Raw genomic sequence first — 365,095 nt, forward strand, 5'->3', positions numbered from 1 at the left:
CTCGCGCCGCGCCTCGGCGAACCGCTCGGAGTCCCGCTGCGCATCGCGTCCTACCTGGTCGCGGGCGGGACGGCGCTCGCGGCGTGCTTCATCTCGCTCGGCGCCCTCGCGACCCTGTGGTGGGGCGCCGACCTCGCCGGGGTGTTCACGTGGGAGATCCCGATCGTCCTGGTGGGCTTGGGGATCGCGGCCGTGCTGCTGCCGGTGCGGTTCCGCGTCCAGGGCGCGGCGCTCGCCGCGACCTTCGCGATCGTCTCGGCCTCGATCCTGCTGTGGACCGACGACCCCATGCGCTGGGACGCCGTGCCGTTCGCCGGATTCGTGCTGTGCGCCGTCATCGGCCTGGTCACGGCCCTGGCCTCGCGCACGCTCGCGGGCCGGTGCAGCGGCTGGGTCGCCCTCGCCGTGTGGGCGCCGGTCGCGGCGCTCTCGGCATCGCGCGCCGAGACCGTCGACCCCGGCCCCGGCTGGATCCCGTTCTGGCTCAACGCCACCGCCGCCGCGATGCTCCTCGTCGCCGCGGGCGCGCCGCGCCGCAGCCGCCCCGACCGGGTCCTCGCCTCGGTCCTCGCCCACGTCGTGGCCGGGCTCGCCGCCGCCGGCGCCGTGTTCACCTTCGTCGAGGGGATCTGGGAGGGCACCGGCGAGCGGCTGCTCCTGCCCGCGCAGTTCGGCGTGTACACCCTGGCGCTCGCCGGGACCGCGATGATGGTCCCGGTCCGCAAGTGGGGCTACATCATCGCGGCCCTGTGCACCGGCACGGCCGGCTGGTGGCTGCTGCTCGCGGCGCAGGAGGTGGGGACGATCGAGTTCTTCACCGCGCCGCCCGCCGCCGTCCTGTTCGCCATCGGACTGTGGCGCTTGGAGAAGCGGCCGAACGCCGGGTCCTGGACGACCCTGGGGATACCGATCCTCATCGGGATCGGCCCGAGCCTGGTCCTGGCGCTCGGCGACGGCGAACCCGCACGGCGCGTGGGCGTCGGCGCGGCCGCGATCGTCGTCATCATCGCGGGCCTGGGCCGCCGCTGGCAGGCGCCGCTGGTCCTCGGATCGATCGCGCTCGCGGTCCTCACGGTCAACGAGCTGACGCTGGTGTGGGACCACATCCCGGTGTGGATCCCGCCGGCCATCGGCGGCATCGTCCTCATCGGCGCGGGCGCCACCTTCGAGAAGCGCCGCCGCGACCTGGCCCGGATCAGGGACGGCCTGAAAGCGATGCGGTGACGGTGCAACCTATCCGAGCCGAACGGCGTCTTAACGGGTAGCACCAGGCGCGGCGGACCCACCAGGTCCGCCGCGCCGCTTCGCGCCCGCATCCGGGCACAGTGATACATCACATGTCACACGTGACACGGTACTGAACTGCACCGCGCTGCGCTGGCCGAGTCGGCAGCGCCGCGAGGCGGATGCCGCCGAGCCGGTGGGCTCCGCGGGCCGCTCGATTCGGGGCCGACCATTGCAGGCCGACCACCGCAGGCCGTCCGATTCGAGCCGCACCGCAACGGAGACCGCCGCCCCGCGCGGCACGGCGAAGCCGTCGCGCTCCGAGCCGACGCGCCCGATGAACGGTGAACGGCCCGATGAACGCCCGGACCGCGCCCCGCAGCTCGCTAGTGGTGGTGGTGCCCGTCGTCCTCGCCGCGGCGGTGGACCTCGGCGGTCAGGCGCTCGGCGATGGCCTGCGGGGTGAGCCCGAGGTCGGCGAGCAGCTGGTCGCGGGTGCCGTGGCGGTGCCAGCCGCGCTCGACGGCGAAGTCCACCAAGGGGATCTCGACGCCGGTGTCAGAGGCGGCGTCGCGCAGGGCCTGGGCCAGCGCGTCGCCGAAGCCGCCGGTGCGGATGCCGTCCTCGATCGTCGCCACGAGCGGGTACTGGCCCGCGAGCTTCACGAGCGCGCCCGGCACCGGGGAGATCCAGCGCGGGTCGACCACGGTGGCCCGGATGCCCTGCTCCGCAAGAAGTGCGGCGGCCTCGACCGCGATCCCCGCGAAGGCGCCGCAGGAGACGAGCAGCAGCTCGTCGTCCTCGTGCTTGACGAGCACGTCGAGTCCTTCGTGGACGTCGACGGCCGGGATGTCGGCCTCGGGGACGGCGCCGGTCGGGAAGCGGACCATCGTGGGCCCGTCGTCGACCGACAGGGCCTCGGCGAACTCCTCGCGCAGGCTCGCGGCGTCGCGCGGCGCGGCGATCCGCAGCCCCGGCACGACCCGGAAGATCGAGGTGTCCCAGATGCCGTAGTGGCTCGGCCCGTCGGGGCCGGTGATCCCGGCCCGGTCGAGGACGAAGGTCACGGGCAGCCGGTGCATGGCGACGTCGAGCACGGTCTGGTCGAACGCGCGGTTCATGAACGTGGAGTACACGGCCACGACCGGGTGCATGCCGTTCATCGCGAGCCCGGCCGCGGAGGTGACCGCGTGCTGCTCGGCGATGCCGACGTCGAAGACCCGTTCGGGGTGGCGCTTCATGAGCTTGTCGACGCCGGTGGGGCCGGGCATGGCGGCGGTGATCGCGACGACCTCGGGCCGCAGGTTGGCCTGCGCCACCAGCTCGTCGGCGAACACGCCGGTCCAGCGGCGCTTGGAGGAGCCGGTGGGCTCGCCGGTGATCGGGTCGAACGCGGGCGGGGAGTGCATCTGCTCGGCCTCGTCGGCGCGGGCGGGCGCCCAGCCGCGGCCCTTCTCGGTGAGCGCGTGGACGATCACGGGTCCGCCGAAGCCCTTGGCGCGTTCGAGCGCGACGGTGAGTTCGGTGAGGTTGTGGCCGTCGACGGGGCCGAGGTACTTGATGCCGAGGTCGGAGAACATGCCCTGCGGGGCGAGGGCGTCCTTGATGCCGGTCTTGGCGGCGTGGAGGCCGGCGTAGGCGGCGCGCCCGAAGACGGGGATGCGCTCGACGACCTCCTGGATGCGGCGCAGCGCGGGCTCGTAGCCGGGGTTGAGGCGCAGGGCGGAGAGGCGCTTGGCGAAGCCGCCGACGGTGGGCGCGTAGGAGCGGCCGTTGTCGTTGACGACGATGACGAGTTTGAGGTCCTCGCGGGCGGCGATGTTGTTCAGCGCCTCCCAGCACATGCCGCCGGTGAGGGCGCCGTCGCCGACGAGGGCCACCACATGGCGGTCGGAGCCGGAGAGCGCGTGGGCCTTGGCGAGGCCGTCGGCGTAGGAGAGCGCGGTCGAGGCGTGCGAGTTCTCCACCAGGTCGTGGGGGGACTCGGCCTGGCTCGGGTAGCCGGTGAGGCCGCCGCGGCTGCGCAGCCCGGTGAACTGGCCGGCGCGGCCGGTCAGTGCCTTGTGGACGTACGACTGGTGTCCGGTGTCGAAGACGACCTGGTCGTGCGGGGAGTCGAAGACCCGGTGGATCGCCATGGTCAGCTCGACGACCCCGAGGTTGGGACCGATGTGGCCGCCGGTGCGGGCGACGGCGTCGACGAGGAATCCGCGGATCTCCTCGGCGAGCGCGGGCAGTTCGGCCTCGTCCAGCGACTTGAAATCGGCCAGCCTGCCGATGCTCGACAGCAGCGGGCCTATCTCGGTTTCGTCGTGCGGGTTCATAAGGCGGAAGTGTATCCGCGACCCCGGGGGGACGAAACCTCCACGAGTGCGCCTGGGACGTGTCTCATGGGCGGCCGGTGCCCGTGATCAGGGAGTCGGCTGGAATTTCATCCGATGGGGGGACGGCAGGCGTGAGTGTCGGAAAGCAGTCAGTCCCCGAAAGGGACACGCCGTCGGAAAGCCCGGCTCCTTCGTGATCGAAATGTGATCATGCCGACATGGACCTCATCGACCTGCACCAGAACACGGAATGGCCGGCGCGCCTCGATCAGGTGTTGAGCTCCTCGCCGGTGGACTGGGGCGACCGGCGCGACGCCGTCAAGGGGGTGTCGCCGGGGCTGGCGCGGCTCCAGCGGATGTCCGCGGTGCCGCGGTTCGACCTCGACGTGGTCGATCCGGAGGTCTACGAGGGCATCCTGGCGGACGCGCTGGCGGCGGCGGCGCGCGGCGGGGCGGTCTACACCGAGCTGCGGCTGCCGCAGGAGTCGGTGGTGTACCCGCAGTTCATGGAGCGCTTCGAGGCGGCGCGGGCGCGGGTGGCCGAGGACTACCCGGAGTTCGACGCGGGCGCGGTGCTGAGCATGAACCTGTGGGACCCGATGCTGCGGGAGCTGTGCGACGCGTTCGCTGACGCGGCGGCGGCGGGGCTGGCGGGGGTCGAGATCATCTACGTCCCGTACGCGGCAGAGGCGGACTGGTCGCGGGGGCGCGTGGTGGCCGAGGCGGCCGGTGCGGCGGGCCTGGGCGTGACGGTGCCGGCGGGGGCGTTCAACGCCTCGAACCTGGCGTCGCTGGCGGAGATCGAGCAGATCGGGCGGATCGGCCACGCGGTGGGCGCGGCGACGGACCCGGGGATCATGCGGCTGCTGGCGGAGCGGGGCGTGACGGTGGAGGTGTGCCTGACGTCGTCGGTGGTGCTGGGCATGGTGCCGAGCCTGGAGGAGCACCCGCTGCCGCGCTTCCTGGAGGCGGGGATCGCGGTGGTGCTGGGCACGGACTCGCCGATGCGGATGGGCACCAACATCGCCGGGGAGTACGAGAAGGCGCGGGCGCTGGGGCTGAGCGACGCGGACCTGGCGGGGATGACCGCGCGGGCGATGGCCTCGCGGTTGTAGGGGCCCGGCCCGGGCCCGCGGTCACGGATCGGCCTCGATCCGGTCTCCACACGATCTCAATTCTGTCGAATGTCTGTTTGTAGACAATACAACGGACAACAATCCCCACTCGCATTTCTCGCCTTCCACCTGCGGAAACATTGCGCGACAACGGCTCGTGTCGACCTTCTCACGCGCCGTTCGGGTTGAAAAACCACTCCTGTTGACTAGTGTTCCCAGGGTTGCCGCCCCCCACAGACGCCCGTGCCCCGGCGGCTCCGCGCCCTCCCCCGCCGCGCGCACCCGGGGCCGGGCATTGAAAGGAAGCAATGCCAGCGATCGAAGTGGAGTCCCTGTACAAGGTCTTCGGCAAAGGCGCCAGAGGCGCCGTCGCCCAGCTCAAGGCCGGAGTCCCCCGCGAGGAGGTCAACGCCCGGAACGTGACCGCCGCCGTCATCGACCACACCTGGGCCATCGAACCCGGCGAGATCTTCGTGGTCATGGGCCTGTCGGGGTCGGGCAAGTCGACCCTGATCCGGATGCTCAACGGCCTCATCAGGCCCACCACCGGGACGATCCGGATCGGCGGCGTCGAGCTCGGCGCCCTCTCCCACCGCGAGATCCGCCGCCTGCGCCGCGAGAAGATCAGCATGGTCTTCCAGCACTTCGCGCTCCTCCCCCACCGCACCGTCGTCGAGAACGTCGCGTTCGGCCTGGAGATCAAGGGCCTCAAGAAGACCGAGCGCCTGGAGCGCGCGAGGGAGGCGGTCGAGCTCGTCGGCCTCGGCGGCCACGAGGACAAGCTGCCCGCGCAGCTCTCCGGCGGCATGAAGCAGCGTGTGGGCCTGGCCCGGGCGCTCGCCGCCGACACCGAGATCCTGCTCATGGACGAGGCGTTCAGCGCCCTCGACCCGCTCATCCGCCAGGAGATGCAGGACCAGCTCCTCGACCTCCAGGGGAAGCTCGGCAAGACGATCGTGTTCATCACCCACGACCTCAACGAGGCCATGCGGATCGGCGACCGGATCGCCATCTGCGACGGCCAGGTCAAGCAGCTCGGCACCGCCGAGGAGATCCTCATGCACCCGGCCGACGACTACGTCGCCGAGTTCACCGCCGACGTCGACCGCACCCGGGTCCTCACCGCCGAGGCCGTCATGGAGCCCTTCGGGTCCATGGACACCGGCGAACTGACCACAGTGGAGTCCGATGTGCCGGTGAACGAGCTGTACGAGCCTGTCCTCAACTCCGATGCGCCCCTCCTGGTGGTCGACGACAACGCCGACCCCCTCGGCGTGGTCACCACCCGGTCCATCATCAAGTCGCTCTCGCCCGAGACCGCGCCGGAGCCCGGAAGCGTCACGGACGGGGCCGCGCGCGGTCCCGAGCAGGAGGCCCAGCCCGCATGATCGAGTACCTCCGCAACTGGCTCTGGACCTACGTCTGGAAGCCCCTGCCCGACATGCCGTTCGGCGAATGGATGGAGACGTTCATCCGCTGGGCCCGGGACGCGTGGGCCGCCGGGTTCGACGCCGTCGACGCCGGGCTGGAGTTCCTGTACCTGCACCTCGCCGACGGACTGCTGTGGCTCCCTTCGGGAGTCATGGTGATCCTGTTCGCCGCCGCCGCGTGGGCCGCGAAGGGATGGAAGCTCGGCGTCGGCATCGGCCTGGGCATGTTCGTCGTCGCGTGGACCCCGTACTGGGAGGAGACGATGCAGACGCTCGCGATGGTCCTGGTCGCCGCCGCGATCGCGATCGTCCTGGCGATCCCGCTGGGGATCGCCGCCGCCGAGAGCCGGGCGTTCTCGGCCGTCGCGCGGCCGGTCCTCGACTTCATGCAGACGCTGCCGGCCTTCGTGTACCTGATCCCGGTCGTGATGCTCTTCAGCGTCGGCGTGGTGCCCGGCATCATCGCCACCATCATCTTCGCGATGCCCCCGGGCGTGCGCCTCACCGAACTCGGCCTGCGCCAGGTGGACCGCGAGGTCGTCGAGGCCGGGCAGGCGTTCGGCGCCTCCCCCGCGCGCATCCTCGTGCGGATCAAGATGCCGCTCGCGCTGCCCACGATCATGGCCGGGCTCAACCAGGTCATCATGCTGGCGCTGTCCATGGTGGTCATCGCCGGCCTCGTCGGCGGCGGCGGCCTCGGCGCCGTCATCTCCGGATCGCTCGGCCGCCTCGACATCGCCGCCGGGTTCAACGCCGGCCTCGCCGTGGTCCTGCTCGCGATCCTCCTGGACCGCGTCACGCAGGGCCTATCCGACCGCACCCCGGTCGCCCGGGCCGCGAGACTCGCCCGCTAGACCCGAACGCCCCCGAACATGGCGCGTGCTCGCGCGCCGGAAAGCAGGAGACATGGAACGACGTTCGATCATGAAGGGCGCCTTCGCCACCGGAGCGACCGCCTCACTGGCCCTGGCCGGGTGCTCGGTCGAGGAGGAGCCCGGCGACGCCGCCGCCGAAGGGGTCGACTTCGGCCTGCCCGAAGGCGAGGGCGAGATCGTCATCGCCTACATCAACTGGGACGAGGCCGTCGTCGCCACCGAGCTGTGGCGCCAGGCCCTCGAAGCCTCGGGGTACACCGTGACCACGCAGGAGTTCACCGAGGTCGGGCCGCTGTTCGAGGGCCTGTCCTCGGGCGACCTCGACGTGTTCCTCGACGGCTGGCTGCCGATCACGCACCAGACGTACATGGAGACCTACGGCGACCAGCTGGAGCAGCTCGGCACCTGGAACGAGAACGCCGCGCTCACCGTCGCAGTTCCGACCTATGTGGACGTGAACTCGCTGACCGAGCTGAACGCGAACGCGGACCTGTTCGGCGGCAGGATCGTCGGCATCGAGGCCAGCGCGGGGCTCACCGAGGCCGTGCAGGAGGGCGCGATCCCGACGTACGGCATCACCGACCTGACGCTGGAGACCTCCTCGACCACCGCGATGCTCACCGAACTCGACTCAGCGATCGCCGCGGAGGAGCCGATCGTGGTGACGCTGTGGCAGCCGCACTGGGCGTACGCGAAGTACGACCTGAAGAACCTCGAGGACCCCGAGACCACGCTGGGCGAGGCCGAGACGATCAACGTGCTGGCGCGCACCGGGTTCACCGAGGAGTTCGGCGACGTGGCCGACGCCCTGGGGACCTTCGCGATGAGCGACGACCAGCTCGCGAGCCTGGAGAACGCGGTGTTCTCCGAGCACGAGGGCGACGTCCAGGCCGGCGTCACGGCCTGGCTCAAGGACAACCCGTTCTCTGACCTGGTGGCCTAGCGCCTGTTCCGTGGATCGGGCCGGTCGTCCGGCCCCGATCCGCAGGACGGGCCCCAGGCCGCACCGGACCGGGCACCGCCCGGTCCGGTGCGATGAGGCGGGCGAGAGCCCGCGCGCGGTGCTGTGGCGCTCGGGGCATTGGGGGCCCCGCGGCAGGAACGAGGACTGAGCCGACCTCCATCGCCACGGCGCACGCGCGCGTCGGGCTCGGCCCGCGGTGCATCCGCGGGCTTGGCCTCGGGCCGTTCGCGGCCCGGCCGCCTCCCCCCACAGGGAGGCGGCCCCGGTGCGGGACCGGCCGATCCCCGGCCCCGCACCGGACCCGTGTTCGGGTGCGGCGTCAGGAGCAGCTTCGGAAACGTCGTCGGGAACGTCGTCGGGTACGTCGTCAGGAACGGCGCCGAGGACGTTCACCGATCGCACGGATCCGCATCGGAAACGGCGCCAGGAGGCGTTCGCCGGCCTGCAAGAACCCGCGTCGGGAACGCCATCGGTAGCGGCACCGGAATCGGCGTCGAAATCGGCGTCGGGATGCGTTCATTTGCATTGAAATATGTTGATGGTTCGGTTAATATGTGACATGGCGCTCGGTCTGCGGACCGGTCGCCGCAGGTTGGCGGTGGCATTCCCCGGCATCGCGCACCGCATGGCGCATAGGAGCACCATGTCGTTCGACGACCTCGACACCTTCACAGACGACCCGGCCGCCTCTGGCCCAGCCGCATCGGGCCAGGCCACCTCCGGCCCGACCGCATCGGGCCCGGCCGCCACATCCCCTATGGCCCCCACCGGACCGAACCTCAAGCGGCGGCGCCTGCTCCAGGGCGCATTCGCGGCAGGTGGCCTCGCGGCCGCCGGAACGGGCGGCCTCGGCCTGGCCGCCGCGCAGGAGCACTCCTCCGAGGAGGCCGGCGCCCTCGCCGTCCATCCCGGGTTGCTCCACACCCAGGCCGACTTCGACCGCATGCGCGCCAAGGTCAATGCCGGGCTGAATCCCTGGCTCGCGGGCTGGAACAAGCTCATCGCCAACGGCCGCGCGCAGTCCACGTGGACGGCCCGGCCCACCGCGGTCGTCATCCGCGGCGGCGACGGCCAGAACTACCCGCAGCTCTACAACGACATCCACGCGGCGTACCAGAACGCGCTGCGCTGGAAGGTCGCCGGCACGACCGCGCACCGCGACAAGGCGATCCAGATCCTCAACGCGTGGTCGCACACGCTGACGACGGTGGGCGGCAACGCCGACCGGTTCCTCGCCGCGGGGATCTACGGCTACCAGTTCTGCGCGGCGGCCGACATCGTGCGCGAACAGAGCGGGTTCGACCTGGGGGCGTTCCAGGACATGATGACGGGCGTGTTCCTGCCGATGAACGAGGCGTTCCTGGCGAACCACAACGACGCGTGCATCACGAACTACTGGGCGAACTGGGACCTGTGCAACATGGCGAGCAAGCTCGCCATCGGCATCGTCTGCGACGACGACGGGATCCGGGACGAGGCGATCGACTACTTCTGGAACGGCGAGGGGAACGGCTCGATCGGGAACGCGATCCCGTTCGTCCACTCCGGCGGGCTCGCGCAGTGGCAGGAGTCCGGGCGGGACCAGGGGCACTCGATCATGGGGATCGGGCTCATGGCGACGTTCATGGAGATGGCCTGGAACCAGGGGATCGACCTGTACGGGGCCGACGGGAACGCGTTCGCGAAGGCCGCGGAGTACGTGGCGCGGTACAACCTCGGGAACACGGTGCCGTACACGACGTACAGCTGGGGCACCGGCCAGGACTGCGCCTACCGGGAGCAGACGGTGATCGGCTCGGGCGGGCGCGGGCAGGTGCGGCCGGTGTGGGAGATGGTCTTCCACCACTACACCGCGCGCAGGGGCTTCGCGATGCCGAACGTGGGGAGCATGTGCGGCGCCAACAGCCCCGAAGGAGGCGGCGGCGACTACGGCACCACCTCGGGCGGCTTCGACACCCTCGGCTTCGGCACCCTCGCCCACGTGCGCCTCACCTGGGACGAGATCCCGGACGATCTCAAGCCGCTCTAGCCGACGCGAGCGGGGTGGGCGGGTGGGGACGTCCATCCCTAGCCCCCACCCGCCCGGGGAAGAGGATAGGCGTCGATCCTCCCCCTCGGGTCCGACAAGAATCGACCCCCGCACCGCCGAAGTCGCCCGATCGAGCGAAGCAACGTGAGCGACCAACGGTGTGAGCGACCAACGGTGTGAGCGACCAACGGTGTGAGCGACCAACGGTGTGAGCGACCAACGGTGTGAGCGACCAACGGTGTGAGCGACCCGGCGCTTTGCGCCGGGTCGCTCACACCCGGTCGCCTCTGCGGCACCGCAGAGCGGTGCCGCGGAACCGACCGGCGGAGCGTTCCCATAGCGGCGCAACGAGTTCGGCACCCGACCAGGGGACGCGTGTACCCCTCGCCGCAGCGGCTACCGGTAGCATCCCCGGGCAGGACCCGCCTTCAGCCGCCGACTCGTCGGTGCGCTGCCGACGAGCTAGGAGACCCGTTGTTCGGCATGCTCGCCCCCTGCCCGTCCCGCACCCCCGACGACCTCAAGCCCCGCTGGATGGGGCACTTCTGCGGCCTGTGCCTCGAACTGCGCGACGACGCCGGGCAGCTCGCCCGGCTCACCACCAACTACGACGCGCTCGCCCTCTCGGTCCTCGTGGAGGCCCAGATCGGCGACGAGGCGGACTCGCGCCACGCCGGCCCCTGCGCGCTTCGCGGGATGCGCCGCCAGACCGTCGCCACCGGCGCCGGGCCGAAGCTCGCCGCGACCGCGTCGCTCCTCCTCGCCTCGGCGAAGATCCGCGACCACGTGGACGACGGCGACGGGTTCGCCGCCCGCCGCGGCGCCCGCGGGCTCGCCGGTATGACCTCGAACCGTCTGCGCACCAAGGCGATCGGGCTCGGTGAGTCGATCGGACTCGACGTCGAACCGCTCGTCGCCGCCATCGCGGGCCAGCGCGCGGTCGAAGCGGACTTCGGGCCGGACACCGCGCTCACCGAGGTCACCGCGCCGACCGAGGCGGCCACCGCCGAGCTGTTCGCGCACGCCGCGGTCCTCGGCGGCCGGCCCGAGAACGCGGAGGCGTTCCGGACCGCCGGGGCGGCCTTCGGGCGCCTGGCGCACCTGCTGGACGCGGCCGAGGACTTCGACGAGGACGCCGCGCGCGGCGCCTGGAACCCGCTGGCCGCCACCGGGACCGGTGTCGAGGGTGCGATGCCGCTGGTGCGCGGGGCGCTCGACGGCCTGCGGACCGCGCTGGAGTCCGCGGCGCTGCTCGACCGGACCATGACGGCCCTGCTGCTCGACCGCTACGCGCACCACGCGGTCGCCAAGACCTTCGGCTCGACCTGCGCCACCTGGCCGCGCGCCGACCGGCGCGAGTACCGCGAGTACCGGGAGCGCCGCCGCTCGCGCGACCACTACGACCACGACCGCTACCGGCCGGAGCCGCGCGGGTTCTTCTCGGGGCTGTGCGCGTTCACGGTCCTGTGCTGCACCTGCCAGATGTGCTGCCGCGACCACTACGAGGGCCCGTGGTCGCGCCGCCGCCGCTCGGGCTGCTGCCGGGACGGCTGCGACTGCTGCGAGTGCGACTGCTGCCCCTGCGGCTGCGACTGACCGCTCCCCCGTTATCCGGACACCGGACACCGGAGTCACGACAACGGAGTCTCGACACCGCAGTCCGGACTCCGGACTCCGCAAGGGCGCTATCGCGACACCCTCCGAAACAGCACCGGGACCGGACCGCTCCCGCGGCCGGTCCCGTTCGCATGTCCTCGACTGCCTCGCGCTAGCTGGGCGGCTGCGGCCAGCCGTTCGAGGCCGCCGGGCCGTTCGCGGGCGGGCCGGGCGGCGCGGGCGGCTGGTAGCCGTACGGGTTCTGGGCGCCCGGTCCGGCGGGGCCGCGCCACTGGGGCGGGGGCGCCTGCGGGTCGAGCGGCGTGCCGGCGGCCTGCTCCTGCTGCTCGCGGCGCGGCCGGTTCCCGGGGCGGTCCTGGAGCCAGGCGCGCACGGGACGGGTGAAGGCGAGCACGAGGACGAGGAGCACCGCGGCGGCCAGGACCAGCGCGGGGACCACGGTGAACGGGTTGAAGACCCGGTACAGCGCGGCCACGGCCAGTACCCCGAGTCCGATGTAGATCGGCAGTCGCGGGTTATCGGATCCGAACCGGCCCAGCTGCTCCCGGGCCACGGCCCAGATGAGCACCAGGTTCACGGCCGCGGCGAGGACGCCGAAGACGACGCTGAGCGCGGCCACGCCGGTGAGCCCCAGCAGGGTGGCGATCACGGTGGCGGCCAGGTGGATCCAGAGGCTCTGGAGGATCACCGTGACCTGCTTCGGGCGGTCGTCCTTGGGCAGGAGGCCCCACCGCTGCCCCCAGGTGGGGGGCGGCGGCAGCACCGGGCCGGTCGGCTGCCCGTACTGGACGGCGCCGGGGTCCTGCGGCCGGTACTGGAACGAGGGCGCGCCGGGCCCCGGCGTCGCGTTCGGGTCGGGCGCGGGCCCGGAAGTGTAGGGAGAGTTGGTCATCGATCGGCTCCGAGGAGTGCGGTCTGTAGAGGCGACAGGCTACCCCACGGGTCCGACCGCGGCGTCAGTCGACCGGTTCGAACAGGGCGACGGTCTCGAAGTGCTGGGTCATCGGGAACGCGTCGAACGCGCGGATCCGGGTGAGCGCGTAGCCCTCCACGGCGAGGTCGCTCGCGTCGCGGGCCAGCGCGCCGGCGTCGCAGGCGACGTAGCAGATCGCGCGGGGCCGGGCCTCGCCGAGCGCGACGACGACCTCGGGGCCGGCGCCGCTGCGGGGCGGGTCGAGGACGACGAGGTCGACCGAGCCGAGGTCGGGGGCGACGTCGGCGACGTCGCCTTCGATGGCGCCGGCGTTCTTGTACGCGGCGAGGTTCGCGGCGGTGCGGGAGGCGCGGGCGTTCTCGACGGCGATGACGCGGCCGGTGTCGCCGACGGCGTCGGCGAGGCCGGTGGCGAAGAGGCCGGCGCCGGCGTAGAGGTCCCACGCGGACTCGCCTTCGCGCGGGGCGAGGAACTCGATCGCGGTCGCGAGGAACGTGGGGGCGGCGGCGGGGTGGACCTGCCAGAAGGCGTCGAAGCCGATCTCGAACCCGGCGTCGCCGACGGTCTGGTGGACGGTCTTGGGGCCGCTCTTGTGGTGGGGGCGGGCGGTGCGGCGCAGCTGGGTGTAGACGGCGAGCTGGTCGTCGTCGGCGTCGACGACCCCGACGGCGCCCATGCCGTCCCAGTTCGCGGTGAGGACGTCGGCCTCGCGGATGCGCTCGGTGGCGATGCGGCAGTAGTCGATGTGCACGAGCTCGTGCGACTTGTGCCGGCGCAGGCCGGGCCGGCCGTCCTCGTCGACGGCGTACTGCATGCGGGTGCGCCAGCCGAGGGCGTCCTCGTCCCACGGGAGGGCCTCGACCTCGACGCCGTCGAGGAGGGCGGGGTCGATGCCGCCGATGCGGGTGAGCTGGTCGAACAGGACCTTGGCCTTGAGGCGTCGCTGGGCGTCGGGGGCGGCGTGCTGGAAGTCGCAGCCGCCGCACTTCCCGGGCCCGGCCCAGGGGCAGGGGGGTTCGACGCGGTCGGGCGAGGCTTCGATGACCTCGACGGCGTCGGCGAACGCGAAGCGCTTCTTGCGGTCGGTGATCTCGATGCGCACCTGCTCCCCGGGCAGGGCGTGGCGCACGAAGTACACCTCGCCGTCGACTCGGGCCACGCAGTGGCCTCCGGCCGCGACGTCTCCGACGGTGACGATCATCGATTCCCTCTCCCCGAGCTGCGGCGCGCTGGGCGCAGCGGGCCGCACGCCAGGATACGGGACCGGGCCGCCGGGGGGTGCGGCGCTATTTGGGGATGCGGCGCAGCGGCGGGGGCTCGGTGCTCTCGCCGAGGATCCACGGGACGGTGCAGACCATGACGCCGGGCTCGTACTTGAGCTGGCGGCGCAGGGCCTTGGTGGTCTGGTTGTGCAGCAGGCTGGCCGACCAGTTGTAGTAGCCGCGGGAGAGGCGCCCCCGCTGGGGGCCGAGGCCGACGACGTACTCGGGGAGGTAGACGGTGACGACGTCGCGGGGGGCGTCGCGGCGGCGGGCCTTGACGTACTCGGCGATCGGGCCGGTGATCTCGCGGTACGGGGAGTCGAGGACGGTGAGGGGCACGCCGATGCGGCGCCGGTCCCATTCGGCGACGAGGCGGCGGGAGGCGGCGGCGTCGACGTTGACGGTGAGGGCGGTGATGGTGTCGGGCCGGGTGCCCTTCGCGTAGGAGAGCATCCGCATGAGCGGGAGGTTGACGCTGGAGACGAGGACGATCGCGTGGCTGCGCGAGGGCAGCTTGGGTTTGCCGGGCGGGAGTTCGATCTCGTCGCGCACGGCCGCGTAGTGCTTGGCGATGGCGCGCATGAGCAGGTAGCAGCCGCCGATGATGAGGACGGCGATCCAGCCGCCGCGCCGGAAGAGCGTGAACGCGACGATGACGAGGACGGCGGTGCAGGCGAGGACGGCGGCGATCGCGGTGGCGCGGGCCCGGCGGGCGCGGGAGCGGCGGCCGGGGTCGCGTTCGACGTCGAGGACGCGGCGCCAGTGGCGGGACATGGCGGCGTGCGACAGGACCATGGAGAGGAACACGCCGACGACGTACAGGCCGATGAGCTCGTACGCGCCGCCGCCGAAGAGGACGACGAGGAGCGCGGCGGCGACGGCGAGGATGAGGATGCCGTTGGAGTACACGAGCCGGTCGCCGCGCTTGTGGAGCTGGCGCGGCAGCAGGGAGTCCTCGGCGAACACGGACGCGAGCTGCGGGAAACCGACGAACGCGGTGTTGGCGGCCAGGAGCAGGACCCCGGCGGTGGCGAGCATGACGGGCCAGCGCGCGGCGGGCGAGCCGCCGAAGACGGTGTCGGCGAGCTGCGCGATGAGCGGGTACTGGAGGAGGCCGTCGACGGGGGTGGCGTGGGCGCCGACGAGGAACGCGAGGACCACGGTGCCGGTGAAGAGGGCGACGGTGGCGGCGCCGACGGTGGTGATCGCGGCGGCGGCGTTGCGGCCGCGCGGGGGCCGGAAGAACCGGACGCGGGTGGTGAACGTCTCGACGCCGGTGACGGCGACCGATCCGGCGGCGAAGGCCCTGGCGCACAGCAGGAACAGTGCCGCGGACGTCCATTCGCGCTGGTCTTCGGGGCGTTCGGCGGCGGGGGCCGCGAGGTCGTCGCCGGCGGCGAGGCGCACGAGGCCGGTGAGGACGATCGCGGCGATCCCGGCGACGAACGCGATGGTGACCCCGGCGGCGAAGCGGCCGGAGACGCGCAGGCCGCGCAGGTTGAAGGCGGCGAGGACGGCGATGGCGGCGGCCGCGGCCCATTCGCGCCACGGCTGGAGGCCGGGCATGAGCGCGACCAGGGCCGCGACGGCCGCGGCGGTGGAGACGGCGACGGTGAGGATGTAGTCGAGGACGAGCGCGGCGGCGGCGAGGCGGCCCGCGCCGGGCCCGAAGTTCGCGGTGACGACCCGGTAGTCCCCGCCGCCGCCCGGGTACGCCTGCACCGTGTACCGGTAGGAGGCGATGACGGCGCACATGACGGCGGCGACGGCGAGGCCGGTCCACGGGGAGAGGGCGTACGCGGCGGTCCCGGCGAGGCCGAGCACGAGGAAGACCTGCTCGGGGGCATAGGCGATCGAGGAGATGGGGTTGACGGCGAGGAGCGGGATCGCGTACCGCTTCGAGAGCACCAGGGAGGACCCGCGCCCGGAGGCGAACGGCTCGCCCACCAGCAGCCGCTTGAGGACCGCCCACGACCTTGTCACGGCCGTAGCGTAGCGTCCCGCGGCGCGCCCCGGGGCCGCGAGTTTCCCCGCGGCCCCTTCGGAGGCGCCCTGTGGAGGCGCCCGGCGGGGCGTCCGCGGTCCCGGGCGGCGCTCAGTCCTTGACGGCGGCCTCGACGGTGAGCGTCCCGGCGGCGGTGTCGAGGACCGCCTCGGTGCCGAGGGGGACCACGCGCGGGTCGGGGCCGTGGCCGATCTTGAGGCCGCCGAGGACGGGCACGCCGAGCGTCCCGAGCCGGTCCGTGATGACCTCGTTCATCGTCCACTCGCCGGGCTTGTGCTGGTCGAGGGGGTGCGGCACGAACTGGCCGACGGCGATCCCGGCGAGCCCGTCGAAGTGCCCGGCGCGGATGACGCGGGTGAGCATGTTGTCGACCCGGTAGCGGGCCTCCTCGACCTCCTCGATGAGGAGGATCGCGCCGTCCATGTCGGGCCAGTTGGACCGGTCGGGTTCGGCGGCGAGCAGCGAGAGGTTCCCGCCGAGGAGCTTCCCGGTGGCGGTGCCGGGGACCTCGACGGGGGCGGTCGGCTCGGCGGGGTCGCGTTCGAGGACCACGGGGTCGGCGGTCATGACCGCCCGCCGCAGGGACTCGGCGGTCGCGGGGGTGTTGTTCGAGGACCAGGCCATCATGGGCGAGTGCAGGGTCGGGACGCGGGTCTGCTCGGCGACCGCCAGGTGCAGGGCCGTGATGTCGGAGTAGCCGATGACGAGCTTCGGGTGGTCCTCCAGGGCCTCGACGTCCGCGTCGTCGATGATCCGGGTGGTCCCGTAGCCGCCGCGGACGGTCATGAGCGCCTTGGCCTCCGGGTGCGCCAGCGCGTAGTTCAGGTCCGCGAGGCGGTCGGCGTCGGGCGCGGAGAGGTACCCGAACGTGTCGAGGGCGTGCTCGGTGAGCTCGACGCGCAGGCCCCAGCCCTCCAGGACCGCGACGCCGCGGGCGACCGCGGCCGCGGTGGAGGGCCCGCCGGGGGCGGGGACGACGACGAGGTCGCCGGGGACGAGCTTCTTCGGGCGGCGCGGGCCCTTCGCGGCGGCGGGCGAGGCGGTCGCCGCGGCGGCGACGGCGCCGGCGGCGAGGCCGCCGATGAGGGCGCGGCGGGAGAGGGACGGGTGTCGCTGCATCGGATGCTCCTTCGTGCTGGGTGGTCCAATGTCTAGACGCGCGAGGGCGCCGGATTCGGCACGTCTGCGGCGGGTTTTTCCCGTGTTCACCGGAGTCGCCGCGTCCCGGGCGGCGGGGCGCGGCCTCGCGGTAAGGTCACAGCACGTCCGATCGAGGAGTGGTGCCGGTGCACGTGGTGATCATGGGGTGCGGGCGCGTCGGCTCGTCGCTGGCGCGGAGCCTCGTGGAGCGCGGGCACACGGTCGGGATCATCGACCAGAATCCGAAGGCGTTCCGCCGCTTGGGACCGGACTTCGACGAGACGACGGTGCGCGGGGTCGGGTTCGACCGGGAGGTCCTGGCGAAGGCCGGGATCGGGCGCGCCGACGCGTTCGTGTCGGTGTCCTCGGGCGACAACTCGAACATCATCGCCGCGCGGGTCGCGCGCGAGAACTACGGCGTCCCGAAGGTGATCGCGCGGATCTACGACCCGCAGCGGGCCACGGTGTACGAGCGCCTCGGCATCCCCACGGTGGCGACGGTGCGGTGGACGGCCGACCGGCTGCTGCGACACCTCGTCCCCGAGGGCCAGGAGGCCCTGTGGCGCGACCCGACCGCGACCCTGTCGATGGTCGAGGTCCTGTGCGACGAGGGCTGGTACGGGACGGCGCTGGCGGTGCTGGAGCACGCCACGGGCCACAGGGTCGCGTACCTCAACCGGTTCGGGCGGGCGACCCTGCCGACCGCGTCGACGGTCCTCCAGGACGGGGACCAGGTGTTCATGCTCGTCGGCGACGGCGACGAGGCGGGGATCCAGCGGATCGCGGGCGCGGCCCCGCAGGGGGGTGCCTGATGCGGGTGGCCATCGCCGGGGCTGGGAACGTGGGCCGGTCGATCGCGTCGGAGCTGGTCGGCAACGGCCACCAGGTGCTGCTCATCGAGCGCGACCCCGACTCGATGCGGCCCGAGCGGGTGCCGGAGGCCGAGTGGCTGCTGGCCGACGCGTGCGAGCTGGAGAACCTGCGGCAGGCGCACCTGGAGACGTGCGATGTGGCGGTGGCCGCGACCGGCGACGACAAGGTGAACCTGGTGGTGAGCCTGCTGTCGAAGACGGAGTTCGCGGTGCCGCGCGTGGTGGCGCGGGTGAACCGGGCCGAGAACGAGTGGCTGTTCAACGAGGAGTGGGGCGTCGACGTCTCGGTGTCGAAGCCGCGGCTGCTGGCCGCGCTCGTCGAGGAGGCCGTCAGCGTCGGCGACCTGGTGCGGCTCTTGACGTTCCGGCAGTCGCAGGCGAACCTCGTGGAGATCACGCTGCCGGTGGACGCCCCGCACGTGGGCAGCCGGGTCGCGGAGGTGCCGCTGCCGCACGACGTGGCGCTGGTGGCGATCATCCGGGGCCGGCGGGTCATCGCGCCGACTCCCGACGACACCGTCGAGGCCGGCGACGAGCTGGTGTTCGTGTGCCACGAGGACGCCGAGGACGCGACGCGCTCGGTGATGCTCGGCAAGACCCGCTGAGCCGGGCCGCGCGCCTCGCCGCACCCGCGGCCTCACAAAAGGTCGCTTTCGGACTTTACAGGCGGCCCCTCGGGAAGTTACATTGATATACATCGATTTCCCTTCCATCTTGGGAGCGCTACCATGCTCAAGACGACCCGTCATCGGGCCAGACAGCTGATCGTCGTCATCGCCGCCCTCGCCGCCGCGGGGGCCACGGCGTTCTTCTTCGTCCAGCCCGCGGCCGGCCACGGCACGGCCACCAGTCCCCCGTCCCGGCAGTACAGCTGCTGGGAGCGCTGGGGCGACGACCACCTCAACCCCGACATGGCCGACACCGACCCCATGTGCGCGCAGGCGTGGCAGGCCAACCCCAACACCATGTGGAACTGGAACGGCCTGCTGCGCGAGGGCATGGCCGGCCAGCACGAGTCGCGCATCCCCGACAACCAGCTCTGCTCCGGCGGCCGGGCCGAGGGCGGCCGGTACAACTCGCTCGACGCGGCGGGCGCCTGGCACACCACGCCGCTGAACAACAACTTCACGCTGCACTACGAGGACACCGCCGTCCACGGCGGGGACTACTACTGGGTCTACGTCTCCAAGCAGGGCTACGACGCCACGACCGACGCCCTCGACTGGGCCGACCTCGAGCGCGTCGTCAGCACCGGGGTCTACGAGCCCGGCGAGGCCGTCGACATCCCCGTCAGCGCGCCCGGGCGCACCGGCCGCCACGTGGTCTACGTCGTGTGGCAGGCCAGCCACATCGACCAGGCGTTCTACTCCTGCTCCGACGTGTGGTTCGGCGGCGGCGGCCCGACCGACCCGCCGACCGACCCCACCGAGGAGCCCACCGACCCGACCGACCCCCCGACGGACCCGACCGACCCGCCCGCGGACCTGAGCTGCGCGGCGACCACCTCGGTCAACAGCTGGGGCTCGGGCGCCACGGTCACCGTGACCGTGCGCAACACCGGCACCCGCACCGTCAACTCGTGGATGCTCCACTGGGCCTGGGCGTCCGGCTCGACCGCGGCGGTGAGCAGCATCTGGAACGCCTCGCACTCCACGATGGGCGGCATGCAGATGGCCGCGCCCGTGGGGTGGAACCAGACCATAGCGGCCGGCGGCTCGGTCTCCTTCGGGTTCAACGTGAACGGCGCGTTGAGCACGATGCCCGAGATCGACTGCCTGCCTTCATAACCGGCGCGACCCCGACGGCGGCGGTCCCGGTCCTCGCGACCGGGACCGCCGTCGCGTCCACCCGCCCGACGCCCGCGCATCGACGGAGTTCGATTGGACGGACGACAGAAATATCCGCCCCGGGGTTTACATGCGCAGCTCAAGCCAGTTACATTGAAAGTTCTCAATGTTCCTATATTTTGGGAGCGCTTACATGCTCAGACTCCGCAACCGCCTCGCGCACCGCACCGACCCGCCCGGACCGGGCCGGCGGCGCCTGCGCACCCTCCTGTTCACCATCGCCGCGGTCGTCGCGGCCGGCACCGCCGCGATCCTGTTCGTGCAGCCGGCCTCCAGCCACGGCACCTCCATCGCCCAGCCCTCCCGCCACTACAGCTGCTGGGAGCGGTGGGGCTCGGACTTCCAGAACCCGGCCATGGAGACCCAGGACCCGATGTGCTGGGCCGCATGGCAGAACGACACCAACGCCATGTGGAACTGGAACGGCCTCTACCGGGAGCAGGTCGCCGGCAACCACCAGGCCGCCGTCCCCGACAACCAGCTCTGCTCCGGCGGCAGGACGGGCGGCACCCGGTACGCCGCGCTCGACACGCCCGGCCCCTGGAAGACCACCCAGGTGGGCAGCAGCTTCACGTTCACCAACTGGGACCAGGCGAACCACGGCGCCGACTACTACCGCGTCTACGTCACCAAGCAGGGCTACAACGCCCAGACGGACGCACTCGACTGGGCCGACCTGGAACTGCTGAAGGACACCGGGGACATCGACCCCGGCGTCGGCCGGACCCCGCCCTCGGGCGGCGGCACCCTCGTCGACATCCCGATCACCGCGCCGAACCGGACCGGGCACCATGTGGTGTACATGATCTGGCAGGCCAGCCACCAGGACCAGACGTTCTACTCCTGCTCCGACGTGTGGTTCGGCTCCGGCCAGCCGCAGGAGCCCACCGGCGGGCCCACCGAGGAGCCCACGGACGACCCGACCAGCGGCGAGCCGACCGAGGAGCCCACCACGGGCGCCCCCGCCGGCTACAGCTGCTCGGCGACGGCCACGGTCAACTCGTGGGGCTCGGGCGCCTCGGTCAGCGTGAAGGTGAAGAACACCGGCTCGCAGGCCATCCACACCTGGATGCTCCACTGGACGTGGCCCGCTTCGGGCGTGGCGATCAGCCAGATATGGAACGCCTCGCACTCCACGATGGGCGGCATGCAGATGGCCGCACCCGTCTCCTGGAACGCGGCGGTCGCGCTGAACGGCACGGTCGAATTCGGGTTCAACGTCAACGGACCGCTCACCACCGCACCGACGTTCGACTGCTTCCCGACCTAGGGGCGCAGAGAGCAGCGGCCCGGGGCTCGCGCCCCGGGCCATTCCGTCATTCGCCTTTGAGCACGTCCGGCGGCTCCTGGCCCACCGCGCGCATGTGGCGGCGCACCGCCCAGATCGTGAAGGCCGTCAGCGCGATCGTGACCGGCCAGCCGCCGAAGAGGGTCATCATCCCCAGCGCGTTGTCCGCGTCGATCCAGTACAGCCAGATGCGGACCGCGTTCTTGGCGAGGAACACCACGCCCCACAGGATCGTGATTCTGGAGAGGATGTCGACCAGCGGCTTGTTCTGCCGCCACTCCTTCTTGCCGCCCTGCGCCACGACGGCGTAGATCCACCCGATCACCGGGTGGCGCACCAGCGCCGAGACGATGAGCAGGACCCCGTAGATCGAACCCTGGATGATCCCCGGCAGGTAGAAGTCGCGCGCGTCGGTGGACCGCCACGCCAGGAACGCGCCGAGCGCGATCCCGAAGAGCCCGTTGAGGGCGTGCCGGATCGACTCCTTGCGCGCCGCGCGCCACGCCGCGATCCCCAGCGCGCTCGCCGCGGAGATCACGATCGCCCACTGGAGGCCGCTGAGCGGCCCCATCCGGTCGGGAAGGAGCGGGTTGAGGATGACGAACAGGGTGATCGGGACGGCCGCCTCGACGACGCCCTTGACGCCGCCGAGCTGCTGGGAGAGCTGCTCGGTGAACGGCGGGAGCTCGTCCGGGTCGGCGCCGTCGCGGGTCTCGGCGCCCGGCTTGCGGCTCGGCGTCTCGGTGCTCAATGCGGGCCTTCCAGTTCGATGTGGCCGGTCCGCGCTCAGGGGCGCAGCTCGTAGGTCGGGTTGTAGATCGCGAGGCGTCCGTCGCTGGTCTGGGCGACGCGCCCGCGTGCGACGAGCCTGGTCCCGGCCTCCAAGCCCACGATACGCCGTCGGCCCATCCAGACCAATGCGACCTGACCGGTGCCGTCGTAGAGTTCGGCCTCCACCGAAGGGGACCGGCCGTCGGTGCGGTGCACGACGGCGCGGAGCCTCCCGGCGACGACCGCGAGCTGCCGGGCCTCGAGGTCGGCGAGGGGCACCGCGTCGGCGTCGCTCTCGCGGCGCACCTCGGCGGCGAACAGCTCCTGCTGGGGGACGGCCAGGCGCCGGAGCCACTCGCGGAGCCCGGCGCGCCCCTCGGCGGGGGCCACTACCGCTTCGGGCGCGGTGAGGGCTTGCGGCGCACCTGGGGCCGCGGGGTGTCCCCGGCGGCGATGATGGCGCGGCTGCCGTCGCCGCCCTCGGCCTTGCGCTGCGCGATGCGGGCGGCGGCCTCCTCGGCCATCTTCGGCGGGAGCTTCAGCGGCAGCGGCTCGCGCACCGGCATGGCGATGGAGCCGCGGTCGATGACGAGGTCGCGCAGGGCCTCGTCGAGTTCGGGGGCGGCGTCCTCGTCGAGGGCCCGCTGGCCCTGGAAGGTCGCCTGCACGAACCAGCGGGGGCCGTCGACGCCGCAGAAGCGCACCGTGTTGGCGCCCTTCTTGGTGGCGACCTTGGCGATGAGCTCGGTGCCCCAGCGGCCCTCGACCTCCTCGACCTGGCCGCCCTGCCCGGCGACCGTGGTCGTCAGCTCCTCGCGGATCTCGGGCCAGATGCCCTCCGAGCGCGGCGCGGCGCGCACCAGCAGCTGGAGCGCGGAGGACCCGGTGGTGAGCAGGACCTGGCTGATGTTGCCCTTGGCGTCGGTCTGGGCCTGAAAGCCCACGCCCTTGGGGACGGGGAGTCGGATCGCTCCCAGGTCGATGCGCCGGATGCCGTCCTCGGGGGCGTCGGCGGCGTCGTAGGGGCCCTCGGTGGCCTCGCGCTCGTACGTCTCGCCGCTCTCGGCCAGCGAGTCGAGGACCGCGCCCTCGGCGGGACGCTGCTTCTTGGACCCCCGTCGCCGTTTAAACACGTTCGCTCTTCTCCTCTGCAAGTCGGCGGTGCCCGCCGGTGGAACCGTGGCCGTCCGCGCCGCGCTGCGTCGGCGCGAAGTCGTCGACCTCGGTGAAACGGGCTCGCACAACCGGTTGGACTACCAATTGTGCGACACGGTCGCCGCGTTCGATGACGGCGGTCCGCTCGGGGTCGAGGTTGACGAGGTTGATCTTGATCTCACCGCGGTAGCCGGAGTCGATGGTGCCGGGCGCGTTCACGATGGTCACGCCGAGGCGGTGGGCGAGCCCCGAGCGCGGGTTCGTGTAGCCCACGTGCCCGTCGGGGATCGCCACGGCGACGCCGGTGCCGACGAGGGCCCGCTGGCCGGGGGCCAGCTCGACGCCTTCGGCCGCGTACAGGTCGGCGCCCGCGTCGCCCTCGTGGGCGTAGGCGGGGACCGGCAGGTCGGGGTCGAGCCGCCGCAGGGCGACCGGGACTTCCGCGCTCATCGGGTTCCTCTCACTCGCGGACGCACGCCGCGCTCACTGGTCTGGGTGCGGGGATATGGTCTCAGATATGAGGAGTGGGGAACGGTACGCCGAGCGCATGAGGCTCCCGCTGGCGGGCTGGCTCGCCGTGGCCGCGCTGGCGGTCGTCGCCGCGGCCCTGTCGAACATGGGCGACATGCGCTGGTGGCGCGTCGCCGCGAGCCTGGTGGTGCTGGTGGTGCCGCTGGTCGGGGCCTGGTGGCTGGGCCGGCTGCCGGTCCGGGTGGTCGAGGAGGCCGACGGCGGGAGGTGGCTCCACGTCGACGACGCGCGGCTGCCGATGTCGGCGGTCGCCGCGGTGGAGGTCCTGGACCCGGTTGCGTACTCCGACGCGCTCGGGGTCGCGCAGCACCCGCTGGCGTTCGTGGTCCAGCGGCCGTGGCTCGGCCGGGGCGTGCGGATCGTGCTCGACGACCCCGAGGACCCGACCCCGTACTGGATCGTGTCCTCGCGGGCGCCTGAGCGCCTCCGTGACGCGCTCCTGGCGTCCACTCCCACCCGCGCCTAGGGTTCGGCCCCGGGCAAGCGAGACGGCCCGCGAGAGCGGTACTCCCACGAGCCGTGCGCTTTCCGAGGGGTCGGTGCCGCGCCTACGCGCAGTCCTTGCAGATCGGCTGCCCGTTCTTCTCCTTGGCGTACTGGCTCCGGTGGTGGACCAGGAAGCAGGAGGAGCATCGGAACTCGTCGGCCTGCATCGGCAGGACCTTGACGGAGAGCTCCTCGTCGCCGAGGTCGGCGCCGGGCAGCTCGAAGTTCTCGGCGACCTCGGCCTCGTCCACGTCCACCGACCCCGATTGGTCGGTACGACCCTTGGCCAGCGCCTCGATGCCGTCGGGGCCAGGGGTCTCTTCCTTGTCCCGGCGGGGGGCGTCGTAGTCGGTTGCCATTGTTTTCCACTCCCATTGGTTCGCATCTGTGGCACCGGAAACCGAGCTCGGGGTGCCGTCGGCGTGCTCGGGTGACACGGCGGCTCGGCTCGGGCCCGGCGGGTTCGGTTCCTCCGTGCAGGCGGCGTACCTTACCGCGTGCAGTCCATTCCTATACACGATGCCCCTCGCTTTTTCATCCCCATTGTGGCGAGAAACACTTTCGTGGCGAGGGCTGCGAGTGTACCGCCTCTCGCCCACGGAGACGACCCGCGCACGATAGCCTTCCCATGGCAACGTTTGCGGGACGTCGGATCGTCTTAGGGCCGGAAGATGAACTGCTGGGGATGAACACTCGGGGAGGCAAGCCGTGCGTATCGCTCGTATCCGCGCTTTGGTAGTGCTGTGCGCATTGGCGCTGGTCGCCGGTCTGGTGACGCTGTGGGCGATCAGGAACGACTCGCAGCTGTCGGCGAGCAGCGACTGCGAGCCGGGCGCCGTGGAGATCAAGACCGCGCCCATCCCCGACCCCTCCGAGATCGAGGTGATCGTCCTCAACGGGACCGACCAGTCCGGTCTCGCCGACCAGGCGGCCGCGCAGCTGGCCGACCGCGGGTTCGTGGTCGTGTCGACCGGCGACGCCCCCGAGACCTACGACGGGACCGCGCTCGTGCAGTACGGGCCGGAGCAGTACGCCGCGGGCCTGCACACGTACGCGTACTTCTACCAGGGCCGCGACGGGTTCGCCCTCGACTGGGACCAGCCGATCACGATCACCCTGGGGAGCGACTTCCGCGAGGTCAGGTCCGCGTCGGACGCGCGGCAGTCGTTCGCGCAGAGCGGCGGCATCGAGGCGCCCGAGGGCACCTGCACGGTAGAATAGGCCGCCGTCACCCCCGACGCCTCACTGAAAATGCGGAAACACAGCTCGAAACGGCATCACGGACGGGCCGCAGGCGATTTTCGGCGCTACAATTCACGCCTGCCCGGTCGTTGTGCCGACCTGGGCTGCCGACCCAATATCCAATGCTCACCCGCTATGGAGCCCGGCTGCGCCGTGCCCGCCATTGCCTCGGAAGGTTGCTCGTGACTGACGCACGTCCCACCGGCACAGACGTCAATACCCTGACCGACTCGCTGCTCGCTCTGGCCCGAGAGAGCAACGGGCAGCTGACGTCCGCGACGGTCGCCCAGGTTCTGGAGTCGGCGTCGGCCTCCCCCGCCGAAGGCAAGAAGGTCCTCCGCGCGCTCGCCGAGGCCGATGTGACCGTGGTCGTGGACGGCTCCTCCTCCACGCGCAAGCGAGTACCGGCCGCCCGCACCGCCACCTCCTCCCGGACCACCACCGCCAAGGCCGCCAAGAAGGCCGCGGTGAAGAAGACCGCCGTCAAGAAGGCCGTCCCCGCCGGCGACGAGGACGAGGGCGACGGCGCGGTCGCAGACGGCGCGGTCAAGAAGGCCGCCAAGAAGACCGCGGTGAAGAAGGCCGCCGTCAAGAAGACGGCGAAGAAGGCCGTCGCGAAGAAGGCCGCCCCCTCCGGCGAGGAGGAGCCCGACGAGGCCGACCTCGCCGCGGCCGCCGTCGAGGACGAGGACGCGCTGGCCGAGGCCGCCGCCGTCGCCCCGGCGAAGAAGGCGTCGCGCAAGAAGGCCGCCAAGAAGACCACCGCCCGCGGGAAGTCCAAGAAGGACGACGAGGACGACGACGAGGAGTCCGGCTTCGAGTGGGACGAGGAGGACTCCGAAGCCCTGAAGCAGGCCCGCAAGGACGCCGAGATGACGGCCTCGGCCGACTCGGTGCGCGCGTACCTCAAGCAGATCGGCAAGGTCCCGCTCCTCAACGCGGCCCAGGAGGTCGAGCTCGCCAAGCGCATCGAGGCCGGCCTGTACGCCGTCGAGCGCGTCAAGCTCCTCAAGGAGGGCGGCGAGGAGATCCCGACGCAGATGCGCCGCGACCTCGAGTGGATCGTCCGCGACGGCGACCGCGCCAAGGACCACCTCCTGGAGGCGAACCTCCGCCTCGTCGTCTCGCTCGCCAAGCGCTACACCGGCCGCGGCATGGCGTTCCTGGACCTGATCCAGGAGGGCAACCTCGGCCTCATCCGCGCCGTCGAGAAGTTCGACTACACCAAGGGCTACAAGTTCTCCACGTACGCCACGTGGTGGATCCGCCAGGCGATCACCCGCGCCATGGCCGACCAGGCGCGGACCATCCGCATACCGGTCCACATGGTCGAGGTCATCAACAAGCTCGGCCGCATCCAGCGCGAACTGCTCCAGGACCTGGGCCGCGAGCCCAGCCCAGACGAGCTCGCCAAGGAGATGGACATCTCGCCGGAGAAGGTCCTGGAGATCCAGCAGTACGCGCGCGAGCCGATCAGCCTGGACCAGACCATCGGCGACGAGGGCGACAGCCAGCTCGGCGACTTCATCGAGGACTCCGAGGCCATCGTGGCCGTCGACGCGGTCTCCTTCTCGCTCCTCCAGGGCCAGCTCCAGCAGGTGCTCCAGACCCTCTCGGAGCGCGAGGCCGGCGTCGTGCGCCTGCGCTTCGGCCTCACCGACGGCCAGCCGCGGACCCTGGACGAGATCGGTCAGGTCTACGGGGTCACCCGCGAGCGGATCCGCCAGATCGAGTCCAAGACGATGTCCAAATTGCGACACCCGTCCCGCTCGCAGGTGCTGCGCGACTACCTCGATTAGGGCCCGGACTGTTCGCTGTCGGCTTACACGGCACCCGGACTCGCCGTCGCCCCGCAGCTGGGACCTGGTGTGTATCACCCGAACGGGTGGGTACCTGAAAGACGCGCCGGGTTGTCGATCGCCGTTCCGTGGGCTACGGTGTGGAACAACTATCCCGACCGTCAAGGGCGAGTGAGCCGAGTCTCAGTCGGTCGATGTCGGGAAGGGGTAGTACAGTGCAGGCGTTGAACGGAACGAGCCGGTCAACAGGCCGACAGAACACCTACGTTGTGTTGAAAGCACAGCGACCGAACGCAGCGGAGGACCTGGTATGACATCCACCCTGACGCCCCCGCCCCAGACGGAGGAACGTCCGATCGCGGGCGAGCGCTGCGATCGGTGTAGCGCCGCGGCAAAGCTTCGCGTGACCCTGGCCGAAGGCGGCGACCTCGTCTTCTGCGGCCACCACGCGAACCAGTTCGCCGAGAAGCTCGTGCCGATCGCCATCGACTTCACCGCCGACCCCGAATTCGAGTGGCGCGGCACCGACCTCATGGCCTCGGAGAACTAAGCCCGGATACGTCACAGACTTCAAGGGCCCGAACGGATATCCGTTCGGGCCCTGTGTCGTTGTCCGGGCCCTGTGGTTGCAAGGCGCTGTGTCGTTGCCAGGCCCTGTGTAGTTGCAAGGCCCTGTGTAGTTGCAGGGCGCTGTGTCGTTGCACGGGCCCATGCCGCTGCAAGGACCCGTGCCGCTACCAGGAGCGGATCGCGGCGATCCGCTCCTCCAGCTGCTCGATGGTCGCCTGCGCGCTCGGGGGGCCGCCGCACTTGGAGCGGAGCATCGCGTGGATCTTCCCGTGCGGCTCGTTCGTGGAGAACGAGCGGGCGCCCACGAGCGCGTTCAACTGCTTGCGGAGCTTCAGGCGCCGTTGCGCGTTCGTCATCGGCGGCTCGGCCGCCTGGCGCTCGGCGACCTCGGTGCGGGCGCCGCCCTGCTTCGACATCTGCTCGCGCTGCCGCTTCTGGAGCAGCAGGTGGATCTGCTCGGGCGTCAGGAGCCCCGGCAGGCCCAGGTACTCCTGCTCCTCGTGGCTCCCCGCCTGCACCGGCAGGCCGAACGAACCGCCGTCGAAGATCACCTGGTCGAGCTCGGCGCTCGACTCCAGGGTCTCGCGCTGCCCGCCGAGCTCGGTGCCCTCGTTCAGGACCCGCTGCGCCTGCTCCAGCAGCAGCTCCGGGTCCTGGTCCTCGGCGGACTTGGGCTTGATGACGTGGTCGCGGTCCTGCTCCAGGTTCTCGGCCAGGCTCAGCAGCGGGATCACGCTCGGCAGGAACACCGAGGCGGTCTCGCCGGTGCGCCGCGACCGCACGAAGCGGCCGATGGCCTGCGCGAAGTACAGCGGGGTGTGCGCGTTCGTGGCGTACACGCCGACCGCGAGGCGCGGGATGTCGACGCCCTCGGAGACCATCCGGACCGCCACCAGCCACTCCTCATCGGACACCGCGAACTTCGCGATCTTCTCCGAGGAGCCCGCGTCGTCGGAGAGCACGATCGTGGCGCTCTTGCCGGTGACCCGCTTGAGGATGCCCGCGTACGCGCGGGCCGAGTTCTGGTCCGAGGCGATGATGAGCCCGCCCGCGTCCGGGATGCCCGCCGCGCGCAGCGACACCAGGCGCCGGTCGGCGGCGCGGATGACCTGGCTGATCCACTCCCCCGCGGGGTCGAGGGCCGTGCGCCACGCCTGGCTCGTGAGGTCCTTCGTCAGCGGCTCGCCCAGGCGCACCGCGAGCTCGTCGCCGGCGCTGGAGCGCCACTTGGCCTGGCCCGAGTACGCCATGAACATGACCGGCCGCACGACGCCGTCCGCCAGCGCGTCCCGGTAGCCGTAGATCGCGTCGGCCTTCGAGCGCTTCGCGCCGTCGTCGTACACCTCGTACTCCACGAACGGGATCGGGTTGTCGTCGCTGCGGAACGGGGTGCCGGTGAGCGCCAGGCGCCGCTCGGCCTCCTCGAAGGCGGTCTTGACGCCGTCGCCCCAGGAGCGGGCGTCGCCGGCGTGGTGGATCTCGTCGAGGATCACGAGGGTCCGGCGGGCGAGCGTGCGGCGCTTGTGCACCGCGGGGTCGGCGCCGATCTGCGCATAGGTGAGGACCACGCCGTGGTAGTCGGCGGCACTGTGGACGTCGGAGTTGCGGAACGCCGGGTCGAGCTGGATGCCGAAGCGGGCGGCGGCGCCGGACCACTGGACCTTCAGGTGCTCGGTCGGGCACACGACGGTGACGGTGTCGACGGTGCCGTCGGCGAGCAGGTCGTAGGCGATGCGCAGGGCGAACGTGGTCTTTCCCGCGCCCGGGGTGGCGACGGCCATGAAGTCGCGCTGCTGACCCCGGTGGTACGCGACCATGGCCTTGCGCTGCCATACCCGAAGGGACGGAAGCGATTCGGGCGGGGCGGCCGGGATCATGCGGGCTCCTTCCGGTGGACGACGGACCCGGATGATTCTAGGCCGCGAGACAGGTCACGTTCAGCGCTCCAGGAGGATGGTGTTGGGGCCGACGTTGACACTGCGGACGCGCATCATGGCGCCGAACCGCCCGGTCTCCACGTGCGCCCCCAGGTCGCGCAGGTGGCCCGCGACGGCCTCGACCAGTGGTTCGGCCACCGGACCGGGCGCCGCGCCGTTCCAGGAGGGCCTGCGGCCCTTGCGCGTGTCGGCGTAGAGCGTGAACTGGCTGACCAGCAGGACCGGGGAGCCGTCGTCGGCGGCGGAGCGCTCGCCTGCGCGGATGCGGAGGGTCCAGATCTTCTCGGCGATCCAGCGCGCCTCCGCGTCTCCATCCGTGTGGGTGACGCCGACGAGGACGAGGAGCCCGTCGCCGATCGCGCCGACGCTTTCATCATCGACCGCGCCTTCTTTGACGACGGTGACTTCGGCCTCGCTGACGGTCTGGACGACTGCTCTCATGCCCCCGATCCTGCCCCACCGCGCAGGCGTACGCTCGAAGGGTGGGTCGGCGTGAGAAGACAGCGGTCATCACGGATGCGGCGATGTCCTTGGAGGAGGAGCGCCGGTACCGGACCGTTCGCTACGTCCTGATGATGTCCGTGCGCGGGTTCCTGGTGATCCTGCTCGGGATCCTCGTCATGGCCGACGTCCCGTACCTGTGGCTGTGGCTTCTGTTCGGCGTCGCGGGCATGGCGGTCCTGCCGTGGCTGGCCGTGCTCCTGGCGAACGACCGGGTCGTCAAGCGCCCGGGGTCGTTCTTCCGCCGCGAGCGCCGGGCCGAGACGCTGCCCGCGCCCGACCGGCCGATGATCGATTCGGAGTTAGCGCCGCCTGCGTGGCAAGATTGACGGATCTTGCTTGCCCGCGCGACGAGGAGTGGATCAACGTGAGCGGACTTCCCGAGACCGGGACCGGCGGTCTGGACGGCGGCGGCTCCACCCTGCTCGAAGAGCAGACCGAGACCCAGCCGAACTACACCTACGAGGACGGCGACGAGGAGCGCTTCTCGCACTACGTGCCGAAGGACAAGCTCATGGCCGCCATGGTCGACGGCATCCCGGTGAAGGCCCTGTGCGGGAAGATGTGGGTCCCCACGCGCGACCCCGACCGCTTCCCGATCTGCCCGCAGTGCAAGGACATCTACGAGAAGATGCGCAAGTAGCGCGCCGCGCCGCTCTCACCTTCTCCCGGAGCTCCGGTGTGACCTGGATCTGCCTGCTATAACGCACAGGTGGAGACTGACATCGACGGCGGCGCGGTGACCCTGGTCGCCGAGCTGGCCGGGATCGCCGTGTTCGCCGCCTCCGGCGCGAGCGCCGCGGTCGGCAAGCGACTGGACCTGTTCGGCGTCGTCGTCATCGGCGCCCTGTGCGCCCTCGGCGGCGGCGCCCTGCGCGACGTCCTCATCGACGCCAAGCCCCTGGCGCTCACCGACTGGCGGTACCCGCTGGTGGCCGTGGTCGCCTCGCTGGTGGTGTTCCGGTTCCACCCGGCGCTGTCGCGGATCCGCCCGACGATGCTCGTGCTCGACGCGGCCGGGCTGGCGCTGTTCACCGTGATCGGGACGCTGAAGGGCCTGGACTACGGCTTCGCGGTCTACGCGGCTTGCATCGTCGGTGTACTCTCCGGAATCGGCGGGGGCATCCTGCGCGACATGCTCGTCCAGGAGATCCCGGCGGTCCTGAAGGAGGACTTCTACGCGATGGCGGCCGTGGTCGGGTCGATCATCGTCGCGGTGGGCGCGCGGTGGGAGTCCCAGATCGGGCACTGGACCCTCATGCTGACCGCCATCGCGACGATCTTCGTTGTACGGCTGGTGGCGATCAGGTATCGCTGGGAGGCCCCGAAGCCGAATTTCTGATCGTGTCTCCCGGGTTCGTGCCACCCTTCGCGCCGGGGGATCTGAAAACGTGAAAACCGCTGCAAGCTGGTAAACCCAAGCCCGGTGCCCGCCGGGCCTGGTGCGGGTTCCCTACCCGCACGGGAAGGGAATGCAGCGAAAGGCGAATCCGATGGCACCTGTCGACAGCATCCGTCAGCGTCCGGCTCAGCGACCGGCGCAGCGCGCGACCGAGTACTCCGGCGACCCCGTGCGCGCCTATCTCAACGGCATCGGCAAGCACCGGCTGCTCACCGCCTGCGAAGAGGTCGAGTGCGCCAAGGCCATCGAGGCCGGCCTCATGGCCGAGTGCCGGATCTCCGAGACCACCGACCCCGACCGCCGCTCCGACCTGGCCCGCGTCGCCGCCGACGGCCGCGCCGCCAAGCAGCGGATGCTGGAGTCGAACCTGCGCCTGGTCGTGTCCGTCGCGAAGCGCTACTCCGGCGCCGGGATGAGCCTGCTCGACCTGATCCAGGAGGGCAACCTGGGCCTGATCCGCGCGGTCGAGAAGTTCGACTACCAGAAGGGCTACAAGTTCTCCACGTACGCCACCTGGTGGATCCGCCAGGCCATCAACCGGGCCGTCACCGACCAGTCCCGCACGATCCGCGTCCCCGCCCACACGGTGGACCAGATCAAGCGGATGAACCGGGTGCGCCAGGACCTCATGGCCGAGCTGGGCCGCGAGCCCCGCTACGAGGAGATCGCCCGCGAGCTCGACACGACGCCGGGCAAGGTCCTGGAGCTCATGTCCTACGACCGCGAGCCGGTGAGCCTGGACCAGACCGTCGGCGAGGACGACTCGACGGCCCTGGGCGACCTGGTCGCGCACCTGCCGCGCGAGCGGGCGAACGACGACGCGGTCTCGTACGCGCTGCTGCGCCGCCACATCGCGAACGTGCTCGCCTCCCTCCCCGAGCGGGAACAAACGGTCCTGCGCCTGCGTTTCGGTATCGATGACGGGCGCCAGCGCACGCTCGAGGAGGTCTCGGCCGATTTCGGGCTCTCGCGCGAGCGGGTCCGCCAGATCGAGAAGAACGCGCTGCACCGCCTCCGCCAGCCCGACTACGCGGGACGGCTCGCCGATTATGTGGCCTGATCGCCGTATACCATTGGAGCGGACAGGGGGTCTGGCGGCTACTTGACCCACCCCGCCCGGTGCCCTGCGGGCGGACAGAGTGAAGGAACAGAGCTGTGACCACGGACCTCGTCGACACCACCGAGATGTACCTGCGCACGATCCTCGAACTCGAGGAGGAGGGCGTCCCGGCGCTGCGCGCCCGGATCGCCGAGCGGCTCGAGCAGAGCGGTCCGACGGTCTCGCAGACCGTGGGCCGGATGCAGCGCCACGGCCTGCTGAACGTCAAGAGCGACCGCCACCTCGAACTCACCGAGGAGGGCCGCCGCCAGGCGGTGGCCGTGATGCGCAAGCACCGGCTCGCCGAGCGCCTGCTGGTCGACGTCATCGGGATGTCCTACACCGAGGCGCACGACGAGGCGTGCAAGTGGGAGCACGTCATGAGCGACACCGTCGAGAAGCGCGTGTACGAGCTGCTCAAGCACCCCACCCGGTCGCCGTACGGCAACACCATCCCCGGCCTGTCGGAGCTCGACGCGAACGCGGCCCCCGCGTCGCGCGAGGCCGACGAGCGCCCCATGAGCGTGGTCTCCCCCGGCGCGAAGGTGCGCGTGACGCGCCTGTGCGAGTCGGCCCAGACCCACCCGGACCTGCTGGCCTCGCTGCACGAGGCGGGCGTGGACCCGGGCGCCGAGGTGGTCATCGACCGCCAGGAGGGCGAGGTCGCGGTGACCTCGGGCGGGCGGTCGCTGCGGCTGTCGGTCGACGACGCCGCGAAGATCTTCGCCGTTCCTGTCGTTTAGTCCGAATCACTTGCACTGCAAGCCTTTTCAACAGGACCATTGTGCTTTCAAGGCAGGCGCCTGACTCTTGACCACCGGACTACCGGGGAGTAGGCTGGCCAAAGCGTTGGAAACGGTTTCAATCGCGCGGCAGGTCGACTCTCGGAGCCGACCGGGCCGAAACGCCGCGAACCGCACCGCGCAGCGAACTGCACTCCGCACCTGAGCACCCTCCCCGCACCCCCGGCGGGGAGGGTGCTCGCGTGCGGGCGCGAACGGCCGCCGGAACTGGTCCGGCGGCCGTTCGCATTCGTCGTCCGGTGCCGCGGCTACCCGGCCGCTTCGGCGTGGGCCGCCGCGATGCCGGCGGCGATCTCGGTGAAGCCCGCGACCAGGGCCTCGACGGCGGCAGGGTCGGAGTCCACGGGCGTGGTGTAGCGCATCTCGAAGATGGTGCCGCCGTCGTACCAGCCCATCTCCAGGGCCGGGCCGGCGCCGGTGTCCTCGGTGTGGACGATCCAGTACGCGGCCTCGCCGAGGCCGTCGACGGCCTCGGTGTCGTCGGACAGCTCCTCCTCGTACACCTCGACCGTGGCGTCGGTGCCGATGATGAAGACCGTCAGGTCCGGGTAGGCGGCCTCGCCGGTCTGCACGGCGCAGGTGAGCTGCGCGGGGGCCTCCTCGCCCTCCTCGGCGCCGGGACCGCCCGAGGCGAAGCGGAAGTCCTCGCCGGTGGTCGAGTTCAGCAGCGCGGAGTCGATGAACGGGCACGCGCCCGCGGCGTCGGCGAGGTCGAGCTCCACCGGCGCGGAGTCCTGCTCGGAGGCGGACCCCTCGTTGGCGGCCGTGTCGATCGGTTCACCCCCGGCCGGGTCGGCGTCGTCACCGCACGCGCCGAGCAGGAGCAGGAGCGCCGCCGGGGCGGCGATCAGGAGTCGCTTCACGATGCCTCCCCGTGGGCGACATCGCGGCCGCGCGAGCCCCAGTCGCTCCAGGATCCGATGTACACCGGCGGCGTGGGCCGTCCAGCGGCGGTCAGTGCGAGCGCGCTGCGGGCCGCGCCGACGCCGGAGCCGCAGTAGAACGCGGGCTCGGCGAGGGACGCGTAGCGCTCGCGCACGCGGTCGAGGTCGCCCAGGTCGTCCTCAGCGAGGAACCGGTTGACGGCGCCGGGGATGTGCCCGGCGACCGGGTCGACCGGCTCGAACTCGCCCCGGTAGCGCTCGGGGCTGCGGACGTCGACCAGGTCGTGCTCGGCGGCCCAGGCGGCGGCGCCGTCGGCGTCGAGGACCGGCAGGCCCCCGGGCCGGACGGTGACGTTCCCCTCGGGGCGCTGTGCAAATTTACGGCTCGCAGGCGTCGCCGAGGCTGGGACCTGGGCCTCGACGGGCAGGCCCGCCTCGGTCCACGCCCGCAGACCGCCGGTGAGGACGCGGACGTCCTCCAGGCCGGCCCAGCGCAGGGTCCACCAGGTGCGGGCGGCGGACATGCCGTCGCCGTCGTCGTAGACGAGCACCGGGGAGTCGTCGTCGATCCCGGCGGCGCGCAGGACCGCTTGGAGCGCTTCGGGATCGGGCAGCGGATGGCGGCCGCCCACGGGGCCGGCGGGCCCGCAGACGTCGCGGTCGAAGTCGAGCCAGACCGCCCCGGGCAGGTGCCCCGCGGCGTACTCGGCTTCCTTGGAGTCGCCGCCGAGCGTCCAGCGGACGTCGATTCGGACCGCGTCGGTCCAGGCGGCGGCCGCTTCAGCGTCGATGAGTGGCCTCATGGGTCCCAGGTTATAGGAGGTGCGCGTTCGGGGCTTCGGCCGCCGCCGCGAATTCGGGCATCACGGTCACTAGGATGCCTTTCCGTCGCAGATACGCGTCGCCGCCGGGGGCCGCGACGAAGTTCCCGGGCTCGGGCAGGGCGTACGCGACGCGGGCGACGCCGGCCGCGGCGAGCAGGTGCGCGCAGGGCTCGGGCCGCGAGGCGCGGCGCGCGCACGGCTCCATCGACGAGTAGGCGACCGCGCCGCGCGCGGCCGGTCCGGCCTGTCGCAGGGCGACCTCCTCGGCGTGGTCGCTCGGGTCCTCGGCGCGCGACCACCCCTCGCCGACGACCTCGCCGCCGGCGGCGATCACGGCGCCGACACTGAACGCGGTCGCGGAGGGCGGGCAGCGGCGGGCCAGCTCGCAGGCGCGCGCCATCCACCTCGCATCGTCCTCTTCGGAGGGTCCGCGGGCACCGGGGGGCGTGGTCTCGGCAGGCTGCACGGTGCCCACCGTACCGGCACCGGCTAGGGCAGGGCGGCAGCCCGCGTCCGTTGCCGCGGGCCGATACCATGTGGGAGTCCCCCGACACTCCAGCCACGGTGACGTGCGCGCGGCGGAGACCGCACAGTCGAATTCGAGTTGAGGTGCAGCAGTTTTGGCCGTCCAGTCCCCTCCAGCCCCGACCCAGGCCCCGCCTGCGGGCGGCCGCACCGCGCAGCCGGCCCCGGGCGCGCCTCCCGGGCGGCGGCTCGACCGGGTCGCGGCCGCGCTGCGGCAGACGCCCGGCCAGCTGCGGGGCGTCCTCGCGGTCCTGGCCGCGCTCATCCTCGGCGCCGGGATCACCGGCATGACCTCGATCCTCGCGAAGTCCGCGGTCATCGAGGAGACCACCAGCCAGTCCGGTCGCCTCTCGGTCGCCGCGCTCCAGCTGTACCAGGCGCTGTCGCAGGCCGACGCGACCGCGGCCTCCTCGTACCTGACGGCCGGCACGCCGTCCGAGGACATGAACGAGCAGTACCGGACCGCGCTGCGCGACGCCACCGTGGCGCTCGCGACCGCCGCGGGCGAGGTCAAGACCGCCGCCGACATCGAGCTCGTCGCCGAGCTGAACGCGCGCCTGCCGGTGTACACCGGCCTGGTCGAGTCCGCCCGCACGTTCAACCGGCTCGGCGAGCCGGTCGGCGCGACCTACCAGGAGCAGGCGTCCACGCTCATGCGCGAGCAGATGCTCCCTTCGGCGCATACGCTCCAGGAGAACGCGCTCGCGCAGCTCACCGAGTCCCGCGACGATGCCGGGGCGTTCCCGTACGCCGCCGCCGTGCTCGTCCTGGCCGCGCTCGGCACGCTCCTGTGGGCCCAGATGTGGCTCTCGCGCAAGACGAAGCGCACCTTCAACCTCGGGCTCGTCGGCGCCACCGCGCTCCTCGTGGTCTTCGCCGGCTGGCTCGCGATGGCCTCGGTCGTCTCCGCGAGCCACACCGGCCGCTCCCACGAGGACGGCTCGCGCCCGCTCGAACTGCTCGCGCAGGCCGAGATCGCCGCCCAGCAGGCCCGCGCCGAGGAGTCGCTGCTGCTCATCGCCCGCGGCGAGGACCAGGACGCGGCCGACCGGTACACCGAGCACATGAACGAGCTCGCCTCCGACGGCGGCCTGCTCGACCAGCTCGACGAGGCGTTCAGCGGCGACGCCGCGCTCTCGGACCAGATCGACGCGGCCCGCGACGCGGCCACCGCGTGGAGCAACGGGCACGGCGAGGTCGTCAAGCTCGCCCAGGAGGGCAACTACACCGGTGCCGTGGCGCTCGCCGTGGGCGAGGACGAGGCGAGCCTCCAGACCTCGTTCAACGCCCTCAACGAGGCCCTGACGTCCGCGACCCAGACGAGCGCCGACCGGTTCGCCGAGGCCACCGCCGACGCCCAGCGGGCGCTCTCGGGCGCCGCGGCCGGCCTCGCGGCCCTGTCCCTGGCGGCGCTCATCAGCGCCGCCGTCGGCATCCAGATGCGAGTGGCGGAGTACTACGCATGATTCGATACGCGAAGAGCGCGCTCGCCGCGGCGGCCGCGTGCCTGGTCCTGGCCGCGTGCACGAGCCCGGCCGACATGGAGCCGCCGGAGGTCGACGTCCCGACCCCGCTCCCCGAGGGCGTCGACTTCGACCCCGAGGCCAGCCCCGCCGCCCCCGACACCTCGTGCGACCCGCTCGCGTCCTACTCCCCCGGGTCGGTCACCGCCGAGCAGGCGCGCGCCACGCTCGACGACCCGGACCAGATCAGCATCGGGATCAGCCAGTCCACGAACCTCATGGGCTACCGCGACCCCGAGACGAACGAGCTCGCCGGGTTCGACATCGACATCGCCACCGCGATGGTCCAGGCCGTCATGGGCGACGCGACGAAGGTCCGCTGGGTGCCCATGACCTCCGCCGAGCGCGAGCAGGCCCTGGCCGACGACCGCGTCGACATGGTCGTGCGCACCATGTCCATCACCTGCGAGCGCTGGGAGAACGTCGAGTTCTCCACCGAGTACTACCACGCGGGCCAGCGCCTGCTGGTGACGAAGGACTCCGGGATCGCCGACCTGGCCGAGATGACCGCCGACCAGCAGGTGTGCACGGGCGCGAGCTCGACCTCGGTGGGCAACATCGCGGCGGTCAACGCCGAGGTGCAGCCGGTGACCGTCCCCGACTTCAACGACTGCCTCGTGCTCCTCCAGCAGGGGACCGTGGACGCGGTCGCCATCGACGACACGATCCTCGCCGGCATGGCCGTGCAGGACCCCACGCTCCAGGTCGTGGGCGAGACGTTCTCGGTGGAGTCGTACGGGATCGCGTTCGAGAAGGACAACACCGACCTCGCGCGGTTCGTCAACGGCGCCCTGGCGGCGATGATCGCCGACGGCCGCTGGCAGTCCTCCTACGACAAGTGGCTGGCCGGCCCGCTCGCCTCGGACGCCGCCGCCCTGACCACGAAGTACCGGGATTGAGGGAAGCCGCATGAGCGACCAGCAGCCGCCGCCCGAGCACACCCAGCGGTACCAGCCCGGCCAGTACCAGCAGCCGCAGATCGAGGAGAGCGACACGCTCGCGGTCCGCAGGCGCATGTCGACGCCCCCGGCCGTGCCGCCGCAGCCGGGCTTCGCCCCCGCGCCGCCGGCTCCGGCCGCGGGGCAGCCGGTGGCGGCGCTCCCGCCGGGGACGGCGGCACTGTCCCCGCCGAGCATGACCACGCCGGTCGGTCCGCCGCAGGCGTACGCGGGGTCGCCGGCCCCGATCGTGCCCCCGAACGGGCAGTCGCAGCAGGTCCTGCCCGCGAACGCGGTCGTGTCGGCGCCGCCCGCGCCCTACCGGGCCCCGGCTGCGCCGATGCCGCAGCCGATCACCGGCCCGGTGACCCGCTCGACCACGTCGAGCACCCGCCAGCGCGGGGGCCTGTCGGACATGCCGCCGGTGCCGCCGCGCGACCCCGCCGAGGCGGTCATGGCGGACCCGAAGGTGCCCGAGCACAAGCGGTTCTGCTCCTCGTGCGGCAAGCCCGTGGGGCGGCCCCAGGCGGGCCGCGGCGGGCGCGTGGAGGGCTTCTGCCCGCACTGCCGCGCGCGGTACTGGTTCACGCCCTCGCTGAGCCCCGGGGACCTCCTGTCGGACCGGTACGAGGTGCTGGGCGCGATCGCGCACGGCGGGCTCGGCTGGATCTACCTCGCGAACGACCGGAACTTCGCCGACGACCTGACGCAGCGCTGGGTGGTCATCAAGGGCCTCATCAACACCTCCGACGAGGACGCGATCGAGGCCGCGATCAACGAGCGGCGGTTCCTGGTCGGGGTCGACCACCCGAACGTGGTCGACATCCACGACTTCGTGACCTCGGTGGACCCGCGCTCGGGCCAGCTCCAGTCGTTCATCGTCATGGAGTACATCGCCGGGAAGTCCCTGCGCGACATCCGCGACGCGGTCGACGAGGACGGCGAGCGCCGGCCGCTGCCGCTGGAGCAGGTGCTCACCTACACCGCCGAGCTGCTGCCCGCGTTCAGCTACCTGCACGACCGCAACCTGCTGTTCTGCGACTTCAAGCCGGACAACATCATCCACGTCGAGACCTGGCTCAAGCTCATCGACCTCGGGGCCGTGCGCCACGCCGAGGACATGGAGTCGGCGATCTACGGGACGCCCGGGTACTCGGTGCCGAACGACGAGATCCTCTCCGTGGGGCCCTCGGTGACCTCGGACCTGTACACGATCGGCCGGTCGATGGCCGTGCTGGCGCTGGACTTCAAGGGCTTCACGAGCACGTACCGCGACCGGCTGCCGCCGGCGTCGGAGGCGCCGCAGTTCGCCGAGTACGGGTCGTTCCACCGGCTCCTGCTGCGCGCGTGCCACATCGAGCCGCGCTCGCGGTTCCAGGACGCCGACGACATGCGCACCCAGGTGCGCGGGGTCCTCCACGAGGTCCAGTCGGTGCAGCGCGGCGAGCCGCGGTTCGAGCCGTCGACGCTGTTCTCCGGCGAGCAGTCGGTGTTCGGCGAACCGGACGTGGAGTACGACCTCCACGCGGTCGGGGACCCGTTCGACGTGGCGCACGCGCTGCCGTCGCCGATGGTGGACCTGGCCGACCCGATGGCGGCGTTCCTGGCGACCCAGCAGGCCACCGACGTGAACGGGATCCTCGCGGAGCTGAACTCGGCGCCGCAGCAGAGCCCGGAGGTGCAGCTGCGGCGGGTGCGGACCCTCGTGAACGCGGGCGAGCTGCACCAGGCCGCGGCGGTGCTCGACCAGTTCGCGCAGCGCGAGGGCAACACGTGGCAGGTGACGTGGCTGCGCGGGATCATCTCGCTGCTGGCCGCCGACTTCGCCACGGCCGCGGCGCACTTCGACGCGGTCTACTCGCACCTGCCCGGAGAATTGTCGCCGCGCCTGGCCCTGGCCGCGTGCGCGGAGCTGGCCGGGCGCCCGGACCTGGCCCTGCCGCACTACACGCGGATCTGGGCCTGCGACCACCGGTTCGTGTCGGCCGCGTACGGGCGGGCGCGCCTGCTCGACCTCGAGGGCAACTCGACCGACGCGATCACGACGCTGCACCAGGTCCCGAAGACCTCGGCGCAGTACGGGATCGCGCAGACCGCGGCGATCCAGACGGCGCTGCACTCGCGCACCGCGCCGCCGTCGCTGCTGGACCTGCATCACATGGCGGGGCGCCTGGACGAGCTCAAGCTCGAACCGCGCCGCCGCCACCTCGTCTCCACCCGCATCCTGCACCTGGCGCTGGAGACGGTGGAGCGCACGGGTCCGGCCGGCGAGCCGCCGGTCTTCGGGGCCCGCCCCGAGGAGCGGGAGCTGCGCCTGGCGCTGGAGCGGGCCTACCGGGACCTCGCCCACGCCTGCACCCGCAGGGAGGACCAGGTGTACTACTTCGACCTGGCCAACCGCCACCGCCCCCGCACCATGCTGTAGCGAAGGAGCCCTATGCAGCCCTCACCGACCATGGGCGCCGCGAAGCGTTGCACCGCTTGCGGACTGCCCGCCGACCTCGGCCGATTCTGCGAGGACTGCGGCGGGGAGTTGGAGGAGTTCGAGGTCCCCGCCGAAGCCGTCCCGTGGCGGTCCTCGGCGGCGGTCGAGGAGAACCCCGAGCACCCGGGCGGCTCCGACGACCACCTGTCGTTCGCGATGCCCGGCATCGGCGCGGCGACGGACGTCGGGAAGCGCCACCACTACAACCAGGACTCGATCGCGATCGCCCTCGCCGAGGACGGGCGCAAGATCACCGTCGTGTGCGACGGGGTCTCGGGCGCCTCGGACTCCGAGCGCGCGTCACTCGCAGGAGTGGAAGCGGCCGTGACGGAGATCCGCTCGGCGCTGGCCGAGGGCCTGTCGGCGGAGGACGCGTCGCGGCGCGGGGTGGGCGCGGCCCACTCGGCGGTGGCGGCGGTCGGCAAGCAGTACCCGAACTCGCCGCCGTCCTCGACGTACGTCTCGGCGGTCGTGGAGGGGAACCAGGCCGTGCTGTGCTGGGTGGGTGACTCGCGGGCGTACTGGGCCGGCGAGAAGGAGGCCCGGTGCCTGACGGTGGACGACACGATCCAGGCCCGCCTGGAGTACCAGGGGGTCGACCCCTCGGACGAGCGGTACAAGAACCCGTACGCGAAAGCCCTGCTCGCGTGGCTCGGGGCGGACGCCCCGACGCTGAACCCGAACCTCCTCCGCGTGGATCTGGGGGGCGGGCATGTCGTAGTGTGCAGCGATGGTCTGTCGCGTTATTTCAATGACGATCACGACCTTCTGCCACTGCCGGACGGCAGTGTTGGCGAGAAGGCGGTAGCGTTGACACGACAAGCGCTCGCCAACGGCGGGCATGACAACATCAGTGTCGCGGTGGTGGAACTCGAATCCCCCGGTTCGGTCCAGGTCGACGAACGTGCGCGCGAGCGCGCGGACCAGGAGTCCCCGAACGGGCAGAACGGGCCCGCCCCGCTGCTTGATGTCGTCAGCGAGGCCGAGTACACCCAAATGCTTGGAGGGGGACGACCTTGACCTACCAGCCGACCTACGGCGGTGCCCCACAGCCGGGCGGGTACCAGTGCGCGTGCGGGGCGTTCCCGCAGGCGCAGTTCTGCGAGCAGTGCGGGACCCCCAACCCGGCGTGGCAGCAAGGCCAGCCTCCGCAGTCCCCTGCCGCCTTCGGGCAGGGCTACGCGTCGAACGACCCGTACGGGCAGCCCGACCCCTACGGCCAGCAGCAGCCGCCGCAGGGCTACGGGCAGGACCCGTACGGCCAGCCGCAGCAGCAGGACCCCTACGGCCAGCAGCAGCAGGGGTACGGCCAGGACCCGTACGGGCAGTCGCAGCCCCAGGGCGGCGGCTACGGCCAGGACCCTTACGGCCAGCAGCCGCAGCAGGGGTACGGGCAGGACCCGTACGGGCAGTCGCAGCCCCAGCAGGGCTACGGCCAGGACCCCTACGGGCAGCCGCAGCAGCAGGACCCGTACGGCCAGCAGCCGGGCGGGTACGGGCAGGACCCCTACGGGCAGCCCTCGCAGCCGCAGGACCCGTACGGCCAGCCGCAGCAGGACCCCTACGGGCAGCAGCCCGGCGGGTACGGGCAGGACCCGTACGCGCAGCAGTCGTACGCGCCGACCTCGGCGCCCCCCGGGCCGCCCCCGGGCGTGCCGGCCGCGCCGTTCGGCGCCCCGACCTCCGCCCCGCCCTCGACGGGCACCGGCGGGTTCTCGATGCCGGACGCGCAGCCCGCGGACCTCGCGTCGAACTACGCGCCCTCGCAGGCGGCCACCCGCTGGGGCGTCGCCGTCACCGCGGACCAGGGCTACTTCAACAAGGTCGCGGCCTCGGACGGGGCCTCGCAGCTCCAGTACCCGTCGTTCGCGAAGCCGCGCCGGTTCCCGCTCGACAAGGGCGACCTGACGATCGGCCGCTACTCGGCGAAGCGGGGCATCACCCCGGACATCGACCTCTCGGGCGACGTCGCGGACCCGGGCGTGAGCGCGCAGCACGCGCGGCTGTTCGCCAAGCCGGACGGCTCCTGGACGATCATGGACGTCGGCTCCTCGAACGGCACGTTCCTCAACGGCTCCGACGAGCCGCTGTCGCCGAACGTGGAGTTCCCGGTCGGGGACGGCACCTACATCAACATCGGTGCGTGGACGCGCCTGACGATCCACTACGAGGGTTAAGACGAGCGGAAGGGCCGGGTCTGGGACCCGGCCCTTTCGCGTTGCCGTCGTAGGTGCTCAGCCCCTCAAGCCGCGCCTCTGACGAACTGCGCCACGGCGCTGCCCACGGCCGGGCTCACCAGGATCTTGCGGTGGCCCAGGCCCTCGGTCGCCAGGAGCTCGGCGTTCGGCCAGGCGGCGGCGACGGCCTCGCCGTGGCGGAACGGGTTGGGCCGGTCGCGGCGGTCGTGGACGATGAGCGCCGGGGACTGCACGTCGAGTCCGCGCAGGGAGAAGTCGTCGAGCTTGACGCCGGCCTTGGCCTCCCCGAGGGGCGCGAGGCGGTCCATGATGCGCGGGCCCACGGGCACGATCGCGCCGATGGTGTCGCGGAAGCCCTCCTTGCCGCCGATGAACGGGGCGAGCATCGCCAGGCGCACCCGCGCGAGGTCGACGCCGTTCATGAGCAGGCCGTGGACGGCGCTCAGGCAGCCCATGGAGTGGCCGACGACCGCGTACGGGTCGCCGAACTTGCTGTGGACGGCGCTCATGGTCTCCACGAGGTGGAGGCCGTTGGCGTGCCGGTCGCCCCAGGGGCCGGGGCCGGAGTTGCCGTGGCTCGGGGCGTCGAAGGCGACCACGCGGTAGCCGGAGGCGACGAGGGTCGCGGCGATGAACTTGAAGTCGCCGGTCGAACCGCCCCAGCCGTGCACGAGGTAGACGAGGGGGCCCTCGCCCCAGTCGTAGCCCCACACGGTCGCGCCGAGGGAGTCGAGCTCGAACACGTTCGCGCCGGCCGGGGCCTCGCCGCGGAGGCGCTTGTCGGGGCCGGCGGGGAGCCGGAACCACATCTCGCACAGGAACTTCGCGGCCGGTCCGGGCGCGATGCGCTCGGCGGCGGTGAAGGCGGATCGGAGGTACCAAGGAGCACGAACGGTCGTGCTTTTCTTTGCCGAGGCGGTGCTCGGTGCGGTGGACGCCATGGGTGCGTGGCCTTCCTGGTCGGACTAGGAGTGAAAGCTGTCGGTCAGCCGGTTGAACGCCGCCCAAGCGCGGTCGGCGGCGTCCGGATAGGACAGGATGCGGCTCATCCAGTTGTAGGACACCAGGATGCCGAAGACCTCCTGGGCGACCTGGAAGACGTCGGTGTCTTCGGTGAACTCGCCCTCGGCGACCGCCGTGGCGGCGACCCGGGCGAGGGATTCGATGAGGAGGCGCTGGCTGCCGACCATGTGGTCGTGCAGCGGGCCCGTCATGTCGTCGAACTCGGCGCTGGCGGCCAGGAACAGGCAGCCGCCGGGGTGGGAGTACCACTCCATCCAGTTCTCGACGATCGCCTGGAGCCGCGCGATGCCGCGGGGCTTGGCCAGCGCGGGCCGGAAGACCTCCTCGGCGAACTGCTCGGCGTTGCGCTCCATGCACGCGAGCTGGAGCGCCTCCTTGGACTTGAAGTGGGCGTACAGGCCCGACTTCGACATGTTCGCGGCGGTGGCGAGGGAGCCGATCGTCAGGCCCGAGAGCCCGCTGAAGCGCGCCATTCTGACGGCCTCGTCGAGGATGGCCTGCCTGGTGAGTTCGCCCTTGCGCACCCCGTAAAAATAGCACGACCGTGCTTGAAAAATCCAGACCCGTCACGCGGCCGCGTACAGCGCGGTCGTGAACTCCACGGTCATCCAGTTCGAGGAGGTCTCGGCGGTGACGGTGGTGACCTCCGCGAGCACCAGCTGCGCGCTCTCGGTGTACAGGCACAGCATCATGCCCGTGGTCAGCGGCGCCGCGCCCGGGTCCCACGGGTCCACGGTCCAGTTCAGCGCCGGATACGAGCCCTCCAGCTCCGCCCAGCACTCGTCCGGCGTCACCGCCGCGTCGAAGAACGTGCCCGAGGACGAGGACGGCGTGTACAGGACGTTCGTCAGTCCCGTGTTGGTCGAGTAGTCGATGTCGCACGGGTTCAGCACGAGGTCGGTGTACGAGTACGGCTCGTCGGTCGTGTTGTAGCCGTAGTAGATCGACCCCGTCGTGGTGATGTCGTCGAAGTCCACCTCCTGGTACTGGCAGGTGCTCGCCGAGTCGAACGTGGTCGTGAGGCTGACCGTGTGGTCGGCGTAGACCTCGCTCCAGGAGCCCTCGGCCGCGGCCGTGGTCTCCTCCTCCGCCCCGGTGGTCTCGGGCTCCTGGTCGGGCGTGGTCGCGTCCTCGCTCGGGTCGTTCGAGGAGACCGCGCGGGTCGGGTCGTCGTCCGGGTCGTCGCCGTCTTTGTTGAGGAACCACACCAGGCCGCCTACGAGCGCGATGACGAGGACCGCGGCGATCACGGTGATGCCGACGGCCGCCGCGTTCGAGGAGGGCTGCCGGGGCCCGTACGGCGGCGGGGCGGCGTAGACGGGCTGGCCCGGGTACTGCGGCGGCGCGGGCGGGGCCGTGTACTGCATGCCCGGCTGGGCCGGGAACTGCGCGGTCGGCGGCAGTGCGGCCGGCGAGGGCGCGGCCGGGTACTGGCCCGGGGAGACCTGGCCGGGCGCGAAGCCCGGGGCCGGGGACAGCGGCGGGGCCGCCGGCGGCTGGTACGGCGCCTGCTGGGTGTACAAAGGCGGCGAGGTCACCGGGCTCGTCGGCGGAGCCGATGCGGGCACGGCCGACATCGGGTACGCCGAGGCCGGTGCCGCGGGCTCGGCGCTGGGCACCGAGTACTGGTCGAAGGCCGACGCCGGGGCGCTCGGGGGCACCGGAGGCGCCGCGGCGGCCGCCTCGTCCACCAGGGTGGTGGAGACGCCGGCGTCGCCCAGGAGGCTCGAGAGCTGCCGGCGCTGGCGCTCGGCCAGGGCGTTGACCGAGTCCGGCCAGGGGCGCGTGGAGGGCGCGACGGGGCCGATGAGGGACGTCAGTTCGGCCGGGGTGGGCCGGGCGCCCGGGAGGCGCACCAGGCAGCGCTCGACGATGGCGCGCAGGCGCGGCGAGAGCGCCCCGAGGTCGGGCTGGGACCGGACGACGTTGTTCAGCGTCTCCAGGGTGGAGGCGCCCGCGAAGGGGCTGTGGCCGGTCGCGGCGAGCACGAGGACCGAGCCGAGCGAGAACACGTCGCTGGCGGCCGACACGGTGCCCGACTCGGCCTGCTCGGGCGACATGAAGCCGGGGGTGCCGATGACGCCGCCGGTCTTGGTGAGGTTCGTGTCGGTGATGCCGTCGGCGGCGCGGGCGATGCCGAAGTCGATCACGCGCGGGCCGTCGGCGGCGAGGATCACATTGGCGGGCTTGAGGTCGCGGTGGACCATCCCGGCGGAGTGGATCGCGGCGAGCGCGGAGGCGAGCCCGGCCGCGAGGCGCAGGACCGTGGCCTCGGGCAGCGGCCCGGCGGACTCCACGACGTCCTTGAGGTTGGGGCCGACCAGGAACTCCGAGGCGAGCCACGGGACCTGGTCGTCGGGGCCCGCGTCGATGACGGCCGCCGTGTACGCGCCCGCGACCTGCTTGGAGGCGGCGACCTCGCGGCGGAACCGCGCCCGGAACTCCTCGTCCTCGATGAGGGCGGCCGCGATGAGCTTGACGGCCACGGGACGGCCGTCCGGGGCGCTGGCGAGGAAGACTCGGCCCATGGCGCCGCGGCCGAGTTCGGCGATGGTCCGGTAGGGACCGATCCGTTCGGGATCGCCGGGAGCCAGGGACTGCATTGGTGCCTCCGTGAAGCGAGGGGCGGGCGGTGACCCCATTCTATTGCCGTTCTGCCAGCGTGCGGTGCCCGCGAACGCGGGCCCCGATGGGACACAAGCGGATCAGCTCACGCGAAAGGGGCCGTTCCGCCGGTGCGGAACGGCCCCTCGAACGGGTGACGGGACCTAGCTGCAGCCGCTGGTGGCGCCGCAGCCCTCGCAGGCGTAGCAGGAGCCGGCCGGGCGCATCTTGGTGCCGCAGTTCATGCACAGCGGCGCGTCGGCGCTGCGGGCCTGGGCCGAGGTGAGGATGTCCAGACGGGACTTCTTCGACTCGACCTGGACCCGCTCGGCCACGGCCTCCACGACACCGGCCTCCTCGGCGGCCTCGATCGGCGCGGAGGCGCGGAGCGCGTCCAGGTCGACCTCGGGCTGCCCGACCTTGGCGGGGTCCTCGCCGTTGAGCTCGGCGGTGCGCTCGGCGGTGGTGAGGATGCCGATCGCGGCCCGCTCCTCGTACGGCAGGTAGTCCAGGGCCAGGCGGCGGAAGATGTAGTCGACCACCGAGGAGGCCATGCGGATGTCCGGGTCGTCGGTCATGCCGGCGGGCTCGAAGCGCATGTTCGTGAACTTCTCGACGTACTTCTCCAGCGGCACCCCGTACTGGAGCGCGATGGAGATGGAGACCGACAGCGCGTCCATGACGCCCGCGAGGGTCGAGCCCTGCTTGGACATCTTGAGGAAGACCTCGCCGAGCCCGTCGTCGGGGTAGGACGAGGAGGTCATGTAGCCCTCCGCGCCGCCGACCGAGAACGAGATGGTCTGGCTCGGGCGCTTCTTGGGGAGCTTGCGGCGGACCGGGCCGTGCGCGGCGACGGTGGCGACCGCCTGCTCGACGGCCTCCTCGACCGCCTGGGCCACTTCCTTCTTCTTCGCGGAGAGCGGCTGGCCGACCTTGCAGTTGTCGCGGTAGATCGCCAGGGCCTTGAGGCCGAGCTTCCAGCCCTGGAAGTAGACCTCCTCGATGTCCTCGACGGTGGCCGACTCCGGCAGGTTCACGGTCTTGGAGATCGCGCCGGACAGGAACGGCTGCACCGCGGCCATCATGAGCACGTGGCCCATGGGCGCGATCGCCCGCTCGCCCATGGCGCAGTCGAACACCGTGTAGTGCTCCTCGCGCAGGGCGGGGGCGCCGACGACGTGGCCGTTGTCGGCGATGTAGTCGACGATGGCCTCACGGTCGGCGTCGTCGTAGCCGAGGCGGACGAGGGCCTGCGGCACCGACTGGTTGACGATCTCCATGGAGCCGCCGCCGACGAGCTTCTTGTGCTTGACGAGCGCCAGGTCGGGCTCGATGCCGGTGGTGTCGGCGTCCATCATGAAGGAGATGGTGCCGGTCGGCGCGAGGACGCTGGCCTGGGCGTTGCGCCAGCCGTTGGCGGCGCCGATCTCGTTGCCCTTGGCCCACTCGGACTTCGCGGCCTCCAGGACGGTGGCGTCGACGTCGCCGAAGGTGGTGACGGCGTCGGCGGCCGCGGCGTGCTTGGCCATGACGCGCTGGTGCGGCTCGGCGTTGCGCTCGTAGCCGGCGTAGGGCCCGACGGCCCCGGCGATCTCGGCGGAGCGGCGGTAGGAGACGCCGGTCATGAGCGCGGTGATCGCGGCGGCGAGCGCCCGGCCCTCCTCGGAGTCGTAGGCGTAGCCCGAGGTCATGAGCAGCGCGCCCAGGTTCGAGTACCCGATGCCGAGCTGGCGGTAGTCGCGGGTGGTCTCCCCGATCTTCTCGGTCGGGAAGTCCGCGAAGGAGATCGAGATCTCCATAGCGGTGATGACGAACTCCACGGTCTTCGTGAACCGGTCGACGTCGAAGGAGCCGTCCTCGCCGAGGAACTTCATGAGGTTGAGGCTGGCGAGGTTGCACGAGGAGTCGTCGAGGCTCATGTACTCCGAGCACGGGTTCGACGCGTAGATGCGGTCGGTGTTCGGGTTGGTGTGCCAGTCGTTGATGACGTCGTCGTACTGGATGCCGGGGTCGGCGCACTCCCACGCGGCCTGGGCCATGCGGCGGAAGACGTCGCGGGCGTCGCGGCGCTCGATCTCAGCGCCGGTCTGGCGCGCGGTGAGGGCGTAGTCGGTGCCCTCCTCGACGGCCTTCATGAACACGTCGGAGACGCGCACGGAGTTGTTGGCGTTCTGGTACTGGACCGAGAACATGTCCTCGCCGCCGAGGTCGACGTCGAAGCCGGCGTCGCGCAGGGCCCGGATCTTGTCCTCCTCGCGGGCCTTGGTGTCGATGAACGCCTCGATGTCGGGGTGGTCGACGTCGAGGACGACCATCTTCGCGGCCCGGCGGGTGGCACCGCCGGACTTGATGGTGCCGGCGGAGGCGTCGGCGCCGCGCATGAAGCTGATCGGGCCGGAGGCGTTGCCGCCGGAGGAGAGCAGTTCGGCGGAGGCGCGGATCTTGGAGAGGTTGACCCCGGCGCCGGAGCCGCCCTTGAAGATCATGCCCTCTTCCTTGTACCAGTCGAGGATCGACTCCATGGTGTCGTCCACGCTGAGGATGAAGCACGCCGAGACCTGCTGGGGCGCGGCGGTGCCGACGTTGAACCAGACCGGGGAGTTGAAGCTGAAGTACTGGTGCAGGAGCAGCCAGGTGAGCTCGTCGGCGAAGACCTGCGCGTCCTCGGCGGTGGCGAAGTAGCCGTACTTCTCGCCGGCGTTGTGGTAGGCGTGCACGACGCGGTCGATGACCTGCTTGAGGCCGGTCTCGCGCTGCGGGGTGCCGAGGGCGCCGCGGAAGTACTTCGAGGTGACGATCTGGGTCGCGTTCTGGCTCCAGAAGGCCGGGAACTCGACGCCGCGCTGCTCGAAGTTGATCGAGCCGTCGCGCCAGTTCGTCATGACGACGTCGCGCGACTCCCACTCGACCTCGTCGTACGGGTGGACGCCGGGGGTCGTGAAGACCCGCTCGACCGTGAGGCCCTTGTCCTGGAAGGTGGTCCCGGTCTTCCCGGCGGTCCTGGCGGCCGTTGCGGCCTTGGTGGTCTTCGGCATGTTCCTCGCCCCTGTCTGCTCATGCCTGGTTGTGTGGGAATCGGTTGTTGCGGGGGTGGTGCGCTAGCCGCCGCTGCGGGCGGCGTGCTCCTTCCGGAGCTGCGCGATCGCGGTCTCGAAGTCCTCGAGGGATTCGAAGTCCTGGTAGACGCTGGCGAAGCGCAGGTAGGCGACCTCGTCGAGCTGCCGGAGCGGCGTGAGGATCGCCAGGCCGACCTCGTGGGCGGGCACCTCGGCGGCGCCGGTCGAGCGGATCTCGTCCTCGACGGCCTGGGCCAGCTTGGCGACGTCGTCGGCGTCGACCGGGCGGCCCTGGCAGGCCTTGAGGACGCCGCTGGCGACCTTGCCGCGGCTGAACGGCTCGGTGGCGCCCGAGCGCTTCACGACGGCGAGGATGGACTCCTCGACGGTGGTGAACCGCTTCTCGCACTCCTGGCAGACCCGGCGGCGGCGGATGATCTTGCCGTCCTCGGCCTCCCGGGAGTCCACGACCCGGCTGTCGGGATGGCGACAGTAAGGGCATCGCATTTCGCTAGTCTCCTTCTACGACCATCGTCTCGCGGACCACCGACACTCGGATCGCCGCCCGGTTCACGCGCCGGGGTGCCAGTCTGCCTCGTGCCGATCGGGCATTCGCAGGGAACCCCAACACCTAGTGAGAGACGATACATCAAACCACAAGATCTAGTGCCAAGAATACCGCAGAACGCGGATGAACGGCCGCGGGCGGGCGCGGGGGCGGGACGCCAGTCAATCAGACCGCCGCGTATTATCGTTCACCCGTTCGGGTGAATACACCTCGAAACACATTCCTACCAGCGCGGCGACACGCCGACGTCGCACGAATGTTTGACTAGAACCCGCACGTGAGTTACATTGTCGGAATCAGACATACCGTCCCATTTGTCTTACAGGAGCCTCCTGTGGCTAGCGAGACCACGACATCCCGGCCGAAAACGCGCAAACTGACGCGTCGGCAACAGCAAGTCCTCGAGTACATCGAAGAGTTCATCAACAACAAGGGCTACCCCCCGAGCGTCCGCGAGATCGGCGCCGAGGTCGGGCTGGCCTCCGCCTCCTCCGTCGCCTACCAGATGAAGCAGCTCGAACGGAAGGGCTACCTCAACCGCCTGGCCGGCCGGCCGCGCGCGGTCGGGGTGCGCCAGTCCACGCCGGGCGGCGTCCAGACCTGCTCCCAGCACCCCCGGCCGCGGTACGTGCCGATGGTCGGCGAGATCGCCGCGGGGCAGCCGATCCTGGCCGAGGAGCGCGACTACGACGTCATGCCCCTGCCGGCCGAGTTCGTGGGCGAGGGCGTCCACTTCCTGCTGCGCGTCAAGGGCGACTCGATGACCGAGGCCGCCATCACCGACGGCGACTGGGTCGTGGTGCGCCAGCAGCCCGACGCGCTCAACGGCGAGATCGTGGCCGCCATGATCGACGGCGAGGCCACGGTGAAGACCTGGAAGCGCAAGAACGGCAAGCCGTGGCTGCTCCCGGCGAACGCCCTGTACGACCCGATCGACGCGAGCGAGGCCGAGATCCTCGGCCGCGTGGTCGCGGTGCTCCGGAAGATCTAAGCGGGGCACGACCTGCCCGCAAGGAGCAGTCGAACGCCAATTACATTGCGCGCCTAGCGGTTCCGACCGTAAGTCGTGCCGCTGTCAGGCGGGCCCCAGTAGCCTTCGTCGGCCTCCGGGGTCCGTTCGGCGTTCCCGCCCCCGTAGACACCGCCCTGCTGGTGCTGCGGACGGGGCGCCCCGCCTCCGGCGCCGTAGACGCTCCCCCCGGCGGGAGCCGGGCGGGCCTGGCCGCCGTAGACGTTGCCCGAGGGCTCCTGGCGGGACGCGAAGGACTGGCCGGGGCCGGGGCCCGCGTTGTCGTAGACGCTGCCGTGGCCGCCGCCCTCGAACGCCCCGTACTGGGGCTCCTCGCGGCCGCCGTGACCGCCCCGGCCCGCGGGGGGCTGCTCGCGGCGAGGACCGCCCCCGTAGACGTTCCCAGAGGGCTCCTGGCGGGCGGGACCGCCGCCGTACACGTTCCCCGAAGGCTCCTGGCGCGCCGGGGCGCCGCCGTACACGTTCCCGGAGGGCTCCTGGCGCGCCGGGGCGCCGCCGTACACGTTGCCGCGCGCCACCTGGCCCAGGTCGGGGTCGGGCTGGCCGGACTCGATGCCGAGGTCGACCGGGTCGTCGTCGCCCAGGAAGTCCTTGCGGCCGTAGTCGGAGTCGTCGCGCGGACCGGGGTCGCGGTCGTCATCGCCGTCCTCGTCGGCGCCGCCCTTGCGGTGCTTGCGGATGACCACGATGCCCAGGACCATGACCAGCATGCCGAGGATCGCGATGGCCGCGAGGATCTTCACGATCGTGCCGAAGCCCAGGCCCAGCACCCAGTCGACGAACGAGCCGCCCTCGTCCTCGGCCGCCGCGTCGTCCCCGCCGCCCTCGTCGGCGGGCTCCTCCTCGGCCACCGGAGCGGCCGGGGTGTAGCCCATGATGACGGCGGGAGCCGCGTCGTCGCCGGTCTGGGCGACGGTGATGAAGTTGCCCTCGGCGTCGTAGGCGATGTCGCCGCCGCCGTCGTCGAGCGGCGTCACGCGGGGATCGGCGCCGGTCATCGACGCGACGGCGTCGCCGTCGGCGACGTCCCACTCGAACGCGGAGTCGCTGGTGCGCAAGGCGACCTTGGCGCCGTCGGCGCTGATCGCGGCGCCCGTGACCGAGCCGGCGCCGTCGGGCAGCGCCACGGTCCCGGCCAGTTCGAGCGGGGTGCCCTCTTCTTGCCCGAGTCCGTCGGACTTGTAGAGCGGGGCCTCGCCCTCCTTGGAGGCGATGAAGAGCGGGCTCCGGTCGGGGAGCAGGAGGAACGCCTCGGCGTCCTGCGGACCGTCGGGGTAGATGTAGCGGGTCATCACGAAGTCGGCGGCGTTCGAGGTCGAGACCTGCGTCATCGAGACCTGCTCGCGGTCGCCGTTCGGGTCGCCGATGTCGGCGATCCACAGGAAGTCCTCGCTGAGCGTCATGTCCTCGGGGTCGATCGGGAGCCAGTTGATCGCGAGGCTCCCGGCCTCGGTGTCGCGCACGTTGCAGTCGCCGCCGACCTGGCGGATCGTCATCATGCCGTCGGTCTGCCCGTTCCCGTCCGGCAGGACCCACCAGCCGTCGCCGTCGGCGGCCGCCACGACCGAGGTCGCGTCGGCGACCCGCGAATCGTGAATCTGGCACAGCTCCGTCCCGCTACCGGACTCCTCGTCCTGGGCGTACACGGGGGACGCGGCCGTTGCCAGGACGAGCACTCCGGCCGTCCCGGCGACGAGCCGCGCAGGCAGGGGCCGACGGCCCACACGGCGCTCTCGCATCACGCAAGTGTTCCAGAACACGCCATGTCAGCGGAGGGACCCCCATGAGACATGTTCAGGACCACTGCGATTCAGTCCGTTTCCAGGACGAACGCTCGCAATTCTCCGGCCAGCGCATCGTCCACACGGGCCGTGATGACCGTGCCGTCACCTCGGTGTTCGGTCGTCAGCACCTCACCGCGCGAACGCAGGCGCGAAACCAGGTCGCCGCGCACGTACGGGATGCACACCGTCAGCGTCGTGTTCGGCTGCGGCAGCGCGTCCTCGATCGCGTCGCGGAGCTTGTCGATCCCCTCGCCCGAATGCGCCGAGACGAACACGGCGTCGGGCCAGTCGGAGCGCAGCTGGAGCATCGTGTCCGGGTCGACCAGGTCGAGCTTGTTCACCACGACCAGCTCGGGGATCTCGTCGGCCCCGACCTCGGCGAGCACGGTGCGGACCGCCTCGGCCTGGCCGAGCGGGTCTGGGTGCGAGCCGTCGATGACGTGGACGACCAGGTCCGACTCGGCGACCTCCTCGAGCGTCGACCGGAACGCCTCGACCAGCTGGTGGGGCAGGTGCCGCACGAAACCGACCGTGTCGGTCACGGTGTACTCGCGCCCCTCGGAGGTGCGCGAGCGGCGCGTCGAGGTGTCGAGGGTCGCGAACAGGGCGTCCTGGACCAGGATGCCCGCGCCGGTGAGGGCGTTGAGCAGGCTCGACTTGCCGGCGTTCGTGTACCCGGCGATGGCCACGCCAGGGACCCGGTTGCGGGTGCGCGAGTCGCGCTTGGTCTCGCGGGTGACCGTGAGCTTCGCCAGCTCGCGGCGGAGCTTCGCGACCTTCGCCCGGATGCGGCGCCGGTCGGTCTCCAGTTTCGTCTCACCGGGGCCGCGCAGGCCCACGCCGCCGTTCGAGCCGCCCTGGCGGCTCATGGCGTCGCCCCAGCCGCGCAGGCGCGGCAGCAGGTACTGGAGCTGCGCGAGCTCTACCTGCGCCTTGCCCTCGGCGCTCTTCGCGTGCTGCGCGAAGATGTCGAGGATCAGGGCCGTGCGGTCGATGACCTTGACGTTGACGGCCTTCTCCAGGGCGATGAGCTGGCCCGGGGAGAGCTCGCCGTCGGCGATCACGGTGTCGGCGCCCAGCGCCTCCACGGTGTCCTTGAGCTCCTTGACCTTGCCGGAGCCGATGAAGGTGCCGGCGTCGGGCTTGGAGCGGCGCTGGATGAGGCCGTCGACGACCTCGGAGCCGGCCGTCTCGGCCAGCTGGGCCAGCTCGTCGAGGGAGTTCTCGGCCTCCTCGATGCTGCCTTCGGTCCAGACGCCGACCAGCACGACGCGCTCCAGGCGGAGGCGCCGGTACTCGGCGTCGGTGACGTCTTCGAGTTCGGTGGAGGCGATGCCGGAGACCCGGCGCAGCGCCTGGCGCGCCTCCAGGTCCAGCTCGCCCGTCGAGGGGGCGTCGGAGGAGAGGTCTTCGCGGGTGTTCTCGTACTGTTCTCGCATCACCACAAGCTTGACACGCACGGGCCCCGGCGGCGAGCCGATATCGCGCACAGCGAACCGCGTCGATCCCTCCCGCACCGCGGCGCAGTGGCGGACCCCCTGGCCAGCGCGGGTCAGGGGCGGGCGCGTCCCACACGGTGGCATCATTCAAGGCATCCGTCGGCGCACGCACACGACGTGCCGAGCCGGGCGTCCACAACGAAGTGCACATCAAAGGAGCGGCATGAGCACTGCCCGCCTTCCCAGCGCAGGGTTCTCCATCACCGTCCGTCTGGCCCTCTCGGCCGACCCGGGCGCGGCCGGGCGCCTCGCCACGGTCGTCGGGCAGGCCGGGGCCATCGTCACCGCCCTCGACGTCGTCGGCTCCGACAACAAGCGCATGACCGTCGACCTCACGTGCGACACCTCCGACGCGGCGCACGCCGAGCAGGTCACCCACATCCTCGAGGCCATGCCGGACTTCGATGTGAAGAAGGTCTCCGACCGGACCTTCCTCATGCACCTCGGCGGCAAGATCGAGGTCGCCCCCAAGGTGCCGCTGCGCAACCGCGACGACCTCTCCATGGCGTACACGCCCGGCGTGGCCCGCGTGTGCATGGCGATCGCCGAGAACCCCGACGACGCGCGCCGCCTCACCATCAAGCGCAACACCGTCGCCGTCGTCACCGACGGCTCGGCCGTCCTCGGCCTGGGCAACATCGGGCCCGCGGCCGCGATGCCGGTGATGGAGGGCAAGGCGGCCCTGTTCAAGAAGTTCGGCGACGTCGACGCCTGGCCGGTGTGCCTCGACACCCAGGACACCGACGAGATCGTCAACATCGTCGCGGCCCTGGCGCCGACGTACGGCGGCATCAACCTGGAGGACATCGCGGCGCCGCGCTGCTTCGAGATCGAGGCGCGGCTGCGCGAGCGGCTCGACATCCCCGTCTTCCACGACGACCAGCACGGCACGGCGATCGTGGTGCTCGCGGCGCTCACCAACGCGCTGCGCGTGGTGGGCAAGGACTTCAAGGACGTGCGCGCCACGGTGGTCGGCTGCGGCGCGGCCGGGACCGCGATCATGCGGCTGCTGGAGAAGGCCGGGATCGGCGACATCATCCCCGTCGACCGCGACGGCGCCCTGCACGCCGGGTTCGAGACCGGGAACGAGACGTGGAAGTGGCTCGGCGAGCACTTCAACAAGACCGACTACTCCGGTGACCTCTCCGGCGCGGTCGAAGGCTCGGACGTGTTCATCGGCGTGAGCGCGCCGAACATCCTCAAGGGCTCCGACGTGGCGAAGATGGCGAAGGACCCGATCGTGTTCGCGCTGGCGAACCCGGACCCGGAGATCTCCCCCACCGAGGCGGCGCGGTACGCGGCGATCGTGGCGACCGGGCGCTCGGACCAGCCGAACCAGATCAACAACGTGCTCGCGTTCCCGGGCGTGTTCCGGGGGCTCCTCGACGCGCAGGCGCGCGACTGGAACGACGACGCGGCCCTCGCGGCGGCGACCGCGATCGCCGACTGCGTCGGCGAGGACAAGGTCAACGCGACCTACATCGTCCCGAGCGTCTTCGACCCCAACGTGGCCCCGGCGGTCGCGGCGGCGGTCAAGCGCGTGATGCGCTAGCGAGGCGAGGAGCGCCCCCGGAAACCTGCGGCTTCCGGGGGCGCTCGCGTTGTCTCACACTTTCGGGCGACAAGACCGCTGGCCACGGCGATTCCTGTCGGACCCCCGGGAGAGGATCGCACCTATATTTCCCCTGGGAGGGTGGGGGTTTGGGATGGTAATACTCCTAGCCCACCCACCCACGCCCTTCGGGCGGAGCGCGTCATGCGCCTCAGGCGCGGAAGACGCCCTCGGCCACGATCACGGCCGGGCCGGTCATGTACAGGGTCTCGTCGGTGACGGTGATGGTGAGGGTCCCGCCGGGGACGTCCACTCTGCACGTCCCGGTGTCGAGCCCGGCGTGGCTCAGCGCCACCGCGCCGACCGCGCACGCGCCGGTGCCGCACGAGGCGGTCTCGCCGACGCCGCGCTCGTGGACGCGCATGCGCACGTGCGGCGCGGTGCCGGTCACGAACTCGACGTTGACGCCCTCGGGGAACAGCGCGGCGTCGTAGCGCGGCTGGTGGAACAGCTCCAGCGCCTCCAGCTCGGCCTCGTCCCCCAGGTGGCACACCAGGTGCGGGTTGCCCATCGAGACGACCTGCCCGGGCCACGTGAAGCCCTCCACGGACGCCTCGGAGGTCGCCCCGAAGACCGCCGAGCCCATGTCGACGCGCAGCTCGTCGCCCTCCACCGTCACGGTCTTGATCCCGGCGCGGGTCGACACGGCGACCTCCGGGCCCTGCGCGAGGCCCTTGTCCAGCAGGTAGCGGACGAAGACGCGCACGCCGTTGCCGCACATCTCGGCGATCGAGCCGTCGGCGTTCCGGTAGTCCATGAACCACTCGGCGCCCGGGTCCTCGGAGGGGACCACGCGCAGCAGGCCGTCGCCGCCGATGCCGAAGCGCCGGTCGCACATGGCCGCGACCTGGGCGTCCTTCAGCGGGAGGGCGTCTTCCAGGTCGGGGACGATGACGAAGTCGTTCCCGGTGCCGTGGCCTTTGGCGAACTCGATGGTGGTCACTTGGCAATTGTGCCCCACGGCCCCCGCGCTAGCCTTGTGCCGTGACACAGACGACCGACGCCGGGCCCCTCGCCGAACTGAAAGCGAAGTTCCCCAACGGAGTGTGGACGACCCGCGCGAACGCGCGACTCCAGGACGCCCTCATCGAGGGCGCGGGTCTCGGCCGCCTCCAGGCGGCGGTCGGGTGGGCCGCCCGCATGCAGGCCACCGACGCGCCCGAGCCGTTCACGACGCCGCGGATGCTCCTGTTCGCCGGGGAGTACCCCGAGGGCTGGGACTCCGGCGACTACGCGCCCGTCGCCGAGCAGGCCGCGGCCCTGGAACGCGGCGAGGGCCCCCTCGCCGAGCAGGCCGCCCGCTCGGGCCTGCCGGTCGGCGTGGTCCGCACCGGCGCCAGCGAGGGCGCCGAGGGCCCGCTCCTCGACGAGACCGAGCTCGACGAGGCGCTGCGCCTCGGCCGCGACACCGCGAACCGGGCGATCGACGAGGGCGCCGACCTGCTCCTCATCTCGGGCCTCGGCGCCGGCGCGGTGACCGCCGCGGTCGCGGTCTGCTCGTTCATCGCCAAGGACGAGATCACGACCTTCCAGCCGCAGCTCCACGCCCCCGGCGGGTCGGTCTTCGACGCCGCGTGGATGGGCCGCGTCTCGGCGCTGCGCGACCACCTCGCGTTCAACCGCGGTTTCAAGCGCAGCCCCCAGGAGCTCATCTCGCGCCTCGGCGGCGCCGGACTCGGCGCCATGGCCGCCGCGATCTTCACCGCCGCCACGCGCTCGACGGCCGTCCTCGTGGACGGCCCGGCCGCCGTCGCCGCGGTCATGCTCGCCCGCGACTTCGGCCTCGCCGCCCCCAAGTGGTGCTACGCGCCGAACCGCTCGACCCACCCGGTCGTCGTCAAGCTCGCCAAGCAGGCCGGCCTCGCCGACGACCTCGCCCTCGAACTCGACCTCCCCGACGGCGCCGCCCTCCCCCTCGGCTGGGACCTCATCCAGGCGGGCCTGCGCTTCTCGCAGTCCCTCCCGATGCCCGCCAAGCAGGAGCCCGAACCCGAGCCGAACGAACCCGTCGTGGGCGGCATCGGCCCGGTCCCCACCCCCGAGGCCAGCGAGGACTCCCTCGCCGAAACCGAACCGGTAGCGGCCGAAACCGAAGCGCCCGAGACGGAAACGGCCCCGACCGAGACCGTCGAACCGGAAGCCACCGGCGAGAAGGCTTAAGCAGAAACGAGATCCGGCCCGGCATTCGCCGGGCCGGAGTCGTGTCCACAGGTCACAGCACCGGGATCGCCGACCAGAACAGGAAGACCAGGGTCAGCGCGGCGATGCCCGCCAGGCCCAGCGCGAAGCCCCGCTCCCCGCGCCGCCAGACGAGGAACGCCAGCGCGGCCGGAGGCGCGGTCGCGGTGACGGCGAAGACCGCGAACTTCCAGTCCGACGCGCGCGATGCCTCCTCGGCGTACCGCTCCGGGCCGTCGAAAGCGCCGAAGCCGGTCACCGCGGCGTCGATCATGAACGCGGGGGCGACGCAGAACCAGACCACGCAGCAGAGGACCCAGACCGCCCGGTACCGCTTGCCCTCGGGCGACAATGCGGCCCGCACCGCGAGCAACACCACCGGCCCGGCCGCCAGTACCGGCAGGATCCACAGGTCGAACCTCGCCCCCGCCTCGACCTCGTCCGCAGGGCAGCCGCCGGGCGGTGGATCCGGGTACGCACAGGCCATCATGGCGTCGCTGAACAGCAGGTAGAGCGCGACCAGCCACGCGACGAAGAGCAGCGGTATCGCGAGCTTCCGCGCGGCGGGCAGCGCCGCGGAACGAGGGGAGTCCGGCACCCCGGGACCATATCGGACCGGTGCCCGCCTGCCGCCGGACCCGTGCCGGGAGCACGAGTCGGCTGTGGCGCCTCCCGATGGGCGGCGCCACAGTCGCACGCGGTTCGATCCCTGTGTCAGTCGTTGATCGCGCGCAGGACCGGTTTCGTGGTCAAAGCCGCCGTCAGTTCGGGGGAGGCAGCGATGGCCTCGCTCGTCACCGTGAACACGGCCTGCTCGCCGGGGATGAGCGTGACCAGGGCCTTGTCGACCGTGGCGTCGGGGTCGAGGCGGTCGGGGAAGAGGCACAGGTCGCGCAGGACCGTGTCGGCCGTGACCGTGACGGCCACCCCGCCGTCGACGGCGGCGGTCTCCGCGGTGAAGCGGGCCGTGGCCCAGTCCATGTCCTTGTCCTCCTTGGTGAACCAGGTCGCGCGCGGGAAGTCCTCGCGGCCGGTCACCAGGAACTCGCCGGGAGCGGGGGCGACCTGGCCTTCGAGGACGACCTCCGCGGTGTCGCGCGGGTCGATCCGGATCTCCAGGAGCGCGCGGCCGGTGATGCGGCCCTCGGAGGTGCACTTCCAGAAGCCGATCACGCCGTTCCAGACCTCGGCGGAGTCGTTGACCACCACCAGCTTTACGCCGTCCTCGCCGTGCGGTTGGAAGGTCGCGATCCGGTCCGCGTACACGTCCCGCAAGGCGTACCAGAGCGGCTTCAGGCGCTCCTCGCCGTCGATCGCGGCCCACGAGGTCACCGGCCAGCAGTCGTTGAGCTGCCACACGACCGCGCCCGAGCAGTACGGCTGGAGCGAGCGGAAGTGCTCGATGCCGAGGCGGATCGCGCGGGCCTGGTTCACCTGCGTGAAGTACAGCCAGTCGTCGAAGTCGCGCACCGGCGGCAGGTGCGCGTCGAGGCCGCGCTGGAGCTTCGCCTGGCCGTCGGCGGCCTTCTGGTGCCACAGCATGCTCGGCGACTCGGCCTGGAGCGGCTCGTCGGTCGTCATGCGCCGCACCGTGGCCCACGTCGGCGGCGCCTGGTAGCCGAACTCGGCGACGAAGCGCGGCCGCCAGTCGCGGTAGTGCGCGTAGTCCTCCTGGTTCCACACGTCCCAGATGTGGACGGACGCGTGCGTCGGCTCGTTCGGGTGCAGCTCGCGCACCCCCGAGTACGGGCTGCCGGGCCAGTACGGGCGGGTGCCGTCGACCTCGGCCACGAGCTTCGGCAGCAGGTCGTGGTAGTACCCCGCGCCCCAGCTCAGCTCGCCCAGCGGCTCCTGCCAGTCCCAGTCGTGCCAGCCCCAGATGTTCTCGTTGTTGCCCGTCCAGGTCACCAGGCTCGGGTGCGGCGCGAGCCGCGCGAGGTTGTCGCGGGCCTCGGCCTCCACCTCCGACCAGAACGGCTCCTCCTCCGGGTATGCGGCGCAGGCGAACAGGAAGTCCTGGCCGACCATGAGGCCGAGCTCGTCACAGAGCCGGTAGAAGTCCTCGGACTCGTAGACCCCGCCGCCCCAGATCCGGACGTAGTCGATCCCGGCCGCGACGGCCTGGCGCAGCCGCCGCTCCAGGCGGGCCGCGTCGACCCGGCTGAACAGGGCCTCGTCGGGGATCCAGTTGACGCCCTTGACCCACACGGCCTCGCCGTTGATCTTCAGGACGTACGGGCGCCCGTCCGCGTCGGGCTCGGTGTCGAGTTCCACGGTGCGGAAGCCGACCCGGTGCGTCCACGAGTCGAGCTCCTCGTCGCCTGAGCGGAGGGTCACCGACACGTCGTACAGCGGCTGGCCGCCGCGGTTGTGCGGCCACCACAGCTGGGGGTCGTCGACGGCGACGCGCACCTGCGCGGTGCCCGCGCCGGCCGGGACCGGCAGGACCGCGGTGTGCCCGCCCGCGGTGCAGACGAGGACCAGGTCGGCCTCGCCGGCGCGCTGGAGGTCGATCGCGAAGTCCACGATCCCTTGGCCGCCTTCGAGGGACGTGCGCGGGACGACCTCGGCGATCCGGGCGGTCCGCCACGTCTCCAGGCGCACGTCGCGCCAGATCCCCGCGCTCGCGAGGTTCGGCCCCCAGTCCCAGCCGAAGTTGCAGGCGGCCTTGCGGATGAAGTTCCCGGGCTCGTCGTAGGCGTTGGGCCGGTCGCCGAGCCGGTCGCGCTGGGCCTCGGCGTACGTGTACGGCGAGGTGAACGCGACTTCGAGGTCGTTGGCGCCCTGGCGGATCGCCGATCGCGCGTCGAAGCGGTAGCGGCGGTGCATGTTCGCGGACTCGCCGACGACCTCGCCGTTGAGCGAGACGCGGGCGACGGTGTCGAGGCCGTCGAAGACGAGGTCGACGCCGTCGTGGTCGCCGCCCTCGTAGGTGAACGTCGTCCGGTAGGTCCAGTCGCGGCGGCCGACCCAGGCGACGCCGCGCTCGCCCTCGTCGGTGTACGGGTCCGCGACGAGCCCGGCCGCCAGCAGGGCGGACACGACCTCGCCGGGCACGGTCGCGGGGATGGGTTCGGCGGCGGCCGGCGTCCCGGGGTCACCGGTGACGGTCCAGCCCTCGTGAAGGGTGCTCTTGGCGCTCAAAAAGACTCCTATGCCTTGATACCGGAGAGGGCTATGCCTTTGATGCTGTGCCTTCTGTTCATCACGGCACCGCTCCTATGCCTTGATACCTGAAAGAGCGATACCTTTGATGAAGTGCTTCTGGAAGAGGAAGAAGAACACGACCGTGGGCAGCGTAGCCATCATCGAAGCGGCCATCGCGACCCCCATCGAACCGGGGCTCGACACGATCGCGTTGCTCAGGTTCGACAGCGCGATCGGCAGGTTGAACAACTCCTCGGTGCGGATGATGATGAGCGGCTCGTAGAGCTCGTCGGGGATGGCGTTGATGCCGGCGACGAAGAGGACCATGGTGTATCCGGCGCCGCCCCAGACGGCCATGGTCACGAGGATCGGGATGCTCACGGCGGAGTCGGCGAGCCACGCCCGGTTCTCGCCGCCGAAGCGGCGGACGACGGTGTTGGCGAGGCCCCAGGAGTCGACCACGGTGACGTTCACTCCGTTCGCGTGAGGGGTGGTCCGGGCGCGCGGCGCCGCCCCCACTGGCTCGCGAGGGAGGTCACGCTTAACCGGGTAAGTGACCCGAACCTATCGAGAGGATCACGGTCAGTCAATGTGTTGACGGCACCGTGATCGAATTGAAATGATGCATTTCGATATGTAGATGAAATCGACTGAACCGGTTCGCGGTGCGCGTGGGATACAGTTCGGAAGCCGGTGCCGGACCCCAGGCCCCCCCGGCGCGCGCCCTCGCCCCGGGCGCCGCACGACTGCGCTGAGAGGACCACCGATGACCAGGCGCGTGACCATCGCCGACATCGCCGCGGCGGCGGGCGTGTCGAAGGGCGCGGTCTCCTACGCGCTCAACGGCCGCCCCGGCGTCTCCGAGACCACCCGCACCAAGATCCTCGCCATCGCCGCCGAGATGGGCTTCGTGCCCAACCGCGCGGCCCGGTCGCTGTCGGTGTCCTCGGCCCAGGCGGTGGGCATCGCGCTGCGGCGGTCGGCCCGCACCCTCGGCATCGAGCCGTACTTCATGGAGCTCATCTCCGGGATCGAGGCCACCCTCTCGGCCGGGTCCTTCGGCCTCACCCTCCAGATCGTCGACACCGTCGAGGCCGAGCTGGAGGTGTACCGGCGCTGGTGGGCCGAGCGCCGCGTCGACGGCGTCCTCATGTGCGACGTCGGCTCCGACGACCGGCGCCTCGACTTCGTGGCCGACCTGGGCCTGCCCGCGGTCGCCGTCGGCGGTCCCGTCGAAGGCGCCCGGCTGCCCGCGGTCTGGCACGACGACGCCGCGCCCTGCCGCGAGATCCTGGAGTACCTGCACGCCCTGGGCCACCGCCGCATCGCGCGGGTCGCCGGCTTCGACCACCTGCTGCACACTGCGATCCGCGACTCGGCCTACGCCGACACCGCCGCGGCGCTCGACCTCGAGGCCATGGAGACGTTCCACTCCGACTACACCGGCGAGCAGGGCGCGCGCATCACGCGGCGGCTCCTGTCCTCGGCCAAGCGGCCCACCGCGATCATCTTCGACAACGACGTCATGGCCGTCGCCGGCCTCGGCGTCGCCCACGAGCTGGGCATCCACGTGCCGCACGAACTGTCCATCGTGGCCTGGGACGACTCGCCGCTGTGCCGGCTCACCCACCCGGCGCTGACCTCGCTGACGCGCGACATCTCCGCGTACGGCGCCCAGTGCGCCCAGGCGCTCCTGTCGATCATCGGCGCCGAACCGCACGAGGACCGGGCTTTCTCGGTTCAGTGCCGCCCCGCGCAGCTCTCCCCCCGCGGCTCCACCGCTCCCGCGAGGGCCTGAGCCGCGCCGGGGCATCGGTGCTGGAAGGACAAATCCAGGGCACGTCTTGAACCCCATCGATATTTATGGTTCTCTATGTTGAGGTCGGGATTAACCGATTCACCTCAGACCTGGACCTACAGATGGGATCACCATGGAACACGGCACCACCGACGCCGCCCCGGCACGGCGTCGAAGGATGCGAACCTGGCTGATGGCGGCCGCAACGGCCCTGGCCATCGCCCTCACCGGCATGTGGCAGCTGGTACCGGCCAGCGCCCAGCAGGGCGGCTTCACGATCGACGGCACCGAGCTGATCGACGCCAACGGCAACCCGTTCATCATGCGCGGCACCTCCCACCCCGACGTCTGGTACGAGGGCGAGTTCGCCAGCTACGGCGAGATCTCGGACCTCGGCGCCAACACCGTCCGCGTCGTCCTCGGCTCGGGCCAGCGCAACTGGGGCGTCTCGTCCGCCGCGCGCGTCCAGCAGATCGTCGACGAGTGCAAGGCCCAGCGCCTCATCTGCATGCTCGAAGTCCACGACACCACCGGGTACGGCGAAGAGGGAGGTGCGGCCACCCTGGATCAGGCCGTGACCTTCTGGCAGGGCCTGTACAGCGTGCTCGACGGCGAGGAGGCGTACGTCCTCATCAACATCGGCAACGAGCCGGTCGGCAACACCAACCCGCAGCAGTGGACCCAGCAGACCGTGGACGCGATCGAGCGGATGCGGTCGATCGGCTTCGAGCACACGCTCGTGGTCGACGCCCCGAACTGGGGCCAGGACTGGCAGAACGTCATGCGCGACAACGCGGAGACCGTGGCGGCGGCGGACGAGGACGGCAACACGCTGTTCTCGATCCACATGTACGCCGTGTACTCGAACCCGCAGACCGTCATCGACTACTTCGACGCGTTCGAGGAGATGAACCTGCCGCTCATCGTGGGCGAGTACGGCGACACGTTCCAGGGCCAGACGGTCGCGTGGGCGACCATCCAGTCCGAGGCCGAGGCGCGGGGCATCGGCTGGCTGGCGTGGTCCTACTCCGGGAACACCGGCGGCGACCTCGACCAGGTGACGAGTTTCAACCCGTCGCAGCTCACCACCTGGGGCCAGCGGGTCTTCACCTCCGCCAACGGCATCCAGGCCACCGCCGAGCGCGCGACGGTCTTCGGCGACGACCCGGACCCGACCGACCCGACCACCACCCCCACCGACGACCCGACCACGGGCGGCCCCGGCGGGGGCGACTGCACGGCGGTCATCGGAGTCGTCAACGACTGGGGCTCGGGCTGGCAGGGCAAGGTGACGGTGACCGCCACCGGCGGCGCCCTCGACGGCTGGCGGCTCACCTGGACGTGGGCGGGGAGCACCCGGATCACGTCCTCGTGGAACGCCACGATCACCTCGTCGGGGGCGGGGGTGACCGCGAGCGACGTGGGCTGGAACGGCACCGTCGCCTCGGGCCAGGCCCGCGAGGTCTTCGGCTTCATCGGGTCCAGCCCGGCGGCGACGCCGACGGTGACCTGCGAGGCGATCTAACGGGAGGAGACGGCGGAGGCCGCCGGACCGATCGGTCCGGCGGCCTCCTGTCCGCTGCGGGTCGACCGGGCCGCGGCCGGCCGTCTCCGGCTGCCGCGTCCCGGTCGGACGTGCTTGGCGACCCGCTTCGGGTCAGCCGTTCTTGGTGGGGAGCTGGAACTTGCCGACCCCGCCCTTCGGCATCTGCGAGCGGACCTTCGACTTCTTGTCGCCGATCGACTGGTGGCCGGCCTTGCCGGTCTTCTTGCCGCGGGCGAGCGCGCGGCGCTCCTCGCGGTTGAGCGGCGCGTCGTCGGCGGCGTCCTGCTGCGGTTCCGGAGTCTCGGCGGTCATGCGGATCCCCTATCTCGGGTCGAGGTTGAAGAGACGTTGAGCGCGAAACGGAGCGTTGCTCTACGTCTCAATGACGGCACTCATCGTGTCGGCCGGTCGGCGCTCGCGCCCACAGCGGCCGTATCTCTTCTAAAGGATCATGCCGCCCACTCTAGCGTCATCGAATCGTCAGCACAACGGTGTTTGCGAGCGCGCCCCCGGTGACTACCCTCATACGCATGACACAGGCCCCTTCCGGTGTGAGACTCGCGCGCGTGCGGACCGTCGCCCAGGACGCGATGCGCGGCGCGCGGTGGTGGACGCTGCTGGACCTGGAGCGGACCCTGCGCACTGACACGGAGTTCTGGCGCGACCTGTGGGCGCCTTCGCTGGCGATCGCGGGACACAAGGTGGGGCTCAAGAACGCGCGGGCGAAGCTCGACGAGGCGATCGACGCGGGCTTCCACCAGACCGACCTGTTCGAGCCCGAGCTCTCGGCCGCGTTCGGCGCGGACCCGGACTGGGCCGCGGTCCTAGAGCGGGCGAAGGCGAACGTCCCGGCCCCGCCCCTGCGGATCACCTCCTGGCCGCAGCCCGGTGCGGCGGCGCCGCTGCGGCTGGACCGGATCGAGGCGCACCGCGAACTCCAGCTGCTGACGCGGCTCCCCCGGCCCGGCAAGGGGGCGTGGCGGACCGCGCGGGACCTGCTGGCGTGGACCTCGGGGCTGTGGCGGCACGCGAACGCGCGCATCAACGTGGGCGACGCGGTCGACGTCCTGGAGCAGGTCGCCAACGGGGCGCGGTACTCGTGCGTCGAGTACTCGATCGTGCTGGCGCAGGGCCTGAACGCGCTGAAGATCCCCGCGCGGCGGGTGTGGCTGCGGCGCGGCGACTACCACGACGGGGTCGGGCAGGGCCACGCCGTGGCGGAGGCGTGGATCGACGACCTCGACCGGTGGGTGCTCCTCGACGGGCAGCACGGCGCGTACTGGGCCGACGAGGACGGACGGCCCCTGTGCCTGCCCGAACTCCAGGCGCGGGAGCGTCCGGCGAAGCCGGTGCACGTGGGTGCGCGGCAGGCGATCCAGGACCCGGGGCTGTGGTCGGCGTACTTCGCGCACGCGTCGGTGACGGGCGCGGCGTGGGCGCCCGAGGGGTTCGTGCCGCTGTTCCAGGACGGTCAGGTGCTCCCCACCGAGCGGCTGCTGCGGGATCCGGCCGATGCGTACCCGCGCCTGTCGGACCTCGCCATAGGTGTGACCGCCCAGGACGGCGAGCCGGCGGTGAGGATCCGGCCCGAGCACCCGTACGCCGTCGGCGGCGTGTGGAACGGCGACCCGATCACGGCACCGGTGAAGGCCCCGGTCGAGCGCCGCTTCACCAGACTGCTCGACCGCACCCCCGGCGACCACAAGGCGGACTTGGCGGCCCTGACCCCCTACGGCCCCTTGGCGACCAGAGAACTCCGCTGGACCGCGGCCTAGCGCCGCGATGTGACTCACAGCCTGGTCGGGTGCGGCCGCGATGCGGCTCACGCCTCGATCGGGTGACGCCGGGGCTCTGGATTGTCGGTCGGGGCCGGGAGGGTGGTGGGGTTGACTTGACTCACCCACCCAGATCGGGTGGGTAGGACCCTCCCCGCCTCGACTCGCGGTGCGACCGCGCCGGTCGCGTCGCCGCTCCGCGGCCGCGATGCGGCTCACGCCTCGATCGGGTGACGCCCGAGCCCCGGAATGTCGGTCGGAGCCGGGAGGGTGGTGGGGTTGACTTACCCACCCAGATCGGGTGGGTAGAGCAACTCGTCCGCGCTGCTTCCGTCGCGCCCCAGCTCAGCACCCGCACCATTGCCTCCGCGTTTCGCAAGTGGAACGATCCGAAGTATTCTCTAGTATTCCCATAGGATTACTGATATCTTCGGTTCATGAAGCCCGCCAACGCACTCGCACAGCGGCGCGAAGTCGACCAGATGCGCGTCGCGAGCGCCCTCTGTCGCTGACCCTCCTCCCGCCGGTCCGCGCAGACCGTTCCTCCCCTGCGACGTCGCCCGGACCGGCGGGGCCCACCACTCCCTCACGGCCGCACCGGTTCGCGCCGCGGCGCATGCCGCCCCGCGCAGAGCGACCAGGGCCGCACCGGCCCCGCCGCCAGAGCGCGGCCCCCGATACCTCCGTTCCCCGCCACCTGCATTCCACCAGCGCAAGGAGCACCATGACCGCCACCGACCGCACCCGCACCTCGATATCCCGCCGCGCCGTCCTCGCCGCCGCGCCAGTGGCCGCCGCCGCCGGAGCCGTCGGCGTCAGTTCGCCGGCCGCCGCCTCCGGCGGCGGTGGCGGCGCCCGCGCCGCCGTTCTGGGCTGGTTCGACGCCACCGATGCGGCCGTCACCGCGGCGCCCGCCTCCGTGCAGGTCGCCAACAGCCGCACCTGGGCGATCGCCTGGCTCGCCGCCGCCCGCGCCGTGCGCCGGGTCCCCCACGGCCTCAACGCGAAGCACTACCGCGAAGCCGCGCTCGCCGCCGCCGTCCACCGCGCCCTGTACGCCCTCGCGCCGACCCAGCAGGCCGCACTCGACGCGGCCCTCGAAGCGGCGCTCGACGAGGTCCCGGACGGCCGCGCCAAGCGCAAGGGCGTCGCCGCCGGCGTCGACCGCGCCGACGACCTGCTCGCCGACCGCACCGGCGACGGCCTCGACCCCGCCTCGGTGAGCCCGCCCTGGACGCCCCCGGCCGCCGCGCCCGGCGTGTGGCAGCCGACCCCGCCCGCGTTCGCCGCCGCCGCGCAGGCCGGGACCCGGTTCGCCGTCCCGTTCGCGCTCGACAGCGGCGACCAGTTCCGCCTCGATCCGCCCCCGGCCATCGGCACCCCGCAGTACCGCGCCGACCTCGACGAGGTCCACGCCTACGGGGGCGTCGGCAGCACCGCCCGCACCCAGGCGCAGACCGACGTCGCGCAGTTCTGGTACGGCAGCTCGTTCGTCCTCTACAACCCCGTGCTCCGCGCCGCGCTGGAGCACCACACCGGGTCCCTGCGCGACCTCGTCGAGCTGGTCGCGCTGTTCCACGTCGCCTCGGTCGACACCCAGATCGCCACGTCGGACTCGAAGTACGCATACCTGTGGTGGCGCCCGGTGACCGCCATCGCCGGGGCCGTCGAGGACGGGGACCCCGCCACCGTGCGGGACCCGTCCTGGACGCCCTTCCACACGACGCCCGCGCACCCGGACTACCCGAGCGGCCACAACACCTACTCCGGCGCGGCCGAGGAGGTCCTGACCCAGCTCGTCGGCGACGGGCCCGGCGCGGCCTTCACGATCCCGAGCCCGAGCGCGCCCGGCGTCACCCGCACCTACACGACCTGGCACCCGCTCACCACCGAGAACATCGACGCCCGCGTCTGGTCCGGCATCCACTCCCGGTCGGCGGACCTCGCCGGGGTGGAGCTGAGCCGGAACGTGGCGGCGTACGTGCTCTCCCGCGCGGACGAGCTCCTGGCCTGAGAACTTCGCTCCTGAGGAGTCGGGCGCCCCGGTCGCAGTGCAGGCGGTCGGGGCGCCCGTCTTGCTGCGCCGCAAGGGAGGTCGGGATCCACTGGAGTGCCGCGGATACCCTCCCGGGGCACTTAATATTGACAGTTGCCGATGTATTGACAGGCAAACGCTAGCACGGTAGGTTCGTTCCAATTCCCTCAAATCCATCGCGCGCCACATCACGACCCCTCCCGGCAGCGCGGCCCGCCTGAAAGCTCGGAACGGGTCCGCGAGTCGTGATTGGGAGCGCTCCACTGGGCGAAGACCCCCGGCTCCCGGCTCGTCGGAGGGTCTTCGCCCGCCGCCCCGGGACGGGGTCTAGCGCAGGGCCTCGTCGAGGATGTACCGCTCGGCGTCCAGCAGCCGCAGGTCCCGCGCCGGGCGGCGCAGGTGCCCCTTCTGCACGATCCGCTCGAACGCGGGGTCGCCCGCCTGGGCCATGCGGCGGATGCCCTCGATGTGGTCCACGATCCGCTTGCGGATCACCTTGATGAAGCGCTGCCGGTCGCGGTCGGAGAGCCCGTACGCGTCGGCGAACATCCGCAGCCGCCGCGCCCGGTCGGGCTTCTTCCAGCCCAGCGTGATCGAGTCGCGGTCGGTGAAGATCGGCACCCACGTCCACGCCGCGTACGCCACGTCGTAGATCCGCGCGCCCGGGCTCGCCAGGTCGAAGTCGATGAGCGACAGCGTCCCGTCCGGGCGCCAGACCACGTTGTGCGGCGCGGCGTCGTGGTGGCAGATGACCTCGGTGTCCGGCGGCGGCGGCCCGAAGGACCGCCAGGTCGCGCCCGGCGGCGGACGGAAGCCGTACTGCGCGTCGTGGTACATGCGCAGCATCTTCGCGACCGCGCTCATCGTCTCGTCGGTGGTCCAGTGCGGGGCCAGCGGGTACTTGCCCGGCTCGCCCTCCACGAAGGACAGCACCTCGCGCGCGTGCTCGTCGACGCCCAGCACGCGCGGCGCGCCGGTGAACCCGGCGCCGTCGAGGTGCCTGAGCAGTGCGTGGACCGCGGGGGTCCAGGGTCCCGTGTTCCGGCGGACCGTGTCCCCCAGCCGGATGACCGTGCTCGTGTTGCCGCCAATAAGCGGAATCTCGTCTTGGCTCACCGGTCCCCGCCGTGCCTTGCGCCTAGGTGCTGTGTCAGCTCTCGGCGCCGTCGACCAGTGCGTCGACGAACGCTCCGACCTCGAACGGGGCCAGGTCGTCCGGGCCTTCTCCGAGTCCGACCAGCTTAACCGGTACCCCCAACTGCCGCTGAACCGCGATCACGATCCCGCCCTTCGCGGAGCCGTCGAGCTTGGTGAGCACGATGCCCGTCACCTGGACGACCTCGCCGAAGACCTTCGCCTGCTGGAGCCCGTTCTGGCCGGTGGTCGCGTCGAGCACCAGCAGCGTCTCGGCCACCGGGCCCTGCTTCTCGATGACCCGCTTGACCTTCCCCAGCTCGTCCATGAGCCCGGACTTGTTCTGGAGGCGGCCCGCGGTGTCGACCAGGACCACGTCGGCGCCCTCGTCAGCACCGGCCTTGACCGCGTCGAACGCGACCGAGGCGGGGTCGGCGCCCTCGCCGCGGCGCACGACCTTCGCGCCCACGCGGGCGCCCCAGGTCTCCAGCTGCTCGGCCGCGGCGGCCCGGAACGTGTCGGCCGCGCCCATCACCACGGTCTTGCCCTCGGCGACGAGCACCCGGGCCACGCGGCCGCAGGTGGTGGTCTTGCCCGAGCCGTTGACGCCGACCATGAGGATCACGGCCGGGCCCGAACCGGACGGCGAGGCGGTCGCGATCGAGCGGTCGAGATCCGGTTCGAGGACCGCGGTCAGCTCGGACTTGAGCAGGCGGCGCAGCTCCTCGGGGTCGCGGGTGCCGAGGACCTTGACCTGCTCGCGCAGGCGCTCGACCACCGCGGTCGTGTCGGCCATGCCGACGTCGGCGGTCAGCAGGGTCTCCTCGACCTCGTCCCACACGTCGTCGTCGAGCCTGTCGCTCGCCAGCAGGGCCAGGAGGCCCTTGCCGAGCGCGTTGTTCGAGCGGGCCAGGCGCGAGCGCAGCCGCACCAGCCGGCCCGCGACGGGCTCGGGCGCCTCGATCACGGGAGCCGCGGGGGCGGCCTTCGGCGCTGCGGCCTCGACCGCCTCAGGAGTCTCGACCTGCGGCTCCGGCTCGGCCGTCTCGACCGGGGCCGGTTTCGAGCGGCCGCGCACGGCGAGGACGACGCCGATCACGACGGCGATCGCGACCACGGCCGCGACCAGCCAGATCCACAGGTTGTCCACAGGTAAGCCCTCCACGAGTTGACGATCGTCAACCACTGTACTGGGCTGCCCTTACTCCTCTTCGCGGGAGAACTTCTGGCTGATGACCTGCGTGACACCGGCGCGCATGGTGACGCCGTACAGGGCGTCGCCGATCTCCATCGTGCGCTTCTGGTGCGTGATGATGAGCAGCTGCGAGTTCTCCTGGAGCTGGCGCAGCAGGTCGAGCAGGCGCCCCAGGTTCACGTCGTCGAGCGCCGCCTCGACCTCGTCCATCAGGTAGAACGGGCTGGGGCGGGCGCGGAAGATCGCGACCAGCAGCGCCAGCGCGGTCAGCGACCGCTCGCCGCCCGACAGCAGCGAGAGCCGCTTGACCTTCTTCCCGGGCGGGCGGGCCTCGACCTCCACACCGGTCTTGAGCAGGTCCTCGGGGTCGGTGAGGAGGATGCGGCCCTCGCCGCCGGGGAAGACGGTCTGGAAGACGTGCTCGAACTCGCGGGCGGTGTCGGCGAACGCCTCGGCGAAGACCTGCTGGATGCGGTCGTCGACCTCCTTGACGACGGTGGTGAGGTCGGCGCGGGTCTTCTTGACGTCTTCGAGCTGCTCGCTGAGGAACTTGTAGCGCTCTTCGAGGGCGGCGAACTCCTCCAGCGCGAGCGGGTTGACCTTGCCGAGGAGCTTGAGTTCGCGCTCGCCGCGGGCGGCGCGCTTCTCCATGAGGGGCCGGTCGAAGTCGTACGGCTCCGGCTCCGGCTTTCCCTTCTCCGCGGCGGCGGCGACCTCGTCGGCGCTGGGCGGGACGGGCTGGTCGGGGCCGTACTCGGCGAGCAGGGTCTCGATGTCGACGCCGAACTCGGCGCCGGCCTTCTCTTCGAGCGCTTCGATGCGCAGGCGCTGCTCGGCGCGGGCGACCTCGTCGCGGTGGGCGGCGGAGGTGATGCGCTCGAGCTCGGCGGCGGTGGCGCCGGCGCGCGTGCGGAGTTCGGCGAGGGCGGCTTCGCGGCGGGTCTGCTCGGCGGCGACGGCGTCGCGTTCGATGGCCGCGGTCTCCAGGGAGTCGGTGAGCTGGACGCCGGCCTCCTCGGCGGCTTCGGCGACGAGGGCGGCGACGGCGGCGCCGCGGGCGCGGGCGGCGCGGCGGGCCTCGGCGCGGGCGCGGGAGGCGCGCTCGGACAGGGCCTGGCGGGCGAGGGCGTCGGCGCGGCCGGCGAGCGCTGAGGCGCGCTCCTCGGCGGTGCGCACAGAGAGGCGGGTCTCCATCTCGTTCTGGCGGGCGGCGTCGAGTTCCCGGGAGAGGACGTCGCGCTCGTCGGTGGAGGGCTCCTCGATCTCGGGGAGGGATTCGAGCTCGTCGAGCTGCTCCTCCAGGCCGGAGAGGCCGGCGGTGTCGGTCTCGCGGGCGGTCTGGGCGCGGTCCCGGGCCTGGGCGAGGCGGGCCACTTCGGCTTCGGCGCTGCGGGCGGCGGCGCCGAGTTCGGCGAGGCGGCGGGCGACGACGCCGTGCGCGGCGGCGGCCTGGCGCTGGGCGGTGCGCACCTGCTCGGCGGCGGCCTCGGCGTCGGCGTGGGCGTCGCGGGCGGTCTCGAACTGCTCGCGCAGCTGCGCGGCGAGGGATTCGGCGGCGATCTTCTTGTCGCGGGCCTCGTCGACGGCGGCCTGGATCTCGATGTAGGACTGGGCCTTCGCGGAGCCGCCGTGGGCGGTCGCGGCGCCGAGGACGTCACCGGCGCGGGTGACGGCGGTGAGTCCGGGGTGGGCGTCCACGATGGCGCGGGCGGCGGGGAGGTCGTCGGCGACGACCATCCCGGCGAGGACGGCGCGGACGGTGGTGGCGAGTTCGGCGGGGGCGGAGACGGTGTCGGCGACGGAGGTGAGTCCGGCCGGGACGTCCACCTGGGACCGTCCCCCAGCGATCAGACTGTGCTTGATCAGAAACCCTGCTTGGCCGCCGTCCTCGTCACGGAGGAGCTGGATGGCCTGGGCGGCGGTGGCGGGGCTGGTGACGGCGATGGCGTCGGCGAGGCGGCCGAGCGCGGCGGCGAGGACCGGTTCGTAGCCGGGCCGCACGGTGAGGAGCGCGGCGACGGAGCCGAGGACGCCGGGGACGGCGTCGGACCGGGCGAGGAGGGCGGCGGCGCCGTCCTTGCGGCGCAGGCCGACGGCGAGGGCCTCTTCGCGGGCGGCCCACTGTGAGGCTTCGCGGTCGGCGTCGCGCTCGGCGTCGCGGAGGCGGTCGAGTTCGGCCTTGGCGGCGGCGGTGCGGGCCTTGGCCTGGGCGAGTTCGTCGTCGAACTCGGCGTCGGCCTCGACGGCCTCGTTCTCGGCCTCGGCTTCGGCGTGGGCCTCGGCGGCGGCCTCGGCGCGGTCCTTGGCCTCGGCGAGGGCGATGGAGGCGCGTTCGAGTTCTTCGGCCGCGGCGGCGGTGCGGGACTTGAGGGAGTCGACGCGCCCGCGGAGGGTGGCGAGGGCTTCGCGGCGCTCGGCGGCGGCCTTGACGGCGCCGACGATGCGCTGCTCGGCCTCGCCGAGCGCGGCCTCGGTCTCCTCGCGGGCCTCGACGGCGGAGGCGAGCCGCTCGGAGTCCTCGGCGATGCCTTCGCGGAGTTCGATCTCCTGCTCGCGGATGCGCTGGGCCTCGGTCTCCAGGACCTCGGGGTCGCGGCCGGCGCGGTCGTCCTGCTCCTCGGAGAGGTAGCGGCGGCGCTCGGCGGCGAGCTGCGCGGTGGAGCGCAGGCGCTCGGCGACGGCCTGGAGCCGGTACCAGGTCTCCTGGAGGCGCGCGAGGCGCGGCTTGTCGGCGGTGTGCGCGGCCTCGACCTCGGCGACCTGGGCGGCGAGGCGCTCGTGCTCGTCGGCGAGGACTTTGCGGCGCTCGTTCAGGGCCTCTTCGTCGGCGAGGTCCTTGGCGATGTTGGTGCGCAGGCCGGTGAGGTCGTCGGCGAGGAGGCGCAGGCGGGCCTCGCGCAGGTCCATCTGGATGGTCTGGGCGCGGCGGGCGAGCTCGGCCTGGCGGCCGAGGGGCTTGAGCTGGCGGCGCAGCTCGGCGGTGAGGTCGGAGAGCCGGTCGAGGTTGCCCTGCATGCCTTCGAGTTTGCGGAGGGCCTTCTCCTTGCGCTTGCGGTGCTTGAGGACGCCGGCGGCCTCCTCGATGAACGCGCGGCGGTCCTCGGGGCGGGCGTGGAGGTAGGAGTCGAGCTTGCCTTGGCCGACGAGGACGTGCATCTCGCGGCCGATGCCGGCGTCGGAGAGGAGGTCCTGGACGTCGAGGAGGCGGCAGCGGTCCCCGTTGATCTCGTACTCGCCCTCGCCGGAACGGAACATGCGGCGGGTGATCGACACTTCGGAGTAGTCGATGGGGATGGCGCCGTCGGAGTTGTCGATCGTGAGGGTGACCTCGGCGCGGCCGAGCGCGGGGCGGCCGGTGGTGCCCGCGAAGATGACGTCCTCCATCTTGCCGCCGCGCAGGGACTTCGCGCCCTGCTCGCCGAGGACCCAGGCGATGGCGTCGACGACATTGGACTTGCCGGAGCCGTTCGGACCGACCACGCAGGTGATCCCCGGTTCGAAGCGCAGGGTCGTGGCCGAGGCGAAGGACTTGAATCCCTTCAGCGTGAGGCTCTTCAGGTGCAACGGTCGCTCCGGCTGTCGGCGTCGGCGGGGTACGGGACCGTCCCAGCGTACAAGGCGGGTGTGACCGGATCGGGGAGATCGGCGGCGGTGGAGGGGACGAAGCGGCACCGGGCGTGCGGGGCGCCGGCTGCGGTTCCGCCCCCGGACATGACAATGCGCGCCCGCTGCTGGCAGCTGGCGCGCCTATCTTCTCTTGTGCGAGTGACGGTCTAGGTCAACGCGGGCTCGTGCAGCCGCATCAGCTCCTCGACATGATCGTGTTCGATCTCGTCTTCACGGGACCGGAGCTCGGCAAGCTCGGTCTCGAGGTTGCGTACTCGCGCGCGTAGCTGGACCACTTCTTCGAGCAGGCGCTTGTTGGGAGCCTGGCCGATGTGGCCGTAGAGGGCTTTCGCCATAGTTTCTCCTTGCGATCACGTCGTCTGGTGGCGTTGGCGTACGCACCATGAAAAACGTCGCATTTGCTGAGTGAATTTTTTTAGCCGCCGGGGCCGATTGCCCCTTGCCGGACCAGTGGAGCACGGCTCGTGAACACTGGCCGTCACCCACCATCTTCCGCCTTTCCGGCGGTCTTCGTCAAGCTTTGCACATGCTTTGCCCTCGGGATTCGACGGGGGTCACACCCTTGGGGGGCGCTTCGTAGGGGCTCGCTCACAGTGTGCTCAGTGCGCGGGGCGCGGGAACCTGATAGTGTCCCCGGAAACGCGAACTACCCCCGTGTATTTCACCCCCGCGACGGAGCCGTAACCCCATGCGAAGACTCCAGGGCGGGCGCCACCGCGACCCCGCCGAGAGCACGCGCCGGATGTTCATCGCCATCCTGGCCTCGTTCGGCCTGGCGGCGGGAGCCACCTCACTGTGGGCGGTCGGATCGCCACTGGACGGCACCGGCGTCGCCGCCGACGGGCCGACGAACGGCACCGCCTCCTCCCAGGTGGCCGAGGAGAGCCCCACCGTGTCGCCGCAGGCGGACCTCCAGGAGGCCGAGATCCTCCCGCAGGACGCCGAGGAGGAGCCCACCACCGAGGCGGCCGAGGAGACCACGACCGCCGCGGAGGACGAGGACGAGGGCGACTCCGGGGGCGGCGGCGGTGACGACGGCGGTGACGACGCCCCGTACGCGGACGCCGAGTCCGAGATCCTGGGGATCGTCAACGACCGGCGCGCCGAGAACGGCTGCGGCGGCCTCGACCGCGACTCGCGGCTCGACACCGCCGCGCGCCTGCACGCCGAGGACATGGCCGTCAACGACTACTTCGACCACACCTCGCAGGACGGACGCAGCCCGACCGACCGCGCGAACGCCCAGGGCTACGAGGGCGGCGTCGGCGAGAACATCGCCTACGGCTACCCGGACGCCGAGGCGGTCATGGAGGGCTGGATGAACTCCGAGGGCCACCGCGCGAACATCCTCAACTGCGACTACGACGTCATCGGCATCGGGGCCTACGACCGCGACGGCACGATCTACTGGGTGCAGATGTTCGGATAGCCCTCTCGGGGCAGCATTATCACAGGTGAACGGCGCTTTCACCCCGTACTGTCGTCCATCCGACTCAACGCTGGACTGGACGATTACCAACAGTCATGCTGGGGTGGCCGCCTGCGGGCGCGCATCTGGGGAGGCGACCGAAGAACACCCGAAGGATGAGGTGCCAACCGTGCGTGTCATGCTGTACGACCCGAATCAGGTCTTCTCCGCCAGCATCCGACCCCTGCTCCGCCGCCGGGGAGACCTCCCGGTGGAGGCCCGCAGCGCGAAGGCGCTCGCCGCCGCGGACGCGCAGGTCGACTGCTGCCTCGTCGCTCTCGAAGCGGTCTCCCGGAACCGGGTCCTGACCGACTGCAAGCGCCCGGTCTTCCTCATCACCGACCGCGAGGACGGGTCGGTGCTCCGCAAGGCCGTCTCGGTCTCGGCGGCCGGCATCGCGAACACGCACATCCTGCCGAGCGACCTGCTCGACGCCATCGACGCCGGGCTCGCGAGCCCGCCGTACTACGATCCCCAGCTCCTGCGCGCCGCGCTCCAGCCGGCGCCGCTGCTCGGCGACCAGGACGCGCTCGAACTCGCGCACCACCTGACGCCGCGGGAGGACGACGTGCTGCGCCGCATCGTCCGCGGCGAGCCGACCAGCCACATGGCCGACCAGATGGGGGTCTCGGTCTCCACCGTCCGCTCGCACGTGCAGAACGTGCTCGGCAAGCTCGGCGTGAACTCGCGGCTCGCCGCGATCGCGTTCGCCATCAACTACGGCATCGACACGGTCAGGGAGAAGCACCCGCAACTGAGCTAGCCGGACCCGCTGGGCATACTTGGAGCGTGCCAGAACTCCCCGAAGTCGAGACGGTCCGCCGCGGGGTCGACGCGGCCTTCCGCGGCGGACGCATCAGCGCCGTCGAGGTCTACAACCCGCGGACGGTGCGCCGCCACGCGCCCGGGATCGCGGACTTCCAGTCGAGCCTGAAGGGCCTGGAGATCACCGGGACCGGGCGGCGCGGCAAGTTCATGTGGCTCGCGCTCGACGACGGCCGCGCGCTCATCTGCCACCTCGGCATGAGCGGCCAGCTCCACGTCGTCACCGACGGCCGCGAGGCCCACAAGCACCTGCGCGGGCGCATGACGTTCATCGACGCGCGCGAGCTGTGGTTCATCGACCAGCGGACCTTCGGGTACTGGCAGCTCTCCGAGATGGAGGAGGCGGTGCCGACCGCGGTCGGCCACATCGCCCCCGACGTCTTCGAGGCCGCGTTCGACGCCTCGCTGAGCGCCGACCGGCTGCTCAAGCGCCGCATCGAGGTGAAGAAGGCCCTGCTCGACCAGGGCTGGATCAGCGGGGTCGGGAACATCTACGCCGACGAGGCCCTGTGGCGCGCGCGGCTGCGCGGGCGCCGCACCGGCGACTCGCTCACCCGCCGCAAGGCCCTCGAACTGCTCGGGCACGTCGAGGACGTCCTCACCGAGTCCCTCGCGGTCGGCGGGACCTCCTTCGACGAGCTGTACGTCGACGCCCGCGGCGAGGCCGGCTACTTCGCCCGCGAACTCGCCGTCTACGGCCGCGCGGGCCAGCCGTGCCGCCGCTGCGGCACCCCGATCGTCCGCGAGGTCATCGGCGACCGCTCGGCCCACTACTGCCCGAAGTGTCAGCGGTAGCGCGTACGCTTCGCCGCTCGGCCCCGGCTCGGGATCGGCGGTCCGCGAGACACCTTCCGAGTCACCCGTCAGGGTGACATCGGCGACGCGGGGCCGCGTTTCTGTCGGACCCCGGCGGAAGGATGGCAGCCATGCTTCCCCGGGTGGGTGGGGGTTAGGGACGGTAACTACCCACCCGCCCGCCCATACGTTCACGTGCATACGCGAAGGGGCGGGAACCGGATCTCCGGTTCCCGCCCCTTCGCCGCAGTCGTGCTTCCTACCGCTGCTTGACGCCCAGGCGGTCCGAGAGGACCTGCCAGGCGAGCTTCGCGGCGATCTGCTCGGCGTCCTTCTTGGAACCGCCGGTGCCCTCGCCGAACTCCTCCCCCGCGACCACGGCCCAGGCCGTGAACTCCTTCGCGTGGTCGGGCCCCGACTCGGTGATCCGGTACTCGGGCACGCCGAGTCCGGAGTCCGCGGTGAGCTCCTGGAGGCTGGTCTTCCAGTCCAGGGCCGCGCCCTGCCCGGCCGCGGCCTCCATCAGCGGGTCGAAGAAGTGGTGCACCACGCGCTTGGCGGTCTCCACTCCGTACTGGAGGTAGACCGCACCGAGCAGCGCCTCCACCGCGTCGGCCAGGATCGAGTTCTTGCCGCGACCGCCCGAGGTCTCCTCGCCCTTGCCGAGCAGGAGGTGCGGACCGATGCCGCCCGCGCCCATGCGGCGGGCCACGCCGGCCAGCGCCTTCATGTTGACCACCGACGCGCGCAGGCGCGCGAGCTGCCCTTCGGGCAGGTCGGGGTGGTTGCGGTAGAGCGCGGTGGTCACCACGAGGCTGAGCACGGAGTCCCCGAGGAACTCCAGCCGCTCGTTCGTGGGCAGCCCGCCGTGCTCGTACGCGTACGAGCGGTGGGTCAGGGCGAGACGCAGCAGTTCGGGGTCCACGTCTCTGACCCCGAACACCGCTTCGAAATGTTGTACTGCCTTGTCGCCCATAAGCGGGAGGACTTAGGCTTCGAGGACCTGGCGGCCCTTGTACGTGCCGCAGACCTCACAGACCTGGTGGCCGCGCTTCTTGGCGTGGCACTGCGGGCACTCGACCAGCTGGATCGGCGTCGCCTTCCACTGCGACCGACGGTGCCGGGTGTTGCTGCGCGACATACGACGCTTCGGAACAGCCACTTCAGAACTCCATACTTATTCGCTGTGCTATTTCGATTCGCCGTCGGTGTCGGCGAGCCGAAGCTTGTCCAAGCCCGCCCAACGGGGGTCCACGGTCTCGTGAACGTGGTCGTCGGGCAGTTCGTCCCAGGGGACGCCGCAATCGGCGCACAGTCCCGGGCAGTCGGGTCGGCACAGCGGGGTGACCGGCATCGCCAGCACCAGCGCGTCCCGAACCGCGGGCTCCAGATCGAGCAGATCCCCACTGAGCCGCAGAATCTCATCGGCCTCGGTGGTCGCGTCGGTGACGGAGCCTTCATAAGCGTACAGCTCCTGCACCTGGACCCTGAGCGCGTCCTGCACGGGTGCGAGGCACCTCGCACACTCGCCCTCGGCGACCGCGCCGACCTCGCCGTCGGCGAGGACGCCCTCGCTGACCGCGGTCAGGTGGACGTCGACGTCGAGCGGGGACGACTCGGGGACGGCGTACCCGGCGAGACCGAGCCCGGCGGGTGCCGGGACCTCGAGCGCGACGTGCATCGTCGTGCCCGAGCTGCGCCCGAGCTCCGCGGTGTCGAACACCAGCGGCGCGGCGGGATCAGGAGCGGTCGTCGTCATGGGTGTGCTGCGGTCCTTCGGTCAGGGAGATGCGCCTCGATCGAGGCCGACCGGTAATGCTACCTGAGCCCCGGCACGCGTCCCAACCCAGGCCGGAGCCGAGTGAGGACGTGATTTCGGCGATACCCGGCGCGCGAAGGCGCCGGTCTTGTCGGACCCGCGCGGGAGGCTGGCGGGGGAAGATGCCCCTCCCACCCCGGGTAGGAGGACCGCCCCTCGCGCCGGGCGCTTCCGCGGCGCCGGCGGGCCCGGCCCGCCCGCCGCGGACGGCGCCCGAAGGACACCGCCGCGAGTCCGGCGCCGCCGGGCAAGGCGGGAACCGCGCCCGCCGCGCGGCTGCGCTAGAGCTGCGGCAGGGGCTTCTCTTCCTCGAACTGCTCCTGCTGCGCGGGCGCGAAGCTGCCGATCTCCCGGAGGGTGTGCATCTTGTCGCGGCCGCGCTCGACGCCCGAGAGGGCGCGGTGCAGGAACTGCTCGAAGTTGGCGAGGGTCGTGTCGACGTACTCGTCCACCTCGTCGCGCAGGCGCTGGGCCTCGCCGCGGGCCTCCGCGATGATGCGGTTGCCCTCGTGCTCGGCCGAGACCGTGATCTCGTGCCGGGAGACCAGGCGCGCGTGCTCGGACTCCCCCTCGGCGATGATCCGCTCGGCCTCGCGCTCGCCGGCGTTGATGATGCTGTCGCGCTCCTGGAGCATGGCCTCGGCGCGCCGCAGGTCGCCGGGGAGTTCGTTCTGGAGTTCTTCGAGCATGGCGATCATCTCGGCCCGGTCGACTTTGCAGGCGCGGGACATGGGCACGGCTTTCGCCTGCTCCACGTAAGCGATGATCTCTTCGATCCGGTCGAGCGCACCCACCGATTTGCTCCCGTCGATGTCTGTCATGGGGACATTGTCCCGTATGAGGGTGGAAAGTGCTGCTATTCCTGCCGCAAGCGCTCGATCAGTCGCGATTGGACGATCTCGGGCACGTGCGACGAGACGTCGCCGCCCCATTTCGTGACGTCCTTGACCATCGAGGACGACAGAAACGAGTAGAGGGGGTTGGTGGGGATGAACACCGTCTCCACGCCCGCCAACCCGTAGTTCATCTGGGCCATCTGTAGTTCGTAGTCGAAGTCGGAGGCCGCGCGGACGCCGCGGACGAGGACTCCGGCGCCGTGCTTCTGGCAGAAGTCGACCACCAGTCCTTGGAAGGACGCCACTCGCACGTTGGGCATGTCCGCGGTGGTCTCCTTGAGGAGCTCCACCCGTTCCTCGACGCTGAACAGCGCGTTCTTGGAGGCGTTGTGGAAGACCGCGACCCAGAGTTCATCGTACAGCTGGGCGGCGCGTCCGAAGATGTCGAGATGACCGTACGTCACCGGATCGAATGACCCGGAGCAGGCGGCGATTCGGGCTTCAGGTTTCACAGGGCGTGACCGTAGCAAAGTGCCGTGGTGCCGTAACGGCGGACGCGGTCTTCTGCGATCTTCGGCGGCCACGGGACGGTGGCGTCCTTGCCGCCGCGCTCCACGACCACGTCGGCGTCCGGGGCGAGCCAACCCTGCTCGACCAGGGCTTCGAGCACGCCCGCGACCGCGGCGTCGGCGACCGCGTAGGGCGGATCGGCGAAGACGATGTCGTACGGCTCGGCCGGGGCGCTCTGGAGCGCCTTCTCGACGGGGGCGCAGATCACTTCCGCGCCGGTGACGCCGAGGTCGGCGAGGTTGCGGCGCAGGAGCTTCGCGGTGAGGGCGTGCGACTCCACGAACAGGGCCGCGGAAGCGCCCCGCGAGAGCGCCTCGATGCCGACCGCGCCGGAGCCGGCGTAGAGGTCGGCGAACCGAAGTCCGTCGAGGTCGCCGCCGGGCGCGAGCGAGTTGAACAGCGCTTCGCGGACCCGGTCCGAGGTCGGCCGGGTGCGGTCCCCGGGGGGCGTGGCGAGGCGGCGGCCCTTGAGGCTGCCGGCGATGATCCTAGTCATGTGGGCCCAATCATTTGGGCCCAAGTCTAGACCGCTCCGCGCGCCTCAGCCCTTCTCCAGGAACTCGCCCCGGTCGGCCGCGAGATCGTCGACGAGCGCGGCGAACCCGGGGAACCGTTCGAGCTGCGGATCGGCCTCGACGAGCGCGGTGGCCTCGGCCCGCGAGGCCGCGATGATGTCGGCGTCCTTCAGCAGCGACAGGAGCTTGACGTGGGACTTCATGCCGGACTGGGCCGCGCCGAGGACGTCGCCCTCGCGGCGCTGCTCCAGGTCGAGTTCCGCCAGCGCGAAGCCGTCGGTGGTGGAGGCGACCGCGTCCAGGCGCTCCCGTGCGGGCGTCCCCTCGAACGCCTCGGAGACGAGCAGGCACAGGCCCGCGTGGCTGCCGCGGCCGACGCGGCCGCGGAGCTGGTGGAGCTGGGAGATGCCGAAGCGCTCGGCGTCGAGGACGACCATCGCGGTGGCGTTGGGGACGTTGACGCCGACCTCGATGACGGTGGTCGCGACGAGCACGTCGATGTCGCCGGCCGCGTAGGCGCGCATGACGCGGTCCTTCTCCTCGGGGTCGAGGCGGCCGTGGAGCAGGCCCAGGCGCAGGCCGCTGAGCTGGTTGGCACGCAGTTCTTCGACGATGTCGGTGACGGCGAGCGGCGGGCGCTTCTCGTTGGTGCCGGGGTCCTCGGTGTCGTCGCCGCCGACGCGCGGGCAGACGACGTACGCCTGGCGCCCGGCCGCGGCCTCCTCGCGGATGCGGGACCAGGTGCGGTGCATCCAGCGCTGGTCGGTGTAGGGCACGACGTGCGTGGCGATGGGGCTGCGCCCGGCCGGGAGCTCGGTGAGGCGGCTGGTCTCCAGATCGCCGTAGACGGTCATCGCGACGGTGCGCGGGATCGGGGTGGCGGTCATGACGAGCGTGTGCGGGGGCTTCTTGGCCTTGGCGCGCAAGGCGTCCCGCTGCTCGACGCCGAAGCGGTGCTGCTCGTCGACGACGACGAGGCCGAGGTTGGCGAAGTCGACGCCGTCGTAGAGGAGCGCGTGGGTGCCGATGACGATCCCGGCGGTGCCGGTCCTGACGGCGTCGAGGACGGGGCGGCGCTGGGCGGCGGTGGCCGAGCCGGTGAGGAGCACGACCTGGGTGGCCTCGGTGGGGGCGCCGAGCTGGCCGCCGTCGGCGAGGTCGCCGAGCATCTCGGCGATGGACCGGTGGTGCTGGGCGGCGAGGACCTCGGTGGGGGCCAGGAGCGCGGCCTGGCCGCCGTGGGCGACGACCTGGAGCATGGCGCGCAGGGCCACGAGGGTCTTGCCGGAGCCGACGTCGCCTTGGAGGAGGCGGTGCATCGGGTGCTCGCGGGCGAGTTCGGCGGCGATCTCGGCGCCGACCTGCTCCTGGCCCGCGGTGAGCGCGAAGGGCAGGCGCGCGTCGAAGGCGTCGAGGATCGCGCCGCCCTCGGGGTACGGGTCGGCGGCCTCGCCCGCGGAGGCGGCCTTGCGGCGCACGAGGACGGTCTGCATGACCAGCGCCTCCTGCCATTTGAGGCGCTTCTTGGCCGCGCCGAGGTACTCGTGGGAGTCGGGGCGGTGGATCTGGTGGAGCGCGGTCCCGTAGTCGAGGAGGCCCAGGCGCTCGCGCAGGGGCGCGGGCAGCGGGTCGGGCGGACTGGGGACGAGGCCGAGGACGGTGTGGACGGCCTTGGCGACGTTCCAGGTCGGCATCTCGGCGGTGGCGGGGTAGACCGGGATGAGCGTCCCGGCGAACTCCTCGATGGCGCTGCCGGGGTCCTCGGCGTCCTCGGCGAGGAGCTGGTACTGCGGCGAGTTGAGCTGGAGGCGGCCGCGGAACTGCGCGACCTTGCCGGCGAACAGGCCCCAGCGGCCGGCGACGAGCTCCTTCGACCGCCAGCCCTGGTTGAAGAACGTGAGGGTGAGCGAGCGCCCGGCCTCGTCGGCGACGATCACCTCCAGCAGCTCGCCGCGCCCGCGCCCGCGGCTCTTGCCGGAGCGGGGCGTGAACGTCTTCTTCACGGCGGCGCGCACCTGGGCGGCCACGGTGACGTCGTCGCCGATGCCGAGCGAGGCGAGGTCGGTGCGCTCGCCGCGCTGGGCGTAGCGGAACGGGTAGTGCCCGAGGAGGTCCCCGGCGGTCTCGAGGCCCAGTCCTTCGGCGAGGGTGTCGGCGGTCTTCTTGCCAAGGACCTCGCGCAGCCGGGTGTCCAGCCCAACGGTCATTCGGCTCCGATCAGCAGCAGCGGCTCGATGTCTCCGGCGGGCAGCCCCTGGGTCTCCACGGTCGGCCACGCCTCGCGCACATGATGACTCAAGGCTGTGACAATCCCGTCGTCCGACCCGGCGCCGGGCAGGAACGTGAGCAGTTCCGCCCCAGCGGAACACAGGCGGTCGGCGAGGTCGCGGGCCGCTGCGGCCCCGTCCGCCGCGGTGGCGGCGGCCTCGCCGCCGACGACCACGGTGAAGGCCCCGTCGTCCGCTCGGACCTCGCCGACGCGGCACGCGGCGGCGGCCTCGGCCATCGCGATGACGTCGTCGTCGAAGTGCCGGTCGGGGTCGTGGACGGCGACCGCGGCGAGACTCTGCACGACCGCGCCCGTGGGGACCACGGTGGTGCGGAAGCCCTCGCGGCGGACCTGCTGGGCGGCCCTGCGGGCCGTGCGGGCGGCGTCGGGGGTGTCGACGAGGACGACGGCGCTGCGGGCCCCGCCGTCGCGCACGGCGGCGAGCTCGTCGGCGGCCGTGTCGGCGGTCGCGGTGCGGCAGCCCTCGCCCGCGAGGAGCCCGCGGATCCCGGCGCTCTCGGTGACCACGAGGACGACGCGCTCACGGGTCTCGGCGGGCTCCTGCGGGGCGGTCGCGGGCTCCTGGTGGGCGTGGACGGCGCCGTCGGCGAAGCGGGTCACGGAGATCCGGTGGACCCGGCCGCGCTCGATCCCGGCCTCGATGGCCGCGCCGATGTCGTTGACGTGCACGTGGACGTTGAACGTCGTGACGTCCCGGGCGGCCCGGGAGCCGATGATGACGACCGAGTCGCCGAGGTCGGTGAGCTGGTGGCGCAGGTCCGAGGCGGCGGCGGCGTTCGCCTCGAGCAGGTACTGGACCTCGTAGCCGTACGTCTCCGAACCGGTCTCGCGCGGGACCTGCTCGGCCTCCTCGACCGCGCGCACGCGGTGGCGTTCGAGGAGGTCGAGGGCACCGGTGGGGACCGAGCCGGTGAGGGTCTCCACGAGCGCTTCGAGGAGCAGCGCGAGCGCGAGTCCCCCGGCGTCGACAACCCCGGCGCGGGCGAGCGCGGGGAGCTGCCCGGGGGTCGCGGCGACGGCCTCGGCGGCGCCTTCGGCGGCGGCGCGGGCCGCGGACACCAGCCCGAACGGGGCGGCCTTGCGGGCCGCGGTCGCGGCGGCCTCGGCGACGGTGAGGATCGTCCCGGCCATGGGGACGGCGACCGCGCCGGTGGCGGCGTCGGTGGCCGAGCGCAGGCCGGCGGCGAAGCCCTTGGCGTCGACGGCGTCGGCGTTCCAGACGTCGGCGAGGCCGCGGAGCATCTGCGCGAGGATCACCCCGGAGTTGCCGCGGGCCGAGAGCAGGGCCCGCCCGGCGGCCTCGTCGAGAAGCGCTTCGAGGCCGAGGCCGGGGGTGCCGCCCTGGAAGGCGGCCTGGAGGGTCGCGACCATGTTCGTCGCGGTGTCGGAGTCGGCCACGGGGAACACGTTCAGTTCGTCGACGCCGCGCCGGTGGCGGGTCAACGTGTCGATGCCGCGCGCGGCCCACTCGCGCATGATGTCCGCGTCGAGGGCCTGGCGTCCGGTCTCAGGGATTTCCACCACGGGCCATGAGGATACGCCTCCGGGGGAGGACGCGGTACCCGTCGGTGCCGCCTCCTCCCCCGGAGACCGTCTGATCAGGCGCCGAAGCTGACGCTGTCGCGGGCCGCCTGCAGGGCCTGGACCTGCTCGGCCGTGGCCGTGCCGACGAAGCCGACGTAGGTGTCGCCGTTCTGGACGACCCCGGTCATGACCGTGTTCCCGGCGACGGTGAAGGTGCTGAAGTACGCCTCACGGGCGTCGACGCGGTACAGGCTGCCGACGGGCGCCTCGGCGGCGCCGCCGGCCCAGGTGGCGGCGAGGGCTTCGAGGTTCGCTCCGAGCGTTTCGATGCCGACCTCCTCGGCGACCCCGATCGCCGCGTTGTCGAGCGTGCCGATGTACATGGTGGGGCCGTCGGCGCCGAGCACGCTGCCGGTGGCGTCGGTGAACACCGGGGGCGGGCTCGTGGCCTCGGTGGAGCCCTCGGGGACGACGATGTTCAGGCCCGACGCCTCGTTGACGAGGGTCGGGGGGCCACTGGGAGCTTCTGCGGACGCGTCACCAGTGGGGTCCTGCGAGATCGTGCCGGTCTCGTCGCCACCGGGCTCGCCGCCCGGGTTGAACAGGATGAAGCCGCCGACGCCGAGCGCGGCGGCGATCACGACCACGCCGACGAGCAGGAGCCACATCGGGCCCTTGCCCTTCTTCTTGCGCTTGATGGTGTCCGGGGCGCCCCACGGCTGCGCGCCGCCGCCGGAGACCGGGACGAGCTGGCCGCCCTGGGGGCTGAACTGGCCCCCGCCGAACGGCGGCTGGCCGTAAGGGGGCTGCTGGCCGTACCCCGCCGGGCTCGACACCGGCATCCCCGAGGCCGGGATCGACGACACCGGGGGCATTCCCGAGACCGGCATGCCGGAGACCGGCATCCCGCCGCCGCCTCCGAACGGGTCGGCCGCGGGCATCTGGTGCGGCATGGGGGGAGGCGTGTGCTGAGGGGAGTGCATCGGCTGCGCGGGCTGGTCGAACGGGGAGATCGGGACGCCCGGGGGCGGGCCGTACGGCGGCGGCGACTGCTGGCCGGGCCCGCCGACGTACTTCACGGTCCCGTCGGCCTCGACAGGACCCGGCTGCTGCTGGCTCATCCCCGACATCCGCTGGCTCTCCGGCGACCACGGCGGCGGTTCCTCCGGAGGCTGCTCGTTGGGGCGGTACACCGGGGGCTGTTGCGGGGACTGCCATCCGTCGGCAGGCTGCTGCGGGGTGTTGCTCATGTTCGACTCACCAAAGAAGCTATGGGCATCGGCACATCATCTGTATGCGGCCAGCCTACGGGATTACCGCCCATCCTAGAGTCACCGACGGTAGCGGACCGCGGCAGCCGCCACAGTACAGAGCAGTGGAGGGACGTCCTGGAAGGACGCGCCGAGACGGCTGTGGCGTAGGTCCCCTGACCTGGATGGGCGGGGGTTCTCCGGGTCCGTTAGAATTGCCGGGTTGCCCGCCGTCAGGCGGGTCGAATGAACGTCAAGCAGGAGTTTTGGATTATGTCGAGCGTGTGTGAAGTCTGTGCCAAGCGCCCCGGCTTCGGCAACAACGTCCCGTGGTCCCACAAGAAGACCCGTCGTCGTTGGAACCCGAACCTGCAGACCATCCGCATCGCGACTGGCTCCGGCGACAACAAGCGCCGCGCCAAGGTCTGCACCTCGTGCATCAAGGCCGGCAAGGTCACCCGCTAAGGGCTGACGCCGAGAAGACTTTCGCCGCCGGGGCCCGTCCTCGGCGGCGCTTCTTCGTGCGTTGATCACGTGATCTCGCTAACGCCCGGGCCCGCGCCCGGGCGTTTTCGTCGTACCCGGAGCGCAGTTTTGGCGGCGGGGCTCGGGGGCTCTACCCACCCTGGGTGGGTAGTGCGCCCGCCCGCGCGAGCTGGGGGACGGCCGCAGGCGAACCGACAGGTCGGCCCGATGCGCGGTCGGCTGCGGCTGCGGCTGCGGAGCGAAACGCTCCCGAAGCGGCGCCGAGCAGCGATCGGCCGGCGCGAAGGGGCGCCCCGCGGGTCACGTCACGTGGTCGCGAAGTGGTCCCAGCCGGTCGGGCCGGTCCAGCGGCGGCCGTCGACGGTGACGCCCGTGCCGTCGGCGACGGTGCCGATGCGGCGCCAGCCTTCGGGGAGCAGCACGTCGGCGGGGAACGCGGCGGCCAGCGCGTGGTCTTCGCCACCGGTGAGGAGCCAGCGGCGGGCGTCCGAGCCCAGAGCCTCGGCGGCGTTGCGCATGGCTTCGGGGACCGGGAGCGCGGTGGTGTCGACGTCGATCGCCACGCCCGAGGCGGACGCGATGTGGCCGAGGTCGGCGAGGAGCCCGTCGGAGACGTCGATCATGGCGTTGACGCCCATGAGCGCGGCGTCGCGCGCGGCCGCGTACGGCGGCTGCGGCCTGCGGTAGGCGCCGACGAGGGCGCCCGGGGAGCGGAAGCCGCGCGAGAGGACGTTCAGGCCGCCCGCGGCCCAGCCGATCCGGCCGGCCAGCGCGATGACGTCGCCGGGGCGGGCGCCGCCGCGGGTGACCGGGGCGCGGCCTTCGAGGTCGCCGAGGGCGGTGACGGTGATGGTGAGCTGGTCGCCGCGGGTGGTGTCGCCGCCGACGACCGCGGCGCCGACCGCGGACGCCTCGTCGGCGAGGCCGATCGCGAGCCCTTCGAGCCATTCGGCGGGCGTGTCCTGGGGGGCGCAGACGGCGGCGAGGAGCGCGGTGGGGCGGGCGCCCATGGCGGCGACGTCGGCGAGGTTCACGGCCGCGGCCTTGTGCCCCACGTCGGCCGCGGAGCACCAGTCGCGCCGGAAGTGGTTGCCTTCGACGAGCGTGTCGGTGCAGGCGACGACCCGGCCGTCCGGGGCGGCCACGACGGCGGCGTCGTCGCCGGGGCCGAGGAGCACCGCGTCGGTCGTGCCGAAGTGGCGGGTGAAGCGCTCGATGAGGCGGAACTCGCCGACCTCTGCGACGGTCTCGCTCACTGTCGGATCATTCCTCGGTCGCTTGAAGGTCGGTGGATCACTCGGTAATCTTCGCTCAACGGCGAACAGGATGCGGTCAGGCCCGCCCGTGTCGGGTCGGGGCCCACGTCCGCTCGTCGCCGCACGGGGAGGTGGCCTGCGGTCATGGTCCAGGCGTACATGCTCATCCAGACCGAGGTCGGCATGGCCGACTCGGTCACCGCGGCCGTGTCCGCGATCGAGGGCGTGGTCCGGGTCGACGCCGTGACCGGCGCATACGACGTGGTCGTGCTCACCGAGGCCGCCACCGCAGACCACCTGGGGGACGCGGTGGTGAGTAGAGTCCAGCGGGTGGCGGGCATTACCCGCACGCTGACCTGTTCGATCCTCAAGATCTGAGGGGGCGCCCGGTGGGCGAGTCGAGGCTTCCGGCGGTCATCGCGACCGTCGTGGCGGTGCCGGTCGCGGTCGTCGCGGGCTTCATGATCTTCAACGCGATGGTCCCGGCGGCCGAGGAGCACTCGGACCTGGTCCAGGCGGACCTGTCGCCGGTGTCGGTCACGGTTCCGGAGCTGAGCGCGGAGGACGCGGTGTTCTGCCTCGCGCTCACGGCGACCGCACCGGACACGGCCGGCGGTCTGGAGGCGCGCCCGGTCGAGGGCGGCGAGGGCGCGGCCGAGGCGGTGCTCGCGTACGGCGACCCGGCGGCGGTGGCGACCTGCGGCGCCGAGGCGGTCGCGGTCGAGGACACCGCCGCGGTGTACAAGCTCAACGGCGTCTGCTGGTACTCCGACGACGCGGGCCTGGAGTGGACGACCCTCGACCGGCAGGTGCCGGTGGGAGTGATCGTCCCTGAGGAGGTCGAGCAGCCGGTGGACATCCTCAACGACCTGTCGAAGGTCGTCGAGGACAAGATCCCGGCCGCTGAAGACGCCCCGACCGGATGCGCGTGAGTCGGACCAGGTGAAGCGGCGCCCGGAGAACGAAGGCCGAGCCGAGCACGGCTCGGTGGAGCGGGTTCCGGCTGAACTCGACACAGTGAAGCCGGGGCGCCTGCTCGACCGGTCGTTCTTCGCGCGGGACTCGGTCGTGGTGGCTCCGGAGTTGTTGGGCTGCATCGTGACCGCGAACGGCGTGTCGGTGCGGCTGACGGAGGTCGAGGCGTACCGCGAGGACGACCCGGCCTCGCATTCCTTCCGTGGGCGCACGCCGCGCACGGCGGTGATGTTCGGGCCCGCCGGGTTCCTCTACGTGTACTTCACCTACGGAATGCACTACTGCGCGAACCTGGTCTGCGGCGAGGACGGCGCCGGTGCGGCGGTGCTGCTGCGGGCCGGGGAGGTCATTGACGGCGAACCGATCGCGCGCGGACGCCGCGGCGAGACGGTGAAGGACCGCGACCTCGCACGAGGCCCGGCGAGACTCGCGCAGGCGCTGGGCTGGGGCCGCGAGGACAACGGCCGAGACATGGTCGGCGCGGTCCGCGCAGGCGAGCCGACACTGTGGGCTGCAGGCCCGCGCACCGGCATCACGAAGGCGGCGGACACCCCCTGGCGATTCGCGATCCCGGGCGACCGCTTCGTGTCCCCCTACAAGCGCCACCCCAAAGCCCCTGCCGCAGAGCAGGACCAAGCGCCTCCGGCGAAGTAGGCGCACTCGGCGCCGGACTGCGGGCGGCGGGCTCCGAGCTGCGGGCGGCGGCCCTCCCCCACCCACTGGGTGGGTATGTCTAGCACCCACCGTCCCGCCGGGGTCCGACAGAACAGCCGGTGTCGCCGCTTCAATGCGGTGAGGATCACTCGCCGCCATCGCCGCAAACGTCTGTGGCCGGGCCCGCCTTTCGGCGGGCCCGGCCACAATCGCGGTACTCGACTGGGCGCCCGGTTGGCGGTTCGCGGTCCGGGGCTCGCTTCCGTCCCTACTCGAGCCTGACGTCGAAGAACGGGGAGCGCATCAGGTCTCTGAACGCCTCCAGGGCGCCGTCGTCCAAGTGGATCTCGGAGTTCCTGCCGCCGTTGGAATCCGAGGGCGTCTCGAAGTAGACGATGGCCTTCAGGCGCGGGTAGTGCGCCATCTGGTACCGCGCCGCCTCGAAGACCGCGGTCTGGTGGTCGGGGTACTCCTCTTCGTGGAAGACGCCCCACTCGGCGAGCATCATCGGCTTGCCGGGGTGCTCCTTGGCGATCCAGTGGTAGAACCCGGGCCAGGCCGTATCGCCCTTGGTCTGGTCGACGATCTCGCCGAAGTCCGAGCGGCCGTCGTCGTGGAGGGACTGGCCGTAGCCCGAGAGCCCGATCCAGTCGACCACGTCGTCGCCCGGGTAGAGCTGGTCGTGCCAGGGCTTCTCGACCCACTTGAGGTAGCCCATGTAGTTCATGACCGACACCAGGTTGTCGGCCCCGTGCGAGCGCAGCCGCTCCACGACGTACCGGAACATGGCCGCGTAGTCGGCGGCCTCCATGCCGGACCCGTCGCGCTGGATCACGTCGTTCTCGGGCTCGTGGTGGACGGTGAAGAAGAACGGCTTGTCGAAGTTCGCGGAGATGTGGGCCGCGAGGCGGTCGAGGTAGTCGTCCACTTCGGGGTCCCCGGCCGCGATCTCGGCCCAGGAGGCCATGCGCGGCTTCCAGTTGATGAACAGCGTGCGCGGGCGCTCGGGGTCCTCGGTGAGCGCGATCTGCGCGTCGGTCGGGAACAGGCGGGCGTCGCCGCGCTCGTAGGCGTGGTAGATCTGCTGCGTGTGCTGGACGCGCTCCTCGAACGCGAGGAGTTCGTCCTCTTTGACGCGGCTGGTGTGCGCGGCCGGCGCGACGCCGACGAGGGCGCCGCAGGTCGGGATCAGCTTGTCGCCGGTGGAGCAGACGCTCAACTGGTCCTCGGACTGGCCGGACTCGGGCTGCGGTTCGGTCGGCTCCGCGGCCGGGAGGCCCGGGATCGCGGACGGGACCGGTGATCCGGCCGGGTCGACCGGGAGCACCGGCGGACCCGAAGGCGGGCCGGTCGGCGACGGTGACGCGGACGGTGAGGCCGAAGGTGACGGCAGCGCCGTGGACGGCGCCGGCGTGTCGGTCGGTGCCGGCAGGTCCGAGGGCGGGTCCGTCGGTGCGCCCGTGGGCGGTTCAGTCGGTGTGCCCGAAGGAGGCTCGGTGGGCGTGTCCGTCGATGCCGGCGGCAGGGTCGGCGGGAGCCACGGGTCGGTGGGCGGCGCGGTGGGCGGGGGCGGACCGGTCGGGGCGTCCGGTTCGGAGACCGTGCGCAGGGCCGGGCCCGTGTTGTACTCGGCGCCTTCGAGTTCGAGGTACGCCTTGCGGTCGGGGCTGGTGACGGCGAAGCCGTACCGGCCGGGTGCGTTGATGGCGCCGGTGACGTCGAAGACGATCTCGGTGGTCGCGGCGTTCACCTCGACCGCGTCCCAGACCCTGCCGTAGGGCGGCGCGGTGGCGGCGGTGAGCGAGCACAGGCAGCTCACCGGGTGGACCGAGGCGACCTCGACGGTCATGCCCTCGGAGTCGGGCGGGACGGCCACCGGCAGCCGGAGCTCCGCGGTGTGCGCGGGCCGGACCGTGGTCTCGTCGACCGCGAACTGGAGGTGCGCGACCGCGATGCCGAGGTCGTCGGAGTAGCCGACGGGCAGCACCGTCGGCGCGTCGGGGGCCCGCCCCTCGACCCCGGTCGCGGTGAAGGAGGCCGCGAGCGGCCGGTGGTCCACCGTGCCCTCGCCGCCCTCCCACGCCTCGCGGACGGCGTCGCCGAAGCGGCCGCCCTCCGTGCCGACCCCGTACCCGACCACGAAGCCCGCCAGGACCAGCGGGAGGACCGCGAGGACGGTCACGATCCCGCGGCCGGTCGCGAGCGGAAGCCGCTGTCGCCCGTCTGCGCCGCCCATCGTCCACCTTCTTCCGTCCAATGTGATCCGGACTCGGTATTGCGAATCACCATATTAGCGAACAAATTGGCTTCTACTCGTCTCCTCTCCCGATTACAACCCTTGTCGCGCGTGGCGCGGCGCGGCCGTCACCTTTCGGACACATCACTCGTTACTCATTCGAGATCCCTAGAACGAGAGAGGGCTTCGTGTTGAGGACCCCTGCCGCCCGCACGCTCGCCGATTACGGCGTCATCGTCCGCCGCTCCTGGTGGCTCGTCGCGGGCACCGTCGCCGCGGCGCTCGCCGCAGGCGTGGCCTACACCGAGCTGAGCCAGGAGGTCTACGAGTCGACCGCGTCGGTCCTGGTGCTGCCGACCGCGGGCGACACCGAGGTCCAGGGTGCCCGCACCGCCGGGCAGGTCAACCTGGACACCGAGGCGCAGCTCGTCAAGTCGACCGAGGTCGCCGAGGCCGCCGCCGCGGCGCTCGGGGCCGACCCGGCCGCCGACCTCGTGTCGCAGGTGTCGGTCACCGTGCCGCCCAACACCGCGGTGCTGGAGATCAGCTTCCAGGCCGGCACGCCGCAGGCCGCGCGGGAGGGCACCGTCGCGTTCAGCGAGGCGTACCTCGCGCACCGGCTCTCCGGCGCCACCGCGTCGATCGAGCGCGAGATCGGCGCCGCGAACGTGGAGCTGGAGACCGTCCGGGCCGAGATCGACGCCGCCGAGGAGCGGCTCGACGGGATGGGCGACGGGGACGGCGGCCGCGCCGGACTCGAGTCCGATCTGGACGACCTGGAGCGCCAGGCCGGGGAGATCGAGGCCGCCGTCGCGGGCCTGCGGGCCCAGACCGACGCGGTCTCGCCGGGCCGGATCATCAACCAGGCGTCGCTGCCGCAGGCCCCGATCAGCCCGAACGCGATGTTCAACCTCGCCGCGGCCCTCGGCGCCGGGCTCCCGCTGGGCCTCATGCTCGCGTGGGCGCGCCACCGCCTGGCCCGCCGCGTCTCCTACCCGGCCGACCTGGTCGAGCGCTGCGAACTCGACGTGCTCGCCTCCGTGCCGCCGGCCGTGAAGTTCCAGCGGCGCGAGGTGTTCGGGGCCTACAGCCCCGGCGGGCGGGTGTTCTCGCAGCTGCGGAACATCGTCGCCTCGCAGCTCACCCGCGACCAGCGCGTCATCGTCGTCGCCGGGGTCGCGCCCGGGCCGGCCGCGAGCGTCGTCGCCGCGAACCTCGCCACCGCGATGGCCCGCGCGGGCGACCGCGTCACGGCCGTCGCCGCGAACCCGAGCACCACCGTGGGCCTGCCGGAGCTGTTCGGCACCGACCCGGTCCCGGGCCTCGCCGACGCGTGGTCGGGCCGGATCGACCTCGCCACCGCGGTCCAGGCCGCGCCGCGGCAGCCGAGCCTGTCGGTGATCGGCCCCGGCGCCGCCGCGCGCGCCGCCGGGCCCACCAGCGAGGCCGCCGCCGAGACCTTCGCGAAGCTCGCCGAGGCGGGCCGGTTCGTGGTCGTCGACGCGCCGCCGCTGTCGTGCTCGGCCGACGCCCAGCTCCTCGCCGGGCACGCCGACGCCGTGATCCTCGCCGTCCAGTCGCAGCGCGACGCGATCGCCGAGACCGCGGCCGCCGCGGTCGCCATGCGGCAGATCGACACGCCGCTGCTCGGCGCGGTCCTGCTCCCGGGCGTGCTCGGGCCGATGAACACCGTGCCGCTGCCGACCGCGCGCCGCGAACTCATGTCGCGCCGCGTCCCCACCGCCGACGAGACGCCGACCGACTCGCTCGAACCGGTCGACGACGCCGCGGCCACCGAGGTGATCCCCGCGGTGGGCACCGCGTCGGCGGCGCCCGCCGCCGAGCCGCGATGACCCTGCTCGCGGCCGCCCGCTCGGCCGGCAGGGAGCGCGCGACCGCCGAGCGGTCCGAGGGCGCCTCGCTCACGTGGCTGCTCGCGGCCTACCCGCTGTGGTGGGCGCTCGGGCTGGGCGTGCTCGCGATCCCGTTCGTCGCCGCCGTCGCCGCCGTGAAGCTGGTGCGGCGCCGCTCGATCGCGGTCCCGCCCGCGTTCGGGTGGTGGCTGCTGTTCCTGCTCGCGGTGGTGCTCAGCCTCGCGAACCTCGGCGTCGACCCGCCCGGGGTGGTGCCCGAGACGTTCCTGTCGAGCCTCCCGGGGGCGACCTACCGGTTCGGGTTCTACTGCTGCGTCACGCTCGTCGCCCTGTGGGCGTACAACCTCGTCCTCGAAGGGAAGCTCCGGCGCGAGCGGTTGATCCGGCTGCTCGCGTGGCTGTTCGCCGTCACCGTCGCGGGCGGGCTCCTCGGCACGTTCTTCGGAGGCTTCGAGTACACGTCCCCGGTGGAGGCGATGCTGCCGAACGCCGTGGCGAAGGACGGGTTCGTGCAGTCGCTGGTGCACCCGCAGGCGGCCCAGACCATGGACTTCCTCGGCTACGAGACGCCGCGCCCGGCCGCCCCGTGGGGCTACACGAACACGTGGGGCAACAACTACGCGATCACCGCCGTCTGGTTCACCGTGGCCGCGTTCTGCCTGCCGCTCAAGACGAAGTGGCGCGTCGCCGCGGTCGCGCTCCTGGCGGTCTCGCTGGTCCCGGCGGTCTACTCGATGAACCGCGGCCTGTGGCTCGGCCTCGCCGCCATCGCCGTGTTCACCGCGCTGCGGCTGCTGGTCTCCGGCCGGCCCGGCGGGATGCTCGCCCTCGGCGGCGCCGGATGCGCCGCGGTGCTCCTCGTGGTCCTGACGCCGCTGGGGACCGTGGTGCAGGCCCGCATGGACAACGGCCACTCCGACGAGGGCCGGGCGTTCTCCTCCGAGCGCGCCACCGAACTGGTCGTGGAGCACTCGCCGGTCCTCGGCTTCGGGTCCACCAGGAAGACCCTCGGGTCCGGCGAGTCGATCGCCGTCGGCCCGACCCCCGAGTGCCCCCGCTGCGGCGGGCGCACCCTCGGCGGGAACGGGCAGCTGTGGCAGGTCATGTTCGCGCACGGGATCGCCGGGACCGCCGCGTACCTCGGGTTCGCGCTCGCGGTCCTGTGGCGCTTCAGGTCCGACCACTCAGCGGTCGGCATCGCCGGGAGCGCCGTGGTCGGGTTCTCGCTGCTCACGATGTTCTACTACAACTCGCTGGTGACGCCCCTCCTGCTCACGCTGCTCAGCTACGTCCTCCTCGCCGCCAACAGAACCACCGCGCCCGGTGCCCAGGGCCCAGAGACGGAGAACCGATGAGTCGAGCACTGAAGACCGCCGACGACCTGCGCAGGCGGGCGACCTACCTCGCGGAGGTGGTCGACCAGCTCTACCCCGGCGGCAGCGCCGGGGACGCGCCCGCCAGGCCCTACATCGTCGTGCCCGGGCGCCGCAAGCCGCGCGTCCTCATCCCGGCCGCCGACCGGAAGGTCGCCGCCGCGGCGCTGTCGCGGTACGCGCGCCCGGCCGCGCGCGGCGCCCGCCTCAAGCGCGACGCCGCGGTCCTGGCGCTGCGCCTGGGCCTGGACCGGCTGCTGCTGCCGCACCGCGTCAAGGTCGGCGGCGCCGAGGGCATCGACGACCACCTCGCGGCGGTCCTCGGCCACGAGGTCCACCTGAGCGTCCACATCGGCCCCGCGCGAGCGAACCGCAAACCGGTGCTCCAGATCCTCGACGGGGACGCGAACACCGTCGCGTTCGCGAAGCTCGGCGTCAACGCGCTCACCCGCGAACTCGTCGACGCCGAGACCGCCGCCACCAAGCGCCTGAGCGAGTTCTGCGACCTCCGGCTGCTGCGCGTGCCGCGGCTCCTGCACTCCGGGAACTGGAACGGCCACAACCTGATGGTGACCTCGGCGCTCCCGGCCTGGGAAGCGCCCGCCGATCTCGGGACGGCCCGCCGCACCGCCGCCATGCGCGAACTCGCCGACGCCTGCGGCACCTCGCGGTTCCCGCTCGGGGAGTCCGACTACGCCGCGCGGCTGCGCACCAGGCTCAAGGCGCTCACCGAGCGCGGCGAACCCGACGCCGACACGCTCCAGACCGCCGGGGAGACCCTCCTCGACCGGTACGGGTCCTCGTCGATGACCTTCGGCGCGTGGCACGGCGACTGGTCGCCGTGGAACACCCGCGAGACCGAGGAGCGCATCTACCTGTGGGACCTGGAGCGCTTCGAGACCGGCGTCCCCTACGGGTTCGACGCCGTCCACTTCCGGCTCCAGGACGACATCGTCACCAAGGCGACCGACCCGACGACGGCCGTGCTCGGCCTCGTCGCCGACGCGCCCGCGATCCTCGCGCCGATGGGGGTCGCCCCCGCGGAGGCCGAGCCGACCGCGCTGCTGTACCTCGTGGACCTCGCCGCCCGCTACATGGGCGACCAGGCCGAGCGCGCCGGGGCGGCGCTGGGGGCCCTCGGCCGCTGGCTCCTGCCGACCCTGCTGCGCCACATCGCCCGCCAGCGGACCGCGCAGGCCGGCTCCACCGACGGCACCTGTTGAGCGGCAAGGAACATCGAATGACCCAGCGGACTCTGCGCGAGCGCATCCCGACCCAGCTCAAGGCCGTCGTCGGCCACTCCTCGCGCACCTTCGGGCGCCTGACGGCCTCCTCGCGGATGCTGCCGGGCCTGCTGGTGTGCGGCGGCCAGCGCTGCGGCACCACCTCCCTGTACCGGGCCCTGGCCCAGCACCCGGCGATCCTGAAGCCGGTGTTCCACAAGGGCGTGCACTACTTCGACACGAACTACCAGCGCGGCCCGGCCTGGTACCGCGGGCACTTCCCCACGCAGGGGGCGGGCGCGCGCGTCGCCGACCGGACCGGCCTGGTGCCGATCGCGTTCGAGTCGAGCCCGTACTACCTGTACCACCCGCTCGCGGCGGCGCGCTTCGCGCGGGACCTGCCGGACGTCAAGGTGATCGTGCTGGTCCGCGACCCGGTCGAGCGGGCGTGGTCGCACCACGCGCACGAGGTGGCGCGCGGGTTCGAGCCGATCGCGGACTTCGCCGAGGCCGTGGAGGCCGAGCCGTCGCGGCTCGACGGCGTCGAGGCGCGGCTGCGGGCCGACCCGGCGCTGTACAGCTTCGCGCACCAGCACCACGCGTACACCGCGCGCGGGCAGTACACGGACTTCCTGGAGCCGCTGGCGGCGCAGGTGGGCCGCGACCGGGTGCTGGTGCTGGACTCGGGCGAGTTCTTCACCCGGCCCGAGGACGCGTTCGAGCGGGTCCTGCGGTTCCTGGGCCTGCCGTGGATCGGCGAGTTCGCGTTCGCGCGCCACAACGCGCGCGGGCGCCCCTCCCCCATGTCCGCGGAGCTGCGGGAGCTGCTGACCGAGCACTACGGGCCCTACGACGAGCGGCTCGCGGACTGGCTCGGAGGGGTGCCGAGTTGGCGGCGCTGACCGCGCAGGACGCGGAGGCGGGGACCCGGGAGGAGCTGCGCGGCACCGCCCGCGGGGGCCTGGCGAACCTGGTCGGGGCCGCGGTCTCGGGGCTCGGGGGCCTGGCGGTCACGTGGCTGGCGGCCGTCGCGCTGAGCCCCGCCGAGGCGGGCGCGTTCTTCGCGGCGACCTCGGTGTTCATGCTCGCGGGCGCGCTCGCGCGCCTGGGGACCCCGACGGGGCTCGTGTACTGGGTCGCCCGGCTGCACCGGAACGGGCGGGACGGGGCGATCGGGTCGGTGCTGCGGCTGGGCCTGTGGCCGGCCGCGATCGCGTCGTTCGCGGCGGCGTTCGCGCTGCTGCTGACGGCGCCGCTGTTCGCGAGCCCGGACCTGGTGCGGCTGCTCGCGGTGTTCATCCCCGCGTCGGTGGCGATGGAGTCGCTGCTGGCGGCCACGCGCGGGTACCGTCTCATGGGCCCGTCGGTGGTCATCGACAAGCTCGGGCGCACGGTCGCCCAGCTCCTCGGCCTCGGGGCGATCGCCCTGGCGGGGACGGCGACGGCGCAGTGGATCACGTTCGCGTGGGTGCTGCCGTACTTCCCCGCGGCGCTCGCCGCGGGCTGGTACCTGCTGCGGCGCCACCGGGCCTCGGGCGCGGACCGGGAGTTCCCCGACCGGGTCTCAGCGCGGGCGTTCTGGGGGTTCACCGCGCCGCGGGCGGCGGCGAGCGTGGCGCAGCTGGGGCTCCAGCGGCTCGACATCATCATGGTGGCGGCGCTCGCGGGCCTGGGCGCGGCGGCGGTCTACACGGTGGCGACCCGGTTCGTGATCGTCGGCCAGATGGCCTCGGGCGCGGTGGGCCAGTCGGTGCAGCCGCGAGCGGCGGCGGCGATGGCCGCGGGCGCGCCCGCGTCGGCGCGGGCGCTGTACCAGGAGTCGACGGCGTGGATCGTGTCGCTGACCTGGCCGGTGTACCTGGCGGTGGGCCTCCTCGCCGACTGGTACCTGCGGGTGTTCGGCGGCGAGTACGCCACGGACGAGGCGCGCACGGTGGTGTGGGTGCTGGTCCCGGCGATGATGTGCGCCTCGGCGTGCGGGGTGGTGGACTCGATGCTGTCGATGGCGGGGAAGACCTCCTGGCAGCTGATCGACGTCTCCGTCTCACTCGTCGTCAACGTCGGGTTGAACCTGGCGCTGATCCCCACGATGGGCGTCGTCGGCGCGGCGATCGCGTGGTCGGCGGCGGTCCTGGTCAATAATTTGGTTCCACTCGCGCAGCTCTGGCGCGCCTTCGGGCTGCATCCGTTCGGGGCGCTGACGCGGCGTGCGCTGCTCGCGGCGGGCCTCGGGTTCGGGGTCCTGCCGCTGGCGGTCTCGCCGTTCGGTCCGGTGTGGACGCTCGCCGCGCTGGCGGCGGCCGGTGCCGCGTGGGCGGTGGCGCTGCTGCGCTACCGGACCAGGATCTGAGGGGGAGCACCGTGGCAGCCAACTACACCGAGGTCTTCCGGGACCCGACGGCGGTCGAGAAGTACGCCGAGCGCACCTACGCGCCCGGGACGTTCTCGTCGATCGTGTCGAGCCGGCAGACGGGCTGGCTGCGCGGTTTCGTGCCGCACGCGTTCGGGATGCCGCCGGTGCACCACGACTTCGCGTCGGGGACGGGCCGGGTCGCGCGGATGCTCGCGGGCCTGGTGTCGGTGTCGCACGGGTACGACACGTCGGAGGCGATGCTCCAGAAGGGCCGGGAGCTGGGCACGCCGGGGCACGCGCACCTGGTGGCGCCGGGCCTGGCGGTGCCGGAGCCGGACGAGACGCGGCCGCGCCTGGTGACGGCGTTCCGGTTCGTGCTCAACGTGGACCTGCACCTGCGGGACCAGTTGATGGACTTCGCGTCGATGGCGCTGCCGGACCCGGACTCGGGGCTGCTGCTGGTGGAGAACCACGGGAACGCGTCGTCGCTGCGGCACCTGCGCAAGACCTTCGGGCGCCTGGACGCGCACACGTGGTTCCAGGAGCTGTCGCACGAGGAGATGGCGGAGCTGTTCGACCGGCACGGGTTCGAGCTGGTCGGCATGCAGGGCTTCACGATGTTCACGCAGGGGTGCTACCGGCGGCCGTGGATCTGGGCGTCGAAGGCCGCCGACACGATGCTGTGCTCGCCGATGTCGAAGTGGGCCACGGACGTCGTCTACATCGCCCGCAGGCGGTAGACGCACTGCCCGGCGACCGGGCGGTGCCGTCCGGTCCGCAGGGGCGCGCTCAGGGCCGGTTCCGGCGTGCTCCCGCGGCCTCGGCGAGGAGCCGCAGCGCCTCGGGGAGGTCGTCGCGGAGGTAGCGGCGCACGAGGCGGCGGGGCTCCGAGCACATCCGGAACAGCCATTCGGTGCCGGTGCGCCGCATCCACTTCGGGGCGCGGCGGCGGTATCCGGCGATGAAGTCGATGCTCGCGCCGCAGCCGAGGAGCCACGCCCTGGGGGCCGCGGTGCGCAGGCGCACGCACACGTGCTCCTGCTTCGGGAACCCCAGGCCGACGTAGACCAGGTCGGGGGCGGCGGCCTGGACGCGCTCGACCAGCGCGCGCCACTGCGACTCGTCCGTGTCGAAGCCCATCGGGGGGCACCAGGCGCCGACCACCTTCAGGCCCGGGTAGCGGGCTTCGAGGATCTCGGCGGCGCGCTCGGTGGGGCGCGCGGCGCCATCGGGCGTGCCGCCCAGGAGCGCGATGCGCAGGCCCCGTTCGGAGGCCGCGGCCGACAGGCTCCACACCAGGTCGGAGCCGGCGACCCGGGCGGGCAGCGGCGTGCCCGCGAGCCGGGCCGCCCACACCAGCGGCGCCCCGTCGGCGGTGACGAGGTCGGCGGCGTCGACGACCGCGCGCAGTTCGGGGCGGCGGCGCGCGGCGGCGACGATGTCCACGTTCGGGGTGACGATCCGCCCCCCGCGGCCGGCCTCGATCGACGCGAGCACGCGCGCAACCGCCTCGGCCTCCGTGACGGGGTCGATGCCGATGCCGCCCAAGCGGACTCGTGGGGAAGGTCTGCCGCTCGCGCCTCCGGCGCGCGCAGGGCCCAAGCGCTCCATGACATCAGACGCTAGAGCCCGGCGGGCGGTTTTCCGGGTTTTTTCGGTCCAGGGCGTGTCCCCGACCCCACCCCGGCTCGTTATAGGAGTCGATACAGGGGGAGCACGAGGGTGAGCGAGGGTTCAGTGAGCTGGAGAACGGCCGAGCAGTCCGAGCAGTCCGAGAACCGCGTCAAGGTGGTCTTCATCGGGGGCCTGGGCCGCTCCGGCACCACGCTCCTGGAGCGCCTGCTGGGGCAGCTGCCCGGGGTCGTCCCGCTCGGGGAGATCACCCACCTGTGGGAGCGGGACCTGGTCGGCAACGAGATGTGCGCGTGCGGCGCGACCTTCTCGCACTGCGAGTTCTGGCAGCGCATCGGCTCGCGCGCGTTCGGGTCCTGGGAGGACGTGGACGTCGAGCGGCTGAACGCCCTGAAGCACACCGTCGACCGCACCCGGCACATCCCGGCGCTCGCCGCGAAGAAGCTCGCGCCCGCGCAGCACCAGCTCGTCACCGAGTACGCCGAGTACTTCGAGAAGATCTACGCCGCCGCCGCGAAGGACACGCGGGCGCAGGTCGTGGTCGACTCCTCGAAGCACGCGTCACTCGCGTACTGCCTGCGCTGGTCCCCGAAGATCGATCTGCGGGTCATGCACGTCGTGCGCGACTCGCGCGGCGTCGCCTACTCGTGGACGAAGCAGGTGCGCCGTCCCGAGTCGCCCACCGGCGACCAGATGACCCGCTACTCCCCCGCGAAGGCCGCGATGCTGTGGAACGCGCAGAACGCCGCGTTCAGCCTCCTGGCCCGCCGCGGGGTCCCGGTGCGGCGGGTCCGGTACGAGCGGATCATCCAGCGCCCCAGGCGGGTCATCGCCTCGCTCGCGCGGTTCTGCGGGCTCGACCTGGTCGAGTCGGACCTGAACTACATCGGCGACGGCTGGGCCGACCTGGGCCCGAGCCACTCGGCGGCGGGCAACCCGATGCGGTTCACCGTCGGGCGCATCCCGATCTTCCCCGACGAGGCGTGGACCGAGGACCTCTCGGACGGCACCCGCAGGATGGTCTCGACCTTGACGCGGCCCCTCCTGGGGAGGTATGGGTACCTGAGCGAGGACGATGCGCCGCTGGAGGATCCCGCACGCGAAGAGGTGAGCGCACGTGACTGACTGGCCTTCCGTCGGGGTCGTGATCCCGACGCACGACCGCCCGCAGCAGATGCGGGCCGCCCTGCGGTCGGTGCTGACCCAGTTCTACCCCGGCGCGATCGAGGTCGTCGTGGTCTTCGACCGGGCCAAGCCCGACCCGGGCCTGGAGGCGGAGCTCAACGGCGGGCCCGCCGCGACCGAGGGGCGCCCGGTGCGGGTGGTCCGCAACGAGCGCACCCCGGGCCTGGCGGGGGCCCGCAACACCGGGATCGCCGCGGTCGAGACCGACCTGGTCGCGTTCCTCGACGACGACGACGAATGGCTGCCCGGGAAGCTCGCCGCGCAGGTCGCGGCCCTCGGCACCGAGGCCGAGCTGTGCACCACCGCGATCGAGGTCGACTACCGCGGCAAGCGGAACGCGCGGCTCGCGCTCAAGTCGACCGTGCGCCACGTGGACCTGCTGCGGTCGCGGATGATGATGCTCCACTCCTCGACGTTCCTGTTCCGCCGCTCGGCGCTCCTGGGCGGGCTCGGGCTCGTCGCGGAGGACGCCCCGGGCTCGCAGAACGAGGACTGGGACATGCTCCTGCGGGCGTCCCGGCGCCGGCCGATCGCGCACGTGGACACGCCGTACGCGCTCGTGAACTGGGCCGGGTCGCACTTCGAGACCCGCTGGGACACCAAGATCTCCTCGTTGCGGTGGATCCTCGACCGCCACCCCGAGATCCACGGCAGCCCCGAGGGCGCCGCGCGGGTCTACGGGCAGATCGCGTGCTGGCACGCGGCGATCGGCGACCGCAAGGAGGCCCTGCGGTGGGCCCTGCGCGCCACGAAGGCGAACCCGGGCGAGCCCCGCGCGGCCGTCGCCGCCGCCGCGGCGGCCGGCATCGTGGGCGTCCCCGCGGTGATGGCGGCCCTGCACCGCCGCGGCCGCGGCATCTGAACCGGCACGGCGTCTGCACCTTCGCTGTATCCGAACGGCCGCGGCCCTTCCCGTTCACCGCTTGTCCGCTCGTTATTCACTGCTTAGCGGCCGCTTAACCTCCGGCCCAATACGGTTCCTCCCATGCCGCCCGACCGGGCGGCGCCCCGGCCCCCGAGGAGGAACCGTGAGTCTCGCGCTCGCACTCGCCCTGCCCGTCGACCTGTTCGCGATCACCGTGCTCGCGTGCGCGATCTACTACCGGCGGCACCACCGCACCGACCTCGCGCTCGCGTACGTCGCCCTGAACGTCGGGGTCTTCGCGGTCTCGGCGCTCATGCTCTCGCAGCAGGTGAGCCTCGGACTCGCGTTCGGGCTCTTCGGGGTCCTGTCGATCCTGCGGCTGCGCTCGGACCAGATCTCCCAGCGCGACGTCGGCTACTACTTCACGGCCCTGGCGCTCGGCCTCATCAACGGCATCGGGTCCTCGCGGCCGCTGGTGATGATCGGGCTGTCGGTCCTGCTGGTGGTCACCATGTTCGTGGCCGACCACCCGCGCCTGGCGTACCGGTCACGCCACCGCATGGTCGTGCTCGACACGGTCCACCGCGACGAGGCGCGCCTGCGGGAGGACCTGGAGCGGCGCCTGGACGCCTCGGTGCGCAAGTTCGAGGTGGTCGACACCGACTACGTGCGCGAGACGATGACCGTCGACGTGCGCTTCGTGCCGCACGGGTCGCCGTCGCGGCGGGTCCCGGCCGAGCGCACCGTGCCGCTGGCGAGGACCCGGTGAGCGGCCTCGGCGCGTTCGGCGCCATGGGGCTCGACGAGGTGGTCGCCGCCGCGGACCTCCAGACGCGCGTCGACACGAAGTACCTGCTGACGCCCGAGCGGTACCGGTGGTTCCAGGACCGCCTGGCGGACACCGGCGAGTGGTCGTGCCTCGACATCGGCGGGCGGCGCCGGTTCGCGTACGAGTCGGTGTACTTCGACACCCCGGACCTCTTGACGTACCGGCAGCACCGGCAGGGCCGGCGGCGGCGCTTCAAGGTCCGCACCCGGCTCTACGCGGACTCGGGCGACTGCGCGTTCGAGGTGAAGGTGAAGGGCGCCAGGCAGGACACGGTCAAGGAGCGCCTGCCGTACGCCGCGGCCGACGCCGCCCGGATCACCCCCGAGGCCGCCGCACACCTGGCGCGGGCGCTGCGGGAGGCGTACGGGATGGGCGTCCCGCCGGGCCTGGAGCCGCGGCTGCGCACCGACTACCGACGGCATACGCTCGTGAACCCGGCTGCGGGCGTGCGCATCACGTGCGACGAGGACCTGCGGTGCGTCACCGCCTCCGGCACGGTGGCCGCGCGGCCGCGGTGCCTCGTGGAGGTCAAGGCGGCCCGGCCGGGCGGCTCGGCAGACCGTCTCCTGTGGTCGATGGGGGCGCGGCCGGTGGCGGTCTCGAAGTACTGCCTCGCGGTGGCGGTGCTCGCGCCCGGGATGCACGGGAACCCGTGGGCGCGGGCGCTCAACGAGTGCTTCCCGGGACGGTGAGCGGTGCGGTTTCGGTTGCGGCTCAGCCGAGTTCGAGCCTGATGAGCGCGCCCCTGCCGCCCGGGCCCTGGCCGAACACGAGCTGGCCGCCCGAGGCGGCGGCGGCGCGCCCGGCGATGTCGAGGCCCAGGCCCGTGGAGCCGCCTTCGGAGCGGCCGCGCTGGAACACCCCGAGGTTGGGGAGCCCCGGCCCTTCGTCCGCGACGTCCACTGTGGCACCCGACTCGTAGCGGGGCACGAGGCGGACCTCGAACGCGGTCCCGTCCGGGGTGTGCGCGAAGACGTTGGCGAGCAGCGAGTCCATGGCGGCGGCGAGGTCGGCGGCCGACAGCGACACCGGCAGCGGCCCCGGCGCGAGCCGGACCCGGCACTCGCGGGCGGTGTCCTCCGCCAGCGCCGACCAGAACTCGACCCGCTCGGCCACGACGGCGGCGGCGTCGCAGGTCCCGGCCTGGGCCGGGTTGCGGGCGTCGCGGATCGCCTCGTTCACAGCCCGCTCCACATCGGCCACGGCCCGCTCCACGGGTTCGCGCTGCGCGTGGTCCCCCAGGGCCTCGGTCTCGAGTCTGAGGACGGTGAGCGGGGTCCGGAGCCGGTGCGAGAGGTCGGCGACCCGCTCGCGCTCGGCCTCCAGGAGCTCCCGGATGCGGTCGGCGAGGGTGTTCAGCGCGGTGCCGACGTTCCGCAGCTCCGCCGGGCCCGCGGCGTCGGCGCGGGCGTCGAGGTCGCCTCTGGCGAGGCGGTGGGACACGGCCGCGAGGTCGTGCAGCGGCACCAGGATCACCTGCGCGAGCCGCCACGCCAGCAGCAGCCCGAACCCCAAGAGCAGCAGGGCGATCGCGCCGAGGAGCAGCCACGAGCGGGCGACGCCGGCGGTGAGCTGGTCGTCGGAGACGTAGACGCGGATGACCGCGGCCCGCCCGTCGACGTTCACGTTAAACAGGACCTCGCGGCCCCCGTCGGCCTCGGCGGTGATCGAGGACCCGGCCGCGGCGAGTTCGACCGCGTTCGAGCGCGGCGCGTCGACGCCGATGACCGACCCGTCGGGCCAGAACACCGTGACCGGGTACAGCCCGGCGACGTTGTAGCTCTCCACGGCCGCCTGCGTCGCGGCCCGGTCGCCGGAGCTGACCGTGCTCACGAGGGTCTGGCCCTCCTGCTGCGCGCTGTCGACCGCGTGCTGGGCCGCGCTGTTGCGCAGCAGGATCGCCATGGGGATCGAGAACGCCAGGAGGATGAGGCTCGCGGTGGCGGCCACGAGCAGCGTCAGCCGGGCCCTCATGCCGCGCCGCCCGCGGGGTCGACGAGCTTGACGCCCACGCCGCGCACGGTGTGCAGGAACCGCGGCGCCTGCGCGGTCTCGCCGAGCTTGCGCCGCAGCCACGCCAGGTGCACGTCGACGGTCTTGTCCGCGCCGCCGAACGGCAGGTCCCACACGTCGGTGAGGAGCTGGCGCTTGGCGACCACCTCGCCGGCGCGGGCCGCGAGGTAGTGCAGCAGGTCGAACTCCTTGGGGCTCAGTTCCAGCGGCTTCCCGTCGAGGTGCGCGGCGCGTCCGCGCGGGTCGATGCGCAAGGGCCCCACGGTGACCGTGGGGTCGGCTGCTGGGCCGCCGACGCGGCGCAGCACGGCCTGGATGCGCGCGTCGAGCTGCTTGGCGGTGAAGGGCTTGACCACGTAGTCGTCGGCGCCCGAGCCGAGGACGCGCACGATCTCGTCCTCGTCGTCGCGGGCGGTCGCCACGATCACCGGCACGTCGGAGACGCCGCGGAGCATCCGCAGCATCTGCGCGCCGTCGAGGTCGGGCAGCCCGAGGTCAAGCACGACCAGGTCGGGGCGGTGGTCGATCGCGGCGCGCAGGCCCGTCATCGCGTCGGGCGCGGAGGCGACCTGGTGGCGCAGGTCCCGCAGCGAGCGCATGAGCGTCGTGCGGACCCGCTCGTCGTCCTCGATCAGGAGCAGTTGGGCCATGGCCGGAAGCCTATGCGGAAGAACGCGAACCGGCCACACCCTGACCAGGGCTTAGACCCGTCTTATCGCGGCCTTAACCATCGGGGCCGCATCCTGGGGCCATGCAGAGGAAATGGGCGGTGGCCGGGTGGGTGACGTTCGCGGCGGTCGCCGTGGCGGCGGGGATCGGCGCGGTGGCGCTGGCGCAGGGCGGGAGCCTCGCCGGGCCCGAGCAGCCGATGTCCGAGGACGACGTGCTGGAGCAGCTCGCGGACGCGGACCACGCGGGGACCACCGACGAGCCGTCCGCGAGCGGGACGCCGACGGGCGCTGAGACCACGGCGGCCTCCGAGGCGCCGCCGACCGAAGCCGGGGGCCATGTGCTCGGCGGCGACGGCGGCACGTTCATGGCGGTGTGCGAGGGCGACGAGGTCCGCATCTCGTGGTGGACGCCAGCGCAGGGCTGGAACGCCGCCGCCGTCGACCAGGGGCCCGGCCCGCAGGCGTCGGTCACGTTCACCGCCGCGGGCGATGACGACGACGATGACGACGGCTTCCACTACATCGCCACCTGCACGGCCGGCGTGCCCGCCGCCGCGCTCCAGTCCGGCGACGACGACAACGACGACTGACCAGCGTTCCACCAAGGGGGAAAGGCGAACGGCCCCGGAACCAGTCGGTTCCGGGGCCGTTCGTCGAGTACTGCGAAGAAGGGCTAGCCCTTCTTGCGGAGCTCCTCTTCGTTCCGGTGCAGGTCGTCGAGACCGCCGCACATGAAGAACGCCTGCTCGGGGAAGTGGTCGTACTCCCCCTCGGCGATCTTCTTGAACGCCTCGACGGTCTCCTTGACGGGGACGAACGAGCCCTCGACGCCGGTGAACTGCTTCGCCGCGAAGGTGTTCTGCGACAGGAAGCGCTCGATGCGGCGCGCCCGGCCCACGACGAGCCGGTCCTCTTCGGACAGCTCGTCCATGCCGAGGATCGCGATGATGTCCTGCAGCTCGTTGTACTTCTGCAGGATCTGCTTCACCGTCGACGCCACCGCGTAGTGCTCGGCACCGACGACCTCGGGCTCCAGGATGCGGGAGTTCGAGGCCAGCGGGTCGATCGCGGGGTAGATGCCCTTGTCGGAGATCTTCCGCTCGAGGTTCGTCGTCGCGTCCAGGTGCGTGAACGCGGTGAACGGCGCCGGGTCGGTGTAGTCGTCCGCGGGGACGTACACGGCCTGCATCGAGGTGATGGCCTTGCCGCGCAGCGAGGTGATGCGCTCCTGGAGCTCACCCATCTCGTCGGCGAGGGTCGGCTGGTAGCCCACGGCCGAGGGCATGCGGCCCAGCAGCGCGGAGGTCTCCGAACCGGCCTGCGTGAACCGGAAGATGTTGTCGATGAAGAGCAGCACCTCCTGGTTCTTGACGTCGCGGAAGTACTCGGCCATCGTCAGGGCCGACAGGGCGACGCGCAGACGCACGCCCGGCGGCTCGTCCATCTGGCCGTAGACGAGCGAGGTCTTCGGGAGCACGCCCGCCTCGTCCATCTCCGCGATGAGGTCGTTGCCCTCACGGGTGCGCTCGCCGACGCCCGCGAACACCGACGAACCGCCGAAGTTCTGGGCGACGCGGATGATCATCTCCTGGATGAGCACCGTCTTGCCCACGCCGGCGCCGCCGAACAGGCCGATCTTGCCGCCCTTGACGTACGGGGCGAGGAGGTCGATCGCCTTGATGCCGGTCTCCAGCATCTCGGTCTTCGGCTCCAGCTGCGCGAACGCCGGGGCGTGGCGGTGGATCTCCCAGTGGTCGTCGGCTTCGAGCGTCTCCCCCTCGGGGAGGTTGAGGCACTCGCCGAGGACATTGAAGACCTTGCCCTTGATGCCGTCGCCGACCGGGACCTTGATCTGCGCGCCGGTGTCGCGCACCTCGGCGCCGCGGACGAGGCCGTCGGTCGGCGCCATGCAGATGCCGCGGATCTGGCTGTCGCCCAGGTGCTGGGCCACTTCCAGGGTCAGCGTCTTCGGGCTGTCGCCGTAGGTCACGTCAACGTGGAGTGCGTTGAAGATCGCCGGGATGGCGTTTCGCGGGAACTCGACGTCGACGACGGGCCCGATGACCCGTACGACGCGCCCCACTCCTTGGGTGTCAGTCATCGTTACTCTCTTCCTGCGGCGGAAAGGGCACTGGCCCCGCCCACGATTTCGCTGATCTCCTGCGTGATCGCCGCCTGCCGCGCCGCGTTCGCGCTCCGCCGCAGGGTCTTGATCAATTCATCGGCATTGTCCGAGGCCGCCTTCATCGCCCGACGCTTCGACGCCAGCTCGCTGGCCGCGGCGTCGATCAGCGACGCGTAGATGCGGGTCGTCAGGTACTTCGGCAGCAGCGCGTCGAGCAGCGCCTCCGGGTTCGGCTCGAACTCGTAGTCCGGGAGGAGCACGTGCTCTTCGAGCTCGGACTCCTCCACCTCCTCGACCTCGAGGGGCGCCAGCTGCCGCGGCTCGGGAGTCTGCGTCAGCAGCGAGACGAACCTGGTGTGCACGATGTGCAGCTCGTCCACTCCGAGGATACCGTCGGCACCCGCGTCGTCACCATCGTCGTCGGCGCCGGACATGAACGCCGCGAGCAGCGTCCGCGTGATCTCCTGCGCGTCCGAGACCTTCGGGGTCTGCGAGAACCCGGTCCACGACTGCTCGATCTTCCGGGAGCGGAACCGGTAGTAGTCGACGCCCTTGCGGCCGGCGACGTACAGGACCGGGACCTTGCCCTCCTCGGACAGGCGCGAGACCAGCTGCTCGGCCGTGCGGATGGCGTTCGCGTTGTACGCGCCGCACATCCCCTTGTCGGCCGTGATCACCAGGACGCCCGCCCGGCGCACCGCCGCACGCGGCTGGAGCAGCGGGTGGTTGATCGACGCGTTCGACGCCAGGGACGTCATCACGCTCGTCATGGCCCGGGAGTACGGCAGCGACGCCGCGACCCGGTCCTGCGCCTTGGAGATCCGGCTGGTCGCGACCAGCTCCTGCGCCTTGGTGATCTTCTTGATGGACTGGGTCGACTTCAGCCGCTTGCGCAAAGTACGAAGCTGCGCTGACATGGCTAACCCTTCTTGACGCGCTTGACGGTCTCGACGTCGACGTCGCCCTCAAGGGCGTCCTCGGCGACGTCGGTCACGTGCAGGTCGTCGGCGTTGGCCTTGAACATCTGCTTGAACTTGGCGACGGCGCGCTTGAGGGTGTCCTCGATGTCGCCCGACACCTTGTCCTTGCCCGCGTTGAGCTGGGCGACGACGTCCTTGTGGTTGGAGCGCATGTACGAGAGGAACTCGCTCTCGAAGCGGCGCACCTCGCCCACCGGGATGTCGTCGAGCTCGCCCGCGGTGCCGGCCCAGATCGAGATGGTCTCCTCGCCCATCGGGAGCGGCGCGGCCACACCCTGCTTGAGAAGCTCGACCATGCGCAGACCGCGGTCCAGCTGCGCGCGGGACGCGGCGTCCAGGTCCGACGCGAAGGCGGCGAACGCCTCCAGGTCGCGGTACTGGGCCAGGTCCAGACGCAGCGAGCCGGCCACCGAGCGCATGCCCTTGGTCTGGGCGGCGCCGCCGACTCGGGAGACGGAGGTGCCGACGTTGATCGCCGGCCGCACGCCCGAGTTGAACAGGCCCTCTTCGAGGAAGACCTGGCCGTCGGTGATCGAGATGACGTTGGTCGGGATGAACTGCGAGATGTCGCCGGCCTTGGTCTCGATGATCGGCAGACCGGTCAGCGAGCCCGCGCCCAGCTCGTCGGACAGCTTCGCGCAGCGCTCCAGCAGACGGGAGTGCAGGTAGAAGACGTCGCCGGGGAACGCCTCGCGGCCCGGGGGACGGCGCAGCAGCAGCGACACGGTGCGGTACGCCTCGGCCTGCTTCGACAGGTCGTCGAAGACGATGAGGACGTGCTTGCCGCCGTACATCCAGTGCTGGCCGATGGCCGAACCGGTGTAGGGGGCGAGGTACTTCAGACCCGCGGGCTCGTCGGCGTTGGCCGCCACGATGGTGGTGTACTCCATCGCGCCGTGCTCTTCGAGCATGCCCTTGATGCCGGCGACCGTGGAGCCCTTCTGGCCGATCGCGACGTAGATGCAGCGCAGCTGCTTCGTCGGGTCGCCGGACTCCCAGTTCGCGCGCTGGTTGATGATCGTGTCGATCGCGACCTGCGTCTTGCCGGTCTTGCGGTCGCCGATGATGAGCTGGCGCTGGCCGCGGCCGATGGGGGTCATCGAGTCGATGGCCTTGATGCCGGTCTCGACCGGCTCGCCCACCGACTGGCGGTTGATGACGTTCGGGGCCTGGGCCTCGAGCTCGCGCTCGCCCTCGGCCTCGATCTCGCCGAGGTCGTCGATGGGGTTGCCCAGGGCGTCGACGACGCGGCCCAGGAACTTGTCGCCGACCGGCACCGAGAGGACCTTGCCGGTCCGCTTGACGGGCTGGCCCTCGCCGACCTTGGTCGGGTCGCCGAGGAGCACGGCGCCGATCTCGCGCACGTCGAGGTTCAGGGCGAGGCCCATGACGCCGCCCTCGAACTCCAGGAGCTCGTTGGCCATGACGGAGGGCAGGCCCTCCACGACGGCGATGCCGTCGCCGGCGGAGGTGACGGTACCGACCTCTTCGCGGGTGATCTCCGGCCGGTACGACGAGACGTACGCGTCGAGCGCGTTGCGGATCTCGTCAGAGGAGATGGTCAATTCAGCCATCTGAACGTTTCCCTTTCTGTTGCTACCGGCTGGATCAGCGTCCGGCCAAGGCTTGGCGGGCTTCGTCGAGGCGGCGCGAGACGGAGCCGTCCCACAGGTCCGAGCCGACTTGCACCCGGATGCCCCCGACGATCGCGGGGTCGACGGTGACCTTGAGCGCCACCGGGCGGCCGTAGACGAGCGACAGCTTGGCGCCGAGCTGGCGCTCGCCGTTCTCGTCGAGCGGCTTGGCCACGGTCACGTAGGCCACGGACTCGTCGCGGGCCGCCGCGGCGGTCTCGACCAGGTGGGCCAGTGAGGCGTGGAAGCTGCGCCCGCCGATGCCGTGGCATGCGGCGGCCGCGAGCTTCACGGTCACGGGTTCGGCCTTGCCGTCGAGCAGGCGCTCGGTCAGCGAGGCCCGGCCCTTGGGGTCGGTGCCGGAGGCGCCGAGGACCGAGGCGAGCTCGGCGTCGCCGTCGACGAGCCGTCCGAAGCGGAACAGCTGGTCTTCGACGTTCGCCAGGCTGCCGTCCTTGGCGGCGGCGAGCAGCAGCGCCTCGAGGGCGAGGTGCTCGGTGCCGTCCACCAGTTCGGACGGGGTGCCCCAGCGGCCGCGCACGAGCGCGGCCACCACGTCAGCGGCGGTGTCGCCGACTTGACCGGTGAGGAGCCGGCGGAGCAGCCCCTCGCGGTCGTCCGCCGCGCGGGCGGGGTCGGACAGGGCGCGACGCAGCCGAGGCTGGTCGACGAGGAACCGCGTCACTTCCAGCAGCTGATCGCCGCACTCGGTGAGCTGCTCGGCCGAGGCGCCGGAGGCGGCGGCCTCCAGCACGGCCCGGCCGGCCTCGATGCTCTCGCGTCCAGTCGTCGACATCAGCGCGCTCCGCTCGTCTCGGCCGTCTCGTCCGCGATCTCGGCGAGGAACCGGTCGACCGTGGCGGTCGTGTCGGCGTCGCCGGCGAGCCGCTGGCCGATGATCTTCCCGGCCAGGTCGACCGCCAGGTTGCCGACCTCGCTGCGCAGCTCGCGGATGAGCTGCTGGCGCGACGCCTCGGCCTGGGCGTGGCCGGCCGCGATGATGCGGGTGGCCTCTTCGCGGGCGGAGACCAGGATCTCCTCCTTGCCGGCCTCGGCCGTCGCACGGGCCTCGTCGCGGATCGCCGCGGCCTCCTCCTGTGCGGTGGCGAGCTTGCGGCGGTACTCCTCGAGCGTCTGGTTGGCCTCTTCCTGAGCACGCTCGGCGCGCTCGATGCCGCCTTCGATCGCGTCCACTCGTGCTTCGAACGTCTTCTCCATGCGGGGGAAGACGAACTTCATGAGCACGAAGCACAGCAGACCGAAGGCGATGGCTCCGACGAGCATCTCTTGCCAGATCGGGAAGAGGATGCCCGCTCCACTTTCTTCGGCGGCGTGAATCATCATCGCTCCGGTTGTCTGCTAGGAAAGGGCGAAGGCGAGGACCAGGCCGAAGAGGGCCAGAACCTCGACGAGGGCGAAGCCCATGAACAGCATCGGGCGGGTGATGCCGGCCGACTCGGGCTGACGCGCGGTGGCGGTGATCCACGCGGCGAAGATCAGGGCAACACCGATACCGGGGCCGATCGCAGCGAGGCCGTAACCGACGACGTTGAGAGTGCCTTCCATGGCGTTTTTCTCCTAGGTGTCAGCGTGGCGTGTCCGTCACGCGCACGATGTTGTTCAATTGCGAAAACTGATTGAGGGGCGGAAGTTCGTGGGAGCTAGTGCTCCTCCGCGAGGGACCCCTGGATGTACATGCCCGTCAGCAGCGTGAACACGTACGCCTGGAGCAGGATGACGATGAGCTCGAAGAGCGTCATGCCGATGCCCATGGCGAACGAGAAGACCGACAGGCCCTGGATGAAGAAGTTGCTGGAGTTGAGCATCTCGAACCCGCCGAGGATGAACACCAGCAGGATGAGGTGGCCGGCGAACATGTTCGCGAAGAGCCGCAGGGCCAGCGTGATCGGCCGCAGGAAGATGTTCTGCAGGATCTCGATCGGGACCAGGAGCGGGTAGATGAACCCGGGGGCGCCCGGGGGCACCACGGTCATCTTGAACCACTTGGCGAAGCCGTGGGTCTTGATGCCGACCCAGACGTAGATGATCCACGACAGGACCGCCAGCATCGCCGGGAACGCGATGTGCGACATCGGCGAGATCTGGATGCCGGGCACGATGGCCCAGAAGTTCATGAGGACGATGAACAGGAACAGCGTCGCGAGGTACGGGGCGAACCTGACGCCGTCCTTCTTGCCCATCAGGTCGATGGCGACGGTGTTCCGGATGAAGCCGTAGGCGGACTCCGCCATCCACTGCTTCTTGGTGGGGACGATCTGGGGCTTGCGGTTGGCCCACAGGAAGAAGATGATCAGGATCGCGACGGTCGCCCAGACCACCATCGTGATGGTGGTGAACATGTGGGCGAGCGCGGTCCCGGTGAGCCCGGAGAACCAGTCGGCAAAGTCAAAGCTGTGGATACCGGGCGGGAAGTGGGACTCCCCTTCGGCCAGCACGATGGCTGAGTCGGTCACGCGAGCCACGCCTCTCAGTCAGTGTCGGTCAAAACTACGGCGACATCTGCTTGATGAGCAGGTACATCCCCGCTCCAGCACCGACCAGCATCCCTACCAGGAGCCCGACTTTGGGCAGTCCGAGCCACAGGTCGACGAGATATCCGAGACCACCCCAGACGATGATCCCGGACAGCAGATATCCCAGAGCGCGCCAGCCCATGTCAGAACCGTCAGGCTGGGGCTTGCGTTCGGGGGGTTCCATGTCGGCCATGTCGGATTGAACTCTAACAGCTACTACGCAGGAACTGCCCAGCGGGTTCGCTGAGATGAGCGCCATCGGTGCGCAATTGTCAACCTCCACGAAACACCGCGTGTCGCGGTGCCGGGGGCGTCAAGGAAGCGTCAAGATCCCTGGTTCAGCTCGATGTAGGGGATCTTCGCCTTATAAGCCCAGACAGCCTGGGTCGCGAGCCACACCACGGCGCCGCCGACGATCCCCCAGGCGAACGGGAGGAGGGCATCGGGGACCGTCGATTTCACTGTCCACAGTGCAAAGAACGCGATCATCAGCTTGACCGCGTATGTGATCAAAGCCATAGGGAGAGTGAGACGCAGGTCAATTCGCTCCACGGCGGCCACCGCCTGCACCGAACCGGCGAACCCCAAGGCCGCCAATGCGACGCCCGCGGGGGCCGCCCAGGCGCCGACGGCGCCCGCGAAGACCCAGCCGAGGACGGCCGCGAGCACCGCCGCGGCGCCCGCGACGGCGAAGCACGGCTTGAGGAACCCCCGCGCGGACTTCACGCGTCCCCTTCCAGGGCCGCCGCGACGGGCTTGAGCGCGGTCTCCAGCTGGTCGGCGATCCGGGCGTAGTCGGCGCGGCTCAGGCCCCAGGGGTCGGCCAGGTCGACCGCCTCGTACCTGTCCCGGCGCAGCTCGGCGAGGGCCACGAGCGCCTTGCCGCGGGTGTGCACGTCGCCCTCGGGAAGCTCCGCGGCGACGTCGGCCGCGAGGCTGCCGAAGGTCCGCACGAGGAAGGTCTTCCCGGCGGCCTCGGGGTAGTGCTCGGTGACGAAGTCGAGGTGGCCGCCGGTGGCGACCAGGACGAGGTCCGAGGCTTCGACGTGGGCGCGGGTGAGGTGGCGCGCGCCGTGCCCGGCGCTCTCGTAGCCGCGGTCCTCCAGCTCGCGCGCGGAGAACGGCTGCATGTCGTCCCCTTCGTGCCACGAAGAGGTGCCGGCGCCGTGGTTGTACACCCCGTCGCCGGTGAGCCCGTCGAGGATGCGCTCGGACATGGGCGACCGGCAGATGTTGCCGGTGCACACGTGGAGCACGGAGAACGGGCCGCTCACGCGGAGGTCTCCTCGCTCGGGGCGTCCGCGGGTTCGTCGGCGGTCTCGCCGGGCTCGTCGGCCTCCTGGTCCTCGGGGCGCTGGCCGGGGCCGTAGCCGTCGCGGTCGAGCGTGTCGGGGACGATCTTGCGGATCTGCTCCAGCGTCAGGGCGCCCTCGCGCAGCACCTGCGGGGGGTGCGCGACGCAGTCGACGATGGTCGAGGGCAGGTTGTCCTCGCTGGGGCCGGCCTCCAGGTACACCGAGACGTCGGAGCCGAGCTGGGCCTTGGCGTCGGTGGCGGTCTCGGCCGGGGGCTGGCCGTGCTTGTTCGCGGAGGACACGGCCATGGGGCCGGTCTCCTTGAGCAGTTCGAGCGCGAGCGGGTGCAGCGGCATGCGCACCGCGACGGTGCCGTCGGTGTCGCCGAGGTCCCAGGTCAGGGTCGGGGTGTAGGGCACGACCACGGTGAGCGGGCCGGGCCAGAACGCCTCGATGAGGTCCTTGGCGGAGTCGGGGACGTCGGAGGCGATGCCGTCGAGGGCGCGCTTGGAGCCGATGAGGACCGGCGGGGCCATGTCGCGCCCGCGGCCCTTGGCGGCGAGCAGCGCCTTCACGGCGGCGTGGTTGAACGCGTCACAGCCGATCCCGTACACGGTGTCGGTCGGGATGACGACCAGGCGGCCGCCGGTGACGGCGCGCGCGGCGGACTTGACGCCCGTGGCGCGGTCCTTGATCTTCCTGCAATTGAACAGCCTCACGGCAGCAAGCCTAGCCTTCCGGTCGCGAACCTCGGCCGGCCGGCGAGGTCGTCGTGGTCCTCGGCATCGGTGAACCCGCTGACGCGGAGGATCTCCGGTGCGACGGTCCCGTGCGTGTCGTCGTGTTCGAAGCCGAACCAGCCGCCGGGCCGGAGCCAGTTCGCCGCGCGCACGGCCAGCGGCTGGATGACGGCGAGCCCGGCCTCGGCGGCGTAGACGGCACCGCTCGGGTCGAAGTCGACCTCGGGGGCGACCTCGATCTCGAAGGGCACGTACGGCGGGTTCGCGGTGACGAGGTCGACCTGGCCGTCGAGTTCGGCGAGCGTGCCGGAGGCCACGGCGTCGGCGAGCACGGGGACGGCCCCGGTGCCCTCCAGGTTCGATTCGAGCCATTCGAACGCGTCGGGGTCGACCTCGACGGCCCACACGCGGGCGTCCGGGCGCTCGGTGGCGATCGAGTACGCGACCGCGCCCGAGCCCGAGCACGCGTCGATGACGGTGCCGCCTTCGGGGAGGTGCGCGAGGGCCCAGTCGACCAGCAGCTCAGTCTCGGGCCGGGGCACGAACACGCCGGGTCCGACCGCGAGTTCGCCGTAGCGGAACGCGGCCGAGCCGGTGAGGTGCTGGAGCGGTTCGCGGGTGGCGCGGCGTGCGACGAGGGCGTCGAACTCGGCGCGGCGGGCCGCGTCGGGCCCGTCGGCGACGAGCAGTCGCGCGCGCCGCAGCCCGGAGACGTGGGCGGCCAGCAGCTCGGCGTCGACCCGCGGGGAGGCGACGCCGGCCGCCGCGAGTCGCTTCGCGGCGGCGGCGACCGCTTCGGCCCAGGTCACCGCGCCGTCCGGGTCATTCGGCACCGCGCGCCATGCGGTCGGCGCGGTCGGCGGCGGCGAGGGCGTCGAGGACCTCGTCGAGGGCGCCGTCCATGACCTGGTCGAGGTTGTACGCGGTGAACCCGATGCGGTGGTCGGTGAGCCGGTTCTGCGGGAAGTTGTAGGTGCGGATGCGCTCGGAGCGGTCGGCGGTGCGCACCTGGAGGAGCCGGGCGGCGCCGGCCGCGGCGGCGGCCTCCTCCTGCTGCTTGGCGAGGAGGCGGGCGCGCAGGACCTTGATCGCGGCCTCCTTGTTCTGGAGCTGGCTCTTCTCGTTCTGCGAGGTGACGACCACGCCGGTGGGCACGTGGGTGAGGCGCACGGCCGAGTCGGTGGTGTTGACGGACTGGCCGCCGGGGCCCGAGGACCGGTACACGTCGACCCGGACGTCGTTCATGTTCAGCTCGAAGTCGACCTCCTCGGCCTCGGGCATGACCACGACCGCGGCCGCGGACGTGTGCACCCGGCCCTGGGACTCGGTGACGGGCACGCGCTGGACGCGGTGGACCCCGCCCTCGAACTTCATGCGCGACCACACGCCGTTGCCGCCCTCGGGGTTGCCCTTGGTGCGCACGGCGATCGAGGAGTCCTTGACGCCGCCGAGGTCGGTGGGCACCATCTCCAGGGTCTCCACGGCCCAGCCCTGGCGCTCGAAGTAGCGCAGGTACATGCGCATGAGGTCGCCCGCGAACAGGCCGGACTCCTCGCCGCCCGCGCCGGCCTTGATCTCGATGATGACGTCCTTGGAGTCGTCGGGGTCGCGCGGGACCAGCAGCTCGGCGAGCTTCTCCTCCAGCACGGGGATGCGCTGGCGCAGGCCCTCGGCCTCGGCGGCGAAGTCGGCGTCCTCCTTGGCGAGCTCCTCGGCGGTCTCCAGGTCGTCCTTGGCCGCGGCGATGTCCTCGGCGGTCTTGGCGATCGGGGACAGCTCGGCGTAGCGGCGGCCGACCCGCCGGGCCTGGGCCGGGTCGGCGTGCAGGGCGGGGTCGCCCATCTGGACCTCGAGGTCGCGGTACTCGGCGAGCAGCGACGCCAGGCGGTTGTCGGCAGCGGTCGTCATGTCAGGTTCCTTACGGAGAGAGCCTTGCGAACGGTCATCGGAGACGAAAAACGCGGCGCCCGCGTCAACAGACACGAGCGCCGCGAGGCAAAGCTACTTGCCGGCCTGGGCCTTCTCGGCAGCCTTGGCGTAGCGGGCCTTGAACTTGGCCACGCGACCGCCGGTGTCGAGGATGCGCTGCTTGCCGGTGTAGAACGGGTGGCACTTGTTGCAGGTCGCCGCCTGGATCTTGCCGCTGGCCACCGTCGACCGGGTGGTGAACGCGTTCCCGCAGGAGCAGGTCACCTCGGTGACGACGTACTCAGGGTGGATGCCCTCTTTCATGACTTCCCTTTCATATCGGTCGCCGGGTCGGCTTCGCCGTGAACCGGTACCGCGTTTCGCCCCGGAGGGCGCTTAGTCAAAGTGCGCGACCTGCGCACCAGCGTTCAATGGTAAGGCGTGAGGCCGCTCTCAACCAGGGCGGCCTCACACTTCGCGGTCAGTCGCCCGGCGTGCTCTTGACGATGGACATCAGGAACTCGGCGTTCGTCTGGGTCTTCTTCAGCCGGTCGATGAGCAGCTCGATCGCCTGCTGCGGCTCCAGCGAGGACAGGACCCGGCGGAGCTTGAGCATGACCGCCTGCTCCTCGGGGCTCATCATGAGCTCGTCCTTGCGGGTGCTCGACTGGTGCACGTCGATCGCGGGCCAGGTGCGCTTCTCGGCGATCTTCCGGTCCAGCTTGAGCTCGGCGTTGCCGGTGCCCTTGAACTCCTCGAAGATGACCGTGTCGCCCATGGAGCCGGTCTCGACCAGCGCCGTGCCGATGATCGTCAGCGAACCGCCGTGCTCGATGTTCCGCGCGGCGCCCAGGAAGCGCTTCGGCGGGTAGAGCGCGGTCGAGTCGATGCCGCCGGACAGGATGCGTCCGGACGCGGGCGACGAGTTGTTGTACGCGCGGCCCAGGCGGGTGATCGAGTCGAGCAGCACGACCACGTCGTGGCCGAGCTCCACGAGGCGCTTGGCGCGCTCGATGGCCAGCTCGGCGACCGTGGTGTGGTCCGACGGCGGGCGGTCGAAGGTCGAGGCGATGACCTCGCCCTTCACCGAGCGCTGCATGTCGGTGACCTCTTCGGGCCGCTCGTCCGCGAGGACCACCATGAGGTGGCACTCGGGGTTGTTCGTGGTGATCGCGTTCGCGATCGCCTGGAGCACCATCGTCTTGCCGGCCTTGGGCGGGGAGACGATGAGGGCGCGCTGGCCCTTGCCGATCGGGGCCACGAGGTCTATCACCCGCGTGGTCAGCGCGTTCGGCTCGGTCTCCAGGCGCAGGCGCTCCTGCGGGTACAACGGCGTGAGCTTGTAGAACTCGTCGCGCTTCTTCGCGTCCTCGGGGTTCATGCCGTTGACGGTGTCGAGGCGCACGAGCGGGTTGTACTTCTCGCGGCGCTGCTTGGCCTGCTGGCTGTTGCCGTTCCCGGGCTCCTCGCCGCGGGTGGGCTTGACCGCGCCGGTGATGGCGTCGCCGCGGCGCAGCCGGTACTTGCGGACCTGCGACATCGAGACGTACACGTCGTCCGGTCCGGCCAGGTAGCCGGTGGTGCGGATGAACGCGTAGTTGTCGAGGATGTCGAGGATGCCGGCGACCGGGACGAGGAGCTCGTCGTTCTGCTGCGGCTGGCCGCCGCGCTGCTCGGCCTCGTCGCGCCCGCCGCGCTGGCGGCGGTCGGAGCGGTCGCGGCGCTTGCGGCGGCGGCCTTCGCCGTCCCCGTCGCGGGGACCGCGGTCGTCGTCGTAGTCGTCCCGCTCATTGCGCTCGTTGCGGCGCTCGCGCGACTCGCTCCGGGCCTCGGGCTGCTCGTCGCGGCGGCCGTTCTCGCGACCCTCCGGGCGCCCGTTCTCACGGGTGCGGCGGCGGCGCTGCGGCCGGTCCTCATCGGACTCGATCACGGCGACGGACGCGGGGGCCTCGGCGGCCCCGGTCTCGGCGACGTCCTGCGAGCTCGACTGGGACTCCTGGCGGCGACGCGGCTGAGGCGGGCCGGCCGGGCGGGTGGCCCGGCGGACGGCGGTGCCGCCCTTGGCATCGGCGCTCTCGGAGCCGTTGTCGCTCGGCGCGGAGTCGACAGTGGTCTGCGGACCCTCGGCGGTCGGTGTGTGTTCGGAGTCAGGCACTGGCGGGGCCTCCTGTTCTGCGCGGGCACCGCCGGGCTGCGAGCCCGCATCCTGCCGTTCCTGGATGGCGGCGATCAGCTCGCTCTTGCGCATCCGGCCAACGCCGGTGATGCCGAGCGATTGGGCCATCTGCTGGAGCTCGGGCATCAGCAGAGATGCCAGACCGGTTCCTGCCCGACGGCGCTTCTTGGCCTCCGGAGTTTCTTCCGAAGCAGACGCCGCATCGCTCATCCGGTCCGACGTCGTGCCGGTGGTGTCGCTCAATGGATTCCTTCCCTGGCGGAACTTCGAATGGGATTCGAGGAGTTTCCGCGTCTTTCAAATAGCCGCAATGCCGATGTTCTGGTCTGCGTCCCGCCATCGCTTCGACCGCCTCGGCCCTGCCGGGCGCGGCGGATGGAAGACGACGGTTGACACCGGGTGCAACACCCCTGGGCTGTCCGCTGAGCGGACGGTCCTGATCGAGGCTCTGTGACCGGCGGGCTGGCGCTGAATGATCGTGCACGGTGAGACACGTGCCGCCGATCCCCGCTGATTGCGATCCATGCGGACAGCGGCTGTTCCTTCGTCGAAACCGTGCCATGCCACGCTGGAGCTATGCAAAGTCACAAATCCATGGTTGAGGGTGATGACCCAAACAAGAGATCAGGCGTGCGCTGGATGCGCCGCAGCTGTTGTGACCACAAGCATAAGCAAGGCTTCGAGCAGTCACGACACCGGGTGGTCGTCTAACTGGAATAGTAGCGCACTCCCGCCATTCCCAACAACGGACCCGAGGATCACTCGTTCACAACGGCGGGGACCTGCACGGCGCCGTCGGCGACTCGCAGGCGCCGCAGCTCGAAGCCCGGTGGGGCTTCGGGGACCTCGGCGCCGTCGACCGTCAGCGCGAGCACAGTGGGCCCCGCGCCCGAGACCGCGGCGGCGATCCCGGCGGTGCGCAGCTCTTTCAACAAGCGCGCGCTCTCGGGCATTCCCGAGGCGCGGAACCGCTGGTGGAGGCGGTCGTCGGTGGCCTCGAACAGCCGCGAGGGCTGGCGCGAGACGGCCGCGACGAGCAGCGCGGCGCGGGAGAGGTTGAACACCGCGTCGGCGTGCGCGACCTTCTCCGGGAGCGCGGCGCGGGCGACCGAGGTCAGGCCCTTCGACCGCGGGATGTAGACCCACGGGTGGATGCGCGGCGACGGGTCGAGCGCGACCGCCTTCGCGCCGTCCTCAGTGGAGTACGCGATGGCGAAGCCGCCGAGCAGGCACGGGGCCACGTTGTCCGGATGGCCCTCGATCTCGCTGGCGAGGACCAGCTTCTGGCCGCGCGTCATGCCGGCGCCCGCGAGCGCGTCGGCGAGCATGATGCCCGCGACGATCGCCGCCGACGAGGAGCCGAGGCCGCGCGCGTGCGGAATCCTGTTGCGGCACTTGATCTTCAGGCCCGGGGCCGCGAGGTCGAGTGTCGTGAAGGTACGGAGCATGGCGGCGGCGACGAGGTGGCGCTCGTCGCCGGGGACGGTGCCGACCCCCTCGCCCTCGACCTCGACGGTGATCGCGGTGCCGCTCGTGGCCTCGGCCGAGACCTCGTCGCAGAGGTCGAGCGCGAGGCCGAGCGAGTCGAAGCCCGGTCCGAGGTTCGCTGACGTGGCCGGGACGCGGACCGTCGCGCGCGGCCCGGTGCTGAAGGACTCCAAGCTAGAGCCCCAGCGCGGTCGCGGTCTTGAGCACGTCGACCGGGACGGTCTGCGGCTGCGGCGCGGTGGAGACGGCCCAGTCGGGGTCCTTGAGGCCGTTCCCGGTGACGGTGCAGACGATGGTCTGCCCCGGCTCGATCCACCCGGCCTCGGCCTGCTTGAGCAGGCCCGCCACCGAGGCGGCGGAGGCGAGCTCGACGAAGACGCCCTCGGAGCGGGCGAGGAGCATGTACGCGGCGTGGATCTCGCGGTCGGTGGCGGCGATGATGTCGCCGTTGGACTCCCGCTTCGCGTCGAGGGCCTTGGTCCAGGACGCGGGGTTGCCGATGCGGATCGCGGTGGCGATGGTCTGCGGGTGCTCCACGACGCGGCCGTCGACGATCGGGGCCGAGCCGGCGGCCTGGACGCCGAGCATCCGCGGCAGCTTCGTCGCGGCGCCGGCGGCGTGGTCCTCGTTGTAGCCCAGCCAGTACGCGGTGATGTTCCCGGCGTTGCCGACCGGGAGGCAGTGGAGGTCGGGGGCGTCGCCGAGGACCTGCACGACCTCGTACGCGGCGGTCTTCTGCCCGAGGATGCGGTTGTAGTTCAAGTGGTTGACGAGGGTCACCGGGTACTCGATCGCGAGCTTGTCGGCGATGGTGAGGCAGTCGTCGAAGTTGCCGTCGACCTGGAGGACCTTCGCGCCGTGGACGAGCGCCTGGGCGAGCTTGCCGAGGGCGATCTTCCCGGCCGGGATGAGCACCGCGCAGGTGATCCCGGCGCGCGCGGCGTAGGCCGCGGCCGACGCCGACGTGTTGCCGGTGGAGGCGCAGATGACGGCCTTCGAGCCGTCCTCGACGGCCTTGGACACCGCGAGCGTCATCCCGCGGTCCTTGAAGGACCCGGTCGGGTTGAGGCCCTCGATCTTGAGGTACACGTCGCAGCCGGTGCGGGCCGACAGCGACGGGACGGGCAGGAGCGGCGTGCCGCCCTCCTGGAGCGTGACGACGGGGGTGGCGTCCGAGACCGGGAGCCGGTCGCGGAACTCCTCGATCAGGCCGCGCCACCCCGGGCGCATGGCGGCGTTGTGCACGGAAGCGGACATCTCGTCCTATTCTCCTTCGACGCGCATGACGCTGGTGACCTGGTGCACCGACGTCAGCTGCGACAGTTCGTCCACGGTGTCCGACAACTGCTTGTCGGCGGCCGTGTGGGTGACCACCACCAGCTGGGCGTCGTCGCCGCGGCCGGACTGGTGGACGGTGGCGAGGCTGACGCCGTGGTGGGCGAAGGTGGCCGCCACGCGGGCGAGCACGCCGGGCTCGTCCACTACGTCGAGGCTGACGTGGTAGCGGGTGCGGGCCTCGCCGATGGGTTTCACCGGCAGGTCCTGGTAGGCGGCCTCGGGCGGGAACGCGGTGATCCCGCCGCGCTTGTTGCGCGCCACGGCCACGATATCGCCGAGCACGGCCGACGCGGTCTCGGTGCCGCCCGCTCCCGCTCCGTAGAACATGAGGCGGCCGGCGGACTCCGCCTCGACGAACACGGCGTTGTAGGCGCCGTTGACGTTCGCGAGCGGGTGGTTGCGCGGGATCATCGCCGGGTGGACGCGCACGGACACGCCGTCGGCCTCCCGGGTGGCGATGCACAGCGGCTTGACGACGCGGCCCTCGGCCGCGGCCGAGGCGATGTCGGCGGCGGAGACGCCGCGGATGCCCTCGCGGTAGACCTCGCCGAGGTCGATGTGGGTGTGGAACGCGAGCGAGGCGATGAGCGCGGCCTTCGCGGCGGCGTCGTAGTTGTCGACGTCGGCGGTCGGGTCGGCCTCGGCGTACCCCAGTTCGGTGGCCTCGCCCAGGGCCTCCTCGAAGGAGGCGCCGGACTGCGACATCTTGCTGAGGATGTAGTTGGTGGTGCCGTTGACGATCCCCAGGACCCGGTTGATCGTGTCGCCGTGCAGCGACTCGCGCAGCGGGCGCATGAGCGGGATCGCGGCCGCGGCGGCGGCCTCGTAGTAGAGGTCGGCGCCGCCGGCCTTCGCGGCGGCCGACAGGGCCGGGCCGTCCTCGGCGAGCAGGGCCTTGTTCGCCGTCACCACGGACTTGCCCTCGCCGAGGGCGGTGGTGATCCAGGTGCGGGCGGGCTCGATGCCGCCGGCGACCTCCACGACGATGTCGACGTCCTCGCGCTTGACCAGGCCCAGCGCGTCGTTGGTGAACATCTCCGGCCCGACCGGCAGGTGCGAGCGGTCCCGGTCGAGGCGGCGCACGGCGATGCCGGCGATCTCGACCGGCTCGCCCACGCGCGCGGCCAGCTCCTCCCCGCGCGTTCGCATGAGGCGTACGACTTCACTGCCGACGTTGCCGCATCCGAGTAGCGCGAGTCTCATCGCTGGTGTCCTCTTTCCGTGGTGTGGCGCGGAGCGCCCGGGCTAGCCGACGTCGAGTCGAAGGAGATCGTCGACCGTTTCACGTGCCAGGATCACCCGGGCCTGGCCGTCGCGGACTGCGACGACCGGCGGGCGCGGCACGTGGTTGTAGTTCGAGCCCATGGAGCGGCAGTAGGCGCCGGTCCCCGGGACCGCGAGCAGGTCCCCCGGCCGCACGTCCGCCGGGAGGAATTCATCTTTAACAACAATGTCGCCGGATTCGCAATGCTTTCCCACTACGCGGGCGAGCGCGGGCGTCGCGGCCGACGCCCGCGAGGCGAGCGTCGCCGAATAGGTGGCGTCGTAGAGCGCGGTCCGGATGTTGTCGCTGATGCCGCCGTCGACCGAGACGTACAGGCGCGACGCCCCGCCCGAGAGCGTCACGGGCTTGACCGTGCCGACCTCGTACAGCGTGAACATCGTCGGACCGATCAGGGTCCGGCCGGGCTCGATCGACAGGCGCGGGACGTCGATCCCGGCGGCCGCGCACTCGTCGGCGACGATCTTCCGCAGGCTCGCGGCGATCTCGGCGGGCGGCTGCGGGTCGTCCTGGGTCGTGTAGGCCATGCCGAAGCCGCCGCCGAGGTCGAGCTCGGCGAGGACCACGCCGAAGTCGGCCTGGAGCTTGGCCTGGAGGCGGGCCACGCGCGCGGCCGAGACCTCGAACGCGGCGGTGTCGAAGATCTGCGAGCCGATGTGCGAGTGCAGGCCCAGCAGGTGCAGGTGCTCGGCGGCGATGACGCGGCGCGCGGCGTCGTAGGCGACCCCGTCGGCCAGCGCGAACCCGAACTTCTGGTCCTCGTGGGCGGTGGCGATGAACTCGTGCGTGTGCGCCTCGACGCCCACGTTGACGCGGACCATCACGTTCGGGCGCTTCCCGAGCTCCTTCGCGATGGCCTCGAGCCGCTCGATCTCCTGGAACGAGTCGGCGACGATGCGGCCCACGCCGATCGCGACGGCCTGGTGCAGCTCCGCGGGGGACTTGTTGTTGCCGTGCAGGCCCAGGCGGGCGGGCTCGATCCCGGCCGCGAGGGCGACGGCGAGCTCGCCCGCGGTGCACACGTCGACGGACAGGCCCTCCTCCGCGGCGGCGCGGAGCACGGCCTTGGAGCAGAACGCCTTGGAGGCGTAGAAGACGTCGGCGTCGGCGAACGCCTCGGTCCAGGCGCGGCAGCGGGCGCGGAAGTCGTCCTCGTCGAAGACGTACGCGGGCGTGGCGAACTCGGCGGCGAGCTTCTCGACCGAGAGGCCGCCGATGTGCAGGACGCCGTCCTCGGCGCGTTCGACACCGCCCGACCACAGCTGCGGGAGGATCGCGTTGACGTCCTCGGGCACGCTGAGCCAGGACGGGCGCAGCGAGGCGAAGTCGCCGTGCAGTGCACCGGCTTCGTGGGTCCGCATTACATCCGCTCCGGGGCCGAGACGCCGAGCATGCCGAGCGCGTTGGCGAGGACGGTGCGGGTGGCGTTCGCCAGCCAGAGGCGGGCGACGTTGACCGGTCCGGCCTGCTCGCCGACCTTGGGCACGACGAGGCTGTCGCTGTTCTGGAACCGGTGCCAGGCGCCGGCGAGCTCCTCGGCGTAGCGGGCGATCCGGTGCGGCTCCCGCAGCTCCGCGGCGGTCGCCACGACCGACGGGAACTCCGCGAGGGCCTTGAGCAGGTCGTTCTCCTGCGGCTTGTGCAGCAGCGAGGCGTCGTAGCCGTCGCCGAGCACCAGGCCGCGGTCGCGCGCGGTCCGCAGGACCCCGTTGGTCCGGGAGTGCGCGTACTGCACGTAGTAGACCGGGTTGTCGTTGCCGTGCTTGGTCCACAGCTCGATGTCGAGGTCGATCATCGAGTCGGCGGAGTAGCGGGTGAGCGCGTAGCGGGCGGCGTCGACGCCGACGGCCTCGACGACGTCGTTGAGCGTGATGATGTTCCCGGCCCGCTTCGACAGCCGGATCGGCTCGCCGTTGTCGAGCAGGTTCACGAACTGGCCGATGAGGATCTCCATCGTGCCCGGCTCGTCGCCGAAGGCCCGGCTGATCGCCTGCATGCGGCCGACGTAGCCGTGGTGGTCGGCGCCGAGCATGAAGATGAGCTTCTCGAAGCCGCGCTCGCGCTTGTCGAGGTAGTAGGCGCAGTCGGAGGCGAAGTAGGTCCAGGCGCCCTTCGAGTTCTTGAGGACCCGGTCCTTGTCGTCGCCGAACTCGGTGGTGCGCAGCCAGGTCGCCCCGTCGGCCTCGAAGACGTGGCCGAGGTCGGCGAGCCGCTGGACGGCCGTGTCGATCTCGCCCCGGTCGTGCAGGCCCTTCTCGCTGAAGAACACGTCGAAGTGGGTGCCGAAGTCGGCGAGCGTGCTCTTGATGTCGGCGAGCATCAGCTCGAGCCCGACGGTCTTGAAGACCTCGTAGGGGTCGTCGGCGCTGAGCGCGTCGGGGCGCGTCCTGAGGACGTCGGCGGCGATCTCGTCGATGTAGGCGCCGACGTAGCCGTTCTCGGGGGTCGGCTCGCCCTTGGCGCGGGCCAGCAGCGAACCGGCGAAGTGGTCGATCTGGGCGCCCGCGTCGTTGACGTAGTACTCGGCGGTGAGCTTGGCGCCGGAGGCGCGCATGACCCGGGCGAGCGCGTCGCCCATGGCGGCCCAGCGGGTGCCGCCCGCGTGGATCGGGCCGGTCGGGTTGGCGGAGACGAACTCGAGGTTGGCGTAGACGCCTTCCATGGAGTTGTTGGTGCCGTAGGCGTCGCCGGCGGCGACGATCTTCCCGGCGATCTCGCCCGCGGCGGCCGCGTCGAGGGTGATGTTCAGGAAGCCGGGTCCGGCGATGTCGACCTTGGCGATGCCGTCGGCCGCGGCGAGCAGTTCGCTGATCTTCTCGGCGAGCGCGCGCGGATTGGTGCCGGCCTTCTTCGCGGTCTGGAGCGCGATGTTGGAGGCGTAGTCGCCGTGCTTGGAGTCCCTGGGTCGCTCCACCGCCGTGCGGGTGGGGAGTACGGCGGCGTCGAGGCCGAGGGCCTCGAAGGCTTCGCGCGTAGCGGACAGCACTTTCTCTGCGAGCGTCTCAGGAGTCACCCGGTAATCGTAGACTCCCGGCTTGCGCACCCGCGAGTGAGAAAGGCCGGTGTGGCCAGCACCGGTAGGTTGAAGTCGGCAACTCCGACGGAAGGCTTCCGAACATGCGCCCGCTTCGCACCTGGACCGCGGTCACCCCCCTCCTCGCCCTGGTCGCGCTCGCGGCCTGCACCCCGTCCTCGGACCCGTCGGCGGACGGTGGCGCCGCCGCCGACCCGGGTGCGATGCCGGGCGGCGGCAGCGCGCCCGACATCAGCGGTGTGACCAGCTTCTACGGCGAGTACGGCGACTACGCGACGGTGATGGCCGCGATCCAGACCGGGGACGTCACGGCGGAGGAGCTGGACTACCCGTTCGTGGCGCAGCAGGACCACGTGGACGCCCAGAACGGCTGGGACGGGCAGCCGCCGGTGTACGAGATGCAGCCGCCGGTCGGCGGGAACCACCTCGGGCAGTGGCAGACGTGCACCGGCTCGGTGTACGACGCGCCGCTGGTCGACGGGCACGCCGTCCACTCCATGGAGCACGGCGCGGTGTGGCTGACGTACGACCCCGAGCTGCTCGACCAGGCGTCGGTCGACGCGCTGGCGCTGCTGATCCAGAACCGGGACTACTCGCTGATGAGCCCGTACCCGGGGCAGGGCGTGCCCGTGTCGCTCCAGTCGTGGGGGAACCAGTACCAGACCGACGACCCCGCCGACCAGGTGATCGAGGACTACCTGGACGCGTTCGTCCTCAACGACCGGTTCAACCCCGAGCCGATGGCGACGTGCGCGGGGGGCGTGAACACGACGATCGGGGGGTAGAGGAGGGCGAACGGGGCGCGCTCTGAAGAAGCGGCCGGGTCCGACCGGGTAAGGTGGCCTACGCGAGTGGTGTTCATGCCGGGCCCTCCCCCGGTGCCGCTCCGGCTCCACCCGTCGTCGACGAAGAGGCACGCCCCGCGATATGGCTACGAAGAAGCAATCCGCCACCAAGAGCGCCGGCAAGGGCAGCACTGGCAAAGGCACCGACAAGGGCTCGACCGCGGAGTCCGCCGAGGAATCGGCGAAGGCTCCGTCGAAGGACGCCGCGAAAAGCACCGCAGAGAAGGGCACGGCTCAGAAGAGCACGCCTGAGAAGAGCACGGCCAAGAAGGCCGCCGCGAAGAAGGCGGCCGCGAAGAAGGCGGCCGCGGGCAAGAGCCCCGCCAAGGGCGCGGGCAAGGGCCCGGCCAAGGGCGGCTCCAAGAGCGCCTTCGACAAGGACGCCGTCAAGGCGGTGCCCTCCCGCAAGGGCCGCGCCGTCCAGGTGAAGCAGCCGAAGCCGTGGGGCATGATCCTCACCTTCGCGGGCGTCGGCGTCGTCGCGCTCGGCCTCATCGGCGCCGCCGTGTTCGTCGTGTGGGACCGGAGCCAGCCGCCCGCGGGCGTCACCGACTACTACGGCCAGTACGCGAACTACTCGGAGGTCTCCGCGGCGCTGTCCGACGGCGACATCACCGAGGACGACCTGGAGCACCCGTGGGTGGTCCAGCAGACGCACGTCGACGGCGACGAGGACACCGCGAACGACACCCCCGTCTACGAGACCGTCCCGCCGACCGGCGGCAACCACCTCGGCCAGTGGCAGACCTGCACCGGCTCGGTGTACGCCGCCGCGATCGTCGACGGCAACGCCGTCCACTCCCTGGAGCACGGCGCCGTGTGGCTCACCTACGACCCGGCGCTGGTCGACGGCGACGGCATCGCGAAGCTCTCCGAGAAGATCAACGGCCGCGACTACTCCCTCATGAGCCCCTACCCCGAGCTCGGCACGCCCGTCTCGATCCAGGCGTGGGGCGTGCAGTACCAGACCGAGGACCTCGACGACCCGAAGCTCGACGAGTTCCTGGACTTCTACATCCAGAACGCCGACAACACGGCCGAGGCCAACGCGGTCTGCTCCGGCGGCGTCTCGACCACGGTCGAGGACGCCGGGATGCCCACGGGCTGACGGGGGCGAACCTTTCGGGCCGACACTCGTTAGGCATCACGGAGGCGCGGGCGCTCCCCAGGGGCGCCCGCCGGAGGAGGACGAATGACCGGCTTGTGGCGCAGGCCCGCGGTGCTCATCGCGATCACCGCCGTGCTCATGCTCGCCGCGGGCGGTGCGGTCGGCTGGGTGGCCGGCACGTCGAGCCCGGGCAACGACTCGGTCGAGGCGGGCTTCGCCCGCGACATGATCACGCACCACCAGCAGGCCGTCGACATGGCCATGCACGAGTGGCAGCACGGGTCCGACGAGACCATGAAGGCCGTCGCGTACGACATCGCCACCGCGCAGAGCGCCGAGATGGGCATGTACCGGACCTGGCTGCGCCAGTGGGGCGTGCAGCTCTCCAGCGGCGAGCCGATGGCCTGGGCGGGCGAGGAGCACGCCCACGACACCGAGTCGAACGGCGGCCTCATGCCGGGCATGGCCACCGACGAGGAGATGACGGCGTTCAAGGCCGCCTCCGGCACCGACGCGGACGTCATGTTCGCGAACCTCATGATCGACCACCACATCGGCGGGGTCGACATGGCGAAGGCCGCGCTGGACCTGAGCGACAACGCACTGGTCGCGGACGCGGCGCAGCGCACGATCACGGTGCAGCAGGCCGAGATCGAGAACCTCGAAGGCCACCGCGACCGGATCCTCTCGACCGTCGAGAACTAAGGAGTCCGCCGTGAGCGACAACTGGGGCCCGCGCTACGGGGACCCGACGCACCCGACCACGGGCGAGCTGCCCCGGGTCGGCGACGGGCGCGGGACCGACGAGCTCAAGACCGTCCAGGTCGACACCGTCGACGGATCGGTCCCCCCGATGCGCGAGCCCTCCCGCCCGCGCTACTCGTGGGAGAACCCCGACCACGGCCGCACCGAGCCCTCCGCGCCCCGCGAGGAGTCCGGCTGGTCCGTGCCCCGCGCGGGCCGGGACGGTTCACCGTCGTCGGATACGCAGGCGAACCGGTTCCGGTACTCGTGGGAGACCTCGCAGCCGCGCATGGAGCCCTCGCGGCCGCGCGCCGACGACACGACGCAGTTCGCGCGGGTCGGCGACGGCATGCGCGGCGCGGTCGGGCCCGTCACCGTCCAGGTCGACCACGTCCGCATCGACGGCGGGGTCCGCTCCGACGACACGCAGCTCCTCCCCACCTCCGCGTTCATGCGGCCCAAGCCCGAGGAGATCCCCGAGGCGGTCGAGTCGCCCCGGCCCGAGCCCGGGACCGGGTCGATGCCGGCGATGCGCCACCAGATCGGGCCCGACTGGACCCAGACCCCGCTGCGGCTCCTCGCCGCGGCCGTCGTCGCCACCGCGGTCCTCGGCGCCTCCGCTGCGAGCCTCATCACGATCGGCAACTGGATCAACCCCTGAGGGCCTGAATATGTCGCACCCATGCGGGAACATGGACATATGGCTACCTGGGACGACGTGGTCGAGATCGCGATGCGCTACCCCGAGGTCGAGGAGACCACCAGCTGGCAGACGCCCTCGCTCAAAGTGAAGGGCCGCTTCTTCGCACGCCTCCGCACCGAGGCCGAGGGCGGCCTCGCCATCGTCTGCGACCCGAGCGAGAAGGCCGCCCTCCTCGCCTCCGCGGACCCCGCCTTCTACACCACCAAGCACTACGACGGCTACGCCATGATCCTCGTCGACCTCGAACGCGTCGACGACACCCGCCTCGCCGACCTCATAGAAGATGCCTGGCTCCTCAAAGCCCCCGTCAGAGTCCGCAAGGCGTACGAGGCGTCGAAGACCGCGACCGACGAGTGAACCAACGGCACGCGAAAGGGCCCGGCCGCATTGCGGCCGGGCCCGATCTCGTTGTGCCGCTTAGACGATGATCCCCGCGCCGACGGTGCGGTTGTCGGATTCGTCGATGATGATGAAGCCTCCGGTGGCGCGGTTGCGGCGGTAGTCGTCGCAGAGGAGGGGCTTGGTGGTGCGGAGGGTGACGCGGCCGATCTCGTTGAGCTTCAGCTCGTTCGCGGACTCGTCGCGGTGGAGGGTGTTGACGTCGAGCTGGTACTGGACGTCCTTCACCACGGCGCGCGCGTCGGAGGTCGTGTGCTTGATCGCGTACTTGCCGCGCAGGCGCAAAGGCCGCGCCTCGTCCATCCAGCAGACCATCGCCTCGATGTCCTGCGAGACGCGCGGCTGGTTCCCGGGGCGGCACAGCATGTCGCCGCGGGAGACGTCGAGTTCGTCCTCCAGGCGCACCGTGACCGACAGGGGCGGGAACGCCTCGTCCAGGGGCCCGTCGGCGGTCTCGATCGAGGCGATGCGGGAGGTGAAGCCGCTGGGCAGCACCATGACCTCGTCGCCGGGCTTCATGACGCCGGAGGCGATCTGCCCCGCGTAGCCGCGGTAGTCGTGGTTGTCGCTGGAGTGCGGCCGGATCACGTGCTGGACGGGGAACCGCACGTCCACGAGGTTGCGGTCGGAGGCGATGTGGACCTTCTCCAGGTGGTGGAGCAGGCTCGGCCCCTGGAACCACGGCATGTGCTCGGAGCGGTGGACCACGTTGTCGCCCTTGAGCGCCGAGATCGGGACGACGGTGAGGTCGGGGACCTCCAGCTTGGTCGCGAACGCCTTGAACTCGTTCTCGATCCGCTTGAACACGGCCTCGTCGTAGTCGACCAGGTCCATCTTGTTCACGCACAGGACCATGTGCGGCACCCGCAGGAGCGAGCACAGGAACGCGTGCCGCCGCGACTGCTCGACCAGGCCCTTGCGGGCGTCCACGAGGATGAGCGCCAGGTCGGCGGTCGAGGCGCCGGTGACCATGTTCCGCGTGTACTGGATGTGCCCGGGCGTGTCCGCGATGATGAACTTCCGCTCGGGCGTGGCGAAGTAGCGGTAGGCGACGTCGATCGTGATGCCCTGCTCGCGCTCGGAGCGCAGCCCGTCGGTGAGCAGGGCGAGGTCGGTGTACTCGTCGCCGCGGCCGGCGGAGACGGCCTCGACGGCGTCCCACTGGTCGTCGAAGAGGGACTTCGAGTCGAACAGGAGGCGCCCGATGAGCGTGGACTTGCCGTCGTCGACCGAACCGGCCGTGGCGAAGCGCAGCAGCTCGTGCGTGTCCTCGCGCGAGGTCAGCGTGTCGGTCATCTAGAAGTACCCTTCCCGCTTGCGGTCTTCCATGGCCGCTTCAGAGGTCTTGTCGTCGCCGCGGGTCGCGCCGCGCTCGGTGATGCGCGAGGACTCGACCTCGGCGATGATCTCCTCGATCGTCGTCGCGCCGGAGCGGACCCCGGCGGTGAGGTTCGCGTCGCCGACGGTGCGGTACCGGACGGTCTCCTTGAAGACCTCCTCGCCGTCGCGGACCTGGACGAACTCGTTGACGGCGTACAGCATCCCGCCCCGGTCGACCACTTCGCGCTCGGAGGCGAAGTACACCTCGGGCAGCGGGATCGCCTCGGTGCCGATGTACCGCCACACGTCGAGCTCGGTCCAGTTCGACAGCGGGAACACGCGGATCTGCTCGCCCGGGTGCACGCGCCCGTTGTACAGGTTCCACAGCTCGGGCCGCTGGTTCTTGGGGTCCCACTGGCCGAAGTCGTCGCGGAAGGAGAACACGCGCTCCTTGGCGCGGGCCTTCTCCTCGTCGCGGCGGGCCCCGCCGAACAGCGCGTCGAACTGGTACTTCTCGGCGGCCTCCAGGAGCACGGGCGTCTGGATGCGGTTGCGGGTGCCGTCCGGCGGCTCGGTGACCATGCCGCGGTCGATCGCGTCCTGGACGGAGGCGACGATGAGCTGCACGCCGGTCTCGGCGACCCGGCGGTCGCGGTAGTCGATGACCTCCGCGAAGTTCTGCCCGGTGTCGACGTGCATCACCGGGAACGGGACGGGCGCGGGCGCGAACGCCTTCTGGGCCAGGTGCAGCATGACGATCGAGTCCTTGCCGCCCGAGAAGAGCAGCACGGGGCGCTGACAGGTGGCCGCGACCTCACGGAAGATGAAGATCGCTTCGGCCTCCAGCGCGGCGGTATGGCTGATTCGATAGTCGCTCACCGGCGCAGTGCTCCTCTCGGCTCGACCCCGGACGGGGTGTCGGTCATTCTTGCGGCCCTGTCGGACCGGGTGCGGTCAGTGTCCCTTGACGGCGGCGAGCAGCGGCTCGGCCAGGTCGGGGCGACAGACCAGCAGGTCGGGAAGGTAGGGGTCGGCCTCGTTGTACCGCAGCGCAGCGCCGTCGATCCGCGTGGCGTGCCAGCCTGAGGCGAGGGCCACCGCGACGGGCGCGGCCGAGTCCCACTCGAACTGGCCCCCGGCGTGGACGTAGGCGTCGACGGTGCCGCCGACCACGGCCATGACCTTGGCCCCCGCGGAGCCCATCGGGACGAGTTCGGCCCCGAGCGCGGCCTCGGCGGCGAGCGCCTGGGCCGGCGGGCGGGTGCGCGAGACGGCGATCCGCGGCTTCGCGGGCGTCGCGGCGGGCACCGGGTACGCCCGGTCGGTGCGCAAGGTCACGCCCTGCGCGGGGAGGGCGACGGCGGCGGCGGTGAGGCCGAGGCCGCGCTGCCAGAGCGCGACGTGGACGGCCCAGTCGTCGCGGCCCTCCTCGGCGTACTCGCGGGTGCCGTCGAGCGGGTCGATGATCCAGACCCGGTCGGCGCCGAGGCGCTCGGTGCCGACGCGGCCGGACTCGCCCTTGCCCTCCTCGGAGAGCACGGCGTCGCCGGGGCGCTCGGCGCTGACGCGCCCGAGCAGGAAGTCGTTGGCGCGCAGGTCGCCCGCGGTCTTGAGCGCGCGGGAGTCGGCGAAGCCGAGTTCGGCCCTGATCCGCAGCAGGAGTTCGCCCGCCTCGGTCGCCAGCGCGGCGGCGAGGTCGGCGTCGGCGGGCGCCGCGGCCTCGGGCGTGGCGGTGGGGGCTCCGGTCGGGGACGCGGGGCCTGGGGCGTCGTGCATGCCGCTCAGTCTACGCTGCGGCCCTTCCCCGTCCAAATGCTGAGCGATCGTGTCCCGGGATTCGGGAGTCATGGGCGGCCTTCCGGAGCGGGCGGGCAGGAGGTCAGTACGCGCCCTGCGGGCGCAGGATCGCGGTGACGGTGCGCAGCAGGATCACGAAGTCGAGCGAGAGCGTCCAGTGCTCGACGTAGCGCAGGTCGAGGCGCACGGCCTCCTCCCACGGCAGGTCCGAGCGGCCGGAGACCTGCCACAGGCCGGTCATGCCGGGCTTGACGGCGAGGCGGCGGCGCATGTCGGACTCGTAGGCGGCGACCTCGACGGCGAGCGGCGGGCGCGGCCCGACCAGGCTCATGTCGCCGCGCAGGACGTTGACGAGCTGCGGGAACTCGTCGATGGAGAAGCGGCGCAGGTACTTCCCGACGGGGGTGATGCGCGGGTCGTCCTTCATCTTGAACAGGACGCCGTCGCTCTCGTTGAGGTGCGCGATCTCGGCGAGGCGCCGCTCCGCGTCGGTGTACATGGTGCGGAACTTCCAGATGGTGAACGGCTGGCCGTCCTTGCCGATGCGCTCCTGCTTGAACAGGGCCGGGCCGGGCGAGCCGCACCGGATGAGGAACGCGGCGCCTAGCAGCAGCGGGGAGAGCAGGAGCAGCATGAGGGCGGCGCCGAGGCGGTCGACGGCGTCCTTGGCGACGCGGCGCACCCCGGTGAGGCGGGCGTGGTCGAGGTGGAGCATGGGGAGGCCGTCGACGGGGCGCACGGTGGTGCGGTCGCCGGCGACGTCGACGAGGGCGGAGGCGACGATGAGGTCGACCTCGCTGCGTTCGAGCTTCCAGGCGAGGCGGCGCAGGGCCTGGCCGTCGATCTCGGGGCAGGACAGGACGATCACGGTGTCGGCGCGCTCGGCGGCGACGGCCTCGGCGATGCGGTCGAAGCTGCCGCGGACGCGGGTGTTGAACTCCAGCAGGGCGCCCCGCGGGCGCTCGGTCGGCAGACAGGCGGCGACGACGTTGAGGCCGTGGTAGTGCTCGCGGCGCAGCTGCACGATGAGGGCGGCGACGGAGGACTCGTGTCCGACCAGGACGACCCGCTTCATGCACCTGCCCGAGCGGCGCAGCCGGTGGAGCCACTTGCGCCACGCGAAGCGGGCGGTGATGGAGAAGGCCGCGGCCGTGGGGATCGCGATGAGGACGAACACGCGCGAGGTCGGCACTTCGAGTCCATAGGAGACGATGGCGACGACGGCGGTGAGGCCGACGGCGGCGTGCACGACCCGCTGGTACTCCTCGGTCCCCACGAACAGGTACCGCTTCTCGAAGGCGCGCGAGAGCCCGAGCGCGAAGAGCCACACGGCGGGCAGGGCGACGAGCGAGAGCGCGTAGACGCGGGTGTGCCCGTCGAGGTGGCCGAAGCGGGCCGCGAACGCCAGGGCCGCACCGAGGACGCCGGCGGCGACGTCCGAGCCGATGATCCCGGCGAAGTACTTCCGCTGCCACGCCGGCTGCCCGCCGTACGGGCGGCTCGCCTGCGGGCCGATGGAGTAGACGCGCCCGCGCGTCTCGATGCCCTGGATGCTCTCGCGTGCCTCGGTAACCGTCACAAGGGAACTAACGAGCGAGTGGACGAAGAGTGACGGAGAAGTCACGCTCAGGAGTACATGAGGGGAGTCCGCACTGGAGGATTCACTCGAAGGTGTTGCGGTGCAGGGCGAAGGAGACGCGGGCTACCGGACTTCCGGTTCGCTCCGCTTCACTGCGTTGACCGCGTTCTGCGCCATGACGAAGCCCTTCTCGATGATCGCCTCGACCGCGTCGGCGGCGAGCTCGATCCCGAGGTCCACTTCGGGCCGTTCGGCCTTGGCGAAGTCCTTGAGGACGAAGTCGGCGGCGTCCTGGCGGCCGGGCGGGCGGCCGACGCCGAAGCGGACCCGGGCGTAGTCCTTGGTGCCGAGGGACTTCGAGAGCGAGCGGAGGCCGTTGTGGCCGCCCTCGCCGCCGCCGCGCTTGATGCGGATCTCGCCGAAGGGGATGTCGAGCTCGTCGTGGACGGCGATCACCGATTCGGAGGCGATCCCGTAGTACTGCGCGAGCGGTGCGACCGAGTCGCCCGAGAGGTTCATGAACGTCATCGGCTTGACGAGGATGACGCGAGGCCCGCCTACCCCCAGGCGGGCCTCGCAGACTTCGGCGCGGGCCTTGCGGACCACGGCGAACTTGCCGCCGACGCGTCGGGCGAGCGCGTCGGCGACCATGAAACCGACGTTGTGACGGTTCGCGGCGTACTTCGGTCCGGGGTTGCCCAGGCCGGCCACGAGCGTCGGAGTGTCGGTCATGAGTCGAATCTACTCCGCGGCGGACTCGGCCTCGGCGGGCGCTTCGGCGGCCTCGGACTCGGTGTCGTCGTCGGCGGCAGCCTCGGCGCGCGGCTCGGCGACGGTGGCCACGGTCTGCTCGCCGTCGTTGAGGATCACGACGCCCTTGGGCGCGGTGATCTCGGCGACGGTGCGCTGGGAGCCGATGGTCAGGCCCTCGAGGTCGACCTCGATGGACTCGGGGATGCTGGTGGCCTCGGCCTCGACGGACAGGCTGGTGAGCTCGTGCACGACCAGGCCGCCCTTCTCCACCTCGCCGGAGAAGGAGATCGGGACGTCGGTGGTGATGGTCTCGCCGCGGCGGACGATGAGCAGGTCGGCGTGGACGACCTCGTCGCGCAGCGGGTCGCGCTGGATGTCCTTGGGGATCACCAGCTCGCGGGTGCCGTCGGTGACTTCGACCTGGATGAGCTGGTTGAGGCCGCCCTTGCGGAGGACGGCGGCGAACTCGAGACCGGGAAGGGAAATGTGGCGCGGCTTCTCGCCGTGGCCGTAGACCACCGCGGGAACCTTTCCAGCCCTGCGCGTACGGCGGGCACCGCCCTTCCCGAAGTCAGTGCGAGGCTCTGCGCTGATACGAACTTCGGACACGGAAATACTCCCCTGTTTTTCAAGTGACATTTCATGCGGCGCTCGACGCTCACGTCGGCATTCAGAAGGGCACAGCAGCCCTGAAAAGACCTAACGCCATCTGCGTCGATTACGGCGCCCTCTGGAGGACACCCTCGCCGTCGGCAACCCCACCAGAGTACTACGCGCATCCGGTGGGGCTTGAAACGGGCATCGATGTGTGACTTAGGAGAGGCCGCCGAACAGGGTGGTGACCGAGCCGTCGTTGAAGACCTCCCAGATGGCCTTGGCGACGAGCGGCGCGATGGAGAGGGTGGTGATCTTGGCGAGGTCCTGCGCCTCCTTGGGGAGCGGCAGGGTGTTGGTGACGATGACCTCGGAGACGGGGGCGGCGGCGAGGCGCTCGACGGCGGGGCCGGACATGATCGCGTGGGTGGAGGCGATGACGATGTCCTCGACGCCGGACTTGGCGAGCATCTCGGCGGCGGAGCAGATGGTGCCGGCGGTGTCGATCATGTCGTCGATGAGCAGGCAGGTGCGGCCCTCGACGTCGCCGACGACCTTGTGCGCGACGACCTGGTTGGGCTTGAGCGGGTCGCGGGTCTTGTGCACGAACGCGATCGGGCAGCCGCCGAGGCGGTCGGACCAGCGCTCAGCAAGGCGCACGCGGCCGGTGTCGGGCGAGACGATCGCCATCGGGCGGTCGCCGTACTTCTCCTCGACGTACCGGGCGAGCGTGCCCATGGCGAAGAGGTGGTCGACGGGGCCGTCGAAGAAGCCCTGGATCTGCGCGGTGTGCAGGTCGACGGTGAGGATGCGGTCGGCGCCGGCGGTCTTGAACAGGTCGGCGACGAGGCGGGCCGAGATGGGCTCGCGGCCGCGGTGCTTCTTGTCTTGGCGCGCGTAGGGGTAGAACGGGAGGACGATCGTGATCCGCTTGGCCGAGCCGCGCTTGAGCGCGTCGATCATGATGAGGGTCTCCATGACCCACTCGTTGATCGGGGCGGGCATGGACTGCACGACGAAGGCGTCGCAGCCGCGGACTGACTCCTGGTACCGCACGAACAGCTCGCCGTTGGCGAACGAGTAGGCGCTCATCGGGGTCGGCGCGACCCCGAGGTGCTTGCCGATCTCCTCGGCCAGCTCCGGGTACGCGCGCCCGGAGAACAGCATGAGCATCTTGGAGTTGACAGCGGACATGCTCGCCATTGGGCTCCCCCATAGGTCGTCTCACCTGAACCTGTGACGGCTCCAGTGTCCCCGACCGGCCCGGTCGGCGGAAGCCGACCGGGGCGTTTAGTGTCGCGTCACGCTTCGGACACTCCCGCCTCACCTTTCGCTCGCCTTGCTGCTTGGTCGGAGACGGTGCCGGGGCGCTTCTTGGCGACCCAGTCGGTGAGCGCGGCCTGGCGGGCGCGGGCGACGGCGAGGTCGCCGGGCTCGACGTCCTTGACGATGGTGGAGCCGGCGCCGATGTAGGCGCCGTCGCCGACCGAGACGGGCGCCACGAGCACGCTGTCGCAGCCGACGAACGCGCCCTCGCCGATCTCGGTGCGGTGCTTCTTGACGCCGTCGTAGTTGGCGACGATGACGCCGCAGCCGATGTTGGCGTCGGCGCCCACGGTGACGTCGCCGAGGTAGGCGAGGTGCGCGGCCTTGGCGCCGGCGCCCATCTCGAGGTTCTTGGTCTCCACGAACGCGCCGATCTTGGACCGCTCGGCGAGCTTGGAGGCCGGGCGCAGGTGCGCGAACGGGCCGACGTGGGCGCCGGGGCCGATGTGCGCCTGCGTGGCGTGGGACCGGACGACCTCGGCGCCGGCGCCGACGATGGTGTCGGTGAGGGTCGTGTCGGGCCCGATCTCGGCGCCGGAGTCGACGGCGGTGGCGCCCTGGAGCTGCACGCCCGGGTGCAGGTGCACGTCGGGGGCGACCTTGACGGTGGCGTCGATCCAGGTGGTGGCCGGGTCGTCCATGGTGACGCCGGACTTCATGAGGTCGGTGTTGATGCGGCCCTGGAGGATGCGGCGCAGCTCGGCGAGCTGGGCGCGGTCGTTGCAGCCCAGGGTCTCGGTGGGGTCGTCGACGACGACGGCGCCGACGGTGTGCCCGGCCTCGCGGGCGAGCTCGATGATGTCGGTGAGGTAGTACTCGCCCTGGTCATTGGCGGTGCTGAGCCGGTCGAGCTGCTCGCGCAGGACGTCGGCGTCGCACGCGAACGTGCCGGAGTTGATCTCGCGGATAGCAAGCTCGGTGAGGTCGGCGTCGCGGTGCTCGACGTTGCGGAGCACGTTGCCCTCGTTGTCGCGCACGATGCGGCCGAGGCCGGTGGGGTCGTCGACGACGGCGGTGAGGACCGTGACGGCGTTGCCCTTCTTCTCGTGCACCTCGACCAGCTCGGCGATGGAGCTGGAGCGCAGGAGGGGGGCGTCGCCGAACGCGACGACGACGGTGCCCTGGAGGTCGGGGTTGGCGTCCATGGCGATGCGCACGGCGTGGCCGGTCCCGAGCTGCTTGTCCTGGAAGACCGTGTCGGCCTCGGGGGCGACCTCGGCGAGGTGGGCGCGGACCTGGTCGGCGGCGGCGCCGACGACCACGATCTGGCGCGCGGGCCGGATCGCCCGGACGCTGCGGAGGACGTGGCCCACGAGGGTGCGGCCGAGCACCTCGTGCAGGACCTTCGGTTTGGCGGACTTCATGCGGGTGCCCAGGCCGGCGGCCAGGATGATCGCAGAACGCTCACTGCTCATGATGGGCCATGGTAGTCGGTGGCGCCGACGTGAACGGCCCGGGCCGCCGGACCGGCGAGTACTCGTCCCATTACCGAATCGTTACGAATGGAACACGTTCTCCATCCCCCCGGATCTTGTGCGGACTGTGTCGGCCATCATATGTTGCAGTCAACAACAAATCTCGGAGGTACCTCTCATGCACTCCACCCACAGCCCGCTCCGACTCGTCGCCGCGCTGGGCGCGGCGGCGGCGCTCGTCTTCACCATGACCGCCTGCGGCGACGACGAGTCCGGCGGCGGCGGGGACACCCCGCTCATCGGCGTCATCCTCCCCGACTCCGCCTCGTCCGACCGGTGGGAGACCGCCGACCGCAAGTACCTCGAAGAGGCGTTCGAGGCCGCCGGCGTCGACTACGACATCCAGAACGCCCAGGGCAGCCGCGAGGACTTCCAGACCATCGCCGACCAGATGCTCACCAACGGCGTCGACGTCCTCGTCACCGTGAACCTCGACTCCGGCACCGGCAAGACCGTCATCGAGAAGGCCAAGTCCCAGGGCGTGGCCACCATCGACTACGACCGCCTCACCGAGGACGGCGGCGCCGACTACTACGTCAGCTTCGACAACGAGCAGGTCGGCGTCTTCCAGGGCGAGGGCCTCGCCGCGTGCCTCGAAGGCGTCGACACGCCGCTCGTGGCCGAGCTCAACGGCTCGCCCACCGACAACAACGCCACCCTGTTCAAGAACGGCTACGACTCCGTCCTCGACCCGCTGTACGCCGACGGCACCTTCGAGAAGGGCCCCGACGAGTGGGTCCCGGACTGGGACAACGCCCAGGGCGGCACGCTCTTCGAGCAGATGCTCACCGACACCGGCGCCGAGATCGACGGCGTGCTCGCCGCCAACGACGACCTCGCCCACGCGGTGATCACCGTGCTCCAGCGCAACAACCTCAACGGCACCGTCCCGGTCACCGGCCAGGACGCGACCATCCAGGGCCTCCAGAACATCCTCACCGGCGACCAGTGCATGACCGTCTACAAGCCGGTCAAGCAGGAGGCCGACGCCGCCGCCGAGCTGGCCATCGCCCTCGCGAACGGCGAGACCCCCGAGACCGGCGGCAGCGTCATCGACCCGATCAGCTCCGAGGAGGTCCCGGCGGTGCTCCTGGAGTCCATCTCCGTCACCGTCGAGAACATCCAGGCGGTCGTCGACGACGGCTACGCCGACCCGGCCGAACTGTGCGCCGGCGACTACGCGGCCCTGTGCGAACAGCACGGGATCGGTTAAAGGAGAACGATAAGTGCTGCTCGAACTCACCGGCATCTCGAAGCGCTTCGGACCGGTGGAGGTCCTCTCCGACGTCGATCTCGCGATCGACGCCGGAGAGGTCTGCGCCCTGGTCGGCGACAACGGCGCAGGGAAGTCCACCCTGGTCAAGTGCGTGGCCGGCATCCACGGCGTCGACGGCGGCGAGGTCCTCGTCGACGGGGAGCCCCGCCACATCGCCAGCCCCCGCGACGCCGCCAACCTCGGGATCGAGGTCGTCTACCAGGACCTCGCCCTGTGCGACAACCTCGACGTCGTGGAGAACCTGTTCCTGGGGCGCGAGAAGCGCCGCGGGATCTTCCTGGACGACGACGCCATGGAGCAGCTCGCCGCCGAGACCCTCCAGTCCCTCGCCGTGCGCACCATCCGCAACCTCCGCCAGCCCGTCGCGAGCCTCTCGGGCGGGCAGCGCCAGACCGTCGCCATCGCCAAGGCGGTCCTGTGGAACTCCCGGCTCGTCATCCTCGACGAGCCGACCGCCGCCCTCGGCGTGGCCCAGACCCGCCAGGTCCTCGAACTCATCCGGCGCCTCGCCGACCAGGGCCTGGCCGTCCTCTACATCTCCCACAACCTCAACGACGTCTTCGCCGTCGCCGACCGGATCGCCGCGCTCTACCTGGGCCGCATGGCCGCCGTGCTCGACGCGGCCGACACCACCCAGTCGCAGGTCGTCGAGCTCATCACCAGCGGCCGCTCGGGCCAGCTCGGCCTCACCGACCAGAACGGAGTCCGGCCGTGACCACCGACGTCGAGACACCTCCCGCGGCCCCGCCCGGGCCCGGCGCCGCCCGCGCCGTCGCCGACCACGCCCGCAACTACTGGGCGAACGTCCGCTCCGGCGAGGTCGGGGCCCTCCCGGCCGTCGCCGGGATCATCGCCCTGTGCGTGTTCTTCGGCCTGAGCAAGCCCGTGTTCCTGTCCGTGGGGAACCTCGCGAACCTGTTCGGGCAGGGCGCCGCCGTCGCGTGCATCGCGATGGGCCTGGTGTTCGTGCTCATCCTCGGCGAGATCGACCTGTCGGCCGGGTTCGCGTCCGGCGTGTGCGCGTCGATCATGGCCGTGATCCTCACCGACTGGGGCCTGCACTGGTCGCTCGCGATCGGGGCGGCCCTGGCCACCGGCGTCGTCATCGGGCTCGTGCTCGGGACGCTCGTCGTCAAGCTCGGCATCCCGTCGTTCGTGGTCACCCTCGCGGCGTTCCTGGCCTTCCAGGGGATCGTGCTCATGATCCTCGACGAGGGCAGCAACATCTCCATCAACGACGAGACGGTCAAGACCATCGCCGGGGGGAACCTGGAGCGCTGGCAGGGCTGGGCGCTGCTCGCGGTCACCGTCGCGGCGTACGCCGCGATCCAGGTGCAGCGCTGGCGGCGCCGCGTCGCGCGGTCGCTCGTCCACGAACCGCTCGCGGTCGTCCTCGCCCGCATCGGCGCCCTCGCGGCGCTGCTGGCCGCGGGCGTGTTCCTGCTCAACCTGGAGCGCTCGGCGAACCCGCAGATCATCTCGCTCACCGGCGTGCCGGTGGTGGTGGCGGTCATCGGGTTCCTGTTCGCGGTGTGGACGTTCGTCCTGCACCGCACCAGGTTCGGGCGCCACCTGTACGCGGTCGGCGGGAACCCCGAGGCCGCGGTGCGCGCGGGCGTGAACGTCGACCGGGTCCGCATCGCCGCGTTCGTCATCTGCTCGGGCATGGCCGCGGTCGGCGGCGTGGTCGCCGCCTCCCGCGCGGCCTCGGTGGACCCCAACACCGGAGGGTCCAATGTGCTGCTGCTTTCCGTGGGGGCCGCGGTCATCGGCGGTGCTAGCCTCTTCGGAGGCAAGGGCACGGTGCGGGCTGCCCTCCTGGGAGGAGCGGTGGTGGCGATCATCAACAACGGCATGGGGCTCATGGGCCTCAGCGCCGGGGTGCGGTTCGGCGTCACCGGTGCGGTCCTGCTCCTCGCGGCGGGCGTCGACGCCATGTCGCGGGGCCGGGGCAAGCTCTTCGGCAGGCACTGACCGGTGGCCCGGACCGGGACCGAGGAGCTGCGGCGACGCAACCGCGCGGCGCTCGTCGAGCAGCTCCACCGGCACGGTCCCCAGACCCGCGCCGAACTCACCGAGGCCCTGGGGCTCAACAGGTCCACGATCGGCGCGCTCGCCGCGGACCTCGCCGAGGCGGGGTACGTCCAGGAGACGACGGGACGGTCGACCGGTTCCGCCGGCCGGCCCTCCACACTCGCCGAGTGCGTCCCCAAGGCCGCCACCGTGACCGCGGTCGAGATCCGCGTCGACCGGGTACGGTTCGCGCTCGTGGGCCTGGGCGGCGAGGTCCTGGAGCGCGCCGAGACCGCGCTCGACGGCGCCGATCCCGTGGACGCCATCGAGGTGGTGACCGGCGGGACGGCCCGCGACGCCCTGGAGGCGGTCGCGGCCGTGCCCGGCCTGGTCGACGCCGGCGAGGTCGCGCACTCCACCGAACTGGGCTGGGCCGGCCGCGACCTGGCCGGCGACCTCGCCTCGGCCACGGGCCGCGAGTGGCAGGTCGTGGACACCGCGACGGCCGCCGCCGTCGGCGAGTGGTCCCGCGGCGACGCCCACGAGGCGACGAAGCTGCTGTACCTGCACGGCGGGCGCGGGCTCACCGCCGGGCTCGTCGTCGACGGGCTCGCGCCGCGCGGCGGCTCGATCCAGTTGGGGCACATCGTGGTCCAGCCGGGCGGGCGCGAATGCGCGTGCGGGCTGCGCGGGTGCCTGGAGGCGGAGATGGAGGTCTTCGGCTACGCCGAGGACATCGAGTACGCGACCCTCGCGGCGGGCATGGGCGACGCCGCCGCGCGCGACGGACTGCGCCGCTCCGGCGAGGACCTCGGCCGCGCCCTCGGCGCGGTCGTCACCGCGACCGGCCCCGACGAGATCCTGTTCGGCGGCTGGCTCCGCGAGCTGTACCTCTCGGCGGCGGCCCCGGTCCGCTCGGCCCTGGCCGAGACGACCCTCCCCCACCTGCGCTCGCGTCTGCGCCTGCGCACCCCGGTCCTCGGCGACGAGGGCGCCCTCATCGGGGCGGCGGAGACGGGGTTCGCGACGGTCGTCGACCGCATGCGGTAGGCGATGGCTGGCCCGCCAGGACTCGAACCTGAAACGACTGAACCAAAATCAGTAGTGTTGCCGATTACACCACGGGCCAACGGCCGCGCAGAGCGGCCGGAGACAAGGATATCGCTATCGGTCGGGCCACAGGTGCCCGGGCATGTACGCGATGAGGTCGTGCAGGAAGTCGGCCCGCACGAACAGCTCGCTCACCCGCAGCGGCCCCTCGCCGGACGCCATCAGCCACGGCCCCTCCAGGCGCCAGCCCGTCGACAGCGCCCGCGCGTCGGCCATCAGCCACTCCATCAGGCGCGGGTGGATCACGTCGTACGCGAACCGCGGATTCGGCGAGCCGACCGCGAACCGGTCGTTGAACGCGTTGGACTCGAACTCGACCCGCTCGCCCGGGAGCCACGACCGGACGCCCGACGGCGCGACGTCGAGGACCGGGAACGAGCCGGGCACCGCGACCGCCACGAACGACACCTCCTCCTCCGAGTCGCCCTCGCCGATCAGCGTGCGCAGGACCGGCCGGTACCGGTACGTGTACGCCAGCAGCGGCGCGCCCCGGTACTGCCCGCGCACCACGTGCGCGAACTGCTCGGTGAAGTGGCCGCCGAACGGCCCCCGCTGCGACAGGTGCAGCGGGGCGTGATCCACCCGCAGGTAGTGCAGCCCGTATATCGCGGCCCACTGCGCGTTCGGATCGCCCAGGGCCCGGCGCCGCGCGTCCGCGCGCAGGGCGAGCACCGCGCCGACGACCGCCGCGGCGGCGATGAGCGCGAACACCCCGTAGACGGCTACCTGGACCCCCACGCCGCCCCTCCTCCCGGATGCGCGCGGGGGCCGCGCCCCGCGGCGCGGCCCCCGGCTGCTCTGCTAGCTGTTCGACCAGACGTGCTTGGGCACCTGGCCGTAGATGTCGACGAGGAAGTCCGCGTAGAAGAAGACCTCCTCCAGCTTCAGCGCCCCGGAGCGGAACGTCATGAGCCACGGGCCCTCGAACCGCCACTGGTAGGAGCGGGCGCGCTGGTCGGCGAGCATCCACTCCATCGTGCGGGCGTGGATCACGTCGTACGCGAAGCGCCGGTTCGGCGACTTGATCCGGAAGATGTCGTTGAACTGCTGGTTCTCGAAGTCGATGTCCTTCGCGAACCGCTTGGTCAGGAAGTTCTCCTGGCTGATGTCGAGCAGCGGGCGGGCCTGGGGCAGGCCGATCGCGACCACCTGGTTGGTGTGCGTCTGCGACTCCTTGCCCGAGCCGGTCGTGTACTGGTACTGGAAGAACACGATGTGCGAGCCCTTGTACATGCCGCGGAACACGTCGATGCCCTTGCGGGAGTGCCCGTTGTTGAACGGCTCCTCGCTGGAGAGGCCGACCACCGAGTTGTCCGACGGCTCGTAGTGGAACCCGTACTGGGCCGCCCAGGCCCGGTACATCGCGATCTTCTTCTGGCGGGCACGCCAGCCGAAGTAGGCGATGACCAGGACGACCGCGCCGCAGCCGACGTAAAACAGCCAGTTGTTGCTCTCCACGGGGTGCATTCCTTCTTACATGTGGCGGACCCGCTCGACTCGCGAGCGCCGCCGGGGCAGGGGGGATCGGGGGGCGCGGGCTACCGGCCGTAGGGCTGCTGGCCGTACCCGGGCTGCTGCGGCTGCTGGGGCTGCTGCGGGTAACCGGGCTGCTGGCCGTAGCCCGGCTGCTGCGGGGCGCCGTACCCGGGCTGGGGCTGGCCGTAACCCGGCTGCTGCCCGTACCCGGGCTGCTGCTGCGGCTGCTGGTACCCGGGCTGCTGGCCGTAGCCGGGCTGCTGGGGCTGGCCGTAGCCGGGGAGCTGGCCGGGCGGGGACGCCTGCGGCATCTGCTGCTGCGGGGGCTGCTGCATGTAGCCGGGCTGCTGCATGTCGCGCAGCTTCGGCGCGGTGCGGGCCTCGGGGGTGTCGAGCTCGAAGTACTCCTCGGGCGTGAAGCCGCCCATCTTCGCCGAGATCGAACCGGGGAAGACCTGGAGCGCGGTGTTGTACTCGCGCACGTTCGCGTTGTAGAACCGGCGCGGGGCGGCGATCCGGTTCTCGGTCTCGGCGATCTCCGTCTGGAGCTGGAGGAAGTTCTGGTTGCTCTGGAGCGCGGGGTACGCCTCCTGCATGTGGATGACGCCGCGGATGGCGTTCCCGAGCTGGCCCTCGACCTGGCCCTGCGCGGCGTGGCCGGCGTTCGGGTCCTGACGGGCCTGCATCGCGAGCGCGCGGGCCTCGGCCACCTGCCGGAGGGTCGCGTTCTCGGACCCGGCCGCCTGCTGCACGACGTACATCAGGTTGTCGAGCAGGTCGTAGCGGCGCTGGAGCTCGACGTCGATCTGCGCCCACGACTCCTGGGCGATGTTCCGCAGCCGCACGAGCTTGTTGCGCCCGCCGATCACGGCGAAGAGCACGATGAGGCCGATGAGCAGAACGAGGATCAGGATCCAGACGATTGGGTTGTCCATAATCCGTGAGCCTAGCCCATCTCCGCCAGCGGGAGGGCACCCCCGCAGCGGCCTGGAGCGCAGCTCGCAGCCGCCGCGGGCATGCCCTCCCGCCTGCTGAGACGGTGGTCAGCCGCTACGAATGCGCGTGCTCCACGACCGCGGCGAGCTCGGCCGCGACCGACTGCGCGACGGGCTCCTCGGACGCCTCGACCATGACCCGCACGAGCGGCTCGGTCCCGGAGGGGCGCAGCAGGACCCGGCCGTCGGCGCCGAGCTTCGCCTGCCACAGGGCCACGGCGTTCCTGACGTCCTCGTGGTCGATCACCGACTTGTCGGCGACCCGCACGTTCAGCAGCACCTGCGGCGCGGGCGTGAACACCGACGCGAGGTCCTTCAAGGTCCGGCCGGTGGCGGCCATGCGCGCGAGCAGCATGATCGCGGTCAGGGAGCCGTCGCCGGTGGTGGCGTGCTCGGACAGGATGATGTGCCCGGACTGCTCGCCGCCGAGGGAGTAGCCGCCCTCGGAGAGGCGCTCCAGGACGTACCGGTCGCCGACCTTCGTCGTCTCCAGTTCGATCCCGGCCGCGCCCATGGCCTGGTGCAGGCCGAGGTTGCTCATGACGGTGGTCACGAGGACCCCGCCGCTGAGGGTGCCGGCGTCGCGCATGGCGAGCGCGAGGATCGCCATGATCGCGTCGCCGTCGACGGTGTTGCCTTCGGCGTCGACGGCGAGGCAGCGGTCGGCGTCGCCGTCGAGCGCGATGCCGGCGCCGGCACCGTGCGCGATGACGGCGGCGCGCAGGCCGTCCATGTGGGTGGAGCCGCAGTCCTCGTTGATGTTGAGGCCGTCGGGCTGGTCGTTGATGGTGACGACCTCGGCGCCGGCGCGGCGCAGGGCCTCGGGGGCCGCGCCGGTGGCGGCGCCGTTGGCGGGGTCGACGACGACCTTGATCCCGGTGAGCGGGTTCGGGCAGACGGCGACGAGGTGGTCGATGTAGGAGTCGACGGGGTCGACGGAGCGGACGATGCGGCCGACGCCCTCGCCCTGCGGGAGGGGCGCGGGGTCGTCGAGGGCCGCTTCGATGGCGTCCTCGACGTCGTCGGGGAGCTTGCGCCCGCCCGCGGCGAAGAACTTGATGCCGTTGTCGGGCATGGGGTTGTGCGAGGCGGAGACCATGACGCCGAAGTCGGCGCCGGTGAGGGCCGTCAGGTGCGCGACCGCGGGCGTGGGAAGGATGCCGAGGTCGATGACCTTCGCGCCGGCGGCGGCGAGGCCGGCGGCGCTGGCGGCGGCGAGCATCTCGCCGGAGGCGCGCGGGTCGCGGCCGATGACGGCGACGGTGCGCCTGCCGGTGGCGCCGAGGACGCGGGCGGCGGCGATGTTGAGGCGGAGTGCCAGGTCGGGCGTGAGGTCGGCGTTCGCCCGCCCCCGTACGCCGTCGGTGCCGAACAGTCGTGACACGGTGTGGCTTCCCATCTTGGCGGTGCGGTGCGGCGCTCGCGCCCCTCTCGGGCGGGCGGCGGGCCCGGACCGGACCGGTTCGGTCGGCGGCAGTGCCGGTCGGCCTGCCGGGTGGCATGGAAAAAGGGGCCGCCGAGGATGTCCTCCTCGGCAGCCCCGTCGCTTGTGCAGACTAGCGCGTCCCCCGCCTCGACGGCGCTCGCGCGTCGCGGTTTTGTGAGGCGGGGGGAAGGCGTGCTAGCGCTTCGAGTACTGCGGTGCCTTGCGGGCCTTCTTGAGGCCGTACTTCTTCGATTCCTTCTCGCGGGCGTCGCGGGTCAGGAAGCCGGCGGCCTTGAGGGCCGGGCGGGTGTTCGGGTCGATCTCCACGAGGGCGCGGGCGATGCCGAGGCGGAGCGCGCCGGCCTGGCCGGTGGCGCCGCCGCCGTGGATGTTGACCAGGACGTCGAAGTTGTCGCCGGCCTCGACGGTCACGAAGGGCTCGGCCACGGTCTGCTGGTGGACCTTGGAGGGGAAGTAGTCCTCGAGGGTCTTGCCGTTGACGACGTACTTGCCGGTGCCGGCGACCAGGCGGACGCGGGCGATGGCGCGCTTGCGGCGGCCCACGGTCTGGATCGGGCGGTCGGCGGGGATCGCGGGGATGCTGGGCACGGACGGCGCGGCGGCGACGTCGGCGGGCACCTCGACGGGGGCCTCGGCGACCTCGACCGGGGTCGGGATCTCCTCGGCCTCGGGGGTCACGGGAGCCTCGGGGGCTTCGGTCTCGACGGCCTCGTTGGCCTGGATCTCGTCACTCATGTGTCTGCTCCTGCCCGCGCCTACTGCGCGACCTTCGTGATCTCGTACGGCTTCGGCTGCTGGGCGGCGTGCGGGTGGCCGGGGCCTGCGTACACCTTCAGCTTCTTGAACACGCTGCGACCGAGCTTGGTCTTCGGCAGCATGCCGATGACGGCCTTCTCGACCACCTTCGTCGGGGCCTTCTCCATCAGCTCGGCGTAGGACTTCTCCTTGAGACCGCCCGGGTAGCCGGAGTGGCGGATCGCCTTCTTGGTCTGGAGCTTGTTGCGGGTCAGCACGACCTTCTCGGCGTTGACCACGATGACGTAGTCGCCGGTGTCGGCGTTCGGAGTGAACGTGGGCTTGTGCTTGCCGCGGAGCAGTTCGGCCGTGTGCGTCGCGAGACGACCCAACACCACGTCGGTCGCGTCGATCACGAGCCACTGCGGGTCGAGGTCACCCGCTTTGGGAGTGTACGTCGGCACAGTGTTACCTAGCTTTCGTTGTCGGTGTGGAACGAATCCCGCAGATGAGGGCGGGACCGCCTGAATCCCCGCGGCCGCGTGCGGCGCGCGCCGACCGCTGCGCGGCCGTCCGGGATTCGTTGGACAGCGCCTCCGCGGGGGCCGGATTCCGGCCGGGTGCGGTGGCACTCGAACAACAGCTGCCTAGTCTACGCGGTGGTGGCGGCCGCCCTGAAGGCGGCCGCCGTGACCTCGGATACAGCCCGCTCGGGCTACCGCGCGGGCGTCAGTCGACCGTCACTCGTCGGCCGTCACTCATCGACCACGGGGAGGTACACCCGGCCGCCGGAGGCGGCGAACTCCTCGCTCTTGCCGGCCATGCCGCGGGCGGCGTACTCCTTCAGCTCCTGGCTGATCTTCATGGAGCAGAACTTGGGGCCGCACATGGAGCAGAAGTGGGCGGTCTTGGCGGGTTCGGCGGGGAGGGTCTCGTCGTGGAACGAGCGGGCCCGGTCGGGGTCGATGGCGAGGTTGAACTGGTCCTGCCAGCGGAACTCGAAGCGGGCCTTGGAGAGGGCGTCGTCCCATGCCTGGGCGCCGGGGTGGCCTTTGGCGAGGTCGGCGGCGTGGGCGGCGATCTTGTAGGCGATGACGCCCTCCTTGACGTCGTCGCGGTCGGGGAGGCCGAGATGCTCCTTGGGGGTGACGTAGCAGAGCATCGCGGTGCCGAACCAGCCGATCATGGCGGCGCCGATCGCGGAGGTGAGGTGGTCGTAGGCGGGCGCGACGTCGGTGGTGAGCGGGCCGAGCGTGTAGAAGGGGGCCTCGCCGCAGATCTCCTGCTGGAGGTCGACGTTCTCCTTGATCTTGTGCATGGGGACGTGGCCGGGGCCCTCGACCATGACCTGGACGTCGTACTCCCACGCGATGTGCGTGAGCTCGCCGAGGGTGCGGAGCTCGGCGAACTGGGCCTCGTCGTTGGCGTCGGCGATGGAGCCGGGGCGCAGGCCGTCGCCGAGGGAGAAGGCGATGTCGTAGGCGGCGAAGATCTCGCAGAGTTCGCGGAAGTGCGTGTAGAGGAAGTTCTCCTCGTGGCGGGCGAGGCACCAGGCGGCCATGATCGAGCCGCCGCGGGAGACGATCCCGGTGACGCGGTCGGCGGCGAGGGGCACGTACCGCAGGAGGACCCCGGCGTGGACGGTCATGTAGTCGACGCCCTGCTCGGCCTGCTCGATGACGGTGTCGCGGTAGACCTCCCAGGTGAGCTCGACCGGGTCGCCGTTCACTTTCTCGAGGGCCTGGTAGAGCGGGACGGTGCCGATGGGGACCGGGGAGTTCCGCATGATGTGCTCGCGGGTCTCGTGGATGTGCTTGCCGGTGGAGAGGTCCATGACGGTGTCGGCGCCCCACTTGACGGCCCAGGTGAGCTTCTCGACCTCGGCGGCGATGGAGTCGGAGACGGCGGAGGTGCCGATGTTCGCGTTGATCTTGGTGAGGAAGTGCTTGCCGATGACCATCGGCTCGGTCTCGGGGTGGTTGACGTTCGCGGGCAGGATCGCGCGCCCGGCGGCGATCTCGGAGCGGACGAACTCGGCTTCGAGCCCTTCGCGGATGGCGACGAACTCCATCTCGGGCGTGACGACGCCGCGCTTGGCGTAGTGGAGCTGCGTACGGCAGGGCAGTTGGACGCCCTGGTGCTCGATGGTGCCGATCGGGGTGCCGGGATCGGTCCCAGCGGCGCGCTCGACGTCGGTATCGGTGCCAGCACCCTCTTCGGCCCCGGCCCGGGCCTCAGTTCCGGTCCGGGTCCCGGCTTCGGCCTCAGCTCCCGCCCCGTGTACAGCCCCGGCTCCGAGCACAACTCCGGCCCCGGCTTCAGCCCCGGCTTCAGCTCCGACTTCGGCTTCGGCTCCGAGTACAGCCCCGGCTTCGATGTCGCGCTCGGCGATCCAGTGCGCCCGAAGCTGCGGCAACCCCACCTCGGGCTCCGATCCGGGCCCCGAGGTGTCGTACAACCGAACGGCAGGCTCCCCACCGCTCAGCACCACCTCAGTGAACGGAACCCGGACATCCGCCCGAGACCCCTCGACATAAACCTTGCTTCTGCCGTTCATGCACTCTCCTCCGTGATCTTCATCAATCCCCCACGCCCACCAGGCACGAACTGTCGTACCTGCAGCGCAGGGTTGTTGCCGGGGGCCCGAAATCCCCGAATCGGGCGATGCTTGTGCTGCCCTCTTTCCGCGCGCCGCCGCTTCACCACAGCCGCCAGCCACGCCGCAACATCGACCGGCCACGCCGCCCCCGAGCCCAATCCACCCGAGACCCTCGAAGCACCTGAGCCGTTTTCACCCACCGCGCGCTGTCGTACCCCCGTGTCAGGGTTTGTGCCGGGGGCCCGCGATTCCCGATCCGGGCGATGCCTGGCATGCCCTCGATTCCTAGGACCGCTTGTCGAACCGCGCGCCATGCCACTTCCCAAGCCGCCACTCACAGTCCCGCTATCGGAGCCGTTCACAGCGCCGCGCTCTTGCGGCCGTGATGGTGGTGGAGCGGGCCGCGGCCGGTGCCGAGGCGCCAGTCGGCGGCCGCCTTCAGCGCCTCGGTGACATAGACCTTCGCCCCGGCGACCGCCTGCGGCAGCGGGTGTCCCAGCGCGAGCCGGGCCGCGATGGCCGAGGCGAGGGTGCAGCCGGTGCCGTGGTCGTTGCGGGTGTCGATCCGCGGCGCGGCGAGGTCGAGCATCTGGCCGTCGCACCACAGCACGTCGGTCGCCGCGTCACCGTCCCGGTCGAGGTGTCCGCCTTTGACCAGGACCGCGCGCGGCCCGTAGGTCGCCAGCGCGCGGGCGGCCTCCCGCATCTCCCCCAGTGAGCCGATCTCGCGACCCAGCAGCTGCCGGGCCTCGATCAGGTTGGGCGTCAGCACGGTCGCGAGCGGGCCGAGCCCGCTCAGGTACGCGGCCGGGTCGCCGGCCCACAGCGAGTCGCCGGTCGTGGTGACCATGACCGGGTCGACCACGAGGTTCGGCAGCCGGTCGGCCTGACCGTATTCGGCCACGAGCGCCAGCAGCTCGGGCCCGCCGAGCATCCCGGACTTCACCGCCGCGACGGGGAAGTCGCCGAGCACCGCCTCGAGTTGCGCCCGCACCAGCTCGACCGAGACCGGCTCGGCGGCGGTCACGCCACGCGTGTTCTGGGCGGTGATCCCGGTGAGGACGCTCGTGCCGTGGACGCCGTGCGCGGCAAAGGTGTGCAGGTCGGCCTGGATACCGGCGCCGCCGCCGGAGTCGGACCCGGCGATGGTGAGCGCGATCGGCGGCTGGGGGTGGGTGCGGTTCACAGGTCGGCCATCCCCTCGAACGCGGACGATGCTTTCGCCAAGTGCCGCTTCGGGATCCGCCCGGCCAGCCGCGCGGCCCGACCCGCCGTGACGGCGTCGCGCATCGCCGCGGCCATGAGCACCGGGTCGGCGGCGCGGGTGACGGCGGTGGCGAGGAGGACCGCGGAGCAGCCGAGTTCCATGGCCAGCGCGGCGTCGGAGGCGGTGCCGATCCCGGCGTCGCAGATGACGGGCACCCCCGCCTGCTCGCAGATGAGCGCGAGATTGTGCGGGTTGCGCACGCCGAGCCCGGTGCCGATGGGCGCGGCGAGCGGCATGACCGCGGCGCACCCGGCGGTTTCGAGGTGGCGGGCGAGGATCGGGTCGTCGTTCGTGTAGGGCAGGACGGTGAAGCCCTCGCCGACCAGGGTCTCGGCGGCGTCGAGGAGTTCGACGGGGTCGGGCAGCAGCGTGTCCTCGTCGCCGATGACCTCGAGCTTGATCCAGTCGGTGCCGAACGCCTCGCGGGCGAGCCGGGCAGTGCGCACGGCCTGCTCGGCGGTGAAGCACCCGGCGGTGTTGGGGAGGATGCCGACGCCGCACTGCTCGATGACGTCCAGGATGGATCCGGTGGGGTACTTCCGCTGGCCGCCTTCGGATGCGGGGCCTTGCTGGGCGTCGACGCGGCGGAGGGCGACGGTGACGAGCTCGGTGCCCGACGCGGTGATGGCCTCGGCGAGCTGCGCGTGGTTGGCGGCGCCGCCGGTGCCGAGGATGAGGCGGGACCCGAAGGTCCGTCCGGCGATGGTGAGCGCGTCGGTGCGGCCAGGCGCGTGCGACTCCGGCGCGGTGCCAGCGCGGCTGGACCCTGTCGCGGAGTCGGTGCGGCCGAGAGAGCCGGTCCCCGGCGCGGTGCCGGCGCGGCTGGACCCTGTCGCGGGGTCGGTGCGGCTGAGAGGACCGGTCCCTGTCGCGGCGTCGGCGCGGTCGAGCGTCCCGGTTCTCGGCGCGATGCCATCACCGTGGGGCCCGGGTCCCGGTTCGGTTCCGATTCGGCCGAGTGTCTGCGGTTCCATGGTCAGCCTCCTTGGGTGGCGGTGAGGATCTCGACGGCGTCGCCGTCGGCGAGCGGCCGGTCCCATTCGGACTTCGGCACGACTTCCCCGTTGACGGCGGCGGCGATCCCGCGGCGTGCCTCGGTGACGGCCGCGACGGCGTCGGCGACGGTCGTGGCGCCGTCGTGCGCTCGGCCGTTGAGCTGGATTTTCACGATTCCTCCTCATGCGCATCGGCACGCGAACTGTCGGACCCTCCGGGCACCCTTGTGTCCGGGGGCCCGGAGAACGGCGTCTCACGGGGCTCGACCCTGCCTTCGAATCCAGGTGCGGCGAAGCGGGCCGGGTCGAAGGCGGTGGTCCCTGGCGCGTCCTCGCCTCGCAGCAGGGCGGTGACCGCGCTGGCGGTGGCGGGGATGAGGGCGATGCCGTTGCGGTAGTGGCCGGTCGCGGCGATGGTGCGGGGGTCGAGGCGGCCGATGAGCGGGAGGTTGTCCGGGGTGCCGGGCCGGAAGCCGACGCTCACTTCGTCGAGGTGGTACTCGGCGATCTCGGGGACGAGTTCGATCGACCACCGCAGCAGGTCGTGCGCGGCTCCGGCGGTGCCGGTCGTGCGGTCGAAGCCGCGTTCGTCGCTGGTGGCGCCGATGACGACTTCGCCGTTCTCGCGCGTGACGATGTAGACCGAGTGCCCTTTCACGTATCCGCGCACGGTGGTCCGCGGGACCGCCTGTTCCGTTGCGGCCCTGAGCCGCAGCACGACCCCGCGGACGGGCCGCACCGGGAGTCCGAAGCGGGCGGAGCCGCAGCCGGCGGCGATGACGACCTGGTCGGCGTCGAGCGCATCGACCGCATCGCGGTCGTCGACCGCTTCAGGAGCGAATCGCACTCCGGCGCGTTCGGCGGCGATGAGGAGCGCGGCGTGGACGGCGCGCGGGTCGACCGCGCGGTCTTCGAGCGCGACCACGCCGGAGCGGACCCGATGGGACAGCAGCGGTTCGGCTCGGCGCACGGCGCGGCCGTGCAGGGTCTCGACGCCGCGTGCGGTCCGGCGGTACAGCTCGGTCTGGCGCTCGACCTCGGCGCGGTCGCCGTCCTCGATGCCGACGACCACTGTGGGCACGTCGCGGAGGCCGACCGGGAGGCCGGAGGCGGTCTCGAGTTCGCGGGCGAACCCGGGCCAGGCGTCGGCGGAGGCGGCCATGAAGGGGGTCAGGGCCGCTTCGCCGTAGTGGGATTCGGTGACGGGCGCGATCATGCCGGCGGCCACGCGGGACGCGCCGGAGCCGGGTTCGGGGTCGTGCACGACGACCTCGGCACCGCCTTGCGCGGCCCGCCACGCGATGGCGAGTCCGATCGAGCCGCCGCCGACGACGGCGACGCGCATCAGCCTGCGCCCGTCCCTCGCAGGAGGCCGGTTGGTCGATGCGGCGCTGCGGCAGGTCGGGCCGGGCCGGTTTCGCGCAGGTGGGTCAGGCCCGTTGCAGGCACACCGTTCGGAGCGGGGTGGTCGAAGTGGGACGCGTTCGGTGCGCCGCCGGCTCCCGCACGCTCGTCCTCTCGCGAGCGCGGCGTGTTGCCGGCGCCTGTAAGGCGCGTCGCGGTGCCGAGGCGAGTCGGTTCTTCGCCAACGGCCGCAAGGAGTTCCGCTGTCGCGGCAGCGGGATCGTCCGCACCGGCGACGGCCCCGACGACCGCTACACCGTAAGCACCAGCCTCGCGGCACAGCGCCGCGCGTTCGGCGGTGATGCCGCCGATGGCGATCACGGGGAGGTCGACGGCGGCGCACACGGCGGCGAGTCCGTCGAGGCCGATCGGCTGCGGCAGACCGGTCTTCGTCGTGGTGCTCCAGACCGGTCCGACGCCGAGATACGTGGCCCCGGCGCGGCGCGCGGCGCGCGCCGATTCGGAGTCGCGGCAGGTGCCGCCGATGACCGCACCGTCGGGCAGGAGGCGCCGTGCGGCGTCGATCGGGAGGTCGTCGGCGCCGAGGTGCACGCCGTCGGCGCCGATCGACTGGGCGATGTGAACGCGGTCGTTGACCAGGCACACCGCCCCGTACGCGTCGCACAGTTCGGCGACCGCGACGGCGAGGTCGAAGGCGGCCCGATCGGTGTAGTGGTCCTCGGGCCGGATCTGGATCAGCCCGGCTCCGGCCGCGAGCGCGGCCTCCAAGGTCAGCAGCAGCTCGTGTTGCGGCGCAACCGCTCTGGAGGCGACCGGCGCTGAGGAGGTTCGCGCCGCAGCGGGGGCGAGCCCGCGGTCGTCGGCGGCGGGGTTCGGCTCGGCCGCGCGGGCGCGGACACCGCCGTCAGACCCCGGACTCGGCATGGCCGGGAGGGCGTCGGCCGCGGGATTCTGCTCCGACCGCGATGCACCAGCGGCGCGCGTATCAGTGATGACGTGCAGACGAGGTAGGCGAACAGGTCGCATAAGGCTCCTTCTCCCTGCGCCAGCATGACCTGGATCAGGTTCGACGGTCGGGACTACCAAGTCCCCTCTCAGCCCGATGCATCGGACTCCCGCGGGTTTGTCGTTCGGCCGTCACGCTACGCCATCGCGAGGGGTTCTCGCAAGCGGTGTGTCGCCAAGCGGACACCGCACCGCCGCCGCGAACCCGCCACCGACGCCGCCCGCGAGCCGGTCCCGCACGCGCCCCGACCCGACTGTCGCCATTGCCCCGCGGCGGCCCGTTTCGGTCCCGTTCCGCCCTGTGACCTGGGTCTTGACCACCGCGCTCACCAAGGCTTACGATTGCCAGCACGGGAATTACAACGTTGTAAAGAATGGGAGTTCCCATGCCACACGCGATACCCCTCGACCTCCGCAGAACCGGCGCACTCCTCCTCGCGGCCGTCCTCGCCCTCACCGCCGCCATGGCCGCGTCGCTCGGCTGGGCCCCCGCCCCCGCGGCCGCGGTCACCACCGGGAACGGCGCGCTCGTGTACGCGCCGGCCGCCGGCAGCTCCTTCAACCCCGAAGGCGGCACCCCCGCCGGGACCACCTACGCCAAGATCATCGTGCTCAAGCACAGCGGCGCCTCCAACGGCACCCAGATCGTCACCTACGACCAGCTCGTCCTCCAGAACGGCGACCAGGTCTACCCGATCTACCGCAGCACGAACAACGGCACGAGCTGGACCCACGTCGCCGACGTCAACCCCAGCGACCAGTTCCCCGCGCTCACCCGCACCGCCCAGCCGTTCCTGTTCGAGGTCACCGAGACCACCGGGAACCTGACGGCGGGCACGATCCTCCTGGCGGGCATGGTCATGCCGGAGAACCGCTCCTCCAGCCGCCTGGTCGTCTACAAGAGCACGAATCAGGGCACGAGCTGGAGCTACCTGAGCACCATCGACACCGGCGGCCCGGCCGTCTACGACCCGAGCCCCACCTCCACCACCACGACCGTCTGGGAGCCCTCGCTCGCGATCGACGCGAACGGCGGCCTGGTCGCGTACTTCTCCGACGAGCGCCAGAAGGCCAACGGCGTCCTCCAGGCCGTCTCGTACCGCCGCTCCACCGACGGCGGCCAGACCTGGGGCTCCCTGGTCAACGTCTCGGCGCCCACCAACCAGAGCGACCGCCCCGGCATGATCACCGTGACCACCCTGCCGAACGGCCGCTACCTCGCGACCTTCGAGGTCGTCAACCGCCCCAGCCAGTCCCAGAACACCGCGCCGGTCTACTACAAGACCTCCGACGACGGCCTGAACTGGGGCTCCACCAACAGCATCGGCACCGCCGTCAAGCTCGGGAACGGGCGCGGGATCGGCTCCTCCCCGTACGTCACGTGGGTGCCGTCGGGCGGTCCGCAGGGCATGGTCGTGGTCGCCTCGAAATGGTCGCTCGACGCGAGCGGCAACATCGACGGCGGCCAGAACTTCTACGTCAACTACCATCTCGGCGAGGGCCCGTGGGAGCGACTGCCGATGGCGGTCACCTACGACGCCACCGACACCCAGGGCGGCAACTTCAGCGGATTCGCGCAGGGCATCGACGTCGGCGCCGACGGGCGGACGCTCTACCAGGCCGTGAACGTCGAGAACACCGCCACCGACCTGAACGACATCCGCGTCGGCTCGATCCCGCTCGACGCCCAGCAGTACGAGGCCGAGAACGCCGCCCTGAACAGCGTCTCCACGGTCACCCACGTGCAGGCGTCGAACGGCTCGAAGATCGGCAACATCAACGACACCGGCGACTACGTCCAGTTCACCGTCGACGTCCCGGCGGCCGGGACCTACACGATGAACGTTCGCTACGACAACGGGTTCGGGTCCGCCGCGACCCACTCGGTGAGCGTCAACGGCGGAGCGGGTTCCTCGATCAGTTATCCGGCCACTGTGGACTGGAGCCGGTTCGGGTGGGCCCAGAAGTCGGTGACGCTCAACGCCGGCAGCAACACGATCAGGTTCACCAAGGGCACCGACTTCGCCGAACTCGACGTGATCCACCTGTACCGCAGCGCCGCGCTCGACCCGGTCTTCCAGGTGCAGAACCGCAACAGCGGCAAGTACCTGGAGGTGGTGAGCGCCCTGACCACCGACGGCGCGGCGATCGGCCAGTGGGGCGACACGAATCACGCGACCCAGCGGTGGACCGTGACCGGCGGCCCGACCGTGCAGTTCGTCAACCGCAACAGCGGGAAGCTCCTGGAGATCCCCTCGGCGCAGACCGCCGACGGGGTCGACGCGGTCCAGTGGGGCTCGACCGGCCATGCGACCCAGTCGTGGAACGCCTCGGTCAGCGGCGGCTACTGGACCTTCGCCAACGCCAACAGCGGCAAGCTCCTCGAGATCACCGGTGCCTCCACAGCAGACGGTGCCATCGCGCAGCAGTACACGTCCAACGGCGCGACCTGCCAGCAGTGGCGGCTCGTGAAGGAGGGCATCCAGTAACGCGAGCGGGGCGCCGGGTCTCCCGGCGCTCCGTACCTGCGCAACGTACGGACTTGCAGCGCAGCCGATCGTCCTAGGACTCCGCGGATTCGGCGCGGTCGACCCGGAGCACCCGGTAACCGCGGGCGCTGGCGTGCTTGTCGACGGTCCAGCCGCGTTCGGTGAGCCAGCGCGCGAGGGAGTCGGCGCCGAGGTGCTTGGAGACGACGAGCCAGGCGACGCCGCCGTCCTTGAGTCGCGGGAGCCAGGTGTCGAGGAGTTCGTGGAGGGCGTCCTTGCCGACCTTGATCGGCGGGTTCGACCAGATCTCGTCGAACCGCAGGTCCTCGGGGACCTCCTCCGGGACGGCCGTGCGGACCGTGCCGGGGACGCCCGCGGTGTTGCGGCGGGTCAGGTCGAGGGCGCGGCGGTTGACGTCGACGGCCCACACCTCGGCGTCGTCGCGCTGGGCGAGGACCTTGGTGATCGGGCCGTAGCCGCAGCCGAGGTCGAGGAAGACGCCGGGGGCGTCGGGCAGGACCACTTTGTGCAGGAGTACGCCGGTGCCGGGGTCGAGGCGGCTACCGGAGAAGACGCCGGTCGAGGTGGTCAGCTCGTACTCGACGCCGTCGAGTTCGAACCCGATGGTGCGCTCGCGGTCGTCGACCGCGGGCTGCTCGCTGAAGTAGTGCTCAGGCTGCTCGGACACATCGACCATTGTCGCCTGCCGCACCGGGCCGGGGCGGCGGGACCGGGCGGGAGAGACCTGTGCGTCCCGCACCGGCCCGGGGCCGGTGGCATATCACATGTCACACAGCGCCGAGCCGGGGAAACCGGTGCGTCACGCACCCGGATCGGGCCGTTCCACCCCGCCGTTCACCCTCGGTGGAACATCACATGTCACACATCGCCCACTGCACACGACACGCGTGTCACCCGGGGAGATGAACGGCGCTCATCCCGTCCATCTCCAGGGGGAACGATTCACCGTTTCGCCCTCTTCCGGGGCTAAGCTGCCACCATGGCACATGGCCCGTCCCCCTTCGGGGTCCCGCAGCAGACGGGGCACCGGAACCAGAACGAACCGGGATTCGACTGGGCTGAGTACGACGAGCGCGCGCAGATGAGCGCGCCGACCGTCCGACTCAGCCCGGAGGAGCAGGTGCGCCTCGCGCAGCAGCGCTCTCCCGAGGAGGAGATGGAGGCGCACCTGGATCACATCCACGCGTCCCGTCCCCTGCGCCGCGCCGCCCAGCGCGCCCGGCGCCGCACCAAGTGGTGGCTCGTCGCGCTCGCGATCGTCAGCGGTCTCGCGGTGGCGGCCGCGTGCGCGGCGGGCGCGTTCATCGTCCTGCGCGAGGGCGAACCGGACCCGGCCGCGCCGAGCGCCGATGCCGGAGACGAGCAGCAGTCCGCAGAGGACGACGCCTCGGGCGCTCCCGAGGTCGTGGACCCGATCGCGAGCCGCACCACGGACACCGCGCCGCTGACGGTCGAGGAGCTGTTCACGGGCGAGTCGATCACGCCCGCAGGGGCCGCCGGGGCGTACACGGTCCTGGAGGCCGAGGAGCTGTCCGACTGCGCGGAGGCCGGGCTCGACGAGCTCGCCGACCTGCTCGCGGACACCGACTGCACGCAGACGGTGCGCGCGACGATCCTCAACCCCGACGGCGAGTACGCGGCGACGGCCGGGGTGCTCAACCTGTCGACGGCCGCCGAGGCCGAGGAGCTGCGCACGGCCATCGCGGCGGGCCTGGAGGGCGGGTTCGCGGTGCTGCGCACCGACGGCGGCGCCGAGGAGCTCGGCCGCGCCGACACGCAGCTCGGGTACAACACCTACGGGCACTACCTGATGTACGTGGTCATCGGCCGCGCCGACGGCGAGCCGCTGCTCGAGGCCGACGACGCGGTCCGCACCATCGTCGGCGACACCCTCGACATCTGGTTCGTGGACCAGCTCAACCCCCGCCGCGAGGTGCAATGACCGAGCGCAATGACCGAGCGCAGTGACCGAGTCCGGTGACCGAGTCTCGCCGCGGTCGCCTTACGCGCGTTAAGGGCTTAAGGCCGTAGACCATCCCTAGCCCCCACCCACCCTGAGGGGACCGTAGCGGCCAGCATTGCCGACGGGTACGACAGAAACCGGGCCACCGCACTCCGGTGTCACCCGAAAGTTGACACGGAAGCGAGGCTCGACACCGAAGCGCGCCGCCACGACCAGGACGTGCTGCTCATGACCGCCGACGAGGGACCCGCGGGATTCGCCCGCGTCGCCGCCTGTGCGCCGGATGGCGGTGTCGCGCGTGTCGGCGGCACAGTCGTGCATCACCGCCGGTGCCCTTAGCGTCCACCCACACGTCGGGCGGCGCGGCCGCGTCTTTCGGTCGGTGTTGCCGTCCACGCCGGGCGGTACCGCCCCGAGCTTTACCGCCGGTGCTGCTGCGTCCGTCCACGCCGCTGAGTGGCGCAGTCGTGTCTATCAGTCGGTGTTGCTGTGTCCGTCCGTGTCTGGCGGCGCGGCCGTGCCTTTCGGCCGGCGCAGTCGTATCCGTCCCCACCGGCGGCGCTGCCGTGCCTACCAAACGGTGTTGCTGTGTCCGGCTCGTGAACATTCGTCCGGAAGGCTTGCCTGAACCGATGATCCTATGTTTACATCGAACAAGGCCGATGCCTCATCCCCCGTCAGCCGCTCCCCCGCAACCGGATCCGCCGGTTCCCCATCACCCTGCTCAGGAGCTGCACATGCCTTCCTGGTCCGTCCTCCCCCGCCGCGCCCTCGCCGCGTTCGCCGCCGCCGCGCTCGCGCTGCTCGCCCTCCTCGCAGTCGACGCCGCACCCGCCGAGGCGGTCCGCCCGCCCGGGATCCCCTCGACCGCGACCGCCCAGTCCGAGCTCAACCAGCTCACCGTCGCCGCCGAGTCCCACGGCTCGACCTACGACCGCGACCTCTTCCCCCACTGGAAGTCCGTGTCCGGCACCGGAAGCTGCACCGCCCGCCAGTACATCCTCAAGCGGGACGGCCAGAACGTCGTCACCAGCGACGGCTGCCAGCCCACCTCCGGCAACTGGCAGTCGGACTTCGACAACACCTGGACCACCACGGTCTCCAACGCCACCATCGACCACGTCGTGGCCCTCTCCGAAGCCTGGGCCTCCGGCGCCTGGGCCTGGACCACCGCCGAGCGCCAAGCCTTCGCCAACGACATCAACTCCCCGCAGCTGTGGATCGCCACCACCTCCGCGAACTCCTCCAAGAGCGACTACGACCCCGCAGAGTGGATGCCCACGAACTCCTCGGTCCGCTGCGACTACGTCAAAGCCTGGACCCACGTCAAATACCTCTACGACCTCACCGTCGACTCGGCCGAGAAGTCCGCCATCCAGTCGCACCTGACGGCCTACTGCGGCTCCGGCGGCGGCACCCCGACCAACTGCAACGGGTCCAACACCACCGCCGGCACCATCACCGAGGGCGGCACGATCTCCCGCGCGATCGCGTTGAGCTGCACCGGCTCGGCCTCCTCGACCAGCTCCGTCACGGTGAGCATCACGCACCCGTACTACGGCGACATCCAGGTCCAGCTCCGCGCCCCCGACGGCACGGTCCGCACGATCCAGGCGTCGAGTTCGAGCACCGGCAACTTCGGCAGCCGCACCTACAGCGTCAACCTGTCGAGCGAGGCCAGGTCCGGCACCTGGACGCTGCTGGTCACCGACACCTACAGCGGCGGCTCGACCGGAACGTTCAACAACTGGTCCCTGAGCATCTAGCACTCCAGGCCGCCGCCCCGACTCGCCAAGGCCGACAACAGACCACATCCCCGCCGGTCCCCCAGGACTCGCGCAGAGGGCCGGGCGCACACGCGCCCGGCCCTCCACTGTATCCACCGCGGATGCAAGTATGTCCTATGTGGTCAAGCGTCGAGCCTCGCGCTCCAGTGGACGCGCTTGGGCTCCTCCTCGCTCTGGCCGTTCCACTGCGGGGTCTGCGTGAGGTAGAACAGGTACCCGAGCGCCGGCCCCACCACGACCGCCGCGATCCCCACCGCGACGAGCAGGCCCTGCATGGTCGCCGGGGCACCGGCCGCCTCGGCGATCGTCACCTGGTCGACCAGGACCCACGGGTACTGCCCGATCCCCCACCCGGCCATCACGGCCGCCACCGCGACCACGGCGGTCCCGCGCGCCGGGCCGAAGCGCCTGCGCCACAGGAGGACCAGCGTCGCGATCCCGCCGAGCCCCGACAGCGCCACGACCGGCGCCGCGCGGCCCATCAGGCCCTCCCACAGGGTAGGGGCGTCGTGCTCGATCGGGATGAGCCCGGCGAAGACGACCGCACCAGTGACCGCGCCGACCGCGAGCGACCGGCGCCGCATCCGCTCGGCGAGCGCCCGCTGACCGCGCCGGGCGGCGTCGGCGGTCAGGAACGTCCCGGCCAGGAACGCGCAGGTGCCCACCGAGATCGCCCCGGTGAACAGCGGCGTCGGCGCGATCCACGACGCCCACGCGTCGCCGTTCCCGCCCTCGGGGACGCGCCCCGAGGCCAGCGCCCCGGCGATCGTGCCGAGGAAGAACGGGGCGAGCACCGAGGAGGTCGCGAACACGACGCCGAACAGCCGTGCCTGCCACAGGGTCTCGCTGTACTTGCGGAAAGCGAAGCTCGCGCCGCGCAGCACGATCCCGACGAGCGCGAACACGAGCGGCACGTAGAGGGTGGTCATCGCGGCGGCGAACGACTCCGGGAACCCGGTCCACCACATGACGAGCACGTAGATGAGCCACACGTGGTTGGCTTCCCACACCGGCCCGATGCTCTGGTCGATGAGCGTGCGCACCTCGGCCCCACGGTGGCTGCCGCCCGCGGTGAGGTCGTGGAAGCCGGAGCCGAAGTCGGCCCCGCCGAGCACGGCGTAGCACAGGACGCCGGCGAAGAGCGCTGCGGCGACCGCGAACTCGACGGTCATCATCGTCCCGCCTCCTTGTCGCCGAAGACCGAATCACGGGTCTCGGTCTCAAGGCGCCCGGCATCGCCCGCCGGTACCGCCGACGCGTCGCGCTCGTCCGCGCAGTCCCGCAGCTCGCCGGGCCCCTCGGCCGCGAGGACCTGCGGCCCGTAGGGGCTGGGCAGGTCGGCCGCGCCCTTGCGCCAGCGCCGGGCCATCGACCGCAGCACCACGATCGCGCCGATCGTCATGCCGCCGTACAGGATCACCGATCCGCCGTAGACGAGCCACAGCACGCCCGTGTGGTCGGCCGCGGCCTCGTTGGTCCGCATGACGCCGTAGACGATCCAGGGCTGGCGCCCCACCTCGGTCGCGATCCATCCAGCCTCCATCGCGAGCACGGCGAGCGCGCCGGTCGCGGCCATGAACCGCAGGAACCACTTGTTGTCGAGCAGGTCGACCTTGCGCCGCCATCGCAGGTACCAGTACAGGAGCACGGTCCCCAGCAGCAGGAACCCGATCGCGATCATGGTCTGGAACGAGTAGTGCGTGAAGTTGACCGGGGGCCGGTCCTCCTCGGCGATCTGGTCGAGGCCGGGGACTGGTTCGGTGAAGGAGTTGAGCGACGCGACCGAGCTGAGGTACGGGATCTCGATGGCCCACTTGACCTCCCCGTCGATGTAGATCCCGCCGATGGTGAGCGGTGTGGCGCCGTCGGCGGTCTCGTCGGCGAACTCGAACGCGGCGAGCTTCGCGGGCTGCCGTTCGGCCAGGTCGTGGCCGAGGAAGTGCCCGGCGAGGGGCTGCGCCATCGCGGCGATCGTGGCGAACGCGAACGGGACGAGGAAGCCGAGCCGGTGGTGGCGGTCGCGCCGGCCCTTGAGCATCCCGACCGCGTAGACGGCGGCGATGGAGAACCCGGCGACCATGTACGCGGCGAGCCACATGTGCGCGAACGCGAGGAGCACGTGCTGGTTGAACAGGACCGCCCACGGTTCGATGTTCACGACTTCGCCGCCGACGATGTCGAACCCGGTGGGGGCGTTCATCCAGGCGTTGACGGCCAGGACGCAGTAGGTGCCGACGATGCCGGTGATCGCCATGGGCACCACCATGAGCAGGTGGAGCTTCTGCGGCATGCGCCCCCACCCGTACAGGTAGATGCCGAGGAAGATCGCTTCGAGGAAGAACGCGAGGCCCTCGAAGGCGAACGGGAGGCCGAGGACGTCGCCGAAGGTGCCCATGAGGCCGGGCCAGAGCATGCCCATCTCGAAGCTGAGGACGGTGCCGGAGACGGCGCCGATGGCGAAGAGCACGGCGGAGACCTTGCCCCACCGCTTGGCGAGGCCGAGCGCGACGGGGTCCTTCTTGCGGATGCCGCGCAGGTGCATGACGAAGATGATCGCGGGGAAGGCGACGCCGAAGCACGCGAGGATGATGTGCCATCCGAGCGACAGCGCCATCTGCTGCCGGGCGGGCATGAGGCCCGCCGGGTCGGCCGCCGCTTCGGCGGCCTGGGCGAGGAGCTGGGTTGCGTCCATGCCTTGAACATAGGGTCTCGAACGTCCGGATCCATGCTCTTGTGAATGCTTTCACAAGGGCCGGTCGACCCGTTCCGAACGTGTTCAAAAACGCCGGGGCCAGGTATTACACCCTCCGGGCTGCGGTTCCTGCCGCGCGGCTAGCGGGCGATCTCGCCAGCGCTCAAAACCGAAATAGGCACGGTCCGGGCCAGGTGAGGACCGGGCCGAGAGCGGGCCGGCGCGGGGCCGACCGCCGGGCCGGACCGTGAACTGTAGCCGATCCCGGGACCTCAGCCACCGGATCGCGGCCCGGGGGCCGGGCCTACCGCCGAGCGCGGCCCGAGGTCCCGGGCCGACCGCCGACCCCGGCCCGAAGTCCCGGTTCGGAGGGTTCACCCGGCCCGAAGCCCCGGGCCGGGCGAACGCCCGGCCCGGGAACCGTCGGGTTTCGGACCGCGTCGAGCTCTGGACGCCGACGCACTCCGGGAATCCTTCAGGCGTCGAGCCCGCCGGACTCCGGCATCCCCCGAGAACCGGACTCGATCAAGCCCCGAGATCGGCCGCGATCGCGATGAGTTCGACGAGCTCGTCGACCTCCGGGTACTCGGACTGCGCCGCGAGCTCTTCCGCGTCGGCGAGGAGGTCGGCGCAGGTGAACTCGGCGCTCCCCCGCAGGACCTCGGCGAAGGCCGCCGCGACGAGCGCGACGTTCGCGGTATGGCTCGGGAGAAGCGTGACGATGCTCCCGGCCGTCGCTTCCGCGGTCCCGGTCTCGCCCGTCTCCGGGTCGGTCCAGCGCACCGCGACCGAAGCGTACTCGCCCGATTCGCCGGTCGTGCTGATCGCGTACAGCGCGGTCACGCTGTGCCCCGGCCCGACCTCGCCCGCGTCGACCGAGTCGTCCTCGAACTCGTCGTCCTCCAGCGCCCGGTTCTCGAACCCGATGAGCCGGTAGTCCGCCACGGTCTCCGGATCGAACGTCACCTGGATCTTCGCGTCTTCGGCCGTCACCCCGAGCGTCGAGGTCAGCCGCTCGGAGAACACCTCCTCGGCCTCACCCGCCGACGCGAAGTACACGGCCCAGCCGTCGCCGTTGTCGGCCAGCTGCTCAAGCAGCTCCTGGTTGTACGAGTCGCCGACTCCCACGGTGAGGAGCGTGATCCCGTCGGCGATCTCGCCGCCGATCTCCTCCAGCATCGCGTCGTGCTCGGTGAGGCCCACGTTCGCCTCCCCGTCCGACAGCAGGATCACCCGGTTGTCCCGCTCGCTGTCGAAGGACTCGGCCGCGATCTCGTACCCGTCCTCAAGGCCCGCCTGCATGTTGGTGGAGCCGCGCGCCTCCAGGTCGTCGATCGCGCCGCCGATCTCCTCGCCGTCGCCGACCTCGGTCATCTCCAGCAGCACCTCGGAGTCGGTCTCGTACGTGACGATCGCGACCGCGTCGCTCGGCCGCAGTTCCCCGACCAGCATCTGGAGCGAGTCGCGGACGATGCCGATCCGGTCGTCGGCCTCCATCGAGCCGGACACGTCGATCACGAAGGTGAGGTTGACGTCGGCGCGCTCGCTGTCGGGCACCGTCCGCGTCTGGAGCCCCACGCGCAGCGCCAGCGAAGCGTCGCCCGAGCGGTACCACTCGGGCAGTTCGACCGTCTCGAGGTGGACGCCGAACCCGTTCCCCTCGGGCTCCGGATAGTCGTAGTCGAAGGAGTTCACGAACTCCTCGGGCCGCACCTGGTCCTGCGGCGGCAGCTCACCGTCCAGGAGGGACCGGCGCGCGAAGTCGTAGGAGGCCGTGTCGACGTCAACCGCGAACGTCGACTCCGGGTCCACGGCCGGGTCCACGGCTTCGTTGGGGGCGAACGTCTCGCCGCTCTCGGTGTCGGTGTAGCCGGGGTCCACCGAGCCCGGGGCGGACTCGGCCATGTCGCTGGCACCGGAGTCCCCTATGGGCCCGGAGCATGCGGTGAGCGCGGTCAGGGCGGTCATGGCGGCGGCGAGCGCCGCCGCGGGTATCGTGGCCTTCAACGGGCGTCTCATGGAGGGGTCCCTTCTTACTTGGCGGTAGCGGGGATTACCTCCATGAGACCGCCTGTCGCGCTCAGCGGTTCCCGATGTGCCCGAACTGTAATGGTTCGGTGAGCAATCAGGACCCGCGCGTGTCCGACCCGAGACCGGGGTGACGGAGCGGTCACGTGCAGGAGCGGTGCTTCCTCGGGGCGAATCGATCGCGGCGTCGGGCCCGCCGCTACGGTCCCCTTCTGGGCGGGGCGGGGGCTGGGGATGGCTCTCAGCTCTATCACCGGCGAGGGGGCGAGCGGACCTACAAGGTGCGCACCCGGCGCGTGAGGTCGATGCGGTCGCGCCAGTCCCCCGGGTCCTGCGAGTAGGAGACCTCGACCAGCGTCAGGCCGTGCGGCCCCACGACGTGCACATCGTTGGCCCGCTCACCGATCTGGAGGATCGCGGCGAGCCACGCCTCGTCCCTGCGGCCGTCGCCGACCGCCAGCGCGGCACCGACCAGGCTCCGGACCATCGAGTGGCAGAACGCGTCCGCGCGCACCGTGGCGACCGCCGTCCCGTCCTCGTCGCGGGCCCAGTCGTATTGCAGGAGTTCGCGAATGGTCGTCGCCCCCTCGCGCTGCTTACAGAAGCCCACGAAGTCGTGCTCGCCGAGCAGGCGCTGGCTCGCCGCGTGCATGCGCTCGACGTCGAGGGGCCGCGGCCACGCCAAGGTGTCCAGGCGCCGCAGCGGCGTCACCCCGTACACCGCGTCGGCGACCCGGTACCGGTACCGCCGCCACTGGGCCGCGAAGCGCGCGTTGAAGGACCGGTCCACCGCCTCGGCCGACACCACCCGCACATCGGGGGGCAGGATGCCGCGGAGGCGCCACAGCAGCTTCTCGCGCAGGTCCTCCCACTTCGCCGTCGGCACATCGACATGCGCGATCTGCCCGGTCGCGTGCACGCCCGCGTCGGTCCGGCCCGCGACCGTGAAGTCCGCGATGTCGCGGAACAGGAGCTCCAGCGCCCGGATCACCTCCGAGGCCACGGTCCGCAGCCCCGGTTGCAGGGCCCAGCCCGAGAACTCGGCGCCGTCGTAGGCGATGCCCAGGCGCAGGCGAGTCGTGTCCTCCACGCGAAGATCCTCCCAGGGAAACGAAACCGCGCGCAGAGCGAGTGCCCTGCGCGCGGTCTGCCTACCGTCCTAGTCGACGAGCTCGATGATCGCCATCGGCGCGTTGTCGCCCTTGCGGTACCCGGCCTTGATGATCCGGGTGTAGCCGCCCTCGCGGGTCGCGAAGCGGGGGGCGACCTGCTCGAACAGGTCGTGGGTGGCGTCCTTGTTGCGGAGCTTCGCCAGCGCCAGGCGGCGGTGGTGCAGCGTGCCCTTCTTGCCGTACGTGATGAGACGCTCGGCGTAGGGGCGCAGGCGGCGGGCCTTGGTCACCGTGGTGGTGATGCTGCCGTGCTCGAACAGGGAGGCCGCGAGGCCCGAGAGCATGAGCTTCTCGTGCGCCGGCGAACCGCCCAGACGCGGGCCCTTGGTGGGCTTGGGCATTTCTAACTCCTCTTGGATTGACGCGGCCGGCCGTCTTACGGAACCGACCGCCGTATTCACGCAGCTTCTAGAGCTGCTCGGTCTCGCGGAGGTCTTCGCCGTCGTCCTCGTACTCGTCGGACTCGGCGACCGGCGACCCGCCGTAGGCCACGGCGGCCTCGCTCGGGTCGAAGGTCCCGGGAGAGTCCTTCAGGCTCAGGCCCATGCCGGCGAGCTTCATCTTGACCTCGTCGATCGACTTCTGCCCGAAGTTGCGGATGTCGAGCAGGTCGGCCTCGGTGCGGTTGATGAGTTCGCCGACGGTGTTGACGCCCTCGCGCTTGAGGCAGTTGTAGGACCGGACGGTCATGTCCAGGTCCTCGATCGGCAGGGCCAGGTCCGCGGCGAGCTGCTGGTCGGCCGGGCTGGGCCCGACGTCGATGCCCTCGGCCTCGGTGTCGAGCTCGCGGTACAGGCCGAACAGTTCCACCAGCGTGGAGCCCGCCGACGCCAGCGCGGTGCGCGGCGTGGTGGACGGCTTGGACTCGACGTCGACGGTGAGCTTGTCGAAGTCGGTGCGCTGCTCGACACGCGTCGCGTCGACCGAGTAGGCGACCTTCAGCACGGGCGAGTAGATCGAGTCGACCGGGATGCGGCCGATCTCGTTCGTGTCGGCCTTGTTCTGCGGGGACGAGACGTAGCCTCGCCCGCGCTCCACCACGAACTCCATGTCGAGGCGGCCCTTCGAGTTCAGGGTCGCCAGCTTGAGCTCGGGGTTGTGGACCTGCACGCCCGCGGGGGGCTGGATGTCGCCGGCGAGGACGTCGCCGGGGCCTTCCTTGCGCAGGTACATGGTGGCCGGCTCGTCGTTCTCCGAGGAGACGCAGATCTGCTTGACGTTCAGCACCAGCTCCACGACGTCTTCCTTGACGCCGGGAATGGTGGAGAACTCGTGCAGGACGCCGTCGATCTTGATCGACGTGACCGCCGCGCCCGGGATGGACGACAGCAGGGTGCGCCGCAGCGAGTTGCCGAGCGTGTAGCCGAAACCGGGCTCCAGGGGTTCGATGGTGAACTTGGAGCGGGTCGGGCTGATCTGCTGCTCGGTGAGCGTGGGCCGCTGAGTGATAAGCACTGTGCGATGTTTCCTTTGTTCGGGGCGCCCGCTATTTGACGCCTAGACACTTGGATTCGGTGACGATCTCCGGTGAAGCGGTCGCGTGCTAGACGCGGCGGCGCTTCGGCGGGCGGCAGCCGTTGTGCGGCTGGGGCGTGACGTCGTTGATCGAGCCGACCTCGAGGCCGACGGCCTGGAGGGAGCGGATCGCGGTCTCGCGGCCCGAGCCCGGGCCCTTGACGTAGACGTCGACCTTGCGCATGCCGTTGTCCATCGCACGGCGGGCGGCGGCCTCGGCGGCCATCTGCGCGGCGTACGGGGTCGACTTGCGCGAGCCCTTGAAGCCCACCTGGCCCGAGGAGGCCCAGGAGATCACGGCACCGGTCGGGTCGGTGATCGACACGATGGTGTTGTTGAAGGTGCTCTTGATGTGGGCGTGCCCGTGGGGCACGTTCTTCTTCTTGGCGCGCGGGTTCTTGGAACCGCCGCGAGTCTTCGGTGGCATCAGATGGTCTCCTAACGTGCCTTCTTCTTGCCCGCGACGGTCTTCTTCGGACCCTTGCGAGTACGGGCGTTGGTCTTGGTCCGCTGACCGTGGACCGGAAGGCCGTAGCGGTGACGGAGACCCTGGTAGCAGTTGATCTCGATCTTGCGGCGGATGTCGGCCTGCACCTCGCGGCGCAGGTCGCCCTCGACCTGGAAGTGCTCTTCGATGTAGTTGCGGAGCAACACGAGCTCTTCGTCGGAGAGGTCCTTGACGCGCTTGTCGCGGTCGAGTTCGGTCGCGGCGATCGTCTCGAGCGAGCGCGTGCGGCCGATGCCGTAAATGTAGGTGAGTGCGATCTCCAGGCGCTTGTCGCGCGGGAGGTCCACTCCAACCAGGCGTGCCACTGAGGCGTACTCCTAGTGTTGTCGGAGGTCTGACCACTGCCTTCCCGCTGGGCTTGTACCCCTGCCCTGACGAGCGATGCGAGCCCCGGCCTCCGAGCCGGGGGTTGTGCTTGCGCACTGGCGGTGGTTTCCCCTGTTGGGGCCTTTCCTGCTGGCGTGTGTGCTGCTTAGCCCTGACGCTGCTTGTGACGCGGGTCGGAAGAGCAGATAATCATCACTCGTCCGTGCCTGCGGATCACGCGGCAGTTCTTGCAGATCACTTTGACGCTCGGCTTGACTTTCACGAGTCCTACTTCATGTAGTCGTCAGGTCAGCGGTAACGGTAGACAATCCGCCCGCGCGACAGGTCGTACGGCGAGAGCTCCACCACGACCCGGTCCTCAGGGAGGATTCGGATGTAGTTCTGTCGCATCTTGCCGCTGATGTGAGCGAGTACTTTGTGGCCGTTGGTGAGTTCCACCCGGAACATGGCGTTCGGGAGGGACTCGACAACTTTGCCTTCAATCTCGATGGCACCGTCTTTTTTCGGCATGTCCTCCGCTACCGTGACAACTCGGTCTGAAAACCCCGCACGTGTTCTGGTGCACGGGGCTACTGGCACGCCAGTCCGACGCAGATGCTTCGGGCGGGCGAAAGAACGGTACTGCGCTTCGCCAGGTGCGCCTGGGTGATAATTCACCACAAACGCGGGGCGACCCGACAAGGGACGCACTGCACCACTGAGCGAGTCTACTCGCGTCCCGAGACCGCCTACCAGGGGGTTGACCGTGACGGAGGGCACTCGGGCGGCGTCCGAGTGCCGTCGAGCGAGGCTCGACGGCACTCGGTGCACGCTCAGGCTTACTTGAGCAGCGCTCGCGGGTGCTGCCACTTCGAGCAGCACTCGCCTGTGCTGTTACTTCGAGTAGTACTCGACGACGAGCTGCTCGTCGCAGATCACGGGGATCTGCTTGCGCTCGGGCACCGACAGGAAGCGGGCGATCAGGCCCTCGAGGTGGGACTCGATGTAGGCCGGAGTCGTCTCGCCCGCCCACGCGCCGGCCGCGGCCAGCTGGAACGGGGTGGTCTCGCGGGACTTCTTGCGGACCTGGACGAAGTCGCCGGACTTCAGGCGGTAGGAGGCGATGTCGACCTTGCGGCCGTTCACCGTGAAGTGGCCGTGGTTGACGAACTGCCGGGCCTGGTAGATGGTCCGGGCGAAGCCGGCGCGGAGCACGAAGGCGTCCAGGCGGGATTCGAGCAGGCCGACCAGGACCTCGCCGGTCTTGCCGGGCTTGCGCACGGCCTCGGCGTAGGCGTTCCGCAGCTGGCGCTCAGAGATGTTGTACTGAGCGCGGAGACGCTGCTTCTCCACGAGCTGGTTCTTGTAGTCCGATTCCTTCTTGCGGCCGCGGCCGTGCTGCCCCGGAGGGTACGGACGGCGCTCCATGTACTTGGCGGCCTTCGGCGTCAGAGCGATGCCGAGGGATCGGGAAAGCTTGACTTTCGCCTTAGCTTGCAATGATCTCTCCAGTAATTCATGCGTAGCCTCGAACGACATACGAGGCAGATTGCGTCCCTGACCGGCAGAAACGCGTGAGTGTAGCGCGCTCAGGAATGCACCTAGGTGTTGCTAGGGCCTGGCGCGCACACGGTGATGCGGTCGCTCCGCGCCGCCGAGGCGGTACAGAGCTCGGGTCCAGGTTACGCGGCGTCCTTCCGGTCGCCCACCCGGGAGGCGGCGAGAGTGACCAGGCGCTCCACCAGGTCGCCGTAGGAGACCCCGGCGGCGGCGAACGCCTGCGGGACGCCGCTCATGGGCGTGAGGCCGGGCATGGTGTTGACCTCGTTGAGGTACACCGTGCCGTCGGGCGCGAGGAAGCAGTCGACGCGGGCGAGGTCGCGGCAGTCCAGGAGCCGGAAGACCTTCCGGGCCAGCGCCTGCGCGCGCTCGGCGACGCCCTCGGGGTAGTCCGGGTGCAGGTTGAACGGCTCGGGGTTGTCGAGGTACTTGGCGTCGAAGTCGAACCAGCCCTCCTCGCCCATGGCGAGGACTTCGAGCGGGAAGGTGATCTCCAGGTCGCCGTCGAGGGTCTCCAGGACCCCCATCTCGATCTCGCGGACGTCCTCGAACGAGGCTTCGAAGACGACCTTGTCGTCGACCTCGCGGGCCTTCTCGACCGCTTCGGCGAGTTCGGCGGCGGACTTGACCTTGCTGATGCCCAGGCTCGATCCGGCGCGGGCGGGCTTGACGAAGATCGGCAGGCCGAGCCGGTCGATGACCGCGTGGGCGTCCAACCGCTCGCCGGGCTTGAGGACGGCGAAGGCGCCCTGCGGGACGTTCTCGGCGGCGAGGAGGCGCTTGGAGAACTCCTTGTCCATCGACAGGGAGCTGGAGAGGACGCCCGAGCCGACGTACGGCAGGTCGGCCATCTCGAACAGGCCCTGGATGGTGCCGTCCTCGCCGTAGGGCCCGTGGAGGACCGGGAAGGCGATGTCGGCGATGGGCTGCGAGCCGGGGCCGAGGTCGACGGCGACCGCCTTGCCGGCCTCGGCGGTGACCTCGGGCAGCTTGTCGGCGGCTTCGATCGCGAAGTCGGCGTCCGAGGGCAGTTCGACCCATTCGCCGGTGCGCGTGATGCCGATGGCGGTCACGTCGAAGCCGCGCTCGCGCAGCGCCTTGGCGACGCCGGAGCCGGAGGCGCAGGACACGGGTTGCTCCACGCTGCGCCCGCCGAAGAAGACGGCGACGGTCGGTTTAGTCATTGTCAGACCTCAAACTGTCGATTTCCGGTTTGGTCTCGCGCCCCATGAGTTCGGCGACCGCGGCCCTGGGGTCGAGTCCCTCGTGGCAGACGCGCTCGACGGCGTCGCAGATCGGCATCTCGACGCCGACCTTGCGGGCGAGGTCGGTGATCGAGCGGCAGCTCTTGACGCCCTCGGCCGTCTGCTTGGTGACGCGGGCGGCCTCCTCCAGGGTTGCCCCGAGGCCGAGCTGCTCGCCGAAGGTGTGGTTGCGCGACAGCGGTGAGGAGCAGGTGGCGACGAGGTCGCCGAGGCCGGCGAGGCCGGCGAACGTGGCCGGGTCGGCGCCGAGGCGCACGCCGAGGCGGGTGGTCTCGGTGAGGCCGCGGGTGATGATCGTGGCCTTGGTGTTGTCGCCCATGCCCATGCCGGCGGCCATGCCGTAGGCGAGGGCGATGACGTTCTTGACGGCGCCGCCGAGTTCGCAGCCGACGACGTCGGTGTTCGTGTACGGGCGGAAGTAGCCGGTGGTGACGGCCTTCTGGATGTCGACGGCGCGGCCGTGGTCGATGCAGGCGACGACCGAGGCCGTGGGCTGCTGCTCGGCGATCTCGCGCGCGAGGTTCGGGCCCGACAGGACCGCGATGCGCGACTCGGCGGCGCCGGTGACCTCGGCGATGACCTCGGTCATGCGCTCGGTGGTGCCGAGTTCGATGCCCTTCATGAGGCTCAGGAGGGTCGAGTGCGGCTCCAGGTGCGGCGACCACGCGGCGAGGTTGCCGCGGAGGGTCTGGCTGGGGACGGAGAGCACGACGAGGTCGGCGCCCGCGAGGGCCTCGGCCGGGTCGGCGGTCGCCGAGACCAGGTGCGGCAGCTCGATGTCGGGGAAGTAGTCCGGGTTGCGGTGCTCGGCGTTGACGGCCGCGGCGACGGACTCGCGGCGGGCCCAGACGGTGACCGGGGTGCCGGCGTCGGCGAGGATCTTGGCGAAGACGGTCCCCCACGAACCGGCTCCCATGACGGCTGCTTTCACTCAGAAGACTCGCTTTCCTCGGGTCGCTGCTGCCGGGGGTCGAACAAGGGGGGCGCCTCCTGGCCGCGGACCTCGGCGAGGCCGGCGCGGAGGGCTTCCATGATGGCGTCGGAGACCTGCACGAGGTCGTCGCGGGTCGGTTCCTTTCCGAGCCACCGGGAGAGGTCGACGGGCGGGAAGGCCCGGACGGTGACCGGCTTGCGGCCGAGCTTGAACTTCGGGTCGCGCTTGCGGTCGTGGATGCCGAGGGCGCCCCACTGGACGATCGGGATTACGGGCGCACCGGATTCGAGGGCGAGGCGGGCGACGCCGGTCTTGCCGCGCATGGGCCAGCGGTCGGGCTCCTTGGTGACCGTGCCCTCGGGGGCCATGATGACGACGTGGCCCTCGGCGAGCTGCTGCTGGAGCACCCGGAGGGAGTCGGCGGCCTCGGCGCTGCCGCGCTTGACCGGGATCTGCCCGGAGCGCTTGAGGATCGCGCCGACCACGGGGACCTTGACGATCGACTCCTTGAGGAGGAACCGGGGGTGGCGGCCGGCGTTGTACACGTAGTGGACGACCATGAGCGGATCGATGTCGGAGTAGTGGTTCCAGACGAGGATCGCCGGGCCCTGGAGCGGGACGTGCTCCATGCCGGACCAGTCGCGGCGGCTGAGCCCGAGGGTCGCGCCCTTGACGATGTTGGCGTAGACCTGGACGTCGGCGGGGATTCGGTCGCCGCCGCGGCGGCGGAAGGTGTACTGCGCCTCAGACCTCGGCTCGGTCACCTGCTGGCTCGCTTTCTCGGGGGGCGCGGGCCGCATGGGCTCGGCCGGTGCCGTTGTGTACGGATCGTCAGTGCACTGCACTCTAACGCCCGCACCGGTGCGCTCGGGCGACGGGAAGCGCGGGGTGGGCTTTGACTCGTTGCGCGAGGGGTCCGGCTCACGCGGCGTGAACCCGCAGGTACGCGGCGCGGTGGGCGCGCCTGCTGCGGGAACGGCGGGGTTGCGCCGGATCGGTTATGATGTCATCATAGAGTCAAAGTGACATCTAGCTTGCCGACCGAACCCAGTCGGCTCGAACACGACTCGACTCGGAGTGAGTGACATGAACTGGCGTCTCTTCGGCTGGCTCGCGGCCCTGTTCGGCGGTGCCATCATCGCGATCTGGCTCGTGGCGTCCCTGATCGGCTTCATCTTCGGCGCCCTCGGGTTCCTCATCAAGGCCGCGATCGTCGTCGGCATCATCGGCGTCATCGGCTGGTTCGGCTACAAGGGCTACAAGGCCATCGGCGGCTCGGAGCGGCGCCAGATCCGGAAGTAGTTCCGGTCCAGAGGTACAGCCGGAAGTAGTTCCGGTCTAGAAACACAGCCGGAAGTAGTTCCGGTCGAGAAACACAGCCGAAAGCAGCGGTCCCGCCCCTGGCCTTCAGTCGCCCGAGTAGTCCATGCTGAAGCCATGCAGGGCACCGTTTCGCACTTCAACGAGGACGCCTCCGGCGAGGCCGTCCTCGACAGCGGCCGCCGCGTCGGTTTCGACGCGGCGGCCTTCGCCGTCTCCGGGCTGCGGTTCCTGCGCCCGGGGCAGCGCGTTTCGCTCGAAACCGACCAGGACGGGACAGTTGTCGCCGTTCGCATCCCGACCATGCCGCCGGGACCGGCGTAGCCCGCCGGTCCTTCGCGGGCGCCGGGTCCTCCGCTCGTGTGGCGAGCTTCCCGCGTGTGGGTGAGTCCCAGTACCGTAAGAGGCGTGAGCGGTACGCAGAGGCGGGTGGCCGCCGCCGGCGGCCTGTTGTGGCGCAACGGCGAGCGCGGTCTGGTCGAGGTGGTCGCGGTGTGGCGGCCGAGGGTGGGGAACTGGTCGCTGCCGAAAGGCAAGCTGGACCCGGGCGAGCACCCGCTCGCGGCGGCGTGCCGCGAGGTGGAGGAGGAGACCGGGATCCCGGTCATCCCGCAGCTGTGGCTGTGCCGCGCCTCGTACGTGCTCCCCAATCCCGAAGGCGACGTGCTCAAGTGGGTCGACTACTGGTCGATGCGCACCGAGAAGCCCGACGCCGTGTTCACCGCCGACGACGAGATCGGCGAGCGCCGCTGGCTGACCCTCGCCGAGGCCCGCGACGCGCTCACGCGTCCGCGGGACCAGGAGGTGCTCAAGGCGTTCGCGGCGCTGCCCGCGGTGACCTCCACGGTGCTCCTGGTGGCCCCGGCCGAGGTCGAGCAGGACTGGGACGGGCCCATGGTGGCGCGGCCGCTGAGCCTGCGCGGGCAGGACCAGGCGGTGCGCCTGGCGGCGCTGGCGTCGCTGTACCAGCCGGACCGGGCGTTCACGGCCACCGGGCGCGCGAGCGTGCAGACCGTGGAGCCGATCGCGCAGGCGGTGCGCTGCACGCTCTCCGGGGACTCGGTCTTCGACACCGAAGCGCACGAACGCAATCCCGAGCGCTCCAGCGCGCGCGTACGCGAGCTCGCGGGCGGCGGGGGTGCCGCGATCGTCTGCGCCGAGCCGGAGGTCGTGTGCGACACCGTGGCGATCCTCGCCGACGAGGACGGCGTCGAGGCCCCGGACGTGTCGACGCGCCCGGGCGAGGCGTGGGTGCTGTCGATGTCGGGCCAGAAGCTCGTGGGGATCGAGCGGCTCTAGGGCCTCTCCGGGGCCGCCGCAGGCGGCATGGCGCGGTGGCGACTCGTTTCCGTTCGGCCTCATCCGACGCGAACACCGCCTCGGGCCGGTGCGGCCCGGGCGGGGGTCGGTCCTTAGCCGTCGGTGGAGCCGGGCGGCTCGGCGAGCGCGCTGAGGCCGCCGCGATCTGTCGCGTCCCGTCCCGCCGTTCGGACCGGTCCGGGCCCTTCCACGTGCGGCGCGCGGTACCGTTGCCCGCGCAACCGCACCGTGCGCCCCTGGGCGCTGTCGAAAAGGATCGTGCCGTGCCTGAGAGCGCCCCACTGCACAACTGGGCCGGGAACATCGGCTTCTCCCCCGCGCGCTTCGAGGCGCCCGCGACGCTCGACGAGGCCCGCGCGGTCGTCGCCGGCGCCGGGCGGCTCCGCGTCCTCGGCTCGGGCCACTCGTTCAACACGATCGCCGCCTCCGACGACGTGATGCTGTCCCTCGCGGGCATGGAGCCGTTCGCGGAACTGGACATCCTTAAGGGCACCGTCCGCGCCGCCGGCTGGCTCACCTACGCCGCGTTGAGCGCCGCGGTGCACCGGGCCGGGTTCGCCCTGCACAACATGGCGTCCCTGCCGCACATCTCCGTGGCCGGCTCGATCGCCACCGGCACGCACGGCTCGGGCGACCGCAACGGGAACCTGGGCTCGGCCGTGGCCGCGGTCGAGTTCATCGGCCCCGACGGGGAGCTGCGCACCGTCAGGCGCGGCGAGGAGGACTTCGCGGGCTCGGTGGTCCACCTGGGGGCCTTGGGGGTCGTCCACTCGGTCACGCTGGACCTGCTGTCGGCGTTCGAGATGCGCCAGTACGTCTACGACGGGCTGGGCCTGGACGCGGTGCTCGCGCACTTCGACGAGCTCACCGGCGCCGCGTACTCCACGAGCCTGTTCACGCCCTGGGGCGCGGATCCCGAGTTCCAGTTCTGGGTCAAGCAGCGCACAGCGGACCAGACGCACCCGTTCCCGCCCTCGAACCGGTACGGCGCCCCGCTCGCCGACGGCCCGCGGCACCCCGTCCCGGGCGTCGACCCGCAGGCGTGCACGGTGCAGCAGGGCCAGACGGGCCCGTGGCACGAGCGCCTGCCGCACTTCAAGCCCGAGTTCACGCCCAGCTCGGGCGACGAGCTCCAGTCGGAGTACCTGATCGACCGCGCCGACGCGACGGCGGCGCTGGAGGCCCTGGCGGGCATCGGGGAGCGGATCGCGCCCGTCCTGCGGATCTGCGAGGTCCGGACCATGGCCGCCGACGGGCTGTGGCTGTCGCCCGCGTACGGGCGCGACACCGTGGGGCTGCACTTCACGTGGATCGGCGACCACGGGGCGGTGGCGCCGGTGACGGCGGTGCTCGAAGCGGCATTGGAGCCGTTCGCTCCGCGGCCGCATTGGGGAAAACTGTTTTCGATACCAATGAATGAGGTCCGTTCGCGTTATCCGCGAATGGACGACTTCGTACAACTGCGCGCGCGCGTCGATCCAGAGGAGAAGTTCGTAAACGCCTTCTCCGCGCCGATCTTCGCCGCGCCCGAGTCGTAGTCCCGCCCGGCCCCGGAGGGCCCTGATCCGGGAAAGCAGCGAGGGCATTCAGGCGGCTCCTGAATGCCCTCTTCCCCGTGCGAGTCGGACGGGTGCCCCACCGTGCCCCGAACCGCTTCGGGGCACGGCATAAGCTGCGCCCGCGCTTCGTGGTCTTCTTCGCCGCGGTCTTCTTCGCGGGCGTGGCCTTCTTGGCCGCGGTCTTGCGCACGGCCTTCTTCGCGGTGCTGGCCTTCTTCGCCGGCGCCGCCTTCTTCGCGGTGGTGGTCTTCTTGGCGGCCACGCGGCTCGTGGCCGTGGAGCGCGCCGCCGTGGAGGCCGCGCGCGTGGTCTTCTTGGCGGCCTTCTTGGCCGTCGTCTTCTTGGCGGTCGCGGCCTTCTTCGCCGGCGCGGCCTTCTTGGCCGCAGGAGCGGACTTGACCGCCTTGCGCTTGCCGGTCACGAGTTCCTTGAACCCGGTACCGGGCCGGAAGGCCGGGACGACGGTCTTCTTGACCTTGACCGCTTCACCCGTGCGCGGGTTGCGGGCCATGCGAGCGGCGCGTTGGCGCTTCTCGAAGACGCCGAAACCGGCGAAGGAGACTTTCTCCCCTTTCACCACCGCGCGCTGTATCTCGTCGATCGCCACATCCACGACTTCTTTCGCAGCGGCCCGGTCGCCAGTGCGAGCGGCGATCCGATCGACGAACTCTGCCTTGTTCACGAGTCCTACCCTCCCGATAAGGTTCTGGAGCCATACCAGCTTGTTAAGCGCACGTTATGACGTTTCGAAAGCGAACGCAACTGTTTCCGCGAAAATCGACCCGTTGTGTCGCAAGGAATTTTTATTCGGGTGCCCGAAATCGACGCTCGCAACCCCGTTGGGAGGGCCCGGAACACGCCTGGAGCCGGTGGCAGCGCCACCGGCTCCGTACGTGAAGGCTAAGAAGATCGAGTTGTGCGGTCTAGACGGCCGCAGGGAGAGTCCTAGGCCGCCAAGCATCCCGGTTCGATTCGAAGGCGGCGATCTTGTCCTCGTCGCGGAGCGTCAGCGCCACGTCGTCGAGGCCCTCCATCATCCGCCAGCGCAGGAACTCGTCGAACTCGAACGTCCAGGTGCGGTCCCCCGCACGGACTTCGCGTTCGGCCAGGTCCACGGTGACCTCCGCGTCCGGGTGGAGCTCGGCGCGCAGCCACAGCTCCTCCACGGCCGCCTCGGGCAGCTCCACAGTCAACAGACCGTTCTTGAGCGAGTTGCCGCGGAAGATGTCGCCGAAGCGGGGCGCGATGACGGCCTTGAACCCGTAGTCCTTCAGGGCCCAGACGGCGTGCTCGCGGGAGGAGCCGGTGCCGAACTCGGTGCCGGTGACCAGGACCGTGGCGTCCTTGTACTCCGCCTGGTTCAGCAGGAACTTCTCGTCCTCGCGCCACTCGGCGAACAGGCCGTCCTCGAAGCCGGTCTTGGTGACCCGCTTGAGGTAGACGGCCGGGATGATCTGGTCGGTGTCGACGTTCGAGCGGCGCAGCGGGGCCACGCGCCCGGTGTGGGTCGTGAACTTGTCCATGTCCCTTGCCCTTCCTTACAGGTCCGCCGGGCTGGCGAGGTGCCCGGAGACGGCGGTGGCGGCGGCGACGGCCGGGGACACCAGGTGGGTGCGCCCGCCCTTGCCCTGGCGGCCCTCGAAGTTGCGGTTCGAGGTGGAGGCGGCCCGCTGGCCGGGCGTGAGCTGGTCCGGGTTCATGCCCAGGCACATCGAGCAGCCCGCGAAGCGCCAGTCGGCGCCGGCCTCGATGAAGACCCGGTCCAGGCCCTCCTCGATCGCCTGCTCGCGGACCTTCGCGGAGCCGGGGACGACCATCATGTTGACGGTGCCGGCGACCTTGCGGCCCTTGATGACCTCGGCGGCCGTGCGCAGGTCCTCGATGCGGCCGTTCGTGCAGGAGCCGAGGAAGACCACGTCGACGCCGATCTCGCGCATCGGGGTGCCGGCCTCCAGGCCCATGTACTCCAGGGCGTTCGCGGCGGTGGTGCGCTCGATCGCGTCCTCGAACGCGGCCGGGTCGGGGACGTTCCCGGAGAGCTCGACGCCCTGGCCGGGGTTGGTGCCCCAGGTGACGAACGGGCTCAGGGAGGCCGCGTCGATGACGATCTCCTTGTCGAAGACGGCGCCCTCGTCGGTCTTGAGGGTCCGCCAGTACTCGACGGCCGCGTCCCAGTCCTCGCCCTGCGGGGCGTGGGGGCGGCCCTGGACGTAGGCGAAGGTCTTCTCGTCGGCGGCGATCATGCCGGCCTTGGCGCCCCACTCGATCGACATGTTGCAGACCGTCATGCGGCCCTCCATCGAGAGCTCCTCGATGGCCTGCCCGCGGTACTCGACGATATGGCCCTTGCCGCCGCCGGTGCCGGTGATCGAGATGATCTTGAGGATGAGGTCCTTGGCGGAGACGCCCTCGGGCAGGGAGCCGTTCACGGTGACGGCCATGTACTTCGGCTTCGCCTGCGGCAGGGTCTGGGTGGCGAGGACGTGCTCGACCTCGCTGGTGCCGATGCCGAACGCGATCGAGCCGAACGCGCCGTGCGTGGAAGTGTGGGAGTCGCCGCAGACCACGGTCATGCCCGGCTGGGTCAGTCCCAGCTGCGGTCCCACGACGTGGACGACGCCCTGGTTCTCGTCCCCCAGGGAGTGGATGCGGACGCCGAACTCCTCGCAGTTGGTGCGCAGCGTCTCGATCTGCTTGCGGCTGGTGGGGTCCGCGATGGTGAAGAGGTTGTCGGTGGGCGTGTTGTGGTCCTCGGTCGCGATCGTCAGATCGGTCCGGCGGACCTTCCGCCCGGCCTGCCGCAGGCCGTCGAAGGCCTGGGGGCTGGTCACCTCGTGGAGGAGGTGCAGGTCGATGTAGAGCAGGTCCGGCTGCTGGCCGCCGGTGCGGACCACGTGGGCGTTCCAGACCTTCTCGGCGAGGGTCTGCGGTCGGGCGCCCTCAGCTTCGTGTGGTGTACGTGACATCTCTGTTCCCAGTCGTTGGACTTCTCGAAATATGGGAGGTAATGTTCAGCTCGTGAGAACGAATACTATCAGCGGAGTGGGCGTCCTCGACAAGGCGGTGCTCATCCTCACTGCTTGCACCAACGGCGCCAGCCTGGCTGAGCTCGTGCACGAGACGGGGTTGCCCAGGGCCACGGCCCACCGGCTCGCGCAGGCCCTGGAGGCCCACGAGATGCTGCAGCGCGACCACGAGGGGCGCTGGCGTCCCGGCCCGAAGCTCGGCGAGCTCGCCGGGTCCACGGCCGACGTCCTGCTCAGCGCGGCTGAACCGGTCCTCAACCTGCTGCGGGACCAGACCGGCGAATCGACGCAGCTCTACCGCAGGAGGGCCGACGAGCGCGTGTGCGTCGCGGCGGCCGAGCGCGCCTCCGGGCTGCGCGACACCGTCCCGGTCGGCGCGGCGCTGCCGATGACCGCCGGTTCCGGCGCCCAGGTGCTCCTCGCCTGGGAGCCGCCGGAGGGCATCCTGCCCCTGCTGCCGAAGTGCCGCTTCTCCTCGAAGACCCTCGCCGAGGTCCGCCGCCGCGGCTTCGCGCAGTCGGTCGCCGAGCGCGAACCGGGCGTCGTCAGCGTCTCCGCTCCTGTGCGCGACAAGACCGGACGGGTCGTCGCCGCCATCTCGGTGTCCGGTCCCATAGAGCGTCTGGGACGCCGCCCCGGGGACCGGCTCGGCATGGCCGTCATCCGCGCGGGGCAGAAGCTCTCGGGGCTGTAGCCGCCGCTGTTCCTGCCTTGCCCCTGCGACGCCGAAGCGGCCCGACGGATCTCCGCCGGGCCGCTTCCCTATGCGCGTCAGGCGGGGCTGAGCGCCGCTTCGGCGCGCGCGACGTGCTTGGCGTAGCGGCGGCGCTCGTCCTCCAAGAGCGGCGAGTCCGGCGCGTGGGCCTCCAGGTACGCGATCGCGACCGCGTCGTCCTGGCAGCGCCCGAACCGGTTCTGGAGCTTCTTGGCCTCCGCCGCGACCGCCGCGGCCTCCTCGCCGAGGAACGCCGCGGCCTCGGCCGTGTAGCGGGTCCGCTTGGCCGCGTTGCGGGCCCGGTGCCGGGCCTCGTCGGCGTCGGCCGCGCCCGCGATCGCCGCGACCGCCTGCGTCATCTCCAGGCGCGCGCGTGCCACGACCGGCCCCAGCACCTCGTCGGCGGGCAGCGCCGCCGCGGGGGCGAAGTCCGGGTACGCGGCCAGCGTCTCGACCGCGGCGAGGAGCCTGCGGGTCCGCTCCCGTTCGCACGCCTCCGCGAGCGGGCCGTACGCGTCCCGCTCCTTCGCTTCCAACTCGGTGAACCACTCCGGCCGCTCGTCCCCCAGGCGCTTGGCGAACCGCATCCGCAGCACTTCAAGGTCGCGGACCCGCCCGAGCTCGTCGGCGAGCCAGCGCAGGCGCCGCCGCTTGAACGGCACCTCCGCGTAGAGCGCCCCGTACGTCGACAGCACCGACCGCAGCCGCCGCGTCGCGACCCGCATCCGGTGCACCGCGTCCGCTTCGCGCGCGATCACCGGTTCCCGCATGGCGATCAGCGTCGCCGCCTGCGCGGCCAGGTACTCGTGCACGCCTGCGCCGGCGATGGGGGTCTCGGTCATGTGGCAACTCCGATCTCGTTCGGCCCCATTACATCACGCGCATTCACGCGAGCGGGCCCACCGCCGCTTCGATCTCGGCGCGGAGGGCGGGGCCCTGGAGCTGGTGCTTGACCTGTTCGATGACGGGGGCGAGGAACTGGTCGGGGCCGGGCTTGCCGGCGATGGGGCCGACCGCGGCGATGGCGGCGCGCGCGGCCGGGCTCGGGATGAGGGGCTGGCGCAGTTGCAGCCCTTGGACGCCCGCGAGGAGTTCGACCGCCAGGAGCGTGCCGAGGTTGTCGATGATCGTGCGCAGCTTCGCGCCCGCGGCCCAGCCCATCGACACGTGGTCCTCCTGCATCCCCGAGGTGGGCACGGAGTCGACGGAGGCGGGCGAGGCGAGGCGGCGGTTCTCGGCCACGATCCCCGCGGCCGTGTACTGCGCGATCATGAGGCCGGAGTTGACGCCGGGGTCGGGGCTGAGGAACGCCGGGAGGCCGCGCGAGCGGGTCACGTCCAGGAGCCGGTCGACGCGGCGCTCGGAGATCGAGCCGACGTCGGCCGCGGCGATCCCGAGGAAGTCCGCGGCGTACCCGAGCGGGGCGCCGTGGAAGTTCCCCGTGGACTCGACCCGGCCGTCCGGCAGGACCACCGGGTTGTCGACCACCGAGAGCAGTTCCCTGGAAGCGACCGTGGCGGCGTAGTCGAGGACGTCGCGAGCCGCGCCCGCGACCTGCGGGGCGCAGCGCATCGAGTACGCGTCCTGGACGGCGTGCGCGAGGTCGTTGCGGTGGGAGTCCATGACCTCGGAGTCCTGGAGCAGCAGGTGGATGTTCGCGGCGCTCAGCGCCTGGCCCGGCTGCGGGCGGATCTCGTGGAGCTCGGGCTGGAACGGGCGGTCGGAGCCGAGCATCGCCTCGTTCGACAGGGCCGCCGTCACGTCGGCCATCGTCAGCAGGTGCCGCAGGTCGGCGACGGCGAGCAGCAGCATGCCGAGCATCCCGTCGGTGCCGTTGATGAGCGCCAGGCCCTCCTTGGAGGAGAGCGTGATCGGGGCCAGCCCCGCGGCTTCGAGGACCGGGCCCGCCTCCGCACGGGTCCCGTCCTCGGCCCGGACCCAGCCCTCGCCGAGGAGGACCATCGCGCAGTGCGCCAAGGGGGCGAGGTCCCCGGAGGCGCCGAGGGAGCCGTGCCGCGGGACCCACGGCGTGATGTCGGCGTTGAGGAGCGCGGCGAGCGCGTCGGCGACCTCGGGGCGGACCCCGGAGCGGCCCATGGCGAGCGAGCGCAGGCGCAGCAGCATCATCGCGCGCACCACCTCGACCGGCATCGGGTCGCCCACGCCCGCGGCGTGCGAGCGGATGAGCGCGTGCTGGAGCTCGGCGCGGCGCTCAGGGGCGACGAACGTGTTGGCGAGCGCGCCGAACCCGGTCGAGACGCCGTACACGGGTCGGCCCTCGCGCTCGATCGCGTCGACGATCGCGCGGCTGGCGGCCATGGCCTCGCAGGCCTCGGCGTCGACCACGACGCGGGTGCGGTCGCGCGCGACGGCGACGACCTCCTCGGGCGACACGGGGACCGGCTTGATGCGGACGGTGGACATCGCTGCTCCTCTATTCGACGCTGCTTGCGGCAGTGCCGCTGTCGGCGGCGCTGCCGACGACGCTGCCGCCGTGGACGACGGCGTGGGTCAGGGGCGTCCCGGGCCGGTAGGCCAGGTGGACGAACGAGGGGGCGTCGAGGACGACCAGGTCGGCGCGGGCGCCGACGGCGACGCGCCCGACGTCGGTGCGCCGCAGCGCGTCGGCGCCGCCCGCGGTGGCGGCTTCGAGCGCTTCGGCCGGGGTCATGCCCATCTCCCGGACGGCGAGCGCGATGCAGAACGCCATGCTGCTGGTGTACGAGGACCCGGGGTTGCAGTCGGTCGCGAGCGCGACGCGGGCGCCGGCGTCGAGGAGGCGGCGCGCGTCCGGGTAGGGCGAGCGCGTGGAGAACTCCGCGCCCGGCAGCAGGGTCGCGACGGTGGCGGAGTTCGCGAGGGCGTCCACGTCGGCGTCGGTGAGGTGCGTGCAGTGGTCGGCGGAGGCCGCGCCGAGTTCCACAGCGAGGCGCACGCCGGGGCCCGCGGTGAGCTGGTTGGCGTGGACGCGCAGGCCCAGGCCCGCCTTCGCGCTCGCGGTGAGCACGGCGCGGGCCTGGTCGCCGTCGAAGGCGCCGCGCTCGCAGAACACGTCGGCCCACTTCGCGTGGGGCGCGCAGGCGTCGAGCATGGGCCCGGCGGCGAGCGCGGTGTACTCGTCGGCGTCAACGCCCGCGGGGACGGTGTGCGCGCCGAGGTACGTGGTCTCGGGGGTGAACTCGCGGGCGATGCGCAGGGACCGGGCCTCGTCTTCGACGGTGAGGCCGTACCCGGACTTGACCTCCACTGTGGTGGTGCCCTGGCGGAGCATCTCGGCGGTGAGGCGGGCGCAGTTCGCGCGCAGCCGCTCGTCGCTGGCCTTCCGGGTGGCGCCCACGGTGGTGCGGATGCCGCCGCCGTCGTAGGGCTCGCCGCGCATGCGGGCGTCGAACTCGCCGGAGCGGTCGCCCGCGAAGACGAGGTGGGCGTGGGAGTCAACGAAACCGGGGACCACGGCCCGGTCGCCGAGGTCGAGGTATTCGTCGGCGGCGGGCCGGTTGAGGCGGTGGCCGACCCAGGCGATCCTCCCTGCCTCGACCACGATCGCGGCGTCGTAGTGGACGGTGCCGTCGTCGTCGGCGGTGAAGAGTTCGCCGATGCCGTCGATGAGCAGGCTCATTGCCAGAGTTCCCCGATCGCTTCGCGCAGTTCGGCACCGGCGTCGATGTACCGGTGTCGTCCCTCGTGGACGATGTGGCGGCCGTCGGCGACGACGTCGGTGACGTCGGCCGCGGTGGCGGCGTAGAGGACGCCGTCGGGGCGGGCCCCGGCGGTGCGCGGGGTGTCGAGCGCGACGGCGACGAGGTCGGCGCGGGCGCCCGGCTCGATGCGGCCGGCGTCGGTGAAGCCGAGGGCGGCGTGGCCGGTGGCGGCGTCGTGGAGGGCGTCGGCGGTGAACCGGCCGCGCTCCTCGCTGACCAGGCGCTCGTGCATCTCCAGGGCGCGGGCCTCCTCGAACATGTCGATGACGGCGTTCGAGTCGGTGCCGAGCGAGAGGGGGACCCCGGCGTCGGCGAGCGCGCGGGCCGGGCCGATGCCGTCGGCGAGGTCGCGTTCGGTGGTGGGGCAGAAGGACACGCCGGTGCCGGAGCGGGCGAGGAGGTCGACGTCGCGCTCGGCGAGGTGGGTGGCGTGGACGGCGGTGAGGTCGGGGCCGAGGAGCCCGCAGCGTTCGAGGAGTTCAGCGGGGGTGCAGCCGTGCTCGGCACGGCAGGCGTCGTTCTCGGCGCGCTGCTCGGAGAGGTGCACGTGGACGGGGCGGCCCTCGGTGGAGCACGCGAACGCGGCGATGGCCTCTTCGGGGACGGCGCGCACGGAGTGGATCGCGCCGCCGATGCGGGCGTGGGCGCCGGGTTTGAGGCGTTCGACGCGGTCGAGCCAGCCTTCGAGGCCGGTGTCGCCGAAGCGCTGCTGCGCGGGTTCGAGAGGCCGCCCGAACCCCCCGGAGAGGTACAGGGTGTCGAGGAGGGTGATGCGGACGCCCGCGTCGGCGGCGGCCTGGATCAGCGCCTCCCCCATGGCGTTCGGGTCCGCGTAGGGGCGCCCGCCGGCCTGGTGGTGGAGGTAGTGGAACTCGCCGACGCACGTGATCCCGGCCAGGGCCATCTCGGCGTAGACGGCGCGGGCGAGCCGGTGGTAGGCGTCGGGGTCGAGGCGGTCCGCGAGGGCGTACATGCCCGATCGCCACGTCCAGAACGTGCCCTTGTCGCCGTGGGTGCGCCCGCGCAGGGCGCGGTGGAACGCGTGGGAGTGCGTGTTGGCGAAGCCGGGGAGGACGAGGCCGCCCAGGATCTCGCCGCGCGGGGCGGCGCCGGGCGTCACGGCGGCGATGCGGCCGTCGGCGACGTCGATCGCGACGGCGTCGGCGATCCCGCCGGGCAGCCGGGCGTGCCGGGCCCAGTAGGTCAGCACGCGAGGTCCCGCAGCACCGCCGCGAGGGCGTCGACGCCGGCGGCGCAGTCCTCGTCGCTCGCGCCCTCGCCGGGCGCGTGGGAGACGCCGGTGGGGTTGCGGACGAACAGCATCGCGGTCGGCACGTGCGCGGCGAGGACCCCGGCGTCGTGGCCCGCGCCCGTGGGCAGGACCGGGGCGCCGCCCAGGAGCGCCGCGATCCGGTCGCGCAGGCCGGGGTCGAACTCGACGATCGGGGTCTCGGACTCCGGGGCGATCGTGAAGCCGGTGCCGTCGCGCCCGGCCCGGTCCTTCACCTTGGCGGTGAAGCCGGACAGGATCTCGGCGAGCACCGCCTCGTCGGGGGCGCGCGAGTCCAGCCAGGCGGTGACCTGGGAGGCGATCGCGTTGGTGGCGTTCGGGACGGCCTCCACGCGGCCGACCGTGGCGAGGCCCCCGGCGAGGCGGGCCTCCTTGCGGGCGGCGAGGACGGCGAACGCGAAGGTGAGCATCGGGTCGCGCCGGTCGGGGATGCGGGTGGTCCCGGCGTGGTCGCCCGCGCCGGTGAACGTCATGCGCCAGCGCCCGTGCGGCCAGATCGCGCTCGCGACGCCCACGGGCGCTTCGAGGGCGCGGCCCTGCTCGACGTGGAGTTCCACGAACGCGGCGAAGGAGGCGAGGCGTTCGGGGTCGGGCCCGAGCGCGTCCGGGTCGGCGCCGGCCGCGCGCATGGCCTCGGCGAGCGTGGTCCCGTCGGGGTCGGTGAGGGCCCGGGCCCGGTCGGGGTCGACCACGCCGGCCATGAGGCGCGAGCCGAGGCAGGGCACGCCGAACCGGCCGCCCTCCTCCTCGGTGAACGCGCCGATGACGATGGGCCGCTGCGGCGCGAAGCCGGAGGCGCGGAGTTCGTCGACGGCGAGGAACGCCGAGACGATCCCGAGCGGGCCGTCGTAGGCGCCGCCGTGCGGCACGGAGTCGAAGTGGCTGCCGGTGAGGACGCCCGGTCCGGTCCCGGCGTCCCAGTGGGCGTAGCGGTTCCCGTTGCGGTCGGACTCGACGCGCAGGCCGCGCTCGGCGGCCTGCGCGTCGAACCACTCACGGAGCGCGAGATCGGCCGCGCTCCACGAGAAGCGCAGGTAGCCGCCGGAGTCCGCGCGACCGGTCGCGGCGATCTGGTCCCAGAGCCGCCGGAACCCCGTGGCGTCCACTCAGGACTCCCGGACGGGAATGCGGACACCGTTGGCCGCGGCGACCCGGTCGGCCTCCTCGTATCCGGCGTCCACGTGGCGGATGACGCCCATCGCGGGGTCGTTCGAGAGGACCCGTTCGAGCTTCTGGGCGGCCATCGCGGTGCCGTCGGCGACGGTGACCTGCCCGGCGTGGATCGAGCGGCCGATGCCGACGCCCCCGCCGTGGTGGATCGACACCCAGCTCGCGCCCGACGCGGTGTTGACGAGGGCGTTGAGCAGGGGCCAGTCCGCGATCGCGTCCGAACCGTCCTTCATGGACTCGGTCTCGCGGTACGGGCTCGCGACCGAGCCGCAGTCGAGGTGGTCGCGGCCGATGACGATCGGGGCTTTGAGGGTCCCGTCGGCGACCATCTCGTTGAAGCGCACCCCCGCGACGTCCCTCTCGCCGTGGCCGAGCCAGCAGATCCGGGCCGGGAGGCCCTGGAACGCGACGCGCTCGCGGGCGAGCGAGATCCAGCGGTGCAGGGTCCGGTTCTCGGGGAACAGGTCGAGCACCGCCTGGTCGGTGGCGGCGATGTCGGCCGGGTCCCCTGAGAGCGCGGCCCATCTGAAGGGGCCCTTGCCCTCGCAGAACAGGGGCCGGATGTAGGCGGGCACGAACCCGGGGAAGTCGAAGGCGCGCGCGAAGCCCCCGGCGAGGGCCTCGCCGCGGATCGAGTTGCCGTAGTCGAAGACCTCGGCGCCCGCGTCGAGGAAGCCGACCATGGCCTCCACGTGGCGGGCCATGGACTCGCGGGCGCGGTCGGTGAACGCGTCCGGGTCGCCCTTGGCGAGGTCGGCGGCGTCCTCGACGGGAACACCTGCGGGCACATAGGACAGCGGGTCGTGCGCGGAGGTCTGGTCGGTGACGATGTCGACCTCCACGCCGCGGGCGAGGAGTTCGGGCAGCACCTCGGCGGCGTTGCCGACCAGGCCGATCGACTTCGCTTCACCGGCCCGCTTGGCGGCGAGCGCCTGGGCGACGGCGTCGTCCAGGTCGGCCGCGACCGTGTCGAGGTAGCGGGTCTCGACGCGCCGCCGGAGGCGGTGCGGGTCGACCTCGACGATGAGGCACACGCCGTCGTTCATGGTGACGGCGAGCGGCTGCGCGCCGCCCATGCCGCCGCACCCGGCCGTCAGCGTGAGCGTGCCCTTCAGCGTCCCTCCGAAGCGCTTCTCGGCGACGGCCGCGAACGTCTCGTAGGTGCCCTGCAGGATGCCCTGGGTGCCGATGTAGATCCACGAGCCGGCGGTCATCTGCCCGTACATGGTGAGCCCGAGCGATTCGAGCCGCCGGAACTCGGGCCAGGTCGCCCAGTCGGGCACCAGGTTCGAGTTGGCGATGAGCACGCGCGGGGCCCACTCGTGGGTGCGCATGACCCCGACCGCCCGGCCCGACTGGACGAGCAGCGTCTCGTCGGGCGCGAGCGTGAGCAGGGTCCGCAGGATCGCGGCGAGGTCGTCGCGGCTGCGCGCGGCCTTCCCCGTGCCGCCGTAGACGACCAGGTCCTCGGGGCGCTCGGCGACCGCCGGGTCGAGGTTGTTCTGGAGCATCCGGTAGGCCGCCTCCGCCTGCCAGGTGCGGCAGTGGAGGCCGGCGCCGTGTGGTGCGTGCATGTCGCTCCCCGCTAGAGGTTGCCGCGCTTGGCCTGCTCCTTCTCCAGGGCCTCGAAGAGGGCCTTGAAGTTGCCCTTGCCGAAGCTGAGCGAGCCGTGCCGCTCGATGATCTCGTAGAACATCGTGGGCCGGTCCTGCTGCGGCTTGGTGAAGATCTGGAGCATATAGCCGTCCTCGTCGCGGTCGACCAGCACTCGCCGCTTCTGGAGCTCCTCGATCGGGACGCGCACGGTGCCGATGCGCTCGCGCATCTCGGGGTCCTCGTAGTAGGCGTCCGGGGCCTCCAGGAACTCGACGCCGCGCTCGCGCATGGCGTCGACAGCGGCGAGGATGTCGCTGGTGGCGAGCGCGATGTGCTGTACGCCGGGGCCGCCGTAGAACTCCAGGTACTCGTCGATCTGGGACTTCTTCTTGCCCTCGGCGGGCTCGTTGATCGGGAACTTGATCTTGCGGTTGCCGTTGGCGACGACCTTGCTCATGAGCGCGGAGTACTCGGTGGCGATGGCGTCCTCGACGAACTCGACGATGTTCGTGAAGCCCATGACCCGCTCGTAGTAGCCGACCCACTCGCGCATCTTGCCGAGCTCGACGTTGCCGACGATGTGGTCGATGGCCTGGAAGAAGCGCTTCTCGGGCGGGGTCACCATGGGCTCGGCGGCGATGAAGCCGGGCAGGAACGGGCCGGTGTAGTTCGAGCGGTCGACCAGGACGTTCCGGGTCTCGCCGTAGGTGCCGATGACGGCGCGGCGGACGGTGCCGTGCTCGTCGGTGAGGTCGTGGGGCTCCTCGATCGCGATGGCGCCCTGCTTGATCGCGTGCGCGTAGTTCTTGTCCACGTCGGGCACTTCGAGGGCCACTTCGATGACGCCGTCGCCGTGGCGGGCGTAGTGCTCGGAGGCCGCGGAGTCGGCGGTGGTGCCGCCGGCGAGAACGAAGGTGACGCCGCCGGACTTGAGCGCGTACTCGGCGTGCTCGCGGAAGCCCTGCTCGGGGCCGCGGTACGCGAAGAGCTGCATGCCGAACGCGGTCGAGTAGTAGTGGGCGGCCTGGCGGGCGTTGCCGACGTAGTACCGCACGTGGTCCCAGCCCTTGATGGGGAAGGCGTCCTCGCGGATGTCGTGCTCGACCGCGCCGACCAGGGCGGCGTCTGCGGAGCGGCTGGCAGTGTCGACCATGGCGGCCTCCTGTAGTCCTCGTGGGGCTGTTCCCGGAGGGGCGGTGACCCCTTGTGGCCTTGATCATTGTTCACATCGCGGGAGTGGGCAAGCAGTTCCGTGAAAGCTGGTCAACTTGTGCAGATGTGCTAGCCGGAGGGGGCATACACTGGGCGATATGACCAGTGGAACGGGGATCGACGCCCTGGACGCCAAGCTCATCGGGCTCCTGGAGGCCGAACCGCGCATCGGGGTCCTCGAATGCGCGCGGCGCCTGGGGGTCGCGCGCGGGACGGTCCAGGCGCGGCTCGACAAGCTCATGGCCCGGGGGGTCGTGCGCGGGTTCGGGCCCCGGGTCGATCCGGCGGCCCTCGGCTACCCGGTGACGGCGTTCGTGACCCTCGAACTGCGCCAGGCGGTCGGGCACGGGCCGATGGCGCAGCGCCTCGCGCGCATCCCGGAGGTCCTGGAGGCGCACACGGTCACCGGCGCCGGGGACATGCTGTGCCGGATCGTCGCGCGCACCAACGCCGAACTCCAGGGGGTCATCGACCGGGTCCTCGCGAGCGAGGGGGTCCTGCGGGCGACGACGGTGATCGCCCTGGCCGAGCAGATCCCCCACCGCACGCTGCCGCTGGTCGACGAGGCCGCGGGGCTCTCGGGCGGGTCCTAGGGCCCGCCCGGATTCAGACCCGCTCGGCGAGCCAGAGCCGCGCGGCGACCACCAGCGCCTCGACGCCCGTGGAGAGCGTCGGCTCGATCTCGGGCGCGAAGTGCGGCGAGTGGTTGCCCGGCAGCGCGTCCACGTCCCCCGACTGGAACGCCGCGATCGCGGTCGCCTGGTCGAGGCCGCCCCAGAACCAGAAGACCGTGGGCGCGCCCGCCGCCTCGCCGAAGGCGCCGACGTCCTCGCTCGCGGCCACGAGCGGCATCGGCAGCAGCCGCTGCTCCCCGAAGTGCTCCTTGAAGGCCGCCACGGTCACCGCCGTCGCGTCAGGGTCGCTCACCAGGAGCGGGGCGCTGTGGGTCCAGGTGGTCTCGGGCGGGCGCGGGGCCGCGCCGGCCTCGGACTCGGCGTTCACGATCCGCTCGATCGCGGCCCGCACCCGGTCGCGGACCCGCGCGTCGTAGCTGCGCACGTTGATGCCGAGTTCGGCGGTGTCGGGGATGATGTTGTCCTTGGTGCCGGCCTGGAGGCGGCCGACGGTGACCACCGCGGCCTCGGCCGGGGGCACCTCGCGGGCGACGATCCCCTGGAGGCGCACCACGGTGCTCGCGGCGATGAGGACCGGGTCGATCGCGGCCTCGGGCCGGGAGCCGTGCCCGCCCTGGCCGTGGATGACGACGGCGGCGGTGTCGGAGGCGGCCATGACCGGGCCGCTCGCGTGGCCCACGAACCCGGCCGGGAGCGGGGCCACGTGCTGGCCGAGCACGATGTCCGGCTTGGGGAAGCGCGTGAACAGGCCGTCCGCGACCATGTCCGCCGCGCCGCGCGCCAGCTCCTCGGCGGGCTGGAAGACGACCAGGAGCGTGCCCGACCAGCGGTCGGCGGTGCGGGCGAGGTACGCGGCGGCCCCGGCGAGGCAGGTGGCGTGCATGTCGTGCCCGCACGCGTGCATCACCGGCACGTCCCGCCCGTCCGCGTCGGTGGCGCGCACGGTGCTCGCGTACGGCAGGCCGGTCTTCTCCTCGACCGGGAGCGCGTCGAAGTCGGCGCGGAGCATGACCACCGGGCCCTCGCCGTTCGCGAGGACGCCGACGACACCGGTGCCGCCGACGCCCTCGGTCGTCGCGAAGCCCGCCGCGGTCAGGGCCTCGGCGGCCTTCGCGGCCGTCCGGTGCTCCTGGAGCGACAGCTCGGGATGCTCGTGCAGGTCGCGGTAGAAGTCCGCGAGCGCCGCGCGCGTGTCCTCGTCGAGTACGTCCCCGGCCATGGCGCCCCCTTCGTCCCGTTGCGCCGGAATATACCCGGATCGGCGGCGGGAGCGGCTGGAACGGCGTCAGTCGAATGCGTCATGCAACCGTGTCATGCAACCGTGTCACTCGACCACGCCATTCAACCGCGTCACTCAGCCGCATCATTCAACCGCGGGCAGGATCGTCCCGGTGACCTCGCCGAGGCCGATGACCGCGCCGTCCGGGCCGGGCGCGGTGGCCCCGATCGTGACCGTGTCGCCGTCCTCCAGGAACGTGCGGGACTCCCCGTCCCCCACCCGGACCGGCTCCCGGCCGCCCCACGTGAGCTCGATGAACGACCCGCGCTCGTCGGCGCCCCCGCCCGAGACGGTGCCGGAGGCGAACAGGTCGCCGGTGCGCAGCGACGCGCCGTTGACGGTCATGTGCGCGAGCATCTGCGCGGGGGTCCAGTACATGCCCGCGAACGGCGGGCGGGCGACCTCGGTGCCGTTCCAGCGCACCGACATCGACAGGTCGTATCCGAACCGCTCGGTCTCCTGGAGGTAGCCGAGCGGGGCCGGGTCCTGCACGGGGGCGGCGGCCTTCGCGGCCGCCAGCGCGTCGAGCGGGGTCACCCAGTGGCCGATCGAGGTCGCGAAGGACTTGCCGAGGAACGGGCCGAGCGGCACGTACTCCCACGCCTGGATGTCGCGCGCGGACCAGTCGTTGACCAGGACCGCGCCGAAGACGTGCTCGGCGAAGTCGTCCGGGTTCACCGGGGTGCCGAGGTCGGTGCCGACGCCGACGACGAAGCCCACTTCGGCCTCGATGTCGAGGCGGGCGCTGGGGCCGAACTCGATCGGACCGTCGGGGGTCTTGCGCTGGCCCCTCGGGCGGACGACGGGCGTCCCGGAGGGGACGACGGTGCCGGCGCGGCCGTGGTAGCCGACCGGGAGGTGCTTCCAGTTGGGCAGCAGGGGCTCCGAGTCGGGCCGGAAGAGGCGGCCGAGGTTCGTGGCGTGGTGCTCGGAGGCGTAGAAGTCCACGTAGTCGGCGACGTGGAACGGCAGGTGCATGCGGGCCTTGGCGACCGGGGTGAGCAGCGTCGCGGACTGGTCCTGGTGGCGGCGGTCGGCCAGGAGCTCGGTGAGCTGGTGGCGGACGAGGCGCCACGCGGGCGGGCCCATCGCGAGGAACGCGTTCAGGGCGCCGTCGTGGAACGCGGGCCGGATCCACGGCAAAAAGAACGTGCCGGTGGCGAGCGCGCGCAGGTCGAGGACCTGGTCGCCGATGCGGACCCCGATGCGCGGGGCCGGGTCCTTGCGGGTCGAGAAGACGCCGTAGGGCAGGTGGGCGAGGCCGTACGGGCCGGCGTCGGCGCCTTCGACCCAGGTGGTGGCGGTCATGCGCGGTCTCCTCGTGTCAGCAGTCCCAGGTCGGTGAGGTCGGTGAGCGGTTCGTCGATGCTGCACGAGCCGAAGCCGGTCCACAGGGCGCGCGGGCGGCCCAGGAGCTTCGCGGTGCGCGCGGCCAGGCCCTCGGTGTCGGTGGACGCGAGGGTCGCCGCGATCTCGTCGACGCCGGCACCGTTCTGGGCCTCGTCGGCGGCGAGGAGCACGTTGAGGAAGCCGTGGTGCGTGAAACCGGTGGCGGGGTCGGTGCGGCGGACCGCGCGGTGCAGGCCCGCGGTGAGCTTGAACCGCATGCCGCGGCGGCGGCACCCGTGGATCGCGGCGGCCAGGGTCTCGGGCGCGGGGAAGAACTCCGCGGCGAGGCCGCCGGTGCGGAACTTCGGGGTGAACCCGGTGGGGCGGACGGCGTCGAGCGCGGCGTCGCCGAAGGGGATCTCCGCGAACACGGCCTTCCCCGCCAGGTGCTCGGTGAGGCGGTCGAGGGCGTGGCGCGACTCGTAGTGGGTCACGGTGACCTGCGGCCCGAGGGCGGCGACCGCGGCCGGGAGCGCGTCGAGGTCGCCGTCGACGACCACGCCGATCCGCAGCTCGCCGCGTCCGGGCTCGAGGTCGCCGAGGCGGCTCTGCGGGACGAGGAGCGGGCCCACCAGGGGCTCGTACCAGGACTGCCGGTACCCGCGGTGGGCGGGGACGGCGGCTTCGAGGGGCGCGTTTCCTGGTGGGAAGAGCGCCGCGTCGTCGATCAGGCCCCGCAGCATCGCGGGGATCGCTCCATTCATGCCCGAAGCCTAGAGTGCGGCGCGCTCGCGGGTCCAGTGGTCCGCGCACGCCGTGCGCGGTCGGTGCCCGCCGGTGCGCGGACCGCTCGAATCCGGGACCCGGGAGGGCTATCCTCGGGGCATATCCGCGACGGCGGCGACACCCACTGCCGACGTCCGATCCGACAAAGGAGTCGTCGTGCCGTTCTACCGTTCGGTCGGGCAGATCCCCGACAAGCGACACACGCAGTTCCGACAGGCCGACGGGAGCCTGTACTCCGAGGAGCTGATGGGCCAGGAGGGCTTCTCCTCGGACTCCTCGCTCCTGTACCACCGCTTCCGTCCCACCGCGATCAGCGCCAGCACCGAGCACCGCCCCGAGCGCGTCGAGCCGGCCCCCAACCACCCGCTCAAGCCCCGCCACTTCCGCACCCACAAGCTCGACGCCGCCGGGGACGCGGTCTTCGGGCGGAACCACCTGCTGTCCAATGCGGACGTGCGGATCTCGTACGCGGTCGCCGACAGGCCCTCGCCCCTGTACCGCAACGCCATCGGCGACGAGTGCATCTACGTCGAGTCCGGCGCGGCCCGCGTGGAGACCTCGTTCGGGGCGCTCGACGTCGGGCAGGGCGACTACCTCATCATGCCGATGTCCACGATCTACCGCGTGCTCCCGCAAGGGGACGAGCCGCTGCGGACCCTCGTGGTCGAGTCCACCGGGCACATCACCCCGCCCAAGCGGTACCTGTCGGTGCGCGGGCAGTTCCTGGAGCACTCGCCGTACTGCGAGCGCGACATCCGCGGGCCCGAGGAGCCGCTGCTGGTCGAGGACGAGGACGTCGACGTGTACGTGCAGCACCGCGGCCGCGGGTCGGCCACGCTGTGGACGAAGTTCACGTACGCGCACCACCCGTTCGACGTGGCCGGCTGGGACGGCTGCCTGTACCCGTGGGTGTTCTCGATCCACGACTACGAGCCGATCACCGGGCGCATCCACCAGCCGCCGCCCGCGCACCAGGTGTTCCAGGGCCCGAACTTCGTGGTCTGCAACTTCGTGCCGCGCAAGGTGGACTACCACCCGGACGCGATCCCGGTGCCGTACAACCACCACAACGTCGACTCCGACGAGGTGATGTTCTACTGCGGCGGGAACTACGAGGCGCGGCGCGGATCGGGGATCGAGCAGGGCTCGATCTCGCTGCACCCGTCCGGGTTCACGCACGGGCCGCAGCCCGGTGCCGCCGAGCGCTCGATCGGGGCGGAGTCCTTCGACGAGCTGGCGGTCATGGTCGACACGTTCCGGCCCTTGGAGCTGTGCGAGCCGGCCTTGGACGTGGAGGACACGAACTACGCCTGGACGTGGAACCGCGATCCGGCATAGGCACTCCCGGTGACGGGGCCGCCTGAGAGGGCGGCCCCGTTTTCCGTGCGTTGATCGAATTCCCCTCGCGCTCTGGGGCGGCGGGCCGCTACATTGGACGGGCCGACCGCGGGACTCAGGTGCGATTACCGGATTCGTTTTGTGAGCGTTCTTTCGCCATCGCGCCGCCCGCTCCCCGGTCGGCACCCCGCTTCCCCTCCACTTGTGAAGGCCCCCATGGAGTCCGTCGCCGATCTCGTCGCCGCCGAGGACGTGCTGCTGTTCGTCAACGCCGCCGTCGCCGCCACCGGGCAGGACGAGTTCCACACCGGGAGGGCGCGGCAGGAGTGGTCGGTGGACTTCCTCCACGAGTACATGCTGGTGAACTACCGCGACCTGTACGCGGCGGCGCTCGCGCTCGGGATCAACGACCGCAACAAGGCGCGGATCGTGCTGCGGCTGCTCCAGTCCGGGGCCGACGCGACCCCTGAGCAGCGACGGACCGAGGGGCGGCTGATCCGCCGCGTCCTGCGGGAGCTGCCGGTGAACCGCGTGTACCGGCTGTTCACGGCCCTGGCGAAGGCGAAGGTCAACAACCGGCGCACCCGCGCGGTCATGCGCGAATGGCTCACGGCCCGGCCCGATCTCGGCTTCGAGGCGGTGAAGTACCGCGGCGCGTTCAAGCGGGCGGCCCTCCACGCGCACCTCGACCTCGACGGGCTCCCCGGCGACGCGGGCGCCGAGCTCGCCTCGTTCCTGTTCGCGCCCATGGCGACCGGGCGGTACCGGGTGCCGCTGTTCGAGACCTGGCGGCGGGCCCACTTCGACCGGTCCGCGGTGTTCGAGCTGCCGTACACCGTGGCCGAGGGATTCTCCGCGGAGCGCGGCATCCCGCGGCAGGTGTTCCTGGAGCAGATCGCGCCGAACCTGACCCGGAACGAACGCCTGCGGCTCCAGCGCAGCGGCGGCACCGCGGTCGCACTGGACGCGGCCGCGCTCGGGCGGATGCCGCTGACCCGCCTCGCCGCGTACGTCCTCGCGATCCCCACTGAGGAACGCGAGGAGCGCCGCGAGGAGCTGACCGGCGCTTTGCGCGCCGCGGCGCTGCGTGCCGCCGGGGACCGGGCCCGGACCTGGGGGAAGGTCGCGGCGGTCCTCGACGACTCGTACTCCTCAAGCGGCTCGAACGAGAAGCGCCGCCGCCCGCTCGTCGTCGCCCTCGGAGCGCATTTCCTGCTCGACGCGCTCGCGGGCGAGTACCGGCCGCTGTGGCTGTCCGGTAACGAGGACGCGCTGCTCGCAGAGCCGCGCGGCGTCACGGCGCTCGGCGACCGGATCCTGGACGCCCTGGAGACCCGGCCCGACACGCTCGTGGTCGTCTCCGACGGCTGGGACAACGCGCCCACCGGCCTCGCCGCCGAGGTACTGCGCGTGTGGGCGACGCGGCTCGACCCCGAGCGGCGCACCGCGATCGTGCACCTGAACCCCGTGTTCGACGCCGACGGCATCGGCGTGCGCCGCCTCGCCCCGAGCGTCCCGACCGCTGGCGTCCGCGACGCCGAGGACCTGCCCGAACTCATGGCCTTCGCACGCTTCGACGACGGCCGCGCCGGCATCGAGGAACTGCGGGCGGCCGTCGACGCCCGCGTTGAGCGCTGGCTGGAGGAGGAACCATGGGCCGCTTGACGTTCGCGGGCCTGGAGACCCGCCCCGGACAGGTCTGGGGCGCGATCCGCCTCGTCCCGCTCGTGCGCGACGAGCCCATCGAAGGACTCCGCATGCACCCCGGCGCGCTCGACGAGCCGCGATACCCCGCCGACGACTGCTGGTACGTCCCGCACGGCCTCACCGCCGAGTGGACCGGTGACGGCGCGGGCGTGCCCGAGCTCGGGACCGCCCTGCGCATGCCCGCGTCCACAGTGCGCGGTTCCCGCCGCCCGAAGTCCAAGACCGGCCACCGCACCCGCGTGCGCTTCCTCCCCCGCCGCGGGGCACTGGAGACCTACCTCCCGCTCGCCTTCAAGGCCCCCGTCATCGCCTGGCCCGACTGGTCCCGCCGCGCGTTCACCCGCGGCCTGCTCCCCCAGCCCGACCGCACCTACTACGGGACCCTCCTCGACGGCCTCGCCGACGCGCTGCGCGTCTTCGAGATCCACCCCCGCCAGTGCGGCGTCCTCATCTACGTCGCCGACGCCCTCTCGGGCGCCCTGATCACCCCGCACCCCGACGACTACCGGGCGCTCCACCCGACCCTCATCGAGGACTCCTACAGCGAACTCATCTGGCGCTATGCGGTCCTCTACGACACGGCACCCGACTACGCGGTGAAGCTCGACACCAGCACCATCAGTTCCCTGTCGGACCTCCGCATCGAAGCCGCAGCCGCCCAGCGCACCTGGTCGACGTTCCACGACGACACCCTCGCGGGCGGCCTCCTCGATCCCGACTACGACTTCACCGACGTCTACAAGATGGCCGACTTCCGCCTCGTCCGATACCGCCCCGCCTTCAAGACCGGCACCGAGACCCACGTGGGCGAGGCGATCCTCGACCCGCAGGGCCGCCCGGCGTTCCTCCAGTCCTTCCGCCTCTCCGAGACCCAGGTCCGAAGAGGCCGCCTCCTCGAAGCCCTCGGCACCCACGACTGGCACCTCGCCGACACCGCCGAAGCCCTCCACCTCACCAAGCCGTCCCTGGTCGCCCTCCTCCACAACTCCGACCTCGACTGGATGCTCCGCCAAGACGTGGCCGACCACAATTTTCCACGATGACTAGAATTGCGCTCACAGCCGATAACTGAGCGGGATACTGATCGTAAAGCACTTCGAAAGCGCCTCCTCCGAGGAGATTGTCCAGACCCTCTTTTCCCGCACCGAATCGCGCTAGCCAATCCACCACCAAATAGAACGAGAAATCTTCATCAAGGCCCAAAAAATAGCGACCTTGGTCGAGTTCCCCGATCGGGATAATCTGCTTGTGGACTTGCATGCTCCACTCAAGAAAGCGCTCTTCTTCTCCGCGCGCCAAGCTCGGATCGAATTCGACTGTCGAGCGCCTGAACGCAATCCCCGGACCGCTCTGTTCAATCTCGATTTCCCCGAACTCGGCAATAAAACTTCGGAATGGATCATGAATCACAAACCCCGAATCTTCAAGCCAGTCAGTCCAGCATGTTATATCGATACTTCTTCCAGGAAACCATCCTCCCAAGCTGAGAATTTCTGAAGACTCATCACTCCATTTCGTCATTTTTTCCCCGTCAAGAAGCTTAGATCGAAGTGCTCTACCAACGCTTCGCAACTACCACAAGGCCCGATTCCGTGCCCATGTTTCGGATTGTCCGTGCTGCTACGAATCAGCACTGCTGCGGCACTGCCACCCACTGGACTTTCTCCATTGAACAATGCCTGCGAAAGACAGACTACAAGACCGCACTGGCCATGCCCGGCTCCGCGAGAACCAGGCGGGACCGTGTTAAGGACCGCCTGTACTGCGGGGTGCACTCGGACGAGCGATCCGCGGATGCTGGTGCTTGAATACACAGAGCCCCCCGGGACTTGAAGCCCTTCTGCAACTGCCGGTCGAGCACCCGAGGGCCTGATCGACGACGCCTCATTTGCTGCCTGCTGGGCTGCATCGAGTGCATCATCCCCGCAGTTGTGGGTGAGAAAGTCCGTGTCGGCGGCGGTGACCGAGAAGGTGTGGAGGTCGGCGACCGTGAGGTTGTAGACCGTGGTGAATTCGGTGCGGGTCTCAAGCGCCGTGACCTGGATCCAGGTTCCGGTGCTGGTTCGGAGGAGCTGGCCGATCTTGAGGTCGATGGCGTCGACCCATTGACCCGGAAGGGTGTCGGTGATGGCCGGCGGGCCTCCAGCTCCGGCGCCGGTCAGGCCGTCGGACTCGCTGGGATCGGTCGGCGTCGAGGCAGTGTCGTCGCCGTTGGAGTGCGCGAGGATCGCCTGCGTCGTCGTGGCCGGGTCTGCGACCCAGATCGGGTGGCCGTCGGTGGCCGTGATCGTGTCGTCGGTGACGGTGTCGCCATCGGTGTCGACGCTGATCGCGACCAGGTCGCGCTCGCCAGTGCCTTCGATGGTGGCGGCGACCTCGCGAGCCGAGGTCTCGCCGGTGATCTCATCGGTCGCGAGGACCTCGTCGCCGGCTTCGACGTCCGCGATGGCCTTGGCGGAGCCGTCCGCCATCACGACTTCTGTGTCGTCAGTGAAGGAGTTGCCGATCGGGCAGCTCGGTGCGTCGCTGCTGGTGAAGCCGAACTTCTTCTTGGCTCTGTCGATCGCCGCCTGCATCGCGTCGTCGTATCGCCGCAGCGTCGACATCGCGGCGTCCAGCTTTTCTTGGAAACTCGTCACCGCGTTGTAGATCTTCTTCGCGGCCTTGAAGAGCTTCCCGGCCATCTTGGCGGCCTTCGCCCACGGGATGAGGTCCATGAGCAGCGAAGCGCAGGCCCACATGTCCCCCGCTCCAACGCAGGACATGATGTCGTTGACGCCGATCAGATCGAGGAGGATCTCCGCGCCGACGTCGATGACGACGTCGACGATGGACGTGTTCATCACGTCTTGGGCGTCGTTGACCTCGTCCTCACTCGGGGCGTCGTCGCCGACCTCCGCGTCGCACTGACCGGCATAGCAGCCGCCGGTCGCCTGCCCGGGAGTCCCACCGTAGCCCTTGCCGTAACCGGGCGAACCGTAATGCTCGCCGGCGCACGGGTCGTAGTTGTAGTTCCAGCCCTCGTAGCAGGCGCCCGTCGGATCGGAGAACGTGACCGGCGAATGGTTCGCGTACGCGTAGCCCCCCATCTGCTGGGAATCGCTGGCCACCAGTACGGGGTCCGCGGATATGAACCGCCCCAGATGCGAGTCGTACGATCTGGCTCCCAGCTGCACCAGGCCGGACGGGTCCTCTGTGGCCCCGAGGAATGTGTGCTCGTCGACCCAGGTCGCCACCGGGCTGCCGCGCTCGTTGCCGTACGGGTCGAAGTACCGGACCTGTACCGCGTGAGTGTCGGCGTCGACCATGGCGGTCGAGGTCCCCTGGTGGTCCGCGCCCACCCAGGTGAGGTTGTCGTCGTTGGTGCGGACGGCCACCTGCTGGGCGCCGTGCGCGTAGTAGCGCGAGGCGCTGAGCGAGCCGTCCGGGGCCTTGACCACTTCCATGCCCGGCAGGAAGACAGTCATGGTCCCGTCCGGATCGGTCCGGGAAATGCGTGAGCCATCCGCGGTGTAGTCGTAGTCAGTGACGTCACCGGTGGTCTCAGTGGACTCCAGTTTCCCGTCGACCGACCAGGTCAGCGACTGGAGGGTGCCGTTCGCATCGGGGCGCGAAACGGTGTTCCCGGTCCCGTCGTAGGCGTACGACAGGGTTTTGACCCCGGTGTCGTCGGTGATGGTCGACGAGGTGAGCGTGTGCGGCTGCGCAAGATCGTAGGTGTAGTCGATCGTCTCACCGGCGAGGTGGTCGACCTGGGTGTCGCGGTTGCCGTCCTCGTCGAACGTCCACGACTGCCAGTACGGGGCGGCGCCGCCCACGGCGTCGGTGTCGGTCGGTTCGGATTCGCATGCTGCGGGCGCCGACCCGGTCCAAGCGTCGGTGATCCGCTTCAGGTAGTCGTAGGCGAAGCACTGGGTGTCGGCACCGAGATCGGACTGGTTGTCGACCGAGGTGACCATGCCGCCGTCGGTGTAGCCGTACGACAGGTCGCTGATCAGGTGGTCAGGTCCGGTCGAGATCTCGAAGGACGAGCCGGAGACCCGGCGGGTGCCGTCCTCATACGTGTAAGCCTGCCAGGCGACCGGAGCGTCGGCCACGTTCGGGCCGTCGGGGTCCATGGTCAGCTGGGCGATCTCGGCGAACTTGGTGTACGTCGAGTCGGAGACGTACCACTGCCGCGGCGAGTAGGTCGTCTGAGGCAGGCCGAGGTCGGAGTAGGTGGTGACGACCTCTTCGGCGGCGAGCCCGCCGGCCGACGGGTAGGTCACCTGGGCTACAGAGCCGTCCCGGTTGTAGGTGTACCGGAAGTCGAAGGAGCGGTCGAGGCCGCCGAAGTCGCCGTCGAGCGTGTAGCGGATGCCGACCGGCCGGCTCGCGTCGTCGTAACCGAGCACGCGGGTCTTGTAGAGATTGCCGTCCTCGTCCCAGGACGAGGTCGTGGCGGGGAGCCCGTCTCCGAAGAGGTCGTATTCGTACGCCTCGAGGAGATCGCCGTAGAAGTCGTCCCGCATGACGTATATGACACGGCCGAGTTCGTCGTACTCGTACCAGATGCTCTCGTCGCGCTCGTCGGTCGTGGACTCGACCAGGCCGTTGTCGAAGTACGTGGTCTCGGTACGGCCGGTGTCGGGGTCGTTCATCGCGGTCTGGCGGCCGAGGAGGTCGTACTCGTACGTCCACTCGCTGCCGCCGGGGTCGGTCATCGACACAAGGCGGTCGGCGTGGTCGTACTCGTAGAAGATCGAGTCGTGAGCGCCCGCAGGGTCCGTGGTATCGAGGTTGCGGACTTCGACGATGTTGCCCGCAGCGTCGGTGATCGAAGTCGCCGCTCGACCGTCGGCGTCGATCGCAGTGACCGCTTCGCCGTCGTAGACCTTGGTCGTGCGGTACTGCTCGATGCCGTGCGAGGAGAAGACCTCCGCAGTCACGCGTCCGGCCGAGTCGTACTCGTAGACGGTCATTCCGGGAATGTCGTTGTCCGACGCCTCGAACTGGTCGGTCGAGGGCGGGTCCTCGTTGTAGTAGGCGCTGTACTGCTTGTGGACGAGACCGCGCGTGTCGTAGACGGTGTCGGACAGGATGCGCCCGCCGTCAGGGGCCGGGATCTGTGTCTGCCGCGAGCGCATCAGCCCGTCGAACAGCTCGATCGTGGTGGTGTAGGTGTTGTTGGCGTTGATACCGCGCGTGATCGTGGCACTGGCCTCGTCATCGGAGATGAGGTACTCGAACTCCGCGGCCGGATCGTAGTCGTCGGCCCGGGTTCGATCGGGAGTCCAGCCGGCGACGATGCGACCGAGGGCGTCGTACTCCATCTCGGTCATGTTGTCGTTCGCGTCGAACGACTGGAGGACGTCGCCGCGCAGCGGGTCGAGGATCTGCCTGCTGGTGTGGTCCAGCGCGTTGGTGGTCAGGATCTCGGTGACCGGCCCGCCGGTGGCCGGGGTGTAGGCGGTGGTGGTGACGTTGCCGTCGACGTCGGTCGAGGTCACGCCCCGGCCGTAGCCGTCGACGGTGATCGATCCGGTGGTCAGGTACTGCGGCGCGCCGCCGACGTACGAATCGGCGGTCTCGGTCTTCGTGATGTCGCCCTTGGTGGGGGCGGTCGTGTGAGCCGTGGCGTAGTCGTAGTAGACACGCTCGTCAGAGATGAGGTCATCGGGGTACGACGGGTCGGTGTCGCAGTCGACCGACACCGTCTCGGTGCGCACCGGGAACCTGACGAGCCAGGCTGTCTGGTTGCGCGCGTACGTCACCGTGGTGCACTTCTCGTCCCCTTCGACCGCCACATCGCCGAGTGAGTCAGTGGACTTCACCATGCCCCAGGCGTCGTAGTGGGTCTCCGTGGCCACAGTTCGCGACGAGCCGTCGGAGAGCAGTGCCGTCTCCTCCACGCGGCTGGTGCCGGTGTGCCGCGCGTACACGGTCCCCCAGTCCCGGACTCGTGTCGCGGTCGGCGAGGACCGCCAAGGCGTATGGGTCCGCTCCGACAGGACTTCGCCGTCGAGCAGCGTGGTCTCGGTACGAGGACGCCCTGCGAACTCGTCGTGGTCGGTAACGCCGTCGACCGTCACAGAGGTCGTGGTGCCGTCGGGGAGTTTCTGCCCGTCCAGGCCGCGGAAGTAGCTGGTCTCGGTGACGAGCTTCTCGTCCGAGCCGTCGCCGGTGATCGTCCGGACCTTCGAATAACCCCGGTACATCGACCAGGTCTTGTAATCGGGGTCGGTCAAGCCGTCGTCGTCGGTGAAGCGCCAAGCGGGTGTGCCCACGTACTCGTAGGCGGTAGTGACCGGCGGGGATCCGCCGGTGGTGTCGATCTCGGCCACTTCAGTGACCAGGTACTTGTGGTACCAGTCGTACTCGGTGACACCGTCGTTGTCCTCGGCGAGGGTGGTGACGACCGGCATGCACAGCCGGTCGTTGTCCTCCGGGCTGGAGGGCATGTCGCCGGTCTTGGCGTCGCAGTCGGTGTCGGTGTAGTTGACCGTGGTGACGCCGCCGGTGCCGTTGCGGATCGCGGAGATCCGGAACCAGTTCATGGGCGCCTTGGTGTCCAGAGTCTTCTGGACGCGGTTGTAGAGCTGGACGCCGTCGAACGTGATCTCCGGCAGCGCGATCGGCTCGGCGCCGGCGAGGCCGGTGCGGGTGATGCCGTCGAGCCACAGGCCGGCGCGGGTCGAGTCGCCCGGGTCGGGCCAGGACTGGGCCAGCGACCACTGGTCGACGCCCTTCCAGGTCCCTCCGGTGTAGACCTGCGTGGTCACCGAGGACAGGCGCTGGTCGGTGAAGAACGTCGGCGAGTAGATGCCCTCGCAGTCGCCGGCGGTGCCGTCGCAGTACTGGTCGAGGGGGACGTCGGGCCAGTTCTCGGGGTGGTCGTAGTCGCAGGCCGCATCCGCGAGGCAGCGGTCGGCGAAGTCGAAGACGACGCGGTTGGTCGCCTGGGCGTAGGCGTCGGCGCTGCGCAGGCCGTAGTGGACGCGGCTCAGGTTGGCGCCGCGGTCGTACTCGACCGGGTCGTCCTCGTCGAGGTTGCGCAGGTAGTGGTTGGTCTCGCCGTCGTAGAAGTACGCCATGGCGTTGCCGTGGGTGTCCACGACCCAGTCGAGGCGCCAGCGCCACGCCTGCTGGCACGAGGAGTCCTCGAAGGCGGTGGCGTTGCAGGGCTCGTCGTCGTGGTTGCCGAAGACGGGGACGGTGGAGGTCGACTCGGTCTCGGCGTCGCCGGTCCCGAAGCCGGGCAGGCGGTTGAGGCCGAAGAAGTACTGGATGCCCGCGCCGGTGGTGACCTTCCAGTACTCACCGTTGTCGTCGCCGTTGTTCGCGCCGGAGAGCTTCTCGACCTTCGAGGCGTCGTCGTTCTTGATCTTCCAGGTGCCGGTGTCGTCGTCGCGGACGAGTTCGCCGCCGGAGCCGTTGAGGGAGAGCACGGCGTTGTCGGTGCGCCAGCACTGGTCGCCGCCGGTCTCGGCTTCGGGCGGGTTGTTGGCGCCGTCCTCGTCGTCCATCTGGCAGGCGGTGTAGTTCCGCTCGATGTAGCCGGGGTCGAAGGAGAACCCTTCACCGATGGTGGACGGCTGGTTGTTGGTGGACTCGTTGCGGCCGTCGACGGCGGAGGACGAGTACGCGAAGGCGATCGAGGGGTCGAGTCCGCCTGCGGACGAGGGGGTGTCGATCGGGTAGGACCAAGCGAAGTCGCCGGTCGGGTTGCCTGCCGACCAGGTCGAGGACGGGGCGAGGCTGGTGGCGGCGAACGTGCCGTTGTCGCCTGAGGCGGAGGCGGCCATGGTGACCGAGGCCGACGCGGTGCCGGTCTGGGCGTGGCCGGCGTCGTCCGCGGTCGTGGCGAGGGGGGCGTAGCCGCCGCCGGAGCGGCCAGGGGCCAGGGGGATCTGGGCGGTGAGGGTGCCGTCGACCGCGTTGTGGGTCGCGGGGATCTCGGTGCCGTCGGCGCCGTAGAGCTTGAGGCGGTCGTCCCAGTCGGCGCCGCCGGCGTTGCGGTAGCCGGAGTAGTCGAAGGTGACGGCGACGGCCCCGGCTTCGCCGGAACCGTCGGTCCGCTCGATGTCCCAATGGAGGCCGTCGGTCGCCGACGCGTCGCGGAGTGCGATCGCAACGCTGGCGGGCGGGTGCTCGCCGGCGGGAGCGAGGGCGACGCCCAATGACTCGATTTCAACCGTTTCGCCGGATTGAAGCTCTACTTCGGCCGATGAGAGATCGGGGAACGCGACGCTTTGATCGCCTTCGAGTGCGAGGCCCTGAGTGTCGTCTTCGGGCAGTTCGACATCGTCGGGCTCGAAGTCGGAACCGGGGACCGACGACTCCTGGTCGATCGCCTCTGGACGGTAGTCCGGTTCCCAGATGCCCACCCACATGAGGAACCCGGTGACGAGCGCCGCGATCGCACCGAAGACGATACCGCGTTTGACCAGCGTCTTCGTGGAAGGCCGCCACGGCATCTCCAGCGCAGGCGCTGCCGTGGACCGCGGTCGGACGTGCCTGTCGAGGGGCTTCGAGGGGGAGGGCGTGCGCGGGGCGTCGTCCACAGGGGGTCTCCAAGGGGGTACATGAAGTTGTTTCGGGCGAGACTGTATCAGAACGACTACAGAACATCAACGACTCTTCGGGCGCATCCCCGGATCTACCCATATGCCGGGACATCGTCTGTCCTTCGGCAACAGTCCTCTGGCATACTCTCGGCTGTCGCGTAGTGATCACCTCGCTGCGCGCGACCCCGCATCAATCGAATAGGGAGCACCCTTGGGACCCAAACCCCCCAGGCCGAGGGCGATACGCATGACGGCGCTGGCCGTCGGCGCCGTCGCACTCTCCGCCTTCCTCACCCCGCCCCCCGTGTTCGCGCAGGAGACCGACCCTTCGGGCGAGGGCGTTCCCGCCGGCGAGGACTCCTCCCCCACCGAGGTCGACACCGAGATCGAAGAGGCCGTCGAAGAGGCCGCGGAGACCGGTGAGAACGTCGAGATCCAATCGCTTGCCACGGCCGAGTCCGAGGTCTTCGCGGCTCCCGACGGCACTTTCGTCGAGGAGATCGCCCTCGAGTCGTACCAGGCGCAGACCGACGACGGCCTCTGGGCGCCGATCGACAACACCCTGGTCGCCGGGGACGGCGGCCGTCTCGAACCGCTCAACTCCGACCTCGGCCTGGACCTGTCGGGCGGCGGCGACACCGAGCTGATCACCATCACGGACGTCCACGGCCGCACCGTGTCCTACACGTGGGGTTCCGATCTGCCCACCCCGTCGGTGGACGGCGACACCGCCACGTACGCCGAGATCCTCCCCGGCGTCGACCTGCGGATCCGGGCGACCAACACGGGCTTCGCGAAGGTCTTCGAGGTGAAGACCGCGACCGCCGCGGCCTCCGCGGAGGTGGCGAGCATCGAGCTGGGCCTGGCCCTCGACGGCTTCACCGCCGCGATCGGCACAACTGGAGCGCTCGAGGTCAGCGACTACGAGGGGAACGTGATCTACGGCGGCCCCACGCCGACCATGTGGGACTCGGCCGCTCCCGACGAGGAGGCGGGCGACGCGCCCTCGACCGACTGGTCGCCGTCGACGTACTCGATGTCGGCCGCGGTCGGCGCCGCGTACAGCGGCGGTGAGCTCACGCTGACGCCGGACGCCGCGATGCTGGCGGACCCGAACGCGGTCTATCCGATCAGGATCGACCCCGAGGTCGTCAAGATCGACTCCAGCGCATGGGCGATGGTCTCGAACTACTCGAGCTACCGGGACCGCAGCTACTACAACGGCGGCTCGTTCGAGAAGGACCCGAACGGCACCGCGCGGCTCGGCCGCGCCCACCGCGCCGACGGCTCCATGGAGCAGACCTGGCGCCTGGCCTTCGAGTTCAGCACCGCGAAGTTCCGCGGCAAGGACATCATCGACGCGAACCTGCGCATGACGATGACGTACTCGTGGGTGCGCTCCTGCGACGACCTCGGCGTCACCGCCGACCTGCACGAGCTGGACGCGGGGAACCTGAAGAACTGGACCTGGAACGACCAGGGCGACTGGGGCGCGAAGATCGCCTCCCGCGACGAAGGAGTCGCGTCCGGCTGCGGCGCACCGCGGCAGCTGTGGACCGACGTCACCGACTACGTCCAGGACGTCGCCGACACGAGCGACCGGAAGATCCAGTTCGGACTCCAGGCGTCGTCCGAGTCCTGCCCCGCGTTCAACAACTGCCCCGGCTTCCGGCGCTTCGGACCGGAGAAGGTCGGGGACGGCAACACCGGGTTCTATCTGAGTGTGAAATACAACACGCCTCCGAACAAGCCGGGCTCGTTCACGATCGACGGGCAGTCCTGCACCTCCGGCAAGACCGTGAAGCTCGGCGCGGGCACCTCGTGGACCGTGACCGCCAAGCTCACGGACGACGACGGCGACAACATGGACGGCGTCCTGAGCTGGAAGAACCTGGACACCAACGCGGTGAAGACGCAGGAGTCCTCCGGCGCCGACAACGCGCGTGCGACCTGGACGCTGAAGGCGGCGGACGTACCCGGCCAGCGGTACTCGTTCTCCGTGGCCGCCGCGGACAGCCGCGCCACCGGCGCCAGTGCCGGGGGCTGCACGGTCCTCATCGACACGATCCCGCCCGCGGCCCCATCGGTGGTCTCGACCGACTACCCGTCGGACGGGAACATACACGGCGCCGTGGGCATGACGGGCCGGTTCACCATCGACTCCACCTCGACCGACACCGCCGGGTACTCGTGGAGCCTCCAGGACGCGTACGGCGACAACACGGCACCGGTCTCGACTCCGGGGGCGGCGGCGACCGTCGCACTGGACCCGACGTCGAGCGGCCCGCAGACCCTGAGCGTGTGGGCCTATGACGGGCACGGCAACGTCTCGTCCAAGACCACGTACGCCTTCAGCGTCAACCCGAACGGCTCGCCCGTCGGACACTGGAAGCTCGACGAGACCAGCGGCACCACGGCGGCGGACACGAACTACCCCACGTTCCCGTCGGACGTGTCCCGCCCGCTCACCGTCACCGGCGGCGAGTGGACCGGCGGAACGGCGGCCGACGCCGCCGACGACCACCTGCGGTACCTGACGTTCGACGGCGACGACCAGGCGGTCAGCTCCGCCCCGGTGGTCGCGACGAACTCCTCGTACACGGTCTCGGCGTGGGTCCGGATCCACCAGACCGACGTCGACTACACGATCGCGTCCCAGGACGGGCTCGTGAACTCCGCGTTCATGCTCAAATACGACGGCGAGAGCCACACGTTCCTCATCGTGGCGTCCAACCAGGACTCGAACTCCAGCGGTCTGCTCGCCGTCTCGGCGGGCTCGAACATCACCGCCGAGGCCGGCGTCTGGTACCACGTCACGGGCGTGTTCTCCTACGGCAGCCAGCAGCTCCAGCTCTACGTGGACGGGCAGCTCCAGAACACCGCGCCGTTCTCGGACGAGTGGAACGCGACCGGGGCGTTCGCCGTCGGCCGCGACCTGTGGCAGGGCAGGCGGGCGACGTACTACGCGGGCGACGTCGACGACGTGAAGGTCTGGAACCGCGCCGTGCCGGCCGGTGAGATCCAGCGCCTCGGCCAGCACGCCGAGGGCATCTGGGACTTCGAGACCGTCGACACCGCCATCATCCCCGACCTCTCGGGCGCGAGCAATGACCTCGCGGCGCAGGGTGCGGTCGAGCTGGTGGAGGGCTTCGAGGGCATGGGCCTGGGGCTCAACGGCGTCGACGCCACCGCGGTCACGAACTCGGCCGTCCTCGACACCTCGCAGGACTTCACCATCGGAGCCTGGGTCCGCCTCGACCGAGACGGCGGCACCGTCAACTTGATCAGCCAGGACGGCGTGAACACGGGCGCGTTCTACCTCGGCCATGTGAGCACCGGCAAGTGGGCGTTCCGCGCCCTCAGCGCCGATGCGCTGACCGGGGGCGTCTGGAAGGAGCTCTACGCCGACACACCAGTCCAGATCGGACAGTGGACCCACCTCGCGGTCACGTACGAGGCGTCCACCGGCACCGCCAGCCTCTACGTGAACGGCGAACCCGATTCCAGCGCCACGGGCTTCGCGCTGTGGGACTCCGAGGGTCCGCTCCGGGTCGGCTCGGTCCTGCACCGCGGCAACGTCGCCGACCGCTGGCCCGGGGCGATCGACAACGTCAACGTCAACTCCGGCGTGTTCGACGACCAGCAGATCAAGGCCCTCGCCGACGGCACCGTCCGCGAGGTCCACAGCCAACTGGTGACCGGCGACTTCAACGGCGACACGTTCGACGACGCGCTCGTCGTGGTCGAGGCGCCGGACGACGAGGGAGGCGTGTACTCGCAGATCTACCTGATGCGCAATGACGGCACCGGGGACCTCATCCGGTCCGAGGAGCCGGTGTTCGAGTCCGACTCGCTCAACCTGGACGAGGAGCTGCCGTGGCGGGCGAGCGACGCCGTCTGGCGCGCCGGCGACGTCACGGGCGACGGCCGCGACGACCTCGTGGTCGCCGTCCCCAGCGACGACCACTTCGAGGTCTGGGCCATGCCCGCGTGCGGCAAACGCGACCGCACGTGCATCAAGAGCGGCGCACCGTTCGTGTACGACGTCGAGAAGCTCGAACTGCCGGCGGCGGACTGGAGGCTCGCGGACACGCAGATCCAACTCGAGGACCTGTCGGGCGACCAGGCCGACGACCTCGTGCTCCTGCGCGGTGACGGCAACTTCGCCTACTCGATCTGGCAGGCGAAGTTCGACCTCGGCGAGCAGGCGTTCGACACGCCGACCCTGGAGGGCTCGGGCACGAGCAACTCCCGTCTGGTCGAACTCGCCGTCGGCGACTTCGACAACGACTGGTGGGGCGACGTGGCGGAGATCCGCACCGGCGCCGACGGCAGCGCCGACGTGTACGTCAGGTACGGCTCGGCGACAGGGCTCGGCACCGCCGAGTACAAGCTGGACACGCCGAACAACTGGGACACCGAGCGCGACCGCCTGACCGTCGCGGACGTCAACGGCGACGGCCGCGAGGACCTGCTGGCGACCTACCGGTTCAACAACCGCGTCCGCGTCAACGTGTCCCTGTCCCTCGGGACGCAACGGGGCTTCGGCGCCGTCGCGGCATGGGAGTACTCCGACCGCTGCACCGGCTGCGCCACCGACCTGACCCCGTGGGCGCTCACGGACGTCGCCGGCGGCGACCTCGACGGCGACGGCAGGGAGGACCTGATGACGCTCCGCGGCGGCACCGACGGCGACCTCGGTGCACTGTGGACGCGATACTCGTCGGGCACCGGGCTCTATGCGGCCGAACCCACCTGGGCCGACGCGGACACCTGCTTCGGTGTCAAGGACGACGTCAACGGCGACGGGTACGCCGACGGGGTCATGCCCTACTCGTCGTACGACGCCGAGGGCCTGACCGACTCCGGCGGGTTCTGGTTCTTCGACGGCGCCACCGGCGCGGCGAGCATCGTCACCGAGGAGTCGCACGGCGACGTTGGCGACTCGGAGGCGGGCGACCAGTTCGGCCGCTCGGTGTCGATGTACGACGCCGACGGCGACGGGTGCTCGGAGATCGTGGCCGGCGTGCCCGGTGAGAACAGTTCGACCGGCTCGGTGATCGTGCTGCCCGGCAGTCCGGGCGGCATCGACGACGAGGCCGCGCACTGGTTCAGCCAGGCGTCGCCCGGCGTCCCGGGCGCGCCCGAGGCGGGCGACCGCTTCGGGTTCTCGGTGTCGGCCGACAACCGCCACGACGGCACACCCGTCCTGGTGGTGAGCATGCCCGGGGAGGACGTGCAGACCGACAGCACCGGCGCGTTCCGCGACGGCGACACGGAGATCCCCGAAGTGGTCGACGCCGGAGCCCTGGTCTACTTCCAGGGCGACTCGAACGCCTGGGTCGACGGGAACACCTACGGGAGCACCACCGCGGTCGAGGCCGGGGACAACTTCGGGTACGCGGTCTCCACGACTTCGTCGAGGTTCGTGGTGGGCTCGCCCTTCGAGGACGGATCCGGAACGCTCACCGACGCCGGGGGCATCTCGGTGTTCACCCACGAGCGGTCGCCGGAGGGCTGGCCGAGACTGATCGGCTGGTTCGACCAGTCGAACCCGGCGTTCGGCGCCAACGCCGCGGAGGCCGGCGACAGGACGGGCTTCTCCGTCTCCGCCGTCGACTACTGGCCGGCCACGCTCGGCGTCGAGGCCGTCAGGACCGCGATCGCGGTCAGCAGCCCGGGTGAGGACGTCACCGGCGGCGCCGCCGACGCGGGGATCGTCAACCTGATGTACTTCGGCACGGAGAACACGGGCACCTACATGCTCGCGTACCTCCAGGGCGGCGCCCTCGGCGATGCCGCCGAGACGAGCGACCTCCTCGGCAACTCGGTCAGGCTGTACAACCTCGACCAGTCCGCGGAGGCGACGAACTCGACGCTGAAGCTGGCGATCACCTCGATCAACGAGGACCGCTCCTCGCAAGGGGACCAGGGGATCGTCCACGTCACCGGTGCGGCGTTCCCCGCCGCCGACATCGACACGATGATCACCGACCCGACGCCCTCGGTCAGCGGGATGTTCGGCGCGGCCCTGGGCGGCAGTACGAGCGCGATCTACATCTCGTCGGCCGGTGCGACACCGCTGAGCTGCCTGGCGTGGACCGCCATTCCGAGCGGTACGCAGCAGACCGTCGTGGCGACGGCCGTGTAACCGATCAGAGAGGACGGCGGGGCCGCCGGACGCATTGCGTCCGGCGGCCCCGCCGTCTCCATCGCCCTGCCGGTCAGCGGGTGACGTAGTCCTGGAGGCGCTCGATGAGGTCGTCGTTGTCGAGGTCGGCGGCGGGGCGCCATTCGGCGGCGTGGACTTCTTCGGCGCGGGGGCGGAGGTCGCCGCGGACGCAGCGGAAGAGGTAGCGGACATCGTAGTGGTCGTGCGCCGCTTCGCCTTTACGAGGGTTGGCGGGGATCGGGTGGACGTCAATGTGGATCGGGGCGCGGTCGAGGAGTTCGAGGCCGATCGGGTCGAGGCCGGCCTCCTCGACGGCCTCGCGGAGGGCGGCGGCCGGGAGGGAGTCGTCGCCGGGTTCGAGGTGGCCGCCGGGCTGGAACCAGCGGTCGAGGGCCCGGTGGTGGACGAGGAGGACCGCGCCGGACTCGTCGAGGACGATCGCCGAGGCCGTCACGTGGCCGGGCAGGGTCGCGCGGTCGAAGCCGGCCGCGGAGTCGAGGTCGAGGAGCGGCTGGATCTCGGCGGCGGACGCGGGCCAGCGGTCGAGATAGGCGGTGAGCTGATCGCGCAGGTGGGCGATGGTGATGGGCACCAGCACATTCTGCCAGCGCGTGCCAAGGGTGGGGCGTACCCCCGGTCCAGGAGGGAACTCAGCATGATTCCGCGCGAGGGGTCGCGCTGCCTACGTTGAGGGGACTGGAAATCCCCCACGAAAGGCAAGTGAGATGGCATCCCTCAAGACCGTCCTCAGTACGGCGGCGGCCGGGCTCCTGACCGTCGCCGCGCTCGCACTGGCGCCGCCCGCGCCGGCCGCGGCGCAGGAGACCGGGCTCGTCGAGACGGAGGTGACGTTCAGCAACGGCGACCGCGAGATCGGTGCGACGGTGATCGCTCCCGAAGGCGCCCAGGGGCTTCCGGGCGTCGTCCTCGTCCACGGCGCAGGTCCGGGCCCCGACCGGGACCGGTACCGCGCGAACGCGGAGGCGTTCGCCGAGGCCGGCATGGTCGCGATGATCTACGACAAGCGCGGCGGCGCCGAGGGCTACTCGCAGTTCGCGGCGTCGATCGAGGACCTGGCCGACGACGCGAACGCGGCCGTCGAGGCCCTGCGCGCCATGCCCGAGGCGGACCCGGGCCTGGTGGGCCTGCACGGCCACAGCGAGGGCGCGTGGACGGTGATCGAGGCGGCGGCGCGCTCCGATGCGGCGGCGTTCGTCATCACCTCCGGCGGCAGCGCCATCACCCCCGAGGACACGCAGTCGTGGATGAACCGCAGCGAACTCATCCGCCAAGGGGTGAGCGAGCACCTGGCGGAGCCCTTGGGCGAGCGCTTGATCGCGGCGGTCGTGGACGGCGGCATGTACCGGCTCGCCGGGTACGACCCGCTCCCGGCACTGACCGGGCTCGACCGGCCGTTCCTCGGGGTCTTCGCCGAGTTCGACCTGAACACGCCCCCGGGCCGCACGATGACCCTGTACCGGGACGCGCTCGAAGCGGGCGGCAACACGAACTACGCGCTGCGGCTGATCCCGGGTGTGGACCACCGGATGGTGCCCACGGTCGACGGCACGAAGGGCGAGGACTACGACCGCGACGAGATCGACCAGGCGTACGTCGACACGGTCGCCGCGTGGGTCGGCGGCCTGGCTGCGGGCGAGTCCGCGGTCGTGGTCGATGCGATCCCGGAGGAGTCGGTCGCGTCGGACCCGGTGGCGTCGCCGCCGTGGTTCGGCACGGGCGCGGCGATGTTCGGCGCGCTGGCCCTGTTCGCGGTGCTGTTCCTCGCGTACCCGGTGTCGGCCTCGGTCGCGCGGCTGGCGAAGCGCGGCCCGCTGGCGGCGACGTGGGCCTCGCGGACGGTTGCGGTGATCGGGCTGCTGCTGCCGGTCCTGGCCTCGGGGTACGCGGGCTGGATTCTCATGTCGGGCGGGCAGATGCTCCTCGGCCCGGTGGTGCTGGGCCGGCCGCTGGTGTGGCTGGTGCTCCAGGCCGCGGCGGCGGTGCTGGTCCTCGCGGCCCTCGCGCTCGCGTTCCAGTTGCGGCGGCCGATGGGCGGCGGCTCGCGGCTGCGGTTCGCGGCGCTGCTCACCGGGGTCGCGGTCATGATCCCGTGGGGTCTGTACTGGGGTCTCGCGGCGTAGAGGCGGGAGGGAGCGCCCGGCGGCCGTGCCGCCGGGCGCTCCCCTTCGCCATTTTATATAAGGCATGTATATAGTTGTTCTATGGTTTCACGGAGCCCCGAAGGCATCGACCAGTTGGCCGCGCGCCTCATCTCCCAGGGGAGCCGCTTCGCGCGCACCGCCTCGCGCCGGGCCGGGACGCAGCGGTCCCTCATCGCCCTCCGCGCGCTCGCCAACCTCCAGCAGGAAGGCGACCTGCGCGTGGGCGAACTCGCCCTGCGCGAGGCCATCACCCAGCCCGCGATGACCGCCGCCGTGAACCGCCTCGAAGCGGACGGCCTCGTCGCGCGCGGCACCGACCCGGCCGACGCCCGCGCCGCCGTCGTCAGCCTCACCGAGGCCGGCGCCGAAGAGCTCCACCGGTTCCGCATGCGCGCCGCCGCGAAGGTGCGGCCCGCGCTCGAAGGGCTCGGCAAGGACGACCTGGCCGTGCTCACCAGGGCCGCCGACCTGCTCCAGGAGCTGGCCGACCGCCTCAACCAGGAATGATCCCGGGGCCCGGACCCCGTGCAAGGAAAGAAGTGCCCGAATGCCTGACACGAAGCAGCCGTCGATCCTGCGCCAGCCGACGGCGGTGTGGGCGATCGCGTTCGCCTGCGCGGTGTCGTTCATGGGGATCGGCCTCGTCGACCCGATCCTGCCCGCCATCAGCGAAGGGCTGCGCGCCACGCCCTCGCAGACGATGCTGCTGTTCACCAGCTACCTGCTCATCACCGCGGTCGCGATGTTCTTCAGCGGCTTCATCTCCAGCCGCGTCGGCGTCAAGCGGACGCTGATCGGGGGCCTCGCCCTCATCGTCGTGTTCGCGGGCCTCGCGGGCGCCTCGGACACCGTCGGCCAGATCATCGGCTTCCGCGCCGGATGGGGCCTGGGGAACGCCCTGTTCATCTCGACCGCGCTCGCCGCGATCGTCGGCGCCGCCAGCGGCGGCAGCCGCCAGGCCGTGATCCTCTACGAGGCCGCGCTCGGCATCGGCATGGCCGTGGGCCCGCTCCTGGGCGGCGCGCTCGGCGAGGCATCCTGGCGCGGGCCGTTCTTCGGGACGGCCGCGCTCATGGCGATCGCCCTGGCCGCGATCGTCGTGCTCCTGCGCGGCCCGGCCGCGAAGCCCGAGCCCGTGCCGTTCACCGCGGGCCTGTCGGCGCTGCGCGACCGGGCGCTGCGCACCCTCGCGGTCACCGCCCTGTTCTACAACTACGCGTTCTTCACGCTGCTCGCGTACACCCCGTACCCGCTCGAGGCCGCGGCCGCCAAGGCGGGCATGGACTTCGGCGCGCACGAGCTGGGCCTGGTCTTCTTCGGCTGGGGCGCGGCGCTCGCCGTCACCTCGGTGTTCGCGGCCCCGGTCCTGACGCGGCGGTTCGGGCTGCTCCCGGTCCTGTACTCGATGTTCGGCCTGCTCGCGGTCGGCTTGGCGGTCATGGGGATCGGGGTGGACTCGGTGTCGGTGCTCGTCGTGGTGGTGATCGCCGCGGGCCTGTTCCTCGGCGTGCCCAACACGGCCCTGACCGAGACGGTGATGGAGGCGACCGACCTGCCCCGCGGCGTCGCGTCCTCCACGTACTCGGGCGTGCGGTTCCTCGGCGGCGCCATCGCGCCGGCGGTCTCCGGCTCGATCGCCGGGGCGTGGGGCGACGGCGCGCCGTACTGGTTCGGGGTCGCGGCCCTCGCGGTGTCGATCGCGGTGCTGGCCTTCGGGAAGCGCACGCTCGCGCACCTGACGCGGCCGGAGAACACCCCGGTGGCCGAGGCGCAGCTCATCACCGTGGGCGACGAGGTCTAGCGGCTCAGGCGGACTCGCGCAGGACCAGGACCGGGTCGAAGATGACCGAGGTCGGCTCCGGCGACGGGTCGTCGAGCCGGTCGAGCAGCAGCCGCACCATCTCGGCGGCCATCTCTTCCAGTGGCTGGCGGATCGTGGTGATCCCGGGGCGGCTCAGGCGGGCCGGGGCGCTGTCGTCGAAGCCGACGACCGCCACGTCCTCGGGCACGCGCCGCCCGTGGTCCCCCAGCGCGTGGATCGCGCCCTGCGCCATGAGGTCGCTCGCGGCGAAGACCGCGTCGAGGTCGGGGACCCGGTCGAGCAGCTCCTTCATCGCGCGTTCGCCGCTGTCGTAGGTGAACCCGCCTTCGCAGACGGGCACGAACGGGCAGCCGTGGCGGGCCCAGCCCTCCTCGTACCCGGCCTGGCGCTCCTGGGCGGCGGGGATCTCCAGCGGTCCGGTGATCGCCACGGGCCGGCGGCGGCCGATCGAGGCGAGGTGGGCGGCGGCCATCCGGCCGCCCTCGCGGTGCGCGAGGTCCACATAGCTCACCGGGCCGGGGCTGGCCGGGCGCGCGAACCGCACCGACGGCCGGCCCACGTCGGCGAGCATGGCGGGCAGCCGCTCGTCGGGGTACGTGGAGATGAGCAGGGCCCCGTCCGCGTTGCCCTGCTTGAAGTACGCGGTGATCGCGAGGTCGTCGGCGGCGTTCTCGGCGAGCATGAGCGCGGGGAAGATCCCGCGCGGTTTCAGGGCGCCGATGATCCCGGTGAGGAGGCGCCCGAAGAACGGGTCGGTGAGGAACTGGCCGGCGTTGAGGCTGTCGCTCAGGTCGGTCCCGGCGACGACCACGCCGACCGCCTCGCTGCGGCGGGTCACCAAGGAGCGCGCGGCCCGGTTCGGGACGTACCCGGTGGCCTCGACCGCGCGGCGCACGACCTCCTGGATCTCGGGGGCGACGTTCCGGGTCCGGTTGATGACCCGCGAGACCGTCGCGCGCGAGACGCCGGCGACGCGCGCGACGTCCTCAAGCGTCGGGGAGGGATCAGCGCTCATCGACCAGTTATAGCACGTTCTCGGAAATCGCTCTCCCACAGGAAAAGCCGCACCGGCGTGCATACCGCTCGAACGGGTCGCCGATTCGGCCGGATTATCTATATATCGAAGAACTTGACAATCTCGAAATCCGCGTTTTAGCATGAGTTCGTGGGAGAGCGCTCTCCCATACCGATCCCGACACAGCCCGGCAATGATCCATCCGTTCCTTCCCTTCCGCACCTCCCAGGAGGCCCATATGCAGGAACAATCCCCACCGGACCACCGCGGCTTCAAGCGCCGGGCGGCACTCGGCGGCGCCGCCGCCGCAGCGGTCGCCGCGGGCATCGGCGTCGGCGGCGTCGTCGCCCGGGCCCAGGCCCAGCCGGCGAACGCCTGCGGCGAGGACCCCGACGTCCTCCCGCCGACCGACGCCTACGACCCCGACCTCGGCCCCAACACCCACCTCTTCGGCCCGTCCACCCCGGCCGCCGAGATCCAGAGCGCGGTCGACGCCATCACCGCTTCGATGCGCACCAACCAGTTCGGGCGCGAGCGCCACGCCGTGCTCTTCCGCCCCGGCACCTACGCCGCCGACATCGACCTGCGGTTCTACACGCAGGTCGCCGGGCTCGGGCTCCTGCCCGGCGACACCGTCATCGACGGCCACGTCCGGGTCGAGGCCGACTGGCTCCCCCAGGGCGACGACCGCCCCGACTACCTCGGGAACGCGACCCAGAACTTCTGGCGCTCGGTCGAGAACCTCGCCATCCGCAACCCGAGCGGGCAGATCGCCCGCTGGGCGGTCTCCCAGGCGGCCCCGTTCCGCCGCATCGACCTGCGCACCACCGAGATGCAGCTGTGGGACGGCTACGAGGGCTGGGCCTCCGGCGGGTTCTTCGCCGACTCCCGGATCTCGGGCCGCGTGGTCTCCGGATCGCAGCAGCAGTTCTTCACCCGCAACTCCAACCTCCAAGGGGGATGGGCGGGCTCGGTGTGGAACATGGTGTTCGTCGGCACCGCCGGCGCCCCCGCGAACCACTTCCCCGACCCCTCGCACACCGTCGTCGACCGGGCGCCGGTGATCCGCGAGAAGCCGTTCCTCTACACCGCCGCCGACGGCGAGTTCCGGGTCTTCAAGCCTGCGATCAGGCGCGACGCCACCGGCACCAGCTGGGAGTCCGGCGCCCCCGCGGGCACGTCGATCTCGCTCGCCGAGTTCTTCGTGGTCAACCCGGGCGAGGACGTCGCCACCGTCGAGCGGGCCCTCGCCGAGGGCCGCCACCTGCTCTTCACGCCCGGCGTCCACGAGTTCGACCGGACCCTGAACGTCACCGCGCCCGGGACCGTGGTCCTCGGACTCGGCCTGGCGACGATCATCCCCACCGGCGGCCAGACCGCCATCGCCGTCGCCGACGTGGACGGGGTGGTCCTCGCCGGGCTCCTCATCGACGCCGGGGAGGCCGAGTCCGACGTGCTGGTGCAGATCGGCCCGCCCGGCTCGGCCGCCGACCACGGCGCCGACCCGGTCTCGCTCCACGACCTGTTCGCGCGCATCGGCGGCGCGCATCCGGGCTCGGCCCGCGTCAGCCTGGAGGTGAACTCCCGGCACGTGATCGCCGACCACCTGTGGCTGTGGCGCGGCGACCACGGCGAGGGCATCGGCTGGGACGTCAACCCGGCCGCCAACGGCATGGTCGTCCACGGCGACGACGTGACCGCCTACGGCCTCTTCGCCGAGCACTACCAGGAGTACCAGGTCATCTGGGCCGGCGAGCGCGGCCGGACCTACTTCTTCCAGAACGAGATGCCCTACGACCCGCCGGACCAGGCGACCTGGCGCACCGGCGCCAACGGCTGGGCATCGTACAAAGTGGACGACGCGGTGGCCGAGCACGCCCTGTGGGGCGGCGGGGGCTACTGCTTCTTCAACACCAACCCGAACGTCGTGTGCGACCGGGTCTTCGAGACCCCCGGCCACGGCGGCATCCGGCTCACGTCCCTGGTCAGCGTCTCGCTCGGCGGGGTCGGCACGATCCGCCGGGTCGTCAACGAGACCGGCGGCCAAGTGGACTCCGGCACCTTCACCAGCTACGTGGTGGCGTACCCGTGACCCCCCGAACCCGAACAGGAGCTTCGATGCGAACCCCCTTGTCCAGCAGAGCACTGACTCGCAGAGCGTTGCCCCGCAGAGCGATCGCAATGCTCACGGCGCTCTTCTGCGCCGCGGGCGCGTGGGCGGTGGCCCTCGCGCCCGCCCAGGCCCAGGAAGCGGAGGCCCTGCTCTCCCACCAGCGGCCGGCCTCGGCCTCGTCGGTGGAGAGCGCCGACTACACCCCGGCGTCGGCGGCCTTCGACGGCGACCCTGGCACCCGCTGGTCCTCGCAGTTCAGCGACGACCAGTGGATCCAGGTCGACCTCGGCGGGCAGTTCGACCTGACGCGGGTCGAACTCGTCTGGGAGGCCGCGTACGCGACCGCCTACGAGATCCAGGTGTCGGCGGACGGCACGAGCTGGACCACCGCGTACGCCGAGTCCTCGGGCGGCGGCGGATCGGAGTCGATCACCCTCGACGCGACCGGCCGCTACGTCCGGATGCAGGGCCTCGACCGGGTCGGCGGCTACGGGTACTCGCTGTGGAGCTTCGACGTCTACGGCTGCGCCGCGGGCGGCGGCAGCGAGGTCCCCGACGGCCCCGCCGAGGTCGAGGTCATCGGCTCCCAGGGGAACTGGCAGCTCACCGTCGACGACGAGCCGTTCACCATCAAGGGCCTGACGTGGGGGCCCTCCCCCGCCGAGGCCGCCGCGCTCATGCCCGAGGTCGCCGCGATGGGCGTGAACACGTTGCGCACGTGGGGCACCGACGCCTCCTCGCTGCCGCTGCTCGACGCGGCCGCCGCGCACGACGTGCGGGTCATGCTCGGCTTCTGGCTCCTGCCCGGCGGCGGGCCCGGCTCGGGCGGGTGCATCGACTACACGACCGACACCACCTACAAGAACCAGGCGCTCAGCGACATCACCGGCTGGGTCGAGGTGTACCGGGACCACCCGGCGGTCCTGATGTGGAACGTCGGCAACGAGTCGGTGCTCGGGCTCCAGAACTGCTACAGCGGCGCGGTGCTCGAAGCGCAGCGCAACGCGTACACGGCGTTCGTCAACGACGTGGCGGTGGCGATCCACGCGATCGACGCCGACCACCCGGTGACCTCCACCGACGCGTGGACCGGCGCCTGGCCGTACTACGAGGCGAACTCCCCCGACCTCGACCTGCTCGCCGTGAACTCCTACGGCGACATCTGCGGGGTCGAGGAGGCGTGGGAGGCCGGCGGCTACGACCGGCCGTACGTCGTCACCGAGACCGGCCCGGCCGGCGAGTGGGAGGTCCCCGACGACGCCAACGGGGTCCCCGACGAACCGTCCGACGTGGACAAGGCCGCGGCGTACACCGAGGCGTGGGACTGCATCACCGGCCACGAGGGGGTCGCGCTCGGCGCGACGATGTTCCACTTCGGCACCGAGGGCGACTTCGGCGGCGTGTGGTTCAACCTCTACCCCGGCGGCAACCGGCGCCTGTCGTTCTACGCGGTCGCCGAGGCGTACGGCGGGACGGCGCAGGCGAACACGCCTCCCGTCATCTCCGGCATGGACCTGGGCCTGGACGGTCCCGTGGTCGGCGGCGAGGAGTTCACCGTCGACCTCGACGTGGCCGACCCCGACGGCGACACCCTCGAGTACATCCCGATGGTCAACAGCGCCTATGTGAACGGCTCATGGGACATGCTGCTGGCGGACTACACCGTCAACGCCGACGGCACGATCGACATCCGCGCGCCCGAGATCCTCGGGGTGTGGAAGCTGTACGTCTGGGTCGAGGACGGCCACGGCAACGTCGGCGTCGAGAGCCGGTCCTTCGAGGTGACGCTCCCCGATGTGGAGGGCGAGAACATCGCGCAGGGGCGCCCGGCCGAGGCGTCCACCTTCCAGGAGTGGGGCGGCCACACGCCGGCCGCGGCCTTCGACGGGGACCTCGCGACCCGCTGGGCCAGCGAGTGGGCCGACGACCAGTGGCTGCGCGTCGACCTGGGCTCGAGGCGCGACTTCGACGCCGTCCAGCTCGTGTGGGAGACCGCGTACGCCACCGGCTATCAGATCCAGGTGTCGGACAACGGCGCCGACTGGACCACGATCCACACCGCGACCGGCGGCAACGGCGGCGCGGACACCCTCCAGGTCTCCGGCGCGGGCCGCTACGTGCGCGTCCTGTGCACCGACCGCGCCACCGAGTGGGGCTTCTCGCTCTACGAGTTCGGCGTCTACACCTGATGATCCGCGGGCGGGCCGCGGCGCGGCCCGCCCCTTCCCGAAAGGACACCGAGATGCGACTGCGTCACGCCGCGATCGCCCTGGCGGGCCTCGCGGCGGCCCTCACCACCCTGGTCGCGATCCCCACCGCGACCGCCGACGACCTGGTGACCCACCATGAGTTCCAGGCCAACTGCACCGTCGACCACACGGCGAACGACGACCCGATCGTCTACCCCGGCGTCCCCGGCGCCTCCCACAACCACACGTTCATCGGCAACACGAACGTCGACGCGTACACCGACCTCGACGACCTCAAGCAGGGCACCACGACCTGCCTGGTGCCCGACGACCAGTCGGCGTACTGGTTCCCGACCCTCTTCCGCGGCACGGAGCCGATCCTCACGGACTGGCACCTGGTCGTCTACTACAAGTCCGGGGTCGAGGACTACACCACTGTGGAGCCGTTCCCGGAGGGCCTGCGCTTCGTGGCCGGCGACATGATGGCGACCGCGCAGGAGTTCCAGAACGCGCCCGGGCAGGTCGAGGGCTACGAGTGCGGGGAGTCGTTCCACAACTGGGACATCCCCTCGTACTGCTCCTCGTGGCTGAACATCCGCTACCAGTCGCCGAGCTGCTGGGACGGGGTCAACCTCGACTCGCCGAACCACAAGAGCCACATGGCGTACCCCGTCGACGGCTCCTGCCCGGCGTCGCATCCCGTCCCGGTCCCGATGATCGAGTTCAAGATCCACTGGCCGGTGCAGGGCGACATGACCGGCGTCCACCTCGCCAGCGGGCCCGGCTCCTCCTGGCACTACGACTTCTTCAACGCCTGGGAGCCCGACACGCTCGCCGCCATGGTCGAGCACTGCATCAACGGCGGCCTCCAATGCGACTCGCGGGGTTACGACCTCTACAAGCCGCACCGGGGCCAGGTCCTCGACGAGGACTACGAACTCATCCGCTGAACCGCAGGGCCCCGGGCGCAAGCCCGGGGCCCTGCGCGCTAGAGCTCGGTCATGTCGATGTGGTCCATGTTCCCCTTGCGGGTGACGCTGTCGACCCGGAAGCTCGTGCCCTTGTCGAAGAGGATCTCCTCCTCGTCGTGCGGGGAGTACTTCGTGACGTTCTTGCCGTTCTTCCCGTTGATGTTGAACAGGGTGTCGCCCTTGAAGTCCCCGCTCAGGGCCGTGTCCTGGTTCTTGGACGTGCTCGTGAACGCGTTCTCCTTCACGACGTTCCCCGGCTGGTACTGGTTGCGCACGTCCGGGAGGTTGCGCAGGTCGGCCCCGCGGTAGGTCTTCCCGGGCTCGTTCGGCAGCTTCCCGAGCGCCTCGGAGACCCGGTCGGCCTTCTCGTCGAACTTCTTGCGCATGGGGCCCAGCGTCTGCGAGGGGTCGCGCAGGTGCGGGTTCATCTGCCGGAAGCCGCCCTGGGTGTACGAGCTGAGCGCGGCCTCGTCCTCGGGGGTGAGGTCCTGCTTCGGCTTCGGCTTGGGCGGCACCGGCGGCGGCTTCTTCTTCAGGTCCTCCGGCTTGGGCTTCGGGGGGACCGGCGGCGGGGTCTTCTTCTTCTTGAGCAGGTCCTCGGGCTTCGGCTTGGGCGGCACCGGCGGGGGCACCTTCGAACGCTCCGACCCCTTCGCGAGGCGGAACACCTTCGCGTCCTCGAGGGGCTTGGACAGGAGCTTCGCGCCCACGGGCGACGAGCTGCGCTTGGGGGGCATGGGGCTCCTCAGCCGTTCAGGATCTTGGTGGTGGCCATGCCGATGAGCTGGTCGATGATGAGCCCGGCGATCTTCTTGAACACCGGGATCTGCGCCAGCGACGCCCCGAACGTGACCGCCGCGGTGGCGATCGCCCACGCGATCTGCACCGTCAGGACCACGAGCTGGACGATCACCTGGATCTTCAACGCCAGCACCAGGGCCGCGGCGATCGTCAGTCCGATGTTGATGACCAGCGCCGGCTCGGCGGCGTCGCGGAGGTTCGCCGGCGGGGACTCCTCGTGCTCCCACTCGGTCTGGAACGCGTCGATCTCGGCGCCCCGGTTCCCCTCCACGAGGAGGCGGGCCGCTTCCTGGAGTTCTTCGACGCGCGGCCCGATCTTGTCGGCCATCCCGGTCCACTCGCCCGCGAGCGCGAACAGCGACTCCTCGTCGGACTCGGGCCAGGTGAAGCCGAGCACGCCGAGCAGGCCGATCAGCTCGGAAGGCAGGTCCATGCCCATGGGGCTCCTCTACTCGGTGGCGGCCGGGGCCGGCCCGGCCTTGTCGTCGATCTCGCCCGACAGGCCGGCGAACAGCGCGGCGATCACGTCGTCGTTGGCCTGGTGGGATTCGGCCATCTCCCGCAGCGAGGCGCTGTAGTAGGCCAGCTCCTCGATGTTGCTGGTGAAGCACTCGGTGACGGCGCCGCTGAGCGCCCCGTGGGCCGTGCCCAGGAGGGTGCCGATGTCGTCGCCGCCGAACGCGTCGGCGTACTTCTCGATCGCGGCGGTGAACTCGTCGTGCAGTTCCTGGACCCCGGTGCCGGCCGTCTCCAGCGCCTCGGCGGCCCTGCGCATCGTCTCGGGGCTGATCTCGAACCCGGACACGGTCACCTGCTCCCGTGGAGGCGGGTCATGACCTGGTCGATCGAGTCGGTCATCGCGTGGAACTGGCGCAGCGAGCGGTCTTGGAGGTCGGCGAGCCGCTGGTTGACCGCGTCGAGGTCGGGGACCTCGTCGCCGGTGTCGAACTCGCGGGCGCGCTGGTCCAGGCCCTGGTTGACGAGCTCCATGATGCGCGGGCCGAGGTCCTCCGAGCCGTCCCGGATCGCCCGCGCGTTCAGGTACAGCTCCGACAGCCGCCCGTCCGCGCCGATGGTGATCCTGATGCGACCCTTGTCGTCCTGCACGGTCACCGCCTCGACCGGCTTCACGGCCGCCGCCGCACTCCCGAGCTCCGCCCGGGCGTCCGCGAGCTGCTGGGCGATCTGTTCCTGACTGAACATCCGGTCTCCGGCCTTCCCGTTCGAGGAATCATCAGAATACCGACATCCCCACCCCCAACGGGCCCGCCCCACTCACTCCCGCCACCACACCACTACCCTTGCGCCCCTGCCGAAATGCCATCGCCCATCGACGGCACAGGCCCGCGGCCAGAGCCACAACCGGTGACAAGTCCCGGAGTCGCAAGAGCCACTTACATCCGCAATACGAGGACAAAACAAAAGGCCCGCGAAGCGGGCCCGTGTGTTCGTATTCGATTTGATTGGCTGGCCTATTGGAGACGTACGGGCACGCCCTGCCTCAAGTACAGGCCCTGTACCAGCGCCTCACAGCACCCTACACCGCCCAAACCGCCCACGACACAACGGAAAGGCGGTGAGCGAGCAGATGTGCGCGAAGCGAATCCCAGGCACGAACACAGGCGACTTCAACGAGATAACCAACCGCCTGACCAGCCGAGACTTCGACATCCTCGAAGCCCTGGAGAAGTACAAGATCATGACCGCCGGCATGCTCGAAGCCCAGTTCTTCCCCTCCCGCCACCAGGCCGGAGCCCGCCTGCTGACGCTCTTCGAGCTGGGACTTCTCGACCGCTGGCGAAGCCCTGAGAGCAAGGCGTACCGCTATGTCCTCGGCTGGAGAGGGCAACACATCCGGGCAGCGATCAAGGGAGAGAAGCCGCCGCGGAAGCAGGATGCGATCTTCCAGGCGCAACACCGGTTTCTGTCCCAGCACCGCGCCCATACTGAAGGCGTGAACGCCTTCTTCTGCCGCCTCTACTACTCGGCACGGAACCGATCCGACGTGAAGGTCAAGGAGTGGTCAGATCTCGACCTAGGCGTGCTCTCGATCAAGCCAGACGGAACCGGGGAAGTCTCCTGGCAAGACGGCCAAACCCTCCGGTTCTGGCTAGAACACGACCGCGGCACCGAGACCCTGAAGTACCTCGCCAGGAAGATCACGTCGTACAACGACAAGGTCCGCCGCTACGTGGACCGACGGGACACGGTCCTCCTCTTCGAGCTCTCAAGCCAGCGCCGCCTGCGCAACTTCCTTCCAGTCGCAACCGACACCTGGAAGTCATGCATGGCCGAATGGGAGAACCCCAGCCTGATCGTGGGCATCAGCATCGCGACTCAGAACGAGCGGACCTTCACCCGCCCCGAGGAGTTCCCAGACGCCTTCAACGACCGCCGCTGGCAAATCCTCGGCTGGTCCGGCACCTACAACCTGACTGAACTTCCCACTCTCGCCGCCGAGATGCGAAACCCAAACCGGCCCGCCTGACCCCCAGGGGGTCGACCCCACAAGGTCGGCCCCCACCCAACCCCTCGCACGAACCCCACCTTTGACTTGTACAGCCAAAACCCACGTTCACGCAGCTCAGACGCAGTAACCAACTACACCCCAGAACCCCTAATACATAGTCCCAGGGCGAGGTTTTTCAAAGGTCCCGTCATCGCCGGTGCCCGGCTCACCCACCCGGACCAGGACATCGGCTGCCGAAGCAACCACATCAGCTCCTTCAACACACCTCACGTACTAGACACCTGGTAGTCCGGTTAGCGACAGCTCCGCACTACAACCGTCCAAGTCATGGGAAATTAGATTCCATGTCTGCACCAGAATGCGGAGCCCCCACGAAGAAGAACGGACAACCCTGCCGTCGGCCTCGTTACCATCAGTGCAACGACCACAACAACGGTCAGCACTTGACTACAAGACCGCCATCCGAAGCCGCCCCGACCAAGCAACCCGGCGGAGACGAGCTACGCCGATACCGAGATCAAAGCTGGCAACGCCAAGAGGGACGGGTACTTCTCAAACTGCTCGGACCATCCAGAGCCCGTCAGCTACGCGGGCTGAAAGACTGTGAAGACCTCGCCAAGGTCGCCCACTACCTAGACCAAGCCGCTCGTCTCGAACCAGGCCCACTGCTCGACCAAGTCGAAGCGCTCTGCGGCCCAGCCACATCAGACCTGATCCGAACCCTCACGGAGAAGCTCGTACAACGCCTGACCGGCATCAACTCCCTCAAGGACGTCGCAAAAGCCCTCAGATTCGCAGGCATCTGGCACTGCGCCGTAGCCGGAATGCTCGAGACCTGCCCCTGTCTTACCCACGTGCGCCAGCAGGCAACAAAATCGCTCCGAGACGACGGCTTCGGCAATCTAGATCAGCTGTGAATCACACCGGAGCTCGATTTCGTTTAGTTAGCAATGACCAGAGCTAAACCTTCCGCCGGGCAGCCCTCTGCCCTCGCAGCGGGAGCTAGCCGTCAAGTACGGCGTGGCCCGCAACACCGCCGCGGAGGCGGTCAAGATCCTGGAGTCTGAAGGACTCATCGAGAGCCGCAACCGCGCACGCCCGACTGTCCGCGAGAAGCAGCGGCTCTTGCGGCTCGGTGCCGAGCGGTACTCCAACCGCCTGCGGAACGAGACCGGACTCTCGCCGTTCCGCGCCGAAGTCGAGAAGCAGGGCAAGACCGCCCGCGTCAACTGCACCTCGATCGAGCGCGTGCCCGCACCCGAGGAGATCGCCGAGCGCCTGAATCTCCCCGCGGACAACAATCGCCGAAGGCACCGTCCTCGCCACCTCCGCGAACATGGGCAAAGGCAGCCTCTACGGCCGCTTCGAAGACCGCGGCCACCGCATCACCTGGATCCGCGAAGAGAGCACCTCACACATGCCCATACCCACCGAGACCGAACGCCTCGCGATCCCGGCCGGCGTCCCCGTCATCAACGTCATCCACACCGGCATCAACCAGGACCAGCAGCCGTTCGAGGTCACCACGTTCACCATGCGCGTCGACCTCAACGGCCTCGACTACCGCATCCACATCGAGGACTGAATGAACCCCCGCCTCGCCGGAAGCCTCAGAGTCGCCGCCCTCGCCCTCCTCTGGGGCTCCGGCTTCCTCTGGATCAAGATCGCCCTCACCAGCTCCACCCCCATCCAGATCACCGTCATAGTTTTCGAGGTTCGATACGACCAATGAGAAACATACTATCGTCAAGCGCGCTACAAAGGGAATCTAATCCTCACGCCCCAGACATACTCTGTCACCGACTTTCGCTCCTCTCTGCATCCAACTAATCACATCTTTCGCGTCCACGCCTGATCGACAATCAGGGTCGGGATCAATCCAAACCAATGAATGAACCTCTGGCGATCGGTGGGCTATGAGCTTGAGCAGGCTTTTCAGAGTTCTATCCAGTGATGCAAGAATCCGATCTGAATTCTGAGCTGCGATGATCAGAAGGATGTCTTTCTCGATCGCATCTCGTCCCCTTGCAGACAACACTTCTTCATCCACAAGATCTTCGATCAGCTCGAATATCGCGTCGCGAAGAGATGCATTATCCTCAACCCAGACAACCCTCCCTTTCTGCTGCATGGAGCTTAGCCATGTAAGACCGAATCGATTACGATGATTTCTCCATTCCGCAGCAAGCTCAACACTCATTACCACTCTATGCTTAAGTTCGCGCAGAGAATACAGGAATTCGCGACAGTTGCGGGAACGAGGATGCTCTTGCTCCTTCTCAAAGCCCGCCGACGTGACAACACAAGTGTCGACGACAATTCGCCTAGACATATTACTCATGCCGGCGTCCGAACTTCGCAGCCACAGCGTCAAGATAGTTCGATTCTGCTTGCAAATATACTTGGTCAAAGTCCTCAGGCCAATCCCCAAAGGACCCATCAGGTTCAAGCATTGCAGTATCTACCTTAGTGAATCCAGTTATCGGATCTCGACCGAACCAGTTGAGACAAACATCTGCAGGAGCCAATACTCCTTGAGCAATTTTAGTTTGAATTGCCCTAATCAGAAGATCACTATGAGTCTCGACTATTACCCTTACGCCTCGGAGAACAGACTCAACAATTAGATCGCCAAACTCGTACTGAGCCCTCGGATGAAGATGAATTTCGGGTTGCTCAAGATAGACCATTTGACCAGGACTTGCCGCGATCAGTGCAACAATGACTGGCAACGTTTGTGAGACACCAAAACCCACGTCTGCAATACTGACAAGGTCGTGTGCCCCTCCTTGCCGTGCCCGAGGCAGACGGCCTACAACAAGTTCGACCCGCGTATCATCGATTCGTCTCGCTTCGACCTTCCAACTAAGGCCAAGTTTCTCCAAGCCCTTCCTGAGCCGGTCAAGTTTCTCTGTTACTTCACGGTTCTTCCATGCGGAAATAATCCCTGCCGCGTAGTCATGAAACTGCCCAGGGTAAGTCCCTTCCACTGCCGCCGTGCGGTAGGTTCGTTCCGGGTTTCCCCTGAGCGCGGGAAGATGAATAATTCGAGACAAATCTTGTTCAATCTTTTGAGTACTAAAGTCTTCATACATAAAATCAGCAATATTCCCCATTTTGAAACGCCGATTACCGGTGCCAATTTGCGCGGTGATTGCCAAAGCCCATCGCTCTCGAGAAACTTCAAGTCGAAGGCTTGAGTTCTTTTCGTCAATTTCTCTGAAATGCTTCAGAACATTTTCTATGCGCTTGATTCTTTTCCCAGACAACAGCGCCTCAATCTGCTTGTGCGTTAGACTCTCGCGCAAAGTATATGACGGTTCAGAGTCTGAATCCGAGCGAAGCTCGAATTCCTGCACCTTTAGATCATTCTTTGAGCTCTTTCCAAATTTAACCCGAACAGAGTTCGGGCCGGAAGCAATTCCGATGCTGAAACTGGAGACTCTCGAGCTTTCCGATTGACCCTTGGAAAGAATTTGAGGGATTTCCGTGACACTAACATTTGGGCCATCTAGCAGTAGCGGACCTGGATCATACGGCGCTTCAATTGTCTGTTTCAAAAGCAAAAGAGGTTGCATCATACTGGATTTCCCAGAACTGTTTACACCAGCATTAATGGTCAATTTACGTATTTCAATTGACTGGGGATCCTTGAGGGCTTTATAACCTTGGACCGTGATTCGATCGATTGCCATTTTGAAACCATCCGATATGCCTAATTGCTCAAACTTAGCGCGCGGGAACGCTTTACTTGCCCAGTATCCTATAAGCCCCGAGAACAATCTGTCCAGACACGCTTGGAAATTATTTCGAGTTGAGTCCTGGCAGATCCGATGAACGGGACTGAATTCGCATATTTGTACGGATGCGTCGTAAATTTGCGTAGTGTGCCCTGTGGTGAATCAGTAAAATCTCCAGAACCACAACACTCGAATTGTTTTCGTGCTCACTTCCATCTAACTCTCCAACTGGTTCCTTCCCGCCCCAGCTACCACTCGAGGCAAATTTTGGCTTGCATCTTCGAACGTTCTGCACATCATCAATTCCGCAGGCAGCCGCGCCAGCGAGGCGGACCGGAAGCAACACGGCCAGCAGCAGCACCTACAACGCGCGGTCGAAGCCTTCCCGGCGCATCATGCGATTAGCGACCTGTGCACACGGGCTGCCGCGTCCACCTTGCCGCTCCTAAGATGGATCGACGCGTATAACGACACCATCTTCAACCGGGCGCAGCTCCGAGCGCTGATTCCCGAGCTGCGAACCCTGGCAGAGGACTGCCTAACCGAGGAACGCGAAGCCATTGAAGAAAACCTTGCCCTCGCCGCCTTCGTCGATCGCGGCCCCACCGGTACCTCGACTTCAACGGCGATTGAGCCGCATCCTGGACTGCGGGAGCACTAGGGCGCGTCGAGGACCAGCAGTGCGTTGCCTGCCGCTGCACAGACACCAGCTGTCTGATTCAGACTCTTGAACGTGCTTTACACAAGGCGTCTGGCGCTTGTGAGATTTTACCTGTTCCCTCTCATAAGCACCAGACCACTGTATTCCCCATCAATCTAATTCTGATTGGGCGCGAAATAGTCGGTAAGCATTTCTCCCACCCAGGGCGGTTGGTGAGGGTTACCCCGGGGGCCCATCTCCTTGAACCAGGGTTTGATGTCGAGGACTGGGGTGCCGTCGATGGCGTCGAGGTCTTCGACATGTAGGTCGAGGCCGTCGACTTTGAGGAGCTTGCAGCGGCTTACGCCGAGCCAATTGGTCCGCCTCATGTTGCGGTGGCCGAAGACGCCGACTTTGGGCCACTCGGGGTTGTCGCGGGCGGCTCGGGCACCGAAGTGCAGGTCGGTCTTGTCGGTGAGGTGGAAGTGGAAGACGACCTCGAGGTGGGAGAACTCGTCGAGGCCTTGCACCGATTCTGCGGTGAAGTTGGGGTCGTCGATCCGGATTATCGCCTGGGTGCCGCCCCAGTAGTCGTCTGTGGGTTCCTTCCGCCCTCCGATGACGTGGGCGATCGGACGAACGCTGATGTCCTCTGACATGGCTCTCCCTGGATTTCTTATCTGGAGGCGAGGAGGAGGTCCTCGGCCCTGGCCCGTAGCTCTACTGCGGCTTCGACGTCGGTGCCTTGATGGGAGTCGAGTGTCGTGATCAGCGTCTTGACGACGCTTCGGGCACGGCCAGATCTGATTCCGTTCATGGCGTCCAGTGCTCGCGACCATGCATCGCAGGCTGATTCGAGTTCACCTTGCTGAGCAAAGACCTCGGCGAGATATCCGAGTGTGACGGCGTGCGTCCTGGCGAAGGTCTCGGCCCTGCGGGCTTCCACGCTTCGCTCGAACTCTCGAGCGGCGCCGTCGAGGTCGCCCATGTCGCGCAATGCGCAGGCGGTTTCGTGAGCAAGGGACGCTTCGCCGAAGAAAAAGACGCGGTCTGGTTCTTCGATTCCCGGATCGGCCGAAGCGAGATCGTCCTCAGCTTGGAGGAGCACTTGAGCAGCGGTACGGTGCTCGCCGGCCGAAACCAAGGTTCTTGCTCTCACGACTCTGAGGAGCGCTCGCTCTCGCGGTGTGGCTAGGTCAATGGATGGGCCAGTGATGGAGGCTGCGGAGAAGTTGACGGCGTTGGAGGTCTGTCCGAGGTCGTTCGCCTGGTGCGCCATCGCACGCAGGACGTGTCCACTGAGCGGTGCGTCTCCGGCTTCTGAAGCGAGTTCGACCGCCAGCGCGAAGGCTTGCTGCGCCTCGTGATGGCGACCGTCGTCGAATGCCATCCAGCCGACGAGATACGAAGCCTCGCCTGCCGCAGAGAAGAGCTCCCTACGGACGGCTTCGCTGCGGAAGCTTCCAGCGAGAGCTTCCGACACGTCGGTCTTGAGGTATTCGGCCAGTGCGTTCCGTGCGTGGCCGCCGCCTCGACGTTGATCGGCGCGGGAGAAGAGCGCGATCATGTCCTTGACTGCCGAGACATCGCCTGCGCCTATTCGCTGCGGCGCCGCGGTAGGCCCGCCGTCGACCCCGAGCAGGCCGGGAATCGAGCTGACACCGAGGGAAAGCAGTGCTCTGCGGCGAATGACATCCTCCTCTGCGAGCCGATGCCGCTCTTGGGCGACCACTTCACGGTAGGCCGTGATCACCTCGTTCGGTACCGGGCGTTGGTCGGTCTCGTAAAAGCCTAGGGCCGCTTTGCTCCAGGGCAGGCGGCGGGCCATGTCGCCAAGGCTGAGGTCGACGGCGGTTCGTGCCGCTCTGAGTTGCTGGCCTGGGGTCATCTGTAGACACCTTGTAGACGGTTTGAGTCTTCCTGTCGGCTTCGCTGTAGACGATGCTACAAGCATGGCTCCCGAGAGTCATCCACCGCTTACACATGGGCCCTGGCTGCTCAGGCGGTGCGCAAGCCAGTGTTGAGCGGCCCGCCTTCGGCTTCCACACTTCAGGCGGGCCGCCTCACCAGATCCACCAAAGGGAGAAATGGTGACGGCTCAGAGACTACGAGTCAACGACGAGAAGGGCAACCGGTCGGCCTCCGAAATCCTCGGATCGTGGATGACCGGCCGGGGCAACAAGCTGACGGTCATGGCGCGGAGGGGTACGGGATACGCGTCCGTGTGGCTCGACTACCAGGGGACACCCGTGAAGATCGGGTACGCGGTTCACGCGGGCGGTGTCGTTCGCGAGGTGCGGTGGGAGGAGCCGTGGCGGGAGCAGACCGATGCATGGAAGTCGCAGCAGCGGAGCCAGATCGCGGCACTGGTTGCGGCCTGGCACGCCGAGCGTCCAGAACCTCGGGAGCCTGAGCCGCTTCCCGCAAGCGTGGTCGGGACGTTCGAGGTTGATGGGTTCCGGTTCGCCGTCGAGCCCGTCACGGCCGCCGAGCACGTGGTGCTCTGCCTCGTCAGCGCAATGAACGAGCTGACCCCCATCGCCGACCTCCTCCATGAGGGCGGCCGGATCTGCGGAATGGTCACCCGCCCCGGTTGGAAGGCCGCTCCTGAAGCTCGGCGGCGCCGCTGGCGGGCCGAGGTCGAATCCATCCTTCTTCGTGCCGTCGAACGCGGCGCGCTCTGACCTTTCTCCACCGCGGAGCCACCGGGTGGGCGGTGGCTCCGCACCCCCATTTCTCTTCGTGAACTTGGAGCCTGTTGTGCTGCCTGCTGCAATCGATCTCGACGAACTGCTCATGGACCTGGACGTTCGCGGGTATGGCCTCATCCGCGCCGAGCCCGACCAGGAAGCGATGACCATGGCCGCCGCTCGTTTCGGAGCGCATGTGGGCGCCGGCTGGATGGGAGTCCGGCTGTTGGAATCCTCCGGCTCGGTTGATTGGCTGCCTCGCCATACGGAGCAGTTGGACGATCCTGAGCCGCTGCGCTACTTCGCGGTCGGGTGTTTGGAGGCGGCGAACAGCGGTGGAGCAACCTGCCTCTTCGACGGTCGTATCGCTGCCCGTGCGTTGTTGGAGTCTCGGCCCGAGCTGGCGCAGGTTCACATCACCTACAGGACCGAATGGCGGCCGACGGCTGCCACGCATCCTCTGGTCGTCCACGATCCGCGACACGGGGCTGTCTTGCGATTCCGGTCTGCGCTGGAGACCAACGCAGTTCAGGGGCCGTTGCCTCCCTCGGTCTCGGAGGCGGGCCTCTATGCCGAGGTCGAGGCGGCGCTCTCGGAAGCGGTCGCCGTGGTACATCGCTGGCGGCCTGGTGATCTGCTCATCGTCGACAACCGGGCAATGATCCACTCGCGTGAGCCGTTCACCGGCACGCGCCGGATGGCTCGCTACCGATACGACGACCCGCATTTCAAGACCGTCATAATCGCCCGATGAGACACATCCGCCTGCCCGCGCCAGTCCTCCGAGTGATCGCGCCAGGCATGCGGCTGTGGTGGCGGGTCCGCAAACCAGAGACGTTCGGGGTGAAGGCACTGCTGTTTCATCCCGATGGATCGGGGCGGTTTCTAGTCGTCCGTCATTCCTACAGCGATCCGCGCCGCTGGGGTCTGCCCGGCGGCGGTTACAAGCCGACCACGGAGAAACCAGCGCAGGCCATCGCGCGGGAAGTTGGCGAGGAGCTTGCCTTGACAGTCTCTACCGAGGCGTTCACCGTCCTGGACACCCTCGTGACGACGTTGGAAGGAAAGCGGGACACCTTGACGATCCTGCGGGCGGTCGCGCCGAGTGCGGAAGTGTCGCTTTCCCCGGAACTGACCGAATTCCGATGGATCGGAGATGTTCGGCAACTGGAACCGGCTCCGGTTTCCCGCTGGCTCGTTGCCGCGGTCTCACACGTAGATTGACGATGCCTCTAACCTGAGCGGAGGGAAGACCGCTGACAACGGGAGGATCAAGAGCGGTGGGCGAGGAACAAGACGACGATCTACTGACTCGACTCGTTGGAGCCGAGCTGTACTCGGTACAATTCGTTCGCGACTACGTGCAACTGCACTTTGAGAGCCTGGGAGAAGCGCCCTACCTCAGCTGCTTTGTCATGCCGGAGATCCGAAGTTTGCAGGGCGTGCATACACAGGAGATCTCGGAACATTCCCCGAGATACGCCGACGCTCTCAGGGCCTTGATCGGTGAGGAAGTGCGAGCAGTCTCGGCAGCGGCAGGCACTGGCCTGACTCTTGAGCTGCGGACCAGCGCGATTATCGTGAATCCGACTTCGACACAGCTCATCGGCCCCGAAATCGCCATGCTTTCAGGATTCAGTGACCGTGCTTGGGAGTTGTGGCAACCAGGCGAGGGCGAATTCGCCCATCTCGCATAGCTCAAGAGCTGTGGCAATAGCCGCCTTCGATAACGACGTCCCGCCTACTGCTTGATCCGACGGCCTGAGCGTATCTGTAGTCGCTGTCGTGTGTCTACCATGTTTTGGCTGGTAGTCCCGTATATGGATCTAGTTCCAGGGCTTGGAGAATGGTAGAATCGATGGGTCCAGGCCGTTCGATCGCGGCGAGACATCGCCATTGGTCGTTTTCTTTGTGCGTGTAGCCAGCGCGCGTTCTTGTGGTGTTCCCGAAGGTCTTCCCGTAAACGGGGCGGTTCGGGGTGCTCCGGAGTCAGATTATTCGCGTCGCTCGACGTTGCAGCGGAGTGGGTCTACCTTGGCGTTGACCTGCTGTTTTGCTGCGGTGGGGCGGTGAGCCCCGTGGGTGGTAGAGCGGTGCGTGTGCGGGTGACCGGGGCGCTTCGGGATGACGTTGATGTGCGGTTGATCGTGGAGAGTCTGATCGATGCCGTGCTGGAGTCGGAGCGGAGCGCCGAGGGGGAGCCCGGGGGCGCGGATGCAGGTCGGACCGAGTCATCAAGTCGGAAGGCCGATCGATCATGAGTCAGGACGTCAGGGCGAAGCGTGCCGTGCTCTATCTGCGGGTGTCCTCGCGGGGGCAGGTGGAGACAGATTACGACCCGGAGGGGAACTCGATTCCAGCGCAGCGGAAGGCGTGCCAGCTCCGGGCCGAAGAGCTGGGGATGGGGGTCGTGAGCGAGTACGTCGAGCCGGGGAAGTCGGGCATGACCGTGGATGGGCGGCCGAAGTTCCTGGAGATGATGGCGCGCATCCGGAACGAGAAGGATGTCGGGGCGATCATCGTGTACGCGCGGTCGCGGATGCACCGGGACTCGGCGGATGCGGCGCTCACGCGGCGGGAGTTGAAGAAGCTCGGGGTGCAGCTCATCTCGATCATGGACTACACCGAGGACAGTTACGTCGGTGATCTGGTGGCCGCGATCCTGGACGGAGTCAACGAGTACCAGTCGCGGGCGTCGGGCGCGGACGTTGCCTACAAGATGGGCGCGAAAGCTGCAAATGGAGGCACGCCGTTCCAAGCGCCGATTGGGTACCGGAACGCCGGAGCGACCGTCGAGGGGCGGCAGGTTCGGACCGTGGTCGTGGACGAGGAGCGGGCTCCTTTCATTCGGATGATGTTCGAGCTTTACGCGAGTGGGACTTATTCGCTCAAGGAGTTGCAGCGGACGGTGACCGATGCCGGGCTCAGGACGAGGCCGAGTAAGCGGTGCCCTGCCGGGCGGGAGATACCGATGTACACCGTCGGGACGATCCTTCAGAACCGCTACTACCTCGGGCGGGTCGCCTACAAGGGTGCGGAGCACCAGGGGCGGCATCAGCCGTTGGTGAGTCAGGAGCTGTTCGACCGCGTCCAAGAGGTGCTGCGGCACAAGAACGGCGGTATCCGGAAGCGGGTGTACGACCACCCGTTGAAGGGGGTGCTGTGGTGCGGGCGCTGCCAGACGAGGTTCTACCTGGACATGGTCACGAATGGAAGCGGGAACAAGTACGCCTACTTCGTTTGCAGCGGGCGGGCGAGCAAGACGTGCGGGAGCGAGCGGGTGCCCGTCGCCGTCATGGAGGCGGAGGTTCGGGAGCACTACAGCAGGCTTCGGATTCCAGCAGGTGTTGCGAGCGAGCTTCGATCGCAACTTGAACTGGCGTTTCGGGAGCGCCAGCGCCTTGATGTGGAGGTTCGGGAGCAGCTTTCCGCTGAGCGGGTCCGCCTGGAGCGGCAGCAGGATCAGCTTCTCGACCTCGTCGGCGGAGCAGATTGGCCGCAGGCGCGGTTGAACGAGAAGGTTCGGGAGCTTCGGGACCAGGTCGCGCGAGTAGCCGAGCGCCTTGAGCGGGTCGGGCACACCGGGATGGAAGCGGCCGGACGCGCAGTCGCGATGCTGCTTGAGCTACTCGAAGATCCACGGCGTTTCTTGGAGGTGCTGCCTGAAGCCCAGCACCGGGCCGTTCATCTCGGGTTCTTCGGGCGGCTTTACGTCACCGTCGAGGACGGGGAACGCGAGCCGAAGGTGGTCGGTAACCAGGTCGCGGAGCTGCTCGAACCGCTGATATCCGCTGCGCGGGGAACGGGTGCGGGCAAAACAAAAGGCCCGCATGGCGGGCCTGGTTGTTTTGATAGTGCAAATGTGGCTGGGGTACCTGGACTCGAACCAAGAACAACTGAACCAGAATCAGCCGTGTTGCCAATTACACCATACCCCAATGGTGTCGCCGCGCCTCGAAGCTGCAGGCGCCGACGGGATGTAACTGTACCGGACGCGTTCGCGCCCCTCCAAACGGGTTCCTGTGACGGGGACGACTCGGTTGAAAGGGCGCGGGAGGCGCGGCGGGTCAGGGGGTCGTGGCGGGGGCCGGGTCGAGGCGGCCGCGGAGGACGAGGAGGGCCAGGGCGGCGAAGACCGCGAGGATGAGCAGGTCGGCGACGTGGGCGATCCATTCGGTGCGGGTGATGCGCGAGAGCGGGAAGCACACGGCGGAGCAGAGGAGCCCGGTCCAGACCGGCCAGGGCGCGAGGCGGGACCAGGCGAGGGCGATGGCGAGGGCCGCGAGGCTGAGCGGGTAGGCCGGGCCGGGGAGCCAGAGGACGAGGTTGGCGGCGGCGGGGTGGGCGGCCGCGGCGTCGAGGGAGGCGGTCTTGGAGACGTCGAAGAGTCCTTCGAAGACGCCCTGGAGGCTGAAGGCGACGCCGCCGAGGAAGCCGAGGAGGGCGATGACCAGGCCGGTCGCGCCGACCCAGGGCTTCCAGGCGGTGAGGCGGTCCCAGAGATAAAGGGTGCCGTAGACGCCGGCGACGGTGGCGTAGAGGCCGATGACGCTGGCGGTGAGGCCGTGGCGGGTGTCCTCCCAGAAGAAGGTGGCGACGGCGGTGAGGAGCGGCCCGAGCAGGAGCGAGGCGGCGCGGAGGGTGTTATTCATGTAGAGAGACTACATGTAGTTCATCTACATATCAAGACCGTCTACCTATGGCGGCGTACGCTGGACCCATGGACGCGGACGGCATTCACGGGCAGCTCGACACGTTGATCCTCGCTACCCTCAAACGCGGTGAGGCGCATGGATACGCGATCATCACGGCCCTCAAGGAGCTCAGCGGCGACCGGCTCGACCTGCCCAGCGGCACGGTCTACCCCGCGCTGCGGCGGTTGGAGCGGGCCGGGAGCATCAGCGGGACCTGGACCGTGGGCGAAGGCCGGCGCCGCCGGGTCTACGCCCTCACCGAGGACGGCCTCAAGGCGCTGGAGAAGGGCCTCGGCGACTGGCGGTCGCTGCGCGAGGTGATGGGCGCGGTCCTGGGGACGTGAGCGACTACCTCGACGCGGTGGCCGCCCCGCTCAAGGGCCCGCGGCGGCTCCGCGAGGACATGCTCGCCGAGATCGGCGACGGCTTCGAGGACGCCGTGGCCGAGCGGATCGGCGCGGGCCAGAGCCCCCGCGAGGCGGCCCGGGACGCCGCGGCCGAGTTCGGCGAGCCGCGCCTCGTCGCCGCCGAGGTCCAGCGCGAGCTCGTCGCGGCGCAGGCGAAGCGCACCGCGTGGACTCTCGTGACCGCACTGCCGGCCATGACGATCATGTGGGACCTCTTCAGCGGCGACGGCGAGGTGAGCCTCGCGATCACCCTGCTCGCCAGGCTCACCGACACCGCGACGGCCGCCGCCTTCGTCACCGGTGCACTGGTCCTCACCGGGCACCTGCACCGCCGCGCCGCGGGCCTGTGCGGCGTCCTCGGCATCACGCAGGTGACGGTGGCCCTCGCGTGCTCCGCGGTCATCAGCGCCATCGGCGAGGGCGGCGGCCCGGTCGCCCCCTGGGCGGCGCTGCTGGGCGCCTCGGCCGTCGGGTCGGTCGTCGTCGTGGCGTCCTCGGCGCGCGCACTCGCGGTCGCCCGCACCCGGATCGCGTAGAAACCCGCCTCATCGGGACAACCGCGCGGGACCCGGCCGCGTATTGAGCGTGCCGGGCCGAGCCTGCATCCACCCGTGAAGGCGAGGCCGGGCCCCTACCCGTCATCTGAAAGAGGCCCAGTGAAGACCGAGGAGCAGCAGCAAGAGGCCGAGTTCCGTTCCTTCGCGACCGCCCAGCGCGACAGCCTGCGGCGGTACGCCTACCTGCTGTGCGGGGACTGGTACGAGGCCGACGACATCGTGCAGAAGGCGTTGACGAAGATGTTCGCCGCGTGGAAGCGCGTCGAACCGGGGGGCGCGCCCGCGTACGTGCGGCGCATCGTCACCAACGTGTACTTCTCGCACCGCCGCCTGTCGTGGGTGCGCCGCGAGCGCGCCAGCGACGAGCTGCCGGTGCGCCGCCTCGACCGCCCGCAGGAGGCGGTCGACCAGCGGCTCGAACTCATCGCCGCGCTGGACCGGCTGCCGCCGAGACAGCGGGCCACGCTCGTTCTGCGGTTCTGGGAGCAACTGTCCGTTGACGAGACCGCCGCCGCCATGGGGTGCTCGACGGGGACCGTGAAGAGCCAGTGCGCCAAGGGCATCGCCAAGATGCGCGACCTCCTCACCGACACCGTCGTCCCGGCCCGGGCGTAGCGGAAGAAAGCGAAACGACCATGAGACTGCAAGACGACGACCCCGGAGCGGCGTTCCGGGCCCTGCCCGACCTGACGCCCCCGCCCGCGGCGTTCGACCTCGACGCGATCGTGCGCGACGGCTACAAGGCCCGCCGCCGCCACCGCGCGGTCCTCACCGGCGCCTCCGCGACCAGCGTGGCGGCCATCGCCGCCGTGCTCGCCTTCTCCGCGGGGCTCCTCCCCGTCGGCCCGGACGGCGACGACGTGTCGGGCCCGCCGGCCGGCGAGAGCGGCGAGCACGAAGGCGGCCCCGATCCGGCGCTGTCGGGCTACCCCTGGCCCGGGTACGACGGCTTCGGCGACGAGGCGGTGGCCGAGCAGCTCACCGAGGCGGGACGGGAGGCGTTCGGCAACCTGCTCATCGCGACCGGCCTGGTCGCGGCGGACGACTTCCGCTCGACCACGAACGAGCCGACCGAGGAGGAGATCCAGCTCTACGCCGACGAACTGGGGCTCACCTTCGAGGAGGCCGAGGCCGAGCTGACCTATGAGGAGGGCGACGGCCTGTTCGTCTTCTCCGGCAACACCACTCCCGGGAACTACGGCCAGGTCCAGCTCTACGGCTACCGCGCCTGGGTGCTCGGGTCGGAGGACCCCGAGTCCGGGTCCTGGACCCAGCACCTGCTCACCGTCGAGACCCTGCTGCCGGGCGGCTGGACCGCCGAGCCGGGTCCGACCTCCGAGCAGTTCTTCCCGCAGCACCTGATCGACGACGACGTGGCGGACTTCGCGACGACCGACCTCGACGACGGCCGGGTCCTGTACACGGCCGACGACCAGTGCGAGCTCGCGGTCGCCGTGGTCTACCCGAACGGCTCGGCGCTGCGCGCGACCTGGGACAAGGGCTGCGCCGAGGGCGGGGTGACGACGGAGGTCGACCCGGCGGTGCTGGAGGCCGCGGCACTGGCGATGCCCGAGATCGACTACTCGACCGAAGGTCTGAGCGAGATCGACGAGGTCCTGGAGGTGCCGACCGGCTGGCTCGAGTCGGACCGCTCCTGGGAGGAGTGGGCCGATGACGGCGCGCAGGCCACCGGTGAGGCGGTCGAGGCGAGGCTCGCCGAGCTGCTGCCGGGGTCGACGCTCGGGGAGCCCTCGGCGAGCCTCGCCGATCCCTGGGCGTTCGCCGACCCGGACACGGTGCGGAAGCACCAGTACTCGATGCACGCGTCGGTGCCGTTCACGACGACGATCGACACGACCGTCGACGACGCGTCGGCCGACCTGGTGTACACCCTGCCCGGCGGCTGGCTGCCGGGCTTCAACGAGCCCGGTCAGGAAGGTCCGTTCCTCGCGGACTGCAGAGCGGACTTCACGTGCACCGAGCGCGAGATCGACGGCCGCACGGCGTACATCGCGGAGCGGCGCGAGACGATCTCGGCGGACGGGGACTCCGGCGACGGGCCCTGGTTCGAGGGCGAGTACGAGGTCACGGTGGTCGACCCCGACGGCTGGGCCGTGTCGGCCTGGGTGCAGTTCGGGAACGAGGACTTCGAGCTGTCCTCGGACGAGCTGGCCGAGGTCCTGGCGCAGCTCCCGGCCCCGGTGTACGACGAGGACCTGGAGCCGGTCCTCGGGGACTGACGACCGGATTCCCCTGGGCGGCAGGCGGGCCCGGCTCGAACGAGCCGGGCCCTCATCGCGTCCCGCCCCCGGGACGGTGGTCCGTTTCGGTCAGGTGGCCGGGAGGCCGGTGGTCAGTTCAGGACCTGCCAGTCCCGGGACCCCAGGTACTCCGGGCGCGGCTTCTCGGCCGCGAACGGCTCGACCAGGGAGTTCTCGATCGAGTTGAACACGATGAACAGGTTCGAGCGCGGGAACGGCGTGATGTTCCCGTTCGAGCCGTGCATGCAGTTCGAGTCGAACCACACCGCCGACCCCGCGGGGCCGGTGAACTGGTGGATGCCGTGCTTGTCGGCGAGGAGCCGCAGCGACGCGTGGTCGGGCGTGCCGGCCTCCTGCCGCACCAGCGACGACTTGTGGTTGTCCGCGGGGGTCTCCCCCAGGCACGACACGAACGTCTGGTGCGAGCCCGGCATGATCATCAGCGAGCCGTTGAAGTGGTAGTTCTCGGTCATCGCGAGCGACAGGCTGACCGCCCGCATCCGCGGCATGCCGTCCTCGGCGTGCCACGTCTCGAAGTCCGAGTGCCACTCGAAGGGCGCGCCGCCGAAGCCGGGCTTGTAGTTGATCCGGCTCTGGTGGACGTACACCTCCGAGCCGAGGATCTGGCGGGCGACCCCGGCGATGCGGTCGTCGCGGAGCATGGCCGCGAAGAACGGCGAGATCTTGTGGACGTCGAAGACCGAGCGGACCTCGTCGGTGGTCCGCTCGCGCACGACCCGCTCGTCCCCGATGAGGGCCGGGTCGTGCAGGAGCTGCTCGATCTCGCTCTGGGCGGCGGCCAGCTCGGCCGGGGTGAGCAGCTGCTCCACGGGGGTGAAGCCGTTCGCCTGGTGGGCGTCGAGGTGCGGCTGGGCGAGCGGCCCGTCGGCGGGCCGGCCCCAGACGGCGGGGTCCTCGGTGCGGTAGATGAGCCGCGGTTCGTCGAACCTGCGGGTCGGGTAGAGGTCGGTGGGCGACATGGTCGTTCGTTCCTCTCTGCGCCGTGCGGCGCGGTCCGCTATTCGGTGATGAGGGGGTAGACGCCGTCGGCGTCGTGGACCTCCCGGCCGGTGACGGGCGGGTTGAACACGCAGATCACGCGCAGGTCCTCCTCGACGTCGAGGACGTGCCGCTCGTGGCCGTTGAGGACGTACATGGTCCCGGGGGCGAGCGCGTGGACCTCGCCTCTCTCGAGGTCGCGGAGCTTGCCGGACCCCTCGATGACGTAGACGGCCTCGACGTGGTTGGCGTAGTGCATGGTCGTGGAGGTCCCGGCGAACAGGACGGTGTCGTGGAGCGAGAACCCGGTGCCGTCCTTCGCGAGCAGGAGCCGGCGCGAGCGCCAGGTCCCGGCGGCCCGGTCCCGGTCGCCGCCTTCGACGTCGGCGTCGGTGCCGAGGAGGTCTTCGAGTCGTCTGACGATCATGCGGACTCCTTCGCTTCGGCTTCCTTGGCGACCTGGGCTTCCCTTGAGACCCGTGCATCCTTGGCGGCCTGGGCTTCCTTAGCGGCCTCGGCTTCCTTGGCCACCACGGCGACCGCCTCGCGGGCGATGCCGATGCCCTCTTCGAAGTCGTCCCTGGTGGTGGTCAGGGGCGGCAGCAGCTTGACGACCTCGTCCTCGGCGCCGGAGGTCTCCATGAGCAGGCCGTTCGCGAACGCCTCGGCGCACACCTGGCCGGCGTGCTCGGGGTCGGCGAAGACGAGGCCACGGGCGAGTCCCCTGCCGCGCGTGGAGATCCCGAGCTCGGGATGGGACTCGGCGATGCCCTTGAGCTCGCCGTCGAGCCAGTCGGCGCGGTCATCGACGGCGGCGGTGAGGTCGTCGTCGCGCCAGAACGTCTCCAGGGCCGCCTGCGCGGTCACGAACGCGGGGGCGAACCCGCGGAACGTGCCGTTGTGCTCGCCGGGCTCCCACACGTCCAGGTGCGGTCTCATGAGGGTCAGGGCGAACGGGAGTCCCATGCCCGACAGGGACTTCGAGAGCGTGACGATGTCCGGGGTGATCCCGGCGCGCTCGAAGGAGAAGAACGGTCCGGTGCGCCCGCAGCCCATCTGGATGTCGTCGACGATGAACAGCAGCTCGTGCTCGCGGCAGACCTGCTCCAGGCCGCGCAGCCACGCCTCGGAGGCGACGTTGACGCCGCCTTCGCCCTGCACGGTCTCCACGATCACCGCGGCGGGCCGGTCGAGCCCGGAGCCGGGGTCTTCGAGGAGGCTGCGCAGCCACAGGAAGTCGGGCGTGCGGCCGTCCATGTAGTTGTCGTAGGGCATGGTCGCGGCGTTGTTGAGCGGGACGCCGGCGCCGCCGCGCTTCATGGAGTTCCCGGTGACCGCGAGGGCCCCGAGGGTCATGCCGTGGAACCCGTTCGTGAAGGACACGACGGTCTCGCGGCCGGTGTACTTGCGCGCCAGCTTGAGCGCGGCCTCAACGGCGTTGTTCCCGGCGGGGCCGGGGAACTGGACCTTGTAGTCGAGGTTCCGGGGCGCGAGCACGAGGTCGCGGAAGGACTCCAGGAAGGACCGCTTCGCTGCGGAGTAGGTGTCGAGGGTGTGGACGACGTTGTCCTCGGCGAGGTAGGCCAGCAGGGCCTCTTTCATCGCGGGGTGGTTGTGCCCGTAGTTGAGCGACCCCGCGCCGGCGAAGAAGTCGATGTAGGACCTTCCCCGCTCGTCGGTGATGCGGCTGCCCTTGGCGGTGGTGAACACCGCGGGCCAGTTGCGGCAGTAGGAGCGGACTTCTGATTCGACCTGTTCGAAAACCTGCATGAGTCTCTCTGGGTCGGCCTGATCGGCTGCACCCCGCTTCCCGTCCGGTCTCGGACGGGCGCGTACCCGGGTCGGCGCTTCGTGAGTGGGCCCGGGTAGGGCGGGCTCAGCTCCGGACGCGGCCCTCGGCGCCGCGGGGGTCCGACGGGCGAGCAAGCGGCCCGCCGGCCTCCCCGACCGGCCGCGTGAGCGGGCCGATGCGCTGCAGCACTTCGGGTTCGTGTCCGGAGCCGAGCTCGTGCTCGGAGAACAGCACGTCGCGCGTCAGGTCCGAGCCGCTTCGCTTGGCGAAGGACTCGAACAGGTGCATCGACGCTTTGTTGCCGGGGGTCACGGTCGCTTCGACGAAGCGGACCCCTTCGGCGCGCACGGTCTCGGCCAGGTGGCCGAGCATGCGCGATGCCAGTCCGCGGCGGCGGTGGTCCGGGCCCACGGCCACCTGCCACACGAAGAGCGTGTCGGGTGCGGCCGGGCGCCGGTAACCGGTGATGAAGCCCGCCAGGCGGCCGCCCGCGCGAGCGACGACGCTGGTGTCCGCGAAGTCGCGGCACCACAGCAGGTACGCGTACCCGCTGTTGACGTCGAGGCCCCCCGATTCGCGGGCGAGCCGTTCCATGGGGGCGCCGTCCCCGGGGCCGGGCGGACCCAGCTCCAGGGGCGGCATGCCCGGATCGAGCGGCTCCTGGGCGGAGCCGCTCGATCCTCTGACCTGGGTGCCGGCCCCTGCCGGGCCGTGGGCACCTGTGTCACCGGTTGGCATGGGGACGACCGTAACAAAGTTCGCCCCGATTGTTAAGGCAAACCGAACGATATTGTGAAGTTTTCCGCAAAGGTCAGTAGTCGACGGGCTCCTCGCCGTCGTGTCCTTGCGCGTCAAGGCGTTCCAGGCCCGCGCGTTCGCCGATCGCCTTGCGCAGCGCCAGTTCGGGGTCGACTCCCGCGGCCCGCGCGGCGCCGACCGCCGCGAGCAGGAAGTCGCCGACCCGGTCGGGCTCCAGCTTCATCCCGTCGGGGAGCTCGGGCAGGTCCAGGGGCTCGCCCTGGTCGCTGAACCGCTCGATGACCTTGGCGGCCAGCGCGAGCGAGGGGAGCCGCCGGGAGACGCCGTCGGCCGGGTGGTCGCGGTGCGGCTTCTCGGCGGCCTTCGCCTCGTTCCAGTTCTCGTACAGGTCCTCGGGGTCGGCGTCGCCCCACACGTGCGGGTGGCGGCGGACGATCTTCTCCACGAGGTCGCCGGCGACGTCGTCGATGTCGAAGTCCTCGGCGAGCGAGGCGTGCAGGAGCGGCTGGAACAGCAGGTCGCCGAGCTCTTCGCGCAGCTCGTCGGGGTCGCCCCCGGCGATGGCGTCGAGGACCTCGTAGGACTCCTCCAGCAGGTACGGGGCCAGGGTCCCGTGGGTCTGCCCGCGGTGCCACGGGCAGCCGTCCTCGGCGTGGAGGCGGGCGACGGCCTCGACGAGGTCGAGGAGGCGCGCACCGGGCGGGTCCCAGGAGCCGTAGACGACCTCCAGCTCGATCTCGCCGCCGGCGACGTACTCGGCGAGGGCTTCGCGCAGCTCCTCGTCGCCTGCTTCGCCGACGACCCACACACCGCCCTCCTCCAGGAACTGGGCGGCGTCCTCGACGATGTCGACGTCGATGCCGGCGTCGCGGATCGCCTCGACGGCGGGGGTCTCGTCGAACGCGGCCACCGCCTCGGCCTCGTGCAGGGCGTCCCACGCCTCGACCGAGAGGAGGCCGGCGGGGATGCGAGGGGAGGTCAGGAGCCAGGTGACGGTGCTCAACGCTGCGGGACCTCGACGGGGAAGACCGAGGGGAGCGGGCTGAGGTCGAAGTCGCCGTAGCGGGGGTTCACGGAGATGTCGTACTCCTCGATGTACCCGGCGAGGTCGTCGGTGAAGCCGGCGAGGAGCTCGAAGTCGGCCTGGGTGTAGGCGGCGACGTTCGCGTCGGTGGCGGCGGCCTCGGCGGCGGCGGCCGTCTCGGACTCGGTGAGCGGGCGGGGCTCGGACCGCTCGACGAGCTGCTGGAAGTAGTCCTCGGCCTGGACCGCGATGGCCTCGAGCCCGTCGGCGCCGGCGCTGGAGACCGGGGTGAGGTCGAGGGCCTCGCCGAGCTCGGAGTAGAGCACGTAGACGACGACCTGCTCGCGGTCGCCGGAGTAGTCGTGGATGCCCAGGTCCTCGCCCTGGTCGGCGCGGAAGTCGGCGATCGTGGCGACGTACCCGTCGATCGTGGTCTCGGGCACCCGCTCGTCGCCGACGAACAGGGCCGCGCCCTGCTGACTCCCGCAGGCCCCCAGCGCGAGGAGCGCGACCGAGGCCGCACCCGCCAGTCTCAGTGTGCGCACAGCACTTCCCTTCACAGCGGGGCTCTGCTTCGCACAGCCCTTCGAGGTGGAGCCGTCCCGATCGACAGCCCCTGTGACCTTAGCCTCACGCCAGAAGCCCCGACAATCCGACCGCCTTGGAACGGAACGCCCTTCGAGTCCGGTCACCAGCGCTCCACGAGGGGCGGGTCGTGGGGGGTGGTCTGCCATTGGGCGGTGAGGCGGTGGAGGCGGGCGGGGGCGGCGGTGGCGATGGCCTTGGCGATCTTGTCGCCGCGGAGGTCGAGGACGATGGTGCCGACGACGTGGTCGTCGACGGTGGCGACGAGGGCCGGGGCGTCGTTGACGACCGCGGCGTGGAGGGCGGGGGCGCCGCCGGCGAGGCGGCGCTTGGCGTCGGTGGGCTTGAAGCCGGCGCGCAGGACGCGGGCCATCTGCTCGGGTCCGGTGTAGCGCATCAGGGTCGCCATGAGGCCGGCCCCGTCGGAGAGGCCGGTGGCGTCGTCGGTGAGGAGGGCGACGAGGGCTTCGGTGCGGCCGGAGGAGGCGGCGGCGACGAACGCCTCGACGATCTTGAGCGCGGCGGCGCGGTCGACCTCGGTGCGGCTCTCGGCGCGCACGTGGCGCCGGGCCCGGAGGGCGTGCTGCTGCGAGGCGGACTCGGTGATGTCGAGGATCTGCGCGATCTCCTTGTGGGAGTGGGAGAACGCTTCGCGCAGGACGTACACGGCGCGCTCGGTGGGCGTGAGGCGTTCGAGCAGGAGGAGCACCGCCACGGTGACGGACTCGCGCTGCTCGACCGTGTCGAGCGGGCCGAGCATCGGGTCGCCTTCGAGGAGCGGTTCGGGGAGCCAGTCGCCGACGGTGCGCTCGCGGCGGGCCGTCGCGGAGCGGAGCCGGTCGAGCGCGAGGTTGGTCGCGACCTTGGTGAGCCACGCCTCGGGGACCTCGATGCGGTCGGTGTCGGCCGCCTGCCAGCGCAGGAACGCGTCCTGGACGACGTCCTCGGCGTCGGCGGCGGAACCGAGCAGGCGGTACGCCAAGGAGGCCAGCCGGTCGCGGCTGGCCTCGAAGCGCTCCAGTGTGGCGGCGTCCATGCGGCCAGTGTAGGAGGACGTGCGCTAGTAGGCGGCGTTCGCGGCGGCGACCGCCTCGCGGCGTTCCCGTGCGATGCGGCGCTTGCGGACGGGGAGTCCGTAGGTCGGGTGGACGACCCCGTGCACGGCGGTCTTGAGGATGAGGTCCTTGAGACCGGCGGCGACGCGGCCGCGGACCGACCAGGACGTGGTGCGGGACCCCAGGTGGAGCGCCTGGAACACCGCGTCCTTGCGGCCGAGGCTGATGTGGTTGCCGTAGTAGGCGAGCGAGGTCCGGCCGATGCCGGCGCCGGTGAGGTCGCCCATGATCGCGCTGGTCGCCTGCATCGCCGTGAACCCGGCGGAGGCGCACGACATCGGCAGCGGCTCGCCGTCTTCGGCGAGGGTGAACGCGGCGTCGCCCGCGGCGTAGACGCCGGGGTGGGAGACCGAGCGCATCTGGCGGTCGACGAGGATCTGCCCGGCCCCGTTGACGTCGAGTCCGCTGGCGGCGGCGATGGGGTGGGCCGCGAAGCCGGCGGCCCACACGACGGTGGCGGCGTCGAAGGCGCGGCCGTCGGCGGCGAGCGCGCCCGCGGCGGTGACCTCGGTGATCTCGGTGTCCTCGTGGACGGCGATGCCAAGCCGGTCGAACGCGCGCAGGAGGTGGCCGCGGGCCTTGGGTCCGAGCCAGCCGCCGAGTTCCCCGGTGGTCGCGAGCGCGACGCGCAGGCCGGGGTGGGATTCGGCGATCTCGGTCACGGCCTCGATGCCGGTGAGGTTGCCGCCGACGACGAGGACGGCGCCGTGCGCGCGGTCGAGGCGTTCGCGGAGGCGCAGGGCCGCGGGGCGTCCGGCGACGTGGAAGGCGTGCTCGCGGACGCCGGGGATGCCGTGGTCGGCGACGGTGCTGCCGAGGGCGTACAGGAGCGTGTCGTGCTCCAGGACGGCCCCGTCGTCGAGGGTCGCAGTGCGCGCGGCGGCGTCGACCGCGGTGACGGCGGCGTGCCGGAATCGGACGCCGGTGCGCGTGAAGACGGCCGCGAGGTCGCGGCGGCGCAGGTCCGTTCCGGCGGCGACCTGGTGGAGGCGGAACCGTTCGACGAAGTCGGCCTCGGCGTTGACGACGGTGATCGCGACGTCGTCGCGGTGGAGGCGGCGGGCGAGCGTTCCGGCGGCCCAGGTCCCGGCGAACCCGGCGCCGAGGACGGTGATGCGGTGCTGCATGGTCTCACTCCTGTCTGGCTTGCTGGACTCTGAACGGGGCAGGGTCCGGATCCATGACAGGGCGCGCGTGTGCGGTCGGTCTCAGTCGGCGGTGACAGTGGGCGGCGCCGGCGGGCGGCGCTTCGGGAGGTGCTCCGGCCGAACGGTCGGCGGCACGGCACCGAGGTCGGCGGTGCAGGGGGCCGCTCAGTCGGCGCTGTCCTCGTCGCCGGCGGGGACCCGGCGGCGGCCGCCGCGGCTGACGTAGCGGCGCCGGTCCTCCTGGTCCATCTCGTACCGGGCGTACCAGGGGGCCCAGCCGCCCTGCGCGAACCACTGGCGGCCGCTGCGGGAGGCGAGCCCGCCGACGACGCACAGGCCCATGACGATCCAGATCGGCGCGATGACCAGGGCCGTGACGTCGCCGTAGGTCCGCGAGACGCCGATGATGCCGATGAGGGTGTTCCCGACCGCGAAGAGGATCGCGAACGCGCGCGTGCCGCGGCGCCCGCGGCCGAGCTGGAACACGATGATCGCGTACGGCACCGTCAGGACCGCGATGAGCGGCAGCACGATCGCGATCGGGAAGGTGGTGCCGACCGGCAGGGCCGCTTCGAGTTCGGCGACGCCGGGCACGTCGTGGGACTGGTCCTCGACCCACCCGAGGAGGCGCGGGCCGAGCCCGAGACTGACGCTGACCAGCATGAAGTACTGGAACACCATCATCACCTGGGCGAGGTCGACGGAGTGCGGCTTGTCGTAGAGGGGTGCGGGACCGGGAGAGTCGAAGCTGTTCACGGGCGCTCCAAACACTGGGTACTTCCAGGGTACGTCCGCAAAGCCCCTGGTGGGTCCCCTTATTCGCCCTCTTTGGGCGGCCGCACCCGGGCCCAGCGCCACACCGGTGGCGAGACGAGCAAGCCGAGGCAGGTGAGGTCCAGGACGCCCGCGAGCTTCTCCAGCGGCGGGGCCGCGAGCCACGAGTCGAACTCGGCGAGGAGGACCATCGCGGGGACCCCGGTGGTCACCACCGCGAGGAACCACGCCCATGCGCGCCGGTGCCAGATCGCGAAGGCGTACAGCAGGAGCAGCGAGGCGCCGACGGCGAGCACGGTGAGGAACGCGGGGCTGGTGTAGCCCATCCGCTCGCACGCGGTGTCGTGCGGCCCGCACGCGAAGTACTCCGGGATCAGCACCGCCATGAAGTCGATCCAGCTGAGCACCAGCAGGACCATGAGCAGTCTGACCGTGAACGGCCGCTTGTCGTTCGCTGTGCCCATGCGGTCATTCTCCGCCACCGGCGGCGGCGCCGCGCAAGGGGCGGAAGAACTCCCGCAGGTCCTGCACGAGGAGGTCCGGGGCTTCCATGGCCGCGAAGTGGCCGCCGCGGTCGAACTCGGACCAGTGGACGATGCGGTGCCGGCGTTCCATGAGCGACCGGATCGCGGGGTCGGTCGGGAACACCGCCACGCCGGTCGGCACGTCCGAGTACGGGGCCGCGGGCTCGTCGCGCACGGCCCGGTACTGGTGCGCCGAGGTCGCGCCGGTCCCGGTGAGCCAGTAGAGGGTCACGTTGGTGAGGAGCTGGTCGACGTCCACGGCGTGCTCGGGGAGGCGCGCGGCCGGGTCGGTCCAGTCGTGGAACTTGTCGGCGATCCATGCGAGCTGGCCGACGGGTGAGTCGTTGAGCGCGTAGGCGATCGTCTGGGGCTTCGTGGACTGGAGGTCGGCGTAGCCGGTGCCGTGGCGGACCAGGTCACGGACGGATTCGAGCCGGTCGCGATCCTCGGGGGTGAGGTCCGCGAGGCCGGGGTCGCCGGGCGGCGGGAGTTCGAGGCCGCCGTTGACGTGGACGCCGACGACCCGGTCCGGGGCGAGGCGCCCCAGCGCCGGGGAGACCTTCGAGCCGGTGTCGCCGCCGTGCGCGCCGAACCGGTCGTACCCGAGGCGGTCCATGAGCGCGAGCCAGGCGGCGGCGATCTTGGCGTGGTCCCAGTCGGGCGCCGACAGCGGCGTGGAGAACGCGAACCCCGGCAGGGACGGGGCGACGACGTGGAACGCGTCGGCGGGGTCCCCGCCGTGGGCGCGCGGGTCGGCGAGCGGGCCGAGGACCTTCATGAACTCGACCACGGAACCGGGCCAGCCGTGCGTGACGACGAGCGGCAGCGCGTCCGGTTCGGGCGAGCGCACGTGCAGGAAGTGGACCCGTTGGCCCTCGATCTCGGTGAGCCCCTGCGGGAACGCGTTCAGCGCCGCCTCGTGGACGCGCCAGTCGTAGTCGTGGAGCCAGTGGTCGGCGAGGCGGCGCAGGTACAGGACCGGGACGCCGCTCGCCCAGCCCGGCTCGGGGCTGGCGGCGGGCCAGCGCGCGAGGCGCAGCCGGTCGTGCAGGTCGTCGACGGCGCCCTGCGGGACGTCGATGCGGAATTCGGCGATCGGTGCTCCCATCCGCCCCATGCAATCAGACCGGGCGGGGATCGTCCACTCGATCGGGGAACGGGATCGGGGCGGATCGAGGGGGCGGGATCGGAGCAGGCGAAGGAGGCGGGGCCGGGGCGTGATGACGGGCGGATCAGAGCGGCGCGGTGGGAATGGATCGGCGGGCGGATCGGCACGCGGATCGGAGCGGCGCGGCCGGGGCCGGGGCGGCGGGCGGATCGGAGAAGCGTGCGCGTGAAGGCTTAGGACCGGGTCCGAGGACTTGACGCGTCTGCGGACGCGAGGACACTGAAGGTGACGGAACGGGAGGTCGCGATGGGGTTCACGGGATACCGGGTGGTCGTCACCGGCGCCGGGCGCGGGTTCGGGCGGGCGCTGGCGATCGCGCTGGGGCGCGAGGGCGCCGAGGTCTTCGTGTCGGCGCGGAGCTTCGCGGCGGCTGAGGGCACGGCCCAGGAGGTCCGGCACGTCGGCGGGCGGGCGCACGCGTTCGAGTGCGACCTCGCCGATCCGGAGTCGGTGCGCGGGTTCGCCGACGCGCTGGCCGAGACGACGCGGGCGGTGGACGTCCTGGTGAACAACGGCGCCCCGTACCTCGACGGCGGCTTCACCGAACCCGACGACGACCGGATCGCCGAGACGATCGCGGCGGGCGCCGCGGGCACGGTGCTCGTGACGAAGGCGGTGCTGCCGCTGCTGCTGCGCAGTCCCCGGCCTGACATCGTGACGATGGTGTCCGGCTGCGGCGAGTACGGGAACCACCGCTCGGAGGCGCACGAGGCGTTCTACGCGGCGAAGGCCGCCCAGGCCGGGTTTACCGAGGTGCTGTCGAAGCGGCTGCGGCCGCAAGGGGTCCGCGTGATCTCCCTCTACCCGCCCGACTTCGACAACCCCGACCCCCTCGGCCCCGACTGGAACGCGCCCACCCGCGGCGGCGACGCGCTCAACGCCCGGTCCCTGGTCGACTGCGTCCGCTTCGCGATCAGCCAGCCCCGCGACTGCTTCATCAAGTCCTTCTACTTCGAACAGGCTTGAGCGGCAAGGGGGCCAAACGCTTCGAAGGCGCGGCGCGGACACGCTGCCGCGCGACCCGGCCGCCGAGCCGATTGACGAGCCTGCGGAGCAGGCGAGGCGGCCGGCAGCGCGGCCAGGCGAGCGGGTCGCCCTACCCACCCTCTTGGGTGGGTATGTATACCGACCACCCTCTCCGCCGGGTCCGACAATCCAGCCGCTCGCCCGACACGATCGGGTGAGTGAGCTGCGCCGCACCGACGGGCGACTTCCTGGAGGTCCCTGCAGCTGTCGCTGCCGGGCCTCCGGGAAGCCGCTCAATCCTCGTCAGGCGCGGCGGGCGACCCAGCCGCAGCGGGTGCCGCCTTCGGGACGATGTCGGCGATGAGGTCGGCGCACCACTGGAGCAGCGCCAGGCCCTCGACGGGCTTGCCGCCGACCCGCGAGGTCGTCGGCCGCGGGACGCTGATCAAACCGGCCGGGGCCTTGTAGTGCGCGTCGGGGTAGTGCCGGCCGAGCCGGAGCTGCTTGGAGTCGGGGAGGTCCACTGTGGAGAACCGGAGGTTCTTGCCCTGCAGGGCGATGTCCGTCAACCCGTGCGCCCGCGCCAGGAGCCGGAACCGCGCCAGGTGGAACAGGGTGAGCACCTGCTCGGGCGAGGGCCCGTACCGGTCCTCCATCTCTTCGCGCACCTCGTCGAGTTCGGCCTCGTCGTGGACCTCGGAGATCTTGCGGTACATCTCCAGGCGCAGCCGCTCGACCTCGATGTAGTCGAACGGGATGTTCGCGTCCAGGGGCAGCTCGACCTTGACCGGGGGCGGGGGCTCGTCGCCGCCGCCCTTGAACGACGTCACGGCCTCGCCGACCATCCGCAGGTACAGGTCGAACCCGACGTCGGCGATGTGCCCGGACTGCTCCGCCCCGAGCAGGTTGCCGGCGCCGCGGATCTCCAGGTCCTTCATCGCCACGTACATGCCCGCGCCGAGCTCGGAGTGCTGCGCGATCGTCGCGAGCCGCTCGTGCGCGGTCTCCGAGAGCGGCTGCTCCGGCGGGTACAGGAAGTACGCGTACGCGCGCTCGCGCGAGCGCCCGACCCGGCCGCGGATCTGGTGGAGCTGCGAGAGGCCGAGCAGGTCGGCGCGCTCGACGATGAGGGTGTTCGCGTTGGGGATGTCGATGCCGGACTCGATGATCGTGGTCGAGACGAGCACGTCGTACTCGCCCTCCCAGAAGCCCTGCATGATCTGCTCGAGCTGCGTCTCGCTCATCTTCCCGTGGGCGACCGCGACGCGGGCCTCGGGGATGAGCTCGCGCAGGCGCGTCGCGGCCCGGTCGATCGACTCGACCCGGTTGTGGAGGTAGAACGCCTGCCCGTCGCGCAGCAGCTCCCGCCGGATCGCCGCGGCGACCTGCTTGGCCTCCCACGCGCCCACGTACGTGAGCACCGGGTGCCGCTCCTCGGGCGGCGTGGAGATCTGCGACATCTCGCGGATGCCGGTCACGGCCATCTCCAGGGTGCGCGGGATCGGCGTGGCGGACATGGTGAGGACGTCGACGGCGGTGCGGAGCGCCTTCAGCTTCTCCTTGTGCTCCACGCCGAACCGCTGCTCCTCGTCGACGATGATGAGCCCGAGGTCCTTGAACCGCGTCTCGGCCTGGAGGAGCCGGTGTGTGCCGACGAGGATGTCGACCTCGCCCGCGGCGATGCCGCGCTGGATCTCGGCGGCCTCGCGCGCGGACTGGAACCGCGAGAGCTGCTTGATCTTCACCGGGAACTGGCCCATGCGCTCGACGAACGTCCCGTAGTGCTGGCTCGCGAGGAGCGTGGTCGGCACGAGCACCGCGACCTGCTTGCCGTCCTGGACGGCCTTGAACGCGGCCCGGACGGCGACCTCGGTCTTGCCGTAGCCGACGTCGCCCATGACGAGGCGGTCCATGGGGACCCGCGCCTCCATGTCGGCCTTCGTGTCGATGATCGCCGACATCTGGTCGGGGGTCTCGATGTACGGGAACGCGTCCTCCAGCTCGCGCTGCCACGGCGTGTCGGGGCTGAACGCGTGCCCGGCGGCGGCCTGGCGGGCCGCGTACAGCTGGATCAGCTCGGCCGCGATCTCGCGGACGGCCTTGCGCGCGCGCCGCTTCGTCTTCTGCCAGTCGGTGCCGCCGAGCTTGTGGACGGTGGGCTGCTCGCCGCCGACGTACCTGGTGAGCTGGTCGAGCGCGTCGGTCGGCATGAACAGGACGTCGGCGCCCTGGCCGCGCTTGGACGGCGCGTACTCGATGACGAGGTACTCGCGGTCGGCCCCGGCGATGGTGCGGCGCACCATCTCCACGTACTTCCCGACGCCGTGCGCGTCGTGGACGACGTAGTCGCCGGGCGAGAGTTCGAGCGGGTTGACGACGCCGCGGCGCTTGGTGGCCTTGCCCTTGCGGGGCCGCTGGCTCGCGAGGGCCTTGCCGCCGGCGATGTCGGCGGCGGTGACCGCGACGACCTTCTCGTCGGCGAAGCCGAGCGCGAGCGTGCCGACGCACGCGACGACCTCGCCGCCGCGGAACGCCGCGGGCGCGGGCTCCAGGTGCGCGCCGATCCCCTCGGACCGCAGCTGCTCGGCGGCGCGCTCGGCGCCGCCGAGGGCCGGGTAGACGACCGCGACCGCGCGGCCCTCGCGCGTCCAGCGCGTCAGGTCCTCCACGAGCTGGGCCGTGTTCCCGTGGTACCGCGGGGTCTCGGTGACGCCGAGGTCGACGGTGAGCGCGTCGTCGTGCACCGGGCCGGAGCTCAGCGGCTCGCCGGTGATCGCGGCGAGCTCGGCGGCCAGCGCGTCCTCTTCGGGGGCGGCGGCGAACGGCGAGATCGTCCACCAGCGCTGGCCCGCCGCGAGCGCGGTGGTGCGGGCTTCGGCGAGGTCGTGGAACGTGCCGGCGCCGAGGTCGACGGGGGCCTGCGCGCCGGCCGCGGCGGCGGCCCAGGACGCTTCGAGGAACTCGTTCGAGGTGGCGACGAGGTCGAGCGCGCGGGTGCGGATGCGCTCGGGCTCGATGGCGACGACGAGGGCGCTGCGGGGCAGGACCTCCTGGAAGAGCTGGAGGCTGCCGGGGCCGGCGAGCGCGGGCAGGAGCGACTCCATGCCCTCGACGGGGATGCCCTGGGCGAGTTTGGCGCACATCTCGGCCAGGCCGGGGAAGTCGTCGCCGAGGGCGGCGGCGCGTTCGCGGACCTCGTCGGTGAGCAGCAGCTCCCGGCAGGCGACGGCGCGCAACTCGGCGGGCTCGTCGCCGGCGGCGGCGTCGAGGGACCGCTGGTCGGCGACGGAGAACTCGCGGATGGTGTCGACCTCGTCCCCGAAGAACTCCAGACGCAGCGGGTGCTGCGCGGTGGGCGGGAACACGTCGAGGATGCCGCCGCGGACGGCGAACTCGCCGCGCTTCTCGACGAGGTCGACGCGCTCGTACGCGAGGTCGACGAGGTGCGCGGCGAGGTCGGTCAGGTCGGTCTCGTCGCCGCGGCGCAGGTGCACGGGTTCGCGTTCGCCGAGGCCCTTGAGCTGGGGCTGGAGGGCGCCGCGGACGGGTGTGACGATGACGCGCGGCACGTCGCCGGCGTGGATGCGGTGCAGGAGGTCCAGGCGCGCGCCGACGGTGTCGGAGCGCGGCGAGAGCCGCTCGTGCGGCAGGGTCTCCCACGCGGGGTAGTAGGCGATCTCGTCCTCGGCGATGAACGACGCGAGTGATTCGGCGAGCTCTTCGGCTTCGCGCGAGGTCGCGGTGATCGCGAGGACGGGCCCGGCGGCGTGCCGGGCGGCCTGGGCGAGGGCGAGCGGCCGGGCGCCGGGGACGGCGACGACGTCGACCGGGCGGTCGGACCCGGCCGCGAGCTCGGCCAGGCGGGCGAGCCTGGGCGCGCTCGCGGCGGCGTCGAGCAGGCTTTCGAGCTTCGGCTGCGGCTTGCCTTCGGACATTCGCGGGCTCCCTGAGCGGCTTCTGGAGACTGCCCTGGAGGGCACGACTGATGGCCGGAGACAGCCCTGACGGGGGGCTGTTCCGGCGACCGGTCGAGTCTACCTCGCCGCGGCCCGGGGGCCGCCCGCGAATGTTCGCCCGGGGCGGCGCTAGTTCGAGGCGCCCTGTCCGCCCTGGTCGAACAGCAGGGCCTGGATCTCCGGCACGTTGTAGAACATGCCGATGACGACGAGGACGGTGAGGATCGGCAGGAGGATGCGGTTCTCCTCCTTGCCGCCCGCGCGCAGGGCGATCTTGTTCGGGAGGCCGATGTCCCGCCAGCGGCGGCCCTGGATCGGGATCGGGAAGAACAGCGGCGAGCCCATCTTCGTGATCATGTCGCCGAGGATGTGGATGAAGCAGCCGATCCCCATGGCGAGGCCGAGGATCCAGTAGTCGCGGCCCTCCGGGAGCAGCCGGTACATGCCGTACGCGGCGGCGAGGGAGACGCCGGTGACGACGATCCAGCCCTTCTTCTCGACGGTCTCCGCGAGGAGGCCGCGGACCGCGAGCCCGGTGAGCACGAACAGGATCGCGATGACCGCGGGCTTCCCGAACTGGGCGGCGAGGAAGCCGGTGCCGGTGCCGATGAGCGCGGCGTGGACCGCGGTGTGCGTGAACAGGCGGTGCCCGTTGTTGCGCTTCTTGTCCTTCTTGGACTTGGTGAGCAGGTAGAACCAGTAGCAGAGGCGTTCGACGACCTCGGCCACCATGAGGGACGCGACGCCGAACGAGCGGGCCACAGTGGACCCGCCCTTGTTCTCGGTCACGCGTCCGGCGCAGTCGATGTCGGGGTACAGGGCGGCGCCGGAGCAGACGATCGTGCCGACGACGAGTTCGGCGGACGTCTGGTCGATGCCGAATGCGAGGTCGGCGACGGCCGAGCCCGCCAACCACAGCGCGGCACCGGACATGGCGTGGGTCGGACCCATGACCATAGCGGGGACTCCTTCAGGGCAATGTCAGAGCAGTCGGGAGGATGAGGATGGCGCCACTATCCCACACCCGCACCACCTCCGCGGTCCCAGGAGCGACAAAGGTGCAGCCCCGCAACATCTTTCGCGTATCGGTCTCATCACGACCGGAGACCTGCGCTTTCACTCGCGCTATGGTCGAGGGGTGTTCGACTCAGCGATGCTGGCCGCGTACCTCGGCCGCGTGGGGATCACCGCCCCGCGCCGCCCGACGCTGCACGCGCTCAGGCGGGTCCACCGCGCCCACGTCGCCGCGATGCCCTACGAGAACCTCGACATCCAGCTGGGCCGACCGATCCGCCTCGACGCGGACGCGCTGTTCGCCAAGTTCGTCGAGGGCGGGCGCGGCGGCTACTGCTACGAGCACAACGGTGTCATGGCGTTCGCCCTGGAGGCCATGGGCTTCGACGTCCGCCGCGTCCTCGGCGGGGTCGCCCGCGAGACCGAGGGCGACAAGAACTGGTGGAACCACATGCCGCTGGTGGTGCGCTTCGAGGGCGGGCGCGGCGACGCCGCCGAGTACCTGGCCGACGCCGGCATCGGCACCGGCTTCCGCGACCCGCTGCCGGTCCGCGACGGCAGCTACCGGGTCGGCGCGTTCAACTTCGGGGTGTGGAGCCTCGGGGGCGAGGAGTGGCGCTGCTCGATCGACCCGCGCGTGTCGAACCTGACGTTCGACTTCCGGCTCCCGGCCCGGCGGCCAGAGGATTTCGCCGACCGCTGCCGCGAGCTGTCGACCTCGCCGGAGTCGCCGTTCGTCAAGACCCTCACGGTGCAGAACCCGCGCGAGGACGACATGTGGGTCCTGCGCGCCCGCACCCTCACCGTCTACGACCCGAAGCTCCCCGACTTCAAGTCGGTCCGGGTGGTCGAGGACGAGGCCGCGTTCGCGTCCCTCCTGCGGGGACGGTTCAACCTGACGCTCGCCGACGACGACGTCGCGGCGCTGTGGGCCAAGGCCGTCGCCCAGCACGAACTCAAGCTCGCGGAGGAGCGTTCGGAGGAGCGCAAGGCCGGGGCGGTCTAACGCGGCGGGAGACGCGGTTCTTAGGGCGCGGTTCGGAAGGCACGGTTCGGAAAGCACGGTCGGGAAGGCACGGTTCGGAAAGCACGGTTCGGAGGTGCCGTGGTGGCACCGGCTCCGTGCCGGCCGGACGGATCGGCTCGCCGAGTCGACAGTTCCGATCGCGTCCGCCGGAGGTGCCGCCGGGCGTCCCGGGTCAGCCTTCGGCGCGCTGCCTGGCGGCCTCGTAGAGGGCCACCGAGCCCGCGTTCGCGGCGTTCAGCGACGACGCGGCCTTGGGCGACATGGGGATGCGGGCCACGGCGTCGGCGAGGTCCGTCCACGCCTTCGACATGCCCTCGGTCTCGTTGCCGATCACCAGGAGCACCGCGCCGCGCAGGTCCTGCCCGGACAGCGGCGCCTCGCCGCGCTCGTCGGTGCCCACGATGGACGGCCGGTGGCCCTGGCGCCCGGCCCACTCCGCGACCTCGTGCGCCGAGGCCGCGTTGATGACCGGCAGCGCGAACAGGCTCCCGGTGGAGGCCCGCACCGCCTTCGGGTCGAACGGGTCGGCCGCATTGCGGCCGGTCACCACCACCGCGTCGGCGCCGAACGCGTCGGCCGAGCGGATGAGCGAGCCTAGATTCCCCGGGCTCGTCGGCCGGTCCACGACCAGCCCGAGCCAGCCCGGCCGCGACTCCAACTGCGACAGCCGCCGCGTCGGGATCGCCACCTGCGCCAGGAGTTCGGGCGCCTCGCCGTCCTTGTCCCCCAGCTCCGCCATGAGCTCCGAGGCGACGGCGGCCCGCTCGGTGTGCGGGGCGTCGAGGAGCCCGCGGGCCCAGTCGGACAGGCGCGGGCGGTCGGCGTCGTACAGCAGCTCCTGCACGGTCCAGCCGTGCTCGACGGCCATCGTGATCGGCCGGACCCCCTGGACCAGGAACGACCCCAGCCGGTGTCGCTTGGTCCGGTTGCGCAGCATGGTCTCCCACTGCTGGAACTTCGCGTTCCGGACGCTGACTCGCAAGCTTCTCGCCATGTTCTCCGCGCTTCGATCGGGTGGAAGCGCGAACCTAGCACGGGACCGGGGCGCCGCCCCGGTCCCGCGGTCGCTTTGGGAGGTGATTCCCAGTGCGCGGCCTCCCGGTCCGGCACGCGGGCCGGCGGCCGGGAGGCGGCGCGGGTCAGCCGGTGTTGCGCAGGCCCGCCGCGATGCCGTTGACGGTGATGAGCAGCGCCCGCTTGAGCTGCGGGTCCACGTCGCCGTCGGCCCCGCCCTCGGAGCGGTACCGCTTGAGCAGCGACACCTGGAGGTGGTGCAGCGGCGCGAGGTACCGGTCGCGGACCTCCAGGGTCCGCGACAGCTGCGGGTTCGCGGCCAGCAGCTCCTCGCCGCCGGTGAGCGCCAGGACCTCGGCCACGGTCTTGGCGTGCTCGACCTTGATCGTGTCGAAGATCGACTGGAGGTGCGAGGGCACCAGCGTCGAGACGTACTGGGCCGCGATCGACAGGTCGGTCTTCGCGAGCGTCATCTCCACGTTCGAGACGAAGTTGCGGAAGAAGTGCCACTTCTCGTACATCTCGGCGATGTCCCCGCCCAGGCCCGCCTCACGCGCGGCGGCCAGGCCCGAGCCCACGCCGTACCAGCCCGGGACGATCTGGCGCGACTGCGTCCACCCGAACACCCACGGGATCGCGCGCAGGCCCGACAGACCCGCGTCCGTGTTCGGCCGCTTCGACGGCCGCGAGCCGATGTTCAACGCGCCCAGCAGCTCCGTGGGGCTCACGGCCCAGAAGTACTCGGCGAGCCCGGCCTGGCCCGTCAGCGCCCGGTAGGCGTCCTTCGCGGCCTCGGACGTCTGGTCCATGACGTCGAACCAGCGCGCCAGCACCTCGGGCTGGTGCCGCGGCTCGGTGTGCAGCAGCGTCGCCTTGAGCGACGCGGCCACCGTCAGCTCCAGGTTCTCGCGGGCGAGCGCCGGCAGCGTGTACTTGTCGGACAGGACCTCGCCCTGCTCGGTGATCTTGATGGCCCCGTCGAGGGTCCCCGACGGCTGCGCCAGGATCGCCTCGTGGGTGGGGCCGCCGCCGCGGCCGATGGTGCCGCCGCGGCCGTGGAACAGCCGCAGGCGCACGCCGTGCTTGTGCGCGGTGTCGCGGAGCTGGCGCTGCGCGGCCTGGATGTTCCACTGACTGGCGGTGATCCCTGCGTCCTTGTTGGAGTCGGAGTAGCCGAGCATCACTTCCTGGACGTTCCCGCGCGCGGCCACGATCGCCCGGTACGCGGGCAGGCGCAGCAGCTCGTCGAGGAGCGCGTCGGCGTTCGCCAGCTCCTCGACCTCTTCGAGGAGCGGCACGAATCCGATGTCGGCCCGCCCGCGCGCGACGTCGATGAGCCCGGCGTCGCGGGCGAGGACCACGGGGGCGAGGACGTCGCCGGCGTCGTGGGTCATCGAGATGATGTACGACTCGACGATCGCCTTCCCGAACTGCTCCTGGGCGTCGCGGATGGCGTGGAAGACGTCGAAGGTCTTGCGGTTGGCCTCGGTCAGCTCGACGTTCGCGGGCGCGAGCGGGCGCTGCCCGGAGAGCTCGCTCGCGAGGATCTCGCCGCGCTCGACGGGCGTGAGGTCGCCGTACGCCTTGTCGAGTTCGCCGGTGGCGTCGTACAGCTCGGCGAGGACGGCGTGGTGCGCCTCGGAGTGCTCGCGCACGTCCATGGTCGCGAGCTGGAGCCCGAACGCGGCGACGGTGCGCAGCACGCGGTCGAGCACGCCCTTGGCGGGGAGCTGGCCGCGCTGGCGGGCGAGGGAGTCGCGCATGACCTGGAGGTCGGCGATGAGCTCGCGGCCGTCGGCGTAGTCGAGGCCGGCCCGGTGGGGCAGGCCCTCGGCGTGGCGGGTGCGGGTGTTCGCGAGCTTCGCCTCGATCGCGCGGGCCTTGAGCCGGTACGGCTCCTCGGCGTGGATGCGCTTGTAGCGGGCGGGGATCGCGGTGCCGAGTCGGTCGAGGTCGGCGTTCACCGAGTCGAGGAGCTCCTGCGAGGCGGGCCGGACCGCCTGCGACACGGACAGCTCGTTGATGAGCCCGGCGACGGCGCCCTCGGCGGCCGCGATGCCGTGCTCGTGCTGCATGAGCAGGACCTGCTTGGTGACCTCGGGGGTGACGAACGGGTTGCCGTCGCGGTCGCCGCCGATCCAGGTGCCGAAGCGCAGCGGCGCGTGGCCGGGCCGGGGCGAGCCGCCGAGGTCGGTGAGGGTCGCGTTGAGGTCGGTGAGGACGCGCGCGGCGGCGTCGCGGTAGAGGTCGGTGAGGTAGTAGATCGCGTTCCGGGCCTCGTCGGTGGGCTCGGGCTTCTCGACGCGCAGCTCGTCGGTCTGCCACAGCAGGTCGATGATCTCGGCGAGGCGCGAGTTGACGGCGTCGACGTCGGCGGAGCCGAGGACGGCCCGCTCGGCGGCCTCGGCGTCGAGGAGGTCGGCGATGTTCCGCAGCTTGATGAGGATGGACCGGCGCGCGGCCTCGGTGGGGTGCGCGGTGAACACGGGCCGCACCTCCAGGCGCTCGGCGGCGGCCGCGATCTGGTCGGCGGGGACGTCCTCCAGGGTGATCTCGGCGCGGGCCTGGGAGAGCCAGCCGCCGTTCTCGGCGCGGGAGCGGCGCATGTCGCGGGCGCGGTGGACCTGCTCGGTGATGTTCGCGAGGTGGAAGTAGGTGGCGAACGCGCGGGCGAGGTCGACCTCCTCGGTGACGTCGAGCTTCGCGAGCCGCGAGGCGACGGCCTCCGGCTGGTGGCGGACCAGGCCGCGCACCTCCTCGACGAGCTCGAGCAGCTGCGGGCCCTCCTGGCGCACGAGCGCCTGGCCGAGCAGGTTGCCCAGGCGCCTGATGTCGCGCCGGAGCTGCTTGTCGTCGGTGCCGCCGGAGGAGTCGTAGTAGTCCATGGAGGTCTCCACTGCTGGTCTGGGCAAACCCGTGAGGGGCCGCTCGCGCCGACGTCCTTGTCCGCGGTGAACTGCTGTGCACTGTCGAAGTCGAACCGGCTCGGCGCGCGCTCGCGGAGCCGGTGGAAATGCTAGGTCAGCGTAACTTACCGGTAATGGGCGCGCCACTTTCTCAGTCCGCCATGCGGGACGATGCGGTGCGTTCTCCGCCGCAGGCGGCGGGCGGGCCGCGTCCCCCGGTCGCGTAGCCGAACGTGTGCAGCGTCGGCCCCGTGGCATACCCTGGTTCGACCGAGACCGATGACGCCCCGACCGAGCCGCTGCGAAGGGACCCCGACCGCCGATGTCTGACTGGGTACTGCCCGATGAGATCCTCGCCGAGGCGCCGAGCCACACCCCGCTCCCGCACGAACTCGCCGACCTGGAACTGCTGCTGTACGGCGCCTACGCGCCGCTGCGCGGGTTCATGGGCGAGGTCGAGGCGAGGGCGGTGACCACGACCGGGATGCTGCCGGACGGGACGGCCTGGCCGGTGCCGGTGACCCTGGACGTCCCGATCGCGATCGCGCGGCTGCTGGACAACCCCGACCCGAAGCGCCGTGTGCTTCGCATCACCGACCCCGAGGGGGCGCCGGTCGCGGCCGTGGAGTGCCACAGCCTCGACGCGCTCGGCCCGGACATGGTCCGCGTCGGCGGACCGGTGCGGCGGATAGCGGACGCCGCGCACGGGGTCTTCACGGGCCTGCGGGCCACGCCCGAGCAGGCGCGCACCACGTACACGAAGCCGCGCGTGCTCGCGCTCGTCGCCGACCGGCCGCTGCACCGGCCCCAGCTCGCGCAGCTCGCGCGCGCCGCCCACAACCTCGCCGCGCACGTCCTCGTCATGATCCCCACCGGGGACGAGACGAACGGCGGCCGCGAGCTGCGGCTGCCCACCGCGGCCCTGGTCCGGTCGGTGCTCGCGGCGAAGGACCGCCTGCCGACCGCCACGGTCCTCACCGTCCCGCTGTCCAAGCGCGGCGACCGCCTCCGCGACGGCCTGCTCATCGCGAAGGTCGCGGCCGCGTACGGCGCGACCCACCTCATGACCGGCCCGGACGGGCTCGGCGGCGGCGACGGCATCCGGTCGATGGTCCCGCGCGAGCTGGCCTACGACACCCGCGACGGCCAGTGGCGCGCGATCGAGGACATCGAGCCGCCGTTCCGGCGCACCGCGCTCAGCGAGGCCGAGATCGCCGACATGCTCGACCGCGGCTTCGGGCTGCCCGAGTGGCACACCCCGCCGAGCGTCGCCGCGGAGCTGCGCAAGGCCCGCCCGCCGCGGCGCCAGCGCGGCCTGGTGCTGTTCTTCACGGGGCTGTCGGGCTCGGGCAAGTCCACGATCTCGCGCGGCGTCCACGAGGCGCTGCTGGAGGACGGGACCCGGACGGTGTCGCTGTTCGACGGCGACGTGGTCCGCCGGCTCCTGTCGAGCGGGCTCGGGTTCACGCGCGCCGACCGGTCGGTGAACATCCGCCGCATCGGTTTCGTCGCGGCCGAGGTCGCGCGGCACGGCGGCATCGGCATGGCCGCCCCGATCGCGCCCTACGAGGTGGACCGGGCCGAGGCGAGGCGCATGGCCGAGGCCGCGGGCGCCGACTTCGTGCTCGTGCACGTCTCCACGCCGCTGGAGGTCTGCGAGGCGCGGGACCGCAAGGGCCTGTACGCGAAGGCGCGCTCGGGCCAGATCCCGGAGTTCACGGGGATCTCGGACCCGTACGAGACGCCGCCGAACGCGGAGCTGGAGATCGACACGAGCGAGATCACCGTGGGCGAGGGCGTCGAGCAGGTGCTCGAATACCTCTCCGAGGGCGGCTGGCTGGAACCGATCGGGCTGCGGATCGCGTAGGGCGGGAAGCGGACCGATCGGGTTGGGTCCGCGGGGCCCGGATGCGGCAGCAGATACGGCAGTGAACGGCGAACGGGCCCGGGCGGATCGCCCGGGCCCCGTTCCGTTCACGGCGCGGTGGTCTTGGCGGTCTACAGCAGGGTGGACCAGTAGTCCCAGAAGCCGGTGCCGACGATGCCGATGACGGCGACGTACAACAGGCTCAGGCCGATCCAGTGGAAGCGGAGCACGTCGTCGACGGCGTCGCGCCAGTCCTCGCCGACGGGGAGCGCGCCGGTGCGGAGGTTGCGGATCGTGGTGAACCAGAAGATCGGCAGGACCACGGTCCACACGGCCATGCACCACGGGCACAGCACGCCGATCTTGTAGACCGACTGGAAGATCAGCCACGACACGAACGCGAGCCCGCCGAGCGTCCCGAGGTTGAACACGAGCGCGATCCAGCGCGGCAGCTCGGTCTTCGCGAGCCACAGCACGCCCATGAAGATCACCAGCGGGAACGCCGCGAGCCCGATCATCGGGTTCGGGAACCCGAACACCGACGCCTGCCAGGTGCTCATGACGGTGCCGCACGAGAGCACCGGGTTGAAGTCGCAGGAGATGACGTGGTCGGGGTCCATGAGCGAGGCGATCCGCTCGTAGGTGAGGTCGAACGCGGCCGCGAGGCCGACGAGCCCCCCGACGAGCAGGACCAGCCCGGTGACGGTGCGCCCCCGGGCCTCTCTTCCCGTCTCGCCGAACGCCTCGTCCATGTGCGCCCCCTGGGTCTGGTTCACGGTTGCCGTCGATGTGATCACCAAAGGGTAACGAGCGCGCCGTGACCGGAGTTGCGCCGGAGACGGGCGAATGTGGCGATCAGGACGTTCGGGAACCGGGCCGGGCGCGCGGGCGTCGAAGCGATCGGCACCTCGCGGCGTCCGAAGGCGGCAACAGCGGCAGGCGGCAGTAGCGTCTGACGGCATGGTCTTCTGAGGCGCGGCCTGGAGGCACGGTCTGAAGGCACGGTCTGGCGGCGCCGCCCGACGGCGGCTTCTGCCGGCGCTGTCGGAAGGCGGCTACCGAGGCGTCTCCCGCTCGCGGCGACGCCCCGAGCATCGGCACGGCACTGCGAGCGGCGCAGCGCAGCGCACGGGGCAGTGTCCGGCACTAAGCGGTGGTCCGCCGGTCCCCGCACGAGGCTGTGCCCCGCATGAGCCGGGTCAGTCGGTAGAAGGTCGGCCGGTCAGACGCGCAGCGAGCGGCCTCCGTCGACCACGAGGGTCTGGCCGGTCACGTAGGAGGCCGAAGGGGCGCAGAAGAACACGGCGGCGGCGGCGACCTCCTCGGGGGTGCCCGGGCGGCCCATCGGTCCGTCGAGGCCCTGCTGGAGTTCGGGGACTGTGGAGGACCCGGTCCGGACCAGGCCGGGGGCGATCGCGTTGACGGTGACGCCGTCGGCGACGACCTCGGTCGCCAGCGCCTTCGTCAACCCGGTCACGCCGGCCTTCGCGGCGGCGTAGGCGGCTTCGGCGGGGACGGCGTTGACCACGCCCGCGGTGGCGGCGACGTTCACGATGCGGCCCCAGCCGCGCTCGGCCATCGGCTGCACGAACGCGCGCGAGACCAGGAACGCGGTGTCGAGGTTCCGCGACAGCTCCGACCGCCAGTCCTCGTAGGAGAGCTGCGCGACTGGCTTGACCACGGCCGGATCGGTCTTCGAGGTCAGGCCCGCGTTGTTCACCAGGATGTCGACCTCGCCGACCGCGTCGACCACGGCGTCGGCCAGGCCGCCCACCTCGGCCTCGTCGGTCAGGTCCGCCACGAAGCCGACCGCGTCGATCTCCCCGGCCCGCTCGTGGATGCGCTTGGTCGTCGACACGATCGCCACGGTCGCGCCCGCCAGCCGCAGCCGCGTCGCGATCGCCATCCCGATCCCGTCGGGCGCGCCCGCACCGGTCACCAGCGCGATCTTCCCGGCGAGCGAGTCGAGCTGCTGGAGCCTCCCGAGCTCGGTCAAGGGGCCCTGACCGGCGGAGGGAAGGTCGATCACCTCGGCGAGGCCGTCTTCGAACGCTTCGAGGCTCGGACGCGGTTCATTCATGCGGGCAGTCTCTCACGGTGCCCCGACCAAACGCACCACCGCCGGGCCGAACGGCGCGAAACCGCACCATCAGGGCGATCAACCGCCCCGGACGGCTTCTCCCGCAACGAACCACAGGGCGGGGGCCGACGTCGGCAGGCGTGCGCGGTGGGGCTCGCAAGGCGTGGGCGGGGTCAGGTGCAGAAGTCGCGTTCTCGATCGCCAGCGGAACCGGTGGGCATGGGTCGGCATCGGAAGGAGTATGCGGGCGCGACCCGAGTTCGGAAGTCGCGCTCGGATGCCGATTGGGTCGACGCGGAGGGCGCCCGACATCCGTGCGAGCGCGGGGCTGGGGTCCTCGCGGTCTCGGGCCCGGCCGGGCCGCGGAGATCCGTGCGAGCGCGGGGGCTGGGGTCCTCGCGGTCTCGGGCCCGGCCGGGCCACGGAAATCCGTGCGAGCGCGCGGGCTGGATCGTGAGAGGTCGGTGCGCGGCTCTGAACGATGAGATCCGTGCGGGCGCGCGGGGGCTGCCCGCGGTTGTTCCGGTCGTGGGACCATCGGGGGATGGACCCGACATCCGGCCCTGACCTCGGGCCGGTCCTGACGGCGCTGGCCCGCACTGCGGTCGCGAGCTCGTTCGGCCCGCGGCCGCCCCGGGCCCGCGAACTCCTCGCCGACGCGCCGCCCGCACTCGGCGAGCGCGCCGCGACCTTCGTGACTTTGGAGCGCGACGGGACCCTCCGCGGCTGCATTGGCACCCTCACGGCCCTGCGGCCCTTGGGCTTCGACGTGGTCCGCAACGCCCGTCTGGCCGCCCGCGACCCGCGCCTGCCGCCCGTCGCCGCCGACGAGGTCCCCGGCCTCACCGTCAAGGTCGCCGTGCTCACCCCGTCCGAGCCGGTCCCGGTCCGCGACTTCGCGGCGCTCATCGACGGCCTGCGGCCCGGCGAGGACGGGCTCACGCTCAAGGACGCCGACCACCGCGCCACGTTCCTGCCCTCGGTCTGGGCGACCGCGCCCGACCCGCAGCGGTTCGTCGCCGCCCTGCTCCGCAAGGGCGGCTGGCCCCGCCGCTACTGGACGAGCGGCGACCCCCGCTCGGCCCCCTGGCCCGAGGGCCTGGAGGCCGAGCGGTACGGCACGGTCGACTACGTCGGGATGCCCTGATCGGAAGACCTGGCGGCCCCTTTCCGCAACGGCGCCGCCGCGCTGGTGCCGTTCGGCGAGTCGGGGCCGCCAGAGCGATTCGGCGGACCGGCTCGGCATTCGGCAGGTCAACGCCACCCGGGCATTCAACAGTTCAGCCCGCCGGGCAATCGGCAGTAGGGCTCCGCAAAGGCACGTCGCTGACCCGTGTCGCAGGTCCGCCGGATCACCGTTGCTCCGAACCTTGCGGCCTCGGCGGGCGCTTGCGAAACCGTCCTACGGCAGCGCGACCAGCGTCCCCTCTGCGGTCTTGACCGCCGAGCCGGACACCGAGACCGAGACCGGAACACCCGCCTCGACCACGACCTCGCTGTACAGCGAGGACGGGCGGCCGATCTCGGCGCCCTGCGCGATCTCGTAGGCGTGCACGCCGTCGCCGGAGATGAGGCCCGCGTCGACCAGGTGCACGCCGAGCGCCACGGCGGCCGAGCCGGTCGCCGGGTCCTCCCCCACACCCAGGTGGAACAGGCGCGCGTGCACCGCGGAGGTCTCGGGGTCGAAGCTGAAGACGTACACCTTCTCCAGGTGGCCGGGCACGTCGACCGCGGCGGCCACGTCGGCGTCGGCGACCCGCACGAAGTTGTGGTCGAGCCCGGCGCTCGCGTTCTTGGGGGTGCCGAGGATCTTCCCGGCGTCGAGGCCGACCGCGGCCGCGGCGGTCGCCCGGTCGAGTTCGGGGCCGACCGCGATGGCGGTGGACGTGAGCTTCGCCGCGTTCCCGTCGACGGCGACGGTCATGAGGCCCGCGCCGCATTCCTGGACCACCCGCCCCTCGGTGGCGGTGACACGGCCGGAGGCGACTGCGGCGACCGCGGCGCCGATCGTGGGATGGCCCGCGAACGGCAGTTCCTCCGCAGGGGTGAAGATGCGTGCGAGGTAATCGGCCCCCGATTCGCTTGCGGGGAGCACGAACACGGTCTCGGAGAAGCCGAACTCCTTGGCGATCGCCTGCATCTGGTCGGTGGCGAGGTCGGCGCCGTCGTAGACGACGGCGAGCTGGTTGCCCGCGTAGGGGCGGTCGGAGAAGACGTCGTAGATCTCGAACGGAAGCGTCATGCCGCACTTATAGCTCGCCTGGCTGAGCGAGCGGTGGGTAAGGCGACGCTCACATTGGCGTCTGCGGGCGTCTGGCTACGATTGGGGCATGTCTGACAACGCCGCCGTCGTCGAGGCCGTACACGAAGCGCTCTCGCACGTCAACGACCCCGAGATCCGCCGTCCGATCACCGAGCTGGGGATGGTCGACACCGTCGCGGTCGAGGGCGGGCGCCTGTCCCTGACGATCCTGCTCACCGTCGCGGGCTGCCCGATGCGCGACACCCTCCAGCGGGACGTCGCCGCCGCCGTCGACGGGGTCGAGGGCGTCGACGAGCTCGAACTCGAGTTCGGCGTCATGAGCGAGCAGCAGCGCGCCGACCTCCAGGTGAAGCTGCGCGGCCCCAACGCCGGCGCCGAGCCCGTGATCCCGTTCAACCTCCCCGAGTCCCGCACCCGCGTGTTCGCCATCGCCTCCGGCAAGGGCGGCGTCGGCAAGTCGTCGATGACGGTGAACCTCGCGGCCGCGCTCGCGCAGAAGGGCCTGTCGGTGGGCATCGCCGACGCGGACATCTACGGGCACTCGATCCCGCGGATGCTCGGCGTCGAGGGCGCGCCCACGCAGGTCGAGGACATGATCATGCCTCCGCAGGCGCACGGCATGAAGGTCATCTCGATCGGCATGTTCACGCCCGGGAACACCGCCGTGGTGTGGCGCGGGCCGATGCTGCACCGCGCGCTCCAGCAGTTCCTCGCCGACGTGTACTGGGGCGACCTGGACGTGCTCCTGCTCGACCTGCCGCCCGGGACCGGCGACATCGCGATCTCGGTGGCGCAGCTCCTGCCGACCGCCGAGCTGGTCGTGGTGACCACCCCGCAGCAGGCGGCGGCCGAGGTCGCCGAGCGCGCCGGGGCGATCGTGACCCAGACCCACCAGAAGCTCGCGGGCGTGGTCGAGAACATGTCGTGGATGGAGCTGCCCGACGGCTCCCACATCGAGCCGTTCGGCTCCGGCGGCGGCAAGACCGTCGCCGAGGCGCTGACGCGCGACGTCGGCGCCGACGTGCCGCTGCTCGGCCAGATCCCGCTCGACCCGAAGCTCCGCGAGGGCGGCGACTCGGGCGTGCCGCTGGTGATCTCCGACCCCGACTGCGAGGCGTCGCGGGCGATCCGCTCGATCGCCGACCAGCTCGCGGTGCGCAAGGTCTCGCTGGCGGGCAAGCGCCTGGGCCTGAGCCCGGTCTAGGCGCCTGCTGGAAGGCGTCCGCAGGACGCGGGCCCGGCGCTGGTGCGGCCGGGCAGGTCCTCGGCGCCGCGCGGTCGCGGGGTTCGCGGGCGCCTGAGCGCCGACGGTGTCGGCCAGGGGCGTTCCATGCGGTCGCGCCTTCGGACCTCGACGGCGCCCGCATTCGCCCGCGCGCCGACGGCGTCGGACGGGCTCTAGCACGAACGGAACGGCGGCACCGGTCCTCGCGGATCGGTGCCGCCGTCTTTTATCTCCCGGTTTCCTCGAAAGGAATCTGCCCTGAGACGGCCCGGTCTCAGGAGACTCTGCGGACGGTCACGGCCGTCCCGTACGCGCACACCTCGGTGCCCATGTCGCGGGCGTCCGACACGTCGAAGCGCATCATGACGACCCCGTTGGCGCCCAACGACTTCGCCTGGTCGACCATGCGGGTCAGGGCCTCCTCGCGGGAGGCCGCGAGGGCCTTGGTGAGGCCCTTGAGCTCGCCGCCGAGGATCGACTTGAAGCCCGACCCGATGTCGGAGAACATGTTCCGCGAACGCACCGTGAGCCCGAAGACCTCGCCGTGGGTGTCCACGACCTCGTACCCGGCCACGCGCTCGGTGGTGGTGACGACGAAACCCGAGGCGGTGGGATTCGCACCGCCGAACTCTCCGACATAGTGCATGCGTTCACGGTATGCGGATCCGGGCCGCCGCGCGTCGGTCCGGAGAACGAAAACGCCCCTCATGCTCTGGCATGAGGGGCGGTACTCAGGTACTACACGGCCGGTCGGCGGCCGGTCGGGCGCTTGGGCGCCCGCTGGCACCCGCTACCGGGCACCCGTTACTGGGCACTGTGGAGGACGGCGTTGAGCGAGCCCCACGCGCCCGAGCGCGGGCGGACTTCGAGGACGCCGGTCTGGGTGTTCGTCCAGAACTGGAGGTCGTCGCGGCCCGAGAGGGTCGCGGCCTTGACCACGGTCCCGTCGGGGAGGGTCACCTTCGAGCCGGCGGTGACGTAGCAGCCCGCGGCCACGACGCAGTTGTCGCCCAAGGAGATCCCGATGCCCGCGTTGGCGCCGAGGAGGCAGTGCTTCCCAATGGAGATGACCTCCTTGCCGCCGCCCGAGAGCGTCCCCATGATCGAGGAGCCGCCGCCGATGTCGGAGCCGTCGCCCACGACGACCCCGGCGGAGATGCGGCCCTCGACCATCGAGTTGCCGAGCGTCCCGGCGTTGAAGTTCACGAAGCCCTCGTGCATGACGGTGGTGCCCTCGGCGAGGTGCGCGCCCAGGCGCACGCGCGAGGCGTCGGCGATGCGCACGCCCGGCGGGGTCACGTAGTCGGCCATCGGCGGGAACTTGTCGAGGGACTTGACCTCCAGGGTCTCCCCCGCGGCGCGCAGCTTCAGGCGCGCGGCGTTCACGTCGTCGGCCGGGACCGGGCCGTGGTTGGTCCAGGCGTTGTTCGGGAGCAGCCCGAAGATGCCTTCGAGGCTGATGGTGTGCGGGGTGACGAAGCGGTGCGAGAGGAGGTGCAGGCGCAGGTAGACGTCGGCGGTGTCGACCGGTTCGTCCGCGAGGGACTTCACCTGGACCGACACGCCCTCGGAGCGGGTGCCGGTCGGGTTCTCCCGGTCGAGCTCCGGGGCGGCCACGCCGGTGGGGGCCTCGCCGAGGCCGAGGCGGGTGAACCACACGTCGAGGACCGTGCCGTCGGGCGCGACCGTGGCCACGCCGACTCCCCAGGCTGCGTCAGTCAGGAATTCACTCATCCTCAGAGCCTATCCACGCGGCGGGTATCGTCTGCGGATGTGACAGTTTTGAGTGAGGCAGTCCTCGCCGACCCGGTCGCGCTGACCAGGGCCCTGTGCGACATCCCGTCCGTCTCCCGCGACGAGGCCGCGATCTGCGACGCGGTCGAGGAAGCCCTCAAGCGCCTGGGGCACTTGACGGTCGAGCGGGTCGGGAACACGCTCGTGGCCCGCACCGACCTGGGCCTGGGCCGCCGGGTCATGCTCGCCGGGCACCTGGACACCGTCCCGGTGAACGACAACTTCCCCACGCGCACCGAGGGGGACGTGATGTGGGGGCTCGGTACCTCGGACATGAAGTCGGGCACCGCGCTCGCCCTGTGGATCGCCGCGACCGTGGAGCGCCCGAAGTTCGACCTGAGCTTCGCGTTCTACGACTGCGAGGAGATCGAGGCCGACGCTAACGGGCTGAACCGGCTCTCGAAGTCGCGGCCCGAACTGCTCGCCGCCGACTTCGCGATCCTCCTGGAGCCGACGTACGGCCTGGTCGAGGCCGGGTGCCAGGGCACCATGCGGGTGCGCGTGACGACCCGTGGGAAGCGGGCCCACTCGGCGCGGTCCTGGAAGGGCGAGAACGCGATCCACCGGCTCGCGCCGGTCCTGGAGCGGCTGAACGCCTACGAGGCCCGCGAGGTCGAGGTCGACGGCTGCACCTACCGCGAGGGCCTGAACGCGGTGTACATCGGCGGCGGCGTCGCCGGGAACGTCATCCCCGACGAGGGCTGGGTCGACGTGAACTTCCGCTTCGCGCCCGACCGCGACGAGGCCGCGGCCGAAGCCCATGTGCGCGAGGTGTTCTCGGGCTTCGACGTCGAGGTCTCGGACACGGCGCCGTCGTGCCGTCCGGGCCTGGACAGGCCCGAGGCCGCGGAGTTCGTGGCCGCCGCGGGCGGGGAGTTCCGCGCGAAGCTGGGCTGGACCGATGTGGCGCGGTTCGCGACACTGGGTATCCCCGCGGTGAACTTCGGGCCGGGCGACCCCAACCTCGCCCACAAGCAGGACGAACGCGTCGAGATCCCGCGCATCCGCGAATGCGCGGCGGCGCTGCGAGCCTATGTGGAGGCAACATGACCGAGCGCCGGATCATCGGCGGCGACCACCGCATCACCGCGGACCAGCACCTGCTGGACGTCGCCCACGAGGAGGAGTGGAAGCAGCGCGCGGCCTGGCGCGTGATGAAGTTCCAGGCCGAGTTCGTCGAGGGCTTCGACGCGATGGAGGAGGCCGACCTGGGCGACGCCATCGGCGTCTACGGCTCGGCGCGCACCCCCGTCGACTCCGAGGAGTACAAGCGCGGCGTCGAGCTGGGCCGCAAGCTCGGCGAGGCCGGGTTCTCGGTCATCACCGGCGGCGGGCCCGGCGCGATGGAGGCCGCGAACCGCGGCGCCGCCGAGGCCGGCGTCAAGTCGGTCGGCCTGGGCATCGAACTGCCGTTCGAGCAGGGCATCAACGAGTTCGTGCACATCGAACTCGACTTCAAGTACTTCTTCGTCCGCAAGGTCATGTTCCTGAAGTACTCGTGCGGGTTCTGCGCGCTGCCGGGCGGGTTCGGGACCATGGACGAGCTGTTCGAGGCGCTGACCCTGGAGCAGACGGGCAAGGTCGGCAAGTTCCCGATCGCGCTCATCGGCACCGACTACTGGGGCGGCCTGGTCGACTGGCTGCGCGACTCGATGCTGGCCCAGGGCAAGATCAACGCCAAGGACGTGGACCTGCTCATGGTCACCGACGACCTCGACGAGGCCGTCGAGCACATGAAGAAGGCCGAGCGCCACCACCAGTAGGCGGGCCTCCGGACCTCCTGGGCCTCCGCAGCGGCTCGGGCTCGGTGGTGTCGACTCAATGGCGCCGGCGCAGCGGCGCCGCCTTCAGAGGCTCCGGTGCGGGGCCTTCGGGGGCTTGTCGCCCTTGATGGCCGCGACCATGTCGAGGACTTCGCGGGTGGCGGCGACGTCGTGGGCGCGGAACACCCGCGCGCCGTTCCAGGCCGAGACCGCGGTGGCCGCCAGCGTCCCGTTCAGGCGCCGGTCCACCGGCAGGTCCAGGGTCTCGCCCACGAAGTCCTTGCGGGACAGGGCGACCAGCACGGGCCAGCCGGTGTCGGCGAGTTCGCCGAGGCGCCGGGTCAGGTCGAGCGAGTGGTACGTGGTCTTGCCGAAGTCGTGGGTCGGGTCGATGAGGATCCCGTCGGCCCGCACGCCCGCCGCGACGGCGGCCTCGGCGCGGTCGACCAGCTCGGACCGGACCTCCTTGACCACGTCGGCGTAGACCGCCTTGGTCGCGATGGTGCGCGGCGCGAGTCCGCCGGTGTGGGAGACGACGAACCCGGCGCCGGTGTCGGCGGCGACCTCGATCACCGTCGGGTCCCAGCCGGCCCACGTGTCGTTGATGAGCTCCGCCCCGGCCGCGACCGCCTCGCGGGCGACCTCGCCGCGCCACGTGTCGACGGAGATCACGAGCTCGGGATGGCGGTCGTGGACGGCGGCGATCAAGGGCACGACCCGCTCGATCTCCTCGGCGGGCGTCACCTCGGCGCCGATGTCGCCGGCCTTGACGCCGCCGATGTCGACGATGTCGGCGCCGTTCGCGACCGCGCTGTCCACCGCGGCGACGGCCGCTTCGAACGCGAAGGTCCGCCCCGCGTCGTAGAACGAGTCGGGCGTGCGGTTGACGATCGCCATCACCGCGTAGTCGCCGTCGTCGAACACCCGTCGGCCAAGTCTCAGAGCACGCATGGCTCTATGCTGACAGCCGCACCAGCCACCCGCCAGTGAACATCGACGCCGGCGGACACGTGAATGAGCCCAGGAGGAGCATCATGGCCCGCTTCGACAGGTCGCACACCGACGACCTCGCCGCGTTCATCAAGGCCGCTCCCACGCCTTACCACGCGTGCGCGGAGGCGGGGAAGCGCCTGGAAGCGGCCGGGTTCACGCGCCTCGACGAGACGAAGGAGTGGCCCGCCGCCGACGGCGGGTACTACGTCGTGCGCGACGGGTCGATCATCGCGTGGCGCCAGCGCGGCGAGTTCGAGGCGTTCCGCATCTTCGGCGCCCACACCGACACCCCCACGTTCAAGGTCAAGCCGAAGCCGGACACGGGCAGCGCGGGCTGGAAGCAGATCGCCGTCGAGGTCTACGGCGGCGTGCCGCACCAGACCTGGCTCGACCGGGACCTGAGCGTCGCGGGCCGCCTGGTCCTGCGCGACGGCACCGAGGTGCTCGTCCACGTCGACCGGCCGCTGCTGCGCATCCCGCGCCTGGCGATCCACCTCGACCGCGCCGCGAACGAGGGCCGCGCGCTCGACGCGCAGGGCCACCTGACGCCGGTCTGGGGCCTGGGCCGCCCGCGCGAGGGCGAGTTCCTGGAGTTCATCGCGGGAGAGGCGGGCGTGGACCCCGACGACGTGCTCGGCCACGACCTGTTCGCCGCGGCGCTCGACGCGCCCGCGTACCTGGGCAAGGACGAGGAGCTGTTCGCGGCCTGGCGCCTGGACAACCTGACCAGCACCCACGCGGGCGTCGCGGCGCTCATCGCCGCCGAAGACACCGGCGCGAACCTCCCGGTGCTCGCCTCGTTCAACTACGAGGAGACGGGGTCGATGACCCACTCCGGCGCGCAGAGCCCGTTCCTGGAGACCGTGCTGCGGCGCCTCTCCGGCGACGACTTCGGGCGGTACGCGGCGACCATCGCGCGCTCGGCGATGATGTCCTCCGACACCGGGAACTCGATCCACCCGAACTACCCCGAGAAGCACGACCCGACCCACCGGCCGATCGCCGGGGGCGGCCCGATGATCAAGGTCAGCGCGAACCAGCGGTACGCGAGCGGCGCCGAGGAGGAGGCGCTGTTCCGCCGCTCGGCCGAACACGCGGGCATCCCGTGGCAGTACTACGTCAACCGCAACTCGATCCCCGGCGGCACCACGATCGGCCCGATCTCGGGGACGCAGCTCGGCATCCTGACGGTGGACGTCGGCCTGCCGATCCTCTCGATGCACTCCGCGCGCGAGCTGTGCGGCGCCGACGACCCCGGGCACCTCGCGGATCTGGCCCTCGGGCTCTTCGCGCACTAGAACCCCAGCTCAGGACAGCCAAAAGTAGTGTGCGGTCAGTGAAACAGTGTTTCACTGACCGCACACTACTTTTGGCACCTCTGACCAGGCACGGAACCGCGGCGGGCGGAGCCGTTGGGGCGGTTGGTAAGTGAGACCTCCTCGCGGATCTCGCTCCGAAGTGGATCGGATGCGAAGGATCGCCGCGATCGCGGCCCGGCCCGGGCGTGAACCGGGTTGCGGCCTTTGCCGTGGAATGGGCCTCCCACCTGGTCACTCGTTCGAGTGGGAGTGGGAGGACGGCGCAACCGGGCTCGTCGGGGGCGGCGTGTTGGGCCTGTCCGTCAGACCCCCTGACCGAAAGGCCCGAACATGAACACCCGCATCCGTCCTGCCGCCTGGTGGGCGCTCGGCGCCGCCGCGACCGCGATCGTCCTCGCCTGCTCCGCGCCGAGCGCCGAGACCGGCTCCGAAGGAGGCGGCGACGGCGAGTTCTTCAACGAGGCGTTCGACTCGTTCGCTCCCGCCGAGTTCTCCGGCGAGGGCGACGGCGTGGTCGAGCTCCCCGAGGGGGCTTCGCAGGCGATGGTCACCGCTTCGCACGACGGCGACGCGAACTTCGCGGTCTCCGCGCTCGACGAGGGGAACCAGGCCACCGGCGACCTGCTGGTCAACACGATCGGCGGCTACGAGGGCGTCACCGCCCTGGGGATGTACGACCTCGGCAACGAGCCGGTGCGGCTCCAGGTGACCGCCGACGGGGCCTGGACCGTGCGCCTCGCGCCGCTCGCCGACGCGCCGGCCCTGCCCGGGTCCGGCACCGGGGACGCCGTCTTCCGGTACGAGGGCGAGGCCGTGACCTGGAACGTGACCCACGACGGCGACTCGAACTTCACGCTCTCGTACCACACCGATGAGGGCTTCGAAATGCCCTTGCTGGTCAACGAGATCGGGGCCTACGACGGCGAGGTGCCCGCCGGTGCCGGCCCGGGCCTGGTCGTGGTCACCGCGGACGGCGACTGGACCATCGGCAACGCGTGAGCGAGCCGCCGGGCGCCCGCACTCAGCGGGCGCCCGGCCGGGGTCGCTCGGCACTCCAGCCCGTATCGGGTGGCGCTCCAGATCGCATGGGGACGGCCGATCACGCCGTAGCAGCCGACCCGGCCGCGCAAAGGCGGACTCGTGCCGTCGTGTCGGCTCATGGCGTCGTATTGGTTCATGTCGCGCATGAGAAGGCACGGGCCGCCCGCGATGAGCGGGCGCTCCCGGTCGCATCGGTCGAGCGCGGCCCGCGACAGGCGGCGCCGTGGCACGCATCGGACCGGCCTTCTCGGACCGAGCAGCTGCGGGCGGGCCGACCGCACCGCCGCTGGAAAGCCGACCGCACGGTCGCGGGCGCCCCCGCCGAACCGACGCAGGCGCCTTCGACCGCACGGCGACCGTCGGCCCCGGCTGCATCGCATGTACCGCCCGCACCTCGCTCGCTCCGAATGGGAGGCGGTCCGGAGTCGCCATGCGGGGCTTTCGCATTCGCGCTCCGCTCCGGTCTCCTCACGCGGCGCGGTCCCCCGGTAAGGTGGTGTCGTCCACGGCACTCCTGGGGAGGCGGCATTGACTTGGCGGACCGAACTCGAGCGGGCCGCGGCGCGGCTGCGCGAAGCCGCCGGGGCCGCTGACCGGGCCGAGCGCCTGCTGGTCGACGCGGCCTCGCGACTCGCCGCCGACGACACCGAGCGGCGCAGGAGCGAACTGGCCGAACGGCTCTCGGCCGCGGCGGCCGGGGCCGCGAGCGGCTGGCTCGGCGACGACCTCGCCCGGACCGACCCGAACACGCCGCCGCGGACCGAGGCGCCCGACGCGGAGGCCGTGCGGATCGGCACGGCGCTGCTCGACGACGCGCCCGCGTTCCCCGCGCTCGCGGGCCTCCTCGGCAAGGGCCACCTGGTGTGCGGCGGCGACGCGGCCGACCCGCGGGTGGCCGGGATGCTCCAGTCGCTGCTGGTGCGGGTCACCGCGGCCCACCCGAACCTCGAACTGTCCCTGGTCGACGGCGTCACGCTCGGGCAGGTGTTCGCGCCCGCGACCGCGCTGGTCGACGCCGGGATCGCGGCCCCCGTCGCCACCGACCACCTCGCGCTCGGCCGGGTCCTCACCGCCGCCGAGAAGCGGCTCACCGAACTGCGCGACATCGCCGCGCGCGGCCAGTCGATCGCCGACCGGCCCTACCACCTCATCGTCATCGCCGGACTCCCGCCGGAGGTCGGCAAGTCCACGCGCGAGCGCCTCGCGGCCCTCGCCCACGCCGGGCCCTCCGCCCGCTGCCACCTCGTGCTGTGCGGCTGGCGCCACCTCCCCCACCGCGAGCCGCTGCCCGCGATCGAGCACGCCACCTACCTCGACGTCGGCGACGAGGTGCGCCTCGGCAGCCTCCCGCTGCCGGTGGTCCTCGACGCCCCGCCGCCGCCCGCTCTGGCGCGCAACGTGTTCGGGTCCCGCGCCCGGCAGCGCCGCGAGGCCGGGGAGCTGTCGGTGGCCGACCTCGTGCCCGAGGAGCTGTGGACCGAGTCGAGCCGCAACGGCCTGACCACCGTCATCGGCCGCGACCAGGCCGGGCACACCGCGGGCGGCGACGTCGAGGTCTCCTTCGACGACGCGACCCCGCACTGGCTCATCGGCGGGCGCACCGGCGGCGGCAAGACCGTGTTCCTCCTCGACGTCCTCTACGGACTCGCCACCCGCTACTCCCCCGACGAGCTGGAGCTGTACCTCCTCGACTTCAAGGAGGGCGTCTCGTTCACCGAGTTCACGCCCTCGCCGCTCGACCCGTCGTGGATCCCGCACGTGCGCGCCGTCGGCGTCGAGTCCGACCGCGAGTACGGGGTGGCGGTCCTCAGCGCGCTCCGCGCCGAGCTCACGCGCCGCGCCGGACTCATGAAGCGGGCCGGGGCGACCCGCCTGGCGCGGCTGCGGGAGCTGCGGCCGGACGTGCGGCTGCCGCGGATCGTGGCCGTCGTCGACGAGTTCCACGTGCTGTTCGCCGGGAACGACCGGCTCGCGGGCGAAGCCGTCGCGCACCTGGAGGAGCTGGCGCGCAAGGGCCGCTCGTACGGGGTGCACCTCGTGCTCGCGTCGCAGACGATCTCCGGCATCGAGGCCCTGTACTCCAAGAAGGACTCGATCTTCGGCCAGTTCCCGCTGCGCGTGGCCCTGCCGGGCGCGAAGCACCTCCTCGACGAGGGCAACGACGCCGCGGTCGAATCGGTCGGGCAGGCCGTCATCAACGACGCCGGAGGGCTCAAGGGCCGCAACCGGACCTGCCGGTTCCCGGACGCCTCCAGCGCCGACGACCTCCTCGCGCAGCTCCGTCGCGACCTGTGGGAGCGGCGCGACTCCGACGAGGAGCCGGTCGTCTTCCGCGGCTTCGACGAGCAGCACCTGGGCTCGGACCCGCGGTTCGCGGCGCTGGCGCCGACGCACGCGCCGCGGGCCCTGGTCGGGCGCGCCGTTGACGTGCACATGTCGACCGTGGGATACCAGTTCGACCGCAGCCCCGGCCGCCACCTCGCCGTCGTCGGGACCTCCGTGGTCGCCGCCGACGTGCTCACCTCCGCCGCGGTGTCGCTCGCGCACCAGCACGAGCCGGGCGCGGTCGAGTTCCAGGTCGCGGCCACCGCGGCCGGTGCGGAGGAGATCGCGCGGGACCTCGTGGAGGAGCTGAAGGCGCTCGGCCACGAATGCCGCGAACTCGAACCCGGCACGATCCTGACCGCGCCGCGCGGCAGGCCCGTGTACCTCGTGTGGTTCGGCGCCGACGGCGCCGACGGGCAGCCCGGGACCCTGCGCGACCTCCTGCTCCACGGCCCGGCCACCGGCGCGCACGTCATCGGCTGGTGGCGCGGCGCGCGGCGGTTCCTCGACGACATCGGCGGCTCCGCCGGACGCGAGCACGTCGCCGGCGTCGTCGCCCTCAACATCGCCGCCAACGACCTCGCGGCGATCACCGGCGGCTACGAGCGGTCCTGGGACGCCCGCGCCAACCGCTGCCTGGTCATCGACCGGCACGCCGGCACCGAGACCCTCGCCGTCCCCTACGTGCGGCCCGGCCGCCTCGACGAGGTCGTGGAGACCCGATGAGCCTGAGCGCCTACGAAGACCTCGTCCACGAGCTCGCGCGCCTCGACGCCGACTCCGCGGCCAGCACCGCGCAGGCCCAGCGAAAGCTGGAGCGGCGCAAGGCGGCCCTGAAGGAGGTCCGGACCGCGCTCGACGCGCAGACCGCCCGGGTCGCCGAGCTGTGCTCGACCCTGCGGCAGTCCACCCCCGACCTCATGCCGACCTCGGCGATCGAGGAGGCCGAAGCGGCCGTAGACGAACCGGAGACCGCCCTCGCGCACGCGAACACCGCACTGCGCGAGGCCGAGCTGTCGCTGCGGGCGACCGTGCGGGCGGCCCAGCGGCCCACGCTGCTGCCGGACGTGCACCACGTGGTCCGCGAACTCCTCGTCTACGGCTCCTGCATGATCGCCTGCCTCATCGGGCAGCTGATCTACCTGGCGGCCACCGGCGGAGGCGGCGAGGCGAGCTGGTGGGTCATGTTCCTGCCGCCCGTCATGGCCGCGCTCGTCGGATATCTGCTGGTCGGGGCCGCCAACCGGCCCCGGCTGCCCCTCACCGACCGCAGCGGCAAACCTGTGAAGGCGGTCGTCCCCCACAACCCGCGTCTGGGAGTGACCCTCGCGGTCTGCACAATGGCGCTGTTCGCCTATTTCGCGTTCTTCGCTTAGAGCTGCTTGGAGGAACCCGTGGGTTTCGTGCTCCCGGTCATCGTCGCCGTCATCGGCGTGTGGATCGCGTTCTCGATCGTCGTGTGGGCCACCGGCCGCGACACGCTGCTGGACCTCGCCCCCGCCGGCGCCCCGGCCGGACTCGGCGAGGAGGAGCCCGTCAGCGAGGGCTCCATCGGCGCCCTCAAGTTCGACACCGGCGCGCGCGGCTACCGCACCGACCAGGTCGACGCCGCCCTGAACCGCCTCGCCTGGGAGATCGGCCGCCGCGACGAGCAGCTCGCGGCCCTGCGCGCCGAACTGGAGCCCGGTGCGGAGGCGGAGGACAAGGGCGAAGCTGAGGACAGGGCCGAAGCGGAGGCCGAAGTCCTCGCCGCGGCCGACGAGGGCGTGGCACCCGCCGGAGGGCCCGTCGCGGACGCGGTCGAGGCCGACGCCGCCGAGGCCGAGGAGTCCGCCGCGGGAAGCTCCGATGCCGGGAGGTCCGAAGCGGACGAGCCGTTCGAGAAGCCCTTGGACGAGGGCGCGTTCCGGTCCGCGGAGGAGTCCGGCACGGACGGCGACGGCGCCGGACGTGAGGCAGGGCGCGAGGATCAAGGGGAGCAGACGCCGCGCGACCGGTCGTGATGGGATAAGCCCATGCGTTATTGGCTGCTGGTGTTGAACGAGGACGAGTACGCGGAGCAACAGGCGTACGAGGTCGAGGCAGTGGAGCCGGGCGCGGCCCTCCCCGACGGCGCCGCGGACGGCGACGAGGTCGCGCTGGCCGGCCCCGAGGGCGTCTTCGCGCTCGGCGAGCTCGACGGCCCCGCGATCGCGTACCGGCGGCGCCTCGAAGAGCCCGAGAAGACCGACGAGAGCGCCGCGGCGGCCGAGCGCACGCGCGACGCCGCGGGCGTCGTGGCCGGCGGCTGGACGGCCCTCACGCCGGACGCGTGGGAGGACCTGGTCCGGTCGCTGCCGGTCCCCGAGCGGCGCCGCGACTGGCTCGTGACGCTGTCGATGCCGATCGAGGCGGTCGACAAGGCCGAGGCCGTGCGCCAGTTCTGGTCGTACATCCGCTCGCTGGGACCCAAGGAGCTGCCCACGTTCGTGTCGCCGTACGGGCGCGAGATCGAGGGCACGGCGTTCCTGCTGGGGGCCGAACACGAGCAGGATCCGGAAGAGTAGTCGGTCCGCGGGACGGACCGTCACGATCCGGCAGTATTCCAGGGCTCTGCGCATGGAAAACGAAAAACGGCAAATCGGGTGTCCGATTTAAACGGTTTTAAGCACTTTCTCCGCAACTTTGTCACATACTCGGAGGGGCGAGTTGGCTCTCGGCCTGCGGATCGGGGAAACTTGATCTAGCAACGTCGAGTCGCAACCTGCGGCCTTGGATCGAGGGGAGACGAATATGGCGGCCATGAAGCCGCGGACCGGCGATGGTCCGTTGGAGGTTACCCAGGAGGGCCGCGGCATCATCATGCGGGTGCCGCTGGAAGGCGGCGGCCGACTTGTGGTCGAGATGTCGCCGGAAGAGGCCGAGACCTTGAACAAGGAACTCCAGGGCGCCCTCGAGTAACGGCACCAAGCACCCCACTCGGCGGTCGCCCCACCGCCGGTCCGGACCGAGGACCCGCTTCACGGACCCGTGCAGCGGGTCCTTTCTCCATGCCCTCCGACCGGCCGGTGTGGACGTACCGGCACGAGGCGAGCGGGAATCGCAGCGCGGGTGAAGGGGCGGCAAATGCGGCATAGACTCTTCACATGACATCCGGCACCCAGCCGCCCCAGGCAGAACCGGGCGACCAGTGGCGACCCCAGCGGCCATGGCAGCAGTCCGAGGCGGAGCCGCGCTCGGCCCCGCCCGCGCACGGCGAAGCCCCTGCCGAACCGCAGGCGGCACCGCAACCGGCCGCGGGCCAGGAGTCCGCGTACGGGGACCAGAGCGGGTTCGCGGGCCCGGGTACGGGCGGCGCAGGGGCGACGCTCGACTCGCAGGCGCCTCCGCAGTCGGCATCCGCGGCGGCCTTCCAGGACTCGGGCGGCTTCACGCATTCCGCTTCGAACCCGGACGTGAACGGCCCGCGGGCGCCGCAGTCCGCGGCGTACCAGGGCCCGAGCGGTGCGCAGGCCCCGCAATCCGCGGCGTACCAGGGCCCGAGCGGGTTCGTGCCTTCCGGATCGCGCCCGGGCGTGAGCGGTCCTCAGACCGCGCCCTCCGCGGCTTACCAGGACCAGAGCGGGTTCATGCCGCCCGCGACGCACTCCGGCTCGGGCGGCACCGCACCGGCCGGTCCGCGGGCGCCCTCAGCCTCGCAGCAGGCCGTTCAGCCCGCCGTCCAGCCCTCCATGCAGTCCGCCGCGCAGTCCGCGGCCTGGTGGAACCCCGCCGCGCCGAGCGACCCGTGGCGCGACCCGGGGAGCCGGGCCGTGATCGAGACGCACCCGGCTCCCGCCGGGACGCCGGTCGAGCCGCTTCAGGAGCGGCCCAAGGGGACCGCGCGCGCCGGGCTCGGGCTCGTCGTCGCGGTCAGCGCCGTCACCGCGCTCATCGCCGGGACGCTCGGGGCCGCCATCGGCATCTGGGCCACACGGGGCGACGGCGGCGGCGGGATCACCGGGGCCGACCCCGAGACGCAGCGCGACATCACGTCGGTCGCGGGCGTGGTCGAGCAGATCATGCCCTCGGTCGTCACGGTCCTCACCGCGGACGGCGGCAACGGCTCGGGCTTCATCGTCTCCGACGACGGCTACCTGCTCACCAACCACCATGTGGTCGTCGGCGGCGGCACCGAGCCCGCCGAGAACCTCCAGGTCCTCTTCAGCGACGGCTCGGTGACCACCGCAGCCGTCATCGGCTCCGACGCCGACTCCGACGTCGCCGTCCTCCAGATCGAGGGCGGCGACCACCCGGCCATGGTCCTGGCCGACTCCGACAAGGTCGCCGTGGGCGACCCGGTGCTCGCGGTCGGGGCGCCGCTCGGGCTGTCGTCCACGGTCACCGAGGGCATCGTCTCGGCGATCGACCGGCCGGTGCTCACCGAGAACAACAACGGCGAGGTCGAGTCGGTGATGGCCGCGATCCAGACCGACGCGGCGATCAACCCCGGCAACTCCGGCGGGCCGCTGACCGACATCGCCGGGCAGGTCATCGGCATCAACACCGCGATCGCCTCCACGGCCGCCGAGGGCGAGGCCGGGAACATCGGCATCGGCTTCGCGATCCCGATCAACCAGGCGAAACGCATCGCCGACGAGATCGTCGCGACCGGCAGCGCCACCCACACCGTCCTGGGCGCCGAGCTCGGGGAGTCCGAGCTGGGGGTCGGGGTCACGCTGAGCAAGATCGTGGCCGGCTCCCCCGCCGACGACGCGGGCATGGAGGACGGCGACGTCGTGACCAGCTTCGACGGCGCCACGGTCACCGAGAACACCCAGTTGATCGCGCTCATCCGCAAACTCGCGCCGGGGACGACCGTGACCGTGGTGTTCGAACGCGGAGGTGAGGAGCACAGTGCGCAGGTCACTCTAGAAGCGGCCGGGGACTGACGTGGGGGTACGCTAGGCGGAGGTTTTTCAGGTACCAGCAGTCACAGTCGGTCATCGGAGGGTCAGCGTGTTCGGAGGCTTGGGCGGAACCGAGTTCCTCGTGATCATCCTCATCGCGATCTTCCTTTGGGGCCCCGACAAGCTGCCGAAGGCCCTCGCGAACCTCCGCCGGTTCATCTCCAAGGCCCGCACGATGGCGTCGAACGCCGCGGCCGATCTGAGCCGGGAGATCGGCACCGACATCAAGCCCGAGGACCTGAACCCGAAGACGTTCGTCCGCAAGCACATTCTGACCGAAGAGGACCAGGAGATGCTGACGAACCCCCTCAAGTCCACGATGCGCGACCTCCAGGACGGCACCAAGCCCCTCAAGGACGGCCTGACCGACGCGACCCGCGACGTCGAGACGACCCGCCGCAGTGTCAACCGCGGCGCGATCACGCGCGGGACCAACGGAAGCACCAACGGCTCCGCGAACGGTGCCGACAGCGGGAGCGCGAACGGGTCCTCGGACGCCGGGGAGTCCCCCACGGAGCGCACGCGCGGCCGCGCGGCCAGCTTCGACGACGTCACCTGATCCGCATCTCGGAGTCGTACCCGGCGGGGACACTGGCCGGATGATCGGTAAATGGCACGGCCTCATCATCGACTGCCCCGACCCGTCCTCGCTCGCGGCGTTCTACGCGGAGCTGCTGGGCATGGTGAAGGTCCAGGACGACGGCGACTGGGTCGTCATCGGCGACGCACCGGACCGGCCCGGCGTGGCCTTCCAGCAGGTCGAGGGCTTCCGGGCGCCGAGCTGGCCCACCCAGGAGGCGCCGCAGCAGATGCACTTCGACGTGCGGGTCGACGACCTCGACGCGGGCGAGCGGGCGGTCCTCGAACTCGGCGCGCGGCGCCTCGACGGCGGCGGGGAGACCTACCGGGTCTTCGCCGACCCGATCGGGCATCCGTTCTGCCTGGTCACCATGTAGCGGATCGGCGGGCGGGAACGGCGAGGGCGCGCTTCGGTGCGGAGGGCGACCGGCCGCGATGGCGCCCAGGTGCGGACGGCGCTCGGGTGCAAGACGGCGCTCGGGAGACGGAAGCGTGCCGACACGAACGGCGAATGAGCACGAGCAAGCGGCCCGGGCGATGCCCGGGCCGCTTCGTCGTTACTGGCTCCGATTAGAAGGTCGAGGCGGTGCCCATGCTGAAGATCGAGCCCCAGACCGCGAGCGTGATGATGATGCCGAGCGCGAACGCCGCGATGCCCAGGACGAGGCCGGTGACGGCCACGTTCTTGTTCGTGGCGAGGCCCTTGTTGGCGTTCGAGATGCCGATGCCGCCGAAGATGACCGCGAGGATGCACATGATCCAGCCAAAGCAGGCGACGCCGGGGATCCAGGCGGTGACCAGGCCGATGATGCCGAGTACCAGCGAGGTGGTGCCCATGCCGTTCTTGGGCTGCGGCGGGCCGTAGCCGGGCGCGCCGTAGGCCGGCGGGTAGCCGGGGGCCGCGGGCGGGAGCTGCGGTGCGGCCCCGTAGCCGGGCTGCTGGGGCTGCGAGTAACCGGGCTGCTGCGGCTGCGGGCTGTAGCCGGGCTGCTGGGGCTGGGAACCGGGCTGGCTGCCGTACGGGTCGTACTGGAAGCCGCCCTGGCCGGACTGGTCCGGAGTCGGAGGATAGGTCATCGCTGCACTCTCTGCTCGGGCGGAAACGGCGCGGGGAGGTTCACGATAACCGATCCACGCCACGACACTGTGACGAGGCCGCTTCGCGAAACGGGCGTATCGGCGAGGTCAGGGGCGCAGGAGGCGCCCGCGGAGGACGATCAGCGCAGGTTCGCGGGCCGCGGACAGGTCCTCGCGGGGATCGCGGTCGTAGACGACGACGTCACCCAGATCGGGGGCGATGCCGAGCCATTCGCGGGCCTCCCAGGAGGCGGCGGCGACCACCTCGGGAGCGGGGATGCCCGCGCTCTCGTGGAGCAGGCGCATCTCCTCGGCCGCGAGGCCGTGGTCGATCCCGCCGCCCGCGTCGGTGCCGAGCCGGACCTTGACACCGGCCTCCCAGGCGGCGCGCACGACCTCGGGGAAGCCGCGCTTGAGGCGGCGCATGTGGTCGGCGTAGCGGGGGAACTTGGCGTCGGCCCCGGCGGCGATGTCGTCGAAGGTCTCGATGTTGATCATGGTGGGCACCAGAGAGATCCCCTTGGCGGCCATGGTGTCGAGGAGGTCGGTCGACAGGCCCGTGCCGTGCTCGACCGAGTCGGCGCCGGCCGCGACGACGCAGGCGGCGGCCTCCTCGGAGAAGGTGTGGACGGCGACGCGGGCGCCCTCGGCCTGGGCGGCGTGGATCGCGGCCGTGAGGACTTCCGGCTCGAACGAGGGGGCGAGGTCGCCCCGGTCGCGGTCGATCCAGTCCCCCACGAGCTTCACCCAGCCGTCGCCGAGCTTCGCCTGGCGGGCGAGGGCGGCGACGGCCTCGTGGGGCTCGCATTCGAGGCCGATGCCGCGCAGGTAGCGCTTGGAGGCGGCGATGTGGTGGCCGGCGCGGATGAGGCGCGGGAGGCCGTCCTCGCCGACGAGCTCGGGGTACGGGTAGGGCGATCCGGCGTCGCGGATGGCGAGGACGCCGGCGTCGCGGTCGGTGCGGGCGAGGGCGCGGGCCTCGTCGAGGCTCTCGATCGGCGCGGCTCCACGGCGGATGCCGATGTGGCAGTGGGCGTCCACGAGGCCGGGGAGCGCGAAGCCGGAGGTCGCGACCGTCCGGGCGCCCGGAACGGGGTCGAACGTGAGGCGGTCGCCGTCCACGTAGACGTCGCAGACGGTGTCGTACGGGAGCCAGACGACGCGGAGATGGAGCGGCGGGTGCGGTTCGAGTGCAGTCATCGCCCCGAAGTATCACCCGGACGGGTCACGATGTCCAGCAACGCGCCCGCGCGCCGGGCCGTGGACGGCAGAGGGCGGCGAGCGCCGGGCAGCCGAGCGCAGGCGGTCCGGCGCACGAAGTGGCGCGGCACCGCCGCCCTGGGCGGCGGGTCATACCCACCCTGGACGGTGCCCACGTGCGGGCTGCGGGCTGCGGGCTGCGGGCGGAGTTTACCCACCCTTGGGTGGGTAATGCTCCCGGCCAGATTCGCCCCGGGGTCCGACATGACCGCGCTTGCACGGTCTCGCCGGTGACTGAGAACACCGGCGGGACCGAAGACAGATCGGAGCGCAGCAGGGGCGCGCAGCCGGGTTCGGCGGTCGGCGGTCGGCGGTCGGCGGTCGGCGGTCGGCGGTCGGCGGTCGGCGGTCGGCGGTCGTATCGTGCGCGAGGGTGCGCGCCGGCCGGAATTCGGATCGCCTCTCGGCGATCCGGCCCGAGACGCCTCAGCTCCGGACGGCTCCGGGCATACGAACGGGCCCCTCAGTCCCGGGCGTCCAGGCACGCGAACGGGCCCCGGCCGAGACGGCCGGGGCCCGCGCTTTCGTCGTCGGGGCTACTTGTCCTTGCCCTGGTCCTTGAAACCCTGCTCTTTAAAGAACTGCTCGAGGTCGATGTCGGGCAGGTCGGCCGGGTTGAAGCCGGAGAGGTCGGGCATCTGGCCGGGGCCGCCCTGCGGGAGCTGGGGGGTGCGCTGCTGGGAGGCGGGGCCGCCGCGGCGGACCGTCTTCTTCTTGGCGCCCTTCTTGCCCTTGCGCTTGGTGTACGGCGACTTGGTGGCCTTGCCGCTGGGGATGCCCATGGCGCCGCTCATCTGGCGCATCATCTTCTGCGCCTCCTTGAACCGCGCGAGGAGCTGGTTCACCTCGGAGACGGTCACGCCGGAGCCGTTGGCGATGCGCAGGCGCCGGGAGCCGTTGATGAGCGCGGAGTCGCGGCGCTCGGCCGGGGTCATGGAGCGGATGATCGCGGTGGTCCGGTCGATCTGCTTGTCGTCGATCGAGTCGATCTGCTGCTTCATCTGGCCCATGCCGGGCATCATCTTGAGCAGGTTGCCGATGGGGCCCATCTTGCGGATGGCCTGCATCTGGTCGAGGAAGTCCTCCAGGGTGAAGTCCTCGCCCTTGAGGAGCTTGTCGGTGTACTCCTCCTTCTGCTTGTCCTCGAAGACGGCCTCGGCCTGCTCGATGAGGGTGAGCATGTCGCCCATGCCGAGGATGCGCGAGGACATCCGGTCGGGGTGGAAGACGTCGAAGTCCTCCAGCTTCTCCCCGGTGGACGCGAAGAGGATGGGGCGCCCGGTGACGTGGCGGACCGACAGGGCCGCGCCGCCGCGGGCGTCGCCGTCGAGCTTGGAGAGGACGACGCCGGTGATGCCGACGCCGTCGCGGAACGCCTCGGCGGTGTTGACGGCGTCCTGGCCGATCATGGCGTCGATGACGAAGAGGACCTCGTCGGGGTTGACGGCGGCCCGGATGTCGCGGGCCTGCTGCATCATCTCCTCGTCGACGCCGAGGCGGCCGGCGGTGTCGACGATGACGACGTCGTGGCCGCGCTGCTTGGCCTCGGCGATGGAGTCCGTGGCGACCTTGACGGGGTCGCCGACGCCCGAGCCGGGCTCGGGGGCGTACGCGGCGACGCCGGCGCGCTCGGCGAGGACCTGGAGCTGGCCGACGGCGTTGGGCCGCTGGAGGTCGGCGGCGACCAGGAGCGGGGAGTGCCCGTCGCCCTTGAGCCACTTGGCGAGCTTCCCGGCAAGGGTGGTCTTGCCCGCGCCCTGGAGGCCCGCGAGCATGATGACCGTCGGGGGCTGCTTGGCGTAGTTGATCCGCCGGGTCTCGCCGCCGAGGATCGCGATGAGCTCCTCGTTGACGACCTTGATGATCTGCTGCGCGGGGTTGAGGGCCTTGGAGACCTCCGCGCCCTTGCAGCGCTCCTTGATCTGGGCGATGAAGGTCTTGACCACCGGGAGGGCCACGTCGGCCTCGAGGAGGGCGAGGCGGATCTCGCGGGCGGTGGCGTCGATGTCGGCATCGGTCAGGCGGCCCTTGCCGCGGATCGACTCGAAGATTCCCGACAGTCGATCTGACAATGCGTCGAACACGGGTGGACCTCTCGGTGGATTGGCTGGACTACCTACGAGCTTAACGGGGTGTGCACCGGGGCGCGAAAACAGGACGGCCGCCCCGTGGCGGGGCGGCCGTCTCCAGCGGTGGGATGAAGTCCTAGGCGCTGACCTTCTCGGCCGCGGCGGCGTTCGTCTCGGGGACGCCGGTGCCGGTGTTGCCGTTGACGGGGAGGTCGTAGCCGGCCTCGCCGTGCTGGGCGGAGTCGATGCCGGCGAGCTCCTCCTCCTCGCTGATGCGGACCCCGATCGTGAACTTGAGGATCAGGCCGATGATGAGCGAGGCGATGAAGGAGTAGGCGACCACGGCCAGGACCGCGGCGACCTGCTTGCCGAGGAAGGCGGCCTCGCCGCCGTAGAAGACGCCGTTGGTCCCGGCGACCTCGGCGACCGCGAACAGGCCGACGGAGATGGAGCCCCAGATGCCGGCGACCATGTGCAGGCCGACCACGTCGAGGGCGTCGTCGTAGCCGAGCTTGTGCTTGAGGCCGATGGCGAGCGGGCAGATGACGCCGGCGACGGCGCCGAGGGCGATGGCGCCGATCGGGCTGACGTACCCGGCGGCCGGGGTGATGGCGACCAGGCCCGCGATGACGCCGGAGCAGGCGCCGAGGACCGAGGGCTTGACGCCGCGGATGCGGTCGACCAGGAGCCAGGCGAGGATCGCGGCGGCGGTGGCGACCTGGGTGTTGAGCAGGGCCAGGCCGGCGGTGCCGTTCGAGGCGAAGGCGGAGCCGGCGTTGAAGCCGAACCAGCCGAACCACAGCAGCCCGGTGCCGATCACGACGAGGGGCAGGTTGTGGGGGGCGAAGTTGCCGTCCTTCCACCCGATGCGGCGGCCGACGACCAGGGCCAGCGCGAGGCCGGCGGCACCGGCGTTGGCGTGGACCGCGGTCCCGCCGGCGAAGTCGAGCACGCCCCAGTCCTCGATCCAGCCCGAGCCCCAGACCCAGTAGGCGACGGGGGCGTAGACGACGATGACCCAGACGGTCGCGAAGATGACCCAGGCGGAGAACTTCATGCGGTCGGCGACGGCGCCGGCGATGAGGGCGACGGTGATGATCGCGAACATCATGCCGAAGGCGGCGACCGCGGCGTTCGAGACGCCGCCGGTGTAGCCCTCCAGGTCGGTGGTGTAGCCGAGGAGGAACGAGCTGGAGACGTCGCCCCACAGCGGGTGCTCGCCGGTGAGGTCGCCGACGGCGATCGACTCGCCGACGACGGTCCAGGCGATGGAGACGACGCCGATCGCGACCAGGCACTTCATCATCATGTTGATGACGGACTTGGCGCGGGTGAGACCGCCGTAGAACAGGGCCAGGCCGGGGGTCATGAGCAGAACAAGGGCGGCTGAGGTAAGAATCCAGGCGTTGGAGCCGCTGTCGAACTCGGGCATGGCCGCCTCCTCTCTCCAGAGATAGGTAGAACTGCGGGCGTGAGTAGGTGGTCCGGCGTCGAGGGGAGCGACGGTGCTCAGGAGTTGGTCACGCGCCGGCCTTGCGACCGGCGCGTGAATCTCCTACCTACCGGAGTGAAGCCAGCTTCACCGCGACGTGTTACGCGGCCCGGGCCTGCGTGTTAAGAAGCTGTCGCCAAAGATTTCGAGTGTGTGAACTCACCCTCACAAGGGTGGATTTCGGCGTGGTCGGAGGCGCGGGTGGGGTTGATGCGGCTTTTGATGGCATTGATGGGCTCGAATGAACCGTGACTTCGGCATGACCGGTCCGTTACGGAACTGTGCTCTAATGTCTGTGGACCATCAGATAGGTGAACGTTCACACCGGGCGGCGTATCGTCGTATTGAACCGGGGCGCCCCGCGCGCCCCGGAATGGCGTGCGTGCGAACGAACATGGAAAGCGACGGCAGCGATGGCGCAACCGAAGAAGGCAGCCAGTATCTGGGACGTGGCGCGGCTGGCCGGCGTCTCGCACCAGACGGTCTCCCGGGTCGTCAACGGCTCCCCCCGCGTGGCCGCGGCCACCCGCGACAAGGTCCTGGAGGCCATCGCGGAGCTGGGCTACCGGCCGAACCGGCTCGCGCGCAGCCTCGCCGGGGGCGCGGCCGAGTCCGTCACCGTCCTCACCGCCGACACCTCCCTCTACGGGCCCGAGGCCGCGCTGCGCGGGATCGAGAAGGCGGCGCGAGCGCTCGACTGGAGCGTCCAGATCTCCGTCCTCGACCCGGCCGACACGCACTCGGACGCCGACATCATCGCGCGGCTGCCGCGCGCGGGCGAGCCGACGATCATCATGGCGCACGACGAACCCGGCATGCGCGCCAAGCAGGTCCTGCTCGACCAGCAGCCGCACGCGATGGTCGCGATCGGCCCGTACACGGCCGAGGAGCTGGCGGCCTCGCCGTGGCTGGTGGGCATGGACGACGGCAAGGCCGCCGCCGAGGCCACCCGGTACCTCCTCGACCTGGGCCACACCACCGTGCACCACCTGGCGATCCCCACCTCCACCGGCACGTTCGGCGGCGGCAAGGCGCACCGCGCCGAGGGCTGGGCGCGGGTGCTGCGCGAGGCCGGCCGGCCCGTGCCGGAGCCGGTCCCGTCCGGGTGGACCATCGCCGAGGCGTTCAAGGCGGTGCAGCCGCTGGTGGCCGACCCGGAGGTGACCGCGATCCTGTGCGGCAACGACCACCTCGCGCTCGCCACGCTGCGCGCCGCGCACCTGGCGGGCCGCTCGGTGCCGGGCGACCTGTCGATCGTCGGCTTCGACAACACCCCGTTCTCGGCGTACACGACCCCCGCGCTGACGACGGTGAACCAGGACTTCGAGAGCGTCGGGCGCGGCGCGTTCGAGCTGCTGCGCCACCGCGTGGACGGCTCGATCCCGCGCCCGGTCCCGGGCTGGCCCGAGCCCGAGCTCATCGTCCGCGAGACCTCGGGGCCGCCTTCTTCCTCGTGACCTGGGAGGCGACCCTTGCAGCACCCCGAAAGGCCCGAAGCCATGAACCCCGACCCCTCCGATCCCCCGGCGGGGCCCTCCGGCCCTGTACCCCGCACCCGCCTCGTCGCGGACTTCGCGACCCCCACCGGCCCGGTCCTGCACGGCGCGACCGGGTCGCTGTACGGCGTCGCCGAGGACGGCGTGCCCGGCGACGAGCTGCTCGACGCGCTCGACCTGACCACGCTCGCGGTCAAGCCCGACGGCGGCGCCCAGCACCCGGGTGGCGACGCCTCCAGCGCGGTCGCGGTCCTGCGGCGCAACGGGCGCCCGCGCGGGACGGCGGGCGTGGCGTTCGTGTACCTCCAGGACCTGTTCGCCTCCTGGCCCTACGAGGACGTGGGGATCGACGTCTACCATGAGCGGCTGTGCGAGATCGTCCCGCCGATGCTCACGGAGGCGAACGAGGGCCGCCTGGTGTTCGTGCCGTTCAACGAGCCGGACTGGATCTGGTACGCGCTCAAGGAGGACACCCCGGCGCGGTTCGACCGGTTCATGGCCGACTGGACCACGACGGTGCGGCTGCTGCGGCGCCTCGCCCCGGGGGTGCCGGTCGCGGGGCCGAACGAGGCGTACTTCCACGGCCGGTTCCTGCGGCACTTCCTGCGCCGCGCCCGCGACACCGGGACGCTCCCGGAGTGGACGGCCTGGCACGAGCTGTCGCCCAAGTCGCTCGCGGAGTTCCGGGGGCACCACGCCGAGTACCGGGCGCTGGAGCGCGACCTGGGGATCGCGCCGCGGCCGGTGAACATCGACGAGTACGCGAACAACCGGGACCTGTCGGTGCCGGGGCAGCTGGTGCAGTGGGCGGCGCTGTTCGAGGACGCGAAGGTCCACGCGGACATGGCGTTCTGGACCGCGGCCGGGGGCTACTCGGGCGCGGCGCCGCAGACGAACGTGCCGAGCGGGGCGTGGTGGCTGCTCAAGACCTACTCGGGGATGACCGGGACGACCGTGGCGGTGGCGCCGCCGCATCCGGACACCCCGGACACCCTGCAGGGCATCGCGAGCCTGGACGCCGGGCGGCGGACCGCGCAGGTGCTCGCGGGCGGGTGCGACGGGGACTTCACGATCGGCCTGGAGGGCCTGGACCCCGAGCTGTGGGGCGCGGCGGTCACCGCGACGGTGCACCGGATCGACTGGACAGGCTATGAGGGCGCCGCGGGGCCGCCGGTGGTGCTGAGCCGGGTGACCGGACCGCCGGGCGGCCTCGAAGTGCATGTGCCGCAGGCGGACCGGATGGCCGCGTACTGGGTGGCCGTGGCCCCCGGGGAGGCCCCGGCGCTGGAGCCGCCGCCGTGGTGCGGCTCGTGGGAGGCCGAGCACGCGCGGATCACCTCCGGCGAGGTGGCGCGGCAGGGGCATCCGGGCGAGGGCAACGGGTTCGCCGCGTCCGGCGAGCACGACGTCAGCGGCCTGAACATGAACGACTCGGCCGTGACCTTCACGGTCGAGGTGCCCGCGGAGGGCGGGTACGACCTCGCGGTCTTCTACTCCCACATGTACGGCCGCGGCGCCGAGGCCACCGAGCCGCAGCCCGCGCAGCAGGTCCTGGCCGTCAACGGCGCCGAGCGCTTCCTCGACTACCCCTCGACGATGAACTGGCAGCACCGCTCGGTGGTCCACGTGCCGGTGCGCCTGCGCGCGGGCGAGAACACCGTGGAGCTCTCGAAGTCCGGCGCGATCGGCACCGCCCGCGGCGAGGTCGCGCTCGACAAGATCGTGCTCACCGAGGAGCGGCCGGTGCGCGGCTCCTACGACGGCGCGTTCGCGCGCCGCGACCGGGCCGCCGACGGGACCGCCTGCGAGGACCCGGTGTTCGACGTGTACGCCGCCGAGGACCGGTACCACCGGTTCACCGGCGCCGAGCGCGGCGTGCTGCTGGGGCCGCAGAACCAGTGCGTCCCCGTGGACCTGACGCGGCCGGTGTTCCTGCACGCGGGGATCAACCGGCTCCGGGCGGGCGCGGCGCGGCTCGACGTGGCGCCGGCGGAGGGCCCGGGGTTCATCGAGGTCGACGCGGCCGAGGCGGTGCGCTCGGGCGGGTCGTGCCTCATCGTGAACGACTTCGCGCACCGCGGGCACGTGATCGGCTGGAACGGGCGCGGTGCGGGCGCGGCCATCGCGTTCGAGGCCGGCGGGGGGCCGCACGCGCTGCTCGTCAGCTACGCCAACGGGGAGCGCGCGGAGGGCCACGAGTACAACGTGGACATCGTCACGCGCCACTGCGACCTGGTGGTGAACGGCAAGCCCGCCGGGCGGTACCCGATGCGCGGCACCTGGACCTGGAACGACTTCTGGACCTACCCGCTGATCGTGGACCTCGTGGCGGGGCGCAACACGATCGCGTTCGGGAACGAGGACGGCCCGACCGCGGAGTTCGAGCGGTTCCGGATCGCCCCGCTCAACCCGTGAACAGGGCCCGCGCCGTGCGGCGCGGGCCCGGTTCCCTTGGGTGGCTTCGGGAGCGGACCTCGGGAGGCCGCCGGTCCGGCGCCTACGCCGAGGCGAGGCCGTCGAGGGTCGCGTACTGGGCGTCGCTGAGGACCACGCCGCGCGCGGCGACGTTCTCCTCCAGGTGCGCGATGGAGCTGGTGCCCGGGATCGGCACGATGTTGCTGGAGCGGCGCAGGAGCCACGCCAGCGCGGTCTGCGCGGGGGTGGCGCCGACCTCGGCGGCGATCTTGCCGACCGGCCCGTCCGGGCCGGCGTGCTCGCCAGCGGCGATCGGGAACCACGGGATGAACGCGATGCCGTGCGCGGCGGTGTACTCCAGGACGGCCTCGCTCTGGCGGTTGATCAGGTTGTAGAGGTTCTGGACGCTGGCGATGGGGGCGACCGCGCGGGCCTGCTCGATCTGCTCGACGGTGACCTCGGAGAGGCCGATGTGGCGGATCTTGCCCTGGCGCTGGAGGTCGGCGAGGGTGCCGATCTGGTCGGCGACCGGGAGGGCCGGGTCGAGGCGGTGGATCTGGTAGAGGTCGATGGCCTCGGTGCGCAGGCGGCGCAGGCTGAGTTCGACCTGCTGGCGGATGTAGGCGGGCTGTCCGAGGGGGACCCACTCCTCGGCGGAGGGGCGGGTGTTGCCGCCCTTGGTGGCGATGACGACGCCGTCCGCGTAGGGGTGGAGGGCTTCGGCGATCAGGCGTTCGTTGTCGCCGAGGGCGTATGCGTCGGCGGTGTCGATGAAGTTCACGCCGAGTTCGACGGCGCGGCGCAGGACCGCGACGGCCGCGGCGCGGTCCCTGGGGGGCGTGAAGATGCCGGGGTCGCCGGAGAGGCGCATCGCGCCGTAGCCGAGGCGGTCGACGGTCAGGTCGCCGCCGATGACGAAGTCGCTCATGGTCGTGCCTTCTTCTCTCGCTGCTGCTCCGGTGCGGGCGCGGGTGCCGCGGCCGGTGCCTGGTGCAACCGCGGCGGCGGCCGGGCTTGTTCCCGAAAGGGTGGTATCTCCTCGGTCACAGCGACACCGCCGACCACGGCGGGGAATGCGGCGGAATCGGATGCGAGACTCTTGGGCATGATCAAAGGCTTCAAAGACTTCCTGATGCGCGGCAACGTGGTCGAACTGGCCGTGGCCGTGGTCATGGGCGCGGCGATGACGGCGCTCGTGGCCTCCTTCGGCGACGCGTTCCTCAACCCGCTCATCACGCTGGTGACGGGCGGCGCCGAGGTGGGCGGCAGCTTCACCGTGAACGGCGTCGCGTTCCCGTACGGCGTGTTCATCAACGGGCTGCTGGTGTTCTTCCTGACGGCGCTGGCGGTGTACTTCGTGATCGTGCTGCCGATGAACAAGCTCCGCGAGCGGTTCATGGCGCACGAGGACGTGGCCGAGGAGCTCCAGGCGAGCGAAGTGGTGCTGCTCCAGGAGATCCGGGACCTGCTGCGGGAGCAGCGCCGCGAGTAGCGGCGGCAGTAGCGGCGGTTTCGGGGGCGGTGGCGCCGGGCATTCCGGGGCCGCCGCCCCTTGCCAGTGCCCGCACCGGTTTGGGAGGCTGGACGCCACCGAACCGACGGGAGGACCGCAGCCATGCCGACCTCGATTCCCCTGGGCGGCCCGATCTGGGCCGACGCCGTGACCCCGGACCTGTCCGGGGACCTGGACTTCTACATGCGCCTGTTCAACTGGGCCGCGTTCGACTCGGGCGAGCAGTTCGGGCACTACACCGAGCTGTGCCTGGGCGCGACGGTCTCGGAGGCGCGGGCGGTGGCGGGGATCGCCGAGCGCGCGTCGGGCGAGCCGGGCTCGTCGTGGGGCGTGGCGTTCCACGCGGGCGACTGCGTGGCGGCGGTGGCGCAGGCGGAGAAGCTGGGGGCGTCGATCACGAGCCACCCGATCCGGGTCGGGGACGACCTGGTGTACGCGGCGCTGAAGGATCCGGACGGCGGGGCGTTCGGCCTGTTCGAGCCGTTGAGCGACAAGGTCGGATTCACGGCGCGGGACGAGCCGGGCGCGATCGTGTGGTTCGAGTACGTGTACGACGGGGCGCCGGTGGAGGCGATGCAGTTCTACTCGGAGCTGCTGAACTGGTCGCTCAAGGCCCCCGAGGGCGGGGAGCCGGACCGGGACGCGCCGTACGTGGGCCTGTGGACCCATGAGGGGCATGCGATCACGGGCGGCCACGTGGAGTTCGGGGGCGCGCGGATGGCGCTGGGGCCGGAGCTGAAGATGCAGCCGCACTGGACGGTGTGCTTCGGGACGGACTCGGTGGACCTGACGGCCGCGAAGGCCGTGGACCTGGGCGGATCGGTGGCGGTGGCGCCGGTGGACGACCCGGGCGGGCGGATGGCGGTGCTGGCGTCGCCGACGGGGGCGTTCTTCACGGTCATGTCGTCGCGGGAGCTGTAGGGCCGGTTCAGGCGGGCGCGCCGTGGACGGGTCAGGCTCGGGCGTGTCCCGCTTCGGGCGGGACTCGCGGTTTCGCGCTCGCGTGTCGCACCCTCGTGCGACGGTGGCGGGGTCACGACCGACCCTGCGAAGGAGCAGTGAGCCATGGCATCGATTCCACTGGGAGCACCGATCTGGTCGGACTCCCTGACCACCGAACTCGCGGCCGACACCGCGTTCTACGAGGGCCTGTTCGGCTGGGACTCGGAGAACGCCGGGGAGGAGTACGGCGGGTTCACGACGTTCTCGCGGGGCGGGCGGCCGGTCATGGGCATCTCGCCGTGCCCGCCGGGCGAGGCGCCGTCGCGGAGCTGGAACCTGTACTTCAACGTCGCCGACGTGGCCGCGTCCGCCGAGCTGGCGACTCGTCTGGGCGGGACCGTGGTCCACGGCCCCGAGGAGGTGCCCGGGATGCTGCGCTTCGCGATGTTCACGGACCCGCAGGGGGCGCCGTTCGGGCTGATGGAGGCGATCGACCCGGCGAACGGGTTCGGGGTGTGGGGCGAGCCGGGCTCGGTCTCGTGGGCCGAGTACCACTTCGACGGCGCCCCGGCCGATGCGATGCGGTTCTACGCGGACCTGCTGGGCTGGAACGCGGTCACGCCGCCGTGGGAGGACCCGGCGAACCCGCGGCCGTACGCGGCGCTGAGCCCGGGCGGGGGCGGCGCGGAGTTCGGCGGCTGCCATGCGGCCGAGGGCTTCGAGCAGGGCCTGCCGCCGCAGTGGAGCGTCATGGTCGCGGTGGACGACGCGGACGCGGTGTGCGCGCGGGCGAAGGAGCTGGGCGGGTCGGTGGCGGCGGAGCCGATGGACGTGCCGGGCCTGCGGGTCGCGGGCGTCGCGGCCCCGGGCGGCACCGTGGTGGCGATCCACTCCCCGCGCCCCTGGGAGTAGTCCCGGTACGGACCGCCCTTAGGGTGGTCAGGGAATGACAGGGCCCCGCCGCGGCGGGGCCTTCGCTCAATTCGCCGGGAAGACGCGGAAGACGCACTCCGTGCCGGGAGCTTCCGCGAGCTTGCGGTCTCGGGTCCAGAGTTCGGCCCCCGTACGCTCTGCCAGGGCGACATAGGCCGCGTCGTACGAGGTGACGTTGTGGCGCAATTCCCAGACGCGCATTTCGAGCGCATCGGTCGGCACCCGCTCGACGGGCAGTTGCCCCAGGTCGAAGAGCGCCAGCGCCGCTCGCTCCTCGGTCAGCAGGCTCCGCCTGCACAGTTTGCGAAGCACGGACATCACCTCGAGATTGAGGTGTGCAGGTGCGGCGATCTCCTGCTGGTCGAGTTCCGCTCGAAGCTGGAGGTCCACCACGGTGAAGGACATCAGTGCCGGGACGACCACTGAAGCGTCGGCGATGATCACCGGGAGTCTCGGTCCTCTCGGATCATCTCGACGATGAGTTCACCGTCGATCTTCGGTCCACCGCGGTGCTCCACCCTGGCCAGGACTTCAGCAACGGTCGGCTGCTGCGCTTCCTTGATCAGCTTCCGGTGCAGGTACTCCTGCAATGACATGCCGGCGGCGGCGGCGCGGGTCTTCCACACCCGGTGGACCTCGTCCGGCACGTTCTTCACCTGGATGTTCTTCATGGCTCCAGAATAGCTCTCTATCATGCGCTGAGCATACGATCAGGTGCGGCGGGATCGTCGCATTCCAGACCCGACGGGGTGTCATGTTCGGCGTGCGGCGCGGGGCAGGGAGACGGCGGCCATGACGGCGAGGGTCATGGCGATCATGGCGGCGGCCGGGGCGAGGGCGGCGAGCGGGGCGCGTTCGAGGTAGGGCAGGGAGCGGGCGAGGCTGGCGCCCCATTCGGGCGAGTCGGGGCCGGCACCGAGGCCGAGGAAGCCGAGCGAGGCGACGCCGAGCGCCATGCCGGGGAGGCGGAGTCCCGCGTGGGAGGCGAGCGGGCCGGCGACGAGCGGGAGCGTGTGGCGGCGCAGGACCCACCAGCGGCCGGCGCCGAGGGCGAGGCGCGCTTCGAGGTGCCCGGCGGTGCGGGCGCGGGCCGCGAGCGCGGCGGCGTGGGCGGCGAGCGGGGGCCAGGAGACGGCGGCGACCGCGACGACCGCGCCGCTCTGGCCGCGGCCGAGGAGGACCACGACGAGCATCCCGGCGATGGCGACGGGGAACGAGTTGCACGCCTCGGCGAGCGGGTGCGCCAGGCGCGGGGCGAAGCCGAGGGCCAGCGCGAGCAGGTAGGAGAGGACGCACGCGGCGACCGCCGCACCGACCGTCCACAGTGCTCCTTGGCCGAGGCGGGCGAGGACGTCGCGGCCGAGTTCGTCGGTGCCGAGCCAGTGCGCGGCGGTGGGCGCTTCGAGGCGGGAGCCGGTGGCGACGGCGCCGGAGCGCACCAGCCCGTAGGCGACGGCGATGAGCAGGGGCGTTGCGGTGCAGGCGATCCAGAGGACGGCGCCGCGGCGGGACCCGGTGGCGGGCGGGACGGCGGGTGCGGCGGCCTCGGCGGGTCCGGCGAGGCGGTGGGCGGCGGCGCGGGCGAGGAGTCCGGCGGTGAAGCCGAGGCCGACGAGGAGGGCGATGCAGGCTTGGAGGACGGGGAGGTCCTGGGCGTCGGCGGCGGCGAGGGCGGCGCGGCCGAGGCCGGGGACGGCGAAGACGGTCTCGACGGCGACGGCGGCGCCGGTGATGGAAACGGCGATGATCGCGGTCTGCGGGAGCAGGGGCGGGAGGGCGCGGCGCAGGAGGCCGCGCATGATGCGCGTGCGCGTGTATCCGGCGGTGCGCCACTGGCGGACCCAGTCCTCGGCGGCGACCTGGCCGAGGGCGTCGCGGGTGAGGCGGGCGAGGACGCCGCCGCCGGAGAGGCCCATGGCGAGGGCGGGGAGGACGAGGTGGCGGGGGCCGGTGAAGCCGTAGGCGGGGAGGAGGCCGAGCCAGGCGGCGAGGACGGCGACGCCGAGGGCGGCGACGAGGAACTCGGGGAGGGCGGCGAGGCCGGTGACGGCGATGCCGCCGGTGCCGGCGGGGCGTCCGGCGGCGGCCCGGCGGAGCGCGGGAAGGGTTGCGGCGCAGGTGACGGCGAGGACGACGGCGAGGGCGGCGCCCATGACGGTGAGGGAGGTCGCGAGGGCGGGGAGGACGGTGTCGGCGACGGGTGTCCCGCTGACCCAGGAGGTGCCGAGGTCGCCGCGGGCGAGCCCGGCGGCCCGGTCCTGGAGGAGGCGGAGGGGTCCGGCGTCGAGGCCGAGGTCGGCGCGGACGGCGGCGAGGGCGGTGTCGGTGGCCTCGCGTCCGGGGTAGCGGGCGCGCAGGACGGTGAGGGCGGGGTCGCGGCGGGCGAGCCAAGGCAGGAGGCCGATCGCGGCGAGGACGGCGGCGAGGACGGCGAGCCGTGCGAGGAGGCCCCGGAGGAGGGCCACGGTCAGCCGATCGCGGTGGCGGCGGTGATGATGCGCCGTTCGCGGGGGTCGCTGGCGACGTCGGTGACGCCTGGGGCGACACCGGTGACGAGGCGTTCGTGGGCGATGGGGACGACGGCGACGGTGGCGAGGACGAGGGCTTCGGCGTCGAGGACGGCGGCCTGGCGGTCGGGGGCGGTGGCGACGGCGGCGACGGCCGCGTCGACGGCGGGGTCGGCGAGGCGGGCGACGTTGAAGCCGCCGTCGCCGGTGAAGTCGGAGTCGAGGTAGGTGTAGGCGTCGCCGGAGTCCTGGACGACGGAGCGGGACATGAGGACGAGGTCGAAGGCGCCGGCGAGCATGTCGGGCTCGATGTCGTTGTACTCGCGGACCTCGGTGGCGACGGTGAACCCGGCGGCCTCGAGCTGGGCGGCGATGACGGTGAGGGCTTCGGGGAGTTCGGCGCGGTTGGTGTAGGTGGCGAGGGTGACGGCGGTGCCGCCGGGGTCGGCGGGTGCGGGGAGGTCGTAGGGGCGGTGGTCGGCGGCCCAGGCGAGGGCGGGGCCGAAGAGCCCTTCGGGGGCGTCGGCGCGGCCTTCGTAGATGTCGTCCACGATCGGGGCGGGGTCGACGGCGGCGGCGACGGCGGCGCGGAGTGCCGGGTCGGCAAGGGGCCCTTCGGTGTTGAGGTAGAGGCTGACGGTGCGGCCGGTGGGGGCGTCCTGGAGCCGGGCGTCGTCGAGGTTCGCGATCTGGGCGTAGGGGACGGCCTCGATGACGTGGGCCTCGCCGGAGCGGAGGGCGGCGACGCGGGTGGCGGCGTCGGGGACGTAGTCGGCGCGGTAGGAGGCCATGGCGGCCCGCTCGCCCCAGTAGTCGTCGTGGCGTTCGAGTTCGACGCCGGTGGTGGTGGACGCGGCGATGGCGTAGGGCCCGGTGGCGTGCCCGACCGGGTCGACGGCGTCCCCGGTGTAGGCGGCGGGGGCGAGGATCGCGAGCTGGGGGCTGGAGAGGCGCTGCGGGAGCACGGGGTCGGGAGCGGCGGTGGCGACCCGGAGGGTGAGAGCGCCGGTGGGCTCGGCGGTGAGGCCGAGGCCGTCGACGACGCGGGGGACGGCGGCGGCGTTCGCGGCGGCGGTGAGGGCGGCGGCCGCGGCCGCGGCGTCCAGGAGCGTGCCGTCGTGGAAGCGGACGCCTTCGCGGAGGGTGAGGTCCCAGGAGCCGTCCTCGGCCTGGGCCCAGTCGGTGGCGAGGAGGGCGCTCGGCAGGCCGTCGTCGTCGAGGGCCAGGAGGGTCTCGGCGACGGACCAGCGGGCGAGGAGGAACGCGTCCTCGGAGTGCGGGGAGAGGCCCGCGGCGGGGGTGAGGGCGTTGGCGAGGACGAGCGTGCCCGTGCCGCTCTCGCCGGGGGCGAAGCAGCCGGCGACCGCGGCGGCGGTGAGGCCGAGGGGCGCGGCGGTGAGCAGGGTGCGCCGGGTCAGGGGCGTCCGTCGCTGGGGCATGGAGTGGGCCTCGTCTCTTGTCGCGAACCGCTACTTGTTGCAAAACGCCTGCAATAATGGCACACATGTCGAGCACCGCCACCGCAGACGAGATCAGGGGACTATCGGGTTACGTAGTGCGCCAAGCGGAACCGGGCGACATCGCCGACGCCCGCTCGGTGATGCTCGACACCGTCTACCGGGACTTCGGGCACGGCTACCTGCCGCAGTGGCACGCCGACATCATCGACGTCGAGTCGTTCTACCTGGCGCCCGAGGACAACGCGCTCTTCGTGGCCGAGCGCGGGGGCCGGGTCGTGGCGACCGCGGGCGTGCGCGGGCAGACGCCGACCTCGCCGCCGCACCCGCCGGAGGTCGCCGACCGGTTCGAGGAGGGCCGCACCGCGAGCCTGTACCGCGTGTACGTGCGGCCCGAGCACCGCCGCCGCGGCCTCGCGGGCGCGCTCGTGGACGCGTGCCTCGACTTCGCGGCCTCCCGCGAGCGCTACACCGGCGTCTACCTGCACACCGACGCGCGCACGCCCGGCGCGGTGGAGTTCTGGTCGCGGCGCGGCGCGGTGCTGTTCGACGAGCGGGTGGCCGTCAACGAGCACCGCGGCGACGCCGGCGAGCCGTTCGAGACGGTCCACTTCCGGCTGCGCCTGCCCCGCTGAGGGCCCGGTCGGTCCTGGCATGGCCCGAGCATAACGGGAACGATTTTCATTAATGATGAGGGGTCGCCTCGGCCGGGGGCTCGTCAGCCCTCGTACGGCGGCCCCACGTAGTTCTCCGCCAGCGCGGTCGCCTGCGCCCGCGAACGGGCCACGTAGTCGAGGTGCGCGCGCTGGAGCCGCCGGTCGTAGGCGTCGGCGTCCGCGAAGCGGTGCAGCAGGGTCGTCATCCACCACGAGAAGTGCTGGGCGCGCCAGACCCGCTCCAGGCAGGTCGCCGAGTACGCGTCGAGCAGGTCCTCGCGGCCGGAGCGGTAGTACTCCCCCAGGGCGCGGGCGAGCACCCGGACGTCGGCGACGGCGAGGTTGAGGCCCTTCGCGCCGGTGGGCGGGACGATGTGCGCGGCGTCCCCGGCGAGGAGGAGGCGCCCGAACCGCATGGGCTCGGCCACGAACGAGCGCATGGCGGCGACGTCGACGGACATGACCGGGCCGGTCGCGAGCGTGAAGCCGGGGACGGTCTCGTGGCGGGCCTTGAGCTCGTCCCAGATCGCGGCGGCGCTCCAGTCCTCGGGGCGGGTCTCGGGCGGCACCTGGAGGTAGAAGCGGCTGACGGTGTCGCTGCGCATGGAGTGCAGGGAGAACCCGCGGTCGGAGGCGGAGTAGACGAGCTCGGGGGCGGAGGGGGCGACGGCGGCGAGGACGCCGAGCCACGCGAAGGGGTAGGTCTTCTCGTAGGCGGTGAGGCGCCCGGCGGGGACGGAGGCGCGGGAGACGCCGTGGAAGCCGTCGCATCCGGCGATGAAGTCGCAGTCGAGGCGCCCGCCGGCCCACTGGAGGTGCGGTTCGCCGTCGATGCCGCCGAGGGTGATGCCCTCGACCTCGAAGCGGAGGTCGACCCCGTTGGCGAGGTTCGCGGCGATGAGGTCCTTGACGACCTCCTGCTGGCCGTAGACGGTGATGGCGCGGCCGGGCACGAGTTCGTCGAAGGCGATCCGGTGGCCTTCGCCGCCGAAGCGCAGTTCGATGCCGTGGTGGACGTGGCCTTCGGCGCGCATGCGGTCGCCGACGCCGGCGGCGGTGAGGGTGTCGGCGGTGGCCTGTTCGAGGACGCCGGCGCGGATGCGGGACTCGCAGTGGGCGCGGCTGCGGCGCTCCAGCACGACGACGTCGATCCCCTCGGCGGCGAGGAGGTGCGCGAGGAGGAGCCCGGCGGGTCCGGCGCCGACGATCCCGACGCGGGTCCTCATGCGGCACCTCGCTTGGCGGCCTGGATCTCGCGCCAGACGGCGGCGCGGAGCTTCGCGAACGCGGGGGCGGAGCGGGTGTCGAGCTGGTCGCGGTCGGGGCCGAGGTCGATGTGGATCTCGGCGCGGAGCGTGGTCGGCGGGGAGGAGAGGACGAGGACGCGCTGGCCGAGGTAGACCGACTCGTCGATGTCGTGGGTGATGAAGACGACCGTGATCCCGAGGCGGGACCACAGGTCGCGGATGAGGTCTTCGAGGTCGGCGCGGGTCTGGGCGTCGACGGCGGCGAAGGGCTCGTCCATGAGCAGCAGGCGGGGCCGGAACGCGACGGCGCGGGCGATGGCGACGCGCTGCTGCATGCCGCCGGAGAGCTGCCAGGGCCAGACCTGTTCCTTCCCTTCGAGGTCGACCAGGCGCAGGGCCTCGGCGACGCGGTCGCGGCGTTCGGCGCGGGTGAGGCCGAGGCGCTTGAGCGGGAGTTCGACGTTGGCGCCCACGCGCATCCACGGGAAGAGGCTGCGGCCGTACTCCTGGAAGACGACGGCGGTCCCCTCGGGCGGGCCGTCGACGTCGCGGCCGTCGACGCGGGCGGTGCCGCGGGTGGGCGCGAGGAGCCCGGCGCACATCCGCAGGAGCGTGGTCTTGCCGCAGCCGGAGGGGCCGACGACGCACACGAGTTCGCCCTCGGCCACATGGAAGCTGAGGGAGTCGACGGCGGTGAACACTCCCCCGTCGACGCGGTAGTCCTTGCCGATCCCGGCGACTTCGAGCACTCAGACCTCCTCGGCCCGTTGGCGGTGGTGCCAGTGCAGGACCGCGCGGTCGAACACCGTGAACAGGGCGGCGAGGGCCGCGCCGAGGCAGCCGAGGAGCAGGATGCCGCTCCACATCGCGGGGATCGCGTAGCTGCGCTGGAACTGGACGATCGCGAAGCCGAGCCCGGACTGGGCGGCGAACATCTCGCTGACGACCATGAGGATGACGCCGATCGCGAGGGCCTGGCGCATGCCGGTGACGATGCGCGGACTCGCGCCGGGCAGGACCACGGCGAGGAGGGTCCTGTTGCGGCCCAGGCGGAACGCGGCGGCGGTGTCGAGCTGGACCGGTTCGACCGAGCGGACCCCGGCGACGGTGTTGAGCAGGATCGGCCAGACGCAGCCGGAGACGATGACGGCGGTCTTCATGCCGTCGCCGATGCCGGCGAACAGCATGATGACCGGGACGAGGACCGGCGGCGGGACGGCGCGGGCGAACTCCAGGACGGGCTCGGTGAGGTGGAAGAGCCAGCGCGTCCGTCCGATGAGGACGCCGAGGGCGATCCCGGCGGCGGCGGAGGCGGTGTAGCCGGCGGCGAGGCGGGCGACGCTGGGGAGGACGTCGTCGCGCCAGCGCTCGGGCGTCCAGGTCTCGGCGAACTCGGCGGTGATCGCGGACAGGGGCGGGAAGTAGAAGCTGGTGGAGCCCGCGGAGGCGAACCACCACAGGGCGAACAGGGCCGCGGGGAGGCCGAGGGCGAGGAGGGTCTTGCGGGCGAGGGTCACCACCGCGCGTCACCTCGCACGGCCGGGTGCCAGGAGAGCGCTTCGCGTTCGAGGAGGCGCACGCCGAGGTTGACGAGGACGCCGAGGGCGCCCGCGACGAGGATGAGCGCGTACATGCGGTCGGCGGCGCCGGAGGTCTGGGCGACGGCGATCTCGTTGCCGAGGCCGGGCGAGCCGATGACGAGTTCGGCGGTGACGGCGAGGACGAGCGCGACGGTGGCGGCGAGCCGCACCCCGGTCATGAGGTAGGGCAGGGCGGTGGGCCAGGCGAGGCGGGTCAGGCGCTGCCATGCGGTGAGCCGCAGGCTCTTCGCGGTGTCGGCGGCGACGGGGTCGATGTCGCGCACGCCCGCGAGGACCTGGACGAGGACCTGCCAGAACGCGGCGTAGACGACGAGGAGGAGCGTCGAGGGCAGGCGGGTGCCGAACAGCAGGACCGCCAAGGGCACCAGGGCGACCGAGGGGATCGGGCGCAGGAACTCGATGGTGGAGGCGGTGGCGGCGCGCACGGGCGGGAGGGACCCGATGAGGATGCCGAGGGCGGCGCCCGCGGCGACGGCGATGGCGAGCCCGAGCGCCCAGGCGGTGAGCGTGTCGGCAAGGGCCCGCCAGAACTCGGCGCGCGCGAGGTCGTCGGCGAGGGCGCCGAGAACGGCGCCGGTGGTCGGAAAGTACCTGGGGTCCACCAGGGGCGTGAGCGGGAGGAGCTGGCCGGCGAGCAGGGCCGCGGCGACCCCGGCCGCGCCGAGGAGCAGCGGTGGGACTGGACGCGGCCGGGGTCTTGAGGAGTGGAGCCGCTGGTCGCTCATGGTGCTCGCGTCGTTCGAACGCTGCGGACTCATGGCAGGAGCGCGTCCACGTCTGGGGGGTTCTCGAAGATGCCGTCGGCTTCGCCGAGTTCGGCGAGGCGCTCCACGGAGTCCTTGTTGACCGCTGCGGGGAAGGCCGGCAGGGTCAGGGCGGCGCGGATCTCGGGACTGATGTCGGTGTAGGTGCCCAGGATATCGCGGACGGCCTCGGGGTTGTCGGTCGCGTACTGGAGCGATTCGGCGATGGCGTCGGCGAAGCGCTGGACGAGGTCGGGGTCCTCTTGCACGAGTTGAGAGGTGGCGAAGTAGGCGGCGACGGTGAGGTCGGGGGCGGCGTCGACGTAGTTCCAGGCGACGGGCCGGCCGCCCTCGGCCTCGATGAGGGACTTGAAGGGCTCCACGACCCAGGCGGCGTCGACGTTCCCGGCGCTGAGCTGCGCGGGCATGTCGGGGAAGGCGATCTCGGTGAAGCCGATGCCGGTGGGGTCGCCGCCGTCGATGCGGACGGACTCGCGGACGGTCGTGTCGCCGATGTTGTTCAGGGTGTTGACCGCGACGGTGGCGTCGGCGAGGTCGGCGGCGGTCTGGATCGGACTGTCGGCGGGGACCATGACGGCGCCGAAGTCCTCGCCCGCGACGCCGGTGGAGGCGACCCCGTTCGCGACGATCTCGATCGGCAGGCCCGAGGACTGGGCGAGGAGGAGCGAGGTGATGTTGGAGAACCCGAAGTCGAACTCGCCGGCCGCGACCCCGGGGACGATGGCCGCGCCCCCTTGGGCGGCGGTGAGTTCGAGCTCGATGTCGCGCGCTGCGAAGAAGCCCTGCTCGATGCCGAGGTAGATGGGGGCGACGTCGACGATCGGGATGACGCCGACCGAGACGGCGTCCGCTCCCCCGGCGCCGTCCTCCTCGCCGCCGCAGGCGGCGGTGGTCGCGGCGAGCGCGAGGGCCAGGGCTGACATGGAGGCGAGGGCGAGCGTGCGTCTCATGCGGGTGCCTTCCGGGAGGAGCGAGGCGACGGCACCGAGTGTTCGCAATGCGAATACTCGTTCATATATCGAAACTAGTAGATAGCCCCGGCCCGGTCAAGACCCCGCCCGGGCCGCGCCCGCACCGAACCGCCGCAGCCCGCGGGCACCGTTGCCGCCGGGGCGCTCCACTCCGGACACACCCGGCCGCGGGGGCCGCAGCCGCCCCCGGACACGGGGAAGGGCCGCCCCGGCGGCAGGGCGGCCCTTCTTTCTCGGTTGCGAATCCTGGGTTCGCGACCCGGTCGTCAGCAGTCGCGGGCTGCGATCGCCTTGTCCGGGTAGTCACTGAAGACGGCGTCGACGTCGAGCGAGTAGAACAGGTCGTACTCGGACTCGAAGTCGCCCCATGCGGCACCGCCGCTCCCCTCGCGGAAGTCGGCGGGGAGGAACTGGTTCTCGTTGCGGAACGTCCACACGTGCACGTCGAGGCCGCGGTCGTGCGCGCGCTCGACCACGTCGGTCGGCTCCATCAGGTAGCCGTTCGCGTCGCGCGGGACGATGCGGTTCTTGTTCAGGCTCACCGTGTCGAGGGTGTCGGCGTACTCGTCGAGCTCGGCGTCGGAGATCTCGCCCTGCCCGTCGATGTTCAGCCCGATCCGGTTGTCCACGAGTTCGGCGATGTTGAGCAGGCTCTGGTACTCGAACGACTGGATCCACACCGGGGAGCGCTTCCGGTCGAGGCGGCGCTCGTCGAGCAGGTCGGCCAGCTCCTCCTCGATGCTCATCCCCTTGTCCTCGTAGTAGGACGGGTGCTTCATCTCGGGGTAGGTGACGACCTTGCGGTCGAGGTCGTCCACGAAGTCGAGGACCTCGTCGTAGGTGACCAGCTCGAACTCGCCGTCGTGCGCGGCGCTCTGCGGGCGCACCGAGGGCAGGCGCTCCTCGGCGCGGAGGGTCTTGAGCTCGGCGAGGGTGAAGTCGTCGGCGAAGAAGCCGGTGACGGGCGCGCCGTCGATCAGCTTGGTGGTCTTGCGGTCCGCGAACTCGGGATGCTGGGCGATGTCGGTGGTCTCGTCCAGGACCGGCTCGTGGCGGGCCAGGAGCTCCCCGTCCTTGGTGAGCACCAGGTCCGGCTCGATGACGTCGGCGCCGAGCTCGACCGCGAGGGCGTACGCCTCCAGCGTGTGCTCGGGCAGGTAGCCGCTGGCGCCGCGGTGGGCGATGACGATCGGGTCCGAGTCGTGGTGGTGCGGCTTGTGCGGCTTGGCGGCGGCCGGGGAGGCCATAAGGCCGATCAGCGCGCCGGCGGCGGCGAGAGCCGCCGCGCCGCGAAGGAGGGCGCCCTTGCGGGACATGTGCGTCCACCTTTCTGGGGGGAGGGCCCGGAGGGCCTGGGTGACTTCAGCCAACCGCGCGCGCCCGTATTCGCGCGGGACCAGGGTTGAAGCTCTGCTGAACGGCATCTGAAGCCTGGTTGAAATCGGGCGATTCACCCTACGACGGACCACCGGCCACGGTCGGGACGCCGAAGGACACCGCGCGGCGGGTGCAGTCGGCGGCGGCGCGGCCGATCGCGGCGCGGCCGAGTGCCGCGATCGCGAGCGCTCGGCCCACTCCGCCTGTGCTCACGCTCGGGCGCGGCCCACTCCGCCCGTTCTCACGCTCGGGCGCGGTCCCCCCTGCCCGGTTTTAAGCTCAGGCGCGGCCCGCCGCTCCGGCGGTGGCGGCCACCCCGGCATGCGCCACCGCGACCATCGGTCCGGTCACCGCAGCGGCGGGCCCAGGCAGAGCAGAGCGGCCTGCCAGCATCGCTTCGATACGGCTCCGAATCTGCATCGTCGAACCGGGAACCGGTTTCTGATTTCAGCGCCTTATCCGGAGCATGCACAGCGAGAACCGCTCTGCACCGCCCTGGAAAGCGATAGGAACCGCTTTCTATAACATCCTCATACACCCGCAGCCGAACGTCAAGCATCGACGCCCGCAAATATGAATCCACCGCGCATTGCCGCACTGTCGGACCCGCCGGGCATCATCGAATCGGGGGCGCCTGCCCACGCCCGATTTGCGCAGAACCGCCGCAACACTCCCGAACCGCAGGCCGCCCAAGCACAGGAACCGGCATCGGCACGGGCACCCACTCCGCATAGGGCCGACACGATGCCGGGCCGATCCTCGAACACGACCGGACCCGGCTCAGTGAACCCCACGCGTTGGAGGGGGCCGGACCGCTGCGCGGTCCGGCCCCCTCCAACGCGTTTCCTTAAGCGGCCGTGAGGAGCTGCGAGGCCGCCAGGTCGCGGTAGAGGTCGTCCTTCTCCACCAGTTCGGCGTGGGTGCCGACCGCGCGGACGATGCCGGCGTCGAAGACCACGATCTGGTCGGCGCTGGTCACCGTCGACAGCCGGTGGGCCACCACCAGGACGTTGGTGCGCTCGGCCGCGTCGAGCATGACCTGCTTCAGCGACGCCTCGTTCGCGGCGTCGAGCTGCGAGGTCGCCTCGTCGAGGAGCAGCAGCCGCGGCTTGCGCAGCAGCGCCCGCGCGATCGCGACGCGCTGTCGCTCGCCGCCCGAGAGCGTCGTGCCGCGGTAGCCGATCCGCGATTCGAGGCCGTCGGGCAGCTTCTCCACGAGTTCGGTGAGCCGCGCCGTCTTCACGACGTCCGCGATCTCCGACTCGGTCGCGTCCTGCGCGGCCATCACCAGGTTCTCCCGGAGCGTGCCGTCGAGGACCGGGGCGTCCTGCTCGACGTACCCGATGACGCCGCGCAGGTCCTCCAGCGGCCAGTCGCGCACGTCGACCCCGTCGACCGAGACGGTCCCCGTGGTCACCGGGTAGAACCGCTCGATCAGCGAGAACACCGTGGTCTTGCCCGCGCCCGACGGCCCGACGAGCGCGGTCAGCCCGCGCCCGCTCGAAGCGAACGTGACGCCGTGGTGCACGTACGGCAGGTCCTCGGCGTACCGGAACGTGACGTCCTCGAATGTCACCCCCGCCGGCCCCTCCGAGGCCGCGGCCCGCGGTTCGCCTTGGGCCGCTTCGGAGTCGAGGTTCGCGACCTCCTCGACCCGGTGGATCGCGGCGAGCCCGGTCTGGAGCTGCGAGAGCGAGGCGACCAGGCCGCTGATCGGCCCCATCAGGTAGAACAGGAGCAGCAGGAACCCGATGAGGGTCCCCACCTCCATCGCCCCGGAGGCCACGCGCGCGCCACCCACGCCGAGGACCAGCAGGAACGCGATGTTCACCGGCATGAACGCGGCGACCCCGGCCAGCGCCTCCCACAGCGACGCCTTGACGCCCTTGTCGCGGGCGGTGGTGGCGGCGCCTTCGAGGCGGGCGATCTCGTGGTCCTCGGCGCCGGACGCCTTGACGGTGCGGAACGCGCTGAAGATCCGCTCCAGGAGCGAGCCCATGTCGCCCAGGGCCTTCTGCGAGTCGACCGTGGCGTTCTGGATGCGCGGCATGATGAACAGCATCATGACCGTGACCATGGCGACCATGGCCATGGTGGTGCCGAACAGGACCGGGTCGAGCCAGGCCATGAGGCCGATGCCGCCGAGGATCATGAACACGTCGGTGACGCCGCCGATGACGGTGGTGCTGGCGACGGTGCGCAGGAGGTTCGTGTCGGAGGTGAGGCGGGAGACGAGGTCGCCGGGCTTGAGCCGGTCGACCTCGGCCACCTGGAGGCGCACGAGGCGCCCGATGAGGTCCTTGCGGACGGTGAGCACGACGTCCTGGCCGGCGATCTGCATGAGGTACGGGCCGAGGGCGGTCAGCGCGCCGCCGACCACGACCACGGCCGTGAGGTAGAGCAGCGGCCGGGTGAGGGACTCGTTCGCGGAGAGGGTGTCGATCACGTCCATCGCGATGAGCGGCTGGACGAGGCCGACGATCCCGCCGGCGAAGGAGAGGGCGCCGCCGATGAGGAGGAGGCGCAGGTGCTGCCTGGCGTAGACCCACAATCGGGTGATCGGGGCCCGCGCCGGGGCCTCGGGTGCGGCGGCCGGGGCCGCCGTGGTGGTGTCGGTCATCCTGGTGTCCTTCATTAGGTGCAGCGTCGTCGGTGCTGCGTCCGCCGGGTGTCGCGGACCCTGTCGAAGCTACCTGGAACGACCGACACCGCCCTCCGCTCTGCGGTGTAAATCCGGTTCATCCGAAGGTCGTAAGACCCCTCAGTCCTCGGCGAGGACCACGATCTTGTCGCTGGCCTGAAGCATCATCTGGACGGATTTGTCCGGGTTGAGGTGGACGCCGTAGCTCGGCGCCTGCTGGGCCTCGGCGACGACGCGGTAGCCGATCGCGGTCTCGCCGCGGCGCCGGGCCGACTCGGCGACGGTGTAGAAGTTGACCGGCACGCCGGGGCGCACGTAGTGGTCGGCGGGCTTGAGGTAGATCTCGGAGCCCTCGGGGCTGAAGAGGTTCCCGAACACGTGCGAGAGGTGCGGGTTCTCGGCGGTCTGGGTCAGCAGCAGGCTGATGAGCTTGTCGCTGACGATGAAGTCGTCGGCCTGCGTGACCTGCGCGAGGGTGCGGTTGCGGTCGTCGGCCATCTCGGAGACGACCTTGAAGCGGGTGTTGGCGCGCTGGGACATGTCGCGCAGGTGGAGCAGGGTGACGAGGGTCTTGGAGTCCGCGAGCTGGGGCGGGACGTCGTCGGAGCACAGCGCGATGATGTGGTCGTAGGTCCCGGGCTTGAGCGATTCGAGCAGGAGGCGGTCGGTGGTGTCGTCCTGCTTGAAGTTGAGGCCCTGGACGCGCATGGTGGGGCCGATCTTGCGGATGGCCTCGGCGGCGTCGGGGTGGTCGGTGACGACGTCGGTGACCGAGCCGGGGGCCACGTACTGGTCGAGCTGCTCTAGGACCATGCGGGTCTTGGCGTTCCAGCCGAGGATGAGGGTGCGCTCGGGCCGGTGCTTGGGCTCGGCGCGGGCGATGATCGCGGACTCGTCGATGACGGGGCGGGAGCCGTCGAGCCGGATCGCGGAGTCGTCGGAGGCGATGAGGATGAGCTTGTCGCCGGGCTGGAGCGAGGCGTTGGAGGGCGGGTTGACGATGCAGCGGCCCTCCTTGGTGAGGACGCCGAGGAACGAGGAGGTCCGGTACGAGTGGAGGGCCTGGCTGAGGGGGCGGCCGAACAGGTTCGGCTCCTCGACCATGTAGATCTCGTCGCCGCCGAAGTCGAGCAGGTCGGTGTAGACGACCGAGAGGCCGGACTGGCGGCAGGTCTGGACCATGAGGCGGGCCATGAGGTCGTTGGCGTCGACGACGTGCGCGCCGCGGCCGCCGGCGAGGCGGGCGGCGGGGAGGTTGCGGCTCTCGGCGACGGCGCCGACGACGTGGCACTTCAGGTTCCCTTGGCCGCCTTGGGTGACGGCGAGGAGGCTGCGGACGAGCTGCGCGTCGGGGTCGTCCTCGGCGGAGGTGAGGAGGATGACGCTCTTGGCCTGGCCGGGGTTGACGATCGCGATGTCGTCGGGGTCGGCGGGGTCGCCGGTGCGGCAGACGACGTGGGTGGTCTTGAGGTCGGGGAGCTTGGAGCGGATCTCGTCCTCCATCTCGACCTTGTCGCGGTCGGCGAGGATCGCGATGACGGCGCGCTTCTCGCTCTCGTTGGCCTCCACGAGTTCGGAGATGACGATGAAGACCTGATCGGACCATCCGAGGACGACGGTGTGGTCCTTCTCGACGACGAGCGAGCGGCCTTTGCGGAGGTCTTCGAGTTTCGCGTCGAGTCCGGTGGTGAGGACACCGACGAGTGACGAGAGGATGACCAGTCCGCCGATCGTGGTGATGAACATGATCACCATGTACGGGGCGCCTTCGCCGTCTCCGGTGATCGTTCCGGCGTCGAGAATGTGGATGAACGAGGTCCACAGTGAACCGCCGACGCCGGAGCCCTGGCCTGCGACCAGCAGGAACAGCGCGCCGATGGCGGTGAGTGCGAAGGTGATGACAGTGAGCCATCCGATGAGCGCTTTCGTGCCCTTCGACATGGTGTTGTCGAACCAGTAGCGTGCCCGCTGCTTGAATGTCGGATCGGACATCGGGGGCGTCCTTTCTGGGAATGCGTGTCGTCCGACCGACTCGGGGCGGAGGCGAGTGGGGTCGGGAGGGTTCTCGGGGCGCCGACCATTAAAGCGCATTGCGTCCACTGCGACCGGTCGGCGCGGATTCACTACTCGGGGTCACCCGGGGGCCGGGAGGGTCGCGGGGGGACGTCGCGGGGCCGGCGGGGACTGACTGACCCCACCATAGAACGGGGGCTGAAAGCGGTTCGGGCAGGCCGCTATCGGAGGGCGCCGGCCACGGGCGCGACGCGGATCGCCAGGCGGGTGTGGCGTTTGGGGACGGTGAACCGCGGCTCGGCGCCGTCCTCGGGGGACTCGGCGCGCCCGCCGGTGCGGTAGGCGGTGATCTGGAGGCTGACGCCGTCGCGGCACTCGCGGTCCCACAGGTTCGCCTCGGCGGCGACCCGCGCGGCGAGCGCGGCGCCGTCGGGGCCGTGGCCGCGCACGCCGATCTCGTTGCCGCCCGGGACCTTCCGGCACACCACGTAGGCGAAGTCGGCGCCTTCGACCACCGCCGGATTGGCCCAGCGCATGAGGAGCCGCTGGAGGCCGTGGTCGCCGAAGGGCGCGCTCATGCGGCCGTAGCCGGGGAAGGCGCAGGCGAGCCACAGGGAGAGCTGGGTGGCGTCCTCGTTCACCTTGAGGCGCACGGAGGTCCAGACGGTGGTGCCGCGGCCGTCGAGGGCGCCTTCGGCGCCGGCGGCCTCGACCTCGCTGTCGACGTGGAAGGTGAGGATGCGTCCGGAGGAGAGTTCGACGGTGGTGCCCTCGTGGCTGCCGAGGCCGCGCATGGGCATGAAGCCGCAGCTGACGATGGAGCGGCTGCGCATCACGCCGCCGGCGTGGTCGAAGGCGACGGAGTGCTCGCAGCCGCGGATGCTCAGGGGCGCGACGAGGCGCCCGCCCTCGGCGAGCTGGTCCCACCAGGCCGGCGGGAGGTCCCAGGTGCCGACCGTGGCGATGACCCGGTCGTAGGGCGCGCCGTCGGGCCAGCCGTGCTCGCCGTCCGCCCGGACGGTGCGCACGCGTTCGCAACCGGTCGCGTCGAGGGCGCGGCGGGCGCGGGAGACGGTGTCGGCGTCGATGTCGACGGTGGTGACGGACCCGGTCGGGCCGGTGAGGGCGTCGAGGAGCGCGGCGTTGTAGCCGGTGCCGGCGCCGATCTCCAGCACCCGGTGGCCGGGTCGGACGTCGAGCTGTTCGAGCATCTCGGCGACGATGGACGGCTGGGAGGCGGAGGAGACGGGCTCGCCGTCGCTGTCGCGCTTGGTGACGTACACGTCGTCGGCGTAGGCGGCGCGCAGCGGCGCTTCGGGGAGGAAGCGGTGGCGGGGGACGGCGAGCATGGCGGTCGCGACCGGTTCGCTCCGGAGCGCACCGCCGGTGCGCAGGCCGCCGACGAGGCGGGTTCGCAGCATATGCGCTTCGTTACCGGAGGTATCGGTATGATCACCCACCGGTCAAGCGTACGTCCGATGTGCCCCGACCGCCTCCTCCAGTTCCGCCGTCGAGATCCCGGACACGCAGGGGCAGCAGGCGCGGTTGTGGGGCGCGCCCCGGCGGGCCGGTCAGCCGTCGTGGTCGCAGCGGGCGTCGAGCATGGCCCACAGGTCCTCGCGCTGGGGGTCGGGGACGGGGAGCGGCGTGGCGATGGGGTCGGCGCCGTCGATGGTGATCCAGACGGTGAACCCGAAGGGCTGCTTGGCGTCGCCGACGGCGTGGCCTTCGCACCGGAACGCGTCGAAGACGAGCGGGACGGCGATCTCCTCCCCCGCGGCGCCCGCGACCGGCCCGGCCGCGAGGGGCGGGAAGGCGACGGTGAACAGGACGCTGCCGCGGACCTCGGTGGCGCCGATCGCGGCGCCGTCGAGGGGCCGCAGGACCAGGTCGCCTTCCAGGGTGCCGTCGGCGGCGGTCGAGAGGTCGCCGAGTTCGATCGCGGTGGCGGCGGCGACGGCCTGGGCCGCGCAGGCTTCGTGGAGGAGCCGGTCGAGGGTGCCGTTGGGGAACGGCAGGTCGAGGGTGATCTGGTGGGCCTCGCCGTCCTCGGTCGTCACGTCGAGGACGACGGCGGCGGGCGCGGCGGTCGAGTCGACCCCGTCGGGGCAGCGGGCCTCGCCGTAGGAGGTGAGCAGGTCGCGGGGGTTCGTGCTCGGGGGCACGTGCGCGTCGAACTCCTGGACGCCCAAGGGCGCGAAGGACTCCGAGCGGAGTTCGACGCCGCCGATCTGGACGGGGGCTTCGCCGTGGTTGGTCACGGCGATCGCGACGATGCCGGGGGCCATGAAGGAGCGGCGGATCTCGGCGGTCGCGGTGAGGTCGGGCGGCGCGGAAGGGGTGGTAACGGTCGGTTCGGAGGCGGTGGGCTCGGAACCGCCGCGGTCGCCGCCGGCGAGGGAGCCGCCGACCGCGGCGGTGGCGGCGGCCAGCAGGAAGGCGCCGATGACGGCGATCCGGATCCAACGCATGGGGCCTCCTCGCGCACGTCCCGTACGCGGCGCCTCCGTGGCCCCGCGGGCCCGTCCAGTGTGGCACCGCCGCAGCGGGTTGGGAAGCCCGCGTCAGCGGTTGGGCGCCAACCGCTCCGCGGGGTCGCGGCACCAGGCGTGGACGGCGGGCCGGTTCCCGTACCCGTCGACGCAGGTGATGTGGCCGGCGCCGGGGAGGAGGTCGGTGTCCCGGCCGAGTGGGTCGCCGCAGACCTCCCGGGCCCCTTCGGCGCAGGACGGGTTGTGCGCCTTCCCGTGCCGCGCGGGGCACCGTCCTGCGGGGCGCCCGGAGGCGCCCCGCGCCGGGTCATTCGGGGACGGTGGCGGCCGTCAGGAGGTGGTTGCTCGCGCCGAGGAGCGACGGCTCGCGCTCGATGAGCCGCAGGCCCTCCATGAGGTGGGCGCGGGCGTCCTCGTCGTCGATGAGCGCTTCGAGTTCGGGGATGTAGCCGGGGAAGCCCTGCACCGCGTACTGCACCGGTTCGAGGCCCGCGTCGGCGAACTCCGACGCGACCTCGCCGGGGTGGGCGAGATACGCGGTCGTGAAGATCTCCTGGTCGAAGTAGCGCAGGACGCCTTCGCGCACCACCCGCAGGCTCGCCTCAGGGCCGATGCCCTTGTCCCGGCCGCCGGCCCGGTACAGCAGGTGGTCGCACCAGCCTGCGGTGCGGTTGATCGTCGCCGCCGCGACGACCCCGCCGGGGCGGGCGCACCGGCGGGCCTCCCTGATCGCCTGGACCCGGTGCTCGCGCGCGGTCAGGTGGTACAGCGGGCCCATGAGCAGCACCGCGTCGAAACCGGCGTCCGCGCACGGCAGTTCGCGCGCGTCGCCGACGACGGCCGTGACGCCGGGCAGCGCCGCCGCGACCGCCACCTGGTCCGCGACCGGGTCGACCAGGATGACGCGGTGGCCGTCCTCGGCCAGCCACTTCGCGTGGACCCCGGTCGCGCCGCCGACGTCGAGGACGTCCAGTCCCTCGCCGGGCAGGAGACGGCGCAGCAGGTCCTGCATGCGCGCGAACTCCAGTCGGCCGCGGGCGTTGCGGGTCAGGCGTTCGCGTTCCTCGCCGCGCCTGTAGTACGACTCGATCTCGGTCTCAAGTTCCCAAGTGCTCATGGCGCCATCCTGCCGAGGCGGGCGCACGCGCGCCACCGGATATCGCCGCGGCGGGCGCACGAACGGCGGCCGGTCTGCCGGTTCAGCGCACTCCCGCAAGTGCGCGGGTCCGGTCGGCTGGCCGCCGCTGTGCTATCTCACCTCATCGGTCCGGCGCGCCCGCGCGCGGCTCCCCCGGGAGTCGGTCCCGCCATGGCCTGCAACGTAACGGAGTCAGTTCGCGGCGACGCGGACGCCGAGCGCGACCATGACGGCGCCGGTGACCCCGTTGAGCCAGGCGCGCACCCGGGGCCGCTCCAGGACGCGGCGCAGCAGGCCGATCAGGTTGGCGAGCAGCAGGTAGAACCCGGCGCACACGGCCATGCCGACGGCGGCCAGCTCGGCGATGCGCAGCGGGTCCCCGGTGTCGAGGAACTGCGGCATGAGCGCGGTGAACAGCACGACCGCCTTGGGGTTGAGGAGGTTGCACAGCAGGCCCGAGCGGAACGCGGCCCAGCGGCTCATCTCGCGGCCCAGTTCGATCTCGGCCGCGGGCCGGCGGCGCTCCCTGAGCGCGGTGACGATCGAGCGCGCGCCGAGGTACACGAGGTAGACCGCGCCCGCGAGCTTAACGGCGGTGAACGCCAGCGCGGAGGCCGCGAGCAGGGCGGCGAGCCCGATCGAGGTGGCGACGACCCACACGGCGATGCCGAGGCCGATGCCGACCGCGGTCCACATGCCGCTGCCGCGGCCGGACATGACGGTGTTGCGCACGACCATCGCGAAGTCGGGTCCGGGGACGACGGCGGCGAGGAGGATCGCCAGGCCGAAGACGAGCAGCATGGTCATGCGGGGGCACCCCTTCCGGTGGACTCCGATGGTGCCACCGCCGGGACCGGGCCGCATCGGGCGATCGACCGGGTCGGGCTACCGGGATCGCGGGAGTCCCGGGCACGGGATCAAGACGCTAGGTGTCGCGACCCCGCAACTCAGCGGCCCAAGGGCCTCGCGCCTCGCGCCTCGCGCCTCGCGCCTCGCGCCTCGCGCCTCGCGCCTCGCGCCTCGCGCCTCGCGCCTCGCGCCTCCGCGAGATCGTATGCCGCCGTTCCCTTCTCAAGCCGGGTCGGCGAGGCGCCAGTACTGCTTCTTGTCGCGGTCGCGCACGACCACGTCGAGTCCGGCGAGCTCGTCGCGCAGTTCGGCGAGGTCGCCCTCGTTCGACTTCTCCAGGGCCCGGTCGCGGGCCTTGAGCAGGGCGTCGGCGCCGCGCGGGAGGCCGTCGGCGCCGGGGACCCAGCGCTTGAGCTCGGCGCCGTACGGGTCGCCGTCGGGGAGCCAGCCGTAGCCGTGGCGGCGCAGGGCCGCGGCGAGCTTGTCGCGGTCGAGGTCGAACGGGACCTGCGCGAGCTCCTGGCGGCGGTGGCCGAGGACGACGAGCCGCTTGTCCTCCACGAAGACCGAGGCGATGTCGGCGCGGTCCAGCGAGCGGTCGAGGTCGCCGCGCTTGAGGCGGATCGAGTCGCGCCCGACGGTGACCGCGAGCATCTCCGAGACCACCCACAGGGCGAGCACGAATCCGGCGACCGCGCCGAGCGCGATCCCGCCGGTGAGCTGCGCGGCGCGCGGCAGGTCCGTGACGAGTTCGAACAGGCCCTGGAACGGGAACCAGGAGAGCCCGGTGATCCACTCGGCGATGAGGATCAGGCCCCAGCCGAGGCCGGCGCCGACGATCGGGAGGACCGCGAGGAACGCCGGGCCGACCCAGGCGGGGTCGGCGACGACGGTGCGGTCGCCGGAGGTGTGCTCGGTGGGCATCGGTCCGCCGCCTTTCCGTTGATTGCGAACGCGCTCACCCTACAATACCCGCCTCTACCTGCGGAAATGCAATCCTGAAGGACTAGTCCGGAAGGAGGGGAAGCGGACCGGTCGGCAATACCAAAGTCAGGGCGGGTCCTACCCCGGTACCACCGGGCGACGCCGGGATTCCCTTGAAACTAGGAGAAACCGGACAGCCGGGAGCTACGATCCGTTCGGTTCTGCGGCCGCGCCGCGCACGAGAGAGGTCCGATGCCATATGCGACAGGGTTTCCCGACACACTGCTTCCGGATTCGACGCAGCTTTCCGGCGCGACACCGCCTCCCACTCAACCACGTCCCGCTCATCGCTGCCGCCGTCGCCGCGCTCCTGGTCTCCGCCGCGGGCCCGGCGGGCGCCGCCGAGACCGGGCACGCCGCCGACATCACGCTGTCCGAGAAGGGCGGCAGCTGCGAGGTCCGGGACGTCCCGGTCGCGGCGGCCCCGCCCGCGGAGGTCCGCATCGACGCCGACGACGTGGCCTTCGACTGCTCCGGGAGCACCGCGTTCCGCCTCGGCCGCGACGCCGCGTTCGCCTTCGACGACGCCGCGGGGACCGCGACCGCTGACGTGCTGCGGATCGTCGGCACCAAACTGGGCTTCACGTGCGGATACGAGGCGTCGGACGTGGTCTTCCACCGCGAGGGGCCGTCCCGCGAGTACACGGGCGGGCCGTACACCGGGAGGAAGGTCCAGGGCTCGTTCCTGTGCCCGCGGTCGGTGCAGCTCGACAGGGCGGCGTTCGCGTTCCGCTGACGCGGTCAGCGCGCCGCGCGGGCCTCGGCGACCGCGTCCCGCCACGGCTGCACCGCTTCGGCGGGCGCGAGGGCCGGGACGCGTTCCTCCACGAGGGCCAGTTGCAGGCGCTGCACGCGGGCCTGCGCCTCGCGCTCGGGCCCGGCCGGGAAGGCGCGCAGGTGCAGGCGGCGCGAGCGGCGCCGCGACAGGCTCCGCTCCTCGTCCTCCGTCAGCGTTCCTGCCGCGGCCTCTTCGGCCGACACCGCGGTCCACCGGGCGCGGAACGCGCGCCGGACCACGAAGTAGACGGCCATCACCACGACGAAGTTGATGAGCGGCTTCGCGAGCGTCCCGGCGAGGCCGCCGAGGAACGGGCTGTCGAACAGGAAGTGCATGCCCATCGCCAGGAGCAGGCAGCCGATCGCGACCCACACGCGCCGCGCCGCCGACCGGCCCGACGCGCTCACCAGGTATCCGATGCCCGCGCCCGCGACGGCGCTCATCGCCCAGTGCGAGCCGATGCCGGTGAGGACGATCCGGATCCACAGGGTCTGGAACGTCGCCGTGAACGGCTCCACGCCGCCGGCCATGACGATCCCGTTGAGCCCGTAGGTGAAGTTCTCGGTGATCTGGAAGCCGAAGCCGACCAGGGCGCCGTAGGCGAGGCCGTCGGCGGCGCTGCGCACGAGGCGGGTCGACACGGCCGCGAGCAGGACGACGCCGGCGAGCTTCGCGACCTCCTCGTTCAGGGGCGCGGTGAGCGCGGCCGACCAGTCCGAGGCGGCCTCCAGGCCGAGGGACTGCGACCACACCGACAGGAGGCGGGTGTTCATGAGGATCGCGATGCCGCACGCGGCCAGGCCGCCCCACATGAGCGCGAGCCACGTCCCGTTCCACGGCGGCGCCTGCACGGGCCGCATGACCCGCCGCGCCAGCCACACCCCGACCGCGAGGCACGAGAGCAGGACCGCGACGTTGAGGGCGGCGCTGGGCGGGAACGCCAGCATCGTCGGCACCGAGTTCTGCTTGAGCGTCCACAGCCCGTAGGCGGAGGCGGCGATCATCACCCAGAACGCGACCGAGCGGACGTCGACGCGGGGGGCGCGCGGGAGCGCGAGGGCCTGGGCGGTCATGCGGTCTCCCCGGTGTCGTCGTCCTCGTCGAAGGCCACGGAGTCGATGATCTCAGTGGCCGCGGTCCAGTCGGCCTGGTCGGCGTCGAAGGGCCCCAGGACCTGCGCCTCGACGGCCTCGGCGTCGTCGTCTGCGGGGAGGACGAACGCGGTCCCGATGGCGGTGTCGACCTGGAGGCTCCCGTAGAGGCCGCCGGTGATCCACTTGGTGTCGAACTCGGTGGGCTCACCGAGCCACACCTCGGTGCCGGAGTGGCGCGCGACGCCGAGCAGCCGCTCCATGCCGTCCCACATCTCCTGGGCGTTGTCGGGCTTCCCGGCGCTGAACTCGACGCTCGTGAGGCGCACGGAGACGTCGCCGCGGGTGAGCAGGAGCCCGGAGTGCAGGTCGCTGGCGGTCCGGTCGAGGGTCCAGCCCTCGCCGACCTGGGCCGAGACCTGCCCGGTGGAGCCGAACTCGATCACGGTCCCGGCGGGGACCGGCTCGCTTGCGGGGAGGGCCTTGGCGAGCAGGCCCTCCACCGCGGTCAGTGCGAGCAGCACCCCGGCCACGACCAGCGGCACCCATACGCGCCGCGCGCCGTGGACGGCGTTGCCCTTGAAATCATCCACTCGCCCAACCTAATCGCCGGACGGGGCCGGGACCGGGGAAACGACGGGTCCGGGGCGCGTTCATACCACCTTCACGTGCCCGAAGACCCGAGAACGCGAAACCGTGTCGCGATCCGTACTAGTCTCTGGGGATGGCGATTCTGTGGACGACCGCGTTCTGGGACTTCCCCGCCGAGGGCTTCGAGGACGGCATCGCCTTCTGGCTCAAGGCGACCGGTTCGAACCTGTCACCGCGCCGCGGGCCGGAGGGCGCCTTCGCGACCCTGGTGCCCCCGGGAGGGGACCCGTGCCTGCGGGTGCAGCGGGTACGGGACGGCAAGGGCGGCAACCACCTCGACCTGCACGTGGACGATGTGGAGGCCGAGGCCGAGCGCGCCCAGGTGCTCGGGGCGGCCCCGGTGTTCGCCGAGCCGGGCCTGTCCGTCCTCCGCTCCCCCGGCGGGTTCGCGTTCTGCCTGGTCGACCACAACGGCGAGGCGAAGGTGCCGGCCCCCGAGTCGTGGCCCGGCGGCCAGCGCAGCCGTGTCGACCAGGTGTGCCTGGACGTGCCGCCGCAGGCGTTCGACCACGAGCTGGTGTTCTGGCAGAGCCTGACGGGCTGGCCGCAGGCGGCCACGCGGTCGGCGGAGTTCCGCCGGCTCATCTCGCCGCCGGACATGCCGCTGCGGTTCCTCCTGCAGCGCTTGGACGTGGCAGAGAAGGGCCAGTCGAGCGCGGCGCACGTGGACCTCGCGTGCAGCGATGTGGACGCCGAGACCGAGCGCCATGTGGCGCTCGGTGCGGAGGCGGTCCGGCGCCACCACTGGTGGCAGGTGATGCGCGACCCGGCGGGCCTGGAGTACTGCATCACGAGCCGGGACCCGGACACGGGCGCCGTCCCGGTCTAGGCGGCCGCGGTGACCCCCGAGTCGGTACCTCCTGAGCCCATGCCTCTTGAACCCGTGTCTCCCGAACCCGTGACGCCCGATCCGCCCCGCGGGATCGGCCGGACGCTCATGACCCAGTCGTGGCTGGAGCTGTCGTTCCTGCACTGGGAGGTGTCGCCGGAGGCGGTGGCGCGGCTGCTGCCGCGCGGGACGGTCCCCGACCTGTTCGAGGGCCGCGCGTACGTGGGGCTGGTGCCGTTCCGGATGCACGCGGTGGGCTGGTTCGGGCTGCCGGGCGTGCCGTACCTCGGGTCGTTCCCGGAGACGAACGTGCGGCTCTACTCGGTCGACCGCGACGGCAGGCGCGGGGTGGTGTTCCGGTCGCTCGACGCGTCGCGGCTGGTGCCGGTGCTGGCGGCGCGGACGGGGTTCCGGCTGCCCTACGTGTGGTCGCGGATGCGGATCGCGGCGGCGGGCGGCCTGGTGTCGTACACGAGCCGGCGCCGCTGGCCGGGGCCGCGGGGCGCAGGCGGCCGCATCGTGGTCCGGCCGGGCGCGCGGCTGGAGGAGCCGAGCCCGCTGGAGCACTTCCTCACGGCCCGCTGGGGACTGCACACCATGATCGCGGGACGCCTGAGGTTCGTCCCGAACCGCCACCCGCGGTGGCCGCTGCACCGCGCGGAACTGGTGGAGTGCGACGAGGACCTGGTGGCCGCGGCCGGGCTCGACACATCGGGGGGCGGTTCGGTGAGCGTCCTGTACTCGCCGGGCGTGCCGGTCCGGTTCGGCCGCCCGGTGCCCGCTTAGGCGCCTCCTGAGGCGCGCGGACCGCGACTTCTGCAAGACATCGTTTTCAGGCTCTTGTGCCGTTCCGATGAAAAAGTTACATTTATCTATAAGGAAGGCTTCTTAATGATATGAGGTGATCCAATGCTCCGTCGACCCCGCCGGAAGCTGCTCGCACTGCTCGGCTCGTTCGTCTTCGCACTGGCCCTGGCCACCGGGATCTCGGCGTCCGCCGCCAATGCGCAGACCGCGTGCGCCGCGGCCTGGAACTCGGGATCCGTCTACACCCAGGGCAACGTCGTCTCCCACGGCGGCCAGAACTGGACCGCCCAGTGGTGGACGCAGGGCGAGACGCCCGGCACCACCGGCCAGTGGGGCGTCTGGCGCAACCCCGTCGCCTGCGGCGGCGGCACCGACCCCGGCGGCCCCGGGACCCCCAACGGCCTCGACGTGACCGAGGCCCAGTTCAACCAGATGTTCCCGGGCCGGAACTCCTTCTACACCTACCAGGGCTTCGTCAACGCCACCGCGTCCTACCCCGGCTTCAGCAACACCGGGAACGCCACCGTCCAGAAGCAGGAGGTCGCGGCGTTCCTCGCGAACGTCTCCCACGAGACCGGCGGCCTCGTCCACATCGTCGAGCAGAACTCCGCGAACTACCCGCACTACTGCGACTGGAGCCAGTCCTACGGCTGCCCGGCCGGGCAGGCCGCCTACTACGGCCGCGGCCCCATCCAGTTGAGCTGGAACTTCAACTACAACGCCGCGGGCGCCGCCCTCGGCCTGCCGCTGCTGACCAACCCCTGGCTGGTCGAGCAGAACGCCACGGTCGCATGGCAGACCGCCCTCTGGTACTGGAACACCCAGTCCGGCCCGGGCTCCATGACCGGCCACACCGCGATGACCTCCGGGGCGGGCTTCGGCGAGTCCATCCGGTCCATCAACGGCTCGATCGAGTGCAACGGCGGCAACCCCGCCCAGGTCCAGAGCCGCGTCACCAAGTACCAGTCCTTCACGTCGATCCTGGGCGTGGCCCCGGGCGCCAATCTCTACTGCTGAGGATGAGAACGCGGGCCGGCCGGGGATCCCCGGCCGGCCCGCACCCGTTGCGGGGGTCAGGCGGCCCGGGCCTCGAGGTCGGGGCGGCGCCGGCCGAAGACCGGCACCAGGACCGCCGCGACGACCACGTGCATGAGGATCAGGACGATCCGCGTGCCGGTGGTGGCCTCGGTGTAGAACGGCGGCACCATCTCGACCGCGAACACGGCCGCGGCGCCGATGAGCCAGACCAGGCGGGCCTTGCGGGGAGCGAAGCGGTCGAGGACGGCGCGGGCGATCCAGCCGAGGCCGCCCGCGAGCAGGGTCATGAAGGCACCGGCGATGAACCCCACCTCGATGGGGTCCTGGCCGGGGTTGGCGGCCTTCATCTCGACGCCGACCGCCGCGGCGATCACGGCGGTGAGGCCGGCCGCGACGGCGGCGGCGACGAGGGCGATGAGGCGGGCGCGCCAGACGGGGGCGGTCTTCGCGGGCGCGGCGGTCTCGGTGTCGGACATGGGGGTCTCCGTTGCATTGGTGTGGATTCCGGTGGACACCGTCGACGGTAGAGGGACGGGCCGACATCGCCAATCCGCGAGCGTCCTCGCTTCATGTCCGATCGTCCCGCCCCGGTTAGGCTTCGGAGATGGACGTGCTCAGCGATGTGATGACGGTGCTGCGGACCGGCCGGCCCTTCGCGGCCCGCTTCGCGCGGGCGGCCCCCTGGTCGGTGCGGCACGGCGGCCGGTCGAACGGCTGCGGCCTCCAGATCATGGTGCGCGGCACCGCGGTCGCGGTCGCCGAGGACGGCCGGACGTTCACGCTCGGACCCGGCGACATGCTCGTGGTCCCCCACGGCGCCCCGCACCTGGTCGCCGACTCGGCGGCGACCCCGCCGGGGCCGGCGTGCGAGCCGGGCCGGCAGCCGTCGGGGGCCGTGATCCGCGCCGACGACCCTGACGCCACGCACGTCATGCTCTGCATGGCGTACGAGATGGCGCCGAACCGCACCCACCCGCTCATCGCCACGCTCCCGGACTTCGTCCACGTGCCGGCCGACCCGGCCGCGCGCCCCGAGCTCGCCAACGCGATCGCCATGCTGGACAACGAGCTCGCCTCGGAGCTGCGCGGCGGCGACGTCCTCGTCCCGGCCCTGGTGGACGCGGTCCTCATGTACCTGCTGCGGGCGCTCCTGGGCCCGCACACCGGCGACTGCCGCTCCGGCGGCTGGGCCGTGGCGCTCGGCGACGACGCGGTCGCGGCCGCGCTGGAGGCGATCCACGCCGACCCCGCGCGGCAGTGGACGGTGGCGTCGCTGGGCGAGCGGGCGGGCCTGTCGCGCTCGGCGTTCTCGCGGCGGTTCACCGAACTGGTCGGCCAGCCGCCGCTCGCGTACCTGACGTCGTGGCGCTTGACCCTCGCCGCGCGGCTCCTCGCCGACACCGACGCGCCGCTGTCGGCGGTCGCGCGCCGGGTCGGGTACGCCTCGGAGTTCGCGTTCGCGGCCGCGTTCAAGCGCGACTTCGGGACCCCGCCGGGCCAGTTCCGCAAGCAGACCCCCGCGTGCGAGCCGGCCGACGAGCCGTTCCGGCGCGAACCGGTCCTCCTCTGACGAATCCCGGCCGCAGGGCCTACGCTCCGATACGCTCCCGCTGACGGGGAGGCGCGATGCGGGCGAAGCGGAGGCGGGCGAGCCGGGTCTGGCACGGGACGCTGTTCGCGATCGTGCTGGCGGCCTTGGTGACGCAGACGGTCCTGGTGGTGCAGGGCGGTACCGACGTCAACGCCGCCGCGGGCGGCGGGGACGAGTCCACGCGGGTGCGGCTGGTGCACCTGTTCAGCTACTTCACGATCCAGAGCAACCTCCTGGTGCTGTGGGCCTCGGGCCTCCTGGCGCTGCGGCCCGACCGGGACGGGCGCGCGTGGCGGGTGCTGCGCCTGGACGCGCTGCTCGGCATCGTCATCACCGGGATCGTGTTCGCGCTGGTCCTCGCGCCGCTGGTGCATCCGGTCGGGGTCGCGTGGGCGGTGAACGCGGCGTTCCACTACCTCAGCCCGGCGGCGTTCCTGGTCGGCTGGCTCGTGTTCGGGCCGCGCGGGCAGGTCGACGGGGGCACCGCGTGGCTGGCGTTCCTGTGGCCGGTCGCGTGGATCGCCTACACGTTCGCGCAGGGCGCGCGGACCGGCTGGTACCCGTACCCGTTCCTCGACGCCGCGGCCCTGGGCCACCCGCGGGCCGCGCTCAACACGGCCCTGGTGCTCCTCGCCGCGTTCTGCCTTGCGGCCCTGGCGCAGTGGGTCGACCGGCGGCTCAGGCGCGGGCGGGCCGGCGCGCGGCCCTGAGGGCGATCACGACGACCGGCACGAGGAGGGCGGCGCCGATCCACAGCACCGTGTCCGGACCCGACCGGTCGACGGCGAAGCCGCCCGCGAAGGAGCCGGCCGCGATCGACAGGTTGAACATGACGGTGTTCAGGGAGGTCGCGATCTCGACCTCGCCGGGCTCGACCGCGTTCATGTACCAGGTCTGGACGGCCGGGGAGACCAGGCCGTAGCCCGCGCCCCACAGCAGCAGGACCGCGGTGGCCGAGAACAGGTCGCCCACGGCGAAGGCCATGAGCGCCATGCCGAGCGCCATCGCGACGCCGAGGACGGCGAGTGTGGCGCGCAGGTGCCGCCCGATGAGCGAGCCGGAGGCGACCGTGGCGACGAGCGCGGCGGCGCCGAACGCCAGGAGCAGGCCGCTCACCTGGGAGGCGGCGAGACCGTTGGCCTGGAGGATCGGGCTGATGAACGTGTACGCGATGAAGTGGCCGGTGACGATGAAGAACGTCAGGGCCAGGCCGGTGCGCACGGCCTTGCTGCCGCGCACCACCTTCGGGAGCGACGCGAACGAGACCTGCGAGTTCGACGGGAGCTTGGGGACGAGGACCGCGATGGCGGCCATGGCGACCAGCGCGAGGCCGGTGAGCGCGACGAGGGCCGCGCGCCAGCCGAAGTGGTCGCCGATGAGCGTCCCGAGCGGGACGCCGAGGACGGTGGCGGCGCCGATCCCGCCGTAGACCGCGGCGGTCGCGCGCGGCACGTCCCGGGCGGGGACCAGGCGCAGCGCGATGCCCCCGGCGACGGCCCAGAACGCGCCGATCGAGACGCCCACGAGCACGCGGGCGGCCAGGAGCGGGCCGAAGCCGGTCGCGGTGGCGGCGCCGATGTTCGCGCCCGCGACGAGCACGGCGAGGGCGATGAGCACCAGGCGGCGGTCGAGGCGCCGCGAGAGCACGACGCTCAGGGGCGCGGCGATCGCGGCGACCAGGCCGGGGACGGTGACCATGAGGCCGGCGGTGCCCTCGCTGACGCCCAGCTCGCCGCTGATCGGCGTGAGCAGGCCCACAGGGAGGACTTCGGAGGTCATGACGACGAAGACGCCGAGGGAGACGGCGGCCACGGCGAGCCACTGCCTGGGGGTCGCGCGCTCGGGCGCGGCGGGCCCGCGGGTGTCGGTGGGAGAGAGGGTGCGGTCGAGCGTGGTCACGGCGGCGCTCCAGGTCAGAGTCGGTTCTCGGCAGGGACCCTCGCGGGTCGTATTGCCGGAACCGGTCCACCACTCGGTCCGCGCGCGGGCGACACGGGATCGGCCCGTACAGGGGCTGCCCGCCTCGGAGGGCGGGCGGCCGGGGAGCTGAGGTCCCCTTGGCGGTGTACGGGCGTCGGCCCTGACCGGGATCGCTCCCGGGGCGTCGCCTGCACCAAGGGTAGAGCCCGCGGGGCCACACCGTCCACCCGTACGCCTGTAGCGTTCACGACTGCATGGGACGCGAACCCGGCGCCCGCCGCGGGGTTGCGAAGCCATGACAGACTCGTGTCTGCGCCGCACGCTGCGCGCGCAGGCTTCACCGGAAGGAACGACGGGCGCATGTCAGCAGAAGGCGGCACCAAGGCGATCGTGGCGGCCCTCTTGGCCAACACCGGCATCGCGATCTCCAAGTTCGTGGCGGCCGGGATCACCGGGTCGGCGTCGATGCTGGCCGAGGGCGTGCACTCGGTCGCCGACGCCTCGAACCAGGTCCTGCTCCTCATCGGCGGCAAGGCGTCCCGCAAGGCCGCCAGCCCCGCCCACCCGTTCGGGTACGGGCGCGAGCGCTACATCTACGCGTTCATCGTCTCGATCGTCCTGTTCTCCATCGGCGGCGTGTACGCCCTCTACGAGGGCTACCACAAGCTGTCCCACCACGAGGACCTGAAGACGCCGCTGGTCGCCGTCATCGTCCTGGTCATCGCGATCGTCCTGGAGTCGTTCTCGCTGCGCACGGCCGTCAAGGAGTCGAACGCGGTGCGCGGCAAGCAGACCTGGGTGCAGTTCATCAAGGGCTCCCGCTCCCCCGAGCTGCCGGTGATCCTCCTGGAGGACATCGGCGCGCTCGTCGGCCTCATCCTCGCCCTCTTCGGCGTGGGCCTGTCCTGGATCACCGGGAACGTCGTCTTCGACGCTCTGGGCACCATGGCGATCGGCGTGCTCCTCGTCTGCATCGCGGTGGTCCTGGCGATCGAGATCCGCTCCATGCTCATCGGCGAGTCGGCCACCCACGAGGACATCGCGGCCATCGAGGGCGCCATCAAGCAGGACGGCACGAGCGTCCTCATCCACCTCAAGACCCTCCACGTCGGCCCCGACGAGCTGCTGGTCGCCGCCAAGGTCGGCATCGACCGGTCCGAGACCGGCGCGCAGGTCGCCGCCGAGATCGACGCCGCCGAGGCGCGCATCCGCGCCGCCGTCCCCAAGGCGAAGCTCATCTACATCGAGCCCGACATCCAGCGCACGGACGCCCCCGCGGCCGAGGGCGCATAGGCTCGGGCCATGGCGAAACTGGTGCTGGACCTCCACGACATCTTCAACAAGGGCGACCAGATCGAGAAGGCGCTGCGGGACGTGATCCAGGAGGCGGTCGACAAGCGGATCGACCTCGTGGAGATCATCCCCGGCAAGGGATCCGGCCAGCTCAAGAAGAAGGTGCTGCGGTTCCTGGACCAGAAGGAGGTCAAGGCCCTGTACCACCGGGTCGACAAGGACTCCAAGAACTTCGGCAGACTTTTCGTGCACTTCCGTTTTGAGCAAAGCCAGCACAAGGACAAGCGCCGCAAGCGATGATGGTACGCAGACGGCGGCGCAACCTTCCTCCCCGTGGGTTGCGCCGCCGCGCCGCGTGCTCAGGTATGCGGTTGTGACCGCCGAGCGTCCTGCCGCTCAGTCGATCCGGTCGCCGTCGGCGCCGAGCACCTCCAGCAGTCGCAGCACCGGTACCCGGTAGCTGTGGCCGATCCGAAGGACCTGGACGGGGAAGTCGCCGTCCTTCGCCAGCCGGTACGCGACCGTCCGCCCGATCCCGAGGATCTGGGCCGCGGTCTCCACGTTCGTCATCACGCCGAGCGACTTGACGCGTTCGACCGTCCAGATGTCGTCGATGGTGGCGACACTCGAAGGCCCCACCTTCGCATTCGGTGTCATGTTCGTCCTTTCCTGCGGACCGCGCCGACACGGGGTGCATCGGTGCGGGGCCGCCAAGGACCAGTCGACCCCACGCGGCACGTCCGAGTCCAGAGCGACCCGCCGGTATTCACTCTTACGCGTGGTGTGCGCGTCCTCACCGGAGGAGGGAGGATTTGGGCGCGAACGGGATTCATTGCCAGAATTGCGCGCGCCAGTACCGCCGCCGAGTGTTCCCACTCTGTGACCCGGCGAGATGCAAACGAGATCAGCGTAGGTTAGCCTTACCTACATGCCAGATGACGCAGGCTTGAGCGGCCGCGCCCTCCGACTCGCCTACTTCGGCGACACCGTCGTCCACGACGCCGACATCGACCTGCGCGGCGGCGAGGTGACGGCCCTCCTGGGACCCAACGGGTCCGGGAAGTCCACCCTCCTGCGCTCCCTCGCGCGCCTGCACCGGCCCGAGGCCGGCACAGTTGGCTTCCCCGACGGCACCGAATCGGCCGCCCTGAGCCCCAAGGACTTCGCGCGCCGCGTCGCGCTGCTCTCCCAGTCCCGCCCCGTCCCCGGCGGCATCCGCGTCACCGACGTCGTCGGCTACGGCCGCCACCCCCACCGCGGCCGCTGGCGCCACGGCGACCCCGACGGGCCCGTGAAGGTCCAGCGCGCCATGGAGATCTGCGGCGTCGAGCACATGGCCGAACGCGGCATGGAGGCCCTCTCCGGCGGCGAGCGCCAGCGCGTCTGGCTCGCCTCCTGCCTCGCCCAGGACACCGCCGTGCTCCTCCTCGACGAGCCCACCAACCACCTCGACCTGCGCTACCAGGTCGAGATCCTCGACCTGGTCCGCGACCTCGCCGACGAGCACGGCACCGCCGTCGGCGTCGTCCTCCACGACCTCGACCAGGCCGCCGCGGTCGCCGACCGCGCCGTGCTCCTCCACGACGGCCGCGTCAAGGCCGCCGGGACCCCGGCCGAGGTGCTCACCGCCGAGAACCTCACCGCCGCATACGGCATCGACATCCGCGTCGACGCCGACCCCGTCACCGGCCTGCTCACGGCCCGGCCCATCGGCCGCCACCACTCCCGCAGACTCGCGGGCACCACCACCGAATAGAAGGAACCCGATGCGAATTCCCGACCTCAAGACGTTCGCCGTGCCCGCAGCACTGGCCGCCGTCCTCGCCGCCGCCGCGTGCGGCACCACCGAACAGGGCGAGGCGTCCGGCGGCTCCGAGAGCGACGCCGGGCCGGTCTCGGTCACCGACTTCCTCGGCCGCACCGTGGAACTCGACGCCCCCGCCGAGAAGGTCGTGGCGCTCGAATGGGCCGAGGTCGAGATCGTCGCGAGCCTCGGCGTCATGCCCGTCGGCGTCGCCGACATCGAGGGCTACGACATGTGGGCCGGCGCCGCCGTACCGCTCGACGACACCGTCACCGACGTCGGCACCCGCCAGGAGCCGTCCATCGACGCCATCGCCGGACTCGACGCCGACCTGGTCGTCATGGAGACCGACGACGAGGCCCTCATCGCCTCGATCGAGGAGTTCGTGCCGGTCCTGGTCACCGAGGGCTCCAACGAGACCGACAACCTCGCCCGCATGAAGAGCGACGTCGACCTCATCGCGACCCTCACCGGCAAGACCGACGAGGCCGCGGCCCTGTGGTCGGACTTCGAGGCCAAGATCGCCGACACCAAGGCCGCCATCGAGGCCGCCGGCACCGGCGCCGTCCCGTACCTCTACGCCGACGGCTGGATCGAAGGCGACGCCGTCTCCATCCGCCCCTTCGCCGCGAGCTCCCTCGTCGGCTCCATCGGCACCGCCGTGGGCCTCACGAACGCCTGGACCGGCGAGACCGACGGGATGTGGGGCCTGGGCGCCACCGACGTCGAGGGCATGGCCCAGTTCACCGACACCGAGCTCAAGTTCATCTGGAACAACGCCGACGGCACGAACATCTTCAGCGACGGCGTCGCGGGCAACGCGATCTGGGAGAACCTGGCGTTCGTGAAGAACGGCACCACGTACGAGCTGCCCGCCGGCACCTGGACCTTCGGCGGCCCCAAGTCCTCCGAGGCGCTCCTCGACTACTTCGCCGAGGTCTACGCCAGTTGAGCACCCTGAGCTCGCCGGCGCGACCGGAGGCCCCGGCCCGGAAGGCGCCGCGCCTCGTCCCGACCGCGGCGGCCTTCCTCGTCACGGCCGGAGCCCTGGTCGCGCTGGCGGTGCTCCACCTCACCCAAGGCACGTCCGAAGTGGACGCCGGTGACCTGCTCGCACTGGTCACCGGCGGCGCCGACGCGGGCGTGTGGCACGTCCTCGAAGGCGCCCGACTCCCCCGGCTCACCGGGGCGGTGCTCGTCGGAGTCGCGCTCGGCGCGTCCGGCGTGCTGCTCCAGTCGGTGGCGCGCAACGCGCTCGCCAGCCCCGACACGCTCGCGGTGAACGCGGGCGCGTACCTGGCGGTGACCGCGGTGGCGGCCTTCGGGATCACGCTGCCGTTCCTGTCCGGGATCGGCGTCGCGTTCGCGGGCGCGCTCGCGACCGCGGGCCTGGTGCTCGCGCTGTCGGCGGGCGGGGGCGAGTCCGCCACGACCCGGCTGATCCTCGCCGGCTCGGCGACGGCGATGGCCGCGAACTCCCTGGTGTCCCTGCTGATCCTGCTGTTCCAGGAGGAGACGACCGGGCTGTTCGCCTGGGGCTCTGGCAGTCTCAACCTGGCCGGGTTCGAGTCGATGGCGCAGGCGGCGCCGCTGGTGCTCCTCGCGATCGTCGCCGCGATGCTCGTGGCCCCGCGCCTGGACCTGCTGCGCCTGGGCGACGACACGGCCGCGAGCCTGGGCGTCCACGTGCGGCGCACCAGGACCCTGGCGGTCCTGTGCTCGCTCCTGCTGGCCGCGTGCGCGGTCGCCGTGGCGGGCCCGATCGGCTTCGTGGGCCTCGCGGCCCCGGTCATCGCGCGCCAGATCGCCCGGCGCGTGCCGGTGCTGCTGGCGCACCGCGTGCTCATTCCCTTCGCGGCCCTGTGCGGCGCGCTGGTGGTCGTCGGCGCGGACCTCGCGGTGCGCGCGGTCCTGGGCGCCGAGAAGAGCATCGAGATCCCGGTGGGCGTCACGACGACGCTCCTGGGCGCGGCGGTCATGGTGTGGCTGGCGCGCTCGGTCACCAGCGCGGGCTCGGAGGACCGGCCGGCGATCCTGCATGGCGCGGCGAACCGCGGGCGCCTGGCGTTCCTGCTCATCCTGGGCGGCCTCGCGGCCGCGTCCCTCGGGGCGCTGTTCGCGGGGATGCTCTCGGGCGACACGATGCTCCTGGGCGGCGACCTGGTCAACTGGGTCGCGGGCAGGACGGGCGCGAGCTACACGTGGATCATCGAGCAGCGCTTCCCGCGCGTCCTCGCCGCGATCCTCGCCGGCGCGGCGCTCGCGTGCGCGGGCGCGGTGACGCAGGGGATCCTGCGCAACCCGCTCGCCGAACCGGGCCTCCTCGGCGTCACGGCCGGCGCGGGGATCGGCGCGGTCGCGCTCATCACCTGGATTCCCTCGTCGGGGGCGTGGGCGGTCACGGGCATGTCGGCCGTCGGCGGCCTGGGGGCGTTCGCGCTCGTGTACGCGCTCGCGTGGCGCGGCGGGCTCGACACGTCCCGGCTGGTGCTCATCGGCATCGCCGTGTGGTCGATCGGCATGGCCGCGATCACCCTCATCATCCTGGCCTCGGACCCGTGGAACACGCCGAAGGCCATGACGTGGCTGTCGGGGACCACGTACGGCCGCACCGCGGACCGCCTGATCCCCCTCGCGGCCGCGCTCGTGGTGGTGCTGCCGCTGATCCTGGCGCACCGCAAGGAGATCGACCTCCTCGCCCTCGACGACGACACTCCTCGGACGCTCGGCGTCCGGCTCGAACGCACCCGGCTGCTCCTCCTGGGCGCCGCCGCGGTGCTGACGGCCGCCGCCGTGGCCGTCGTGGGCGTGATCGGCTTCGTGGGCCTGGTGGCCCCGCACCTGGCGCGCGGCCTCGTCGGCAGCCGCCACACGCGCGTCCTCCCGGTGTCGATCCTCCTCGGCGTGCTCCTCGTCAGCCTCGCTGACACGTTGGGCCGCACGGTGATCGCCCCGGCCCAGATCCCGGCGGGCCTGGTCTGCTCGCTGATCGGCACGCCGTACTTCGTGTGGCTGCTGTGGAGGACCCGCACCAGGACCGGCTGAGGTTGGGGCGGGATTCACCAGGGGTTCATCGGCGGGGTCGAGGATCGATCTGACCGCTGAACCCCTGCCTTTTTGGAGGCCCCGTGCCGTCCCGCCTGCTCACCCTCACCGCCCTCGCCGCGGCGACGGCCCTGCTCGCCGCCCCCGCGGCCCAGGCCGCGCACGACGAACCGGTGACCGCGATCCTCGAGACCCCCGCCCTCTACGACGAGGACGGCGCCGACGCCGACGACCCCGCGATCTGGATCGACCCGGACGAGCCCGCGGACAGCCTGGTCATCACCACCGCCAAGGAGGCCGGCCTCTACGTCTACGACCTCCAGGGCAACGAGCTCCAGCACGTCGACCCCCGCCCGGCCCCCGGCGAGGACGACGCCCCGGGCCGCTACAACAACGTCGACCTCATCACCGACTTCAAGCTCGACGGCGAGAAGGTCGACCTCGCGGTGGCCTCCGACCGAGGCATGGACAACCTGGGCGTCTTCAAGATCGAGAACGGCGAACTGGTGGACGTCACGGCACCCGACGCCGGCTGGATCTTCAGCAGGAGTCAAGACGATGTGAACGGCGAGCACACCGCCTACGGCCTGGCGACCTTCCAGAACCGCTCAGGCGCATACGCCCTCGTCAGCCGCAACGCCGAATCCGAAGTGGCCCTGCTGAAACTGAAGGCCGACGGCGACCGCGTCACCTGGCAGAAGGTCCGCACGCTCCACCTCCCCGCCGACTTCGACCTCCCCAGCGGCGACTCGTGGAAGCCCTGCGACGACACCGGCCAGGACCCCCAGGTCGAGGGCATGGTGGTTGACGAGGCGACCGGCACCGCCTACCTCGGCCAAGAACTCGTCGGCATCTGGAAGATCAACGCGGACCTCAAGGGCGAACCCGAACTCGTCGACACCGCCATCGAATTCGGCCTCCCGGGCGTGTACGACCCCGATACCGACGAGTGCACCTACGACCCCGACCCCGGCTACGGCGGCGACGTCCTCCACACCGACATCGAGGGCCTCACGATCTACTCCACAGGCCGCGGCACCGGCTACCTCCTCGCCTCCAGCCAGGGAGACGACACGTTCGCGGTCTACAACTTGAAGCACGGCAACGCGTACCTGGGCAGCTTCACGATCGACTCCGGCGACGTCGACTCCACCCAGCACAGCGACGGCGCCGACGTCGTCAACACGTCCCTCCCCGGCTACCGAGGCGGCCTCCTCGTGGTCCAGGACGGCGACAACACCCCCGAAGGCACCGAAGAATCCAGCACCAACTTCAAATTCCTCTCGTGGCAAGACGTAGCAGAGAACAGCGGCCTCGATCTCCGCACCAACTGCACCCGCCGCTAGACCCCGCAAAAGAGGCCGCCGAGCAGATGCTCGGCGGCCTCGGTCTTGTCACGGCTACAGCCGATGACGGGACTGACTCTGATCCAACAGCTCGCAGTGGGAAAGCCGCCAGCCGTGCTGCGTAGCGGCGAAGGTGAACGTCATCGCATGATGTGCAGCGCCGTTCTCGACCATGGCGACGACCTCGGCGGTAACGGCATTCGGAAAACTCGCCCGGCGAACCCGAACCTGCCGAAAGTGGCTCGGCACCCGCCTGCGGACCCGCACGAACGCGGCCCACCCCTCCGGCGTCGCCAACAACCGTGCCTCGGCGGCGGCCTTGCGGCCGGTGAGCACGTTCAGAAAATAAGCGGAGTAGCTGACGGCTTGACGCGGGTTCGGGGCGGTCACAATGTCGTTGCGGCAGTTCATGATTGTCCCAATCGTTCGGTGGGGAACGGCTGAAAGGAAATCTAGAGGTCACCTTGAGTGAAGTCAACAACACCCAAGGTGAATCCGCCTCCCCGCCAACGCAGAATTTGTCGACCTCGAACGAGTGAGCTCCCTTGTAGATCCCCACGTAAACGACAAGCGCCCGGCAGTAACCAACCCCGCCTGCCGAACCCTACAAAAATCGACAATCTCGCTTCAGCGTGTCGCGCAGAATGGTCCTGAGCAAAGATCAGGTCCTGGAAGATCGCACGGGAACGACGGACAGGGCACTACCCGAGCACGCTCAGCACCCCCGGAAGCGCTCAAATCGGCATCACGATTCTCGATATCCAGGCAGGCCCTGGCGCATTTGCAGCGCTCATTGCACACAGGCTCAGGACAAGAAAAAACCCTGGTCAACATTTCGTTGACCAGGGTTTTCTACTGGTAGCGGGAGGCGGATTTGAACCACCGACCTCCAGGTTATGAGCCTGGCGAGCTACCGAGCTGCTCTATCCCGCGTCGGTATGTAAAGAGTACATCATCCCGGAAACCACCTGCCACAGCGGGTTCAGTGAGGGGGGTCACGCCTTGTTCACCTGGGGTTTCAGTGGATTTGCGGGGTGAATGTGAAAAGGCCCGGCCGTTTCGGGCCGGGCCTTCGCTCAGAAGCCGAGGCGTTCGAGCATCTTCGGGTCCTTCTGCCAGTCCTTGGCGACGCGGACGTGGAGGTCGAGGTAGACGCGGCCGCCGATGAGCTGGGCGATGCCCTTGCGGGCCTTGGTGCCGACCCGCTTGAGGCGGTCGCCGCCCTTGCCGATGACGATGCCCTTCTGGGAGTCGCGCTCGACGTAGATCTCGGCCCAGATCTTCTTGCGCGGGCCGCCGTCGGAGTCCTCGTCCTCGACGTCCTCGATGACGACGGCGAGGGAGTGCGGCAGCTCGTCGCGGACGCCCTCCAGGGCGGCCTCGCGGATGAGCTCGGCCATCATGACCCGCTCGGGCTCCTCGGAGATCATGCCGTCCGGGTAGAGCTGCGGCGACTCGGGCAGGTGGCCCGAGAGCACGCCGACGAGCTCGTCGAGGTTGTCCCCGGTCTTCGCGGAGACGGGCACGATGTCGGCGAACTCGCCGAGGGCCGCGACGTTGGTGAGGTGGCGGACCAGGGCGTCCTTGGAGACGAGGTCGATCTTGGTGACGACCGCGACGACCTTGGCGCCGAGCTTGGCGATCTCGCCGGTGATGAACTTGTCGCCGGGCCCGGGCTTCTCGTTGGCCGGCAGGCACAGGCCGATGACGTCGACCTCGGACCAGGTCTGGCGCACCAGGTCGTTCAGGCGCTCCCCCAGGAGCGTGCGCGGCCGGTGGAGGCCGGGCGTGTCCACCAGGATGAGCTGGGAGTCCGGGCGGTGCAGGATCGCGCGGACCACGTGGCGCGTGGTCTGGGGCCGGTTCGACGTGATCGCGATCTTCTGGCCCATGATCGCGTTCGTGAGCGTGGACTTCCCCGCGTTCGGGCGGCCCACGAAGCAGGCGAAGCCTGCGCGGAACTCGTTGCTAGGCAAGACGGTTGACCTCTTTCCGGATGACCGAGTAAGCGGTCACGTCGCTGCTGATCTCCTTGGCGGCCTTGAGGCCGTCCTCGTCCGACTCGGCGCCGAAGACCACGGCGGCCTCCAGCGCCTCGGCCCCCGCCGCGAACGCCTGCGCGACCGCCGCCTGGAGCGCGGTCAGCCGGAGGGACGGCAGGTCGACCGCCGCCGAGGCGTAGGTGCGGCCGATGGCGTCGCGGACGGCCGCGCCGGTGGTCTGCGAGACGCGCCCCGCGGCCCCGCGGGCCAGCGTGACGAGTTTCGCGTCCTCGGCGTCGAGGTCGTCCACGTGCAGGTCAGACATTGATTTCGTGCCTTTCGTCGGTTGCGGTCGCGGCTTCCGGAGTCTCGTCGTCGGCCTCGGGAAGGCGCGCGACGCGGACCGTCTCGATGCGGTTGCGCCGGCCGACGGTGCCTTCGGCGGTGAGTTCGAGCCCGGCGAGCCGGGCCCGGTCGCCGGCGAGCGGGACCTTGCCGAGCTCGGCGGCGAGCAGGCCGGCGACGGTGTCGACGTCGACCTCGGGCAGGTCCACGTCGAAGAGCTCGGCGAGGTCCTCGACGGAGAGCCGGGCGGTGACGCGCGCGGTGCGGTCGTCGAGCCAGGCCACGGGCGGGAGCTCCTGGTCGTACTCGTCGGTGATCTCGCCGACGATCTCCTCCAGGATGTCCTCGATGGTGACGAGCCCGGCGGTGCCGCCGTACTCGTCGACGACGCCCGCGATGTGGATCCTGCCGGTCTGCATCTCGCGCAGCAGGTCGTCCACGGGCTTGGAGTCCGGGACGATCGAGACCGCGCGCATGACCTCGGCCACGGCCGGGTTCGCGCCGTCGTCGAGGCGCACCAGGTCCTTGAGGTAGACGACGCCGCGCAGGTCGTCCAGGTCCTCGCCGACCACCGGGATGCGCGAGAAGCCGGAGCGGAGCGCGACCTGCTTGGCCTCGTCCGCGGTCGTCTCGGCGCTCACCCACACCATCGCGGTGCGCGGCACCATGACCTCGCGGACCACGGTGTCGCCCAAGGCGAACACGGAGGCGATCATGTCGCGCTCGTCGTGGTCGACGGTGCCCTGGGCCTCGGCGGCGTCGACCATCTCGCGGATCTCGATCTCCGAGGTCGCGAACGGGCCCTCGCGGAAGCCCTTGCCGGGCGTCAGCGCGTTGCCGAGGAGGATGAGGAGCTTCGCCAGCGGCCCCAGCGCCGTCCCGAGCATGGAGACGGGCCCGGCGACGGCCAGCGCGACCGGGTAGGCGTGCTGGCGGCCGAGCGTGCGCGGGTTGACGCCGATGACGACGAAGGACACGACGGTCATGACGGCGGCGGAGAGGACCACCGCGGTCCACGAGTCGTCCCAGTTGTGGAACGCCAGGACCGCGACGATCGAGATCGCGGCGGCCTCGCACGCGAGGCGCAGCAGGATGAGCAGGTTGAGGTGCCCCGGGAGGTCCTCGGTGATCTTGACGAGCGATTCGGCCCCGCGGCGGCGCTCGCCGGCGAGTTCGGCGGCGCGGGCCGGGGAGACCGCGGTGAGGGCAGAGTCGACCATGGCGGCGGCCCCGGCGACGACGATGAGCGCGACGGCGGCTGCCAGCAGGGTGTACGGCATTGCGGCCTAACTCTCCGCCGCGGCGGCGCGTTTGGCGCGCCAGGAGTCGAGCAGCCGGTTCTGGAGGCCGAACATCTCCTTGGCCTGCTCCGGCTCGGCGTGGTCGTAGCCGAGGATGTGGAGCACGCCGTGGACGGAGAGCATGTGCAGCTCGTCGGCGGTGGAGTGCCCGGCGTCCTTGGCCTGGGCCTCGGCCACCTCCGGGGAGAGGACGAGGTCGCCGAGGATCGGCGTGCCGGGCTCGGAGGAGTCCGGGCGGCCGGGCATCGCGTCGTCCATCGGGAACGAGAGGACGTCGGTGGGCCCGGTGCCGCCCATCCAGCGCTTGTTGAGCTCGGTCATGTGCTCGATGTCGACGATGAGGACCGAGAGCTCGGCGAGCGGGTTGACGCCCATCTCGAGCAGTGCGAACTCGGAGACGGCGCGGATGCCCGACTCGTCGACCTCGCGGCCGGACTCATTGATGATCTCGATGCCCACGGTTCCCTCGATGCCCTTTCCCGGCGGGTCCGCGATGGCTCTCCGTCGCGGCGTCCCACTTCTCGTAGGCGTTCACGATATCGCTGACCAGCTGGTGACGGACGACGTCTTCCGCCCGGAGCGTGGCGAAGTGCACGTCCTCGACGCCTTCGAGGATGTCGCGGACCACGCGCAGGCCGGAGGTGGTGTTGTTCGGCAGGTCGACCTGGGTGATGTCGCCGGTGACGACGATCTTGGAGCCGAAGCCGAGGCGGGTGAGGAACATCTTCATCTGCTCGGGCGTGGTGTTCTGCGCCTCGTCGAGGATGATGAACGCGTCGTTCAAGGTCCTGCCGCGCATGAAAGCGAGCGGCGCGACCTCGATCGTCCCGGACTCCATGAGCTTGGGGATCGAGCCGGGGTCGATCATGTCGTGGAGCGCGTCGTAGAGCGGGCGCAGGTACGGGTCGATCTTCTCGAACAGCGTGCCGGGCAGGAACCCGAGCCGTTCGCCGGCCTCAACCGCGGGGCGGGTGAGGATGATCCGGTTGATCTCCTTGGACTGGAGCGCCTGCACGGCCTTGGCCATGGCGAGGTAGGTCTTGCCGGTGCCGGCGGGGCCGATGCCGAAGACGATGGTGTTGTTGTCGATCGCCTCGACGTAGTGCTTCTGCCCGATGGTCTTGGGGCGGATGGCCTTGCCGCGCTTGGAGACGATGTTCTGCGAGAGCACGTCGACGGGGCGCTCGCCGGGAGCGGACTTGAGCATGTTCTCGGTGCGCCGGATGACGTCGGCGTCGATGTCCTCGCCGTTCTCGATCAAGGCGAGCAGCTCCTTCACGAGCCGTTCGGCGGCGCGGGGGGCGCCGTTGATGCCGGTGAGGGTGATCGTGTCCCCGCGGACGTGCAGGTCGACGCCGGGGAAGCGGCGCTCGATGAAGCGGAGGTTCTCGTCGGCGCGGCCCAGCAACGCCATGAGCGAGCTCTGGTCGCCGACGGTGATCGTGGACGTGATCGTCGAGGTGTTCTGGCTGTTGTCAGAGCTGTCGGTCATAGGCTTCGCCGCGAGGGCTGTTCGCCACCTGCTTCCTGAAAGAGAGTTCGAGCGGCCGCTCAGGCCGCTGGTTCCATGCCCCAATGGTAGTTCCTGCCTGCGACAAGGGACAGCGAGTAATGCATGCCGCGGTGTGATTTCATCCCGCCAGCAGCGGTTCGAACGATTTGCCGCCGAGCACGTGGAAGTGCACGTGGAAGATGGTCTGCCCGGCCTCGGCCCCCGTGTTCGCGAGGAGGTTCCAGCCGGTCTCGGCGACGCCCTCCGAAGCGGCGACCTCGGCCGCCGCGGCCAGGACCTCCGCGGCCAGCGCGGGGTCGGCGGCGGTCAGTTCGGCGACGTTCGCGTAGTGGGTCTTGGGGATGACCAGGACGTGCGTGGGCGCCTTCGGGTGGAGGTCGCGGAAGGCGAGCACGCGCTCGGTCTCCAGGACCTTGGTCGAGGGGATCTCCCCGGCGGCGAGCTTGCAGAAAATGCAGTCGGTGTCGGTCATGCGCTGATCCTAGGAGGCGCGGCCGCTCACCAGCGGCCGAGGCGGGCCTGGAGGACGGCCAGGGCGGCGGGGCCCGCGGTGGAGGTGCGCAGGACCGTGTCGCCGAGGCGGACCGGCTCACCGAACTCCGCTAGGGCGGCGAGCTCGTCGGGGCTGATGGAGCCTTCGGGACCGATGACGAGGGCGATCTCTCCGGTCGCGGCGAGTTCGACCTTGGAGAGCGGCAAGGTCGCCTCCTCGTGGAGGACGAGGACCTGGGCGGCGCTGCGCAGGCGCTGGACCAGCTGCTTGGTGGTGTGGAGCTCGGCGACGTGCGCGAGGTGGGCGCGGCGGGCCTGCTTCGACGCCTCGCGGGCCGTGGCCTCCCACTTGGCGCGGGCCTTGTCGCCGCGCGGGCCCTTCCACTGGACGATCGATCGCGAAGCGGCCCAGGGGATCACCTCGTCGACGCCGATCTCGGTGAGCATCTGCACGGCGCGTTCGCCGCGGTCGCCCTTGGGGAGCGCCTGGACGACGGTGAGCTTCGGGTCGGGGTCGGGGAGGGTCCGGTTGTCGAGGACCTCCAGGTGGAGGAGCCCGCGCTCGGCGCGGTCGACGCGCGCGGAGGCGACGCCCCCGGCGCCGTCGGCGAGGAGCAGCGTCTCGCCCGACTGGAGGCGCTGCACGTCGGCGGCGTGGTGCCCTTCGGGGCCGTCGAGGACGTAGGCGCCGACCGCCGGGAGTGCGTCGACGAGGAAGACCGGATCGCTCACCGCAACAGCCTAGGGCCTCGGAGATGGGTGCGAGCGGTGAGCCGGGAGGAGGTTACGGGGCGAGGTGGTGGGGAGGCCGCGGCCGGGTTCGGGCCGGAGGCGGTGGCCGGGTCCGGTGGTCGACCGGGAGAGCGCCCGGCGGCCCCGCCAGGCGCTGGCGGTAGCGGTCAGCGGTCAGCGGTCAGCGGTCAGCGGTCAGCGGGTGAAGTCGACCGCGCGGTCCCAGCGCAGCCGGCCGGTGATCTTGCGGTACAGGCCCGCGTCGCCGAGGCTGCCGAAGGAGTGGTCGAAGCGGCCCTTCGGGAGGTGGTATGGGACGAGGTCGACGTAGCCGTCCTTGTCCGCGGGCGGGTCCCAGCGGTTCGCGGGGACCAGGACGCGCCATTCGGCCTCGCGCGGGGCCTGGGTGGTGCACTTGAGGACCCAGTGACCGCGGCCGGAGTACCCGATGACGAGCACCGGCCGCTCCTTGGAGCGGCGCGGCTCGTCCTCGAACGGGACGTCGGCGAGCCAGCGCTCACCGGTCTGCGGCCCGCCTGCGGGCGGGGCCGCGTCGAGGCGCGGGCCGCCGGGGGCGCGGGTCGGGGCCGAGCGGCGCCGCAGGACGACGACAAGGGCGACGAGGCCCGCGATGAGGATGAGGGCGAGGAACGACAGTGTCGCGGGGTCGAGGCTGATCACGGCCCCGAAGTGTAGTGGAGCCCCGCTTCCCGTTCGCGCCGAGCGCGTCCGGGGCGGGGCATTGGGGTCGAGGTGCGGTCGCGGGTCGGACCGGGCGCGGGCGTCCGGCGTCGTCGGCAGGATCGCCGCGGCCCGGTGCGGGACGGCGATCATGCGGGCCGTCGCCGTTCGCACGGGCGTGCCAGTGCCCCTGCCCGGCGCCGTCGAGCGCCCCCGCAGAGGGGCCGCGCGGCGCCGGTCCGTTCGGGGCGCCGCGGCTTCGGTTCGTGCGCTACGCGTGTCCGTTGAACGCGTCGCGCATGCGGCTAAAAAACCCGCTGCCGCCCTTCACTTCCTTGATCTCCTCGTCGCGGAGCGTGGCGAGCTTGCGGAGCAGCTCCTCCTGCTCGGCGTCGAGCTTGCCCGGGGTGCGCACGTCGAGCTCCACGTACAGGTCGCCGCGCGCGCCGCCGCCGCGGAGCTTGGGGACGCCGTGGCCGCGGACCTTCTTGATGGTGCCGGGCTGGGTGCCGGAGGTGACCTCGACCTCGACCTGGTCGTCGAGGGTGTGGATGTTGAGCTTGGTGCCGAGGGCGGCCTGGGTCATGGGGACGCGGACGCGGCAGCGCAGGTCGGAGCCGTCCCGGGTGAAGACCTCGTGGGGCTTCTCGTGGACCTCCACGTACAGGTCGCCGGCGGGGCCGCCGCCGGGGCCGACCTCGCCCTCGCCGGAGAGGCGGATGCGCATGCCGTCCTCGACCCCCGCGGGGACCTTGACGGTGATGCGCCGGCGCGAGCGCACGCGGCCCTCGCCACCGCACTTGCGGCACGGGTCGGTGATGATCGTCCCGTAGCCCGAGCAGGCCGAGCAAGGCCGCGCGGTGCGGACCTGGCCGAGGATCGTGCGCTGCACGACCTGGACCTCGCCGGAGCCGCCGCAGGTGCTGCACGTCTGGGGCTCGGTGGCCCCTTCGGTGCAGGAGCCGTTGCACGAGTCGCACAGGATCGCGGTGTCGACCGTGAGGGTCGACTCGGTGCCGAACGCGACCTCTTCGAGGTCGAGGTCGAGGCGCAGCAGCGCGTCGTTGCCGGGCCGGGTGCGCGAGCGCGGGCCGCGGCGGCCGAAGCCGCCCATGGAGCCGCCGAAGAAGGCGTCCATGATGTCCTCGAAGCCCATGAACGGCGCCCCGGCGCCGCCGGCCGCGCCCCGCGCGTACGGGTCGCCTCCGGCGTCGACGATCGCGCGCTTCTGGGGGTCCATGAGGACCTCGAAGGCGGCGTTGATCTCCTGCAGCCGCTCCTGCGCGTCGGGTTCGTCGCTGACGTCGGGGTGGTACTTGCGCGCCAGCTTCCGGTACGCCTTCTTCAGTTCGTCCTCGCCGGCGTTTCGTTCGACGCCGAGAATGCCGTAGTAGTCCTTAGCCACGTGCGCTCTGTCCTGTCAGCGGTTCTGTTCCAAAATCTCGGAGACGTACCGGGCGACGGCGCGGACGGCCGCGATCGTGCCCGGGTAGTCCATGCGGGTCGGCCCGAGCACGCCCATGTGCCCGACGACGGAGCCGGGCCCGTACCCGGCAGTGACGACGGTGGCCTCGCGGAAGTCGGCGACCTCGTTCTCGTCGCCGATGCGCACCGTCAGCAGCGCGTTCGAGTCGGCGCGGCCGAGGAGCTGCATGAGCACGACCTCCTCCTCGAGGGCTTCGAGGATGGGCCGCAGCGACCCGGCGAAGAAGTTCCCGTTGCGGGTGAGGTTGGCGGCGCCGGCGACGGCGACGCGCTCCTCGGTGCGGGCGACGACGGACTCCAGCAGGACGCGCGCCAGCGCGGAGGCGGTGGCGCGCAGTTCGGGGCGGGCGAGTCCGGCGAGGCCGGCGATGATGCGGGGGGCGTCGGCGAGGGCCTTGCCCTGGAGCTGCTCGTTGACGAGGCGGCGCAGGTCGAGGACGTCGTCCTCGGTGAGTTCGGAGGGGACCTCGACGTAGCGCTGCTCGACGCGTCCGGTGTCGGTGATCATGACGAGCATGAGCCGGGTCGGGGTGAGCGAGACGAGTTCGAGGTGGCGCACGGAGGAGCGGTTGAGGCTCGGGTACTGGACGACCGCGACCTGGTGGGTGAGCTGGGCGAGGAGGCGCACGGTGCGGGTGACGACGTCGTCGAGGTCGATGGCCTCGGAGAGGAAGCGGTGCACGGCGCGGCGCTCGGCGGCCGAGAGGGGCTTGATCTTGCCGAGGCGGTCGACGAAGAGGCGGTAGCCCTTGGCGGTGGGGATACGGCCCGCGGAGGTGTGGGGCTGCTGGATGTAGCCGGCCTCTTCGAGGTAGGCCATGTCGTTGCGGACGGTGGCGGCGGAGACGCCGAGGGCGTGGCGCTGGGAGACGGCCTTGGAGCCGACGGGCTCCTGGGTGGCGACGTAGTCCTCGACGATGGCGCGCAGCACTTCGAGCTTGCGATCGTCCATCGCCGTCACGTCCCCTCGGTCTCGATGCGGTGCCACGGTCGGGCGGACCGGGCCGAAGCTCAGTCCGCCGGACTCAAGTTTGGCACTCCCTGTCCAGGAGTGCCAGTGTACGTGTGGGGTCAGACGCCCGGGATGACGAGCACGCCGTCGTCGCCGACGGTCACGCCGTTCTCCCCGAAGTCCTCGGCGAGCTCGTTGAGGTCGTCGAACGCGCCGTTGTCCTCGTCGAGGGTGGGGTAGCCGTCGCCGTCCATGCGGCTGGCCTGGGCCTGCGCCGAGACGATGGTGCCGTCCTCGCGGATGGTGACCGAGAGGATCGCGGAGCGCCCGAGGGCGCCGTCCATGCTGAAGAGGTTCTGGCCGCCGCCGAAGTTCCCGAGGGAGTAGGCGATGAGCTTGCCGTTGTAGACCTCCATGCCGCGCAGGACGTGGGGGCCGTGGCCGAAGACGAGGTCGGCGCCGTTGTCGATGCAGGTGCGGGCGAAGGCGCGGGTGTCGCCGCGGTCCTCGCCGAGGTAGTTCTCGACGCCTTCGGGGACGTGGCGGTGGTCGGTGCCCTCGGCCCCGAGGTGGGCGGTGGCGACGACGATGTCGGCCTGCTCCTTCGCGGCGGCGACGAGGGCGGCGACGGCGTCGAGGTCGCGGTTGTCGGTGTAGAACGTGTACGGCGCGAAGCCGACGACGCCGACGGTGAGTCCGCTCTCGGTCTCGTAGAGGCACACCTCGTCCTTGATGCCGCAGACGTCCATCCCGGCGGCGCGCACGGCCTCCTGGGTCTCGGTGGCGCCGTCGGGTCCGGCGTCCCAGCCGTGGTTGTTGGCCTGGTTGAGGACGTGGAAGCCGGCGTCGGCGAAGACCTGGGCGTACTCGGCGGGGAGGCGGAAGTAAGTGCACTCGCCGCCGCCGCACTTGTCGAACTCGAGGGTGGAGAGCGCGCCTTCGAGGTTGGCGATGACGAGGTCGCCGGTGAGGTTGTCGCGGACGCCGTCGAAGAAGCTGGCGCCCTCGTCGGAGGCCATCTGGTTCGGGTACGAGCCGGGCATGGTGTCGCCGACGTGCGTGATGGTGATCTCGCGGGGCGGTTCGGGCGAGGGGGACTCCGAGGGGGTCTCCTCGGCGGCGCCGGCGCCGCCGTCGTCCTCTGCCGGGGGTTCTTCTTCGGAGCAGGCGGCGAGGGCGAGGCCCGCGAAGGAGGCGGCGAGGACGCCGCGGCGGGAGGCGGCGGGGGATGGTGTGCGCATGGGCGGTCGGGCTCCGGTGTCGAGGATGCGGGGGTCGGGGCCGCCGGTCCCGCGGGGGGACCTCGGTGCCGGGGGTCGGCGCGGCCCGCGGCGGCGGGGCCGACTGGGGACCGGCTCGCCGCGACGGGTCAAATCTACGGGGCGCTCGCTTTCGCGTCGTCAGGCGGTGAGGTCTCTCACCACGGCGTCGGCGAGGAGGCGACCGCGGAGGGTGAGGACGAGGCGGCCGTCGCGGAGTTCGGCGAGCCCTTCGGCGGCAACGCGTTCGGCCGCGGCGGCGCCGGCGGGGCGGAGTTCGGCCAGCGGGAGGCCCCCGGCGAGGCGGGTGAGCAGGAGCACGCGTTCGAGGTAGCGGTCGTCGGCGGTGAGGCGCTCGTGGCCGGCGACGGGCAGGCCCTGCGCGAGCGCGGTGCCGTACGTGGAGGGGTGCTTGTGGTTCCACCAGCGGACGCCGGGCAGGTGGGAGTGGGCGCCGGGGCCGGCGCCCCACCAGTGGCCGCCCTCCCAGTACAGGAGGTTGTGGCGGCAGCGGGCGGCGTCGTCCTTGGCCCAGTTGGAGACCTCGTACCAGGAGAAGCCGGCGGCCGCGAGCGCGGCCTCGGCGGCGAGGTAGCGGTCGGCGGCGACGTCGTCGGAGGGCTGGGGCACCTGGCCGGCGCGGATGCGGCGGGCCAGCGCGGTGCCGTCCTCGACGATGAGCGCGTACGCGGAGACGTGGTCGACCCCGGTGTCGACGGCGGCGGCGAGGCTGTCGGCGAAGTCGGCGGCGCGCTCGCCGGGGGTGCCGTAGATGAGGTCGAGGCTGACGTGCTCGAAGCCGGCGCGGCGGGCGTGGGCGACGGCGTCGAGGGCCTTCTGCGGGGAGTGCTCGCGGTCGAGGACCTTGAGGACGTGGGAGGCGGTGGACTGCATGCCGATCGACAGGCGGGTGAAGCCGCCGTCGTGGAGTTCGGCGAGGTAGTCGGCGTCGACGGACTCGGGGTTGGCCTCGGTGGTGGCCTCGTAGCCGTCGGCGAGGCCGAACGCGCGGTCGATCTCGGCGAGGATCGCGGCGAGGTCGGCGGCGGGGAGGAGGGTGGGGGTGCCGCCGCCGAAGAAGACGGTGTCGACCTTGGGGGGCTTGTCGAAGCGGGCGGCGGCGGCGCGGACCTCGCTGCGGACGATCGCGGCGTAGGTGTCGCGGGAGACCCCGGCGCCCAGCTCGGAGGCGGTGTAGGTGTTGAAGTCGCAGTAGCCGCAGCGCGAGACGCAGAAGGGCACGTGGACGTAGAACCCGAATCCGGCGGTCCCGGTCGAGGGGTCGGCGGCGGCCGCGGCGATGTCGGTTGCGGGACTGGTGGACACCCTGTCTACGGTACTTGCGTGAACGGCAACGACGCTCTCATCAAGTACCGCGCGGACCTGAACGTGGCCTCGATTACCCTCGACGCCCCGCAGCGGCGCAACGCGCTCTCGACTCGCATGATCGGCGAGCTGCGCGAGGCCATCGCCGAGGCGGTGGCGGACCCGGTCGTGCGGGTCATCGTGATCGACCACACCGGGCCGGTGTTCTGCGCCGGCGCGGACCTGAAGGAGTCGGCCGCGGCGACGCGGCTCGAAGACCTCCCGGCGGCGCATCTCGCCGAGCTGCTGGCCGACATCGACGAGGCCCCGAAGCCGGTGGTCGTGGCAGCGAGCGGCGGCGCGAAGGGCGGCGGCATGGGGCTCATCGCCGCCGCGGACCTCGTGGTCGCGGTGCACGACGCGCCGATGTCGTTCAGCGAGGTCAGGCTGGGGGTGGTGCCCGCGGTGATCGCGCCGGTGGTGGCGCGCCGGCTCGACCGCGGGCTCATGCGGCGCCTGTTCCTCACCGGCGAGTCGTTCGACGCGACGGCGGCCCAGTCGTGGGGCCTGGTCGCCCACGCGGTGGCCCCGGACGCGCTCGCGAAGTGGCAGGGGGAGCTCGTGCAGAGCCTCGTGTCGGGCGGGCCGTCGGCGCAGGCGGGGATCAAAGTGCTCACGGCCACACCGGATCTGCGCGGGGAGCTGCGCGCCGCGGCGGCACTTACGGCGGAGTACTTCTTCTCCGAAGAGGGCCGCGAAGGGGTCCGTTCGTTCATTGAGAAGCGGCCCGCCTCCTGGGTAGGATTACCAGCCGCCGACCGACCTGATCGGAGTCACCTGTGCGCGCACTCCTGGCCCTGACCTCGCTCCTCGCGGCGCTCGTACTCGCGGGCTGCACCGAGGACGCGCGGGACGCGCTGCGTCCCAGCCGGACCGGCTGCTACTTCACCACCGGGATCGGTGAGACGCACCTCTCGTCGGAGCAGGCGTCGAACGCGGCCACGATCGCGGCCGTGGGCCTGCGCGACGGCATGGACGAGCGGGCGGTCGCGGTGGCGATCACCACGGCGTTCCAGGAGTCGGGGCTGGAGAACGTGGACTACGGCCACGACGACTCCCTGGGCCTGTTCCAGCAGCGCCCGAGCATGGGCTGGGGCAGCGAAGCAGAGCTCATGGACCCGGTCTACGCCTCGTTCAAGTTCTACGAGAAGCTGCGCCGCACCGACGGCTGGGAGGACATGACGCTCGCCCAGGCCGCGCAGGCGGTCCAGGTGAGCGCCTACCCGGAGCTGTACGAGCAGTGGGAGGAGCGGGCCACCGTGATCGCCGCGGTCTTCGCCGGGGGGAACGGGTCGGGCATCGGCTGCGTCAAGGGGAACGCGCCGGAGGTCGCGGCCGATCCGGCGGTCCTGGCGGAGGCGTTCGCGTACCATTGGGGCGCAGAAGTGTCCGAAGTGGACGAAACGACGGTCGTGATCGATCCGGACGACGCCGCCGAGGGCTGGAACCGGGCCGCGTGGGCGGTCGCCAGGTCCTACGACTTCTCGATCGCCAGCGTCGCGTACGGAGGCATGGTCTGGGCCGCGGGAGAGGACGGCTGGGTCGAGCCGGACGCGGAGGACCACGGCGAGGCCGCCGTCGCGATCGCGAACGACAGCCACGCCGCCGTGATCATCACCTTCGCGGCCGCCTGAGCAGCCGGGCGGCAGAGTTCCGCCCCGGTTCACCGCCGCGACGTCCTGACGTTCCGGACCATCCACGCTCGCTTGCTGGGCTGAACGGGTCACAAACCCGCTCAACTCCCCCGAAGCGAGGTACATACCATGCGCCTTTCGCGCCGCATCCTGCTCGCGTCCTCCGGTGCCGCCGCCGCGTCCGGCATCCCGGCCGCGGCGTGGGCCGAGACGAGAATCCATCCCGTCCTCGAAGCCGACCCGTTCACGCTCGGCGTCGCCTCGGGCGACCCCGAGCCCGACGGCGTGGTCCTGTGGACCCGCCTGGCGGTGGACCCGCTCGCCGAGGACGGCTTCGGCGGCATGCCGAACGGCGTCTTCGACGTCAAGTGGGAGGTCGCCAAGGACGACCGCTTCCGCCGCCGCGTCGCCTCCGGCCGCAAGCTGGCCGCAGCCGAGACCGGCTTCAGCGTCCACGTCGAGGTCGAGGGCCTCGAACCGGGCCGCGAGTACTACTACCGGTTCAAGACCGGCCGCTGGACCTCCCCGGTCGGGCGGACCCTCACCGCGCCCTCGCGCCGGTCGATGCCGAACGAGCTGCGCATGTCGTTCGCGTCCTGCTCGCAGTACGAGCACGGCTACTTCACCGCCTACCGGCACATGGCCGAGTCGCGCCCCGACCTCATCCTGCACCTGGGCGACTACCAGTACGAGTACAAGGCCGGCGTGTACCTCTCCCCCGACGGGAACGTGCGCGACCACGAAGGGCCCGAGACCGTCACGCTCGCGACCTACCGCCAGCGCCACGCCCAGTACAAGACCGACCCGGACCTCCAGGCCGCGCACCTGGTCGCGCCGTGGCTGGTGATCTGGGACGACCACGAGACCGAGAACAACTGGGCCGACGAGGTCCCCGAGGCCGGCTCCGACACCCCGGACACGGCGGACTTCCTGGTGCGCCGGGCCGCGGCGTTCCAGGCGTACTGGGAGAACATGCCGCTGCGCCGGTCCTCGGTCCCCGAGGGCATCGACATGCAGCTGTACCGGCGGGTCCGGTGGGGCCGGCTGGCGAACTTCCACCTGCTCGACACCCGCCAGTACCGCGACGACCAGGCGTGCGGCGACGGCACGCAGTCGAACTGCGCCGACGCGTGGGACGAGTCCCGCACGATCACCGGTGCGGCGCAGGAGGAGTGGCTGATCGACGGCTTCCACGAGTCGAGCGCCCGCTGGGACGTCATCGGCCAGCAGGTGTTCTTCACCCAGCGCGACAACAGCGCCGCCGCCGACGTGCTGCGCACCAGCATGGACGGCTGGGACGGGTATGCGGCCTCGCGGCAGCGGATCATCGACGGCTGGGTCGAGGCGGAGGTGCGCAACCCGGTGGTGCTCACCGGCGACGTGCACACCCACTGGGCCGGGGAGATCCTCCCGGACTTCCCCGACGCGCAGGGCGACTCGGTCGGCGTGGAGCTGGTGGCCACCTCGATCACCTCGGGCGGCAACGGGGTCGACTCGGTGCCCGAGGACAACTCGGCGCTGGTGATCAACCCGCACATCAAGTTCCGCAACGCGCAGCGCGGGTACGTGGAGACCGTCATCACGCCCGACCGGATGGACGTGAACTTCCAGGTCGTCCCGCAGGTGACCGTGCAGGACGCGCCGGTGTACACGCGGCGGTCGTACACGATCGCCGACCGGGACCGGTCCCTGCACCAGACCTACGACCGGCCCGTGGACGCCTCGACGATGTCGACGAACACGAGCCCGTTCGCGGACTCCGACGAACTCGCCGACGACTACCTGAACTAGCTCCCCCGCAACGGGAAGGGCGGTGCCGTGCCGATCGATGACGCACGGCGCCGTCCTTTCCGCCCCTTTCCGCGCGCTTATCCGGAGCGCTGCGAATGCACCGAATCGCGGCTCCCGGCCGAGGTCCGGCCCCGAACGCCGGTCCCCGGCGGTTGCCTCCGGAGGCTACAGTGAGCAGTGATCGCACACCCTTCTCTTTGCCCGGAGCAGTGACCATGACGTATCCGCCGCAATCGCCCGAACCCCATCAGTACGGCGCCCCCGGTCCGCAGGGGCCGGCCCCGCAGCAAGGCGGCACCGGCGACTTCGCCACCGAGTGGGGCATCAAGGAGCACCCGGGCCGGCCCAAGAAGGTCAACCAGCTGACGCAGCTGCTGTGGGCCTACTTCGGCCTGTCGGTCCTGATGCTCCTGTTCGCGATCGTCGGCGTGGCGACCGCGCCGTGGTACATCGCGACCGGCTTCATCGTCGCGTCCGGCATCGTGGGCCTGGTGTTCCACGGCCTGTCGATCGGCATCGCGTACTTCATCACCAAGGACAAGCTCGGCGTCTTCAACGCGCAGGACCCGCGCCTGCCGCTGTGGATCGGCCTCGGCCTCCTCGGCCTGTTCTCCCTCGGCGGCCTGTGGGGCGGCTGGGGCTGGTTCGCGGCCCTGAGCGTCATCATCGGGCTCGCCCGCCTCGCGGCGGTCGGCGCCGGCTTCTTCCTGCTCTCGCAGCCCGAGGTCGTGCACTACCTGCGCTCGCGCCCGGGCAACCAGCCCAAGACCCCGCCGCAGGGCGGCTACGCGCCCCAGCAGGGCGGGTACGCCCAGCAGCCGCCGCAGCAGGGCTACCCCCAGCAGCAGCCCGCCCCGGGCTACCCGCAGCAGCAGCCCCCGAACCCCGGCCAGCAGCAGGCGCCCCCGCCCGGGTACCCGCAGCAGTAGAGCCTGAGACACCAAGGGGCGGAACCGTTTCGGTTCCGCCCCTTCGCCGTGCCCGGGGGTCGCGGGAGGACCGGCCCGAAAATTTAGGCAATCGGTTGCACTCAAACCATTGACTCCCTGAAAGCCCTTGCCTTAGATTCATTCAAATGCCTCAATATGACCCTCACGAGAGGTGACCAGCGAAATGCGAAGAACAGCGAGACTGCGGATCGGTGCGGCACTCGCCGCCGCCGCGGTGGTGATCGCCGGGACCGCCATGTCGATGACCATGGCGGCGGCCGAGAACGCCGGCGAGCCGACCTACTCCACCCAGGCCCTCGGCACCAACCTCAGCATCGGCGCGGGCGCCGACGGCACGAGCAAGGCCGCCGGCACCAGCTACGGCAACGTCATCGACGGCAACGCGAGCACCTACTGGTCCCCCAGCGGGTCCACCGGTCGGATCTCCGTCAAGTGGGGCTCGGCGCAGACCGTCTCCACCGTCGTCATCACTACCGCCTCCGGCGGCGGCACCATCGGCAACTGGCAGGTCGTCAACAACGACAACGGGTCCGTGCTGGCCTCCGGCACGGGCGCGGGCACCATCACCTTCTCGGCGACCTCCCTCAAGAAGATCAACTTCGTCATCACCAGCGCCTCCGGGACGCCGCGGATCGCCGAGTTCGCGACCTACACCGGCACCCCCGACGGCTCGACGACCGAGGAGCCGACCGAGGAGCCCACGACCCCGGGCGACCCCGGCACGACCACGCCGCCGCCGAGCTCCGACGCGCTCTACGCCGCCCCCAACGGCAGCGCGAGCGCGGCCGGCACCATCGGCGCCCCGACCACGATCGCCTCGGCGATCAGCCGGATCAGCGCGGGCGGCACGATCTACCTGCGCGGCGGTACCTACAACCTGTCGTCGACGATCGACATCCCGCCGGGCAAGGACGGCGTCTCGGGCAACCGCACCGAGCTGTTCGCCTACGGCTCGGAGCAGCCCGTGCTCAACTTCTCGGCGCAGGCCGAGAACACCGCCAACCGCGGCATCGCGCTCGGCGGCGACTGGTGGCACGTCAAGGGGATCGTCGTCGAGCACGCCGGCGACAACGGGATCCTCCTGGGCGGCAGCAACAACGTCATCGAGCGGGTCGTGACCCGCCACAACGCCGACACCGGCCTCCAGATCGCCCGGTACACCGCGGGCGCGCCCTCCAGCGAGTGGCCGGCGAACAACCTCGTCCTCAGCTCCGAGTCGCACGACAACGTCGACTCCGACGGCGAGGACGCGGACGGCTTCGCCGCCAAGCTCACCTCCGGCTCCGGGAACGTCTTCCGGTTCTGCGTGGCCCACAACAACATCGACGACGGCTGGGACCTGTACACCAAGGGCGACACCGGACCGATCGGCCCGGTGCGCATCGAGGACTCCCTCGCCTACGACAACGGCACGCTCTCCAACGGCGGCCAGGCCGGCAACGGCGACCGCAACGGCTTCAAGCTCGGCGGCGAGGACATCGCCGTCAACCACACGGTCGTGCGCACCATCGCCTTCGAGAACGGCAAGCACGGGTTCACGTACAACTCGAACCCCGGCTCGATGACGATCACCGACAACCTGAGCGTCCGCAACGGCGAGCGCAACTTCAACTTCGACGCCGGGAGCTCGGTCTTCCGCGGCAACACCTCGTGCGACAGCGGCTCCAACGACCGCATCGTGGGCAACTCCGACAGCTCGAACCAGTGGGACACCGGCTCCAACGGCTCCCGCTGCTCGGCCTACGGCGGCAGCCTGAGCTGGAGCTTCAACTCCGGCGGCACGCTCGTGGTGACCATCGGAGGGGCGGTGGTCGACCTCTAGGGCCCCGCGACAGGCCCCGTCGAGAACGCGCAGCGGCCGCTCCCCGGCACAGGGAGCGGCCGCTTCGCACGCGTCTGGGGACCGGTCTAGTCCTCGTCGGTCCGCAGCGCGGCGATGAACGCCTCCTGGGGGACCTCGACGCGGCCGATGTTCTTCATCCGCTTCTTGCCCTCCTTCTGCTTCTCGAGGAGCTTGCGCTTGCGGGAGATGTCGCCGCCGTAGCACTTGGCGAGGACGTCCTTGCGCAGCGCCCGGATGGTCTCGCGGGCGATGATCCGCGACCCGATCGCCGCCTGGATCGGCACCTCGAACTGCTGGCGAGGGATGAGCTTCTTCAGCCGCTCGGAGAGCCGCACGCCGTACGAGTACGCCTGGTCCTTGTGGACGATCGCGGCGAACGCGTCGACCCGCTCGCCCTGGAGCAGGATGTCGACCTTCACCAGGTCGGACTCCTGCGCGCCGTCGATGTCGTAGTCGAGCGAGGCGTAGCCCTTGGTGCGGGACTTGAGCTGGTCGAAGAAGTCGAAGACGATCTCCGCGAGCGGCAGCGTGTACCGGATCTCGACCCGGTCGGTCGAGAGGTAGTCCATGCCGATCTGAACGCCGCGCTTGGTCTGGCACAGCTCCATGACCTGCCCGATGTACTCCTTCGGGGTCAGGATGGTGGCCTTGGCGACCGGCTCGGTGATCGAGTAGATCTTGCCCTCGGGGAACTCCGAGGGGTTGGTGACCTCGACCTCCTCGCCGTCCTCCTTCACGACCTGGTAGACCACGTTCGGCGCGGTCGAGATGAGGTCGAGGTTGAACTCGCGCTCCAGCCGCTCCTGGATGATCTCCAGGTGCAGCAGGCCCAGGAAGCCCACGCGGAAGCCGAAGCCGAGCGCGGCCGAGGTCTCGGGCTCGTACTGCAGCGCGGCGTCGTTGAGCTGCAGCTTGTCGAGGGCCTCGCGGAGGTTCCCGTAGTCGGAGCCGTCAATCGGGTAGAGCCCGGAGTAGACCATCGGCTTGGCCTCGGTGTAGCCGGGCAGTGCCTCGGTCGCCGGGTTCTTGTTGAGCGTGACGGTGTCGCCCACTTTGGACTGCCGCACGTCCTTCACGCCGGTGATGAGGTAGCCGACCTCGCCGACGCTCAGGGCCTTGGAGACCACCGGCTCGGGGCTGATGACGCCGATCTCCAGCAGCTCGTGGTCGGCGCGGGTCGACATCATGCGGATGCGGTCGCGGGCGCTGAGCTTGCCGTCGACGACCCGGATGTAGGTGACGACGCCGCGGTAGACGTCGTAGACGGAGTCGAAGATCATCGCGCGGGCGGGCGCGTCGGGGTCGCCCACGGGCGCGGGGACCTGCGCGACGACCGCGTCCAGGAGCTCGGCGACGCCGACGCCGGTCTTGCCGGAGACGCGCAGGACCTCCTCGGGCTCGCACCCGATGAGGTGGGCGATCTCCTCGGCGTACCGGTCGGGGTCGGCCGAGGGGAGGTCGATCTTGTTGAGCACCGGGATGATCGTCATGTCGTTGTTCATCGCCAGGTACAGGTTCGCGAGCGTCTGCGCCTCGATGCCCTGCGCGGCGTCGACCAGCAGGATCGCGCCCTCGCAGGCGGCGAGCGAGCGGGACACCTCGTACGTGAAGTCGACGTGGCCGGGGGTGTCGATCATGTTGAGGACGAACTCCCCGCCCTCGGCGGCGCCCGAGCGCGCGGTCCAGGGCATGCGCACGGCCTGCGACTTCACCGTGATGCCGCGCTCGCGTTCGATGTCCATGCGGTCGAGGTACTGCGCGCGCATGAGGCGGGCGTCGACGACCTCGGTGATCTGCAGCATGCGGTCGGCCAGGGTGGACTTCCCGTGGTCGATGTGCGCGATGATGCAGAAGTTCCGGATCGACTCCGGCGCGGTCGAACCTGGCGCGTTGGTCACGTTGACCTTCCCTCTCGGCTGCACGGTATGGCTCTCGCCACACCCGCCCGCGGGCCGTGCACGGTGACGGCTCGATTCAGGGGCGGGCTTGACAATTCTGCCCTACCGGCCCGGGTGGCCCCGCCCACCCGCCGCGAAAAGGCGTCCCGCTCACGCGCGGGAGGGCGCCGAACGGCCCCGGCCCGCCGGGGCGGGAGCCGGGGCCGTCCTCTCGGGTGTCGCTATGCGGTGGCTGCGACAGGTTCACGCTCGTCGACGCCCACGGCCTTCACCCGGGCGCGCACGGCGCCGGCGGTGAAGAGGACGGCCCCGGCGGCGAGCCACGCGGCGAGCGTCAGCAGTGCGGTGTCGGCGCCCGCCCCGTCGAAGTAGGCGACCGAGCGCACGAGGGTGCCTCCGGCGCCGGGGGTCAGGAACTGGCCGAACGCACCCCAGTGCGCGGGCAGCAGCTCGGGCGCGGCGGTCATGCCCGACAGCGGGTTGCCGATGAGCATCACGATGACCGCGCCGACCGCGAGGCCGGCCCGGCCCAGGAGCTTGAGCAGGCCGAGGATCGTCCAGGAGGAGGCGGCCATCGTCAGCGCCAGCGCGCCCGCGACGGACCAGAAGTCGCCCTCGATCGATTCGAGGACGTACAGCAGGATCGCGGCGACGCCCGCGCCGACGGCCGGGGGCGCGAGGACGGCGGCGGCGATCTGGCGGCCGGTGCCGCGCACGCTCAGGCCGATGAGCGCGGCGATGATGATGCCGCCCATGGCCATCGGGAGGGCCGAGGCGGCGAGCCCGGCGCCGTTCGGGTCGTCGGCGGGCAGGGCCACGACGTCCTCGACGGTGACCGCGACGGTCTGGCCGGCGGCCTGGCCCGTCTGGGCGGCGATCTGGTCGGCGATGCCGGTGACCAGGCGCGCGACGGTGGGCGAGGCGGCCGTGGCGGTGTAGACGGTGACGCCGTCGGGGGCGATCTGGAGGGCGGCGTAGACCTCGCGGTCCTCGATGAGCGACCGGGCCTCGTCCGGGTCGGCGGCGGCGGTGACGTCGAAGCCGTCGGGCTCGGCCTGGTCGAGCTGGTCCTGGACCTGCGCGGCGGCCTCGTCGGGGCCGACGACGGCGATGGGGACCTCGTGTGGTCCCATGCCCGCGGAGGGCCAGGCGAAGGCGAGGGTGATGAGGCCGACGATGAGGGCGAGACCGACGCTGAGGCCGACCACCCGCCCGACCGGGGTCTTCTCGGGGGTTTCCATGGCGGTTTCCAATCGCTCGCAAGATACGTTCCGTATCTTGATGACTTCAAGCTAACATAAGAAACGATCGGTATCTAGGGGGGTCGAGTGGAGCGCAAGGTCGCGTCCAGGCGTCGCGGCGAGGAGCTTGAGCAGGCGATCCTCGAAGCGGCCTTCGAGGAGTTCCGCGAGGCCGGCTGGACCGGGTTCACCATGGAGGGCGTCGCGAAGCGGGCCGGGACCAGCAAGCCGGTGCTCTATCGGCGCTGGCCGGGCAAGGTGCAGATCCTGACCGCGTGCATCGCGAGCCGGCTGCCGCGGGCGTCGGCCGCTCCCGACACGGGATCGCTGCGCGGCGACACCATCGCGTTGCTCACACTCGCCCACGAGCGCATGCGCATGATCGGGCAGAGCGCGATGCTCGGGATGCTCGCGGAGGTCAGCTCCGACCCCGAGGCGCACCGCCAGCTCCTCGCGGGCCTGGTGAACGAGCTCACCGGCCTGCTGACGAAGACGGTCTACGCGCGCGCGATCGCCCGCGGCGAGATCACCGGGGAGCACCTCACCGAGCGCCTGACGCGGCTGCCGATCGACCTGGCGCGCAACGAGTTCATCATCTTCGGGCACATCTCGCGGGAGGCGCTGGAGAGCATGGTCGACGAGGTGGTCCTGCCCGCGCTCCGCGCCCGCGGCGCGAACGTGTGAGGACGCGGGGGTAATGTGCGCGACAGCCGGGGACCGGGAGGCGAGCGGGGCCCGCGACCTGGTGTAACCTGGCTCGCGGTCATGCTCCCAGGGCGTGCGTGTTGCTCGGGTCCTGGTAACGTTGACAGGCGCTCGGAGTGCCCTCTGCCTCTGACGCGATCAATTAAGGAATCCAAGCAATCACGAAACCGAGGCTTCACGCGTGGCGAACATCAAGTCCAAGGAAAAGCGCATTCTCACGAACGAGAAGCGCCGTATCCGCAACAAGTCTGTGAAGTCGTCGCTGAAGACGTCCGTCCGGAAGTTCCGTGAGGCGTCTGCCACTGGCGACGTCGCCGCAGCAGAGACCCACCTGCGCGCCGCCAGCCGCGAGCTGGACAAGGCCGCGACCAAGGGCGTCATCCACAAGAACCAGGCCGCGCAGCGCAAGTCGAAGCTCGCCGCCTCCTTCAACAAGCTGTCCGCCGCCGCCTAAGCGCGCCGAGCGACCAGCACACCAGACTTCAGAAGGCCCGGGGCTCACGCCCCGGGCCTTCGTCGTACTCGGTGTTCGCCGCGCCGGTCAACCGTGGCGGTTCTGGGCCCCGGCGACGAGGTCGTTGAGCTTCACCATGGCGGCCACCGTGAGCGGCAGGATGAGGACCACCCACCACGACACCAGCTCGGTCAGCGCCATCAGCACCGCCAGCGCGACCGACCCCTCGAAGAGCAGCACGCACATCACGTTCGACAGGTAGAGGTGCCTGATCCCCAGTGCCCGGGCGTACCAGGGCCTGCGGGGCCGGCTCACCCGTCCGTGGCGGTACTCAGACACGGGTCCTCCCCGCCGCGCTCAACCGGGTGATCTGGAGGATCGCGTGCTCCAGTGCCCACCCGCGGTCGTCGGCGCCGCCCTTCACCTCGCCGTTGAGCCGCGCGCACACCTGCATCGCCTCGGCGAGGGCGTCGGCGGTCCAGTTGCGGGCCTGCTTGCGGGCCTTCTCGATCTGCCAGGGCGCCATGCCGAGCTGCCCTGCCAGCTGCGCCGCACCGCCCCGTTCGGCCGCCACGCGCGACAGGTTCCGCACCGCCATCGCCAGCGCGTCGGCGATCGGCACGGGGTCGACGCCGACCTGCATCGCCCAGCGCAGCGCGCCGAGCGCTTCGGCGGCGTCGCCGGCGATCGTCGCGTCGGCCACCGTGAACCCGGAGACCTCCGCGCGCCCCGAGTAGTACTGCGCGACGCTCTCCTGCGTGATCTTCCCGTCGGTGTCGGCCACGAGCTGCGCGCACGCCGAGGCGAGTTCGCGCAGGTCCGACCCGACCGCCTGGATGATCGTGTCCGCGATCTCGGCCGAGGCCGACCGCGGCGAGGCCCCGGCGTCGCGGAGCTCCCCGCGCACGAACGCGACCCGGTCGGGCTGCCGCTTGATCTTCGAGACCCGCACCGGGTCGAGCCCGAGCTTCTTCAGCCCCTCCGACAGCGCCTTGCCCTTGTTGCCGCCGTTGTGGCACACGGCGAGGTAGATGTCCGGCGCGGGCTGCTTCGCGTACGCGAGCACGGCCGCGATGGTGTCCTTGTCGACGTCCTGGCCCGACTCGATGACGCCGACCACCGCCCCGCCGAACAGGGTGGGGCTGGTGATCTCGTTCAGCGCCCCGCTCGTGAGGTCGGCGCCCGCGACGCGGTTGACGGCGGGCGCGGGGTCGTGCTCGGGCATCGCGGCGCGCACCGCCTTGACGTACTCGGCGGCGGCCCGCTCGGCGAGGAATTCGTCGTCGCCCAGGATCAGGCGGATCGGTTCAGGTGCAGCCACGGCACCATCCTCCCATGCCGGGCGGGTCGCTCAGGGCCGCGACCGGTCCGGCGCCTTCCTCACCGCGCCCGCCTCCTGACGGCGTGTGCCGACTCGACCCGCGGTGTCCGATCGCCATTCACCCGAACGGCGTCGCCCTGTAGTCGACTCCTCACATCAGTCCTCGGTTCTCACCTCGATCCGTCCTCCGTTCTGCGACACGGTGATCCGTCCGTCCTCGTCTGTCCGGAACACGAGCGCGCCTCTTTCCTCCAAGAGCCCGAGCGGCCCTGGATCGGGGTGGCCGTACTCGTTCCCGGCGCCCACGCCGACCAGTGCCACCGCCGGATCGGACGCCTCCAGGAACTCGCGCATCTGGAACGAGGACCCGTGATGCGGCACCTTCAGCACGTCGACGTCGAGTGCCGCCCCGTGGTCGAGGAGGGCCCGCTGGCCTTCGAGTTCCACGTCGCCCGAGAGCAGGACGCTCGTCCCGGCGACCTCGGCCCGCAGGGCGACCGAGTTGTTGTTCGGGTCAGACCTCGTGCCGCTCATCAGGTCCGGGGGCGGCCCCAGCACCTCCAGCCGGGTCTCGCCGAAGGCGAACACCTCGCCCGGCACCGCCTCGATGAGCGGCACCGCACCGGCCCGCTCCTCCACCAGGTCGAACCCGTACCGGGCCTCTCCCGGTGGCGGCGCGAGGATCGCGGCGACCTCCCTTCCCTCCATCACGCCGCCGATGCCGGCGGTGTGGTCGATGTGGAAGTGCGACAGCACGAGCAGCGCCACTCGCTCCACGCCGAGCGCGTCGAGGCACGCGTCGACGAGTGCCGGGTCGGGCCCGGCGTCGACCACCACCGCCGCGTCCCCCGCGGGCAGCACCAGCGCGTCCCCCTGTCCCACATCGCACATGGTCACGACCCACCCGGACGGCGCCCCGCGGGAGAACAGGCACGCGGGGATCGTCCCCAGCCCCGCCGCGAGGAGCACCGCCAGCACCGCGCGCCGCAGCCGGCGCAGGTGCAGGAGCCCGACCACGAGCGCGAGGACCACGGCCGACCCGATGCCCCACCAGACCCCGCCGGGCACCGGCAGCAGCGCGCCCGGCACCTCGGCGCCCGTGCGCGCCAACCAGATCAGCCACCTCGCGGGCAGGGCGGCAAGCTGCGCCGCGACCTCGCCCGCCGGGACCCACACCGCCGCGGCGGCCGCGGCCCCGACCGAGAGCACCACCACCGGCGCGGCCACCAGGGCCGCAAGGAGGTTGACGGGCACCGACACCAGGCTCACGCCGCTCCCGAGCCCGATCAGCAGCGGCGTCACCGCCACCTGGGTCGCGAGCGGGATGGTCACGGCGAGCGCGGCGCCCTGCGGCCAGCCCCGGTGCTCCAAGGGCTTCGCCCACCGGAACGCCAGGAGCAGCAGCCCGACGCACGCCGCCACCGAGAGCGCGAACCCTGCCTGCGCGGCCATGTCCGGGTCGGCGAGGACCACGAGCAGCACCGCGGTGGCCAAGGCGGGCATCGCGGCCCGCGGTCGCCCGGCGGCCAGCGCCAGCAGCGTCATCCCGGCCATGACGGCCGCTCGCAGGACGCTCGGCTGCGGCCCCGCGACGACCACGATCATCCCGGCCGCCACCGCCCCCGCGACCACCCGCGCCCGGGGCCCGGCCCTGCATGCGACCGCCACCGCGAGCACCGCCCCGACGATCAGGCTCAGGTGGTATCCGGAGACCACCACCAGGTGCACGAGCCCGGTCGTGCGGAAGTCCGACGCGAGGTCGGAGTCCATCATCGAGGTGTCGCCCACCGCGAGCGCGGGGATCAGGCCCGCTTCCGGTTCCGGCACCGCTTCGACGGCTGCGGCGAGCCGGTCCCGCACGTGGGCGGCGAACCGGTGCTGGAGTGCCGGCGCGCCTTCGGGTTCGGGCGGGCCCCGGGCGCTGACGACGGCGGCCGTGAGGCGGCCGGGCCCGGCCTCCCGGAGCACCGCCGGGACGACGACCCGCTGCCCCGCATCGACTTCCAGCCACTCCCCGCCGCTCGCGACGAGGAGCACCTGCCAGTTCCCTTCGAGCACGGCGCCGCCTGACTCGAACGACCGCAGTCTCGCGGTGGCCGTGACCATGTCGGGCCACCGGGTCGACTGCTTCGGCACCGTGCGCAGCACCAGTGCCGCGTCCCCGTGCGCCTCAGCGGAGGTCAGTGAGGCGAGCCCGGGATGGTCGCGGACGGCGACGTGCGCGGTGGTGACCCCGGCGCCGAGCAGCGCCCCGAACGCGACCGTGGCCGCCGCGGCGGCGACCGCGTGCTCGTTCCGGAGCCCCAACGCCACCAGTACCGCGCAGCCGGTCGAGATCACCAGTCCCGCGACGGCGCCGCCGGACAGGACCGCGAGCGCGGCGGCCCACACCCCGGCCGCCACGAGCGGCAGCCGCCAGTCCCGCCGCACCACCTCGGACGGCGGTGGCCGGAGCGTGAACTCGGCGCTCACGACGGGACCCCGGGCGAAGCCGGAAGGCGACCGTGCCCGGACCGGCGGCTTTGCATTCGCCCTTCGCAGCGCCCCATGCCGATCACAGGGTCACCTGCTCGCGGAGCTGCTCCAGGAGCGCCGACCCGATGCCGGAGACCTCGGACAACTCGTCCACGGACTGGAAGCTGCCGTTGGACTCGCGGTACTCGATGATCCGCTCGGCGAGGACCGGCCCGATCCCGTTGAGCGCGTCCAGTTCCTGCACGCCGGCGACGTTGACGTTGACCAGTCCGCCGCCGCTCGATCCTTCGGCGCCGGGCGGCGGCACCCCCGATGCGGCGGCGTCGGGCACGGCCACGAGGTCGCCGTCGGCGACGACCCGCGCGAGGTTGAGGTACCCGGGGTCGGCGCCCTCGGCGAGCCCGCCCGCGGCCTCGATGGCGTCGGCGACACGGGCGCCGGTCTCCAGCTCGACGATGCCGGGCCGGTTCACCGCGCCGGCCACGGAGACGACGATGAGCTCCGGCGACGCCTCGGCCGCCTCCGGCGCCGGCACCGGTGCGGTGGCGGCGGGCTGCGACTCGGGCCAGGACAGGAGGGTCACCGCGAGGCCCACCACGGCGACCAGGACGCCGACGATCGCCAGCACCCACCGGTTGAGGTGCGAGAGCCCGAAGCGGTGCTGGAGGCGTTCGATGCGGTCCTCGAACCGGCGCGCGGGCGGGCCCTTGGGGACGGGTTCGGGCCGGGTCTCGCCGCTGTCGGCGTCGACGGTCTCCTTGCACACCTCGCCCTCGGCGGCGTGGAGTTGGAGCCTGAGGCGGGCGGCCAGGGCGTCGGAATCGGGTGCGGTCGTCGGTTCGCGTGTCATGACCGGCTCAACGAGCGAAGGACACGGCCGTGACTGAGATTCTTCCAGCCTGTGGATAACTCAGAGCGACCTGTGGACAACCCCGGTTCGTGTGGACGAGGCCACTGCACGCTGGGATAATGCGGCGCTGCCAAGCCGCCCAACATGAACGGAGATTCACGGCAAATCGGACACCCGGGGACCCCCCATTTCAAATCTACGCGGGGCCGCCGACAACCGTCGTAAGTCAGGCCCGACGACGCGTAATGACGCCGACCAGGCCCGGGCCGCAGTGCGCACCCACGGCCGCGCCGACCTCGGTCACGTCCATGCGCCGCAGCCGGCCCTCGAACCGCTCCTGGAGCCACCCCGCGAGCGCTTCCGCGCGCCGCTCGGAGCCCAAGTGGTGCACCGTCATCTCGACCTCGGCCTCGCCCGCGTCGGCCACCGCCAGGGCCGCGAGCCGCTGCAGGCCGCGGGTGGGGGTCCGGACCTTCTCGATCACGTCGATGCGCCCGTCCTCAACGCCGAGAATCGGTTTCACCGACAGCGCGGTCCCCACGATCGCCCGAGCCGCGCTGATGCGGCCGCCGCGGCGCAGGTACTCCAAGGTGTCGAGGTAGAAGTAGGTCGTGGTCCGCCCGATCGCGTCCTGCGCCGCCGCGGCGGCCGACAGCAGATCGAGGCCCTTCTCGGCCGCCTCCGCGGCCGCGAGCGCCGGATACCCCACGCCCATCCCCGCGCCGAGCGAGTCGACGACCGCGACCTTCCCCGCGAACCCCGCGGCGGCGGCCTCAGCGGCCGCCACGGTCCCCGAGAGCCTGCCCGACAGGTGCACCGACACGATCCCGGTGGCACCCTCGTCGAGCAGCCGCTTGTACGTCGCCCGCAGCTCCTCCGGCGGCAGGCCCGAGGTCGTCACGGTCTGGCCCTCGCGCATCGCGCGCAGGATCGCCTCGGCCTGCACGTCCTCGCCCTCGCGGTACTCGGTCCCGCCGATCAGCACCGGGATGCCGAGCACCGTCAGCCCCTCGTGCGGAGCGCGCAGCGCTTCCGGAAGGGCCGACGTGGAATCGGTTACGACGACGGTCACCCGGCCACAGTACCTAACCCGCGGTCTCGGCCTCCGAGACCACGAACGGGGTGCCCTGCTGGCAGGTGGACATCATGCCGGTGTCCACGACGCCGTGCAGCGTGACCTGCGCGCCCGCGTAGACCACCGACGAGTCGAAGCTCCCGAAGATCCCGTACACGGTCCCCTCGAACTCCAGGACCAGGCAGCCGGACTCGACGCCCGACTCGATCGTCCCGGTGATCGTCGTCGCGGAACCGCCCCCGGGCTTCGACGTCTCGTCGAGCGGCGGGAACGAAGTGGTCTCGTCGGGCACGGGGCTCTCCTCGGTCGTTGCGTCGGTCGGCGTGGCGCTCGCGGTCGTGGGGGCCGCCGAGGTCTCGTCCTCGGAGCCGCTGCCGTCCGCGCCGCAGCCGGTGAGGACGGCCAGCAGGAGTCCGCCGGTCAGCAGCCCCGCGGCATGCGCGATTCGCCTGTTTCGGGATGTATGCGTGTCCATGGCGGTTCGACGTCTCCGGTCCCGGCGCGGTTGCACCACGCCCGAAGCCTAGATCCCGAGGAGGGATCGGGTCCAGCACTCGGGCCCGAAATCCCCGCTACCGGGCGAGCTGGCCCTTCGCGAGCGGGCTCGCGCCGACCGTGTGCGGCGCCGGAACGCCCAGGTTGTAGCCGAACAGGCGCCACTTCCCCGACCGCATGCGGCGCAGGTCGGCCCAGTGCGCGTTGTCCATGCCCGAGAGGCTGCTCGTCGGCGCCTGGTCCCAGCCGAGGATGCCGCCGACGATCTGCCGGGCCGAACCGCCGTGGCAGACCACGATCGCGGTCCCCTCGACGTCCGAGTCGATGATGTCCCGCACGGCCTCGGCAGTGCGCCGGTGCAGTTCGTTCCAGGTCTCGATCTCGGGGTGCTGCAACGGCTCTCCCGCGCGCCACCGCCGGTGGTCGTCGGGGAACTGCTCGGCGATCTCGCTGCCGGTCAGCCCCTCCCAGGGCCCGTAACCGCGCTCCTGGAGCCGCTTGTCGAGCTCGATCTCGACCCCGGTGAGCTCCGAGACGGGCCTCGCGGTGTCGATCGCGCGCCGCAGGTCCGAGGAGATGATCCGCGCCGGCTCGTACCGGGCGAGCTCGGGACCGGCCTCGACCGCCTGCTCCCGGCCGGTCTCGTCGAGGTCGATGTCCGACGATCCCTGGATGCGCCCGGCGATGTTCCACTCGGTCTGCCCGTGGCGGACGACGAGGAGGCGGTTCACCGCTCGTCCTCGCCTTCGTCCCCGCCGACCTCGGTGCGGCGCTCGCGCTCGACCTCGGCCTGGTCGATGAACTCGATCTCGGGGCAGTCCTTCCAGAGCCCGTCGAGCCCGTAGAAGACGCGGGCCTCCTGGTGGAAGACGTGCACCACGATCTCGTTGTAGTCCAGGAGCACCCACTGCTCGCCGCCCTTGCCTTCGCGGCGCAGGGGGCGGGTGTCGTACTCTTTGATGAGGCGTTCCTCGACCGCGTCGACGACCGCGTGAACCTGCCGCTCGTTCGAGGCCGAGACGATCACGAACACGTCGGTGAGCGCGATCTTCGAGGTGACGTCCCGGAGGTTGATGGCGAAGGCCTTCTTGTCAGCCGCTGCCTGGGCAGCTGAGAAGGCCAGGGTCTTGGCGGTTTCGCTTGCGGTCACGAACGCTCCTGTCGACGAGTCCCCACCGGCACTGCGCCGGTTCAGCTCTAGTTTTACACGTGCCGTCCGACGCCGACCTCCCAGTTTCGCGCCGGTCGCTGTGCGACTCGTCCCAGACGTCAGCCGCGGTACAGCCCGCGGTCCGCGATGAACGCCGCGACCGCGTCCGGCACCAGATAGCGGAGCGGCTGCCCGTCCGCCACCCGCTGCCGGCACTCGGTCGACGAGAGGTCCACCGCCGGCATGTCGATGAACTCGACCTCGATGCCGAAGGAGGTGTCGACCTCGCTGCGCGAGTGCCCCGGCCGGTTCAGCGCGATGAACTTCACGGCATTCACCAGCTCGCCGACCCGGTGCCAGGTGTGGAGGTTCTCCAGGGAGTCGGCGCCGATGATGAAGAACAGCTCGACTTCGCCCTCGTACTCCCCGCGCACGTCGGCGACCGTGTCGACGGCGTACGTCGCGCCCTCGCGGTCGATGTCGCAGGTACTGATCCGGAACAGCGGGTCGGACCCGATCGCGAGCCGCGTCATCTCCAGGCGCGCAGCCGCATCGGTGACCTTGATGTGGGCCTTCTGCCACGGATCGCCGGCCGGTACGAAGACCACCTCTTCCAACCGGCATTCGAACGCGGCCTCACTGGCGGCGACGAGATGTCCGAGGTGCGGAGGATCGAACGTCCCCCCGAACACCCCGATACGTCGGACTCGCTGCTCAACCACAGGCCGAATCCTATCGTGCAATTCCGTTTCCGGACACAAACGGAAGGCCCCCACCTGTGGTGGGGGCCTTCCGTTTCTGTTTCATGTTTGGCGGTGTCCTGCTCTCCCACACCCTCTCGAGTGCAGTACCATCGGCGCTGGAAGCCGTAACGACCGGGTTCGGAATGGGACCGGGTGTGTCACTTCCGCTCTCACCACCAAACAAACCTGTGCGACGCCCCGCTCGGGTGTCGTGGTCTGCTCGGCGAACACCCCTGGCGGGGGTTCTGGCCTGAGCTGACTCTGTCGAGTCTGAGCGGCCGGCGGGCCCTATCGGGTCCGCGACCTGTGTTGTCTCAGAATCGCATAGTGTGCGTGAATGTGGTTTCTACCTGACCGTTGCCGGCCGTAGTGTTGTGTTAAGTTCTCGGCGGTTAGTACCCGTCCACTCCAAGCATTGCTGCTCTTCCATGTCGAGCCTATCAACCCCATCATCTTTAGGGCGCCTCACCAGCATTGCTGCTGACGGAGATCTCATCTTAGAGCACGCTTCCCGCTTAGATGCTTTCAGCGGTTATCGCTCCCGAACGTAGCCAACCAGCCATGCACCTGGCGGTACAACTGGCACACCAGCGGTTCGTCCATCCCGGTCCTCTCGTACTAGGGACAGCCCTCCATCAAATCTCCTGCGCGCGCGGCGGATAGGGAC

The 365,095-nt window shown here is 71.2% G+C and carries 324 protein-coding genes, 3 tRNA genes, 2 rRNA genes, 6 pseudogenes and 1 riboswitch (1 of these 336 only partly in view); of the genes and pseudogenes, 132 read left to right on the forward strand and 203 right to left on the reverse strand.

Annotation, left to right across the window (positions count from 1 at the left end):
- Positions 1-1,224 carry the end of an SCO7613 C-terminal domain-containing membrane protein gene (locus BLS99_RS18620; protein ID WP_091053059.1) on the forward strand. Its footprint begins 1,596 nt before the window's first position, so 1,224 of the gene's 2,820 nt are visible here — the last part of the coding sequence; the start codon falls outside the window, past its left edge; it ends in the stop codon at positions 1,222-1,224.
- A 386-nt stretch (positions 1,225-1,610) separates the two neighbouring features.
- Here the strand turns inward: BLS99_RS18620 and dxs are convergent, their stop codons facing one another.
- Positions 1,611-3,548: a 1-deoxy-D-xylulose-5-phosphate synthase gene (dxs, locus tag BLS99_RS18625; protein WP_091053061.1), complete on the reverse strand. Its 1,938-nt coding sequence runs from the start codon at positions 3,546-3,548 to the stop codon at positions 1,611-1,613.
- Positions 3,549-3,766: 218 nt separating this feature from the next.
- Between dxs and BLS99_RS18630 the strand changes: the two genes are divergently transcribed.
- The 6 genes from BLS99_RS18630 to BLS99_RS18655 all read left to right on the forward strand — a co-directional run bounded on the left by BLS99_RS18630 (position 3,767) and on the right by BLS99_RS18655 (position 11,557).
- Positions 3,767-4,663: an amidohydrolase family protein gene (locus BLS99_RS18630; protein ID WP_091053063.1), complete on the forward strand. Its 897-nt coding sequence runs from the start codon at positions 3,767-3,769 to the stop codon at positions 4,661-4,663.
- A 308-nt stretch (positions 4,664-4,971) separates the two neighbouring features.
- Positions 4,972-6,051, forward strand: coding sequence for a quaternary amine ABC transporter ATP-binding protein (locus tag BLS99_RS18635; protein WP_176953432.1), 1,080 nt, complete (start codon positions 4,972-4,974; stop codon positions 6,049-6,051).
- On the forward strand, positions 6,048-6,947 hold the full coding sequence (locus BLS99_RS18640; RefSeq protein ID WP_091053066.1) for an ABC transporter permease: 900 nt from the start codon (positions 6,048-6,050) through the stop codon (positions 6,945-6,947). The genes BLS99_RS18635 and BLS99_RS18640 overlap by 4 nt, the downstream gene beginning before the upstream one ends.
- A gap of 52 nt (positions 6,948-6,999) precedes the next feature.
- A complete protein-coding gene (locus tag BLS99_RS18645) occupies positions 7,000-7,911 on the forward strand; it encodes a glycine betaine ABC transporter substrate-binding protein (protein WP_091053068.1) in 912 nt (303 codons plus the stop codon).
- A 664-nt stretch (positions 7,912-8,575) separates the two neighbouring features.
- Positions 8,576-9,961, forward strand: a complete 1,386-nt coding sequence (locus tag BLS99_RS18650; protein ID WP_218126686.1) for an alginate lyase family protein — start codon at positions 8,576-8,578, stop codon at positions 9,959-9,961.
- Between the two features lie 483 nt (positions 9,962-10,444).
- On the forward strand, positions 10,445-11,557 hold the full coding sequence (locus BLS99_RS18655) for a DUF5685 family protein (RefSeq protein ID WP_245712336.1): 1,113 nt from the start codon (positions 10,445-10,447) through the stop codon (positions 11,555-11,557).
- Positions 11,558-11,729: 172 nt separating this feature from the next.
- Here the strand turns inward: BLS99_RS18655 and BLS99_RS18660 are convergent, their stop codons facing one another.
- The 4 genes from BLS99_RS18660 to BLS99_RS18675 all read right to left on the reverse strand — a co-directional run bounded on the left by BLS99_RS18660 (position 11,730) and on the right by BLS99_RS18675 (position 16,898).
- Entirely contained in the window at positions 11,730-12,470 is a 741-nt protein-coding gene (locus BLS99_RS18660; protein WP_091053076.1) for a hypothetical protein, read from the reverse strand.
- A gap of 64 nt (positions 12,471-12,534) precedes the next feature.
- Positions 12,535-13,713, reverse strand: a complete 1,179-nt coding sequence (locus tag BLS99_RS18665; protein ID WP_091053079.1) for a class I SAM-dependent RNA methyltransferase — start codon at positions 13,711-13,713, stop codon at positions 12,535-12,537.
- An 85-nt stretch (positions 13,714-13,798) separates the two neighbouring features.
- Complete coding sequence (locus tag BLS99_RS18670) at positions 13,799-15,757, reverse strand: APC family permease (RefSeq protein WP_091053082.1); 1,959 nt, start codon at positions 15,755-15,757, stop codon at positions 13,799-13,801.
- A gap of 112 nt (positions 15,758-15,869) precedes the next feature.
- Positions 15,870-16,898, reverse strand: a complete 1,029-nt coding sequence (locus tag BLS99_RS18675; RefSeq protein WP_091053085.1) for a S66 peptidase family protein — start codon at positions 16,896-16,898, stop codon at positions 15,870-15,872.
- A 167-nt stretch (positions 16,899-17,065) separates the two neighbouring features.
- Between BLS99_RS18675 and BLS99_RS18680 the strand changes: the two genes are divergently transcribed.
- The 4 genes from BLS99_RS18680 to BLS99_RS18695 all read left to right on the forward strand — a co-directional run bounded on the left by BLS99_RS18680 (position 17,066) and on the right by BLS99_RS18695 (position 20,908).
- A complete protein-coding gene (locus BLS99_RS18680; protein ID WP_091053533.1) occupies positions 17,066-17,731 on the forward strand; it encodes a potassium channel family protein in 666 nt (221 codons plus the stop codon).
- Complete coding sequence (locus BLS99_RS18685) at positions 17,731-18,396, forward strand: potassium channel family protein (protein ID WP_091053088.1); 666 nt, start codon at positions 17,731-17,733, stop codon at positions 18,394-18,396. The genes BLS99_RS18680 and BLS99_RS18685 overlap by 1 nt, the downstream gene beginning before the upstream one ends.
- A 123-nt stretch (positions 18,397-18,519) precedes the next feature.
- Positions 18,520-19,578, forward strand: a complete 1,059-nt coding sequence (locus tag BLS99_RS18690) for a lytic polysaccharide monooxygenase (protein ID WP_091053090.1) — start codon at positions 18,520-18,522, stop codon at positions 19,576-19,578.
- 193 nt (positions 19,579-19,771) lie between these two features.
- Positions 19,772-20,908, forward strand: a complete 1,137-nt coding sequence (locus BLS99_RS18695; protein ID WP_091053093.1) for a lytic polysaccharide monooxygenase — start codon at positions 19,772-19,774, stop codon at positions 20,906-20,908.
- A gap of 46 nt (positions 20,909-20,954) precedes the next feature.
- Here the strand turns inward: BLS99_RS18695 and BLS99_RS18700 are convergent, their stop codons facing one another.
- Genes BLS99_RS18700 through dut form a run of 4 tightly spaced genes read right to left on the reverse strand, consistent with a single transcriptional unit; the run spans position 20,955 to position 23,302 of the window.
- Positions 20,955-21,677, reverse strand: coding sequence for a DUF3159 domain-containing protein (locus BLS99_RS18700; protein ID WP_176953433.1), 723 nt, complete (start codon positions 21,675-21,677; stop codon positions 20,955-20,957).
- Positions 21,678-21,712: 35 nt separating this feature from the next.
- The gene (locus tag BLS99_RS18705; RefSeq protein WP_091053095.1) at positions 21,713-22,087 is read right to left on the reverse strand and encodes an OB-fold nucleic acid binding domain-containing protein; all 375 of its coding nucleotides are present in this window, start codon (positions 22,085-22,087) and stop codon (positions 21,713-21,715) included.
- Positions 22,087-22,830: a DUF3710 domain-containing protein gene (locus BLS99_RS18710; RefSeq protein WP_176953434.1), complete on the reverse strand. Its 744-nt coding sequence runs from the start codon at positions 22,828-22,830 to the stop codon at positions 22,087-22,089. Before BLS99_RS18710 ends, BLS99_RS18705 begins: the two co-directional genes overlap by 1 nt.
- Complete coding sequence (gene dut, locus BLS99_RS18715; protein ID WP_091053099.1) at positions 22,823-23,302, reverse strand: dUTP diphosphatase; 480 nt, start codon at positions 23,300-23,302, stop codon at positions 22,823-22,825. Before dut ends, BLS99_RS18710 begins: the two co-directional genes overlap by 8 nt.
- Before the next feature lie 67 nt (positions 23,303-23,369).
- Here dut and BLS99_RS18720 point away from each other — a divergent pair, with 67 nt between their 5' ends.
- Positions 23,370-23,849, forward strand: a complete 480-nt coding sequence (locus tag BLS99_RS18720) for a DUF3093 domain-containing protein (RefSeq protein ID WP_218126688.1) — start codon at positions 23,370-23,372, stop codon at positions 23,847-23,849.
- 82 nt (positions 23,850-23,931) lie between these two features.
- Here BLS99_RS18720 and BLS99_RS18725 read toward each other — a convergent pair whose 3' ends face one another.
- Positions 23,932-24,228 carry a DUF4193 domain-containing protein gene (locus BLS99_RS18725; protein WP_091053105.1) on the reverse strand — a complete coding sequence of 99 codons (297 nt, stop codon included), beginning with the start codon at positions 24,226-24,228 and terminating at the stop codon, positions 23,932-23,934.
- Between the two features lie 349 nt (positions 24,229-24,577).
- Here BLS99_RS18725 and BLS99_RS18730 point away from each other — a divergent pair, with 349 nt between their 5' ends.
- The 3 genes from BLS99_RS18730 to BLS99_RS27680 all read left to right on the forward strand — a co-directional run bounded on the left by BLS99_RS18730 (position 24,578) and on the right by BLS99_RS27680 (position 27,460).
- On the forward strand, positions 24,578-25,090 hold the full coding sequence (locus BLS99_RS18730) for a LytR C-terminal domain-containing protein (protein ID WP_091053107.1): 513 nt from the start codon (positions 24,578-24,580) through the stop codon (positions 25,088-25,090).
- Between the two features lie 203 nt (positions 25,091-25,293).
- The gene (locus BLS99_RS18735; RefSeq protein ID WP_091053109.1) at positions 25,294-26,910 is read left to right on the forward strand and encodes an RNA polymerase sigma factor; all 1,617 of its coding nucleotides are present in this window, start codon (positions 25,294-25,296) and stop codon (positions 26,908-26,910) included.
- 310 nt (positions 26,911-27,220) lie between these two features.
- Positions 27,221-27,460, forward strand: coding sequence for a DUF7455 domain-containing protein (locus BLS99_RS27680; protein WP_091053111.1), 240 nt, complete (start codon positions 27,221-27,223; stop codon positions 27,458-27,460).
- 184 nt (positions 27,461-27,644) lie between these two features.
- Here the strand turns inward: BLS99_RS27680 and BLS99_RS18745 are convergent, their stop codons facing one another.
- Together BLS99_RS18745 and dtd are read right to left on the reverse strand one after the other, a co-directional pair.
- A complete protein-coding gene (locus tag BLS99_RS18745; protein ID WP_091053114.1) occupies positions 27,645-29,357 on the reverse strand; it encodes a DEAD/DEAH box helicase in 1,713 nt (570 codons plus the stop codon).
- Between the two features lie 60 nt (positions 29,358-29,417).
- A complete protein-coding gene (dtd, locus tag BLS99_RS18750) occupies positions 29,418-29,858 on the reverse strand; it encodes a D-aminoacyl-tRNA deacylase (protein ID WP_091053117.1) in 441 nt (146 codons plus the stop codon).
- Positions 29,859-29,899: 41 nt separating this feature from the next.
- Here dtd and BLS99_RS18755 point away from each other — a divergent pair, with 41 nt between their 5' ends.
- The 5 genes from BLS99_RS18755 to BLS99_RS18775 all read left to right on the forward strand — a co-directional run bounded on the left by BLS99_RS18755 (position 29,900) and on the right by BLS99_RS18775 (position 33,162).
- Positions 29,900-30,247 carry a DUF3099 domain-containing protein gene (locus BLS99_RS18755; RefSeq protein WP_281243618.1) on the forward strand — a complete coding sequence of 116 codons (348 nt, stop codon included), beginning with the start codon at positions 29,900-29,902 and terminating at the stop codon, positions 30,245-30,247.
- Between the two features lie 71 nt (positions 30,248-30,318).
- On the forward strand, positions 30,319-30,561 hold the full coding sequence (locus tag BLS99_RS18760; protein ID WP_091053535.1) for a DUF3039 domain-containing protein: 243 nt from the start codon (positions 30,319-30,321) through the stop codon (positions 30,559-30,561).
- A 69-nt stretch (positions 30,562-30,630) separates the two neighbouring features.
- Complete coding sequence (locus BLS99_RS18765) at positions 30,631-31,260, forward strand: trimeric intracellular cation channel family protein (protein WP_245712311.1); 630 nt, start codon at positions 30,631-30,633, stop codon at positions 31,258-31,260.
- A gap of 151 nt (positions 31,261-31,411) precedes the next feature.
- Positions 31,412-32,380 carry a sigma-70 family RNA polymerase sigma factor gene (locus BLS99_RS18770; RefSeq protein WP_091053122.1) on the forward strand — a complete coding sequence of 323 codons (969 nt, stop codon included), beginning with the start codon at positions 31,412-31,414 and terminating at the stop codon, positions 32,378-32,380.
- Between the two features lie 95 nt (positions 32,381-32,475).
- A complete protein-coding gene (locus BLS99_RS18775) occupies positions 32,476-33,162 on the forward strand; it encodes a metal-dependent transcriptional regulator (RefSeq protein ID WP_091053125.1) in 687 nt (228 codons plus the stop codon).
- 308 nt (positions 33,163-33,470) lie between these two features.
- On the opposite strand, the gene BLS99_RS18780 is transcribed toward BLS99_RS18775, so the two are convergent.
- From BLS99_RS18780 to BLS99_RS18790, 3 genes are read right to left on the reverse strand one after another with little or no spacing between them, the layout of a single operon-like run.
- A complete protein-coding gene (locus BLS99_RS18780; protein WP_091053126.1) occupies positions 33,471-34,085 on the reverse strand; it encodes a hypothetical protein in 615 nt (204 codons plus the stop codon).
- The gene (locus BLS99_RS18785; protein WP_091053129.1) at positions 34,082-34,909 is read right to left on the reverse strand and encodes a sulfurtransferase; all 828 of its coding nucleotides are present in this window, start codon (positions 34,907-34,909) and stop codon (positions 34,082-34,084) included. The genes BLS99_RS18780 and BLS99_RS18785 overlap by 4 nt, the downstream gene beginning before the upstream one ends.
- Before the next feature lie 10 nt (positions 34,910-34,919).
- On the reverse strand, positions 34,920-35,396 hold the full coding sequence (locus BLS99_RS18790; RefSeq protein ID WP_218126690.1) for a deaminase: 477 nt from the start codon (positions 35,394-35,396) through the stop codon (positions 34,920-34,922).
- A gap of 154 nt (positions 35,397-35,550) precedes the next feature.
- On the opposite strand from BLS99_RS18790, the gene BLS99_RS18795 reads away from it, so the two are divergent.
- From BLS99_RS18795 to BLS99_RS18815, 5 genes are read left to right on the forward strand one after another with little or no spacing between them, the layout of a single operon-like run.
- The gene (locus BLS99_RS18795; protein ID WP_091053134.1) at positions 35,551-36,921 is read left to right on the forward strand and encodes a hypothetical protein; all 1,371 of its coding nucleotides are present in this window, start codon (positions 35,551-35,553) and stop codon (positions 36,919-36,921) included.
- Positions 36,918-37,877 (forward strand): glutamate ABC transporter substrate-binding protein, encoded by a 960-nt coding sequence (locus BLS99_RS18800; protein ID WP_091053137.1) that lies wholly within the window; start codon positions 36,918-36,920, stop codon positions 37,875-37,877. The genes BLS99_RS18795 and BLS99_RS18800 overlap by 4 nt, the downstream gene beginning before the upstream one ends.
- A gap of 10 nt (positions 37,878-37,887) precedes the next feature.
- A complete protein-coding gene (locus BLS99_RS18805) occupies positions 37,888-40,341 on the forward strand; it encodes a serine/threonine-protein kinase (protein ID WP_091053140.1) in 2,454 nt (817 codons plus the stop codon).
- Positions 40,342-40,353: 12 nt separating this feature from the next.
- Positions 40,354-41,421, forward strand: a complete 1,068-nt coding sequence (locus BLS99_RS18810; RefSeq protein WP_091053142.1) for a PP2C family protein-serine/threonine phosphatase — start codon at positions 40,354-40,356, stop codon at positions 41,419-41,421.
- Complete coding sequence (locus BLS99_RS18815; RefSeq protein WP_091053144.1) at positions 41,418-42,578, forward strand: FHA domain-containing protein; 1,161 nt, start codon at positions 41,418-41,420, stop codon at positions 42,576-42,578. The genes BLS99_RS18810 and BLS99_RS18815 overlap by 4 nt, the downstream gene beginning before the upstream one ends.
- A 65-nt stretch (positions 42,579-42,643) precedes the next feature.
- On the opposite strand, the gene BLS99_RS18820 is transcribed toward BLS99_RS18815, so the two are convergent.
- The 5 genes from BLS99_RS18820 to nrdR form a co-directional block, all read right to left on the reverse strand.
- The gene (locus BLS99_RS18820) at positions 42,644-43,540 is read right to left on the reverse strand and encodes an alpha/beta fold hydrolase (RefSeq protein ID WP_091053146.1); all 897 of its coding nucleotides are present in this window, start codon (positions 43,538-43,540) and stop codon (positions 42,644-42,646) included.
- A gap of 24 nt (positions 43,541-43,564) precedes the next feature.
- Positions 43,565-44,146 carry a TetR/AcrR family transcriptional regulator gene (locus BLS99_RS18825; RefSeq protein ID WP_091053148.1) on the reverse strand — a complete coding sequence of 194 codons (582 nt, stop codon included), beginning with the start codon at positions 44,144-44,146 and terminating at the stop codon, positions 43,565-43,567.
- Between the two features lie 42 nt (positions 44,147-44,188).
- Positions 44,189-46,225, reverse strand: a complete 2,037-nt coding sequence (locus tag BLS99_RS26370; protein WP_176953436.1) for a serine/threonine-protein kinase — start codon at positions 46,223-46,225, stop codon at positions 44,189-44,191.
- Between the two features lie 165 nt (positions 46,226-46,390).
- Positions 46,391-49,261: a vitamin B12-dependent ribonucleotide reductase gene (locus tag BLS99_RS18835; protein ID WP_091053150.1), complete on the reverse strand. Its 2,871-nt coding sequence runs from the start codon at positions 49,259-49,261 to the stop codon at positions 46,391-46,393.
- A 63-nt stretch (positions 49,262-49,324) separates the two neighbouring features.
- Entirely contained in the window at positions 49,325-49,789 is a 465-nt protein-coding gene (nrdR, locus tag BLS99_RS18840) for a transcriptional regulator NrdR (protein ID WP_091053152.1), read from the reverse strand.
- Between the two features lie 395 nt (positions 49,790-50,184).
- On the opposite strand from nrdR, the gene lexA reads away from it, so the two are divergent.
- The gene (gene lexA, locus BLS99_RS18845; protein WP_197717131.1) at positions 50,185-50,841 is read left to right on the forward strand and encodes a transcriptional repressor LexA; all 657 of its coding nucleotides are present in this window, start codon (positions 50,185-50,187) and stop codon (positions 50,839-50,841) included.
- A gap of 53 nt (positions 50,842-50,894) precedes the next feature.
- Here lexA and BLS99_RS18850 read toward each other — a convergent pair whose 3' ends face one another.
- Both BLS99_RS18850 and hflX read right to left on the reverse strand, forming a co-directional pair.
- Entirely contained in the window at positions 50,895-52,619 is a 1,725-nt protein-coding gene (locus BLS99_RS18850; RefSeq protein ID WP_143034867.1) for a hypothetical protein, read from the reverse strand.
- Positions 52,620-52,690: 71 nt separating this feature from the next.
- The gene (gene hflX, locus BLS99_RS18855; protein WP_091053157.1) at positions 52,691-54,103 is read right to left on the reverse strand and encodes a GTPase HflX; all 1,413 of its coding nucleotides are present in this window, start codon (positions 54,101-54,103) and stop codon (positions 52,691-52,693) included.
- Between the two features lie 223 nt (positions 54,104-54,326).
- On the opposite strand from hflX, the gene BLS99_RS18860 reads away from it, so the two are divergent.
- Positions 54,327-55,715 carry an NAD-dependent malic enzyme gene (locus tag BLS99_RS18860; protein ID WP_091053159.1) on the forward strand — a complete coding sequence of 463 codons (1,389 nt, stop codon included), beginning with the start codon at positions 54,327-54,329 and terminating at the stop codon, positions 55,713-55,715.
- Positions 55,716-55,926: 211 nt separating this feature from the next.
- On the opposite strand, the gene dapF is transcribed toward BLS99_RS18860, so the two are convergent.
- The gene (gene dapF, locus BLS99_RS18865) at positions 55,927-56,709 is read right to left on the reverse strand and encodes a diaminopimelate epimerase (protein WP_091053538.1); all 783 of its coding nucleotides are present in this window, start codon (positions 56,707-56,709) and stop codon (positions 55,927-55,929) included.
- Positions 56,710-56,759: 50 nt separating this feature from the next.
- On the opposite strand from dapF, the gene BLS99_RS18870 reads away from it, so the two are divergent.
- Positions 56,760-57,935 carry a nicotinate-nucleotide--dimethylbenzimidazole phosphoribosyltransferase gene (locus tag BLS99_RS18870; protein WP_091053162.1) on the forward strand — a complete coding sequence of 392 codons (1,176 nt, stop codon included), beginning with the start codon at positions 56,760-56,762 and terminating at the stop codon, positions 57,933-57,935.
- A 52-nt stretch (positions 57,936-57,987) separates the two neighbouring features.
- On the opposite strand, the gene BLS99_RS18875 is transcribed toward BLS99_RS18870, so the two are convergent.
- The 3 genes from BLS99_RS18875 to BLS99_RS18885 form a co-directional block, all read right to left on the reverse strand.
- A complete protein-coding gene (locus tag BLS99_RS18875; protein ID WP_091053165.1) occupies positions 57,988-58,551 on the reverse strand; it encodes a hypothetical protein in 564 nt (187 codons plus the stop codon).
- A gap of 116 nt (positions 58,552-58,667) precedes the next feature.
- A complete protein-coding gene (locus BLS99_RS18880; protein WP_091053168.1) occupies positions 58,668-61,097 on the reverse strand; it encodes a glycoside hydrolase family 2 protein in 2,430 nt (809 codons plus the stop codon).
- Between the two features lie 75 nt (positions 61,098-61,172).
- Entirely contained in the window at positions 61,173-61,574 is a 402-nt protein-coding gene (locus tag BLS99_RS18885) for an ABC transporter permease family protein (RefSeq protein ID WP_091053170.1), read from the reverse strand.
- A gap of 292 nt (positions 61,575-61,866) precedes the next feature.
- On the opposite strand from BLS99_RS18885, the gene BLS99_RS18890 reads away from it, so the two are divergent.
- Positions 61,867-62,898, forward strand: a complete 1,032-nt coding sequence (locus BLS99_RS18890) for a LacI family DNA-binding transcriptional regulator (RefSeq protein WP_091053173.1) — start codon at positions 61,867-61,869, stop codon at positions 62,896-62,898.
- Between the two features lie 178 nt (positions 62,899-63,076).
- The gene (locus BLS99_RS18895; RefSeq protein WP_091053175.1) at positions 63,077-64,423 is read left to right on the forward strand and encodes a cellulase family glycosylhydrolase; all 1,347 of its coding nucleotides are present in this window, start codon (positions 63,077-63,079) and stop codon (positions 64,421-64,423) included.
- Between the two features lie 132 nt (positions 64,424-64,555).
- Here BLS99_RS18895 and BLS99_RS18900 read toward each other — a convergent pair whose 3' ends face one another.
- Complete coding sequence (locus BLS99_RS18900; RefSeq protein WP_091053177.1) at positions 64,556-64,756, reverse strand: hypothetical protein; 201 nt, start codon at positions 64,754-64,756, stop codon at positions 64,556-64,558.
- A gap of 218 nt (positions 64,757-64,974) precedes the next feature.
- Between BLS99_RS18900 and BLS99_RS18905 the strand changes: the two genes are divergently transcribed.
- The gene (locus BLS99_RS18905) at positions 64,975-66,219 is read left to right on the forward strand and encodes a transglutaminase-like domain-containing protein (RefSeq protein WP_143034868.1); all 1,245 of its coding nucleotides are present in this window, start codon (positions 64,975-64,977) and stop codon (positions 66,217-66,219) included.
- 724 nt (positions 66,220-66,943) lie between these two features.
- The gene (locus tag BLS99_RS18910) at positions 66,944-68,233 is read left to right on the forward strand and encodes a vanadium-dependent haloperoxidase (RefSeq protein WP_091053182.1); all 1,290 of its coding nucleotides are present in this window, start codon (positions 66,944-66,946) and stop codon (positions 68,231-68,233) included.
- Between the two features lie 348 nt (positions 68,234-68,581).
- On the opposite strand, the gene BLS99_RS18915 is transcribed toward BLS99_RS18910, so the two are convergent.
- The 4 genes from BLS99_RS18915 to BLS99_RS18930 all read right to left on the reverse strand — a co-directional run bounded on the left by BLS99_RS18915 (position 68,582) and on the right by BLS99_RS18930 (position 74,545).
- Positions 68,582-69,370, reverse strand: a complete 789-nt coding sequence (locus BLS99_RS18915; RefSeq protein ID WP_091053185.1) for a phosphotransferase enzyme family protein — start codon at positions 69,368-69,370, stop codon at positions 68,582-68,584.
- A 34-nt stretch (positions 69,371-69,404) separates the two neighbouring features.
- Positions 69,405-70,538 carry a signal recognition particle-docking protein FtsY gene (ftsY, locus tag BLS99_RS18920; RefSeq protein WP_218126704.1) on the reverse strand — a complete coding sequence of 378 codons (1,134 nt, stop codon included), beginning with the start codon at positions 70,536-70,538 and terminating at the stop codon, positions 69,405-69,407.
- 51 nt (positions 70,539-70,589) lie between these two features.
- A complete protein-coding gene (gene smc, locus BLS99_RS18925; RefSeq protein WP_091053191.1) occupies positions 70,590-74,147 on the reverse strand; it encodes a chromosome segregation protein SMC in 3,558 nt (1,185 codons plus the stop codon).
- A gap of 209 nt (positions 74,148-74,356) precedes the next feature.
- On the reverse strand, positions 74,357-74,545 hold the full coding sequence (locus tag BLS99_RS18930; protein WP_091053193.1) for a hypothetical protein: 189 nt from the start codon (positions 74,543-74,545) through the stop codon (positions 74,357-74,359).
- Positions 74,546-74,898: 353 nt separating this feature from the next.
- Here BLS99_RS18930 and BLS99_RS18935 point away from each other — a divergent pair, with 353 nt between their 5' ends.
- The 3 genes from BLS99_RS18935 to mutM all read left to right on the forward strand — a co-directional run bounded on the left by BLS99_RS18935 (position 74,899) and on the right by mutM (position 77,298).
- Complete coding sequence (locus tag BLS99_RS18935; protein ID WP_091053196.1) at positions 74,899-75,639, forward strand: CAP domain-containing protein; 741 nt, start codon at positions 74,899-74,901, stop codon at positions 75,637-75,639.
- Between the two features lie 178 nt (positions 75,640-75,817).
- Positions 75,818-76,441 (forward strand): helix-turn-helix transcriptional regulator, encoded by a 624-nt coding sequence (locus BLS99_RS18940; RefSeq protein WP_091053199.1) that lies wholly within the window; start codon positions 75,818-75,820, stop codon positions 76,439-76,441.
- Positions 76,442-76,467: 26 nt separating this feature from the next.
- Positions 76,468-77,298 (forward strand): bifunctional DNA-formamidopyrimidine glycosylase/DNA-(apurinic or apyrimidinic site) lyase, encoded by an 831-nt coding sequence (gene mutM, locus BLS99_RS18945; RefSeq protein WP_091053202.1) that lies wholly within the window; start codon positions 76,468-76,470, stop codon positions 77,296-77,298.
- Positions 77,299-77,557: 259 nt separating this feature from the next.
- Here the strand turns inward: mutM and rnc are convergent, their stop codons facing one another.
- The 9 genes from rnc to BLS99_RS18990 all read right to left on the reverse strand — a co-directional run bounded on the left by rnc (position 77,558) and on the right by BLS99_RS18990 (position 86,102).
- Positions 77,558-78,274 carry a ribonuclease III gene (rnc, locus tag BLS99_RS18950; protein ID WP_091053204.1) on the reverse strand — a complete coding sequence of 239 codons (717 nt, stop codon included), beginning with the start codon at positions 78,272-78,274 and terminating at the stop codon, positions 77,558-77,560.
- 12 nt (positions 78,275-78,286) lie between these two features.
- Complete coding sequence (rpmF, locus tag BLS99_RS18955) at positions 78,287-78,460, reverse strand: 50S ribosomal protein L32 (RefSeq protein WP_091053207.1); 174 nt, start codon at positions 78,458-78,460, stop codon at positions 78,287-78,289.
- Positions 78,461-78,487: 27 nt separating this feature from the next.
- The gene (locus BLS99_RS18960; protein ID WP_091053209.1) at positions 78,488-79,057 is read right to left on the reverse strand and encodes a YceD family protein; all 570 of its coding nucleotides are present in this window, start codon (positions 79,055-79,057) and stop codon (positions 78,488-78,490) included.
- Between the two features lie 341 nt (positions 79,058-79,398).
- Positions 79,399-79,911 carry a hypothetical protein gene (locus tag BLS99_RS18965; RefSeq protein WP_091053212.1) on the reverse strand — a complete coding sequence of 171 codons (513 nt, stop codon included), beginning with the start codon at positions 79,909-79,911 and terminating at the stop codon, positions 79,399-79,401.
- A 62-nt stretch (positions 79,912-79,973) separates the two neighbouring features.
- Positions 79,974-80,465, reverse strand: coding sequence for a pantetheine-phosphate adenylyltransferase (gene coaD, locus BLS99_RS18970; protein ID WP_091053214.1), 492 nt, complete (start codon positions 80,463-80,465; stop codon positions 79,974-79,976).
- Complete coding sequence (rsmD, locus tag BLS99_RS18975; protein WP_091053216.1) at positions 80,462-81,019, reverse strand: 16S rRNA (guanine(966)-N(2))-methyltransferase RsmD; 558 nt, start codon at positions 81,017-81,019, stop codon at positions 80,462-80,464. Before rsmD ends, coaD begins: the two co-directional genes overlap by 4 nt.
- A 45-nt stretch (positions 81,020-81,064) precedes the next feature.
- Positions 81,065-83,245, reverse strand: a complete 2,181-nt coding sequence (recG, locus tag BLS99_RS18980; RefSeq protein ID WP_091053219.1) for an ATP-dependent DNA helicase RecG — start codon at positions 83,243-83,245, stop codon at positions 81,065-81,067.
- Positions 83,242-84,852 carry a DAK2 domain-containing protein gene (locus BLS99_RS18985; protein WP_218126722.1) on the reverse strand — a complete coding sequence of 537 codons (1,611 nt, stop codon included), beginning with the start codon at positions 84,850-84,852 and terminating at the stop codon, positions 83,242-83,244. The genes recG and BLS99_RS18985 overlap by 4 nt, the downstream gene beginning before the upstream one ends.
- A gap of 74 nt (positions 84,853-84,926) precedes the next feature.
- Positions 84,927-86,102, reverse strand: coding sequence for a hypothetical protein (locus tag BLS99_RS18990; RefSeq protein ID WP_143034870.1), 1,176 nt, complete (start codon positions 86,100-86,102; stop codon positions 84,927-84,929).
- A 273-nt stretch (positions 86,103-86,375) separates the two neighbouring features.
- On the opposite strand from BLS99_RS18990, the gene rpmB reads away from it, so the two are divergent.
- A complete protein-coding gene (gene rpmB, locus BLS99_RS18995; protein ID WP_030157716.1) occupies positions 86,376-86,567 on the forward strand; it encodes a 50S ribosomal protein L28 in 192 nt (63 codons plus the stop codon).
- Positions 86,568-86,893: 326 nt separating this feature from the next.
- On the opposite strand, the gene BLS99_RS19000 is transcribed toward rpmB, so the two are convergent.
- Positions 86,894-87,844, reverse strand: a complete 951-nt coding sequence (locus tag BLS99_RS19000; protein ID WP_091053224.1) for a thiamine-phosphate kinase — start codon at positions 87,842-87,844, stop codon at positions 86,894-86,896.
- 144 nt (positions 87,845-87,988) lie between these two features.
- Between BLS99_RS19000 and BLS99_RS19005 the strand changes: the two genes are divergently transcribed.
- The 3 genes from BLS99_RS19005 to BLS99_RS19015 all read left to right on the forward strand — a co-directional run bounded on the left by BLS99_RS19005 (position 87,989) and on the right by BLS99_RS19015 (position 89,473).
- Positions 87,989-88,222, forward strand: coding sequence for an Lrp/AsnC ligand binding domain-containing protein (locus BLS99_RS19005; RefSeq protein WP_091053226.1), 234 nt, complete (start codon positions 87,989-87,991; stop codon positions 88,220-88,222).
- Positions 88,223-88,233: 11 nt separating this feature from the next.
- The gene (locus BLS99_RS19010; protein WP_091053229.1) at positions 88,234-88,776 is read left to right on the forward strand and encodes a DUF3515 family protein; all 543 of its coding nucleotides are present in this window, start codon (positions 88,234-88,236) and stop codon (positions 88,774-88,776) included.
- 100 nt (positions 88,777-88,876) lie between these two features.
- Positions 88,877-89,473, forward strand: coding sequence for a DNA-3-methyladenine glycosylase (locus BLS99_RS19015; RefSeq protein WP_091053540.1), 597 nt, complete (start codon positions 88,877-88,879; stop codon positions 89,471-89,473).
- A 268-nt stretch (positions 89,474-89,741) separates the two neighbouring features.
- Here the strand turns inward: BLS99_RS19015 and BLS99_RS19020 are convergent, their stop codons facing one another.
- Complete coding sequence (locus tag BLS99_RS19020) at positions 89,742-91,709, reverse strand: glycosyl hydrolase (RefSeq protein ID WP_091053231.1); 1,968 nt, start codon at positions 91,707-91,709, stop codon at positions 89,742-89,744.
- A gap of 188 nt (positions 91,710-91,897) precedes the next feature.
- On the opposite strand from BLS99_RS19020, the gene BLS99_RS19025 reads away from it, so the two are divergent.
- From BLS99_RS19025 to BLS99_RS19050, 6 genes are read left to right on the forward strand one after another with little or no spacing between them, the layout of a single operon-like run.
- Positions 91,898-93,562 carry a Wzz/FepE/Etk N-terminal domain-containing protein gene (locus BLS99_RS19025; protein WP_091053234.1) on the forward strand — a complete coding sequence of 555 codons (1,665 nt, stop codon included), beginning with the start codon at positions 91,898-91,900 and terminating at the stop codon, positions 93,560-93,562.
- Entirely contained in the window at positions 93,559-94,938 is a 1,380-nt protein-coding gene (locus tag BLS99_RS19030; RefSeq protein ID WP_091053236.1) for a hypothetical protein, read from the forward strand. Before BLS99_RS19025 ends, BLS99_RS19030 begins: the two co-directional genes overlap by 4 nt.
- Entirely contained in the window at positions 94,935-96,179 is a 1,245-nt protein-coding gene (locus BLS99_RS19035) for a hypothetical protein (protein WP_091053239.1), read from the forward strand. The genes BLS99_RS19030 and BLS99_RS19035 overlap by 4 nt, the downstream gene beginning before the upstream one ends.
- Before the next feature lie 17 nt (positions 96,180-96,196).
- Complete coding sequence (locus BLS99_RS19040; RefSeq protein WP_091053242.1) at positions 96,197-97,081, forward strand: sulfotransferase family protein; 885 nt, start codon at positions 96,197-96,199, stop codon at positions 97,079-97,081.
- Positions 97,069-98,529 carry a lipopolysaccharide biosynthesis protein gene (locus BLS99_RS19045; protein ID WP_091053244.1) on the forward strand — a complete coding sequence of 487 codons (1,461 nt, stop codon included), beginning with the start codon at positions 97,069-97,071 and terminating at the stop codon, positions 98,527-98,529. The genes BLS99_RS19040 and BLS99_RS19045 overlap by 13 nt, the downstream gene beginning before the upstream one ends.
- Before the next feature lie 11 nt (positions 98,530-98,540).
- Positions 98,541-99,272, forward strand: a complete 732-nt coding sequence (locus BLS99_RS19050) for a class I SAM-dependent methyltransferase (protein ID WP_091053247.1) — start codon at positions 98,541-98,543, stop codon at positions 99,270-99,272.
- Positions 99,273-99,321: 49 nt separating this feature from the next.
- On the opposite strand, the gene BLS99_RS19055 is transcribed toward BLS99_RS19050, so the two are convergent.
- Positions 99,322-100,080 (reverse strand): WecB/TagA/CpsF family glycosyltransferase, encoded by a 759-nt coding sequence (locus BLS99_RS19055; RefSeq protein ID WP_245712317.1) that lies wholly within the window; start codon positions 100,078-100,080, stop codon positions 99,322-99,324.
- 189 nt (positions 100,081-100,269) lie between these two features.
- On the opposite strand from BLS99_RS19055, the gene BLS99_RS19060 reads away from it, so the two are divergent.
- The 4 genes from BLS99_RS19060 (at position 100,270) to BLS99_RS19075 (ending at position 103,735) form a co-directional block, all read left to right on the forward strand.
- Positions 100,270-101,289 (forward strand): sulfotransferase, encoded by a 1,020-nt coding sequence (locus tag BLS99_RS19060; protein ID WP_091053252.1) that lies wholly within the window; start codon positions 100,270-100,272, stop codon positions 101,287-101,289.
- Positions 101,282-102,211: a glycosyltransferase family 2 protein gene (locus BLS99_RS19065; protein ID WP_091053255.1), complete on the forward strand. Its 930-nt coding sequence runs from the start codon at positions 101,282-101,284 to the stop codon at positions 102,209-102,211. Before BLS99_RS19060 ends, BLS99_RS19065 begins: the two co-directional genes overlap by 8 nt.
- 166 nt (positions 102,212-102,377) lie before the next feature.
- Entirely contained in the window at positions 102,378-102,983 is a 606-nt protein-coding gene (locus BLS99_RS19070) for a DUF4956 domain-containing protein (RefSeq protein WP_143034872.1), read from the forward strand.
- Entirely contained in the window at positions 102,980-103,735 is a 756-nt protein-coding gene (locus BLS99_RS19075; protein WP_143034873.1) for a polyphosphate polymerase domain-containing protein, read from the forward strand. Before BLS99_RS19070 ends, BLS99_RS19075 begins: the two co-directional genes overlap by 4 nt.
- A 22-nt stretch (positions 103,736-103,757) precedes the next feature.
- Here BLS99_RS19075 and BLS99_RS19080 read toward each other — a convergent pair whose 3' ends face one another.
- Positions 103,758-105,017: a HAMP domain-containing sensor histidine kinase gene (locus tag BLS99_RS19080; RefSeq protein ID WP_091053257.1), complete on the reverse strand. Its 1,260-nt coding sequence runs from the start codon at positions 105,015-105,017 to the stop codon at positions 103,758-103,760.
- Positions 105,014-105,706 (reverse strand): response regulator transcription factor, encoded by a 693-nt coding sequence (locus BLS99_RS19085; RefSeq protein ID WP_091053260.1) that lies wholly within the window; start codon positions 105,704-105,706, stop codon positions 105,014-105,016. Before BLS99_RS19085 ends, BLS99_RS19080 begins: the two co-directional genes overlap by 4 nt.
- Positions 105,707-105,807: 101 nt before the next feature.
- Between BLS99_RS19085 and BLS99_RS19090 the strand changes: the two genes are divergently transcribed.
- Positions 105,808-106,317 carry a hypothetical protein gene (locus tag BLS99_RS19090; protein WP_143034874.1) on the forward strand — a complete coding sequence of 170 codons (510 nt, stop codon included), beginning with the start codon at positions 105,808-105,810 and terminating at the stop codon, positions 106,315-106,317.
- A gap of 83 nt (positions 106,318-106,400) precedes the next feature.
- Here BLS99_RS19090 and atpD read toward each other — a convergent pair whose 3' ends face one another.
- The 20 genes from atpD to argS form a co-directional block, all read right to left on the reverse strand.
- Positions 106,401-107,828 carry a F0F1 ATP synthase subunit beta gene (gene atpD, locus BLS99_RS19095; RefSeq protein ID WP_091053265.1) on the reverse strand — a complete coding sequence of 476 codons (1,428 nt, stop codon included), beginning with the start codon at positions 107,826-107,828 and terminating at the stop codon, positions 106,401-106,403.
- Positions 107,829-107,830: 2 nt separating this feature from the next.
- Positions 107,831-108,769, reverse strand: a complete 939-nt coding sequence (locus BLS99_RS19100; RefSeq protein WP_091053268.1) for a F0F1 ATP synthase subunit gamma — start codon at positions 108,767-108,769, stop codon at positions 107,831-107,833.
- Positions 108,770-108,771: 2 nt separating this feature from the next.
- Positions 108,772-110,406: a F0F1 ATP synthase subunit alpha gene (gene atpA / locus BLS99_RS19105; RefSeq protein WP_091053271.1), complete on the reverse strand. Its 1,635-nt coding sequence runs from the start codon at positions 110,404-110,406 to the stop codon at positions 108,772-108,774.
- 34 nt (positions 110,407-110,440) lie between these two features.
- Positions 110,441-111,265 (reverse strand): F0F1 ATP synthase subunit delta, encoded by an 825-nt coding sequence (locus tag BLS99_RS19110; protein WP_425432626.1) that lies wholly within the window; start codon positions 111,263-111,265, stop codon positions 110,441-110,443.
- The gene (locus BLS99_RS19115; RefSeq protein ID WP_091053277.1) at positions 111,262-111,810 is read right to left on the reverse strand and encodes a F0F1 ATP synthase subunit B; all 549 of its coding nucleotides are present in this window, start codon (positions 111,808-111,810) and stop codon (positions 111,262-111,264) included. Before BLS99_RS19115 ends, BLS99_RS19110 begins: the two co-directional genes overlap by 4 nt.
- Before the next feature lie 15 nt (positions 111,811-111,825).
- On the reverse strand, positions 111,826-112,032 hold the full coding sequence (locus tag BLS99_RS19120; RefSeq protein ID WP_091030826.1) for an ATP synthase subunit c family protein: 207 nt from the start codon (positions 112,030-112,032) through the stop codon (positions 111,826-111,828).
- A 95-nt stretch (positions 112,033-112,127) separates the two neighbouring features.
- Positions 112,128-112,940, reverse strand: coding sequence for a F0F1 ATP synthase subunit A (gene atpB, locus BLS99_RS19125; RefSeq protein ID WP_091053279.1), 813 nt, complete (start codon positions 112,938-112,940; stop codon positions 112,128-112,130).
- Positions 112,941-112,974: 34 nt separating this feature from the next.
- Positions 112,975-113,193, reverse strand: coding sequence for an AtpZ/AtpI family protein (locus BLS99_RS19130; protein WP_091053281.1), 219 nt, complete (start codon positions 113,191-113,193; stop codon positions 112,975-112,977).
- A 131-nt stretch (positions 113,194-113,324) separates the two neighbouring features.
- Positions 113,325-113,726, reverse strand: coding sequence for a hypothetical protein (locus tag BLS99_RS19135; protein ID WP_091053283.1), 402 nt, complete (start codon positions 113,724-113,726; stop codon positions 113,325-113,327).
- Complete coding sequence (locus tag BLS99_RS19140; RefSeq protein WP_245712318.1) at positions 113,723-114,274, reverse strand: arsenate reductase/protein-tyrosine-phosphatase family protein; 552 nt, start codon at positions 114,272-114,274, stop codon at positions 113,723-113,725. The genes BLS99_RS19135 and BLS99_RS19140 overlap by 4 nt, the downstream gene beginning before the upstream one ends.
- On the reverse strand, positions 114,271-115,014 hold the full coding sequence (locus tag BLS99_RS19145) for an L-threonylcarbamoyladenylate synthase (protein ID WP_091053285.1): 744 nt from the start codon (positions 115,012-115,014) through the stop codon (positions 114,271-114,273). Before BLS99_RS19145 ends, BLS99_RS19140 begins: the two co-directional genes overlap by 4 nt.
- Positions 115,011-115,868, reverse strand: coding sequence for a peptide chain release factor N(5)-glutamine methyltransferase (gene prmC / locus BLS99_RS19150; RefSeq protein WP_091053288.1), 858 nt, complete (start codon positions 115,866-115,868; stop codon positions 115,011-115,013). The genes BLS99_RS19145 and prmC overlap by 4 nt, the downstream gene beginning before the upstream one ends.
- Positions 115,858-116,943 (reverse strand): peptide chain release factor 1, encoded by a 1,086-nt coding sequence (gene prfA / locus BLS99_RS19155; RefSeq protein ID WP_091053291.1) that lies wholly within the window; start codon positions 116,941-116,943, stop codon positions 115,858-115,860. Before prfA ends, prmC begins: the two co-directional genes overlap by 11 nt.
- Positions 116,944-117,036: 93 nt before the next feature.
- Positions 117,037-117,267 (reverse strand): 50S ribosomal protein L31, encoded by a 231-nt coding sequence (gene rpmE / locus BLS99_RS19160; RefSeq protein WP_091053293.1) that lies wholly within the window; start codon positions 117,265-117,267, stop codon positions 117,037-117,039.
- Between the two features lie 157 nt (positions 117,268-117,424).
- Positions 117,425-119,329 (reverse strand): transcription termination factor Rho, encoded by a 1,905-nt coding sequence (gene rho, locus BLS99_RS19165; protein WP_425432627.1) that lies wholly within the window; start codon positions 119,327-119,329, stop codon positions 117,425-117,427.
- 548 nt (positions 119,330-119,877) lie between these two features.
- Positions 119,878-120,780, reverse strand: a complete 903-nt coding sequence (gene thrB / locus BLS99_RS19170) for a homoserine kinase (RefSeq protein ID WP_091053298.1) — start codon at positions 120,778-120,780, stop codon at positions 119,878-119,880.
- 1 nt (position 120,781) lies between these two features.
- A complete protein-coding gene (gene thrC, locus BLS99_RS19175; RefSeq protein WP_091053543.1) occupies positions 120,782-121,837 on the reverse strand; it encodes a threonine synthase in 1,056 nt (351 codons plus the stop codon).
- A 33-nt stretch (positions 121,838-121,870) separates the two neighbouring features.
- Positions 121,871-123,148, reverse strand: a complete 1,278-nt coding sequence (locus BLS99_RS19180) for a homoserine dehydrogenase (RefSeq protein ID WP_091053301.1) — start codon at positions 123,146-123,148, stop codon at positions 121,871-121,873.
- Positions 123,149-123,190: 42 nt separating this feature from the next.
- Positions 123,191-124,588 carry a diaminopimelate decarboxylase gene (lysA, locus tag BLS99_RS19185; RefSeq protein WP_091053303.1) on the reverse strand — a complete coding sequence of 466 codons (1,398 nt, stop codon included), beginning with the start codon at positions 124,586-124,588 and terminating at the stop codon, positions 123,191-123,193.
- Positions 124,588-126,240: an arginine--tRNA ligase gene (gene argS, locus BLS99_RS19190; protein WP_091053305.1), complete on the reverse strand. Its 1,653-nt coding sequence runs from the start codon at positions 126,238-126,240 to the stop codon at positions 124,588-124,590. Before argS ends, lysA begins: the two co-directional genes overlap by 1 nt.
- Before the next feature lie 104 nt (positions 126,241-126,344).
- Between argS and BLS99_RS19195 the strand changes: the two genes are divergently transcribed.
- The 5 genes from BLS99_RS19195 (at position 126,345) to BLS99_RS19215 (ending at position 130,018) form a co-directional block, all read left to right on the forward strand.
- Positions 126,345-127,046, forward strand: a complete 702-nt coding sequence (locus BLS99_RS19195) for a thioredoxin-like domain-containing protein (RefSeq protein WP_091053309.1) — start codon at positions 126,345-126,347, stop codon at positions 127,044-127,046.
- Positions 127,047-127,188: 142 nt separating this feature from the next.
- Entirely contained in the window at positions 127,189-128,214 is a 1,026-nt protein-coding gene (locus BLS99_RS19200) for a thioredoxin-like domain-containing protein (protein ID WP_091053311.1), read from the forward strand.
- A gap of 84 nt (positions 128,215-128,298) precedes the next feature.
- Entirely contained in the window at positions 128,299-128,919 is a 621-nt protein-coding gene (locus BLS99_RS19205) for a DUF305 domain-containing protein (protein WP_091053313.1), read from the forward strand.
- Positions 128,920-128,929: 10 nt separating this feature from the next.
- Positions 128,930-129,619 (forward strand): hypothetical protein, encoded by a 690-nt coding sequence (locus BLS99_RS19210; RefSeq protein WP_091053316.1) that lies wholly within the window; start codon positions 128,930-128,932, stop codon positions 129,617-129,619.
- Positions 129,620-129,658: 39 nt separating this feature from the next.
- The gene (locus BLS99_RS19215) at positions 129,659-130,018 is read left to right on the forward strand and encodes an MmcQ/YjbR family DNA-binding protein (protein WP_091053318.1); all 360 of its coding nucleotides are present in this window, start codon (positions 129,659-129,661) and stop codon (positions 130,016-130,018) included.
- A gap of 60 nt (positions 130,019-130,078) precedes the next feature.
- Here the strand turns inward: BLS99_RS19215 and BLS99_RS19220 are convergent, their stop codons facing one another.
- The 8 genes from BLS99_RS19220 to glmU form a co-directional block, all read right to left on the reverse strand.
- Positions 130,079-131,356, reverse strand: a complete 1,278-nt coding sequence (locus BLS99_RS19220) for a sulfate adenylyltransferase subunit 1 (RefSeq protein ID WP_091053321.1) — start codon at positions 131,354-131,356, stop codon at positions 130,079-130,081.
- Positions 131,357-132,259: a sulfate adenylyltransferase subunit CysD gene (gene cysD / locus BLS99_RS19225; RefSeq protein ID WP_091053324.1), complete on the reverse strand. Its 903-nt coding sequence runs from the start codon at positions 132,257-132,259 to the stop codon at positions 131,357-131,359.
- Positions 132,260-132,334: 75 nt separating this feature from the next.
- Positions 132,335-133,156 carry a 3'(2'),5'-bisphosphate nucleotidase CysQ gene (locus BLS99_RS19230; protein ID WP_091053326.1) on the reverse strand — a complete coding sequence of 274 codons (822 nt, stop codon included), beginning with the start codon at positions 133,154-133,156 and terminating at the stop codon, positions 132,335-132,337.
- A gap of 103 nt (positions 133,157-133,259) precedes the next feature.
- Positions 133,260-134,756 (reverse strand): sugar transferase, encoded by a 1,497-nt coding sequence (locus BLS99_RS19235; protein WP_245712322.1) that lies wholly within the window; start codon positions 134,754-134,756, stop codon positions 133,260-133,262.
- Positions 134,757-134,879: 123 nt separating this feature from the next.
- Entirely contained in the window at positions 134,880-135,488 is a 609-nt protein-coding gene (pth, locus tag BLS99_RS19240; RefSeq protein ID WP_091053328.1) for an aminoacyl-tRNA hydrolase, read from the reverse strand.
- A 9-nt stretch (positions 135,489-135,497) separates the two neighbouring features.
- The gene (locus BLS99_RS19245; protein ID WP_245712323.1) at positions 135,498-136,148 is read right to left on the reverse strand and encodes a 50S ribosomal protein L25/general stress protein Ctc; all 651 of its coding nucleotides are present in this window, start codon (positions 136,146-136,148) and stop codon (positions 135,498-135,500) included.
- 174 nt (positions 136,149-136,322) lie between these two features.
- Complete coding sequence (locus BLS99_RS19250) at positions 136,323-137,306, reverse strand: ribose-phosphate diphosphokinase (protein ID WP_091053331.1); 984 nt, start codon at positions 137,304-137,306, stop codon at positions 136,323-136,325.
- A gap of 98 nt (positions 137,307-137,404) precedes the next feature.
- Complete coding sequence (gene glmU / locus BLS99_RS19255; protein WP_091053333.1) at positions 137,405-138,844, reverse strand: bifunctional UDP-N-acetylglucosamine diphosphorylase/glucosamine-1-phosphate N-acetyltransferase GlmU; 1,440 nt, start codon at positions 138,842-138,844, stop codon at positions 137,405-137,407.
- A gap of 178 nt (positions 138,845-139,022) precedes the next feature.
- Between glmU and BLS99_RS19260 the strand changes: the two genes are divergently transcribed.
- From BLS99_RS19260 to BLS99_RS19275, 4 genes are read left to right on the forward strand one after another with little or no spacing between them, the layout of a single operon-like run.
- Positions 139,023-140,117, forward strand: a complete 1,095-nt coding sequence (locus BLS99_RS19260) for a sugar ABC transporter substrate-binding protein (protein WP_091053335.1) — start codon at positions 139,023-139,025, stop codon at positions 140,115-140,117.
- 16 nt (positions 140,118-140,133) lie between these two features.
- Positions 140,134-140,895, forward strand: coding sequence for an ATP-binding cassette domain-containing protein (locus tag BLS99_RS19265; RefSeq protein WP_091053545.1), 762 nt, complete (start codon positions 140,134-140,136; stop codon positions 140,893-140,895).
- Entirely contained in the window at positions 140,892-142,154 is a 1,263-nt protein-coding gene (locus BLS99_RS19270; RefSeq protein WP_091053337.1) for a sugar ABC transporter permease, read from the forward strand. The genes BLS99_RS19265 and BLS99_RS19270 overlap by 4 nt, the downstream gene beginning before the upstream one ends.
- Positions 142,155-142,157: 3 nt before the next feature.
- On the forward strand, positions 142,158-143,243 hold the full coding sequence (locus tag BLS99_RS19275) for an ROK family protein (protein WP_091053340.1): 1,086 nt from the start codon (positions 142,158-142,160) through the stop codon (positions 143,241-143,243).
- Positions 143,244-143,247: 4 nt separating this feature from the next.
- On the opposite strand, the gene BLS99_RS19280 is transcribed toward BLS99_RS19275, so the two are convergent.
- The 13 genes and pseudogenes from BLS99_RS19280 to thiE all read right to left on the reverse strand — a co-directional run.
- Positions 143,248-143,322 (reverse strand) — tRNA-Gln (locus BLS99_RS19280).
- Positions 143,323-143,357: 35 nt separating this feature from the next.
- Positions 143,358-144,041, reverse strand: coding sequence for a hypothetical protein (locus tag BLS99_RS19285; RefSeq protein WP_091053341.1), 684 nt, complete (start codon positions 144,039-144,041; stop codon positions 143,358-143,360).
- Between the two features lie 63 nt (positions 144,042-144,104).
- Positions 144,105-144,761 carry a hypothetical protein gene (locus BLS99_RS19290; RefSeq protein ID WP_091053342.1) on the reverse strand — a complete coding sequence of 219 codons (657 nt, stop codon included), beginning with the start codon at positions 144,759-144,761 and terminating at the stop codon, positions 144,105-144,107.
- 80 nt (positions 144,762-144,841) lie between these two features.
- Positions 144,842-145,714, reverse strand: coding sequence for a LemA family protein (locus BLS99_RS26375; RefSeq protein WP_176953438.1), 873 nt, complete (start codon positions 145,712-145,714; stop codon positions 144,842-144,844).
- Positions 145,715-145,829: 115 nt separating this feature from the next.
- A complete protein-coding gene (glmM, locus tag BLS99_RS19300) occupies positions 145,830-147,158 on the reverse strand; it encodes a phosphoglucosamine mutase (protein ID WP_091053546.1) in 1,329 nt (442 codons plus the stop codon).
- Between the two features lie 237 nt (positions 147,159-147,395).
- On the reverse strand, positions 147,396-147,956 hold the full coding sequence (gene rpsI, locus BLS99_RS19305) for a 30S ribosomal protein S9 (RefSeq protein ID WP_091053343.1): 561 nt from the start codon (positions 147,954-147,956) through the stop codon (positions 147,396-147,398).
- A gap of 20 nt (positions 147,957-147,976) precedes the next feature.
- A complete protein-coding gene (rplM, locus tag BLS99_RS19310) occupies positions 147,977-148,420 on the reverse strand; it encodes a 50S ribosomal protein L13 (RefSeq protein WP_091053344.1) in 444 nt (147 codons plus the stop codon).
- Between the two features lie 290 nt (positions 148,421-148,710).
- Positions 148,711-150,513, reverse strand: coding sequence for a phosphomethylpyrimidine synthase ThiC (thiC, locus tag BLS99_RS19315; RefSeq protein WP_091053345.1), 1,803 nt, complete (start codon positions 150,511-150,513; stop codon positions 148,711-148,713).
- 400 nt (positions 150,514-150,913) lie between these two features.
- Positions 150,914-151,741: a bifunctional hydroxymethylpyrimidine kinase/phosphomethylpyrimidine kinase gene (gene thiD, locus BLS99_RS19320; RefSeq protein WP_176953439.1), complete on the reverse strand. Its 828-nt coding sequence runs from the start codon at positions 151,739-151,741 to the stop codon at positions 150,914-150,916.
- On the reverse strand, positions 151,738-152,526 hold the full coding sequence (locus tag BLS99_RS19325) for a thiazole synthase (protein ID WP_245712339.1): 789 nt from the start codon (positions 152,524-152,526) through the stop codon (positions 151,738-151,740). Before BLS99_RS19325 ends, thiD begins: the two co-directional genes overlap by 4 nt.
- A gap of 272 nt (positions 152,527-152,798) precedes the next feature.
- Positions 152,799-152,990, reverse strand: coding sequence for a sulfur carrier protein ThiS (gene thiS / locus BLS99_RS19330; protein WP_091053347.1), 192 nt, complete (start codon positions 152,988-152,990; stop codon positions 152,799-152,801).
- Positions 152,987-154,162, reverse strand: a complete 1,176-nt coding sequence (gene thiO, locus BLS99_RS19335) for a glycine oxidase ThiO (protein WP_091053348.1) — start codon at positions 154,160-154,162, stop codon at positions 152,987-152,989. Before thiO ends, thiS begins: the two co-directional genes overlap by 4 nt.
- A 242-nt stretch (positions 154,163-154,404) precedes the next feature.
- Positions 154,405-155,208, reverse strand: a pseudogene (gene thiE / locus BLS99_RS27685) (thiamine phosphate synthase); the annotation flags it as partial.
- Positions 155,203-155,309: riboswitch (TPP riboswitch) on the reverse strand. (Overlaps the previous pseudogene by 6 nt.)
- A 264-nt stretch (positions 155,310-155,573) precedes the next feature.
- Between thiE and BLS99_RS19345 the strand changes: the two are divergent.
- On the forward strand, positions 155,574-157,676 hold the full coding sequence (locus tag BLS99_RS19345) for an RICIN domain-containing protein (protein ID WP_091053350.1): 2,103 nt from the start codon (positions 155,574-155,576) through the stop codon (positions 157,674-157,676).
- 73 nt (positions 157,677-157,749) lie between these two features.
- Here the strand turns inward: BLS99_RS19345 and BLS99_RS19350 are convergent, their stop codons facing one another.
- Entirely contained in the window at positions 157,750-158,364 is a 615-nt protein-coding gene (locus BLS99_RS19350) for a class I SAM-dependent methyltransferase (RefSeq protein ID WP_245712324.1), read from the reverse strand.
- Between the two features lie 312 nt (positions 158,365-158,676).
- Between BLS99_RS19350 and BLS99_RS19355 the strand changes: the two genes are divergently transcribed.
- Both BLS99_RS19355 and BLS99_RS26380 read left to right on the forward strand, forming a co-directional pair.
- Positions 158,677-159,639, forward strand: coding sequence for a hypothetical protein (locus BLS99_RS19355; RefSeq protein ID WP_143034875.1), 963 nt, complete (start codon positions 158,677-158,679; stop codon positions 159,637-159,639).
- Between the two features lie 758 nt (positions 159,640-160,397).
- Complete coding sequence (locus tag BLS99_RS26380) at positions 160,398-161,426, forward strand: proprotein convertase P-domain-containing protein (protein WP_176953440.1); 1,029 nt, start codon at positions 160,398-160,400, stop codon at positions 161,424-161,426.
- A 143-nt stretch (positions 161,427-161,569) separates the two neighbouring features.
- Here BLS99_RS26380 and BLS99_RS19365 read toward each other — a convergent pair whose 3' ends face one another.
- The 14 genes and pseudogenes from BLS99_RS19365 to BLS99_RS19430 all read right to left on the reverse strand — a co-directional run bounded on the left by BLS99_RS19365 (position 161,570) and on the right by BLS99_RS19430 (position 174,191).
- Positions 161,570-162,619, reverse strand: coding sequence for a cytochrome d ubiquinol oxidase subunit II (locus BLS99_RS19365; RefSeq protein WP_091053353.1), 1,050 nt, complete (start codon positions 162,617-162,619; stop codon positions 161,570-161,572).
- On the reverse strand, positions 162,619-164,139 hold the full coding sequence (locus tag BLS99_RS19370; RefSeq protein ID WP_218126726.1) for a cytochrome ubiquinol oxidase subunit I: 1,521 nt from the start codon (positions 164,137-164,139) through the stop codon (positions 162,619-162,621). The genes BLS99_RS19365 and BLS99_RS19370 overlap by 1 nt, the downstream gene beginning before the upstream one ends.
- 525 nt (positions 164,140-164,664) lie before the next feature.
- Positions 164,665-166,158, reverse strand: coding sequence for a vWA domain-containing protein (locus BLS99_RS19375; RefSeq protein WP_091053354.1), 1,494 nt, complete (start codon positions 166,156-166,158; stop codon positions 164,665-164,667).
- Positions 166,159-166,441: 283 nt separating this feature from the next.
- Positions 166,442-167,257: a tRNA pseudouridine(38-40) synthase TruA gene (gene truA / locus BLS99_RS19380; RefSeq protein WP_091053355.1), complete on the reverse strand. Its 816-nt coding sequence runs from the start codon at positions 167,255-167,257 to the stop codon at positions 166,442-166,444.
- Between the two features lie 75 nt (positions 167,258-167,332).
- Positions 167,333-167,680, reverse strand: a pseudogene (gene rplQ / locus BLS99_RS19385) (50S ribosomal protein L17); the annotation flags it as partial.
- Between the two features lie 67 nt (positions 167,681-167,747).
- The gene (locus BLS99_RS19390) at positions 167,748-168,794 is read right to left on the reverse strand and encodes a DNA-directed RNA polymerase subunit alpha (RefSeq protein WP_091053357.1); all 1,047 of its coding nucleotides are present in this window, start codon (positions 168,792-168,794) and stop codon (positions 167,748-167,750) included.
- An 88-nt stretch (positions 168,795-168,882) separates the two neighbouring features.
- Complete coding sequence (rpsK, locus tag BLS99_RS19395) at positions 168,883-169,281, reverse strand: 30S ribosomal protein S11 (protein ID WP_091053358.1); 399 nt, start codon at positions 169,279-169,281, stop codon at positions 168,883-168,885.
- A gap of 11 nt (positions 169,282-169,292) precedes the next feature.
- On the reverse strand, positions 169,293-169,667 hold the full coding sequence (gene rpsM / locus BLS99_RS19400) for a 30S ribosomal protein S13 (protein WP_091053359.1): 375 nt from the start codon (positions 169,665-169,667) through the stop codon (positions 169,293-169,295).
- Positions 169,668-169,834: 167 nt separating this feature from the next.
- On the reverse strand, positions 169,835-169,951 hold the full coding sequence (rpmJ, locus tag BLS99_RS19405) for a 50S ribosomal protein L36 (protein WP_091053360.1): 117 nt from the start codon (positions 169,949-169,951) through the stop codon (positions 169,835-169,837).
- 26 nt (positions 169,952-169,977) lie between these two features.
- Positions 169,978-170,199, reverse strand: a complete 222-nt coding sequence (gene infA, locus BLS99_RS19410; protein WP_026929479.1) for a translation initiation factor IF-1 — start codon at positions 170,197-170,199, stop codon at positions 169,978-169,980.
- A 363-nt stretch (positions 170,200-170,562) separates the two neighbouring features.
- On the reverse strand, positions 170,563-171,207 hold the full coding sequence (gene rpsD, locus BLS99_RS19415) for a 30S ribosomal protein S4 (protein ID WP_091053361.1): 645 nt from the start codon (positions 171,205-171,207) through the stop codon (positions 170,563-170,565).
- Between the two features lie 143 nt (positions 171,208-171,350).
- Positions 171,351-172,412, reverse strand: coding sequence for a D-alanine--D-alanine ligase family protein (locus BLS99_RS19420; protein WP_091053362.1), 1,062 nt, complete (start codon positions 172,410-172,412; stop codon positions 171,351-171,353).
- Positions 172,405-173,409, reverse strand: coding sequence for an NAD(P)H-dependent glycerol-3-phosphate dehydrogenase (locus tag BLS99_RS19425; protein WP_091053363.1), 1,005 nt, complete (start codon positions 173,407-173,409; stop codon positions 172,405-172,407). The genes BLS99_RS19420 and BLS99_RS19425 overlap by 8 nt, the downstream gene beginning before the upstream one ends.
- Before the next feature lie 11 nt (positions 173,410-173,420).
- Positions 173,421-174,191, reverse strand: a complete 771-nt coding sequence (locus tag BLS99_RS19430; RefSeq protein ID WP_218126727.1) for a lysophospholipid acyltransferase family protein — start codon at positions 174,189-174,191, stop codon at positions 173,421-173,423.
- Positions 174,192-174,513: 322 nt separating this feature from the next.
- Here BLS99_RS19430 and BLS99_RS19435 point away from each other — a divergent pair, with 322 nt between their 5' ends.
- The 4 genes from BLS99_RS19435 to BLS99_RS19450 all read left to right on the forward strand — a co-directional run bounded on the left by BLS99_RS19435 (position 174,514) and on the right by BLS99_RS19450 (position 177,605).
- Positions 174,514-174,729 carry a hypothetical protein gene (locus BLS99_RS19435; RefSeq protein ID WP_091053365.1) on the forward strand — a complete coding sequence of 72 codons (216 nt, stop codon included), beginning with the start codon at positions 174,514-174,516 and terminating at the stop codon, positions 174,727-174,729.
- Between the two features lie 135 nt (positions 174,730-174,864).
- Entirely contained in the window at positions 174,865-175,071 is a 207-nt protein-coding gene (locus BLS99_RS19440; protein WP_091053366.1) for a hypothetical protein, read from the forward strand.
- 84 nt (positions 175,072-175,155) lie between these two features.
- A complete protein-coding gene (locus BLS99_RS19445; RefSeq protein ID WP_176953441.1) occupies positions 175,156-176,046 on the forward strand; it encodes an NUDIX hydrolase in 891 nt (296 codons plus the stop codon).
- Positions 176,047-176,330: 284 nt separating this feature from the next.
- Positions 176,331-177,605 carry a D-arabinono-1,4-lactone oxidase gene (locus tag BLS99_RS19450; protein WP_245712325.1) on the forward strand — a complete coding sequence of 425 codons (1,275 nt, stop codon included), beginning with the start codon at positions 176,331-176,333 and terminating at the stop codon, positions 177,603-177,605.
- 499 nt (positions 177,606-178,104) lie between these two features.
- On the opposite strand, the pseudogene BLS99_RS27800 reads toward BLS99_RS19450, so the two are convergent.
- The 3 genes and pseudogenes from BLS99_RS27800 to leuC form a co-directional block, all read right to left on the reverse strand.
- Positions 178,105-178,308, reverse strand: a pseudogene (locus BLS99_RS27800) (HU family DNA-binding protein); the annotation flags it as partial.
- A 241-nt stretch (positions 178,309-178,549) separates the two neighbouring features.
- Complete coding sequence (leuD, locus tag BLS99_RS19460) at positions 178,550-179,149, reverse strand: 3-isopropylmalate dehydratase small subunit (protein WP_091053368.1); 600 nt, start codon at positions 179,147-179,149, stop codon at positions 178,550-178,552.
- 15 nt (positions 179,150-179,164) lie between these two features.
- Complete coding sequence (gene leuC, locus BLS99_RS19465; RefSeq protein ID WP_091053369.1) at positions 179,165-180,592, reverse strand: 3-isopropylmalate dehydratase large subunit; 1,428 nt, start codon at positions 180,590-180,592, stop codon at positions 179,165-179,167.
- A gap of 67 nt (positions 180,593-180,659) precedes the next feature.
- Between leuC and BLS99_RS19470 the strand changes: the two genes are divergently transcribed.
- Positions 180,660-181,346 (forward strand): IclR family transcriptional regulator, encoded by a 687-nt coding sequence (locus BLS99_RS19470; protein WP_030157516.1) that lies wholly within the window; start codon positions 180,660-180,662, stop codon positions 181,344-181,346.
- Positions 181,347-181,423: 77 nt separating this feature from the next.
- On the opposite strand, the gene BLS99_RS19475 is transcribed toward BLS99_RS19470, so the two are convergent.
- The 7 genes from BLS99_RS19475 to hppD are packed head-to-tail and all read right to left on the reverse strand — an operon-like array spanning position 181,424 to position 190,278.
- Positions 181,424-182,209: a CHAD domain-containing protein gene (locus tag BLS99_RS19475; protein ID WP_091053370.1), complete on the reverse strand. Its 786-nt coding sequence runs from the start codon at positions 182,207-182,209 to the stop codon at positions 181,424-181,426.
- A gap of 43 nt (positions 182,210-182,252) precedes the next feature.
- Complete coding sequence (gene hutH, locus BLS99_RS19480; RefSeq protein ID WP_091053371.1) at positions 182,253-183,791, reverse strand: histidine ammonia-lyase; 1,539 nt, start codon at positions 183,789-183,791, stop codon at positions 182,253-182,255.
- Between the two features lie 10 nt (positions 183,792-183,801).
- On the reverse strand, positions 183,802-184,986 hold the full coding sequence (gene hutI / locus BLS99_RS19485; RefSeq protein WP_091053372.1) for an imidazolonepropionase: 1,185 nt from the start codon (positions 184,984-184,986) through the stop codon (positions 183,802-183,804).
- A complete protein-coding gene (locus BLS99_RS19490) occupies positions 184,983-186,278 on the reverse strand; it encodes a formimidoylglutamate deiminase (protein ID WP_091053373.1) in 1,296 nt (431 codons plus the stop codon). Before BLS99_RS19490 ends, hutI begins: the two co-directional genes overlap by 4 nt.
- Positions 186,272-187,465: an allantoate amidohydrolase gene (locus tag BLS99_RS19495; RefSeq protein ID WP_091053374.1), complete on the reverse strand. Its 1,194-nt coding sequence runs from the start codon at positions 187,463-187,465 to the stop codon at positions 186,272-186,274. Before BLS99_RS19495 ends, BLS99_RS19490 begins: the two co-directional genes overlap by 7 nt.
- On the reverse strand, positions 187,466-189,103 hold the full coding sequence (gene hutU / locus BLS99_RS19500) for a urocanate hydratase (protein WP_091053375.1): 1,638 nt from the start codon (positions 189,101-189,103) through the stop codon (positions 187,466-187,468).
- An 11-nt stretch (positions 189,104-189,114) separates the two neighbouring features.
- A complete protein-coding gene (gene hppD / locus BLS99_RS19505; protein ID WP_091053376.1) occupies positions 189,115-190,278 on the reverse strand; it encodes a 4-hydroxyphenylpyruvate dioxygenase in 1,164 nt (387 codons plus the stop codon).
- Between the two features lie 157 nt (positions 190,279-190,435).
- Here hppD and BLS99_RS19510 point away from each other — a divergent pair, with 157 nt between their 5' ends.
- Positions 190,436-190,930 carry an Lrp/AsnC family transcriptional regulator gene (locus BLS99_RS19510; RefSeq protein WP_091053377.1) on the forward strand — a complete coding sequence of 165 codons (495 nt, stop codon included), beginning with the start codon at positions 190,436-190,438 and terminating at the stop codon, positions 190,928-190,930.
- Positions 190,931-190,943: 13 nt separating this feature from the next.
- Here the strand turns inward: BLS99_RS19510 and BLS99_RS19515 are convergent, their stop codons facing one another.
- The 3 genes from BLS99_RS19515 to BLS99_RS19525 form a co-directional block, all read right to left on the reverse strand.
- The gene (locus BLS99_RS19515) at positions 190,944-192,191 is read right to left on the reverse strand and encodes an amidohydrolase (RefSeq protein ID WP_091053378.1); all 1,248 of its coding nucleotides are present in this window, start codon (positions 192,189-192,191) and stop codon (positions 190,944-190,946) included.
- 144 nt (positions 192,192-192,335) lie between these two features.
- Complete coding sequence (gene fahA, locus BLS99_RS19520; RefSeq protein WP_091053379.1) at positions 192,336-193,559, reverse strand: fumarylacetoacetase; 1,224 nt, start codon at positions 193,557-193,559, stop codon at positions 192,336-192,338.
- Entirely contained in the window at positions 193,556-194,344 is a 789-nt protein-coding gene (locus tag BLS99_RS19525) for a hypothetical protein (RefSeq protein ID WP_091053380.1), read from the reverse strand. Before BLS99_RS19525 ends, fahA begins: the two co-directional genes overlap by 4 nt.
- A 178-nt stretch (positions 194,345-194,522) precedes the next feature.
- On the opposite strand from BLS99_RS19525, the gene BLS99_RS19530 reads away from it, so the two are divergent.
- The 3 genes from BLS99_RS19530 (at position 194,523) to BLS99_RS19540 (ending at position 198,454) form a co-directional block, all read left to right on the forward strand.
- Positions 194,523-195,704, forward strand: a complete 1,182-nt coding sequence (locus BLS99_RS19530) for a homogentisate 1,2-dioxygenase (RefSeq protein ID WP_091053381.1) — start codon at positions 194,523-194,525, stop codon at positions 195,702-195,704.
- Positions 195,705-195,920: 216 nt separating this feature from the next.
- Positions 195,921-197,369 carry a hypothetical protein gene (locus tag BLS99_RS19535; protein WP_091053382.1) on the forward strand — a complete coding sequence of 483 codons (1,449 nt, stop codon included), beginning with the start codon at positions 195,921-195,923 and terminating at the stop codon, positions 197,367-197,369.
- A complete protein-coding gene (locus BLS99_RS19540) occupies positions 197,357-198,454 on the forward strand; it encodes an ARPP-2 domain-containing protein (protein ID WP_091053383.1) in 1,098 nt (365 codons plus the stop codon). The genes BLS99_RS19535 and BLS99_RS19540 overlap by 13 nt, the downstream gene beginning before the upstream one ends.
- Here the strand turns inward: BLS99_RS19540 and BLS99_RS27805 are convergent.
- Together BLS99_RS27805 and BLS99_RS19550 are read right to left on the reverse strand one after the other, a co-directional pair.
- Entirely contained in the window at positions 198,363-198,932 is a 570-nt protein-coding gene (locus BLS99_RS27805; RefSeq protein ID WP_091053384.1) for an SUKH-3 domain-containing protein, read from the reverse strand. The two genes, BLS99_RS19540 and BLS99_RS27805, sit on opposite strands and share 92 nt — an antisense overlap.
- Positions 198,929-205,954 (reverse strand): RHS repeat-associated core domain-containing protein, encoded by a 7,026-nt coding sequence (locus tag BLS99_RS19550; RefSeq protein ID WP_143034876.1) that lies wholly within the window; start codon positions 205,952-205,954, stop codon positions 198,929-198,931. The genes BLS99_RS27805 and BLS99_RS19550 overlap by 4 nt, the downstream gene beginning before the upstream one ends.
- A gap of 250 nt (positions 205,955-206,204) precedes the next feature.
- Between BLS99_RS19550 and BLS99_RS19555 the strand changes: the two genes are divergently transcribed.
- Complete coding sequence (locus BLS99_RS19555) at positions 206,205-212,108, forward strand: LamG-like jellyroll fold domain-containing protein (RefSeq protein WP_091053386.1); 5,904 nt, start codon at positions 206,205-206,207, stop codon at positions 212,106-212,108.
- A 73-nt stretch (positions 212,109-212,181) separates the two neighbouring features.
- Here the strand turns inward: BLS99_RS19555 and BLS99_RS19560 are convergent, their stop codons facing one another.
- On the reverse strand, positions 212,182-212,721 hold the full coding sequence (locus BLS99_RS19560; RefSeq protein WP_218126728.1) for an NUDIX hydrolase: 540 nt from the start codon (positions 212,719-212,721) through the stop codon (positions 212,182-212,184).
- A gap of 133 nt (positions 212,722-212,854) precedes the next feature.
- Here BLS99_RS19560 and BLS99_RS19565 point away from each other — a divergent pair, with 133 nt between their 5' ends.
- The 3 genes from BLS99_RS19565 to BLS99_RS19575 all read left to right on the forward strand — a co-directional run bounded on the left by BLS99_RS19565 (position 212,855) and on the right by BLS99_RS19575 (position 216,092).
- Entirely contained in the window at positions 212,855-214,270 is a 1,416-nt protein-coding gene (locus BLS99_RS19565) for an alpha/beta hydrolase family protein (RefSeq protein ID WP_091053388.1), read from the forward strand.
- An 81-nt stretch (positions 214,271-214,351) separates the two neighbouring features.
- The gene (locus BLS99_RS19570) at positions 214,352-214,798 is read left to right on the forward strand and encodes a MarR family winged helix-turn-helix transcriptional regulator (protein WP_091053389.1); all 447 of its coding nucleotides are present in this window, start codon (positions 214,352-214,354) and stop codon (positions 214,796-214,798) included.
- A gap of 40 nt (positions 214,799-214,838) precedes the next feature.
- Positions 214,839-216,092, forward strand: a complete 1,254-nt coding sequence (locus BLS99_RS19575; protein WP_091053390.1) for an MFS transporter — start codon at positions 214,839-214,841, stop codon at positions 216,090-216,092.
- A gap of 4 nt (positions 216,093-216,096) precedes the next feature.
- Here the strand turns inward: BLS99_RS19575 and BLS99_RS19580 are convergent, their stop codons facing one another.
- A complete protein-coding gene (locus BLS99_RS19580; RefSeq protein WP_091053391.1) occupies positions 216,097-217,128 on the reverse strand; it encodes a LacI family DNA-binding transcriptional regulator in 1,032 nt (343 codons plus the stop codon).
- 238 nt (positions 217,129-217,366) lie between these two features.
- Here BLS99_RS19580 and BLS99_RS19585 point away from each other — a divergent pair, with 238 nt between their 5' ends.
- The 3 genes from BLS99_RS19585 (at position 217,367) to BLS99_RS19595 (ending at position 222,380) form a co-directional block, all read left to right on the forward strand.
- On the forward strand, positions 217,367-219,220 hold the full coding sequence (locus tag BLS99_RS19585; protein ID WP_091053392.1) for a hypothetical protein: 1,854 nt from the start codon (positions 217,367-217,369) through the stop codon (positions 219,218-219,220).
- Between the two features lie 89 nt (positions 219,221-219,309).
- Positions 219,310-221,430: a discoidin domain-containing protein gene (locus BLS99_RS19590; protein ID WP_218126729.1), complete on the forward strand. Its 2,121-nt coding sequence runs from the start codon at positions 219,310-219,312 to the stop codon at positions 221,428-221,430.
- Positions 221,431-221,483: 53 nt separating this feature from the next.
- Positions 221,484-222,380: a DUF1996 domain-containing protein gene (locus tag BLS99_RS19595; protein WP_176953442.1), complete on the forward strand. Its 897-nt coding sequence runs from the start codon at positions 221,484-221,486 to the stop codon at positions 222,378-222,380.
- Positions 222,381-222,418: 38 nt separating this feature from the next.
- Here BLS99_RS19595 and BLS99_RS19600 read toward each other — a convergent pair whose 3' ends face one another.
- The 4 genes from BLS99_RS19600 to BLS99_RS19615 are packed head-to-tail and all read right to left on the reverse strand — an operon-like array spanning position 222,419 to position 224,405.
- Positions 222,419-223,138, reverse strand: a complete 720-nt coding sequence (locus BLS99_RS19600; RefSeq protein ID WP_091053395.1) for an ADP-ribosyltransferase — start codon at positions 223,136-223,138, stop codon at positions 222,419-222,421.
- A gap of 8 nt (positions 223,139-223,146) precedes the next feature.
- Positions 223,147-223,635 carry a WXG100-like domain-containing protein gene (locus BLS99_RS19605; protein ID WP_218126730.1) on the reverse strand — a complete coding sequence of 163 codons (489 nt, stop codon included), beginning with the start codon at positions 223,633-223,635 and terminating at the stop codon, positions 223,147-223,149.
- Between the two features lie 15 nt (positions 223,636-223,650).
- Complete coding sequence (locus tag BLS99_RS19610; protein ID WP_143034877.1) at positions 223,651-224,007, reverse strand: PE domain-containing protein; 357 nt, start codon at positions 224,005-224,007, stop codon at positions 223,651-223,653.
- A gap of 2 nt (positions 224,008-224,009) precedes the next feature.
- A complete protein-coding gene (locus BLS99_RS19615) occupies positions 224,010-224,405 on the reverse strand; it encodes a hypothetical protein (RefSeq protein ID WP_091053398.1) in 396 nt (131 codons plus the stop codon).
- A gap of 373 nt (positions 224,406-224,778) precedes the next feature.
- Here BLS99_RS19615 and BLS99_RS19620 point away from each other — a divergent pair, with 373 nt between their 5' ends.
- The 3 genes and pseudogenes from BLS99_RS19620 to BLS99_RS25790 form a co-directional block, all read left to right on the forward strand.
- Positions 224,779-225,690 (forward strand): replication-relaxation family protein, encoded by a 912-nt coding sequence (locus BLS99_RS19620; RefSeq protein WP_091053399.1) that lies wholly within the window; start codon positions 224,779-224,781, stop codon positions 225,688-225,690.
- Positions 225,691-227,008: 1,318 nt separating this feature from the next.
- Positions 227,009-227,257, forward strand: coding sequence for a UTRA domain-containing protein (locus BLS99_RS26680; protein WP_218126731.1), 249 nt, complete (start codon positions 227,009-227,011; stop codon positions 227,255-227,257).
- Positions 227,258-227,377, forward strand: a pseudogene (locus BLS99_RS25790) (EamA family transporter); the annotation flags it as partial.
- 63 nt (positions 227,378-227,440) lie between these two features.
- Here BLS99_RS25790 and BLS99_RS25795 read toward each other — a convergent pair.
- The 4 genes from BLS99_RS25795 to BLS99_RS19640 form a co-directional block, all read right to left on the reverse strand.
- On the reverse strand, positions 227,441-227,872 hold the full coding sequence (locus tag BLS99_RS25795) for a nucleotide exchange factor GrpE (RefSeq protein ID WP_143034878.1): 432 nt from the start codon (positions 227,870-227,872) through the stop codon (positions 227,441-227,443).
- A gap of 133 nt (positions 227,873-228,005) precedes the next feature.
- Entirely contained in the window at positions 228,006-229,367 is a 1,362-nt protein-coding gene (locus BLS99_RS19630; protein ID WP_091053550.1) for an AAA family ATPase, read from the reverse strand.
- Positions 229,368-230,228: 861 nt separating this feature from the next.
- Complete coding sequence (locus tag BLS99_RS19635; protein WP_091053400.1) at positions 230,229-230,711, reverse strand: SAM-dependent methyltransferase; 483 nt, start codon at positions 230,709-230,711, stop codon at positions 230,229-230,231.
- Positions 230,712-230,728: 17 nt separating this feature from the next.
- Complete coding sequence (locus tag BLS99_RS19640; RefSeq protein WP_091053401.1) at positions 230,729-231,940, reverse strand: NsdA family TPR-like regulatory protein; 1,212 nt, start codon at positions 231,938-231,940, stop codon at positions 230,729-230,731.
- 199 nt (positions 231,941-232,139) lie between these two features.
- Here BLS99_RS19640 and BLS99_RS26385 point away from each other — a divergent pair, with 199 nt between their 5' ends.
- The 5 genes and pseudogenes from BLS99_RS26385 to BLS99_RS27810 all read left to right on the forward strand — a co-directional run.
- On the forward strand, positions 232,140-232,736 hold the full coding sequence (locus BLS99_RS26385; RefSeq protein ID WP_176953444.1) for a hypothetical protein: 597 nt from the start codon (positions 232,140-232,142) through the stop codon (positions 232,734-232,736).
- Positions 232,737-232,812: 76 nt separating this feature from the next.
- Entirely contained in the window at positions 232,813-233,496 is a 684-nt protein-coding gene (locus BLS99_RS19645) for a TauD/TfdA family dioxygenase (protein ID WP_176953445.1), read from the forward strand.
- Positions 233,493-233,966, forward strand: coding sequence for an NUDIX domain-containing protein (locus tag BLS99_RS19650; protein ID WP_176953446.1), 474 nt, complete (start codon positions 233,493-233,495; stop codon positions 233,964-233,966). The genes BLS99_RS19645 and BLS99_RS19650 overlap by 4 nt, the downstream gene beginning before the upstream one ends.
- Before the next feature lie 56 nt (positions 233,967-234,022).
- Positions 234,023-234,439 carry a hypothetical protein gene (locus tag BLS99_RS19655; RefSeq protein ID WP_091053404.1) on the forward strand — a complete coding sequence of 139 codons (417 nt, stop codon included), beginning with the start codon at positions 234,023-234,025 and terminating at the stop codon, positions 234,437-234,439.
- Positions 234,440-234,999: 560 nt separating this feature from the next.
- Positions 235,000-236,049: pseudogene (locus BLS99_RS27810) on the forward strand (recombinase family protein); the annotation flags it as partial.
- 556 nt (positions 236,050-236,605) lie between these two features.
- Here the strand turns inward: BLS99_RS27810 and BLS99_RS19675 are convergent.
- Together BLS99_RS19675 and BLS99_RS19680 are read right to left on the reverse strand one after the other, a co-directional pair.
- Positions 236,606-236,680: transfer RNA gene (locus BLS99_RS19675), tRNA-Gln, on the reverse strand.
- Between the two features lie 129 nt (positions 236,681-236,809).
- Positions 236,810-237,394, reverse strand: a complete 585-nt coding sequence (locus BLS99_RS19680; protein ID WP_091053406.1) for a hypothetical protein — start codon at positions 237,392-237,394, stop codon at positions 236,810-236,812.
- Between the two features lie 68 nt (positions 237,395-237,462).
- Here BLS99_RS19680 and BLS99_RS19685 point away from each other — a divergent pair, with 68 nt between their 5' ends.
- The 4 genes from BLS99_RS19685 (at position 237,463) to BLS99_RS19700 (ending at position 240,640) form a co-directional block, all read left to right on the forward strand.
- Positions 237,463-237,780 carry a PadR family transcriptional regulator gene (locus tag BLS99_RS19685; protein WP_091053407.1) on the forward strand — a complete coding sequence of 106 codons (318 nt, stop codon included), beginning with the start codon at positions 237,463-237,465 and terminating at the stop codon, positions 237,778-237,780.
- The gene (locus BLS99_RS19690; protein WP_091053408.1) at positions 237,777-238,379 is read left to right on the forward strand and encodes a permease prefix domain 1-containing protein; all 603 of its coding nucleotides are present in this window, start codon (positions 237,777-237,779) and stop codon (positions 238,377-238,379) included. Before BLS99_RS19685 ends, BLS99_RS19690 begins: the two co-directional genes overlap by 4 nt.
- A gap of 120 nt (positions 238,380-238,499) precedes the next feature.
- Positions 238,500-239,015, forward strand: a complete 516-nt coding sequence (locus BLS99_RS19695) for a SigE family RNA polymerase sigma factor (protein WP_176953447.1) — start codon at positions 238,500-238,502, stop codon at positions 239,013-239,015.
- 20 nt (positions 239,016-239,035) lie between these two features.
- The gene (locus BLS99_RS19700; protein ID WP_091053410.1) at positions 239,036-240,640 is read left to right on the forward strand and encodes a hypothetical protein; all 1,605 of its coding nucleotides are present in this window, start codon (positions 239,036-239,038) and stop codon (positions 240,638-240,640) included.
- Positions 240,641-240,753: 113 nt separating this feature from the next.
- Here the strand turns inward: BLS99_RS19700 and thpD are convergent, their stop codons facing one another.
- The 11 genes from thpD to BLS99_RS19755 all read right to left on the reverse strand — a co-directional run bounded on the left by thpD (position 240,754) and on the right by BLS99_RS19755 (position 250,489).
- Positions 240,754-241,641: an ectoine hydroxylase gene (gene thpD / locus BLS99_RS19705; RefSeq protein ID WP_091053411.1), complete on the reverse strand. Its 888-nt coding sequence runs from the start codon at positions 241,639-241,641 to the stop codon at positions 240,754-240,756.
- A 38-nt stretch (positions 241,642-241,679) separates the two neighbouring features.
- Complete coding sequence (locus BLS99_RS19710) at positions 241,680-242,087, reverse strand: ectoine synthase (RefSeq protein WP_091053412.1); 408 nt, start codon at positions 242,085-242,087, stop codon at positions 241,680-241,682.
- Positions 242,084-243,430 carry a diaminobutyrate--2-oxoglutarate transaminase gene (gene ectB, locus BLS99_RS19715; RefSeq protein ID WP_091053413.1) on the reverse strand — a complete coding sequence of 449 codons (1,347 nt, stop codon included), beginning with the start codon at positions 243,428-243,430 and terminating at the stop codon, positions 242,084-242,086. Before ectB ends, BLS99_RS19710 begins: the two co-directional genes overlap by 4 nt.
- 106 nt (positions 243,431-243,536) lie before the next feature.
- On the reverse strand, positions 243,537-244,190 hold the full coding sequence (gene ectA / locus BLS99_RS19720; protein WP_218126732.1) for a diaminobutyrate acetyltransferase: 654 nt from the start codon (positions 244,188-244,190) through the stop codon (positions 243,537-243,539).
- A gap of 73 nt (positions 244,191-244,263) precedes the next feature.
- A complete protein-coding gene (locus BLS99_RS19725) occupies positions 244,264-245,214 on the reverse strand; it encodes a nucleoside triphosphate pyrophosphohydrolase (protein WP_091053415.1) in 951 nt (316 codons plus the stop codon).
- Complete coding sequence (locus BLS99_RS19730) at positions 245,211-245,780, reverse strand: hypothetical protein (protein WP_091053416.1); 570 nt, start codon at positions 245,778-245,780, stop codon at positions 245,211-245,213. Before BLS99_RS19730 ends, BLS99_RS19725 begins: the two co-directional genes overlap by 4 nt.
- A gap of 143 nt (positions 245,781-245,923) precedes the next feature.
- Entirely contained in the window at positions 245,924-246,856 is a 933-nt protein-coding gene (locus tag BLS99_RS19735; protein ID WP_091053417.1) for a sigma-70 family RNA polymerase sigma factor, read from the reverse strand.
- A gap of 24 nt (positions 246,857-246,880) precedes the next feature.
- Positions 246,881-248,062, reverse strand: a complete 1,182-nt coding sequence (locus tag BLS99_RS19740; protein ID WP_091053418.1) for an NAD(P)/FAD-dependent oxidoreductase — start codon at positions 248,060-248,062, stop codon at positions 246,881-246,883.
- A gap of 186 nt (positions 248,063-248,248) precedes the next feature.
- Positions 248,249-248,839 (reverse strand): hypothetical protein, encoded by a 591-nt coding sequence (locus BLS99_RS19745; protein ID WP_091053419.1) that lies wholly within the window; start codon positions 248,837-248,839, stop codon positions 248,249-248,251.
- A 59-nt stretch (positions 248,840-248,898) separates the two neighbouring features.
- Positions 248,899-249,321 (reverse strand): hypothetical protein, encoded by a 423-nt coding sequence (locus tag BLS99_RS19750; protein WP_091053420.1) that lies wholly within the window; start codon positions 249,319-249,321, stop codon positions 248,899-248,901.
- A 4-nt stretch (positions 249,322-249,325) separates the two neighbouring features.
- Entirely contained in the window at positions 249,326-250,489 is a 1,164-nt protein-coding gene (locus BLS99_RS19755; protein ID WP_091053551.1) for an epoxide hydrolase family protein, read from the reverse strand.
- A 306-nt stretch (positions 250,490-250,795) separates the two neighbouring features.
- Here BLS99_RS19755 and BLS99_RS19760 point away from each other — a divergent pair, with 306 nt between their 5' ends.
- Positions 250,796-251,515: an SDR family oxidoreductase gene (locus BLS99_RS19760; protein WP_091053421.1), complete on the forward strand. Its 720-nt coding sequence runs from the start codon at positions 250,796-250,798 to the stop codon at positions 251,513-251,515.
- 293 nt (positions 251,516-251,808) lie between these two features.
- Here the strand turns inward: BLS99_RS19760 and mfd are convergent, their stop codons facing one another.
- Positions 251,809-255,450, reverse strand: a complete 3,642-nt coding sequence (mfd, locus tag BLS99_RS19765) for a transcription-repair coupling factor (RefSeq protein WP_091053422.1) — start codon at positions 255,448-255,450, stop codon at positions 251,809-251,811.
- A gap of 150 nt (positions 255,451-255,600) precedes the next feature.
- Positions 255,601-256,428 carry a metal-dependent hydrolase gene (locus BLS99_RS19770; RefSeq protein ID WP_091053423.1) on the reverse strand — a complete coding sequence of 276 codons (828 nt, stop codon included), beginning with the start codon at positions 256,426-256,428 and terminating at the stop codon, positions 255,601-255,603.
- Between the two features lie 181 nt (positions 256,429-256,609).
- Between BLS99_RS19770 and BLS99_RS19775 the strand changes: the two genes are divergently transcribed.
- The gene (locus BLS99_RS19775) at positions 256,610-257,491 is read left to right on the forward strand and encodes an arylamine N-acetyltransferase family protein (protein WP_245712329.1); all 882 of its coding nucleotides are present in this window, start codon (positions 256,610-256,612) and stop codon (positions 257,489-257,491) included.
- 193 nt (positions 257,492-257,684) lie between these two features.
- Here the strand turns inward: BLS99_RS19775 and BLS99_RS19780 are convergent, their stop codons facing one another.
- Positions 257,685-258,506: a TrmH family RNA methyltransferase gene (locus tag BLS99_RS19780; protein ID WP_091053425.1), complete on the reverse strand. Its 822-nt coding sequence runs from the start codon at positions 258,504-258,506 to the stop codon at positions 257,685-257,687.
- A gap of 145 nt (positions 258,507-258,651) precedes the next feature.
- Positions 258,652-261,411 carry a phosphoenolpyruvate carboxylase gene (ppc, locus tag BLS99_RS19785; protein ID WP_091053426.1) on the reverse strand — a complete coding sequence of 920 codons (2,760 nt, stop codon included), beginning with the start codon at positions 261,409-261,411 and terminating at the stop codon, positions 258,652-258,654.
- A 343-nt stretch (positions 261,412-261,754) separates the two neighbouring features.
- On the opposite strand from ppc, the gene cysC reads away from it, so the two are divergent.
- The gene (cysC, locus tag BLS99_RS19790) at positions 261,755-263,299 is read left to right on the forward strand and encodes an adenylyl-sulfate kinase (protein WP_091053427.1); all 1,545 of its coding nucleotides are present in this window, start codon (positions 261,755-261,757) and stop codon (positions 263,297-263,299) included.
- Positions 263,300-263,430: 131 nt separating this feature from the next.
- Here the strand turns inward: cysC and BLS99_RS19795 are convergent, their stop codons facing one another.
- Positions 263,431-264,075 carry a vitamin K epoxide reductase family protein gene (locus BLS99_RS19795; RefSeq protein ID WP_245712330.1) on the reverse strand — a complete coding sequence of 215 codons (645 nt, stop codon included), beginning with the start codon at positions 264,073-264,075 and terminating at the stop codon, positions 263,431-263,433.
- A gap of 446 nt (positions 264,076-264,521) precedes the next feature.
- A complete protein-coding gene (locus BLS99_RS19800; protein WP_425432628.1) occupies positions 264,522-265,205 on the reverse strand; it encodes an SDR family NAD(P)-dependent oxidoreductase in 684 nt (227 codons plus the stop codon).
- 718 nt (positions 265,206-265,923) lie between these two features.
- On the opposite strand from BLS99_RS19800, the gene amrA reads away from it, so the two are divergent.
- On the forward strand, positions 265,924-266,526 hold the full coding sequence (gene amrA / locus BLS99_RS19805; RefSeq protein WP_091053429.1) for an AmmeMemoRadiSam system protein A: 603 nt from the start codon (positions 265,924-265,926) through the stop codon (positions 266,524-266,526).
- Positions 266,527-266,781: 255 nt separating this feature from the next.
- On the opposite strand, the gene BLS99_RS19810 is transcribed toward amrA, so the two are convergent.
- Positions 266,782-267,621, reverse strand: coding sequence for a PhzF family phenazine biosynthesis protein (locus BLS99_RS19810; RefSeq protein ID WP_091053430.1), 840 nt, complete (start codon positions 267,619-267,621; stop codon positions 266,782-266,784).
- An 88-nt stretch (positions 267,622-267,709) separates the two neighbouring features.
- Here BLS99_RS19810 and BLS99_RS19815 point away from each other — a divergent pair, with 88 nt between their 5' ends.
- Positions 267,710-268,846, forward strand: a complete 1,137-nt coding sequence (locus BLS99_RS19815) for an Mrp/NBP35 family ATP-binding protein (RefSeq protein WP_091053431.1) — start codon at positions 267,710-267,712, stop codon at positions 268,844-268,846.
- 295 nt (positions 268,847-269,141) lie between these two features.
- Here BLS99_RS19815 and BLS99_RS19820 read toward each other — a convergent pair whose 3' ends face one another.
- Complete coding sequence (locus BLS99_RS19820) at positions 269,142-269,513, reverse strand: YbjQ family protein (RefSeq protein ID WP_091053432.1); 372 nt, start codon at positions 269,511-269,513, stop codon at positions 269,142-269,144.
- 158 nt (positions 269,514-269,671) lie between these two features.
- Positions 269,672-270,601, reverse strand: a complete 930-nt coding sequence (locus BLS99_RS19825; protein ID WP_091053433.1) for a DapH/DapD/GlmU-related protein — start codon at positions 270,599-270,601, stop codon at positions 269,672-269,674.
- Between the two features lie 39 nt (positions 270,602-270,640).
- Between BLS99_RS19825 and dapE the strand changes: the two genes are divergently transcribed.
- Both dapE and BLS99_RS19835 read left to right on the forward strand, forming a co-directional pair.
- Complete coding sequence (dapE, locus tag BLS99_RS19830) at positions 270,641-271,711, forward strand: succinyl-diaminopimelate desuccinylase (RefSeq protein WP_091053434.1); 1,071 nt, start codon at positions 270,641-270,643, stop codon at positions 271,709-271,711.
- Positions 271,708-272,424 carry an LOG family protein gene (locus BLS99_RS19835; protein WP_218126735.1) on the forward strand — a complete coding sequence of 239 codons (717 nt, stop codon included), beginning with the start codon at positions 271,708-271,710 and terminating at the stop codon, positions 272,422-272,424. Before dapE ends, BLS99_RS19835 begins: the two co-directional genes overlap by 4 nt.
- Before the next feature lie 84 nt (positions 272,425-272,508).
- Here BLS99_RS19835 and folP read toward each other — a convergent pair whose 3' ends face one another.
- A complete protein-coding gene (gene folP, locus BLS99_RS19840; protein ID WP_091053436.1) occupies positions 272,509-273,375 on the reverse strand; it encodes a dihydropteroate synthase in 867 nt (288 codons plus the stop codon).
- Between the two features lie 83 nt (positions 273,376-273,458).
- Between folP and BLS99_RS19845 the strand changes: the two genes are divergently transcribed.
- From BLS99_RS19845 to BLS99_RS19890, 10 genes are all read left to right on the forward strand, one after another.
- Complete coding sequence (locus BLS99_RS19845) at positions 273,459-274,715, forward strand: M18 family aminopeptidase (protein ID WP_091053437.1); 1,257 nt, start codon at positions 273,459-273,461, stop codon at positions 274,713-274,715.
- Between the two features lie 351 nt (positions 274,716-275,066).
- The gene (locus BLS99_RS19850) at positions 275,067-275,735 is read left to right on the forward strand and encodes a hypothetical protein (RefSeq protein ID WP_091053438.1); all 669 of its coding nucleotides are present in this window, start codon (positions 275,067-275,069) and stop codon (positions 275,733-275,735) included.
- A gap of 570 nt (positions 275,736-276,305) precedes the next feature.
- On the forward strand, positions 276,306-278,828 hold the full coding sequence (locus BLS99_RS19855) for an FtsK/SpoIIIE domain-containing protein (RefSeq protein ID WP_091053439.1): 2,523 nt from the start codon (positions 276,306-276,308) through the stop codon (positions 278,826-278,828).
- Positions 278,825-279,478, forward strand: a complete 654-nt coding sequence (locus tag BLS99_RS19860) for a hypothetical protein (protein ID WP_091053440.1) — start codon at positions 278,825-278,827, stop codon at positions 279,476-279,478. Before BLS99_RS19855 ends, BLS99_RS19860 begins: the two co-directional genes overlap by 4 nt.
- 18 nt (positions 279,479-279,496) lie before the next feature.
- Entirely contained in the window at positions 279,497-280,105 is a 609-nt protein-coding gene (locus BLS99_RS19865; protein ID WP_176953448.1) for a DivIVA domain-containing protein, read from the forward strand.
- Between the two features lie 12 nt (positions 280,106-280,117).
- Positions 280,118-280,648, forward strand: coding sequence for a hypothetical protein (locus BLS99_RS19870; protein WP_143034880.1), 531 nt, complete (start codon positions 280,118-280,120; stop codon positions 280,646-280,648).
- 226 nt (positions 280,649-280,874) lie between these two features.
- Positions 280,875-281,042, forward strand: coding sequence for a DUF3117 domain-containing protein (locus BLS99_RS19875; protein ID WP_091053443.1), 168 nt, complete (start codon positions 280,875-280,877; stop codon positions 281,040-281,042).
- A 185-nt stretch (positions 281,043-281,227) separates the two neighbouring features.
- Positions 281,228-283,012, forward strand: a complete 1,785-nt coding sequence (locus BLS99_RS19880) for a S1C family serine protease (protein ID WP_091053444.1) — start codon at positions 281,228-281,230, stop codon at positions 283,010-283,012.
- Between the two features lie 79 nt (positions 283,013-283,091).
- The gene (locus tag BLS99_RS19885; RefSeq protein WP_091053445.1) at positions 283,092-283,589 is read left to right on the forward strand and encodes a twin-arginine translocase TatA/TatE family subunit; all 498 of its coding nucleotides are present in this window, start codon (positions 283,092-283,094) and stop codon (positions 283,587-283,589) included.
- A 40-nt stretch (positions 283,590-283,629) separates the two neighbouring features.
- Positions 283,630-283,986 (forward strand): VOC family protein, encoded by a 357-nt coding sequence (locus BLS99_RS19890; protein WP_091053446.1) that lies wholly within the window; start codon positions 283,630-283,632, stop codon positions 283,984-283,986.
- Positions 283,987-284,179: 193 nt separating this feature from the next.
- Here BLS99_RS19890 and BLS99_RS19895 read toward each other — a convergent pair whose 3' ends face one another.
- The 4 genes from BLS99_RS19895 to BLS99_RS19910 all read right to left on the reverse strand — a co-directional run bounded on the left by BLS99_RS19895 (position 284,180) and on the right by BLS99_RS19910 (position 289,447).
- Positions 284,180-284,686: a DUF4190 domain-containing protein gene (locus BLS99_RS19895; protein WP_218126736.1), complete on the reverse strand. Its 507-nt coding sequence runs from the start codon at positions 284,684-284,686 to the stop codon at positions 284,180-284,182.
- 108 nt (positions 284,687-284,794) lie between these two features.
- Positions 284,795-285,886, reverse strand: a complete 1,092-nt coding sequence (locus BLS99_RS19900; protein ID WP_091053447.1) for an amidohydrolase family protein — start codon at positions 285,884-285,886, stop codon at positions 284,795-284,797.
- A 596-nt stretch (positions 285,887-286,482) separates the two neighbouring features.
- A complete protein-coding gene (ffh, locus tag BLS99_RS19905; RefSeq protein ID WP_091053448.1) occupies positions 286,483-288,030 on the reverse strand; it encodes a signal recognition particle protein in 1,548 nt (515 codons plus the stop codon).
- Between the two features lie 121 nt (positions 288,031-288,151).
- Entirely contained in the window at positions 288,152-289,447 is a 1,296-nt protein-coding gene (locus BLS99_RS19910) for an ammonium transporter (protein ID WP_091053449.1), read from the reverse strand.
- Between the two features lie 509 nt (positions 289,448-289,956).
- Between BLS99_RS19910 and BLS99_RS19915 the strand changes: the two genes are divergently transcribed.
- The gene (locus BLS99_RS19915; protein WP_218126737.1) at positions 289,957-290,964 is read left to right on the forward strand and encodes a LacI family DNA-binding transcriptional regulator; all 1,008 of its coding nucleotides are present in this window, start codon (positions 289,957-289,959) and stop codon (positions 290,962-290,964) included.
- Between the two features lie 42 nt (positions 290,965-291,006).
- Positions 291,007-293,418, forward strand: coding sequence for a carbohydrate-binding protein (locus BLS99_RS19920; protein ID WP_091053451.1), 2,412 nt, complete (start codon positions 291,007-291,009; stop codon positions 293,416-293,418).
- Between the two features lie 82 nt (positions 293,419-293,500).
- On the opposite strand, the gene BLS99_RS19925 is transcribed toward BLS99_RS19920, so the two are convergent.
- A complete protein-coding gene (locus tag BLS99_RS19925; RefSeq protein WP_091053452.1) occupies positions 293,501-294,346 on the reverse strand; it encodes an aldo/keto reductase in 846 nt (281 codons plus the stop codon).
- Positions 294,347-294,523: 177 nt separating this feature from the next.
- Between BLS99_RS19925 and mscL the strand changes: the two genes are divergently transcribed.
- The 3 genes from mscL (at position 294,524) to BLS99_RS25805 (ending at position 296,785) form a co-directional block, all read left to right on the forward strand.
- Positions 294,524-294,910, forward strand: a complete 387-nt coding sequence (mscL, locus tag BLS99_RS19930; protein ID WP_091053453.1) for a large conductance mechanosensitive channel protein MscL — start codon at positions 294,524-294,526, stop codon at positions 294,908-294,910.
- 123 nt (positions 294,911-295,033) lie between these two features.
- Positions 295,034-295,852: a VOC family protein gene (locus BLS99_RS19935; protein WP_091053454.1), complete on the forward strand. Its 819-nt coding sequence runs from the start codon at positions 295,034-295,036 to the stop codon at positions 295,850-295,852.
- Between the two features lie 144 nt (positions 295,853-295,996).
- Positions 295,997-296,785: a VOC family protein gene (locus BLS99_RS25805; RefSeq protein WP_143034883.1), complete on the forward strand. Its 789-nt coding sequence runs from the start codon at positions 295,997-295,999 to the stop codon at positions 296,783-296,785.
- Between the two features lie 66 nt (positions 296,786-296,851).
- On the opposite strand, the gene BLS99_RS19945 is transcribed toward BLS99_RS25805, so the two are convergent.
- The 4 genes from BLS99_RS19945 to BLS99_RS19960 form a co-directional block, all read right to left on the reverse strand.
- Complete coding sequence (locus BLS99_RS19945) at positions 296,852-297,250, reverse strand: type II toxin-antitoxin system VapC family toxin (protein ID WP_091053456.1); 399 nt, start codon at positions 297,248-297,250, stop codon at positions 296,852-296,854.
- Positions 297,247-297,477, reverse strand: coding sequence for a FitA-like ribbon-helix-helix domain-containing protein (locus BLS99_RS19950; RefSeq protein WP_091053457.1), 231 nt, complete (start codon positions 297,475-297,477; stop codon positions 297,247-297,249). Before BLS99_RS19950 ends, BLS99_RS19945 begins: the two co-directional genes overlap by 4 nt.
- An 81-nt stretch (positions 297,478-297,558) precedes the next feature.
- Positions 297,559-299,271 carry an ABC transporter permease subunit gene (locus BLS99_RS19955; RefSeq protein ID WP_091053458.1) on the reverse strand — a complete coding sequence of 571 codons (1,713 nt, stop codon included), beginning with the start codon at positions 299,269-299,271 and terminating at the stop codon, positions 297,559-297,561.
- Positions 299,272-299,273: 2 nt separating this feature from the next.
- Positions 299,274-300,752, reverse strand: a complete 1,479-nt coding sequence (locus BLS99_RS19960; RefSeq protein ID WP_091053459.1) for an ABC transporter substrate-binding protein — start codon at positions 300,750-300,752, stop codon at positions 299,274-299,276.
- Positions 300,753-300,817: 65 nt separating this feature from the next.
- On the opposite strand from BLS99_RS19960, the gene BLS99_RS19965 reads away from it, so the two are divergent.
- Positions 300,818-301,405, forward strand: coding sequence for a GNAT family N-acetyltransferase (locus tag BLS99_RS19965; protein WP_091053460.1), 588 nt, complete (start codon positions 300,818-300,820; stop codon positions 301,403-301,405).
- A gap of 83 nt (positions 301,406-301,488) precedes the next feature.
- Here BLS99_RS19965 and BLS99_RS19970 read toward each other — a convergent pair whose 3' ends face one another.
- The 13 genes from BLS99_RS19970 to BLS99_RS20030 all read right to left on the reverse strand — a co-directional run bounded on the left by BLS99_RS19970 (position 301,489) and on the right by BLS99_RS20030 (position 317,443).
- Positions 301,489-302,652, reverse strand: coding sequence for a 4-hydroxybenzoate 3-monooxygenase (locus BLS99_RS19970; RefSeq protein ID WP_091053461.1), 1,164 nt, complete (start codon positions 302,650-302,652; stop codon positions 301,489-301,491).
- Positions 302,649-303,422 carry an ABC transporter ATP-binding protein gene (locus BLS99_RS19975; protein WP_091053462.1) on the reverse strand — a complete coding sequence of 258 codons (774 nt, stop codon included), beginning with the start codon at positions 303,420-303,422 and terminating at the stop codon, positions 302,649-302,651. The genes BLS99_RS19970 and BLS99_RS19975 overlap by 4 nt, the downstream gene beginning before the upstream one ends.
- Complete coding sequence (locus BLS99_RS19980; protein WP_091053463.1) at positions 303,423-304,193, reverse strand: ABC transporter permease; 771 nt, start codon at positions 304,191-304,193, stop codon at positions 303,423-303,425. It abuts the gene before it with no gap.
- Positions 304,187-304,999, reverse strand: a complete 813-nt coding sequence (locus BLS99_RS19985) for an ABC transporter permease subunit (RefSeq protein ID WP_091053464.1) — start codon at positions 304,997-304,999, stop codon at positions 304,187-304,189. Before BLS99_RS19985 ends, BLS99_RS19980 begins: the two co-directional genes overlap by 7 nt.
- A gap of 29 nt (positions 305,000-305,028) precedes the next feature.
- Positions 305,029-305,988, reverse strand: a complete 960-nt coding sequence (locus BLS99_RS19990; protein ID WP_091053465.1) for an ABC transporter substrate-binding protein — start codon at positions 305,986-305,988, stop codon at positions 305,029-305,031.
- Positions 305,989-306,275: 287 nt separating this feature from the next.
- On the reverse strand, positions 306,276-307,325 hold the full coding sequence (locus BLS99_RS19995; protein ID WP_091053466.1) for a glycerophosphodiester phosphodiesterase family protein: 1,050 nt from the start codon (positions 307,323-307,325) through the stop codon (positions 306,276-306,278).
- Between the two features lie 908 nt (positions 307,326-308,233).
- Positions 308,234-310,006, reverse strand: a complete 1,773-nt coding sequence (locus BLS99_RS20000; RefSeq protein WP_091053467.1) for an ABC transporter ATP-binding protein — start codon at positions 310,004-310,006, stop codon at positions 308,234-308,236.
- Between the two features lie 141 nt (positions 310,007-310,147).
- The gene (locus tag BLS99_RS20005) at positions 310,148-312,019 is read right to left on the reverse strand and encodes a CASTOR/POLLUX-related putative ion channel (RefSeq protein ID WP_091053468.1); all 1,872 of its coding nucleotides are present in this window, start codon (positions 312,017-312,019) and stop codon (positions 310,148-310,150) included.
- A 242-nt stretch (positions 312,020-312,261) separates the two neighbouring features.
- Positions 312,262-313,461 carry a methyltransferase, FxLD system gene (gene fxlM, locus BLS99_RS20010; protein ID WP_091053469.1) on the reverse strand — a complete coding sequence of 400 codons (1,200 nt, stop codon included), beginning with the start codon at positions 313,459-313,461 and terminating at the stop codon, positions 312,262-312,264.
- Positions 313,462-313,611: 150 nt separating this feature from the next.
- Positions 313,612-314,511: a hypothetical protein gene (locus BLS99_RS20015; protein ID WP_091053470.1), complete on the reverse strand. Its 900-nt coding sequence runs from the start codon at positions 314,509-314,511 to the stop codon at positions 313,612-313,614.
- Positions 314,512-314,839: 328 nt separating this feature from the next.
- Positions 314,840-315,649 (reverse strand): class I SAM-dependent methyltransferase, encoded by an 810-nt coding sequence (locus BLS99_RS20020; protein WP_091053471.1) that lies wholly within the window; start codon positions 315,647-315,649, stop codon positions 314,840-314,842.
- A gap of 213 nt (positions 315,650-315,862) precedes the next feature.
- Positions 315,863-316,477 carry a LysE family translocator gene (locus BLS99_RS20025; protein WP_091053472.1) on the reverse strand — a complete coding sequence of 205 codons (615 nt, stop codon included), beginning with the start codon at positions 316,475-316,477 and terminating at the stop codon, positions 315,863-315,865.
- Between the two features lie 264 nt (positions 316,478-316,741).
- Positions 316,742-317,443, reverse strand: coding sequence for a YqeB family protein (locus BLS99_RS20030; RefSeq protein ID WP_218126738.1), 702 nt, complete (start codon positions 317,441-317,443; stop codon positions 316,742-316,744).
- A gap of 259 nt (positions 317,444-317,702) precedes the next feature.
- Between BLS99_RS20030 and BLS99_RS20035 the strand changes: the two genes are divergently transcribed.
- The gene (locus BLS99_RS20035) at positions 317,703-318,239 is read left to right on the forward strand and encodes a hypothetical protein (RefSeq protein WP_091053473.1); all 537 of its coding nucleotides are present in this window, start codon (positions 317,703-317,705) and stop codon (positions 318,237-318,239) included.
- 5 nt (positions 318,240-318,244) lie between these two features.
- Here BLS99_RS20035 and BLS99_RS20040 read toward each other — a convergent pair whose 3' ends face one another.
- Positions 318,245-319,354, reverse strand: coding sequence for a PrsW family intramembrane metalloprotease (locus BLS99_RS20040; protein WP_091053474.1), 1,110 nt, complete (start codon positions 319,352-319,354; stop codon positions 318,245-318,247).
- On the reverse strand, positions 319,351-319,965 hold the full coding sequence (locus tag BLS99_RS20045; protein ID WP_091053475.1) for a hypothetical protein: 615 nt from the start codon (positions 319,963-319,965) through the stop codon (positions 319,351-319,353). The genes BLS99_RS20040 and BLS99_RS20045 overlap by 4 nt, the downstream gene beginning before the upstream one ends.
- Positions 319,966-320,096: 131 nt before the next feature.
- Here BLS99_RS20045 and BLS99_RS20050 point away from each other — a divergent pair, with 131 nt between their 5' ends.
- The 3 genes from BLS99_RS20050 to BLS99_RS27110 all read left to right on the forward strand — a co-directional run bounded on the left by BLS99_RS20050 (position 320,097) and on the right by BLS99_RS27110 (position 322,676).
- On the forward strand, positions 320,097-320,852 hold the full coding sequence (locus tag BLS99_RS20050; protein ID WP_091053476.1) for a VOC family protein: 756 nt from the start codon (positions 320,097-320,099) through the stop codon (positions 320,850-320,852).
- Positions 320,853-320,891: 39 nt separating this feature from the next.
- Positions 320,892-321,638, forward strand: coding sequence for a DUF2071 domain-containing protein (locus BLS99_RS20055; RefSeq protein WP_091053477.1), 747 nt, complete (start codon positions 320,892-320,894; stop codon positions 321,636-321,638).
- Between the two features lie 123 nt (positions 321,639-321,761).
- A complete protein-coding gene (locus BLS99_RS27110) occupies positions 321,762-322,676 on the forward strand; it encodes a glycoside hydrolase family 19 protein (RefSeq protein WP_091053478.1) in 915 nt (304 codons plus the stop codon).
- A gap of 56 nt (positions 322,677-322,732) precedes the next feature.
- Here the strand turns inward: BLS99_RS27110 and BLS99_RS20065 are convergent, their stop codons facing one another.
- The gene (locus tag BLS99_RS20065; RefSeq protein WP_091053479.1) at positions 322,733-323,173 is read right to left on the reverse strand and encodes a DUF6069 family protein; all 441 of its coding nucleotides are present in this window, start codon (positions 323,171-323,173) and stop codon (positions 322,733-322,735) included.
- A gap of 128 nt (positions 323,174-323,301) precedes the next feature.
- Between BLS99_RS20065 and BLS99_RS20070 the strand changes: the two genes are divergently transcribed.
- On the forward strand, positions 323,302-324,267 hold the full coding sequence (locus BLS99_RS20070) for an AraC family transcriptional regulator (RefSeq protein WP_091053480.1): 966 nt from the start codon (positions 323,302-323,304) through the stop codon (positions 324,265-324,267).
- Positions 324,268-324,323: 56 nt separating this feature from the next.
- The gene (locus tag BLS99_RS20075; protein ID WP_091053481.1) at positions 324,324-324,998 is read left to right on the forward strand and encodes a Pr6Pr family membrane protein; all 675 of its coding nucleotides are present in this window, start codon (positions 324,324-324,326) and stop codon (positions 324,996-324,998) included.
- Here BLS99_RS20075 and BLS99_RS20080 read toward each other — a convergent pair.
- Positions 324,967-326,187: an MFS transporter gene (locus tag BLS99_RS20080; protein ID WP_218126739.1), complete on the reverse strand. Its 1,221-nt coding sequence runs from the start codon at positions 326,185-326,187 to the stop codon at positions 324,967-324,969. The genes BLS99_RS20075 and BLS99_RS20080 overlap by 32 nt on opposite strands.
- Before the next feature lie 381 nt (positions 326,188-326,568).
- On the opposite strand from BLS99_RS20080, the gene BLS99_RS20085 reads away from it, so the two are divergent.
- Entirely contained in the window at positions 326,569-327,501 is a 933-nt protein-coding gene (locus BLS99_RS20085) for a cation diffusion facilitator family transporter (RefSeq protein ID WP_091053483.1), read from the forward strand.
- 9 nt (positions 327,502-327,510) lie between these two features.
- Positions 327,511-327,801, forward strand: a complete 291-nt coding sequence (locus tag BLS99_RS20090; RefSeq protein WP_091053484.1) for a Smr/MutS family protein — start codon at positions 327,511-327,513, stop codon at positions 327,799-327,801.
- Between the two features lie 96 nt (positions 327,802-327,897).
- Here the strand turns inward: BLS99_RS20090 and BLS99_RS20095 are convergent, their stop codons facing one another.
- Positions 327,898-328,158, reverse strand: coding sequence for a helix-turn-helix domain-containing protein (locus tag BLS99_RS20095; protein ID WP_091053485.1), 261 nt, complete (start codon positions 328,156-328,158; stop codon positions 327,898-327,900).
- A gap of 271 nt (positions 328,159-328,429) precedes the next feature.
- Between BLS99_RS20095 and BLS99_RS20100 the strand changes: the two genes are divergently transcribed.
- The 4 genes from BLS99_RS20100 (at position 328,430) to BLS99_RS20115 (ending at position 333,696) form a co-directional block, all read left to right on the forward strand.
- The gene (locus BLS99_RS20100) at positions 328,430-329,257 is read left to right on the forward strand and encodes an ABC transporter ATP-binding protein (RefSeq protein WP_091053486.1); all 828 of its coding nucleotides are present in this window, start codon (positions 328,430-328,432) and stop codon (positions 329,255-329,257) included.
- A gap of 10 nt (positions 329,258-329,267) precedes the next feature.
- Positions 329,268-330,257: an ABC transporter substrate-binding protein gene (locus BLS99_RS20105; protein WP_091053487.1), complete on the forward strand. Its 990-nt coding sequence runs from the start codon at positions 329,268-329,270 to the stop codon at positions 330,255-330,257.
- Positions 330,258-330,262: 5 nt separating this feature from the next.
- Positions 330,263-332,350: an iron ABC transporter permease gene (locus BLS99_RS20110; RefSeq protein ID WP_176953456.1), complete on the forward strand. Its 2,088-nt coding sequence runs from the start codon at positions 330,263-330,265 to the stop codon at positions 332,348-332,350.
- Between the two features lie 83 nt (positions 332,351-332,433).
- The gene (locus BLS99_RS20115; protein WP_091053489.1) at positions 332,434-333,696 is read left to right on the forward strand and encodes a phytase; all 1,263 of its coding nucleotides are present in this window, start codon (positions 332,434-332,436) and stop codon (positions 333,694-333,696) included.
- Between the two features lie 54 nt (positions 333,697-333,750).
- Here BLS99_RS20115 and BLS99_RS20120 read toward each other — a convergent pair whose 3' ends face one another.
- The 14 genes from BLS99_RS20120 to hemW form a co-directional block, all read right to left on the reverse strand.
- Positions 333,751-334,107, reverse strand: coding sequence for an Rv3235 family protein (locus tag BLS99_RS20120; protein WP_091053490.1), 357 nt, complete (start codon positions 334,105-334,107; stop codon positions 333,751-333,753).
- A gap of 445 nt (positions 334,108-334,552) precedes the next feature.
- A tRNA-Met gene (locus BLS99_RS20125) sits at positions 334,553-334,629 on the reverse strand.
- 143 nt (positions 334,630-334,772) lie between these two features.
- Positions 334,773-335,672, reverse strand: a complete 900-nt coding sequence (era, locus tag BLS99_RS20130) for a GTPase Era (protein WP_091053491.1) — start codon at positions 335,670-335,672, stop codon at positions 334,773-334,775.
- The gene (locus BLS99_RS20135) at positions 335,665-335,988 is read right to left on the reverse strand and encodes a cytidine deaminase (RefSeq protein WP_091053554.1); all 324 of its coding nucleotides are present in this window, start codon (positions 335,986-335,988) and stop codon (positions 335,665-335,667) included. The genes era and BLS99_RS20135 overlap by 8 nt, the downstream gene beginning before the upstream one ends.
- Positions 335,989-335,995: 7 nt before the next feature.
- Complete coding sequence (locus tag BLS99_RS20140; protein WP_091053492.1) at positions 335,996-337,303, reverse strand: hemolysin family protein; 1,308 nt, start codon at positions 337,301-337,303, stop codon at positions 335,996-335,998.
- Between the two features lie 6 nt (positions 337,304-337,309).
- A complete protein-coding gene (gene ybeY / locus BLS99_RS20145; RefSeq protein ID WP_091053493.1) occupies positions 337,310-337,783 on the reverse strand; it encodes an rRNA maturation RNase YbeY in 474 nt (157 codons plus the stop codon).
- Positions 337,761-338,816 carry a PhoH family protein gene (locus BLS99_RS20150; protein WP_091053494.1) on the reverse strand — a complete coding sequence of 352 codons (1,056 nt, stop codon included), beginning with the start codon at positions 338,814-338,816 and terminating at the stop codon, positions 337,761-337,763. Before BLS99_RS20150 ends, ybeY begins: the two co-directional genes overlap by 23 nt.
- Positions 338,817-338,955: 139 nt before the next feature.
- Positions 338,956-339,309 (reverse strand): histidine triad nucleotide-binding protein, encoded by a 354-nt coding sequence (locus BLS99_RS20155; RefSeq protein ID WP_091053495.1) that lies wholly within the window; start codon positions 339,307-339,309, stop codon positions 338,956-338,958.
- A 26-nt stretch (positions 339,310-339,335) separates the two neighbouring features.
- Positions 339,336-340,061 carry a 16S rRNA (uracil(1498)-N(3))-methyltransferase gene (locus BLS99_RS20160; protein WP_091053496.1) on the reverse strand — a complete coding sequence of 242 codons (726 nt, stop codon included), beginning with the start codon at positions 340,059-340,061 and terminating at the stop codon, positions 339,336-339,338.
- A 195-nt stretch (positions 340,062-340,256) separates the two neighbouring features.
- Positions 340,257-340,742 (reverse strand): hypothetical protein, encoded by a 486-nt coding sequence (locus tag BLS99_RS20165; protein ID WP_091053497.1) that lies wholly within the window; start codon positions 340,740-340,742, stop codon positions 340,257-340,259.
- 271 nt (positions 340,743-341,013) lie between these two features.
- Entirely contained in the window at positions 341,014-342,147 is a 1,134-nt protein-coding gene (gene dnaJ, locus BLS99_RS20170; RefSeq protein ID WP_091053498.1) for a molecular chaperone DnaJ, read from the reverse strand.
- Between the two features lie 15 nt (positions 342,148-342,162).
- Positions 342,163-343,179, reverse strand: a complete 1,017-nt coding sequence (gene hrcA / locus BLS99_RS20175; RefSeq protein WP_091053499.1) for a heat-inducible transcriptional repressor HrcA — start codon at positions 343,177-343,179, stop codon at positions 342,163-342,165.
- A 119-nt stretch (positions 343,180-343,298) separates the two neighbouring features.
- Entirely contained in the window at positions 343,299-344,420 is a 1,122-nt protein-coding gene (locus tag BLS99_RS20180) for a CapA family protein (RefSeq protein WP_091053500.1), read from the reverse strand.
- A 159-nt stretch (positions 344,421-344,579) separates the two neighbouring features.
- The gene (gene hemW / locus BLS99_RS20185) at positions 344,580-345,764 is read right to left on the reverse strand and encodes a radical SAM family heme chaperone HemW (protein WP_091053501.1); all 1,185 of its coding nucleotides are present in this window, start codon (positions 345,762-345,764) and stop codon (positions 344,580-344,582) included.
- 18 nt (positions 345,765-345,782) lie between these two features.
- Between hemW and BLS99_RS20190 the strand changes: the two genes are divergently transcribed.
- From BLS99_RS20190 to BLS99_RS20210, 5 genes are all read left to right on the forward strand, one after another.
- A complete protein-coding gene (locus tag BLS99_RS20190; protein WP_218126741.1) occupies positions 345,783-346,604 on the forward strand; it encodes an enoyl-CoA hydratase-related protein in 822 nt (273 codons plus the stop codon).
- Positions 346,583-347,437, forward strand: a complete 855-nt coding sequence (locus BLS99_RS20195; protein ID WP_091053502.1) for a hypothetical protein — start codon at positions 346,583-346,585, stop codon at positions 347,435-347,437. The genes BLS99_RS20190 and BLS99_RS20195 overlap by 22 nt, the downstream gene beginning before the upstream one ends.
- A 129-nt stretch (positions 347,438-347,566) precedes the next feature.
- Positions 347,567-349,228, forward strand: coding sequence for an alkaline phosphatase D family protein (locus BLS99_RS20200; protein WP_091053503.1), 1,662 nt, complete (start codon positions 347,567-347,569; stop codon positions 349,226-349,228).
- 215 nt (positions 349,229-349,443) lie between these two features.
- Positions 349,444-350,157, forward strand: a complete 714-nt coding sequence (locus BLS99_RS26395; RefSeq protein ID WP_176953450.1) for a hypothetical protein — start codon at positions 349,444-349,446, stop codon at positions 350,155-350,157.
- A gap of 184 nt (positions 350,158-350,341) precedes the next feature.
- Complete coding sequence (locus BLS99_RS20210) at positions 350,342-352,000, forward strand: hypothetical protein (protein ID WP_176953451.1); 1,659 nt, start codon at positions 350,342-350,344, stop codon at positions 351,998-352,000.
- An 86-nt stretch (positions 352,001-352,086) separates the two neighbouring features.
- Here the strand turns inward: BLS99_RS20210 and lepA are convergent, their stop codons facing one another.
- Positions 352,087-353,919, reverse strand: coding sequence for a translation elongation factor 4 (gene lepA / locus BLS99_RS20215; RefSeq protein ID WP_091053504.1), 1,833 nt, complete (start codon positions 353,917-353,919; stop codon positions 352,087-352,089).
- A 221-nt stretch (positions 353,920-354,140) separates the two neighbouring features.
- Positions 354,141-355,160: a YhgE/Pip domain-containing protein gene (locus BLS99_RS20220; RefSeq protein ID WP_091053505.1), complete on the reverse strand. Its 1,020-nt coding sequence runs from the start codon at positions 355,158-355,160 to the stop codon at positions 354,141-354,143.
- 87 nt (positions 355,161-355,247) lie between these two features.
- Here BLS99_RS20220 and BLS99_RS20225 point away from each other — a divergent pair, with 87 nt between their 5' ends.
- A complete protein-coding gene (locus BLS99_RS20225; RefSeq protein WP_091053506.1) occupies positions 355,248-355,844 on the forward strand; it encodes a TetR/AcrR family transcriptional regulator in 597 nt (198 codons plus the stop codon).
- A 202-nt stretch (positions 355,845-356,046) separates the two neighbouring features.
- Positions 356,047-356,319 carry a 30S ribosomal protein S20 gene (rpsT, locus tag BLS99_RS20230; protein ID WP_091053507.1) on the forward strand — a complete coding sequence of 91 codons (273 nt, stop codon included), beginning with the start codon at positions 356,047-356,049 and terminating at the stop codon, positions 356,317-356,319.
- A 111-nt stretch (positions 356,320-356,430) separates the two neighbouring features.
- Here the strand turns inward: rpsT and BLS99_RS25810 are convergent.
- The 11 genes and pseudogenes from BLS99_RS25810 to BLS99_RS20280 form a co-directional block, all read right to left on the reverse strand.
- Positions 356,431-356,658, reverse strand: a pseudogene (locus tag BLS99_RS25810) (hypothetical protein); the annotation flags it as partial.
- Complete coding sequence (gene holA / locus BLS99_RS20235; RefSeq protein ID WP_091053508.1) at positions 356,651-357,640, reverse strand: DNA polymerase III subunit delta; 990 nt, start codon at positions 357,638-357,640, stop codon at positions 356,651-356,653. The pseudogene BLS99_RS25810 and the gene holA, both read right to left, overlap by 8 nt.
- Positions 357,641-357,796: 156 nt before the next feature.
- Positions 357,797-360,112 (reverse strand): ComEC/Rec2 family competence protein, encoded by a 2,316-nt coding sequence (locus BLS99_RS20240; protein WP_091053509.1) that lies wholly within the window; start codon positions 360,110-360,112, stop codon positions 357,797-357,799.
- A gap of 82 nt (positions 360,113-360,194) precedes the next feature.
- Positions 360,195-360,965 carry a helix-hairpin-helix domain-containing protein gene (locus tag BLS99_RS20245; protein ID WP_091053510.1) on the reverse strand — a complete coding sequence of 257 codons (771 nt, stop codon included), beginning with the start codon at positions 360,963-360,965 and terminating at the stop codon, positions 360,195-360,197.
- A 226-nt stretch (positions 360,966-361,191) separates the two neighbouring features.
- Positions 361,192-362,037 carry a DegV family protein gene (locus BLS99_RS20250; RefSeq protein ID WP_091053511.1) on the reverse strand — a complete coding sequence of 282 codons (846 nt, stop codon included), beginning with the start codon at positions 362,035-362,037 and terminating at the stop codon, positions 361,192-361,194.
- A gap of 13 nt (positions 362,038-362,050) precedes the next feature.
- Positions 362,051-362,515 (reverse strand): hypothetical protein, encoded by a 465-nt coding sequence (locus BLS99_RS20255; protein WP_218126742.1) that lies wholly within the window; start codon positions 362,513-362,515, stop codon positions 362,051-362,053.
- A gap of 97 nt (positions 362,516-362,612) precedes the next feature.
- Entirely contained in the window at positions 362,613-363,266 is a 654-nt protein-coding gene (locus BLS99_RS20260) for a histidine phosphatase family protein (protein WP_176953452.1), read from the reverse strand.
- On the reverse strand, positions 363,263-363,685 hold the full coding sequence (gene rsfS, locus BLS99_RS20265) for a ribosome silencing factor (protein ID WP_091053513.1): 423 nt from the start codon (positions 363,683-363,685) through the stop codon (positions 363,263-363,265). Before rsfS ends, BLS99_RS20260 begins: the two co-directional genes overlap by 4 nt.
- A 119-nt stretch (positions 363,686-363,804) precedes the next feature.
- Complete coding sequence (gene nadD / locus BLS99_RS20270; protein WP_091053514.1) at positions 363,805-364,407, reverse strand: nicotinate-nucleotide adenylyltransferase; 603 nt, start codon at positions 364,405-364,407, stop codon at positions 363,805-363,807.
- Between the two features lie 85 nt (positions 364,408-364,492).
- A 5S ribosomal RNA gene (rrf, locus tag BLS99_RS20275) occupies positions 364,493-364,609 on the reverse strand.
- 192 nt (positions 364,610-364,801) lie between these two features.
- Positions 364,802-365,095 (reverse strand): 23S ribosomal RNA (locus BLS99_RS20280); the annotation flags it as partial.

The sequence above is a fragment of the Glycomyces sambucus genome (assembly GCF_900102815.1).
GTDB classification, from domain to species: Bacteria; Actinomycetota; Actinomycetes; order Mycobacteriales; family Micromonosporaceae; genus Glycomyces; species Glycomyces sambucus.

Coding starts and splice junctions, on each gene's coding strand:
- dxs (WP_091053061.1), bottom strand. CDS start 3,548: ATGAACCCGCACGACGAAACCGAGATAGGCCCGCTGCTGTCGAGCATC.
- BLS99_RS18630 (WP_091053063.1), top strand. CDS start 3,767: ATGGACCTCATCGACCTGCACCAGAACACGGAATGGCCGGCGCGCCTC.
- BLS99_RS18635 (WP_176953432.1), top strand. CDS start 4,972: ATGCCAGCGATCGAAGTGGAGTCCCTGTACAAGGTCTTCGGCAAAGGC.
- BLS99_RS18640 (WP_091053066.1), top strand. CDS start 6,048: ATGATCGAGTACCTCCGCAACTGGCTCTGGACCTACGTCTGGAAGCCC.
- BLS99_RS18645 (WP_091053068.1), top strand. CDS start 7,000: ATGGAACGACGTTCGATCATGAAGGGCGCCTTCGCCACCGGAGCGACC.
- BLS99_RS18650 (WP_218126686.1), top strand. CDS start 8,576: ATGTCGTTCGACGACCTCGACACCTTCACAGACGACCCGGCCGCCTCT.
- BLS99_RS18655 (WP_245712336.1), top strand. CDS start 10,445: ATGCTCGCCCCCTGCCCGTCCCGCACCCCCGACGACCTCAAGCCCCGC.
- BLS99_RS18660 (WP_091053076.1), bottom strand. CDS start 12,470: ATGACCAACTCTCCCTACACTTCCGGGCCCGCGCCCGACCCGAACGCG.
- BLS99_RS18665 (WP_091053079.1), bottom strand. CDS start 13,713: ATGATCGTCACCGTCGGAGACGTCGCGGCCGGAGGCCACTGCGTGGCC.
- BLS99_RS18675 (WP_091053085.1), bottom strand. CDS start 16,898: ATGCAGCGACACCCGTCCCTCTCCCGCCGCGCCCTCATCGGCGGCCTC.
- BLS99_RS18685 (WP_091053088.1), top strand. CDS start 17,731: ATGCGGGTGGCCATCGCCGGGGCTGGGAACGTGGGCCGGTCGATCGCG.
- BLS99_RS18690 (WP_091053090.1), top strand. CDS start 18,520: ATGCTCAAGACGACCCGTCATCGGGCCAGACAGCTGATCGTCGTCATC.
- BLS99_RS18695 (WP_091053093.1), top strand. CDS start 19,772: ATGCTCAGACTCCGCAACCGCCTCGCGCACCGCACCGACCCGCCCGGA.
- dut (WP_091053099.1), bottom strand. CDS start 23,302: ATGAGCGCGGAAGTCCCGGTCGCCCTGCGGCGGCTCGACCCCGACCTG.
- BLS99_RS18720 (WP_218126688.1), top strand. CDS start 23,370: ATGAGGAGTGGGGAACGGTACGCCGAGCGCATGAGGCTCCCGCTGGCG.
- BLS99_RS18725 (WP_091053105.1), bottom strand. CDS start 24,228: ATGGCAACCGACTACGACGCCCCCCGCCGGGACAAGGAAGAGACCCCT.
- BLS99_RS27680 (WP_091053111.1), top strand. CDS start 27,221: ATGACATCCACCCTGACGCCCCCGCCCCAGACGGAGGAACGTCCGATC.
- BLS99_RS18745 (WP_091053114.1), bottom strand. CDS start 29,357: ATGATCCCGGCCGCCCCGCCCGAATCGCTTCCGTCCCTTCGGGTATGG.
- dtd (WP_091053117.1), bottom strand. CDS start 29,858: ATGAGAGCAGTCGTCCAGACCGTCAGCGAGGCCGAAGTCACCGTCGTC.
- BLS99_RS18770 (WP_091053122.1), top strand. CDS start 31,412: ATGGCACCTGTCGACAGCATCCGTCAGCGTCCGGCTCAGCGACCGGCG.
- BLS99_RS18785 (WP_091053129.1), bottom strand. CDS start 34,909: ATGAGGCCACTCATCGACGCTGAAGCGGCCGCCGCCTGGACCGACGCG.
- BLS99_RS18800 (WP_091053137.1), top strand. CDS start 36,918: ATGATTCGATACGCGAAGAGCGCGCTCGCCGCGGCGGCCGCGTGCCTG.
- BLS99_RS18805 (WP_091053140.1), top strand. CDS start 37,888: ATGAGCGACCAGCAGCCGCCGCCCGAGCACACCCAGCGGTACCAGCCC.
- BLS99_RS18810 (WP_091053142.1), top strand. CDS start 40,354: ATGCAGCCCTCACCGACCATGGGCGCCGCGAAGCGTTGCACCGCTTGC.
- BLS99_RS18820 (WP_091053146.1), bottom strand. CDS start 43,540: ATGGCGTCCACCGCACCGAGCACCGCCTCGGCAAAGAAAAGCACGACC.
- BLS99_RS26370 (WP_176953436.1), bottom strand. CDS start 46,225: ATGCAGTCCCTGGCTCCCGGCGATCCCGAACGGATCGGTCCCTACCGG.
- BLS99_RS18835 (WP_091053150.1), bottom strand. CDS start 49,261: ATGCCGAAGACCACCAAGGCCGCAACGGCCGCCAGGACCGCCGGGAAG.
- nrdR (WP_091053152.1), bottom strand. CDS start 49,789: ATGCGATGCCCTTACTGTCGCCATCCCGACAGCCGGGTCGTGGACTCC.
- BLS99_RS18850 (WP_143034867.1), bottom strand. CDS start 52,619: ATGCGAGAGCGCCGTGTGGGCCGTCGGCCCCTGCCTGCGCGGCTCGTC.
- hflX (WP_091053157.1), bottom strand. CDS start 54,103: ATGCGAGAACAGTACGAGAACACCCGCGAAGACCTCTCCTCCGACGCC.
- BLS99_RS18860 (WP_091053159.1), top strand. CDS start 54,327: ATGAGCACTGCCCGCCTTCCCAGCGCAGGGTTCTCCATCACCGTCCGT.
- BLS99_RS18890 (WP_091053173.1), top strand. CDS start 61,867: ATGACCAGGCGCGTGACCATCGCCGACATCGCCGCGGCGGCGGGCGTG.
- BLS99_RS18895 (WP_091053175.1), top strand. CDS start 63,077: ATGCGAACCTGGCTGATGGCGGCCGCAACGGCCCTGGCCATCGCCCTC.
- BLS99_RS18900 (WP_091053177.1), bottom strand. CDS start 64,756: ATGACCGCCGAGACTCCGGAACCGCAGCAGGACGCCGCCGACGACGCG.
- BLS99_RS18905 (WP_143034868.1), top strand. CDS start 64,975: ATGACACAGGCCCCTTCCGGTGTGAGACTCGCGCGCGTGCGGACCGTC.
- BLS99_RS18910 (WP_091053182.1), top strand. CDS start 66,944: ATGACCGCCACCGACCGCACCCGCACCTCGATATCCCGCCGCGCCGTC.
- BLS99_RS18930 (WP_091053193.1), bottom strand. CDS start 74,545: ATGGCGAAAGCCCTCTACGGCCACATCGGCCAGGCTCCCAACAAGCGC.
- BLS99_RS18935 (WP_091053196.1), top strand. CDS start 74,899: ATGCGAAGACTCCAGGGCGGGCGCCACCGCGACCCCGCCGAGAGCACG.
- BLS99_RS18940 (WP_091053199.1), top strand. CDS start 75,818: ATGCTGTACGACCCGAATCAGGTCTTCTCCGCCAGCATCCGACCCCTG.
- rnc (WP_091053204.1), bottom strand. CDS start 78,274: ATGGGCGACAAGGCAGTACAACATTTCGAAGCGGTGTTCGGGGTCAGA.
- BLS99_RS18960 (WP_091053209.1), bottom strand. CDS start 79,057: ATGACGACGACCGCTCCTGATCCCGCCGCGCCGCTGGTGTTCGACACC.
- rsmD (WP_091053216.1), bottom strand. CDS start 81,019: ATGACTAGGATCATCGCCGGCAGCCTCAAGGGCCGCCGCCTCGCCACG.
- recG (WP_091053219.1), bottom strand. CDS start 83,245: ATGACCGTTGGGCTGGACACCCGGCTGCGCGAGGTCCTTGGCAAGAAG.
- BLS99_RS18990 (WP_143034870.1), bottom strand. CDS start 86,102: ATGAGCAACACCCCGCAGCAGCCTGCCGACGGATGGCAGTCCCCGCAA.
- rpmB (WP_030157716.1), top strand. CDS start 86,376: ATGTCGAGCGTGTGTGAAGTCTGTGCCAAGCGCCCCGGCTTCGGCAAC.
- BLS99_RS19005 (WP_091053226.1), top strand. CDS start 87,989: ATGGTCCAGGCGTACATGCTCATCCAGACCGAGGTCGGCATGGCCGAC.
- BLS99_RS19020 (WP_091053231.1), bottom strand. CDS start 91,709: ATGGGCGGCGCAGACGGGCGACAGCGGCTTCCGCTCGCGACCGGCCGC.
- BLS99_RS19030 (WP_091053236.1), top strand. CDS start 93,559: ATGACCCTGCTCGCGGCCGCCCGCTCGGCCGGCAGGGAGCGCGCGACC.
- BLS99_RS19035 (WP_091053239.1), top strand. CDS start 94,935: ATGAGTCGAGCACTGAAGACCGCCGACGACCTGCGCAGGCGGGCGACC.
- BLS99_RS19040 (WP_091053242.1), top strand. CDS start 96,197: ATGACCCAGCGGACTCTGCGCGAGCGCATCCCGACCCAGCTCAAGGCC.
- BLS99_RS19080 (WP_091053257.1), bottom strand. CDS start 105,017: ATGAGGGCCCGGCTGACGCTGCTCGTGGCCGCCACCGCGAGCCTCATC.
- BLS99_RS19085 (WP_091053260.1), bottom strand. CDS start 105,706: ATGGCCCAACTGCTCCTGATCGAGGACGACGAGCGGGTCCGCACGACG.
- BLS99_RS19090 (WP_143034874.1), top strand. CDS start 105,808: ATGCAGAGGAAATGGGCGGTGGCCGGGTGGGTGACGTTCGCGGCGGTC.
- atpD (WP_091053265.1), bottom strand. CDS start 107,828: ATGACTGACACCCAAGGAGTGGGGCGCGTCGTACGGGTCATCGGGCCC.
- BLS99_RS19100 (WP_091053268.1), bottom strand. CDS start 108,769: ATGTCAGCGCAGCTTCGTACTTTGCGCAAGCGGCTGAAGTCGACCCAG.
- atpA (WP_091053271.1), bottom strand. CDS start 110,406: ATGGCTGAATTGACCATCTCCTCTGACGAGATCCGCAACGCGCTCGAC.
- BLS99_RS19115 (WP_091053277.1), bottom strand. CDS start 111,810: ATGATGATTCACGCCGCCGAAGAAAGTGGAGCGGGCATCCTCTTCCCG.
- BLS99_RS19120 (WP_091030826.1), bottom strand. CDS start 112,032: ATGGAAGGCACTCTCAACGTCGTCGGTTACGGCCTCGCTGCGATCGGC.
- BLS99_RS19130 (WP_091053281.1), bottom strand. CDS start 113,193: ATGGCCGACATGGAACCCCCCGAACGCAAGCCCCAGCCTGACGGTTCT.
- prfA (WP_091053291.1), bottom strand. CDS start 116,943: ATGACGACCGCTGCCGACAACCGCCTGGCGTCGCTGCTCGCCGAGTAC.
- rpmE (WP_091053293.1), bottom strand. CDS start 117,267: ATGAAAGAGGGCATCCACCCTGAGTACGTCGTCACCGAGGTGACCTGC.
- rho (WP_425432627.1), bottom strand. CDS start 119,329: ATGAGCGATGCGGCGTCTGCTTCGGAAGAAACTCCGGAGGCCAAGAAG.
- thrC (WP_091053543.1), bottom strand. CDS start 121,837: ATGCGCCCGGGGTGGCGCGGCCTGATCGAGGAGTTCCGCGACCGGCTC.
- BLS99_RS19180 (WP_091053301.1), bottom strand. CDS start 123,148: ATGAGACTCGCGCTACTCGGATGCGGCAACGTCGGCAGTGAAGTCGTA.
- lysA (WP_091053303.1), bottom strand. CDS start 124,588: ATGCGGACCCACGAAGCCGGTGCACTGCACGGCGACTTCGCCTCGCTG.
- BLS99_RS19195 (WP_091053309.1), top strand. CDS start 126,345: ATGCGCCCGCTTCGCACCTGGACCGCGGTCACCCCCCTCCTCGCCCTG.
- BLS99_RS19200 (WP_091053311.1), top strand. CDS start 127,189: ATGGCTACGAAGAAGCAATCCGCCACCAAGAGCGCCGGCAAGGGCAGC.
- BLS99_RS19205 (WP_091053313.1), top strand. CDS start 128,299: ATGACCGGCTTGTGGCGCAGGCCCGCGGTGCTCATCGCGATCACCGCC.
- BLS99_RS19215 (WP_091053318.1), top strand. CDS start 129,659: ATGGCTACCTGGGACGACGTGGTCGAGATCGCGATGCGCTACCCCGAG.
- BLS99_RS19220 (WP_091053321.1), bottom strand. CDS start 131,356: ATGACCGACACGCTGACCTCGCGCGAGGACACGCACGAGCTGCTGCGC.
- BLS99_RS19230 (WP_091053326.1), bottom strand. CDS start 133,156: ATGCACGACGCCCCAGGCCCCGCGTCCCCGACCGGAGCCCCCACCGCC.
- pth (WP_091053328.1), bottom strand. CDS start 135,488: ATGACCGACACTCCGACGCTCGTGGCCGGCCTGGGCAACCCCGGACCG.
- BLS99_RS19245 (WP_245712323.1), bottom strand. CDS start 136,148: ATGTCACTTGAAAAACAGGGGAGTATTTCCGTGTCCGAAGTTCGTATC.
- BLS99_RS19250 (WP_091053331.1), bottom strand. CDS start 137,306: ATGGCGAGCATGTCCGCTGTCAACTCCAAGATGCTCATGCTGTTCTCC.
- glmU (WP_091053333.1), bottom strand. CDS start 138,844: ATGAGCAGTGAGCGTTCTGCGATCATCCTGGCCGCCGGCCTGGGCACC.
- BLS99_RS19260 (WP_091053335.1), top strand. CDS start 139,023: ATGCACTCCACCCACAGCCCGCTCCGACTCGTCGCCGCGCTGGGCGCG.
- BLS99_RS26375 (WP_176953438.1), bottom strand. CDS start 145,714: ATGGACAACCCAATCGTCTGGATCCTGATCCTCGTTCTGCTCATCGGC.
- rpsI (WP_091053343.1), bottom strand. CDS start 147,956: ATGAGTGACGAGATCCAGGCCAACGAGGCCGTCGAGACCGAAGCCCCC.
- thiC (WP_091053345.1), bottom strand. CDS start 150,513: ATGAACGGCAGAAGCAAGGTTTATGTCGAGGGGTCTCGGGCGGATGTC.
- thiO (WP_091053348.1), bottom strand. CDS start 154,162: ATGCGCGTCGCCGTCGTCGGCGGCGGCTCGATCGGACTCGCCATCGCG.
- BLS99_RS19345 (WP_091053350.1), top strand. CDS start 155,574: ATGCCACACGCGATACCCCTCGACCTCCGCAGAACCGGCGCACTCCTC.
- BLS99_RS19355 (WP_143034875.1), top strand. CDS start 158,677: ATGGCACATGGCCCGTCCCCCTTCGGGGTCCCGCAGCAGACGGGGCAC.
- BLS99_RS26380 (WP_176953440.1), top strand. CDS start 160,398: ATGCCTTCCTGGTCCGTCCTCCCCCGCCGCGCCCTCGCCGCGTTCGCC.
- BLS99_RS19365 (WP_091053353.1), bottom strand. CDS start 162,619: ATGACCGTCGAGTTCGCGGTCGCCGCAGCGCTCTTCGCCGGCGTCCTG.
- BLS99_RS19370 (WP_218126726.1), bottom strand. CDS start 164,139: ATGGACGCAACCCAGCTCCTCGCCCAGGCCGCCGAAGCGGCGGCCGAC.
- BLS99_RS19375 (WP_091053354.1), bottom strand. CDS start 166,158: ATGAGACGCCCGTTGAAGGCCACGATACCCGCGGCGGCGCTCGCCGCC.
- rpsK (WP_091053358.1), bottom strand. CDS start 169,281: ATGCCACCGAAGACTCGCGGCGGTTCCAAGAACCCGCGCGCCAAGAAG.
- infA (WP_026929479.1), bottom strand. CDS start 170,199: ATGCCGAAAAAAGACGGTGCCATCGAGATTGAAGGCAAAGTTGTCGAG.
- rpsD (WP_091053361.1), bottom strand. CDS start 171,207: ATGTCGTTCGAGGCTACGCATGAATTACTGGAGAGATCATTGCAAGCT.
- BLS99_RS19420 (WP_091053362.1), bottom strand. CDS start 172,412: ATGACTAAACCGACCGTCGCCGTCTTCTTCGGCGGGCGCAGCGTGGAG.
- BLS99_RS19425 (WP_091053363.1), bottom strand. CDS start 173,409: ATGGGAGCCGGTTCGTGGGGGACCGTCTTCGCCAAGATCCTCGCCGAC.
- BLS99_RS19435 (WP_091053365.1), top strand. CDS start 174,514: ATGAACTGGCGTCTCTTCGGCTGGCTCGCGGCCCTGTTCGGCGGTGCC.
- BLS99_RS19440 (WP_091053366.1), top strand. CDS start 174,865: ATGCAGGGCACCGTTTCGCACTTCAACGAGGACGCCTCCGGCGAGGCC.
- leuD (WP_091053368.1), bottom strand. CDS start 179,149: ATGGACAAGTTCACGACCCACACCGGGCGCGTGGCCCCGCTGCGCCGC.
- leuC (WP_091053369.1), bottom strand. CDS start 180,592: ATGTCACGTACACCACACGAAGCTGAGGGCGCCCGACCGCAGACCCTC.
- BLS99_RS19475 (WP_091053370.1), bottom strand. CDS start 182,209: ATGACCGAGACCCCCATCGCCGGCGCAGGCGTGCACGAGTACCTGGCC.
- hutH (WP_091053371.1), bottom strand. CDS start 183,791: ATGTCCACCGTCCGCATCAAGCCGGTCCCCGTGTCGCCCGAGGAGGTC.
- hutI (WP_091053372.1), bottom strand. CDS start 184,986: ATGAGCCTGCTCATCGACGGCATCGGCGAACTCTTCACCGCCGACGAC.
- hutU (WP_091053375.1), bottom strand. CDS start 189,103: ATGCACGCACCACACGGCGCCGGCCTCCACTGCCGCACCTGGCAGGCG.
- hppD (WP_091053376.1), bottom strand. CDS start 190,278: ATGGTCGACACTGCCAGCCGCTCCGCAGACGCCGCCCTGGTCGGCGCG.
- BLS99_RS19510 (WP_091053377.1), top strand. CDS start 190,436: ATGACCAGTGGAACGGGGATCGACGCCCTGGACGCCAAGCTCATCGGG.
- BLS99_RS19515 (WP_091053378.1), bottom strand. CDS start 192,191: ATGGCCGGGGACGTACTCGACGAGGACACGCGCGCGGCGCTCGCGGAC.
- fahA (WP_091053379.1), bottom strand. CDS start 193,559: ATGACCGCCACCACCTGGGTCGAAGGCGCCGACGCCGGCCCGTACGGC.
- BLS99_RS19525 (WP_091053380.1), bottom strand. CDS start 194,344: ATGAATGGAGCGATCCCCGCGATGCTGCGGGGCCTGATCGACGACGCG.
- BLS99_RS19535 (WP_091053382.1), top strand. CDS start 195,921: ATGGAGTCCGTCGCCGATCTCGTCGCCGCCGAGGACGTGCTGCTGTTC.
- BLS99_RS19540 (WP_091053383.1), top strand. CDS start 197,357: ATGGGCCGCTTGACGTTCGCGGGCCTGGAGACCCGCCCCGGACAGGTC.
- BLS99_RS27805 (WP_091053384.1), bottom strand. CDS start 198,932: ATGACGAAATGGAGTGATGAGTCTTCAGAAATTCTCAGCTTGGGAGGA.
- BLS99_RS19555 (WP_091053386.1), top strand. CDS start 206,205: ATGACGGCGCTGGCCGTCGGCGCCGTCGCACTCTCCGCCTTCCTCACC.
- BLS99_RS19565 (WP_091053388.1), top strand. CDS start 212,855: ATGGCATCCCTCAAGACCGTCCTCAGTACGGCGGCGGCCGGGCTCCTG.
- BLS99_RS19570 (WP_091053389.1), top strand. CDS start 214,352: ATGGTTTCACGGAGCCCCGAAGGCATCGACCAGTTGGCCGCGCGCCTC.
- BLS99_RS19575 (WP_091053390.1), top strand. CDS start 214,839: ATGCCTGACACGAAGCAGCCGTCGATCCTGCGCCAGCCGACGGCGGTG.
- BLS99_RS19580 (WP_091053391.1), bottom strand. CDS start 217,128: ATGAGCGCTGATCCCTCCCCGACGCTTGAGGACGTCGCGCGCGTCGCC.
- BLS99_RS19585 (WP_091053392.1), top strand. CDS start 217,367: ATGCAGGAACAATCCCCACCGGACCACCGCGGCTTCAAGCGCCGGGCG.
- BLS99_RS19590 (WP_218126729.1), top strand. CDS start 219,310: ATGCTCACGGCGCTCTTCTGCGCCGCGGGCGCGTGGGCGGTGGCCCTC.
- BLS99_RS19595 (WP_176953442.1), top strand. CDS start 221,484: ATGCGACTGCGTCACGCCGCGATCGCCCTGGCGGGCCTCGCGGCGGCC.
- BLS99_RS19600 (WP_091053395.1), bottom strand. CDS start 223,138: ATGCCCCCCAAGCGCAGCTCGTCGCCCGTGGGCGCGAAGCTCCTGTCC.
- BLS99_RS19605 (WP_218126730.1), bottom strand. CDS start 223,635: ATGGACCTGCCTTCCGAGCTGATCGGCCTGCTCGGCGTGCTCGGCTTC.
- BLS99_RS19615 (WP_091053398.1), bottom strand. CDS start 224,405: ATGTTCAGTCAGGAACAGATCGCCCAGCAGCTCGCGGACGCCCGGGCG.
- BLS99_RS26680 (WP_218126731.1), top strand. CDS start 227,009: ATGGGCAAAGGCAGCCTCTACGGCCGCTTCGAAGACCGCGGCCACCGC.
- BLS99_RS25795 (WP_143034878.1), bottom strand. CDS start 227,872: ATGAGTGTTGAGCTTGCTGCGGAATGGAGAAATCATCGTAATCGATTC.
- BLS99_RS19630 (WP_091053550.1), bottom strand. CDS start 229,367: ATGGCAATCGATCGAATCACGGTCCAAGGTTATAAAGCCCTCAAGGAT.
- BLS99_RS19635 (WP_091053400.1), bottom strand. CDS start 230,711: ATGTCAGAGGACATCAGCGTTCGTCCGATCGCCCACGTCATCGGAGGG.
- BLS99_RS19640 (WP_091053401.1), bottom strand. CDS start 231,940: ATGACCCCAGGCCAGCAACTCAGAGCGGCACGAACCGCCGTCGACCTC.
- BLS99_RS26385 (WP_176953444.1), top strand. CDS start 232,140: ATGGTGACGGCTCAGAGACTACGAGTCAACGACGAGAAGGGCAACCGG.
- BLS99_RS19650 (WP_176953446.1), top strand. CDS start 233,493: ATGAGACACATCCGCCTGCCCGCGCCAGTCCTCCGAGTGATCGCGCCA.
- BLS99_RS19680 (WP_091053406.1), bottom strand. CDS start 237,394: ATGAATAACACCCTCCGCGCCGCCTCGCTCCTGCTCGGGCCGCTCCTC.
- BLS99_RS19685 (WP_091053407.1), top strand. CDS start 237,463: ATGGACGCGGACGGCATTCACGGGCAGCTCGACACGTTGATCCTCGCT.
- BLS99_RS19700 (WP_091053410.1), top strand. CDS start 239,036: ATGAGACTGCAAGACGACGACCCCGGAGCGGCGTTCCGGGCCCTGCCC.
- thpD (WP_091053411.1), bottom strand. CDS start 241,641: ATGTCGCCCACCGACCTCTACCCGACCCGCAGGTTCGACGAACCGCGG.
- BLS99_RS19710 (WP_091053412.1), bottom strand. CDS start 242,087: ATGATCGTCAGACGACTCGAAGACCTCCTCGGCACCGACGCCGACGTC.
- ectB (WP_091053413.1), bottom strand. CDS start 243,430: ATGCAGGTTTTCGAACAGGTCGAATCAGAAGTCCGCTCCTACTGCCGC.
- ectA (WP_218126732.1), bottom strand. CDS start 244,190: ATGCCAACCGGTGACACAGGTGCCCACGGCCCGGCAGGGGCCGGCACC.
- BLS99_RS19735 (WP_091053417.1), bottom strand. CDS start 246,856: ATGGACGCCGCCACACTGGAGCGCTTCGAGGCCAGCCGCGACCGGCTG.
- BLS99_RS19740 (WP_091053418.1), bottom strand. CDS start 248,062: ATGCAGCACCGCATCACCGTCCTCGGCGCCGGGTTCGCCGGGACCTGG.
- BLS99_RS19750 (WP_091053420.1), bottom strand. CDS start 249,321: ATGGGCACAGCGAACGACAAGCGGCCGTTCACGGTCAGACTGCTCATG.
- BLS99_RS19755 (WP_091053551.1), bottom strand. CDS start 250,489: ATGGGAGCACCGATCGCCGAATTCCGCATCGACGTCCCGCAGGGCGCC.
- BLS99_RS19760 (WP_091053421.1), top strand. CDS start 250,796: ATGGGGTTCACGGGATACCGGGTGGTCGTCACCGGCGCCGGGCGCGGG.
- mfd (WP_091053422.1), bottom strand. CDS start 255,450: ATGTCCGAAGGCAAGCCGCAGCCGAAGCTCGAAAGCCTGCTCGACGCC.
- BLS99_RS19770 (WP_091053423.1), bottom strand. CDS start 256,428: ATGGTCATGGGTCCGACCCACGCCATGTCCGGTGCCGCGCTGTGGTTG.
- BLS99_RS19780 (WP_091053425.1), bottom strand. CDS start 258,506: ATGGCGAGAAGCTTGCGAGTCAGCGTCCGGAACGCGAAGTTCCAGCAG.
- ppc (WP_091053426.1), bottom strand. CDS start 261,411: ATGGACTACTACGACTCCTCCGGCGGCACCGACGACAAGCAGCTCCGG.
- cysC (WP_091053427.1), top strand. CDS start 261,755: ATGTCTGACTGGGTACTGCCCGATGAGATCCTCGCCGAGGCGCCGAGC.
- BLS99_RS19800 (WP_425432628.1), bottom strand. CDS start 265,205: ATGGCGATCGCGACGCGGCTGCGGCTGGCGGGCGCGACCGTGGCGATC.
- amrA (WP_091053429.1), top strand. CDS start 265,924: ATGGACCCGACATCCGGCCCTGACCTCGGGCCGGTCCTGACGGCGCTG.
- BLS99_RS19810 (WP_091053430.1), bottom strand. CDS start 267,621: ATGACGCTTCCGTTCGAGATCTACGACGTCTTCTCCGACCGCCCCTAC.
- BLS99_RS19815 (WP_091053431.1), top strand. CDS start 267,710: ATGTCTGACAACGCCGCCGTCGTCGAGGCCGTACACGAAGCGCTCTCG.
- BLS99_RS19820 (WP_091053432.1), bottom strand. CDS start 269,513: ATGCACTATGTCGGAGAGTTCGGCGGTGCGAATCCCACCGCCTCGGGT.
- BLS99_RS19825 (WP_091053433.1), bottom strand. CDS start 270,601: ATGAGTGAATTCCTGACTGACGCAGCCTGGGGAGTCGGCGTGGCCACG.
- BLS99_RS19835 (WP_218126735.1), top strand. CDS start 271,708: ATGACCGAGCGCCGGATCATCGGCGGCGACCACCGCATCACCGCGGAC.
- folP (WP_091053436.1), bottom strand. CDS start 273,375: ATGCGTGCTCTGAGACTTGGCCGACGGGTGTTCGACGACGGCGACTAC.
- BLS99_RS19845 (WP_091053437.1), top strand. CDS start 273,459: ATGGCCCGCTTCGACAGGTCGCACACCGACGACCTCGCCGCGTTCATC.
- BLS99_RS19850 (WP_091053438.1), top strand. CDS start 275,067: ATGAACACCCGCATCCGTCCTGCCGCCTGGTGGGCGCTCGGCGCCGCC.
- BLS99_RS19860 (WP_091053440.1), top strand. CDS start 278,825: ATGAGCCTGAGCGCCTACGAAGACCTCGTCCACGAGCTCGCGCGCCTC.
- BLS99_RS19870 (WP_143034880.1), top strand. CDS start 280,118: ATGCGTTATTGGCTGCTGGTGTTGAACGAGGACGAGTACGCGGAGCAA.
- BLS99_RS19875 (WP_091053443.1), top strand. CDS start 280,875: ATGGCGGCCATGAAGCCGCGGACCGGCGATGGTCCGTTGGAGGTTACC.
- BLS99_RS19880 (WP_091053444.1), top strand. CDS start 281,228: ATGACATCCGGCACCCAGCCGCCCCAGGCAGAACCGGGCGACCAGTGG.
- BLS99_RS19890 (WP_091053446.1), top strand. CDS start 283,630: ATGATCGGTAAATGGCACGGCCTCATCATCGACTGCCCCGACCCGTCC.
- BLS99_RS19895 (WP_218126736.1), bottom strand. CDS start 284,686: ATGACCTATCCTCCGACTCCGGACCAGTCCGGCCAGGGCGGCTTCCAG.
- BLS99_RS19900 (WP_091053447.1), bottom strand. CDS start 285,886: ATGACTGCACTCGAACCGCACCCGCCGCTCCATCTCCGCGTCGTCTGG.
- BLS99_RS19910 (WP_091053449.1), bottom strand. CDS start 289,447: ATGCCCGAGTTCGACAGCGGCTCCAACGCCTGGATTCTTACCTCAGCC.
- BLS99_RS19920 (WP_091053451.1), top strand. CDS start 291,007: ATGAACCCCGACCCCTCCGATCCCCCGGCGGGGCCCTCCGGCCCTGTA.
- BLS99_RS19925 (WP_091053452.1), bottom strand. CDS start 294,346: ATGAGCGACTTCGTCATCGGCGGCGACCTGACCGTCGACCGCCTCGGC.
- mscL (WP_091053453.1), top strand. CDS start 294,524: ATGATCAAAGGCTTCAAAGACTTCCTGATGCGCGGCAACGTGGTCGAA.
- BLS99_RS19935 (WP_091053454.1), top strand. CDS start 295,034: ATGCCGACCTCGATTCCCCTGGGCGGCCCGATCTGGGCCGACGCCGTG.
- BLS99_RS25805 (WP_143034883.1), top strand. CDS start 295,997: ATGGCATCGATTCCACTGGGAGCACCGATCTGGTCGGACTCCCTGACC.
- BLS99_RS19950 (WP_091053457.1), bottom strand. CDS start 297,477: ATGAAGAACATCCAGGTGAAGAACGTGCCGGACGAGGTCCACCGGGTG.
- BLS99_RS19960 (WP_091053459.1), bottom strand. CDS start 300,752: ATGCCCCAGCGACGGACGCCCCTGACCCGGCGCACCCTGCTCACCGCC.
- BLS99_RS19965 (WP_091053460.1), top strand. CDS start 300,818: ATGTCGAGCACCGCCACCGCAGACGAGATCAGGGGACTATCGGGTTAC.
- BLS99_RS19970 (WP_091053461.1), bottom strand. CDS start 302,652: ATGAGGACCCGCGTCGGGATCGTCGGCGCCGGACCCGCCGGGCTCCTC.
- BLS99_RS19985 (WP_091053464.1), bottom strand. CDS start 304,999: ATGAGCGACCAGCGGCTCCACTCCTCAAGACCCCGGCCGCGTCCAGTC.
- BLS99_RS19990 (WP_091053465.1), bottom strand. CDS start 305,988: ATGAGACGCACGCTCGCCCTCGCCTCCATGTCAGCCCTGGCCCTCGCG.
- BLS99_RS19995 (WP_091053466.1), bottom strand. CDS start 307,325: ATGTCCCGCAAGGGCGCCCTCCTTCGCGGCGCGGCGGCTCTCGCCGCC.
- BLS99_RS20000 (WP_091053467.1), bottom strand. CDS start 310,006: ATGACCGACACCACCACGGCGGCCCCGGCCGCCGCACCCGAGGCCCCG.
- BLS99_RS20005 (WP_091053468.1), bottom strand. CDS start 312,019: ATGTCCGATCCGACATTCAAGCAGCGGGCACGCTACTGGTTCGACAAC.
- fxlM (WP_091053469.1), bottom strand. CDS start 313,461: ATGCTGCGAACCCGCCTCGTCGGCGGCCTGCGCACCGGCGGTGCGCTC.
- BLS99_RS20015 (WP_091053470.1), bottom strand. CDS start 314,511: ATGCGTTGGATCCGGATCGCCGTCATCGGCGCCTTCCTGCTGGCCGCC.
- BLS99_RS20020 (WP_091053471.1), bottom strand. CDS start 315,649: ATGAGCACTTGGGAACTTGAGACCGAGATCGAGTCGTACTACAGGCGC.
- BLS99_RS20025 (WP_091053472.1), bottom strand. CDS start 316,477: ATGACCATGCTGCTCGTCTTCGGCCTGGCGATCCTCCTCGCCGCCGTC.
- BLS99_RS20030 (WP_218126738.1), bottom strand. CDS start 317,443: ATGCCCACCGAGCACACCTCCGGCGACCGCACCGTCGTCGCCGACCCC.
- BLS99_RS20035 (WP_091053473.1), top strand. CDS start 317,703: ATGCGACAGGGTTTCCCGACACACTGCTTCCGGATTCGACGCAGCTTT.
- BLS99_RS20040 (WP_091053474.1), bottom strand. CDS start 319,354: ATGACCGCCCAGGCCCTCGCGCTCCCGCGCGCCCCCCGCGTCGACGTC.
- BLS99_RS20050 (WP_091053476.1), top strand. CDS start 320,097: ATGGCGATTCTGTGGACGACCGCGTTCTGGGACTTCCCCGCCGAGGGC.
- BLS99_RS20055 (WP_091053477.1), top strand. CDS start 320,892: ATGCCTCTTGAACCCGTGTCTCCCGAACCCGTGACGCCCGATCCGCCC.
- BLS99_RS27110 (WP_091053478.1), top strand. CDS start 321,762: ATGCTCCGTCGACCCCGCCGGAAGCTGCTCGCACTGCTCGGCTCGTTC.
- BLS99_RS20065 (WP_091053479.1), bottom strand. CDS start 323,173: ATGTCCGACACCGAGACCGCCGCGCCCGCGAAGACCGCCCCCGTCTGG.
- BLS99_RS20070 (WP_091053480.1), top strand. CDS start 323,302: ATGGACGTGCTCAGCGATGTGATGACGGTGCTGCGGACCGGCCGGCCC.
- BLS99_RS20075 (WP_091053481.1), top strand. CDS start 324,324: ATGCGGGCGAAGCGGAGGCGGGCGAGCCGGGTCTGGCACGGGACGCTG.
- BLS99_RS20085 (WP_091053483.1), top strand. CDS start 326,569: ATGTCAGCAGAAGGCGGCACCAAGGCGATCGTGGCGGCCCTCTTGGCC.
- BLS99_RS20090 (WP_091053484.1), top strand. CDS start 327,511: ATGGCGAAACTGGTGCTGGACCTCCACGACATCTTCAACAAGGGCGAC.
- BLS99_RS20095 (WP_091053485.1), bottom strand. CDS start 328,158: ATGACACCGAATGCGAAGGTGGGGCCTTCGAGTGTCGCCACCATCGAC.
- BLS99_RS20100 (WP_091053486.1), top strand. CDS start 328,430: ATGCCAGATGACGCAGGCTTGAGCGGCCGCGCCCTCCGACTCGCCTAC.
- BLS99_RS20105 (WP_091053487.1), top strand. CDS start 329,268: ATGCGAATTCCCGACCTCAAGACGTTCGCCGTGCCCGCAGCACTGGCC.
- BLS99_RS20120 (WP_091053490.1), bottom strand. CDS start 334,107: ATGAACTGCCGCAACGACATTGTGACCGCCCCGAACCCGCGTCAAGCC.
- BLS99_RS20140 (WP_091053492.1), bottom strand. CDS start 337,303: ATGCCGTACACCCTGCTGGCAGCCGCCGTCGCGCTCATCGTCGTCGCC.
- BLS99_RS20150 (WP_091053494.1), bottom strand. CDS start 338,816: ATGACCGACAGCTCTGACAACAGCCAGAACACCTCGACGATCACGTCC.
- BLS99_RS20155 (WP_091053495.1), bottom strand. CDS start 339,309: ATGACCGACACCGACTGCATTTTCTGCAAGCTCGCCGCCGGGGAGATC.
- hrcA (WP_091053499.1), bottom strand. CDS start 343,179: ATGGACGATCGCAAGCTCGAAGTGCTGCGCGCCATCGTCGAGGACTAC.
- BLS99_RS20180 (WP_091053500.1), bottom strand. CDS start 344,420: ATGCGCACACCATCCCCCGCCGCCTCCCGCCGCGGCGTCCTCGCCGCC.
- BLS99_RS20200 (WP_091053503.1), top strand. CDS start 347,567: ATGCGCCTTTCGCGCCGCATCCTGCTCGCGTCCTCCGGTGCCGCCGCC.
- BLS99_RS26395 (WP_176953450.1), top strand. CDS start 349,444: ATGACGTATCCGCCGCAATCGCCCGAACCCCATCAGTACGGCGCCCCC.
- BLS99_RS20210 (WP_176953451.1), top strand. CDS start 350,342: ATGCGAAGAACAGCGAGACTGCGGATCGGTGCGGCACTCGCCGCCGCC.
- BLS99_RS20220 (WP_091053505.1), bottom strand. CDS start 355,160: ATGGAAACCCCCGAGAAGACCCCGGTCGGGCGGGTGGTCGGCCTCAGC.
- BLS99_RS20245 (WP_091053510.1), bottom strand. CDS start 360,965: ATGACACGCGAACCGACGACCGCACCCGATTCCGACGCCCTGGCCGCC.
- BLS99_RS20255 (WP_218126742.1), bottom strand. CDS start 362,515: ATGGACACGCATACATCCCGAAACAGGCGAATCGCGCATGCCGCGGGG.